We start from the raw sequence: 451,259 nt of genomic DNA, 5'->3' as shown, positions 1-451,259 counted from the left end.
GCTTCTCTTCGTGGCCGTCTACGTGATGCTGGGTGTGCAGCAGGGCCGGGCCAAGGCCATGCAACACCTGGTGGCCGCGCGTGGCGAGGCCGTGTCCGAGCGGCTGGGTGGCGCAATTGCTGGCCGCATCGAAGCCATGCCGCGCACGCACGGCACGCTGCAGCGCGCGGCGGATTGGTTGTCGGTCGACGCGCTGAGCAAGCAGCTTGCGCCGGTGCTGGGTGAGGGCAAGGCGGTGCGCGCGGTGGTCGGCTTTGTGCTCAACCGCTTGCCGCTCGGCGACATGCTCGCCGAATGGCAGCAAGGCCGCGCCGCGCACGGCGAGCCAATGGCAGCAGGAGAGGGCGCGGCACAAGACCCCGCGCTGCGCGCGCTGCTCACGCGCCGCATCAACGAAACGCTGCAGGAGATGGCGGAGCCCTCAAGCAAGCCGCTCTACATTGCGTTAGGCGCGCATGCGGTGCTGCTGGGCGTCGGCCTCTGGCTCGTCAGGTGAGCCGGGAGCGATAAGCAGCGCTCAGAGCGCCAGCATCAGCTTCAGGTTCTGCACGGCGGCGCCACTGGCGCCCTTGCCCAGGTTGTCCAGCCGTGCAATCACCACCGCATGGCGGTGGTCTTCGTTCGGGAACACGCGGATCTCGAGCTCGTTGGTGTCGTTGAGCGCCAGCGCGTCGAGCTTGCCGTTGTCGGTTGGCGGCAGCACTTTCACGAACTGCTCGGGCGTGTTGCTCCTGGCGTAATGCGCGGCAATGGCGTCGTGCAGGTCGCCGGCCTTCGGCTTGCCGGGCAGCAGATCGAGGTGCAGCGGCAGCTGCACGAGCATGCCCTGCTTGAAATTGCCTACCGAAGGAATGAAGACGGGCCGGCGGGTGAGGCCGGTGTAATTCATGATTTCAGGAATGTGCTTGTGCTTGAGGCCGAGCGCGTAGGTTTCGAAAGGCGGCGCCTTGCCGCCCTCGTACTCCTCGATCATGGCCCGTCCGCCGCCCGAATAGCCGCTGACCGAGGGCAGCGAAACCGGAAAGTCGGCCGGCAGCAGGCCCGCATCGACCAGCGGCCGCACGATGGCGATGGCGCCCGTGGCATAGCAGCCCGGGTTGCCGACGCGGTCGGCCGCAGCCACGGCCTGCCAGTGGCCTTCCACCAGTTCAGGGAAGCCGAACACCCAGCCCGGCGCCACGCGGTGCGCGGTGGAGGCGTCGATGATCTTGGGCTTCTTGCCCGGCAGCTGGTCGATCAGCGCGACCGATTCACGGGCCGCGTCGTCGTGCAGGCACAGCACCACCAGGTCGACGCCCGCCATCAGCTCGCGCTTGGCGTTCACGTCTTTTCGCAGCTCGGGCGCTATGCTCACGAGTTCGATTTGCGGCATCGTCTGGAGCCGCTCGCGAATTTGCAAGCCGGTGGTACCGGCTTCGCCGTCGATGAAAACCTTGGCCATATCGGAGTATCCGTGGGGTCGCTAGAAGAAAGTACGTATTGACCGCAAGGTCACGTCGAGTATTGGTGCGCCGCACCATGATACAGTCCGCGGTTGTTCGCCGCCCCCAACCGTCAGGTTGCCGTCGCCCGCGAACAACAGAGCCAAAGACGCCTCAGACCCCAGATCTCCCGTTCTCAACTTCCTCCTTCCGAGAGACAACCCTCATGAAGATTCACGAGTACCAAGGCAAGGAAATTCTTGCCAAGTTCGGCGTGCCGGTGCCGCGCGGCATTCCGGCCTATACGGTCCAGGAGGCGGTCGAGGCCGCCCAGAAACTTGGAGGCCCGGTCTGGGTCGTCAAGGCCCAGATTCACGCGGGTGGCCGCGGCAAGGGCGGCGGCGTCAAGGTCGCCAAGTCCATCGAAGACGTCAAGAAGCTCGCCGGCGAAATCCTCGGCATGCAGCTCAAGACCCACCAGACCGGCCCCGAAGGCCAGAAGGTGCGCCGCCTCTACATCGAAGATGGCGCCGACATCAACAAGGAATACTACGTCTCGGCGGTGACCGACCGCGCGACGCAGAAGATCGCCTTCATCGCCTCGAGCGAAGGCGGCATGGACATCGAGGAAGTGGCCCACTCCACGCCCGAGAAGATCATCACGGTCTACGCCGATCCCAAGGAAGGCCTGACCGACGCGCAAGCCAAGGAAATCGCCGACGGCATCGGCATGCCGGCCGACTCGACCGCGCAAACGGTCGACATCCTGAAGAAGCTCTACACCTGCTACATGGAGACGGACGCCTCGCTGGTCGAGATCAACCCGCTCAACCGTGACAGCAAGGGCAACGTCATGGCGCTGGACGCCAAGTTCAACTTCGACAGCAACGCGCTGTTCCGCCACCCCGAAATCGTGGCCCTGCGCGACCTCGACGAAGAAGACGCAGCCGAAGTCGAAGCCTCCAAGTTCGACCTGGCCTACATCTCGCTGGACGGCAACATCGGCTGCCTGGTGAACGGTGCCGGCCTGGCCATGGCCACCATGGACACCATCAAGCTGTTCGGCGGCGAGCCGGCCAACTTCCTGGACGTGGGCGGCGGCGCCACCCCCGAGAAGGTCACCGAAGCCTTCAAGATCATGCTGAAGAACAAGAATGTCGAGGCCATCCTCGTCAACATCTTCGGCGGCATCATGAAGTGCGACACCATCGCCACCGGCGTGATCGCAGCCTGCAAGGCCGTGAACCTGCAAGTGCCGCTGGTCGTGCGCATGAAGGGCACCAACGAAGTCGAAGGCAAGAAGCTGCTGGCCGATTCGGGCCTGCCGATCATCAGCGCCGACACCATGGCGGAAGCGGCCCAGAAGGTCGTGGCAGCAGTCAAGAAGGCCTAAGGAACAAGTCATGTCGATCTACATCAACAAAGACACCAAAGTCATCACGCAGGGCATTACCGGCAAGACCGGTCAGTTCCACACCGAGAAGTGCCAGGAATACGCGAACGGCAAGAACGCCTTCGTGGCGGGCGTGAACCCGAAGAAGGCCGGCGAGTCGATCTTCAACATCCCGATCTTCGGTTCGGTGAAGGAAGCCGCTTCGCAAACCGGCGCCACCGTGTCGGTGATCTACGTGCCGCCGGCAGGCGCCGCGGCCGCCATCTGGGAAGCCGTCGAGGCCGACCTGGACCTGGCGATCTGCATCACCGAAGGCATTCCGGTTCGCGACATGCTCGAAGTGCGCAACAAGATGAAGGCCAAGGAAGCGGCCGGCGGCAAGAAGACGCTGCTGCTGGGCCCCAACTGCCCCGGCCTGATCACGCCCGACGAAATCAAGATCGGCATCATGCCCGGCCACATCCACCGCAAGGGCCGCATCGGCGTGGTCTCGCGCTCGGGCACGCTCACGTATGAAGCCGTGGCTCAACTGACGGAAATCGGCCTGGGCCAATCGTCGGCAGTCGGCATCGGCGGCGACCCGATCAACGGCCTGAAGCACATCGACGTGATGAAGGCATTCAACGACGATCCGGACACCGACGCGGTCATCATGATCGGCGAAATCGGCGGACCGGACGAAGCCGACGCCGCCCGCTGGTGCAAGGAACACATGAAGAAGCCGGTGGTCGGCTTCATCGCCGGTGTCACCGCCCCTCCCGGCAAGCGCATGGGCCACGCCGGCGCACTGATCTCGGGCGGCGCCGACACGGCCGATGCCAAGCTCGCCATCATGGAAGAGTGCGGCTTCACCGTAACGCGCAACTTCTCGGAGCTGGCAAAGCTGCTCAAGGCACAGCTCTAAACCGCAGCAGCTCCCCTCTCTGCGCACCACGCAAAAAGAAAAAAGCGCCCGCAAACCCTGCGGGCGCTTTTTTCACTACAACACAGTGGAAAAGAGACATGGAACTCCTTCAAAGCACCGATTTCTGGATCGGCCTGGTCAAGATTGTCTGGATCAACATCATTCTTTCGGGTGACAACGCCGTGGTGATTGCGATGGCTGCCCGTTCCCTGCCGCCCGCGCAGCAGCAGAAAGCCGTGCTGTTCGGCTCCGGCGCGGCCGTGGTGCTGCGCATCGTGCTGACCATCGTCGCCGCCAGGCTGCTGGCGCTGCCGTACCTGCAGATCGTCGGCGGCCTGCTGCTGCTGTGGATCGGCCTGCAGCTTTTGGGCGAAGAAGAAGAGGATGACGGCGAGGCCAAGGAATACGGCAGCATGCTCGCCGCCGTGCGCACCATCCTGCTGGCCGACCTGGTCATGAGCCTGGACAACGTCATTGCCGTGGCGGCTGCCGCGCAAGGCAGCATGGTGCTGCTGGTGCTCGGCCTCGCAATCAGCATTCCGCTGGTGATTTTTGGCAGTACGCTCATGATCAAGCTCATGGAACGTTTTCCGATCATCGTCATGCTGGGCGCCGCCCTGATCGGCTGGGTCGGCGGTGAAACCATTGCAAGCGACGTCTCGCTGCATGGCGTGCTCGCGGCCAACCCCTGGCTGCACTATGCGGCCGCGGCCGCCGGTGCATTTTTCGTCGTGGCCGCCGGCCGCTTGCTGCAGCAGCGCGCCCGCGCCTCGGCCGGGCACTGACGCCGCGCGCCTCGCTTGTACAAAATGGTGAGCGTCGGCGCGTCCCTTTTCTCCAATCGGCCCGCGCTGTCCTGGGAGTTTGCCGCGTTGACCGACGTGGGGCGCGCGCGTGCCCACAACGAGGACGACCTCCATGTCGATCCGGCGCTAGGCCTTGCCGTGCTGGCCGACGGCATGGGCGGCTACAAGGGTGGCGAAGTGGCCAGCGCCATGGCGGTGTCGCTGGTGCATGCCAGCTTTGCCCGTTGGTTTGCGCAAGCCGGTCCCCAGGCGCCCGCACGGGTGATACGGCGCGCCCTGCAGGCCGCCACCGACGAGGCGAATTCGGCGATTCTCGAAGCCGGCATCTCCAACGAGGAGCTGCAGGGCATGGGAACGACCCTGGTGCTGGCTGCTTTTCGGCCGCAGCGCGTGCTGGTCGGCCACATAGGCGATTCGCGCTGCTACAGGCTTCGCAACAACAAGCTCGAGCAGCTCACGCGCGACCATTCGCTGCGCCAGCAGCAGCTCGACGCGGGCGCAATCACCGCCGAGGAGGCGCTGCATTCGCCGCACCGAAACCTGGTGACGCGAGCGGTCGGCGTCGAGGCACAAGTCGTGCTTGAAATGCACGAACACACCGCAAGGCCCGACGACCTGTATATGCTGTGCTCCGACGGGCTCAGTGAAATGATCTCGGATGCGCAGCTTTTCACGCTTTTGAACCACGATGTCGAGCTCCAGCAGAAAGCAGCACTTTTGGTTGCAATTGCAAACGACAATGGCGGACGGGATAACATTTCGGTTGTCCTGGCAAGAGCGCGTGTCCAAGATGCGCCTTCTGCCGCCTAGCCCCGGGCCCGAGCGACCGCCGGTCGCCGTGCCTGCCACCAACCAATTTCTGTAAATCGGGGAGTCGGCAATGCCGAAAATGATCATTTCGATCGATGGCGTTGTCATCGAACAAGTGGCGCTCGCCAAGGACCGGACTACGCTGGGACGGCGCGCCTACAACGACATCGTCATCGATAACCTGGCGGTCAGCGGCGAGCATGCCGTGCTGCACATGCGCGGCGGCGAAGTCGAAATCGAGGACCTCAACAGCACCAACGGCACCTACGTCAATGCGCTCGTGGTCCAGAAGCAGGTGCTCAAGGACAGCGACGTCATTGAGCTCGGCGGCTGTCGCATTCACTTTCGCGCCCGCAACAACCTGGAGCCCGGCGCGGGCTCGGTACACAACGTGTCGGACGATTTTTCGTCCTCCATTCCCCTCTCGTCCGCGCCGACCGAGGCCGGTGCGCTGGTCGAAATGGGCGTGCCGGTACTGCGCGAGCTCTCGGACACGGGTGCCGGCCAGGACCTGCCGCTGCAGAAGGTTGTCACCACCATCGGCAAGCCCGGCGTTGCCGTGGCGGTTGTCACGCGCCGGCGCCAAGGCTATGTAGCGGCCAGCGTCATGGGCGAGGTCAGGCTCAACGGCAATCCCCTCGGTACCGACGCCGTCGGGTTGCAGGAACTCGACGTGCTGGAACTCGGCGGCGCCACGCGCATGCAGTTCGTGCGGGTCTGAACTCAGGCCCGCGTAGCGCCGACGCCATGAATGCGCTCCGGCGGCATTGGCCACGCATCGTCATTACTCTGCTGCCGGTTTTGCTTGCCCTGGCGCATGCCACCGGTGCCTGGCGCCTGAGCGTGCTCGACCACCTCGACCACTTGATCTACGACACCCGCCTGCGCGCCACCATGCCGGGCACGCTCGACCCCCGTATCGTGATCGTGGACGTCGACGACGCCAGCCTGGCGCGGCAGGGGCAATGGCCCTGGGCGCGAGACAAACTGGCCCGGCTGACCAGGGAACTCACGGGGCGCCAGCAGGCGGCGGTGCTGGGCTTCGACGTGATGTTCGTCGAGCCGGACCGAAGCTCCGGCCTCGACAAGCTGCGGCAGATTGCGCGCGGGCCGCTGCGCGACATGCCCGGCCTTGCTGCTGAAATCGAACGCGTGGCGCCATCGCTCGACAACGACGCCATCTTTGCCAAGGCCTTGGACGGCCAGCGCGTGGCCCTGGGCTATTACTTCACGCGAACTGAGAAGCCCGGCGCCAAGGGACAGTTGCCGGCGGCGCCGCTGTTGCTACCCGAGGCCTTTCCGGCGGACCATGGCTACGCCACGGCGTGGAACGGCTTCGGCGCCAACCTGCCGGTGCTGGCGGCTGCCGCGCCGGCATCGGGTTTTCTCAATACGCTGGTCAGTTCGAGCGACGAAGGCATCATTCGCACCGTGCCGCTCATCGCGCGCTATGAGGGCGACCGCGGCCGGCCCGGGTATTACGAATCGCTGGGGCTGGCCGTCTACAGGCTTGCCACTGGCACGCCCCCCGTGCTGCCGGCCTTTGCATCGGGCGGCGCCGTGCCCCGGCTGCAATCGCTCATCGTGGGCGGCCTGCGCTTGCCGGTCGACACAACAGCCAGCATGCAGGTGCCGTTCCGCGGTCCGGGCGGGGCGAATGGCGGCTCGTTCCGCTATGTGCCGGCCACCGACGTGCTCGAGGGCCGGCTCGCGCCGGGCGAACTGAAGGGTCGCATCGTGCTCGTGGGCGCGACAGCACCAGGTTTGCAAGACCTGCGCGCCACGCCGGTAGGCGCGGCGTTTCCCGGTGTCGAGGTGCATGCCAACGTGGTGTCGGCCATGCTCGACCGCCGCTTGCTCGCGGTGCCCGACTACGCGCCCGGCTACGAAGTGCTGAACGTGCTGGCCGCGGGGCTTGTGCTGGCGCTGGGCCTGACGCTGCTGCCGGCGCCGCGCGCCGTTGTGCTCGGCATCGTCACCGTTGTCGTGCTGGTCGGCGTGAATGCGTGGCTCTACCGCAGCCACAGTCTTGTGCTTCCGCTGGCGTCCGCCCTGGCCATGGCCGCGTTGGCTTTCATCTCCAACATGGGTTGGGGCTACTTCATCGAGGCCCGCGCGCGCCGCGGGCTGGCGCGGCTTTTCGGCACCTACGTGCCGCCCGAACTGGTAGACGAAATGCTCGTGACCCCCGGCCGCTACAGCATGCGCGCCGAGAGCAAGAACATGACCGTCATGTTCTGCGACATGCGCGAGTTCACCCGCCTTTCGGAGCAGATGACTCCGGCCGAGCTGCAGGCCTTTCTCAACACCCTGTTCAACCGGCTCACCAGCGTGATCAGCGCGCACCGCGGCACCGTCGACAAATACATGGGCGATTGCGTCATGGCCTTCTGGGGTGCGCCCATCGACACCCCCGAGCACGCCACCCTTGCCGTGCGCGCCGCGCTCGAAATGGCCGAAGCCGTGCGCGACATCAACAAGCTTCACGTTGCCGACGGGCGCCCCCAGATCAGCGTGGGCATCGGCATCAACAGCGGCGTGATGAGCGTCGGCGACATGGGCTCGGCGGCGCGGCGCAGCTACACCGTCGTCGGCGATGCGGTCAACCTCGCTGCCCGGCTTGAAGGCCTGAGCGCGCACTACGGCGTGGAGATTGTGGCCAGCGGCGTCACCCGCGAGCTCGCGCCCGGCTTTCTCTGGCAAGAGCTCGACAGCGTGCTCGTCAAAGGCAAGGCCCAGGCCGTGGCCGTATTCACGCCGCTCGGCCCTAGCACCAGCCCGCAGACGGGGGCCGCGCAGCAGCACGCCGAGCAACTGCATCGCTGGGCCGGCGTTCTTGACGCCTACCGTCGCCAAGACTGGGCCGCAGGCCGCAACTTGCTGGATCCGCTGCTCGCGGCGGATGCCAAAAAAGTCCTTTACCAGCTCTACGCCCAGCGATTAGCCTCCATGGCATTGCGGCCATACGACCCTGAATGGGACGGCGCAACCCGGTTCGAAACCAAATGACGACAGGCACAAGCAAAGGGACTTTCACAATGCAGGTTCGCGTGCTGGGTTGCTCGGGCGCCATCGCCAAGGACTGCCGGACCACATCCTTCCTGGTCGACACCGACCTGCTCGTCGATGCCGGCACCGGCGTGGGCGACCTCACGCTCGACGAAATGGCCGGCATCGACGACGTAGTGCTTACTCACTGCCACCTCGACCACATCGCCGCGCTCCCCCTCATGCTCGACGCCGTCGGCGCCCGCCGCACCCGCCCCGTGCGCGTGCACGCCCTGCGCTCCACCATCGAGGCGCTGCGGGCCCATGTGTTCAACAACGTTATTTGGCCGGACTTCGAGACCATTCCGAGTCCGCAGGCGCCCTTCGTGAGCTTTCACGACATAACAGTCGGCCAAGTCCTGCAGCTTGGCAGCGCCACGCCCAAGCGCATCGAGGTTCTCCCCGCCGTGCACACCGTGCCCGCCTGCGGCTTTGCCGTATGCCGCGCCGATGGTGGCGCCAACTGGGTGTTTACCGGCGACACCGAACGCAACGCCCCCTTCTGGGACCGCGTCAATGCGCTGGACGTGGCCATGCTGGTCATCGAAACCGCCTTCAGCAACCGCGAGCAGGCGCTGGCGGAACGCAGCCTGCACCTGTCGCCGCATGTGCTGGCCGACGAGCTGGCGCATATCGATCCGGGCAAGCAGTACCCGATCTACATCACGCACACAAAGCCAGCAGAGACCGAAGAAATCATGAGCCAGATCCAGTTGCTGGCTGGGCACCAAGTGCCGGGGTTGGCTCAGCGGGATATCCGGTGGTTGAAGGCGAATGGGGTGCTGACCTTTTGAGCCGCCGGAGGACTGGCATGACAAATTTGTCACGCATTTGAGCCTTTGTAAGCGATTTATGTCACTCAATGTAACTTGTGTAGGCATGAAGTGACGGGTTTCGTCGGCCAAAGGCTCGAAACGGGGTGGCACAGATGCTGCGATATGTACTGCGCGCCGGGCTTGGTTCCCGGGCTGTACAAACCAACCTGGAGTTTTTGAATGAACCGTCGTTCTATCGCACGCAACGTGCAAAAGGGTTTCACCCTTATCGAATTGATGATCGTTGTGGCGATCATTGGCATCTTGGCTGCGGTGGCTCTGCCGGCGTATCAGGATTACATCGTGAAGTCTAAGTGGGCCGTCAACATCACTGAAGTTGAAGGCGTCAAGTCCGCGGTTAAGGCATGTATGGACGATTCGGCTGGCGACGGTACTCTTTGCGATACGTTGGCAGATCTGCAAAAGTATGGCTACGCGGGTACTGCGTTGACGACTCCCAAGTATGGAAGCATCGTAGCTTTGACCGGCACGGCCGGAACTGCAGGTACACCTCCCACTCCTGGTAAGGTGAACATCGCTTTCACCGGGACCGCGGAAGTGAAATCGTTGGTTTATAACGCCGATTGCGCGATCAACGCTGGCGGCAATATTGCATGTGTTGCAACAGCTGCTGACACTCTTGGTAACTATGTGAAGACCACGGGCCGCTAATTACTGCTCATTGAAAAGATATATGTCAAACCGCCTTCGGGCGGTTTTTTCATTTGTTTTTAACCGTTGATGCGCTACGCCATCCGCGGAAGTTTTCACAACATCCGGGATTAAAAAACTGGATTGCACGGTTCGAGTGCGCACTCCATCACCGAAGGCGTGGCTGTTCGAACCAGCAAATTGCTCCAAATGGACAGCCACGGCAGGTAGCAACGAGGTCATGTTGATCTCACCACTCCTGCATGAGAGCCGTGAGCGCCTACTAGCAGAACGTGACATTTAGCTGCACGGCTGCCTAGTCGACGTCGGCGTCAGCGCTGGGGTTTGCTCCGAAGTCGAGCGCCTAGTTGCAGTGGCGCTAGAGCCGGTTGCCTCGCCACGATCTAGTTCGGAGCACCGCCGACGTCACGATTCTGGCTAGGCCGATGATGTCGGCTCGGCTCCCGCATCGGCCGAGCCCTTCCGAGCACTCGCTCAAATTCCATCTCGACCGGTTTTCTCGTTGCCCCGGCTGGAAGACTAGTCAACTGCTTATCGCAGATCGGTCGATTCCTCGAGCGTCCGGGTCGCCCGCGGCGTGCAAAAGCTCTGCGTTTCTGACAAACGGTAGCTTTAAGGCGGCGAGTGGTTCTTCGCCGTAGTAACAATTCGCGCGACAAACGTTACCATAAGAAACGTTATTCAACCGATTGACACCTAGGTCTGGGACCGGGGCGCGCAATGAAAACATCAACTCTGTTACCGCAAGCGCAAAAGGGCTTCACCTTGATCGAGGCGATGACTGTGGTTGCCGTCGTGGCTATCTTGGCCGCGCTCGCGGCACCATCGTTCACGACGATGATTGCCAATCAAAGAGTGTCATCCGCAGCACAGGAATTGCAGACCCTGTTCGAGTTCGCCCGTGCCGAGAGCGTTTACAAGCGCACTGAAAGCACCGTTACCGCGACGGGCCAGAAGTGGCAGGTCAAAGTAGGGAATCAAGTGCTGCGCGAGGCCACGCTGTCCGATGTGGTCAGCGTCGAGCCCGACTCCGCTGGGGGTGTGGCCTTCGAAGCCTCGGGCCAGGCCCGACCTGCTGCCGGTAGCGCCCCGTACACGCTGTCCTTTTCCACGACCAATGCAACGCGCGTGCAGTGTCTCAGCGTGAGCGGGCCGGGCTTGGTGCGCGTGCAACGTGTGGCAACCGGCGAGGCCTGCCCATGAGGTCCGGCGGTTTTGTCGGAGTTTCTTCCATGAAAGTCTCCCGTTCATCTTCTTCTTCGCCGTCCCGGCAGGCGGGCTTGAGCCTTATCGAGGTTCTCATGGCCGTTCTGCTGGTGAGCATTGGCCTGCTCGGCGCCGCAGGCATGCATGTGCGCGCCATCGGATTCACCACCGACACCGAGCGGCGCCAGATGGCCTCCATGGTTGCCTCCGAACTGATGGAGACGATGCGCGGCGACACGCTCACCGCCCTGGATGCGAATGGCGCGCCAAAGGTGGATTTGGGCGGCTACGCGAAAGCGGCGGGAGCAGAACTGGCGGCCGTTGCTGCGAACGACTGCAAGCCGTTGGCCGCCGAGCCGGCCAAACGGCTGGGTTGCTGGGGCGCACGGGCCAAGCAGCTCATGCCTGAATTGCCGGATGCTCTTCTCACGAGCAACTTCATCGTCGGCCTCGATGTAGGCAGCGGCGTCATCTCGGTCACCGTCGCCTGGCCGGTCAAGAAGGGTCAATGTCTGGATGGAACCGACAATGATTTTTGCTCATACACGTTGCGATCGAGGCTCTGAGTCCATGTTGCGTACATATCAGCAGTTGGCGCACGGCCGCACGATCGATCGCTCTTGCGAGGCCCAGCGAGGAGTTTCGCTGGTGGAACTCATGGTGGCGGTGGCGGTAGGCCTCTTCGTCATTCTGATTGCCACCACAATATATATGGAAGGGTTGCGTAACTTCGGTTTTCGCACAAGTCAGAGCGAGAACCTCGGCAACAGCCGTTACGCGCTGGGAGCCCTGGACAACGAGTTCACGAAGGCCGGCTATCGGCGCGACCCGACGCAGGCCATGGAGCAGGCGTTTCCAGCGGACGAAGCTGCGCATCCCAACGGCTGCCAGTTCGCCGCGGGCCAGGCGATGTACGCGGTCAACGCCAGCACTTTGTGCATTCGCTACCAGGCGCGCGACAACGACGAGAAAGACTGTGCGGGATCGGCGGCGGGCATCGCCGGGCTGAAGGCGTATGAAGCACCGCCCGCGCCGGCCCTGGGCGCGGGTATGTTCGTCGAAAAGTACTTCCTCAGTGGGGAAGCGCTGGCTTGCCAGGCCGGCAGTCAGGCCGACCCCAACAAGCAGGAAGTGGCCGCCGGCGTTCGCGGCGTGCATTTCGAATTCGGCGTCGGCAAAGGCAGCGACTCGCTCGCCGAGCGTCGCGTCGAGCAATTCAAGACGGCCATTCCTACGGGCGACGACGTCATCCGTTCGTTGCGTTATGCCGTGCTGCTGGCGAGTACGACCGAGAGGGTCACGGGGGGCATCGACTCGTCGGTGTGCGACCGATGGACAGGCGCAGGGGGCGACGTCGCCAATTGCGACACCAGCAAGGGCCAGCTCTACCAGCTTGCGAGCGGCTCCCTCACGTTAAGAAACCTGATGCCATGAGCGCGCCACACCACTCTTTGTCTTCTTCCCGGCGCGAGCGCCAGCGCGGAGCCGCGCTGTTCGTCGCGATGATCATGATGCTGCTGGTGTTGGTACTGGCGGTGGTTGGAATGCGCAGCGTCACGCTCGAGGCGCGCATCGCGGGCAACATGCTCGAAAGCCAGAAACTTCAAGAGACGGCGGACGGCGCGCTGCGCGAAGGTGAACGCACTATCCAGAAGTACGGCATATCGCTTGCCAAGTGCGCGGATGGTGCGACCACCCCCCTCGACGGGGTCAAGCCCTGCTACGTTGCCGAGGCCCGCACCGATGTCCTCGGATTGAACACGTCGTTTACCACCCATGCCGCTGCTACGGGGTTCGCGGCGCCTTACGCCTCCTGGTACCCGCGCTACATCTCCACCGTCTGTCCCAAGGGGTCGAGCGCCACATCGGCGCTCGAGGCCGCAAATGCCGGCTGCACTGAGTTCTATGAACTCAATGCCCAGGCCACCGCGGACGACGACGTGCAAATCTGCGGGCCGCAGGCGTTTTGCCTGCGCTCCACGGTCAATCTGTTCATCAAATAATCGAGGAGGGCTGAAATGGCTCGTTCCACCGGTTCAAACCGCTCACCCTTTCGCATCTTTCATACGCTCGGCTTGCTCGCGGCCGCTGCGGCCTTGCTGTTCGGCCAGCACCTGGCTACCGCGCAGGACAGCGGAGACACGGGCCTGGCACAGACGCCGCTGTTCGTGAGCGAGAGCAACCCGCCGCTGAACATGCTGGTGATGGGGCGCGACCACAAGCTCTACTACGAGGCCTACAACGATGCCTCCGATCTGAACGGTGACGGCGTGATCGACGTGGGCTACAAACCCGACCAGATCGATTACTACGGCTACTTCAACAACAACGCCTGCTACGAATACAGCAACGACAAGTTCACGCCGGTCGCGGCTGCCACGGGTGCCAAGAACAAGATATGTGCAGGCGGAACCCGTTGGAGCGGCGACTTCCTGAACTATCTGTCCACATCGCGCATGGACGCCATCCGCCGGGTGCTCTACGGCGGAACGCGCGTGACCGACACCACCGCCAGCACCGTTTTGCAGGCGGCCTATCTGCCTCGTGACGCGCATTCCTGGGGCAAGGCGTACGACCCGGCCCGCGACGGCACCGTCTACAACATCAGCGACTACGCGCCGCTGGCACAGCCGGTGAGCGGCACGCGCCATCTCTTTGCCGTGACCACACTGGGCGAAAGCGGCGACAACGCGATCCCCCGTCTGCGAGTACTCAACGACTCGAAGTTCCAGATCTGGGACTGGGTTTCCAAAGAGGGAACGGCGGGACAAGAGCTTTGCTTGGGCGGAGTGGCATGCGCAACCAACGGCACTTCGGCATTCGAGATCTTGCCGAGCAGCGCATATCGCAATCTGACCATCATGACGTGGAAGAAGACCGACAAATCGGAGACGCCGCCGAACGCGTCGCAAATGAAGAAGTTCTTCGACTCCAACGGTAAAAATACGAACCTGTGCGGCACGGGCCCGATCAGTTCGATCGACACGACAGGCGCAAACAACAACCCCTTCAACGGCACCAATGGCTGCACCCACGACAACTACCTGACAGAGATCCAGGGTGAGATCTACATCCCTGCGGTGGGCACCTACACCTTTGGCGTTGATGGAGACGACGCCGTGGAGGCCACGGTAGATGGCAAGGACTGGGGCTGGTATGGCGGCCATGGCGGAGACCGCAGCCAGGCCGGTTTGCAAAGCCACTCAAAAGACATCACGTTTACCACTGCAGGATGGAAGACGGTGAATTTCCGCCATGTCGAAGGATCGGGCGACGACAACTGGGGGCTGGCGATGAAGATCACGCGGAACGCCAGCGTCATCACGACCCACAAGATCCGGGTGGAAACCTGCTCCAGCAACGACTCGGCCTTGCGTGAAGCCAGCTGCAAGGCCTATCCGAACAGCGGCGGCACGCCCGTCTACAAGCCCACAGGCTTGCTGCACGATTTCGGTGAAAACAACAAGATGTACTTCGGCCTGCTCTCTGGCTCGTACCAGAAGAACATCGCGGGGGGTATCCTGCGGCGCAACATCAGCAGCTTTGCTGACGAGGTCAACCCACAAACGGGCGTATTCCAGACCGGCGTCGCCGGCGTGGTTGCCAACATGGACCGCCTGCGCCTGATCGGCTTCAACGGCAGCCAGTACAACGATTGCGGCTGGATCGCCGACGGTCCCATCAGCGGCAAGACCGATCCGTCGATATGTTCGATGTGGGGCAACCCCGTCGGCGAGATGATGTTCGAGACGCTGCGCTATTTTGGTGGAGCTACCGGTCCGCACAGTCAGTACGACTACGGCAGCGGGGCGAAGGACAGCATAGATCCGCTGAATCTTTCCAAGCCTGACTGGGTGTCGCCCTACGCGGCAAAACCAAACGGCGGCGGCTACCAGCATTGCGCGCGTCCGGTAATGACGGTGGTCAGCGACATCAATCCTTCGTATGACACGAAAATGCCGGGTAGCCGCTTCCAGTCCATCGCAGTCAATGCGGACGCACTGACCGGCTTCAACGTGGCCAACGAGGTTGCGGCCATCGGCACGGCCGAGGGCATCAATGGCAAGAACTTCTTCATCGGCCAGTCGACCTCGACCAATGCGAACGGCGCACCGTCTGTGAAGACGGTCGACGATCTCTCATGGGTGCGCGGCCTCTCGCCCCAAGAGCCCAGCAAGGAAGGCAGCTATTACTCCGCGGGGGTCTCGCGTTTTGGTGCCAACAACGCTGTTTTTGGCAATGCCCGGGGCAAGAACCGGCTGATGACGTATTCGGTAGCCATCGCTTCCCCGTTGCCCGAGATTCGGTTTCCGGTAGGCAATAGCCGATTCGTGACGATCTCCCCTTTTGCCAAGTCTGTTACCGGCTACAACATCGATCCCACGCGCTTCGCGCCGACCAACCAGATCGTGGACTACTACGTCGACCGCATCGCCAACACCGGCGCAGCCGACCAGAATGCCAACATCAACGGTGGGCGGCCCTATGCAGAGTTCCGCATCAACTACGAGGACGTGGAGCAGGGCGCCGACCACGACATGGACGCCATCTCGCGTTACACCGTTGCGCTACAGGCGGACGGCAGCGTGAAGGTCGACATGCTGTCCGAATACGCCGCCGGCGGCATCGGGCAGCACATGGGCTATGTGATCTCCGGTACCAACCAGGACGGCATGTATCTGGAGGTGCGGGACAAGGACACGGGTTCGGTGTACTACGCGCTGAACACGCCTCCCAGCCGCGCGCCTGGCTATTGCGTCGGGAAATCCAACGATTCGGAGTGCGCCAACCTGCCGCTCACGGCCAGTCGGACCTTCACGCCCAGCACCACGGGTTCTTCGGGTAGCTTCCTCAAGGGCCCTCTGTGGTACGCCGCCAAATACGGTATGCCGGGGCGTGATCCCGCCTCGGTCGCGGGCGATCCGGACAACTATTTCCTGGTCACCAACGCCACCACGCTGAAGGCGCAGATGACCAAGGCCTTCAACGATATCTTGCAGAACACCAATTCGGTGACGGCTGTGTCGGTGGACGTGCCCGGCGGCACCATCGCTTCGGGCGCAGATATCTACCGCACCCGCTTCGAGGCCGAAGGCTGGGTCGGTGACGTAATCCGCGACAGGCTGACGGATAACGCCACCACCGGCTTGAACTACGTGCGTCAGTGGAGCGCAGCAGAGCAGCTGGCCGCGCGCACAACGCCCCGGAATATTCTTTATGCGGGTGCAGGCGCCACCACGCCCACCCTACGTCCATTCACCTTTGCGGGCATTGGTGGGCAGACGGCCGATGCGGCCTGGCTCACCGCGCTCAACAGGAACCCTGCCACCAACCAGGCAGATGCCAGGGCCGAACAGCGCATCAGCTTCCTGCGCGGCGAGAGCGAGACGTTCCGTGCCCGCAAGGTCCTGCCCAGCGGCAAGCCCAATCTGCTCGGCGACATCGTCAATTCGTCGCCGCTGCGCGTCAAGGGCGCGCTCTACCGGACAACAGCTGCGGATGCATTGGAGGGCACAGGCAGCAACTACGCCGACTTTGTCACCGGTCAGGCAAGCAAGCCGGAGATGATCTATGTGGGCGCCAACGACGGCATGCTCCACGCCTTCCGTGCCGAGAACGGCGTGGAGGAGTTCGCGTTTATTCCTACGGCGTTGCGCAACAGTCTGAACACGCTCACCGCGCCCGATTACGGCAAGAAAGACGGCACATCGCACCGCTACTACGTCGACGGCTCACCGGTTGCCTCTGACGTGTATTTCGGCGGAGCGTGGCACAAGGTGATGATCGGCAGCCTGGGCGCTGGCGGCAGGCAAGTGTTTGCGCTGGACATCACCGACCCCACGTCGCCCCAACTGCTGTGGGAGTTCGGGTCCGATCAGAACGCCAACATGGGCAACTCCCTGCCGCAGCCGACCATCGCACGGCTCAATGATCCGGCGACTGGCAAAGGCAAGTGGGTTGCCCTGGTGCCCGGCGGTTATCAAGGGGGCAACAGCACCGCGGGCGGTGGCGGTGCCAGCCTGTTCGTCCTGGATGTTTCGAATGGCGCCGTGCTCCGGCAATTCAATCTGGATGGCGGCATGTCAGCTGACGAGTTGACGGCGTCACTGCCCCTGGGCAACGGGCTCTCGCGTGCAACCGCCGTGGATAACACCCGCGATGGCAAGGTGGACCTGGCCTACGCGGGTGACTTGGCGGGCAACGTGTGGCGCTTCGACATAAGCAGCGGCGACGTCTCGGCGTGGACGGTGCAGAAGTTCTTCACTGCCAAGGCCGCAGACGGCAAGCGCCAGGCGATCACGGCGGCTCCCTATGTGGTGCCGCACCCCACGGGCAAGGGCGATCTGGTGATCATTGGCACCGGCCGCCTGTTGACGGCCAGCGACAAGAGCAGCACGCAGAGGCAGACCGTGTATGGCGTTTGGGAGCGCTACAACGAAAGGGGCGTGGCGGCGCCCACACCATTGCCGACCGCAGCCAAGGGACGCGCCGATATGCAGAGCCAGTCGTTCGCGGAACTGGACACCGGCTCAGGCAACTTCTCGCTCACGAACAACACAGTGCAGTGGTACAAGACCGACACGACTGCCAAGCGGGACATCGATGTCGAAAAGTGGGGGTGGATGGTAGACCTGCCACGCAACGGCGAGAAGGTGGTCTATGACATGACGCTGTACGGCCGGGGGCTGTTCCTTTCGTCGGTGCGGACTTCAGACGATCCTTGTGCGGCGGGCATGAGCGGCACGATCTACGGCATCGATCCGAATGGCGGCGGCCGAACCGATTACGTCGTGTTCGACATGAACGGCGATGGATTTTTCAATGGCGCCGATGCAATGGCCGGCGGCCAGGTCAGTGGCACAGGAACGGGTGCGGGCAGGCAGACCATTCGCGGAGAGCGGGTGTTCGACCCCGAAGCAAACGCCGAGCGGCGCGTCAACCACGGTTTGCAGTTCGGCCGTCAAAGCTGGCGCAAGCAGCCGCCGAATCCGAGCTGATCTTTTTGAAGGAGAAACCAGTGCGCAATGCTGAAAAGGGCTTCACCCTGATCGAGCTGATGATCACAGTGGCCATCGTCGGCATTCTTGCGGCGATCGCTTATCCGTCATACACGGAGTACGTGATGCGGTCCCGGCGCGTAGAAGGGCAGAACCTGCTCAATGACGCAGCCGCCCGGCAAGAGCGTTTCAGGGCGCAGAACGGCGTGTACGCCGGCGCCGGCGAGTTGGACAAACTGAAGCTGCCAACAGGCCTCGCATCGCAAAACGGCTACTACACGCTGACCTTGGATGTGGTCGCCGACGACGGTGGCTTCACATTGAAGGCGACCCGCGCAGGGGCGCAGGCTGCGGATCGCAAGTGTGGCGACTTCACTTTGAATGCCAAGGGAGCCAAGGGCATGGCAGCCGATAGTCCGGGAACAGCGGCGACTTGCTGGCGCTAAGCCCCCTCACACCGCACGTGTAGAAGGACGGGGACAAAAGCGGTTGGCACAATCGAGCGGATGACGCTTCGAGCCATGCCCTTCGAGGCGCCCGCACCCGCCTCCGCTGCAAAAATCGGCCACGCCGTGCGTGCGGGGCTGATCGCATTCCCCTTTCTCTGCCCACTCGTCGGCGGGCCATCGGTCAATGTCTGGCAACTGATGGCAACTTGGGCGTGCGTTGCGGGACTGCTTGCGATTGGACCAGCCGCGCGCCCCAAGCAGGAGATATGGGTTTGGCTGGCGACGGGTGCGATTGCCGTGGTGCTGTCAGCGCGTGGGGAGCCTATTTCTTATTGGCTGCCGGTTTGCGCGACCCTGGCCGGTATTGCAGCTGCGGCCTGCGCGGGCGCCGGCATCGCCCAGGGCGGCCCCTCCGCCCCAGCGGTTCTGGCGACGGGCATTCTCGCGGCCGGCCTCGTCAGCGCCGTGCTCGGCCTGCTCCAGTACTACGGCCTGGCCGAACCGCTGGTGCCCTGGACCACCACCCCCGCGCTCGGCCAGGCGTACGGCAACCTGCGCCAGCGCAATCAGTTCGCCACGCTGATCAGCATGGCGCTGGTGGCGGCGCTCTGGATCCACGCCGCGCAGCCGTCGCTGCAGATCAGGCGTTGGCTGGTGGCGGCTGCTTTGCTGCTGTTGGTGGCCGCAGCGGCGTCGACGTCGCGCACCGGGCTGCTTCAGCTGCTGTCGATCGTGGGGGTCGCAACGTTGATCGCGTGGCGTGAACGCCGCAGCGCGCCTGTAACTGACACGAAGCATTTCAGCCTGCCCCCGCCGCTCGTGCTGGTGGCGATGGTCCCGATCTATTTCGCCATCGCCTGGTTGCTGCCGCAGCTCACCGCCAGCGAGGTCGAAGGCATGATGCGCCGCCTGCAGGAAGGCGCCCCAGGCGACCACACGCGGATGATTCTCTGGCGCAATGTGCTCACGCTGATTGCCGAGCATCCATGGACGGGGTGGGGCTGGGGCGAACTGGCCTTTGCGCACTACAGCACGCTGTATTCAGGGCCACGGTTCCCGGAGATCCTGGACAACGCGCACAACCTGCCGCTGCACCTGGCCGTGGAATTGGGCATTCCGGCCTCGGTGCTGATCTGCGGCGGGTTCATCTGGATGGTGCTGGCGGCGCGGCCCTGGCGCGAGCGCGATCCGGCGCGGCTGATGGCGTGGGGCATGCTGGGTGCGATCGTGCTGCACAGCCTGCTGGAATATCCGCTCTGGTACGGGCCGTTCCAACTGGCGTTCGGGCTGTGCCTGGGAGTGCTGTGGCCGGCGCGAGTTGCTTCGTCGCGGCAACGGTTCAATGCCAAGTGGCTCAACGCGCCGGTGTTGCCCGCCGTGGCGGCCACCGTGCTGGCGGCGGTGGTCGGCTACGCCACATGGGACTACATCCGCATCAGCCAGATCTACCTGCCGCGCGACGAGCGTTTGCCGGCTTACGAAGACGACACGCTGGCCAAGGCGAAGAAGTCCTGGCTCTTCGCACGGCAGGTGGGTTTTGCCGAACTGACGCTCACGCGGGTTACCACCGCCAACGCCGCCGAGATTCATTCTCTGGCCGCGCGAATCCTGCATTTCTCGCCCGAGCCCCGCGTGATCGTCAAGCTGATCGAAAGCGCCGAACTGACGGGGCGGGGCCAAGAGGCCTGGGAACAGGCGGAGCGCTTCCGCATCGCTTTTCCGGTCGAATACGAGCAGTGGCTCAAGGGCCAGCCGGTCGACGCGCGGTCGCCCTAGGTTTACCTGGCCGGCGAGCTAACCGGCGACGTAGCTCCCCGACTTTCCGCCGTGCTTTTCGAGCACATGCACGTCGGTGATCCGCATGCCCCGGTCAACCGCCTTGCACATGTCGTAGATCGTGAGCAGTGCCACCTGCACGGCGGTCAGCGCTTCCATTTCGACGCCGGTCGGCCCCACGGTTTCAACGGTGGCGGTGCACACCACTTGCGGCGCGTTGCCTTCTTCGGCCAGCGCAAACGCGAGCGCCACACGCGTGAGTGCCAGCGGATGGCACAGCGGAATGAGGTCGCTGGTTTTCTTGGCGGCCTGGATGCCGGCAATGCGGGCGATGCCGAGCACGTCGCCCTTCTTTGCGGTGCCCGATTCGATCAGCGCCAGCGTCGCGGGCTGCATCTCGATGCGGCCCGTGGCTACGGCCACGCGGTGGGTTGCGGGCTTGGCCGCGACGTCGACCATGTGGGCTTGGCCCTGAGCGTCGAAATGGGTGAGGGAGCTCATGTGTGAACGTTCGGTGTGGAGGTGCATCATACGAGCCCGAGCCATGGACGAGGAATGCCGCGCTTGACTCCTTTTGCCAAGAAAAAAAGTTCTGCCGCACCCGCGTTGCGGTCGTTGTGCGCTACCGTTTTAATAGCATGCCAGGTTGTGCTGCCGGTGCCTGCCCGCGCGCAGCTGCAGGTGCTGCCGGGCCTGGGCGACGGCGGCGAAATGACGGCCAGCGCGGAGCGCCAGTTGGGCGACCAGATCGCACGCGAGCTCTACCGCGACACCGACTACATCGACGACCCGGTGGTCGGCGCCTATGTGCAGGAAATCTGGCAGCGCCTTATGACGGCCGCCCGCGAGCGCGGCGAGCTCACGCCCGAGCTCGACGAGCGCTTTGCCTGGGTCGTTCTGCTGGGCCGCGACCGCAACATCAACGCCTTCGCGCTGCCGGGCGGCTACCTGGGACTGAACATGGGCCTGATTGCCACCGTGGGCAGCCGCGACGAGCTGGCGACGGTGCTCGGGCATGAGCTCTCGCACGTCACGCAACGCCACATCTCGCGCATCATGAGCAGGCAGGGCAAGCAGATGCCGCTCATGGTGGCGGGGCTGATCCTCGGCATGATCGCGGCCAGCAAGAGCCGCAACGCCGATGCGGGCCAGGCCGTGATCATGGGCAGCCAGGCGCTTTTCATGCAGAACCAGCTGAGCTTCTCGCGCGACATGGAGCGCGAGGCCGACCGTGTCGGCTTTGGCGTGATGACCCAGGCGGGGTTTGCACCGCAGGGCGCGGCGACGATGTTCGAGAAGCTGCAGTACGCCTCGCGCCTCAATGACAACGGCTCCTACCCCTATCTGCGCAGCCATCCGCTCACGTCGGAGCGCATCTCGGACATGCAGGGTCGCTTCCAGTTCCGCATGGACGCGGCCCCGGCCATGCCGCTGGTGATGGACCACGCCATGATCGCGGCGCGTGCGCGGGTGCTCACGCGGCCGGGTGTCGATGTGCTGCGGCTTTGGGTCGACGCCGCCTCGAGCGGCGAGTTCGCCAGGAGCAGCCCGGCCCAGCAGGCCGGCACGCTCTACGCGGCAGCGCTGTCGGCCAAGGAGCTGCGCGATTTCAGATCGGCGCGCGCGATGGCCGAGCGATTGACTGCGCGCACCGCCGAAGACGCATCCGCCGCCAAGCTGGCGCGATGGCTCAACGCTGAAATCGAGCTCGCCAGCGGCGGCGCTCCCAAGGCCGCCACCTTGCTCGACGTGAAATCCAGGGAGCGTCCGGAGATGCTGCTTGCGGCTGAGGCTGCCGTGGCCACCCGCCAGCCTGCGCCCATGGTGCCCGTGCTGCGCGACTGGGTGGCCACGCATCCGCGCGACGCCACTGCCTGGCGGGCGCTGGCCAATCTTTACGGCGCACAGAACGACACCTTGCGCGCCGTGCGGGCCGATGCGGAAGCGAACGTGGCCATCCTCGACTACCCGGCCGCACGCGACCGCTTCAAGGCCGCGCAGGAGCTGGTGCGCAAGCCCGGTGCGCCCATCGACCACTACGAGGCGTCGATCATCGACACCCGCGCGCGGGCCGTGGAGGCGCTGGTGAAGCGGCAGGCTGAAGAGCCGCCGCTGAGGTGAGGCTGGAGAGAGGCGGAAGGGAGCGCGGGCGTTTTGCTCAGCGCTTCGAAAGAAGCCCGCCCAAGGCCGCTTCGATGACCAGGCCCAGCAGCGAATACATCAGCGAGCCGATCAGCGCCGCCAGAAAGCCGCTGACCTGGAAACCCGCGAGCAGGCCCGATGCGGCCCAGAACAGCAGCGCATTGATCACGAACAGGAACAGCCCCAGCGTGACGATGGTGACCGGCAGCGTCAGCACCACCAGCACCGGCCGCACGATCATGTTGAGCAGGCCGATGACCGCGGCGGCAATCAGTGCGGAGCCGAAGCTGTTGACATGGACACCGCTGCTGTAGAGGTAGGCGACCGCCAGTAGCGCCACGGCGCTGAGCAGCCATTTGATGATGATGCGCATGCGCCGCAGGATACCCCAGCAGTCACAAAACGACGAGCCCCGGGGCGTTGCCGCACCGGGGCTCGTCAGGGGAGCGCTGAAGCCTTGGCTGCGCGGCTACTCCGCGAGTTCGTTCGCAAGCACCAGCAGCGCGCCCATGCCCATCACGGCACCGGGAAAAGCCCAGCCCGACTGGCGCGGCGGCGTCTGCTCGTGCGTGACCGGCTCCAGGTCGACGCCGATCTTGGGACGGCGCGCATCGACCACGTGCGTGGCCGCATGCTCACGCTTGAGTTGCTGCGTCAGTTCGGTCAGCGGGCCCTTGGCAAGCACCGCCGTCACCTGCCCGCCATTGCGCTCGAGCATGGGCAGCAGCTGCGCCTGCACCTTGCTGAACCACTTGGCGCGCCAGTTTTCGCGCGCGCTGTGGCTCACCCACTTGCTGATGCGGTGCGTCATGCGCGGAGCGCAGGCCACCAGTACCCAATGGCGCGCCACGACGCTGCCGGCATCCGGTGCGAGTTCTGCGAACTGCTCGGCGGCATAGCCAGCGTCGTCGACATAGAGAATGATCTTTTCCATGAGGCGCTCCTTTAAGTAGTTAGAGTGGCAGAGACTGTTCCATAGAGGAAGAGCATTTTCTCCGATGGCGGCTGTGGGCGATCAGCTCGTCGTCGCGGCTTCTTCGGCGTGCTTCGGGCGGCGCATGGCCACCAGCTTGCCGATGACCAGTACCAGCAGCGCACCGGCAATACCGGCGGCGTACCTGACGGTGTCGCTCTGCGGCACCTTCGGTACCCAGGTCCAGGCCGCGGTGTTCGACAACGCGGGATCGGAGACCGCCATGGTGCCGGCAATCCAGCCCAGCAGCATGCCGCCGACCGTGATGATGATCGGGAAGCGGTCCATCAGCTTGATGACCAGCTGGCTGCCCCAGACGATGATCGGAATGCTCACGAGCAGGCCGAAGATCACGAGCGGCATCTGGTGGCCTTGGCCGGCACCCTGAGCGGCGCCGGCAATGGCGATCACGTTGTCCACGCTCATGACCAAGTCGGCCACGATCACGGTCTTGACGGCGGCCCACAGCTTGTCGCTGCCCTGGATGTTGCCGTGCGCGTCGTCATGGTCGGGCGCCAGCAGCTTGACACCGATCCACACCAGCAGCGCGGCGCCGACCAGCTTGAGGAACGGAATCGCCAGCAACGTGAGCGCGAAGAAGATCAATATCACGCGCAGCACGATGGCACCGGCGGTGCCCCAAAGAATGCCCTTGGTGCGTTGCGCAGGCGGCAGCTTGCGGCAAGCCAAGGCAATGACGACGGCATTGTCGCCACCGAGAAGGATGTCGATCATGATGATCTGACCGACCGCGACCCAGAATTCCGGGGCCATGAACTGTTCCATACGTTCCTCTTGTCTTCGCGCGCCATTCGGCCATCCATCCTAAGAGGATTGGCGGCAGTTTGGCGCATTCGTTCGTTTCGATTCATCCCGTGCGGGCTGTTCGAAGCATGACGAAGACCGGTGGTGGAACCGGGAATTCAGGAACGCTTCGATCAAACCTGCGCAGGTTCAAATCGAAGGTCTTGCTCGACAACGCCGCCCGCAGGCACGCATTGCCCGACAGGCCGGAAGTGTTGTGCTTCGTATTGACGACCTGTCGATTTCCGCCGTTGGATGGCGGTCGGGAGCTACTCCCCTTCGTAGGCGGGATTAGAGCATCGAGGCCCCTGTTCTGGCAACCGGAAAGTTTTAGGTCTTCAAGCGGAAGGCTTCTGGAAGATTCGCCAGCGCTTGTACAGGCGCTATTTATTTAGGAGCGTCCATAACCTTCGGACTCGGTAGGGCATTGCCGGACTATGATCGCCGCTCGCTGTTTTTTCTCTTCCATGGCCGCCATTCACATCACAGACATCGAGGCCGCCATCAACCATTGGCGCGAGAAGAGTCCCTCGCCCGACGGCATCACGCTGGCGCCCGAATTGCGTGCGCTCGCAGAGGTTTATGCGCTCATGGTGTTCCACCATGAAGACGAAGTCGACGAGCAGGGCTTCCCTGAAAAAGCCTGGGCCGCCTGGCTCGACTGGTATCACAGCACGCCCGACACGCCGTGCATTGCCATCTGCTCCACCAGCCAGGGCGACGACCAGTGCAAGGGCTGCGGCCGCAGCTTCGACGAGGTGCAGCACTGGCCCGCCATGTCGCCGGCCGAAAAGCGCGTCACGTGGCGCCGCATCACCATGGAAGACACGGCCTGGCGCTTCAACAAGTATGCCGAGCGCGCCCGCGAGGCCGAGCCGCCTCAATGGCCGGACGAAGATCCCGCCGAGCCTCTCGGCCCCGACGACACGCCCTGAGAGAGGCCACCGCATGCGCCGCCTCGCCCAAGCGCCCAACCTTGCGATTGCGACCTTGTGGGTGCATGCCTTGCGCGAGGAGGGCGTCGAGGCGACGGTCCAGCGCGAATTTCTCGGCGCCGTGATGGGCCAGTTGCCGCCGGACCAGTGCCTGCCCGAAATCTGGATCGACGATGAAACCCAGTTCGAGCGCGCCCGGCACGTGCTGCATGCGGCGCAGCATCGGCCGCAGCGCAATTGGCAATGCGTGTGCGGCGAGCGGATCGAAGGCGGCTTCGAGCAATGCTGGCACTGCGGCGCGATGATGCCGGCTGCCTAGCGCCTGTTGAGCGCTAGTTCCAGCGCAGCAGTTCGACGTCGATGCTGTTTGTGCCGTCGCCCAGCGTCAGCGTGTTTTCCTGGATCGTCGCCTGCAGCTGCATGCTGCGCTGCGCCAGCGCGGCCAGCGCCTGCGAGGCCTCCGTCGGCACCCGGTAGACGGACAGGTTCTGCGGCCGCGTGAGCTTGTTCTCGATGCCGCGCCACCAGATCTCGGCGGCATGGTTGAAGCAATAGACGATCACTTCGTCCGACTTGCCGCAGGCCTTGATGATGGGCTTGTCCTCGGGCTGACCGACCTCGATCCACAGCTTGGTCTCGCCCGTGAAATCGCGCAGCCACACATCGGGCTCGTCCACGTTCGACAGACCCGCGCCGAAGGCCAGCGTGCCGTCGCCCTGGCACACGTCCTGCAGCTTGTAGGCGTTGAGCGCGAGCGCGACAAGCCGGATCATCATCCGCTCGTCGGTCTCGCTCGGGTGGCGCGCCAGGGTCAGCGCATGGTCGGCGTAGTAGCCGTGGTCGATGTCGGCCACCGCGAGGGCGGCCTTGAAGATGGTGGATTTGAGGGCCATGGGTGCGCGAGTGTATGCGCCCCCATGGGGTTCTTCAGAACGCCACCGAAGCCTGCATGTACAGCGTGCGCGGCTGGCCCACGTACTTGCCGCCGTTGTTGTCGACCGAGCGGTTGTAGTAGCGGCGGTCGAACAGGTTCTTGATGCCGACGGCCAGCTTCAGGTTGCTCATCGAGGGGCCGAAGTCGTAGCCCGCGCGCAGGTTCATCGTGGCGTAGCCCGGGATGTCGCCGAGCCGGCCGGTCGAATCTTCGAGCGTGATGTAGTTTGCGCCGTCGTCGGGTGAGCCCGGCGAACGCTGCTTCGATTGCGCGTACACGTCGGCGTTGAAGGTCCATGGCCCGCGTTCGTAGCGCGCGCCGAGCGTTGCCACCTGGCGCGAGTAGAACGGCAGGTCGCGGCCCGCAAAGGCGCCCGCCTTCGAGGTGGCCTGCGTGTAAGTGTAGGTCGCGGACAGCGACAGGCCCTTGAGCGAATCGCTCAGGCTGCCCATGTCGTAGCGCAGGGCCGACTCCAGGCCGCGGTGCCGCGTGGCGCCCAGGTCGGTCCACTGGCCGACGTCGCCGGTGATCGAGCGGGCCAGCTGCAGTTCCTTGTCGAAATTGATGTTGAACAGCGTCAGCTCGCCGCTCCAGGCCTCGCCCTTGTAGTGCGTGCCGATTTCATAGGTCTTTGCCTTTTCGGGGTGCAGGCCGGTGGTGGACTGCGCAAGCTGGGCGTATTGCTGCGGGCCGAACGACACGCCGGCGTTTGCGAACACCGACCAGCGCTCGCTCATGCGGTAGAGCACCGACAGCGTCGGCAGCACCTCGTTGGAGTCGATCTTCGGATAGATCGCGCCCGTCACGCGGTTGTTTGCCACCGTGAAGACATCGTTGTGCGAGCGGATCGACTCGTAGCGCACCCCGGGCGTGATCGTCCAGTTGCCGAAGTCGATGCGGTCGTCGATGTAGAAGGCATGCGCGGTCGTGCCGCCCTTGCTGGTCTGGTATGCCGGCTGCGCACGGGTGTAGGCGTTGTAGCCGGGTGTGGGCGTGTAGTAGCTGCTGCGCGTTGCCACCTCGGAGGCTTCTTCCTTGAGGTAGCGCACGCCCACGCTCACTTCCTGCACCACGCTGCCCGAATCGATCAGCCGCGAATAGCGGGGCTCGATGGCAAAGGTCTTGTAGTCGCGCGGAGCCGTGGTGAGCCGGCGCCTGCCGGTGTTGGCGCCCGTGCCTTCCTGCTCGAGGTAGCTGCTGCGGTACGAGTCCGTGTAGTAGGTCAGCATCTCGAACTTGTTCACGCCGTCGTTATGCGTGTACTTGATCGAGCCGTCGGTGCGGCGACCCGAAAATTCGTCGAAAGGGCGGTCCGACTGGAACGGGTTGGCCGCAAACTGCGCCGTCGTCAGGCCGCCCGGCATGCGGCCCTTGCCTTCGAAATGGTGCAGCGAGACGGCGATGTCGTCCGTGTTCGAGATGCGATACGCGCCCTTCAGCATCAGGTCGTTGATGCTGGTGTGGTCGTTGCTCTGGCGAAAGCCGTCGCCGTGCGTGCCTGAATACAGCAGCGCAAGACCCAGGCCGTTCTCGTTGGTGCCGCCCATGAACAGCGTGGGCGTGGTCTTGACGCCGCCGCCATGGCTGGCGCTTTCGACACCCACGCCGATTTCGCCGGCGAACTGCTTCGGAATTGCCCTAGTCACGAAGTTGATGATGCCGCCCACGTTCTGGGGGCCGTAGCGCACCGAGCCCGCGCCGCGCACCACGTCGACCGCCTCCAGGCTGCCAAGGGAAAGGGGCGCCAGCGACAGCTGCGGCTGGCCATAGGGCGCATAGGCCAGCGGCACGCCGTCCAGCAGGATGGTCGAGCGCGGCGACAGCCGCGAGGTGAGCCCGCGCACGCCCACATTGAGCGAGATGTCGCTGCCGCCCGTGCCGTTGCTCTCCTGCACCTGCACGCCGGGAACCTGGCGCAGCACGTCGCGCACGCTGCTCGAGCCGCTTTCCTGGATCTGCTTGCGTTCGATGATGCTGCGCGCGCCCGGATGCTCGAGCACCTTGGTCTCGTTGGGCGAGCCCAGCCAGTCGCCGGTGACGGTCACCGCCTCCAGCGATTTCGCGCCGGACGCGGCATCAGCAGGCTCCGCGTCGGCCGCAAAGCTCTGGAAGCTGATGGGAAACAGCGCGATGACCAGCGCGGCGCACTTTTTCTGTTTGAACAAGGTTTCTCCTCGGATATCAGTAATCGAAAGCTGCTGCGGCGCCCCGCTCAAGACGTGGTGCGCGTGCTGCCGGAAAGTGCCCGGTCGCGAGCCGCCGCCGCAGCCACCGCGCGGCGCCGCCACCAGAGCCAGACGCCACTCACGCCCAGACCGCAAAGGGCAAGGCCGAGCAGCACGGTGACGGCCTGGTGCACCAGCCCGCCCAGCTCGCCCGTGTGCAGTGGGTAGATCACCACCACCGCGCCGTTGCCCACGTCCAGGTCTTGCCAGCGGCGCACCGCCAGCACCTCGCCCGTCAGCGGATGCAGCCATGCCGAGCCGATGCCGTTCGGATGTGGATCGTCGGGCAGCCGGAAGCGCACGCGCAGCGGCCGGTCGGGCTTGGCCGGCACCTGGACGTAGCCGATCGGCTGGCCCGGAAACACCTGCTGGGCGCGGGCGACGAGCTCGTCGAGCGAAAGCCGGGGGGCTGACGTAGGGCCCTTGGGTACCACAGGCGGCTTGACCTGCTGTTGCCCGACCGCGGCTGAAATGAAGTTGCCGAGCGGCCGCCAGGCCATGTAGGCACCCGTGAAGATCGACACCGCGATCAGCAGCCCGAGCACGGCGCCGCCCGTCCGGTGCAGGTCGAACAAGCCGCGCAGCAGGCCGCGGTTCAGCACAATGCGCAGCGAGGGCGGCCAGCGCGTGGGCCACCAGAGCACCACGCCCGTGACCAGCAGGAAGAGGTAGGCCAGCGCCACAAAAGCCAGGATGCCCTTGCCCGTGTCTTCCAGCAGCAGGCTGCTGTGCAGTTCGAACATCAGGTTGTAGGCGCCTTCGTGCGACCCGCGCCGGCCTTGCTCGGCGCCGGTTGCGGGGTCGAGGTAAAGCGTGCCCTCCCACGGCCCGCGCACGTACACCCAGAGCGTTTCGCCGGGTTTGCGGGGCGGCCGCAGCGTGAAGTTGGTGGTGGGGCCGAATTCGGCCAGGATGCGCTGGCGCAACGGCTCGAGCGGAAGCGCGGCCCGGGCCGTTGCTGTTCCCGCATCGGCCGCGCTTCGCGCGACGAAGAAGTCAGGATGCGCGTAGCGGTCGATCGGCAAGGCCACCACCAGCACGGCGCCAAGCAGCGCCGTGAGGGCGAGTACCGGTCCGAGCGACAGGCCGATCCAGCGGTGAATCTTGAGCCAGAGGCGTCTCAGGGGGGCGCGCATGAACAACGGGGACTTCGAGGCGTCCCGTCACGGTTGTTGGCTGGCGCGCCGGTCACGGCGCGTTGGCTGGAAATTTCGGCAGAAAACGAAAAGCGAAGACGCGAAGCGAACAGCCGCCCTCGGGCGGCTGTTGCATCGGTGCGGGAAGCCTCAGATTCTACTGGCGAGCTCTGCAGCCTTGCCCACGTAGCTTGCAGGCGTCATGGCCAGGAGCCGTTCTTTTTCGGATTCCGGAATCTCGAGCGAGCGGATCAGCCCATGCAGCGCCTCGGCCGTGACCGTCTTGCCGCGGGTCACTTCCTTCAGCTGCTCGTAGGCGCCCTGCACGCCGTAGCGGCGCATCACGGTCTGGATGGGCTCGGCCAGCACTTCCCACGAGGCGTCGAGGTCTTCGGCCAATGCTTCTTCGTTGAGCTCCAGCTTGCCCAGGCCGGTGGCCAGGCTTGCATAGGCCAGCGTGGCGTAGCCGAAGGCCACGCCGATGTTGCGCAGCACCGTGCTGTCGGTGAGGTCGCGCTGCCAGCGGCTGATCGGCAGCTTTTCGCTCAGGTGGCGCAACACCGCATTGGCCAGGCCCAGGTTGCCCTCGGCGTTTTCGAAGTCGATCGGGTTGACCTTGTGCGGCATCGTCGAAGAGCCGATTTCGCCCTTCTTGAGACGCTGCTTGAAGTAGCCCAGGCTCACGTAGCCCCAGATGTCGCGCGAGAAGTCGATCAGGATGGTGTTGGCCCGCGCCACCGCGTCGAACAGCTCGGCCATGTAGTCGTGCGGCTCGATCTGGATGCTGTACGGCTGGAAGCTCAGGCCCAGGCCCAGCGGCGCGGGCGTTTCGATGACCTTGCGGCTGAACGCCTCCCAATCGAAGTCTGGCCAGGCCGCAAGGTGGGCGTTGTAGTTGCCCACCGCGCCGTTCATCTTGCCGAGCAGTTGCACCGCGGCAATCTGCGCGCGAGCCTTCGCGAGGCGCACCGCCACGTTCGCGATTTCCTTGCCCACCGTGGTCGGGCTCGCGGTTTGGCCGTGCGTGCGCGACAGCATCGACACGCCGGCGAACTGGTGCGCCATTTCGCGCAGCTTGGCAATCAGCCCGTCGATGGCCGGCAGCACCACTTTCTCGCGGGCGGCCTGGATCTGCAGCGCATGGCTGGTGTTGTTGATGTCTTCGCTGGTGCAGGCAAAGTGCACGAACTCGGCGGCGGCCAGCAGTTCCGGCCGGGCTTCGAACTTGGACTTGATCCAGTACTCGACCGCCTTCACGTCGTGGTTGGTGGTTTTTTCGATTTCCTTGATGGCCAGTGCGTCGGCCTCCGAGAAGTGGGCTACCAGGCCCAGCAGGTACTTGCGGGCGCCGCCCGTGAGTGGCTTGAATTCAGCGAAGCCGCAGTCGGACAGCGCAATGAACCACGCCACCTCGACCTGCACGCGCCGGTGCATGTAGCCCTGTTCGCTCATCAGCGGACGCAATGCCGCGAGTTTGGCCGCATAGCGGCCGTCCAGTGGGGAGAGGGCGGAAACGGTGGAGAAGCTCATGCCCGAATTTTAGGCGGGCCGCGCCGACGCCCGTTCGCGGCAGTTCGAAGCTGCCTTTTTCAGCGTTCCCCTAAAATAGCCACGAACAATCGTTATCAAAGCAAAGGGAGAGAGCCTTCATGAAACTGATCGGATCGGCCGCCAGCCCTTATGTGCGCAAGGTGCGCGTGGTGCTGGCCGAGAAACGGCTCGACTACCAGTTCGTGATCGAAGATGTCTGGTCCGCCGACACCACCATCGCACACTCCAACCCGCTCGGGAAGGTGCCTTGCCTCATCATGGAAGGCGGCGAGGCGATGTTCGACTCGCGCGTGATCGTCGAATACCTCGACACGCTGTCCCCCGTGGGCAAGCTCATTCCGCAGCAGGGCCGCGAGCGCGCGGAGGTCAAGACCTGGGAAGCGCTGGCCGACGGCGTCATGGACGCCGGCGTGCTCTGGCGCCTGGAAGCCACCTGGAGCGGCCGCGGCGACGGCGAGCGCAGCGCCACCTGGATCGAGCGCCAGCGCGCCAAGGTCGAGGGCGGGATTGCCGCCATGGCCAAGGGCCTGAGCGACAAGCCCTTCTGCAGCGGCATTCACCTCAGCCTGTCGGACATCGCGGTTGGCTGTGCGCTGGGCTGGGTGGGGTTTCGCTTTCCAGAAATCGACTGGCGCGGCGAGCACCCGAACCTTGGAAAGTTGTACGACAAGCTGATGCTGCGGCCGAGCTTCATCGACACTCAACCATGAAATGAAAAAGGCGCCCCGGGCGCCTTTTTCATTTCTGGGGCGCCTTTGTGCGGCGCCCCCTCACGTGGAATACAAAAATGCTGCGAGGCGCCCCGACGCGAAGGAGGGAGGGAGGGAGGAGGAGAAGAATCACCTCGGGATTTCGACCAGACGAGAAACGCCTGGAAGACCTCGCAACATGAAAACCGGAGGACATTTGCTGTCCACGTCTTTTATGAGGACAGTGTGCCAGCGCGGTTCCCGGTTCAGTGGTAAACGTTTGTGACGATCAGTTCACGTGTACTACAAGACTCCGGTGCGAGAAGAGCCCCGGTCGGGGCCCCGGTCAATTTGCGGCGAGTTGGCTTTCCACCACCTTCACGAAGGCGGCTTCGTCGGGTGCAGTCATGCTCGACCACGCCTGAACCACCTTGCCGTCCCGCCCGATCAAGTACTTGTAGAAGTTCCACTTCGGCGTGGTGCCGGAGGCCAGCGCCAGCTGCTTGAACAGCGGGTTGGCGTTGGGTCCGCGCACCGAAGACTTGGCAAACATCGGAAACTTCACGCCGAAGGTGCTTTCACAAAAGTCGGCGATTTCCTTGTTGGAGCCCGACTCCTGGGAGAAATCGTTCGACGGAAAGCCCAGCACCACCAAACCGCGCGAACGGTATTTGCTGTCCAGCGCCTCCAGCCCCTTGTATTGCGGGGTAAAGCCGCAGAAGCTCGCGGTGTTGACCACCAGCACCACTTTGCCGGAGTACTGGCACAAAGATTGGGGTTTTTCGTCCTGCAGCCGCGGGAAGGTGTGTTGCAGTGTGGCCGGGCAGGCTGCGTCGGCGGGGGCGGCAGCGGGGCTGGTGGCCGGAGCCGTGGATGGGCCGGCAGAGGGGGCCTGGGCACCCGCCGTACCAGCGGCAAGCAGGCAAACCGCGAGCGCGGCAGCCTGTGCAAGGCGCATCGGCACGGGCGATCGGGTGGGGGTTGGCATAAGGGCTCCTGGTACAAAAATGAGGGTATGCATCCGTGCCTTCAGGGGGTGCATGGCCGCATCATCGCGCGTCTGTCACGAGCGCGCCAAGCGGGCCGACTAAAATCAGCGGCCTTAGAAAGATTTTGATGCTTTATCCGGAACTCTTCAGACAACTCGAATCTGTCCGCTGGGACATGGACAAGGACATTCCCTGGCAGTCGTTCGATGCTTCGCTGCTGTCCGAAGAACAGGCGCAAACCATCAAGATGAACGCCATTACCGAGTGGGCGGCCCTGCCGGCCACCGAAATGTTCCTGCGCGACAACCGCCACGATAGCGACTTTTCGGCGTTCATGTCGATCTGGTTCTTCGAGGAGCAGAAGCACTCGCTGGTGCTCATGGAGTACCTCAAGCGCTTCAGCCCCCAGCACGCGCCCACCGAGCAGGAGCTGCACGAAGTGCGCTTCGACTTCGACCCGGCGCCCCCGCTCGAGACCCTCATGCTGCATTTCTGCGGCGAGATCCGCCTCAACCACTGGTACCGCCGCGCGGCCCAGTGGCACACCGAGCCGGTCATCAAGCACATCTACACCACCCTGAGCCAGGACGAGGCCCGCCACGGCGGCGCCTACCTGCGCTACATGAAGCGCGCCATGGAAAAGTTCGGCGACGAGGCCCGTGCCGCATTCGCCAAGGTGGGCGTGCTCATGGCCAGTGCGCGCCGCACCGCCCAGGCGCTGCACCCGACCAACCTGCACGTCAACAAGGCGCTGTTTCCCAATGACACCATCCAGAGCCGCATGCCCGACCCGGATTGGCTCGAGCACTGGCTGGACAAGCAGATCAAGTTCGATGCCGCCTGGGAAGGCAAGGTCGGCGAGCGCATCCTGCACAACCTGAGCCTGCTCATGAACCGCAGCTTCAAGACCGTGCAGGAGCTCAACCGCTACCGCAAGGAAGTCTCCGCCAACCTCGGGCCGAAGGCCGAGTACCAGGGCGCGTAAAGGGATTAACGGGCGCGTCCCGCGAAATGGCCTGTCACAAACCAGGTCGATCGCCCGTCTTGTGACCATGGACGACGCCACCCTTACTTTCGACAGCCATCGCCGCCGCCTTCAGGGCATTGCCTACCGCATGCTTGGCACCGTTGCCGAGGCCGAAGAAGTGGTGCAAGACGCCTGGCTGCGCTGGCACGAGGCCGACAAGGCCGGTTTCGACAGCGCCGAAGCCTGGCTGGTCACCGTCGTCACGCGTCTTTCCATCGACCGGCTGCGTGCCGCCAAGGTCCAGCGCGAGCACTATATCGGGGCCTGGATGCCCGAGCCGACGCTCACCGATGCCCCCGCCACGCCCGAGCAGCTGCTCGAGCGCGCGGACAACGTGTCGGTGGCTTTCCTTGCCGTGCTGGAGCGCCTCGCGCCCGAGGCCCGCGCCGCCTTTCTGCTGCGCGAGGTGTTCGACGCCGACTACGAAGAAATCGCCCGCACCCTCGGCAAGAGCGAAGCCGCCTGCCGCCAGCTGGTGCACCGCGCCAAGGCACAGGTGCAGGAGGCGCGCCCGCGCTTCCAGGTCTCGCGCGAAACCCACCAGCGCCTGCTGCAGGCCTTTGCCGATGCGGCGGCGCGCGGTAGCCTGCAGGACCTGAAGGCGCTGATGGCGGAAGACGTCGAACTCATCGGCGACGGCGGCGGCAAGGTGCAGTCTTTCAGCAAGGTCCTGCGCGGCAGCCAGCGGCTGGCACAGCTTTACTTTGCGCTCTGGCGCCGCATGGGCCCCGCGGTGCGCATGGAACTGGTGGACATCAACGGCGAGCCGGGGCTGCTGCGCTTCTTCGATGGGCAGCTCGAATCGGCGCAGACGTTCGAGATCGAGGGCGAGCGCATCGTGCGCATCCGCGCCCAGCGCAACCCCGACAAGCTGGCGCGCATCGCCCGGCTTTTTTCTTCGAAATAGTTCGCGCGGCGTGTCACAGGGCCGGGAGCGGGCCCGTCTTCAGTGGGTAGGAAACAGATCTTTCAAACCCAAGCCACTGGAGCATCTTCATGAACACGACCCCTCGCCTGAACTGGTTCAAGACCATTCCCAAGACCTTCGAAGCCATCCTGGCCGTCAGCGCCAGCATCGATTCGAGCACCGTCGGCAAGACGGTGCTCGATCTGGTGTTCGCGCGCGTCTCGCAAATCAACGGCTGCGCCTATTGCCTCGACATGCACGTGCGCGACCTGCGCAAGCAGGGCGAGGGATGGCAACGCATCAACAGCCTGGCGACCTGGCGTGAAGTGAGCTTTTTCAATGAGCGCGAACGCGCGGCGCTGGCGTGGGCCGAATCGCTCACGCGGCTGGCCGACCATCACGACGAACGCGAGGCCGAATTCGCAGCCCTGAAGGCGCAGTTCAGCGATGTCGAGATTGCCGAGCTCACCGTGGCTGTGGCGCAGATCAACACCTGGAACCGCATCAACGTCGGCATGCGCATGCCTGTCGCCACCAAGGCGCTGGACTGAACGTCTTTCCTTCAGCGGCGCTCGACGACCATCGGCGCGATGCGCAGGCTGTCGCGCAGCTGCGTGACGGCTTCGCCGGCTTCATTGCGCGAGGCAAAGGGCCCGGCCTGCAGCCGGTGCGTACCGGCCTCGCTGAAAACGCGCAGTTGCGGCGCCAGTGAAGGCAGGCCGCGTGCCGCCTGGCTGCGCAGGCTCTCCGCACCATCGCGCTCGCGGAAGGCGCCGAGCTGCACCCAGAAGCCCGCCACCGCGGCGGATGATGGTGCGGCTGCCGGCGGGGCCGCTGCCGGCGCCGTTGGCGCGGACAGCGGCGCCATGGGCGCAAGGTCGGTGACCACCATGGGCTGGCGGGGCGGCGGCGCGGCATCGGCCTCGAGCGTTGGCTGTGCGGCTTGCGCCACGGCTTCTGCCTGCGCCATCGGCGTCATTGGCGTTTGCGGCACGACCGGCATCGTCGAAGCCTCCGGCGCATTCATCGCCACCGGCGCCACCCAGGCCGAAGGCACCGCCACCGATCCAGCCGCCGCACGCCGGGGCGGCGGTGATGCCGGCGGCGCCGCGGCATACGCGGTTCCCGAGTCCCGGCGCCAGGCGCCGGTGCGGATGTCCTCGTTCGTGATGCGCTCGATCTCCACGGGCGCCACGCCGCGCAGCAGGTCGAGCTTGAGCGCCGCCGTGTAGCTCAGGTCGATGATCCGGCCGTCGACGAAAGGGCCGCGGTCGTTCACCCGCACGATCACCTCGCGCCCGTTGGCCGGGTTTCGCACCCGCACGTAGCTCGGAAGCGGCAGCGTCTTGTGCGCGGCCGTCATGGCGTACATGTCGTAGGGCTCGCCGCTCGCGGTCGACGCGCTGTGGAACTTGCGGCCGTACCAGGACGCAATGCCCGATTCGCGGAACGGCCGGTCGTCGGTGATCGGCTGGTACGCCCGGCCCAGCACCGTGTACGGCTTGCTGGTGCCGCCGCTGCTGCGGATGGCTTCGATGCGGGGCTCGGCATCGGGTACGCGGTCGAGGTCCGAGGGAATGTTCGTGCCCGGGCCGTCGCGGCCGCTCAGCGCGCCGCCGCCGCTGCGGGTGCCGCTCGCGCAACCCGCAAGAAGAATGGCGACGGCCACCGCGCACGCAGCCAGCGCGGCGGGTGCTTGGGCGCCGGCTCGCTCAGCCAAATACAGCCTTCCACAAGGCCAGCATGGCATCGCGCTCGGCGGCCAATGCAGGCGGGGTGACCTGGGTCGGTTCTTCATTGAGGCGGGCGCGATGCTGCACGCGCCGCAGTTCGCGGTACGCCGCCGCGGCATTGCGGCCGACGCCGGAGGGCAGCAAGCCCGCTTCTTCGGCGCGCATCAGCAGCGCGATGTTGCCCACATTGGGAATGAGCTCCGGGTGCTCGCCCGAGTCCGACAGCACGAGGAACTGCACCGCGAACTCGGCGTCCACCATGCCGCCGGGGCTGTGCTTCACGTCGAAGCGGTCGGCCTTCACAGGCCTTGCACCGCGCACCTTGTTGCGCATGGCAATGATCTCGGCCTTCAGGGCTTCTCGGTCGCGCGGCGACACGATCACGGCCTGGCGCACGCCGTCGAAGCGCGCGCCCAGCTCGGCGCTGCCCAGCACAAAGCGCGCGCGCGTCATGGCCTGGTGCTCCCAGGTCCATGCCGTGTTGCTGCCGCGGCCAAGCTGGTACTTCTCGTAGGCTTCGAAGCTGGTGGTCAGCAGGCCCGAATTGCCGTTCGGCCGCAGGGCGGTGTCGATCTCGAACAAGTCGCCCTCGCGCGTCTTCACCGTGAGCCAGTTGATGAGCTTGCGCACGTAGGCCGCATACACCTCGCCGGCGCGCTCGTCGTCATCGTCGTAGACGAAAACGATGTCCAGGTCGCTGCCGTAGCCCAGTTCTTTGCCGCCCAGCTTGCCGTAGCCGATGATGGCGAACTGCGGCACTTCGCGGTGGCGGTTGCGCACGTGCGGCCAGCACCAGCGGGCCGTCACGCGCAGCGTGGTGTCGGCCAGCGCGCTCAGGTCGTCGGCTACCTGCTCCACGGTAATGCGGCCGTCCACATCGCGCGCCAGCGTGCGGAACACCTCGGCGTGGTGGGCATGGCGCAGCAGGTTCAGCAGACGCTCTTCGTCCGCTTCGCCGGTGCGGCTGAGCGAGGCGTGGCGTGCTTCCAGTTCGCGTTCGAACTCGGCCGCCACGAAGCGGCCCGAAAGCATTTCGTCGCTCGCAAGCTCGTCGATCACCCCCGGGTGCTGCATGAGGTAGCGCGCCGGCCACTTGGCGGCGCCCAGCAGCCGCAGCAGCCGCTCCTGCACCGCGGGGCGCTCGACCAGCAACGCCAGGTAGCTCTCGCGCCGCAGTAGCGGTTCGATCCAGTCGGCCCAGCGCAATGCGGCGTCCGCATGGCGCGGCGTCTGCCCCGGGCCGTCGCCGTCGGGCTCTTTCAGCCACTGCCCGGTGCGCTGGACCAGCTGGCGCAGCCGGGCCCGCGTCTCTTCGCGCAGCGCAAGCACGCGGGGCTGTTCGCACCAGTTGCGAATGCGCTCCGCAAACGCCGGCGGCAAGTCGTCGAGCAGGTCGGCCAGGTCGGCGGGCGCGGCGGCTTTTTTGCCGCTGCACTTGCCGTTGCAGGCCTTCTCGCCGCCGAGCAGCTTGTCGAACTCCTGTGCCACCAGTTCGCGGTGCGTATCGAGCTGCTCAAGAAACGGGCAGCAGTTGGCATAGCCCATGGTCTGGGCAATCCAGCGCAGGTCGTCGTCGCCCACCGGCAGCATGTGGGTCTGCTGGTCGTCCAGGTACTGGATGCGGTGCTCCACGCGGCGCAGGAACTCGTAGGCCGAGGCCAGCGCATCGGCGGTTTCCTGCGGCATCAGCCCGGCGCGCGCCAGGCGCTGCAGCGCATCGAGCGTGGGCCGGGTGCGCAGTTCGGGGAATTGGCCGCCGCGCACCACCTGCAGCAGCTGCACGGTGAACTCGATCTCGCGGATGCCTCCGCGCGACAGCTTGACGTCGTTCGCGCGCTCGGGCCGGCCCGCGCTGCGGCGCGCTGACTGCTCGCGAATCTGCCGGTGCAGCGTGCGCAGCGAGTCGAACACGCTGTAGTCCAGGTAACGGCGGAACACGAAGGGCAGCACCGTGGCGCGCAGGCCTTGCGCATGGCCTTCGGACACGATGTCCCGCGGCGCCACCACCCGGCTCTTCATCCAGGCAAAGCGTTCCCACTCGCGGCCCTGCACCTGGAAATATTCTTCCAGCGCGTCGAGCGAGACCACGCTCGGCCCGGAGTTGCCGTTGGGCCGCAGCGCCAGGTCGACGCGGAACACGAAGCCGTGCTCGGTGGTGTCGCCCACCAGCGCGTAGATGCGCTTCACCGCGCGCGAAAAGTACTCCTGATTCGACAACCGGCCGCGGCCATCGGCGTCGCCGCGGGTTTCGCCGTCCAGGTCGTACAGGTAGATCAGGTCGATGTCGCTCGACACGTTGAGCTCGCGCGCGCCGAGCTTGCCCATGCCCACCACCCAGAGCTGCGCGCGCCGGCCTTCGGGGCCGAGCGGCGCGCCATGCAGTGCGTCGAGCTCGTGGCAGGCGTCTCGGCAGGCGATGTCGAGCGCGAATTCCGCGAGTTCGGTCACGGCCGTGGTCACCACGGCGAGCGGCGCCTGGGCATCGCAATCGAGCGTTACAAGCCGTTCCATCACGAGCTGCCGCACAATGCGCAGCGCATCGCCGACGCTGTCGCCGCGTTCGCGCAATGCCTCATAGGCCTTCGATATCGACTCGCGCAGCGGTGCGCCGGGGGGAAGCAATGCGAGTTCGGCCGCATACCTGCGGCGCAGGCGCTGCACGAAGCGCGAATAGGAAGAAAACGCGACCTCGATCGCGATAGGTGGCGTGGGCGTGGTTGGCAACTGGTTCACACTGATATTGGTTTCCGTGGAACCCCTCTGATGGCTGGCGGTCATAATTCCCGACACAGCGCGATCCTCAATGAACGACACGGCGTCTCCCCCTTCACGTCTGCTCAAGATCACCGCTGCGACGGCGCGCTGGCTGCTGGGTTTACTGATCGCTGCATGGCTTCTGCTTGCACTGTCAGTGGTTGTCCTACACGCGTGGATTGTGCCGCGAATCGGCGATTACCGTGGTGCCCTGGAGGCACAAGCCAGCAAAGCCATCGGGGTACCTGTGCGCATCGGGTCGATCACCGCCCGTTCCGATAGTCTGTTTCCCGCCTTCGAGCTGCGCGACGTCGTGCTGCATGATGCCAGCCAGCGCGAAGCCCTGCGCCTTGTGCGGGTGGTGGCGAGCGTGTCGCCCCGCTCCTTGTGGCGCCTCAATTTCGAGCAGCTCTACATCGAAGGACCGCAGGTCGACGTGCGGCGCGATGCGCTCGGCAAGCTGCACGTGGCCGGCCTGCACATGTCCAACGACACCACCGGAGAGACCCGCGCCGCCGACTGGTTTTTCGCCCAGCGCGAACTGGTGGTCGAAGGCGGCACCGTCCGCTGGACCGACGAGCAGCGCCAGACCGAGCCTCTGTTGCTGACCGATGTGCGTTTTGTGGCCCGCAATGGCGGCCGCCGCCACGGGCTGCGGCTCGATGCCACTCCGCCGGCCGGCTGGGGCGAGCGCTTCACCCTGCGCGGGCAGTTCCGCCAGCCCCTGCTGTCGGTGCGCTCCGGCCGCTGGCAGACCTGGGACGGCCAGCTCTATGCCGACCTTCCCTACATGGATGTGACCCGCCTGGGCCGCTACGTCTCCATCGACGCGCGGATCCGCGAAGGCAGCGGCGCGCTGCGCGTCTGGGCCGACGTGAAAGACGGGCAGATCGTGGGCGGCGCGGCCGACCTCGGGCTCAACCGCGTCGACGCGTCGCTGGGGCGGGGATTGCAGCCGCTGGTGCTGCGCTCGGTCACCGGCCGCCTTGCCGGCCAGCTCAATGAAGAGAACTTCGAGTTCTCGACCGCTGCCCTGCAGTTCGACACCGCCGATGGAATGCGCTGGCCCGGCGGCAACCTGTGGATGCAGCACTCGCCCGCCCGCGGCCGCACGCCGGAACACGGCGCCTTGCGCGCCGACCGGCTCGACCTGGCCGCGCTGGCCCTCATTGCCGATCGCCTGCCCTTGGGCGAGGCCACGCACCGCGTGCTCGATGCCTATGCGCCGCGTGGGCTGGTCGAGCGCATCGACCTGAACTGGCAGGGTTCGCTGGGTGCCCCCGAGCGCTACCAGGCCAAGGGGCGCGTCAGCGGCCTGCGGGTCGCGTCGCAACCCGCCCCGCCCGTGGTTGCCGCTGCTCCCAAAGCCGGCGCCCCAGCCACCACTCCCCGCCCGCACGCCGGCTCGCCCGGTCTGAGCGGCGCCACCATCGAATTCGACGCCACCCACACCGGCGGCACCGCCGCGCTGTCGATGGCGCAGGGCACGCTCGAATTTCCGGGCGTGTTCGAGGAGCCCGTCATTCCCATCGACCGGCTGGCTGCCCAGCTCCAATGGAAGCTCGACAAGGGCCATGCGCAGTTGCAGGTGTCCAAGCTGCGGTTTGCCAACGCCGATGCCGAGGGCGAGGCCGAAGCCAGCTGGCGCACCAGCGATCCCGCCATATCCGCCGGCCAGGCGCTCTACCCCGGCGTGCTCGACCTGCAGGGCCGGCTGACCCGCGCCGACGGCACCCGCGTGTTCCGCTACCTGCCGCTCGAAATTCCCCAGCACACGCGCGACTACGTGCGCCAGTCGGTCACCAAGGGCACCGCCAGCAGCGTCGACTTTCGGGTGCGCGGCGACCTGCACGACATGCCGTTCATGGACCCGAAGAAGGGCGAGTTCCGCATCGTGGCCAAGGTGGCCGACGTCAACTACGCCTACGTGCCGCCCACCTCCGCCACTGCGGCGTCCACCGCCTCCAGGGCTGCCGCCTCGGCCCGGCCCGGCACGCCCGCAGCGGTCTGGCCCGCCCTCACCGGCGTCTCGGGCGAGCTGGTGTTCGAACGCGCGGGCATGCTGGTGCGCAATGCACGCGGCCGGCTGGCGGGCGCCACCGGCATCGAGGTGACCAAGGCCGAGGCGCAGATTGCCGACATGTCGCACCATGCCTCGCTGCTGCGCGTCGATGCCCAGGCCAAGGGCCCGCTCGGCGAGCTGCTGCGCGTGGGTGCGCCGCTGGCCGGCGAAACCGGCGAGGTGCTGGCCCGCGCGCGCGCCACCGGCACGGCCGACTACCGGCTGCATCTGGAACTGCCGCTCGAGGCGATGGACACCGCCAAGGTCCAGGCCAGCATCGCGCTTTCCGACAATGAGCTGCAGCTGGTGCCCGAAGCGCCGTCATTCACCCATGCGAAGGGCGTCGTCGGCTTCACCGAAACAGGCTTTTCGCTGACCGGCGTCAATGCCAAACTGCTCGGCGGCGACGTTCGCGTCGAAGGCCGTGGCCGCTTTGCCGGGCCCAACCGCGAAGTGGCGCTGAAGGCGCAGGGCACCGCAACGGCCGAAGGCCTTCGCGGCGCGCGCGAGGCCGAGTGGCTGACGCGCATCGCGGCCAAGGCGACCGGCAGCACGCCGTATGCGCTCACCTTCTCGATGCGCGACGGCGCGCCGGAGTTCCTGCTGACCAGCACCCTGCAAGGCCTGGCGCTACAGCTGCCCGCCCCGCTCGTGAAGACGGCGGACGAGCAGATGCCGCTGCGCATCGAAAAGAAAGTGCTGCAGCGCGAGACCCGCTCGGGTGCCGCCGTTGCAGTGCAAGACCAGCTTTCGCTGGAGCTCGGCCGCATCGGCAGCGCCCAATATGTGCGTGACATCTCCGGCGCCGAGGCGCGGGTGCTGCGCGGAAGCATCGGCATCGGCCTGGCGCCGGGCGAAACCGCCAGCGTGCCCGACAGGGGCGTGCTGGCCAACGTGAACGTCGCCAAGCTCGACATGCCCGCATGGAAAGCTTTGGCCGGGGACACCGCAACCAATGCGGCTGAAGCGGGCGGCGCCGAGCGGCCCGAAGACGCGGCGATGAGCTACCTCCCCACACGCATTGCCGTGCGCGCGCAGGAGCTCGGCATTGCGGGCCGTACGCTGCACAACGTGGTGCTCGGCGGCACGCGCGACGGCTCGCTCTGGCGCGCCAATATCGACGCCACCGAGCTCAGCGGCTACGCCGAGTACAGCCACTCGCAGGCCGGGCGCCTCCATGCGCGGCTCGCGCGGCTCAAGATCGCGCCGACCGAGGCGACGCAGGTGGAAACGCTGCTCGACGAGCAGCCCGGCACGCTGCCCGCGCTCGACATCGTCATCGACGACTTCGAGCTGCTGGGCAAGCGGCTCGGCCGCGCCGAGATCGATGCCGTCAACCGCGGCGGCGCGGGCCGCGAATGGCTGCTCAACAAACTGAGCTTCACCATGCCCGAGGCGAGCTTCGCGGCCAAGGGCACCTGGGCGGCAGTGCCCGGCGGCAGGGCCGGACGCGCCGAGCAGCGCCGCACCGCCATGACCTTCAGGCTCGACATTGCCGATGCCGGCGAGCTGCTCGCGCGCTTCGGCATGCCCGGCGTGCTGCGGCGCGGCAGCGGGCGGCTCGAAGGCGACGTCAACTGGCGCGGCTCGCCGTTCTCGCTCGACTATCCGAGCCTGGGCGGGCAGCTGCAGGTCAACGTGGGATCGGGCCAGTTCCTCAAGGCCGACCCCGGCCTTGCCAAGCTGCTTGGCGTGCTGAGCCTGCAGGCGCTGCCGCGCCGGCTCACGCTCGACTTCCGCGATGTGTTCAGCCAGGGCTTCGCCTTCGACTTCATCCGAGGCGACGCCAAGATCACGAACGGCATCGCGAGCACCAACAACCTGCAGATGAAGGGCGTCAACGCCGCCGCGCTGATGGACGGCTCGGCGGACATCGTGCGCGAAACCCAGGACCTGCGCGTGGTGGTGGTGCCCGAAATCAATGCCGGTACCGCGGCGCTGGTGGCCACCGCCATCAACCCGGCCATCGGGCTGGGCACCTTCCTGGCGCAATGGGTGCTGAGCAAGCCGCTCGCGGCCGCCGCCACGCAGGAGTTTCACATCGAAGGCACCTGGGCCGACCCCAAGATAGCCAAGGTGCCGCGATCCATCCTGCCGAATCCCCTGAATCTTCCCGCGCCGCAGCCCGCCGCGGAAGGCCGGAAAACGGAGACCACGCAATGAAAGTCGCAGCCATCCAGATGGTGTCGGCCATCGCCCGCGAAGCCAATCTCGCACGCGCCCACGACCTGCTCGCGCAAGCCGCCGCGGCCGGTGCCGAACTGGCCGTGCTGCCCGAGTATTTCTGCATGATGGGAGCGCGCGACACCGACAAGCTGGGCCTGCGCGAAACCGCTGGCGCCGGCACCGTGCAGGGCTTTCTTGCCGATGCGGCGCGCGAGTTCGGGCTGTGGATCGTCGGTGGCACGCTGCCGATCGAGAGCAACGATGCGGAGCATGTGTTCAACAGCTCGCTGTGCTACTCGCCCGACGGCCAATGCGTGGCGCGCTACGACAAGATCCACCTGTTCTACTTCGACAATGGCACCGAACGCTACGACGAGCGCCGCGTCATCGCCCCGGGCTCCACGCCCGTGGTGTTCGAGCTGCCGTCCCGCGACGGCCACCGCTGGCGCGTGGGCATGAGCGTCTGCTACGACCTGCGCTTTCCGGAGCTGTACCGCGCGCTTGCCAAACAGGGCGCCGACCTGCTGCTGGTGCCCAGCGCCTTCACCCGCACCACCGGCGCCGCGCATTGGGAGGTGCTGCTGCGCGCGCGTGCCATCGAAAACCTTGCATGGGTGGTTGCGCCCGCGCAGGGCGGCACGCACGAGAACGGCCGCCAAACGTGGGGCCAGTCGATGGTGATCGACCCGTGGGGCACCGTGGTCGCGCAGCAGGCCCGCGAAGAAGGCGTGGTGCTGTTCGACATCGATGCAGGGCAGACGGGGCGCATGCGCGCGCAGCTGCCGGTTCTCTCGCACTGTGTGCTCTAGATGCAGGATGTGCTGACCGCCGCATCGCCACGCCGGGCGCTGTTGGCGTTTGCGCGCCTGCGTTCGCTGTGGAAGCGCTGGTTTCTGTGGCTCATCCTGGCCGTGCTGGTGTCCGTGTTGCTGATTACGGTGGTGTGGCTTGCGGGCCGGCACGAGGTCGAGCAGGTGCAGGCGGCACTCGACCGCGACACGGCCGATGCGGTTTCCGACCTTCGCATCGGCTTGCAGCGCAATGCGCAGAGCCTGCGCGCCACGCAGGCTTCGGGCCTGGACCGCACGCATTGGCCAGAGGCCGCGGCCTCGTTGCTGAGGGAGCATCGCGAGTGGCTTCGCCTCGAATGGCGCGACGCTGCACTGCGTCCGCTGGAAGCGGCCAACACGCCCTACCGAATGCGTCTTATCGCGGAGGAGAGCCGCGGCACGGAGCAACCCGATGTGGCGCTTGCCTGCACGGCCGCACGCAAGCTCGGCGCGCCGGCCTATTCGCCGAGCCACTTCGTGCCGGTGCTCGGCGGAGGCGGCGTCGAGGTGATGGAGCTCTGCGTGCCCATCGACGCGGGCGGTTTCCTGGTGGCGAGCTACTCGCTGCGCGACACACTGATCGAACTGGTCGGCCCCACGCTCACGCGCGGGCAGGAGGTGGCCTTTACCGAAACCGACGGCACGCGGCTCGTGGCGCTCGGCACGTCGCGCCGCACCGGCACGCGCGTCTTCACCTCGCAGCAGCTCATCGATCTGCCCGGAGCCGCGCTGATGCTGCGTGTCGACGGCTGGCGCGCGGCGCCCGATCTTTTTCCGAACGTGCTCACGGCGCTGGTCACCGGCATCTCGATTGCGCTGGTGTCGGTGCTGGTGCTGCTGGCGCGCGACACGCGCCGCCGGCTGCGTGCCGAGCGCGACCTGGCCGATGCGCTCGCCTTTCGCAAGGCGATGGAAGACTCGGTGATTACCGGCCTGCGCGCGCGGGACCTGCAGGGCCGCATCACCTACGTCAACCCGGCGTTCTGCGAAATGGTCGGCTTCAGCCCTGAAGAACTGATGGCAGGCAGCGGCGAATCGACCGAGGTGCCCTACTGGCCCACCGAGCTGGCGCACGAATACCAGCAGCGGCAAGCGCGGCGCCTGGCCGGCGGTATGCCGCCGCGCGAGGGCTTCGAGTCGGTCTTCATGCGCAAGGACGGCACGCGTTTTCCGGTGCTCATCTTCGAGGCCCCGCTCATCAACGCGCAGCGCGTGCAAACCGGCTGGATGAGCGCCTTCATCGACATCAGCGAGCAGCGCCGCATCGAAGAACTCTCGCGCGCGAGCCAGGAGCGCCTGCAGGCCAGCGCACGGCTCGCCACCGTGGGCGAAATGGCGTCTCTGCTGAGCCATGAACTCACGCAGCCGCTGGCCGCAATTGCCAGCTACGCCACCGGGTCGCTCAACATGCTCGGCCCCCATGCCAAGGGCGAGCAGGCCGAAGTGGCCATGGCCGTGCGGCGCATTGCCGAGCAGGCCGACCGCGCCGGCCAGGTGATTCGCAGCGTGCACGACTTCGTGCGCCGCCGTGACCGCACGCGCGAGGCCGTCGCTCCCCAGGCATTGATCGATGCGGTGCTGCCGCTGGTGCGGCTGCAGGCGCGCAAGCTCGGCGTGATCATCGAGGTGCTGCTGGAAGACCGCCTGCCGCAGGCCATGTGCGACCGCACGCTGGTCGAGCAGGTGCTGCTCAACCTGGCGCGCAACGCAATGCAGGCCATGGACACGCCGGACAATGCCGGAGAACGGGTGCTGCGGCTGCGCGTGGCGCGCGCCGTCGCGGTGGGCGGCACCGGCGTGGAAGACGCGCGGCGCTGGCTCGAGTTTTCGGTGGCCGACCTCGGCAGCGGCATCAGCGAAGAGGTGGCGAGCCGCCTCTTCACGCCTTTCTTCACCACGCGCGCCGACGGCATGGGGCTTGGCCTCAGCCTGTGCCGCACGGTGGTGGAACAGCACGGCGGCGTGTTGATGTTCGAGCCCAACCAGCCCCGGGGCACGGTGTTCCGCTTTACCCTGCCGGCGGCATGACCCTTGCAGGGTTGCCGCGGCCACATTTTTGAAACGACTGATATGCAACCGCTGATCGACGGCCTCATCTTCATCGTGGACGACGACGCCAGCGTGCGCGAGGCGTTGGCCTGGCTGCTGCGCTCGCGGCGCCTGGAGAGCGAGCACTTTGCAAGCGCCGAGGCCTTCGAGCAGCGCCTGGCCGAAGGGCCGCTGCCTCAGCAGCCGTTGTGCCTGCTGCTGGATGTGCGCATGCCCGGCACCAGCGGACTGGTGCTGTTCGACCGGCTCGCGGAGCGCGGCCTGCTCGACGCCATGCCCGTGATCTTTCTGACCGGCCACGCCGATGTGCCCACCGCGGTCGACGCAGTGAAGCGCGGTGCTTTCGATTTTTGCGAGAAGCCGTTCTCGGACAACGCGCTGGTCGACCGTATCGAGCAGGCGCTGGGTGCTTCGCTTCGTGCGCTCGAAGTGCAGCGCGTGCGGCGCAGCCTTGCCGGCCGCATTGCCGAGCTGACCGAGCGCGAGCGCGACGTGATGCGGCTCGTGGTCGAAGGCTTGCCGAACAAGCTGATCGCCGATCAGCTTGCGATAAGCGTGCGCACGGTGGAGGTCCACCGTGCGCGCGTGTTCGAAAAGATGGAAGTGAAATCAGCGGTCGAGCTGGCCAACCGCTTGAGAGATCTCTAGGAGATCAGGACTTTTCCGCCACGAAGATTTCAACGCGGCGATTCTGCGCACGGCCGGCGGCGGTGCCGTTGTCGGCCAGAGGCTCGCGCGAGCCGCGGCCGTCGGTGGTGATGGCGGTGCTCGAAACGCCGCGCGCCACGAGGTGGTTGCGCACGCTGTCGGCGCGGCTCACAGAGAGGCGCTCGTTGCCTTCTTCGCTGCCGGTGTTGTCGGTGTGGCCCACCACGCGCACGCTGGCCGCCGTGGCGCTGCGCAGGCCTTCGGCGACCTTGTCGAGCACCTGCGCAAGATTGCGCTTCACGTTGGAGCGGCCCACGTCGAACGAGAGTTCGTTGGGGACCACGAGGTGCAGTTGGTTGTCCGCGGTTTGCTCGATCACCACGCCCGTGCCCTTGGTGGAATTTTCCAACTCGGTCTTGAGCGACGCCAGGCGCGCAGTCCAGCTATTGGACGGCGCGGCCGACTGGGCATCCGGTGCGGTTGCAGCACCCGGCGCAGGCGATTGCGAGGCGCAGCCCGCAATGAACAATGCGGCCGCAGCCGCACCCGAAACAACAAACTTCCTCATGAGTTTTCCCTCTGGATTGACATTGAAACGATAACGATGGGCACCGGCCGCTCCCGCCCGGCCGGCTTTTTCTTCTTGTCTGGCTTACTTGTTCTTTTGTGTCTGTCGGTGGGGTCAGCCTCGCGGTGCGCGCTCGCCCACAAAGATCTCGACGCGGCGGTTCTGGGCCCGGCCGGCATCGCTGTTGTTGTCGGCAATCGGCTCACGCGAACCGTGGCCTTCGATGCGGAAGGCTGCTGCGCTCACGCCGCGTGCCACCAGGTAGTCGCGCGTGCTGGCGGCACGGTCGACCGACAGCGGGTTGTTGATGGCGTCCGAGCCGGTGCTGTCGGTGTGGCCGATGATGCGCACCTCGGCGTTCGGGTTGTTGCGCAGGCCGCTTGCGAACTGGTCGAGCACGGGCGCGAAGTTCGACTTGATGTTGGCGCGGCCCACGTCGAACGACACGTCGCTCGGGATCTGGAGCTTGAGCTCGTTGTTCGGGGTTTGCGTGACGGCCACGCCGGTGCCTTGCGTGGCGGCTTCCATCTGGCGCTTCTGGTTTTCCATGCGCTGCGACCACAGGTAGCCGCCGAGCGCGCCGGCTGCGGCACCCACCACGGCGCCGGTGCCGATGGCGCCGCGGTTGCCGCCGGTGGCGGAGCCGATGGCGGCGCCGCCCAGGGCGCCAATGCCGGCACCAATGCCGGTGTTGCGCTGGGTGTCGGTCATGCCGCCTGCGCATCCGGACAGGACGAGTGCAGCGGCGGTGGTGGCGAGAACGAATTTTTTCATGGCTTTCCCTTTCAAGGATGAATCAGGCGGGCCACAGCTTAGCTTCGGCAAGCATGCGATGGTACGGCCTTACCGATCCGCGGAAAACAGGAAAACCTTTCGCCATGTCCGATGAATGCTGCGATGATTGCTACTAAAGTAATAGCGAATGGCCTCTTCTCCGACATTTCCCTGCGGTGTGGGGCTACGCGAGAAATTCACGCGTCGGGAGGGCTGTCCTTCTTGGACGATCCGTTGTCATCGGCGGCCTCGTCCTCGTCGTGCAGTTCACCTTTATTTCGACCGGAAAACATGGTCCACCAGACGATCAATATGAGCACGAGCCCGGCCCCGAGGGCTTCAAGCAAAATCAAACCCATGAGAAATGGACTCCAGTGGCTGGTAGGGCTCGCGATCGTAGCAACGATGGCGGGCTGCTCGCTCAGCCCGCGCGCGCCGGAACCCCCGGCACGCCCCACCGTGACACCCCCGCGCGACCTCGGGCCCCTGACCGGCTCGCTGGCGCACCCCAAGAGCCGATGGGTCCCCGTCGGCTGGTCGGAGCTTCCGGGCTTCAGCGACGATCCGCTGCACGAAGCCTGGATTGCGCTGCTTGCCAACTGCGCGCGCCCCAATGCCGCCTTTGCGCCGCTGTGCCGCGACGTGCGCCAGCTGGCCATTGCCACGCCCGAAGAGCAGCGCCAGTGGATGACCGACCGGCTGCAGCCCTACCGGGTCGAGTCGCTCGCGGGCTTGAGCGAAGGCAAGCTCACGAGCTACTACGAGCCGGTGTACGAAGCCTCGCGCGTGCCCACCGCGGCCTTCAACGTTCCGATCTACCAGGCGCCGGACGGCCTGGTGCCGCGCCGCCCCTGGTACACCCGGCAAGAGATCGAAACGCTGCCCGAGGCCCAGGCGGCGCTGCGCGGCCGCGAGATCGCATGGATGGCCGACCCCATCGACGCGCTCATGCTGCACATCCAGGGCTCGGGGCGCCTTCGCCTTACCGAAGCCAACGGCGTGCAGCGCACCGTGCGCGTGGCGTTCTCGGCCACCAACGAGCAGCCCTACAAGAGCGTGCAGCAATGGCTCATTGCGCAGGGCGTGGCCAAGGTCGGCAAATGGCCTGACGACACCAAGGCATGGGCTGCGCAGAACCCGCAGCGGGTGTCGCAATTGCTGTGGAGCAATCCGCGCTATGTGTTTTTCCGCGAAGAGACGATGAGCGAGTTGGACGCTTCGTTCGGCCCGCGCGGCGCGCAGGGCGTGCCGCTCACGGCCGGGCGCTCCATCGCGGTCGACCGCGAAAGCATTCCGTACGGCACGCCGGTGTGGCTCGCCTCGAGCGGCCCTGCCGCGCAGCTGCAGAAGCTCGTGGTTGCGCAGGACACCGGCAGCGCCATCGTCGGCGCCGTGCGTGCCGACTACTTTGCCGGCACCGGTGCCGATGCCGGCCGGCTGGCTGCCAGCATGAACCAGCCGCTGCGCCTGTGGGCGCTGTGGCCGAGGCAAATGCCGGCGCCCTGACTGGCGTCAGCTGCCGGTCGGAGGGCGAGTCAGCGCGGCTGACCGGAGGCTGAGCGTTTCACGCTCGTGTCATGCGAACTGACTACCTTTGCGGGTTGATTTCTTGTTCAACCCACGAAAGACATTGCGCATGACCGCAAACTCCCGCAGCGACGATCCTTCGATCGATCTCGACGACATCGGCACCAACCCCACCTCGAATCCCTCTTTCAGCGACCTGATCGCGTCGCGCCTGAGCCGCCGTCACCTGTTCGGCCTGGGCGTCGGCACGGCCGGCACCGCGTTGCTGCAGGCATGCGGCGGTGGTGGTGGCGGCGGTGGGGGCATCGGCTTCCCCGTGCTGCCTCCTGCACCGGCTCCCGCACCTCCGCCGCCTGCACCCGCGCCGCCGGCACCGGCGCCTGCACCGCTCAAGCTCAACTTCAATGCCGTGGCCAAGAGCCTGGACGACGTCGTGAGCGTGCCCGCGGGCTACACCGCCAGCGTGCTTTACCGCCTGGGTGACCCGATTGCGAACGGCGTGGCTGCCTACAAGAACGATGGCACGGACGATCCGGCCACCTACGACCGACGTGCCGGCGATCACCACGACGGCATGACCTTCTTCGGCATGGACGGCTCGAACAAGTGGGACCCCGCCAACGCGGCGCGCGGCCTGCTCGTGATGAACCACGAAGCCATCACGCCGCTGTTCCTGCACCCCACCGGCCAGACCATTACCGGCACCGGCAATGCAGCGGTTCGCACCGTGGCAGATGAAGTGCTGCGCGAGTTCTACCTGCACGGCGTGAGCGTGGTCGAAGTCAACAAGAGCGGCACCAGCTGGAGCTACAAGCAGGACTCGCTCTTCAACCGCCGTGTTCACACGCTCACCGAAATGACGTTCTCGGGACCGGCCGCCAAGACCGACTACCTGAAGACCAAGTACTCGACTGACGGCAGCAAGACCCGCGGCACGCTCAACAACTGCGCCAATGGCACCACGCCGTGGGGCACGTACCTCACCTGCGAAGAGAACTGGGCCGGCTACTTCCGCCGCATTCCGGCCACCGACAACCCCAGCCGCACCGCCAAGGAAATCACCTCGTTCGGCCGCTACGGTGTGTCGAGCACCGGCCGCGAACTGTGGGCCACCGTCACGCCGGACACGGCCGACGACATCTACGGCCGCTGGAACACCCAGGTGACCGGCGCCACCGCGACCGACGATTTCCGCAACGCCGCCAACACCTACGGCTGGGTGGTCGAGATCGACCCCTTCAACCCCGCCAGCACGCCCAAGAAGCGCACCGCGCTCGGCCGCTTCGGCCACGAAGGCGCATGCCTGGGCCCGGTCGTGGTCGGCAAGCCGCTGGTCTGGTACATGGGCGACGACTCGCAGAACGAATACCTCTACAAGTTCGTCTCCACCAAGGCCTGGGATGCGGCCGACATCGGCGGCGGCATGGCGGCCGGCGACAAGTACATGGACGACGGCAAGCTCTACGTCGCGCGCTTCAACGCCGACGGCACGGGCAACTGGCTGGAGCTTTCGCTCGGCGTGAACGGCATCACCTCCGGCAACGCCGCGTACCCCTTCGCCGATGCGGCCGACGTGGTGATCAACGCGCGCCTTGCGGCCGACGTGGCCGGCGCGACCAAGATGGACCGCCCCGAGTGGACCGCCGTCAATCCGAAGAACGGCGACGTGTACCTCACCCTCACCAACAACGCCGCGCGCACCATCAGCACGACCGATGCCGCCAACCCACGCTACTACAACGACCCCAAAGGCGTGGCCCAGACGGCGCAGAAGGGCAACCCGAACGGCCACATCGTTCGTTTTGCCGACGCCGGCGCTGACCCCGCAGCCGTCAGCTTCACGTGGGACGTTTATCTCTTCGGTGCGCGCTCGACGGCATCGGCCGACGTCAACCTGTCCAACCTGGTTGCAGACAACGACTTCTCCAGCCCCGACGGCATGTGGTTCAGCCATGCGACCGCCGGCCTGCTGTGGCTGCAGACCGACGACGGCAAGTACACCGACGTGACCAACTGCATGATGCTGGCGGCGCTGCCGGGCCAGGTGGGAGACGGCGCGGCGAAGACGATCACCAACGTTGACGGCGCCACCAGCGCGACGCAGGCTACCTTCATCGGCAAGGCGCCCGGTGCCGACGGCCTGCGCCGCTTCCTGGTCGGCCCGAAGGACTGCGAGATCACCGGCATCGCCGAATCGGGCGACGGACGCGCGCTGTTCGTCAACATCCAGCACCCGGGTGAAACCACCGCTGCGGCGAACATCAGCGACCCGACCAAGTTCGGCAGCCACTGGCCAGAAGGCGGCACGGCCCGCCCGCGCTCGGCCACGGTCGTCATCACCAAGGACGACGGCGGCCTGATCGGACTCTGATCGGTTGCGCCGGTCGCTCCCCCGGGTTGCACGCAACCCGGGGGAGCCCAGCGAACTAGCGAGGCAACGGCAACGCCGTTTTGTATCGCACCTGCTTGAGCGCAAAGCTCGAGCGGATTTTCTCGATGCCTGGAATCGGCGTGAGCTGTTCCAGGATGAATTTCTCCAGCGCCGCCATGTCCGCCACCGCGATGCGGATCAGGTAGTCGCTGTCGCCCGTCATCAGGTAGCACTCCATCACTTCGTCGTGCTCGGCAATGCGTTGCTCGAAGTCGGCGAGCGACTGCTTGCTTTGCGTGGTGAGGCTGATCGAGATGAACACGTTGAGCCCGAGGCCCAGCGCCTTTGCGTTCGCGAGCGCCACATAGCGGTCGATCACGCCGCCGGCCTCCAGCGCCTTCACGCGCGCGAGGCACGGCGAAGGCGACAGCTGAACGCGGCGCGCAAGCTCCACGTTCGACAGCCCGCCGTCGCGTTGAAGCTCGTCGAGGATGCGAAGGTCAATGGTGTCGAGTTGCACGATATGCGGCGTTCGGTTGGTTTTCAGGAATTTTATGCTGCGCTGCTGCCATGGGTATGCCCAAGCCGGTAGCTAATTCTTTCCGCTGCGGCCTAAAGTGCCGGCATGAACGCCCCGATTTCATCCGACCAGATGCGCGCGCTGCTGCTCGACACGCCGCTCTCGCACGACCCCGATCCTGCCGAGACCGCCGAATGGCGCGACGCCTTCCTGGCGCTGGCGCACACGCATGGTCCTCAGCGTGCGCGGCAGATGCTGGTGGAGCTCGCCCGGCTTGCGCGGCAGCAACGCATCGGATGGCAGCCCGAACTCGCGACGCCCTACGTCAACACCATTGCGGTGGAAGACCAGCCGCCGTTTCCTGGCGACCTGGCCGTCGAGGAGCGCCTGGCTTCGCTCATGCGTTGGAACGCGCTTGCGATGGTGGCGAAGGCCAACCAGGCGTATGGCGAACTGGGAGGCCATATTGCCAGCTATGCCAGCGCGGCCGATTTGTTCGAGACCGGCTTCAACCACTTCTTTCACGCGCGCGATGAAAATCATCGAGGCGACCTGGTGTTCTTTCAGCCGCACAGCGCACCCGGCGTTTACGCACGCGCTTACCTCGAAGGCCGCCTCAGCGAAGAAGACCTGAAGCACTATCGCCAGGAACTGACCGCGCCCGCCTTCACCCAAGGCAGCGGCGCACGCGGCCTAAGCAGTTATCCGCACCCCTACCTGATGCCGGATTTCTGGCAGTTTCCGACCGGCTCGATGGGCATCGGCCCGATCAGCTCGATTTACCACGCGCGCTTCATGCGCTACCTCACGCACCGCAACCTGCTCGACTGCGAGGGCCGCAAAGTGTGGGGCGTGTTCGGCGACGGCGAAATGGACGAGCCCGAATCGATGAGCGCGCTGACGCTTGCCGCGCGCGAGAAGCTCGACAACCTCGTGTGGGTCGTCAACTGCAACCTGCAGCGCCTGGACGGCCCGGTTCGCGGCAACGGCCGCATCATCGACGAGCTTGAAAAGCTCTTTGCCGGCGCGGGCTGGAACGTCGTCAAGCTCGTGTGGGGCAGCGACTGGGACGGCCTCTTCGCGCAGGACGTGAGCGGCGCGCTGGCGCGCGTGTTCGCCAACACCGTCGACGGCCAGATGCAGACCTTTGCGGCCAAGGACGGTCGCTTCAACCGCGACAACTTCTTCGGCCAGAACCCCGAGCTTGCTCGACTTGCAGAAGGCATGACCGATGAGCAGATCGACCGCTTGAAGCGCGGCGGCCATGACCTCGTAAAGATATACGCCGCCTATGCCGCCGCGGCCGCACACAAGGGTCAACCGACCGTGATCCTCGCCCACACCAAGAAGGGCTACGGCATGGGCAGCGCCGCGCAGGGCAAGATGACCACGCACTCGCACAAGAAGATGGGCGACGTCGATCTCATCGAGTTTCGCGATCGCTTCAACCTGCCGCTCACCGACGCGCAGGCCATAGCGATGGACTTCTACCGCCCGCCCGAAGACAGCGCCGAGATGCAGTACCTGCGCAGCCACCGCGCTGCGCTCGGCGGCGCCATGCCCCGCCGCGAGACCGCGTGCGACGTGGTGCCCAAGCCCGACATCGCAAGCTACGCGCAATTCGCGACAGCGGCGGCCGGCAAGGAAATGAGCACCACCATGGCCTTCGTGCGCATGCTGGGCAACCTCATGAAGGACAAGGCGCTCGGCCCGCGCATCGTGCCCATCGTGGCCGACGAGGCGCGCACCTTCGGCATGGCCAACCTGTTCAAGCAGGTCGGCATCTATTCGAGCGTGGGCCAGCGCTATGCACCGGAAGACATCGGCTCCGTGCTGAGTTATCGCGAAGCCATCGACGGCCAGATTCTGGAAGAAGGCATCAGCGAAGCCGGCGCCATTGCCAGCTGGACGGCAGCCGCCACCAGCTACAGCGTGCACGGCCTGGCCATGCTGCCCTTCTACATCTACTACTCGATGTTCGGCTTCCAGCGCGTGGGCGACGCCATCTGGGCCGCGGCCGACCAGCGCGCACGCGGCTTCTTGCTGGGCGCCACATCGGGCCGCACCACCCTCGGCGGCGAAGGCCTGCAGCACCAGGACGGCAGCAGCCACCTGGTGGCCGCGACCATCCCCAATTGCAAGGCCTACGACCCCGCCTATGCGGGCGAAATGGCCGTCATCGTCGATGCGGGCATCCGCGAAATGATGGTCGAGCAGAAGGACGTGTTCTATTACGTCACGCTCATGAACGAGAACTACGCGCAGCCTGATGTGCCCGAGGGGGCGGAGGCGGACATCCTGCGCGGCTGCTATCGCTTTGGCGTGTACGCGCCGACTTCAGGCAAGGCGAAAACGAAGAAGGTCGTCACGCTCATGGGCTCGGGCGCCATCCTCACCGAGGTCATCAAGGCGGCGCAGCTGCTGGCCGATGAAGGCATCGAGGCCGGGGTGTTCAGCGTGACGAGCTGGAGTGAACTTGCGCGTGACGGCCTGGCTTGCGAGCAGCGCGCGATTGCGGGTGAGAAAGATGCCGGTTTGCCATTCATCGCGCAGCAGCTCAGTGCGAGCAAAGGCCCGATCATCGCCGCCACTGACTACGTGCGTGCCGTGCCCGAGAGCGTGCGCGCCTTCTTGCCCGAAGGCCGCCGCTATCTCACGCTGGGAACGGATGGGTTCGGCCGCAGCGATACGCGTGCAGCGCTGCGGGAGTTCTTTGGGGTGGATGCGGGGAGCATTGCGCGGGCGGCGCGGTATGCGTTGGGGTGAGCGGAGCGACCGCCGCTATTCCTGTTTTGGAAAGTCGTTGTTCATCACCCGCCCGACGGTGGCGAACAGCTCCTGGCGCACGCCTTCGTATGCTGCCTTGTTTTCTTTGAGCAAGGTGTCATAGGCAAAGTAGGTGGGTCCGCCCCGGTTTGACGTGACGGAGTTCCACGTGATGGGCTGGAGCTTGTCGTCGCGCAGTGCGTACTCCACCGAAATGATTGGCCGGAAGTCCGCGGTCAAGCTGGGCGCTCCGTAGCCGGCGGTGATGCGCAGCAGCATCACCTCGTAGCCCGGCGTCGCCGTCAGGCCGGCGAGTTCCATTTTTCGCGCAGCGCCTGTGGCGCGATTACTTGGCGTGAGCTTGACTTCTCGGCCTGTTGCGCGCATGGCTTCAGCCAGGCGTTCAGCGTATTCCCGATGAAGCGTCAGCTCGCCCTGGCTTTCTTCTATCGCCTGCTGAAAACGTTTGCTGCGGCTCGCGACCTGGTCCATGGAGTTGCTGCGATTGGCAACGTCAGCGCCAATCGCCACCAGCACTCCCACAGGCCCGAGCAAACCGCCGAGCCCGACTGTCGGCGTCGCGCCGGTATCCAGAACAGCTAGTTCGGACTTGGCGTTGTAGACGATCTCGACCCGGGGATGTGACAGCGGCTCTGGCTCTTCATTGGCCGCTTGCTTGGGCCGACCGGCGCAAGCAACGAGCATGACTGCAATGGTGCAGACGGTGATGATGCGTTTCATGGCGCTCCCTCTCATTTGAAATTTTGGAATTTTTAAGGCGGACTCAGTTGATCTCAGGCTGCTGCTCGGCGCGCAGCGGTCCAACGTCTGTCAAAAACTTGCGTTGAGATTGAACCCAAACGTGGTCCTGGCCGTGCGATACCCCTCGGGCTTGCGGATCGGCGCCCCCATGAAGAAGTCATAGCTCAGCTTGCTCCACTGCCCCCGCACGCCAATGACCGCGCCCGCGAGGCTGCGCCCCAGCCCATCCACCGTCGAGCGCCCGCCCACATGCCCGTAGTCGGCGCCGACATACAGTTCCGCCCCGCTCTGGCCTGACCCCGTGGGGATCGCCCACCCGATGTCGTTGCGGATCAGCCAGCCCCGCTCCCCCATCAGGCTCGTCTCGCCATCGAAGCCGCGCACCGTGTAGCGCCCGCCGATGGCGAACCGGTCCTGCGGCATCAGCGGCGTGCGGTTCCACTGCGCGCGGATCAGCCCCGAATAGCGCAGCTTCTGCGCCCCGAGTTTGAACGGCGCATTCAGGCTCACCTCGGCCGTGTACAGCTTCATGCGCGAAGTGCCTTCCAGCGGCTCGTCAGGGTGGTTGCGGTGGTAGATCTCCTGCGGCGAGGTCCGGGCGCCAAAGCCGCCCGTGCCGTGCTTGAGCGCCAGCGTTCCTTCCAGCGTGGCCTCGCCGATGAACTCCTTGTGGTTCAGGCCGAGCTCCCAGCCACCCACCACCCGGTGCTGCACATCGACCTCGGTGTCGTCCACGAAGTTGCGCGACTCGCGCCGGAAGCCCTTGAGCGCCAGCGTGGTCTTGCGGCTCTGGTCGCGGTACAGCAGGCGCGAGAGCTTGACTTCGGCGTTGTTGGTCTTGCCCGCGTAGACATAGTCCTGGTTCAGCCCCGCCACGCTCTGGTGGTACTGGCTGTTCGAGGCCGTGAACCCGAGCATCCAGTAACCGTACGGCAGCGAATAGTGCACCGTCTGGCCCTCGGTGCCGTAGCTCGGCTCCGAGAGAAAGTGGCTGTTGATGCTGTGGTTGGCGCTCAGGTAGAACAGGTCGTTCAGCCCGAAGGGGTTGTCCACCGACACCGTGGCGCCGGCCTGGTAGCGGCCCGTGGCCTTGGTGCCGCTGTCGTCCAGGCTCAGGGCCACGCGCCACTTCTTGGCCTGCACGTACTTGACCACCAGGTCGCTGTCGCCCGGCCGGGCGTTGGGTGCCGTCGAGGGCTCGATCTGGATGTCGGCCTCGGCCGTGGGGGCGCGCTTCAGGTTCTCCAGCCCCTGCTCGATGTCGCGCAGGTTCAAGAGAGCGCCCGGCCGGGCGGGAATGGCCGAACCCAGCAAGGCGCCGCTGCCCAGCAGCGTCGAGGAAGAATCCGGCGTCAGGCGGATGGCCGCGATGCGCCCGGGCACCAGCGACAGGGTCAAGGTGCCGGTGGAGAGATCCTGCGGCGCGGCCAGCACCCGGGTGGTGACAAAGCCGCGCGCGATGGCCGCCTGCTGGGCGCGGGCGAGCACCACGTTCACGCCTGCGGTGCCCAAGCACCGGCCAAGGGGAGAATCGTTGCCTTCAGGACCCGAAAGATCAGAAACAGCCCATTGGAACAATTCGGCCTGCTCGCCGACCAGCAGCACGCGGTCGATGCGAAAGCACGGGGCTTCGGATTCGGGAATGCGTGCCACCGGTGCAGGCGGCGCCGCCTGCGGGCGCTGGTCGATGGTGCGCTCGTTCTGCTCGCGCAGCGCGCGTTCGCGTTCCTGCTGGCGTTGCTGTTCAACGAAGGGCTGGGGGGTGCTGGAAATCTGGGCCGTGGCCAATAGTGGACCGCCCAACAGCACGCCGGCCAACATGGCAAGCGAGTTCGTTTTCAATTTCTCTCCCTGATGTTTTTATCTACACCGTCGCGCGCAGTGTCTGAGCAATTTCACCAACGCCCTTTGTACTTTCCGGCCAACCACGTGACGACCGTTGCAACAACAGAAACGCCGAGGACGACAAGGAGCAGACGGTAAAGCTCAGATGGACTGACCGGAAAATAGAGTACCCCATGGATTGCCCAGCGAATCAAGGGCATGGCAAGCAAAGCAGCCAAGGAAAAGCCGACGCCAAACATGAAGAGGAAGGTCAAAAACAGAACTCCAAGCATTCTCAAGCCTAGACTTCGCGATGTGTTCATCTTCCACCTCTAGTTGGGTTGCCTGTACCTTGTGGAACATTTGGGTTATTGACTCCCGCATTGGCCAACTCCTGCAAGAAGCTGCCAACGCCGGCGCCACTCATCCCGGGCACAACACTAGGCTGCAGCCAACTCTGCATGGTGTAACCTAGGTCTTGCCACATTGGCCGGTACCATGGATTGAAATAACCATTCAATCCGTTCTGCGTGACAGCGCCGACTGGATAACCAAGCGTTGTTCCCAGTGCGGCCCCCAAGAGGCTACCTCCGGAAGCGGAAGGCGCTTGATTCATATAGATTGTGTTCATCCCCGACCCGACGAGCGCGCCTCCTGTGTTAACAAACATCGACGACATGAATCCCGCCCCATAAGTTAACGCCCCCGTATAGAACGCCATCCCGACATCCCGCGGATTGAGCTGACTAAAACTCCCGCCATTTCCATATAACTGTCCGCCCACGTTTGCTGCTGCCCCGATTGTTCCGCCTACGGCAAGTCCTTCCCAAGTCAACGAAACGCCAGCGGGTCCTAGCAGCGGAGCCACAATCAACGCGGCAGCGGTGATCGCCTGTTGCGTACATTGCTGAGGATTGGCCTTGCAATTGTTCAGCACGTCGATTGAGTGCCTCACTGTCTCTCGATAAGCGGGATCGTTCGCCAGCCGCTGCCCCGCGTACTGTCCCAGATCATTGCCAGTTCCGGCGCCAATTGGCAGTTTCCCTGCGTCCGCCAGATCGATCATCGCCTGCGTTCCATTAATCACATCGTCCCGCAGGGTGACGCAGTTCCCAGTTTTCGCACAGTTGGCCAACGCCACGTTCTGTTGATTGCTGAGATCCTGATAGCTGTTTCGTATGACCTGTTGCTCCTCCTGCGTACACTTCCGTGCTTGGCATCGCTTGATGTCTTCCGCGAGCGCTTCCCATTGAGTGCGCGTCAGATAGTTGTTCGTGACCTCGTTCAATGCCCCAGCGGCTCCTGATGTACCACCTAGTGCACCACCGATGGCCATGGTCAGCCCCGCCACCACTGAATCATGTGCAGCGCCAGTGAGCCCCAACGCTCTGACGGTCTGGTCAACGTAAGAGGCGACCTGCGTACTCGCAACCGCGCCAATGGCGCCCCCGGCACCACCTGTCAGCCCGCCAATCACCATGTGCCCGGACGCGCGGCATGTGCCGTTGCTCCCCCAGCATGCCCGCTCCTCATCGGTTGTGGCATTCCGCAAGCGTTCGTTCGCATACTGACCCCATGCACTTGACGCCTGTGATCCGAATTGCGCTGTGATCAGGACTTGCCCTTGAACATCTCTCATGGCACGCTCGCGATTGGTCCTTTGCAGCGCGTTGGTGCCGTCGACTCCGGTGCGCACCGCCGCGTTGCCTGCAATGCCCGAGATTCCGCTTTGCGTGAGGCTCGACTGATTGACATCATTGCTGCCGATGCCGGCGCTGCCCGAACTCGATCCCGAGGTGCTGGTGCTGAAGCTGACGCTGTACCCGCTGCCTTGGAACGTGTCGTGGTTGACCAGATCGGTCATCGTCAGACTGCCTGTCGTGAAGCTGTTCCTGCCTGCAATTACGGCGGCATCGGTGCTGCTGATCACACCGCCCACGAGATTGGTGTTGCCCGCCACATTGACGCCGAAGCCGCCGTTCCCCGCCAGGAAGCCACTTTGCTGCGTCGCACTCGCAAAATTGCCGTCCCCTTGCATGTTGTGGGCATAGACGCTCACGCTGCTGTCGCCGGTGCAATACCAAGCGCAGATGGTGGCGTTGAAGCCGCCCCCACTGTTCTGGCTGTGGTACGTGCTGGTGTCCTGCAGAGTCTCGATGTGTAGGTTGCCTCCCACGTCGGCATTAATCCGGCTTCCGGAAACCGTGGCGCCCCGGACGGTGGTGTCGCCGCCGCTGGAGATGTTGACCTGTTGGCCCGCACTGACGGTGGTGTTCGTCCATGCGCCATCGGTGCCGTTGTCGCGTCCGCTCTGGCTCCCAGCGGCCATCTCGATCGTCAGACCGTTGCTTTGCCCGAAGGTGAAGCCCACACCGATGCTGGCATTGCTGCTGTGGCTGGTGGAGCTCTGCTCGCGGGTGTTCGCAGCCGCCTCGAGGGTGATGTTGTTTTCCGCCGAGAGGTTGACGTTCTTGCCCGCATCGATTTCGCTGCCGCGTATGAGGATGTTGGAGTCACGCCCGCCGCCAGTGGCGGTAATGGTCACATTGCCGCCCGCCTGCACCCGCGAACTGGCCGAGCTGTCGCTGCTCTCAGTGCGCGTGGACTCGCTCGAACTGCTACCGAGGGTAAGGGTCGCCCCCATGCTGACCACTCCGGTGCCGCCCTTGCTTTGGGTCACTGCCTGTTGTGCAATGTCCTGGTATGCGGAATAGCCACTGAGTGCCATGCTCGCCGCGCCCAGCGCCTGCATGCGGTCATCCTTGGTGTCACCCATCGCCTGAGTGGTCTCCTCCAGGTTCCGCAGCATATCGATCAACGGTGCCTTGATGCCCAGCGTGATGCCGCCCTGAGAGAAGCTCTGCGTGCTTTCGCTGCGGCTCGTCTCGCGCGCCTCGACGATCTCCACGTCGCGCGCCTGGATGTCGATGTCGCCGCCCGGCGCGATCACATCGCTGCCCACCTGGCTGTAGCGGTTGCCGGCGGTAATCATGACATTTCCCGAGATCGCCCCGACAGTGCTGCCCACGGCCGTGCTCTCGCCGGTCTTGCTGGTACTGCGCATATCCTGGTGGCCCCAGGTCCAGCCCGAGTTCGCATCGAACATGCCGCTGTTCGATTCCTCGCGAACGTACTGGCTGTCACGCGTCTGCGTCGCAGCTTCGATGGTGATGTTGTTGCCCGCCCGGAGCTCGGTGCCCTGGTCGCTCACCACGTTCGAGCCGCGGATGCGGATGTCGTTGCCGGCATCCAGCATCACCGTCTTGCCGCCCAGGCTGCTGCCGATGACGCCGGTCGATCCATATGTGCCCTGTTCCATGCTGCGGTCGCTGCCCCAGAAGCCGCTCTCCTCAGTGCGGCGTCCGGCGTTGAGCACCGAGGTCGACTGGCCGGCATTGATGGTGATATCGCGTGTGGCAGCGACCTCAAGCGCGCCTTCGGCGCTGTTGATGGTAGCCGCGCGCACGTTGACATCCCGCCCAGCACTCAGGGTAATGTCGCCGCTGGTCTCGATGCGGGTGCCGACTTCCCGCGTGCTGCTTTCCGCGCGGTAGTTGCCGGCGTCCCGGACCGTGGTGTCGTGCCTGGCGGTGGTGACGGTGCCCAGGTTGATGTCGCGGCCGGCGCCGATCTCGGTCGTGCCTTCCTTGCCGCTGTTGGCGACAAGGGCGCCGATCAGGTTGACGTCGCGCCCGGCCGAAGCCACCAGCACGCCCTTGGAGCCGGTCACGTAGAGCCCCGCCACCCGGTCGACGATGGTGGCACCGCGCAGGCTCGCGGCCCCGGGCGCGAAGTCCAGCGCCAGCGCACTGGTGCTGGTCGTGGTGCGCACGTTGATGTCGCGGCCGGCCTCGATCTTGAGTTGGCTGGCCGCATCGATCGTGCCGCCGATGTTGTTCAGGTCGGTCCGGGCCTTGAGGTCGAGGCTGCCGCCGGAGATGCGGCCGTTCAGGTTCTGGATGTTTTCCGCCGTGATGCTGACCGTGTTGCGTCCGGCGACCGTGCCGCTGTTGACGAGGTCGCCATCGAGCTTGATGTTGACCTCCTTGCCGGCCAGCAAGGCGCCCGAGCCGTCGATGTCGCCGTTCTTCACGCGCACGTAGACCTGCGGCACCAACACGCGCTGGGTGCTGCCGTCCGGCAGCGTGACGGTCTGCTCCACCAGCCAGACGATGTCGCTGGTCAGCTGTGCCATCTGGGCGTCGCTGAGCGCGATACCGGGCCGCAGGCCGTACTGGCGCGCAAAGGTAAGCCCTGCATCCATCAGCGCGGTGTACTGCGCTTCATCGCTCTCGTAGCCGTCCAGATAGCGGTAGCCCGTCAGTTGCGCCACCTGCTCGCGGATCAGGCGCTGCTCGTAAAAGCCGTCGCCCAGCCGCTTGAGGGTGTTGTCGGGGTCTTGGCCCAGGTTGTTCAGCAGGTAGTCGCTGCTGAGCCAGTTGCGCTGGTTCGCAAAACGCGGATCGGTCTCGATCAGGTAGCGGCTCGAGGCTTCCGCATGCGTGCGGAACAGGCTGGCGGTGGGCACGGTCAGGCCTGGCAAGGTGGTGCGCACGACCTGGGTGGTCCCGGAACTGGACGCCAGGTTCACCTCGATGATCGGGTGGACGATAGGACCTGCCGCACCGCCAGAGCCTGCGCCCGGCGCATTTACCGCAGTACCGCTGCCACCCGTGACACCCGTGGGGCCGCCGGCATTAACGCCGCTGGCGCTGGCCACGCCCTGATTGGTGTGGCCAGGCGCGAGCGTGCCGGTGGATCCGCCGCTGCCCACCACCGTCACGTTGCCCTCCTGTCGCGCCGCAGCCAGGGTCACGGTGATGGGATCGCTGGTGTTGTAGGGGGTGACTTGCGTGGGATCCCCCACACCCGCCTGGAAGTGCTGCCAGCCTGTGCGGGTCTTCGCCCCAGAGACCTCCACATTCTTGTTGGTGATGGTGCCGCCTGTGACGTTGAGCGCCTTGTTGGCCAGGATCTGGCTCATCTCGTTGGTGCCGCTGCCCACGGCAATGTCCATCTTGCCGCCGGCGATGATCCGGGCGGGCGCGGAGGTCTGCAGCACCGGGGTGGTGGTCGATTCGGTGTAGACCCAGGCGTAATAGGAGCGCGCGTAGTTCTCGTAGATGTCGCGAATGAAGGCTTCGGTCGCGGCGTCGAGGCGCTCGTGGGCATCCAGGTAAGCCTGGGCTTGAGTTGAGTCAGTCGGCGTGTCCGTGCCCGGCGGCGTCACACCGAAGGTGGCCCAGATCGGATCGGAGCGGGAGTACCAGGCACCCGGCTCCGTATAGGACTCGGTCTGATCGATGTTCACCTGCCGGGTGCCATGCAGGTCGCTGCTGTTGCGCGGCGCGTTCGTGTAATAAGCCCTGTAGCGGGACAGCGGATAGTTGGCGGACGGCACCAGGATGCCCGCGAACGGACCGGCCACAGGACCTGCGGCGTAGCTGACGAAGCTGGGCCACAGAACCCCGTTCATGTGCGCGAAGTCGAAGTTGGGCCCGCCCACACTCACAAAGACCAGCTGGCTGGCGTCGTAGCGCGTCGCGCTGCCGGGCAGTGCGTATTCCGTGTGCTGCTTGCCGTCGGAGCTGGTCTGCGTCGTCCAGGTCACGCCGCCATTGGTGTTGTTCAGGACATTCGTCTTGATGTCCATGTCCTGCACCGCCTCGATGGTCGCGGCGTGGTTGTTCAGTTCGCTGCCCGCGCCGCTGTCTACACCGTTGGCCTTGCCGTCCACCAGCTTGCCGCCGATGTAGAGGTTGCCGGCGCTGAGGATCAGGGCGCCATTGCTGTTGTTGATGGTGCCGGCGCCGATGTCCAGGCGGGTGCGCGCCGCGATGGTGCCGGCCGAGGCCACGCCGCTAATCGTCTCGGCGCTGTTGTTGAGCGTGCCGGCACCGATCGCGACCCAGTCGCCATAGATGCGGCCGGTGCCCAGGTTGTCCAGCGTGCCGGCGTTGATGCGGGTGGTGCCGCCGTCGATCACGCCGCGATTGGTCAGCGTGCCGCTGGCATTCAGCGTGGTGGTCTTGCCCTGGATGTCGCCGGTGGCTTTGTTGTCGATGTCCCTCGCCGAGAGCGTCAGATCGTTGCCGGCGGCCAGCTTGCCGCTGTTGGTGATGTCACCGGTCGTCGAAATCGTCAGGTTGCGGTTTGCGACGGTCTCGCTGCCTGCGGCAAAGGCGATGTCGCGGGTGACCGTCAGCGTCATGTCCTGGAGCGACAGCAGCTTGCCGTCCCAGCTGACCGAGCCCGCATCGAGGACAACGTTCTCGCCGCCGACCAGGGTGCCGCCGGTGTTGAGCACCGACAAGGTCTTGGCTGTGCTGGGGTCCTTGACGGTGAGCACCTTGCCGGCGGAGACCAGGCCGGCGCTGTTGTCGATGTTCCCGCTGCTGCTCAGTGTGGTGTTCTGGTCGGCGCGGATCGCGCCGGAGTTGTTGAGGATGGACTGTGCGGCGATATCGACGTTCTGGCCTTCGATGCCTTGCTCGGTCCCCCGGGTGTCGCTGTTGACGAGGTTCGCGGCACTGAGCGTCGTGGTGGCCGCCGAGCGGATCAGGCCTGTGGTATTGGTCAGTGTGCCCGCGTAGATGTTGAGATTGCCCACCGCCAGCGTCTCGCCACCGGTGTTGTCGTATTCGGCACCGTGGGTGTCGAGCGTGACCGTAGACTGCCCGAGCACCTGGCCTTCGCCCGTGTTGGAAAAGGCCTGCGTGTTGGCGGCCAGTGCGTTCTTCGCGCCAATGAAGCCGCCCGTGTTGATGACCTTCCCTGCGGTCAGGGTCAGCGTGTCGCCGCTGGCAATGCCGCCTTGGCCCGAGGTATAGCCTGCTGCATTGGTGTTGCTGAGCACGTGGCCATCCGTGTGAATGGTCATCGCGCCACCGGACTGGATCAGGCCCGTATCGTTGTTCAGCGCACCCGAGTTCACACCCACGGTGGTGGTCGCCGCCAGCGTGCCCTTCTTGCTGTTGTCCAGTGCATTGCCTTGCGTGTCGACCGACAGGCTGTCGCCGAAGACCTTGCCGCCGACATTGCTCAGCCCGCTGTTGACCAGCGTGGTCGCGGCGCCGGCCTGCAAGGTGCCGCCGTTGTTCGTCGTTGCGCCTTGGGTCTCAACGCCCAGATTGCCATTCACTGCGGCAACTACTCCGCCGCCGCTGTTGTCCAGCGTCCCGGCTTCCAGCGTGGTGTTGCCGTTGGCCGCCAGCGTGCCGCCGACGTTGGTTGCGGCAGCATCCACCTTGATGTTCAAGCTCCCTACAGCAGTGATGCTGCCGAGCTTGTCGTTGTTCAGGCTGCCAGCCACCACGGTGGTGTTGCCACCCGCACCGATCGCGCCCTTGTTGCTGTTGTCGAGCAGGCCGCCCACGGTCAGGGCGAGGTCGGAAGTCCCGGCCGCACGGAGGGTGCCGGCCTGGTTCGTCAAGCTGCCGGCTGCGATGTTTGTGTTGCCGTTGCTGGCCAGCGTGCCGCCGCTGTTGTCCAACGCGCCCACTACCGTGATGCGCGTCGCGTCGGTGCCGGTCTGCACGATCTGGGCGCTAGTGCGGTTGCCGAATGAGCCGGCGTCGATGGTGATTTGCTTGGCGCTGATCGCGGCCTTGGTGCCGTTCTGGTTGAAGGCGCCTGACATGGCGACGGCCAATGCGCCGTTGCCTGTGATCTGGCCATCGGTGCTGCTGTAGCTGCCGCCCGCAATGCTCAGCGTGCCGGCGCCGGCATGCTCAATCTTGCCGCCGGTGTTGATGATGCTGTCACCACTGAGGCTCAGGTCCTGTCCATTGCTGGCGATGCGTCCGCCGTCGTTGTTCAAGGTGCCCGAGACGGCGATGCCGGTCGCCGCGGTGCCGGTCTGCACGATCTCGCCACCGTTCGTGTTGGCAATGTTCGAAACGTTCAGGTCCAGCTGGCCGGCATTGAGCGTGCCCGCATCGTTGACCAGCGTCTGGCCGGGCTGCGCGTTGGCGGTGATGCGCAACGTGCCGGGCGTCACGATCTTGGCTTGGCTGCTGGTAACCACATTGCCCTGCATGGCCGTGACCGCAATGTTCACCGCGCTGGTCTGGCTGGCCGAGAGATCGACACTCGCGCCCTGCAGCATGGCATTGCCGGCCGCCAGGTTGGTGCCATTGGCGACCAGGGCGCCGCTCGTGGTCACGACCAGGTCACCCGCCGCGCCAAGCTTGCCGTCGCTCTGGATGCCCGCGCCGAGCACGCCGGTGGTGCCGCTTTGCAGGCTGCCGACGGCGACCGACGTGTGCCGTCCGGCCGTGACGCTGCCGTCGTTGGTCATCGCCCCGCCGACCGCGACACTCACATCGTTCGCGCCGCGCAGGCTGGCGCCATTGGAGTTGACGAGTGAACCCGCCTGCACCTTCAGGTCGGTGGCCGCCCCGATCGTGCCGCTGCTGCCATTGGTCAGTTGGTTAGTCACCCCCAGCTGCACTGCAGCCTGCGTCGACTGGATGCTGCCCTGCGTGCTGTCCAGGCTGCCCGCGCCGAGCGCGACGCCTTGGTTCGCCACCAGCGTGCCGCCGGTGTTGTTCACCGCGCCCGCCACATTGGCCGTCAGCGCGCCCGTTGCCGAGATCGTTCCGCGCGTGTTGTCGGCCTGGCCGCCCACCGTGAGCGTGGCGTCGGTGGCGCTGGTCAGCTTGCCGTCGACGTTGACCAGGTCGCCGGTCGTGGTGATGTTCAGGCTGCCCGCCTTCAGCGTGCCGCCAGTGTTGTCGAAGCGATCGACATTCGCGCTGAAGCTGTTGCTGACATTCAGCGTGCCGCCGTGGTTGTCGAAGGTCGGCTGGCTCACGGCCATGCTGGCGACGCTCAGGGTGCCGCCGTTGTTGTTGATGTTCGCGCTTTGCAGGCTGATGGGCCCGCCGGCGTAGATCTTGCCGCCGTCGTTGCGGAGCGTGCCGGTGGCGGTGATCGCACCCGGCGACGGTGGCACGTACGGGGCGGGCGTGATGGTGCCGCCGGAGCCGGTCTCCGCGCCAGTGCCTGCGGTGGGCGGGGTGGGGCTGGTGGTGCCGCCTGTGCCAGTTCCTGTGCCCGTGCCGCCGCCGGTTCCGGTGTCGGGCGTGGACGGCGCAGCCGCCACGGGCTCCGCGCCGATGACGCCGCCGCTGGTGTTGCTCAAAGCGGGCGCGCTCAGCGCCAAGCCCGTGCTGCTGGTCTGGCGGATGGTGCCGCCGCGGTTGTCGATGTCGCCCGCCGTGCTGGCGAGCTCCAGCCGCGCGCCTTCTAAGGTGCCGCCCGTGCCGTTCAGCGCATTCGCCAGCTCGCCCTGCGTCGTGATCTTGAGGTTGCCGCCGCTGACTACGCGGCCGCTGTTGGCCATGCCCGTTGCCGCCAGGTTTGCGTCGGCGGTGGCCTGCATGGTTCCGATGTTCTCCAGGCGCCCGGCGCTGGTGACGACTAATTGGCCCGCACCCATCAGCGCGGTGGCGCCCGGTGCGGCCTGGATCGTGCCGGCGTTGCGCACGCCCAGCCCAGCCTCGGTGCCGATGAGCGTGATCTTGCCTGCGTACATGCCGCCGAGTGCGGCCACGTCCAGCGCAAAGGTGGGTGCTGTGCCGGTGCCGCTGGTCGGCGTGATCTGGTTGTGGTCGGCGCTCACGGTGTTCGCACCCGTCACCACCTTCAGCTCGCTGGCCCAGATGCCGGCATTGGCCTCGACCGCACGCGCGAGGATCGCGGCGTAGTCCGTCTTGCTCGCGTCCAGGCCGGCCCCGTCGATGGTGATGGTGCCGCCGCGCACCAGAAAGCTGTCCAGGCCGCCAATGGCGTTGAACTGCGGCGTGCCCGTGGTCAGCGTGGCGCGCGATGCATTGATGAAGCCGCCGCCGTTGACGCTGATGCCCGCCGGGTTGGCGATGATCACTTCGGCACGCTGCCCCGCGACTTCGATGTACCCGCGCAGTTGGCTCGGGCTGCCGCCGTTCACTTCGTTGAGGATGATGCGTGCGGGGCCGGTCGCGAGATACGGATTGCCTTGAACGAACCCGCCGAGCTGGCTCTGCACGTTGGTGCGGCTGTTGTTCAGGATGGCGCCGTTGGGCGCCACGTTGAACTGCTGGTACACGTTGCGCGAAACACCGGCCGCGCTGGGCGTCTGGATGTTGATGAGCGGCACGCCGTTGGGCGCGACCATCACCGTGGGGCGGAGGTTGGCGGGAACGTTGGGCGCGCCGACGATCTGGGCTTGGGCGGGTGAAGCCGAGAGCATGCCCGCGAGCGCTGCGCCCACGAGCATGGGCGCCAGTGCTGCCGCACCTGCGGCAATGGCGGCGCTCGCACCGGTGGTGGCCTTGGAAGTGCCTTTGCCCGTGCTCTTGGCCGTTTCTTGCACGACCATGCGCAGTCCGCGCTTCGCATTGAACACAATGCGGTGGAGGTTCTTGTTCATCTCGTTTTTCTTCCCTGGTCTCTCTGCGTGACAGCAATGCACGCCGCTTTGGAAGGCGTGCTACCCGCCGGCACCGATGCCGGTATGTGGGATTTTCTCGTTACAAAGAGTTATGAATGTCAAAACCAATGAAACCGCGCAGATAGGCAGAGGAATCGTCAGATTTTTCACACGTGCTACGAGCATCAGAACAACACTCGTCAATCGCGTGTAACCCTTAAGTTCTAGATGCCCAGCGCAGGGCCCTGCGTTAGAGTCGCAGCCCACCGCCCTACGCCTTCATGACCGCACGATTCCAATCCGTCGCTCCCACCGTCCGCCTTGCTGACCAGGTGGCCGATGCGCTGGCGGCCGAGGTGCGCAGCGGGCGCTTGTCGGCAGGCGACCGTCTGCCGACCGAGGCGGCACTGGCCGAGCAGTTCGGCGTGAGCCGCACGGTGGTGCGCGAGGCGGTTTCGCGGCTCAAGTCGCTGGGGCTGCTCGATTCGCGCCAGGGCAGCGGCGTGTATGTGCGCGCGGCCGGCGTGGAACCGCTGCGCTTCGAGGTGCCGCATGTGGCCTCGCGCGAAGCGGTGATCCAGATGGTCGAACTGCGCCGTGCGCTCGAAGCCGAAGTGGCCGCGCTCGCCGCCGAACGGCGCACGCCTGAAGACGTGGAACGCATCCGCGAAGCCATCGAGGCGCTGCATGCCGCGGTGGCGGCGGGGCGCAACGGTGCGGATGAAGACGTGCGTTTTCATCGCGCCATTGCCGAGGCGGCGCGCAACCCCTTTTTGATCGGCACGCTGCAGTACCTGCGGCAGTTCCTGCATGGGGCCACGCGCGTCACGCGCGCCAACGAGGCGCGCCGGGCCGACTTTGCGCGCGAGGTGGCGCAGGAGCATGCGCAGATCGTCGAGGCCATTGAGGCCGGCGACCCGCTGCGCGCCCGCGAAGCCGCCAAGTCCCACATGGACAACGCCATTCGCCGCATCGAGCAGGCCGACCCTGCCTTCTGGCAGCAGGAGGGCGCGCAGCTCGCCCGGCCGCTGGTCGAAGGCTGGCCCGCGGGCCAATAGAAGGAAAGGAAACGAGGTGTAGCTTGCGGGTTTACCCGAAGCAAATCGCCTGCATCAGATTTGTATGATGACCTGACAAATAAGGGTGGCGCACCGCACGCAGCGCCCAAGCGAGACCCGGTTCATCATCCAAACGGACTTCCTCCAATGACTTCAACACTCCACGCGCCGCTGGCTGCCACCGCGGACACGCCGGCCGAGGTCGCGCTCGAGAAGCGTGCCTACACCAAGGTGTTCTGGCGCCTCGTTCCCTTTCTGATGCTCTGCTACGTGGTCGCGTATCTCGACCGCGTGAACGTGGGCTTTGCCAAGCTCCAGATGGGACAAGACCTGGGCTTCAGCGAAACGGTGTTCGGGCTGGGCGCCGGCATCTTCTTTCTCGGCTACTTCCTTTTCGAGGTGCCGAGCAACCTGCTGCTCAACCGCGTAGGGGCGCGCATCTGGATTGCGCGAATCATGATCACCTGGGGCCTGCTCTCGGCCTGCTTCGTGTTCGTGGAAACACCGACCAGCTTCTACATCCTGCGTTTTCTGCTCGGCGTGGCCGAGGCGGGCTTCTACCCCGGCGTGATCCTGTACCTCACCCACTGGTACCCGGCGCATCGGCGCGCGCGCATCATCGCGGTCTTCATGTCGGCCATTCCGGTGGCGGGCATCTTCGGCAATCCGCTCTCGGGCTGGATCATGGATGCCTTCCACGGCGTCTCTTCGATGGAAGGCTGGCAGTGGATGTTCATCATCGAAGCGATTCCGGCCGTGATCGTCGGCGTGATGGTGCTGGTCTACCTGGACAACGGGATCCAGCATGCGCGCTGGCTCGACCCCGAAGAAAAGCGCCTGCTGCAGCGCGAGGTCGAGCGCGACCAGGCGCATGGCGCCAAGGGGCCGCACTCGGTGGGCGCCATGTTCCGCGATGCGCGGGTGTGGTGGATGGCGCTGATCTACTTCGCCTTCGTCATGGGCCAATACGCGCTGACCTTCTGGCTGCCCACGCTGGTCAAGGCAACGGGCGTCAAGGGCAACCTGCACATCGGCCTGTTGAGCGCCATTCCGTTCATCTGCGCCATCGTTGCGATGAACCTTTTCGGCCGCAGCGCCGACCGCCGGCAAGAGCGCCGCTGGCACCTGATCGTGCCCGCGCTGATGGGCGCCGTCGGCTTCACGGTGGCGGCCTCGTACACGCAGAATACGGTCGTGTCGCTCACGTTCCTTTCGCTTGCCGCAGCCGGCGTTCTCACCTGCGCGCCGCTGTTCTGGTCGCTGCCTACGGCCTTTCTTTCGGGCACCGCGGCGGCGGCGGGCATTGCGGTCATCAATTCGGTGGGCAACCTCGCGGGCTTCGTCAGCCCCTATCTCATCGGCTACCTCAAAGACCTCACCGGCAGCACGCAGATCGGCATGTACGTGCTGGCCGGCGCGCTGGTGCTCGGTGCCATCGGCGTGTGGCTCACGCCCAAGCAACTCGTCAATCGCTGACCGAAAGAATCTCTCTGACATGACTTCCAACACCCACAACACACCCGTGGTCGGCCTGGTGGGCCTTGGCGCCATGGGCAGCGGCATGGCGCACTCGCTGCGCCGCGCGGGCTACGAGCCGCACGTGTTCGACGTGCGCCTGGACGTGGCCCACGCCTTTGCGCGCAACGGCGGCGTGGCCTGCGACACGCTGGCCGCGCTCGGCGCGCAGTGCGACATCGTCGTTTCCGTGGTGGTCAATGCGGCGCAGACCGAGTCGGTGCTGTTCGGCGACGGCACCACACCCGGCTGCGCGGCGTCGATGAAGCCCGGCAGCCTGTTCGTGATGTGCTCCACGGTCGATCCAAACTGGTCGGTCGCGCTCGAGGCGCGCCTGGCCGCGCAGGGCATCCTGTACCTGGACGCGCCGATCTCCGGCGGCGCCGCCAAGGCCGCGAGCGGCCAGATGACGATGATGACCGCCGGCACGCCCGCCGCCTATGAAAAAGCCGGTGCCGTGCTCGACGCCATGGCGGCCAAGGTTTATCGTCTTGGAGACCGCGCGGGTGCGGGCAGCAAGGTCAAGGTCATCAACCAGTTGCTGGCCGGCGTGCACATTGCCGCGGCGGCCGAGGCCATGGCGCTGGGCCTGCGCGAAGGCGTGGACCCGGCGGCGCTGTACGAGGTGATCACGCACAGCGCGGGCAACAGCTGGATGTTCGAGAACCGCATGGCGCACGTGCTGGCGGGCGACTACACGCCGCTCTCGGCCGTAGACATCTTCGTGAAGGACCTGGGCCTGGTGCTCGACGTGGCGCGCGCCAGCAAGTTTCCGCTGCCGCTCTCGTCCACCGCGCACCAGATGTTCATGCAGGCGTCTACCGCGGGTTTTGCGCGCGAAGACGACAGCGCGGTCATCAAGATTTTTCCCGGCATCGAACTGCCGGCTGCCGACAAGAAAGCCTGAACAAGGAAGACAAGCATCATGAATATTCTCATCACCGGAGGTTGCGGTTTTGTCGGTGCGCGGCTCGCGCGCACGCTGCTCGCGGGCGGCCCGCTGGCATTGGCCGGCGGTGTGGTCCAGCCCGTCGCGCGCATCACGCTGGCCGACCGCGCGCCGCCTCCCGCAGACCTGCAAGCCGATGGCCGCGTGCACTTTGTGCAAGGCGACCTCTACGAGCAGGCCGTGAGCGGTGTGCTGCCGTTGGCCGACACGCACGCCGTGTTCCACCTTGCCGCCGCCGTGAGCGGCGAATGCGAGGCCGACTTCGACCTGGGCATGCGCAGCAACCTGGACACCACGCGCGCGCTGCTCGAAGCGTGCCGCCGCGCGGGCCACGCGCCGGTGTTCGTGTTCTCCAGCTCGGTGGCGGTCTTCGGCGATTCGCCCGAGCAGCGACTGCCCGAGCTGATCGAAGACACCACGCTGCCGAGGCCGCAGAACAGCTACGGCATCCAGAAGTTCATCGGCGAGCAGCTCGTGGCCGACTTCACGCGCAAGGGCTTCGTGCAGGGCCGCAACGTGCGGCTCATGACGGTGTCGGTGCGGCCCGGCCGGCCCAACGGCGCGGCCTCCAGCTTCTTGAGCGGCATGTTGCGCGAGCCGCTGGCCGGCGAGCGCGCGCGTTGCCCCGTGGCGCCCGACACAGCCGTTGCCCTCGCATCGCCCGGCAACACCGTCGCGGGCATCATCCGCGCGGCCACGGCCAGCGCTGCCGAGTGGGGCGCGCGCACCGCGGTCAACCTGCCCGCCTTGACGACCACCGTGCGCGAAATGGCAGATGCGCTGGAGCGCATCGCCGGCAAAGAGGCCACGTCGCTGATCGACTGGGAGCCCGATGCGAACATCGCGAAGATCGTGACCAGCTGGCCCAGCCGCATTCACGCGGCGCGCGCCGAGGCGCTGGGCCTGAAGGCCGATGCGAGCTTCGACGCCATCTTGCGCGACTACGTGCGCGAGAACCCGCAGGCGGTAAAGCTCGCTGTGGCAGCAAAGGACTGATCGATGCCCAAGCTGCTGCTCGGCTGCATTGCCGACGACTTCACCGGTGCCACCGACCTGGCCAACAACCTCGTGCGCGCCGGCATGCGCGTCGTGCAGGCCATCGGCGTGCCCGCCACGCCGCTCGATGCGGAAGTCGACGCCGTCGTGGTCGCGCTCAAGTCGCGCACCATCGCTCCGGCCGAAGCCATCGAGCAGTCGCTGGCCGCGCTGCGATGGCTGCAGGCCCAGGGCGCGCAGCAGATCTACTTCAAGTACTGCTCCACGTTCGACAGCACGCCGCAGGGCAACATCGGCCCGGTGACCGAAGCGCTCATGGACGCGCTCGGCTGCGACTTCACCATCGCGACGCCAGCCTTCCCCGACAACAAGCGAACCGTTTTCAAGGGCTACCTGTTCGCAGGCGACGTGCTGCTCAACGAGAGCGGCATGCAGAACCATCCGCTCACGCCCATGACCGACCCGAACCTGGTGCGCGTGCTGCAGGCGCAATGCAAGCGCAAGGTAGGGCTCATCGACCATACGGTGGTCGGGCGCGGTGCGCCGGCCATTTCGGAGCGCATCGAACAGCTGAAAGGCGAAGGCGTGTCGATCGCCATCGTCGATGCAGTGTCGAACAACGACCTGCTGCGGCTCGGCCCGGCCATTGCCAAGATGCCGCTGGTCACCGCCGGCTCGGGCGTGGCAATCGGCCTGCCCGCCAACTTCGGCCTTGCGCCGTCGTCGCAAGCCAGCGCACTGCCAGATGCGGCCGGATTGCGCGCCGTGGTGTCAGGCAGCTGCTCGTTGGCCACCAATCGCCAGGTGCTCGACTTCATCCAGCGCGGCGGCGCGGCACTGGCCATCGATCCGCTGCGCATTGCCGCAGGCGTCGACGTGGCGACCGAAACCCTGGCGTGGGCAACACCGCTCGTCGACAAGCAACCAGTGCTGGTCTATTCCACAGCCGAGGCGGGTGCCGTCAAGTCGGTGCAGGGCCGCCTAGGCGTCGAAGAGGCCGGTGCCATGGTCGAGCGCACCATTGCCGCCGTCGCGCGCGGCCTGGTCGAACGCGGTGTTCGCCAGCTCGTGGTGGCGGGCGGCGAAACCTCCGGCGCATGCGTGCAGGCGCTGGGCATTGCGCAGATGCAGATCGGTCCGCAGATCGATCCGGGCGTGCCGTGGTGCCATGCGCGCACCGATGTGGCGGAAGGCACGTCGGTGCACATTGCGCTCAAGTCTGGCAATTTTGGGGGGGACGATTTCTTCACCAAGGCATTTACAGTGTTGGCATGAATTGCATGCCGGGTACTTGTTCTGGGTGCGCACCCGCCGACGGGGTGCCTTTCTCCGCGAATGTCCCCCGGCCTGCGGCCTCCTCCTTTATTTCGCTGCGCAAGGCACCCCGCCAGCGGGTGCGTTATCCAGAGCGGTCGTTGATCGGCGGTGCACCCAGAGCGTGCCCAAGTGCACAGGGCATCGGGTGCTCCGCGCAGCGAAATAAAGGAGGAGGGGCGCAGCCCCGGGGGACATTCGCGGAGGGGAGTACCCGGTGGCCTGGGCACAAGCCCTGAACAGCGCAACACAAAGCGCGGAAAAGCGACATGAACGAAACCCAGGCCAGAGAAGAAATCTGCCGCGTAGGCCAAAGCCTTTTCGAACGCGGCTATGTGCATGCGACAGCAGGCAACATCAGCGTACGGCTCGACGACGGCGGCTTTCTCATTACGCCGACCGATGCCTGCCTCGGCGTTCTCGATCCGGCACGCTTGGCCAGGCTCGACGCGCAAGGCAACCAGACCGCAGGCGATCGAGCCAGCAAGACCATCGCCCTGCACACACGCATCTATGCGGCAGCCCGCAAATTCGATGCAGGCACGGCATGCGTCATCCACACGCACAGCACGCACTGCGTTGCGCTCACGCTCGCCGTAAAAGGCGACGAACTCCTGCCCGCGCTCACACCTTACTTTGTGATGAAGGTCGGCCACGTGCCGCTCATTCCCTATCACCGCCCCGGCGCGCCCGAAGCAGCCGAGCTGGTGGCGCAAGCCATCGAGCGCCACGGCGCGGCCGGCACACCGATTCGCGCCGTGATGCTCGAACGCCTCGGACCCAATGTGTGGCACGAGACGCCCGGCTCGGCAATGGCCGTGCTCGAGGAACTCGAAGAAACCGCAAGGCTCCATCTGCTCACCGGCACGGCCAAACCCCAACCGCTGAGCGATGAACAGATCGACGAACTGCGCCGCACTTTCGGTGCGCGCTGGTAATAGTAAAAAGCACCCCATGCCTCAATTTGCAGCCAACCTCTCGATGCTCTATCCGGAGCTCGACTTTCTTGACCGCTTCGAAGCCGCCGCAAAAGACGGCTTCAGGGCTGTCGAATATCTGTTCCCCTACGCCTACGACCGCAACGAGATTGCTGCCCGCCTGAAGCACAACGGCCTGCAGCAGGTGCTCTTCAACGGCCCCCCGGGCAACTGGGACGGCGGCGAGCGGGGCCTTGCCTGCCTGCCGGGCCGCGACGCGGAGTTTCGCGAAGGCATTGCCAAGGCCGTCGACTACGCTGTGGCGCTCGACTGCCCGCGCATCCACATCATGGCGGGCCTGGTGCCCGAGGGCCTGGAACGCGAAGCCGTGCAGCCCGTGTACGTAGACAACCTGCGCTGGGCCGCGGCCGAAGCCGCCAAGGCCGGCCGCGACGTGCTGATCGAGCCGATCAACACGCGCGACATACCGCGCTTCTTTCTCAACCGGCAAGACCATGCGCACGAAATCATCGACATGGTCGGCGCGCCCAACCTCAAGGTGCAGATGGACCTGTACCACTGCCAGATCGTCGAGGGCGACGTGGCCATGAAAATCCGCAAGTACCTGCCGACCGGCCGCGTGGGCCACATCCAGATTGCCGGCGTGCCGGAGCGCCACGAGCCCGACATCGGCGAGCAGAACTATCCGTACCTGTTCGACCTGATCGACGAAGTCTCGGCGCAGTGCGGCTGGCAGGGCTGGATCGGCTGCGAATACCGGCCCAGCCGCGGCATGGAACCCGGCGGCACTTCGGCCGGCCTGGGCTGGCTGCGGGCACTGCAGCAGCGCGCATGAAGCTCGAGTCCGTGCGCATTCCGACGCGGCTGCGGGGCTTTGCCGCGGGTGATGCGCAGGTTTTCGATGTCACGCTGGCCGGAGGCCGCGTGCAGGCCGTCGTGCCGAGCGCATTGCAGTCGAGCGCGCGTGGCACCTTGCTGAGTGCGCTGGTCGAGGCGCATGCGCACATCGACAAGAACTACACCGTGCAGGAAGTCGGCGCGGCCGAGGGCAACCTGTTCGCGGCCATCGAGCGCATGGACAAGCACCGCGCGGGCTGGACCGGCGAAGCGCTGCGTCCGCGCATGGAGCGCGCATTGCAGGACGCCTGGCAATCGGGCACGCGCGCGCTGCGCACGCACATCGACTGGGTGCAGGCAGAGCCGCCGGCCGCGCTCGCCGTGTTCGAGGCCTTGCGCCATGAGTGGCGCGGCCGCATCGAGCTGCAGTTCGTTTCTCTCACTCCGCTGGATCTGTTTGCGGACCTCGACGCCGGCGAGCGCATCGCGCGCGAGGTAAAACGCGCGGGCGGCACGCTCGGTGCGTTCGTCTATCGCAACGAAGGTCTCGTGCACAAGCTGGGCCGCGTGTTCGACCTGGCGCAAGACCACGGGCTGGGCCTCGACTTTCATGTCGACGAAGGTCTCGATGCCGACGCGAGCGGCTTGCGCAGCATTGCGCAGCTGATGCGTGCGCGCGAGTTCCGGCGCAGCGTGGTCTGCGGCCACTGCTGCTCGCTGGCCGTGCAGGACGATGCGGTGGCCAACGAAACGCTGGCGCTGTGCGCCGGGGCGGGCCTTCACATCGTCGCGCTGCCGACCACCAATCTCTACCTTCAAGGTGCCTGGGACCGCACGCCTGTGCAGCGCGGCATCACGCGCATCCACGAGGCGGCGGCACGGGGCTTGCGTGTGAGCCTGGCAACGGACAACGTGCAGGACTCCTTCTATCCCTATGGCAGCTACGATCTTCTGGAAACCTTTGGCCTTGGCGTGCAAATGGCGCACCTCGCGCCCGCGGGTGAATGGTTCGATGCGATCACGGTCAGCCCCGCGAAGGCGCTCGGCCTTGCGTGGGACGGACGCATTGCACCGGGCTGTCCCGCCGACCTGGTGCTGCTTTCGGCGACCGATGAGTATGAGCTCATCGGCCCGCGCGGGCGCCAACGCACCGTGATCCGTGCCGGTCAGATTCTGGAGAAAACACAATGAGCATGGGCAAGCCAATGGCCAACTACGCCGCCGCCAAGCGCGTGGGGGATTTCGTCTTCATGAGCGGCGTGGTCGCGGTCGATCCGGCCACGCGGCGCGCCGTGGCCGGCTACGACGCCATTCCTGAAGAAGCCCGCACGGCCTTGCAGGGCGTGGGCTATGCCACGGGCCAGATGTCGGTCGACATTTTCGAAGCACCCATCGTGGCGCAGAGCTGGTTCGTGCTCGAACGCATCCGCCAGATCGCTGCCGAGCATGGCGGCACCATGGAGGACGTGGTCAAGCTGGTGCAGTACTTTCGGCATCTGCCGCACTATGCGTTCTACAACCGCGTGCGCGGGCTGTTCTATCCGGGCGAGCCGCCGGTGAGCACGGTGGTCGAGGTGTCGCGCTTCCTGCCGGGCGACGAGGTGCTGGTGGAAGTGGAAGCCACCATGTACCTGCCGCAGCACCGCCCTATTTGACCCCCGCGCCCTTCAGCAGGAATTCGGTCACCTGCTCGATCAGGTAGCGCCGGTCCCTGTCGTCGCCCTCCTGCGCAACGTTGCGAAAGTACGCGGCCTGCGTGGCGTGGTCGGCATAGAACTGCGTCACTGCCCAGATGTGGAACAGCACCAGCATCGGGTCGGCCTTGTCCATCAGGCCCTGGTTCATCCAGTTCTGGATCACGGCGGCGGCCTGGTCGGTGCGCTGCTTGCTCGTGTCCATCATGGTGTTGAGCACCGGCGCGCCGCGCATCATCTCGGCCGTGAAGATGCGTGAGCGCAGCGGGTGCTCGAACGAGAACACCATCTTGCGGTGGATCAGATCGCCCAGCACCTTGCGCGGGCCGAAGGCCTCGTCCGCAAAGCCGAACACCACGATCCAGTCGTTGAGGATGTCCTGCAGGATCTGCCGGTACAGCGCTTCCTTGCTGTCGATGTAGTAGTGCAGCTGCGCCTTCGAAAGCCCGGCCTTGTCGGCAATCGCCTGGGTTGATGCCCCGGCCAGACCTTCGCTGGCAAACACCTCGATCGCGGCCTGGTTGATGACGCCGAGCACCTGCGTGTACTTGCGCGAGCGGCCGCGCGTGGCGGGCGTCTCGCCGATGCTTTCGTCGGTGGTGCCGATGGCGGCGCGCGCATTCACAGCTGCAGTACCAGTTCCTGGCCCCTGGCGCGCGAGCAGCACAAGGCCACCTTCGTGCGGCGCTCGGTGCCGGTAAGGCAGAAATCGCGGTGCTCCGCGCCTTCGCCGTCTCCTTCGACCACGCAGGTACCGCACAGACCCTGCTGGCACGACACCGGAATATCGATGCCGACTTCATGCAACGCATCGACGGCGGTCTGGTCCGCCGCAACCGGCACCGTGATGCCGCGCTGCGCGAGCTTCAGCATGAAGGGCAGGCCGGTGCTGGTGTTCGCATCGGCCGGCGCAGCAAAGTACTCGGCATGCAGCGCGTCTTCGGGCCAGTGCGCAGCCGCTTCGCGCACCGCCTTCATGAATCCCCCGGGCCCGCAGACGTAGAGGTGCGTGCCGGGTGCGCGCGCGGCCAGCAGCGCGCGCAAGTCGATGCGCTGCGAGGCATTGCCCTGGTCCAGGTGCAGCCGCAGGTGCGGTGCCAGCGCCAGTGAATGCAGTGCGCCTGCAAACGCCAGGTGCTCTTCGCTGCGCGCGAACACGCAAAACGTGAAGTCCGCGCCGCGTGCGGCAAGCGCCTGCGCCATGGCCAGCAGCGGCGTCATGCCGATGCCGCCCGCCAGCAGCAAGTGCCGCGTGGCCGCTTCGCGCAGCGGAAAGGTGTTGCGCGGTGCGCTGATGGCCAGCAGGTCGCCCTCGCGCACGCGCTCGTGCATCGAGGCCGAGCCGCCGCGGCTTTGGGCCTCGCGCTTCACGCCGATCACGTACGAGGCGGCGTTCGACGCCGCATCCGAAGACCATCGCGCCAGCGAATATTGGCGCGAAAACCCGCCGGGCATGTGCACGTCGATATGCGCGCCGGCCTCGTAGCCCGGCAGCGCGCGGCCCCACGGATGAGCCAGCTCGAAAGCCAGGATTTCCGGCGTCTCGCGCAAGATGCGTTCGACGCGGACAGTGAGCGTGCGTTCGAGGCTCATGGTGTGTGTCTCCGTGGCTAGATGCTCTGCAGCTTGCGCGAAACGCGTTCGATGAAGTGGATGCGGTCGCGCTCGGTGACTGCGTTCATGTCGTGCAGCTGCAGCCAAGTGACCTTGCAGCGCCACGCGAACAGCGCCCGCAGCGCGCGCGTGAAGAGCCGCCGGCCCGGGTCGCCGATGACCATCACAAACCATCGCGGCGATCCGCCCGTGGTCACCACCGTCAATCGCCGGATGTGCCGCATGCCCGACTTCGCAACCTGCCCCTTGCGCTCCGCGGGGAGGAATGCAACGCCCGGCAGCCATACGCGTTCTAGCCAGCCCTTGAGCATCGACGGTGGTCCATGAAACCAGGTGGGATAGACGAACACCAGGTGCTCGGCCCACAGCAGCGCTTCGACATGGGGCTTCACGCGTTCGCGGATGAGATCGGGGTTGTCCAGATAGGCGATGCGCTCTTCGCGCGTGAGCGTCGGGTCGAAGCCCTCGGCATACAGATCGATGGCCTTCACGGGGTGCCGCGGCTCCAGCGCCGCAAGGGCTGTGCGGTAGAGCGCGTGGTTGAAACTTTCAGGGTTCGGATGGCAGTGGACGACGAGCGTTTTCATGAAAGAGAGGGCCGGTTCGCCTGTCGGCGAGACGGGGTCAGAGCCCAGGGAACAAAGAGCCGCGCAGTGCCTTATGGCAACCCAGGCGCCGGCATCTGACCCCGGCGCAAGCCCCGCGCGGCCCGCGGGAAAAAAGCGCGCGCCCGTTACTTGCCGGCGAGCTTCTTGCGGACGTCGAGTCCGACGCCCTTGTTGACGAACTGCGTGGTCACGACCTTCGAGAGGTCGATCTCGCCGGGTTTGTACAAACCGGCCTTCACCATCTTGTCGTAGAAGTCTTTCACGCGTGCTTCGTCCATTGCGCCGATGCCCTTGGTGAGCGATTCGCCGCTGTCGACGATGCCCATCTTCTTCATGAGTTCGATGGAGCCTTGCGATGCGGCCACGGGCGAGTCGGGGTTGATCTTGGCGATCATCTCGTTGGCTGCCTTGTTGTCGCCATAGAGATAGTTGTTCCAGCCGATGATCGAGGCCTCGACAAACTTGCGCACGGTCTCTGGCTTGGTCTTGACGAGGTCGGCGCGCGTCTCGATGGTGGTCGAGTAGGTCGAAAAGCCGTTGTCGGCCAGCAGCTGCACTACCGGATCGAAGCCGGCCTGCGCCTTGATCGACAGCGGCTCGGAGATGGCGTAGCCCTGCTGAATCGATTTCTTGTCGGCGAGGAACGGGCCCACGTTGAAGGTGTAGGGCTTGAGCTGCGAATCCTTGAAGCCGTGCTCGGACTTCATCCATTGCCAGAAGCTGAACTGGCCGTCCTTGCCGATGAAGGCGACGGTCGCCTTGGTCATGTCCTTGAAGGTGTCGAAACCCTGGCCCGGGTGCGCGAACATGGCCTGCGGATCTTTCTGGAAGAAGGCCGCCACCACCACCGTGGGCACGCCGTTCTTCACGTTATCGAAGGACTGCAGCAGGTTGCCGGTCATCAGAAAATCGACCTTGCCGGCCGGCAGCATCGGCCGGTTGTTGACCATGGGGCCGCCCTGCTGAATGTCGACGTCGAGGCCGTACTTCTTGTAGGTGCCGTCCACCAGCGCCTGGTAGAAGCCGCCGTGGCCGGCTTGTGCTTTCCAGTTGGTGGCGAACACCACTTTTTCCTGCGCCTGTGCGGCGAAAGCGGCAGCCGCGAGGGCGAGGGCTAGAGCAAGCGGACGGATGGTCAGAGCGGGAATGCGCATGGCGGTGGACTCCTGTGTTGAATGCTGCGTTGGATTTTCATGTCAGCGGCGATGTGACGGAACAACTTTTTGGGCGCCGTGTTCAGGGCTTGTGCAAAGGCCACCGGGTACTCCCCTCCGCGAATGTCCCCCGCCTTCGGCTCCTCCTTTATTTCGCTGCGCGGAGCACCCGATGCCCTGTGCACTTGGGCACGCTCTGGGTGCGCGCCCCGAACAGCAGCCGCGAAAACCAACACAACGAACGACAAAGCGGGCCGTCATCTCAACGCTCGACAGCCATATCGGGAGTCCAGCCGCGCGTCTTTCCAGGGTTCATCAAACCCATCGGATCGCTGCGCTTCTTGAATTCGATCTGCTGGGTGTCGATGGTCTTCATTCCGCCGTCCTCGATGGTGAAGACATGGGGGTTGAAGATCTGGCAGCCGCCCTGCGATTCGATCTCGCGAATCACTTCGTACTGGTGCGCCTCGCCCTTCCATCGCACAAGCAGGATGCCGAAGGTGCCGCATTCGCCGCCGGCGCGCGCAAAGTCCTGGTGCTGCAGAACGTCGTCACCGAAGATTTGCAGATGGCGCTCGACAACTGCCGGGTCGAAGGGTTGAGCGTAGGCGACTTGCAGATAGGTCCAGCTGCGGTCGGCCTTCAGCGCCTGCAGGGTCGTGTGGTTGAACGCGCATTCGTAGGCGGGCGGCAGGCCGTCGGCGAGCAGCTCGGCCTCGGTGCCGGCGACGGAGATCGTGCCGCGGTGCGCATTGGCGAGTGCGCGGAAATCCGCCATCGATTCGGGCGAGACCATGGCGAATAACGCATGCCGATCGGGCGGAAAGCGGTCGCGCATGGCCGTGTAGTAGGGCGAAAAGCGCGCTTCGACGGTCGAGAGCAAAAAGATGTCGAGCGTTGGCGCCTGCGCCGCGATGCCGAAGTGGAGTGCGCCGCGGTACGTGTCGAACAGCACCGTGCAGTGCACCCACTCGACCGCCGGGCTCAGCGCCACCTCCACGTCGAGGATCACGCCGTTGGTGCCGTAGGCGTGGTGCACCTGCTGGATCTCGTCGCCGTGCAGTTCGATGATGCGCGGTTCGCGCTCCACCGTCATCACGCGCGCGCGCAGCAGGTTGCCCGGGTCGCGCAGGATGCCGTGGCGGAACGAGCCGATGCCGCCGAAGCCGCCCGCGATGAAGCCGCCGATGCTGGCCACATGCCAGGTCGACGGCCACATGCGCAGCGCCTGACCCGTCTCGCGCGCGGCAAGATCGATGTCGTGCATGCGCGCACCAGCTTCCACGCGCATGCGGCCTGGCTGGATGTCGAGCACGCGGCACATCTGCGTCACGTCGAGCACGATGCCGCCTTCGAGCGGCACGCACTGGCCGTAGTTACCGGTGCCCCCGGCGCGCACGGTGAGCGGCAGCTTCCACTTGGCGGCCACGGCGGCGGCCTGTCGCACGTCGTCCTCGGTGCTGACCTTTACCACGAGGTCGGCCACGCAGCCCGCGAGCTGCGCGGTGAGGATGGGGCTGTACCAGTAGAAGTCTTTCGAGAGCTGCTTGCGCTGGGCTGGAGCGGTGATGACATTGAGGCCGCGCAGGTCTTCGCGCACGGCGTCCCAGTCGACTTGCGCTGCCATGGTGCTAGCGTTCACGGCGCATTTCGCTCTCGTGCCAATGGCCAAGCACAAGGCGCGACAGCGCGGCAAACACGATGAAGATCACGATACCGAGCAGCGACACCAAAAGCAGCGCCGCGAACATCATCGGGATCTCGGTGCGAAAGCTCGATTCGAGAATGCGCGAAGCCAGCCCGGTTTCCTTGCCCGCCGTGCCGGCCGTGAATTCCGCCACCACCGCGCCGATCAGGCTCAGCCCGCCGGCAATCTTCAGGCCGGCCATGAAGTACGGCAATGCACTGGGCGCGAGCAGGTAGCGGAAGGTCTGCCAGGGCGAGGCCTTGTAGAGCTGGAACAGGTCGCGCAGATTGCTGTCGGCGCTTTTCAGGCCGACGACGGTGTTCGACAGGATGGGAAAGAAAGCCACGATCCAGGCGCAGAGCAACAGCGCCGCGGTGGTGCTCGACACATAGATCAATATCAGCGGCGCAATCGCGATGATCGGCGTCACCTGCAGGATCACGGCGATTGGGAAAAGGCCGATCTCCACCCACTTGAAGAGCGCGAACGCAATGGCCAGCAGCACGCCGCCGACGATGGCCGCGGCGAGCGCCAGCAGCGTGAGCTTGACCGTGAACCACAGCGCGCTTGAAAGCGACGCCCAGTTGTCGAACAGCGTGCGCAGGATGAGCGAAGGCGCGGGCAGTATGTAGTGTGGAATGTTGTTGGCGCGCACCATCCATTCCCATGCCAGCAGCAGCGCAATGACGATGGCCGCCGGCACCACGATGCGCAGCACCGAATCGCGCCGGCGCAGTTTGTCTTCATGCGCGCGCAGCATTGCTTCCGACGGCGCCGCGTCGGCCGGGTCCGCCGCCACCTCGGCCGTCGGCACCACGGGCTCAGTGATCGACGTCATGCAGCGCTCCGTGCAGGGATTGCGACACCGCCGTGCAGTGCGCGTTGTAGCGGCTCGAGGTGCGGAACTCTTCGCCGCGCGGATACGGCTCGTCGATGCGGATCTCGTCGATCACCCGGCCGGGCCGAGCCGCCATCACCACGATGCGGTTGGAGAGATACACCGACTCGTACACGCTGTGCGTGACGAACACCACCGAGAAGCGGTGCTCGCGCCATATGGCGAGCAGGTCGTTGTTGAGCTTGATGCGCGTCATTTCGTCGAGCGCGGCAAAGGGCTCGTCCATCAGCAGCAGGCGCGGATGCGTGACCAACGCGCGCGCAATCGACACGCGCATCTTCATGCCGCCCGAGAGTTCGCGCGGGTACACGTCGGCAAAGCGCGAAAGGCCGACCATCTCCAGCACCTGCTGCACCACCGGCGCGGCCGCATCGCGGCTCATGCCGGCCAGCTTGAGCGGCAGCCACACGTTGTCGAACACCTTGGCCCACGGCATGAGCGTGGGCTCCTGGAACACGAAGCCCAGGTCGCGGTCGCTTTGTGTCTTTCCGGTGTTGGCGCCGGACCAGTGCATGTCGCCCGAGCTGAGCCGGGTGAGCCCGGCGATGAGCCTGAGCGCGGTGCTCTTGCCGCAGCCCGAGGGGCCGAGAAAGCTGATGAAGTCGTGCTCGCCGATGTCGAGCGTCATGCCTTGCAATGCGAGCGTGCCGTTGGCAAAACGCTTGCTGACGTGGCGCAGGCTGACCAGCGGCGGGGTGGCGGTGGAGCTCATTTCCAGGCGGGCTCGTTGGCAAGGCGCGAGAGTGGAAAGCGGTCGACTTCGTGCAGCAGTTCGACGAAGCGCCGGCCCACGTGGTCGAGCACCGCGGCGCCCTTCTCGGCCGTGGCGCGCGTGGCATCGCCGGCGGCGCCCGAAGGGTTGATGTCGTGCATCTGCCAGCCGAGCTTGCCGCTCGGAGTGATCGAGAGAAACTTGTTTTCAGCGGCCAACTGCTCGGTCATCGAACTGAAGTTCTGGAACTGATCGCGGCGCACGTAGTCGGGCGTGAGGTGCAGCATCACCGAGCTTTCGAGGTCGCCCGCATGAATGCCGTGCTTGCCCTCGTGCGCACTGAACAGGCCCTCGGGCAGGCCCAGCGTGTACCAGTTGGCGGCCACGACCATCATGTCGTGCTCCTCGCGCAGGTCTCGCGCCACGATGTCCATCACGCTCATCTGGCCGCCGTGGCTGTTGTAGAGCACCAGCTTGCGCACGCCGGCCTTTGCAACGCAGGCGCCGATATCCTTCCACAGCGAGATCAGCGTGTTCGCGGACACGGTGAGCGTGCCGGGATAGCGCGAGTGCTCGTTGCTCTTGCCGTAGGGCACGGTGGGGAGAAAAAGCACCGGCAGGTCGTCCGGCAGGTGCGGGAGGGTGGCGCGCACCATGCCGTCGATGGTGGCGGTGTCGGTCGACATCGGCAGATGGGGGCCGTGCTGTTCGGTGGCGCCCACCGGCAGCACGGCAATGAGCCGTTCACGGTCGAGGCGGGAGAACTCTTCGCTGGTCAGGTCGGACCAGAAGCGGCTGCGCAGGGGGACCGGATTCATCGTGGCGTACCTCGTGGTGACGGGCAATCAGGGCGGGATGATGAGCTAAATTATCCAATCGGTCAAAAAAAGATGGATCGGTAGTTACCCAGACGGGCCGATCACCCGAATAACAGCTGCCGCAAACCAAAGCGCCCGGTCGGATTCAGCGCTTGACCACATAGCGCGTCACCACGGGCGGCGACTCGCCGATGTGAAACGCCAACCGCCGTTCGCGCAAGGCCATGTCGGCGGCCGTGGCGCGGTTGAAGCGGCGCAGGTGGTCGGTCCAGCTTTCGTCGACGATTTCTTCCACGTAGCGGCCGGGCTCCGAGATGTCGTGCAGCAGTTCCCAGCCGATGGCGCCCTGCCCGAGCCGCGCGCGGCGGGTCTGGTGCATCACCAGGTGGAAGGCCGCCGCGCGTGCCGGATCGATCATGTACTCGATGGTGATGACCACGCGGCCGTTTTCTTCGGGCGTTTCCGCTGGCGGGCCCGCCGCCCAGCCGGCGCGCGCCGGGCTCATGTCGGCTTCTTCTCCCGAGACGTCGGTTACCCAGCGCAGCGCCGCGAGCATCATCAGCGTGCCGCTCGCCGCGGCAATTTCGAGGCTGGAGCGCAGGTTGGTGACGGTGGCCACCTGGCCCCACAGCGCCGCGCCGATCGCGCTCGCGCCCATGATGGCCATCTGGTAGGTCGACATGCCGCGTGCGCGCACCCAGTCGGGCAGCGCCAGCTGCGCCGACACCGAGAGCGAATTGGCCACGGTGATCCAGGCCATGCCGCCGAAGAACATGGCGGGCACCGCCACCCACGCGTTGGGCGCAAAGGCCATGACCGCGGTTGCAAGCGATTGCAGCATCGTGCCGCGCAGCACCAGCTGGTCGCGACCCAGCGCCTGGCGCAGCCGCGGCAGGAACAGCACCGCGACGATCGCGCCCGAACCCATGGCCGCCAGCAGCAGCGTGAAGGTACCGGCGCCGCCACCCTCGAGGTTGCGCGCCAGGAGCGGCAGCATCGCGAGCAGCGCTGTGGAGTGAAAAAAGAAGATCGTGATGCGAGAGAGCACGGCCCGCATGCGCTGCGACTGCCACACGAACTGCACGCCCACGCGCATCGCGCTGATGAGCCGCTCGCGCCCCAGCGGATTGGGCTTGTGCTCGCGCCGCCAGCGCAGCACCACGAAGCCCGAGGCCACCGACAGCACCGCATTGAGCGCAAACACCCAGACGCTGCCCGCGCTGGCAATCAGCATGCCGGCCGTGAGCGGGCCGATGATGCGCGAGGCGTTCATCGCAATGCCGTTCAGGCCCAGCGCCGCCGGCAGCTGCGGCCGCGGCACCAGCTCGGGCACGATGGCCGAGAACACCGGCCAGCGCAGCGCCAGGCCGATGCCGTTGGCGAAAGTGAGCGCCAGCAAAAGCGGCGCGGTCATCATGTCCAGCGCAATGGCCGCGCACAGCACGATGGCCGTGCCCGCCAGCCAGAACTGCGTGGCCACCAGCCAGCGCCGACGGTCCAGGATGTCGGCCAGCGCCCCGCTGGGCAGGCCCAGCAGGAACACCGGCAAGGTGGAGGCCGATTGCACCAGCGCCACCCAGATGGGCGAGGTGGTCAGCGAAGTCATCATCCACGCCGCCGCCACGTCGCTCATCCACATGCAGATGTTGGCGATGAGCCAGGTGCTCCACAGCATGCGGAACACGGGCAGCTTGAGCGGCTCCAGCGCCGCGAACTTCGGCGGCTGCGGCCGCGCGGGGGGAACAGGTGTCTCTTCGGGGGAAATCGGTGGCATGTCGCCCGATTGTGCCTATCCCCTGTCGCTGCGCGCCAGGCGGTGTTCGAGCCGCCGCAGCATCGTGGTGAGCACGAGCGTCATCACCCAGTACACCACCGAAATCGCAAGGTACGGCTCCCAGTAGCGCGCATAGGCGCCCGCCACCGTGCGTGCGGCGTAGGCCAACTCGGCCAGGCCGATGGCCGAGACCAGCGAGGTGTCCTTCAGCAGCGCGATCGCGTTGTTGCCCAGCGGCGGCAGCATGCGGCGAAAGGCCTGCGGCAGCACCACATAGCGCATGACCTGCGCGGGCGTGAAGCCGATCGACCGGCCGGCATCGAACTGCCCGCGCGAGATCGACTGGATGCCGGCGCGGAACACTTCGGAGATGTAGGCCGCCGAATTGAGCGTGAGCGCCACCACCCCCGAAATGAGCGCGCCATGTTCCTGCTTGAGCGTGCGCGCCAGGTCGCCATCGATCAGGAGGCCCGTGCTCGGGTGAATGAACACCGGCATCACGGCGAAGTGAATCAGCAGGATCTGCACGAAGAGCGGCGTGCCGCGGAAGAAGCTCACGTACACCGTCGCCGGCCAGCGCAGGAAGAACCGCGCCACCCAGGTCCACGGCGCATGGCGCGGCTGGGCGAGCCGGGCGAGTGCCAGGCACAGGCCCCAGCTTGCGCCCAGCAGCACGCACACCACGGTCATGCGCAGAGTCATCCAGGCGCCTTGCCAGAACAGGTCCTTGTATTCGACCAGGATGTCCCAGCGGAACCATCCGAACAACAGGATCGGCTGTTCCATCTAGTGCTCCCTTGCGCCCGGGCCGGACGTGCTGCTGCTCATCGGGCGTTCGGGTCCTTGTTGAACCACTTCTTGTAGATCGTGTTGTAGCTGCCGTCGGCGCGAATCGCAGCCAGCCCGGCCGTGAGCTTGTCGAGCAGCGCCTTGTCGCCCTTCTTCACCACGATGCCGAAGCCCTCTTCAGGAAAGGACTTGTCGTCGATGGTCTTGAGATCGGGGTTTTGCGCCACGCGGTAGGCGATCACGCCGTTGTCGCCCATGGCGGCATCGACACCGCCGCCGGCCAACTCCGAAATGATGAGCGGCGTGCTCTCGAAGCGGCGGATGTTGGGGCTGGTCTTGCCGAACTCGCGCGAGGCGATGTCGTCGGCGGTGGAGGCGCTCACGACGGCAATCTTCTTGCCGGCGAGGTCCTTCAGCGACGCGACCGTGCTGTTCTTCGGCAGTGCGATGAGCTGGCGCGCCGCAAAGTAGGGCGGCGTGAAGTCGTAGCTCTGCTTGCGCTTGTCGTTGATGGTGACGCCCGAGATCACGAGGTCGACGTCGCCGTTGTTGAGCGCGCCGAAGATGCCGGTGAACGGCGTGTTGACCACCTTGATCTTCAGGCCCTGCTGCTTGGCAATGGCATTGATGATGTCGATGTCGAAGCCTACGATCTGCTTGTCCTTGTTCTCGAAAGCGAAAGGCGCATAGGTGGCGCTGGAGGCCACGGTGAGTTCGCGGTTCTGTGCCTGGGCGCCAAAGGCGAGCGTGGCGGCGGCAAGGCCGAGCGCCAGGGTGCGGCGGATGGAGTTCATGGAGCTTCTTCCTCTTGTCCGCCAAGGGGGCGGCATGTGTCTGTGGTGGGCGGGAATTCTAGGTTGCAGCTAGCGTGCCAAGCGTCCAGGCTGCACTAGCGTGCCAAGTGCCCGAGCGGCCAGGCGCTGCTGGCCTTCACCTCCCCCAGCGAGAAGCTGGTGTGAAGGTCTTTCACGTTGGGCAGGTTCATCAGGTGGCGCCGCGCGAAGGCCGAGAAGCTGTCGAGGTCCTGCGCCACCACCTGCAGCTCGAAGGTGCCGGTGCCGCTGATGTAGTGGCAGGCCACCACCTCGGGCAGCTTGCGGATGGAGTCCTCGAGTTGCTGGGTGGCGTCGTGGGTGACGCGTTCGGTGTCCACCCGTACGAAGGCGAGCACGCCGAGCCCGATCTTGTGGCGGTCGATCTCGGCGTGATAGCCCTTGATGAAGCCGGCTTCTTCCAGCGCGCGCACCCGGCGCCAGCAGGGTGCGGCCGAAAGGCCTACGCGCTGCGCAAGCTCGGCATTCGTCAGGCGGCCGTCGGCCTGCAGTTCTTGCAGGATTGCAAGGTCGAACTTGTCAATGCTTTCCATAACGCTCGATGTTAAGCAAGATTCTTTCTGAAAGGTGGTTTTTTTGGGCGAAGAACGCAAACACCTGTCGCTGGCCCCGGCATACACTTTGCGTGATCATGGGCTCGCGCCCTACCGGGCACAGACCCATAGCCAATCAGCCAGGCCCATCAGGCCCTGCCAACGGAGACAGACACATGAATGCACCGCTGCCCGAGCACATCCGCAAGGCGCTGGAAACCGTCACGCTCGACGACAAATACAGCCTCGATTACGGCCGGGCCTTCATGAGCGGGGTGCAGGCGCTGGTCAAGCTGCCCATGCTGCAGCGGCTGCGCGACCAGCAGGCCGGCAAGAACACCGCGGGCTTCATCAGCGGCTACCGCGGCTCTCCGCTCGGCGGCTACGACCAGGCGCTATGGAAGGCCAGCAAATTCCTGAAGGAACAGAACATCGTCTTCCAGCCCGGCGTGAACGAAGAACTCGCCGCCACGGCGCTCTGGGGCACCCAGCAGCTGGGCTTCTCGCCCGCGGGCACCAACAAGTTCGACGGCGTCTTCGGCATCTGGTACGGCAAGGGCCCGGGCGTGGACCGCTGCTCCGACGTCTTCAAGCACGCCAACATGGCCGGCACCACCGAATGGGGCGGCGTGATTGCGGTGGCGGGCGACGACCATATTTCGAAGAGCAGCACGGCCGCGCACCAGAGCGACCACATCTTCAAGGCCTGCGGCACGCCGGTGTTCTTTCCGGCCAACGTGCAAGAAATATTGGACCTGGGCATTCACGCCTTTGCGATGAGCCGCTTCTCGGGCATCTGGTCGGGCATGAAGACGATCCAGGAAATCGTCGAGTCGAGCGCCACGGCCATGATCGATCCGGACCGCGTCGAGATCGTCATTCCCACCGATTTCCAGATGCCGCCCGGCGGCCTGCACATCCGCTGGCCCGACCACGCGCTCGAGCAGGAAGCGCGGCTCATGCACTACAAGTGGTATGCCGCGCTGGCGTACATCCGCGCCAACCGGCTCAACCACAACGTGATCGAGGGGCCGAACGACCGCTTCGGCATCATGGCCAGCGGCAAGGCATACAACGACACCCGCCAAGCGCTGATCGACCTCGGCCTGGACGACGCGACCTGCCGCCAGCTCGGCATCCGGCTGCACAAGGTGGGCGTGGTGTGGCCCCTGGAGGCGCAGCTGACGCGCGACTTTGCCACCGGCCTGCAGGAAATCCTGGTGGTCGAAGAAAAGCGCCAGGTCATCGAATACCAGCTGAAGGAAGAGCTCTACAACTGGCGCGCCGACGTGCGGCCCAACGTGCTCGGCAAGTTCAACGAGCTCGACGGTGATTTTTCCGGCGGCGAATGGGCCATGCCCAACCCCACCGCCAACACGCTGCTGCGCGCCAATGCCGACCTGAACCCCGCGCTCATTGCCAAGGCCATTGCCCAGCGCCTGCGCAAGCTGGGCATCCTGGAGCAGGCCGGCGCCGACATGCGTGCGCGCATCGACGCGCAAATGGCCATTCTCGAAGCCAAGGAGCGCTCGATGGAAGCGCTCAAGGTGGGCGGCGTGCAAGGCGCCGATCGCCAGCCGTGGTTCTGCTCGGGCTGCCCGCACAACACCAGCACGGTGGTGCCCGAGGGTTCGCGCGCGATGGGTGGCATTGGCTGCCACTTCATGGCCACCTGGATGGACCGCTCCACCATCGGCTTCACGCAGATGGGCGGCGAGGGCGTGCCGTGGGTGGGCCAGCAGCCTTTCACCACCGACCAGCACATCTTCGCGAACCTGGGCGACGGCACCTACTTCCACAGTGGCCTGCTCGCCATTCGCCAGAGCATTGCCGCGGGCGTGAACATCACCTACAAGATCCTCTACAACGACGCGGTGGCCATGACCGGCGGCCAGCAGGTCGGCGAGCGGCCCGAGGGCCACTCGGTGCTGCAGATTGCCGAAAGCCTGCATGCCGAAGGCGCGAAGAAGGTCGTCATCGTGACCGACGAGCCCGAGAAGTACGAGGGCGTGAACATCCCCGGCGACCACGTGGCAGTGAAGCACCGCGACTTGCTGGACGACATCCAGCGCGAGTTCCGCGAGATTGCCGGCACCACCGCCATCATCTACGACCAGACCTGCGCCACAGAGAAGCGCCGCCGCCGCAAGCGGGGCACGGCTGTCGACCCGGCCAAGCGCGTGGTCATCAACGACCTGGTCTGCGAAGGCTGCGGCGATTGCAGCGTGAAGAGCAACTGCCTGTCGGTCGAGCCGCTCGAAACCGAATTCGGCCGCAAGCGCACCATCAACCAGAGCAGCTGCAACAAGGACATGAGCTGCCTGAAGGGCTTCTGCCCGAGCTTCGTCACCGTCGAAGGCGGCCAGCTCAAGAAGAAGGCCAAGAACAAGGCCGATACGCCGCTCGAACTCGGCGCGCTGCCCGACCCGGCCGTGCCGGTGCTGGCCCGCGATCAGGTGTGGGGCATCGTGGTGGCCGGTGTCGGCGGCACGGGCGTCATCACCATCGGCCAGCTGCTGGGCATGGCGGCGCACATCGAGGGCAAGGGCATCGTCACGCAGGATGCGGCCGGCCTTGCACAAAAGGGCGGCGCCACGTGGAGCCATGCGCTCATCGGCGAATCGCAGGACGCGATCCGCACCACCCGCGTCGGCACCGCCGCGGCCGACCTCATTCTTGCGGCCGATCCGTTGGTGGCGGTGAATGCCGAAACCCTGGCGCGCATGCGCGAAGGGCGCACGCACGTGGCGCTCAACACGCACAGCACGCCCACCGCCGCCTTTGTGCGCAACGCCAACTGGGTCAATCCGCAAGACGATTGCGCGAACCAGATCGCACGCGTCGTGGGCACCGATGCGCTCGGCACCTTCGATGCGGACGCGGCCGCCACCACGCTGATGGGCGACAGCCTCTACGCCAACCCGATGCTGCTGGGCTTTGCCTGGCAAAAGGGCTGGATCCCGCTGGCGCTCGAGTCGCTGCTGCGCGCCATCGAACTCAACGCCGTGGCGGTCGAGAACAACAAGACCGCCTTTGCGTGGGGCCGCCAGGCGGCCGTCAACCCGGGCGCGCTTCAAAAGCGCGTTCGCCCCGGCCAGGTCATCGAGTTCAAGAAGCGTGAAACCGTCGAAAGCCTCGTGGCGCGCCGGGCTGAATTTCTGACGGGCTACCAGAACGCGGCGTATGCCGACGAATACCGGCAGTTCGTGGGCAAGGTGCAGCAGGCCGAATCGGCGCTGGGCAAGACCGCGCTGACCGAAACGGTCGCGCGGTACCTGTTCAAGCTCATGGCGTACAAGGACGAATACGAAGTGGCGCGCCTGCACACCGACCGCAGCTTCCTGGACCGGGTCGAGGGCATGTTCGAGGGCGAGATGGGCAAGGACTTCAAGCTCAACTACCACCTTGCGCCGCCCATCATCGCGAAGAAAAACTCCAAGGGCGAGCTGCAGAAGCAGCAATTTGGCGCGTGGATGCTCTCCGGCTTCAGGCTGCTGGCCCGGCTCAAGGGCCTGCGTGGCACGGCCCTGGACATCTTCGGCCGCACCGAAGAGCGCAAGACCGAGCGCGCGCTCATCGGCGAATACCGCGCGAGCATCGAAGAGGTGATTTCCGGCCTGCGCGCCGAGAACCACGCGCTGGCGCTGGAGATTGCCAGCCTGCCCGAGCAGATTCGCGGCTACGGCCACGTGAAGGAGCGCAACCTGGCTGCGGCCCGCACCCGCTGGAGTGAATTGCTCGCCAAGTGGCGCAACCCGCAATCGGCGCAGCGCGCGGCAGCCTGATTTTTTAGGGGGCAGCCGGCCTGTGGCTGCGCTTTGCTCCCGAAAAGATAGCGCCAGAGGCGCGCCACAAGCCCTGGAAAGCCCTGCCCGGCGCGCCGGATAAGCGCGCGGAGCAGGGCATTGCCACGAATACAATGCCCGCTGCTGTGCGCGGCCGATGCCGCTTCACGCTCTGACTCGCGGCCTTTTCCACGGGGCCGCGGAACCGCGGGCCCGTTCCGCGCTTCTGACATTCCTCTTCTCTCTGCTGGAGACTCTCTTGTTCATTTCCTCTGCTTTCGCCCAAACCGCGCCCGCTGCTTCCGGCGGTGGCGACATGTTGTCCTCGCTCGGGAGCATGCTGCCCCTCGTGCTGATGTTCGTGGTGCTGTATTTCGTGATGATCCGTCCGCAAATGAAGCGCCAGAAAGAAGCCCGCGCCATGATCGAGGCGCTCGCCAAGGGTGACGAGGTGGCAACGGCCGGCGGCGTGCTCGGCAAGATCACCTCGCTCGGCGACCAGTACCTCGGCCTCGAGATCGCCAATGGCGTGGAGATCAAGATCCAGCGCAGCGCTGTGGTCCAGGTCTTGCCCAAGGGCGCCGTCAAGTAAGCAATAAATGCGTGGCCCGGCCTTGCGCTTTGTGGAGCAAGGCCTCAAGTCACGCCGTGTTTCGTTTCTGAAAAGCGCTTTCTCATGAACCGTTATCCGGTCTGGAAGTACGCGATCATCGTGATCGTGCTGCTTGTGGGGTTGATCTATTCCCTGCCCAATTTCTTCGGCGAGGCGCCTGCCGTGCAGGTGTCCGCGGCCAAGTCAACCGTCAAGGTCGACGCCGCCACCCAGGGCCGGGTCGAGGAGGCGCTGAAAACAGCCGGGCTCACGCCCGACCTGCTCACGCTCGAAGGCGGCTCGCTGCGCGCGCGCTTCGGCACGCCCGACGAGCAGCTCAAGGCGCGCGACGTTCTGCAGCGCACGCTGGTGCCTGATCCGTCCGACCCGCCATACGTGGTGGCGTTGAACCTGGTTTCGCGGTCGCCGGCATGGCTCACGTCGCTGCACGCGTTCCCGATGTACCTGGGCCTCGACTTGCGCGGCGGCGTCGACTTCCTGCTGCAGGTCGACATGAAGGGCGCCATCGACAAGAAGGCCGAGTCGTTCGCGGGTGACCTGCGCACCACCTTCCGCGACAAGAGCATCCGAGGCACCTCGGTGAACCGCAACGGCCAGACCATCGAGGTTTCGTTCCGCGACGCGGCTGCGCTGCAAACGGCCAAGCAGCTCATCCAGGACCAGTTCCCGGACCTTGCGACCACCGAAGCGCAAGACGGCAACAACTGGCGGCTCACCGCCACCATCAAGCCCGAGGCCGCGCGCCGGCTCCAGGACGCGGCGCTCAAGCAGAACATCACCACCCTGCACAACCGTATCAACGAACTCGGCGTGGCCGAGCCGGTGATCCAGCAGCAGGGACTGGACCGCATCGTGGTGCAGTTGCCCGGCGTGCAGGACACCGCCAAGGCCAAGGACATCCTGGGCCGCACCGCCACGCTCGAAATGCGCCTGGTCGACGAAAGCGCCGAAGGCCGCGCGGCCGAACTGAGCGGAGGACCGGTGCCCTTCGGCTCCGAGAAATTCTTCGAGCGTAACGGCCGCCCGGTGATCGTGAAGAAGCAGGTGCTCGTCACCGGCGAAAGCCTCACCGACGCGCAGCCCGGCTTCGACCAGCAGAGCAACCAGCCTAAGGTCGACCTGACCATGGACGCCAAGGGCGGCCGGATCATGCGCGACGTGAGCCGCGAGAACTACAAGAAGCGCATGGCCATGCTGATCTTCGAAAAGGGCAAGGGCGAAGTGCTCACGGCCCCTTCGATCAACGGCGAGCTCGGCAACCGTTTCCAGATCTCGGGCTCGATGACCGTGTCCGAAGCGGCCGACCTCGCGCTGCTGCTGCGCGCCGGCTCGCTGGCCGCGCCGATGGAAATCATCCAGGAACGGACCATCGGCCCGAGCCTGGGCGCTGACAACATCGAAAAGGGCTTCAAGAGCGTGATGTATGGCTTCCTGGCCATCATGGTGTTCATGTGCGCCTACTACGCGCTGTTCGGCCTGTTCTCGTCGATTGCGCTGGCCGTCAACCTGATGCTGCTGGTGGCCATTCTCTCGATGCTGCAGGCCACGCTCACGCTGCCCGGCATTGCGGCCATGGCGCTGGCCATCGGCGTGGCCATCGACTCCAACGTGCTGATCAACGAGCGCGTGCGCGAGGAGCTGCGCAACGGCGCCTCGGCGCAGGCCGCCATCCATGCCGGCTACGACCGCGCCTGGGGCACGATTCTCGACTCCAACGTGACCACGCTGATCGCCGGCATTGCGTTGCTGGCCTTCGGCTCGGGCCCTGTCCGCGGCTTTGCGGTGGTGCACTGCATCGGCATCGTCACCTCGATGTTCTCCGCCGTGTTCTTCTCGCGCGGCCTCGTGAACTTCTGGTACGGCAACAAGAAAAAGCTCAAGTCGGTGTCGATCGGCACCGTGTGGCGGCCCAAGACCGACGGCACGGCCGTGGCTGACGGCAAGTAAAGGTCAAGGACAAGCGCCATGGAATTCTTCCGCATCCACAAGACCATCCCGTTCATGCGCCATGCACTGGTGCTGAACATCATTTCCTTTGCCACCTTCGCGCTGGCGGTGTTCTTCCTGCTGCACCGCGGGCTGCACCTGTCGGTGGAGTTCACGGGCGGCACCGTGATGGAGGTGGCCTACCAGCAGTCCGCCGACATCGGCAAGGTGCGCGAGGCGATCGGAAAGCTCGGCTATCCGGACGTGCAGGTGCAGAGCTACGGCACGTCGCGCGACGTGCAGATCCGCCTGCCGGCGCAAAAGGGCATGAGCTCCGACCAGCAAAGCGCGCAGGTCATGCAGGCGCTCAAGTCGGTCGACCCCTCGGCCACGCAGCGCGGCTTGGAAGTCGTCGGGCCGCAGGTGGGCGAGGAGCTCACCACCAACGGACTCAAAGCGCTCGGCATGGTGGTGGTCGGCATCATGATCTACCTGGCGGTGCGCTTCGAATGGAAGTTCGCCGTCGCCACCGTGCTGGCCAACCTGCACGACGTGGTCATCATCCTGGGGTTCTTCGCCTTCTTCCAGTGGGAGTTCTCGCTCGCGGTGCTGGCGGCGGTGCTTGCGGTGCTGGGGTATTCGGTGAACGAATCGGTCGTGATCTTCGACCGCGTGCGCGAGAATTTCCGCCGCTACCGCAAGATGAGCACGGTGGGGATCATCGACAACGCGATCACCTCGACCATCAGCCGCACCATCATCACGCACGGTTCGACGCAGCTGGTGGTGCTCTCGATGTTCTTCTTCGGCGGCCCGACGCTGCATTACTTTGCCTTGGCGTTGACCATCGGCATCTGCTTCGGCATCTACTCGTCGTGCTTCGTGGCGGCGGCTATCGCCATGTGGCTCGGCATCAAGCGCGAAGACCTGATCAAAGGCACACCGGTCAAGCGCGACGGCGATTCCGAGGACGACCCGAACGCCGGCGCCGTGGTCTGACGGCACTGAAACCGAAGGAAAGTGCCGCGGGAAGTCAGCAACTGCAAGGAAGCTGATGCACACTTGTGCAGTTGCTTTTCCCGATGCAAGCTCTCGGCTGTTGCCGAATAGAGCCTCACCGGCCTTTCTGATCTTTCAATGAGTATTGCGCGGTCCGCCTCTTCCTTGCAGCTCGCACGCGAGACGCGTGAGCGTTTCGTGCTGGCGACCGGGGGCGTCATCGTTCCCTTGGCGCAGGCCATCCGGGACCGCCTGACCAAGCAGGCCTCTGAAATTGGCAGTGCCCGCGCCATGCAGGAAAGCCGTGACGATTTCGTGGCATTCCAGGGGCAGGCCACGCAATGGGTTTCACTCGCCCAGACCAACTGGCGCAAGTCGGTCAACGCTCCGGGCGCGTCGACCGGCGCACCGTCCACAGGCGGGCTGCGGCTCGAACTGATCGGCGATGACGTGGTGGAAAGCAACATCCTGTCGTCGCGCCTGGCCCAGGCGATCCAGGAAAAGGCGAGTTTCGAACTCAGCGACCTGCGTCTGCGTATCCAGCACCTCGAAGGCACCACCGAGTTCGACGCCCATGACGTGCTCAGGCCCGAAACGCTGTCCAAGCTGCTGGTGGACCAGTGGCTGGCGGCCGGCTTGAGCCGCGCGCTCTGGGCCCGCGTGCAGGAAACCGTGCAGCATCAGCTGGTCGGCGTGGTCGTCAAGGCCTACGAGGACGCCAACGCGTTCCTGGTCTCCAAGGGCGTCATGCAGGAGATCGATCTCAAGAATTTTGTGCGCCGCACAGGCGCTTCCGGCGGCGGCCCGGCAACGGTTCCGGGGTCGCCGTATGCCGGCGGCGTCAGCGCCCAGGCTCCGGGCGCCGCTTCGCGCCATGGCTCGGATGCATCGCCGCAAACGCGGGGCTTGGCTCCGTCGGCGCCTCTCGCAACGACAGGCGGCTCGCCGCTGCTGCTCGCCCGCCAGCGAGCGCAGACGGCGTTGCTGAGCCTGAAGCGCTTCGTCGCCGCCCGTATCGGCGCGGCAGACATGCAGTCCACCATGTCTTCTGCGCCCCAGTCGGTTGCAGGAATGGACGGCCGCGCAGTGGCGGGGAGCGGCGTCAACGGCGGCGGCACCGCACCGGCCGTTTCGAATACCTTTGCGGCCGTGATCGCCGACGCCGAAGCCGCCTACCGGACGGCTGCCACGCAGTACATGCAGGAGCCCGGTAACGAGGCCACGATCATCCAGCAGGCCTCGGTCGACCTGCGGCGGCGCAGCGCCGAGATCAAGAAGCGCGCGCCCACCACTGCGGACAAGGCCACTGTCGAGATCGTTGCGCTCATGTTCCAGGCCATTCTCGCGGAGGAGCGCATTCCTTTCTCGGCGCGCGTGTGGTTTGCGCGGCTGCAGATGCCCGTGCTGCGCGTGGCCATTGCCGAGCCCGAGTTCTTCGGCACGCTGCAGCATCCGGCGCGCATGCTGATCGACCGCATGGGCTCCTGCGTGATGGGCTTCGATGCCGCCGCCATTTCGGGCAGCGCGCTCGAAGGCGAAATCCGCCGCGTGGTGCAGGTGATCGAGCAATACCCCGAAACCGGGCAGCGCGTCTTCAAGCTGGTGTTCGACGAATTCGTCGCGTTCCTGGGCCGCTATCTCACGCAAAGCGACACCACCCAGCGTGTCATGAGCGTGGCGCAGCAGGTCGAGCAGAAGGAAACGATGGCGATCCAGTACACCATCGAATTGCGCAAGATGCTCAACGACATGCCAGTGCGCGACGAGATACGCGAGTTTCTCTTCAAGGTCTGGGCCGAGGTGCTGGCCATCGCCGCACTGCGCTACGGCGCCCAGGGCGAGCAGACGGTCATGCTCAAGCGCGTTGCCTCCGAACTGGTGTGGGCCGCAAGCGCCAAGCCCAACCGCGCCGACCGCGCCCGCGTGATCCAGGACCTGCCGCAGCTGCTGCAGCGCCTGCGCCTGGGCATGAACCTGCTGGGCATCATCGACGAGCCCCAGGAAGCCCACATCAAGACCATCGGCGCGACCTTGTCGGATGCCTTCCTTTCAAAGACCGAGGCCATTCCCGCGGCCAAGATCGAAGCCATGGCCGAGCGCCTGGCGCACCTGGAAGACTTCGTGAGCGACGAAGGCGGCGCTTCCAACCTGCCGCTCGATGCCAACAGCATCGAACTGCTGCTCGGCGTGGACGCGGCCTCGATCGAGGTGGTGCCCGACACCCCCGGCGCCGTTGTGGCCGAAGACATGCTGGAGTGGGCGCACGAACTGCAGGTGGGCAACTGGTTCATGCTCGACCACAACGACCGCGTGAGCCAGGTTCAGTTCGTCTGGCGCAGCGACCGCAAGCAGCTGCACCTGTTCGCCTCGGCCGACGGCCGCAGCTTTCTCATCCAGGTCGGCCGGCTGGCCAACTACCTGCAAGCCGGCCTGCTGGTGCCGGCCGAGGAAGAAACCCTCACCGTGCGCGCCACGCGCGAGGCGCTCGCCAAGCTCGATGCCAACCCGGAGCGCCTGCTGAACTAGCCGGCTAGTGCGCGGTACGTCCTTCGCGGCTTTCGCAGAGTTCGTCGAGCACCAGCGCGTCGGGCTCGATGCCGGTGCTCCAGTGCACCATCAGCACGATGATCTTGAGTTCGTCCAGCGCCACCGGATCGCCCGGTGCGGCCATGGCGCGCTCGATGACGATTTCGCGCAAACCGCAAGACAGCACGTTCGACGACTCGAGAAAACGGATGAAGCCGAGGCAGTCGGCGCCCAGGTGCTCCTGCTCGGCCTGGGAATACACCCGCATTGCATTGCTCGACTGGGGCAGCGCGGCTTCGGGAGCACCCTGCAGCGTGACAGTGGCGACGGCGTCGTCATTGGCGCTTCGCTCGAGTTGCAAGCCTTGTGTTGCAAGGCTCAGGCCGTCGAGCCAGTGCAGCGCATCGCGGATCTCTTCTGCCTCGAAGCCGTGGGCGCTGAGCTTGCGGCCCAGTTGTCCGGGTTCGGGGCAGGCATCGCCGCGCCAATAGTTTTCGTAGACAAAAACGAGCACTTCGAACATGAGCCCAATATAGCCGAAGCTTGTTGCGGGCTCCCGGGCTTCATGTCACTTCTTCGTCCCTTTTTGGGGGGAGGAAAATACTAAGCCGCTGCCGTTCTCTGGAAGAGCCCACCGGGCAGGCGAGCCACGTGGCCGTCGAGCTCGAGTTCGAGCATCTTGGCCTGCAGCGCGGCCGCGCTCCAGCCGGTGCGTGCGCTCAGGGCGTCGAGGTTCACAGGGTCGAAGCCCAAGGCCTCGAGCAACGGGTTTTCCGCGGCTGACGAGGAAGCACCGGCATCGCCGAAGAGACCCGCATTCGCGTTGGCTGCGCGCAGGTCGGGCAGCTCTTCGAGGATGTCGTTCACCGACTCGACCAGCTTCGCGCCCTGGCGAATCAGCGCATGGCAGCCCCGCGATTGCGGCGAGTGGATCGACCCCGGAATGGCGAACACTTCCTTGCCCTGTTCCGAAGTGAGGCGGGCCGTGATCAGCGAGCCCGATTGAAGCGCCGCCTCGACCACCAGCGTGCCGCGCGCCAGGCCGGCAATGAGGCGGTTGCGCTTCGGAAAGTTTTGCGTGAGCGGGGGCGTGCCCAGCGGCAGTTCGCTCACGATCAGTCCCTGCTGCCTGATGCGGTGCGCGAGGTCGCGGTGCCGGGCCGGATAGACGCGGTCGAGGCCCGTTCCAACGATGGCTACGGTGGCGAGCCGGGGCACATCGCCGGCCGCGTCCAGCGCGCCCTGGTGCGCGGCGCCGTCCACACCGAGGGCCAGTCCAGATATCACCGGCAAGCCCGCGTCGCCCAGCGCCCGTGCAAAGGCCCGCGCATTGGCGGCGCCCTGCGGCGTCGGGTTGCGGCTGCCCACCACTGCAATGCTGTTGGTGAGCTGTGTCAGGTCGAAGTCCGCCGCGCCGAGCACGTAGAGCATCAACGGCGGGTCGACCATTTCGAGCAGCGAGGCGGGGTAGCCCGCATCGCCCAGCGTCACGATGCGGCGCGCGGTGCCATCGTCCTGGCTGGGTTGCAGCCACTGCCAGGTCAGATCGATCTGCGCCTGAAGGCCGTTGGGCGGCTGCTGCAATGCGTCGGCCTGCGCCTGGGACACCACCTGCCGGAGCGCCGCGGCAGGTTGCGCAAAAATGCCCTCGGGCAGCCCGAAGGCCGCCAGCAGCTTGCGTGCGGCGCCGTCGCCGATGCCCGGCGTCAGTGAAAGCCGCAGCCAGCCTGCGAGTTCTGCGCGTTCCAAACGAAGCGAAAAATCGTCAGGGATTGACCAGGAAGTCGCCGGCGCGCGGGGTGTCGGTGATTTCGAGCACCAGCGCGTACGACACCTTTTCGAACGGGCGGAACACCATCAGCAGGCCGATGCGTTCGTTCGGGAGCTTGATGGTTTCCTTGCGTTCGCCGGTGCGGTCGAGAATGGTTTCGCCGTTCTTCAGAATGGCCAGCACGTGGCCACTGTCGACGCCGTCGCGCGTGCCCTTGTTGATGGCCACCACCTGGTTCTGCGCCGCGAACTGCACCGCATTGCCGTAGACCGAAATGATGCGGCCTTCTACCTGTGTGGAAGGGGCGCGCGGCACGTAGCTCAGCAGCTGGCGCGGCGGCTCGGGCAGCAGGCGGTCGCCGGCGCGGATTTCCTCGCGCGCCGCGATGATGTCGATGCTGGCCGGCACCACCGTGATGACGTCCTTGTCCTTCTGGGTCTCGACCGTGGTCGATTCGCCGCGCTGGAGCTGGGCCTTGCCCAGGTACTGCGCCTCGTAGCCGAGGATTTCACCCGTTCCCGGGTCCTTCAGCGGCGTGGCGCTGCGGAACACGCGGAAGTTCTTCAGCGGACCGGGCGTTTCGAGCAATGGCGTATCGGCATTGCCGCGCGCATAGGCACGGTCGCCGCGCGACAGCAAAACCCGGCTGTCATTGCCGGCCACGATTCGCGGCGCGCTTTGCAGCGTGTCGGCGTCCACCACGATCGGCTCGCTGAGGAACGGCTCGATGATGCTCGGGTTGAGCGTGGGCAGCGCCATGCCGGCCAGGGAATCGAAGCGCGTGCGCGGCGACAGCTTGATGGTGCCGCCGTCTGCGCTGCCGCCCGCGCCGCGGCGCATGGTCAGGCGTGCGCGGCCGCCCGTCTTGTCCAGGTAGAGAACCTGGCCCGGGTAGATGCGGTGCGGGTTCGCGATTTCATTGATGTTCATGCCCCACAGTTCCGGCCAGCGCCAGGGGCGCAGCAGGTAGAGGCGCGAAATGGCCCACAGGGTGTCGCCGGGCTTGACCGTGTATTCGTCCGGCGCGCTGGCCGCTAGTTCGCTCAGCGGAACGCCGTTCTGGGCGGTTTGCTGTGCCGTGGCGCGTTGCTGCGGAGTGACGGGGTAGTTCTGAGCCCAGGCCGTCGTGCCACCGCTGATCACCGCAAGGGCTGCCAACGTGGCGAAAAGATGCGGGCGCTGGCGGACAGGGGTTCGGAGCTTTTTCATGTCTGGATGGGTGAGCGCATCAAAGTATCGGTGCGCATACGAATCTCACAATTTGCTACGAATTCTGCGCCCGAAGCCCTTTAAAGGGCAACGTTTTCAGGCGATCCGAGCTCATCCCGTCGCGGAATTGGCGAAAATAGCCACAACTTTTCCCGTTTTTCATGGCCAAACGAATCATTCTGAGTTACCCGGACAAGCGCCTGCACACGGTCGCCAAGCCGGTACAGGGCGTCGATGCACGCATCAAGGCCCTGGTTGCCGACATGCTGGAGACCATGTACGACGCCAACGGCATCGGCCTGGCGGCCACCCAGGTCGATGTGCACGAGCGCCTGGTCGTCATCGACGTGTCCGAAGAGCGCAACGAGCCGCTGGTGCTCATCAACCCCGAAATTATCTGGGCAAGCGACGAAAAGGTGCTGAACGAAGAGGGTTGCCTCTCGGTCCCCGGCATCTACGACGGCGTGATGCGCTCCACCTCGGTCAAGGTCCAGGCGCTGGACGAAAACGGCGAGCTTCGCACCATCGAGGCCGAAGGCCTGCTCGCCGTGTGCATCCAGCATGAGCTCGACCACCTGCTCGGCAAGGTGTTCGTCGAATACCTGTCGCCGCTCAAGCGCAACCGCATCAAGAGCAAGCTGCTCAAGCAGCAACGCGAAGACGCCCGAGAGGGCAGGGCCTGACATGCGTTTCGCCTGGCCGAGTGCTTTCGTCGTTGCCGCCGGGCTGCTGCTGGCCGGCTGCGCCAGCGAACCGACCCGCATCGTGCCGGGCACCACGGCGGCCGAAACCCTGCAGCGCCTGGGTCCTCCGACGGGCCGCTACCCGCTCACCGGCGGCGGCGAACGCCTGCAGTATTCGCGCATGCCTGCCGGCTTCGAGGTGACCGACATCGACGTGGATGCCTCGGGCAAGGTCGTTTCCGTGACGCAGGTGCTCAACGAGGCGCGCTTCGGGCACGACATCAAGGTCGATCGCTGGCGCCAGAACGACGTGATCGCCTTTTACGGCCGGCCTTATGAAATCAGCCGCGTCAGCTCATTCGACGGAGCCGTCTGGACGTGGCGCTACAAGGCCGTGAACGAGCGCCGCATGCTCTATATCTACATCGACCCTACCGGCGTGGTTCGCCGCTATCACACGGGGGATGACCTCGAACTCGATCGGATCCGGGATTGAGCCCGCTCAAGGTCGTTTTCGCGGGCACGCCCGAGTTTGCGCGCGTCGCGCTCGAGGCCATTGCCGCTGCCGGGCACGAAGTGGTGCTGGTGCTGAGCCAGCCCGACCGGCCCGCCGGGCGCGGCATGAAGCTGCAGGCCTCTCCCGTCAAGCAATGTGCCGTGGCCAACCACTGGCCCGTGGCCCAGCCGCGCAGCCTGCGGCTCGACGGCAAGTATCCTGAAGACGCTTCGGCCGCGCGCGAGGCCCTGCTGGCGGCAAAACCCGATGTGATGGTGGTTGCAGCCTACGGGCTCATCCTGCCGCAATGGGTGCTCGACCTTCCGAAGTTCGGTTGCCTCAACATCCATGCCAGCCTGCTGCCGCGCTGGCGCGGCGCAGCGCCGATCCACCGCGCCATCGAGGCCGGCGACACGCAAACCGGCATCACCATCATGCAGATGGACGCCGGCCTGGATACGGGCGACATGCTGCTGCGTGAGTCGGTCGATATCGGCAACGACAACACCGCCCGCCTGCACGATCGGCTGGCCGAACTGGGCGGACGCTTGATCGTCCAGGCGCTGGCCGATATCGGCAAGCTGGAGCGCACTCCGCAGCCTGCCGAAGGCGTGACCTACGCCAACAAGGTCGAAAAGCACGAAGCGCAGGTCGACTGGAACCAGCCCGCCGACGCCATCGTGCGGCGCATCCGCGCCTTCGATCCGTTTCCCGGCGCCAACAGCCCGCTCGACGGCGAAACCATCAAGCTCTGGACCGCCTACGCGGCGCCCGCCGAACAATCGGCTGCGCCCGGCACCATCCTGGCCGTGACCGAGGCCGGCGTTGCGGTGGCTGCGGCCGGCACGATCGTCATGGTCACCGAACTCCAGCGTCCCGGCGGCAAGCGCCTGGCCGTGGCCGATTTCCTGCGCGGCTTCGACCTGAAGCCCGGGCAGGTGTTCGGCTGATGTTCCTGTCCGCAGCCATCCGCCGCCGCCCAGAATTCCGCGCCGGCATCCGCGACATGTCCTCGGCCGCTCTGGGCATCGGCGCCTGGGGGCTCATGACCGGCGTTGCCATGGTCAAGTCGAACATGAGCGTGCTGGAATCGGTGGCGATGACGCTGCTGGTCTACGCCGGCAGTTCGCAGCTTGCGGCCATTCCGCTGCTGTTTGCGGGGGCGCCGGCGTGGGTGATATTGGCCACGGGTTTCTGCGTCAACCTGCGCTTCGTGGTCTTCAGCCTGCACCTGCGGCCGTACCTCATGCACATGCCGCGCTGGCGCCGCATGACGCACGGCTATCTCACGGCCGACCTGAGCTATGCGCTTTTCACGCGGCGCTACGCGTCGCCCCCGGTGGGGCCGGACGAGCAGAAGGCGCAGGAGGCCTATCTCACCGGCAACTACTTCGTGACCTGGTGCTCGTGGATGGGCATGAGCCTTCTGGGCATTGCGCTCGCCAATTTCATTCCGCAGAACTGGGGACTCGGCTTTGCCGGCGTGCTGAGCCTGGTGGCCATCGTTTGCTCGATGGCGACCACGCCGCTGCGCATGCTGGCCGCGCTGATCGCCAGCGTTACCGCGGTAGTGGCCTATGCGCTGCCGCTCAAGCTCAACATCGTGGTGGCCATCGGTGCGGCGGTGTTGCTGTGCTTCTGGCTCGAGAAGCAGCTCGGGCTCGACCCGGATGCGGAAGACAACAAATGAGCGGCACCACCGATTTCTGGACGCTCGCGGTCATCGTCGGACTGGCCTGCGTCACCGTGCTCACGCGGTGCTTCTTCTTCATTCTCGACCGGCCCTGGGGCCTGCCCGACTGGGCGCACCGCGCACTGCACTACGCACCGGCAGCGGCACTGGCGGGTGTGATCGCGCCGGAGATCGTGATGAGCCAGGGCCACCTGATCACCACGCTGCACGACGCACGCCTGTACGCGACCGTGGTTGGCGCCGCTTATTACTACTGGCGGCGCGGCGTGCTCGGCACGATGCTGGCGGGCATGGCGGTGTACCTGCCCTTGCACCTGTGGCTGGGTTGGTAAAAAGCTTCAGTCCAGCTTCACGCCTGCGGCCTGGATGATCTTGCCCCAGCGTTCGCTCTCCGCCCGCGACAGTTTGTAGAACTCCTGCGGCGTTCCCGGCAGCGGCTCGAAGCCGAAATCCGCGAACAGCTTCACCACCTTGGGTGCCTTCATCGCCTTCTGGAGCTCGCTGTTGATGCGCGCGACCGCTTCCGGCGGCATGCCGGCCGGGCCGATCAGGCCATGAAAGGCATAGGCGTTCACGTCGCTGAAGCCGGCCTCTACGAAGGTCGGCACTTCTGGCAATGCGCCCGCCCGCTGCGGCAGTGCAATTGCCAGCACCCGCACCTTGCCCGCCTTGATGATCGGCAGGCCTGAAGCCAGGTCGAGCATCATCGTCGGCACCTGGCCGCCCATCACGTCGGTCATTGCGGGCGCGGCGCCCTTGTAGGGCACGTGCGTGATGCTGATGCCGGCCTTCTGCTTGAAGAGCTCCATCGCCATGTGGTGCGGCGAGCCGTTGCCGGGCGAGGCGTAGCTCACCTTCTCGGGATTGGCCTTCACGTAGCGCACGAACTCGGCCACGTTCTTGGCGGGGAAGTCCGGGTGCACCACCAGCGCCACCGGAAAGCGGCCGATGGTGCCGATGTAGGTGAAGTCGCTGGCAGGCTTGTAGGGCAGCTTGGCGAACATGTGCTCGTTGAAGAGCAGCGCCGCGTTCTCGGCCTGCATGATCGTGTAGCCATCGGGCTTGGCCTGCATCAGCACCGACACGCCGATGTTGGTGGACGCGCCGGGCCGGTTGTCGATGATGAGCGGCTGCCCGAGCGAAGGCTGCATGGCTTCGGCCAGCGCGCGCGCCAGGTTGTCGGTGCCGCCGCCGGCTACGTAGGGCACGATCCACTTGACGGGCTGGCTCGGGTAGGCTGCCTGCTGGGCAGAGGCAAGAGGTGCGGCAGCCAGCGCGAGGGTTGCGGCCATCAGGGAAAGAAATCGTTTCATCGTTCGTGTCTCCGTTGCTTGTTTTGAAATCGGTAGCCGGTCAGTCCCCGCGCAGCGTCTGCCAGAGCTCGCGGTCGCGCTCCGCCGTCCACACCACGGGGTGTTCGATGCCGCGCAACTCGTCGTAGGCGCGCGACACATCGAAGGGCAGCACGTGCTGGAACACCGGCCATGCGCCAAATCGCGGTGTCATTGCCGCTTCTGCGCGCGCGAAGCAGCCCTTGAGCGTTTCGCCTGCGGCGATGCCGGCTTTCACGCTGTCGAGCAGGGTTCCAAGAAAGGCCTGGGTGAGTTCGATGGCTTCGGCGCAGGCGGCTTCGTCTTGCAGCACGGCGCCGCGGCCCGGCACCAGCACGCGGGGCTTCAGGGCGCGCACCGCGTCGAGCGTGCCGGCCCAGTCGCCGATGTAGGCATCGCCCGCGTACACGCCGCAGTGGTTCTCCACCACATCGCCGGAAAACAGCACGCCGCAATCGGGTAGCCACGCGACCGTGTCGCCGCTCGAATGGCCGCGGCCCAGCGCCATCAGGCGCAGTTCACGGCCGAGGCCGGGACGTGGACCGAGCCACAGGCTCATCTCGCGCTCGAAGCTCATCGTCGGAAAGGTGAGGCCTGGAATTTCTTCCACGCCCGCGAAGAGGCGCGGAAAGCGTCCGACTTCCGAATCGAAGTCGGCCTGTCCGCGCGTGCGGATCCAGTCGAGCGTGCCGTTGCTCGCGATGATGGCCTGCACCTCGCCGAAGGCACTCGCGCCCATCACTCGCACCGCGTGGTAGTGCGTGAGCACGATGGTCTTGATGGGCTTGTCGGTCACGGTGCGAATAGCGTCGAGAAAGTCGCGGGCCATGCGCGGCGTGGGCCGTGTGTCGATCAGCACCACCTGCTCGTCGCCGACGACGAAGCCGCAGTTCGGATCGAAGTCGCTGATGTAGCCGTACACGCCGGGCGCGAGTTCCCGCAGCTGCGGTTTCTGCTCGCGTGTGTCAGACGCGGAAGCGAAGGAGACGTTGGCGTTCATGGGGCTGGATTGGTCGTGAGGTCTTCGGCCGCCGCGCGAATGCAGTCGAGCAGCACGGTCTGGTCGCCGCACTGGTTGGCCAGCAGCAGCACGAGGCGGGCATTGAGGTCGGCGCTCTGGGTTTCGCTCAGGCCTTCGTGGGCCGCAAGCAAGGCGGCATAGAAGCCGTCGGGATCGGGGATGCGGGGCTCGGTGATCATGAGGTGGTGTTCCGGGCGAGCGCCGTGCGCAGCGCATCGGCGATGGCTTCGGGCGTGGCGTGCGGCAGCGTCGCGGCGCGGTAGGCATCGGGGCGCACGAGCACGAGGCTGCCCGCGTCACGCAGGCCCAGGTGGTTCGTGAGCCGTTCGTCGGGTTGCAGTGTCGGCAAGCCACTGTCGCCGCCGATGGCCAGCAGGCGGAGCGGAAGCGACGCCGTCCCTTCCATCGCCGCCTCCACCTCGGCGCGTGTCGGCGCCAGCCACAGGCCGATGCACTGGGTGCCGTCGGCCAGCAGCTGCATCAGCGTTGTTTCGCTTCCGTCGGCCCAGCGCAGCGGCAGGTTCTGTACGCTGCGCCCGCCTTCGGGCAACTGCGGCGCGGATGGATAGTCGTTCGCAACCGACATGCGGCCCGTGTTCACCAGCGCTCGCGCAAACGGATGGCGCGCGGCCAACGACACCACGGCGCGGCGCAGCGTGTGCTCGGCCGGCGAAAGCGGTGCGAGAAAGCGCGCCGAGCGGCTCGTCACCCGCAGGTTCTCTTGCGCGGCGGGCTGGCGCTCGGCGTCGTAGCTGTCGAGCAGCGCGTCACTCGCCTGCCCGTGCGCAACGAGCGCCAGTTTCCAGCCGAGGTTCGCCGCATCCTGGATGCCGCTGTTGCCGCCGCGAGCACCGAACGGGCTCACCACGTGCGCGGCATCGCCGATGAAGAACACATTGCCGTGGCGAAAGCTGTCGAGCAGGTGATCGCGGTAGCCGTACGGCCCGATCCACACGAATTCGAACTCCACGCCCGGCCCGAGCTGTTCGCGCAGCCGTGCGCCCGCGACTTCGGGCTTGCTGATGTAGCTCGTGTCACAGTCCTCGGGCATCTGGTAGTCGATGCGCCACACGCCGTCGGCCATCAGGTGCTGCCACACGCCGCGGCCTTCGTTGAAGGGCGCGTCGACCCACGTCCAGCGCTCTGTAGGCAGCGGCTTCTTGAAGCGCACGTCGCTGATGCACCAGCGGTCAGTGCTGCGCGACGAGTGCGCATCGATGCCCAGCTGCGTGCGGATCGGGCTGTTGGCGCCGGTGGCGTCGATCAGCCGGTCGGCCTCGATGGTGTAGCGGCCGTCAGGCGTTTCGACCTCGATGCGCACGCCGTCGTGCAACTGCTCGACGCTGGCCACGCGGTTCTTCCAGCGCACTTCGGTCAGCCCGAGTTCGAGGATGCGCTCGACCAGGAACCATTCGACGTAGAACTGCTGCAGGTTGATGAACGGCGGCTGCCTGGAGACGCTGTTCGCCTGCAGGTTGAAGTTGTACACCTCCTGCTCGCCCGAGAAGGTACGCCCGAAAGACCAGGTGATGCCCTTGGCCGCCATGCGCTCGTAGATGCCCAGGCGCTCGAAGATCTCGAGGCTCTTTTGCGCGTAGCAGATGCCGCGCGACGAGGCGCCGCGCACGCCGACGGTGTCGTCCTCGTCGAGCAGCACGGCGCGCACGCCGCGTTGTGCCAGGTCGCAGGCCAGCGTGAGTCCCGAAGGTCCGGCACCGACGATCACGATCGGATGGCGAACGATCTTTGTCTCGCCCAGCTCGGGCGGTGGCGTGAAAGGCCAGCTCGGCAGCTCGTAGGCCGGCGCAAATGCAAAGGTTTCCATGTCCGGTCTACAGCGCGTGGGCAAATTCGACGATCGCGTCCGCCGCCTTCGGCACCAGTTCAGGCTGCCCCGCGAGATAGTGGTTGCCGCCGACGATGTCGACATTGCGGATGCGCGCACCGCCGGCGGCCATCCACGCATCCCGTGTGCTCGGAAAAGTCGACTGGTCGCCCGTGTAGGTGAGCAGCAGCTTGGGCACGGTGGTGCGCGCAAGGTTGGTGGGCCCGTCCGCCTGCGAACGCGAAGACCACTGCGAAAGAAACGCCGTAAGCGAGGTGGTGCGCCCCATCGCGTTGGCCGAGTAGTTCACCTGCCGCGCATCGCCCCACACGCTGCCCGGCAGCCGGTCGTTGGCATCGAGCGAAAGATCCACGCAGCGCGGGTCGGCATGCGTGCGATAGACGACAAAGGCCTGGTCGCGCGGCGCGCCCGGTGTGCCGCGCAGCAGCGCGAGCCGGTCGATGCACCATTGCTCGATGTGGTCGAGCCGGGCCTTCTGGGCTGCGCTGAAGCGGGCGAGAAATTCGGGCTCGTAGGGCACGCGGTGGCGCGGGTCGTACATGTCGAGTTCGGGGTTTACCGAGAGCGGATCGTGCTCGTCGGTGACCGAGGGGTCGATCCAGTCGCGCATCAACCGAGTGCGGCCCAGGTGAGCAGCGCACAGCGCAAGGCCATCGACCGGCGGCAGGTCGCCCGGGTGCAGGTGCGTCGGGTCGCCGTCCGGAAAGTGCGTTGCGGTGAGATTTTCGGCCTGCGCCTGGTAGAAGCTCGCAAGCGCGGCCCCGCCCGAGTTGCCGACAAGGAACACCTTTTCGTAGCCGGCCGCGCGCAGGTACTGCACGCCGGCCCCCAGGTCCTGGATGGCGCGCTCCATCAGCAGCACCGTATCGTTGCCCACGTAGCGCGAGTTCAGCCCCATGCAGCAGATGCCGCGTTCGGCCAGCGGGCCGATGAGGTAGTGGCCCATGAAGTTGCTGGTCGGGTGCATCACGATGGCCGCGATCTTCTTGGTGCCTTGCGGCGCGCGAAAGGCGCCGTAGATGCGTGGGCGCAGCATCTGCAGGCCCGACTGGCTCTCCATCGCAGCGCCGGGCTTTACGTCGATGACGGCGAGCTGCAACTCAGACATCTGCAGTGCCCCTCGCGACGCGAAGCTCTGCCTTGCGCGCGGTCCACGCATCCAGGTCCGCGCGAGCGCGCCGCGCATGCGCTTCCATCTCGGCCTGCGGCACGGTCGGCGTGGTCAGTTCCACGCGAATGCCATTGGGGTCGAAGAAGTAGATCGATTCGATGATGTGGTGGTCGGTCACGCCCAGCACTTCAACGCCGGCGCTCTCCAGCCGCGCCTTGGCGGCGAGCAGGTCGTCCACCGAATCCACCCGCAGCGCGATGTGGTTCACCCATGCGGGCGTGTTGGGCGAAGGCAGCGCGGCAATGTCGTCCCCCAGGTCGAAAAAAGCGATGTAAGAGCCGTCGCGCATCTGGAAAAAGATGTGCACATAGGGGCAGTACTCGCCCGTGCTCGGCACGTGGTCGCTCTTGATCACGTGCGCGAGCGGCAGGCCCAGCAGGTCTTCGTAGAAGCGGCGGGTTTCCTCGCTGTCGCGGCAGCGCCAGGCAAAGTGGTGCAGTCCGCGCACTGGCGGTGCGGGTGGGGGCGCCGTGTGGGCAATCGTCGGCATGGCTTCTTGTCTCCGGTGAGCCGTTATTGGGCGACGCCGCGTCTTATGATGCAATCGAAATTAATTCATCGATTGATGAAATGGACATATGAATCTGACCCTGCGCCAATTGCGCGCCTTTGCCGCAGTGGCCGAAACCGGCGGCTTCACTGCCGCGGCGCAGCAGCTGCATCTCACGCAATCGGCGCTCAGCGTGCTGGTGCGCGAACTCGAGCGCGAAATGGGCGTGAAGCTGCTCGACCGCCATACCCGGCGGGTGCAGCTTTCCGAAGCAGGGCGCGAGTTCCTGCCCTCGGTGCACCGGCTGCTCGGCGACCTGACGAGCGCGGTGGCCGGCGTGACGGATTTGCGTGACAAGAAGAAAGGAGTGTTGCGCCTTGCAGCACCCCAGCTCATGGCCTGCACCCTGATGCCGCGGGTGATCGCGCTCTATCGCGAGGCCTACCCCGACGTCGACGTTCGGCTTGCCGACACGCTGCCCGAGCACCTGCTCGCCGGCGTTGCAGCGGGCGACGTGGAGCTTGCGGTTGGGCAAGACGTGGCCGTCGATGCAGCCGTCGACCGCCGCACGCTGCTGCGCGACAGGCACTGGCTGATCTGCCCGCCGGAGCACCCGTTCGCCAGGCGCCGCAAGGTGCGTTGGCATGAGCTCGGGCCGTACACCTTCATTGCGCCCACGCGCGACTTCCGCCAGCGCGTGCTGCCCGAGCTGGCCCCGGCGGAGCGCGACTACATGCTGCGACCGGGCACGCAGGAGGTGTCGTACATGACCACCGCGCTCGGCATGGTGGCCTCGGGGCTGGGGCTGACCGTGTGCCCGACCTATTCCGCGCCGCTGGTGCGGGCCCACGGCCTGCAGATGGTGCGGTTGGAGTCGCCTGATTTCCATCGCGAGGTGTGCATCTACAGCGCCGCACGGCGCACGCTGTCGCCCGCCGCCGCGAGCTTTGTCGAAGTCCTGGAACGCTTCGCCAGGGCGCAACCAAAGGGTTGACGCAAAGCATCGGAAAGCCGCAAGAAGCGCGTAGAGCCACGGCTGAGCGAAACCTACAATGCAAGGCGACTGTCTTCCACCACACACAGACCCATGAACGTCATTCGATTCACCGACCTCTGCGCGCAGGGCAAGGCCGCCGGCCAGCGCGTCTTCATCCGTGCCGACCTCAACGTGCCGCAGGACGACGCAGGCAACATCACCGAAGACACGCGCATCCGCGCCTCGGTGCCCTGCATCCAGCTGGCGCTCGACGCCGGCGCCGCCGTCATGGTCACCTCCCACCTCGGCCGTCCGACCGAAGGCGAGTTCAAGCCCGAAGATTCGCTTGCCCCCGTGGCCAAGCGCCTGGGCGAACTGCTGGGCCGCGAGGTTCCGGTGGTGGCCAACTGGGTCGACGGTGTCGACGTGAAGCCGGGCCAGGTCGTGCTGCTGGAGAACTGCCGCGTCAACAAGGGCGAGAAGAAGAACGACGAGGCGCTGGCACGCAAGCTGGCCGCGCTCACCGACATCTACGTGAACGATGCCTTCGGCACCGCTCACCGCGCCGAAGCCACCACCTACGGCATTGCGCAGTTTGCGAAGGTGGCCGCGGCCGGCCCGCTGCTGGCGGCCGAGCTCGACGCCATTTCCAAGGCGTTGGCGTTGCCCAAGCGCCCGCTGGTGGCCATCGTGGCGGGTTCCAAGGTGAGCACCAAGCTCACCATCCTCAAGAGCCTGTCGGCCAACGTCGACCAGCTGATCGTCGGCGGCGGCATCGCCAACACCTTCATGCTCGCGGCCGGCCTCAAGATCGGCAAGTCGCTGGCGGAGCCCGACTTGGTAGACCAGGCCAAGGAAGTGATCGAATCCATGCGCGCGCGCGGCGCCGATGTGCCGATACCGGTGGACGTGGTCACCGCCAAGACCTTTGCGGCCGACGCGCCCGCCACGGTGAAAGACGCGAGCGACGTGGCCGACGACGACCTGATCCTGGACATCGGCCCCAAGACGGCGGCGCAGCTCGCCGCGCAGCTGCGCGAAGCCGGCACCATCGTCTGGAACGGCCCGGTGGGCGTGTTCGAGTTCGATGCCTTCGCGGGCGGCACCAAGGCCATTGCGCAGGCCATTGCCGAAAGCAGCGCCTTCTCGATTGCCGGCGGCGGCGACACGCTCGCGGCCATTGCCAAGTACGGCATCGAAAAGCAGGTCGGCTACATCTCGACCGGCGGCGGCGCCTTCCTCGAGGTGCTCGAGGGCAAGACGCTGCCGGCGTTCGAAATCCTTGCCAAGCGTGCTGCCGGCTGATTTTTCGCGCCCGCTCGGCGGTGCCCGCTTCCTGTTGTCACACAAAGTGTATACAGTAGCGGATACAAAATGGAGACAAGCTCAATGATCACGGATCGCCTTCCCCGCCACGCCACCAAGATCGTCGCCACGCTCGGCCCGGCTTCCAATACGCCCGAGCTGCTGGAACAGATGATCCTGAACAAGGTCAGCGTGGTGCGGCTCAATTTCAGCCACGGCACGGCGCAGGACCACATCGATCGTGCCGCCATGGTGCGAGAGGCGGCGCGCAAGATCGGCCGAGAGGTGGCGATCATGGCCGACCTGCAAGGGCCCAAGATCCGCGTCGGCAAGTTCGCGCAGGGAAAGGTCTGGCTCGAGCCGGGCGCCAAGTTCGTGCTCGACGCCTCGCGCACCGAGCCGGGCGACGCTGATGCCGTCGGCCTCGACTACAAGGACCTGCCGCGCGACGTGCGTCCCGGCGACAGGCTGCTGCTGAACGACGGCCTCATCGTGCTCACGGTTGACGCCGTGCGCGGCGAGGCGGTGCACACCACCGTGAAGCTGGGCGGCGAGCTCTCCAACAACAAGGGTATCAACAAGCAGGGCGGCGGCCTCACGGCGCCGGCGCTCACCGCCAAGGACATGGAAGACATCAAGACCGCGATGAGCTTCCAGGCCGACTACGTGGCAGTGAGCTTTCCAAAGAACGCCACCGACATGGAAATGGCGCGCCAACTGTGCAACGTGGCCGCGGCCGAGTACGGGCACAAGCCCGGGCTCATCGCCAAGATCGAGCGCGCCGAGGCCATTCCCAAGCTGGAAGAAATCCTGCGTGCGAGCGACGGCATCATGGTGGCGCGCGGCGACCTGGCCGTTGAGGTCGGCAACGCCGCCGTGCCTGCGCTGCAGAAAAAAATGATCCGCATGGCGCGCGACATGGACAAGGTGGTGATCACCGCGACCCAGATGATGGAGTCGATGATCACCAACCCCGTGCCCACCCGCGCCGAGGTGAGCGATGTGGCCAACGCCGTGCTCGACGGCACCGACGCCGTGATGCTCTCGGCTGAAACTGCCTCGGGCCGCTACCCGCTCGAAACCGTGCAGGAGATGAGCCGCATCTGCGAAGCCGCCGAATCGGCCGAAGACAAGACGCTCGACGCCGACTTCAGCGGCAAGACCTACAGCCGCATCGACCAGTCGATTGCCATGGGCGCGCTGTTCACGGCGCACCACCTGGGCGCCAAGGCGATCGTGGCGCTCACCGAGTCGGGCTCCACGCCGCTGTGGATGAGCCGCCACCGCGCGCACATTCCGATGTACGCGCTGACCTCGCGCCTTGCCACGCAACGCCGAATGGCGCTCTACCGCAACGTGCGCCCGCTGCTGATGGATTCGGAAAGCGACCGCGACACCGCGCTCGAGCAGGCCGAAGCCCATCTGAAGAAGCGGGGCATCGTGCAGACCGGCGATGTCTACGCGATTACCTGCGGCGAGCCGATGGGTGCCCCCGGCGGTACCAACATGCTGAAGATCTGCCGCGCGAGCTGATCGGGCGTGCATCGACGATGTCTCGAACGCCGGAAGGGCGAGGGACATCAAAAGGGCAGCTGATGCATTCATGGCGATGCTGCCGTCCTTGCTGACGGTGCCCGCCGTTCTGCCGGTTTTATCGAACTTCAACTCTTCCAATGCATAGACGTCGATAAGTTCACGATCGACGGGAAAAGGCGTGTTGGTTCTGAGTCGACCCTCAAGAGATCCTGCGTGACACTGCGGATGCGGTCACGACATCGAAGGGGAGATCAATGAAGCAATTGCACGTATTCAAAGCGGTGCTGCTGGCCTTGGCGATGGCGGTGTCCGTTGCAGGGTGCGGCGTTCTGCCGGGGGTGTCGAATTTCAACTCCTCCACGGCAGCGTCATGCGCGGTTCAGAGCGCCGAAGCCCGGCCGCCGAAACACCCCATCATCGAACTCGCGTGGTGCATCGCGCGGACGGATGACCTTTCCGATCCAAACCGCCTGTTTCATGAGACGCTGGAAATCAAGAACGGCCGGAACTACAGCGAGTCTAGAAACGCCCCTAGGCGAATCCCCGCGGGGGTGGAGGCAGAAGAGCTTCAACATTTGCCAGCGGGGGTCGGCAACTTTTACTACACGCGTGCAGATGACGACAGACCAAAGTTTGGGGGGAAAAGGTATTTCAGCTTTGCCGTCGACATCAGGAAATCATGCGTGACACTGGCGGATGTGATCGCCACCTTCGGCGATGGCTTCACCGTCTCGCCACACCGCACCGTAGCGCCTGCTGTGGCGTTGCCAGGGGTGGTGCCAACGCCGCCCTTTCAAACAGGAAAGCTCCAGGGCATCTTCTATGTCACTCCCCGCTTCTTCAAGGGGCCTAGGAACGGGCGAATTGAATTCGATTTCAGTTACTACGAATGCGTGGGAGGCATCACCGTTCAGCGCGACCTTGAATCACTGAAGAATTAGAGGGGAAAGCAAGAAATGAGTAGGTTTACCACAGCCATCACAGCAGAGTGGTTGGCCGATAAAACGAACAAATTCAAGGCTTACAACATTTCGCCCGATGCACTCGCGATGATCAACAGGTCGGAAGGCCTCAAGGCCGACATGCGCGCTTACGCAGCCAGTGACTACACCGTCGCTGCGAAGGTCAATCCCAAGACCGATGCGGGCGAGTACAGCACGCCGATGAGCAAGGACATCCCAGGCTATCTCCACATTGCCTCCAACCGCTTCAGCACCCCCGAAGGCACAGTCAGCATCCTGGCCCACGAACTCGGGCACTTCCGCGTCGAAGAACCCAATGCCGCCGTCGCGACCGCGCGCGCCAACGCCCTGACGGGAAAAGACAAGGCCGCTTACGAGAGCGCCTGCCACCTGACCGAAGGCTACGCCCACTACAACGAAGTCAAAGTGCGCGATGAGATCGTGGAAACCAATCGCTTGGCCGCCGAGCTCGAGCAACGGCCCCTTACGGAACAGGAAGTTCAATTGGAATCCCGCTGGCGCGGTGAAGGGGTGCACGGCAGCCGCGGCGAAGGCCATGACCATCTGATTGCCAGGCGCATTGCCGATGCGGCCCGGGAAGAACCCGGCCACATGAGCGTTACCCAGGTCATGGAGGCGGCCGTCTTTGAACTGGCTCAGAACAACAGGGGCAACGTCACATCGAACACCAGGCAAACCTACGGCCAATTCTGTGAAGTCGAGGCGAGTCGCATGCTGCCTGGCGCCGCGCCTGCAGGAGCAATAGGCGAAGCGCAACGCACGCCGCAGACGCCATCCAAGGAGCCCTCACCCACCGACGACCTGTCCGCATTTCTGGACCGCATGCTGAGCGCCGATCACGCCACCTTCAGAAGAATGCAACAGACGTTGGCGGACCTGCCGCCGGGCCGAGAGGTGATCGCAGAGGGCATCGCGGAGGTGAATCGCCAGGAGCAATGGGCTGCGCAGCAACAGGCGCAATCGCAGCAGCAGCCTGCAATGAATGCGCCAGCGATGGTTATGCGCCATTGAACCCATCCACGCGCGGAACAGGCGAGGCAAATAAGAGTGAACGATCAAACCATGCTGGCGTTGGCCAGCAAGATGAGCGCACTGGTTGAAAAGTTCGAGCGCCGATGCGAGCAATCCGGCGCGGAATTGCTGAAGCTTTCCCAACAGGTGCCGGCCGTGGTGCGCCAAGCCGCCAACGAGCAGCTGGGCCGGCTGCCAGCGGCGGTGCTTGCAGATGTTCGCGGCGGGATCGAGCGGCCGGTTTCAGACTATGAACGGCGCCTGCGCGAAGCAGGCGAACAAATCCAGCAGTCTTCTCTTGCCTTGAGCGCGCAGCTACGACGTGCCGAGACGTTGCACCGCCACCTGATCTGGAAGGTTGCAGGCATCACGCTGGGCAGCCTGGTGTTGATGCTGGCGGGCGGTGCTTGGTTGTCGAGTCACTACTACGACGAAATCTCGAAGAACCAGATTTCTGCCGCATTGCTCAAGGCCTACAACGAGGCCGATGTCACGCTGTGCGACGGACACCTGTGTGTCAGGGCGGACAAGTCTGCCAAGCCTCATGGGGAGTATCTGCGCGTCAAACCGCGATGACCGATCGAGGCAAATCGTCGAGGGGCTGAGTGGGTGCCTACCTGAGCGAGATTTGCCGCGCGAACGGAGGTTGCTCAGCCGTTCCTGAACAGGAAGCTGTAAGCGTTCAGCGCAGGCACGCCGCCCAGGTGCGCGTACAGCACCTTCGAACCCGCCGGGAATTCGCCCAGCCGCACCTTCTCGATCATTCCATGCATCGATTTGCCCTCGTACACAGGGTCGGTCAGCATGCCTTCGAGCCGCGCGCAGAGGCGGATCGCTTCCAGCGTGCCTTCGTTGGGCAACCCGTATTCGGGGCCGCCGAAGCGGCGGTCGAGCACCACGTCCTTGTCGGTGATGTCGCGGCCCAGTTCGACCAATTCGGCCGTGCCCTTGGCAATGCGCACGATCTGCTCGAAGGTCTGCTGCGGCTTGGCCGAGGCGTCGATGCCGATCACGCGGTCGGCGCGACCGTCGGCTGCAAAGCCCACCACCATGCCGGCCTGCGTGCTGCCCGTGACCGAGCAGGTCACGATGTAGTCGAACTTGAAACCCAGCTCGGCTTCCTGCTGTCGCACTTCTTCAGCGAAGCCCACGAATCCCAGGCCGCCGCGCGGATGCTCCGAGCACCCGGCTGGAATGGGAAAAGGCTTGCCGCCGCCCTTGCGGACGTCGTTCATGGCCTCTTCCCAGCTCTTGCGAATGCCGATGTCGAAGCCCGCGGCGTCGAGCCGCACGTCGGCACCCATGATGCGTGACATCTCGATGTTGCCGACCCGGTCGTACACCGCGTCGGAATAGTTGACCCAGTTCTCCTGCACCAGCACGCACTTCAGGCCCAGGTGCGCGGCCACCGCGGCCACTTGCCGTGTCTGGTTCGATTGGATGCCGCCGATCGACACCAGCGTGTCGTAGCCGCCTTCGAGCGCCTCGGGAATCAGGTACTCGAGCTTGCGCGTCTTGTTGCCGCCGAAGGCCAGGCCGCTGTTGCAGTCCTCGCGCTTGGCGTAGAGCTCGACCTCGCCGCCCAGATGGGCGCCGAGGCGCTTGAGCGGGTGGATCGGCGTGGGGCCGAAGGTGAGTGCGTAACGGGGAAATTTCTTGAGGTTCATCGATGCTGCTCCAGAAAGGGGTGACATCGATGGTAGGAAGAAGCCCACGAAAGGTGCTTACAAACTTCGGTGGAATTGCGGCGCAAAAAAAGACAAGATCAGGGAATCAGAGATTTTTGAATCGCCAGGACAAAGATGAGCACAACAAAGTTGCGTGCCACCCCGGCACGTGCGGCCGAGCCTGCAGCAGAGCTCGACCGCACCGATCGCGCCATTCTTCGCGCCCTGCAGCGCGATGCCTCGGTGTCGAACGTGGCGCTGGCCGCCAAGGTCAACCTCAGCGCGCCGGCCTGCCTGCGCCGCGTGGAGCGGCTCAAGGCCGCGGGGCTCATCAAGGGCATCGTGGCGCTGCTCGATGCCGACGCGCTCGAGCTCGGCATGCTCGTCATGATCGGCGTGGTGCTCGACCGCTCCACGCCCGACTCCTTCGCCGACTTCGAAAAGGCCGCGCAAAAGGTGTCGGGCTGCCTCGAATGCCACGTGGTCACGGGCGAGTTCGACTACTTCATGCTCGTGCGCACGCGCGACAACGACAGCTTCAACCGGCTGCATGCCGAGCAGCTGCTGTATCTGCCGGGCGTGCGGCAGATCCGGACTTTCGTGGTGCTCAAGCAGGTGCTGTCGACCACGCAATTGCCGATCTAGGGGCGCCCGCAACGGCCCGACCCGTTCCCCTGAGGTACCTGTCAGTGCCGTCCCACAAGGGGGCTCGATAGAATTGCGGCAGTTTTCTCCTGTCTTTCCGCCTTCTTTTTCCCCTATTTCCGCGAGGTATTTTCCATGGCACTCGTCTCGATGCGCGAACTGCTGGATCACGCAGCCGCCAACGGCTACGGCATTCCGGCCTTCAACGTCAACAACCTTGAACAGGTCCAGGCCGTGATGGAGGCGGCCAAGGAAACCGGCGCGCCCGTCATCCTGCAAGCCAGCGCCGGTGCCCGCAAATATGCCGGCGAAGCCTTCATCAAGCACCTGATCCAGGCCGCTATCGAGCAGTACCCGAACATTCCGCTGGTGATGCACCAGGACCACGGCCAGAGCCCGGCTATCTGCCAGGGCGCCATCGACCTCGGCTTTTCCTCGGTGATGATGGATGGCTCGCTGCACGAAGACGGCAAGACGCCGGCCTCCTTCGAATACAACGTGGACGTGACGCGCAAGGTCGTGCAGCTGGCGCACAAGGTCGGCGTTACGGTCGAAGGCGAACTGGGCTGCCTGGGCTCGCTCGAAACCGGCATGGCCGGTGAAGAAGACGGCATTGGCGCCGAAGGCGTGCTCGACCATTCCGCACTGCTCACCGACCCCGAGGAAGCCGCCCAGTTCGTGAAGGCCACGCAACTCGACGCGCTGGCCATTGCCATCGGCACCAGCCACGGCGCCTACAAGTTCACCCGCAAGCCCACGGGCGACATCCTGTCGATTTCGCGCGTGAAGGAAATCCACGCCCGCCTGCCCAACACCCACCTGGTGATGCACGGCTCGTCATCGGTGCCGCAGGACCTGCTAGAAATCATCCGCAAGTACGGCGGCAACATGAAGGAAACCTACGGCGTGCCGGTCGAGGAAATTCAGGAAGCCATCAAGTACGGCGTGCGCAAGATCAACATCGACACCGACATCCGCCTTGCCATGACCGGCGCGGTGCGCAAGTTCCTGGCCGAGAACCCCGAGAAGTTCGACGCCCGCGAATGGCTCAAGCCCGCGCGCGAAGCCGCCAAGCAGATCTGCAAGCAGCGCTACATCGAGTTCGGCTGCGAAGGCCAGGGTGCCAAGATCAAGGGCGAGACGCTGCAGGTGGTCGCAGCCAAGTACGCCAAGGGCGAGCTCGCGCAAGAAGTGGTCTGAAGAAGAAACTTTTTCCGCGATTCGCAGGCCACCGTTCGCGGTGGCTTTTTTCTGCGCGCACAATCCGTTTTTCCCGTCACCCGTTTCCGCACAGCATCGCCTCATGACCACCGTCCACACCTCCTCCATCCAGAGCCTGCCCCTGCTTGCGCGCGGCAAGGTGCGCGACAACTACGCCGTCGGCGAAGACCGCATCCTGATGGTCGCGAGCGACCGGCTCAGCGCCTTCGACGTGATCATGGGCGAGCCGATTCCCGGCAAGGGCGAAATCCTCACGCAAATGGCGCTGTGGTGGTTCGACCGGCTCGGCCAGCTGTGCCCCAACCACCTGACCGGCGAAGCTCCCGAGAGCGTGGTCACCGCCGAAGAAGTGGCGCAGGTCACCGGCCGTTCGATGCTGGTCAAGCGCCTGACGCCGATTCCGGTCGAGGCCGTTGTGCGCGGCTACCTGGCCGGCAGCGGCTGGAAGGAATACCAGGAAAGCCGCTCCGTGTGCGGCGTGCCGCTGCCCGAAGGGCTCACCAACGCGAGCAAGCTGCCGCGCCCGATCTTCACGCCCGCCGCCAAGGCGGCCGCCGGCGAGCACGACGAGAACATCAGCTATGACCGCGTGGTCGAGATCGTCGGCCCCAAGCTGGCGCAGCAGATTCGCGAGACCAGCCTGGAGATCTACGAGACCGCCGCGCAGATCGCTCTCACCAAGGGAATGATCATTGCCGACACCAAGTTCGAGTTTGGCCTGGACGAGGCCGGCACGCTGGTGCTGATGGACGAAGTGCTCACGCCCGACAGTTCGCGTTACTGGCCGGTGGAGGGCTACCAGGCCGCGCTGGCCGCCGGCGCCAATCCGCCGAGCTACGACAAGCAGTTCGTGCGCGACTGGCTCGAAGCCACCAAGATCAACGGCAAGCCCTGGGACAAGACGCCGCCGGCGCCGCGCCTGCCGGCCGAAGTGATCGAGAAGACCGCGGCCAAGTACCGCGAGGCGCTGGAACGCCTCACCGGCTGAAGTAGTTGGCCCCTCGGCTTTTCACTTCGCTTCGCTGCGTGTAATTCGCCACCCCCCGAGGGGGAGGCGCGGCCCGCCTTGGGGCGGCCCGGCGGCGGCCGCATTGGCCTCTCGAGGGCGGCCTCAGCGGCTCGTCGAGTTCAGCGTCGCCACCGTCCGCCCGCTCGCGTCGAGCAGCGCAAGCCGTCCCGGGCCGGCCAGCCGATAGGTGGCGGTGGTCTGCAGCGCCGAGATGAACTGCGCTTCGTTGGCGCCGCGCACCGGGTCCGCGCAGGCCATGCGGGTAGAGGCCAATTGGCCGATGCGCAGCGCGCTGCCGCTGCGCGTGAACGACCCCGACACACGGTTGCAGCCGCCCGATCCGCTGACGCGGCCACTGCTGCGGTCGAACTGGATTTGCGCGTCGCCGCCGGGCGCCACGGGCTCGTTGCCCAGCTGCGCGAGGCGCCACACCGGCCCCTCGATCGGCTCGTCCAGGCTGATGCCGCTGCCGCAACCGGAGAGCACGGCCCCGAGGATGACGGCCGCAAAAACGGGAAGCGCGAGGCGGGCGCGATGGCGGGCGAGGAAACGCATGGCCGGTTTTTCCTTCTTCTCAATTGCAACAAGTTGAATCGCCCGCAATCGTATTCGACGCCGGCCTAGCTGGCCAATGCCGTACCGCCTGCCAGACGGGCGCGAACGCAGGCACGCACGCTGGCCGGCGTGGCCGGGTCGTCAAGGAGCGCGGGCCATTCGGCCCGGGCTTGGCGCACGGTTTCGCGCGCGATGGCCATGAGCCGCGATGGGCGCAGCAGCCCGGCCGTACGCAGCAGTGCTTCCAGCGCGGGCCAGTCGAAGGCGCGCAGGCGCGCGTCGATGGCGCGATTGACGGCGTAGTCGACCGCCGGCACGTCTTCGAAGAACGCCGCCACGCACACCGGGTCGTAGAGCGGCGCCAGCACCGGCGCCACGCCGTCGGGGTAGCGCAATGCCCAGTTCTTCAGGTGGGCGTCGCTGTTGCCGAGCAGGATGAAAGCGACGATGCGCCGCACGCATTCACGCACGTCGACCACCGGGTTGGGCGACAGCCGGTCCAGCACGCGCAGCATGGCGGGCCAGTCGACGTTGAGGCCGCGGCCGTATTTCTGGCGCGGCTCGTACTGCAGCACCTGCGCGAACTCCTCCATGTGGATGCGGCCGCCGTCGGCCGTGCGGTCGAAGCGGCGCACGGCAAGAATCTGTCCGAACGGCACTTGCTCGGGCAAGTCGGCTTCGGTGCGCTCGATCACGCTGGCCTCGGCGCAATCGAGGCCAAGCGCGCCGCACAGGCGATAGCCGGTGTACTCGTTGGCCACCAGGTCGGGGTGGCGCGTGGTCGGCAGCTTGAGGATGAATGAGCCGGCCGCACCGTGCCGCCGCACCACGTAGCGCCGGCCGTCCTGCACGGCAGAGAACTTGGTCACCACGCCTGGAATGGCGGCTGCGTCTTCCACCGGCAGTTCGACGAAACCGGGTTCGAGCACGTCGAGCCCGAGCGCGGTGTGCCAGTGCCGGACCGTGTCGGGAATGCCTTCTGCCGTGGGCACGGGCTCGACCTCGAGCGCGCCCATCAGGTCGTGGCCGGCGGCGGCCAGGAGCTCGAATTCGTCGTCCGCGCTGCAGCCGCGCTGCAAGGCCAGGCGCTCACGGTTGTGGCCTTCGGGCAGGAGGTTCTGGAAATAGCTCGGCCAATGGCCATCGCTGCGCGACACCCGGGCGTCGCGTGCCGACGCCAGGATGGCCCGGGTCGCGGCCTCGTCGGCACCCCGGTAGGCCAGCGAGAGCGTGGGGCGTGCCGGATCGGCGATGTAGGCCTCGTCGAACGACACGCGAAGAATGTCGCCGTACTGCGAGAGATAGCCGATGGCGCGCCGCCCGCCGGCGACCTGTGCATTGCCGCCGGGCGCATGCAGGTACATCCGCAGGTAGCGGATGCCGGTGTTGAACGCGGCGCGGGTGCTCACCGGCCTTCGTCAGCCAAACTCTGTGCGATGGAAGGCGGCGCGCCTGCGCCCGCCGGCTGGCCAAGGAGCCGGCCGCCCGATCGCACGAAGTCCTCGAGTTGCGGGCGCAGCGCGGCGGGCACGGTCATGAGTTCGAGCCCCAGCACGCGTGCCATCTCAAGCAAGGTGGAAAGCCGCGGATCGATCTGGCCGCTCTCGATGCGCTGCACGGTCATGCGCGAAAGACCGGCTTGGGTGGCCAAGGCCTCCTGACTTAGGCCAGCCGCTTTGCGGGCCTTTTCGAGTTCTTCAGTAAGTTGGATCATTAACGTACGCTTTGGCCTCAATTTGAGTAGTAATGATATCTATGTAAGGCTGATCAAGCCAACAAAAAAAGCGACTCACGAGTCGCTTTTTTTTCAAATTGCTCATTGCAATGAGCAATTAGTCGGTCAACTCAATACCACGCTGCTGAGCCGGCGGCGATACGTCGCCACCACCGGATCGTCCGGCGGAATCTGCCCGTCGGCCACCTTCACCTTGGGCGGCTCGATGAGGTCGAGGATCGCGATGTAGGTCTTGCGCGCGAGTTCTTCGTTCCAGCTCTTGTCGCGCATCAATATTTCGAGCAGCTCGTCCATGGCGTCGGTCCAGCGCTGCTCGGCCATCAGCAGGCGGGCGCGGCCAAAACGGGCGTCGAAGTCGCGCTTGCCGGCTGCGATCTTGCTGTCGAAATCGGTGAGCGAGGGCGCGCCCCCGGAGACCGGCGCCGCAAAATCGATGGCGTCCATCCAGCGCTGCAGCGAATCGAAGCGGCGCACCAGCGTGGTCTTGGCGATGACCGGGGCAAAAGCCACCTTGGCGTCGTCGATGCGGCCCTGCTGCAGCAGCAGCTTGATGTAGTCGAAGCGCGCATCGTCGTTGGCCGGGTCGGTGGCCACCGCATGCTGCAGCCGCTCGAGGGCGCCTTCGGTGTCACCCTCGGCCAGCGCTTCCTGGGCCGCGGCTTCCTCGGAGGCGGCCTCGACCTCTTCGGCGCCGGGCACGTGCTTGTCCAGGAATTCGCGGATTTTGTCGGCCGGAATGGCGCCCACGAAGCCGTCGACCGGCTGGCCGTCCTTGAACATCACGCAGAACGGAATGCTGCGCACGCCGAACATCTCCGACAGCTGCGACGAAATCTGCGGCACCTTGTCGGCGTCGAGCTTGGCCAGCGTGAAGCGGCCGGCGTACTCGGTTTCGAGCTTTTCGAGCACCGGGCCGAGCTGTTTGCACGGGCCGCACCATTCGGCCCAGATGTCCAGCAGCACCGGCGTGGCGACCGAGCCTTCGATCAGTTCGGCCTGAAAATTTTCGAGAGTGATGTCGATCATCGGAACCAGCTGGGGGTGAAACGTAAAATTGAAACCATGAACGAAACCATTCAGGTCGGTGTAGTGATGGGCTCGAGCTCCGATTGGGAGACGATGCGCAACGCGGTCGAGATTCTCCAGCAATTCGGAATCAAGCACGAAGCGAAGGTGGTCTCGGCCCACCGGATGCCCGATGCGCTCTTCGCGTACGCCGAAAGCGCCGCCGGGCGCGGGCTCACCGCCATCATCGCGGGCGCGGGCGGCGCGGCGCATCTGCCGGGCATGCTGGCCTCGAAGACCACCGTGCCGGTGCTCGGCGTGCCGGTGGCCAGCCGCCACCTGCAGGGGGTCGATTCGCTCTACAGCATCGTGCAGATGCCCAAGGGCGTTCCGGTGGCGACCTTTGCCATTGGCAATGCGGGAGCGGCCAACGCGGCGCTGTTCGCCGTGGCGATGCTGGCGGTGAACGACTCGGCGCTGCGTGCCCGGCTCGACGCCTTCCGCACCGCGCAAACCGCCGCGGCCGAGGCCATGACGCTGCCGCCGCCTCCCGCGGCGGAGGCGGGCGCCGTCTCGCCTTTTTCGCCGCAAGGCGGGGGTGCCCTGTGAGCAAGAACGACCTTCCCATTCTTCCCGGCGCCACGCTGGGTGTGCTCGGCGGCGGCCAACTGGGCCGCATGTTCGCCCACGCCGCCCAGCGCATGGGCTACTTCACGGCGGTGCTCGACCCCGACGCCGACAGCCCGGCCGGCCGCGTGAGCCATCACCACATCCATACCGACTACGCCGACGTAGACGGCCTTGCGCGGCTCGCGGGCCTGGCCGATGCGGTGACGACGGAGTTCGAGAACGTGCCCGCGCCGTCGCTCGACAAGCTGTCCGTCGCCCGCCCGGTAGCGCCCGACGCGGCCGCCATTGCCATCGCGCAGGACCGCATTGCCGAAAAGGCCCATTTCACGCGCTGCGGCGTGGCCTGCGCGCCGTATGCCGTCATCGAAACGGCGGCGCAGCTGGCCGCCGGCGACGACGGGCTGCTGCCGGGCATTCTGAAGACCGCCCGCCTCGGCTACGACGGCAAGGGCCAGCAGCGCGTTTCCACCCGGGCCGAGCTGATCGACGCCTGGCAGGCCGCGGGCTGCGTGCCGTGCGTGCTCGAAAAGTTGTTGCCGCTCGAATTCGAATGCTCGGTAATCGTGGCGCGCGGCCGCGACGGGCAGATCGTGCACTTTCCGCCCCAGCGCAACCTGCACCGGGGCGGCATCCTGGCCGTGACCGAGGTGCATGCGCAGAACATGCCCAAGACCGTGGCGCAGGCCGCCATCAACTCGGCAAAGAGCATTGCCACGGGGCTCAACTACGTGGGCGTGCTGTGCGTCGAGTTCTTCGTGCTGACCGACGGCTCGCTGGTGGTGAACGAAATGGCGCCTCGGCCGCACAACAGCGGCCACTACACCATGGAAGCCTGCGACGTGTCGCAGTTCGAACTGCAGGTGCGCACTCTGGCAGGCCTGCCGCTGGCCCCGCCGCGCCAGCACAGCCCGGCGGTCATGCTGAACCTGCTCGGCGATTTGTGGTTCACCGCCGAGGGCGGCGACAAGCCGGTGACGCCGCGCTGGAGCGACGTGCTCGCGCTGCCCGGCGCACACCTGCATCTCTACGGCAAGGTCGAACCGCGCCGCGGCCGCAAGATGGGCCACCTGACCTTCACCGGTGCCACGCTCGAAAGCGTGCGCGCCGCGGCATCGCAAGCCGCCACCCTGCTCGGCCTGCCGGCGCTCACGGCGGCCGACTTCGCATGATTCTCGACGGCCAGTCTCCCCAGGCCATTGCCGAGGCCGCGCGCGTGCTGCGCGCGGGCGGGCTGGTCGCATTCCCGACCGAAACCGTTTACGGCCTGGGCGCCGATGCCACCAGCGACATGGCGGTGGCCGGCATCTTCAAGGCCAAGGGGAGGCCTTCGGACCATCCGCTGATCGTTCATGTGGCGGCGGGCATCAAGGGCACCGAGGCGCTGTCGCGCTTCGCGCAGCCGCTTCCGCCCTTCGCGCAGAAGCTGGTGCAGGCCTTCTGGCCCGGCCCGCTGACGCTGATTGTCACGCGCCAGCCCGGCGTCGCGGCCGCGGCGGCGGGCGGGCAGGACACCATCGGCTTGCGCTGCCCCTCGCATCCGGTGGCGCAGGCGCTGCTCGAAGCCTGTGCCGAACAGGGCGTTCCCGGCCTTGCCGGGCCCAGCGCCAACCGGTTCGGCCGCGTGAGCCCGACCACCGCGCAGCATGTGTTCGACGAATTCGGCGATTCGCTGCCGGTGGTCGATGGCGGCGCCTGCGAGGTGGGCATTGAATCGACCATCATCGACTGCAGCCGCGGCGCGCCCGTGCTGCTGCGGCCGGGCCTGATCACGCGCGCGCAGGTCGAGGCGGCGCTCGGCGAACGCCTGAGCGACCGAGAGGTGCTCGAAACGCCAGACCCGCGCGCTCCGGGCACGCTGGAGGCGCACTACGCCCCAAATGCCAAGCTGCGATTGATGGACGCCAAGGCCATCCAGACCGGCCTCGACGTGCTCGGCGCGGGCGCCGCGAACATCGCGGTGTGGACACGCACCGGAGTGCGCAGCCATTCGCAGCGCGTGCTGCAGCGGCGCATGCCCGACGACGCGGCGGCCAGCGCGCACCAGCTCTTCGCGGTGCTGCGCGAGTTCGACGCGCAGGGCGTCAAGCTGATCTGGGTCGAGACCCCGCCGGACACGCCCGAATGGGAAGGCGTACGCGACCGCCTTCAACGAGCGTCGATGGGCTAACCAAGGGCTAGCCGCCGGCGGCCAGCACGCCCTGGAAGAAGCCGCGCGCTGAAGCCAGGCAGAACGGCGGCGCCAGCGTGCCGTGATAGGCCAGGGTGACCGCTCGCGCCTTGTCGGCGTCACTGCCCGGACTGTTCTGAGCCAGGGTGCTCTTGGCTTGCGCAAAGCCCGCGCGGGCAGCGGAATAGGCATCGGTGGTGGCGTTGTCTTCAAGGTCGACCACGGTCAGCGCGGCGGCGGGCATGCCGCGGGCGCGGAAGTAGCCGGCGGTTGCGCGAGTGCTCAGGAAGTTGACGGTCGGGTCGTTGGCGCCGCCGCACATGAGCACCGGCCGGGTCGGCAGCCAGTTGCGCAGATCGTTGGCGCGCGCCGCCTTTCTAAAGCCCACGGCCGGCCGGCAATCGAGCGGAGAAGTCGTGCTGAGCGAGGCGGCCGTGGGGGGCAGCGCGTTGCCGGGGCAGGGGTTCGCCTGGATGTCGCTGGCCGCCTGCGTCAGGTAGCTCTGGCGGATCAGGTTGTTGGCGCCATAGAAGATCGACAGGTCGGGGCTCACCGGCCCCGGCGTGGCGCCCGCCGGAAAGAGCGCCAGCTGCGGCAGCTTTCCATTGGCAAAAAGCGTGGTGATCGGCGTCAGGCTCGGCAGCAGGGTGTCGATGCCGGCGGCGTATTGCGATTCGTAGATGTCGCTGGTGCTTCCGTACACGTCGCCGAACTGCTGCTGCCAGCTGGCAGAGAGCAGCGGCACGAAGAGCGTGCTGCCCAGCGCCGGCCAGCCCTGGAAGGTGTAGTCCGCCAGCAGGCCGATGGCCGATGGAGCCGAAAGCGGCGCCGAAGCGGTCACCGCCTTGCCCGTGGCCTGCATCTCGCGGTGCGCCGCCATGGCCACGTAGCCGCCCTGCGAATAGCCGGTGATCAGCAGCGATCCCGCATCGGTCACGTTGATGCCCGAGAAGGTCTTGCGCGCCGCGGTGAGCGCATCGACCATGTCCTTGCCTTGCTGGTCGCCGTTCAGGTACGGGTGATAGGGCAGCGTCGACTTGTCGTAGCCCGCGTAGTTGGGTGCCACCACGAGGTAGCCCTGCGCCGCGAACATGGCGGCAACCAAAAGGCCTTCGCCCGCCGCGGGCTGGCCGGCTTCGGTCCACTTGGCCATGTTGAAGTTGCGCGCGGCGGTGGTGCCGTGGGCATACAGGACCACCGGCCGCGCGCCGTTGCAGGCCACGTCCGCGCCCGAGGGCACCATGACCGCGGCCGTGGCGTTGGTGGCTTCGTTCTTGCCGCCGATGGTGCGGTATTCGAGATAGCGCGTTTCGATGCCGCACTTGGGCGTGCCGGTCACCTGAAGCAGCGCCCTGCCCGAAGCATCGGCCTCGAGCAGCGACCTGAACTGGTCGGCGGTCAACTTCGACGCCTGTTCAGGCGGGTTCGTGACGACAGACCCCCGGCCTGTATCCGCCGTGGGCGGGGGAAGGCCGATCCCGATGCCGCCTCCGCCACCACCGCCGCCTCCTCCGCCACAGGCCGCCAGCAGCATCGCGGCGCCCGCGAGCGCCGCCGATGCCGCCCTTCTTTGCATCGAGAGGCGGGAAGATGGTTGCGGTGTCTTCAAGGCGTTTCTCCTGTGTTGCACGGGGGTCGAATCGAACGGGCGTCCGATTCTGTGCAGCGCCCCTGCCACGCGCAAGCGGCTATCACCTACAGAAGTTTTCAGTACACGGTGCGGCAGGCAGGCGACCAGGCGCCTAGTTGTCCTGGTAAGCCCAGTCGACCAGCGCATCGAACGCCGCGCGCGCCGCACCCGCGTTCTCGCCGTTGGCAATGGCCACCAGCACGTAGCGCCGCCCGCTCGCGCCATGCACGTAGCCGGCCACGCCCGAAGAGTCGCGCAGCGTGCCGGTCTTCAGGTGCGCCGCGCCGCCCGAGCGCAGGGCGCGCCGCCTGAGCGTGCCGTCCACGCCCGAGGCGGGCAGCGACGACACCAGCTCCGGCATGACCGGCGAGCGCCACGCCACCTGCAGCATCTTGCCGAGCGCTGCGGCGCTGATGCGCTCTTCGCGCGACAGGCCCGAGCCGTTGTCGAACACCGGCTGCCCCTCGCCCGTGCCGATGCGGTCGCGCCACCACTGGCCCAGCGCGTTGCGCGAAGCCTCGAACGTGCCGCGGTTCTTCTGTGTGAGGCCGAGCGTGAGGAACACCTGCTGCGCCATCACGTTGTTGCTGTACTTGTTGATGTCGCGGATCACCTCCGCCAGCGGCGGCGAGCCGAACTCGAACACCGGCTTCAGGCCCGGCGGTACCCGGCCGTCGCGCATCTGCCCGCCGACGCGGCCGCCCATCTCGGCCCACATGCCGCCAATGGCGCGCAGGCCGTAGGTGCGCGGGTCGGCATAGGCCACGGCCCAGCTTTTCTCGCCGCAGGCCGCCGGAAGGCCGCCGTTGAAGCGGATGCGGTTGGGGTCGCTGAAGTCGGGCCGGATTGCCGTGCGCCAGTCGCCGCATTCGCCGGGCGCCAGCGCAATCGTGGGCTGCATGGAAACACTGGCGAGCGGGGGCTCGTAGTTGATGCGCGCCAGCTGCCCGCCGCGTTCGGGCGTGAAGGTCATGTTGACCGACTTGAAGTTGACCAGCAGCGCGTCGGGCGAAGCGTTGTAGGGCCGCAGCGGCTCGCCGTCGAAGGCGGCCGGGTCGTTCTCGGCCGTGTTCTCGAAGGTGCTGCGGTCGAGCACGATGTCGCCGCTCACGGTGGTAATGCCCAGGCCCTGCACGCGGCGCAGCAGCAGCCACACGCGTTCCAGCACCAGCTTGGGATCGCCCTGGCCCTTGATGTAAAGGTTGCCATTGAGCACGCCGTTGCTCACCGTGCCGTCGACGTAGACCGGCGTGTTCCAGCTGTAGGCCGGGCCGAGCAGGTCGAGCGCCGCGTAGGTGGTCACCACCTTCATGATCGATGCGGGGTTCACCGGCACCTGCGAACGCCAGGCCAGGCGCGGCGGGCGCACGCCGTCGGCGTCGGCCACCAGCATGGTTACCGAATCGCGCGGTACCTTGGCGCGCGCGAGGGCCGTCTCTACTTCGGTTGGAAAAGCTTGCTGCGCGTAGGCGCCGGAGGCGAAAAGCGTAACGAGGGACAGCGCGCCAACGGGCCGGAGGAAGGAGAGACGAGGAAGAACCATCGGCCGATTATCTCGGCGGAAAAACATGCAGCTGTGCGTGGTACAGCAGCATGACCGTCTTGGCATCGGCAATGCGCCCGTCCGCCACCATGGCCAGCGCCTCGCCGATGCCGAGTTCGAGCACCTCGATGTCCTCGCCCTCGTCGGCCAGGCCGCCGCCGTTGCCCACGCGCATCGAAGGCTCGTACTCGGCAATGAAGAAGTGCAGCTTCTCGGTCACCGAGCCCGGGCTCATGAAGGCTTCGAGGATCTTCTGCACCGCGCCGAGCCGGTAGCCCAGTTCTTCTTCCACCTCGGCGCGAATGCGTTCCTCGGGCGCCGCGTTGTCCAGCAGGCCGGCGGCCGCTTCGATCAACAGGTCGTCGTGGCCGTTGACGAACGCGGGGTAGCGGAACTGCCGCGTCAGCAGCACCGTGCGCCGCGCCAGGTTGTAGGGCAGCAGCGTGGCGCCGTTGCCCCGGTCATAGGTTTCGCGGTGCATGCGCTGCCACTTGCCGTCGTTGCGCCGCCAGTCGAAGGCAGTGGTCTTCAGCGTGTACCAGTTGTCTGAAAGCAGGGTGGCTTCGTGCACCCGAACGCGGTCTTGAAGGGTCATGGCCCAAAGCTTATGCGTAAATTCGTGCATAAACAAGAAAATTCGTGCAATTTTCGATCTCGCCGGATACGATCGGACGATGCTCACCCGTCAGCGCAAACAACACATCCTCTCGGTCCTGCAGCGCGACGGCAATGTCGTCGCGAAGTCGCTCAGCGAGGAGCTCGCGCTGTCCGAAGACACCATTCGCCGCGACCTGCGCGAGCTTGCCGCCGAGGGCCTGCTGCAGCGCGTCCACGGCGGTGCGCTGCCGCTCGCCAGGGCCGAGGCCGACTTTGCGGGCCGCCTGCAGCTCGCAACCGCCGAGAAGGTGGCCATCGGCCGCGCCGCCGCACGCATGGTGCGGCCGGGCCAGGTGGTGTTCATCGACGGCGGCACCACGGCCGTGCAAATGGCGCGGCACCTGCCCGAAAGCCTGCGTGCCTCCGTGGTGACGCACAGCCCCTCGGTGGCGGTCGAATTGGCCGGGCACTCCGGCATTGAGGTGGTGCTGATCGGCGGGCGGCTTTTCAGGCATTCGATGGTGGCGGTGGGCGCCGCGGCCATGGACGCCATCTCGCGCATCCATGCCGACACCTTCTTCATGGGCGTGACCGGCGTGCAGGCCGAGGCCGGGCTGACCACCGGCGATGACGAGGAGGCCGCGATCAAGCGCGCGCTGATGGCGGCTGCTGCCGAGACGGTGGTGCTGGCCTCTTCGGAAAAAATCGGTGCCGCCTCGGCCTGGGTGATCAACCCGGTTTCCGCCGCCACCAGCCTCCTGGTGTCGCCGGAGGCGCCGGCCCCGGCGCTGGGGGCGCTGCGCAAGGCGGGGCTGGCCATCTTGCGCAGCGACGGCGGCTGATTCGCCCCTGGCCGGCGGGGCGACGGCGGGCCCTCGATAATCGGGGAATGCCTGCCACGCCCCGTTTTTCGCCCCGCACGCTCGGCATCGGCGCGGCCGTGGTCACCGTGCTGGTCTGGACCGCCTTCATCGTCATCGCCCGGGCCTCGGCCGGCCGTTCGCTCACGCCATTCGACCTGGCCCTGGCGCGCATCTGCGGCGCCAGCATGGTGCTGGTTCCGTGGGGGGCGTGGCTGGTCATGAAGAGCCGCCGCGAGCAACAGGGAGGCACGGCCTCCTCGCTGTTCGGGCTTTCGCCTCTTTCTTTGCGGGTGACCGCCACCGCCGGCGTCTTCGGCGGCCTCGCCTACGCCATGCTCGCGTACAGCGGCTTCTTCTTTGCGCCCGCGGGCCATGCCGCGGTGCTGATGCCGGGCAGCCTGCCGCTGTGGACCACGCTGCTCGCCGCCCTGGTGCTGCGCGACCGCATCACGCCGGCCCGCGCTTTCGGCTTGGCGCTGATCGTTGCCGGCGACCTCATGGTCGGCGGGCGCAGCCTGCTGCACGCCTTCGAGGGCGGCGAGGTCTGGAAGGGCGACCTGCTTTTCATGGGCGCGGCCTTCTGCTGGGCCTGCTACAGCGTGGTGGCACGCCGCCATGGGCTCGACGCGGTGCGCGCGACCATCGCCATCACCGTGTTCGCGCTGCTGACCTATGTGCCGGTGTACAGCCTGCTGGTGGCGGGCGGCGCGGTCGTGAGCCACATCGGCTCCGCGCCGTGGGGCGAGGTGGCGTTCCAGATGCTGTTCCAGGGCATTGGCTCGGTGGTGATCTCGGGCATTACCTTCACGAAGATGATTCAATATTTCGGGCCCGTGCGCAGCACCATGATCACTGCGCTGGTGCCCGGCCTCTCGGCCTTCGGCGCGGTGATCTGGCTCGACGAGCCGTTGTACTGGAACCTGGTTGCCGGCCTGCTGCTGGTGACCGCCGGCATCCTGTTCGGCGTGCAGAAAGCCGCTGCGGGCCGCGCAGCCGCAGTGCCCGCGATTCCGGCCGCCGCAGCCATGGGGCGCCGCGATGCATAAGCTCCTGGCCTTCGACACCAGTACCGAACACCTGTCGGTAGCGGTGCGCCACGGCGAGCGCCTTTTCACGCACAGCGGCGCCGGCGGCGCGCAGGCGTCGAGCACGCTGATTCCGCTCATCCTGCAATTGCTGGCCGAGGCCGGGCTCGAACTGGCCGCGCTCGACGCCATTGCCTTCGGCCGCGGGCCGGGTTCCTTCACGGGCTTGCGCACCGCCTGCTCGGTGGCGCAGGGCCTGGCCTTCGGCTCCGGTGTGCGGTTGCTGCCAGTCGACACGCTGCTGGCCGTGGCCGAGGAAGCGCGCCATGCCTTCGGCGCCCGCCAGGTGGTTGCGGTGCTCGATGCGCGCATGGACCAGCTCTATGCCGCCCGCTACGACTTCGAAGGCGGGGGCGAACTCGGTGCGTTGCAAGGCCGGGACGACGAGCCGCTGCTGCTGGCCCCCGAGGCGCTCGAAGTGCCCGCCGGATGGGCGCTCGCCGGCAACGCCTTTACCGCCTACGGCCCGCGCCTGGCGCCCGCCGCGGCGCGCCACGAGGTGCTGCCGACCGCCACCGCCATGCTCCGGCTCGCACCGGCACTGCTGGCCGCCGGGCGCACGGTGGATGCGGCACATGCCTGGCCGCTCTATGTTCGCGATAAAGTGGCGCAAACCACGGAAGAGCGTGCCGCCATCAAAGCGGCCGCGGTTGCGATTTCACCGGTGACCAACCCATGAGTGCCGTTCTTCAGCCCGTCGAAGCCCGACTCGAACCGCTCACCATCGAGCGGCTCGAGGCTGTGTGCGCGGTGGAGCAGACGGCCTACAGCCATCCCTGGACACGCGGGAACTTCATCGATTCCATGGCCGTTGGCTACCACTGCCAGTGCCTGCTCGCGCCGGTGTCGCTGCCGAACCTGGCCACGCCGGTTACCAGCCTCGGCGAAACGCTGATCGGCTATTACGTCGCCATGAAAGGCGTCGACGAGGTGCATCTGCTCAATATCACCGTGGCGCCGGCTTTCCAGCGCCAGGGCTGGGCGCCGTTGATGCTCGAGGCGCTGACCGGGTGGTCGCGCGGCGAAGGCGCGCAGTGGCTGTGGCTCGAGGTGCGCGAAAGCAACCAGCGCGCGCTCGACATCTATGTGCGCCAGGGTTTCCGCAGCGTCGGCGTGCGCAAGGGCTACTACCCGGCGCACGAAGGCAAGCGCGAAGACGCCGTCGTCATGAGCCTGAGATTGAACGAAACAGGCTCCGCCTGGGGAGCCCTGCGATGAGTGCGGTACAGACATTGAAGCTCGATGCGCGCCAGCGCGCGATGCTCGACGAGATGGGGGTGAAGGTCTGGTGGCCGATGCCCGAGGTCGTCGAGGCGGCCCCCGTCGTTGCAGCGGCGCAAGCAGTGACGGCGGAGCCGCCGCCTGCCGATGCACGCGAGCCGTACGCCGCCGAAACGCCGGTGGTGCCCATGGCCCCGCCTGCGCATGCACCGGCCGCGCGGCCCGCCATGGCACAGCCGCCGGCGGCACGCCCAGTTGCTGCAGCACCGCTCGCCCATGGCGCCGCCGTGCTGGTCGAAATGCCGCGCCGCCTGTACGCCGACGCCGGAACCGGACCGGCCCAAGGCGGCTGGCTGGTCGTGGCCGACATGCCGCCCGAGGCCGACGGTCGCCACGGAGAGCCCTTTGCGGGTGACGCCGGCAAGCTGCTCGACAACATGCTGCGCGCCCTCAAGCTGCATGATGGCAAGACGCCGGTGCACCTGATGCGAACGCACCGCGGCGTGGCCGCCGGCCAGCCCGGCAGCCCGCGTCCCATGGCCGAGGCTTTCGAGGAACATGCCGCCGCGCTGGCGCCCAGCATGGTGCTCGCCATGGGGCCGCTGGCCGCCCAAAGCCTGATGCAAAGCACCGACCCGCTCGGCAAGCTGCGCGGCCGCGTCGTGCCGCTGCACTCGGTCAACGGCGTGCCGGTGGTGGCCACTTACCACCCGGCGTACCTGCTGCGAAACCCCGCCGACAAGGCGCGCGCCTGGGCCGACCTGTGCCTGGCGGCCGACCAGCAAACGCCGTCGAATTAAGCGGCGGCCCGCGGGTCCTTAAAATCGGGCCCCATGACTTTCCTCGACAAGCTGGCCGCCGCACAGCAAAAAAACGGTTCGTTGCTCTGCGTGGGGCTCGATCCGGAGCCAGCCAAGTTCCCGGGGCAACTCAAGGGCGACGCCAGCCGCATCTATGACTTCTGCGCGCGCATCGTCGATGCGACCGCCGACCTGGTCATCGCCTTCAAGCCGCAGATTGCCTATTTCGCGGCCCACCGCGCCGAAGCCCAGCTGGAGCAACTGATGGAACACATGCGCCGCAATGCGCCCCATGTGCCCGTCATCCTGGACGCCAAGCGCGGCGACATCGGCTCCACCGCCGAGCAGTACGCCATCGAGGCCTTCGAGCGCTATGGCGCCGATGCGGTAACGCTGTCGCCCTTCATGGGCTTCGACTCGGTGGCGCCGTACCTCAAGCACGAGGGCAAGGGCGCCTTCCTGCTGTGCCGAACCAGCAACCCCGGTGGCTCCGACCTGCAGGGCCAGCGCCTGGCGGACATCGAGGGCCAGCCCTTCCTCTACGAGCACGTTGCCAAGCTCGCGCAAGGCCCGTGGAACCTCAATGGGCAGCTCGGCCTCGTGGTGGGCGCCACCTACCCGGCCGAGATCGAACGCGTGCGCGAACTCGCGCCCACGGTGCCGCTGCTGATTCCGGGCGTCGGCGCCCAGGGCGGCGATGCGGTGGCCACGGTGCGCGCGGGCTGGCGCGCCGATGCACCGATCATCGTGAACTCGTCGCGCGCCATCATCTACGCCTCGTCGGGCGACGACTTTGCGACCGCGGCGAAGAACGCCGCACGCACCACGCGCGATGCACTCGAAGCCGCAAAGCCCTGAACCTTAAGGTTCAGGCTCTGCGAAGGCGTGTAAAGGCTTCGAACTCCCAGTTCCGCATGCCCAGCAGCAGCGTGTAGCCCTCCCGGTCCTTGGCCGAGAGCTTCTGGTCCGTCTGGTGCTGCTGCGCGAAGTCTTGCGCCACGCGCTGCAGGCGCTCCAAAAACGCGGGCGCCAATGAGCGGCTGATCTGCCCGTGCACCAGCAGCAGCCCCTCGGCCGGGCCGTCGAAGCCGCCCGCGTAATAGTCGAGCACCACGTTCTCGCGAAAGAACTCCATCACCGGGCCGTGCGGCCGCCAACGGAAGGTCTTGGCAAGCTTCAGCCGGTAGCGGTTCAGCGGCCGCAGCTCGATGATGCCGATTCGGTCCAGCTGCGCCAGGCAGCCGATGCACTCGGCCTCGCTGATCCGGTAGGCCGCCACGATCTGCTCCAGCGTCCACTGGCTCAGCACGCTGATGGCCACCAGCAGCAGCTTCTTGTCCTTGACCACCGCCCTTTCCTGCTCCTGCGTGAGCTCCTTCAACAGCGGCTGCGCGTCGGCAACGCGGCGGGCCAGCTCGGCAAAGTCGATCTTGAGCGCGCGGCAGATCGCGTCGACGCGCGACAGCGGCATGTCGCTCTTGGCCAGCATGCGCTTGACGCTGGATTCCGCCATGTCGAGCGACCGCGCCAGGTCCGCATAGGTCATGCGGGCGCTCTTGAGCTCGTTCTTGAGGGCTTGGACAAGGTCGACGGTGGTGCTCATGAAAGGTGGCTTGTGCGAAGAGGGGTATCGAAAAAGGATACCGAAAGGTGTGAATTAATGCCTCGTATCGATTCTCGATGCCTCCAGAGAGACTGGCAACTAAATTCCGCGGCTCGTACCACCCAACCAACGAGGCCCGCCATGTTCCTGCCCACTCTCAGCCGCCGCGAACGCGGGCTGCTCTTCACCTTTGCGCTGCTTGCGCTGGTGGCTCTGTTCGGCCCCGCGCTGCCCGCGGCCGACGTGGCAATTGCCTCGGTGTTTGCCGACAACCGCACCTGGCACGGCCTGCCCAATGCGATGGACGTGCTGAGCAACCTGCCTTTCCTGCTGATCGGCTGCTGGGGCCTGTACCGGCTCAACCGGATCGACCGGGCCCATCAACAGGCGCTGGCGCAATTTCCGCTGGTACCGCCAGCCAGCGATCCGCCGGACAACACGTTGGACTGCGCCTGGCTGTTCTTCGCCGGACTGATCGCCACCGCGGCGGGCTCGGCCTTCTATCACCTGCTGCCGGACGCACCCCGCCTTGCGGCCGACCGCGCCGGCATGGCCGTGGCTTTTGCGGGGCTGATCGGCATTGCGGTCTGCGAGCGCGTGAGCCAGCGTGCCGGCTGGCCTGCGGCCTGGTTCGTGCTGACGACGGGGTTGCTTGCGGCCGAGGTGGTCCAGGAGACCGGCAACGTCCTGCCCTGGGCCCTCGTTCAGTTCGGCGGCATGGCGCTGGTGCTGACGCTCGCGCTGGCTACGCCGATGCGCGGCGCGGTCGGCCTCAAGCTGGGCTGGGTGATCTTCTTCTACGCGGTGGCCAAGGCTTTCGAGCTGGCGGACCACCAGATCTATGAAGCGTCCGGGCAACTGATTTCCGGCCACAGCCTCAAGCACCTGGTGGCGGCGCTGGCGGGCCTGCCGGTACTGGCGGCGCTCAGGAAGCTCGACGTGAGCTGGCGCGGCACCCTGCTGCGGCACAATCCCGACGCAGCCGCCCTGACGGCCTGAGGATGACCTGGACTCGCCCCCAGTCTTCGCGCACTTCGTGTCGCTGCGCCAACCCCCTACCGGGGGCAACACCTGCGGCCCGGCAGAGCCGGTTCCGCGGTGTTCCACGAAGAAGCGGGGACAGTGTGTAGATAACAAGAGGAGATGTTCCGAATGACAACCCCCGCCGCTGCTGCGACTGCCGCCACCGCGCCCCACGAGGCGAACGCGCACGCCAACCAGTTCGCGCTTCTCAAGCAGCGGCGCTTCGCGCCGTTCTTCTGGACGCAGTTCGCGGGCGCGGCGAACGACAACCTCTTCAAGTTCGCCTTCACCGTCATGGTGACCTACCAGCTGCAGCTGAGCTGGATGCCGCCAGCCATGGCGGGCCTGGTGATCGGGGCGCTGTTCATCCTGCCGTTTCTGCTGTTCTCCGCCACGGCGGGGCAGCTCACCGACAAGTTCGACAAGACGAAGATCATCCGCTTCGTGAAGAACTTCGAAATCGCGATCATGCTGATTGCGACCTGGGGCTTCATGCGCGCGGATGCGGTGGTGCTGCTGGGCTGCGTGTTCCTCATGGGCCTGCATTCCACGCTGTTCGGGCCGGTCAAGTTCGCCTACCTGCCGCAGGTGCTCGACTCGCGCGAGCTCACGGGCGGCAACGGCATGGTCGAGATGGGCACCTTCGTCGCCATCCTGCTCGGGCAGGTGGCGGGCGGGTTGCTGGTGGCGTTGCCGCAAATCGGCCACGCCACGGTGGCGGCGGCCTGCGTGCTGCTGGCACTGGTGGGGCGCGGCGTGGCGCAGGCCATTCCGCAGGCACCGGCCACCGACCCGGGGCTGGTGATCAACTGGAATCCGTTCAGCGAGACGTGGCGCAACCTCAAGCTCGCGCACGGCAACATCGTGGTGTTCCGCTCGCTGCTGGGCATTTCGTGGATGTGGTTTTTCGGCGCGGTCTTTCTGAGCCAGTTCCCCAGCTTTGCGAAGGAGGTGCTGCACGGCGACGAGCAGGTGGCCTCGCTGCTGCTGGTGGTGTTCTCGGTGGGCATTGGCGTGGGCTCGCTGCTGTGCGAAACGCTGAGCCGCCGGCAGGTCGAAATCGGCCTGGTGCCGCTGGGCGCCATCGGCATGAGCGTGTTTGCCATCGATCTGTACTTTGCATCGCGCGGTCTGCCGCCCGCACCCGCGGCGGCGGGTGCTCTTGCCGCCTCGGCGGTCATGGGGCTCGGCGCCTTTGTGAGCCAGGCCGCGCACTGGCGCGTGATGGCCGACCTGGCGCTGCTGTCGCTCTTTGCGGGGCTGTACAGCGTGCCGATGTACGCGCTGATCCAGCTGCGTAGCCAGCCCACGCACCGCGCGCGGATCATTGCGGCCAACAACATCCTCAACGCGCTGTTCATGATCGGAAGTTCGGTGCTCGCGGGCGCATTGCTCGGCACCGGCTTCACCATTCCGCAGATCTTCCTGTTCACCGGCATTGCCAACGCGGTGGTGGCGTTCTACATCTTCATGCTGGTGCCCGAGTACCTGCTGCGCTTCATCGCGTGGATGCTGTCGCACTTCGTCTACCGCTTCGAGATCAAGGGCGACGAGCACATTCCGACCGAAGGCGCGGCGGTGCTGGTGTGCAACCACGTGAGCTTCATCGATGCCATCCTGCTGATGGCGGCGAGCCCGCGGCCCATCCGCTTCATCATGGACCACCGGATCTTCAAGGTGCCGGTGCTCGGCTGGCTGTTCAAGCTGGCCAAGGCCATTCCGATTGCGTCGCAGAAGGAAGACCCCGCCGCCTATGAAGCCGCCTTTGCCCGCGCACTGCAGGTGCTGCGCGAGGGCGACCTGCTGGCGATCTTTCCCGAAGGCGCCATCACCCGCGACGGCCAGCTGCAGCCGTTCAAGGGTGGCGTGATGAAGATCATCGAAAGCGCGCGCGCCGAAGGCATCGAGCCGCCGGTGATTCCCATGGCGCTGACCAACCTCTGGGGCTCGTACTTCAGCCGCATCGAATTGCGCGGCGGCCAGAACGTGGCCATGGCCAAACCGTTTCGCCGCGGCTTCTTCAGCCGCGTGGGGCTGAACGTCGGCCCCGCGGTGCCGCCGCTCGAAGTGCAGCCCGAGGCGCTGCAGCAGCGCGTGAGCGGATTGCTGGCAGCCTGACGCCCGGAGGCACGGCTCGCCGGCGCGAAAGGCGCCGAAAAGTATCTTTCCGGGATACCAGTAGCGGCTCAAACCAGAACTGGTCGAAGCATTTGATCCTCGCGGAGCGGGGGCGAACCATCATTCGCCCACCTTCACTACGCCGCGAGGCATTCATGCAAACCATCTCATCCTCCACCGTTTCGATCCAGCGCGATACGCGGGCCTGGCAGCTGCAGGTCTGGGCCTCTTTCGCAGTCGCCGTGTTCCTGTGCGCCACCGGCTTGAGCTGGCTGCCGGGCGAGGCGCTGGACCGTGCGTTCATGGTGATGGGCTATGTGTTCTGCCTGAGCACCGCCTTCATGCTCGCCAAGTTCATCCGCGACAACCAGCACGCGGACGCCGGCGGCAGCGCAAGCCGCGACGTGCCGATGTGGCGCCTGGTGGTCTGGGGCAGCTTCTTCACGGCCATGGGCCTGACCGGCTGGGGCCTGGTGCGCATGGAGATCAACGATGCCTACAAGGCCTTCCTGGGCGTGAGCTGGCTGTTCCTGATCAGCTCGGCCTTTACGCTGGCCAAGACGCTGCGCGACCGCCACGAAGCCGACCTTGTCGAAGCGCGCCTGCAAGGCCGCCGTGCCGCCCGCCAGGAAGCGGCCGCCGTCGGCTCGGCCGAATGAGCGCCGCTCTCTCGCCTTGCTTTGACCTACGCCTCAACCAACGAAAGACCGTCATGAAAAAGTCGATTGCTGCTCTTCTTGTCGCTGCCTGCACCGCGTTCGCCGGCGCCGCGCTTCCCCTTCATGCCCAGGCCCAGAACCACGCTTCCGAGGCCTCGGCCGCGCTCTCGCTGCTGCCGGTGGCGTCGGTGGTGGGAGCCGCATCCGCCGTGGGAGCTTCCGCCACGGCGGTAGTCGCGGTGCCGGCCGCGCTCTCGGTGGGCGGCTCGGTGCTCACCGTGGTGGCGGTCGAGGCTTCGGCCGACGGCACCGTCTATGTGCTGGAGCGCGCTTCGGATGGCGCGCGCGCCAGCGTCAAGGTCATGGGCCGCGCCGCGAACGGCGTGTCCGCCTCGGTCGGCACGGGCGTGCTGGTCAGCGTGATCGGCACCGGCATCGTGTTGTCGGCTGCGGGCGAGGTGCTGGCCTTTGTGCCCAACGCCATCGGCCGCGCGCTGTTGCACAACGAGAGGCTGTCATGAAACGCGCTCTCGTCCAGGCGCTCTTTCCGGCGCTCCTGGCGCTTGCAACGGCCCTGCCGCTGCAAGCGCAGGCCGGCCGTTCCTGCGAGCAGGCCAAGCCGACCGCCGAGTTGATCGTCAAGGGCATGCAGTTGGCCGAGCGCACCTCGGAGCAGCTGGATGCGAGCGGCGCCCGAGTCGTGCTGCTGGCCCGGGCCGGGCAAGATCTGGGCAAGTACGGCCTACGCTATTCGCACCTGGGCATCGCCTACAAGACCGAGCAAGGCCCGTGGCGCGTGGTGCACAAGCTCAACCAGTGCGGCACGGCCGTGGCCGCGGTCTACCGGCAGGGGCTTGGCGAGTTCTTTCTTGACGACCTCTGGCGCTACGAGGCGGCCTGGGTGGTGCCGACTCCGCAGGTGCAGGCGCAGTTGCTGGCCGCGCTGCAAGAGCCGCCGCCCCGCATCGTGCGGCTGAACGTGGCGCCCTACAGCATCGTGAGCTACGTCTGGGGGCAGAAGTACCAGCAGTCGAACCAGTGGGCCGTCGAGACGCTGGCCGCGGCCATGGAGCCGGCCACCATCGGCAGCCGCGGGCAGGCGCAGGCGTGGATGCAGTTCAAAGGCTACGAACCGACGACACTGCGGCTCGGTCCGCTCACTCGCCTGGGCGGCCGCGTCGGGTCGGCCAACGTGGCCTTCGATGATCATCCGAACGACAAGCGGTTTGCGGACCGCATCGAAACGGTCACGGTCGATTCGGTGTTCGCATGGCTGCCGCGCGCGGGGCTGGGTGCGGCGCCGGTGGCTTTCAAGCTGTAGTTGCAACGGGAGCGTGCGCGCTTCAGAAGAAAAAAAGAGGAAAAAGAGAAATGAGCAAGTCATTGCGTCTGTCCGAGAAGTGGTTTCGCCGCGGCCTGTGGCTGGTGGCCCTGGTGTTCGCGAGTTTCCTGATCGGGCTTGGCGGCACTGTCGTGGGCGACCTGCCGCGGGTCGAGCGGGCGCTCGAACTCGACGACTTCATCGACCGCGCCGCGGCAGCGCCGTTGCGCGAGACGATCAAGGCGGCGGAAAAGACCGAACTGGCCGCGTCGCGGGAGCTAGAGCAGATCAGCCTGCAGCTCAGTGCCGCGCAGCAGGCCAGCGCCAACGCACGCGAAACCTTCGGCAACTGGATTGCCACCCGGCGTGCCACCGCGCAGCCCGACCAGGACCCGGAGCTCATCGCGCGCACCAAGGCGCTCGACGCGCTCAAGAACAAGGAAGACGCCGTGCAGCGCAAGGTGGATGCGCAGCACCAGATCGTGATCGACGCGCGGCAGGGCGAGCAGCGTGCCCGCGAATCGCTCGCGGTGCTGGAGCGCGACGCCCAGGACAAGCTGGACGCCGAGTACCGCCGCGTGGAACTGCGCGTGTTCGGCTACAGGCTTGCGCTCACGCTGCCCCTGCTGGCGGTGGCGGGCTGGCTGTTCGTGAAGAAGCGCAAGGGCACTTATTGGCCCTTTGTCTGGGGCTTCATCTTTTTTGCGCTGTTTGCTTTCTTCGTCGAGCTGGTGCCCTACATGCCGAGCTACGGCGGCTACGTGCGCTACGTGGTGGGCATTCTGGTCACGGTGCTCGTGGGGCGCTACGCCATCGTCGCGTTGAACCGCTACCTTGCCCGTCAGAAGCTGGCCGAGCAGCAGCCCGACCAGGTGCGGCGCGAAGAGCTCAGCTACGACACCGCACTCACACGGCTCGGCAAGAACGTGTGCCCCGGCTGCGAACGGCCGGTGGACCTGAAAAACAACGAGATCGATTTTTGCCCGCATTGCGGCATTGGCCTGTTCGACCATTGCGGCCAGTGCGAAACCCGCAAGAGCGCGTTCTCGAAGTTCTGCCATGCCTGCGGTACTTCCGCCGCGGCACGGGTGCCGCTCGCATCGGCCGCGGAGTCTGCGAATTCGTTCACATCCGGCGGGCCGGTTCAGCCTGCGGTGTAGCGGGAGCCCCGCAGGGCCGTGCTACAACGTCCGGCTGCGACACAACTGTTGCCGCAGGTTTTCAGTTCTCAACATTGACGGAGCACACGCATGAGCATTTTCGGCAGCATTCTTTCCAAGATCTTCCCCTCCGCGAACGCCGCCACCGCCCCTGCTGCTCCGGCAGCGCCGGCGCCCGCAGGCGCACCTGCCGCCGCGGCACCGCCGCCGGCAATCACGGTGGTGGACGTCGAGGCCCTGCTCGACGGCATGCCCGGCGCAAGCAGTCTGAACTGGCGCACTTCCATCGTCGACCTGATGAAGCTGCTGGGTCTGGACAGCAGCCTCGACGCGCGCAAGCAGCTCGCGGCCGAGCTCAGCTACGGTGCGGACACCAGCGACAGCGCCAAGATGAACATCTGGCTGCACCGCCAGGTCATGACCAAGCTGGCCGCCAACGGCGGCAAGGTGCCGGCCGAGTTGCGCGACTGATCGGTTCGCCCTCGATCCGCAAAAAAGCCCGGCATGCCGGGCTTTTTTGCTTCAGGTCCAGCCGGCGTCCACCACGAAATCTTGCGCGGTGCACATCCTCGAATCGTCGGCGGCCAGGAACAGCGCCATGGCGGCAATGTCCTCGGCCATTACGCGGCCCGGCAGGCACTGCGCGGCATCGATCTCTGCGCCGGACTCGGGCTTGACCCACAGCTTGATCTGCCGTTCGGTCATGACCCATCCCGGCACGATCGAATTGACGCGGATGTTCTCTTTGCCCAGGTCTCGCGCGAGCGACCGCGTGAGCCCGCGTGCCGCGGCCTTGCAGGCCTGGTAGACGGGGTAGCCCCGGCCCTTGATCATCCAGCTGATCGAGCCGAAGTTGATGATCGAGCCGCCGCCCAGCGCGCGCATGTCGTCGGCCACGGCCTGTGCGGCGAAGAACTGATGCTTGAAGTTGACGGCCACGAGCCGGTCGAAATCTTCGCTGGTCACGTCGGCCATTTCATGCCGGCGGTCGTTGGCCGCGTTGTTCAGCAGCACGCCGACGGGGCCGAATTGCGCGCGCACCGCGGCAATGGCGGCGGCAAGTGCTGCGGTGTCGGTCACGTCGCATTCGCAGAACAGCACCGGGTGGCCGCCCTGGAGCTGGCCCGCGAGCGCACGGCCCGCTGCGGCATCGAGATCGCAGAAACCGACCTTCGCGCCTTGCTTGTGGAAGGCCCGCACCAGCGCTTCGCCGATGCCGGTGGCGCCGCCGGAGATGAATACGGTGCGGCCGGCCAGCGAGGGATAGCGGGCGGTGTATGCGGTAGGTGGTGATGAAGAAGCGGTGGTCATGGCGTTTAGCGTAGCGGATGTACATCTCCAGGCGAACCCGGTCTACTCCTGCGTACCTCCGGTGTACGTGGCGTATGGCTTCCGGCATGTGGGCAGCGGGCGCCTGCGTGGGTAGGCTCGATGCCCATGAACATTTCCTACCGTCGCCGCGCGCTGAGCGGCCTGGCCGCCCTGGCACTTCTTCCCCTGGCAGCCGCCGTGCGGCCCGCCCGCGCCCAAGCGCCGGCGCCGATCCAGCTCTTCAAGCTGGTCTCGCCGAAAGACGAAATCATCGTCGGGGTGGAGGTGGCGCAGCTCGGCGCGGGTTCAGGCCCCGGCGTGCAGCGCCTGGCCGAGCTGCTCGCGGCCAAGGGGCAGCTCACGCTGTGGCAATACGCATCGCAGAAGGACGCGGGCGGCGCGCTCATTCAGGCGCCGCTGCGCCAGGTGGCCGTCTTCAAGAGCGAGCTGCTGCGCATCGAGCCCTACACCACGCCGCTGGCCGTCAAGGCGCCGGCTGCCGCGAAATAGACAGGCGGCGCACGGTTCGGCGGGCGCCAATGCGGCGGCTACACGCCGCGCGCGCGGTCGGCCTTGAAGCGTGCCCTGAAAGCCGTGAAAGTGCCCGCCTCGAGCGATTCACGGATCTCGCGCATCAGGTTCAGGTAGTAGTGCAGGTTGTGGATGGTGGTGAGCATCGGCCCCAGCATCTCGGCGCAGCGGTCCAGGTGGTGCAGGTACGCCCGGCTGAAGCCCTCGCGTCCGCCGTCGTTCCAGCTCACGCCCGAGGTGCCTGCGCAGGCATGGCAGGTGCAGCTCGGGTCGATGGGCTGCGGATCGTTCTTGTGGCGCGCATTGCGCATCTTCAGGTCGCCGAAGCGCGTGAACAGCGTGCCATTGCGCGCGTTGCGGGTCGGCATCACGCAGTCGAACATGTCGACGCCGTCCGCCACGCCCTGCACCAGGTCCTCGGGCGTGCCCACGCCCATCAGGTAGCGCGGCTTGTCGGCCGGCAGCCGGTGCGGCGTGTGGCCCATGATGTGCAGCATCTCTTCCTTGGGCTCGCCTACGCTCACGCCGCCGATGGCGTAGCCCGGAAAGTTCATGTCCACCAGCGCGGCGAGCGACTCTTCGCGCAGGTTCTCGAACATGCCGCCCTGCACGATGCCGAACAGCGCGTTCGGGTTTTCGAGCCGCGCAAATTCATGCTGGCAGCGCTTGGCCCAGCGCAGGCTCAGCTCCATCGAGATGCGCGCCTCGGCTTCGGTGGTGATGTGGCCCTTGGTGTCGTAGGGCGTGCACTCGTCGAACTGCATCACGATGTCGCTGTTCAGGATGGTCTGGATCTGCATCGAGACCTCGGGCGTGAGGAACAGCTTGTCGCCATTGACGGGCGATGCGAACTTGACGCCCTCTTCGCTGATCTTGCGCATTGCGCCCAGCGACCAGACCTGGAAGCCGCCCGAGTCGGTGAGGATGGGCTTGTTCCATTTTTCGAACTGGTGCAGCCCGCCGAAGCTCGCCATCACGTCCAGGCCGGGGCGCATCCACAGGTGGAAGGTGTTGCCCAGGATGATCTGCGCGCCCATCTCTTCAAGGCTGCGCGGCATCACGCCCTTGACGGTGCCGTAGGTGCCCACGGGCATGAAGATCGGCGTTTGCACCACGCCGTGGTTGAGCGTGAGCGTGGCCCGGCGCGCGTGGCTGTCGGGGTCGGTTTTGAGAAGTTCGAAGTTCAGGCGCGGCAGGGACGTGGTGTCGGTCATTTCTGGGTGGCGGCGCCGGCGTCCGGCAGCAGCATCAGGATGGTACGGTTGAAGTCTTCGACGGCGAGCAGGCGGCCCTGCCGGTCGACGGTGATGCCGGTGGGGCGGCCCATGGGGCGCACGCCGGGCTTTGGGTTCCAGCCCGCGAGCCATTCGACCGGCTTGCCGGAGGGCAGGCCCCGCGCATCGAGCTTGTAGCCCACCACGCGGTGGCCGGGCGCCTGGTGGCCGCGCCATGCCACCAGCAGCTGGCCTGCGAAGCGGCTGCCCGCCGGCCCGACGATCATCTGCAGCGGCGCCACGTGCGCGGGCCAGAGCATCAGCGGGGCCTCGGTGGCCTTGCAGTCGTGCCGGTTCTCGTAGCCGCGCGCGGGCCGGCGCTTGCCGACACAGTAGGGCCAGCCATAGTCGCGCCCGGCCTGCAGCCGGTTCAACTCTTCGGGGGGCTGGCCGATGTCTTCGTAGTCGATGGAGTTCTCGCCCTGCAGAACCGTGCCCTTGGCCGGGCCGTCCGGCAGCACGGTCAATGCGACCGAGTTGCGCAGGCCCGTGGCAAAGGGCTTGAAGCTCTGCAGCTTGTAGTCCGGCCCGGAGAGCACGGCTTCGTACACCGCGGCGCGCGGCTTCGGCCCGGCCAGGTCGGGGCAGGGCAGCGGGTATTGCTTCGACGATGCATCGCGGCAGGCATCGGAATCGGAGCCGACGTTCACATAGAGCCGCCCGCCCGGCCCGAAGGCCAGTTCCTTGAGCGGATGCGTGCCGTCGCCCGGCAGCCCGTCGATCACCGTTTCGCGCTGCAGTGCGCCGCCAGGCGCGGGAACCGGCGTGCGCCAGACCGTGCCCGACTCGCCGATGTAGATCTTGCCGTCAGGTCCGGCAACGAGCCCCAGGGGCCGGTCGAGCTGCTCGGCCAGCACGCTGAAGCGCGCGCGCCGCGGCGCAGGGCCGTCGGCGGGCAGCACCATTTCGAGCAGGCGGCCGCGGCGCGGTTCCCACGACCCCATGTCGACGACCCAGTAGCGCCCCGGCGCGACCTCGAGGATGCGCCGGGGCGCGCGCAGGCCCTGAGCTTCGTCGGCCAGCAGCGCGACGCAAGTGCCGGCGGGGCTGCCGATGTCGAGCCGCGCGTAGTCGCCGCAGAGCCCCTGCGGCGTGTAGCCGCGCGCATGGCCGGCCGTCGGCAGCAGCATCGCGCATCCGAATGCGGCCAGCCAGAGGCGGAGGGCGCCGGCCTTCATGTGGCAGAGCGCGCCAGCAGCATGGCGTCGCCGTAGCTGAAGAAGCGGTATCGATGGGCAATGGCGTGGGCATACAGCGCCATCACGCGTTCGTAGCCCGCAAAGGCCGAGACCAGCATCATCAGCGTGCTCTTCGGCAAATGGAAGTTGGTGACCAGCAGGTCGACGTGCTCGAAAACAAAACCCGGCGTGATGAAGATGCGCGTGTCGCCGCTCGTCTCACCGCTCTTGGCCCACGATTCGAGCGTGCGCACGGTGGTGGTGCCGACCGCGACCACGCGGCCGCCGCGCGCCTTGCACGCGGCAATGGCGCGCTGCGTGCCTTCGGGCACTTCATAGCGCTCGGCATGCATCGTGTGCTCGGCGATGTTCTCGGTTTTTACGGGCTGGAAAGTGCCGGCGCCCACGTGCAGCGTGACGTTGGCGCGCTGCACACCGCGTGCTTCGAGTTCGTCCAGCAGCGCTTCGTCGAAATGCAGCGCGGCCGTTGGTGCTGCTACGGCGCCGGGCACGCGCGCAAATACGGTCTGGTAGCGGCTCTCGTCGTCGGCCGAATCGGTGTGGGTGATGTAGGGCGGCAGCGGCACGTGGCCGCAGCGGGCCATCAGCGCATAGGGGTCTTCGGCCGCGTCGCTTTCAAAGCCGAACCGGAACAGCGCGCCCTGCTCGTCGGGCCAGCGGCCCAGCAGCGTGGCGCGGAAGCCGCCCACCATCTGCAGCGTGGTGCCCACGGGCGGCTTCTTGCTCACCTTCATGTGCGCTACGACCTCATTACCCTGCAGCACGCGTTCGACCAGCAGTTCGAGCTTGCCCCCGGTCGGCTTCTCGCCGAAGAGGCGTGCCTTGACGACCCGCGTGTCGTTGAAGACCAGCAGGTCGCCCGCGCGCAGCAGCGAAGGCAGGCTCTTGAAGATGCGGTCGGCCGGCTCGCTGCCGGTGCCGTCGAGCAGGCGGGAAGAAGTGCGTTCGGTGGCCGGGTGCTGCGCCACCAGTTCGGGCGGCAGGTCGAAATCGAAATCGGAAAGCGTGAAGGCGCGCATGGTGCTTGAGGGCCGGACGGGCCCGTGCCAAGGAGGCGTGGAAGATGAGTAAAAGCGTGGCCGGAGCCGGGCAGAATTGTCCCATGCCCGCTTCCGCGAAGTCAGTGCCGCCCGAAAAGACCTCAAGCCAGCCCGCCGCCGTCCCAGCCGCGCCCGGCACTGGCCTGAGCGCCGTCCAGCGCGCGCTGCGCAAGCTCGGCCTGGTGCGCGATATCGACTTTGCGCTTTACCTGCCGATGCGTTACGAGGACGAGACCCGCATCGTGCGGCTGGCCGACACGCGCGACGGCGACATGGCGCAGGTCGAGGGCGTGGTGACCGAGTGCGAGGTGGTGTTTCGGCCGCGCCGGCAATTGATTGCCACCATCGACGACGGCAGCGACACCTGCCAGCTGCGCTTCTTCAATTTCTACCCCTCGCAGCAGAAGCAGCTTGCGGTGGGTTCGCGCGTGCGCGTACGCGGCGAGGTGCGTGGCGGCTTCGTCGGGCGGCAGATCATGCATCCAGCCGTCAAGGCGGCCGGCACTTCGCTGCCCGAGGCACTCACGCCCGTGTACTCGACCGTGGCCGGGCTCCCGCAGCCGGTGCTCCGGCGTGAGGTGCGCTCGGGCTTGGCGCGTGCGGTGCTCGACGAGACGATTCCGGTGCAGATTGGCCTGCGCGGCGCGTGGGACCTGCGCAGTTCGCTGACCTTTCTGCACTACCCCACGCCCGACGTGGCCATGGCCACGCTCGAGGACCACAGCCACCCCGCCTGGCAGCGCATCAAGGCGGAGGAGTTGCTGGCGCAGCAGCTCTCGCAACTGCAGGCGCGGCTGGAGCGGGCGGCGCAGCGCGCACCGGCCTTGCCATCTTCAATCAAGCCGGAGCCGAGCTCGCTGCATGCGCAATTGCTCGCGGTGCTGCCTTTTGGCTTGACCGGCGCGCAGCAGCGAGTGGGCGAAGAAATCACGCGCGACCTGGGCCGCGAGATTCCGATGCACCGCTTGCTGCAGGGCGACGTAGGCTCGGGCAAGACGGTGGTGGCGGCGCTTGCCGCGGCGCGGGCCATCGACGCGGGGTTTCAGTGCGCGTTGATGGCGCCGACCGAAATTCTTGCGGCCCAGCACTTCGGCAAGCTGGTGGGCTGGCTCGATCCACTGCTGGCCGAGCGGGGCTTGCGCGTGGCCTGGCTCACGGGCAGCCAGAAGAAAAAGGAGCGCGACGCCATGTCGGCGGCGGTGGAAAGCGGCGAGGCGGCCCTGGTGATTGGCACGCATGCCGTCATATCGGAAAAGGTGCGCTTCAAGAACCTGGCGCTCGCGATCATCGACGAGCAGCACCGCTTCGGCGTGGCCCAGCGGCTCGCGCTTCGCGGCAAGGCTGTTGGCCATCTCGAGCCCCATTTGCTGATGATGAGTGCCACGCCCATCCCGCGCACCTTGGCGATGAGCTATTACGCCGACCTGGATGTCTCCACGCTCGACGAGCTGCCGCCGGGCCGCACGCCCATCGTCACAAAGCTCGTGGCCGATCACCGGCGAGACGAGGTGATCGATCGCATCCAGGCGCAGGTCGAACAGGGGCGACAGGTGTACTGGGTGTGCCCGCTCATCGAGGAGAGCGAGGCCGTCGACCTGCGCAACGCCACCGAGACGCGCGACGAGCTGGCCGATGCATTGGGCCCTGCGGTCAACGTCGGGCTGCTGCATTCGCGAATGCCCACCGCCGAGAAGCAGGCCGTGATGGCGGCCTTCACGGCGAACGAGATCCAGGTGCTGGTGAGCACCACGGTGATCGAAGTGGGGGTAGACGTGCCGAACGCCTCTTTGATGGTGATCGAGCACGCCGAGCGCTTCGGCCTCTCGCAGCTGCACCAGCTGCGCGGCCGGGTGGGACGCGGCGCTGCGGCGTCGGCCTGCGTGCTGCTCTATGCCCCGGGCGACAGCGGGCGTGTGGGCGAGGCGGCGCGTGCCCGGCTCAAGGCCATGGCCGAAACCAGCGATGGCTTTGAAATAGCGCGACGCGACCTCGAGATTCGCGGCCCGGGCGAGTTCCTGGGCGCGCGCCAGTCGGGCGCGCCGTTGCTGCGCTTTGCCGACCTGACCACCGACGTGATGCTGCTCGACTGGGCGCGCGAGCTGGCGCCAGTCATGCTTGAAAAGCACCCGGACCTGGCGCAGCGGCATATCGACCGCTGGCTCGGCACCAAGGCCGAGTACCTGAAGGCATAGGCCCCGGTTTGCGGCGCGGGCGGGCAGCCGATGCGGCCTCCCTGCCCTGTCGAATACCGGGTGAGCCTTGGGCTTGCGGCATAAAACCAGTCCAAGTTTCTATCCGCACCCCTTAGTGCGTTCAGAGGGTCAGTTTTCGATGGTGATCAACACCTAGGCTCCGCCCCTGCTCACGATCGCCACTACCTCGGCCAGTTCCGTCACCTGGTCTGCATGCAGCGCCGCGAGCCTCTCCAACTTCCTGCGCCCCGCGAGCAGCAGATGGACTTCGACCTGCCGGCGGTCGGTATGGCTCGGCTTGCGCTTGACGAGGCCGGCCTCCTCGCAGCGCGACACGAGAGCGACCACGCCATGGTGCTGGGCCTGCAGGCGCTCGGCGATCTCGCTGATCGTCGCCCACTCGCGGCCCGCGAACCCTTGGGTGTGAAGCATCAGCTGGTACTGGAGAACCGTGATTCCTTCCGCGCGGGCGGCGTCTTCGCTGAAGCGCAAGAAGCTGCGAAGCCTGAATCTGAAATCGGACAGTGCTTCGAGATGCTGCTTCTCGATGGTTCCCCGTTGGCTGGCCATGGACGTTTCCAAAATTATGTACGGACGGGCGGCAATGTAGCAGTCGGCACGAACTCGACAGAGGGTAATTACTCACAGCGTGATGTAATTAACCTCATAACATGACATACCTGTTCTCGACCTGACCTGCGCGATGTCGTCTGCCTTCTCGGCATGTACGTGCGCATTTCCCCGCTGTCCCTCGCCGTTGCGTCTGCAGCCGCTGGACACCCATATTCATTCCATTCCAGAGAGAAAGATTGCGTATGCAGATCAAGAGCCAGAAGACCTTCTTCTCGGGCGTCATGTTCACCTGCGTCGGTGCGGCGTTCGCGCTGGGCGCGGCCAACTACAACGTCGGTAGCGCGGCCCGCATGGGGCCGGGCTACTTTCCGCTGATGGTCGGCGTGCTACTGACCGTGCTGGGACTGGTGGTGATCACCACGGCGTTCACCGGCGAGACCACCGACGGCGAACCCGTGGGAAAGATCGCGTGGAAGCCGCTTGGCTTGATCATTGGCGCCAACCTGCTGTTCGGCATCCTGCTTGCGGGGTTGCGCAGCATCGGCCTGCCGGCCATGGGGCTGATCCTCGCCATCTACGCACTGGTCGTCGTGGCCTGCATGGCCGGAGCGAACTTCTCGATGAGACTGGCGCTGGTGCTTGCGACCATCCTCGCGATCGGGAGCTACCTGACCTTCATCGTGGGACTCAAGCTGCAGTTCCAGGTGTGGCCCACCTTCATCACCGGCTGAGCGCGAGGCAAAAACCATGATGGATCTGATCGACCACCTTTCACTCGGCTTCTCCACGGCGGTGACGCTGCAGAACCTGGTCTACGCCTTCGTCGGATGCCTGTTGGGCACCCTGATCGGTGTCCTGCCCGGCATCGGTCCGACGGCGACGATTGCGATGCTGCTGCCGGCCACCTATGCATTGCCGCCCGTGGCGGCGCTCATCATGCTCGCCGGCATCTACTACGGTTCGCAATACGGCGGCTCGACCACCGCCATTTTGGTCAACCTGCCCGGCGAGTCATCTTCCGTGGTCACCGTGATCGACGGACATCAGATGGCCAAGCGGGGGCGTGGAGGACCGGCACTGGCCGCCGCAGGTCTGGGCTCGTTCTTCGCGGGCTCCGTCGGCACGCTGATCCTCGCCGCCTTCGCACCGCCGCTGACCGAGATCGCCTTCAAGTTCGGTCCTGCCGAGTATTTCTCGCTGATGGTTCTGGGCTTGATCGGCGCGGTCGTGATGGCCTCGGGCTCGCTGCTCAAGGCCATTTGCATGATCATGGTCGGGCTGTTGCTCGGGCTCGTGGGCACCGACGTGAATTCCGGCGTGGCGCGCTACAGCTTCGACATCCCGGAACTCACGGACGGCCTGGGATTCATCGCGATCGCCATGGGTGTCTTCGGCTACGGCGAGATCATTGCCAACCTCGCCAAGCCAGAGGATGAACGCGAGGTGTTCACGGCGAGCGTCAAGGGCCTGATGCCCACCAGGGAAGACTTCAAACGCATGTTTCCGGCCGTCCTGCGCGGCACCGCGCTGGGGTCGTCGCTCGGCATCCTCCCCGGTGGCGGGGCCACGTTGTCGGCCTTTGCGGCGTACACGCTCGAAAAGAAGATCCAGCTCAAGGGCGGCGAAGTACCGTTCGGCCGGGGCAACATCCGGGGCGTTGCCGGACCGGAAGCCGCCAACAACGCCGGCGCGCAGACCTCTTTTATCCCCATGCTGACGCTGGGCATACCGCCCAATCCCGTCATGGCTCTCATGGTCGGCGCGATGACCATCCACAACATCCAGCCCGGTCCCCAAGTGATGACGAGCAACCCGGAGTTGTTCTGGGGTCTGATCGCTTCGATGTGGATCGGCAACCTGATGCTGGTGATCCTCAATCTGCCGCTCATTGGCCTGTGGATCAAGCTGTTGACGATTCCCTACCGGTGGCTGTTTCCCGCCATCGTGCTGTTCTGCGCCATCGGCGTGTATTCGACCAACAACAACGTGTTCGACATCTGGCTGGTGGCGATCTTCGGTGTGGTGGGCTACACCTTCATCAAGCTGGGATGCGAGCCTGCGCCGCTGCTGCTCGGGCTCATTTTGGGGCCGATGATGGAAGAGAACTTGCGGCGCGCGCTGCTGCTCTCGCGCGGCGACTGGAGCGTGTTCGTGTCGCGGCCGATATCGGCAGGTCTGCTGGTCGCGGCTGTGCTGTTGATGATGATCGTTCTCATGCCTTCGATCAGGTCGAAGCGTGAGGAAGCGTTTGTCGAAGAAGGTTAGAGAGCACGGTCTGTCAGGACCGCGCCCGGGCCGGTGTTAGCAGCTGCTGTTGAAGCTGGGCCTCAGTTCTCCTCGGATTGTCTTGACACTCTGATTGGGTCGGTGTTTCTTAGGCTAGAGAGATTTTGACTCTCTCTCTGTTAGGAAATTCGACCCTTTGTAAGGAGCTTCTAACCCCAGACCCTGCCCGGTCACACACCTTGCGCATAATTGACGCAAGCTATGACTCTCACAGAACTCAAATACATCGTTGCAGTAGCCCGCGAGCGGCACTTCGGCAAGGCGGCAGAGGCCTGCTACGTCTCCCAACCGACGCTGTCGGTGGCCATCAAGAAGCTCGAGGACGAACTCGAGGTCAAGCTCTTCGAGCGCAGCGCGGGCGAAGTGACCGTTACGCCGCTGGGCGAACAGATCGTGCAGCAGGCGCAAAGCGTGCTCGACCAGGCAGCCAGCATCAAGGAAATTGCCAAGCGCGGAAAAGACCCGCTGGCCGGGCCCCTGAATCTGGGGGTGATCTACACCATCGGCCCGTACCTGCTGCCTGATCTGGTGCGCCAGGTGATTTCGCGCACGCCGCAGATGCCGCTGGTGCTGCAGGAGAATTTCACCGCCAAGCTGCTCGAAATGCTGCGCGCGGGCGAGATCGACTGCGCGATCATGGCCGAGCCATTTCCCGATACGGGCCTGGCCATGGCGCCGCTCTACGACGAGCCGTTCATGGCGGCGCTGCCCGTGAAGCACAAGTTTGCGGACCGGGAATCGGTGACCTCCGACGAACTGCAGAACGAAACCATGCTGCTGCTGGGCACCGGCCATTGTTTTCGCGACCATGTGCTGGAGGTGTGCCCCGAGTTCGCGCGCTTCTCGAGCAATGCCGAGGGCATTCGAAAAAGCTTCGAGGGCTCGTCGCTTGAAACCATCAAGCACATGGTGGCGTCCGGCATGGGCGTGACGTTGGTGCCGCGCCTCTCGGTACCGGCCGAGGCACTCAAGCCCAAGGTCAAGGGACGCAAGGAGCCCGAGCAGATGGTGCGCTATCTGCCGGTGCGCGACGCACAGGACCGCGACCCGCCCACGCGGCGCGTGGTGCTGGCCTGGCGTCGCACCTTCACCCGCTACGAGGCGATCGCCGCCTTGCGCAACGCCATTTATGCGTGCGAGCTGCCGGGCGTCAAGCGGCTGTCATAAGGCTGTCGCAAGAGAGGCGAACTCGCGAACTTGGCCTACGTGGAGGCCATTCGAATTCATTCATCGCTGGGATAGAGTGACGCTGTTGCGAAGCCGCGGGCCGGCTTTCAGAATAACGGTGTCCCTAAAACTTGAAGAAAGAGTTTCACGCCATGGCAAAAGATTCGAAGAAAGCGTCGTCGTCCTCTTCATCGGGCAAGGTGCCCAAGAAGGGAGACGCCCTGGTGGCCCAGGAGTCGGGCAGCCGCAATGCGCCCATCATCAACATCGGCATCGAGCGCCAGGACCGCGCCGCCATCGCCGAGGGCCTGAGCCGCGTGCTGGCCGACACCTATACGCTCTATCTCACCACGCACAACTTTCACTGGAACGTGACGGGGCCGCACTTCAACTCGCTGCACGCCATGTTCATGACGCAGTACACCGAGCTCTGGGGCGCGACCGACATCATTGCCGAGCGCATTCGCGCGCTGGGCCACTATGCGCCAGGCTCCTATGCCGAGTTCAGCAAGATCGCCACCGTGCCGGACGTGCCGCTGACCCCGCCCAAGGCGATGGAGATGGTGCGCATCCTGGTGAAGGGCCACGAAACCGTGTCGCGCATTGCGCGCGAGTTCATTCCGGTGGCGGAAGAGGCCGGCGACGACCCGACGGCCGACATGCTGACCGCGCGCTGCACGGTGCACGATCAGACCGCGTGGATGCTGCGTTCGCTGCTCGAAGACTGAGCGGGCGCGCGAATCCGAACCCCCGAGAGCGGCACAATGGCCGCTCTTTTTTTGCCTGCCGCATGCTCGCCCGCCGTTTTGCGCTTTATCTCGACCTGATTCGCTGGAACCGCCCCGCCGGTTGGCTGCTGCTGCTCTGGCCCACGCTCGGTGCCCTCTGGTTTGCGGCCGGGGGTTGGCCGGGCTGGCACTTGCTGGCCGTGTTCGTGCTGGGCACCATCCTGATGCGCAGCGCGGGATGCTGCGTCAACGACGTGGCGGATCGCGACTTCGACCGCCATGTGAAACGGACCGCTCAGCGGCCGGTCACCAGCGGAGCGGTCTCGGTCAGGGAGGCGCTGGTGCTGGGCGCGGTGCTGGCGTTGCTGGCCTTCGGGCTGGTGCTCGCGACCAACCGCGTGACGGTGCTGTGGTCCTTCGCGGCGCTGGCCATCACGCTGATCTATCCGTTCGCCAAGCGCTTCGTGTCGGTTCCCCAGGCAGTGCTCGGCATTGCCTTCAGCTTCGGCATTCCGATGGCGTTTGCGGCCGTGCAATCCACTGTGCCGGTATTCGCCGCCTGGCTGCTTGCCGGCAACCTGTTCTGGGTGCTGGCCTACGACACCGAATACGCCATGGTCGACCGCGACGACGACCTCAAGATCGGCATGAAGACCTCGGCCATCACCTTCGGCCGCTTCGACGTGGCCGCGGTCATGGCGAGCTACGGCCTGTTCCTGGCCGTTTGGGCCTGGGCTGGCGCCAGCCGGGGCCTGGGTGTGGTGTTCTTCGCCGCGATTGCCATTGCCGCGGCGCAAGCGGGCTGGCACTGGCGGCTGATTCGCGACCGCACCCGCGACGGCTGCTTCAAGGCCTTCCGGCTGAACCACTGGCTGGGGTTCACGGTATTCGCCGGCATCGCGGCCGGCTACGCGCTCAAATAGAGTGCTCGTTAAGCGGGGCCGCTCAGTCCTTGCCGAATTCCTCGCCCAGTTCGGCGGCGCGCTGCTGGGCGGCGCGAATGGCGGCCTTGAACTTTGCCTTGACGTCGGCGCCCTCGAGCGACGTGAGGGCCGCATAGGTGGTTCCGCCCTTCGAGGTCACGCGCTCGCGCAGCACCGATGGCGGCTCCGTGGCGCTGTGCGCCAGCGCCGAAGCGCCGGTGAAGGTGCCGACCGCCAGCCGTAGCGCCTGGTCGGACGAAAGGCCCATCTCGACGCCGGCCTCGACCATCGCCTCGATGAAATAGAACACATAGGCAGGGCCCGAGCCGGACATGGCGGTGACCGCGTTCAGCGCGGCTTCGTCGTCGACCCAGAGCAGCTCGCCGGTGGGCGCCAACAATTGCGCGACCAGTGCGCGGTCGGCAGCGTCCACGCCGGGCCGCGCGTAGAGACCGGTCATGCCTTGGCCAACCAGCGCCGGCGTATTGGGCATGGCGCGCACCACGCGCTCGCTGCCGAGCCAGCGTGCGATGCTGCCCGATGGAATGCCTGCCGCAACGCTCAAGTGCAAGGCGTCTGCGGCAAAGGCGCGCACCGGACGGGCGGCTTCCGCAAAGGTCTGCGGCTTGACCGCCCACACCACCACCGCGCAGCGCGAGAGGGCCTCGCTCGCCTCGGCCTTCGCGGCGATGCCGAAGGACTGCGCCAGCTTCTGGCGGGCTTCTTCGAAGGGTTCGACTATGTCGAACGCGTCGGCGGGCGTGCCCTGCTTGATGAGGCCGCCGATGATGGCGCTGGCCATGTTGCCGCCGCCGATGAAGGCAACGGGAGGAAGCGGTGCCGGCGCGGTGCGGGGCAGGAAAGTGACTGCGATGGTCATGGTCGGTCGGTGTATTCGAATGCCGCGAACTGGGTTGTCTGCAGCGGGTTGAAATTGTCGTCGCTCACCACGACCAGCATGCGCTTGCCGTCCGGCATTGCCGGGCCCCAGCAAAGGCCTTCGGTGTTGTCCAGGCGCGAAAGGCCAAGCGAGGCGAAGTCGGCAACCAGCGTTTTCGCGGCCGGCCGGTGGTTGCCCGCTGCGAGCACGCCGGTATTCAGCACATCGGTCGCGTCGCGGGTTTCGATCTCGTAAAGGCGCAGCGAGTTTCCGGCGCCGGTGGCGTAGGCGCGCTCGAGCACCAGCATGCGGTCGCTGTCGAGCATCAGGATCTCGCTGATGCCATTGTCGGCATGGCTTCCGGGAAGGAGCGGTTGCAGCGGAATCGGGTCGGGAATGTAGGCGATCTGGCGAACGGCTCGGCCGGTTTCCAGGTCGACCAGGGTCAGGCGGCAGGGGCCCCCGGCCGCGTGGGTGGTGGGAACCGGGCCATCCTGGATCAGCGCGTTCTCCATCGCGAGCCAGGCATGGCGGCCGTCCGGAGTGACTGCGAGGCCCTCGAAACCCAGGTTGTCGCGCGGACCTCGCTGCCGGGCCGGATCGGGGGTGAACATGGCCGGGAGCGCGAATTCGCGCAGCAGGCGGCCATCGCGGGCCGATTCGTAAAAGCTTGGCCCGAATCCGCGCAACACGTCCCCTTCGCTCACCCAGAGGAGGGTGCCGGTCCCTGGCCGCAGGCGCAGCGATTCAGGGTCTGCCACCGGGGTGCCCGGCTTGGTGCGACGCCGGTCGGGCCACGGGCCGCCGCCGGGTCGTTGCAGCTGCACCACATCTCCCGGCGCTGGTGCTTGCGTCCAGGGTGCGGGCCAGGAAGCGGTGTAGAAACGTGCAGGGCTCAAGTCAGATCGGTCGTCGCAAAGGAGCAAGTACTCGCTTCTATTTGCGTCGTAGTCGATGCCGGAAAGGCCGCCCGCGGTCGTGCCCTGTATATTCAGCCGGTGCGGCCAGTGGGCTTCCGCGATGCGGCGCAGCCGCCCCGCCCCTGGCAGCGGCACCACCGGACTCCCGCAGCCACCCAGTCCCGAACCTATAAAGGCGGCGGCTACGCCACCCAGCAGCAGTCGGCGACGTCCGGGCGACGTGGATTCCTGAGGGTCTGGAATAAAGGTGCGCACGCCGCCAAGTCTAGTTCCAGCGCATTTCCGGCCAGAAGGCAGTTGACACCTTTTTGCCCGCGTGCCACAATCGCTGGCTTCGCTTCAAAAAGGCGGAGCTTTCAGCCCAAAGCGGAAGTGCCTCGAGTGGTTCGAGGTGCAGACGACGGGCCCAAGACTGACCGCAGCGTCTCCCTCCTGGAGGCGCATCGGTACAAGTTGGGAACTACTAGCAATGATCCAAACTGAATCCCGGCTCGAAGTGGCCGACAACACAGGCGCGAAGTCCGTCCTGTGTATCAAGGTGCTCGGTGGCTCCAAGCGGCGTTATGCCAGCGTGGGCGACGTCATCAAGGTCAGCATCAAGGAAGCCGCTCCGCGTGGTCGCGTCAAGAAGGGCGAGATCTACAGTGCAGTGGTGGTCCGCACCGCCAAGGGCATCCGTCGCGCCGACGGTTCCCTCGTCAAATTCGATGGCAACGCAGCTGTGTTGCTCAACGCCAAGCTGGAGCCGATCGGCACCCGCATCTTCGGACCGGTGACGCGCGAGCTGCGCACCGAAAAGTTCATGAAGATCGTGTCGCTGGCCCCCGAAGTTCTGTAAGGACAACAACGCCATGAACAAGATTCGCAAAGGCGACCAGGTCATCGTGTTGGCCGGGCGCGACAAAGGCAAGCGCGGCGTCGTCTCGCTGCGCAAGGACGATTCGCACCTCGTCGTCGAGGGTGTGAACATCGTCAAGAAGCACGCCAAGCCGAACCCCCTCAAGGGTACGACCGGCGGCATCGTCGAGAAGACCATGCCCATCCACCAATCCAACGTGGCGATCTTCAATGCCGCGACCGGCAAGGCCGATCGCGTGGGCATCAAGATCACCCAGGGTGCTGACGGCAAGCGCGTGGCTGTTCGCGTCTTCAAGTCCAGCGGCGACGAAATCAAGTTCGCCTAAGAGGTACTCACATGGCACGTCTCCAACAACACTATCGCGAAAAGATCGCGAAAGACCTGACGGAAAAGTTCGGCTACAAGTCGCCGATGCAGGTCCCCCGCCTCACCAAGATCACCCTGAACATGGGTGTGGGTGAAGCTGTCGCCGACAAGAAGGTTCTCGACAACGCTGTCGCCGACCTGACCAAGATCGCCGGCCAGAAGCCCGTGGTCACCAAGTCGAAGAAGGCTATCGCCGGTTTCAAGATCCGCGAAAACCAGCCGATCGGCTGCATGGTCACGCTGCGTGGCGTGCAGATGTATGAGTTCCTGGATCGTTTTGTGACCGTCGCGCTGCCGCGTGTTCGCGACTTCCGCGGCATCTCCGGCCGTGCGTTCGACGGCCGTGGCAACTACAACATCGGCGTCAAGGAACAGATCATTTTCCCTGAGATCGAATACGACAAGGTCGATGCCCTGCGCGGTCTCAACATCAGCATCACGACGACGGCCAAGACCGACGAAGAAGCCAAGGCGCTTCTCGCTGGTTTCCGTTTCCCGTTCAAGAACTGAGGCGAACCGTGGCTAAACAATCTCTGATCCAACGCGAACTCAAGCGCGACAAGCTGGTCGCCAAGTACGCTGCGAAGCACGCGGAACTGAAGGCAATTTCCAACGACCTGAAGAAGAGCGACGAAGAGCGCGCTGCTGCCCGCCTGGGCCTGCAAAAGCTCCCGCGCAACGCGAACCCCACGCGCCAGCGCAACCGTTGCGAAATCACCGGTCGCCCCCGTGGCACCTTCCGTCAATTCGGTCTGGCCCGCGCCAAGATCCGCGAACTGGCTTTCAACGGCGACATCCCCGGTGTCACCAAGGCCAGCTGGTAAGCCAGGCAGGAGCAAACAACATGAGCATGAGTGATCCCATTGCCGACCTGCTGACGCGTATCCGTAACGCGCAGATGGTGGCGAAGCCCACTGTGTCGGTCCCGTCTTCCAAGGTGAAGATCGCGATCTCGCAAGTCCTGAAGGACGAGGGCTATATCGACGGTTTCCAGGTTAAGACCGAAGACGGCAAGACTGAACTCGTCATTACCCTGAAGTACTACGCTGGCCGCCCGGTCATCGAGCGCATCGAGCGCGTGAGCCGTCCCGGCCTGCGCGTCTACAAGGCCAGTACTTCCATTCCGCAAGTCCAGAACGGCCTCGGTGTTGCGATCGTCACGACCCCCAAGGGCGTGATGACCGACCGCAAGGCGCGCGCTACCGGTGTCGGTGGCGAAGTGCTGTGCTACGTCGCCTAACCGAGACATCGAGGAGTAACTGAAATGTCCCGAGTAGGAAAAATGCCGATCACCATCCCCGCAGGCGTGGATGTGTCGATCAAGGAAGACCAGATCAGCGTCAAGGGCACGGGCGGCACGCTCAACCTCGCACGCAACGCACTGGTCAAGATCGTCAGCAATGACGGCAAGCTGAACTTCGAACCCGCCAACGAGTCGCGTGAAGCGAATGCGATGAGTGGCACGATCCGTCAGCTGGTGAACAACATGGTGGTTGGCGTGACCAAGGGCTTTGAGAAGAAGCTCAACCTGGTCGGCGTCGGCTACAAGGCCGCAGCGTCCAACAACAAGTTGAACCTGCAAGTCGGTTATTCGCACCCGGTCAACATCGACATGCCGCAAGGCATCACGGTGGCCACCGCGACCCCGACCGAAATCGTGATCAAGGGTGCTGACCGTCAGCGCGTTGGTCAAATCGCCGCTGAGATCCGCGCTGTTCGTCCGCCTGAGCCTTACAAGGGCAAGGGTATCCGTTATTCGGACGAGAAGATCGTGATCAAAGAGACCAAGAAGAAGTAAGGGGCAGCAAAATGATGTTGACCAAAAAAGCACAGCGTCTTCGCCGCTCGCGCCAGACCCGCATCCGCATCGCGACGCAGGGCGTGGCTCGCCTGACGGTGAACCGCACCAACCTGCACATCTATGCCACCGTCATCTCCGACGACGGCACCAAGGTGATCGCCACCGCATCGACGGCCGAAGCCGAAGTGCGCGCTGCACTCGGCGGCTCGGGCAAGGGCGGCAATGCCGCCGCTGCAACGGCCATCGGCAAGCGCATCGCTGAAAAGGCGAAGGCTGCCGGCGTCGAGAAGGTCGCTTTCGACCGCGCAGGTTTCGCATACCACGGCCGCGTCAAGGCGCTTGCCGAGGCGGCCCGCGAAGCCGGTCTGCAGTTCTAACCGGACACGAGATTCAAAATGGCAAAGATTCAAGCAAGAACGCAGAACGAAGGCCCTGAAGACGGTTTGCGCGAGAAGATGATCGCGATCAACCGCGTCACCAAGGTGGTGAAGGGTGGTCGTATCCTCGGTTTCGCAGCACTCACCGTCGTGGGCGACGGCGAAGGCCGCGTCGGCATGGGCAAGGGCAAGTCGAAGGAAGTGCCTGCTGCCGTGCAAAAGGCGATGGAAGAAGCCCGTCGCAACCTGGCCAAGATCTCGATCAAGAACGGCACGCTGCATCACCGCGTGACGGGTCATCACGGCGCCGCTTCGGTCGTCATGATCCCCGCCCCGAAGGGTACCGGCATCATCGCCGGCGGCCCGATGCGCGCCGTGTTCGAAGTCATGGGCATTACCGACATCGTGGCCAAGAGCCATGGTTCGTCGAACCCCTACAACATGGTTCGCGCCACGCTCGACGGGTTGAAGAACTCGACGACCGCGTCCGAAGTGGCTGCCAAGCGTGGCCTGACCGTCGAAGAAATCTTCGCCTGAGCGCAAGCTCTCGCAAGGCTGAAGGAAGCATTCAAATGACGACGCAACAACAAACCCTCAAGGTGCAATTGGTCAAGAGCCCGATTGGCACCAAGGAATCGCATCGCGCGACCGTGCGTGGCCTCGGCCTGCGCAAGCTCAACAGCGTGAGCGAGCTGCAAGACACCCCGGCGGTGCGCGGCATGATCAACAAGATCAGTTATCTGGTCAAAGTTCTGTAAGAGAGACTGATATGGAACTCAATGGCATCAAGCCGGCAGCCGGCGCCAAGCACGCCAAGCGCCGTGTTGGCCGCGGTATCGGCTCCGGTATCGGCAAGACCGCAGGTCGCGGTCACAAGGGTCAGAAGTCGCGCGCAGGCGGTTTCCACAAGGTCGGCTTCGAAGGCGGTCAAATGCCGCTGCAGCGTCGCCTGCCGAAGCGTGGCTTCAAGTCGCACCTGCTGAAGTTCAACGCCGAAGTCACGCTGACTGCCCTCGAGCAGCTCGGCCTGGCCGAAGTCGACATCCTGGCGCTCAAGCAAGCCGGCCTCGTGGGCCAGCTCGCCAAGGTCGTCAAGGTCGTCAAGACCGGTGAACTCACCAAGGCCGTCAAGCTGACGGGCGTGGGCGCAACCGCTGGTGCCAAGGCTGCGATCGAAGCAGCCGGCGGCAGCATCGCCTGATCACCCTGGACTGAAAGAAGTTCTTCGTGGCAACTAACGCGGCAACGATCGCAAAAACAGGCAAGTTCGGCGACCTCCGTCGTCGGCTCGTCTTTTTGCTGCTCGCGCTCGTGGTCTATCGGATCGGCGCGCACATTCCTGTGCCGGGCATCAACCCGGACCAGCTGGCTGCGTTGTTCCAGGGCCAGCAGGGCGGCATTCTGAGCCTGTTCAACATGTTCTCGGGCGGGGCGCTGTCGCGCTTCACCGTGTTCGCGTTGGGGATCATGCCGTACATCTCGGCGTCGATCATCATGCAGTTGATGACCTACGTGGTTCCTACCTTCGAGCAATTGAAGAAGGAAGGCGAGGCTGGCCGTCGCAAGATCACGCAGTACACGCGCTATGGCGCACTCGGCCTGGCCTTGTTCCAGTCGTTCAGCATTGCAGTGGCCCTCGAGTCGTCGGCCGGCCTGGTGAACTCCCCCGGTTTCGGCTTCCGCCTGACCGCAATGGTGAGCCTGACGGCGGGTTCGATGTTCCTGATGTGGCTCGGCGAGCAGATCACTGAGCGCGGGCTGGGCAACGGTATCTCGATCCTGATCTTTGCAGGTATCGCCGCCGGTCTGCCGAGCGCCATTGGCGGCCTCGCTTCGCTGGTGACGACCGGTGCGATGAACCCGATCATCGCGCTCTTCATCATCGCGATCGTGGTGCTGGTCACCTACTTCGTGGTGTTCGTCGAACGCGGCCAGCGCAAGATCCTCGTGAACTATGCGCGGCGCCAGGTCGGCAACAAGGTCTATGGCGGCCAGTCGTCGCACCTGCCCTTGAAGCTGAACATGGCCGGTGTGATTCCGCCGATCTTCGCCTCGTCGATCATCCTGCTGCCCGCAACGGTGGTCGGCTGGTTCAGCACCGGTGAAGGCGGTTTCCGCTGGATCAAGGACGTTGCCAGTGCATTGCGCCCGGGCGAGCCGATCTACGTGCTGCTGTACGCTGCCGCGATCGTTTTCTTCTGCTTCTTCTACACGGCACTCGTGTTCAACAGCAAGGAAACGGCCGACAACCTGAAGAAGAGTGGTGCTTTCATTCCTGGCATTCGCCCGGGTGACCAGACCGCTCGCTATATCGACAAGATTCTGGTTCGCCTGACGTTGGCCGGCGCGGTGTACATCACCTTCGTCTGCCTGCTGCCCGAGTTCCTGATCCTGAAGTACAACGTACCGTTCTACTTCGGTGGTACCTCCCTGCTGATCATCGTGGTCGTCACGATGGACTTCATGGCCCAGGTGCAAAACTACATGATGTCCCAGCAGTACGAATCGCTGCTGAAGAAGGCCAACTTCAAGACATCGTAGGGCCGTGAGTTTCAGTATTGAATATTGGGTGTGGGCGGTGTACCGCCACGTTAAACAGTTTTAGGAGAATGAAATGAGAGTTTCGGCTTCGGTCAAAACCATCTGCCGTAATTGCAAGGTCATCCGCCGTAAAGGTGTGGTGCGTGTGATTTGCACCGACCCGCGCCACAAGCAGCGCCAGGGTTGATTGAAGAGTATTAGAGGACGCACATGGCACGTATTGCTGGCATCAACATTCCGCCGCACAAGCACGCTGAAATCGGCCTGACCGCCATCTTCGGCATCGGTCGCACGCGCGCCCGTCAAATCTGCGAAGCGAGCGGCATCGAATATTCGAAGAAGATCAAGGACCTGACTGACGCCGATCTTGAAAAGATCCGCGATCAGATCGCCTTGTTCACCATCGAAGGCGATCTGCGTCGCGAGACCACGATGAACATCAAGCGTTTGATGGACATCGGCTGCTATCGCGGCTTCCGTCACCGTCGCGGCCTGCCGATGCGCGGCCAGCGCACGCGCACCAATGCCCGCACCCGCAAGGGTCCGCGCAAGGCTGCGCAGTCCCTGAAGAAATAAGGATAGACCAGCATGGCTAAAGCACCTGCAAACAACGCCGCACAGCGCGTTCGCAAGAAGGTTCGCAAGAACGTTGCGGACGGTATCGCCCACGTGCATGCCTCGTTCAACAACACCATCATCACGATCACCGATCGCCAGGGCAACGCCCTGTCGTGGGCTTCGTCGGGTGGCCAGGGCTTCAAGGGCTCGCGCAAGTCGACGCCGTTCGCTGCGCAGGTGGCTTCCGAAGTGGCCGGCCGTGCTGCTGTCGAACAAGGTATCAAGAACCTCGACGTCGAGATCAAGGGCCCTGGCCCCGGTCGCGAATCGTCGGTGCGCGCACTGGCTGCGCTCGGCATCCGGATCAATTCCATTGCCGACGTGACGCCCGTTCCGCACAACGGCTGCCGTCCCCAGAAGCGTCGCCGCATCTGATCGTCAGTCCGCAAGGCGCAGCCGGCTCTTGAGCGGCTGCGCATTTGTTTTTTAACTAAGCCCACCGCCATCCGCGTTTTCGCCGATGGCTCCCGCAGGCAACTGCGGCAGATGACACAAAGGAAACCACGTGGCACGCTACCTCGGCCCCAAGGCCAAACTTTCCCGCCGCGAAGGCACCGACCTGTTCCTGAAGAGCGCCCGTCGCTCCATCCAGGACAAGGCCAAGTTCGACTCCAAGCCCGGCCAGCATGGCCGCACCTCGGGTCAGCGCACCTCGGACTACGGTCTGCAACTGCGTGAAAAGCAGAAGGTCAAGCGCATGTACGGCGTGCTCGAGAAGCAGTTCCGCCGTTACTTCGAGGAAGCCGACCGTCGCCGTGGCAACACCGGCGCCAACCTGCTGTTCATCCTCGAGTCGCGCCTGGACAATGTGGTTTACCGCATGGGCTTCGGCTCGACGCGCGCCGAAGCACGCCAGCTCGTGTCGCACAAGGCGATCACGGTGAACGGCCAATCGGTCAACATCCCGTCGTACCTGGTCAAGACCGGCGACGTGATCGCCGTGCGCGACAAGTCGAAGAAGCAGACCCGCATTGCCGAAGCGCTCCAGCTCGCCCAGCAAGTCGGTATTCCGGCCTGGGTCGAAGTGAACGCCGACAAGGCCGAAGGTACCTTCAAGAAGGTGCCCGATCGCGACGAATTCGCAGCCGACATCAACGAATCGCTGATCGTCGAACTGTACTCGCGCTAAACAGACGACAACGGGCCGCCCTTCGCGGCCCGAATTTGATTTTTTTGTTCCCATCGGGAGGCACTTCCGATGGGTGCTTCACCAGCCTTACCGGTGTAACGAGCCGGGGGTATTGAGAGGAAGTCTGCATGCAAACCACCCTGCTGAAACCCAAGACCATTCAGGTCGAGCAACTTGCCGCCAACAAGGCCAAGGTCACGCTCGAACCTTTCGAGCGCGGCTACGGCCACACGCTCGGCAACGCGCTGCGTCGCGTTCTGCTGTCGTCGATGGTCGGTTATTCGGCCACTGAAGTCACGATCGCCGGTGTTCTGCATGAGTACTCGTCGATCGACGGCGTGCAGGAAGATGTCGTCAACATCCTGCTGAATCTCAAGGGCGTGGTGTTCAAGCTCCACAACCGCGACGAAGTCACGTTGAGCCTGCGCAAGGACGGCGAAGGCCCGGTCCTGGCATCCGACATCCAGACCCCGCACGACGTCGAGATCATCAACCCCGATCACGTGATCGCGCACCTGTCGCAAGGCGGCAAGCTCGACATGCAGATCAAGGTTGAAAAGGGTCGCGGCTACGTGCCCGGCACGATGCGCCGCTATGCCGACGAGCCGACCAAGTCGATTGGCCGCATCGTTCTGGACGCTTCGTTCTCGCCCGTGAAGCGCGTGAGCTACACCGTCGAAAGCGCTCGTGTCGAGCAGCGTACCGACCTGGACAAGCTGCTGGTCGAGATCGAAACCAACGGTGCGATCACCGCCGAAGACGCGGTGCGCGCCTCGGCTAAAATCCTGGTCGAGCAACTGGCCGTGTTTGCACAACTCGAAGGCGGCGAACTGGCTGCATTCGATGCACCGGCACCGCGCAGCGCACAGCAATTCGATCCGATCCTGCTGCGCCCTGTCGACGAGCTCGAACTCACCGTGCGTTCGGCCAACTGCCTGAAGGCCGAAAACATCTACTACATCGGTGACCTGATCCAGCGTACCGAGAACGAGCTGCTCAAGACCCCGAACCTGGGTCGCAAGTCGCTCAACGAAATCAAGGAAGTGCTTGCCTCGCGCGGCCTGACCTTGGGTATGAAGCTTGAAAGCTGGCCGCCGGCCGGCCTCGACAAGCGTTGATTTTTGAATTGAGCCCATGAGGGCTCGTGCCCGGGCAGTACCTGATACGGCTGCCTGTTTAATAAAGTAAAGGAAAAGCACCATGCGTCACGGACACGGACTCCGCAAACTCAACCGCACCAGCTCGCACCGCCTTGCGATGCTGCAGAACATGATGAATTCGCTCATCGAGCACGAAGTCATCAAGACCACGGTCCCCAAGGCCAAGGAACTGCGCCGCGTCATCGAACCGATGATCACGCTCGCCAAGAAGCCTACGCTTGCCAACAAGCGCCTGGCGTTCGACCGCCTGCGCAGCCGCGACAGCGTCGTCAAGCTGTTCGGCGAACTCGGCCCCCGCTTCGCAGCGCGTCCGGGCGGCTACACCCGCATCCTGAAGATGGGTTTCCGCGTTGGCGACAATGCACCCATGGCTCTGGTCGAACTGGTCGACCGTCCTGAAATTAAAGAAGAAGCCGCCGAGCAAGGCGCTGCTGAATAAGGTATAATTCCATCTTGCCGCGCGATGGAGCAGCCTGGTAGCTCGTTGGGCTCATAACCCAAAGGTCGCAAGTTCAAATCTTGCTCGCGCAACCAATTTAAAAGGCCCTTTGAATTTCAAAGGGCCTTTTTTCTTTGGTCGATGGATCCAAATAAAAAGCCCTCTTCGCGAGGGCTTTTTGTTGCTCCGCGCCACCCAATGAAATTCAGGCGGGAGTCTCAGCCAGAAGCGCGCGAGCGCAGAGCAGAGGGTGCGTGTGCCCGCCTCGAGCCGCGGTCAGTCGGGAATGACCGCCGTCACCTCGATCTCGACCTTGGCACGGTGCTCGACCAGCGCCGCCACCTGAACGCAAGTCATGGCCGGAAAGTTGCGCCCCATCGCTTCGCGGTACACAGGGCCGAGTTCGGCGAGCCGACGGCTGTACTCGTCGCGGTCCGTCACGTACCAGGTCATGCGCACCATGTGCTCGGGGCCGGCGCCGGCTTCCCGCAGCACTTCGGCAATGTTGCGCAGCGCCAGGCCGCATTGGTCGATGAAGTCGTCCGACTCGAACTGCTGCTGCGCATTCCAGCCGATCTGTCCGCCGACGAACACCATGGTGCCGCGTGCGGCGACGCCATTCGCATAGCCTTTAGGAGGCAGCCAGCCCGGTGGCTGCAAGAGTTTGTTCATCATGTTGTGCTGTTGAGTTGTCTCAGTTTGAATCGCTGGAGCTTGCCGGTCTCGGTGCGCGGAAGCACCGTCACAAACTCGATCTCCCGCGGGTATTTGAACGGCGCGATGCTGGCCTTCACGTGGTCCTGCAGCGCCTTGACGAGTGCGTCATCGCCTTCGTGGCCGGGCTTCAGCACGCAGAAGGCTTTGACAATCATGCCGCGGTCGGGATCAGGCTTGCCGATCACGCCGCACTCGGCCACAGCCGGGTGCTTGAGCAGCGCATCTTCCACCTCCGGGCCACCGACGTTATAGCCAGCCGTGATGATCATGTCGTCGGCGCGCGCCTGGTAGAAGAAGTAGCCGTCGTCGTCCTGCACGAACGAATCGCCGGGGTAGTTCCAGCCGTTCTTCACGTAGTCGGCCTGGCGCGGATCGTCCAGGTAGCGGCAGCCCACCGGCCCCTGCAGCGCCAGCTTGCCGACCGTGCCGCGCGGTACTTCGTTGCCTTCGTCGTCCACCACCTTTGCGGTGAAACCAGGCACTATCTTGCCGACCGCACCGCGGCGCACCTGATCGCCCGCGGCGGAAATGTAGATGTGGAACACCTCGGTGCCGCCGATGCCGTCGAGCATCTCGATGCCCGTGGCTTCCTTCCACAGCTGCCGGGTTGCGTCGGGCAGCGCCTCGCCCGCGCTCACGCAGATGCGCAGGCTCGGCGCGCCATGCTGGCGAACGAAGGGCGCCATCTGGCGATAGAAGGTGGGCGCGGTATAGCAGATGGTCGCGCCGACCTCGTTGATGAGCTTCACGAGCCCTTCGGGCGTGAATGGTGCATCGGCAAAGTACACCGATGCACCGGCCCACATCGGAAACACCAGCAGCCCACCAAGTCCGAAGGTAAAGGCCAGCGGCGGCGAGCCGATCACGATGTCGTCGCTTCGCGCCTGCAGCACGTGGCGCGGCCATGTCTCGCACATTGCGAGCACGTCGCGGTGCGTGGTGACCGGTGCCTTGGGCTTGCCGGTGGTGCCCGATGTGAAGGCAAGCAACGCAATGTCGTCAGACGCCGTGGGGCACGCGGCGAACACACCGCTCTTGCCCGCCGCACGTGCAGACAGCGAATCGGGCGCATCGGGCTTGTTGAAGGCAATCACCGATGCGAGCACCGGATGCTCCCGCTGCGCAATCGAGAGTTCGTCGAGCAGCCGGCCGTCGCACAGCGCCGCCACCGGCTGCGCCTTCTCGATGATGTCGCCCAGCTCCTTGGCGCGCAGCAGTGGCATGGTGGCCACTGCAATCAGGCCGGCCTTGACCACCGCGAGCCACGCCAGCGCCATGGCCACCGAATTGCCGCCGCGCAGCAGCACCCGGTTCCCCGGCACGAGCGCTAGATCTTCGGTGAGCACCTGCGCGATACGGTTGACCTCGACGGCCGCCTGCGAATAGGTCAGCGTGCCGGTCGGCGAACGCAGCATCGGCTTGTCGCCGAACCCCTTGGCGGGCGCCTTGTCCAGAAGCTCTTCGACCAGGTTCAGCTGATCGGGCAGCTGCAGCTCCGGGAGGTCGTAGCGGAAGACCGGCAACTGCTCGGCGGGCGGCAGGCGGTCGTGAACGAAGCGGTCGACTTGGGCAGACACGGTATTTATCCCCGCAGAACGGATTTGCCAATGATCAGTTGTTGAACCTCCGTCGCGCCTTCGTAGATGCGCAGCGAGCGGATGTCGCGGTAGAGGCTTTCAATCTTCGTGCCAACCTTCACGCCAAGGCCGCCGTGCATCTGCAGTGCCATGTCGATCACGCGGCTCGCGTTCTCGGTGGCGCACATCTTGGCCATGGCCGCCGCAGCGGACACATCGCCCACCGCGGCTGCACCGCGTTGCTCGGCGTCGTCGCGCATCCATGCGGCGCGATAGGTGAGCAATGCGGCGCTGTCGATCAATGCGGCCATCTCGCCCAGCTTGGCTTGCGTGAGCTGGAAGTCGGCGAGCGTCTGCCCGAACATGCGGCGGCTCTTTGCATGCGCAATGGCTTCGGCGAGTGCGCGGCGTCCCATGCCGAGCGCGGCGGCCGCCACTGAAGCGCGAAAGATGTCGAGCGTGCGCATTGCCAGCTTGAAGCCGCCGTTGAGCTCACCCAGCTGAGCCGTCCGCGGCACAACACAATTGTCGAAGCGCAGGGTAGCCAGCGGATGCGGCGCCATCACGTCGATGTGCTCCGAGGTGTCGAGCCCGGGTGTCTTCGCATCGACGATGAACACCGTGATGCCGCGCGTACCCCCGGTCGGGTCAGTCTTTGCGAACACGCAATAGAAGTCGGCGATGCCGCCATTGCTGATCCAGGTCTTCGCGCCGTTCAGTCGCCAGCCTTCGGCGGTGGCTTCGGCGCGCATCGCCATCGCGGCCACGTCCGACCCCGCATCGGGTTCGCTCAGCGCAAAGGCCGCGATCTTCTCGCCCCTGCCCACAGCCGTGAGGTACTGCGACTGCTGCTCGGGCGTACCTGCGAGCGTGATCGCACCGCTGCCCAGCCCCTGCATCGCGAACGCGAAGTCGGCCAGCGGCGAGTGGTAGCCCAGTGTTTCGCGCAGCAGTACCAGCGCGCGCGAATCGAGGCGCTCGAGCGCACCCCCCGCACTGCCGGGCACCGCATAGCGCAGCCAGCCGCCGTCGCCGAGCCGGCGCACCCATTCGCGGCACGCTGCGCGGTCGTCACGCTCATCGATCTCCTGCGCTGCGCACCAGGGCAGCAGTTCGCGCGCGAGCGAGCGATGGGCTTCGTCGAAGAAAGGCAGCGCGAGGTGCGCCGTCGAAGGTGGGGCGGGGATCTTCGTCATCATGGCGTCAGTCCCCACCGAACACAGGCTTGCGCTTGGCGGCGAAGGCTTCGTAGGCGCGCTTGAAGTCCTCGGTCTGCATGCAGATGGCCTGTGCCTGCGCTTCGGCCTCGATGGCCTGGTCGATGGTCATCGACCATTCCTGCGAAAGCATCGTCTTGGTCATGCCGTGCGCGAAGCTCGGGCCTTCGGCCAGTTCGCGCGCCACCTTGGCGGCAGCCTCGAGCAGTGCATCGCTTTCGTGCAGCGCGTTGAAGAAGCCCCAGGCATGGCCTTCCTGCGCCGTCATTGCGCGGCCGGTGAAGAGCAGCTCCGATGCACGGCCCTGGCCGATCACGCGCGGCAGCAGTGCGCAGGCACCCATGTCCGCACCGGCAAGGCCCACGCGCGTGAAAAGAAAAGCGGTGCGCGTGCCGGGCGAACCGTAGCGCAGGTCGCAGGCCAGCGCGATCATTGCACCGGCGCCGGCGCACACGCCGTCGATCGCACCGATGATGGGTTGCGGGCAGGCGCGGATCGCTTTCACCAGGTCGCCGGTCATGCGCGTGAACTCGAGCAGCTCGGGCATGCGCATGCCGGTGAGCGGGCCGATGATCTCGTGCACGTCGCCGCCCGAGCAGAAGTTGCCACCCGCACCGGTGATGACGATGGCCTTCACATCGGTGGCGTAGTTCAATGCGCGAAACAGGTCGCGCAGCTCGGCGTACGAATCGAATGTGAGCGGGTTCTTGCGCTCGGGGCGATTGAGCGTGACGGTGCCGACGCCGGCCTCATAGCTCCACGCGAAGTGCTTGGCCTCGTAAGGCGCCTTGGCCTCGAATTGCGCGCGCATGGGATTGCCCGCTCCGATGTAGTGCTTCATTCGGCCTCCGCCATCTGGCTGTGTGAGTGTTGCTTGACCTTGCCGAGCAGCTTGTGAAGCTGCGCGATTTCCTTGGCGCTGAGGCCCGCAAAGGCATCGACGATCCAGTCTTCGTGCTGCTGCGCCATCTCGTTGAAGAGCTTGCGACCCCGCGCAGTGAGGCGTACGCGCCAGGCGCGCCTGTCGCCTTCGACGTCGACGCGCTCCACCAGCCCTTCGGTCACCAGCTGATCGGTGATGCCGGTCACGTTGCCGCCCGTCACCATCATGCGGCGTGAGAGCTCGTTCATCTTCAGGCCGTCGGGCGCACGCTCGAGCTGCGACATCAGATCGAAGCGCGGCAGCGTGGTCGAGAACTGCGAACGCAGTTCGTTGCGCACCTGCTTCTCGATGAGCTGCGTGCAGGTGAGGAGCCGCAGCCAGAGCCGCAGCGCTTCGGGGTGTTCACTGTGGGCGCGCGCTTCGAGGTCCATGTCAGTGCGTCTCCTCGTTGTTCTGCGCGGCCATTGCGGCGTTGGCGGCCGCGGCAATCTGCTGCTGCTTGGCGATCTCGCAGTACATCTGGTCGCGCCCGCTCAGGTATTGCTTCGGCCAATCGACATCGCGGCTCTGCAGCTTGGCCGCTTCGTGCAGGGTCCAGGCAGGGTCGGCGAGGTGCGGGCGCGCGATGGCGCAGAGGTCTGCGCGCCCGGCCGCAATGATGCTGTTCGCCTGGTCCGCATCGGTGATGGCACCCACTGCAATGGTCGAAATGCCGACTTCGTTGCGGATGCGGTCCGAGAACGGCGTCTGGTACATGCGACCGTACACCGGCTTCGCGGCCCTCGTGGTCTGGCCCGAAGACACATCGATGAAATCGGCGCCGGCTTCCTTGAAGAGGCGAGCGACGGTGACCGCGTCCGCATCGGTGTTACCGCCGGGCGCCCAGTCGTGCGCGGAGATCCGCACGCTCATCGGCTTGTCTTCGGGCCAGGCGGCGCGCACTGCGCGAAACACTTCGAGCGGATAGCGGCAGCGCCCCTCGATGTCGCCGCCGTACTCATCAGTACGCAGGTTGGTCAGCGGGCTGATGAAGGCCGACAGCAGGTAGCCGTGCGCGCAGTGCAGCTCGAGCCAGTCGAAGCCGCATTCGGCGGCTCGGCGGGTGGATTCGACGAACCGCTCGCGCATGTCGTCCATCTGCTCGCGCGTCATCGCGGCCGGCAACTGGTTCTGTTCGCCATAGGCCACCGCGCTCGCGGACAGCAGCGGCCAGTTGCCGCTCTCCAGTGGCTCGTCGGTGCCCTCCCAGCCCACGCGCGTCGAGCCCTTGGCCCCGCTGTGGCCGAGCTGCATCGCAATCTTCGCGTTCGACTGCGTGTGCACGAAATCGACGATGCGCTTGAACGCAGCCTGCTGCGTGTCGTTGTAGAGGCCGGTGCAGCCGGGGGTGATGCGGCCTTCGGGCGTCGGGCTCGTCATTTCGACGAACACCATGGCGGCGCCGCCGAGCGCGCGCGCACCCAGGTGCACCAGCAGAAAGTCTTGAGGCACGCCGTCGACCGCACTGTAGGTGGCCATCGGCGACACCAGGATGCGGTTCTTCAGCGTGAGGCCGCGCACTGTGAGAGGCATCAGCATGGGCGCCACCGGCTTGCCGCCCGCGAGCCACCGCTCGTAGCCGCCGAGCCATTCGGTGTCGCGCACGCGCAGGTTCTCGTGGCTGATGCGCTGCGAGCGCGTGAGCAGCGAGTAGGCGAACTGCTCGATCTGCATGCCGGTGTAGCGCGGCACGTTTTCGAACCATTCGGTGGAGTTGCGGGCCGCGTTCTGGATCTTGAGCACCTCGACGCTGCGGCGCGCCTCGTAGCCCTCGAGTACGTGGTCGACCGTGCCGCCGCGCTCGAATTCATTCGCCAGGTCGATCGCGTCTTCCAGCGCGAGCTTGGTGCCCGAGCCGATCGAGAAGTGCGCAGTGTGCGCCGCGTCGCCCATCAGCACCACGGGCACCGAGCGGCCCTCGACGTCGATGCGGTGCGTCCAGCGCTCGCACACCACGCGCGGAAAGCGGATCCAGTTGGCCGAGCCGCGCAGGTGCGTGGCGTTGCTGATGAGCGGATGGCCGCCCAGGTACTTGGCGAACAGCTTCTCGCAGAAGGCGATGGCCTCGGGCTGCTCCATCTGGTCGAGGCCGTGGGCCTTCCACACCGCCTCGGGCGTTTCGACGATGAAGGTGGATGTCTTGTCGTCGAACTGGTAGGCATGCGCCTGGAACCAGCCGTGCTCGGTCTGCTCGAAAGCAAAGGTAAAAGCGTCGAAGGTCTGGTGCGTGCCCAGCCACACGAAGCGGCAGTTGCGCAGGTCGATGTCGGGCTTGAACACGTCGGCATAGCGCTGGCGGATGCGGCTGTTGAGGCCGTCGCTGGCAATCACCAGGTCGGCGTTGTACTGGGCGGCAATCGCCTGGTCATCCGTCGCGTCGGTTTCGAACACCAGCTTCACGCCCAGCGCCAGGCAGCGCTCTTGCAGGATGTTCAGCAGCCGCTTGCGGCCGATGCCGCAGAAGCCGTGCCCGCCCGAGCGCACTTGCCGGCCCTTGAAAAACACCTGGATGTCGTCCCAGTGGTGGAATTCGTTGCCGATGAGTGCCGCGGTTTCGCCGTCCGCCGCCGCCAGGTTGGCCAGCGTCTGGTCGCTGAGCACCACGCCCCAGCCGAAAGTGTCGAAGGGGCGGTTGCGCTCGACCACGGTGATGTCGAGCGCCGGTTTGCGCGCCTTCATCAGCAGCGCGAAATACAGCCCGGCGGGGCCGCCGCCGATGCACAGGATGCGTTGAAGGTCCATGGCGGGGGCGGCTGAAGCGCCGGCGGTAAGGCTGTTCATGATTGAATAGTTTAAGCATAAACAATCTGCTGTCAACGGGACCACTACCACGGGGGGTACCGCGCGCGTTGCGATGTCATGCAAAAAATCGAAAAAATCAATACCATGGCCGCACCATGCAAAGCTTGATACCCAAGATCGAGTCGCAGCTTGCGTCGCTGCCTGTGCCCATCGCGCTGGAATTGCCTGATGGCCGAAGAGTTGCCAAGCCGGGGTCCCGCGTCACCCTGGCGTTCAGTGAGTGGTCGGCGCTAGCCAAGCTGGCGGCCAGGCAGGTGGGCGCCATTGGCGAGGCGTACGTAGAAGGCAAGGTCCAGATCGAAGGCGCAATGCGCGACCTGATCGACGCAACAGTCGGCATGCTGCCCGGCAACCCCGCCGAGACCAACACCACCTGGTGGACCCGCCTGGCGCGGCTGGCCAAGTCCCGCGGCTCGCACTCACTGAACAAGGACGCGGAGCAGATCCAGTTCCACTACGACGTTTCAGACGACTTCTACGCGCTGTGGCTCGATCCGCGCCGGGTCTACTCGTGTGCCTACTTCCGCACCCCCGAGCTGACGCTTGCCCAGGCGCAGGAAGCCAAGCTCGACCACATCTGCCGCAAGCTGCTGCTGCAGCCCGGCGAGCGTTTCCTGGACATCGGCTCCGGCTGGGGCGGGCTCTTGATGTGGGCGGCCGAGCACTATGGCGTCGACGCCACCGGCATCACGCTGTCGAAGAACCAGCATGCGCATGTTCAACAGCTCGTCGAGGAAAAGGGCCTTCAGGGCCGGGTGCGTGTGGAACTACGCGACTACCGCGAGCTTTCCGCCGATGCGCCTTTCGACAAGATCGCGTCGGTCGGCATGTTCGAGCACGTGGGTGCGGCCAACATGCCGACCTATTTCCGCAAGATCCATTCGCTGCTGAAGCCTGGCGGCCTGGTGTTGAACCACGGCATTACCTCGGGCCAGCTCGACTATCGTCAGCTTGGCGCGGGCATGGGCGACTTCATCGAGAAGTACATTTTTCCGGGCGGCGAGCTGCTGCACGTGACGCATGTGCTGCGCGAAACGGCCGCCGCGGGGCTGGAAATGGTCGATACCGAAAGCCTGCGGCCGCACTACGCGCGCACGCTCTGGGCCTGGTCGGACGCGCTCGAGGCGCAGCTCGACACTGCACGCGAGGTGCTAGAGCGCACCGGCGGGCCCCAGAGCCGCAACGCCGAGCGCATCTTGCGGGCCTACCGCCTGTACCTGGCGGGCTCCGCCATGAGCTTCGAGCAGGGTTGGATCTCACTGCACCAGATGCTTTCCACCAAGCCGGACGGCAGGGTGGAGCACGGTGCGCTGCGCGGTTCGCAATCGGTGTACCCTTTTGCCCGTGACTACATCTACAAGTGAGTAAAAACAAACCATGCTGTACAAATTCCAGTCGCGGGCCACCTCTTCATTCGAGATGCTGGAGGTGCATGCGCGCCAGCTGCTCGACATCGTGGGCAAGCCGGCCGCGCCCCAGGGCATCATCACCGTCGAGCAGATCCCCGCCGCCATTGCGGCGATCGAGTCCGCGCTGGCACGCGAGGCCAACAACGCCCCCCATAACCACGACGACCACGTCGTGGAAGGTCACGCCAATGACGCCGAAAAGCAGCATGTGAGCCTGCACCAGCGCGCCGCGCCGCTGCTCCGCATGCTGAGGGATTCGCTGGCCGAGGAAAAAGACGTCACCTGGAGCACCTGACCAGCCCGCGTTCTAGCCCCTGCGTCCTTCGAGAAACACCGCGGAACCGGCTTCGCCGGGCCGCTGGTGTTGCCCCCTGAAAGGGGGTTGGCGAAGCGACACGAAGTGCGCGAAGACTGGGGGTTAGTCCACCTTGGCGCCGGAGTCCTTCACCACCTTGGCCCACTTCACATGCTCGCTGGCAATCAGCTTGGTGAAGTCGGCCGGTGAATTGCCGCTCGGAATCGCGCCCTGGGCCAGCATTTTTTCCTTGATGGCGGGCGTGCCGAGCGACTTGGCCACTTCCTGCTGAATGCGGTTCACGATGTCGGGCGAGGTGCCCGCCGGCGCCAGCAATCCGAACCACGAGCTGGCCTCGAAGCCCTTGAGCGCCGGGCCACCCGCTTCCTCGACGGTCGGAATATCGGGCAGCGCCGGCGAGCGCTGCGCGCTCGTGACGGCCAGGGCCGTGAGCTTGCCGCCCTTGATCTGCGCCATCGACGAAGGCAGGTTGTCGAACATCACGTCGGCATTGCCGCCCACCATGTCCAGCAGCGCCGGGCCCGAGCCCTTGTACGGAATGTGCGCCATGTAGGTGCCGGTCATGCTCTTGAAGAGCTCGCCCGCCAGGTGGATGGACGTGCCGCTGCCGCTCGAAGCCATGTTGAGCTTGCCCGGGTTGGCCTTGGCGTACTTGATGAAATCCTGCACGTTGCGGATGTTCAGGGTCTTGGCCTTGTCGGCGTTCATTTCCATCACGTTGGGCACGGCCGCCACCAGCGTGATCGGCGCGAAATCCTTGATCGGGTCGAACGGCAGCTTGGGATAGAGCGCGCGGTTGATGCCGTGCGTGCCCACCGTGCCCATCAGCAGCGTGTAGCCGTCGTTCGGCGCGCGCGCGACGATTTCGGCGCCCACGTTGCCGCCCGCGCCCGCGCGGTTGTCGACGATGAACTGCTGGCCGAAGGCCTTGGAGAGCTCGGGCGCAACGGCGCGCGCCAGGATGTCGGTGGTGCCGCCCGCTGCAAAGGGCACGACGATGCGCACCGGCTTGTTCGGCCAGGTGTTCTGGGCCCAGGAAGGAGCAGCCGCAAGGGCGATCACTGCCGCGGAAGCGGCAAGCGCAACCCGGCGATTCGATTTGAAAGTTGAAGAAGTCATGCGCGCGTTTGTACAGGTGAACGGCATCGTGCGTCGCGGGTAAAAACCCCGGTGGCGCGCCGGGTATGCCGGTTAGGCCACCTGCATCCGCTGTGCGAAGCGCTCACGCCGAAAGCGCTCCAGCACAAAGTCGACGAACACCCGCGTCTTGGCCGGCAGCAGCTTCTTGCTGGGGTAATAAAGCCAGACCGCGCCCGCATCGAAATGCCACTCGGGCAGCAGGCGCACCAGCTCGCCGCTGCGCAAGCCCCGCTCGACGAAAGGCATCGGCAGCATGGCCACGCCCAGGCCCATCAGCGCGGCATGGGCAATCGCTTCCGGATCGTTGAAGATCGCGCGCGGCCGGGGCAGCTCCACCGTGGTCTGGTCGCCCTTGGCGTGCTGCAGCGTCCAGCTGCGCAGCCGGCCCGTGGGCGAAGAACGGCGCAGCAGCGCGTCGAACTGCGCCAGCTCCGCCGGATGGCCGGGCAACGCGCGGCCTGCCAGATACCCCGGCGCGGCGACCGCCACCACGTGGATGCGCGCCAGCTCACGCGCCACCATGCCGGGCGACAGCTCGATGCCGCCGCCAATGGCCGCGTCGAAGCCCTCACCCACCAGGTCCACCTGCTGGTTGTCGAAATGCCAGTCGGGCAGGATCGATGGGTACCGCGCAAGAAAGTCGCCCATGAGCGGCAACACATGCTCCCGGCCGAACGCCTGGCCCATGCTCACCTTCAGCGTTCCGGCAGGTTGGCCGTCGTCCTTCGAAACATCGGCCACGGCGTCTTTCAGCGTTGCGAGCGCCCCGCCGATCTGCCCCAGGAATCGTTCACCGCCTTCCGTCAACGTCAGGCGCCGCGTGCTGCGCTGAAACAGCCGAACGCCCAGGCGGGCTTCGAGCCGGGCGACGTTCTTGCTGACCGCCGCGGGCGTGAGCCCCAGCCGCCGGGCAGCGGCTGAGAAGCTGCCGCTTTCCGCGCTCTGGACAAAAGAATCGAGGTGATTGAGCGGTTCCATCTGCACATTTTCAACCAATGGTTGAATTTGATTGCACCAATTGACGGCTACCGGGAAGGTAATGAAATCCTGACACTGAAGGTCTTCCAGTTCACAACCTCAGGAAACCACATGGCCTCCACCCCTCAATCCACCCCCCAACCCACCACTCCCGTCCTGGCTGGCAAGGTCGCTTTCGTCACCGGCGGTTCGCGCGGAATCGGCGCCGCCATCGTGCGCCGCCTGGTCCGCGACGGCGCCGCCGTGGCCTTCAGCTACGCCAGCTCCAGCGCTCCGGCCGATGAGCTCGCACGCAGCATCGAAGCCGAAGGCGGCCGCGCACTGGCGCTGAAGATCGACAGCGCCGACGCCGCCGCGCTCACGGCCGGTATCGACGAGGCGGCCCGCACGCTCGGCAAGATCGATGTGCTGGTGAACAACGCGGGCGTGTTCCTCGGCGGCAGCCTCGACGACTTCTCGCTCGAGGACTTCGACAAGACGCTCGACATCAACGTGCGCGCCGTGTTCGTCGCGGCCAAGGCGGCCTCGCGCCACATGGGCGAAGGTGGCCGCATCATCAACATCGGCAGCACCAACGCCGAGCGCATGCCCTGGCCCGGGGGCAGCGCCTATGCCATGAGCAAGTCGGCGTTGAAGGGGCTGGTGCAGGGCCTTGCGCGCGACCTCGGCCCGCGGGGCATCACGGTGAACAACGTGCAGCCCGGCCCGGTCAACACCGACATGAATCCGGTCGACGGCCCGAACGCCGCCGCCATGCACGGGCTGATGGCGCTCGCCCGCCATGCGCACCCCGAAGAAATCGCCGGCATGGTGGCTTACCTGTCCAGCCCCGAGGCTGCCTTTGTGACGGGCGCGAGCCTCAACATCGACGGCGGCTTCGCGGCCTGAACGGCCGAGTTGATGGGCCTCCAAAGGCCCGACATCAGCCCAGCAGCTTTTTCGCGGCCGTCGCCACGGCTTCGGCACCGACGCGCGACTGCGCCTCCAGCACCGGCGCGTAGCCGACCGGAATGCGCGGCGCGCCGAGCCGCGCCACGCGGCACCCGGTGGCTTCGGCGGCGGTGGCCGCAATCTCGGCACCGAAGCCGGCCACCTGCACCGCCTCGTGCACCACCAGCAGCCGCTGCGTGCGCGCGCAAGAAGCGAGCACCGTCTCGCGGTCCCATAGCCAGAGCGTGCGCAGGTCGATCAGGTCGGCCGCAATGCCTTCGGCCGCGAGCGCATCGCAGGCGGCGGTGCACGCCTGCACCTGCTTGCTCCAGCTCACGATCGTGATCGCGTTGCCTTCGCGCACGCGCCGCGCCTTGCCAAGCGGCACGGCCATGTCTTCGTCCACTTCGCCGCGCAGGCCCCACAGCGTCTTGTGCTCGATGTAGACCACCGGATCGCCGCACTGCAGCGCGGCGCGCAGCAGGCTGTAGTTGTCCTGCGGCGTCGAGGGGCTCACCACCACCACGCCCGGCAGGTGCGCAAACCAGGCCTCGAGGGACTGCGAATGCTGCGCGGCCGAGGCGTCCCAGATGCCTCCCGGCATGCGCGCCACCAGCGGCACGCGGCCCTGCCCGCCGAACATGAAGCGGTTCTTGGCGGCCTGGTTCACCAGCTCATCCATGCCGCAGAGTGCAAAGTCGACCACGCGCATCTCGACCACCGGGCGCAGGCCCGCGAGCGCCATGCCCACGCCAGCACCCATGATCGCGGCTTCGCTGATCGGCGTGTCGATCACGCGCTCGGCGCCGAAGGTCTGCTGCAGCCCTTTGTACTGGCCGAAAATGCCGCCGCGGCCCACGTCTTCGCCGAGCACCACCACGCGTGCATCGGCTTCCATCTCGCGCTGAACCGCGAGCACCGCGGCTTCGGAATAGCTTAAATCCTTGGTCAGTGCCATTGGCCCGCTCCGATGGTCTGCACGTCGGTGAAAGCGGCGGTGGCGTCAGGCCAGGGTGCCGCATCGGCAATGGCCAGGGCGGTATCGACCTCGTCGCGAGCAGCGTTCTCAATCGCGTCGAGCGCGGCAGCGGTCGCGCCATGCGAGAGCAGATGCCCGCGCGCACGTGCGATCGGATCGGTTTCGACCGCCGCGGCGAGCTCGGCCGGATCGCGGTACGCCGCGAGGTCGACCGAGACGTGCCCCTTCACCCGGTAGGTCAGCGCATGCAGCAGGCGCGGCCCGCCCCCGTCGCGCACTTCGTGCACCAGCCGCGCGGCGGTTTCGTGCACCGCGAACACGTCGTTGCCATCGACCTGCGTGGCTGCGATGTCCATCGATGCGGCGCGTGCCGATGCGCCTTCGCCCGCCGTCATCGGCCCGCTCGCCGTGGTCGCGCTCCAGCGGTTGTCCTCGCAGACGAAGAGCACCGGCAGCTCGTACACGCGCGCCCAGTTCAGCGCCTCGAGAAAGGGACCGCGGTTGATTGCACCGTCGCCGAAAAAGCAGACCGTGATGTCACCGTTTTTCTTGAGCACCTTTTGCGCGTGCGCCGCGCCCACGGCAATCGGCAGGCCGGCCGCCACCACACCGTTCGCGCCCAGCATGCCGACCGAGAAATCCGCAATGTGCATCGAGCCGCCCTTGCCGCCGTTGAAGCCGGTGGCCTTGCCGAACAGCTCGCACATCATGCGGACCAGGTCAGCGCCCTTGGCCAGCGTGTGGCCGTGGCCGCGATGCGTGGAGGTGAGGTAATCGCTCACGCGCAGGTGGGCGCACACGCCCGCCGGCACCGCTTCTTGCCCGGTCGAAAGGTGCAGCGGTCCGCGCACCTTGGCGGAGCCGGCGGCCTGCTGGCCATAGGCGCTCACGCCGCCCTGGCTGGCCGCTTCGGCGGCGTTCTCGAATGCGCGGATGCGCACCATGGTGCGGTACAGCGCCTCGCCGATGATCCTTGGCGTGGCGCTTGAATTGCTCGAATCCATTGTGTCTCCAGCGCCGGTGATGCGGGCGCGTTGGAAAAATGGTATCAAGCGCGACCACCCTTCGGCACGGGGCTTACCCCCGAGGTGCCTCTGTCGCTTCGGCCGCTTCTTGCAAGCACTGTGCGAGCCGCCCCACGATAGGTGGGCTGGCTCGCGGCTTTCGTTGGAGAAGACCCACTTCCCTGTAGAACGTCAGCTCGCCGAGCGAGAGCACGCGAACGCTCGCAGGCAGCGGAAGGTGCGCCTCCACCAGCGGCACCAGGGCAACGCCCAGCCCTTTGGATGTCATGTGGATGAGCCCCGGTATTTCGTCGAGCTCGATGGAATCGTTGACCACGATGCCTTCGCGGCGCAGGAACCGTTCCACCATGCGGCCGCCGAACGATGCGCGGTCGTAGCGAAGGAACGGATGCTCCTGGATGAGGGTGCGCCAGTCCTTTCCCGGCATTTTCTTGGGCGCAATGAGCACGTACGGTTCGTGCACCAGCGATTGCCACGCCAGGTCCGGAAGAAGCCCGAAAGGCGGCCGGATGATGACCGCGGCGTCGATCACGCCAGCGTCCAGGTCGTCCATCAGGCGCATCGACACGCCCGGCGACACATGCACGCGAAGTTGCGGAAGCTCCTTGCGAAGGCTGGCAAGCGCCCGCGCCAGCAGCGTCGATTGGGTTGACGCAATGGCGCCGATCCGCAGCAACCCACCGCGGGCGGCATCCTCCGGCAATTCGCCGAGCTTTGCATAGAGCGCACAGATTTCTTCCGCGCGCCCCAGCGTCGTCTCGCCGGCCGCATTCAAGGTGGCTGACCGGCCCGTCCTGTCGAAGAGCTCGAAGCCCAGCGCTTCCTCGAGCCGCTTGATCTGGCTGCTGACGGCCGATTGCGTCAGGCCGATGCGCTCGCCAGCGGCGGCAAACGTGCCGTGTCGGCACACGGCGATGAAGGTTCTGAGCTCGTTGATCATGGCCCGAGCATCTCAAGAATCGATGCCCGGTTCAACGATTCATCACTTCGATCCATGCATGGCCAAAGCGTTATCGCGCTTCGTACTCTTCCATCGGCTTGTCCGTCGGGGTCGCCCAGGCTGCTTGGGTCAGTGCGCTCGCCGGCAGGCCGACCTTCGAGTTGTGAGGCGGAATGGGCTGCACAAACCACTTGTCGTAGATGCGCGCGGCCTCTCCGCTCCTGGCGAGCGACACCACGCTCTGGTCGACGAGCTTCTTGAATGCCGCGTCGCCCTTCGGAAGCATGATTGCAATCGGCTCCACGCTGAGCACCTGGTCGAGCAGCTTGTATTGCGCCGGCTCCCTGCTCTTGGAAATCAGCGTGGCAAGAATCTGGCCATCGGCTGCAAAGCCGTCCACGCGACCCGACTCGAGCAGCAGGAAACCCTCGCTGTTGTCCTTGGCCAGCACCTCCGCAATCTCGCCCGCACCATCGCGCTTGAGCTTTCGCAGAATTTGTACAGACGTGGTGCCTGTTGTCGCGGCCACTGCCTTGCCTGCAAACTGCGCCGCGGAAGCAATGCCCGAGCTTGCCTTGACGGCGATGCGCACCCCTTCGACATAGAGCGTAGGCGCAAACGCCACGTCTTTCTGGCGCGCCGCATTGTTGGTGGTGGTGCCGCATTCGATGTCGACCGTTCCGTTCTGTACCAGGGCAATGCGGTTCTGCGGCGTGACCAGTTGGTACTTCACGCTGATCTTCTCGAACTGCAGCGCTTTCCGGATGTCCGCGATGACACGCTCGCAGACTTCGACATGAAAGCCCGTGTAGCTCCCCGGCCCGAGCGTGAAGGACATGGCGCCCGAAGCGTCTCGCACGCCCATGGTGATCGCGCCGGACTCCCTGATCTTCTTCAGGGTATCGGTCTGCGCGGAAGCGCTTACTGCCGAAAGCAGGAGGGCCGCGGCAGTGGCGCCCGCGATGAGCAAATGTGTTTTCACGCGGTGCTTTCTCAAACGGCGAACAGCGAATCCAGATTCGCGAACGACTTCATCTCGATGGCGTTGCCCGACGGATCGAGAAAGAACATCGTCGCCTGTTCGCCCGGCTCGCCCTTGAAGCGGATGTAGGGCTCGATCACGAATCGGGTTTGCCGCGCGACGAGCTTGTCGGCCATGGCCTGCCACTTTTCCATCGGAAGAATGGCGCCGAAATGGCGCACCGGCACGTCGTGGCCGTCCACCGCACTGCTGGCCTTGTGGCCGCATTCGTCGGGCGCGAGATGCGCCACGATCTGATGGCCGTAGAAATCGAAGTCGACCCATTCGGGCGCGCTGCGGCCTTCGGGGCATCCGAGCAGGTCGCCATAGAACGCGCGGGCTTCGGCAATGTCGCGCACCGGAAAAGCCAGGTGAAAAGGGATTCTTTCGTGGGGAGCATTCATGGCGGACATCGCGGCTGGGAGTTGAAGGTGGGCAAACTTTAAGCAGCAGTCCTCATAACCGAAAACGATATATTTCCTCGCTGAGCATCGATTTCTTTAATGCTTTGCAGCGCGCCACCGGTGCTCTTGTGCTGCGTTTCTCGCGTGTCGCCCCGCACTAAATCGCCTTGCACTTTGAAACCAGGCTTATCGGGAATTCCCGGATGACCTTGGCCCGGCACCAATGGGATAGTTAGTTCGCCCTTCAAACTAACTAATTTCTTACACGGCGTTTTCGCCGGGCACCACCACAGGAGAGACATCGATGCAACTCAAGCACACCTTGGCCGCCATGGCCTTCGGCCTCACCGCAGTGAGCGCATTGGCCCAGACCGTGGTCGGCGTGAGCTGGTCCAACTTTCAGGAAGAACGCTGGAAGACGGACGAGGCCGCCATCAAGGCCCAGCTCGAGAAGCTCGGCGCCAAGTACATCAGCGCCGATGCGGGTGGTTCGCCTGAAAAGCAGCTGGGCGACATCGAGGGGCTGATGTCCAAGGGCGCCAAGGCGCTCATCGTGCTTGCGATGGACAAGGACGCGATCCTGCCTGCTGTCACCAAGGCCACGCGCCAGAAGGTGCCCGTGGTGGCCTACGACCGGTTGATCGAAGCGCCCGGTGTCTTCTACATCACGTTCGACAACGTCGAGGTCGGCCGCATGGAGGCGCGCGAGGTGTTCAAGGTCAAGCCCAAGGGCAACTACGTGATCATCAAGGGCTCGCCGAGCGACCCGAACGCCGACTTCCTGCGCGCGGGCCAGCAAGAGGTGCTCGACGCTGCCGTGAAGAAGGGCGACATCAAGATCGTCGGCGACGAATACACCGAAGGCTGGAAGCCCGAGGTCGCGCAAAAGAACATGGAGCAGATCCTCACCAAGGTGGGCAACAAGGTCGATGCGGTGGTGGCAGCCAACGACGGCACCGCTGGCGGCGCGGTGGCCGCGCTCACGGCCAAGGGCCTGCGCGGCATTCCGGTGTCGGGCCAGGACGCCGACTTTGCGGCGCTCAACCGCATTGCACTGGGCACGCAGACCGCCACCATCTTCAAGGACTCGCGCGAGCTGGGGCGCGAAGCCGCCAGCGCCGCCATCGCGCTGTCGCAGGGCAAGCCGGTCGAAAAGTCCGCGCCATGGAATTCGGGGCCGAAGAAGATCTCGCTGTCGTCCCGCCTGCTCACGCCGGTGCCGATCACGCGCGACAACCTCGACGTGGTCGTGAAGGCAGGCTGGATCAAGAAGGACGAGCTCTGCAAGGGCGTCCAGGCGGCCAGCGCGCCCGCGGCCTGCAAGTAGCAACACCAGCCACAGCGGCGAGCACAACCGCTCGCTATTGATCCGCGCAGCACTGCGCCGGCCGGCCCGCAGGCTCGGCCGGAGAGCCGCCGCGCACCCGTAGCTTCGAGAGGGCACAAAAAAAATGAGCAACCAAACACCAGGCTGGTGGCGGCGCACCGGCGTCGACCTGCGGCTGCTGTTGATGAGCGTGCTGCTGATCGCGATGGGCGTGGTCTTCAACGTGATGTCCGGCGGCGTGTTTCTTTCGCCCGAGAACCTCTACAACGTGGCGCAGCAGACGGCCGTGGTGGGCATCGTGTCGACGGTGATGGTGCTCGTCATCGTCGCGCGCCACATCGATCTCTCGGTAGGCTCCGTCATGGGCTTCGTCGGCGTGCTGATCGCCTACCTGCAGTACACCTCGGGCTGGTCGTGGCCCACGGCCTGCCTGGCGGGCCTTGCGGTGGCGCTGCTCGTGTCCATCTACCAGGGGTGGCTCACCGCCATGCTGGGCGTACCGTCTTTCGTGGTCACGCTGGGCGGCCTGATGTCGTTTCGCGGCGCGGCCTTCCTGGTGGCGGACGGCAAGACACAGCCCGTGAACGACGAGTTCTTCCAGAGGCTCGGCGGCGGCTACGACGGCGGCATCGGCACCACCGCGACTTGGGCCATCGCGGCCTTCGTGGCACTGGTGCTGTTCGGCCGCATGCTGCAGAAGCGCCGCGCCCGCGCCCATCATGAAATGCCCAACGAGCCACTGTGGATGGAGGTGCTGCTGACGGCGGTGCCCGCGGCCGTGGTGTTCGTCTTCGCGGCGGTCATGAACAACTACCAGATCGCCTCGAAAGACGCGCCGCAAGGCCTGCCGATCCCGGTGCTGATCTGGGCCGTCGTGGCCATCGTGCTCTCGTTCATCGTTCACCGCACGCGCTTCGGCCGCTACGTTTTCGCAATGGGCGGCAACCCCGATGCGGCGGCGCTGGTGGGCATTCCGGTAAAGCGAGTCACGCTGATGCTGTTCGCGTTGCTCGCGGTGCTGGTCACGGTGGCAGCCATCGTGTCGATTGCACGCCTCAATGCCGGCACCAACTCGCTGGGCACCGGCATGGAGCTGTACGTGATTGCGGCGGCCGTCATCGGCGGCACCGCGCTCGCGGGGGGCACCGGCTCGATCTTCGGCTCGGTGCTGGGCGCGCTCATCATGCAGTCGCTCGACAGCGGCATGCTGCTGCTCGATGTACCCATCGGCAAGCGCATGGTGATCATCGGGCAGGTGCTGATCGTGGCTGTTGTGTTCGACGTGCTGTACCGGCGCAAGTTTGGGGAGAACTAGGATGAGATCCTGCTTCTCGATCGACGCGCAAATCGCAACGGAAACCAGATGACCACGCCAGACACCTCAAGACCCCTGGTCGAACTGCGCGAAATCCGCAAAGCCTTCGGCGGCGTAAAAGCCGTGGACGGTGTGAGCATCAACCTCCACCCCGGCGAAGTGGTCGCAGTGCTGGGCCACAACGGCGCAGGCAAGTCCACGCTCATGAAGATGCTCGCCGGTGCCTACCCCATCGATTCGGGCGACACGCTGATCGCGGGCGAGAAGGTCCACATCCGCACCCCCGCCGAGGCGCAGGCGCTAGGCATCGAGACCATTTACCAGACACTCGCGCTGGCCGATAACCTCGACTCCGTGTCCAACCTCTTTCTCGGCCGCGAGAAGATGACGCGCTGGAACACGCTCGACGATCATTTCATGGAGGTTCAGGCGCGCAAGGTGTTCCAGCGCCTGAACAGGAACTTCACCAACATCCGTATTCCCGTGCGACGGCTCTCGGGTGGACAGCGGCAGGTGGTGGCAATCTCGCGCGCGCTGTATTTCAACGCGCGCATTCTCATCATGGACGAGCCCTGCGCCGCCCTCGGCCCCGAAGAAACCGCCATGGTCGGCGGGCTCGTGAAGCAGCTCAAGGCCGACGGCGTCGGCATCTTCCTGATCACGCACGACATGCCCGACGTGTTCTCGCTCAGCGACCGTGTCGCCGTCATGAAGAACGGCAAGCTCGTGGGCACCTACCGAACGGCCGACGTTACCGAAGACGAAGTGCTCGGGATGATCATCGCCGGCAAGCGCCCCGAAGGAAAAGAGCAGGCGCACAGGTGAACGCGGCGTCGGTTCTTGCGCCGGGGGCTGGTTCATGACCATCGGCGACCAGCAACTGCTCAAGCGAATGAACCGCAGCGCACTGCTGCGCCTGCTGCGCGCGCGGCCCGGCCTGTCGCGGGCGCGGCTCGCCGCAGAAAGCGGCCTTACCAAATCGACCGTGAGCCTGCTGGTGCGCGAACTGCTCGACGAGGGCTGGATCAGCGAAGCCGGCGCCACTGTTGCCGATGGCTTGGGAAGGCCCTCTACGCCGCTGCAGATCAACGTCGGCGTGCGCGCGTTGATGGGCGTCGAGATCGCGGTCGAAACCGTGCGTCTCGTCTGCGTCTCGCTGCAGGGCGAGGTGCTTCATGCCGATACGCAAGCGCTGGCCGATGGCACGCCCGCGGGCGTGTGCGCGCAGGTCGCGCGCATGGCCGCGGCGGCGCATGCGCAGCTGAAGGGCCTGGGGCTGCGCCTGTCGAGCATCGGCGTCGGCGTGCCGGGTGCGGTGGACGATTGCACCGGTGTGGTCCGCTTTGCGCCCAACCTTGGCTGGCGCAACGTGAGCCTGCTGCCCGCGCTCGAAAAAGCCTTTGCCGCGGCGGGCCTGCCGGGTGTGACGGTGCAACTGCAGAACGATGCCGATGCGGGTGCGCTCGGCGAGTATGAATTTTTCGGCAGCGAAGGCGGAGACCCGCTGATCTTCGTCAGCTGCGACGTGGGCGTGGGCGCCGGCGTGGTGCTGAACGACCGCCTCTTCACGGGCGCGCAAGGCATGGCCGGCGAGATCGGCCACACCATCCTGCAGATCGACGGGCCGCTGTGTTCGTGCGGCCGCCATGGCTGCGCCGAAGCCTTCTTCGGCTCGCGTGCGCTGGAACGCGAAGGGCCCGGCATGGCGCATGCAGCGGCTGTCCTGGGCGTGCTGCTGCAGAACCTGTGGGTCACCTTCGATCCGCGCGCCATCGTGCTCGGCGGCAAATCGTGCACCAACCATCGCGCCCTGCTGCAAGCGGCCTTCGAGGTGGTCAAGCGCCAAGCCGACGTGGTCGGCATGCCCGCCCCCGACCTGCGCCTGGCGCGCTACGGCGAGCTTGCGGCCGCTGTCGGAGCGGCGGCGCTGGCGTTGCATGAATACCTGCGGCCGCTGCAGCCCGATGCGCGCACGCGCCGTGCCCGCGCCGCGCGCGAAGACCGAGTACCTTCGAACTAAAAGGCTCTCTTCAAAGCGGTATCGCCACCGGCATTGCACGGCCACATGCGCAAACCGCCTACGCGCGTTGCCGTGGCCTTGGCCTAGGTTCTTGACTTCGCAGTCTCCAAGAACCCGGGAACAACAAGGAGCTTCATGCCATGGCCGATGCCGCCGCGCGCCTACGTGCGCCATCTTCCACGCTGCTGACTGTCACTGCCGTCGTCATCGGCCTTGCCGGCCTGGCGCTGGCTGCGGCGGGCGCATGGCTCGTCGTGCTCGGCGGCTCCTGGTACTACCTGGCCGCGGGGCTCGGACTCATCGTTGTCGCGGTGCTGCTGCCGCGCGGAGGCGGCGCGGGCCTGTGGGTCTATGCGCTCGTGGTGGCAGTCACGTTGGCGTGGGCCCTGTGGGAGGTGGGGTTCGACTGGTGGCCGCTGGCAGCGCGCGGCGATGTGTTCTTCGTGATCGGCGTGTTCCTGCTCACGCCGTGGGTCGCGCGCGCACTCGCGCGCCGCAATGCCGTTGGCGTGGCGCCCGCGCGAGGTTTTCTCGGCGTGGTGCTGCTGGCCTTTCTGCTGGCCGCGGTGGTCTCGTGGACGCGAGACCCCACCCGTGTGGAAGGCACCGTACCGGCACCCACGGCACCTGTGGCCGCCGCCTCAACACCCGCCAGCCCACCGCCCCCCAAGCAGGACTGGACAGCCTATGGCGGCAACGGCATGGGCCAGCGCTATTCGGCGCTCGACCAGATCACGCCGGCCAATGTCGGCCAGCTTCAGGAGGCGTGGCACTTTCGCACCGGCGATGTGCGCGGCCAGAGCGGCGACCCCGAGGAGACGACCTTCGAGGTCACGCCACTGAAAATCGGCGAACGGCTTTTTCTTTGCACGCCGCACCAGTCGGTGGTGGCGCTGAACGCGACCACCGGCGAACAGCTGTGGCGCTACACGCCCGAGATCCGCCGCTCGCTGGCATTGCAGCATCTGACCTGCCGCGGCCTCTCGTATGACCCGGGCAGTGCGGTGCGGCCCGCGGCGGCTTCCGCCGCCAACCCGGCACCCGCTGCACCTGCACCCGCCGGCGGCGATTGCGATGCCAAGCTCTTCATGCCCACCGCGGACGGCCGCGTCATCGCGATCAACCCCGAAAGCGGCAAGCCCTGCATGCGCTTCGGCGGCGGCACCGGGCAGATCGATCTCTGGAAGAACATGCCCAACGTGAAGCCCGGCTCGTACTATTCGACTTCTCCGGTGGTCGTGACGCGCTCGCTCATCATCGTCGGCGGCACCGTGCTGGACAACGTCTCGACCCAGGAAACCTCGGGCGTGATCCGCGCCTTCGACATCGACACCGGCGCGCTGGTGTGGAACTGGGACTCGGGCAACCCCGATGAAACCGCGCCCATCGGGCCCGACCGCACGTACACGGCCAACTCGCCCAACAGCTGGTCGATCTCCAGCGTCGACGAGGCGCTGGGCATGGTCTACGTCCCCATGGGCAACCAGCCGCCCGACCAGTGGGGAGGCAAGCGGACCGAAGGGGCCGAGCGCTACTCGTCGTCGGTGGTGGCGCTCGACCTGGCCACCGGCCGCGTGCGCTGGAGCTTCCAGACCGTGCACCACGACCTGTGGGACTACGACGTTCCCTCGCAGCCCAGCCTCATCGACTTGCGCGTCGGTAACGAGACGGTGCCCGCGCTGGTGCAGCCCACCAAGCAGGGTGAGCTGTTCGTGCTCGACCGCCGCGACGGCAAGCCCGTGGTGAACGTGCACGAGAGGCCCGCGCCGCAAGGCCCGGCCGAAGGCGACCACACCTCGCTCACGCAGCCCGTGTCGGACCTGTCTTTCGATCCGCCCGCGCTCACGCCGGCCGACATGTGGGGCGGCACCGTGTTCGACCAGCTCGCGTGCCGCATCGCATTCCACCGCCTGCGCTACGAGGGTCGCTACACACCGCCTTCGACCGAGGGCTCGCTGATCTACCCGGGCAATTTCGGCGTCTTCAACTGGGGCAGCGTCGCGGTCGATCCGCAGCGGGAGATGGCGTTCACCACGCCGGCTTCGCTGGCCTTCGTGTCCAAGCTCATTCCGCGCAAGGACGACACCTCGCTCTACGTGCAAGGCAAGGACCGTCCCAACGACAGCCTGCCCGCGCTCAACGAGAACTTCGGTGCGCCGTTCGCAGTGCAGCTCAGCGCCTTCACCTCGGTGCTGGGCCTGCCGTGCCAGGCACCGCCCTGGGGCTATGTGGCGGGGGCCGACCTGCGCACCGGCAGGGTGGTGTGGAAGCACAAGAACGGCACCGTGCGCGACAGTTCGCCGTTGCCGCTGCCCTTTGCGATGGGCGTGCCCAGCCTCGGCGGGCCGGTCATGACGGCCGGTGGCGTGGCGTTTTTATCGGGCACGCTGGACTACTACTTGCGCGCCTATGACGTCGCCAACGGCAAGGAGCTGTGGCGCAGCCGCCTGCCGGCCGGCGGACAGGCCACGCCCATGACCTACACGGGCAGCGACGGACGCCAATACGTGGTGGTGGCCGCAGGCGGCCATGGTTCGCTCGGCACGCGCACGGGCGACCATGTGATCGCCTACGCATTGCCCAAGCGCTAAGGGCTCAGCCCGCTGCGAGCGGCGCGGCCTTGCCGTCCTCTTCTCGCCAGCCGCGCAAGCGGCGGTACAGCGTGCCGCGCGACACCCCGAGCTGGCGCGCCGCCTGCGACACGTTGCCGCCTTGCGCCGCCAGTGCGTCCTCGATCAGCTTGCGGCTGTGCTCGCGCAGGGTTTCACCGTGCGCCGCTTCCGCTTGCATGGGGTTCGGCATGCCCGGCTCCGCGCAACCTTCTGCCGCAGGCGCCTTCATCGCGGCTGCAGGTTCGATCGGCAACACCGGCGCCGCCTCGCCGGGCATGGCCACCGCGTGCCTGAAGTCTGCGCCGTCCGCTGCCTTCAGCCGCGCCTGCACCCAAACGCCGAGGCCGCTCGCCAGGCGCATCGGCTGCGCGGCTTCGCGCCGGCCCAGCCGCAGCAGGCTCGCCAGGTCGTGGCCCAGCATCGATTCCACGTCGCGCTCGCAGCTGTCTTCGGGCAGGCGGCCGATCAGCCGCGCGCCGGCGCCGTTCAGCCAGGCAATGGTGCCGTCGGGCGCCACGCCGGCCAGCGCTTCCATTGGCGTGCCGAGCAGGTTGGGACTGGCCTGAAAGCGCAGGATCAGGTGGTCGCGCGACTGCGCCTGCAGCAGGCGGTTCTCGATGATGGTCGCGTACAGCGCCACCATCGACGCCGCGTCGAAACCGAAGCGCCGCGCTTCCATCGTGATGTCGAGCACGCCGGCGAGTTGGCCGGTCACGCCGCGAATGGGCGCCGCGGCGCATTGCATCTGCGACAGCACGTCGAAGTAATGCTCCGCCCCGTCGACCGTGCAGGCCTGCCCGGTGGTTGCCACGATGCCCGGCGCGGTGGTGCCCACGATGCGCTCGGAAATGTTCACGCCCACGCGCGCCGTCTTGCGCAGCACCGGCTGGTATGCGGCGGCCGGCTGCTGCGTGACATGCACCACCACGCCTTCGCCGTCGGTCAGGATCACGCGGCAATCGGTGCCCGCGAGCGCGCTTTCCATGCTCGCGAGTTCCTGCCGCGCCACCTCGAGCAGTTCGCGGTTGCGCGCCAGCGTGGCGTGCAGCCGGCTGGGCGTGACCGCGTCGAACGGAACGATGCGCTGCCTGTCGCTGTGGGTGCGGGTGCAGCGCAGCCACGACTGGATCACCGCTTCGCCGACCAGCCCCGAGGGCCGCACGCCTTCTTCGAAGAACTGCTGCCGCGCGAGCGCCACGCGCTGCGCCGGCGTCGTTGAAAAGAGTTGGCGCGGCGCATTGGCCTTGCCCAGCCTTTCGAAAGCCATGCTGTTCGCTGCTCCTCGAAGTGGGGAAATCGAAGGGGACGAAGGGGAATTGCTGACCCCTGCGAATGTGTTCCGCAATGGAACAGCGCCGGACTGGGGAAATCCCGAAGGTGAACGCGAGGACGGCAAAAACGATCCTTGCGGCACAAAGGAGACTCACGATGAAAAAGATCCACTCCGGCCTGCTTGTGCTCGCCGGTGCATTGCTGAGCCTGTGCGCGCCGACGGCCACGGCCCAGGGTTCCGCCAGCGCGCAAGACCGTGCGGGCGCCACCGTGAAGAAGGTGAACGGCGATTTCATTCGCGCCAACGCGGCCCGGAAGAAGACACCCGACTGGCCAAGCTACGGCCTCGACTACGCCGAGACGCGCTTCAGCAAGCTCGACCAGGTGAACGCCGGCAACGTGAAGCAGCTGGGCCTGGTGTGGTCGTACAACCTGGAGTCCACGCGCGGCGTGGAGGCCACGCCGCTGGTGGTGGACGGCATCATGTACGTCACGGCCTCGTGGAGCGTGGTGCATGCCGTCGACACGCGCACCGGGCAGAAACTCTGGACCTTCGATCCTCAGGTCGACAAGTCCAAGGGCTTCAGGGGCTGCTGCGACGTGGTGAACCGCGGCGTGGCGCTGTACGAGGGCAAGGTCTACGTGGGCGCGTACGACGGGCGCCTCATCGCGCTCGATGCGGCCACGGGCCAGAAGGTCTGGGAGAAAAACACCATCGAGGGACAGAAGGGCTCCTACACCATCACCGGCGCGCCGCGCGTCTTCAAGGGCAAGGTCATCATCGGCAACGGCGGCGCCGAGTACGGCGTGCGCGGCTACGTCACGGCCTACGATGCCGCCACCGGCGAGCAGAAGTGGCGCTGGTTCACCGTGCCGGGCGACCCCTCCAAGCCCTTCGAGGACGAATCGATGGCGCGCGCGGCCAAGACCTGGGACCCCAGCGGCAAGTACTGGGAGGCCGGCGGCGGCGGCACCGCGTGGGACACCTTCGCCTTCGATCCCGAGCTCAACCTGATGTACGTGGGCACCGGCAACGGCTCGCCGTGGGCGCGCAGCAAGCGCAGCCCCGGCGGCGGAGACAACCTCTACCTCGGCTCGGTGGTGGCCCTCAACCCGGACACCGGCAAGTACGTGTGGCACTACCAGGAAACGCCCGGCGACAACTGGGACTACACCTCGACCCAGCCCATGATCCTGGCCAACATCCAGATCGGCGGCAAGCCGCGCAAGGTAGTCCTGCATGCGCCGAAGAACGGCTTCTTCTTTGTCATCGACCGTACCAACGGCAAGTTCATTTCGGCCAGGAATTTTGTCGAGGTGAACTGGGCCACGGGCTACGACACCAACGGCCGCCCGATCGAGATTGCCGCCGCGCGCCAGAACGAAAAGCCCGGCGACAGCATTCCGGGGCCCTTCGGCGCGCACAACTGGCACCCGATGTCGTTCAACCCGCAGACCGGCCTGGCCTATGTGCCCGCGCAGCACGTGCCGCTCAACCTGATGGACGACAAGGACTGGAAGTTCGACCAGAACGTGCCTGGCCGCCCGCACGGTGCCATGGGCTGGAACACCGCCATGTTCGCCAATGCCGAGCCGCCCAAGAGCAAGCCCTTCGGCCGGCTCGTGGCGTGGGACCCGGTGGCGCAGAAGGAAGCCTGGGGCGTCGACTACGCCTCGCCTTGGAACGGCGGCACGCTCACCACCGCGGGCAACCTGGTGTTCCAGGGCACGGCGGACGGGCGCCTTCTGGCCTACAACGCCAAGACCGGCGAGAAGCTGTGGGAAACCCCCACCGGCACCGGCGTGGTCGCGGCACCCTCGACCTACATGGTGGACGGCAAGCAGTACGTGTCGGTTGCGGTGGGCTGGGGCGGCGTCTACGGGCTTGCGCAGCGCGCCACCGAAAGGCAGGGTCCCGGCACCGTGTACACCTTTGCCGTCGGCGGCACCGCCAAGATGCCGGACTTCGTGCAGTACCGCATGAGCAAGCTGGTCGAAGGCGTGAAGTACGACCCCGCCAAGGTGCAGGCCGGCACCATGCTCTACGTGAGCAACTGCGTGTTCTGCCACGGCGTGCCGGGCGTCGACCGCGGCGGCAACATCCCCAACCTTGGCTACATGGACGCGGCTTACATCGAGAACCTCGACAAGTTCATTCTCAAGGGCCCGGCCATGGCGCGCGGCATGCCGGACTTCACGGGCAAGCTCTCGGGTGACGACATCGAGAGCATCAAGGCCTTCATCCAGGGCACGGCAGACGCGATCCGGCCCAAGTAAAGCAAGGAGCGGCAGCATGAAAAAAGCCGCCGGACCTGAGGCCCGGCGGCTTTTTTACTGAACCGAAGATCCGAAGCGATCAGTCGGCGTACACGCCGGCGGCCTTGATGATCGGGCCCCACTTGGCGATTTCAGCCGAGACGAACTTCTTGTGCTCGGCCGGCTCCACGCGCTTGTCGGTGGTGATCACCGCGCCGAGGCCTTCCTGGCGCTTGATGAAGCCCGGGTCCTTCATGGCGGCCTTGATGGCTTCGTTGAGCTTCTTCAGCACCGGCGCCGGCGTGCCCTTGGGGGCGTACACGCCGTGCCAGATGGTCACTTCGAAGTCCTTCAGGCCCGATTCGGAGAGCGTGGGCAGGTCTTTCAGCACCGCCGGTGTGGTCAGGCGCTTGGATGTGGTCACGGCGTAGGCCTTGACCTTCTTGGCTTCGATCTGCGACGTGGTGTTGGTGGTCTGGTCGCACAACAGGTCGATCTGGCCGCCCAGCAGGTCGGCAATGGCCGGTGCCGTGCCCTTGTAGGGAACCGGCGTCATTTCGGTCTTGAGCGCGCTCTGGAACAGCAGGCCGCACAGGTGCGAGGCCGCGCCCAAGCCGGCGTTGCCGAGGTTGATCTTGCCCTTGTTGGCCTCGATCCAGCCCGTCAGTTCCTTGTAGTTGTTGGCCGGCAGGCCGGGCTTGCCGATGAGCGTCATCGGCACTTCATTGACCATGCCCAGGTATTCGAAGTCGTTCTCGACGTTGAACGGCAGCTTGCGGTACAGCGCCGGCATCGTCGACATGGCAATGTGGTTCAACAGCAGCGTGTGGCCGTCCGGTGCGGCGCGGGCCACCTTGGCGGTGCCGATGGAGCTGCCGGCGCCGGCGGTGTTGTCCACCACGATGGTCGCGCCGAGGGTCTTCTGCAGGGATTCGGCCAGGTCGCGGGCCACCCGGTCGGTCGGGCCGCCGGCCGTGAACGGCACCACGATGGTGACGGTCTTGCCTGCGGGGAAATCCTGGGCGTGGACGCCGAGGGCGGCAGCGGCAAGCGCCGTGAGTGCAAGCAGTTTCTTCATGGTGTCTCCGGAGACGGTGAAATTGAAAATGGCCGCGATCATAAGGGCTGACCGCGACCTGACATCTAGCGAATAGCCCTTAGGGTGGGCCCGAAATACGCCCTTTCCTGGGGCATGATGCGCGCTCGCTTATCGCGCCTGAGGGGGCGCGAAAAAATAACCACAACACTGCAGGCCACAGGGCCGCATCGAGGAGGAATTTCAATGGACCCATGGGTTTATCCGCGCGAGCGCTGGCTCGGCAACATCACGCTCGGGCTCGGCCTTCTGGTCTGGGCGGCGCTGGTGCTCGGCACGTTCGGCATTGCGCTCATTTATGTGCTGCTCGGTTTCATCGGCTACGTGTTCGCGCAATCTGCCGTCATCGCCTGGATCAAGGGCACGGCCGTCAAGCTTTCGCCCACGCAGCTGCCTGAACTGCATGCACGCTTCCAGGCGTGCTGCGGCTATCTCGGCATCCAGGAGCCGCCCGAGGCCTACCTGCTGCACGGCAACGGCATCTTCAATGCCTTTGCCACGCGCTTCTTCGGCCGCAACTTCGTCGTGCTGCTGTCCGACGTGGTCGACGCCATGGAAGCGCAGCCCGACGGCATCAACTTCTACATCGGCCACGAGCTCGGCCATATCCGCCGCGGCCACCTCACGGGCCACATCTGGCGTGCACCGGTGCTCTGGATTCCGTTGCTCGGCGCCGCCTACTCGCGCGCGCAGGAATACACCTGCGACCTGCACGGCGCCGCTTGCTGCGAGCAGGCCGACTCCGCGCCCCGCGCGCTCGTGGCGCTGGCGGCCGGCGCGCAGCAATGGCGCAATGTCGACCTGCAGCGCTATGCCAACCAATCGGCCGGCAACAGCGGTTTCTGGGCGTCGTTCCATGAACTGATCGCCGGCTATCCGTGGCTCACCAAGCGCGTGGCGCGCACCATCGACCCGGCCGCGAAGTTGCCGAGCCGCAATCCGCTGGCCTATGTGCTCGCGATCTTCGTGCCCTACACCGGCCGCGCCGGCGGCGGCGCGCTGGGCCTGCTGGTGGTGGTTGCCATCATCGGCGTGCTGGCTGCGGTGGCCCTGCCGGCCTACAAGGACTACGAGTCGCGCGCCGCGGTTTCGCAGGCCTGGTCCGAAGCCGCGCCGGTGCGCGAAGCACTTGGCAACTACTACAAGGAGAAGCAGGAGATTCCCGAGTCGCTTGCAACCGCCGGCGCGCCCGAGGCCTTGCCCGGCGGCTCGGTGCTGACGCTCGACACCGACACCATGGTGGTCGACGTGGAGCTCCCCAAGGCAAAGGGCACGCTGCGCATGGAACCCTCGGCCACCGAAGACGGCATTGCCTGGAACTGCGTGGCCGGCGACGACCTGTCGCAAAAAGCCTTGCCGGTTTCTTGCCGCAAGTGACTGCCAACTGACGGCAGCCGAAGCGTAAGCGAAGTTTTCCGCCTGTCGAACTGTCCGACAGGCGGACCCGGCCAGTGCCGATGCCCGCCGCGGGTGCGGGCTTTAGGGTGAACTCTTGTCTAAGGAGTTTTCACCCATGCCCGTTATTTCTTCTTCACTCGACGGAATGAAGGTGGCCATTCTCGTGTCCGACGGCTTCGAGCAAGCCGAGATGACCGAGCCGCGCAAGGCGCTCGACGGCGCCGGCGCGCAGACGCAGATCGTTTCGCCGCTCGACGGCAGCGTGCGCGGCTGGAAACACCTCGACCCGGCCGACACTTTCGAAGTCGACGTGCCGCTGAAGAATGCCAACGCAGATGAATTCGATGCGCTGCTCTTGCCCGGCGGTGTCGTCAACCCCGATGCGCTGCGCATCAACCAGCAGGCCGTCGCTTTCGTGCGCGCATTCGTCGAAGCGGGCAAGCCCATTGCCGCCATCTGCCATGGCCCGTGGACGCTCATCGACGCGGACGGCGTCAAGGGCCGCAAGATGACGTCGTGGCCGTCGCTGCGCGCCGACTTGCAGAACGCCGGCGCGAACTGGCTCGACAAGGAAGTGGTGGTCGACCAGAACCTGGTGACGAGCCGCAAACCCGATGACCTGCCCGCGTTCAACCGCGAGATGACGAAGGTGTTCGAACTCGCCTACGAAGACGCCATTCATTGATGCAAGCTGAAACGGCGCCGATGTTCAGCGCGTGAACTCCGGCCCCGTGTAGCGCGCACGCGGCCTTATCAACTGCCCTGTGGCCTGCTGTTCGAGCACGTGGGCCGTCCAGCCGACAGTGCGCGCGAGCGCGAACAGCGTCAACGGCGCATCGGGCGGCAGTTTGTACACGGCGGCCATCGCGACCAGTGCGAAGTCGATGTTCACCGCTTCGCCCAGCAGCCTTTCGCCGGTGGCACGCAACTCCGCGAACACGGGCGGAAGCTCGATGCCCGCGAGCAGCGCCGCACAGCGCGCATCGCCTTGCGGATACAGCGGATGCCCGAAAGCCGCGAGCGGCCGGTCGTGCGCGAGCCACTCGCGCACCGCGGCCTCGCTGCCCGATGCGGCGGCACTACGCACCAGCGCCTGAACCGCTGCCGCGGCGCCGCCATGCAACGGACCAGTCAGTGTCGAAAGACCGGTGAGCAGGCACGCCGCCATCGAAGCGCCGGTCGATGCGGTCACACGCGCCGCGAAGGTGGATGCGTTGAGTTCGTGATCGGCCATCAGCACCAGCGCGCGGCGCAATGCATCGGCCGCTTTGGGGCGGCGCCAGGCCGCGGCAAGCCGCGCATGCAAGGGCAGCGCGGCGGGAGAGGCCGCGCCCAGCAGTGCGTCGGCGAGCGTGCCGATCGCTTCCGCTGCCTCGGCCTGCAGCACCGCGCGCGAACGGCCGCGCGAGGGCGGATCGACCGCTGCGCGTGCCGCGAGTGCGAGCAGTCCGGCCTGCAGGGGTGTCGCTTGTCTTGTGCCGTCCACCGGCGACGGCTCGGTGCAGGCGAAGCGCGTCGGTGCGCTCTCCCACAGCAGGCCCGCCACGTCTTCGAGCATTGCATGTTCCGCCAGCAGGCAGGCGTCCTGCCCGCGGTACCAGAGCCGTCCTCCAGCCACTGTCGACACGCCGGAGGGCAGCACCGGCTCGCCCCATTGGATGGCTTCGCTTGCCACCGCTTCGCTGCTGCGCCGCCCGCGGGTGCGCGCGGCAATGCGCTGCACGTCGTCGCGGTGATAGAGGCTGCGGCGCGGGTCCGCCGCGTCGGGCTTGGCGCGGATGCGGCCGCGGCTCACGCTCGCGTAGAGCGTTTGCGGCCGCACCTGCATCAGTTCGAGCGCCTCGGCGGCGGGCAGCCAGAGCGGTGGTTTGGTCATGTTGATGGAATAAATCAAGATTGACGTCAATATTAGCGCCGACAGAATGAACACCATCTCATCAAGGAGCACAAGGAATGAAAGACGAAGATGGCGGCCTCGAAGGCGTGGTGGCTGCGCACACGGTGTTGTCCGAAGTGGACGGCGCGGCCGGCCGGCTGGTGATCCGCGGCCATGAACTCGATGAAATCGCGCAGCACTGGCGCTACGAAGACGCGGTGGCGCTGCTGTTCCAGGGCTTCTTCGACAAGCTCCCCGACTCGGCCGGCCTGCGTGCAGGGCTGGGCCGTGCACGCTGCGAGGCCTTCGAGCGGCTGCAGCCGAGCGACGATGCCATGCTGCGCAAGCTGCCGCCCGTCGAAGCGGTTCGCGCCCTGCTCGCGCGCTTGCCCGACGGCGACGACCTGGCGACCGCGCTGCGGCTGGTGGCGGCGCCTGCGGTCTACACCGCGGCGGTGATGCGCTGGCGGCTGGGCGCGCAGGCGCTCGCACCCGACGAAACACTGCCGCAAGCCGCCGACATGCTTCGCATGTTGCACGGCCGCGCACCCGCCGAGGCGCAGGTCGCCGCGCTCGACACCTACCTGGTCACCGTCTGCGATCACGGCCTGAACGCGTCGACCTTTGCGGCGCGCGTGGTGGCTTCGACCGGCGCGGGGCTTGCGTCGGCAGTACTGGCCGGCATCAGCGCGCTCAAGGGGCCGCTGCATGGCGGTGCGCCGGGCCCGGTGCTCGATGCGCTGGACGCCATCGGCACCGCGGCCAATGCCCGTGCCTGGCTCGAAGAGGCTGTGGCCGACGGCCAGCGGCTGATGGGCTTCGGCCACCGCATCTACCGCGTGCGCGATCCGCGTGCCGATGCGCTCAAGGGGGCGCTGCAACGTTTGAGTGTCGATGGCGGCGTCAATGCGGCGCGCTTCGAACTGGCAGAGGCTGCCGAGAAGGCGGCCCTCGCGATCCTACGCGAGAAGAAGCCCGATCGCGCGCTGGAGACCAATGTGGAGTTCTACACCGCGCTGCTGCTCGAAGCCCTCGGCTTCGGCCGCGAGAGCTTCACCTGCGTGTTCGCGGCAGGCCGTGTGAGCGGATGGGTCGCGCATGCGCGCGAGCAGGTGAAGAAGGGGCGGCTGATCCGGCCGCAATCGGTGTACGTGGGGCCCGCACCCGAAGAGGCCGAGGCCGCGCTCGCGCACTGAGCCCAAGTACGCGCACATCGCGCGGTCTCCGGATTGCCTCCGCCTTCCGGTACGCTCGCCGTTTTCGAATCGCCCGGCCGTGCACGCCGGGCGACGGGTTCATCAAGGCGAAAGTATTCCTATCGTATGGCGGCATCCTCATCTTTCGAGCGCGCGCAGCGCCTGCCTTGGGACTTCGCATGGATCGTGGTGGCGATCGATGCGGCCCTCTTCATCGTGAACATGACGGTGCAGTTGCTGCCCTCGTCGCCTCACAGCGAGCAGATGCGCAGCGTGTACGCGCAGCCGGGCGTGTGGGTTCCACTGCTGTCCCGCGTTGCCACGGTGTGGCTGCTGGCCGCCACGCTGGCGTGGTGCCATGCGCGCAAGGCGCTCGACGAGCGCGGCGCGGCCCGTATTGCGCAGCTTCGCAGCCCCGGGAGCCGCTTTGCCGCCGTGTTCCTGCCGACGATGGTCGTCAACGCGCTTGCATTGACGCCGCTGTTCTACCAGGCACAGGTGCTCTTCATGCCGGGCGGCTCGCTGCACGAGACGGTCGACATGTATGGCCTGCGCTCGATCATGGCCGTGTCGATGCTGGTCCAGTCGGTCATCCAGATGATGGTTCTCGTTGCGGGCGTGTGGCTTGCCGCCCGTTTCGCGCTGCGCGAGCGCGGCATGGTCATCGAGGATGAAACGCCCGCTGCCGCGGCATCGACGCGCCGCGCGGTGGCGCTCGTGATCGCCGCGATATTCGTCTCGCTGCAGATGTGGATCGGCAACGTCGCGAGCGGCTGGGTCGACACGTCGAGGGACGCCGACCTGCTGCCGCTTCTTCTCGGCTGGTTCGCGGTGCCGCTGCTGGTCTATGGGCTGGCGTTCTGGGGCGCATGGCTAGGCGCCGCACCGGCGCCCGTGCAAGCTCGTCCCTTCAGGGCTGTGGCAGCGGCGGCCACGGCTTTTGCCGTGCTGCAGGCGGTCTGCATTGCCCTCGCGGTCGGCGGGCTGGTGTGGGTTGCCAGCGTGAGCTTTTTGGGCCGCAGCAGCGACGGCAACCTGTTGATGCTCGCCATTGCAATGGCGGCGGTCTACCTTGTGCTGCTGGTGGTGCTGGTGCGCGTCATCACGCGGCGCTTCTACCGCCGCTACTTGTAGCTGCGCGCGTCCTCGATCACCTTGCCGTCGTTCGGCAGCGTGCCGGGCGCCACCAGCTCGATGGTGCCGCGCAGCTTGGTCACTTCGCGCACCGCATCGGCAATGCGCGCATCGAGCCCGGCCGGCGCGCCGGCGCATTCGAGCCTGAAGGTCATCTGGTCGTCGCCCATTTCGCCCGACACCACGAGGCGCGCGCGCACGATCTCCGGAAAGCGCCGCACGATCTCGGCCACCTGCGAAGGATGCACGAACATGCCGCGCACCTTGGTGGTCTGGTCGGCGCGGCCGAGCCAGCCCTTGATGCGCTTGTTGGTGCGGCCCGTGGAGCAGGTGCCCGCAAGCACTGCGGAGAGGTCTCCGGTGCCGAAGCGCACCAGCGGATAGTCGGGGTTGAAGGTGGTCACCACGATCTCGCCCACTTCACCGTCGGGCACGGGGTCTCCGGTGCCGGGGCGCACGATCTCGACCAGCACGCCTTCGTCGATCACCAGGCCTTCGCGCGCGCTGGTCTCATAAGCAATCAGGCCAAGGTCGGCGGTGGCATAGCACTGGGTGCCCTTGACGCCGTGCGCGGCAATCCAGTCGTGCAGGCTGGGCGGAAAGGCTTCGCCGGAGACAAGGGCCTTGGTGAGCGAAGGCAGCTTCAAGCCTTTCTCTTCGGCTTTTTCGAGCAAGATCTTCAGGAAGCTCGGTGTGCCCGCGTAGCCTTCGGGCTTCAGGTCGACCATGGCCTCGAGCTGCTGCTCGGTCTGGCCGGTGCCGCCCGCAAACACGGTGCAGCCCATAGCGCGCGCGCCGCTCTCCATGATGGAGCCGGCCGGTGTCATGTGATAGCTGAAGCTGTTGTGAATGAGCTCGCCGGTGCGAAAGCCGGCCGCATGCAATGCGCGCGCGGTGCGCCAGTAGTCGCGCGCTTCGCCTTCGGGCTCGTAGATGGTGCCGGGGCTTGCGAACACGCGGGGCATGCGGGTGCCGCGGCCGATGGTCGAGAAGCCGCCGAAGGGGTCATCGGCGCGGCGCTGCTTCTGCAGTTCGAGCAGTTCGGTCTTGCGCGTGACGGGCAGCCTGGCGAGTGCTTCGCGTGTGGTGATGTCGGCGGGCCTTACGCCGTCGAGGATCTTTGCGAAGGCGGGCGCGGCGGTCTGGGCCTGTGCAATCTGCTTCGGCAACGCGGCCAGGAGGTCGCGTTCGCGTTCGGCGGGGTCACGGATTTCTAGCTTGTCGTAGTGGTCGGTCATGTCCGTACCCTTCATCTTTCAGTTCTGTTATTCCGTGAGGCTGGTTTGCGGGCGCTGTGCGGGAGCCTTCAGGGCTTGTGCAAAGGCCACCGGGTACTCCCCTCCGCGAATGTCCCCCGCCCTTCGGGCTCCTCCTTTATTTCGCTGCGCGGAGCACCCGATGCCCTGTGCACTTGGGCACGCTGTTGGTGTGCGGCCGATCAACGACCATCGCTCATAACGCGCACGTCGATGGGGGGCCTTGCGCAGCGAAATAAAGGAGGAGGCCGCAGGCCGGGGGACATTCGCGGAGAAAGGTACCCCGTCGGCGGGTGCGCCCCCTGAACAGGAGCACCCCAAACCACGACAGGGCTTCACGCCAGCCACCTCTTGCGCCGCTTGTAGCTCTTCACGTCGCGGAAACTCTTCCGGTCCGCACCGCCGACGCCAAGGTAGAACTCCTTCACGTCCTCGTTCTCGCGCAGGCTCTTGGCCTCGCCGTCCATCACGATGCGGCCGTTCTCCAGGATGTAGCCGTAGTCGGCATAGCGCAGCGCCATGTTGGTGTTCTGCTCGGCCAGCAGAAAGGTCACGCGCTCCTTGGTGTTCAGGTCTTTCACGATCTCGAACACCTCCTCCACGATCTGCGGCGCCAGGCCCATCGAGGGTTCGTCCAGCAGCACCATCGTCGGGTTGGCCATCAGCGCGCGGCCGATGGCGCACATCTGCTGCTCGCCGCCTGAGGTATACGCCGCCTGCGATGTGCGCCGCGTCTTCAGGCGCGGGAAGTACGCATACACCTTCTCCAGCGTCTGTTGCACCGCCGCCTTGCCGTCGGTGCGCGTGTAGGCCCCCGTCATCAGGTTTTCCTCGATCGTCAGGTGAGCGAAGCAGTGGCGGCCTTCCATCACCTGGATGAGCCCGCGCTTCACCAGTTCGGAGGGCGAGAGCGCCTCGATTCGCTCGCCGCGCAATTCGATGGTGCCCTTGGTCACCGCGCCGCGTTCGCCCGCGAGCAGGTTGCTCACGGCGCGCAGCGTGGTCGTCTTGCCCGCGCCGTTGCCGCCGAGCAGCGCCACGATTCCGCCCTCGGGCACTGTGAGCGAAACGCCCTTCAGCACCAGGATCACGTGGTTGTAGATGACCTCGATGCCGTTGACGTCGAGAAGGATTTTGGATTCGCTCATGGTGTGGTCCGAAGCATTCGAAAGAACAACGACAGGCGGCTGTTCTTTCGAATGGCGGCTCTTGCGAGCCGCCACGGTTCATCAACCAGTGATCAGGAACTGCAGTCGGCCGCGTCGCGGCGGGTGAGCTTCTTCTCGCCCGCGTACTTTTCGGCCGCAACCTTCACCATCGGCTTGATGATCTGCTCGTCGGCCTGGTACCAGTCGGACATGCCGCCCCACTTGGCGCCGTCCCAGGTGTGCACGCGCGCCCAGGTCGATCCCATGTGGTCCTGGCACGATGTGCTCACCGGACGCAGCACGCCGGAGAAGCCCAGCGCGTCGAGCTTCTTCTGGTCGAGCGCCAGGTTCTCCATGCCCCAGCGCACTTGCTCGCCCGTCATGACCTTGCCCTTGCCGAAGCGCTCCTGCGCGCGCTTCACGGCTTCGACACCGAGCATCTGGATGATCACGCCGCGCGTGTAGAGCACCGAGCCCACTTCTTCCTTCGGCCCCGTGCCCTGGCCCTTGTCGTGCACCTGCTTGAGGATTTCCTGGATCACCTTGGGCTCGGTGCCCGAGGTGTTGAGCGCCAGCGCGTTGTAGCCCTTGGCATTGGCGCCCACGTCCTTCACGTCAGGTTCGGCGCCGGCCCACCACACGCCGTACATCTTCTCGCGCGGGTAGCCCGTGGCCACCGCTTCCTTCAGCGCGGTGGAGTTCATCACGCCCCAGCCCCACAGCAGCACGTAGTCGGGCCGCGACTGGCGCACCTGCAGCCAGGCGGACTTCTGTTCCACGCCGGGCGCGGTGACCGGAATGAGCGACAGCTCGAAGCCGTTCTGCTTGGCGCGCTCCTGCAGCAGCGGAATCGGCTCCTTGCCGAAAGGCGAGTCGTGATAGACAAGGGCGATCTTCTTGCCCTTGAGCTTGTCCATGCCGCCTTCCTTCTTGCCGATGTGCTGCACCAGGATGTCGGCCGCGGTCCAGTAGCTGCCCATCAGCGGGAAGTTCCACTTGAACACGCTGCCGTCCTGCGATGCCGAGAGGCCGTAGCCCAGCGTGATGAGCGGGATCTTGTCGGTAGGCACCTTGTCGGTCAGCGCAAAGGTGATGCCGGTGGCCTGTGGGTCGAACAGCGTCACGCCGGGGCGGCCCTTCAGGCGCTCGTAGCACTCCACGCCCTTGTCGGTGGCGTAGCCGGTTTCGCACTCTTCGTATGCGATCTTCACGCCGTTGATGCCGCCGGTGGCATTGACGTACTTGATGTAGTCCTGCTTGCCGTTGGCCCATGGCGTGCCGTTGGGCGCATAGGGCCCGGTGCGGTACACCAGCAGCGGGAAGAACTGTTCCTTGGCCTGGGCTTGCGCGAGCGATGGCGCAAGCAGCGTGCCGACGGTGCCGGCCACCAGGGCGGCGGTCAGAGCGAGCGATTTCAGTTTCATGCCTGTCTCCTTATGTGGGCACCTCTGTGCCGGTTTCTACGAACGAAAATCAAGAATCAGTGAGGGAAGGGCCAGAGCCGCAATTTCTCCTTGCCCGTGGACCACAGCCGCGCAAGGCCGTGCGGTTCGACGATGAGGAAGAACACGATCAGCGCGCCGAAGATCATGGTCTCCAGGTGCGAGGCCAGCGCGGTCGAGATCGAGAAGCCCAGCCACCCGGGCAGCTGGTTCAGAAAGAGCGGCAGCAGCACGATGAACGCGGCGCCGAAGAAGCTGCCCATGATCGAGCCGAGCCCGCCGATGATCACCATGAACAGCAGCTGGAACGAACGGTCGATGCTGAACGCCGCGGGCTCCCAGGCGCCCAGGTGAATGAAGCCCCACAGCGCGCCGGCCACCCCGACGATGAAGCTGCTCACCGCAAAGGCCGTGAGCTTGGCGTACACGGGGCGAATGCCGATCACTGCGGCGGCCACGTCCATGTCGCGCATCGCCATCCATTCGCGGCCGATGGCGCTGCGCACCAGGTTCTTGGCGAGCAATGCGAACACCACCACGAAGACCAGGCAGAACAGGTACTTCTGCACCGGCGATTCGATCGGCACGCCGAACACGTTGAGCCCCGCCACGCTCACCGAACCCGAAGACGAGTTGTTGGTGAACCACTGGATGCGAAGAAACGCCCAGTCGGTAAAGAACTGCGCCGCCAGCGTGGCCACCGCGAGGTACAGCCCCTTGATGCGCAGGCTGGGAATACCGAACAGCACGCCGATGATCGTGGCGCACAGGCCGCCGAGCAGCAGCGATGCAATCAGCGGCATGCCGTCGATGCGCACCTGGAAGTTGTAGGCCGCATACGCGCCCACCGCCATGAAGGCACCGGTGCCCAGCGAAATCTGCCCGCAGTAGCCAACCAGGATGTTGAGGCCCAGCGCCGCAAGCGAAAGAATAAGAAAGGGCGTGAGGATGGCGCGCATCCAGTAGTCGGACACGCCCAGCGGCACCACGATGAAGGCCACGAGCAGCAGCACCAAAATGGCGAGGCGGTCCTGCGCGATCGGAAAGATCTGCTGGTCAGCCCGGTAGCTCGACTTGAACTGGCCGTTTTCTCTGTAGAACATGTCAGACCCGATCGATGATCTTTTCGCCGAACAGCCCTTGAGGCCGCACGAGCAGGAAGACCAGTGCAAGAACATAAGCGAACCAGATCTCGATGCCGCCACCGAGCATGGGGCCGAGATAAATTTCAGAAAGCTTCTCGCCCACGCCGATCAGCAGGCCGCCGATGATGGCGCCCGGAATCGACGTGAGGCCGCCCAGGATCACCACCGGCAGCGCCTTCAGCGCCACCAGCGAAAGCGAGAACTGCACGCCCAGCTTGGAGCCCCAGATGATCCCGGCCACCAGCGCCGAGAAGCCGGCCACCGACCACACGATCACCCAGATGCGCTTGAGCGGAATGCCGATGGATTGCGCAGCCTGGTGGTCGTCGGCCACCGCGCGCAGTGCACGGCCCGTGGCGGTCTTCTGGAAGAAGATGGCCAGCACCACCACGAGGCCCGCGGCCACCAGCGCGGCGATCAGGTCTTCCTGGCTCAGCAGCAGCCCGCCCTGGAAGGTGTCCTGCAGCACCATCAGCGGTTCCTTGGGCATGCCCACGTCGATCTTGTAGATGTCGTTGCCGAAGATCGTCTGGCCCACGCCGTCCAGAAAGTAGGCAATGCCAAGCGTGGCCATCAGGAGCGTGATGCCTTCCTGGTTCACCAGCTTGCTGAGCGCGAGCCGCTCGATCAGCCAGGCCACGATCACCATCACTCCCATGGCCGCCACAAAAGCCAGGATGTTCGCGAGGATCTGGCTTTCGAAGCCGAACCACTGCGGAAACCACTCGGCAAAGCGCGCCATGGCCAGCGCCGCGAACAGCACCATTGCGCCCTGCGCAAAGTTGAACACGCCCGATGCCTTGTAGATCAGAACGAAGCCGATGGCGATCAGCGAATAGAGCATGCCGACCATGAGGCCGCCAAACAATGTCTCTAGAAAAAAGCCCATGTCAGTGCTCCACACCCAGATACGCCCGGATGACGTCTTCGTTGTTGCGCACCTCGTGGGGCGTGCCGTCGCCGATCTTCTTGCCGTAGTCGAGCACCACCACGCGGTCGGAGATGTCCATCACCACGCCCATGTCGTGCTCGATGAGGACGATGGTTGCGCCGAACTCGTCGTTCACGTCGAGGATGAAGCGGCTCATGTCCTGCTTTTCTTCCACGTTCATGCCGGCCATCGGCTCGTCGAGCAACAGCACCTGCGGTTCCATGGCCAGCGCGCGGCCCAAGTCGACGCGCTTTTGCAAGCCGTAGGGCAGGCGGCCCACCGGCGTCTTGCGGTGTGCCTGAATCTCGAGAAAGTCGATGATGTGCTCGACGAATTCGCGCTGCTTCAGCTCTTCGCGCTCTGCCGGGCCCCAGCGCAGCGCCTGTGCGAACAGCCCGCTCTTCATCTTGAGGTTGCGGCCCGTCATGATGTTGTCGAGCACGCTCATGCCCTTGAAGAGCGCAAGGTTCTGGAAGGTGCGCGCCACCCCCATCTCGGCCACCTGGCGCGAGTTCATGTGCTTGAAGGTCTGGCCGCGAAAGGTGATGGAGCCCTGCTGCGGCCAGTACACGCCGTTGATGCAGTTCAGCATCGAGCTCTTGCCCGCGCCGTTGGGGCCGATGATGGCCCGCACCTCGTGCTCGCGCACGTTGAAGCTGATGTCGGTGAGCGCCTTCACGCCGCCGAAGCTGAGCGAGATGTTCTGCACGTTGAGGATGACGTCGCCGATTTTTCTATTGCTGCTCATGCCGCCGCCTTCACGATGGGGAAGGTCTTGGCCTCGACGATCTTCAGCGTGGCGCTGACAACCCCCGTGCGTCCGTCCTCGAACTTGACCTGGGTCTCGATGAACTGCTCGGTCTTGCGGCCATAGAGCGCATCGACAAGCACCGCGTACTTCTCGGCGATGAAGCCGCGGCGCACCTTGCGCGTGCGGGTGAGCTCGTCGTCGTCGGGATCGAGCTCCTTGTGCAGCACCAGGAAGCGCGCAATCTGCGTCTCGCCCATGCCGTCTTCGCTCGCAAGGTCGGCGTTGACCTTGGCGATGCATTCGCCCACCAGCGTCAGAACCTCGGGCTTGCCGGCCAGATCGACATAGCCGCCGTAGGCCAGCCCGCGCCGCTCGGCCCAGTTGCCCACGGCCTCGAAGTCGATGTTGATGGCCGCGCAGACCTCGCTGCGTCCGTTGCCAAAGCACACTGCTTCCTTGATCTGCGGAAAGAACTTGAGCTTGTTCTCGATGTAGTTGGGCGCAAAGATCGCACCGCTCACGAGCCGGCCCACGTCCTTCGCGCGATCGATGATGCGCAGGTGCCCTTCGCTGTCGAGCACGCCCGCATCGCCGGTGTGGAAGTAGCCGTTCGCGTCGAGCACTTCGGCGGTGGCGTCGGGGCGCTTGTAGTATTCCTTCAGCACCGACACGCCGCGCACCAGCACTTCGCCATCGTCGGCAATCTTCAGCTCGATGCCCGGCGCGGCGGTGCCCACCGTTTGCAGCTTGACCTTGCCGTCCTGCTGCAGGCACACATACGCGCAGGTTTCGGTCTGGCCGTAGAACTGCTTCAGGTTGACGCCAATGGAGCGGTAGAAACGAAACAGGTCGGGCCCGATGGCCGCGCCTGCGGTGTACGCCACGCGGATGCGGCTCATGCCCAGCACGTTGCGCAGCGGCCCGTAGACCAGCAGGTTGCCCAGGCTGTACATCAGCCGGTCGCCCGTGCCGACCGGCACGCCGTTGAGGATGTCCGCGCCCACGCGCTGCGCAAGCGCCATGAACTTTGCATAGAGCCAGCGCTTGGGCGCCGCCGCGTCTTCCATGCGGATCGACACGGCCGTGAGCAGCCCTTCGAAGGTGCGCGGCGGGCCGAAGTAGTAGCTCGGCCCGATCTCGCGCATGTCGTTCATCACCGTCTCGCTCGACTCAGGGCAATTGAGCGTGAAACCCCCCACCAGCCACTGCGCCACCGAGAACAGGTGGTCGCCCACCCACGCCATGGGCAGGTAGCTCATGATGTTGTCGCCGGGGCCGAGCTTGTCGGTTTCCACGCCGCCGCGGCCCGCCGCAATGAAGCTCGCATGCGTCTGGCACACGCCCTTGGGCCGGCCGGTGGTGCCGGAGGTGTAGAGGATCACGCCGACGTCGCTTGCCTCGCCGCTGGCCACCGCGCGGTCGTAGTAGCCGGGGTTCGCCGCGTCGAAGGTGCGGCCCAGCTCGCGCAGCTGGTCGTAGCTCATGAGCCCGGGCTGGTCGTAGTGGCGCAGGCCCTTGGGGTCGTCGTAGATGATATGGCGGATGCCGTGCTGCTGGTCCTTTTGCAGCTCGCGGCACTCGAGCAGCTTGTCGACCTGCTCCTGGTCTTCGACGATCACGAAGTCGATGGCTGCGTCCTGCAGCATGAAGACCATCTCGCTCGCCACGGCGTCCTGGTAGAGCGGCACCGGCACGCCGCGCAGGCTCTGCGCCGCGAGCACCGCCATGTACAGGTGCGGGCGGTTGGCGCCCACGATGGACAGGTTGTCGAAGGGCTTGAAGCCCAGGCTCGCGAGGCCGCAGGCCATCTCGCGCACCTCTTGGGCCACGGCGCTCCAGCTCCAGGTTTGCCAGATGCCCAGGTCCTTCTCGCGAACGGCGGGCGCATCGGGCTGGGCCTGGGCGTGGGCGAGCAGCAGGCGGGGAAAGGTGGGTTCGGTGGTTTGCACAGTGGGCGGATCGTAGGCCTCACTTTGACGCTGGGTTGTCGTTCCAACGACAATCCTAGGGACACTACTCCCCGGAGTTTCCCGATGCTTCACGGCCATTCAAATCACAGCCTGCACGGCGCTTCGATCAAGGACCGCGCGCGTTCTCCCAATGCCGAAGAGCTCGACGGCATTCCGTGGCTGCCCGCGCTCACGCCCACCGAGCGGCGCCGTGCCGAGGCCGCGCTGGTGGTGGGCGAGGCAGAGGTCGGCGACCTGGTGTGCCGCGTCGGACGCTCGCCCACCTATTGGTTCGGCGTGGTCGAAGGCCTGCTCAAGATGAGCAACGACAACGCCGATGGCGGCTCCGTCACCTATGCCGGCATACCGCCGGGCGGCTGGTTCGGCGAAGGCACGGCAATGAAGCGCGAGCCCTACCGCTACAACATCCAGGCTCTGCGGCGCAGCGTGGTGGCGGGCCTGCCGATCGACAGCTTTCACTGGCTGCTGGACCACTCCATCGGCTTCAACCGCTTTGTGATGAACCAGCTCAACGAGCGGCTCGGCCAGTTCATCGCGGCGCTGGAGATCGACCGCCTCAACAACCCCGACGCGCGCGTGGCGCGCAACCTGGTGTCGCTGTTCAACCCGGTGCTGTACCCCGGCGTGGGCGAAGTCTTGCGAATCACGCAGCAAGAGCTCGCCTACCTGGTCGGCCTTTCGCGCCAGCGCGTGAACGAGGCGCTCAACGGCCTTTCGGCGCAGGGGTTGATCCGGGTGGAGTACGGTGGGCTGCGCGTGCTCGACCTGCCGGGCCTGCGGGCCACCGCAATATCGAACAAGAAGAACACCTCACCGGAAACGGAAACCTCATGACCCTCGAAGACCAGCTCCAGATCGTTTCCGCGAATGCGGAGGCGGCCGTTGTTCCGCCGCCCGAGACGCGGAAACCAGACAGCGGCGAGGCCGGCCCCACGCTCGAAGAAGCCATGGCGCGTAACGAGGCGCTCACCGAGAAGCTCGATGCCCTCGACGCGGTGCTCGCCAAGCCGCTTGCCGAAATTCTTGCCGAGCGCGAGAAGGCCGACGAAGCGGCCCTGGCCTGGGACCGCTTCGGTGCGATGTGGATGCTCTCGCAGCGCGCCATGCGGCGCGTGGCGCTCGACCTTGCAGCGCAACTCGGAGTGAGCGAGGAAGAGGTGGTGGCGCGCGCCATGACCCACGCCAACGCGGTGCTCAACGGTGCGGACGAGGTCGACCTGGGCGGCACCATCGCACCCGCACAGCTGCAGCACATTGCGCGGCACCGCAACTTCCTGCGCAAGCAGTTCCGCACCGGTTGAGCCGCCGGGCCTTTGCTTGCATACCGCTTAACCTTCCGCCTTCGTTCAAGAAAGTTCTTTTGATGACCACCTCCCAACTCACCCTGATCACCGGCGCATCGCGCGGCCTGGGCCGTGCCATGGCCGCGCAGCTGCTGCAGGCCGGCCACATGGTGCTCGGCATCTCGCGCAGGCAAGACCCGCAGCTCGCCGATCTGGCTGCCAAGGCCGGCGTTGAACTCATTCAGTGGGAGCAAGACCTCTCGGAGCCTGTCGCCGCGGCGGCGCGCGTCTCCGCATGGCTCAAGACGCTCGACGGCCAGCGCTTCGACGGCGTGACCCTGATCAACAACGCGGGCACCGTCGGCAACCCGGCACCGCTCGCGAGTGCAGTGCCGGCCGAATTGGCGCAGGCCCTGCGCATCGGCCTCGAAGCGCCGATGCTGCTGACCGCCGCCTTCCTGGGCGCCACCCGCGAATGGCGCGGCGCGCGCAAGGTACTGAACATCTCGTCGGGCCTGGGCCGCAACGCCATGGGCAGCCAGGCGCCTTACTGCGCCGCCAAGGCGGGCATGGACCACTACTCGCGCGCCGTGGCGCTCGAAGAGGCGCACATGCCGAACGGCGCGCGCATCGTGTCGCTGGCGCCGGGCGTGATCGACACCGACATGCAGGTGCAATTGCGCGGCGCATCGGCCGAGAAGTTTCCGGACCGCGGACGCTTCGAAAAGCTGAAGAACGAAGGCATGCTCGACAGCCCCGAGACCGCCGCGGCCAAGGTGCTCAAGTACCTGGCGCGTGCGGATTTCGGCAGCAACCCCGTGGCCGACGTACGCGACCCGGCCTGAACGCCGCGCACAAGCAACCGAGAACCAACATGGCCACCGCAAAGTCGATCGACACCAACGACTACAAGCTCTTTCCTTCGCCGAGGAACGTGCACCGCATCGTCTTCGAGCACCAGGTCTTCGTGCCGTACCCCTACGCGCTGATCGTGATGGACGAGTTCTACTTCAAGGGCCGCTACAGCCTGTTCTCCGCCTGCCGCCTCAGCGACGGAAAGATGGGGCAGGTGGCGACCTTCGAGCTGGCGTCGGACGTGGAGATCTTCAACAAGAAGTTCACGCCCGACTGACCTTCGCCTACTGCAGCAGGAACCTGTCGCGCTGCGCCCGCGCGCATCCGCCCATTACCGCCAGCGACCGCTCGACCGCCGGTGTGCCGAGCACAAAGGGGTTCGTTGCCGGAGCAGGCTGCTGCCGCAGCGCTGCGAGCTTGGCTTGCGAGCCGTCGATGTTCGAGTGGTTCGACAGCAGCACATCGACGCGCTGGGTCTGCACGATGGCGCCCATGCGCTCCGTGGCGCCGATGTAGCTGTCCAGCCGCGGCACGTCCTTGCCGAAGTTGAAGCCCGTGCCGCCCCAGAGCATGGCGCGGTGCTTCTGGCCGTTCGAGGTGACGTCGAACACCGGAGAGATCGTGCCCATGGTGTGGCCGGGCGTGAGGTAGAGCGTGACGCTGGTATCGCCCAGCGTGATGCGGTCGCCGTCCTTCGCGGAAATGCCGCCTGCGTTGCGCTTGGGCGGCGCGCCCCAGATCGGCGTCGCAAACTCGAGGCGGGTCTCGGTCATGGTCCAGTCGGCCTCGCTCATCACCACGCGTGCGCGGTATTTCTCGGCAAGGTAGGGCGCGCCGCCGTAGTGGTCGCCGTGGCCGTGCGTGAGGATCACGTACTTGATCTGCGCCGGGTCGAGGCCGAGCTTGCGCATGCCGCCCTCGATGAGCGCCGCGGCTTCGGCCTGGGTGTTGAGCGCATCGACGAGGATGATGCCGTCCGAGGTCTTGATGGCCCAGGCGCTCACCCAGTCGGCACCCACGAAATACAGGTTGTCGAATGCCTGGCCTGGCGGAGGTGCAGGCCGGGCGATGAATGCGGCCAGGCCCTTGTCCAGCTCGGCCTGGGGCGGCCGGGTGGCGGGAGCGGGTTTGCAGAGCGTCAGCAGCGCCGTCAGGTCGGAGCCGGCGGCGCGCGTCGCAGTGGCGACATGCGCCGCCACGCTGGCCTGCGACGGGGCCATCTGCTGCTGCGGCGTCTGCGCGCAGCCCTGCAACAGGGCGACCACCGCCGCGGCCAGCGCGGTGGTGTTCAGCAGAAAGGCGTTGTTGGAATTCTTGCGCTGTGCCATCGCTGTCTCCATGCCGCCGATGCGGCCTGTTGTGGAGACAACATTCTGCGATGCCCGGCGCTTATTCGATAGTCGCGCCCGAGGCTTGCACGATGCCCTTCCACTTGTCGTAGTCGGTCTTCAGCAGTGTCTCGAATTGTTCGGGCGTCATGGCCTGCGGCTCGGCGCCCTGGGCAATGATGGCGGCCTTCATTTCGGGCGTGGCCAGCAGCTTGTTCACTTCCGTATTCAGCGTCGCGATCACGTCCTTCGGCGTCTTGGCCGGCACGAACAGGCCGTACCAGGTGGACACGTCGAAGCCCTTGTAGCCGAGCTCGGCCACGGTGGGCGTGTCGGGCAGCGAGGTGCTGCGCTTGGCCGAGGTCACGGCCAGCGGGCGAAGTTTGCCCGCCTTGATCTGCGCCAGCGCCGAAGGCACCGACGACACCATCAGGTCGACGTTGCCCGCCAGCACGTCCATCATGGCCGCGTTGGAGCCCTTGTAGGGCACGTGGCGCATCTTGATCTGCGCGGCGCCGTTGAAGATCTCGCCGGCCAGGTGAATGGTGGTGCCGTTGCCGGGCGAGCCGTAGGTGACGGTGTCGGGCGCGGCGCGCGCAGCGGTCACCACGTCGTTCAGCGTCTTGAACTTGGAGTTGGCCTGCGTGACGATCACCACCGGCGTGTAGGCCACGTGGGCCACGGCGGTGAGGTCTTTCACCGGGTTGTAGCTCAGGTTCTTGTAGAGCCAGGGCGCAACGACCATGTTGTCCTTCTGGCCCATCACGATGTCGTAGCCGCCGGGCGCGGCGCGCGCGGCCTCGGCAATGCCGATGGTGCCGCCGGCGCCGCCGCGGTTGTCGGGCACCACGGTCCAGTGGTTGGCCTCGGTGAGCTTCTGTGCCACCAGGCGCGCCAGGATGTCGGTGCCGCCGCCGGGCGGGAAGGGCACGATCATGCGAATGGGCTTGGCGGGGTAGGCCTGAGCCTGCGCGGCAGGGGCGGCGAGCGTGAGGGAAATGGCGGCCAGGGGAAGGGCCAGCGCAAGGGCCAGCGGACGGGTGAGTTTGCGGATCATGGGTTTGTCTCTGTATCGGGGCGAATCAGGGGCAGATTTTCGGGCCTCATCGGGCACTGCACCAAGGGTGCAGTGTGCCGGAACCCGGGCCGGGCGGTTTCTTCGTTCGCGATGGGCCCCGTATCGGGTAGCGGCGGCTTGACATGCGCGCTGCGGGGCAGAAGATGGGTGCCCATCCACACAGGAGACAGCCATGCTCGGAAATATCAATGCTGTGGCCAACCTCGCGGTGAAAGACCTTGCCGTGGCTCGCCGCTTCTACGAAGACACGCTGGGCTTGGCACCGGCCGACACCGACTGCGAGGACATGATCGCCTATCGCAGCGGTAACAGCCGTATCAATGTCTACTGCTCTTCGTTCGCCGGCACCAATCAGGCCACGGCCGTGACCTGGGCGGTGGGTGGCGACATCGAGGGACTCGTGGCGGCGCTCAAGGCAAAGGGCGTTCGCTTCGAGCACTACGAGATGCCGAACACAACGCTCGCGGGCGACATCCACGTGATGGACAAGATGAAGGTCGCCTGGTTCAAGGACCCGGACGGCAACATCCTCAACCTGGTCAACGAGTGAGGATGCCGCCGGCTGGAACTTGGGCTGGCGTCAGCCGAAGTTCCTGGCTGCGAAGTCCCAGTTCACCAGCTTGGCCAGGAAGGTCTCGACGAACTTCGGGCGCAGGTTGCGGTAGTCGATGTAATAGGCGTGTTCCCACACGTCCACCGTCAGCACCGGCGTGTCGCCCGTGGTCAGAGGCGTGCCGGCGGCGCCCATGTTCACGATGTCCACCGAACCGTCGGCCTTCTTCACCAGCCACGTCCAGCCCGAGCCGAAGTTGCCCACGGCCGACTTCACGAACGCTTCCTTGAACGCGTCGTAGCTGCCCCACTTGGCATCGATGGCCTTGGCCAGCGCGCCGCTGGGAGCACCGCCGCCCTGGGGCTTCATGCAGTTCCAGAAGAAGGTGTGGTTCCAGATCTGGGCGGCGTTGTTGTAGATGCCGCCGCTGGACTTCTTGACGATCTCCTCGAGGGTCATCGATTCGAACTCGGTGCCCTTTTGCAGGTTGTTCAGGTTCACCACGTAGGCGTTGTGGTGCTTGCCGTAGTGGTACTCGAGGGTTTCCTTCGAGTACTCGGGTGCCAGCGCGTCGAGGGCGTAGGGCAGGGGTGGGAGGGTGTGTTCCATGGTGGGTCTTTCCTTTCGGGTTTTGAAAACAGTCTGAATCAAGGCGCGTTCCTGGGGCTCACCTGGTAGGCGCAGCGCCGCGCGCCCGCAAGCACATGCTCGACGCGGCTCACGCTCGCGTCGGTTCCGAGCACTTCTTCGAAGAGCTGCAGTTCGCTGCGGCAAAAGCCCGTGCAGGCCCGCGCCGCGGTGCAGATGGGACAGTGGTTCTCGATGAAGAGAAAGCCCTCGCCCTCGGGCCGGAACTCGGCCATGTAGCCTTCGCGGCTGCGGATTTCGGCGAGCCGTTCGAGCTTCGTCTTCAGGCTGCGCGCGCCCAGCATCGCCTCGCGATAGTTGGCACGCATGGCTTCTTCGCGCGCGCCGATGAGCTGGTCCATGCCCTTCTCGCCGAACACGGTGATCACGGCGCTGATCATCTGCACCGTCATCTCGGCATGCGTGTCCGGAAAGCGTGCGTGCCCGGCGCCGGTAAGCCGCCATATCTGCGTCGGCCTGCCGCGTCCCGCCGGCCGGCTTTCGGCGTCGACCAGCCCGTCGGACTGCAACTTGACCATCTGCTGGCGCACCGCTTCCACCGTCACGTCGAGCACCTTGGCAATGTCGGGAATGCCGAGCGCGCCGCGGGTCTTGAGCGTGGACAGGATGCGGTCCGCCGGCTGGTGCGGTGTCCAGGCGGGCTTCAGGTCGAGTGGGCGGGTGGTCATCCTTTTTATTTCACAGATCTAGCTTTGATTATTGAATGACTGTGCATCCGCTGTCGAGGGCCTTGCGAAAGACGGGACGTCTTTACGGTTTCTTTATACGGCCCCGCCGACTCTGTTCCCCGTTTTTACGGGCGCCTGCCGAGACTCGATGCCTTGGTTTCGCTGCAGGAGCAATGAATGGATTTCGTCTGGATGGGCGCCTTGCTGGCGCTGTGGGCCGCATTGGCGGCCATGGTCTTCGGGCTGGACCGGCTCGAAGGGCCGGGTGCAATGAATGCGTCGAATGAGCTGACCGCGGGCGAAGGAGAGCGGCCATGATCAGCCTCGAAGCGCTCTACGGCTTTGGCGCGTTGATCGCCGTCGTCCTGTTCGCCTACCTGGTGTTTGCGCTGATCTGCGCGGAGGAGTTCTGAAATGACCGCCTCCGCCTGGTCCTTGCTGGCCCTCTTTCTCGTGGCACTTCTGCTGCTGGCATGGCCGGTCGGCAAGTTTCTTGCCGCGCTGTGCGACGGGCGCCTGCCGCGCTGGATGCAGCGCATCGAGGCGCCGCTCTACAAGCTCGCGGGCACCAAGCCCGAGCAATCGATGCACTGGCTGCGCTATGCGCTCGCGTTGCTGGCCTTCAATGCCGTTGGGGCGATCTTTCTCTACGCGCTGCAGCGCCTGCAGGGCTGGCTGCCGCTCAACCCGGCCAGCATGGGCGCCGTGTCACCCGACTCGGCTTTCAACACCGCGGTGAGCTTCGTCTCCAATACCAACTGGCAAGGCTATGGCGGCGAGTCGACCATGAGCTATCTCACGCAGATGCTCGGGCTCACGGTGCAGAACTTCTTCTCCGCCGCCACAGGCATTGCGGTGGCCTTTGCACTGGTGCGCGGCTTCGCGCGTCGCGGCGACGGCAAGAGCCGTGGCCTGGTCGGCAACTTCTGGGCCGACATCACGCGCATCACGCTGTGGCTGCTGGTGCCGCTGTCGTTCGTGCTCGCGGTGTTTTTCGTGGGGCAGGGCGTGATCCAGAACTTCGATGCGTACAAGACCGTGCAAACGGTCGAGGCCATTGCCTTCCAGCAGCCGAAGAACGGCGCCGATGGCCAGCCCTTGAAGGACGAGAGGGGTGCGCCGGTGATGGAAAACGTCACCACCAAAACGCAGACGCTCGCCATGGGCCCTGTCGCGTCGCAGGAGGCCATCAAGATGATCGGCACCAACGGCGGTGGATTCTTCAACGCCAACTCGGCGCACCCCTACGAGAACCCGACCGCGCTCGCCAACCTGCTGCAGATGATCGCGATCTTCCTGATTCCGGCTGGCCTGTGCTTCGCGTTCGGGCGCGTGGTGGGCGACCTGCGCCAGGGCTGGGCGGTGCTTGCGGCGATGACGGTGATGTTCGTGGCGGCGGTGATGGTCGTCATCCCCGCCGAGCAGGCCGGCAATCCGCTCCTTGGCGCGCTGGGCGTCGACCAGCTGCACGGCGCGCTGCAAAGCGGCGGCAACATGGAAGGCAAGGAGGTGCGCTTCGGCATCGATGCCTCGGCGCTTTTCGCCGCCGTCACCACGGCCGCCTCGTGCGGCGCGGTGATCTCGATGCACGACTCCTTCACACCGCTTGGCGGCATGGTGCCCATGGTGCTGATGCAGCTGGGCGAGGTGGTGTTCGGCGGCGTGGGCAGCGGCCTCTACGGCATGCTGATCTTCGCGATGCTCGCGGTGTTCATCGCGGGGCTGATGATCGGCCGCACGCCCGAGTACCTCGGAAAGAAGATCGAGGTGCGCGAGATGAAGCTGATCTCCATCGCCATCCTGGTCACGCCCGTGCTGGTGCTGGCCGGTACGGCAGTGGCGGTGATGACGGGCGCGGGCAAGGCCGGCATCGCGAACCCCGGTGCGCACGGCTTCTCCGAAATCCTTTACGCGCTGAGCTCGGCCGCCAACAACAACGGCAGCGCCTTCGCGGGCTTGTCCGCCAACACGCCGTTCTACAACGGCCTGCTCGGGCTTGCGATGTGGCTCGGCCGCTTCGCGGTGATCGTGCCGGTGCTGGCCATTGCCGGTTCGCTCGCGGCCAAGCAGCGCCTGCCCGTCACCGGTGGCACGCTGCCCACGCACGGGCCGCTGTTCGTATCGTTGCTGATCGGAACCGTGCTGCTGGTCGGCTTGCTCAACTACGTGCCGGCACTGGCCCTTGGGCCGGTGGTCGAACACCTCGTGCTCTGGAAATGAAGGAGCGCACCATGACTGCCAATACAAAAACCTCTCTCTCGCTGCTCGACGCGGCGCTGGTGAAACCTGCGCTGTGGGGCGCCTTCGCCAAGCTGGACCCGCGCACGCAGTGGCGCAACCCGGTGATGTTCATCGTGTACATCGGGAGCATCCTCACGACGCTGCTCTGGGTGCATTCGCTGAGCTTTCCGGGTGACACCGGCATGAGGCCCGCGTTTGTGCTGGCCATTACCGTGTGGCTGTGGTTCACCGTGCTGTTCGCCAACTTTGCGGAAGCCCTGGCCGAGGGGCGCAGCAAGGCGCAGGCGGCGTCGCTTCGGGGTCTTCGCAAGGACACGTGGGCCAAGAAGCTCAAGGAACCCCATCGCGGCGCGGCGTTCCTGCCGGAGCAGGCGCCGAACCTGCGCAAGGGCGACGTCGTGCTGGTCGAAACCGGCGACGTGATCCCGCTCGACGGCGAGGTGATCGAAGGCGTGGCCTCGGTCGACGAAAGCGCCATCACCGGCGAATCGGCGCCCGTGGTGCGCGAATCGGGCGGCGACTTCTCGGCCGTGACCGGCGGCACGCGCGTGCTGTCCGACTGGCTGGTGGTGCGCATCTCGGTCAACCCGGGCGAATCGTTCCTCGACCGCATGATCGGCATGGTCGAGGCGGCCAAGCGCCACAAGACGCCCAATGAGATTGCGCTCACCATCCTGCTGGTGGCGCTCACGCTCGTGTTCCTGATGGTCACCGTCACGCTGCTGCCGTTCTCGGTGTTCAGCGTGGAGGCGGCGGGCGCCGGCACCGTGGTGTCGCTCACCGCGCTGGTCGCGCTGCTGGTGTGCCTGATTCCCACCACCATCGGCGGCCTGCTCTCGGCCGTTGGCGTGGCCGGCATGAGCCGCATGATGCAGGCCAACGTCATTGCCACATCGGGCCGCGCCGTGGAGGCGGCCGGCGACGTCGATGTACTGCTGCTCGACAAGACCGGCACCATCACGCATGGCAACCGCCAGGCGAGTGCCTTCCTGCCTGCGCCAGGCGTGACCAAGGCCCGCCTGGCCCGTGCCGCGATGGTCGCCTCGCTGGCGGACGAAACGCCCGAAGGCCGCAGCATCGTCGAACTGGCGCGCCGCGACGGTCTTGAAGCCACGGCGGCAGAAGGCGCACGCTTCGTGCAGTTCACCGCGCAGACCCGCATGAGCGGTGCCGACCTGCCGGCTGCTCCCAACAGCCTCGATTCCGACGTCGTGCTGCTGCGCAAGGGCGCCGTCGACGCGATCCGCCGGCATGTCGAATCGCTGGGCGGCAGCGTGCCGGCCGAGATGTTGCGCGCCGCCGAGGAAACCGCGCGCCGCGGCAGCACGCCGCTGGCCGTGTCCGAAGGCAACCGCGTGCTCGGCGTGGTCGAGCTCAAGGACATCGTCAAGACCGGCATCAAGGAGCGTTTTGCCGAGCTGCGCCGCATGGGCATCAAGACGGTGATGATCACCGGCGACAACAAGCTCACGGCTGCGGCCATCGCGGCCGAGGCGGGCGTGGACGACTTCCTGGCCGAAGCCACGCCGGAGGACAAGCTGGCGCTGATCCGCAAGTACCAGTCCGAAGGCCGGCTCGTCGCGATGACCGGTGACGGCACCAACGACGCCCCCGCGCTTGCGCAAGCCGACGTTGCGGTGGCCATGGGCAGCGGCACGCAGGCCGCCAAGGAGGCCGGCAACATGGTCGACCTGGATTCGAACCCGACCAAGCTGCTGGAGGTGGTGGAGACCGGCAAGGCGCTGCTCATGACGCGCGGCTCGCTCACCACCTTCTCGATCGCCAACGACGTGGCGAAGTACTTCGCGATCATTCCGGCCATCTTCGTCTCGACCTATCCGCAGCTGGGTGCGCTCAATGTGATGCGCCTCGCGAGCCCGTCATCGGCCATCTTGTCGGCGGTGGTCTTCAACGCGCTGGTCATCGTGTTCCTGATTCCGCTCGCGCTCAAGGGCGTGCGCTACCGGCCGGTGGGTGCGGCCGCGCTGTTGCGCCGCAATCTGGCCATCTACGGGCTTGGCGGCCTGCTCGTTCCCTTCATCGGCATCAAGTTGATCGACTGGCTGCTCGTGGCCGTCCATCTCGTCTGAGGAGTTCTTCATCATGAACAACATCGTTCGTCCCGCGCTCGTGCTCTTCACGCTCCTGAGTGCGCTCACCGGCCTGGTCTACCCATTGGCCGTGACTGGCGCCGCCAAGGCGCTGTTTCCTTCGCAGGCCGCGGGCAGCCTGGTCGTGCAGGGCGGAACCGTCGTGGGCTCCAGTCTCATCGGCCAGAACTTCAGCGACCCGAAGCACTTCTGGGGCCGGCCCTCCGCCACCGCGCCGCGGCCCTACAACGCGAGCGCTTCGGGCGGCTCGAACCTCGGCCCGCTCAATCCGGCGCTGGCCGATGCGGTCAAGGCCCGTGTCGAAGCCCTTCACGCCGCGGACCCGGGCAACACCGCGCCGGTGCCGGTCGACCTTGTCACGGCTTCATCCAGCGGACTCGATCCCGACATCAGCCCCGCCGCAGCGCAGTACCAGGCGGCCCGCGTCGCGCGCGTGCGCGGGGTGCCGGTCGAACAGATCAATGCGCTGATCGAAAAGAACACGCAAGGCGCTCTCTGGGGTGTGCTTGGTGAATCTCGCGTCAACGTTCTCGCACTGAATCTCGCGCTCGATGCTTCGATGCGTTGAGGAGAAAAACCATGGCCTATGCCGCTTACCGTGAACACCCCGGCACGTTGCGAATGCACGCGCCTGTGACCGCCACGGGCTCGTTCTACGTGCTCGACGTCACCGTCTGCTGCGCCGACGCGCTGCGCGTGCGCCGCAGCATCGCGGGCTGCCCCGATGCGGGCGTGGTGCGCTGCGAGCCGTTGCTGCACGCCCTCTGCTCGCAAGAGAGCGATGCGCCCTGCGTGCGCCTGATGGTCCGCCTGCCCATCGCGAGCTACGCCGAGGTGCTGCACCGCCTGATCGAGTGCGTGCCCTCGGGCGAGATCGGCCGGCTCGTGAGCTGGCGCGAGCACCTGGCCCGCTGCGGCCTGCGCGATGGTCACTGACCTTTTCCACATACTGCTGGCGCTCGTGGCGCTCTTCGTGCCGCTGGGCTTTGCCTGGTGGGTGCTCTCGCGCACGGCGCGGCGGCACGAGACCAGGCGCCGCAAGCGCGGCCCGATGCGCTAACCTGCGCAGCCATCCATGCCCGACACCCGCCCCGACCCCGACGCCCTGCTTGCGCAATTGCGCAACGACGAGGCGCGTGCGCTTCGCGGCAAGCTGCGCATCTACTTCGGTGCCAGCGCGGGCGTGGGCAAGACCTGGGCGATGCTTAGCGCCGCCCAGCGCGAGCGCGCCGCGGGGCGCGACGTGCTCATCGGCGTGGTCGAAACCCACGGCCGCAGCGAAACCGCCGCGCTGCTCGCGGGGCTCGACACCCTGCCGATGCGCGAACTGGACTACCGCGGCCGCACGCTGGCCGAGTTCGATCTCGACGCCGCCCTCGCGCGCAAGCCCGCCGTGCTGCTGGTCGACGAACTCGCCCACACCAACGCGCCCGGCTCGCGCCACGCCAAGCGCTGGCAGGACGTGCAGGAGCTGCTGACCGCGGGCATCGAGGTGTGGTCGGCGCTCAACGTGCAGCACCTGGAGAGCCTCAACGGCACCGTCGGCGCGATCACCGGCGTGCGCGTGCATGAGACGGTGCCCGACACCGTGCTCGACGAGGCCGACGAGGTGGTGCTGGTCGACGTCACGCCCGACGAGCTCACGGCACGGCTCGCGGCCGGCAAGGTGTACCTGCCGCAGCAGGCCGAACGCGCCGCGCAGAACTTCTTCCGCAAGGGCAACCTGATTGCGCTGCGCGAAATTGCGCTGCGCCGCACCGCCGAGCATGTGGAAGACGATGTGCGCGGCTGGCGGGTCGAGCAGTCGGGAGCGGCCGGCCGCAATGGAAAAGATGGAAATGGCGGCGCGCTGCAGGCCTGGAACACCTCGGGCGCGATCCTCGCGTGCGTCGGTCCGCACGAGGGTGCGGCGCAGACGGTGCGCACCGCGGCGCGGCTTGCGGGCCAGCTGAACGTGCGCTGGCACGCGGCCTACGTCGAGACGCCGCGGCTGCAGCGCCTGGCCGCCGAAGAGCGCGACCGCATTCTCGCGGTGCTCAAGCTCGCCGAGGAACTGGGCGCGGCCACCGCGGTGCTCACCGGTTCCGACGTGGCCGAGCAACTTTCCGAGCAGGCCCGCAGGCTCAACTGCGCCACGCTCGTGATGGGGCGTTCGGAGCCCGCGAGCGGCTGGCGCCGCTGGTTGCCCGCCGCGGCGGTGCCGCTGCCGCGCGCGCTGGCGCAACGCGCGCCGGCGCTCGACATCATGGAGGTCGGCCGCGTCGACAGCGCGCGCCGCCTGGGGCGCACGCCGTTCAACATACCGCGTGCCGACGACGACGATCACGAGAACGCGCCCATCCACTGGCCCGGCTACGCCTGGGCCATGGCCACCAGCGTGGCGCTCACGCTGGCCTGCACGCCGCTGGCCGGCGTGCTCGAACTCGCGAACATCGTGATGCTGTTCCTGCTAGGCGTGGTCGGGGTCGCGATGCGCTTCGGGCGAGGACCCTCGGCGCTGGCGGCGCTGCTCAACGTCGCGGCCTTCGACTATTTCTTCGTGCCGCCGCAGCTTTCGTTTGCGGTGAGCGACGTGCAGTACGTGCTGACCTTCGCGATCATGCTGGGCGTCGGGCTGCTGGTGGGGCAGCTCACTGCGGGGCTGCGCTTTGCGGCCGGCGTATCGACCAGCCGCGAACGGCGTGCGCGCTCGCTGTTCGAGCTCACGCGCGAACTCTCTGCGGCGCTGGAGAGCACGCAGGTCGTCACGCTCGGTGCCGCCGCCGTGCAGGGCCACTTCGGCGGCCATGCGCTGGTGCTGGTGACGGACCCGGCCGACCAGTTGGTGCTGCCGAAGGAGCCACCCGAGGGTTTCGATGCACAGGTGGCCGATTGGGCCTTTCGCCACGGCCAGCCCGCGGGCCTTGCGACCGCCACGCTGGCAGCGCAGCCGTGGCACTACGTGCCGCTGCAGGCGCCGATGCGCGTGCGCGGCGTGCTCGCGCTGTCGCCCGCGCAGCCGCGCTGGCTGGTGATTCCGGAGCAGGCGCAGCAGCTCGAAACGCTCGCGCGGCAGATCGCGATCGCACTGGAGCGCGTGCACTACGTCGAAGTGGCGCAGCAGGCCGTGGTCGAGATGGAGTCGGAGCGGCTGCGCAATGCGCTGCTCGGCGCGATCTCGCACGACGTGCGCACGCCGCTCACCGCGCTGATCGCGCTGGCCGAATCTCTGCAGACGCTGCCGCCCGAGGAGCACGGCAACGCGGCGCGTGCCATCGTCGCGCAGGCGCACGAGCTGCATGCGCTGGTCAACAACCTGCTGGACATGGCGCGGCTCGAAAGCGGCATCGCCGGGGGTGCGGTGAACCTGCGGCGCGACTGGCAATCGGTCGAGGAGGTCGTGGGCTCGTCGATCCGTGCGGCGCGCACCTCGCTGGGCGGCGCCGTCGTGCAGACCGCGCTCGATGCGGACCTGCCGCTGGTCGAATTCGACGCGGTGCTGATCGAGCGCGTGCTCGTCAACCTGCTGGAGAACGCCACCAAATACGGCGCCCCGCCCATCGTCGTGGGCGCGCGCGCCGAGCCCGGCACGCTGGTGCTCACGGTGCGCGACCACGGCCCCGGCCTGCCCGCCGCGTTGCTGGGCCGTGAGCAGAAGCTGTTCGACAAGTTCACGCGCGGTGAGTCCGAATCGGCCACGCCGGGCGTGGGGCTGGGCCTTGCGATCTGCCGCGCGGTGGTGAGTGCGCACGGCGGCGAGATCACGGCGGCCAATGCGCTGGGCGGCGGTGCAGAATTCACCGTCACCCTGCCACGCCGCGAGCCGCCCGAACCGGCCGAAGCCCAACTCTGAAGCCATGCCATCCCCCACCGCCATCGTGATCGAAGACGAGCCGCAGATCCGCCGCTTTGTGCGCGGCGCGCTCGAGGCCGAGGGCTGGCTGGTGCATGAGGCCGGCACGCTGCGCGACGGCCTGGCTGCGGCCGGCACGCGTCAGCCCGACCTGCTGGTGCTCGACCTCGGCCTGCCCGACGGCGACGGCGTGTCGTTGATTCGGGATGTGCGCGGCTGGTCGGCGGTGCCGATCATCGTGCTGTCGGCCCGCACGGACGAGGCCGACAAGATCGCAGCGCTGGATGCAGGCGCCGATGATTACCTGACGAAGCCCTTCGGCACTGGCGAACTGCTGGCGCGCGTGCGCGCCAACCTGCGTCGCCCGCGTGCGGCGGGCGGAAGCGAAGAACCGGCGGAAGCGGTCTTCCGCTTCGGCGAGGTCGAACTCGACCGCGCCGCGCGCATCGTGCGCCGCGCCGGGGTTGAAGTGCACCTGACGCCTACCGAGTACCGGCTGCTGTCCGTGCTGGTTGCCAACGCAGGCCGCGTGCTCACGCAGCGCCAGCTGCTGCGCGAGGTATGGGGTCCGTCGCACACGGACCAGAGCCATTACCTGCGCATCTACATGGGGCATCTGCGGCAGAAGCTGGAAGCGGACCCGGCGCAGCCGCGGCATCTGCTGACGGAGACTGCGGTGGGGTATCGGTTGGTGGTTTAGCTCGTTGACGCCGCGCTCTGTCGAAGGCACAGAGCCCTCACCCTAACCCTCTCCCAGAGGGAGAGGGGACAAGGCGGAGCGGGGCTGTGTGTTGCTCCCTCTCCCTCCGGGAGAGGGCTGGGGTGAGGGCAGCAGCGCCTACGCAGCCACACCCTTGTTCGGATTCAACAAGAACTTCTCCCCCGTCGCCTGCTTGCCATACACCCCAATGGCATCCAGCTGCAGCGCCTCGAGCAAAGAGACTTCCCGCGTGTACCGGCTCGCGAACGTCGTCTTCAATTCAGCGACGACCCGCGCCTTCAAACGCTGCACACCTTCATCTCCCAGCTTCTGCAAGAACGGGAACAGCAGCCATCCGCCCATGCCCCACGCCATGCCGAAGTTGCGCACGAACTCCGTCGGCGAGCGGTCGAGGCCGCCGTAGATGTACACCTGCTTGTGCGTGGTCGAGCCGTAGCGGCTGTATTCCTTGGCGGTGCGGTTCAGCGCCGCTTCCATGCAGCCGAGGATCTGCCCCGCGAGCTTGCCGCCGCCGGTGGCGTCGAAGGCCAGCGTGGCGCCTGTTTCGACCAGGGCCTGCGTCAGGTCTTCAAGAAAGGTGGGCGAGCTCGCGTTGCACACGTACTTGGCGCCGATGCCGCGCAGCAGCGCCTCCTGCTCGGGCTTGCGCACGATGTTGACCAGGTCGATGCCGTCCTTCTGGCAGATCTTGTTGAGCATCTGGCCCAGGTTGGATGCGGCGGCCGTGTGCACCAGCGCCTTGTGGCCTTCGCGCCGCATGGTCTCGACCATGCCGAGCGACGTGAGCGGGTTCACGAAGCACGATGCGCCTTCGGCCGGCGCGGTGCCCGCGGGCAGCTCGAGGCACTGGGCTGCCGCCACGGCGCGGTACTGCGAATACATGGCGCCGCCGATTGCGGCCACCGTCTTGCCGAGCAGCGCCTGCGCGGCAGGGGACGAGCCGGCCTTCACCACCACGCCGGCGCCTTCGTTGCCGACCGGCATCGACTGGTCCAGCCGCCCGGCCATCATGGGCATGCCGCGCTCGGGCACGGTGGCCGTGACGATGGGCCGCTCCGGCGTGCCGGAGACCTTGGCGGTGCTCATGTCGGCCGCGCCGAACAGCAGGCCCAGGTCCGAGGGATTCATCGGCGACGCCTCGACGCGGATCACCACTTCATGCGCCTGAGGTTCAGGCACCGGTTCGTCGTGCAGCGAGAGTTCGAGTTCGCCGTTCGCGCGGATGAGCGAGCGCAGTTGCAGTGCCATGAAGAGCCCCTTGCGACCCTGGAGAAGGGCCTGTTCGAAGGTGGCCCCAAGGCCACGGGGCGGCCAGTATAGGAGCGGCCCGCGAAGTCTGCAGGCGCCTTCAGGACACCACGGGAATCACCGGCGCGTGGTCCAGCGCATGGCGCATCTTCTCTGGGTCGAGCCGGTCGATGTAGCGCGAGATGTTGCGCCACAGCGTGTGATAGCCGTAGCCGCCGCGCAGCATCTCGAGCCGCGCGCTCTCCTTGTCCCAGCCCTGCACCGCCATGCGATAGACCGCCGCCACCACGCCGGTGCGGTCGGCGCCGTGCATGCAGTGGATCAGCACCGGCCCCTGCTTTTCGGCCTCTCGAATGGCCACCAGCGCGCGCAGCACCTTGGTGTCGTCGATCGACCAGGTGTTGATCGGCACGCGCACCAGCCGGATGCCGCTGCCCGCGAACACCTTCCGGTCGTCGTTGAACGAGCGCAGGCTCACGATGGTGCGGATGCCCAGCGCCTTCAGCGCCGCCCCGTTGGCGATGCGCGGCTGCGCACTGCGGTACAGCGTGGGCGTGATGCGGTGCAGGTTTTCGACGCGGAGCGTATCGAGCGGATCGGCCCAGTGGCCGGGGCGCGGCACGGCGTGGGCGGCGGCGTTGTCGTCGCGGTCTTTGCGTTTATGGCGCCTCATGCTCATTTCGCGCGCCGCCAGTGCCGGGTCACCAGGATCAACAAGGCCACCGCCATGCCGCCCCAGTAGTCGACCGGTGCGCCCCAGACCCAGTGCTTGTGCCAGAACGCATCGACCGGGTTGAAGCGTGCCCAGCCGAAGGCCGGGTTGATGATGAACCAGAGGAAGTCTTCGCAGACCCAGAACACGATCAAGCCCGCCACGGCCAGGCCCACGTCGCGCCATGTCCATCGGCCGTTGAAGGCCAGGGGCGCAAAGAACACCAGCGCCATGAAGGTGAAGACCCAGGCGTGATAGCCGGTCATCGCGCGGCCGCCCCAGAAAATGTCGAGCCAGATGTTGTTCTCGATGCGCCAGGTGGGCAGCGAGGTCGCCCAGCCCGCGCCGCCTTCGATCTGGATTTCGGCGTTCGCAAAAAAGAAGGCCATCACCACCACCCAGGCCAGGTAGCCGATGGTGCGGGACACGCCCGTTTTTTCCGCGGCGCCGGTCATGCTGTTTCACCCAACACGCGTTGAAGCACCGCGGCCGCCGCAAGCGGCTTGCCGAGCGCGCGGCTGCGGCGGGCCATGTCGGCCAGCTTGGCGGGGTCGGCCATCAGCCGCGCCACCTTGTAGTCGAGGCCGATCGCGTCGTAGGCGAGCCAGGCCGCGCCTTCTTCCATGAGAAAGCCGGCGTTGTGCTCTTCCTGCCCCGGGATCGGCGATATCAGCAGCATCGGCTTGCCGAGCGCCAGGCACTCCGACACCGTGAGCCCACCCGGCTTGGTCACCACCAGGTTGGCTGCGGCCATGAGCTTGTGCATTTCGTTGGTGAAGCCGATCGGCACCACGCGGCCGGGGTGGCGCGCAGCCACCGCCTGCAGCCTTGCGTGCGCGTCGGCATTGCGGCCCGCCACGGCAATGACCTGGAAGCCGCTCTCCCCACCGAGCGAAAGCACGCGTTCGACCATGCTCGGCAGGTCTCCGACTCCCGCACCGCCCGAGGCCATCAGCAGCACGGGCCGCGCGGGGTCGAGGCCGAGCGCCGCGGCGCAGGCATCGCGCTCGAGCGTCGGGGCGTCGGGCTCGGAGAAAGCCGGCATCACCGGAATGCCCGTCACGTGGATGCGGTCGGCGGGAATGCCGCGCGCCCGCAGCCTGAAGGCCACTTCTTCCGTCGCGGCCAGGTAGCCCGCCATGCCCGGCACCAGCCACATGTTGTGCAGGTCGTAGTCGGTGATCTGCAGCCACACCGGAAAGTCGATGCGCCCGCGGTTGCGCTCGCGCATCAGCAGCTCGGCCGGCAGAAAATGGGTGCAGATCACGGCATCGGGCTTTTCGCGGCGGATCTCGCGCACCAGGGCGCCGGTGCTCAACCGCTCGATGCCGCGGCGCAGCCGCTGCGAGGGTGCATGGTGCGGCGTGGCGTCGGCGCGCTGGTGCAGGTAGGACCACAGCTCCGGCGCGCGGTTCACGAGCTGGATGTACCAGTCGGTGTACACCTTCCTGAAACCGCCGGCCACGTGTGCCATGGCATCGATGTGGACCGCCGTGTGTGGCGGGGCCGATTGCATGGCGGCTTCGAGGGCTTGCGCTGCGCGCACATGGCCGTTGCCGGCGCTCACACTGAGGATCAGGATTTTTGTCATTCGGGTCCGGGGCCGTCGGCGGGCCATTGGCGCGCATTATCCCCATGCAATGCGACACATCCCGCGGACACTGCCCATCGGCGAAAATGCGGGCATGACTGACGCTTCCGCCGCACCGATCCGACTCAACAAACGCATGGCCGAACTCGGCCTTTGTTCGCGCCGCGAGGCCGACGAGTGGATCGCCAACGGCTGGGTGAAGGTGAACGGCAAGCCGGCCGAAATGGGCGTGAAGGTCACGCCGGCCGACCGCATCGAGGTGGACAAGGCCGCCAAGGGCCAGCAGGCGAACCAGGTCACCATTCTGATCAACAAGCCCATCGGATATGTGAGCGGGCAGGCGGAGGACGGCCATGAGCCCGCGGTGACGCTCTTCACGCCGCAGAACCGCTGGGCCGAAGACAACGCGCGCTTCTTCTTCAGCCCCCAGCAGCTGCGCGGCCTTGCGCCGTGCGGCCGGCTCGACATCGACTCGATCGGACTCCTGGTCATGACGCAGGACGGGCGCATCGCGCGCCAGCTGATCGGCGAAGACTCGGTGATGGAGAAGGAATACCTGGTGCGCGTGGCCTATCACGGCCTGGGCCAGCCCGCGCCCACGGGGCAGCTGGTGCGCATGGACGACGACGATCCCGTCACGACCAACGTGCAGGCGGTTTTTCCGCCCGCCATGCTCGCCCGGCTGCGCCATGGCCTGAGCCTCGACGGGCAGCCGCTCAAGCCGGCGCGCGTCGAATGGCAGAACCCCGAGCAGCTGCGCTTTGTGCTCACCGAGGGCAAGAAGCGCCAGATCCGCCGCATGTGCGAGCTGGTCGGGCTGAAGGTGGTGGGCCTGAAGCGCGTGCGCATCGGCAAGGTGATGCTCGGCAACCTGCCCGTGGGGCAGTGGCGCTACCTCGGCCCGCACGAGAAGTTCTGAGTTCTTGCCAATGGCCGTGGTGCTGAGCCAGCGCGCGCTGAACCGGGCCACCCTGGCGCGGCAGATGCTGCTGGAGCGGCGCAGGGCGACCGTCACGCAGGCCATCGAAAAGCTTGCGGGCCTGCAGGCGCAGGCGCCCAACCCGCCTTACATCGGCCTGTGGAGCCGGCTCGAGGGCTTTCGGCGCGAACAGCTGACCGAGGCCCTGAAGAAGCGGCGCATCGTGCGCATGTCCGCCATGCGCGCGACCTTGCACCTGATGGCCGCATCGGACGCACTGGCTTGGCGGCCACTGCTCGAGTCCGTGCATCAGCGGGGATTGCAAGGCAGCAGCCACGGACGGGTGCTCGAAGGCATCGACCGCGCGGCGGTGGTGCAGGCGGGCCGGGCGCTGCTGCGCGAAGGCCCGCTCACCAGTTCCGAACTCGGCCAGGCCCTCGCCGCGCGCTGGAAAGACCGCGAGCCCGCGTCGCTCGCTGCACTCATCCGCAACAACCTGCCGCTGGTGCACCTGCCGCCCGCAGGCAGTTGGAACTCGCACCAGAGCGCACAGCTGCAACCCATTGCGCAGTGGCTCGGCGAATCCGCCGCCGATGTGGCGCCCGCCACGCAGGACGACCTGCTGTTGCGCTACCTGGCGGCCTTCGGCCCCGCGACGCTCGCCGATGCGGGTGCGTGGTCGGGCCTCACGGGCTGGAAGGCCGTGGCCGAGCGCCTGCGGCCGCAGCTGCGCGTGTTCGCCGGCGACGAGGGCCAGGAGCTGTTCGACCTGCCCCGCGCGCCGCGGCCCGACCCCGACACGCCCGCGCCGCCGCGCCTGGTCGCCGAATGGGACAACCTGCTGCTCTCGCATGCCGATCGCAGCCGTGTGATGAGCGAGGAGCACCGCGCCCGTGTGTTCACCGTCAATGGCATCGTGCGCGGCACGGTGCTGCTCGACGGGTTCGTCTCGGGCATCTGGAAGATCGAGCGCGCGAAGAACACGGCCACGGTGGTGCTGGAGCCCTTCACCCGATGGTCGAAGGCCGAGCGGCTCGGCGCGCAGGAAGAGGCGATGCGCCTGCTGGCCTTTGCAGCGGACACCGAAGGCGAGCGGCACGACGTCCGTGTGCTGTGAGCTTTTTGCCGCGCAGCGTTGACAGGCCCTAAGCCTCGCCTAAGACTCCGGCCCTACGCTGCGCCACGGCGCAAGGCACTGCCGCTCATTCCGACTCGCGTGCTGCCTTGCCGCCCAAGGAGTCGACACGATGCGTGTGCTGCTGGTGGAAGACGACGAAATGATCGGGCGCAGCCTGAAGCAGGCGCTCGAGGGCGCGGGCTGGTCGGCCGACTGGGTGCGCGACGGCGAACTGGCGCAAAGCGCGCTCGGCGACGGCGGCTACACCTGCGTGCTGCTCGACCTTGGCCTGCCACGCCAGGACGGCACTGAGGTGCTGCGGCGCGCCCGCGAACGCGGCGATGCCACGCCGGTGCTGGTGCTCACCGCGCGCGACGGGCTGGACGACCGCATCCACAGCCTCGACCTTGGCGCGGACGACTACCTGCGCAAGCCCTTCGAATTCCGCGAGCTGCTCGCCCGCATGCGGGCGGTGGTGCGCCGACGCGATGGCGCCGCGCATTCGCTGATTGGCGGCAACGCAATGCAACTGGACCTGACCACGCGCGAGGTGGTGATCCACGGCGCGCGCGAGGCGCTCACGGCGCGCGAATTTGCACTGCTGCACGCGTTGCTCGAGCGGCCCGGTGCCATTCTTTCGCGTGAGCAGCTCGAGAACCGCATCTACGGTTGGGGCGAGGAGGTGACGAGCAACGCCATCGACGTGCTGATCCACGGCATGCGCCGCAAGCTCGGCGCGGAGTCGATCCGCAACGTGCGCGGGCTGGGATGGCGCGTCGTCGCATGAGCGCAATGCCGGGCCGCTGGTGGCGTCCCCGCTCGCTGCGCTCGCAGCTGCTGTTCTGGCTCATCACGCTGCACGTGGCGGCGGCGGCTCTCACGGCATGGTTCACCTTCGTGGCATATGGCGACCTGGTGCACAACGCGCTCGACGAGCAGATGCGGCTCGTGGCCGATTCCCATGCGGGCAACGATCCGCCCCGCGCTCCGCGCCCGCTCGACGGCGAAGCCGCTTTTGCACGCGGTGCCTTCGTGGTTCAGATCTGGAGTGCCGACGGTCGCGAGCTGCTTGCGAGTTCCTGGCCGCCGCTGGCTGCGGTGCCCCTGCAGCCGCGACCGGGATTCAGCGACGCGAGCACCGGCGCGCACACACATTCGCGCTGGCGCGTGTTTACCGCCGAACCCGGTCCGCGTGCCGACCAGCCGCGCGTGCAGGTCTTGCAGAACGAAGACTACCGGCGGCGCCGGGCACTGCGCCGCGCGCTGCTCGAAGGCCTGCCCATCGCGCTGCTGCTGCCGCTGGCCTTGCTGATTCTCTGGCTCATCGTGTCGGCGGCCTCGCGGTCGCTGCGGGCGGTGGCGCGCGACGTGGCCTCGCAGGACGAGCGCAGCCTCACCGATCTTTCTCTGGCCCGCGTGCCGGACGAGATCGCGCCGCTGGTGCAGGCCTTCAACCACCTGCTCTCGCGCGTGCGCAGTGCCTTTGCCACGCAGCGCCGCTTCGTGCAGGACGCGGCCCACGAACTGCGCACGCCCATGGCCGCCATCGGCCTGCAAATCGAGAACCTGCGCGCGCACGTGCCCGCCGGCGAAGCCACCGAGCGCTTCAACCAGCTCGAAGCCGGCGTCACGCGCGCGCAGCACCTGATCGAGCAGTTGCTGAGCCTCTCGCGGCAAGACGCGCCGGGCCTCCCTGTGCCGGGCGAGCCGGTCGACATCGAAGCCCTGCTGCGCGAAAGCGTGAGCCAGTTGATGGTGCTGGCCGATGCGCGCCGCGTGGACATCGGCTTCGAAGGATCGATTGCGCCCGTGGTGGACGCGCCGGCCGCCGAGCTGCGCAGTGTGTTCGACAACCTGATCGACAACGCGCTGCGCTATGCGCCCGAAGGCGGCGTGGTCGATGTGCGGCTGCATGCGGTTGGCGGCCACGCGGTGGTCGACGTGCTGGACAACGGGGCGGGCATTCCCGACTCTTCGATCGGCCGTGTGTTCGACCGCTTCTTTCGGGTGCCGGGCGCCCCGGCGGGCGGCAGCGGGCTGGGGCTGGCCATTGCGCGCACGGCAGCCGAGCGGCATGGCTTGCGCATCGAGCTGCGCAATCGCGATGAAGAAGGAGGAGGAGGCGGCGGGCCGGGGCTGATGGCGCGGGTGCACCTGCCTCCGGGCTCGGTGTCTAGAGCGGCTCGCGATAAATGATGCGGTTTATCGCCTGAATTCGCTGGAGGTCAGTTCCCTTGGCTGCAAGGATTCGTTACGCCGCGAAGGCTGTGGTCGCCTGTTTCAAAGCATCGCCCCCTCATGGCCCGCCCATCACCGGCCCCTGCTGCTGGTTCGCTTGCGCTGCGGCCTGTGCCTGAGATTGGGCCCGATCGATCGCGCGCTGCTCGTCGAACTGCTGCACGTCCTGCATGGTCTGCTGCACTGTGCGTAAAGGCTGCGTGGCTTCAAGAGCGGCGTATCGGCCGGGCAACGAGGTCGACCTGAACAGAACCGTTCCGTTGATGCCGTGGACGTCGCCCAGATCGTCGGGCTTCCTGATGTTCGACATGTAGCAGGCAGCCGTCGCCTGTGCCACCCATCTCGGAGACGTACCCTCGGGAAGCACCTCTATGAGGGTGTTGTACAGCGCATTTTGGGGATGACGCGGGTCGCTGAATTCGCGCAGCAACGGGCGGCTCGCATCGGCCACCGCAGTGGCGGAGACCTGCATGCCGTGCGTGCCAGCCTCCGAATCTTGCCGGCTGTCGCGGCCTTGCGAGATCTGCGTGGTCCCAGGCTGATCGCGCTGGTCCCTCTCATCGCGCTCATCACGCCGCTCCAGGCCGTCGTGTCGCTCTGCGGCCATGCGCGCCATCTGCTGTCGCGTCGCGGCCAATTCGGCCTGCGCCGCAAGGGCCTGGGCCTGTGCCGCTGCCGCCTGGGCTTGCGCTGCGGCCACCTGGGCTTGCGCCGCCTCAATGGTCGCGGCATCGCTCTGAGGGTTCGAGTGCACCGGGGCCGCCACTGAGGCGTGGGTTGTCGGCGAGTGCATCGTCTCGGCGCCAGCGGCCGGCCGAGCAGGGCTGACATGCGCTTGTGCCACAGGTGCCTCCTCAAGCAAACGCCTTGGCGAATGGTCCTGTGCGCGCTCCTGCGTGCGCTCCACCGAGGGCTGTGGCAGCTTGGGCTCGTTCTTGAACCGCTCCCTGTCCTGCGCCAGCGCAATCTCCAGGTCGCGCATATGGGCCTGCTCCTGCGCCAGGTGCATCCGGTACAACGGGCTGCCCTTGTTCATCTGGGATGTATCCAGTTTGCCCACGGGCCGCAACGAGCCCGGGGAAATCTGCTCGGGTTCGTCGCGGCGCCGGTGCGCCTCGGCAAAGCTCATGCCCCCTGGCGTGGGCACGATGCGCGATTCATGCGTGGTGATCTGGGGAATGGGTTCCTGCTGCGCAGGAGCCCTTGCAGGCGCAGGCACCACTTCAGCCTGCGACGGCGGCACCAGCCCCTGCTCGTTGACGGGTGTGCCGGCGGCGTCGATGTAGCGCTCGTGTCCGACGCGCCCGCCGCTGCGGTCAAGTTCATAGATCACGGTGCGCGGCTCGCCTGCCACTTCCTGCCCGCTGTTGATGGTCACGGTCCGGTGGCCGGTTTCCGCATCGTGCATCACCCACGCGCGGCTGCCGTCCTCGCCCACGAAGTCGAAGCTCGCGGCGCCATTGGCGTGTGTCTGGATGCTGACGGTGGTGTAGGTGCCGAGGCCGCTGGTGCCTTCCGCCACCACGGGGGCAAGAGCCGGGTCTTCCGGAGTGGCGCCCCCGGTGCCCGCCGAAGCGGCGGGGCGCATCTGATAGTCGGCCACGCTTTGCGCCGCGCTCCCCTTCAGGATCATGCGCCCAGCGGTGTCCATGCCCGAGGCGAAGACGCTCGCCGGGCCGGCCTGGAACTGATCATCTACCCGTTGGCCGGAGAGGCGCGCCTCCATGATGGCGCCGGTCGTCTCGTCGCGCCAGGTGGTGACCTGCACGGCGGGTTGCCGGGTTTGCGCCGTGCTGCCCGCGCCGGCGAAGGTGGCTGTTCCGGAGTGCTCGTAATACGTGCCGTCGACGGCATAGCCTGCGGGGCTCAGGCCATGCATGACGTTCCACTGGCCTTGCCCGATGCCTTGCTGGACGACCTGGGTGGTTTCGGCGGGCGTGAGGTGGGCCTGCCAGCCCAATGCTTTGACGGCCCGCGCGGGGCTGTCGATGTAATTGGCGGCAGCGCTCGCGGCGGCGTCGACTGCCGGTTCCGTCAAGGCCTCGGCGCCCTTGCCGATGAGCTTGTCCGCGATCCATGCAGCGCCTTCGCCAAGGACCTTGCCGCCCAATTTGCCGGCCAGCGATTCGGCCATGGCCATCGCACCCTGGGTGCCGATATCGGTCAGTCCGCCGGCCAACTGGGCGTTGCCGGTGTTCACTGCGGCGACGACACCGCCTGGCTTCCATTTCAATCCCCATGCCGGATCTCCGTTGGCCGGGTGAGATGTGCGCACATCGAGCACGCCGGTGTCGGTGCTGGCGCCGGGTGTCCAGTGGCCGGTCCAGGCGTTCAGGGTGACGGTGCTGCCGACGTTGACCCGCGAGTTGGTTCCGCTGCGTAACTCATAGGACGCTGCGGCAAAGGCGAGGCCGACTGCCCCTTCGCCTGCGAAGCTGACCGTGGCGTTGGGATAGGGACTTTTGTCGGTAGCGGTCAACCGCTGAACCAGTGCCACGGTTTGAGTTACAGGAACAGCAGCCTCGCTGAGCCCGCCCGTTGGAGACCTTGGACTGTCATAAAAAATTCCGAGTTCCTTGCCGTCGTCCGGGGCTTGGCCCGGTCGCACGAGAATCTGCGGCTTCGGCGTGCCACCGATCACCAGTTCGTTGGTGGCGGGGTTGAAAAAGGCTTGGTAGTTAATTCGTGCGTTCTGTACATCCAGTCGATCTGCACGCACTGCGGTAAATCCAATGGGAGGGGTTGCCAACCCGTTGACGCCGGCCAAACGAAGTAACTTTGCCGTAGATAATTCTTGCATATGGACGCCTCCTGCGAATTAATTTAGATCACGCGTGCCGGAATTCTTCTTTCTGATCCAAAGCAAAGCCCCAACAACAACAAGCAGCGGACCACTCAAGACCATTTTTGCGATGGGAACTTCCGTGACCGCCGTAATCTGACCGTACGTCATAGAAGTGATTTTTCCTGCAGAGGCAGAGGCAGAGGCAGAGGCAGAGGCAGAGGCAGAGGCAGAGGGCCCTGAGATTGTTGTGAAATTCAATTCGGTTTGCATGTGCCCTCTGTATGTCGCCAAGACACTAAAGGAAGCAAGGATCGATAACAAAAAAAGCAAGGCCGTCGCCAATACATAATTGACAAAGGTTGCTCGAAAATACCAGCCCAGTAACAGTGGAATAAAAACAAAGATCGCTGTAGTTGCTAAAATTTTAAAAGGAAATAATTCCACAAGAACGGCGCTCTCGACTATCGCTGGCGTAGACTGAAGTAGTTTTAGTGATATTTCTTGCGCAACGATTAAATCAAACTCGAATACGGTGAATCCTGCGGCAATCGAGATTGCGGAAATCAGGCAAAAAAACCAGATTTTTGGGTGAGAAATGCTATTTGAATTAGTTGTTTTCATTGTGGTCAAAGTGCCCATGCTTACTCTCCCTTAATAGCGTGTTGCAAGGCCGCAGCATCGATTCGATAGAAATGAACCCGATTGACCGCAGCCGCCACCAGAATCGCGCTTGGCTTGTGCAAGGCAAGACGCAATACGTCACGGGGCGAGCGAACGGTCGCCACGATGCGCCGTTGTGCCGTGTCCCAAAAATGAAAGTCCGACGCCATGCCAACCATCACGTCCGAGTCGGGAACGGCAGTCAAGTCGCCGGAGTTGCCTCGCGGCGCATCGGCTGGAGGATGAAGGACGTCTACCGGAGTGCGCTGTGCGCGAACCCAGTCCAACTGAGGCGGGTTCTCGATCTCGCCCAGCGCCGCGAAGTCCCTGTTCGCATCCCACACCCGAATGGGTGACGTGCCGAAGGACACGAGCTTGCTGCCGTCGGCGCTGTAGGCCACGCCGTTCAGTGGCGTGGGGCTGAAAAGGACTTTCTTGATGGCTTTGCGATCCAGATCGACCACCACGATCGGCGTCGCGCCGCTGTTAAGCGGGAAGCCGAATTCGGGAGCCCTTTTCATCAGCGGGCCGCCTTGCAGGGCGATCTCACCGTTCTGCGGGTGACAGCCCATCTTTTCATAGCCCCACCCGAAGTCCGGTTTGTCTGCAAACGGATGTCGAAAGTTGACTTCGTACGCGAGCTTTCCCTCAGGCATGCGATAGACAGCGACAGCAGCGCCCCGCAGCAATGCGAGTTGATCCGCACGAGCGCCAAGCGGACACATCCCGTCGTGCGCTGCCCCATACAGGCTCGAACCAGGCCCCTTGAGTTGTGCGATCTCTTTGCGCTGCTCGACGTCCCACACCCTTGCGAGGATGTACCGATCTTTGTCCTGCTGCGCGACCGATTCAGCTGGCTCCGCGAACGTCCGCGGAAACTTCGGCTCACCGTCTTTCGTGTCCAAGAAGTCCTGAACAATCAAGTTTTTGCCGTCGGGGCTGAACAGCACTTCTTGCCCCGACAGGTTGATGGGTCTGCGCTTGCTTGGCACCGAGAACACCGGCTTCTTCGTCTGTACATCCCACACTTCCACCACATCGCGCATGAAGTAGCCCACCGCCAGCAGCCGGCCATCGGGATGCCAGGCCAACGACTGGACTGAGTAAGGGAGTTCCAGCACGCCCGTTTCTTCCATCACCGGCTTGGCGCGCACGTTGCAGCCGTTGAGGAGCAGGAGCGCCAACGCCGCCATGGCGGCCAATAGGTGTTTGAAGCTGACTGGAGACTTGGGGATGTTGCGAGGGTTCATTTCCAAATGCTTTTCTAGTCCGTTTAAGTGCCGCTCATCCCTGGCTAATTCACTCCTCACGGCCAGCTCAGTCCGGCTGCCTAGAGTGCGTTCAGGCCTTGCCACGCGCAGTTCGCGCGATGGCACGTGGCCGGGGACAACCGCCATTCAGGAGCACACACATGCGCACTTCCTTCAAGCTTCTTGCCCTTGGTTCCTTTGCCGCGTTTGCGGCGCTGGGTGCCGTCCATGCGTCGGCCGAGACGACCGACGGCTCGGACTACCATCCGTTGCAGATGAATTCGCCCGAGAACCCGGATGTGCAGGCGGGTGCGATGGCTGCCGCGCGGCCCAGCGGCACCGAGTCCATCGGCCAGTCGACCAGCGCGCCGGCCATGAACTCGACGATCCCGGTGGCCGATGTCGAGGCCGGCGCGTACGCGGCCTCTCATGCGAGCGGAACCGAATCGATTGGCCAGTCGACCTCGCTGCCGCTGGTGCAGTCGGCCAGCGGCAGCTGACCGAGGGTCAGTCGTCGTTGTTGCTGAGCAGCGCGCGGTAGATGACTGCGCCGATGATCGCGCCCACGATGGGTGCGAGCCAGAACAGCCACAGTTCCGACACCGCGTAGGACGGGCCGAACAGCGCCGGGCCCGTGCTGCGCGCCGGGTTGACCGAGGTGTTGGTCACCGGAATGGAGATCAGGTGAATCAGCGTGAGGCACAGGCCGATGGCCAGACCCGCGAAGCCGCCGGCTGCGCGCTTGGCGGTGGAGCCGAGGATCACGATCAGGAACACGGCGGTCAGCACCACTTCGCACACCAGCGCGGCAGTCATGCCGTACTTGCCGGGCGAGTGCTCGCCGAAGCCGTTGGTGGCGAAGCCGCCGATGTCGGCACCTGGCTTGCCGGTGGCAATCAGGTAGAGCACGCCGGCCGCTGCGATGGCGCCCAGCACCTGCGCAACGATATAGCCCGCGAGCTGCGAGGCCTTGAAGCGGCCCGCGGCCGCGAGGCCGATGGAGACGGCCGGGTTGAAGTGGCCACCCGAGATGGGACCGAGTGCATAGGCGCCGGTCACCACCGTGAGGCCGAAGGCCAGCGAGACGCCCAGAAAGCCGATGCCGAGGCCCGGAAAGGCCGCGGCCAGAACAGCGCTACCGCAGCCGCCGAGCGTGAGCCAAAAAGTACCAATGAACTCGGCCGACCACTTTTTGTAGGTGCTATGTTCCATGTTGTTCCATCCTGAAGTTGAGAAAAAGTGCGTGGCCTGGGCCAAGACGCGGGCGGATTCTAGGAATGGAAACAACGAGCGTCACGCATGTTGTTGCATCTAACGGAACCTGTTCACAAATTGGCGATCTTTTGTTTCTGACAAAGTCGATCCGAGAGATTAGTGAAGGGCGTCAGAGCGTGATGACGATCTTTCCGAACGCGCCGCGTGCGAGGTGGTCGAGCGCATCGGGCAATGCATCGAAGGCGTAGCGCGCCGCAATCACGGGCTTGAGCGCATTCACATCGACGGCGCGCACCAGGTCTTCGAGCGCGCGGCGGTGGCCCACGCCAATGCCTTGCACCGTGGCGCGGCCGAGCACCATGGCATAGAACGAAGCGCTCAGCGTCTCGCCGCCGAGCATGCCGATGATCGACACGCGCCCGCCTTGCGCAGCCGCCTGCAGCGAGCGATCGAGGTTCGGCCCGCTCGAGAGTTCGAGCACATGGTCGGCGCCGCGGCCTTGCGTGAGGCGGCGTACTTCGGCCGGCCAGTCGCTGTCGCGCATCAGCACGTGGGTGGCGCCGAGTGCAAGCGTCTGCGCGCGCTTGTCTTCGCTGCCCGAGATCACGATGGCGCGCGCGCCGTGCAGCCGCGCAAGCTGCAGTCCGAACAGCGCCACGCCGCCCGTGCCATGGACCAGCACCGTCTGCCCGGGCCGGAGCGCCCCTGTTTCGGCCAGGGCGAACCATGCGGTGAGGCCGGCGCAGGGGAGCGTGCTGGCTTCGGCAAAGTCCAGCGTGGCCGGCGCGGCCACGGCCCAGGCGGCGTCGAGGAGAACATGCGAAGCCAGCATGCCCGGTCCGGGCCCGCCGGCCAGCACCGCATCGGCCGTCCACTGGCCGTCGATCCATCCGCCCCAGAAGGTGTTGATCACGCGCTCGCCAACGGCAAACCGGCGCACGTCTGCGCCCGCCGCCACCACGGTGCCGGCCATGTCGGAGGCGGGCGTGAAAGGCATGTCGAATTTCATGCCCATGCCATCGCGCACCATCAGTAGGTCGCGGTAGTTGAGCGACACCGCACCCACCCGCACGAGGATCTGGCCCGGCCCCGGCGTGGGGAGCGGCCGCTCGACCTGCTCGAGGTGCTCGTTGCCAAAAGAAGAGAGTTGCCAGCGGCGAAGCGCTTGAGGTTCCTGCATGAAAAGACTCCACATAAATAAGAAGCTGCTCATGCTATTGGCGAGTAGTTCTATCCAGTGGTGGATAATTTTCAACTTCGTGGCGCCTGTAAATCTCCAATGAGTCAACGTCTCCAGGGCATAGAAGAATTTGTCGCGGCCGTGGAGGCCGGCAGTTTTGCGCTTGCCGCGCAGCGGCTGCACGTCACGCGCTCGGCGGTGGCCAAGAGCATTGCGCGGCTTGAGGCGCGGCTGGGCACGCGGCTCTTTTTGCGCACCACGCGCAGCCAGAGCCTCACCGAAGAAGGCCACGGCTATTACGAGCGCTGCCGGCGCGCACTGGCCGAGCTCGACGCCGCCGAGGCAATGGCCGATGCCGCGCGCTGCACCGCGACCGGGCTGGTGCGCCTCAGCATGCCCGCGATGCTCGGGCGCCTGAAGGTCGGCCCGCTGCTGCTCGCGCTCGCGCGCCGGCATCCGGGGCTTTCGCTGGAGCTTTCATTCAACGACCGGCGTGTGGACTTGGTCGAGGAGGGTCTCGACCTTGCCATTCGCAGCGGTGGGCTGCCCGATACCGCCGACCTGGTGGCGCGGCCGGTCGGCGTGCAGTGGATGGTGCTGTGCGCCGCGCCCGCCTATCTGGCGGCGCACGAGCGCCCGGCAAGCGTGGCCGAGCTGGCCGCTTCGTCGTCGCACGAGGCGGTGTTCTATGTCCGCGACGGGCAGATCTCGCCCTGGCGCTTTCACGATGCCGAAGGCCGGCTCGTCGAGGTGGTGCTGCCTTCACGGCTGCGCTGCGACAGTGCCGAGGTGCTGCTCGAAGCCGCCATTGGCGGCATGGGCCTGTCGCGGCTGCCGGCCTGGCTGGCCGCCGAAGCGCTGGCCGCGGGAACGCTGGTGCGCGTGTTCGAGGAGCCGCGGCCTTTCGGCTTCGAGCTCAACGTCATCCGTCACAAAAGCCGCTACGTGCCGCACAAGACGCGGGTGGTGATCGACTGGCTCGCGGAACATCTGCCGCCGCTCCTGGCGGCCCGCTGAGCGGCTTTGCCCGCTATCCTGCGGCCTGGTGGCTGCCATTCCACGGGGCCATCCTCGTTGCCATTCCATCCCTCTGCCGGAGAACGCATGCGCTCCTTTGCCATCGGAAACCTCGCGGCCCCTGCCGCCATTGCGGGCGTGCTGGCCTTGTTTTCGGCCGGCGCGGCGGCGCAGGGCACAGTGAATGCGCTCTGCAGCACCGACGCGGGCTGGTGCGAGGCGGCCGCCGCGGCCTTCACACGCGAGACCGGCATCAAGGTGCAGCAGGCGCACAAGGGCACCGGAGAAATCGGCGCCCAGCTGCGCGCCGAAGCGGCCAACCCCAAGACCGACATCTGGTGGGGCGGCACGGGCGATCCGTTTCTGCAGGCGGCCGAGCAAGGCCTGCTCGAAGCCTACCGGCCGGCCTACATCAACGACCTGCACGACTGGGCGGTGCGCCAGTACGCGATGTCGCAGAACATGGTGGGCGGCTTCTACACCAGCGCCATCGGATTCGGCTTCAACACCGACCTGCTCAAGAAAAAGAAGCTGAGCGAGCCCAAGTGCTGGGCCGACCTGGTCAAGCCTGAATACAGGGGCGAGATCGAGATTTCGCACCCCGCGTCGAGCGGCACGGCCTACACCATCATCGCGGGCCTGGTGCAGCAGATGGGCGAGGACGCGGCCTTCGACTACCTGAAGAAGCTGCACCGCAACGTGACCAGCTACACCCGCAGCGGCCAGGCGCAGGCGCCCAACGTGGCCAAGGGCGAGGTGGCCATCGGCGTGAGCTTCATCTTCGGGTTCGAGCGCTGGCGGTACGACAAATTTCCGGTAAAGACGGCCGCACCCTGCGAAGGCACGGGCTACGAGGTGGGCGGCATTGCGCTGGTCAAGGGCGCGCGCAACAAGGAGAATGCCAAGCGCTATTACGACTGGCTCATGAGCCCGGCCGGACAGGCGATTGGGGGGCAGGCCGGCAGCCTGCAGTCGCCGGCCAACAAGACCTTCAAGCCCGACGCGCGCATTCCGTCGATGAGCGACGTGAAGCTCATCAAGTACGACTTCGAGAAATACGGCAAGGCCGCCGAGCGAAAGCGGCTGATCGACCGCTGGACCCGGGAAGTGGAATCCCAGGCCAGGTAAGGCCTGCGCGGGGGCTTCGCGCCGCCGCAAGGAACGGGACCTATTGTTTTTTGGGGCGCCAGCCCCAACTCGCAGAGTTGGCGGGTCGGGCGTGCGGTCAAGGCCGTCCGGCTTAGAATTTTTTGGTTTCGATATTTCTTCTTTCCCATGGCTGATTCTTCCAATACGAAACTACCGTTCCAGGCTGAAGTCGCGCAACTGCTGCATCTCGTCACGCATGCGCTGTACTCCAACAAGGAAATCTTCCTTCGCGAGCTGATCTCGAACGCATCGGACGCCTGCGACAAGCTGCGCTTCGAGGCCATCGACCACCCCGAGCTGTACGAAGACCAGCCCAACCTGGACGTGCGCCTTTCGTTCGACAAGGCCGCGCGCACCATCACCATCACCGACAAGGGCATCGGCCTGTCGCGGCAGGAAGCCATCGACAACCTCGGCACCATCGCAAAAAGTGGTACCAAGGACTTCATGAGCAAGCTCAGCGGCGACCAAAAGGCCGACGCACAGCTCATCGGCCAGTTCGGCGTGGGCTTTTATTCGGGGTTCATCGTGGCCGACAAGATCACGGTCGAATCGCGCCGCGCCGGCCTGCCGCCGGAGCAGGGCGTGCGCTGGGTGAGCGGCGGCGCGGGCGACTTCGAAGTGGCCGACATCACGCGTGCCGAGCGCGGCACCAGCATCACGCTCCACCTGCGCGACGACGCGGACGAATACCTCAACGCCTGGAAGCTCAAGCAGATCGTCGGCAAGTATTCCGACCACATCTCGCTGCCCATCCTCATGGAAAAGGAAGAGTGGAAAGAAGGCGAGAACGACCAGCCCGGCGACATGGTCAAGACGGGCGAATGGGAAACGGTCAACAAGGCCAACGCCCTGTGGAGCCGCAACAAGAAGGACATCACGCCCGAGCAGTACGAAGAGTTCTACAAGGCCATCAGCCACGACTACGAGGCGCCCCTCGCCTGGAGCCACAACCGCGTGGAGGGCAGCACCGAGTACACGCAGCTGCTCTACATCCCCTCGAAGGCTCCGTTCGACCTGTGGAACCGCGAAAAGAGCGCGGGCGTCAAGCTGTACGTGAAGCGTGTCTTCATCATGGACGACGCCGAGGCGCTGCTGCCGAGCTACCTGCGCTTCGTGAAGGGCGTGATCGACTCGTCCGACCTGCCGCTCAACGTGAGCCGTGAGCTGCTGCAGGAAAGCCGCGACGTGAAGGCCATTCGCGAGGGCAGCACCAAGCGCGTGCTGGGCATGCTCGAAGACCTGGCCAAGAAGCAGAAGACCGGGCCGGAAAGCGGCGAGGGCAAGATCGACGTGGGTTCCGGCGAATCGGTGCCCGCGCCCGAGCCGACCGAGGCGGTGACCGACGTGGTCGACAAGAACGCCCCCACCGCGGCCGAAACCGCGGCTGCCGCGGCGGACGAATCGGGCAAGTACGCCAAGTTCTATGCCGAGTTTGGCGCCGTGCTGAAAGAAGGCCTGGGCGAAGACTTCGGCAACCGCGACCGCATTGCCAAACTGCTGCGCTTTGCCTCGACCACGAGCGACACGGTCAGCGTGAGCTTTGCAGACTACAAGGCGCGCATGAAGGACGGCCAGGACGCGATCTACTACATCACGGCCGACACGCTCGCCGCTGCCAAGAACAGCCCGCAGCTCGAGGTCTTCAAGAAGAAGGGCATCGAGGTGCTGCTCATGACCGACCGCGTGGACGAGTGGGCGCTGAACTACCTCACCGAGTTCGACGGCACGCCGCTGCAGAGCGTGGCCAAGGGCGCGGTCGATCTCGGCAAGCTGCAGGACGAGGCCGAGAAGAAGGCCGCCGAGGAAGCCGCCGAAACCTTCAAGCCAATGCTCGAGAAGCTCAAGGAAGCGCTCAAGGACAAGGCCGGGGACGTGCGCGTGACCACGCGCCTGGTCGATTCACCCGCCTGCCTGGTGGTGCAGGACGGCGGCATGAGCACGCAGCTTGCGCGCATGCTCAAGCAGGCCGGCCAGCCCGCGCCCGACCTGAAGCCGGTGCTCGAAGTCAACGCCGAGCACGCGCTGGTGAAGAAGCTCGACGGCTCCGAGCACTTCGACGATCTGGCAAACATTCTTTTCGACCAGGCCCTCCTGGCCGAAGGCGGCCTGCCGGCCGATCCCGCGGCCTACGTGAGGCGCGTGAACGCGCTGCTGGTGTGAACGCCCGGCCGCGCATCGTTCGGGCAGGGGGCGCCGCTTCGGCGGCGGCACTACTGGTCTTGATGAGCGGCTGTTCGCACTACCGCATCGGTATTCCGCTGGTGCCCGGGCTCTCGCTCGGTTTGGGAGCCACGAAGGACGGCAATTTTTCGGTCGGCTTGAACACCGGCTGGGGCCCGCTTGGCGCGGGCGTGGCAGTCAACAACTCGGGCGTGGTGGCCGGTTCCGCCGGCGTGGGTGTGGGCGTCGGCGTGGGGCCTATCGGCACCGGCGTGGGCGTGAGCAAGAGCGTGGTGCTGCACGACCCCAATGCGGGAAAAACGGCGTTTGTACCCGTGGGCGGGGCTGCACCGGTGACCTCGGCGGCTGTTGCATCGGCCGCGCCCGTCACCGTGACCAAGGACGGCGTGACAAAACCCATGCTCGCTCCGGTGCCGCTTCAGCCTCCTGCCACTGCGCGCGTTTCGTATCGCCCGGCCGCCGTGGCGCAAGCCGGCGAGCTTGGCACACCTGCCAATCCGATCGCGCCCTGATTGCAGCAGTTGAGGTGCGGCGCTGGCCGCCTGCGGCCAATGCTGCGCTGAGAGCGCCATTCGCGAGCACCGCCGCTCAGGCGTAAAGCGGCTCCTCGGCCATCTGCTCGCATTGCTCCTGCAGCACGAGGATCTGCCCCTTCCAGTAGTCGCTGGAGCCGAACCACGGAAAATTGATCGGGAAGATCGGGTCTTCCCAGCGGCGCGCAAGCCAGGCGCTGTAGTGAATGAGCCGCAGCGTGCGCAGCGGCTCGATCAGCGCGAGTTCGCGGCGGTCGAATTCGCGGAACTGCTCGTAGCCGTCGAGCAGGCCCGACAGCTGCGAGGTGCGCTGCGCGCGGTCGCCCGAGAGCAGCATCCACAGGTCTTGCACCGCGAACCCGGTGCGCGCGTCGTCCAGGTCGACGAAGTGCGGGCCGCCGCCGGGCCGATCGGTGGGTGTCCACAAGATGTTGCCGGGATGCACGTCGCCGTGCAGGCGCAGCTTGCGGGGCTGGAACTCCGCGGCCGGCGCATTCACCGCGAGGGCGGTGGCACCGATCATGTCCAGCGCCTCGTTGCAGGCCGCTTCCCATTCGCGCTGCACATCGAGCGGCACCTTGTTGTTGGCCAGCAGCCAATCGCGTGAAGCAATGCCGAAGGTCTGCAGGTCGAGCGCGGGGCGCGCCTCGAAGGGTTTGGCGCTGCCCACGGTGTGGATGCGCGCCAGAAAGCGGCCGACCCATTCGAGCACCTCGAAGTCGTCGAGCTCAGGCGCACGGCCGCCGCGGTACGGGCTCACGCTGAAGGCGAAGCCGCCGTGGTGGTGCAGCGTGGTGCCGTCGAAGGCCAGCGGCGGCACGGCGGGCACCTCGCCCGCGGCCAGTTCGAGCGAGAAGGCGTGCTCTTCGAGAATCTCGGCCTCGCTCCAGCGCTCGGGCCGGTAGAACTTGACGACGACCGCACTGCGGTCCTCCAGGTACACCTGGTAGACGCGGTTTTCATAGGAGTTGAGACCGGTCAGCCGGCCGTCGCCGTGCAGGCCGAGCGTCGCGAGCGCGTCGAGCACCACGTCGGGCGTGAGGCTCTCGTAAGGATGGGTGTTGGCGGGCGCTGCGGGGGAAGGGGTCATGCAGCGATTGTCGCTACCCCCGCGCCGGCGCCCTCAGAGCCCGCCGGGTTGTTTGTAAAGCGAAAGGATATGGCCTATGCGCGGGTCGCCCTTGCCGGCCAGCACCTGCGCATAGGCCGCCTGCACGGCCTCGCCGCCGTGGTGGTGCTCGGCGCGCAGCCACGGGTTCTTTGCGTTGCTCACCGTGGCCAGAAAGCTGCGCCAGGCGGACACCATGCGCCGGCCGAACTCGTCCGCACCCCATTCGGCGGTGCGCTTCTTGATTTGCGCAGGCGCAAAGAACAGGGTGGCGCGCGGGCCCGGCAGGTCCTTGCCGGCGCCCTTGGACGAGAGCTGCTCCACATGCGTGCCGCCGATCGAGCAGCTGTATTTGAGGTTGGCAAAACGCGTGTGAATGGCGCTGCGAAGGCCGCCGTTGCCGGCGAAATCCACGTACACGCACGGCGTGTCGGCCGCAATGCTGTCGAGCGCGTCGTACGTCACCACGCGGTCGTAGCAGCCCAGGCTTTCGCAAAAAGCCACGTTGCCGGGCGAGGTGAGGCCGATCACCTCGATACCGTCGCGCTGGTGCAGCTGAAAGGCCGTGCCGTAGGCCGTCTTGCTCGACGCACTCGACAGCAGCATGGTGCCGGCGCCGAAAAAGTCGTTGTCGGCCATGAAGTCGTCGATCAGCCACGAGGTGATGAACAGCGGACGCAGCAGCGCCTGCGCGTCTTCCGTGTCGGCGGTGTAGAGCGGGTCGGCAGTGCAGCGGAAATACTGGTTGTAGACCGCGGGCAGTGACGCGCGATGCGGCGCGCTGTCGGCAAAGCGCTCCGGCGACAGCCGCTCGGGGCTCAGCACCGCGCTGGACGCCATCGGCCAGTAGCCATAGAGCCGCTCGCCCACCGCCACGCCCGGGTGCAGCGACTGCACCACGCTCGCGAAGCCCCATACCGGAATGCTGCCCCAGCCTTCTTCTCCGGACGGGAAGAACTGCCAGTAGCTCATTGCATCGCCGAAGGCGGCATAGGTGATGTTGTTGGACGTGAGCGCAAAGCTGTCGATGCGAACGCGCACCTGGCCGTCGGCCAGCGGCTGGTCGGTGGCGGTGTGCAGCCGCGCGGCGGCGAGCTCGTTCTTGCGGATCAGGAGGCTGGTGGTGCTCATGGGGTCGATCTCCACGGTGCGTTGAAGGGCGTGCGGCCACATTAGCCAAGCTTGGTGAAAGGCGCTATCGCGTTTGCATTTTCCGGGTCGCCCGTGAGACAACGACGGCCATGAAAAAAGCGCCCCGGCTTGTGGCCGGAGCGCTCTTTCTTTTGTCGCTCGGCGGGGATCAGGCGATCGTCAGTTCGACGTCGATGTTGCCGCGGGTGGCGTTCGAGTATGGGCAGACCTGGTGAGCCGTGTCGACCAGCTTCTGCTTTTGCTCTGCGTCCAGGCCGGGCAGCGTGATCGCGAGCTGCACCGAAATGCCGTAGGCCGCGCCGCCGTTCGTCGGGCCGAGGGAAACCTTGGAATCGATGGCCACGTCTTCAGGCACCTTCACGCCGATCTTCGGACCGACGGCCTTCATCGCGCCGATGAAGCAGGCGGCGTAGCCGACCGCGAACAGCTGCTCGGGGTTGGTGCCGGGCTTGCCCGAACCGGGCGAGCTCAGCTTGACGTCGATGGCGCCGTCGCTGGACTTGCCTGCGCCGTCGCGGCCGCCGACGGTGTGGGCTTCAGCGGTGTAGAGAACCTTGTCGAGTTTGGTGGTCATGGTGATTCCTTTGTGGATGAGGGTGGAGGGAACGGGTGAAAAGAGCTTCTTTGGATCGAAGCGGGAAGAAACTTGAAGCGTGCGGTGCCTTTGGCTGGTCAGGCGGCTTTCTTGATGCGGTCGCGCAGGGCCTGGATCTGTTGGGTGAGCGAAACCAGCTCGGGCACGGAGCACTGGGCGGCGGCCATCAGGCACTCTGGCACGTTGGCCGCACGGGTCTTGAGCTTGCGCCCGGCAGCGGTAAGGGTGATGTGCACGCGCCGCTCGTCGGCCACGTCGCGCACCCTGGCCACGTAGCCGTTGGCTTCGAGCCGCTTGAGCAGGGGCGTGAGGGTGCCGGAATCGAGCGAGAGGCGCTCGCCGAGTGCGGAGACGGTGGGGCCGTCTTGCTCCCAGAGGGCGAGCATGACCAGGTATTGGGGGTAGGTGAGCTGCAGCTTTTCCAGGACCGGCTTGTAGAGGCGGGTCATGGCCAACGAGGCGGAGTAGACGGCGAAGCAGAGCTGGTTGTCCAGCTTCAGCATTTCGTCTTTGGCTTGTGGGGAGGGCATGGCGGGAATTGTAGCTCGCAATTAAATTGTGTGCAATGTAGTTGTTTTGGGTTCAGTTTTGGGGGGTGCGTTCCGGGGCCGGGATTCCGCCCGGCGGCGGACTCACTTTCTTTTGCTTCGCCAAAAGAAAGTAAGCAAAGAAAAGGCGACCCCACTGTCTGCGACCCTCCGCTTCGCTGCGGGCAACCTGCGGTGCTCGTGTTTCGCGGGGTCTCGCAGAACTCGCTTCGCTCAGACAGCTGCGAGCCCTGATCCGCGAAACCCTCCGCTCCTCGGCGCATACAGAGGGGCTTGGAAACCGAACGGGCCTTTGCTTCGCTCGGCCACCAGGCCACTGCGGCGCTGCGCGCCGCAGTGGTTGGGAGGAGTTGGGCTGTTGGTATTGGCTGTTGGCTGTTGGGGCCGAGCGAAGCGAAGGCCGCCCGCTCCCACCCCTTCTGTATGCGCCGAGGAGCGCAGATGGAGGCGGGATCAGGGCCGCAGCTGTTTGAGCGCAGCGAGTTCTGCGGACCCCCGCCGGAGTCGAGCACCGCAGGTTGCCCCGTAGCGAAGCGCAGGGGACGCAGACAGTAGGGGTCGCCTTTCTTTGCTTACTTTCTTTGGCGAAGCAAAGAAAGTGAGTCGCCCGCCGGGGCGAGACCCGGCCCCGGGAAAAAAACTAAGCCCTGAACCTCTTCCGAGTAAGCCCCAACGCCACCCAAAACGCAGCAACCGCATAAACAGTCAACACCAACGCATGCCGCCACCACTCCAAAGGCCACTGATCCATAAAAAGAGGCCTCACCAAAGCCACAGCATTCGTCAACGGCAGCCAAGCCGCCACAGCCCTCACAGCAGAAGGCAACTGCTCCAAAGGAAAGAACACCCCGCTCAAGAACATCATCGGCGTCATGAACAGCGTGAAGTAATAGGTAAAAAAGTCGTACCCCTTCGCCAGCGCATTGAAGATCAGCGCAATGGACGAGAAGGTAATCCCCGCGCCCGCCAGCACCAGCCACGCGACAACCAGCTTCGGGCTGTGGCTGATGCCCAGCCCAAGCATCACGAACAGGATCGCGGTCACCGTGAAAATCGACTTGAACGCCGCCCACAGCATCTCGGCCAGCACGATGTCGTCGAGCCCGACAGGGGCGTTCATGATGCCGTCCCAGGTCTTCTGCACATGCATGCGCGAAAAGGCCGAGTACAGCGCCTCGAAGCTCGCGGCGTTCATTGCGCTCATGCAGATCGATCCGCTCGCCAGGAACAGGATGTACGGCACCTTCACGCCGTCTACCGACACCTGCCCCACCAGCGCGCCCATGCCGTAGCCGAAGGCCACGAGCCAGATCAAGGGCTCGGCAATGTTGCCGATGAGGCTTGGTATCGCGAGCTTGCGCCACACGAGCAGGTTGCGCAAAAAGACCGGCCACCAGCGCAGCGAGAGCTCGGGCGCGCGCCATACGGAGCGCGCCGGCGGCGTGGCGCCGGTTGCTGCCGTCGATGTTGTTGTCGTCGTGTTGTTCATCGGTTAGCCCTCCTCGCGAATCTGCCGGCCGGTGAGCTTGAGAAAAAGGTCTTCGAGGTTAGCCGGCCGATGAAAGGTGCGCAGCCGGCCGTGGTGTGTCAGCGCATCGAGCAGCCGCCGCGCATCCTGCGTGTAGAAGAACACGGTCTCGCCGCTCACTTCCACGCGCGCTGCCATGGCCTTGAGTTCGGGTGACTCGGCAAGCGATAGCGCACCGTTGCCGTACACCTCGACCACGTCGGGCTCCAGGTGCTCGGCAATCAGGTCGCGCGGGCGTCCTTCGGCGATCTTGCGGCCATGGTCGAGCACCAGCAGGCGGGAGCACAGTCGCTCGGCCTCGTCCATGAAGTGCGTGGTCAGCAGAATCGACTTGCCCTGCTGCAGCAGCACTTGCAGCCGCTCCCACATCAGGTGGCGGGCCTGCGGATCGAGCCCGGTGGTGGGCTCGTCTAGCAGCAGCAGCCTTGGGTCGTTCACCAGTGCGCGCGCCAGCGAAAGGCGCCGCCGCATCCCGCCAGAAAGCTCTCCGGGCTTTGCGTCGGCCTTGTGCGAAAGCGCCGCAAACTCCAGCAGCTGCGGCACGCGCTCGCGCACCTGCGCCTTGCTGAAGCCGAAGTAGCGGCCGTACACCACCAGGTTCTCGGCGCAGCTGAAGTCGGGGTCGAGTGTGTCGAACTGCGAGACCACGCCAAGCTGCGCCTTGATGGCCAGGGCATCGTGCGGCATCTGCAGACCCAGCGCCGAGATCTCGCCGCCGTCGGGCGCGGTCAGGCCCAGGCACATGCGGATGGTGGTGGTCTTGCCTGCGCCGTTCGGGCCGATCACGCCAAGGCACTCGCCGGGCGCGATCTCGAACGACAGGTCGTCGACGACCGTGGTGCTGCCATAGCGCTTGAGGAGATGGCTGGCGTGGAAGAGGGGGGTGGGAGAGGAAGATTGCACGCCGGCCATTCTGGCCCAGGCAGGTGAAACCTGCCGCCATCGCTTCATCGGATGGACAGCCCCGCCGAGTTCGGAGCAACCGGCGCCGGGCCCTACATCCGCAAACCGCTGAACTCGGTCTTCATCCAGTCGATGAAAGCCCGCGTGCGGGCCGGCAACAGGCGCGCGCTCGGGTAGATCACGCTCACCGGCCGCGGCGGCGGTTCGTAGTCTTCGAGCACCAGCGCCAGCCGCCCTTGCGCCACATACGGCAGCACCTGGTAAGAAAAGAACGTGCCAAAGCCCATGCCCGCCGCACAAGCTTCCACGGCCGGTGCGAGGTGGTTGAACTCCAGGCGGTTGCTTGGCGTCACGCTCACGGTCTTGCCGCCTTCGTGAAACTGCCATTGGGGCGGCGCGTCGATGCGCCCGCGCACGCACGGAGCGCCGGCAAGATCGCGCGGATGCCGCGGCGTGCCGTGCTGCGCGAGAAAGTCGGGGCTTGCGGCCACCACGCGCCGGATGGTGCCGAGCGTCTGTGCTACCAGCGACGAATCCTCCAACGGGCTGATGCGAATGCCGATATCGATGTTTTCTTCGAGCAGGTTCACCGTGCGGTCGTACAGCAGCACGCTGCAGCGCACCTTGTCGTAGCGCTTCATGAAGCGCGTGATGGCGGGCCCCACGTACATGTGGCCGAAGAGCACGGGGGCGGTGATGGTGAGCTGGCCTGCCGGCTCGTGAGCCTCGGCCTTGAGCGCAAGGTCGGCCGCATCGGCCGCATGCAGCACATCGCGTGCACTGGCCAGGTAGTGGCGGCCCTCCTCGGTAAGCGACAGGCGGCGCGTGGTGCGGTGAAAGAGCCGCACGCCCAGGTGCGCTTCGAGTGCGGCCAGCGAGCGCACCACGGCCGGCAACGAGCTGCCCAGCGAGTCGGCGGCACGGGTGAGGCTGCCCTGCTCGGCAATCGCCACGAAGGTCTGCATGGCTTTGAAGCGGTCCATGGCGCAATTATTAAACCGAAAAACGCAGCAGTGAAATCCTCAAAAGGCTATTCATTCATTTATCGGATTAGAAAAGAATGCGAGCATCCCACAGCCACCCGAGGAAATTCCATGAACGCAAGCACAGCCGCCGCCCGCCTTCCCGCACAGCCAATCAAGCTCTACGGCACGCCGATTTCGGGCCACGTGCATCGTGTGCGGCTCTTTCTCTCGATGCTCGAGCTCCCGGTCGAAGTCATCGATCTCGACCTTCGCAAGAAGGCCACGCGCACGCCGGAGTTCCTCGCGCGCAATCCGTTCGGCCAGGTTCCGGTGATCGAGGACGGCGAAATCACGCTGGCCGATTCGAACGCGATCCTGGTGTATCTGAACGAGCGCTATGCGGCCGATCCGGCCCGCTGGATGCCGCGCGACCCGGTCGGCGCGGCGCGCGTGCAACGCTGGTTCTCCGTGGCCGCGGGTCCGCTGGCCTACGGGCCGGCCGCGGCCCGCGTCATGGCACTGTTCGGCCTGCCCGTGGACCCGGCCGAAACGATATCGCGCTCCCACTTGCTGCTGTCGGTCATGGAAACGCACCTGCAGCGCGAGGCTTTCCTCGCAGGCCCGTCGGTCACGCTCGCGGACCTCTCGAACTATGCCTACGTGGCGCATGCGCCCGAGGGCAGCGTGTCGCTCGAACCGTATCCGCAACTGCGCGGGTGGCTCCAACGCATCGAGGCGCTGCCTGGCTTCGTGCCCATGGTGCGCACGCCCATCGGGCTTGCGGCGGCTGCATGATCGCCGCGCCGTTCCACGCCGGCGAGCGCGCGCTGCAAACCCTGGCGGGTTCGCGCGAAGTCATGGCCGCGGCCGGCTCGCGCGTGATTCGCGATTTCATGCCCGACCAGCATCGCGACTTCTTCGCACAACTGCCGTTTCTCATCGTCGGCAGCATGGATGCACAGCTGCAACCCTGGGCCAGCGTGCTGGCGGCACCGCCCGGCTTCTCCCACTCGCCGGACGCGACGCACTTGCGCATCGATGCATTGCCGGCGGCGGACGATCCTCTGGCCGCCCAACTGGTGCAAGGCGCATCGCTCGGCCTGCTGGGCATCCAGCCGCACACGCGGCGGCGCAATCGAATGAACGGCAAGGTCGAGTCAATCGATGCCACCGGCTTCATGGTGGAGGTGCAGCAGAGCTTTGGCAATTGCCCGAAGTACATCCAGGCGCGCGAGCCGTTGTTTGCAGCGGGGCGGGTGGCCGTGCCGGCAGAGCGGCTCGATGGCCTTGACGATGCGGCGCGCGCACTCATCGGGCGTGCCGACACCTTCTTCATCGCGTCTGCGTTTCCGCAGCATGCGGCAGGCGGCGATGAAGCCGATCCGGCGGCGCAGGGGGTCGACGTGTCGCATCGCGGCGGGCTGCCGGGCTTCGTCCGGGTCGGTGAAGACGGCGTGCTCACCGTTCCCGACTTCACCGGCAACCGCTTCTTCAATACGCTGGGCAACCTGTCGGTCCACCCGCGCGCGGGGCTGCTGTTCATCGATTTCGAAAACGGCGACCTGCTGCACCTGACGGCCACCGCGGAGATCGTGTGGGACGGCCCGGAGGTTGCAGCCTTCGAAGGCGCCGAGCGGCTGCTGCGGCTGCGGGTCGGGCAGGTGCTGCGGCGTCGGGGTGCGCTGCCGCTGCGGTGGGGCGGCGCCGAACTGTCGCCGCACCTGGCCCGCACGGGCCGCTGGGTGGGCTGAGAGCCGTCCGTCACCGGCGGCTCGAAAGGGCCGCTGGCTTCAGTCGAAGACCGGAATGCGCGCGTTGGCCGAAGGCCTATATTGCCAACCGCGCTCGCGCAGTGCATCCAGGTCCGGGCTTCGCGCAAGCAGCGCCTCAAGCCCGGCGGCGGCGAGCGTGCAGGCCAGTGCCTGGCCGGGGCAGGCGTGGACCCCATGTCCGAAGCCGAACATCCGCCGCTGTGCGCGAACGGGCATGAAGCGGTCGGGCTCGGCATTGGCTGCCGGATCGCGGTTGGCCGACGCCAGCACCAGCAGCACTGCATCGCCTGGTGCCAGCGATACGCCCGCGATGGTGACGGGCTGCGCCACGAAGCGCCGTGTGTTCTGCACCGAGGGATCGTGCCGCGCCGTCTCCTCGACGATGGCATGCAGCCCATCGCGTGTGTGCGCAGCAGCGCGCAGCGCGGGCTCCCGCAGCAGGGCGACAAGGCTGTTGCCCAAGAGGCCGGCCGTTGCGTCGCAGGTCTGCGACAGCAGCCCGACCAGGTTGGCGAGCAAGGCGCGCGAGAGCGGAGCTCCCACCGCGCTGTTCGCAAGCACGGCCGCAAGCAGCGTGCCGTGGCGCGGCGCCGTGCCCGCGGCCAAGGCCTCGAAGCGCGTCATCAGCGCGTTGGCTGCGCTGCCGGCGCGCTGCAATTGCGCCTCGGTCGACAGCGGCGAGAGGCACGCGACAAAGTCACGCATCCACAGCTCGACCTGCGGCAACGCCTCGGGCGCAAAGCCGAGCAGGTGGGCGACGGCCTGGATGGGCATGGCAAACAAGCTGTCCGACAGCGATTGCTCCGGCACCTGCCGTGCGACCTGCAGCGCCGCGGCATGCGCGGCGCCAAGATCCAGCCCGCCCAGCGCGCGCTGCAAAGCCGGCTTGTGTGCGGCGTGCGCCGGACCGTCGTTCATCCGCACCAGATGGCCGAACACCTCGCCCGCCGGGCTGCCGGCAATCACGCGCGGCACCGGTTCTGCAACCGGGCGCACCCGCAAGGCGCCTGGTGAAAGCAGCAGTGCTTCGATGACTTCGGCGCGGCTCGCAACCCACAGGCGAAGGCTTTCGTTCCATGCAAGCGGCGGCCCAGCCCGCAGGGTTTCGTAGAAGGGATAGGGGTCGGCGTGCGTGACAGCCGCCACCGGGTCGGCGGGCATGACTGAGGGAGAAAGGCTTGAATTCATGCCGCGCAGTGTGCAGTCGCAGTCACTGGCACACTTCGCCCGCGAACGAAGTGTCGGTTGCACGGGCGCCTTACGATGAAGGGATGAGCACTACTTCATCGCCGCACCGGGCCGTGTCCGAAAACGCGGATGTCCAACTCGCCCGCCTGGCCGGCGCCATTGCCGAACCCGCGCGCGCACGCATGCTGAGCTGCCTGATGGACGGCCACGCACGCACCGCAACCGAACTGGCGGCAGTGGCCGAAGTGGCCGCATCCACGGCCAGCGCGCACTTGGCGCGGCTGAAGGAAGAGCGGCTGGTCGAACTGCTGGTGCAAGGCAAGCACCGCTACTTTCGCCTGGCCGACGACAACGTGGCCGCGGCACTCGAAAGCCTCATGGTCGTGGCAGGCACACCGCGCGCCGCGGCGTTCGAGCCGAGCACGCCGAGCCGGCTGCGCACCGCGCGCACCTGCTACGACCACATGGCTGGCACGGCGGGCGTTGCATTGCACGACCGGTTGCATGCGCAAGGCTGGCTCAGCGGGCTGCAAAGCGGTTCGTACGAACTCACGCCCGAAGGCGCGGTGGCGCTGGAGAGCCTGGGTGTCGAAATCGACGCGGTGCGCCGGTCGCGGCGGCGCTTTGCCTGCGCCTGCCTGGACTGGAGCGAGCGCCGCCCGCACTTGGGCGGTGCGCTCGGCGCGGCGTGGCTTCAGCTGTCGCTGCGCCGCGGCTGGGTGCGCCAGGCACTCGACAGCCGCGAGCTGGCGCTCACGCCCAAGGCGCTGCGCGAACTGCCGGAGCTCTTTGCCTGAACTCTTTGCCTGAAGCGCCGCCTCAGGCCTTCAGCTTGAGCAAATAGATCATCGGCCCGGCCATGGCCAGGTCCAGCTCGAGGAAGCTCTCGAAGTCCTTGCCGGCCATCCAGAACGAATCCCAGTTGTTGCGCTTGATGGTCTTGTTCCACACGTCGGCGGCGGTGGCGCGGTGCACGGCCTCGAGCAGCACGGCCTTGCGCTCGGGTGGCACCTTCTTGCCGGTGAGCACGCCGCGCCAGTTGGCCAGGTCGGCGTCCACACCCTGCTCGCGCACCGACGGAATGCCGAGGAAGGGCCGCTTCGACGACACGCCGATCGCGCGCAGCTTGCCGCTCGAGAGACCTTCGCTGAATTCGCTGAAGCCCGAAATGCCCGCCACCGCCTTGCCGGTGATGAGCGCCTCGACCACCTGCGCGCCGCCCGGGTACGGCTGGTAGACCAGGCCCGCGGTGTTGCCGGCCACGCGCGCCAGCATGCCGGCGTACATGTGGTCCACGCCGCCCGCCGAACCGCCGGCGATGATGGTCTTGGCCGCATCGGCGCGCAGTTGGGCGATCAGGTCCTTGGGTGTCTTGATGGGCGAATCGGCCTTGACCGCCACCACTTCGTAGTCGCTGGTGAGGCGCGCCACGGGCGCGACCTGCGCCATGGTGACGGGCGGCTTTTGCAGCGCCACCGCGCCCACCATGACCATGCCGCTCATCAGCAGGGTGTCGGGGTCGGCATCGTATTTCTCGACGTACTTGGCCAGCCCGATGGTGCCGCCCTTGCCGCCGATGTTTTCGTAGACCACCTCGCCCGCCGCGCCCGAGGCGAGCAGTGCGGCACCGAGCGCGCGGCCGGTCTGGTCCCAGCCGCCGCCTTCGTTGGCCGGAATGACGATGCGCAGCTTGGAAATGAGCTGCGGCTCGGCGGCGCCCGCCGGGCGGGACCACAGCGCGGCATGGCCGGCACCCGCAACGGCGGCTGCGCTGGCCATCCATGCATTGAAGTTGCGGCGAGAAAGACTCGCGGGCGACGAACTAGGCATTTCGTTTCCATTTGTTGGCAGAAGTAACCAATGATGTCTGCGAAATGAGTCTGTCACCTACCTGTCGAAGTAGGTAAAAACCCTAATGAGTGTTAAAAATTACTGAAAAGCGACCTCGGCGAAGCTTCGGAGCTTGCGGCTGTGGAGCCGGGTCGACCCCTGCTCGCGAAGGATGTCGATGGCCCGCATGCCAATGCGAAGATGCTGCTCTACCCGCTGGCGGTAGAAGTGGTTGGCCATGCCCGGCAGCTTGATCTCGCCGTGCAGCGGTTTGTCGCTCACGCACAACAGCGTGCCGTACGGCACTCGAAAACGGAAGCCGTTGGCCGCGATGGTGGCGCTTTCCATGTCCAGCGCCACCGCACGGCTCTGGCTGAAGCGGCGCTGCGGCTGATTGCCCGGCAGCAGCTCCCAGTTGCGGTTGTCGGTGCTCGCCACCGTGCCGGTGCGCATGATCTTCTTCAGGTCGGGCCCGGTGTAGCGGGTGACGTCGGCCACCGCTTTTTCGAGCGCGAGCTGGATTTCGGACAGCGCCGGAATCGGCACCCACAGCGGCAACTCTTCGTCGAGCACGTGGTCCTCGCGCACGTAGGCGTGGGCCAGCACGTAGTCGCCAAGCTGCTGCGCATTGCGCAGGCCGGCGCAGTGGCCCAGCATCATCCAGGCATGGGGGCGCAGCACGGCGATGTGGTCGGTAATGGTCTTGGCATTGGCCGGCCCCACGCCGATGTTCACCATGCTGATGCCGCTGCAGTCTTCGCGCACCAGGTGGTAGGCCGGCATTTGCGGCAGGCGCGGGGGCGCGGTGCCCTGGCTGCCGTCGAGCAAGGCGCCAAAGTTGGTGCTCGCCCCCGCGGGCAGGCCGCGGCGGCGGGTGATCACATTGCCTGGCTCGATGAAAGCGATGTACTCGCTCTTCTCGTCGGCCATGGCCTCGTGGCCCAGCCGCACGAACTCGTCGATGTAGAACTGGTAGTTGGTGAACAGCACGAAATTCTGGAACCACTCGGGCGCCGTGCCGGTGTAGTGCCGCAGGCGGTGCAGCGAGTAGTCCACCCGCGCTGCCGTGAAGAGCGACAGCGGCTGTGCTTCGCCGGCCTGCGCTTCGTAGGTGCCGTTGGCAATGCCGTCGTCCATCACGCCCAGGTCGGGCAGGTCGAACACGTCGCGCATCAGGGCGCGCCGCTCGTCGCTCATGGTGCCTTCGATGTGGTCGTTCTCGGCGAACGAGAAATGGATCGGAATCGGCTGCGTGCTGGTGCCGACTTCGATCTCGACCTGGTGGTTTTCGAGCAGCAGCCGAAACTGGTCGAGGTAGTAGCGTGAAAAAAGATCGGGCCGCGTGAGCGTGGTTTCATAGCGGCCCGGCCCTGCGACAAAGCCGTAGCTCAGGCCGGCATTGGCCGGCGGCGTGTGGCGCGACACCGTGTGCGTGTGCACCCGCACAAAGGGGTAGCAGGCGCGCACCCGGCCGGGCAGCGCCTCGCCGGCGACGAAGCGCAGCATCGATTCCCTCAGGTGCGCGAGGCCGCCCTGGTAGATGGACTTGACCTGGTCCAGCGCCGCGTTGGCGTCGTTGAAGCGGGCGGGAGCAACGAAAGTGGGCATGTGGGGCATGACGGCATTGTGCAATGCCCGTGCCTGCAGAGCGCTGACCGAAAAGGGGCGGGCGAACCGATTAACCTCGGGCGATCTCCCCGAAACATCCCGAAAGGTGAAGCAATGAAGGTCGCAGTGATGGGCGCCGGTGCAGTCGGCTGCTATTACGGTGCCATGCTGGCGCGCGCAGGCCACGAGGTGGTGCTGATCGGCCGGCCCTCGCACGTGGAAGCCGTTCGCGCAAAGGGGCTGCGGCTGGAGACCAGGGCTTTCGATGAATGCGTGCGACTCGGTGCAAGCACCGAAGCCAGCGCAGTACAGGGCGCCGGCCTGGTGCTGTTCTGCGTGAAATCCACCGACACCGAACTGGCCGCGGCGCAGATCGAGCCGCATCTTGCGCCCGACGCGTTGGTGCTCACGCTGCAGAACGGCGTCGACAACGACGAGCGCGTGCGCTCGGTGCTGCCGCGCCACGAGGTGGCCGCCGCCGTGGTCTACGTGGCCACCGAGATGGCGGGGCCGGGCCATGTGAAGCACCATGGCCGGGGCGAACTGGTGATTGCGCCGTCGCGTGCCAGCGAGCAGGTGGCGCAGCATCTTGCAGCCGCCGGCGTGCCCACGCAGATTTCCGATAACGTGCGCGGCGCGCTCTGGGCCAAGCTGGTGTTGAACTGTGCGTACAACGCGCTCTCGGCCATCACCCAGCTGCCGTATGGCGAGCTGGCAAAAGGCCAGGGCGTGGACGATGTGATTCGCGACGTGGTCGACGAGTGCCTTGCCGTTGCCAAGGCCGAAGGCATCGTCATAGCTGGAGACACCGGTGCCGCCGTGCGCGGCATCGTGCAGTCGATGCCCTCGCAATACTCGTCGACCGCCCAAGACCTTGCGCGCGGCAAGCCGAGCGAAATAGATCACCTCAACGGCCTTGTCGTGCGGCGAGGCGAGGCGCTCGGCGTACCCACGCCGGCGAACCGCGTGCTGCTGGTGCTGGTGAAGCTGCTCGAAGGCAAGCAGCAGCACAAGCCAGGCGCCTAGCCGGGCATCGGTTCGCGCATCGTCACGAACTCTTCGGCCGCCGTCGGGTGGATGCCCACGGTGCCGTCGAACAGCGCCTTGGTGGCGCCCGCGCGCATGGCCACCGCAAAACCCTGCACGACCTCGCCCGCATCGGCGCCCACCATGTGCAGGCCCACCACGCGGTCGGTCGACTTCTGCACCACCAGCTTCATGAAGGTGCGCTCGCTGCGGCCGGAGAGCGTGTGGCGCAGCGACTTGAACTCGCTCGAGAACACCGTCACTTCGCCGAACCTGGCGCGCGCGTCGATCTCGGTGTAGCCGCAGGTGCCGATGTTCGGATGCGTGAAAACGGCGGTCGGAATGTATTCGTAGTCGAGCTTGCGCTTGCCCTGGCCGAACAACGCATCGACCACCACCATGGCCTCGGCCAGCGCAACCGGGGTGAGGTGCACGCGGGTGGAAACATCGCCTACCGCGTAGATCGACGGTACCGAACTGCGGTAGTTCGCATCGACCGCGATCGCGCCGCGCTTGTCAACAGCAACGCCCGCCGCCTCCAGGCCGAGGCCCTGGGTGTTCGGCACCCGGCCTGTGGCAAAGAGCACCGTGTCGGCCTCGACCTGCTGCCCGCGCGCCAGGGTGACGACCAGCCCATTGGGGCCGCGCGCAATCGACGCCGCCTCGACGTTGAGCCGAACGTCGATGCCGGCCTTGCCCATTTCGTGTGCAACGAACTGCCGCACGTCGTCATCGAAGCCGGTGAGCAGGTGTGCGCGGCGATGCAACTGCGTCACTTTGGCGCCCAGGCCGTTGAAGATCGAGGCGAACTCGCAGGCGATGTAGCCGCCGCCCACCACGAGCAGGCGCTTGGGAAACGGATCGAGGTCGAACATCGCATCCGAGGTGGCGACGTGCTCGCGCCCGGGAATCTCCGGCACGAAGGGCGTGCCGCCGGTGGCAACGAGCAGATGGCGCGCGGTGTGGCGCTGCCCGTCGATTTCCACCGTGTGGCCGTCGACCAGCTGGGCCCAGCCCGTGATCAGCCTGACGCCCGAGTTCTTCAGCAGCGAGGCATACACGCCGTTGAGCCGCTCGATCTCCTTGGCGCGCTGCGTCTTGAGGTGGCCCCAGTCGAACTGCGGTGCCTCGGGCAGCTTCCATCCGTAGCCCGCGGCTTCCTCGAACGATTCGGCATAGCCGGCGGCATAGCTGTAGAGCTTTTTCGGAATGCAGCCCACGTTGACGCAGGTGCCGCCAAGGTCTGCCGCTTCGGCCAGGCCCACGCGCGCGCCGTGCTGCGCCGCCATGCGCGCAGCCCGTACGCCGCCGCTGCCGCCGCCAATGACGAAAAGGTCGAAGTCGAATGTGCGCATGTGAAGGGTGCTCCTTGCCGGCGACTGTAGCCGCCGGCAGGGAACAACGGTTCCCGCGGGTCTTGCGCGGCGCGAGCGCCCGCCCGGGCGATCGACGTTCAGCGCTGCTGCGAGTCCGGCGAGGTCATCAGCCTGCGCCGTTCGTCACCGCCGCGCTGGACCGCCGGAGGCTGGGGCTGGGCTTGCTGGGGCGGCGGCGCAAAGCCGCGTTGCTGCTGCATCGCACGAACCTGCGCCTCCTGGGCCTGCCGCATGGCGTTCTGCTGAGCCTGCTGCTGGGCGAGCGCCTGCTGCTGCATTTGCGCGGCGCGCTGTTGCATCTCCTGCTGCTGGCGAATCATCTGCTGCTGGGCCAGCGCCTGCTGCGCGGCGCGTTGCTGCTGTTGTTGCACCTGCATCTGCTGGGCTTGCGCCTGGGCGGCGCGCTGCTGCAGTTCCTGCTGTTGCCGCTGCGCCTGTTGCTGCTGCTGGAGTTGAAGCTGTTGTTGATGCTGCTGTTGCTGCCACTGGTTCTGGTTGGCGCGCTGCTGCCACTCCTGCTGCTGGCGCTGGCCCTGCTGCCGCTGCCATTCCATTTGCTGCTGCTGTTGTTGCTGTGCCGCCTGCTGTTGCGCCGCGCGCTGCTGCATCGCCTGGATGTTCTGCGCCTGCTGCATCTGCTGGACTTGCCGCGCCTGCTCATACTGGAACTCTTGCTGCTGGCGGGCTCGCAGCTGCGGCGGCGGCTGCATTGCGGCGGGCCGGCCGAAGCCGCCGCCAAAGCCATGCATCGGAATGCCGGGCGCCGGCGCAACCGGCACGCGCGCAAAGCGGTCGTCGGGCAAGCGCACCAGGTCGCGCCGGCCGAAAGGGCCACGGCCGAAGCGGTCGGCCGGCACCACGGTCACCGCGCCCGGCATCCGCTGGTTGGCATAGAAGTCGTTGCGCATCTCGGCCTGGCGGTTGCGGTAGGCGGCCATGCGGTTGACCCGATCGATGTAGCGAGGGCTCGCGCTATAGGCGGGGCGCCATTGTTCGCCGGGCGCGAGCGGAAACCAGCCCACGCCGCTGCGGCCGTCGCCGATCTGCAAGGTGGCGTTCACGCCGCCACTGCCGCCGCCCACAAAGCCGACCAGCGCGGGCGAATAGACGGGCCGTGCGGTGGTCTGCCCCGGTACCCATGCCCAGCGCGGACCCACACGCGCCCAGCGGCCGTAATGGAAGGGTGCAAAGCCCCAAGGCGCGGCATCGACCCAGGTCAGGCCCCAGGGCGCGACGTTCACCCACTGGCCGTCGCGGTAGGGCGCCCAGTCGGCGTCCACGTTGCGCGGGAACCAGACGGCGCCGTAGGAAGGGTCGTTCTGCCAGTCGCCGTAGTTGTCGAGTTGCTGGTAGCCGACCACCTCGCGCGACACGTAGCGCGCCGAAACCGACTGGTCCTCGATGCGGTTGCGTTCGGCCACCCAGGCGTCGAAGCTGCCGTTCTGCGGCGGGAAGCTGTTCACCGCGGCAAGGTCGCGGCCGGACACGGTGAGTTGCTGCCGCGCGCCCAGGGTTTGCGACTGGCCGTTTTCACCATGGAGCGTGGCGCGGCCGGAGGCCACCGCGACCCAGGTGGTGCCGGCGGAGGGGTCGGCCCCAATGCGGTATTCGCCGGGTGCGTCGATCACCACCGCGAGATTGCCGGTGTCCACCTCGACCCGCTGGCCCGAAAGATCGTCGCGCACGCGCAATTGCAGGTTGCCCTGGTTCGCGGTGATGCGTACGGTGTCGTCGTCGAGCTCGGAAAACTCAACGTGTGTCTGCCCGTCCATCCTCAGCGCCGCCGAGCCGATGTGGACCTCGGCGCGCGCACTGCGGTCGGTCCAGAGCCGGTCGCCGGTGGTGATGGGGCGGTTGGGCTGTGCGTCGTACCAGCTGTCTTCGCCGGCCGGCGCAAAGCTCACTGTGCCTTGCTGCAGGTTCAGGCGTGCCACGCGGCCCGGCGGGTCTTGCTGCGCGCCGGCCGCCGCGCCAAGGCACAGCAGCGCGATGCCAAGCAGCCACCGGCGCAGCGGCCGGTGAAGAAGGGAAAAGGCGGTGCGGTTCATGGTTTGTCTCTGGTTCGCGGGACCGGATGAAAGCGATGCACATGTAACGCGCGAGAATCCGCTGCCGCTGTCAGCGCATGCCCCCAGCTTGGTGAAGCGCACGCACATTCGGCAACCGCTTGTAATGAGGGACTCAGCATGAAAAACGACAACAACCCAGGTGCATCGGTCAAAGTGCGCTACCGGAACCATAGCAAATCGTGCAGGGTGGCGGCGCTCGCCCTCGGTGCGGCGATCTTCATTGCGGCCCCGGGCGCCGAGGCCCAGCTGGCACGCAAGCCGTCTTACTACCAGCAGCAGAACAGCAGCAACTCGGCTCCCGCGGCCGCCCGTCCGGCAGCGCCCGCGTCGCTGCCCATGCTTCGCAGCCAGGGCGATTTCGACGCCCTGGCGCGCGTCTACGACGCGGGCACGCCGATGCAACTGGCCCACGTGCTTTTCGCCGTCGACCGCCGGGCCAGGCCGGTGCGCACCTACTACATCGACACGCCGCGCTTTCAGCTGCATGTTCGCTTCGTGCGCGATACCGGCCTCTCGCCGCGCGCCGGCAAGCGCGAAATCGACCGCAACTACCTTGTGCCGGACCGCCGCTTCCTGTTCGGCACGCTGAGCTGGCAGCAGAACATCGGCGCCTTTACCTACGAATTCTGGGAGGGCGACCAGCTCACCCCCGCGCTGCTGCGCCAAGCCGATGCGCAGGTGAAGGCCAGCTTCTTCGCACCGGTCAAGTTCAAGACCAATTCGACGCTGCACGAGCGGATCGCAAAGGAAACGGGCGTCGACTTCGTCAGCCAGGAAGCGCTGATCCGCGAGCAGCCCTACATGCCGATGAACCTCGGCACGGCCACGGGCCGTGTGCGCATCGTGGACGAGGCCTCGGGCGCGAACGTGTTGAATGCCCTGCTGCCCGACGATATTGCCGTGCTGCGCCAGGTGCCGATCAGCCTGCCGCCCGTGGCCGGCGTGCTGACCGAGCGGCCTTCGACCGCGCTGTCGCACGTCAACCTGCTGGCCAAGGGCTGGGGCATTCCCAACGCCTATGTGCGCGATGCCGCGGCTGTGCTGCGCGAACACGAAGGCCATTGGGTGGCGCTCAAGGTCGCGGCCTCGGGCTTCCAGCTGCGGCGCCTCACGCCCGAAGAGATCGCGGCGCTGCCGCCGCGCAATGTGCGCACCGCGGCCATCGGCGCGGTGCCCGGCGGCGCGAAAGCCGCCAAGCCCGACCTGCGCGAAACCCGCCTGCTGCCGCTTGCGTCTCTTCGCGCGCGCAACAGCGCGCAGTGCGGCTCCAAGGCCGCCAACCTCGGCGCCGTGCTGGCCGCGCGCATTCCTCAGACCACGGTGCCAGACGGCTTCTGCATTCCCTTTGCGCACTACGACCGCTTCATGCGCGCCAATGACCTGGCCGGCCGCATCGCGCGCATGCAGCGGCAACCCGGTTTCGCGAGCGACCCGCAGATCCGGCAGAAGGCGCTGGCACAGCTACGCGATGAGATCGTGCAGTGGCCGGTCGATGCGGCCATCGCGGCGGCGTGGCGCGCCGCTTGGCAGTCGCAGCTGGGGGGCGGCGGCGTTTTCGTGCGCAGCTCGTCCAATTCGGAAGACCTGCCCGGCTTCAGCGGCGCGGGGCTCTACAGCACGGTGCCCAATGTGAAGACGGGCGATGCGCTCGAGCTGGCGGTGAAGAAGGTATGGGCGTCGGTGTTCAACCCCGAGGCGTGGGAGGCGCGCAGCGCCGCCGGCTTCGGCGCCGAGTCGGTGGTGATGGGCGTGTTCGTGCAGACCGCCATCGATTCAACCAACGCCGGCGTGATGATCACGCGCGACCCCTTCGACGCCGGGCATCCGCACGTCACCTACATCTCCGCCAAGCGCGGCATCGGCATCCGCGTGGTCGAAGGCAAGCGCGTGGCGGAACAGGTCATGTATTCGAGCTGGTCCAAGGCCATCCAGGTGCTCAGCCGCTCCGCTGAAGAGACGGCGCTGCAGCTCGACAAGGACGGCGGCGTGAAGGAAGTGCCGGTGGAAGTGGGACGCCATGTGCTCACCGACGAACTGGTGGTGCGGCTCGCGAATGTGGGCGCGGCGGTGAAGCGCACCTTCAACGGCGTTGACCAGGACATCGAATGGGCCACCGTGGGTGACCGCATCGTGCTGCTGCAGGCGCGCCCCTATGTGGAGCGGCGCCGCTGATCCTTGCCGCTTACTTGTACAGCAGCTGCGGCAGCCAGAGCCCGATCTGCGGCCAGATGTACAGCAGCACGATGGCCAGCACCTGGATGCCCATGAAGGGCAGCATGCCCAGGAAAATCTGGTTCAGCGTCACGTGCGGCGGGCTCACGCCCTTCAGGTAGAACGCCGCCATGGCCACCGGTGGGCTCAGGAAGGCCGTCTGCAGGTTCATTGCAACCAGCAGGCCGAAGAACAGCGGATCGACGCCGAAGTTGTCGAGCAGCGGAATGAAGATGGGCATGAAGATCACGATGATCTCGGTCCACTCCAGCGGCCAGCCCAGAAGGAAGATGATCACCTGGCTCAGCACCAGGAACTGCACCTTCGTGAGGTTCATGCCCAGAACCCACTCTTCCACCAGCGCCTGCCCGCCGAGCAGCGCGAACGCCGCCGAGAAGATGGCCGAGCCCACGAAGAGCCAGCACACCATGGCCGAGGTCTTGGCCGTGAGGAACACCGATTCCTTCAGCACCGACAGGTTGAGCCGCCGGTAGGCGGCCGCCAGCAGCATGCCGCCGAGCGCACCCATGGCCGCCGCCTCGGTCGGCGTTGCCAGGCCCAGCACGATCGAGCCGAGCACCGACAGGATCAGCAGCACCAGCGGGAAGAACGAGGCCAGCAGCATCTTGAAGATCTCGAGCCGCGCAAAGCTCAGGAACAGGTAGAACAGCGTGACCATCGCGCCGAAGATGGCGAAGGTGACCCACCACCAGGTGGGCGCTGGGCGCACCGAGGCGCCTTCTGCCGCGGGCGCGTTGTCGGCGGGTGGTCGCGCCGAAGCCGCTTGGGCCGGCGTGGCAGATTCGGCGGATGCGCCCGGCGGTTCCGAAAGCGGACCGGAAGAGGGCGTGTCCCCCGACGGCGGCTCCTGCAGCCCGCCCTCGGCCGGTGGTTCCTGCAGGCCTCCGGTGGAAGGCGGCTCCTGCAACCCGCCTGTGCTTTCGCCTTGGGCCGGATTGCCGCTGCGCGTGGCGCCGATCTCCTCGATCTCGTAGCGCGCCTGCGCCTCGATGGTGGTCACGGCCTTGTAGCTGAAGCCGGCGAGCAGCAGAAAGATCACGGCGGGCATTGCAACGATGCCGAGCTGCCGCAGCACGTGCGAGAAAGGCACGTCCGCATTGCGCCGGCCTTTCAGCAGGCCGACCACCGCGTGCGCGGCGGGGCTGTCCGCCAGCCGCTGCGAGAGCGGGGTGAGAGGCACGGCCCGTTCCGCCTGCGACAGCGGCGGCGCCCATTGCGGCTTGAGCCGCGCGATGACGATCACGTACAGCACGTAGAGAGACGCGAGCATCAATCCCGGAAAGAAGGCCCCCGCATACAGCTGCACCACCGAGACGCCCGCCGTGGCGCCATAGACGATCAGCAGCACCGAAGGCGGAATCAGGATGCCGAGGCATCCGCCCGCCGTGATGGCGCCCGCGGCCAGTGGCACGCTGTAGCCCGCGCGCAGCATGGCCGGCAGCGCCAGCAGGCCCATCAGCGTGACCACCGCGCCCACGATGCCGGTTGCGGTGGCAAAGATGGTGCAGGTGACCAGCGTGGCCACGGCCAGCGCGCCCGGCAACCGCGCGAGCGCCAGGTGCAGGCTCTTGAAGAGCGACTCGATGAGGTTGGCGCGCTCCACCAGGTAGCCCATGAAGACGAACAGCGGCACCGCAATGAGCACGTCGTTGGCCATGGTCTTGTAGGCGGCCTGCACCATCAAATCGAGCGTGCGGTGCCAGTCGCGGTCGTAAGCCAGCCACGTGAAGAGCATGCCCATGCCCATCAGCGTGAACGCGGTGGGAAAGCCCAGCATGATGGCCACCACCACCAGCGAGAGCATCAAGAGGCCCAGGTGGCCGTTGGTGATGGTGTCGGCGCTCACCAGCACCGCGCCCGCGCCGATCACGATCAGCGCCATGAACGAGAGGCCGAACCAGAGTTCGCGGCGGATCATCGTGCGGCCTCCTTGGAAACCACCACACGGTCGAGCGCGGCAATGTCTTCGTCCTTGACGTTGACCATTTCCTTGAGCTTCTCGACGTCGACCTCTTCCACGTCCTGCTCGCGCGAAGGCCACGCGCCGCTCTGGATGCATTGCACGCAGCGGATGATCTCGACCACGCCCTGCAGCAGCAGCGTGAAGCCGGCGAGCGGAATGATGTACTTGAACGGATACAGCGGCAGCGGCTCGGCCGAAAAGGTCTGCTCGCGGATGGCGAGCGATTCGCCCGCATAGACCCAGCCGGCCCAGGTCAGCGCGACGATGCCGGGCAGGAAGAAGATGATGTAGAGCACCAGATCGACCAGCGCCTGCGTACGCGGCCGGAAGAAGCCGTAGAGCACGTCGCCGCGCACGTGGCCGTTCTTGGAGAGCGTGTACGCGCCGGCCGTCATGAACATGGCGCCGTACAACATGATCTGCGCGTCGAGCACCCAGGCATGAGGGTGGTTCAGCACATAGCGCGAAAACACCTCCCAGCTGATCAGCAGCGTGAGCAGCAGCGCGCACCATGCGAAGGTCTTGCCGATCCAGGTCGAGAAACGATCGACGGCCAACAGGAAAGATTGCATCGAAAAGAACTCCTCGCTGCGGCCGGCGCAGCATGGGCGGGCACGAAAAGAGGGCACCGCTCTGGGTGCCCTCGCATCACCGGATCGGCGTCAGGACTTCTTGGCCTTCGAACCGAAATAGTGGTTGTAGGCCATCTTGAAATCGACCGTGTAGTCGTTCTGCCACTGGCCGGCGCGTTCGGCAAAGGCCTTCTGCGAGTCGAGCACCTTCTGGAACATCGGGTTCTCGGCGGCCTTCTTGGCCACGGTCTTGTCCCACGAGGCCAGCTGCGCCCGCAAGATGGCATCGGGCGTCTTGTAGAACTTGATGCCCGCCTTCTTCAGCTCGATGTAGTCCTGCGAATTGCGCTGGATGGCCTTCCAGCTCATGTCGGCGCTGGAGGCCTGCACCGCATAGTCGATGATCGACTTGAGCTCGGCCGGCAGCGCCGCGAGCTTGCCCTTGTTGAAGAGAATCTCGAACTGCTCGCCCGACTGGTGAAAGCTCTGCAGCATGCAGTTCTTCGCCACGTCGGGAAAGCCCAGCACGCGGTCGCTCGACGCGTTGTTGAACTCGGCCGCATCGATCAGCCCGCGGTCCAGCGCCGGCACGATCTCGCCGCCCGGCAGCGGGTTCACGGCCGTGCCCATGTCGGTGAACACGTCGACCGCCAGCCCCACGGTGCGGAACTTCAGGCCCTTCATGTCTTCGACGCGCGCTACCGGCTTCTTGAACCAGCCCAGCGGCTGCGTGGGCATGGGGCCGTAGAGGTAGGACACCACGTCCAGGTTCAGGCTCTTGTAGATTTCCTCGATCAGCGCCTTGCCGCCGCCGTAGTTGTGCCAAGCCAGCACCATGTTGGCGTCCATGCCGTAGCCGGGCCCCGAGCCCCAGAGCGCGAGCGCCGAGTTCTTGCCGTACCAGTAGGCCACCACGCCATGGCCGCCGTCGAGCGTGCCCTTGGCAACGGCGTCGAGCAGCTGGAACGCCGGCACCACGGAGCCGGCCGGCAGCACTTCGATCTTCAGGCGGTTGCCCGCCATGTCATTGACCTTCTTGGCAAAGTCTTGCGCGTATTCATGGAAGATGTCCTTGGCTGGCCACGTGCTCTGGAAGCGCAGCGACGTGGTCTGTGCCATGCTGACCATCGGCGCCGACATGGCGCCCGCAGCCACGGCGGCGCCCTTGAGCAGGCTGCGGCGGCGGGGTGATTTGCTCTCTGTCATGTTGTCTCTCTCCATACAAGTTCTGACTGAAGAAACCCTGCCCGCCTTCTTGGCGCTATGTTCGGCAGGCCCATCCGCATCTTTGGCGCGCTGGAATATGCGACAAACAGGGTTTTCACGAACTGGTGAAAAATTCCATCATCCGGGCGGGGCCGCAGGGGCAACGTAAAGACGCTATTCCCCGCGTAGGTAGCCCCCGTCGATCGAAAAGGACTCAAAGACATGATTGAACCCGTTGAAGAAAAGGGCTACGCCGGCGATGTGACGCCCGAGCAGGCCGCAAAGTGGATGGCAAGCGGCGAGGCCGTATTGGTAGACGTACGCAGCGACGCCGAGCGTGAATGGGTCGGCTACGTACCCGGCGCCGTGCCGCTCGCCTGGAAGCAGTGGCCGGGAATGACGCTCAACCCGGCCTTCGACGGCGGTATTCGGGCCGCGGGCGAGGACGGCAACAGAAAGCTGGTGCTGCTGTGCCGCAGCGGCGTGCGCTCCATCGCTGCCGCCAGGCGAGCCACCGAACTGGGCCTCGAGGCATACAACATCCTCGAGGGCTTCGAAGGCAATCCGGACGACAACGGGCACCGCGGGGTACTTGGGGGCTGGCGCAAGCGCGGCTTGCCTTGGAAGCAGAACTAGGTCCATCGTCAGCGTGCCCCAGTGCACAGGGCATCGGGTGCTCCGCGCAGCGAAATAAAGGAGGAGGGCGCAGCCCCGGGGGACATTCGCGGAGGGGAGTACCCGGTGGCCTTTGCACGCGCCCTGAACAACAGCGCCAAAAAACAAAAGGCCCACCGTTCCCAGTGGGCCTTTCCATCGGCGAGCTGATCGGCTCAAAGCGCCGGAATGCGCAGCTTCTGCCCCGGATAGATCTTGTCCGGATGGCTCAGCATCGGCTTGTTGGCCTCGAAGATCGCGTTGTACTTGTTGGCATCGCCGTAGTACTTCTTCGAAATGGCCGACAGCGTGTCGCCCTTCACCACGTCGTGGTACTGCGCCGGCGGGGCCGCCGGTGCAACCAGGTTGTTGTCGACGCTCGTCACATTGGCGACGTTGCCCGCGGCAAGCCCCGCTTTTTCGCTTGCTTCCTGCGAAGGTGCCTGGCCGGACAGCGTGACGACACCCGTTGCGGCCGTGTAGGTCACTTCCAGGCCCGTGAGGCCAAGATTCTGCGTCTCGATGTACGTTTTGATGGCAGCCGCGGCCTTGGTGTTCGCGTCCGGCTCGGCAGCCTGGGCCGATGAACCGCCGAACAGCTTTTCTCCTGCTTCCTTGATGAAACTCAGCAAACCCATGGGGTACTCCTTCTGCCGTGGTTATTGGGAATCGCGACTGTAACGGCGGCAAGTGACCACGGCGCGTAGTCCCTTGCCGCAAGTGCAAGCGACGGTAAGCGACATAAAGTCGCAATAATCCGCCCATGGCTTCCCCCTTCCTTGCGATCGACATCGGCAACACCCGCCTCAAATGGGCTCTCTACGATGGCGCGCATCCGGGAGCCAAGCTCCAGGCGCACGGTGCCGAGTTTCTTGACCACATCGAGCGCCTCGCCGAAGGCCCGTGGGCCGACCTGCCTGCGCCCGGCGCCATGCTGGGCTGCGTGGTGGCCGGCGATGCGGTGCGCCGCCGCGCCGAGGAACAGATCGAAGAGCGCTTCGAATGCGCGCCGCGCTGGGTGGTGGCGAGTGCGGCCGAGGCCGGCATCGTCAACGGCTACGACCATCCGACGCGATTGGGCGCCGATCGCTGGGTGGCGATGATCGGCGCGCGCCACCGCATGCTCGGCACTGGGCCGGCGCGCCCGATGGTGGTGGTGATGATCGGCACGGCCGTCACGGTGGAAGCCATCGACGCCAGCGGCAAATTTTTGGGCGGATTGATCCTGCCGGGCCACGGCATCATGCTGCGCGCGCTCGAATCGGGCACGGCCGGGCTGCACGTGCCCACGGGCGAGGTGCGCGAATTTCCCACCAACACCAGCGACGCGCTCACCAGCGGCGGCACCTACGCCATTGCCGGTGCGGTGGAGCGCATGGTGCAGCACGTGCGCTCGCACTGCGGCGCCGAGCCGGCCTGCTACATGACCGGCGGCGCAGGCTGGAAGATGGCACCCGTCATGAATGGAGATTTCGAACTCGTCGAAAGCCTGATCATGGACGGCCTGCTGGTGATTGCACGCGAGCGGGCTGCCGAGTAAAGCTTCTCCAGGAAGGCTCAGGGGCGCATGAGCGCTTCGGCCACCGCGTGGAACGCGGGCAGCGTCAGCGGGTCGTTCCCCGCACTGGCCGCTACCGGATGCGCGGCGTAGCGCACGATCACCATCTCGGCCTTCGGATCGATGTAGATGCTCTGCCCGTGGATGCCGCGCGCCATGTAGGCGCCGTGCGGGTTGTTCGACACCCACCACATGTTGCGGTATGACCAGCCCGGCAGCAGCGCGTAGCCGGCCTTGGCAAACCTGGCCGCATCGCCGCCGCGCTGGATGTCTTCGACCACTGCTTTCGGAATGGCCTGCTGCCCGTTGGTCGCACGGCCGCCGTTGCGCATGGTCTCGCCGAAGCGCGCCAGGTCGCGCAGCACGGTATTGAGCCCGCCGCCGCCCGATTCGGTGCCGATGCGGTCGACCATAAAGTAGGCGTCCTGCTCCGCGCCGATACGGCGCCAGATCTTCTCGCTCAACAAGTCGGCGAGCGGCTGGTTGCTTACGCGCCGCAGGATCCAGGCGAGCACTTCGGCGTTGACTGTCTTGTAGGCAAAGGCAGCGTCGTGCGCGCCTTCCTTCTGCAGCGTGGCAAGAAATTCGTAGAAAGACTTCGGGCCTGTGTAGTTCGGGCCCTGCGCGAGCATGCCGCCGGCGCGCGCATAGTCCCAGACCTCGGCCTTCGGGTCGGCGTAGTTCTCCGAGTAGCGCACGCCGATGGTCATGTCCATCACCTGGCGCACCGTGGCGTCGCCGTACGCCGTGTCCTTCAGTTCAGGCAGGTATTTGGTGACGGGTGCCGCCGGGTCGAGCTTGCCTTCGTCCGCCAGAATGGCCGCCAGCGTGCCCACGAAGGACTTGGTGACCGACATCGCGATGTGCGGCCGCTCGGGCGTGAGCGCGCCGAAGTATTTCTCGTAGACCACGCGGCCGCGGTGCATTACCAGGATACCGTCGGTGTAGGTGCGCGGAATCATCTGCGCAAAGGTCACGGTCTCGCCGGTACCCCCCAGGGGCTTGAACGTGACGGCTTCGATGTCGCTGCGCGGCGCTGCCGGCAAGGGGCTGGGCGCACCGCTGCCGCGCCACACATTGGCGGTCGGCACGGTTTCGCGCACGTGCGAAAAGCTCCAGCGCGTGCGCGGAAACACGCCGCCGGCCGGGTTGTCGAAGGTGATCAGCTTGTCGGGCGGAGGCGGAAAGCCCTTCATCCAGCCCATCGCCTCGACCGAAGTGGCCGCGGGATCGGGAGGCGCGGCGGGCGCGGGCGTCTGGGCGTTCGATGAGGTGTTCACGGCAATCAGTGTGAAGGCGGCGACGAGCGCCGTGCGTTGGAAAAAAGACATGGGCGAGGCTCCTCCGCAAGAATCCATCATCAACGGCCGCTGAAGCGCGCCGGCCGGCGCTCGACGAAGGAACGCACGCCTTCAGCCGCGTCTTCGCTGTTCGACAGGTGCTTTTGCGTTTCGATGAATTCCGACACAGCCGCGAGCGGCCCTTGCTCCACGGCCTTGATCACGTTGAGCCGGGTGGCCACCACCGCGAGCGGCGCCTGCGCCGCAATGCGCTGCGCAATGGCCAGCGCCGCGTCGAGCTCCTGCCCCGCGGGCACCACCTTCTGCACGAAGTTGAGGCGATAGGCCTCGGCACTGTCGAACTCGTCGGCCGTGAGCAGGTGCAGCATGGCATTGCCCACGCCCGCGCGCTCGGCCATGCGCAGCGTGGCGCCGCCCGTGGCCATGATCCCGCGCTGCACTTCCATCTGCGAGAAGCGGCAGTTGTCGGCTGCCACCACGATGTCCGCGCCCAGCATCAGCTCGATGCCCACCGTGAAGCAGATGCCCTTCACCGCCGCCACCATCGGCTTGGTGCGGCGGCGGTAGCCGGGCAGGCCGAAGTCGTGCGGTTCCACCAGTCCGGCGGGAATCGCCTTCTCGCCGCGCTTCATGTACTCGGTGACGGCCGGCAGGTCCAGGCCCGCTGTGAAGTGGTCGCCGAAGGCATGCAGCACTCCCACGCGCAGGTCGGGGTTGTCGTCCAGCCGGGTGTAGGCCTCGGCCAGTTGCTTGAACATCGGCGGCGTCCAGCCGTTGCGCTTGGCGGGGCGGTTGATGCCGATCAGCAGCACATGGTCGATGACCTGCGTGTCGATGCAGCCTTCGGCGGGCGGGGTGGTCGGAGTGATGGGCGTGGCGGTCATGGTGCTTGTCTCCTTGTTCTTGTGTTCTTGCTGCGCTCAATACTTGTAGACGCCGCGTCCCGTCTTGCGTCCGAGTTGGCCGGCCGCAACCATTTCTTTGAGCAGCGGGCACGGACGGTACTTGGAGTCGCCGAACTGCTCGAGGTAGACCTCCATCACGGCCAGGCATACATCCAGGCCGATCATGTCGGCCAGCGCCAGCGGGCCGATGGGCTGGTTGCAGCCCAGCTTCATGCCGGCGTCGATGTCTTCGGCCGTGGCGATGCCTTCGGAAAGAACGAAGAACGCCTCGTTGATCATCGGCACCAGGATGCGGTTGACCACGAAGCCCGGCGCGTTCTTGACCGTGATGGGCGACTTGCCCAGCTTCTCGGCCAGCGCCTTCACGGCGTCATGCGTGGCGTCGCTCGTGAGGTAGCCGCGGATCAGCTCCACCAGCGCCATCATCGGCACCGGGTTGAAGAAGTGCATGCCAATGAAGCGGTCGGCGCGCGAGGTGGCGGCCGCGAGCTGGGTGATGGAGATCGACGAGGTGTTCGAAGCGATGATCACCTCGGGCGCCAGCATCTCGTCGACCTGCTTCAGGATCTTGAGCTTGAGCGCATGGTTCTCGGTGGCGGCCTCGATCACGAGCTGAGCGCTTTTCAGGTCGTCGTAATTGGTCGAGCCCTTGATCAGCGCAAGCGCCGCGGTCTTCTGCTCGGTCGTGAGCTTTTCTTTCTTGATCAGCCGGTCGAGGCTGCCCGAGACGGTGGCAAGGCCCTTGTCGACCGCCGCCTGGGCAATGTCGACCATCACCACATTGACGCCGGCCACCGCGCAGGCCTGCGCAATGCCATTGCCCATCGTTCCGGCGCCGATGATGCCGACGGTCTGGATCGTCATGAGAAAACTCCTTGGATAAGAACAAAACTGGACAGGGGCGGGTGGGGCGAAGGCCGCCACCGCTGCAGGAGATCGATTGTGAAGCAGCCCCGCCGGGCCGCTGTTGCCGCGAGTGACACGGCCGTCGCCGGTGGCTTACAGTGCTGCGATCGCTTTTTCCTTTCTCTTTTTCGACCCGACCATGACCACCCTCGGCACCCCCCTTTCCCCCTCGGCCACCCGCGTGATGCTGCTCGGCTCCGGCGAGCTCGGCAAGGAGGTGCTGATCGCCCTGCAGCGCCTCGGCGTCGAAACCATTGCGGTCGACCGCTACGAGAACGCGCCCGGCCAGCAGGTGGCGCACCATGCGCGCACCGTCACCATGAGCGACCCCGAGCAGCTCAAGGCGCTGATAGAGGCCGAGAAGCCCATGCTCGTGGTGCCCGAGATCGAGGCCATTGCCACGCCGATGCTGCAGCAGCTCGAAGACGCCGGCGTGGTGCGGGTGATTCCCACCGCGCGCGCCGCCCGCCTCACGATGGACCGCGAAGGCATCCGCCGCCTGGCCGCCGAAACGCTGGGCGTGCCCACCAGCCCCTACAAGTTCTGCGATTCGCTGGCCGAGCTGCAGGCGGCCATCGACGCCGGCATTGGGTACCCCTGCATCGTGAAGCCAGTGATGAGCAGTTCGGGCAAAGGCCAGAGCAAGATCGACGGCCCGGCCGACGTGCAGAAAGCCTGGGACTACGCCATGGCCGGCGGCCGCGTGAGCCACGGCCGGGTGATCGTCGAAGGCTTTATCGACTTCGACTACGAGATCACGCTGCTCACCGTTCGCGCCAGGGACGCAGCCGGTGCGGTGCAGACGCAGTTCTGCGAGCCCATCGGCCATGTGCAGGTGAGCGGTGACTATGTCGAAAGCTGGCAGCCGCACCCCATGGCGCCCGCCGCATTGCAAAAGGCGCAGCAGATCGCGCAGGCCGTCACGGCCGACCTCGGCGGCCAGGGGCTCTTCGGCGTCGAGCTGTTCGTGAAGGGCGACGAGGTCTGGTTCAGTGAAGTGAGCCCGCGCCCGCACGACACCGGCATGGTGACGATGGCCACGCAATGGCAGAACGAGTTCGAGCTGCATGCGCGCGCGATCCTCGGCCTGCCGGTGGACACGTCGCTCAAGAGCCCGGGTGCCAGCGCGGTGATCTACGGCGGTGTCGATGCGACCGGCATTGCCTTCGACGGAGTGGCCGAGGCGCTGCAGGTGCCCGGCAGCGACATCCGCCTGTTCGGCAAGCCCGAGAGCTTTGCCAAGCGCCGCATGGGCGTGGCGCTCGCGCATGCGGGCGATGTGGACACCGCGCGCGTCAACGCCAAGGAAGCCGCTTCGCGGGTGAAGCCGCGCAAAGCCTGAGCGGCCGTTGCGCAAGTAAGCAAGCACAGCCAGTTTTCGCAAGCCGCGCTCGGGCCGCGCGGGCATCGTGCACAGGAGACCGGGCGAACACCGCCCGGCCCACCGGAGACACCATGCTGCACCCCCAGGCCCGCGCCTTGCTCGACTTCATCGAGGCGCGCGGCATCCCGCCGACCCACACGCTTTCGCCGGCCGAGGCGCGCGCGTTCTATCGCGACCGGCGCGCCGCCACCCAACCCGAAGCCCCGCAAGTCGCCCAGGTTCGCGACCTGAAAGCCGAAGGTCCGCACGGCGCCATCGCGGTGCGCCTCTATCGCCCGCTGGGTGCCGCGGCCGATGCGGCGCTTCCGGTTCTCGTGTACTTCCACGGCGGCGGCTGGGTCATTGGCGACCTCGACACGCATGACGTGCTGTGCCGCTCTCTCGCCAACGGCGCGGGCTGCGCGGTCGCGTCGATCGACTACCGCATGGGCCCGGAGCACCGCTTTCCGGCCGCCGTGGACGACGTGCTGGCCGCCACCCGCTGGGTGCAACGCGAGGCCGCCTCGCTCAGCCTCGATGCAGGCCGGCTCGCGGTGGGCGGCGACAGCGCGGGCGGCAACCTTGCGGCGGTGGCGGCCATTGCCGCGCGCGATGCCGGCGACCTGCCCATCGCCTTCCAGCTGCTGATCTATCCCGCCACCGACATGCGCCGCGGCCATCCCTCGCACCAGGCCAACGGCCAGGGCTACCTGCTGACCAGCGACACGATGACGTACTTCCACGACCACTACATCGACGACGCCCGGCACGACCTCGACTGGCGCGCGTCCCCGTTGCTGCACGCCGATCTCTCGGGCCTGCCGCCCGCGCTGGTGCTTACCGCCGGCTACGACCCGCTGCGCGACGAAGGCATGGCCTACGCGGAGGCGCTGACCGCCGCCGGCAATCGCGCCGCGTACGTCTGCTTCGAGCGCCAGATCCATGGCTTCATCACCATGGGCAAGGTGCTCGACGAGGCCGGCACGGCCATCGCGCTGTGCACCGCCGAACTCCGCCGCGCGCTTGCGTTGGCCTAGGGAAAGTCCCCGCGCAAATGAACGCCGCGCCGCCGGCCCTCGCCGCTACGATCCTGCCAACGCAGTGCCGGCCCTTGGCCAACGGCGGCCCGATGCAGGAGACAGACACCATGCAGCGAACGAAGACGGCGCCGCCGGCAAGCGGCGGCGCGCAGAGCGGGGAGCGCCTGATGTGGCTCACGCACCAGCGCGTGTTCTACGCCGGGCTGCTCGGCGCGGCGGCCGAACGCACCATGGGCGGGTACGGCGTGTACGTGTCGCCCGCGGGCGCGCCGCCCAACCGCCTGCGCATCGGCGGAGGCGCCTGGCAGACCGGCGAACTGCTGGTGGTGCCGCCGCAAGTGCCGCACCGCGTCGAAAGCGCACACCCGCTCATCTTCAATCTGCTGATCGAATCGGAATCCGTCGATCCCGCGCGCCTGCCTGGTTACCTGCAGCACTGCGGTCCGGTGGATGCGCCCGCGTTCGTGCAGCGCATGCGCGCTGCGCACACCCATTTGCTCGCGCTCTCGGGCCGCCAAAGCTTCGAAGGGCTGGAGTTCGACCGCCTGTTCTTCGGCGATGCGCTGGCGCCGCGCGCACTCGATCCGCGCATCCGCAAGGTCATCGACACCATCAACGCAGACCCCGCAGCACCCACTTCGGCCGAAGACTGCGCGGCGTCGGTGCATCTGTCTTTCTCGCGCTTCCTGCACTTGTTCAAGCAGGAAACGGGCACGGCGTTTCGCGCCTTCCGGGCCTGGAAACGCGCGCGAAGCCTGCTGCGCTACGTGCGCCAGACCAGCACGCTGACAGACATTGCGCTGGACACAGGCTACCCCGATTCGACGCACTTCAGCCATTCGATACGCCAGGTCTACGGGCTCAAGCCGAGCGACATCGTGGCCGGCTCGCGCCGCCTTGCGCTGCACGACGCAGCCGGCGGCTACAGGCAGTAGCTAGCGCAAAGAGGCCGCATGCAAATACTCCAGCTCCTGCTGTCGGGCATTGCGCAAGGCTGCATCTACGGGCTGATCGCGCTGGGCTTCGTGCTGATCTACAAGGCCACCGAGACCGTGAGCTTTGCGCAGGGCGACCTGATGATGCTCGGCGCCTTCGGTGCATTCGCCGGCATGTCGCTGTTCGGCATGCCGTTCTGGCTTGCGGCCGTGCTGGCGCTGGTGGCCATGGCGGCGTTCGGCGTGCTGCTCGAACTCGTGGTGATTCGTCCCATCCTCGGGCAGCCGCAGTTCTCCATCGTGATGCTCACCATCGGCATTGCCTACGTGGCACGCGGGCTCATCACCATGGTGCCGGGCATCGGCACCGACACCCATACGCTGGCCGTTCCCTACAAGGACCAGATCTGGAAGGTGGGCGAGCTGGTGGTCAACCTCGAGCAGCTTGCGATCATCATCGCCACGGCCGTCCTCTGCGGGCTGCTGTTCGCGATGTTTCGCTACAGCAAGCTAGGCATTGCGATGCAGGCCTCTTCGCAGAACCAGCTCGCGGCCTACTACATGGGCATTCCGGTGAAGCGGCTCAACGGGCTGGTGTGGGGCCTGGCGGCAGCGGTAGCGGCCATTGCCGGCATGCTGCTCGCGCCGATTACCTTCGTGCACGCGAACATGGGGTTCATCGGGCTCAAGGCTTTTCCGGCCGCGGTGGTGGGCGGGTTCGGCAGCCTGCCGGGTGCCATCGTCGGCGGGCTTGTCATCGGCATCGTCGAATCGTTCGCGGGTTTCTATCTGCCGGACGGGTTCAAGGACACGGCACCGTACATCGCCGTGCTGCTGATGCTCATGATCAAGCCCAACGGCCTGTTCGGCGAAAAGCTGCGCAAGAAGGTGTAGCCGGATATGCGCTTCATCTTCAAGACCAGCTACGACCAGGACATTCGCCTCGCGCGGCACGGCGGCCATATGTTCTGGTACGGCCTCCTCGTCGCTTTCCTCATCGTCGCGCCATGGGCCATCGACGAGTACTGGCTTGCGCAGCTGACCTTCGTGCTGATCTACGGCATCGTCGGATTGGGCTTGATGCTGCTCGCGGGTTTCACGGGGCAGTTCTCGATTGGCCATGCGGCGTTTCTGGGTGCCGGGGCGTACACCCAGGGCGTGTTGACCAACATGGGTATTCCGTTCCCGATTGCGCTGCTCGCGGCCGCGGCGCTGTCGGCGGTGGTGGGCGTGGTGGTCGCATTGCCTGCCTTGCGCGTGAAGGGCATCTACCTGGGCATTGCGACGCTGTCGTTCGGCTTCATCGTCGAAGAAGTGTTCGCGCGCTGGGAGAGCGTGACCGGCGGCAACGCGGGGCTGCACGTGAAGTCGCCGCAGCTCTTCGGCTGGTCGCTGGGCTCGGGTGAAGGCTTCTACTTTTTGTGCCTGGTGGTCGCGGTGCTCAGCACGCTGGGCATTTTGAACCTGCTGCGCTCACCGACGGGGCGCGCCTTCGTTGCCATTCGCGATTCGGAAATCTCGGCGCAGAGCATGGGCATTCACCTCGCGCGCTACAAGACGATGTCGTTCGCCATCTCGGCCGCGCTCGCGGGTCTGGGCGGTGCGCTGTATGCGCACAAGCTCAGCTTCATTTCGCCGGACCAGTTCAACATCCTGCAGTCGATCGACCTGCTGCTGATGGTGGTGATCGGCGGACTCGGCTCGGTGCACGGCGCGTTCCTGGGCGCGATCTTTTTGATTGCAATGCCGCAGCTGATCTCGATGGGCAAGGACTGGCTGCCGGCCGTGATCGGCCAGGCGCCGGGGCTACAAGGGCTGGTGTACGGGCTGGTGCTGATCGCGTTTGTGCTGTTCGAACCTCTCGGGCTTTATGGCCGATGGCTCAAGATCCGCACCTGGCTGCAGCTCTTCCCGTTCTACCGCAAGGGCTTGTTCAAGCGGCAGAAGTCGTTCACCAAGTCGGACCGGCTGAGATGAGCGGCGCAGACGTCCTTCTTTCGGCCAAGGACCTGAGCGTGCGCTTCGGCGGCGTGCTGGCGGTCAACAAGGTGAGCTTCGACGTGCGGCGCGGCGAGGTGTTCACGCTGATCGGCCCCAATGGCGCGGGCAAGACGACGGTGTTCAACCTCATCAGCCGTATCTACACGCCGACCATGGGCGAGATCACATGGCATGGCGAGGCCTCGGGCCCGATGGGGTTGACGCAGCAGGCACCGCACGCGATTGCGGCGCTGGGCATCGCGCGCACTTTCCAGAACATCGAGCTCTTCGAGCATGCGACCGTCTTGCACAACCTGCTGATAGGCCGCCACACGCATCGGCAGACGGGTTTCTGGAGCGAGGTGTTCTTTACGCCGGCCACGCGGCGCGCCGAGATTGCGGCACGCGAAAAGGCGGAGCAGGTGATCGACCTGCTGGACTTGCAGCATCACCGCGACTCGATGGTGGCCGGCTTGCCTTACGGCGTGCGGAAGGTGGTGGAGCTGGCGCGCGCGCTGTGCACCGAGCCGAAGCTGCTGTTGCTCGACGAGCCTTCTTCAGGGCTCAACGTCGAAGAGACAGCAGACATGGCGTTCTGGATTCAGGATATTCAGCATGAGTTGGGTGTTTCGGTGCTGATGGTCGAGCACGACATGTCGCTGGTGTCGAAGGTGTCGGATCGCGTGCTTGCCATGAACATGGGAGAGGTGCTGGCGACCGGCACGCCGCGCGAGGTGCAGGCGGATGCTCGGGTCATCGAGGCCTATCTTGGGACTGTGGATGACGTGAGCAGTTTGAGGAGGGTGGCGGCATGAACGTCTTGTCCGCTGCTTCGTTGGAGACGCCCGGTGTGCGGTGCGGGGCGGGCGCCCCCACTATGCCGGCCCTCCGGGCTCCCTTCCGGTGCTCGCTTTCCGCGGGGTCTCGCCCAAACTCGCTTCGCTCAAACAAGGGCGAGCCCTTATCCGCGGAAAACTGCGCTCCTCAGCGGCGCAGAGGGGGCGCCCACCCCGCACCGCACGCCGGGCTCGGGCGGAGGTGGAACAACCCTGAGCGTGTCCACGGCGTTGGGGCCCCTGCCCCGGGCGGGCCGTTGAGGCGCCGCCGAGCAGCGGAGCGACAGGCGGATCAGGGCTCGCAGCTGTTTGAGCGAAGCGAGTTCTGCGAGACCCCGCCTGTCGTGAGCAGCGCAGGGCAGCCCGAAGGGCCGGTGACGTCGGCCCGACCGGGGCAGGGGCCCCAACGCCGTTCCCCGCCCGTCGCACGAGGGGCGACGCCATGACAGATGTCGTACTCCAACTGCTCAACGTCGAAAGCGCCTACGGCCCCATCAAGGCCATCCGTGGCGTCAGCCTGAAAGTCAGGCAAGGTGAAATCGTGACGGTCCTGGGTTCGAACGGCGCCGGCAAGACAACTATCCTCAAAACCATCTCGGGAATCATCGACCCGAGAAAAGGCAGCATCGAATTCCAGGGCAAGGACATCACCGCCAAGGACCCGGCCTACATCGTGCAGCAGGGCCTGAGCCACGTGCCCGAAGGCCGCGAGGTGTTTCCGCTGCTCTCAGTGAAGGACAACTTGCTGATGGGGGCCTACACCCGCAAGGACCGCGACGGCGTGGCGCGGGACATGGAGAGCGTCTACAGCTACTTTCCCATTTTGCGGGAACGCGCCACGCAGGATGCCGGCTTGCTGTCGGGCGGGCAACAGCAGATGCTCGCCATTTCGCGCGCCATCATGGCGGCGCCGCATCTGATCCTGCTCGACGAGCCGAGTCTCGGCCTCAGCCCCAAGCTGACGAAGGAAATCTTCGAGATCGTCGTGCGCATCAATCGCGAGCGCGGCACCACCATCTTGCTGGTGGAGCAAAACGCCAACATGGCGCTCAATGCTTCCGACCACGGCTACGTGCTCGAGAACGGCCGCATCGTCATGGAAGACACCTGCGAGCGCCTGCGCGAGAAGGAGGACATCAAGGAGTTTTACCTCGGCGTCAAGGACGACGGCGTGCGCGGCGAGCGGCGCTGGAAAAAGAAGAAGACCTGGAGATGAGGGCATGAGCACAACAGTCTTGCGCGCTCCCGCCGGCCTTTGGGACCTGGCGCACCTGCAGCCCAAGCCCGGCGTCGTGGTGCCCGGCGAGACCATTCCCGCCGTATTCTGGAAGGCCGTGGAACTGCGAGCCGACAAGGTGTGGATGCGGCAGAAGGAATTCGGCATCTGGCGCGCCTGGACCTGGCGGCAAACCGCCGATGCCGTGCGCGAAATTGCGGGTGGGCTGCTGGCGCTGGGCTTTGGCCAGGGTGAATGCGCGTCGATTCTTGCCAACACCGTCATCGAATGGGTGCTGTGCGATGTTGCCGTGCTCAGTTGCGGCGGTGTTTCGAACGGCATCTATCCCACGGACGCGGCTTCGCAGGTGCACTACCTTTGCGAAGACTCCCGCACTACCGTGCTCTTCGTGGAAGACGACGAGCAGCTCGACAAGGCGCTCGAAGTGCGTGCGCAATTGCCCATGCTGCGCAAGGTCATCGTGTTCGACATGGAAGGCCTGCGCGACCTCGACGACCCGGGCGTCATCAGCCTCGATGCTTTGCGCATGCTCGGCCGTGAGTACCTGCAGGCCCATCCGCAGGCACTGGAGCAGCGCATTGCCGCCTGCCGGCCCGAGGACCTGGCCATCCTTGTCTACACATCGGGCACCACCGGCAAGCCCAAGGGCGCGATGCACAGCCACCGCGGGCTGGTGTACACCATGCGCGGCTACAACTCCCTGCTGGCGCAGGGCGAGGGCGACGAGCGCATGTGCTTCTTGCCGCTGTGCCACATCGCCGAGCGCATGGGGGGCGAATACTTCGCGATGTACACCGGCTCGATTCTCAACTTCGTCGAAAACCCCGAGACGGTGCCCGAGAACGTGCGCGAGATTTCGCCCACCGTGTTTACCGCCGTGCCGCGCGTGTGGGAGAAGTTCTATTCCGGCGTGATGATCGCGCTGAAGGAAGCGAGCCGGCTGCAGCAGGCGGCGTACGGCTGGAGCATTGGCGTGGGCCGGCAGATTGCCGAGCGCGTGCTGCAGGGCCAACCCGTGGGCGCGGGGCTGCGCTTCAAGTTTCGCCTGGCGCGCTGGCTGGCGCTGGACAACGTGCGCAAGCTCATCGGGATTCACCGCGCGCGGTTCCTCGTGACCGGCGCGGCACCCATTTCGCCCGATCTCGTGCGCTGGTACCTGGCGCTCGGTGTGCCCATGCTGGAGGTATGGGGCATGACGGAATCGTGCGGTGCCTCGACTGGCGTGCCGCCGTCGCGGATCATGCCGGGTTCGATCGGGCCGGCCACCAGCTACAACGAGGTTCGGCTCGACCCGCAGACCGGCGAAATACTCGTGCGCGGCCCCAATGTGTTCATGGGGTACCTCAACCTGCCCGAGAAAACGGCCGAAACCATCGACGCCGACGGTTGGCTGCACACCGGCGACGTGGGAACAGTCGACGCGGGAGGGTATTTCCGCATCACCGACCGCATGAAGGACATCATCATCACGGCGGGGGGAAAGAACATCACGCCGAGCGAGCTGGAGAACGAACTCAAGTTCAGCCCCTACATCACCGACGCAGTGGTGATCGGCGACAAGAGACCCTACCTGACGGTGATCGTCATGATCGACCAGGAGAACGTCGAAAAATTTGCGCAGGACCACGATGTGCCTTTCAGCAACTACGAAAGCCTGACGCGTGCGCAAGAGGTGCTGGACCTGATCCAGGGCGAGATCGACCGCGTCAACGCCAAGTTCGCACGGGTCGAGCAGATCAAGAAGTTCTTCCTGCTCGAGACGCAGCTGAGCGCCGAGGACGAGGAGCTCACGCCCACGATGAAGCTCAAGCGCAAGCTGGTGCAGGCCAAGTACGCCGAGCGCATCGAGGCGATGTATCGCTGATTCCTTTTTCGTCAACCCGAGGAGACAACCCCATGAAGCTCAAGACAGTGACGGCCCTGGCGGTGCTGGGCCTGGCAGCAACGCTCGCATCCGCGCAGCAGCAACAGGGCGTGACTAAGGACGAGATCCGCATCGGCACGATCCAGGACTTGTCGGGGCCGCTCGCGGGCTTTGGCAAGCAGGCGCGCAACGGCATGCAGCTGCGCGTGGACGAGCTCAACGAGCAGGGCAACATCCACGGCCGCAAGCTCAAGCTCTTTGTCGAGGACTCGGGCTACGACCCGAAGAAAGCCGTCCTCGCGGCGCAGAAACTGGTCAACCAGGAAAAGATCTTCATCATGGCCGGCCACATCGGCACGGCGCAGAACATGGCGGCCATGCCGGTGCAGTTCGACAAGAACATTGTCAACTTCATGCCCATTACCGCGGCCCGCGAGATGTACGAGCCGCTGCACCGCCTGAAGTATTCGTTTGCGGCCACCTACTACGACCAGATCCGATTGGCGCTGCCCAAGATGATCAAGGAGAAGGGCGCGAAGAAGGTCTGCACCATCTACCAGGACGACGAGTTCGGGCTCGAGGTGCAGCGCGGCGCCGAGGCGGGCCTGAAGACCGCCGGCATGGAACTGGCCGAGAAAACCTCGTTCAAGCGCGGTGCCACCGACTTCAGTTCGCAGGTCGCAAGGATGAAGGCCGCCAGCTGCGACCTGGTGGTGCTCGGCACCATCATCCGCGAGACCATCGGCACCGTGGGCGAGGCGCGCAAGACAGGCTTCAACCCGACCTTCCTGGGCTCCAGCGCCGCTTACACCGATCTGATCCACAAGCTGGGCGGCAAGGCGATGGACGGCATCTACGCCACCATGACGGTGCAGAACCCCTACACCGACGAGCAGTCGCAGCCGCTGCGCTTCTGGGCCAACAAGTACAAGACCAAGTTCAACGAAGACCCGACGGTGTTTTCGGTATACGGCTACGTGATCATCGACTCGTTCATCAAGGCGGCGCAAAAGGCGGGCTCGGGCCTCTCGACCGACAGCTTCATCAAGGCCATGGACAGCATGACCTTCGAGCCCGACATGTTCGGCAGCCCCAAGAGCAGCTACACCGCCACCAAGCGCCTGGGCAACGACCAGTCGCGTTTGTCCCAGATCAAGGACGGGAAATGGGTCGTCGTCTCTGACTATGTGACACCATAACGGGCACCATGCCCAATTACTGGTTGATGAAATCCGAGCCCGACGAGGTCTCGATCGACGATGCGCTTGCCGCGCCCAATGCCACGGTGGCGTGGACGGGCGTGCGCAACTACCAGGCACGCAACTTCATGCGCGACGGCATGAAGGTCGGCGACGGCGTGCTGTTCTATCACTCGAGCTGCCCGGAGCCCGGCATCGCAGGCATTGCGCGGGTAGCCTCGGGCGTCAAGCCCGACCCGACACAGTTCGACCCGAAGTCTCCCTACTACGACGCGGCCTCGAAGAAGGAAGACCCGCGTTGGCTGCTGGTTGACGTGCAGGCGGTGCGCAAGACGCGGCTCCTCGCGCTGCCCGAGCTGCGCGCCAAGCCCGAACTGGCCGAGCTGGTCGTGCTGCGCAAGGGCAACCGGCTGTCGATCACGCCGGTCGATCCCGCGCATTGGCGCGTCATCGAGAAGATGCTGGCCTGAGCCGGTCAGCCCACGCGCTGAAGAATGGGAAACAGCTTGCCGAGGCCGTCGGCCATGACCTCGACCGCAAGCGCGGCGAGGATCAGGCCCATGAGCCGCGTCATGATGTTGATGCCGGTCTTGCCGAGCACGCGTGCGATCGGCTGCGCAAGCGAAAACGCCAGCGCGGTGGCCAGCGCCACCACCACTCCGTAGCCGACCAACAAGCCGAGTTCCCACAGGTGCTGCGTCTTGTCGGCGTAGATCACCACCGTGGATATGGTGGCCGGGCCGGTGAGCAGCGGGATGGTGAGCGGCACCACTGCGATGGACGCGCCCATGGATGCCTTTACCTCGGTGGCGCGCAGCTCTTCGACGTTGGTCTTGCTCTCCGCCGGCTTGGCATTGAGCATCGACAGCGAGCTCATGAGCAGCAACAGGCCGCCGCCCACCTGGAAGCTGGCAATCGAAATGCCGAAGAACGCCAGCAGTTGCAGCCCGATCAGCGCGCTGACCGCAATGACCACGAAGGCGCTGAAAGCCGACATGCGCACCGTATGCCGCCGCTGCGCATCCGAATACCCCTGCGTGTAGTGGATGAAGAAGGGCACGATGGCCAGCGGGTTGACGATGGCCACCAGCGTGACCAGCGGCTTGATCAGGTCCATCGAGGTGCTCATCGCTATCTTCCCCCCGTGACGTCGAGCAGGGCCATGGTGGTGTAGCTGGCCTCGGCGGACAGCAGCCACAGGATGGCGCCGGCAATTTCTTCGGCGCTGCCGGTGCGCTGCATCGGTACGGTGGGTGCCAGTTCGAAGGCGCGGTCGGGCATGCCGCCCGACGCGTGGATTTCGGTGTCGATGAGCCCCGGGCGCACCGCATTCACGCGAATGCCCTCGGCGGCGACCTCCTTGGCCAGGCCGATGGTGAAGGTGTCGATCGCGCCCTTGCTGGCCGCGTAGTCGACGTACTGGTCGGGTGAGCCCAGCCGCGCGGCGCCGCTGGAGATGTTGACGATCGCGCCGCCCGAACCGCCGTGCCGGGTGCTCATGCGCCTGACTGCTTCGCGCGCGCAGATGAAGCTGCCGATCACGTTGATGCGGAACATGCGCTCCAGGCGCGCCACGCTCATTTGCTCGACGCGCGCCTGCACGTCGACCACGCCGGCATTGTTGACGAGCGCCGTGAGGCGGCCAAGCTTGGCGTCGACCTTCTCGAACATGGCCAGCACCTGGGCCTCGTCGCCCACGTCGGCCTGCACGGCCATGGCGCTGCCGCCGCCCGCGCGGATGACGCGCACCACCTCGTCGGCGGCGAGCGAGTTGTTCGCGTAGTTGACGGCCACCGCGTAGCCGCGCTGCGCCGCCAGCAGGGCCGTGGCGGCGCCGATGCCGCGGCTGCCGCCCGTGATCAAGAGCACCTGGTCCAAAACCCACCTCCTGCAGAGAAACTGCGTGTCAGTTAAAACCGTTGGCCTGGATTACATCATCGAGGGCCAGCGCATGAGCGTGAGCGCCGCGCCGGGCCGCCCCAAGCAAGCTCGCACCGCGGTGCGAAGCACGGAGGTTATTGAATGCACAAGACGATTGACTATTACTTTGCGCCACAGAGCCCGTGGACCTATCTGGGGCATTCCCGGTTTGCCGCGATCGCCGCGGCCGCGGGCGCCACGGTGCGCGTGCGGCCGATCGACCTGGGCAGCGTGTTCCCGGTGTCGGGCGGGCTGCCGCTGGGCAAGCGCGCGCCGCAGCGCCAGGCGTACCGGCTGGTCGACCTCGCACGCTGTTCGCGCCATCTCGGCCTGCCGCTGAACACCAGGCCGAAGTTCTTTCCGGTGGCCAGCGACGACGCGGCCCGGGTCATCATCGCAGTCGACATGCACGACGGCACCGAGGCCGCCATGCGCATGTGTGCCGCGGTGTTCGCGGCCGTGTGGGTGCAGGAGCGCAACATCGGCGACCCTAAGGTGCTCGATTCGCTGGTGGTCGAATGCGGGCTGTCGCCCAAGCGCGCGGAGCAGTCGCAGAGCCAGGCGGTGCAGGAGCGCTACGAGGCCTACACGCAGGAGGCGATCGACATCCAGGTGTTCGGCGCGCCAAGCTACGTGATCGACGGTGAAATCTTCTGGGGGCAGGACCGCCTCGACTTCGTCGAGCGGGCGCTTCGCCCGTAACCTGGCCTTCTTTTTTCAGTTGCCATCAAGGAGCAAGACATCATGGGTCAATTCATCGATCTGAAAGCCAAGGACGGCTTCACCTTCCCCGCCTACGTGGCCGAACCCGCCGGCAAGCCGCGCGGCGCAGTGGTCGTGGTGCCGGAGATCTTCGGCGTCAACTCGCACATCCGCTCGGTGGCGGACGGCTATGCGGCGGACGGCTATCTCGCGGTTTCGCCCTCGACCTTTCATCGCGTGAAGCCCGGTGTGGAGCTCGGCTACAGCGACGAGGACATGAAGGCCGGCTTCGCGCTGAAGACGGCAGTCGAGGCGCTGCCCGCGCCGGGCGTGCTGCAAGACATCGAGGCCGCCGTGGCCTATGCGGCGAAGGCCGGCAAGGTGGGCATCGTCGGTTTTTGCTGGGGCGGCCTCCTGGTGTGGCGCGCCGCAAGCCTGCTCCCCGGGCTTGCCGCAGCGGCGCCCTACTACGGCGGCGGGATGACCACGCCGGAAGAAGCCGCGCGCCAGCCCAAGGTGCCGGTGCTGGCGCATTTCGGTAACCAGGACCACTGGATTCCGCTGGACACCATCGAGGCGTTCAAGAAGGCGCACCCCGAGGTGGAAGTGCATGTCTACGAATCGGGCCACGGCTTCAACTGCGACCAGCGGGGCTCGTACAACGCCGAGGCCGCCAAGCTGGCGCGTGCGCGCACGCTGGAGTTTTTTGCCAAGCACGTCGGCTGAGCGAGCCCGAGTCTGTGCCAAACGAAGCCCGGCACTGCCGGGCTTTTTATTTTTTCTTTTGCGAGCCGGGCCCCTTCCCGACACGGGTCTGGAGAAAGTCCAGCAAGGCGCGCAGGGCGGCGCTGTTGTGGCGCCGCTGCAAATACGCGGCCGAGAGCCACATGTCCTGCCGCGCATAGCCCTGCAGCACCGGCACCAGTTCGCCGTCGTCGATGTGCGACTGCACGAGGATCGACGGCAGGTAGATCACGCCGAAGCCGCGCATCGCAACCCGGATCAGCGGCGCGCCCTCGGTGCAGTCCATGCGGCTTTTCACCGGCACGTCCAACGGTTGGCCGCCGTCCTCGAAGCGCCAGACTGGCTGGGCGCCCAGCCGCGAGTGGGTGAGCGCGTCATGTCCGGCAAGCTCGCTCGGGTGATCGGGCTTGCCATGCTTCTTCCAGTACACGGGCGAGGCGCAGACGACCATTTCCATGAGCATCAGTTTGCGGACGATCAAGTTGTCGTCGGTGACCGGGCCGCTGCGGATGTCGACGTCGATGCCTTCCTCGGCGAGATCGACCGCGCGATTGGTGAGCTGAAGGCTGATGCTCACATCCGGGTAGTAGCGCATGAAGTCGGCCAAAAGGCCCGGAAATTCACCGTTGCCCATGCCGTGCGGCGCCGAAATGCGCAACCGGCCGCCGGGCTGCGTGGCGCGCTCCTGCAGCTCGGCCTGCGTGAGCTCCACCATTTCGAGCACCGGGGTGCTGCGCTCGAGCAGCAGTTGCCCGGCATCGGTCAGGCTCACGGAACGCGTGGACCGGTTGAGAAGACGCACGCCGAAGCGTGTTTCGAGTTCGGCCACATACTTGCTGACGGTGGCTTTCGACATGTCGAGCTTCTTGGCCGCATGCGAAAAGCTGCCGTGCGAAGCAACCTCCCGGAAGGTTCTGATCAGATCGAGACTGTCCATGTCGAAGCGCCTATTGGTTTCCGTTCCGGGAGCGGCATGCGCCGATTTTCCAGGGAACGCGCCGAATCGAGTGCATGCCTTCGGGTTGTCATTGTTTCAATAGAGGAAACACGGTGTCTCTGTTCCACGTGTTTTGAAGCGTCTATTCAGTTGGAAACTCGCCGCACAGGTGAGCAGCCAGCGAGCCTGGTGGACGAACCATCCAACGAACACAAGGAACTGAAAATGAAGACCTCGCACATCCTCGCCGCAGCAGCTATCGCCGTGCTGGCCGCCACTGGCGCCCAAGCCGAATCCTACGAAGGCGTGAACACCGCCGTCTCGAGCAAGAGCCGTGACGAAGTGAACGCGGAATCCGTGCGCACCGCATCGGCTCCGAACCAGAACGTGACCCGCGGCTCGCGCGGCCCGGAAACGGTCGCCGTGTCGAAGGACCGCGCCCTGGTCGAAGCCGAAGCAATTCGCACCGCCTACACCCCCGACCAGAACGTGACCGGCGGCTCGCGCGTCAACAGCAAGGTCATCTCGACGATGCCCCACCCGATGGACGCACGCGTTCAAGCCCAGCAAGGCTCGGGCGCCGTCGCCAAGTAAGCCAGGCGAATTTGCGGCCCGTGCGGCCAGCACTAAAAAAGGCCACGCAACTGCGTGGCCTTTTTGCTTTGGGGATGTGGGAAGAGGGGCCGGCGCTCAACGCGTGCGCGCAAGGTAGCGCTTGCGCCAGAACACCACGACCAGCACCAGCGCGATGACCAGCATTGCGCCCATCGCAATCCAGAACCCGTCCGCCTTGTGCACCAGCGGAATGAATTCAAAGTTCATGCCGAAGATGCCGGCAATGAGATTGAGCGGCAGGAAGATGGCCGTCAGCACGGTGAGCACCCGCATGATGTCGTTGGCGCGGTGCCCCTGAACGCTGAAATGCATCTGCACCGCGGTTTCGGCGTTCTGCTCCAGCCGGTGCACGTGGTGCACCACGCGTTCGATGTGCTCGAGCACGTCGCGGCTGCGCACCATGATCAGTTCCCGCTCGCGCTGCTCGGCTTCGTTTTTGGGCGATGGCAGCGTCTCCAGCGAATCGATCCAGTCCTGAATGGCAGCGCGCTGGTCTTCGCAGATTTCGTCCAGGTGATGCAGCGACTGCCGCGCTTCCATCAGCGCGCCCCAGTTGGTAAAGCGGCTGCGCGGATCGATCAGCTCGGTTTGCCAATGGTCGAGCTGGCGGGTGAGTTCGCGGCGCATGTCGAGGTAGCCGTCGACGATCTGGTTGATGACGCGCAGCATCAGGTCGGCGGTGCCGGTGGGCACGCGCGCCGAAGTGGCCCGCACGTCGAGCGCCGGGGCGCCCTTGTCGTCCGGCGACCCCGCGGCCAGCAGGCGGGCGGCAAACGCGTCGCGCACCGCGCCGTCCTCCGGATGCACCGACAGCAGCACGCGGTCGAACAGCGCAAAACCCACCGGCCGGGTATCGACCCGGCGCAGCACCGGCGGGCCGCGCCGCGACGGCGTGGGCAGGGGCGGCTCGCCGCCCGAGGTGCCCTTGCCGTTGCCCAGCGCCGCCTGGCCCGGCCCGGCCGAAAGGCGCCGGAACACCAGCACGTCATATTGCGATGTGTAGTCGTAATGCGAAGGCAACTGGTCGTTGAGCAAGTCGGCGACGTGCAGATCGACCAACTGCGTGAGGCAGAGGGACTGCAGGATCTGCTGGACTTCAGTGAGCGACGCGCGAAACTCGTCCCGCGTGAGAGAAATCCAGAGATAGCCTTGGGCGGCGCAAGCGCCCGGCGCCGTGAGCGGCGCCAGCGCCGGATGCTCGCTCACTTGGGAGCGGGTGATTTCGAAGATGCGCATGGGCCCGCCCTGTTGCTCTTTTTTGGGAAATCCCGATCGGCCCGCGCTGCGGGCGCAAGGGTGGGGGAGCTATTGTTTTTGTAGCAAGCGCGCGGCGTCAAGCGCAAAGTAGGTGAGTACGCCGTCGGCGCCCGCGCGCTTGAAGGCAAGCAGGCTTTCGAGCATGACCGCGTCGTGGTCGAGCCAGCCGTTCTGTGCGGCGGCCTTGAGCATCGCGTATTCGCCGCTCACCTGGTAGGCGAAGGTGGGCACGTGGAACTCGTCTTTCACGCGGCGCACGATGTCCAGGTACGGCATGCCGGGCTTGACCATCACCATGTCGGCGCCTTCGGCAATGTCGAGCGCCACCTCGCGCAGCGCCTCGTCGCTGTTGCCCGGGTCCATCTGGTAGACCTTCTTGTTGCTCTTGCCGAGCGTGGCGGCCGAGCCCACGGCATCGCGGAACGGGCCGTAGAAGGCGCTGGCGTACTTGGCGCTGTAGGCCATGATCCGGGTGTGAACGTCGCCGCGGGACTCCAGCGCGGTACGAATGGCGCCGATGCGCCCGTCCATCATGTCGCTGGGCGCCACGATGTCGACGCCCGCCAGCGACTGTGTGAGCGCCTGCTTCGTCAGAACTTCAACAGTGGCGTCATTGATGATGTAGCCGGTGTCGTCGAGCAGGCCGTCCTGGCCGTGGCTGGTGTAGGGGTCGAGCGCCACGTCGGTCATCACGCCAAGCTCCGGAAAGCGCGCCTTCAGGGCGGCGACCACGCGCGGAATGAGCCCGTCGGGGTTGAAAGCCTCGTCGCCGCCGGGCGTCTTGAGGCCTGCATCGATCACCGGGAAAAGCGCCATCACCGGAATGCCGGCTTCCACGCACTGCTCCGCCACCGGCAGCAACAGGTCGAGACTCAGGCGCTCCACGCCCGGCATCGACGACACGGCATCGCGCTTTTTTTCACCTTCCTGCACGAACACGGGGTAGATGAGGTCGTGCGCCGTCAACGTGTGCTCCCTGACCAGGTTGCGGGTGAAAGTATCGCGGCGCAAGCGGCGGGGCCGGCCGGCCGGGTACATGGCGAAGGAGGGGGAAGGGCGCGTCATAGGCCGAAAATTGTGCCTGAAGCGCGGAACTGCGGCATGGCTCGGCAGCAGCAGTTGTCTGATAACAGGACAAATTAGTAGCTCAAAGGTTCTCTTTTTTTCTATAAAAATGTTAAAGAAAGTGGCTGAGTCGCTTGAAACCTTGTTTCGTCTTTGTTAAATTCTGAAGCGGGCGGCTTGCCGCTCCCCGCTTTTCCTCCCTGAGCGGGTGCCTTGATGTGTGACAGCAAAAGGGCTTCCCAGCCCGGCGTGAAGACGTCGGGCTTTTTTTTGCCTGCCGCTGGCATCGGCTCGGCAGGCAAAGGCCGGTGGGTGGCGCAGCCGGCCACTAAACTGCCTCCATGCTCTGGGTCAAATCTCTTCACATCGTATTCATTGCCAGCTGGTTCGCGGGGTTGTTCTATCTCCCGCGGATCTTCGTCAACCTGGCGATGGTGCCGCCCGAGTCCGTCGCGGAGCGTGAGCGTCTGCTGCTGATGGCGCGCAAGCTGCTGCGCTTCACGACTTTCCTGGCCGTCCCGGCGCTGGGATTCGGCCTGTGGCTCTGGCTGGGCTACGGCATCGGGCGCGGTCCCGGCAATGGCTGGATGCATGCCAAGCTGGCCCTGGTGCTCGTGGCCATCGGCTATCACCATGGTTGCGCGGTACTGCTGCGGCGTTTCATCGCAGGCGGCAACCGGCGCAACGACCGCTGGTTTCGCTGGTTCAATGAACTGCCTGTCCTGCTGCTGCTCGGCATCGTGGTGCTGGTGGTCGTCAAGCCGTTCTGAGCCCGGTGTCGAAGGTGGAGATGCAGCACAAGTCCGCCGCGCTGCCTCTTGCGCTCGCCTATGCGGCGCTGATCGTCTACGCCAGCCTGTATCCGTTTGCCGACTGGCGCGACCAGGGCATTGCGCCTTGGGCGTACCTGTCGGCGTCCTGGCCCAAATACTGGACGGGCTTCGATTTCGCGGTCAATGTCGCGGGCTACGTTCCCTTCGGGTTCCTGTGTGCGCTGGCCGTGTTGCGCACTCGCCAGGACGCCAGCGGCTGGCGCGCGATGCTGCGCGCCACCCTGGCCGGCGCGGCGCTGGCCTTTGCCATGGAGACGCTGCAAAGCTATCTCCCGGCGCGCATTCCTTCCAATGTGGATCTGGGCCTGAATACTTCCGGCGCTCTTCTGGGGGCGATGCTGGCCGCTGGGCTCGAGCGCCTGGGTGCGGTAGCGCACTGGAGCCGTACGCGCTCGCAGTGGTTCGTCGACGATTCGCGCGGCGCACTGGTGCTGCTGGCGCTGTGGCCGTTCGCCCTGTTGTTTCCGGCGGCGGTGACGTTCGGCCTCGGCCAGGTATTCGAGCGGCTGGAGGTCGCAATCTCCGAGTGGCTGCTCGACACACCTTTCATCGACTGGATGCCGCTGCGCCAGTTCGAACTCGAGCCGCTGGTGCCCGCTGCCGAGCTGCTGTGCGTGATGCTCGGCGCGCTGGTGCCCTGCCTGCTGGCTTTCCTGGTGACGCGCACGGTCGTGCGGCGCGCCGTGCTGCTGCCGCTCACGCTGCTGGCGGGCATTGGCGCGTCGGCGCTGTCGGCGGCGCTGAGCTATGGGCCCGAGCACGCCTGGGCCTGGCTGGGCCTGCCGGTGCAGGTGGGCATCGCAACGGCTCTTTTCGTGGGCGTGTTGTTGCTGGGCGCGCCGCGCCGGCTGTGCGCGGCCTTGCTGCTGGTGGGGCTTGTCATTCAGCTGAGCCTGTTGAACCAGGCGCCCGAGAGCGCGTATTTCGCGCAGACGCTGGCCACCTGGGAGCAGGGGCGCTTCATCCGCTTTCACGGCCTGGCGCAGTGGCTGGGTTGGCTCTGGCCGTTTGCGGTGCTTGCCTATGTGGTGGCCGCGCTGTCGCGGCGAGGCAAGGCAGTCGCCTGAAGCGAACGGCGGGCGTCACTAAAATCTACCGATGCCCAGTTCCACCTCTGCCGCGCCGCGCGGCTACTACGGCCGCCACATCTTCTTTTGCCTGAACGAGCGCAAGAACGGGGAGGACAGTTGCGCGCTGCACAACGCCCAGCAGGGCTTCGACCGCTGCAAGGCAAAGGTCAAGGAAGCGGGGCTGGCCGGGCCGGGCAAGGTGCGGGTCAACAAGGCGGGCTGCCTCGACCGCTGCGCGGGCGGCCCCGTGGCGGTGGTTTACCCCGAAGCGGTCTGGTACACCTTTGTCGATGCCGACGACATCGATGAAATCGTCGAGTCGCATCTGAAGAACGGCGAAGTCGTCGAGCGCCTCTTGCTGCCTCCTGATGTGGGCCGCTGAACTTTTTCCGAAATTCCGCGCTCGTACCGTGCGCTCGGCGCGCCGCGGCCATGCAGTCCTGATCCTTGCACCATGAACTCCCAGACCGAAAACATCCGTCTCCAAGGCGCCGCCGGCGTCATCGAGGTCCAGCGCGATCTGCCGGCCGACGCCTCCCGCGGCATTGCGGTCATCGCCCATCCCCATCCGTTGTTCGGCGGCACCATGGACAACAAGGTGGTGCAGACCCTGGCGCGTGCTTTCGTCGCCTGCGGCTGGACGGCGGTGCGCTTCAACTTCCGCGGCGTGGGCGCGAGCGAAGGCGCGCACGACGAGGGCCGCGGCGAGTGCGAGGACATGCTCGATGTGGTGGGCCAGCTGGCCGCAGAGGGACCGCTGGCCATTGCAGGGTTTTCGTTCGGCGCTTTCGTTGCGAGCTGCGCGGCCGAAAAGCTCTGGGCTTCGCGCGACGTGCGGCAACTCGTGCTGGTGGGAACGGCGGCTTCGCGCTTCTCGGTGGCCACGCTGCCCGCCGAGGCGCACGAGCGCACGTTGGTGGTCCACGGCGAAGCTGACGACACGGTGTCGCTGGCGGCCGTCATGGACTGGGCGCGGCCGCAGTCACTTCCTGTCACGGTTGTCCCCGGGGGCGGCCATTTCTTTCACGGACAATTGCCGCTGCTCAAAAGCTTGGTCGTCCGCCATCTGCGCGCGGGCGCCGCATGAAGCCCCGCGGGCTTGTTTCGTTTTCTCCAATTTTTCCCATGAATCGTTTTTTTGACGCATTTCGCGCGCTGGTGCTCGCCGCCGCCGCATCGGTTTGCATGATTGCTGCCGCCCAGGTGCCGGCGCCGCCCGAAATTGCCGCGCGCAGCTACCTGCTGCTCGACGTCACAGCCAACCAGATCCTGGCGCAGAAAGACATCGACAGCCCCGTCGAGCCCGCCTCGCTCACCAAGCTGATGTCGGCGTACATCGTGTTCGATGCCTTGCGCGCCAAGAAGATCACGCTGAACCAGACCTTCCCGGTCAGCCAGCGCGCCTGGAAGATGCCGGGCTCCCGCATGTTCATCGACCCCAAGATGCAGGTGCCGGTCGAAGACCTGATCAAGGGACTGATCGTGCAGTCGGGCAACGACGCCACCGTGGCGCTGGCCGAAGGCGTCGGCGGCACCGTGGAGCACTTTGTCGAGCTCATGAACGCGCAAGCCAAGGCGCTGGGCATGAAGAACACGACCTACAAGAACCCCGAAGGCCTGACCGCGCCCGGCCACACCACCACGGCCCGCGACCTGAGCATTCTCGCGACACGCCTGGTGCGCGACTTCCCGGAAGAAGCCAAGTACTACGCCATCAAGAAGTACCGCTACCCGGGCACACCTTCCACCAACGACACCAACCGCAACCTGTTGCTGTTCCGCGATCCGACGGTGGACGGCCTCAAGACCGGCCATACCGACGCCGCGGGCTATTGCATGATTGCCACGGCCAAGCGCGACTTTCCCAACCTGACCGGCGGCCGCCGCCTGCTGTCGATCGTGCTGGGCACTTCGGGTGAGACCGTGCGCGCCAACGAGTCGCAAAAACTGCTGAACTGGGGCTACACCGCCTACGACGCCGTTCGCCTGTTCGATGCCGGCCAGCCGGCTGCCACGCCGGCGGTCTGGAAGGGCAAGGCCAATACCCTCAAGCTTGGCCGGCCCGAAGCCATCGTGGTTGCGGTACCAGCCGGTACCGCCAGCAAGATCAAGACCCAGGTGGCGCGCCCCGAGCCACTGGTGGCGCCGTTCACCAAGTTCCAGCCTGTGGGCTCGCTCAAGGTGACCCTGGACGACCAGCCCCTGGCCGACGTTCCGCTGGTGGCGCTGGAAGGCGTCGAGCAAGCGGGTGTCTTCGGCCGCGCCTGGGACGCCGTGCGGCTCTGGATCAAGTAATTTCGCGCGCCGTCGTGCCATTCATTTGCCGGTAACGGGGGCGACTGCTATACTCGTGGGCTTTTCGGAATTTTCCGAAGGGTTTCACGTTTTCGTTATTCCCGGCCTCCTTGAGTCACGACAAGGGCGGTTTACAGCCAAGGCCGGGTTGTTTTGGGACTAATTCATTCATGCCAACCATCAATCAACTGGTGCGTCAGGGTCGAACGGTCGAAAAGATCAATTCGAAGAGCCCTGCCATGCAGAACTCGCCGCAACGCCGCGGTGTCTGCACCCGCGTCTACACCACGACGCCAAAGAAGCCCAACTCGGCGCTTCGTAAAGTTGCCAAGGTCCGTCTGACCAATGGCTTCGAAGTCATTTCCTACATCGGCGGCGAAGGCCACAACCTGCAAGAACACAGCGTCGTGCTGGTTCGCGGCGGTCGCGTCAAGGACTTGCCCGGTGTTCGCTACCACATCGTGCGCGGTTCGCTCGACTTGCAAGGCGTGAAAGACCGCAAGCAGTCGCGCTCCAAGTACGGCGCCAAGCGCCCCAAGAAGGCTTAAGCCTTCCTGTCGTCAAAAAACAAGCGGTGTTCGGTTGCCTTGGCGGGCACATCGAACGAAGTGACCCACTGTCGGGTCGAGTAAGTGAGAGTCCGGAATGGCTCTCGCGGTGCCGGAAGCGGCGCCAACTGAAGCAAAGAGGTTAGTAACATGCCACGTCGTCGCGAAGTCCCCAAACGTGAAATCCTGCCGGATCCCAAGTACGGCAATGTCGAACTGTCGAAATTCATGAACGTGATCATGGAAGGCGGCAAGAAGGCGGTAGCCGAGCGCATCATTTATGGCGCGCTCGACTTCATCGAAAAGAAGAACCCCGACAAGGACCCGCTCGAAGCTTTCACCGTTGCCATCAACAACGTGAAGCCGATGGTCGAAGTCAAGTCGCGCCGCGTTGGCGGTGCCAACTACCAGGTGCCGGTCGAAGTGCGTCCGGTGCGCCGTCTGGCGCTCTCGATGCGCTGGATCAAGGAAGCCGCTCGCAAGCGCGGCGAAAAGTCGATGGCCCTGCGTTTGGCCAACGAACTGATGGAAGCCACCGAAGGCCGTGGCGGCGCCATGAAGAAGCGCGACGAAGTGCACCGCATGGCAGAAGCCAACCGGGCTTTCAGCCACTTCCGCTTCTAAAAATCAAACTTCGCTTGGGCGTTGGGTATTGAGTGTCGGGCGACGTCGCCCGTGCTCAAGGCCCAGCGCTCAACGCATTTAACCCGAAAGTAAATCATGTCCCGCAAGACCCCCATCGAGCGCTACCGCAACATCGGCATCTCCGCGCACATCGACGCCGGCAAGACCACGACGACCGAGCGCATCCTGTTCTACACCGGCGTGAACCACAAGATCGGTGAAGTGCACGATGGCGCCGCCACGATGGACTGGATGGAGCAAGAGCAAGAGCGTGGCATCACGATCACCTCGGCTGCGACCACCTGCTTCTGGAAGGGCATGGCCCAGAATTTCCCCGAGCACCGCATCAACATCATCGACACCCCCGGCCACGTGGACTTCACCATTGAAGTCGAGCGCTCGATGCGCGTGCTGGACGGTGCCGTGATGGTGTACGACGCCGTTGGCGGCGTGCAGCCCCAGTCGGAAACCGTCTGGCGCCAGGCCAACAAGTACAAGGTGCCCCGCCTCGCGTTCGTCAACAAGATGGACCGCACCGGTGCGAACTTCCTGCGCGTTCGCCAGATGATGATCGACCGCCTGAAGGCCAACCCCGTCGTGATCCAGATCCCGATCGGCGCCGAAGACAAGTTCCAGGGCATCGTCGACCTCGTGAAGATGAAGGCCATCATCTGGGACGAAGACAAGGGTGTGACCTTCACCTACGGCGAGATCCCGGCCGACCTGGTCGACGTCTGCAACGAGTACCACGAGAAGCTGGTCGAAGCCGCCGCCGAAGCCAGCGAAGAGCTGATGAACAAGTACCTCGAAGGCGAGAAGCTCTCCGAGGAAGAAATCAAGAAGGCCATTCGCCAACGCACCATCGCCGGTGAAATCCAGCCAATGCTGTGCGGCTCGGCCTTCAAGAACAAGGGCGTGCAAGCCATGCTCGACGCGGTCATCGAATACATGCCCGCACCGACCGACATTCCCCCGGTTGCCGGCACCGACGAAAGCGAAGCACCGGTGGTGCGCAAGGCCGACGACGAAGAGAAGTTCTCGGCGCTCGCGTTCAAGCTGATGACCGATCCGTTCGTGGGCCAGCTGACCTTCGTGCGCGTTTATTCGGGCGTGCTCTCCAAGGGCGACAGCGTCTACAACCCGGTGCGCGGCAAGAAAGAGCGTATCGGCCGTATCGTGCAAATGCACGCGAACAACCGCGAAGAAGTCAGCGAAATCCGCGCCGGCGACATCGCCGCGTGCGTGGGCCTGAAGGAAGTGACCACGGGCGAAACCCTGTGCGATCCGGATGCCGTCGTGACGCTGGAGCGCATGGTGTTCCCGGAATCGGTGATCTCGCAGGCCGTCGAGCCCAAGACCAAGGCCGACCAGGAAAAGATGGGTATCGCCCTGCAGCGCCTCGCGCAGGAAGACCCCTCGTTCCGCGTCAAGACCGACGAAGAATCGGGCCAGACCATCATTTCGGGCATGGGCGAGCTGCACCTCGAAATCATCGTGGACCGCATGAAGCGCGAGTTCGGCGTGGAAGCCAACGTGGGCAAGCCGCAAGTGGCCTACCGCGAAACGATCCGCAAGACCGTCGAAGAAGCCGAAGGCAAGTTCGTGCGCCAGTCGGGCGGCAAGGGCCAGTACGGCCACGTCGTGCTCAAGATCGAGCCGCAGGAAGCCGGCAAGGGCTTCGAATTCGTCGACGCCATCAAGGGCGGTGTGGTTCCTCGCGAATACATTCCCGCGGTGGAAAAGGGCGTTGTGGAAGCACTGACGCAAGGCGTGCTGGCGGGCTACCCCGTCGTGGACGTCAAGGTCACGCTGCACTTCGGTTCGTACCACGACGTGGACTCGAACGAAATGGCGTTCAAGATGGCCGCGATCTTCGGTTTCAAGGAAGGCGCCCGCAAGGCCAACCCGGTCATCCTCGAGCCGATGATGGCCGTGGAAGTCGAAACGCCTGAAGACTACGCCGGCAACGTGATGGGCGACCTGTCCTCACGCCGCGGCATGGTGCAGGGCATGGACGACATGGTCGGTGGCGGCAAGGCCATCAAGGCCGAAGTGCCGCTGTCGGAAATGTTCGGCTACTCGACCACGCTGCGCTCGATGTCGCAAGGCCGCGCCACGTACACGATGGAGTTCAAGCACTACGCTGAAGCTCCGCGCAACGTTGCGGAAGCGATCGTCGCTGCTCGCGCAAAGTAATGTCTTTGCGGGACAGACCAAGATTTGCGCAGCAAATTTGCTCTGTCCCCAACTGACTAAAAGAACGTAGGGTGGCGCACGGCGCCGCCCAACTTGTCTGCGATCCGGTGCCGCCGCGTTCCCGTGCGAGGCGAACCAGCAATCGGGTGCAGACATAAAACCAATGCACGGGAATGCTCTTTCAAGGATTGAAAAATGGCAAAAGGTAAATTCACCCGCACCAAGCCGCACGTGAACGTGGGCACGATCGGTCACGTTGACCACGGCAAGACCACGCTGACGGCTGCGATCGCGACGGTGCTGTCGGCCAAGTTCGGCGGCGAAGCCAAGGCCTACGACCAGATCGACGCGGCGCCCGAAGAAAAGGCCCGCGGCATCACCATCAACACCGCCCACGTCGAGTACGAAACGGCCAACCGCCACTACGCCCACGTGGACTGCCCCGGCCACGCCGACTACGTCAAGAACATGATCACCGGCGCAGCCCAGATGGACGGCGCCATTCTCGTGTGCTCGGCCGCCGACGGCCCCATGCCCCAGACCCGCGAGCACATCCTGCTGGCGCGCCAGGTGGGTGTGGGCTACATCATCGTCTTCCTGAACAAGTGCGACATGGTCGACGACGCCGAACTGCTCGAGCTGGTCGAAATGGAAGTGCGCGAACTCCTCGACAAGTACGAGTTCCCTGGCGACGACACCCCCATCATCCACGGCTCGGCCAAGCTCGCCCTCGAAGGCGACAAGGGCAAGCTCGGTGAAGAAGCCATCATGAAGCTGGCCGAGGCCCTCGACAGCTACATCCCGACGCCCGAGCGCGCCGTGGACGGCACCTTCCTGATGCCTGTGGAAGACGTGTTCTCGATCTCCGGCCGCGGCACCGTGGTGACTGGCGCCGTCGAGCGCGGCGTGATCAAGGTCGGCGAGGAAATCGAGATCGTCGGCATTCGCCCGACCGTCAAGACCACCTGCACCGGCGTGGAAATGTTCCGCAAGCTGCTCGACCAAGGTCAAGCGGGCGACAACGTCGGCGTGCTTCTGCGCGGCACCAAGCGCGAAGAAGTCGAGCGCGGCCAAGTGCTGTGCAAGCCCGGCTCGATCAAGCCGCACACGCACTTCACCGCCGAGGTGTACGTGCTGTCCAAGGACGAAGGCGGCCGTCACACGCCGTTCTTCAACAACTACCGTCCGCAGTTCTACTTCCGCACGACGGACGTGACCGGCGCGATCGAGCTGCCCAAGGACAAGGAAATGGTCATGCCTGGCGACAACGTCAGCATCACCGTGAAGCTGATCAACCCGATCGCGATGGAAGAAGGCCTGCGCTTCGCCATCCGTGAAGGCGGCCGCACCGTGGGTTCGGGCGTCGTGGCAAAGATCCTCGACATCTAAGCCGGACGCAAAGGAATCACCATGGCTACCAAGCAAAAAATCCGCATCCGCCTGAAGGCTTTCGACTACAAGCTGATCGACCAGTCGGCAGCCGAAATCGTCGATACCGCCAAGCGCACCGGCGCGATCGTCAAGGGCCCCGTGCCCCTGCCGACCCGCATGAAGCGTTTCGACATCCTGCGTTCGCCGCACGTCAACAAGACGTCGCGCGACCAGCTCGAGATCCGCACGCACCAGCGCCTGATGGACATCGTCGACCCCACCGACAAGACCGTGGACGCGCTGATGAAGCTCGACCTGCCGGCCGGTGTGGACGTCGAAATCAAGCTGCAATAAACGTTGCGGCCTCGTGCCGCATTTTGTGACAAAGCCCGCCTGCAGAAATGCAGGCGGGCTTTGTCTTTTGTCGCGCGGATGTGGCATCCTCGCCGGCGGCGGCCTCATCAGTTGAGGCGTGGTCGGCTGGAACGAGGCAGCGCAGCATGAGACATGGCAACTCTTTGGCGTCGGGTGTGATGGCATGTATGGCAGCGGCAGCGTTGCTGGCCGGCTGCGGTGGTGGCGGAGGCGGTGGAGGCGGTGGAGGGGGCGGCGGGATTCCGTTCTTGCCTGTCACTCCCCCGTCGGCGGGCTCGGTCACGGTGAGCGGAAAGGCCACCTATGAATCCGTGCCGAATCCGAACGGCACCCTGGTTTATGGCAGCTCCACGCCAAGGCCCGTGCGCGGCGCCGCGGTGGAAGTGCTCAATGGGGACACTTCCGCGCAACTGGCCACGGCAACCACCGACGACAACGGCGCCTACTCCGTGTCCGTTCCCGCGAACACCGCGGTTACGGTACGTATCAAAGCGCAACTGTCACGCAGCGGCCCGGGTCCGAGCTGGGATGTGACGGTGCGAGACAACACCCGGTCCAATGCGCTGTACTCGATGCAGAGCCCGACATTCTCATCGGGCAGCGCGGCGATCGTGCGCGACCTTCATGCGCCTTCGGGCTGGGGTGGTTCGAGCTACACCGAAGACCGGGTTGCGGCGCCTTTCGCCATCCTGGACACGGTCTACACCTCGATGCAGAAAGTAGTATCGGCGGCGCCTGCGGCGGCTTTTCCGGCACTGCGTGTGTTCTGGAGTGCCAACAATGCGCCGTCTCCCGGCAGCGTTGCGGCGGGGCAGATCGGCACCACATTCTTTGTCAGCAGAAACAGCGGGCGCGAAATCTACGTGCTCGGCAAGGAAGACGTGGACACCGACGAATACGACAACTCGGTGATCGCGCATGAATGGGGCCACTACTACCAATCGGCCTTCAGCCGTGACGATTCGATGGGCGGCTCCCATTCGCAGAGCCAGCGCCTCGATCGCAGGCTGGCCTTTTCCGAAGGCTGGGGCAATGCCTGGTCGGGCATCGCGCTCGAGCGCCGGAACTATGTCGACTCGGGCGGTCCCCAGCAGTCGGCAGCGCAGTTCAGCATCAATATCGACCTTGCCGCAGGCGCCGCAACAACGCCGGGCTGGTTCCGCGAACCTTCGATCCAGTCGATCTTCTGGAATCTCAACCAACAGGTCGGTTTCAAACCCATCCATGACACGCTGACCAGCGCTCAGTTCAGGGGCGGCGCCGCGGTCACGTCGATCCATCCGTTCTCCGCTGCTTTCAATGCAGCGGCGCCAGCGAGCGCCCCGTCGCTGGCCACGCTGCTCGCGGGACAAGGCATCAATGCGACGGGGAACGACCCCTACGGAGGTGCGGAGACGAACGACGGCGGAATTCCGCTCACGCTGCCGATGTACAGGCCCCTCGTCGTCGGCAGCCCGACGCAGGCTTGCGTTTCCAACACGGCCGGAAGCGACAACAAGCACGGCAGCTTTTCCTACCTTCGCTTCACCGCGCCCGCCAGCCGCAGCTATCAGATCGTCGTCGACGGAGGGCCGCCTGGCGCAAGCCCCGATTTCGACATCTTCAGGGGCGGATTGATTGCCCGGGAAAGCAGCACCGTCAGCCTTCCGTCCGGCGAGTACGTTCTTGCCGTATCGGACCTCAACAATTCCGGAGCGCAGACATGCTTCAACGTCTCCGTCCAGTAGCAAGAAGGGCTGCCATGAACATCCGCTCGAGTTCGGTGACGGCCGTCGCATGCCTCACGCTGGCCACGATGTCGGCACCGGCCATGGCAGATGGCGAGCCCGGAGCGCGCAGCGCCAAGCCCAAGCATCCGGCCGTGCAGCAGCGGAGCGCTCCCATGACGACGGCGCCGCAAAAACCCGGCAGTTCCGGGGTCAAGCTCCAATACCGCCTGGAATCGACCCCTCAGCTCGGCCGGACCACGGCTGTCGTTCTGCAGTTCGACGACGTAACTGCGGCTGATGGTGCGACGGTCCGCCTGGTTGCGGACAGTGGCCTCACCCTACAGGGAAGCAGCACGCTCGCGCTGCCCGCGGGCAAGCGGTCCACGGCCACGATTGCCGTGGTGAGCGAGGCCGAAGGCCTGGCCTACCTCAATGTGTTCATCACCCAGGATGGCGCCTCGAGCGCGGTTTCGATCCCTATCCAGACCGGTTCGGTGGCGCCAACTCTCAAGTCCACCGGTGAAATGAAGCCCACCCCTGGGGGCGACAGCATCATCACGATGCCTGTCAAATAAGCAAAAAGCGGCCCGAATCGGGGCAAAAAGCTCCTTTGGGCCGCCCCGCAACGCTACTTGCACGGCGCCCGCATAGCGGGCTATAATCGCTGGCTCTGCCCTTGTTGCGTCCCTATGGATGCCATGAGTGCGGAGATTTATCAACCTTCTTCCGCAAGCCGGGAAGCCTTCGGGCGATCGGCTAAACGCTGTTGCCAATTGAAGTGACAGCGGCGAAAGAGGATCCATTTTTGGAGAAAACAAATGAGTCTGAGCAACTCCCTCGGGTTGCTGGGCCGCAAGGTGGGGATGATGCGTCTCTTCACCGATGACGGGGACGCAGTTCCTGTCACGGTGGTGGATGTGTCCAACAACCGTGTGACCCAGATCAAGTCGCAAGAGACCGACGGCTACGTCGCGCTGCAAGTGACGTTCGGTTCGCGCAAGGCATCGCGCGTGACCAAGCCCCAAGCCGGCCACCTCGCCAAGGCGGGTGTCGAAGCTGGTGAAATCATCCGCGAATTCCGCGTGACCGCCGATACCGCAGGTCAGCACAAGGCTGGTGGCGTCATTGCCGCGAGCAGCGTGTTCTCCGTGGGCCAGAAGGTCGACGTGCAAGGCACCTCGATCGGTAAGGGCTACGCCGGTACCATCAAGCGCCACAACATGAGCTCGCAACGCGCGTCGCACGGTAACAGCCGTTCGCACAACGTTCCCGGCTCGATCGGCATGGCACAAGACCCCGGTCGCGTGTTCCCCGGCAAGCGCATGACGGGCCACCTCGGCGACGTCACCAAGACGACGCAGAACCTCGATGTGTTCCGCATCGACGAAGCGCGTCAACTGCTGCTCATCAAGGGCGCGATCCCGGGCGCAAAGGGTGGCTTCGTCACCGTGCGTCCCGCCATCAAGGCCAAGCCGCAAGCGGCTGAAGGAGCGAAGTAATGCAACTCGAACTCCTGAACGAACAAGGCCAGGCCGCGTCGAAGTACGACGCCCCCGAGACCGTGTTCGGCCGTGACTACAACGAAGACCTGGTTCACCAGATCGTCGTTGCGTTCCAGGCCAACGCCCGCCAAGGCACGCGCGCCCAGAAGGACCGCGAGCAGGTCAAGCACTCGACCAAGAAGCCTTTCAAGCAAAAGGGAACGGGCCGCGCCCGTGCCGGTATGACGTCCTCGCCGCTGTGGCGCGGGGGTGGCCGGATTTTCCCGAACATGCCTGACGAAAACTTCTCGCAGAAGATCAACAAGAAGATGTACCGCGCCGGCATGGCCGCCATCTTCTCGCAGCTCGCTCGCGAAGGCCGTCTGGCCGTGGTGGATTCGCTGACTGTGGATTCGCCCAAGACGAAGCCGCTGGCAGCCCGTTTCAAGGCAATGAATCTCGAGTCCGTGCTCGTGATCGCCGAAGAAGTCGACGAAAACCTGTACCTTGCCTCGCGCAATCTGGTGAACGTTCTCGTGGTCGAACCCCGTTACGCCGATCCGGTGTCGCTGGTTCACTACAAGAAGGTGCTGGTCACCAAGGGTGCCGTCGACAAGCTCAAGGAGATGTTCGCATGAGCCGCGTGAACCCTACCGCCGCTGAACGTACGTTCGAAGAAGGCCGCCTGATGGCGGTGCTGGTCGCCCCGATCGTGTCCGAAAAGGCCACGATGGTCGGCGAGAAGTCGAACGCTGTCACTTTCAAGGTGCTGCAAGACGCCACCAAGCCCGAGATCAAGGCCGCTGTCGAACTGATGTTCAAGGTCGAAGTCCAGGGCGTGTCGGTGCTCAACACCAAGGGCAAGACCAAGCGCTTTGGCAAGTCCATCGGCCGCCGCGACAACGTTCGCAAGGCCTATGTGACCCTGAAGCCCGGTCAAGAGCTCAACCTCGTCGGGGAAGGCGCTTAATCATGGCCGTCATCAAGATGAAACCCACTTCGCCGGGCCAACGCGGCGCGGTGAAGATTTCGCGGGACCACCTGTTCAAGGGTGCTCCTCACGCGCCTCTGCTGGAGCCCCAGTTCCAGAAGGCCGGCCGCAACAACAACGGCCACATCACGATCCGTCATCGTGGCGGCGGTGCCAAGCACCACTACCGCGTTGTCGACTTCGTGCGCAACAAGGACGGCATCCCGGCCAAGGTCGAACGTATCGAATACGACCCGAACCGCACCGCCCACATTGCCCTGGTCTGCTACGCCGACGGCGAGCGCCGCTACATCATCGCCCCGCGCGGTCTTGAAGCCGGTGCAACGCTGCTGAGCGGTTCGGAAGCCCCGATCCGCGCCGGCAACACGCTGCCGATCCGCAACATTCCGGTCGGCTCGACGATCCACTGCATCGAACTGCAGCCCGGCAAGGGCGCGCAGATCGCGCGTTCGGCCGGCACGTCGGCCACGCTGCTGGCTCGCGAAGGCGTCTACGCCCAGGTCCGTATGCGTTCGGGTGAGGTGCGCCGCATCCACATCGAATGCCGCGCCACCATTGGTGAAGTCGCAAACGAAGAGCACAGCCTGCGCCAACTCGGCAAGGCCGGTGTGAAGCGTCACATGGGTATTCGCCCGACCGTTCGCGGCGTGGTGATGAACCCGGTCGACCACCCGCACGGTGGTGGCGAAGGCAAGACCGGCGAAGGCCGCCATCCTGTCGACCCATGGGGCAACCTGACCAAGGGCTACCGTACCCGTAACAACAAGCGCACGCAGGTCTTCATCGTGTCGCGCCGCAAGAAGTAAGGGATAGCAAATGACTCGCTCTCTCAAAAAGGGTCCGTTTGTTGACCATCACCTCGTGGCCAAGGCCGACAAGGCCGTGACGACGAAGGACAAGAAGCCGATCAAGACCTGGTCGCGCCGCTCGATGGTTCTGCCCGAGTTCATCGGCCTGACCATTGCCGTGCACAACGGCAAGCAGCACGTGCCCGTGTACATCACCGACCAGATGGTCGGCCACAAGCTCGGCGAATTTGCGCTCACGCGCACGTTCAAGGGGCACCCCGCGGACAAGAAAGTCCAGAAGAAGTAAGGAACGACCATGTCTGAAACACGTGCAGTCCTCCGCGGTGTCCGCCTCTCGGTCGACAAGGGCCGTCTGGTCGCTGACCTGATCCGCGGCAAGAAGGTTGATCAAGCGCTCAACGTTCTGCAATTCACGCAGAAAAAAGCCGCTGTGATCATCAAGAAGGTGCTCGAGTCGGCAATTGCCAACGCCGAGCACAACGATGGCGCCGATATCGACGAACTGAAGGTCAAGACCATCTACGTCGAACAGGGCGCAACGCTCAAGCGCTTCACGGCGCGAGCCAAGGGTCGCGGTAACCGCATCAGCAAGCCCACGTGCCATGTGTACGTGACGGTTGGCAACTAAGAACGCCTGGAAGAAATATGGGACAGAAAATCCATCCGACCGGCTTCCGCCTTGCGGTTACCCGTAACTGGTCCAGCCGCTGGTACGCAAGCGACCGCGATTTCGCGGGCATGCTGGCCGAAGACATCAAGGTTCGCGAATACCTCAAGAAGAAGCTGAAGAACGCTTCGGTGTCGCGCGTCATGATCGAGCGTCCCGCCAAGAACGCACGCATCACGATCTACTCGGCTCGTCCGGGCGTCGTGATCGGCAAGAAGGGCGAAGACATCGAGAACCTCAAGCGCGAACTGGGCAAGCAGCTCGGCGTGCCGGTGGCAGTGAACATCGAAGAAGTGCGCAAGCCCGAAATCGATGCCCAGCTGATCGCCGACAGCATCACGCAGCAGCTCGAAAAGCGGATCATGTTCCGCCGCGCCATGAAGCGCGCCATGCAAAACGCCATGCGTCTGGGTGCCCAAGGCATCAAGATCATGTCGGCTGGCCGCCTGAACGGTATCGAAATCGCTCGTACCGAGTGGTATCGCGAAGGTCGCGTGCCCCTCCACACGCTGCGCGCCGACATCGACTACGGCACCTCGGAAGCCAAGACCACCTACGGCGTCATCGGCGTCAAGGTCTGGGTCTACAAGGGCGACACGCTGGGTCGTAACGACCTGCCGGCCGTCGAAACGCCGCGTCCCGACGAAGAGCGTCGTCCGCGTGGTCCCCGCCGTGATGGCCGTCCTGGTGGCGACCGTCCGGGTGGCGACCGTCGTGGTCCCGGCCCTCGCGCCGGTGCCCGTGGCCCGATCGGTGGCAACACCGCACCGGCCGACGGCAGCGACAAGCCCGCAGAAGCTACTGGCGCAGCTCCCGCTGCTCCGGGTGCAGACTCGAAACCCGCCGTTAAGCGCGTCCGCAAAGCCGCGCCAGCTGCAGCAGCTGACGGTGCCAAGACCGAGTGATCGGTCTTAGAACTACGGAGTATTAAAAATGCTGCAACCTGCACGCAGAAAGTTCCGCAAGGAACAAAAGGGCCGCAACACAGGCATCGCAACCACGGGTAACTCGGTTGCGTTCGGTGACTTCGGTCTCAAATGCACCGACCGCGGCCGCCTCACGGCGCGCCAGATCGAAGCCGCTCGCCGCGCGATTTCGCGTCACGTGAAGCGCGGTGGCCGTATCTGGATCCGCGTGTTCCCGGACAAGCCGATCTCTACCAAGCCCGCCGAAGTGCGGATGGGTAACGGTAAGGGCAACCCCGAGTACTACGTCGCTGAAATCCAGCCTGGCAAGATCGTGTTCGAGATCGTCGGCGTGCCCGAAGAACTCGCCCGCGAAGCGTTCCGCCTGGCCGCCGCCAAGCTTCCGCTGCGTACGACGTTCGTCGCTCGCCAGCTCGGCGCCTGAGAGGAGAACATCCATGGCAACACGTAAGAAAAAAGAAACCGCGGCTCCGGCCAAGGTGACCAAGGCTGCAACCCTGCGTACGAAGGACGTCGCAGGCCTGCAAGCTGAAATCAAGGACCTGCAGAAGGCCCATTTCGGTCTGCGCATGCAGAAAGCCACGCAACAGCTGTCGAACACCTCGACGCTGCGCGTGACGCGCCGCGACATCGCGCGCGCCAAGACCATTCTTGCTCAGAAGCAGCAAGAAACCCAAGCCGCCAAGTAAGGAGTGAACATGACGGAAGCTAAAAAATCCCTCAAGCGCACCTTGATCGGCAAGGTGGTCAGCGACAAGCGTGCCAAGACCGTGACCGTGCTGGTCGAGCGCCGTGTGAAGCACGAGCTCTACGGCAAGATCGTGGCCAAGACGAGCAAGTACCACGCCCATGACGAAAAGGGCGAGTACAAGCTGGGCGACACCATCGAGATCACGGAAAGCCGTCCGATCTCGAAGACCAAGAACTGGGTCGTGACCCGTCTGGTCGAGAAGGCCGTGCTGGTCTGATCGCTGGTTGATCTGCATCGGGAAGCCTTCTTGAAGGCAACCCAAACCGAAACGGCCCACAATGTGGGCCGTTTTTCTTTTTCAGGAGCATCTAGATGATCAAAGTCGGCGACACCCTTCCTTCGGCAACCCTGCAGGAATATTCCGAGGTCGAGGGCGAAGGCTGCAGCATCGGCCCGAACCCGGTGGACGTGAGCAAGGCCACGGCCGGCAAGACCATCGCGCTGTTCGCGCTGCCGGGCGCCTTCACGCCCACCTGCTCGGCCAAGCACGTGCCTGGCTATGTGCAGCACTTCGATGATTTCAAGGCCGCCGGCGTGGACGAGATCTGGTGCGTGAGCGTGAACGACGCGTTCGTGATGGGCGCCTGGGCGCGCGACCAGAAGACCGGCACCAAGGTACGCATGCTGGCCGACGGCAGCGCCGATTTCGCCAAGGCGACGGGCCTGACGCTCGACCTGACCGCCCGCGGCATGGGCCTGCGCAGCAACCGCTATTCGATGCTCGTGAAGGATGGCAAGGTCGCGGCGCTCAACGTCGAAGCTCCGGGCAAGTTCGAGGTCAGCAACGCCGAGACGCTGCTGGCGCAAGCCCGCGGCTGAGCAACTAGAGATCGACCTTGAGGTAGTGCGCGCCCGCAATCGGGTTGTGATAGTAGGGCGGCACTTCCTCGAAGCCCAGGTCTTCATAGAGCGCCCGGGCCGATTCCATATCGTCCAGCGTGTCGAGCAGCACGCAGGCATAGCCCGCGCCGCGCGCCGCATCCAGGATGGCTTCGGCCAGCTGGCGGCCGACACCCAGGCCGCGAAAGCCGGGCCGCACGAACAGGCGCTTCATTTCGGCGGCATTCGCGTAGTCGGTGTTGTCGAGCGGGCGCAGGGCGCAGCAGCCCGCCACATGCGCCAGCGTTCCGTTGGGACGCATCAGGGTGGGCGCCTGTTGTCCTGCCGCTTCCTTGATATGAGCCGCGTCGACCAAGGCGAGCAGCAAGGCGCCTCGAGGCTCGGCATAGTCGCCTGGAAGTGTGGCGACTTCTTCTTCGAAATTCTGAAAGCACAGGTCGATGCCCAGCGAAGCCGCGTAGTCGCGAAAAATCGCGCGTGCCGCATCGATCTCCTGGGCTTCGTCGGGCGTCAGGAGCACAACGGCCGGCGTGTCGGCCAGCGGCAAGGGGCGTGAAACCGAAAAGCTCATATGCGCAGCGATGCAACCCAGTACGCCACGCCCGCGCACACCGCGAACAGGACCAGCGCGAGTCCTCGGGAAGCGGCATCGTCCCGGCTGGGCGCCACCTGGCTGCCGGCCGGCCTGATCAGCTTGTCGCCGGAAACCATCGGCCGCACCAGCCGATGCCGCTTGATCAGGACATAGAACAGCACCGCCAGCACGTGCAGGCTGACCAGCGCGATCACGATCGTTTTTCCCTGTGCCTTGTGCCAGCCGGTCGCAAGGCTCACCAAATCGCCTGACACAAAGCGTGTGAGCGGGCCCGCCGCGGAAATTTCATCGTCCGCCACCAGCCCGGTGGCAACCTGGAGCGCCAGCACCGCCAGAACGGCAAATACAGACAAGGCGCCCAGCGGTGTGTGGCCGATCATGTGATCCGGATGGGCTCTCCCGCGCAGATAGGCAACGACCGAGCCCGGTCCGTAGAAGAAGGAGGCAAAACGCGACCAGCGCCCGCCTACGAAGCCCCACAGCAGCCGAAACAGCAGCAGGGCAAGCACCACATAGCCCAGGCGGAAGTGCCATTCCATGACGCCGCCAAGTCCGGTGCCGATCAGGCCGATGACTGCGACGCTCAATGTCCAGTGGAAAACACGCGTCGGCAGATCCCAGATGCGCGCCCGCACGGGGGTGTCAGGCGCTGCGGCACGCATGGCGGCCACGGAGGAGTCGGTCATCGAGGAAGAAAAGTGCGCAAAAACTGCGGAAGGCGCAGGTTAGCAAAGTCTGGGGCGCCGTATGCATCGGGTTGTTGCTATGCACGCTGCGAGGCCTGCCCCTACACTCGGCGCGGCACCGCTTTCGGCGGTGCCGAACCAACTACAAGGACCCCCGATGATTCGACTTGCTTCGTTTGCGCTGGCTGCTGTCTGCGCCGCGATTTCCCTTCCGGCCGCGGCGCAGTTCGCCAAGCCCGAGGACGCCATCAAGTACCGCCAGAGCGCGCTGTTCGTGATGGGCCAGCATTTCAGCCGCATCGGCGCCATGGCCAATGGGCGTGTTCCGTTCGACGCGGCGGCCGCAGCGGCCAATGCCGACATCGTGGCCGAAATGGCCAAGCTGCCTTGGGCGGCCTTCGGCGCCGGTACCGAGGGCGGCAAGAGCAAGCCCGAGGTCTGGAAGGAGGCCGCCAAGTTCAAGGAGCACCAGGACAAGATGATTGCCGAGACCGGCAAGCTGGCCGTCGCCGCCAAGGCCGGCAATATCGACGCGCTCAAGGCCCAGTTCGGCGCCACCGCCGGCAGCTGCAAGGCCTGCCACGACAGCTTCCGCAACCAGTGAGCTTCAAGCCTCCGCGAGCAGTTTCTCGATCAGCTTGTGGAGTTCGGCGAAATCGGGCTCGCCTACGTAGCGCTTCACGATTTCGCCCTTCTTGTTGACCAGGTAGGTGGTGGGCGTGAGCTTCACGTCGCCCCAGGCCTGCGCCACGCTGCCGGTGTTGTCGATGGCCACCTTGAACGGCAGCTTGCGCGTTTCGGCAAAGTTGACGACGTAGCTCGGCGGGTCGTAGCTCATGGCAACGGCCAGCGTGTCATAGCCTTTTGACTTGTACTTGTCGTAGGTCGCAATGACCTTCGGCATTTCGGCCACGCAGGTCACGCAGCTCGTAGCCCAGAAGTTGACCAGGGTGACCTTGCCCTTCAGGTCGTCGGTGCTCTTCTTGCTGCCGTCGAGCAGCACGAAGGTCGATGCCGGCGCCGCGGTGGCGCCGGAGCCGAAGTACACGCCCACGCCGGCGGCCAATGCAAGGACGACTGCGGCGGCGGCGATGTATTTTTTCATGGCAACTGAAAGAGGAGGGCGGCGCGATTTTAGTTCCGCCAGCCTGATCGCGCTGGAGGCTGCCTCGGGCGGCTCGATAATCGCTCTCCGATGCCGTCGCCCGTTCCCCGCCCCTGGCCTGCGCTGCTCGCAGCCACCGCCGCCGCTGCGCTTGCCGCCTGCAGCCCGACCTTCAACTGGCGCGAGACGCCGATCGCCGACGCGGGCCTGATCGCGATGCTGCCCTGCAAGCCCGACCGTGCCCATCGCGCCTTGCCCCTGGGCGCCGAGTCCGTGCAGGTCGACATGGCGGGCTGCGAAGCGGGCGGTGCGACCTTTGCCATTGCCCACGCGTCAGCTGGAAGCCCCGATCAGGCCGAGGCCTGGCTCACGGCATGGCGCGCGGCCACCCGGAGCCAACTGGGCAATGCGCAGGTGAGGGAAGCGCCGGCAACGCTGAAACGTGCCACCGCGTCGCCCGCGCCGGTAAGGCTCGATGCCCAGCCGCCGCAGCAGGGCGCCGCGCCCGTCCAGGTTCTCTGGTTCGCCCAATCGCAAAAAGACGGCCGTGTTTCGCTCTACCAGGCCACGGTGCTCGGGCGGCCCACCGCGCCCGACGCGGCGGCAACCTTCTTCGACGGCCTGCGTCTTCCGTGAACGCCGCAAGCTCTCTGAACGGCGGCCTGCTCGCCGGACGGCGGCGGATTGCCACCGTTTTCCTGGCCTTTGCCGTCGCCTACTTTTTTTCGACGCTGGTGCGTGCCATCACCGCCACGCTCTCCCCGACGCTCACCGCCGAGTTCGAACTCGAGTCGCGCGATCTCGGATTGCTGGCCGGCGGCTACTTCCTGGGTTTTGCGTTCACGCAGCTTCCCATGGGTACCTGGCTCGATCGCCACGGCCCGAAGCGGGTGATCGTCGGCTTCCTGGCCATCGCGGTCATTGGCTGCCTGCTGTTTTCCGCCGCGACCAATTTCCCGCTGCTGCTCGCCGCGCGCGTGCTGACAGGTGTCGGCGTGAGCGCCTGCCTGATGGCGCCGCTCACCGGCTACCGCCGCTGGCTGACGCCGCCGATGCAACTGCGCAGCAACTCGTGGATGCTGATGGTGGGCTCTTTCGGCCTCGTCGGCGCCACGCTGCCGGTGCAATGGCTGATGCCGCTCCTGGGCTGGCGGCCGCTCTTCTGGCTGCTGGCGGCGGGCATTGTGGTTTCGATGGCTGTCATTGCCTGGGCTGCGCCGGCCTGGCATGGCGAGAGCGCTGCCGACCCCCGCAACGCGGCGGACAAGGGCAGTGAACCTGCGCAAGGCGGCTACGCCGCCGTGTGGCGCGACCCATTTTTCCGCAAGCTCGCGCCAGTGGGCTTCTTCAACTATGGCGGCTTCGTTGCCATGCAGACGCTCTGGGTGGTGCCCTGGCTCACCCGCGTCGCGGGCTACACGCCGCAGGAGGCGGCCGGCGCCCTGTTCTGGATCAGCATCGCGCTGCTTGCCACTTACTGGCTCTGGGGCGTGACCAATCCAAGGCTCGCGCATCGCGGGGTTCCAGCGACCCGGCTCTTGAGTTGGGGAATGCCGCTCGCGATGCTCGCGCTCGCTCTCATTTTGGTAGCGGGTTCCGCCGCGGGGACCGTCGCCTGGATCTGCTTTCTATGCATCTCCACGGTGGTCACGCTGGCCCAGCCCGCCGTGGCCCTTGCCTTGCCTCCCGCCCTCGCGGGGCGTGCGCTGTCGGCCTACAACCTGGTGGTTTTTGCAGGTGTATTCGTCGTGCAGTGGGGCATCGGGTTGCTGATCGACCTGTTTGCCCGCGCCGGGCTCGACACCGTCGGCTCCTTCCGCGCGGCCTTGGCCGTTTTCCTGGCCTGCTGCGTTATGTCGTATATCTACTTCCTTTGGGCGCCCCCGCATAATCGGCGCGTAGTTCCCAGACCCGCATGAACAGCATTCTCATCATTGCCCACTCACCGTTCGCGCAGGCGCTGCGGCGGTGCGCGCTGCATGTGTTCCCCGATTGCGAGCAAGCCGTGGTCGCGCTCGACGTGCTGCCCAATGTGTCGCCCGAAGAAACGCTGGCCGCGGCCCGCATCACGCTCGAGCAGCAGCTCAACGCCCCGCGTTCGCAGGTGCTGGTGCTGGCCGACGTATTCGGTGCCACGCCGTGCAACGTGGCCCAGAAGCTGGTGGACGGCGTCCGCTCGCGGCTGGTGGCGGGCGTCAACCTGCCGATGCTGCTGCGGGCGGTAACCTATCGCCACGAGCCGCTCGAAACGCTGGTGCAGCGCGCCATCGCGGGCGGCACGGCCGGTGTCATGCAGGTGGCCGTGGCCGCACCCCAGAACCAGGCGAAGAGAAAGCACAGTGATCAAGAAATCCGTGACCATCAGCAATAAGCTGGGCTTGCATGCACGCGCATCCGCCAAGCTCACCAAGCTCGCAGGCAGCTTTCCCTGCGAAGTGTGGCTCTCGCGCGGCGACCGCCGTATCAATGCCAAGAGCATCATGGGCGTCATGATGCTTGCCGCCGGGCTGGGCTCTACGGTCGAGCTCGAAACGAACGGCCAGCAAGAAGAAGAGGCGATGGACGCCATCATCCAATTGATGAACGACAAGTTCGGCGAAGGCGAGTGAATGTGGCCCCCACGCTCCGCACTGCGTGTCGTCGCTGCCCCCCGAGGGGGCCCGGCCGCCTTGGGGCGGCCCGGCGGCGGCCGATGACCTCCGGTCGATTCGCATGACCTTCGCAGTCCACGGCCTTCCCGTCGCCCGTGGCATTGCCATCGGCCGCGCGGTGCTGGTGGTGTCGAGCCGCATCGACGTGGCCCACTACTTCATCAAGCCTGAAGAGATCGAGACCGAAATCGATCGCGTCCGCACGGCGCGCAATGCCGTGGCCGACGAGCTCGCCAAGCTGCAGACCAGCGTCGCGCAGATGGGCCCCAACGACGCGCCGCACGAGCTTGCGGCGCTGCTCGAAGTGCACCAGATGCTGCTGCAGGACGAAGCGCTCACCGGCGGTGTGAAGCATTGGATCACCGACCGCCTCTACAACGCCGAGTGGGCGCTGACCACGCAACTCGAAATCATCGCGCGCCAGTTCGACGAGATGGAGGACGAGTACCTGCGCGAGCGCAAGGCCGACCTCGAGCAGGTGGTCGAGCGGCTGCTGCACCGCATGAAGGGCACGGCCGCGGTGCTCGCGCCCAGCCCGCCGCGCCGCAAGCGCCCCGCCGCCGAGGACGACGACGACCCCACCGCGGGCGACGGCATCGACGCGCCGCTGGTGCTCATTGCGCACGATCTTTCCCCGGCCGACATGCTCCAGTTCAAGAAGAGCGTGTTCGCCGGCTTTGTGACCGACGTGGGCGGGCGGACCTCGCACACCGCCATCGTCGCGCGCAGCATGGACATTCCGGCCGTGGTGGGCGCGCGCACCGCGAGCCAGCTGGTGCGCCAGGACGACTGGGTGATCATCGACGGCGATGCCGGCGTGGTGATCGTCGATCCTTCGCCCATCATCCTGGCGGAGTACGGCTTCAAGCAGCGCCAGGGCGACCTCGAACGCGGCCGGCTCGCGCGCCTGCGCCACAAGCCCGCGGTCACCCTCGACGGCCAGCGCGTCGAGCTGCTCGCCAACATCGAGTTGCCCGAGGACACGGCCGGCGCCATGAAGGCCGGCGCGGTCGGCGTCGGGCTGTTTCGCAGCGAGTTCCTTTTCATGGGCCGCGAGTCGCAGCGCCAGACCCGCCTGCCCGACGAAGAAGAGCAATACCAGGCCTACAAGCGCGCGGTCGAGGGCATGCAGGGCATGCCGGTCACCATTCGCACCATCGACGTAGGCGCCGACAAGCCGCTCGACGGCAAGGCAGGCATCAAGCAGGAGCACCTGAACCCTGCGCTCGGCCTGCGTGCCATTCGGTGGAGCCTGGCCGATCCGGCGATGTTCCTCACGCAGCTGCGCGCCATTCTGCGTGCGGCGGCGCACGGCGAAATCCACCTGCTGATCCCGATGCTCGCGCACGCCAGCGAGATCCGGCAGACCCTGTCGCTGATCGAGCTCGCGCGCACCGAGCTCGACAACCGCGGCGCCGTGTACGGCAAGGTAAAGCTCGGCGCGATGATCGAGATTCCGGCCGCCGCGCTCACGCTCAAGACCTTCCTCAAGTATTTCGACTTCCTGTCGATCGGCACCAACGACCTGATCCAGTACACGCTGGCCATCGACCGCGCCGACGAGGCCGTGGCCCATCTTTACGACCCCGCCCACCCGGCGGTGCTGAAACTCGTGGCCGACACGATTGCCGAATGCCGCCGACAGGGCAAGGGCGTGGCCGTGTGCGGCGAAATGGCCGGCGACGTGGCCTTCACCCGGCTTCTGCTCGGCCTTGGATTGCGCAGCTTCTCGATGCATCCCTCGCGCATCCTCGCCGTCAAGCAGGAAGTGCTGCGCGCCGACACCGGCAAGCTCGAAGCATGGGCCAAGAGCGTGCTCGAGTCGGACGACCCGGCGTCGGTTCTCGCCGGAAACTAGTTCTTCCGGCCTCAATTCGCTCAAAGGCAGGGGGCTGAAGAGAAATAAAACGAAACACGCCGAAACGGCGGTGAAAGGACTTGCCGGCTCGCGGCAAGCACCATCAGGTCTCCTCTTCCACAACAGAAAGGCCTGATCATGAAAGCTCTCTCCCTCACCCAGATCGTCACCGTCGGCTCGTTCGCTTTGCTCGCCGCCGCCGGCGCCAAGGCTGAAACCTACGAAGGCGTGCAGCCGCTCGCTTCGGCCAAGAGCCGCGCCGAAGTCAACGCCGAAGCCATGCGCACGGCTTCGGCAGCCGACCAGAACGTCGTGCGCGGCTCGCGCGGCGCCGAGGGCATGGCCACGTCGAGAGACCGCGCCGGCGTCGTGTTCGAAGCCATGCGTACGGCCGCCGCACCCGACCAGAACGTGAGCTCGGGCTCGCGTGTGAACAGCAAGGTCATTTCCACGCTGCAGAACCCGGTCGACGCGCGTGCCTCAGCCGCCGGCAACAGCAACAAGCTTTAAGACCCCGCCCGCAGGGCATCCCTGGGGGCCGCAAAGGAACATCATGAAACACTGGATCAAACGCACTCTCTTCGGTTTCGCCGGCCTTGCGGTGGTGGCTGGCAGCATTGCCGGCTGTGCCGGCCATCGGCACGGCTGGGGCAGCGGCGACGGCGCCGAGTTCCGCACCAAGATGGTCGAGCGTGTCGGCAGCAAGCTGGAGCTCGATGCCTCGCAAAAGCAGAAGCTCACCGTGCTGGCGGAGAAGCTGCAAGCGCAGCGCCAAGCTATGCGGGGCGCAGGCGGCGCGGGCGATCCGCGTTCGCAGTTCAAGGCGCTGTTTGCAGGCAACAAGCTCGACCAGGCCGGCGCCGCACGGCTCGTCGACGAGAAGACCACGGCCGTGCGCAACGGCAGCCCGGAAATCATCGCCGCCGCCGCTGATTTCTTCGACAGCCTAAACGCCGCGCAGCAACAGAAGGTGCGCGACTTCATGGATCGCGGCGGCCGCCGTTGGGGCCATCGTGGCTGAGCTTGATTCACCCTCGCTCTTCGCGCACTTCGTGTCGCCTCGCCAAGCTCCTTCCAAGTGGCTGAATCTGTGGGCCGGCGAAGCTGGTTCCGCGGTGTCTCGCGAACAGGCGGTTTCGGGCGGTGTGCGCACGCTGCTGCGGCTCGAAGGCGTGGTCGTGCTGGGCGCGGCGGTGGCGGCCTATGCGCAGTTCGGGGCGGGCTGGGGCATGTTCGCGCTGTTGCTGCTCGCGCCCGACCTTGCGCTGCTCGGCTATCTTGCGGGCCCGCGCGTTGGCGCGGCGCTCTACAACGCGGCCCATTCGCACGTCGGCGCGGTTGCGTTGCTGGTGCTCGGTGCGCTGGCCGCGATGCCCTGGGCCGTGGCCGGCGGCTTGATCTGGTGCGCGCACATCGGCCTCGATCGGGCGCTCGGCTACGGGCTCAAGTACGGCTCCGACTTTGGCGCCACGCACCTGGGCCGCATCGGGCGGGCCGATCCGTGGTGAGGCACGCACGATGGCGCGCACCACCGCTGGCAGTGAAAACAGAAACGACTCTGGTGGCGGTGCGATGCCCGCAGGCCTGATCGTCAGCCAATTGTTCGCCAGGAGGCACAATCCCGCCATGCCGCGCATCCTGCTGATCGACGACGACGAACACCTCGCCGCGCCGCTGACCACCTACTTCGCACGCTTCGGCTGCACGCTCGAAAGTGCCGCGCGTCCGAGCGAAGGGCTGGCCATGCTGCGCGCGGGCCACTACGACGCGGCGATCCTCGACGTGATGCTCCCCGAGATGGACGGTTTTGCGCTGTGCCGCGAGATCCGCAAGGAAAACGACATTCCCATCGTGATGCTCACCGCGCGCGGCGAGGTGATGGACCGTGTGGTCGGCCTGGAGCTCGGCGCCGACGACTACGTGCCCAAGCCCTTCGAGCCGCGCGAGCTGGTGGCACGCGTGCAGACGATCCTGCGGCGCCAGCGCAGCACGACGCCTGCTGCGCCTAACGGCAACGGCGCGCAGCACCGCGTGTTCGACGGCCTGTCGATCGACCTCGACCGGCGCCAGGTGCTTCGCCACGGCGAGCGCGTGGAGCTGACCGGCACCGAGTTCGAATTGCTTGCGCTGCTCGCGGCCGAGCCCGGCAAGGTGTTCAGCCGCGACGACATCCTGAACCGGCTTCGCGGCCACGAAGCCGAGCTCTACACGCGCGCGGTCGACATCGTAGTGAGCCGTTTGCGCAAGAAGCTCGAGCCGCTGGACTGCATCAAGACCTTGCGCAATGCCGGCTATGCGCTGGCCGTGGCGCGCAGCGAGCCCGCATGACGTCTCGCAGCGGAGGCTTGCGCAACGCCTGGCGCGAAATGACTTGCCGCCGCGCGGAACTGCGCAAGCAATGGCACGAGCAGTGGCACGAGAAGGTGCAGGGCAAGCGCCGCTGGCGCCGCTCGCTGCGCATCCGGCTCGTGATGATGTTCGTGCTGCTGGCGCTGGTCATGGCGGTGGTGTTCATGGGGGGCATGAAGAGGTCCTTCTCCACCGGATGGGCCGAGGCCGCCAAGCCGATGCTGGTGGACTATGCCGACCGGCTCGTCGCCGAGATCGGCACGCCGCCCGACATTGCGCGCGCGCAGGCGCTGGTGGCCCGGCTGCCCATCACCATCCGCATCGTGGGGCCCACGGTCAATTGGGATTCCAACCCCGGCGGCAGCAACGGCCGCGGCGGCTGGATGCATGACCGCGACGAGGAGCCGTGGAACGACAAATGGTTCATCCGCCCCACGGCCGATGGCCATCGCGTGATCTTCGGCTGGGCGCCCAAGCTCTGGAAGCTCGCGCCGCGTGCCGTGGCCTGGGCCACGCTCGGCGCGCTGCTGCTGCTCGTGGTGCTGGGCTATGCCTATGTGAGCCGCCTGCTGCGGCCGCTGATCGATATCCGCGAGGGCGCGCAGCGCTTCGGCCGCGGCGAGTTCACGCAGCCCATTCCCGTGCGCCGCAACGACGACCTTGGCGACCTTGCGGAGCGCATCAACACCATGGCCGACGACATCCAGGCCATGCTCGACGCCAAGCGCGGCCTGTTGCTCGCGCTCAGCCACGAACTGCGTTCGCCGCTCACGCGCGCCCGGCTCAATGCCGAGCTGCTGCCGGCCACGCCTGAGGGGGCGGCCGAGCGCGAGGCGCTTCTGCGCGACCTGAACGAGATGCGCGACCTGATCAGCGACCTGCTCGAAAGCGAGCGCCTCGCAAGCCCGCATGTGGCGCTGCAGCGCGAGCCCGTCGACCTGGCCGTGCTGGTGCGCGAAATCGTGGCCGAAATGGCCGGCGCGCAGAACGTGCATCTCGACCTGGCGGAAGGCCTGCCGCCGCATGGCATCGACCGCATGCGCATTCGCCTGCTGGTGCGCAACCTGCTGGACAACGCCTTGCGCTACAGCACCGGTGCGCCGCGGCCGCCGTGCGTGTCGCTGCGGGCCATGGTGGACGGCAAGGTGCAGGGCGTGGAGCTCGAGGTGCGGGACTACGGGCCCGGCGTCGACGAAGCGCAGGTCGAGCGGCTCACCGAGCCGTTCTACCGCACCGACGGCGCGCGGGCGCGGGCCACGGGCGGTGTCGGGCTGGGCATGTACCTGTGCCGGCTGATTGCCGAGGCGCACGGCGGCACCTTGACCGTGCGCAACGCGCATCCGGGCCTGCAGATCGTCGTCCGGCTCTAGTTCGCCAACGGCACCTCTGGTGTCGCCTGCGCTACCAGGAGGCGCGAAGTGCGGAGCTACGATGCGCCTCCGTGCCAGCGCCCCCGTCAATCCAGGAGACACCATGAGCAGCTCACTTACCAACCACCAGGTTCGCCTTGCCAAGCGCCCGGAAGGCGCGGCCACGCGCGAGAACTGGAAGTTCACCACCGAACCCGTCGGTGAGCCGGCCGAAGGCGGCGTGCTGGTCAAGACGCTGTCGCTGTCGCTCGACCCGGCCATGCGCGGCTGGCTCAACGACGCCAAGAGCTACATCGCACCCGTGGCCATCGACGAAGTGATGCGCGCCGGGGGCGTCGGCCGCGTCGTCGCTTCGAGGAACCCGCAGTTTGCTGTGGGCGATGCGGTCTACGGCACGCTCGGCGTGCAGGAATACATCCTCATTCCGCAAGATCAGATCAAGCGCAACGGCCTTGTGAAGATCGACCTGAATGTCGGCACCATCGGCCAGTGGCTCAACGTGCTCGGCATGCCGGGCATGACCGGCTACTTCGGCCTCATGGACGTGGGCCAGCCCAAGCCGGGCGAAACCGTGGTGGTCTCCGGCGCGGCCGGCGCCGTGGGGCAGACGGTGGGCCAGTTGGCCAAGATCAAGGGTTGCCGCGTGGTCGGCATTGCCGGCGGTGCCGCCAAGTGCGACTGGGTGGTGAACGAGCTGGGCTTCGACGCCTGCATCGACTACAAGGCCGGCGCCGGCGCGGTGCGCGAAGGCCTCAAGACGCATTGCCCGAAGGGCGTCGACATCTATTTCGACAATGTGGGCGGAGAAATCCTCGATACGGTGCTGGCGCGGCTCGCGCGCAAGGCCCGCGTGATCATCTGCGGCGCCATCAGCCAGTACAACAACGCCAACAGCATGCCGGGCGCCGGTCCCAGGAACTACCTGAGCCTCCTGGTGAACCGCGCTCGCATGGAAGGCATTGTGGTGTTCGACTATGCCGACCGGTTCCACATTGCCGTGGCGGAACTCGCCGGCTATCTGAAGGACGGCCGCATGAAGAGCAAGGAAGACATCGTGAAGGGGCTCGACACCTTCCCCGAGTCGCTCAACAAGCTGTTTGCCGGGGAGAACTTCGGCAAGCTGGTGCTGCAGGTGGCTGAGGACTGAGCAGGGCTCAGGGCTCGCTGGGCCGCATCGGAATATCGCCCATGGCCTCGTCCTCGCGCAGGCCACGGGCCGCCTTCAGGGTTTCGATCGACAGGCCGTCGCCATGGCCGGCGAAGCCCTTGGCAATGCCTTCGAGCACCGTCGAGAGGCCGGTCTCCCCGTCTGCGCGGGCGTCCATGCTGATGTTGAGCACCCGGGCCGCCATCTGCCGGTAGGTGATGGCGCCCGCGCCTTGGAGCGCGGCCACCAGGTCGAGGTACAGCGCCAGGTTCAGGTCGAACACCAGCTTGGGGGTGATCTCGAAATCTTCGTTGTTGTTCTTGTTGTCCATGGGTGAGCTCCTTTTTTCCGGAGCTTCCACTCTAGCCATAAAAAGCGCGTCAATCCGTCGGACGCGAACGTATTAACGCGCGCGCGTGCCCATCACGGCGGCCGAGATGATCAGCCCCGCGGCGAGCGCGATGCTCCAGGTGAGCGGGCGTCCCGTCACCGCCAGCAGCAGTGCGGTGGAGCCCAGCGGCGTGATGTAGCTCAGGATGCCGATCTGCCGTGCATCTCCGCGCTTCAGGGCCATGTCCCAGACGAAGAAGGCCGCGCCGAGCGGGCCCAGCCCGCACAGCGCGACCAGCAGCCAATCCTTTGCAGTGAGCACGACCGGGGCTTCGAGCAGCGCATGGCAGGCCAGCGACAGCACGCCCGAGACCAGGCCGAACAAGCCGATGGCCGAGGTGGGAAAGGCTGCCACGCGCTTCGTCCACAGCGAATAGCTCGCCCAGATGAAAGCCGAGCCCAGCGCGGGCAGAAAGCCCCAGTACTGCCCCGCGGCGCCCGACGTGGAAGTGGCGCCTTCGCGGGCTCCCAGAATCGCGATGGCGGCACCCGCGAAGCCCAGCAAGGCGGCCACCACATGCAGCGGCCGCAGCGACATGCCTGGCAGCAGCACCGGCGCCAGCACCACCATGAAGAGCGGCCACAGGTAGTTCACCAGGTTGGCCTCGACCGGTGGGGCATGCCGCAACGCGATGAACAGCAGGAAGTGAAATCCGAACAGGCCATAGATGCCCAGCGCCAGCGTGCGCGGCGGCACGCGCCAGGCGGCGCGGTCGCGCAGCACCAGCGGCCAGCTCGGAATGCTGCCGATGATCAGCGCAAGGCCTGTCAGCAGGAAGGGCGGCAGGTGCGAAAGCGCAGTGCCCAGCGAGGCGAGCGTGGCCCATAGCGCAATGGCGGCCAGGGCGAGGAGCGTGGGAGACATCGCTCCGAGCTTAAGCGGCGCCGTCGTCGCGCAACGCCGGTGCATCGTCGCGTGGCGACGATCTTTGGTGCGGCTCAGCGGCCGCCGAGCCTGCGCAACGCCGCGGTGAGCGCGGAGGGCGAGCGGTAGCCCGTGCGGCGCGCTGTTTCGGCCACGCCCACGCCCGCCACTCGCAGTTCGCGCGCATGCGCGAGCCGCAGCGTGCGCAGCCAGTGCATCGCGCTCACGCCTTGCTCGTCGCGGCAGCGCTGCGCGAAATGGCCGGGGCTCAGGCACGCCACGCGTGCGAGATCGGCCACGCCCAGCGGCTCATGCCAGCGAGCCCGGGCCCAGGTAGCGAGCGCCGTCCAGTCGATGGCGCGGCTGCGCCCATCGGCCGGCGCTGCCGCTCGCCAGGCCTCGAGCAGCAGCGCGGGGCCGTGCTGCAGCGCCAAGGCGGACGCCTGCGGATGCTGCGCGCATTGCGCGAGGTACTTTGCCAAGGCATGCAGCCGCGATGCATCCACCGGTGGACGCCCTGCGCAGTGCGCCCATTGGGGCTGGCGGGTATCGAGAATGAGGCACTGGCTGCCGCTGCGAGATTCGAAGTCGTGCCGGTCGCCGGGCACCACCACGTGCGACTCGCCGGCGCCGACGCGCGCTCCGCGCCCCTCCACTTCGAGTTCGAGCACGCCCGAGAGGCCGACCAGCACCTGGAAATGGTCATGCGCGTGGCTGCCGCGCGAGGCCCCGTAGTCGCGCAGCGAAAGGCTGCTCGGTTCTGCGTGGGGGCGTGTTGCTGGCGTTTGCATGTGCCGTCGAATTGTCGTTCCACGGCTCGCAGCTGTCACCCCAGCCGCAGCAGCAGCGCCGAGGCCGCACACACCAGCAGGAACGGAATGCTGATGCGGTGAAACTCGCGCATGCCGTGCGGCACCCGGGCGAGCCGCAGTGCGATCAGGTTGGCCAGCGAACCCAGCACGCAGCCGAAGCCGCCCACGCTCACCCCGGCGGCGAGTGCCGGCAGATCGCGCACATGGCCGTCGAGCAGGATGGCCGCCGGCACGTTGCTGATGAGCTGCGACGCGGCAATGGCGGCAAGGAAGGCGCGCCATCCCTCGGTAATCGGCCAATGGTTCAGCAGGGCCACCACGGCGGGCAGTTCGGCCAGCTGGCGCAGGTCCACGAACATCAGGGCGATGATTGCAAGCAGGGCCCAGTCGATGCCGCGCAGCACGCGCGGATACGCGAGCAGGAATACGCCGAACACCACGCCCAGGCCCGCCAGCAGCCAGTGCCGGTCGAGCGCCACGACGAAGCCGACGAACAGCACGCCCGCCAACGCCAAGAGGCGCGGCTGCACCGGCGTGGCCTCTGCCTCGGGCTTGAGCGCGATGGGCGTGCGCGGCACCAGCAGCCACACGGCCGCGAAGAGCCAGAACAGCATCACCGCAACCGTCGGCCCCATCATTGCCATGAAGGCGAAGAAGCTCTCGCCCGAGCGGTGCCAGAGGTAGAGGTTCTGCGGGTTGCCGATGGGCGTGAGCGCCGAGCCCGCATTCACCGCCAGCGCCTCGAGCACCACCAGCCGCGCCAGCGGCAGGTGCGCCTGGTTGGCAAGCACCCGCGTGAGCGGCACCAGCAGGAACAGGCTCACGTCGTTGGTTACCAGCGCCGAGAGAAAGGCCGCGCTCGCGGTCAGCAGCAACGCAAGGCTGCGCTGGTTGTGCGTGCGCGCGAGCAGGCGCTGCGCGGTGGCCTGCAGCATGCCGCTTTTTTCCACGCCCTGCGTAATGGCCAGCAGGCCCGCCAGTGCGCCGACGGTCTCCCAATCGACCAGCCGCAGCCAGTCCATCGGTGCGCGCGGGCGCACGAAAGCGAACACCACCGCAACGGCGACCAGCACCCACAGCAGGCCGTTGCCGCCGCCCTGTTCGGCCGGGGGCGCCGCCTTGGCTTCAGCGGCCGACGAGGTCACGCAACTCGCGCTTGAGCACCTTGCCAATGGCGCTTCGCGGGAGCTCGTCGATGAAATGCAGCCGCGCCAGGCGCTGCGTCTTGCCGAGCTGGTCGTTGGTCCATTGCAGCAGCGCGGCCTCGGTGGTGCCGTCGCCTTCGCGGCGCACCACGAAGGCCACCGGCGTTTCGCCCCATTGTTCGGAAGGCACGCCCACCACGGCCACGTCGGCTACCGCCGCATGGGCGCGCACCACGGCTTCGAGATCGCTCGGGTAGATGTTGAAGCCGCCGCTGATAATCATGTCCTTCTTGCGGTCGAACAGCGTCAGGAAGCCGTCGGCATCGAAGCGGCCCACGTCGCCGGTGCGGATGAAGCGCTTGCCGGTGGCGTCGAACCATTCGGCCTCGCGTGTCTTGGCAGGCTGGCGGTGGTAGCCGGTCATCATGCCGGCCGAATGGCCCACCACTTCACCTGCCAGCTCGATGTTGCCGCGCGGGATTTCATGGCCGTCTTCGTCGATCAGCCGGATGTCGCTGCCCTCGGCCGGGCGACCCACGGTGTGAAGCTTGCCGGGGTTCAGATGGGCTTCGAGGATGCAGGTGCCGCCGCCTTCGGTCATGCCGTAGAACTCGATCAGCCCGCCCGGCCATCGCTTGAGCACGTCGGCCTTGAGCGCAGCGTTGAAGGGCGCGCTGGTGCTGAATTTGAGGCGGAACGACGAGAGATCGTGCGCGTCGAAGCGCGGATGCGCCATCAGCCGCTGGTACTGCACCGGCACCAGCATGGTGTGCGTTACGCGGCGCTGCTCGGCCAATTGCAGGTAGCCGAGCGCATCGAACTTCGGCATCAGCACCACGCAGCCGCCGAAGGCGATGGTGGGAAAGAACACCACCAGCGTGGTGTTCGAATAAAGCGGGGTCGACAGCAGCGTGACGGTGTCGGGGCCGTATTCGTACTTGGCGCCGCGCTGCACATGGGCCCAGCGCATGCCGTGGCCTTGCACGATGCCCTTGGGCTCGCCGGTGGTGCCCGAGGAATAGATGATGTTGAAGGGCCAGGATGGCTGCGTCTCGACGGCGGTGGGCCGTGCGCCTGCGGGAGCCAGCCAGCTCTCCAGGCTTTGGCCGGCGGCCGAACCGTCGAGCGCTACGCGGGGAATGCCGCCATCTTTCGCCGGACCAACCACCTCGGCCGCCGCGGCGTCGGTGAAGAGAATGCGCGCGTCTGCGTCCTCGATCATGCGGGCCAGGCTGGCCGGCGTAGACCCGGGCGCGAGCGGCGCAACCGCCACACCCGCGCGCAGCGCACCGAGGAAGACCGCCGCGTAGTTCACCGACGAAGCCGCGCAAACCGCAATGGCGTCGCCGGGCTTCAGGCCGCCCTGCTGCAGGCTGGCCGCGATGCGGTCCATCAGCGCGTCGAGCGCGCCGTAGTTCAGCGTGTGATGGGCATCCGCGAGGGCGGGGTGGTCGGGCGTGTGTTGCGCATGGAGGCGAACCAGGTCGGCAATGGCGCCGAAATCGCGTTCCATCGCGGCTTGGATGGCGGGGTGCGTTTGCAAAATCGATCCTTCGTCTTGGCCAGACGGCAGGATAGCGAAGAAGCGCCGGACCGGGTGAGCTGCACGCGACGGGCTGCTTGCCGCCGCGGCTGCATCAGTTGTTAAACCCCGGCGGCGTGCGCCTGCTGGTCCGCGTGATAGCTGGACCGCACCATCGCTCCCACGGCCGCGTGGCTGAAGCCCATCTTGTAGGCCTCTTCCTCGAACATCTTGAAGGTGTCCGGGTGCACATAACGGCGCACCGGCAGGTGCGAGCCCGACGGCGACAGATACTGGCCAATGGTCAGCATGTCGATGTCGTGGGCGCGCATGTCGCGCATCACCTGCAGGATCTCTTCGTCGGTTTCGCCCAGGCCTACCATGATGCCGCTCTTGGTCGGCACGTCGGGGTGCAGCGCCTTGAACTTCTTCAGCAGGTTCAGGCTGAACTGGTAGTCGCTGCCGGGGCGCGCTTCTTTATAGAGGCGGGGCGCGGTCTCGAGGTTGTGGTTCATCACGTCCGGCGGCGCGGCCTTCAGGATCTCGAGTGCGCGGTCGTCGCGGCCGCGGAAGTCGGGCACGAGGATCTCGATCTGCGTCATCGGCGAGAGCTCGCGGATGTTCTTGATGCAATCGACGAAATGCTGGCTGCCGCCATCGCGCAGGTCGTCGCGGTCGACGCTGGTGATCACCACATACTTCAGGCGCAGCTTGGCGATGGTCTTGGCAAGGTTGAGCGGTTCGTCCTTGTCGAGCGGATCGGGGCGGCCATGGCCCACGTCGCAGAACGGGCAGCGGCGCGTGCACTTGTCGCCCATGATCATGAAGGTGGCCGTGCCATTGCCGAAGCATTCGCCGATGTTCGGGCACGAAGCCTCTTCACAGACCGTGTGCAGGTTGCTTTCGCGCAGGATCTGCTTGATTTCGTAGAAGCGGGTGGTGGGGCTGCCGGCCTTCACGCGAATCCACTCGGGCTTCTTGAGCACCTCGCCCTGCTGCACCACCTTGACCGGAATGCGCGAGAGCTTGGCCGCGGCCTTCTGCTTGGCCAGCGGGTTGTAGTTTTCGGCGCTTTGCGCGTCGCGGACGACTTCGGTGGTGCTCATTGGATTGCTAGGGCGCCAGATAGGTGGTGAGCTTCTGGCTCAGGACCCGGGCAGCGTCTTCCCATGTGGTTTGGACCCCGATTGTAGAAAGATCGACCGTTTGCAGCCCCGCGTAGCCGCAAGGGTTGATCCGCGAGAAGGGTTCGAGGTCCATCCGGGCGTTGAGCGCCACGCCGTGGTAGGTGGCGTGGCGGCTCACCTTGATGCCCAGCGCGGCGATCTTGCCCAGGCCCCGAAACGGGTCGCCGGCGGGCAGCGGGCCGGTCAGCGCGGCATGGGAGAACGGGTCGTCCAGCCGCACGTAGATGCCCGGCGCGCCCGCCACGCGGTGCCCCGTCACCCCGAAATGCGCCAGCGTGCGCAGCACCGATTCCTCGATGCGGTAGACGTATTCCTTCACGTAGTAGCCGGCGCGGCGCAGGTCGATGAGCGGGTATCCCACCACCTGGCCCGGGCCGTGGAAGGTGACCTGCCCGCCGCGATCGGTCTGCACCACAGGAATCTCGCCCGGATTCAGGATGTGGTCCTGCTTGCCCGCAATGCCTTGCGTGAACACGGGCGCGTGCTCGCACATCCAGAGCGCATCGGGCGTTTCAGCCTCGCGCTCGAGCGTGAACCGCTTCATTGCCTCGAAGGTCTCGGCATAGTCGACGCGGCCCAGCCATTGCGTGGCAATGGCAGCGGTGGATGCGTGTTCTGAGACCGCCATCAGGGCCTTGGTGTCAGAGGACGACCTTGACCGACGGATGCGTCGACAGGGCGCGATACAGGTCGTCGAGCTGCTCGCGGCTGGTGGCGGTCACGGTGATCGTCACGCCCAGGTAGTTGCCCGCCTTGCTGTCGCGCAGCTCGACCGTGGTGGCATCGAAGGCCGGATCGAAGCGTTCCGCAATCTGCGTGATGGCATGCACGAAGCCGTCGGCCTTGACGCCCATGACCTTGATCGGGAACTGCGAGGGGTATTCGATCAACGATTCCTTGCGCGGATCGGGAATCGGAGTGCTCGTGTCGGTGGTGCTGTCGGTCATGCGGGGGTCACTCCTTGTTTCTGTGGCTTCTCTGCGTTGCGCTGCTTGGCCTCTTGGTAAGCCGCGTACAAGGCTTGGTAGATGGGGCCGGGTCGGCCGTTCCCAATGGCCTGGCCGTCGAGCGTCACCACGGGCAGCACTTCCTTGCTGGCCGAGGAGAGCAGCAACTCATCGGCGCCGAACACTTCGTGGCGTGAAATGCGGCGCAGGGCAAACGGAATGCCGCGCTCGGCGCACAGGCGCTCCAGCAGGCCGTAGCGGATGCCGGTCAGCACCAGGTTGTCCTTGGGCGGGCCGATGAGTTGGCCGTCTTTGGCGATCCACACGTTGCTCGACGATGCTTCGCTCAGCCATTCGCCCCTGAACATGACGGTTTCGGCCGCGCCGGCCTCCACGCTGATCTGCCGTGCCAGCACCGCGCCCAGGAGGCTGGTGCTCTTGATGTGCGCCTTCTCCCAGCGAAAGTCGGCCGCGGTCACGCAGGCCACGCCCTTGGCGCGCACCGCATCGGCCACCGGGGGCAGCGGATTCACCATCACGAACACCGTCGGGCGCACGCCCTTGGTCATGGCATGATCGCGCGGCGCAACGCCACGGGTAATCTGAAAGTACACGGCCTGGGGTGCATCGCCGCCGGGTTCGGCCAACCGCATGACGATGTCGCGCCATTGGGCGAGCGTGAGCGGGTTGGCAATCTGCAGCTCGGCCAGCGAGCGATCGAGCCGCGCCATGTGTTCTTCGAAGCAAAAGGGCTGGCCGCCGTAGACGGGGACGACTTCATAGATGCCGTCACCGAAAATGAAGCCACGGTCGAGCACGCTGATCTTCGCGTCCCGAAGGGCGGTGTACTCGCCATCGAGGTAGCAGAGCGTGGTGGGGAGAGCGGCAGTAAGAGGGTGCATGCGGGAATTATGGTTGTGCGCGCCCGGTCGGGTTCCGGTCAGCCAGGGAAGCCTCGTTTTGCAAACGTGACAGATCAGGTGGTCGAGCGGGCTGGGTTTCTACTTATAATCAATGGCTTTGTTAAATTCACGGCTGACAACGCGAGCGGCATTCCAATGACAACCAGCGCTCCTGTCTCCGAGATCGATGCCGAAGTCTCCGACTTCAAGCCGCTGACCGCCGAAGAGGCCCAGCGGCTTCGCGAGAAAAATCCCGAAATGTCGCCCTGGTGGGTGATTGGGGCCCAGGTGGCCATGGGATTGCTTGTGGCCGGAGTGGCATGGATGTGGACTCAGCGGCCAAGTGCCGCGGTGTCGGCTTTTTACGGAGCCATGGCGGTAGCGATTCCGGCGGCATTGTTCGTCCGGGGTGTGCGGCGGGCACGCGGTGCCGTGTCGCAATCTGCTGTCATGCTGCGGTTTTTTGTGTGGGAGTTGATCAAGATCGCGTTGACCGTTGCCTTGCTGGCGGCGGCACCGTGGCTGATCGAGAGCATCAGTTGGCTGGCCTTGCTGGCCGGCGTGGTGGTCGCCATGAAAATGTACTGGGTGGCCCTGCTGGTGCGGCCCGGATTGTTGAACCGGATTTGACTGTTTAAAAAGAGACGCTGAAAGATGGCCGCCGAAAGTCACGCCCCGACCGCGAGTGAATACATCGTTCACCACCTCCAGCACTGGCAAGTTGACTGGAGCCTCAATCCCGTGGTCCAGAAGGCCATCGTCGACTTCAACGTCATCAACCTCGACTCGGTGCTCTATGCGCTGATCGTCGGTGCCCTGGGTTGCTTTGTGCTGTGGCTGGCTGCTCGCAAGGCCACGCCGGGCGTGCCGGGCCGGTTCCAGGCCGCGGTCGAAATGCTCGTCGAAATGGTCGACAACCAGGCCAAGTCGAACATTCGCAACGCAAAAAGTCGCAAGTTCATTGCGCCGCTGGCGCTCACCGTGTTCGTCTGGATCTTCCTGCTGAACGCCATGGACATGTTGCCGGTCGACCTGCTGCCCTCGCTCTGGGGCAAGGTTTTCGAGGCTGCCGGACACGATCCGCACCATGCCTACATGCGCGTCGTTCCCACGGCCGACCTCTCCACCACGCTCGGCCTGTCGACCTCGGTACTGCTGCTGTGCCTGTTCTACAGCGTCAAGATCAAGGGCCTGGGCGGCTGGGGCCACGAACTCATCACCGCGCCTTTCGGTGCCCACCCCGTGCTCTGGCCGATCAACCTGCTGATGCAAGTCATCGAATACCTGGCGAAGACCGTCTCGCACGGCATGCGGTTGTTCGGCAACATGTATGCGGGTGAACTCGTTTTCATGCTGATCGCGCTCATGGGTGGTGCGATGGCAGCCTCGTTCTCGGGAGTGATGCTGCCCATCGGGCACGTCATTGCCGGTACCGTCTGGGCGATCTTCCACATCCTGGTGATCACGCTTCAGGCATTCATTTTCATGATGCTGACCCTGATCTATCTCGGCCAGGCTCATGAAGCGCATTGAGTTTTCTTTTTTCTTTTCGTTTGCTTTCAATCTGTATTAAGGAGTCATCATGGAAAACGTTCTCGGTCTCGTCGCTTTGGCTTGTGGTTTGATCGTCGGTCTCGGCGCGATCGGTGCTTCCATCGGTATCGCACTGATGGGCGGCAAGTTCCTCGAGTCGTCGGCTCGTCAACCTGAACTCATGAACGACCTGCAGACCAAGATGTTCATCTTGGCTGGCCTGATCGACGCTGCGTTCCTGATCGGCGTGGCAATTGCCCTGCTGTTCGCTTTCGCCAACCCGTTCATCGCCGCTCTGCCGAAGTAATTTCCGTTCAACGCCACTCCAGAAAGGTGTTGCCGTGAGTATCAACGCGACCCTGTTCGTTCAGGCCATCGTCTTCCTGCTGCTTGTGCTGTTCACGATGAAATTCGTGTGGCCGCCGATCGCGAAGGCCTTGGACGAACGAGCACAAAAGATCGCTGCGGGCCTGGCGGCCGCCGAGAAGGCCAAGGCCGAACTGGCCTCCGCCAACCAGCGTGTCGAGCAGGAACTGGTGGCGTCTCGTAACGAGACCACCAATCGCCTGGCCGATGCCGAGCGCCGTGCCCAGCAGATCATCGAAGAGGCCAAGAGCCGCGCAACCGAGGAGGCCAACAAGATCGTGGCCGCCGCGCGCGAAGAGGCCAACCAGCAGTCCGTGCGTGCGCGTGAGGCGCTGCGCGAGCAGGTGGCCGCACTGGCCGTCAAGGGTGCCGAGCAGATTCTCCGCAAGGAAGTCAACGCCGGCGTTCATGCCGACTTGCTCAGCCGCCTGAAGACCGAGCTCTGAGGACAACATGGCCGAACTCGCGACCATTGCCCGTCCTTACGCCGAGGCGCTGTTCAAGGCTTGCCAGGGCGACCTCGAAGGCACGGCCGGCTGGCTCGACCAGCTGGCGTCCGTCGCCGGCAGCCCGCAGCTCCTGGAGTTCGCGGCCAACCCGAAGGTGCCGCCCGAGCAGGTGTTCGAGCTGATCGCCGGGCTTTCGAAGCAGTCCTTGCCCGATGCGGGCAAGAACTTTCTGCGCGCCGTCATCGACAACGGCCGGTTGGCTGCATTGCCCGAAGTGGCAATCCAGTTCCGTGCCTTGTGCAATGCGCGCAGCGGGGCTGCCGATGCCGTGATCTACAGCGCTTTTCCGATCGACGACGCGGCGCTGCAAGAGGTTGGCGCGGCGCTGGAGCGGCGCTTTGCTCGCAAGCTCACGACGCGGGTCGAACTCGACCCCTCGCTCATCGGCGGCATCCGTGCCGTGGTCGGCGACGAAGTGCTCGACACCTCGGTCAGGGCGCGCCTCGAACAAATGAAAGCGGCGCTGACCGCCTGACGGCGGCCGGCAGCCAGTTGGCCCCATTTACAGAAAGAAGGAAAGAGTCATGCAACTCAATCCCGCAGAAATTTCCGAACTGATCAAGAGCCGCATCGAGGGTCTCGGCGTCAGTGCCAACATCCGCAACGAAGGCACCGTGGTTTCGGTGACCGACGGCATCGTGCGCGTGCACGGCCTGTCCGACGCGATGCAAGGCGAAATGCTCGAATTCCCGCCGAGCGCTGACGGTACGCCGTCGTTCGGCTTGGCGCTCAACCTCGAGCGCGACTCGGTCGGCGCCGTGATCCTGGGCGAATACGAGCACATCTCCGAAGGCGACACGGTCAAGTGCACCGGCCGCATCCTGGAAGTGCCGGTCGGCCCCGAGCTCGTCGGCCGCGTGGTCAATGCGCTGGGCCAGCCGATCGACGGCAAGGGTCCGATCAACGCCAAGATGACCGACGTGATCGAAAAGGTCGCCCCGGGCGTGATCGCCCGCAAGTCGGTCGACCAGCCCCTGCAAACCGGCCTGAAGTCCATCGACTCCATGGTGCCGATCGGCCGCGGCCAGCGCGAGCTGATCATCGGCGACCGCCAGACCGGCAAGACCGCCGTGGCCATCGACGCGATCATTGCCCAGAAGGGCCAGGGCGTGACCTGCATCTACGTTGCGATCGGCCAGAAGGCTTCGTCGATCAAGAACGTGGTGCGCGCGCTCGAGCAAGTGGGCGCCATGGACTACACGATCGTGGTGGCCGCATCGGCCTCCGAATCGGCAGCCATGCAGTACGTGTCGGCCTACTCGGGCTGCACGATGGGCGAGTACTTCCGCGACCGCGGCCAGGACGCCCTGATCGTCTATGACGACCTCTCCAAGCAAGCCGTTGCATACCGCCAGGTGTCGCTGCTGCTGCGCCGCCCGCCAGGCCGCGAAGCCTACCCTGGCGACGTGTTCTATCTCCACAGCCGTCTGCTCGAGCGCGCCGCGCGCGTCAACGCCGACTACGTGGAAGCCTTCACCAAGGGTGAAGTCAAGGGCAAGACCGGCTCGCTTACCGCGCTGCCGATCATCGAAACGCAAGCCGGCGACGTGTCCGCTTTCGTTCCGACCAACGTGATCTCGATCACCGACGGCCAGATCTTCCTGGAAACCAACCTGTTCAACGCAGGTATCCGCCCCGCCATCAACGCCGGTATCTCGGTGTCGCGCGTGGGTTCGGCGGCCCAGACCAAGATCATCAAGGGCCTGTCGGGCGGTATCCGTACCGACCTTGCACAGTACCGCGAGCTGGCTGCGTTCGCGCAGTTCGCTTCCGACCTGGACGAAGCCACCCGCAAGCAGCTCGACCGCGGTGCCCGCGTGACCGAACTGCTGAAGCAGGCCCAGTACAGCCCGCTGCCGATCTCGCTGATGGGTGCCACGCTGTTTGCCGTGAACAAGGGTTTCATGGACGACCTGGACATCAAGAAGGTTCTGTCCTTCGAGCACGGCCTGCACCAGTTCCTGAAGACCAGCCACGGCCCCCTGCTCGACAAGATCGAGCAAGCCAAGGCGCTCGACAAGGACGCCGAGGCCGAACTGACGAGCGCAATCACCGCGTTCAAGAAGTCGTTCGCCTGATCGACCTGACAAGGAGCCCCCATGGCAGCTGGTAAGGAAATCCGCGGCAAGATCAAATCGGTGGAAAACACCAAGAAGATCACCAAGGCCATGGAAATGGTCTCGGTCTCCAAGATGCGCAAGGCGCAGGAGCGCATGCGCGCCGCGCGCCCCTACAGCGAGAAGATTCGCAACATCGCGGCCAACCTGGGCCGTGCAAACCCCGAATACGTTCACGCGTTCATGAAGACGAATGAGGCCAAGGCCATCGGGTTCATCATCGTGACGAGCGACAAGGGTTTGTGCGGCGGCTTGAACACCAACCTGTTGCGTGCCGTGACCACCAAGCTGCGCGAAGCGCAGGCGGCCGGCACGGCCATCGAGTCGGTGGCCATCGGCAGCAAGGGCCTGGGCTTTCTGAACCGCATCGGCGCCCGCGTGGTCGCGCATGTCACCCATCTGGGCGACACGCCGCACCTGGACAAGCTCATCGGCCCGGTCAAGACGCTGCTCGACGCCTATGCCGAAGGCAAGCTGTCCGCGGTGTACCTGTGCTACACGAAGTTCATCAACACCATCAAGCAAGAGCCGATCGTCGAGCCCCTGCTTCCGCTCGCGGCCGAATCGCTGCAGGTCGAGCAGGGCCAGCACTCGTGGGACTACATCTACGAGCCCGATCCTGAAAGCGTGATCGATGAGCTGCTGGTGCGCTATGTGGAGTCGCTGGTCTACCAGGCCGTGGCCGAGAACATGGCGTCCGAGCACTCGGCCCGCATGGTTGCGATGAAGGCTGCAACCGACAACGCCGGCAATGTGATCAGCGAGCTCAAGCTGGTCTACAACAAGACCCGTCAGGCCGGCATCACCAAGGAACTCTCCGAGATCGTCTCGGGCGCGGCGGCAGCCGCGGGCGTGTAAGCCAGTTTCACGGTCGTCCCCTACAAACAATTTTTATCGGAGCACACATGGCTCAAGCAAACGCAGTGCAAGGCAAGATCGTTCAATGTATCGGCGCTGTGGTCGACGTGGAGTTCCCGCGCGACCAGATGCCGAAGGTCTATGACGCTTTGAAGTTCGAAGGCAGCGCGCTGACTCTCGAAGTCCAGCAGCAGCTCGGCGACGGCGTGGTGCGCACCATTGCGCTCGGCTCGTCCGACGGCCTGCGCCGCGGCCTGATCGTGACCAACACGGGCGCGCCCATCACCGTGCCGGTCGGCAAGGCCACGCTGGGCCGCATCATGGACGTGCTCGGCTCGCCCATCGACGAGCGCGGTCCGGTCGGCCAGGAGCTCACCGCTTCGATCCACCGCAAGGCACCCGCATACGACGAACTGTCGCCCTCGCAAGACCTGCTGGAAACCGGCATCAAGGTGATCGACCTGGTGTGCCCGTTCGCCAAGGGCGGCAAGGTGGGCCTGTTCGGCGGCGCCGGCGTGGGCAAGACCGTGAACATGATGGAACTCATCAACAACATCGCCAAGGCTCACTCGGGTCTGTCGGTGTTTGCCGGCGTGGGTGAACGTACCCGCGAAGGCAACGACTTCTATCACGAGATGGCCGACTCCGGCGTCGTGAACCTCGAGAAGCTCGAGGACTCGAAGGTGGCCATGGTCTACGGCCAGATGAACGAACCCCCGGGCAACCGCCTGCGCGTGGCCCTGACCGGCCTGACCATCGCCGAGTCGTTCCGCGACGAAGGCCGCGACGTGCTGTTCTTCGTGGACAACATCTACCGCTACACGCTGGCCGGTACCGAAGTGTCGGCCCTCTTGGGTCGCATGCCTTCCGCCGTGGGCTACCAGCCGACGCTGGCCGAAGAAATGGGCCGCCTGCAAGAGCGGATCACGTCGACGAAGGTCGGTTCGATCACCTCGATCCAGGCCGTGTACGTGCCTGCCGACGACTTGACCGACCCGTCGCCCGCCACCACCTTCGCCCACCTGGACTCCACCGTGGTGCTGTCGCGCGACATCGCTTCGCTCGGTATCTACCCCGCCGTGGACCCGCTCGACTCGACCTCGCGCCAGCTCGACCCGAACGTGGTCGGCGAAGAACACTACAACGTGGCTCGCGCCGTGCAAGGCACGCTGCAGCGCTACAAGGAACTGCGCGACATCATCGCGATTCTGGGCATGGACGAACTGGCACCGGAAGACAAGCTGGCCGTGGCCCGCGCCCGCAAGATCCAGCGTTTCCTGTCGCAGCCGTTCCACGTGGCCGAAGTGTTCACGGGCTCGCCCGGCAAGTACGTGCCGCTGGCTGAAACCATCCGCGGCTTCAAGATGATCGTGAACGGCGAAGCCGACCACCTGCCGGAACAAGCGTTCTACATGGTCGGTACGATCGACGAGGCTTTCGAGAAGGCCAAGAAGGTCGCGTAAAGCGGCGCAGGAACGCACATGGCAAACACCATTCACGTCGACGTGGTCTCCGCAGAAGAGTCGATCTTCTCGGGCGAGGCCAAGTTCGTCGCGCTGCCCGGTGAAGCCGGCGAGCTCGGCATCTATCCGCGCCACACGCCGCTGATCACGCGCATCCGCCCGGGTGCCGTGCGCATCGAAACGGCCGACGGCGGCGAAGAGTTCGTCTTCGTGGCTGGCGGCATTCTCGAAGTGCAGCCCGACACCGTCACCGTGCTGTCCGACACCGCCATTCGCGGCAAGGACCTCGACGACGAAAAGGCCAACCAGGCCAAGGCCGCCGCCGAGGAAGCGCTCAAGAACGCCAAGAGCGACATCGACATTGCCATGGCGCAATCCGAACTCGCCGTCATGGCCGCCCAGATCGCGGCGCTTCGCAAGTACCGCCAGAAGAAGTAAATACCGCGGCAGCCCCCCGGGCCCGCCAGAAGAAGCCGCCTCCGGGCGGCTTTTTTTCGTCTGGAAAATCTGATCAGTACCCATCTTCGATCTGAATTTGGTCGAAGTTCAGCCTTGTCCGGCTGAAGGGCTGCCTCTAGTATTCGCCTTCATTCACCTGCGAGGGCCCTGGGCGGCAGGCAACAAAGACGGAGACAACAACGCGTGACACGCTGGAGCGGCATCACTGCGGACGAAATGCGGTTGCTGGAGACCACCTTCTGGTCGGCCGGCGGCTCGCGCCATGCCATGGCCGAACAGCTCGGCTTCTCGAAGAGCAAGGCGAATGCGTTGATTGCGGGCCTTGTCGAACAAGGCCTCCTGGCCGAAGCCGGACTCCAGCGTTCCTCGGGCGGCCGCCGCGCCGAAAACCTGCAACTGCATGCTGGCCTGGGTGTGCTGGTCGGCATCGACATTGGCGCCACCAGCCTCGACGTTGCGGTGCTGCGGCCTGACCTCACCGTGCTTGCTCAGCATGACGAACCCGCCGATGTGCGCGAAGGCCCCGCTGTTGTACTGGCCCGGGTGCGCGTGCTGATGCGCGAACTGCTCGCACGCTGCAACAGCAGCGCCAAGAACGTGCTCGGCATCGGCATCGGGGTGCCGGGCCCCGTCAACTTCGAAATCGGGCAGCTCGTGAACCCGCCGCTGATGCCCGCATGGGACAGCTTCTCGATCCGCGACTACCTGCGCGAGGACTATGCGGCGCCCGTCTTCGTCGACAACGACGTGAACCTGATGGCGCTTGGCGAGCTCTGGCGGCTGAAGCGCTCGCTCAACAACTTTCTCGTGATCAAGATCGGAACCGGCATCGGCTGCGGCATCGTCTGCCATGGCGAGGTCTATCGCGGCGCCGCCGGCTCGGCCGGCGACGTGGGGCACATCTGCGTCGACCAGGAAGGCCCGCGCTGCCACTGCGGCAATGTGGGCTGCGTGGAAGCCATGGCGGCGGGACCGGCCATCACGCGCATGGCCGTGCAGGCGGCCGAAGCCGGCGAAAGCGCCATGCTCGCCGAATGCCTGCGGGTGCACGGGCGCATCGAAGCCGTCGACGTCGGCCAGGCGAGCCGCGCGGGTGACACGGCGGCCAACGGCATCATCCAGAACGCCGGCAACCTCATCGGCCAGATGCTTGCGTCGGTGGTGAATTTCTTCAACCCGTCGCACGTGTTCATCGGCGGCGGCATCACGCGCATCGGGCCGCTGTTTCTGGCGGCCGTGCGGCAGAGCGTCTACCAGCGTTCGCTCGCGCTCTCGACCCGGCACCTGGAGATCCAGTACACGCCGCTTGGCGTGCAGGGCGGGCTGATCGGCGCCGGCGTGCTCGCAATGCACGAAACGTTAAAAGTCCGCGGAGTGGCGCCATGACCGCAGAAGAAACCAAGGGAAGCGTCGCCGTCGAATTTGCCGATGTGGTGAAGGCCTTCGGCCCCGTGCAGGTGCTGCACGGCGTGAGCTTTTCGCTGGCGCCGGGCCGCGTCTACGGATTGCTCGGCGAGAACGGCGCGGGCAAGTCGACGCTGATGAAGATTCTTGCGGGGTACGAGTCGCTCACTGGCGGCGTGCTGCGCATCAACGGCGAGCCGCAGCAGTTCACGAGTTCGCGCGATGCGGAGGCACTGGGCATCGTGCTGATCCACCAGGAATTCAATCTTGCCGAAGACCTGAGCGTGGCGCAGAACATCTTCCTCGGCCACGAGAAGAAAAAAGGCTGGCTGTTGGACGACGCTTCGATGGAACGCGATGCCGCCGCCGCATTGGCCGCGGTGGGCCTGCAGGTCGACCCGCGGACCAAGGTGCGCCGCCTCATCGTCGCGGAAAAGCAGCTCGTCGAAATTGCCAAGGCCATTGCCCGCCGTGCGCGCCTGCTCATCATGGACGAGCCCACCGCCACGCTCACCCCCGGCGAGACCGAGCGGCTCTTCAAGCTCATCGCACAGCTGCGCGCCGATGGCGTGACCATCGTCTACATCTCGCACAAGCTCGACGAAGTGGAGCAGGTGACCGACGAGGTGATCGTGATGCGCGATGGCCGCTTTGTGGCGCGTGCACCCACGCCCGAGGTCTCGCGCCACCAGATGGCCAACCTCATGGTGGGCCGCGAATTGGCCGACCTGTACCCGCCGCGCGACGTGGTGGTGGCCGACGACGCGCCCGCCATGCGCGTGCGCAACTTCAGCGTGCCCGGCTGGGCGAACGACGTCGGCTTTGAAGTGCGCCCCGGAGAGATCCTCGGCTTCGCGGGCCTGGTGGGCGCGGGCCGCACGGAGCTGTTCGAAGGCCTGCTGGGGCTCAGGCCGGCCAGCGGCCAGGTCGAGATGCTCGGCAAGACGGTGCCCGACCAGAAGGGCTGGCGCAATCCGCGCGACGCCGCCAAGCACGGCCTCACCTACCTGAGCGAAGACCGCAAGGGCAAGGGCCTGCACGTGAACTTCGGGCTGCGCCAGAACCTCACGCTGATGGCGCTCGAGCGCTACACCCGCCCATGGCTCCAGCCCGATGCCGAACGTGGCGCGCTGGCCGAGGCCGTGAAGGACTACGGCATTCGCACCGGCTCGCTCGACGTGCGCGCATCGTCGCTCTCGGGCGGCAACCAGCAGAAGCTCGCGCTCGCCAAGGTGCTGCAGCCCAAGCCCAAGGTGGTGGTGCTCGACGAGCCCACGCGCGGCGTCGACATCGGCGCCAAGCGCGACATCTATTTCCTGATCCAGCGACTTGCCCGCGAAGGGCTCGCAGTGATCGTCGTTTCGTCGGAACTGATGGAACTCATCGGCCTGTGCCACCGCGTGGCGGTGATGCGCGCGGGGCGCCTCGTCGCCACGCTCAACGCCGACAACTTGACTGAAGAGGAGCTCATCGCTCATGCCACCGGAACAGCAGACACCCATGCCGCAGCCTGAAGCCGCGCAGCACCGCAGCGAAAGCAAGCCGCGCTGGACCGAGCACCTGCACGGCCTCGGCCCCGTCATCGGCCTTGTGCTGCTGTGCATCGGCGGCACGCTGCTCAACAGCGACTTTGCCACGGTCGACAACGCCATGAACGTGCTCACGCGCACGGCCTTCATCGGCATCATCGCGGTGGGCATGTGCTTCGTGATCATCTCGGGCGGCATCGACCTGTCGGTGGGTTCGATGGCGGCGCTCATCGCGGGCAGCGTGATCATGTTCATCAACTGGGCCGGACCGGCCTCGGGCTCCCCGCTGATGGCGGTGGTGATGGGTGCGGTGCTTGCCGTCGTGCTGGGCGCGCTGTTCGGCCTGGCGCACGGCCTGCTCATCACCAAAGGGCGCATCGAACCCTTCATCGTCACGCTGGGCACGCTCGGCATCTTTCGCGCGTACCTCACCTACTTTGCCGACGGCGGCGCGCTCACGCTCGACAACGACCTGTCGGACCTCTATGCGCCGGTGTACTACGCAAGCCTTGCGGGCATCCCGGTTCCGGTGTGGGTGTTCGTGATCGTCGCGATCATCGGCGGCGTCATATTGAACCGCACGGCCTACGGGCGTTATGTACAGGCCATCGGATCGAACGAGCAGGTCGCGCGCTACGCGGCGGTGGATGTCGACCGCGTGAAGATCCTGACCTACGTGCTGCTGGGCGTGTGCGTGGGCATTGCCACGCTGCTTTACGTGCCGCGCCTGGGCTCGGCGTCGCCGACCACGGGCCTCTTGTGGGAGCTCGAGGCCATTGCCGCGGTGATCGTCGGCGGCACCGCACTGAAGGGCGGCGCGGGCAGCATCACGGGCACCGTGGTGGGCGCCATCCTGCTCTCGGTCATCAGCAACATCCTGAATCTCACCAGCATCATCAGCGTGTACCTAAACGCCGCGGTGCAGGGCTTCGTGATCATCATCGTCGCGTTCCTCCAAAGAGGACGCCGCTAGTTCGTTCCCGTTCCGCTTCACCATCAACCACAAGGAGACATCCAGCATGACAAGCTTCACCCGTCGCATCGCACTCACGGCCGTGGCCGCAACAGCGCTCGCGAGCCTGCCCGCGCTCGCCGCCGAGAAAGTGAACCTCGGCGTTTCGATTCCCGCGGCCACGCACAGCTTCATGGGCGGCATCAACTACTGGGCCAACCAGGCCAAGAAGGACCTGGAGAAGCAGCACAAGGACCTGAAGATCACGATCAAGACCGCGGCCAACGCGCCCGAGCAGGCCAACCAGCTGCAAGACCTTTCGACCGTCACCAAGATCAACGCGCTCGTGGTGTTTCCGTTCGAGTCGGCCGCGCTGACCAAGCCGGTGGCGCAGGTCAAGGCCAAGGGCGCCTACGTGACCGTGGTCGACCGCGGCCTGACCGACACCAGCGCGCAGGACGCCTACGTGGCCGGCGACAACACCGCCTTCGGCCGCATTCCCGCCGAATACATTGCCAAGCAGCTCGGCGGCAAGGGCAACGTGGTCGCCCTGCGCGGCATTGCCACCACGCTCGACAACGAGCGCATGGACGCCTTCAATGCGGTGCTCAAGAACCATCCGGACATCAAGCTGCTCGACGCCAAGTACGCCAACTGGAACCGCGACGACGCCTTCAAGGTCACGCAGGACTACCTCACGCGCTTCAAGCAGATCGACGCCATCTGGGCAGCCGACGACGACATGGCCGTGGGGGTGCTCAAGGCCATCGAGCAAGCCAAGCGCGACGACATCAAGATCGTCTTCGGCGGCGCGGGCGCCAAGGGCATGGTCAAGACCATCATGGACGGCAAGGACAAGCGCATTGGCGCGGACGTGAGCTACTCGCCCAAGTTCATCTACGACGCGATCAAGCTCACGGCCGAAGCGCGGCTGAAGGGCGAGAAGCTGCCCGCGACCACCATCATTCCTTCGGTGCTGATCACCAAGGAAAACGCGAAAGACTTCTACCACCCGAACTCGCCGTTCTGAGTTGCCTTACTACTCCCTCTCCCCTCGGGGAGAGGGTTGGGGTGAGGGGCCGCGGCAATGGCGGAAGCCATGAGTTTGCAAAGGCCGATGCCCTCACCCTGGCCCTCTCCCAGAGGGAGAGGGAACAGTTACCAAGGAACATCGAGGAGATTGATGACCAATACACCTCTTCGCAAGCTCCGCTGCGCCATGGTCGGCGGCGGGCGCGACGCCTTCATCGGCGCCGTGCACCGCAAGGCCATGGCGCTGGACGGGCAGATCGAGCTCGTGGCCGGCGCGCTGTCGTCCAGCCCCGAGAAGGCACGCGCCTCGGGCCGCGACCTCGGGCTGGCCGACGACCGCAACCACGGCGACTGGCAGTCTCTGCTGGCTGATGAGCTCAAGCGACCGCCCGAGGAGCGCATCGACTTCGTCTCGATCGTCACGCCCAACCATGTGCACTTTCCGGTGGCGCAAGCCTTTGCCGAAGCGGGCTTTCACGTGGTGTGCGACAAGCCGCTGGTGCACACGCGCGAGCAGGCCGATGCGCTCGTGGCCACCGTGGCAAGGCAGGGCACGGTCTTCGGCGTGACCTACAACTACACCGGCTACCCGATGGTGCGGCAAGCGCGCGAAATGGTCCGCTCGGGCCAGCTCGGCGAGCTGCGCAAGGTGGTCGTCGAATACAACCAGGGCTGGCTCGCAAGCCAGCTCGAAGACGCCGGCAACAAGCAGGCCGGCTGGCGCACCGACCCGGCACGCAGCGGCGCCGCCGGTGCCATCGGCGACATCGGCTCGCATGCCGAGAACCTCGTCGCGAGCGTGACCGGGCTGGAAATCGAGAGCCTCTGCGCCGACCTCAGCGCGCTGGTGCCGGGCCGCATGCTCGACGACGACGGCAGCCTGCTCCTGCGCTTCAAGGGCGGCGCGCGCGGCGTGCTGATCGCCTCGCAGATCAACACCGGGCTGGAGAACGACCTGCGCCTGCGCATCTCCGGCGCGCTGGGCACGCTCGAATGGCGACAGGAGCGGCCGAGCGAATTGCTGCACCTGCCGCACGACGGACCCAAGCGCACTCTCACGCGCGGCTCGCCGTGGCTGTGCGAATCGGCGCAGCTTGCGAGCCGCCTGCCGGCGGGGCATCCCGAAGGCTTCATCGAGGCCTTTGCCAACATCTATGGCGGTGTCTCCGCCGACATCCGCGCACGCATCGCGGGCCAGCAGGCCGATGCCATTGCAGCGGACTATCCGCGCGTGGAAGACGGCGCCCGCGGCGTCCGCTTCATCGAGCGCACGGTGGCTTCGTCGAAAAGCGAATTAAAGTGGACGCCCTGGTAGCCGTGCCGCATGCCCGCACCCGCGGGCACGCAACGCACGGTGCCTGGCGCCCATGACACCTTCTTCCCTTCGAGACCCGCCGCTTTCCGGCCCGCAGCCCTGGCTTCGCGCCCTGGGCCGGCGCTGCCTCGCGCTCTGGCCGCTGAAGCTGGTCGGCAACACGGTGGCCACCATCGGCTTCTTTCCGCTGTACTTCTGGATCATGAAGAACGCCGGCCAGCCCTGGACGCTGCCGCTCACCGCGTTCGACCGGCTGATCGCCTTCTGGCCGGCGCTGCTGCCGGTCTATCTTTCGCTCTGGCTCTACATCGCGCTGCCGGTGTTCCTTGCGAAGGACAAGCGGGAGCTCTCGAGCTTTGCGCTGGGCTGTGCGGCCATGACCTTCATCTCGCTCGCGGTGTTCTGGTTTGTGCCGACAGCCATACCCAACTTCACCATCGACGCGACTCCGGGCACCTCGCTTCATTTTCTGAAAATGGTCGATGCGGCCGGCAACGCGTTTCCGTCGCTGCATGTGTCGTTCTCGGTGCTTGCCTGCGTGGTGCTTGCCCGGCAATTGCGCGACGTGGCCGCGCCCATGTGGCTTCGCGCGTTCAACATCGCATGGGCCGCAGCCATCGTCTATTCGACGATGGCGGTGCGCCAGCACGTGCTCGTCGACGTGCTTGGCGGCTTGGCGCTGGGCATCGGGTTCGGGCTTGCTTCGCGGCCGCGCAGATCAACTCGCGCGGTGGCTGTGCGGCCGGAGCCGGCGTAGGCCGATTGCGCTATTCCTCACGGCCGGCGCGTGCGGTAAAAACCGGACATCGTTCCCCTGATCCGACACGGAGCCCGCCATGAAGATCACTGCCGCTGCTTTCTTCACGCTGGCCTGCGCGGCCGCCATGCCCGCCATGGCCATCGACTACCCTGCGCGCAAGCCCGGCCTCTGGGAAATCCAGACCGGCGACGGCACCGCCGCCAAGGGCGCGAGCCAGACCATCCAGCAGTGCATCGACGCGGCCAGCGACAAGGCCCTCCGCGACATGGGCCAGGGCATGGGCAAGGACACGTGCTCCAAGCAGGAGCTGCGCAACGAAGGCGGCAAGCTGGTCGTCGATTCGGTCTGCAAGATCGGCTCCACCACCGCCACGTCGCACGCGGTGGTGAGCGGCGACTTCAGCTCGGCCTACCGCATGGAGAGCAAGTCGACCTACAGCCCGCCGCTGATGGGCCGCGCCGAGGGCTCGGCCGTCATCGAAGCCAAATGGATCGGCCCCTGCAAGGCCGGCCAGAAGCCCGGCGACATGATCATGTCCAACGGCATGAAGATGAACGTGCTCGAAATGGCGGGCGGGCGCAAGAAGTAGGCGCCGGCCCACAGCGCTTCGCGGCCGGCATTCGGCAACGCGAGAGGCCGCCACCGCCTACGATGCGGCCATGGCCGCGAAGGAAGAAGATCTCGTCGTCGCTCGTCCCGAGGGGCTGTATTGCCCACCGGGCGATTTCTACATCGACCCCTGGCGGCCGGTGGCTCGCGCCGTCATCACGCACGCTCACTCCGACCACGCGCGCATGGGCCATGCGCACTACCTGGCGCATACCGACAGCGCCGGCACGCTGCGCACCCGCTTGGGCAGCGACATCGCGCTGCAGACGCTCGGCTATGGCGAAGCCATCGAGCATCATGGCGTGCGCGTTTCGCTGCATCCGGCCGGCCACGTGCTGGGCTCGGCGCAGGTTCGCCTCGAACACGGTGGGCGCGTGTGGGTGGCCTCGGGCGACTACAAGACCGAGCCCGACGGCACCTGCATGCCCTTCGAGCCTGTGCCGTGCGACACCTTCATCACCGAATCGACCTTCGGGCTGCCGATCTATCGCTGGCCCACGCAGGCGGCGCTGTTCGCCGAGATCGATGCATGGTGGCGCGCCAACGCGGAGGCCGGCCGCGCATCGGTGCTGTTCTGCTATGCCTTCGGCAAGGCGCAGCGCATCCTGCACGGCGTCGATGCCTCCATCGGGCCGATCGTGGTGCACGGCGCGGTCGAGCCGCTCAACGCCGTGTATCGCGCCGCAGGCGTGGCCTTGCCAGAGACGCTGCGCGTGACCGACCCCGGCGTGGACGCCGCGCTGCTGAAGCGCGCTCTGGTGCTGGCGCCGCCTTCGGCCCAGGGCACGCCGTGGATGCGCCGCTTCGGCAACTACGCCGACGCGTTTGCGAGCGGCTGGATGCAGCTGCGCGGCACGCGGCGCCGGCGCGGCGTGGACCGCGGCTTTGTCATGTCCGACCACGCCGACTGGCCCGGCCTGCAACAGGCCATTGCAGGCACGGGGGCGAGCCGGGTGTTTGTCACCCATGGCAGCGTGGCGGTCATGGTGCGCTGGCTCACCGAGAACGGCCTGGACGCACAGGGCTTCAAGACCGAGTACGGCGACGAGGACGATCAAGGGCAAGGGGCAGCAACGCCATGAAGGACTTCGCCGCGCTCTACCGCGAGCTCGACGCCAGCACCTCGAGCCTTGCCAAGCAGGCCGCACTGCAGCGTTACCTGCGCGAGGCCGACCCCGCCGATGCGGCCTGGGCCGTTTACTTCCTGGCCGGCGGCAAGCCGCGCCAGCTGGTGCCCACCAAGCTGCTGCGCCTGCTTGCGCAAGAAGCGGCGGGCCTCCCCGAATGGCTGTTCGACGAGAGCTACGAGGCGGTCGGCGACCTCGCTGAAACCATCGCGTTGCTGTTACCCCCACCGACCGAGGCGCACGACCTCGGCCTGGCGCGCTGGGTCGAGGAGCACCTGCTGCCGCTGCGCGAAGCAGGCAAGTCCGCGCCCGACGAACTGCCCGCCCGGCTGCGCGCGCAGTGGCGCCAGCTTGCGGCCGAAGAGCGGCTGGTGTACTTCAAGCTCATCACCGGCGCGTTTCGCGTAGGCGTGTCGAAGCTGCAGGTCACGCAGGCGCTCGCGGCAGTGGGCGGCATCGACGCCAAGCGTGTCGCGCAGCGGCTCATGGGCTACACCCACATCGGGGGACGCCCGCGGGCCGATGACTACCGCGCGCTCATCGCGCCGGAGTCGGGCACGGAGCAGGTGCAAAAGACCAGCGGGCAGCCGTACCCCTTTTTTCTGGCGCATGCGTTCAACCTGCCGCTCGAACAGTTCGACGCGGCAATCGGCCCACCGGCCGACTGGATCGTCGAATGGAAGTGGGACGGCATCCGCGCGCAACTGGTGAAGCGCGCGGGTGCGGTCTGGCTGTGGTCGCGCGGCGAAGAGCTGGTGACCGAGCGCTTTCCCGAACTCGCGGTGCTTGGCGAGGCGCTGCCCGACGGCACGGTGCTCGACGGCGAGATCGCCGTCTGGCGCGAAGACAAGGTGCAGCCCTTTGCGGAACTGCAAAAGCGCATCGGCCGCAAGACCCTGGGCGCGAAGCTGCTGCGCGACATACCGGTGGTGCTGCTGGCCTACGACATTCTCGAATGGGAAGGCCGCGACCTGCGCGCGCTGCCGCAATGGGAGCGCCGCACGCTGCTCGATGAGCTCGTCACGCGCATGCAGCACCCGTCGCTGCTGCCAAGCCCGATGCTCACCGGCACCGAGTGGAGCGACCTTGCGCGCCAGCGCGAAGCCGCGCGCAGCATGGGTGTGGAAGGCATGATGCTCAAGCGCCGCGATGCGCAGTACGGCGTGGGCCGCACCAAGGACGTGGGCGTATGGTGGAAGTGGAAGATCGACCCGCTCAGCATCGACGCCGTGCTCATCTACGCGCAGCGCGGCCACGGCCGGCGCGCCAGCCTCTACAGCGACTACACCTTTGCCGTGTGGGACGGTCCGCCCGAGCAGCAAGACCGAAAGCTCGTGCCCTTTGCAAAAGCCTATTCGGGCCTGACCGATGCCGAGATGGCGCGGGTGGACGCAATCATCCGCAAGACCACGGTGGAGAGCTTCGGCCCGGTGCGCAGCGTGGAGCCCACCCTTGTGTTCGAGCTTGGCTTCGAGGGCATCGCGCGCAGCACACGCCACAAGAGCGGCATTGCGGTGCGCTTTCCACGCATGCTGCGCTGGCGCGAGGACAAGCCTGTGGCGGAGGCCGATACCTTGCAGACACTCGCCGCATTGCTGCCGTCATGACTCCGCCGGTGGATCCCGCATCTCTCCCTCCCCTTCCGGGGGAGGGCAGGGGTGGGGGCAGGCGGCGTATCAAGGATCAGCCGTCTCTCGAAGGCCGCGAGCCCCCATCCCTGCCTTCCCCCAGCGGGGGAAGGAGCAAGACAGCAGTCAAGTCGGCCCTCGATGCGTGGTTTGCCGCACGCGGCTGGAAGCCCTTCAAGTTCCAGCGCGATGTGTGGAAAGCCATCGCCCAAGGAAAGTCCGGCATGTTGCATGCGACCACCGGCGCGGGCAAGACTTACGCCGTGTGGCTCGGTGCGCTGCAGGTCTTCTCGCAAGCCAGAAAAGAAACCGCGCGCCCGGCCGCGCCGCCGCTCACGGTGCTGTGGCTCACACCCATGCGCGCGCTCGCGGCCGACACGCTGCGCGCGCTGAAGCAGCCGCTCGAAGCGCTCGGCGCCGAGGTGCATCCATGGAGCGCCGGCGCGCGCAGCGGCGACACCTCGTCGACGGAGCGCGCCGCGCAGAACGAGCGCCTGCCCACCGTGCTCGTCACCACGCCCGAGAGCCTGTCGCTGCTGCTCGCGCGCGCCGATGCGAGCGAAGTGCTCGGCCGCGTGAAGATGGTGGTGGTCGACGAATGGCACGAGCTGCTCGGTAACAAGCGCGGCGTGCAGGTGCAACTGGCACTCGCGCGGCTCAGGCGCTGGAATGCGGGGCTCGCGGTGTGGGGCATGTCGGCCACGCTGGGCAACCTGCAGGAGGCCATGCACGCATTGCTTGGCGATGAAGAAGGCGTGCTGGTGCAGGGCGCGGTGCCCAAGAAGCTGGTGGTCGATTCGCTGCTGCCCGGCCGCGCCGAGCGCTTTCCGTGGGGTGGCCACCTGGGCCTCACGATGCTGCCGCAGGTGCTCGATGAGATTGCCGCCAGCAGCACCACGCTGGTGTTCACCAACACGCGCTCGCAATCGGAGATCTGGTATCAGGCCATGCTCGAGGCGCGGCCCGAATGGGCGGGCACCATTGCGCTGCACCACGGCTCGCTCGACCGCGCGGTGCGCGAGTGGGTGGAGCTCGGCCTGAAGAGCGGTGAGCTCAAGGCGGTGGTCTGCACATCGAGCCTCGATCTTGGTGTCGACTTCCTGCCGGTCGAGCGCGTGCTGCAGATCGGCTCGCCCAAGGGCGTGGCGCGGCTGCTGCAGCGCGCCGGGCGTTCGGGCCATGCACCGGGGCGGCCGTCGCGCATCACGCTCGTGCCCACGCACAGCATCGAAATGGTCGAAGGCGCCGCGGCGCGCGCGGCCATTGCGGCCGGCCACATCGAAGCGCGCCACACGCCTGTGCAGCCGCTCGACGTGCTGGTGCAGCACCTCGTCACGGTGGCGCTCGGCGGCGGCTTCGTGCCCGACGACCTGTATGCGGAAGTGCGCGGCACCGCCGCCTATGCAGGGCTGTCGCGGGAGAGCTGGGAGTGGTGCCTGTCCTTCGTCTCGCAGGGCGGCCCTTCGCTGGCCGCCTACCCGGACTATCGCCGGGCAGTGCCCGATGCCGAAGGCGTCTGGCGCGTGCCGGACGCGCGGCTCGCGCGGCGGCACCGCATGAACATCGGCACCATCGTGAGCGATGCCAGCATGGCCGTGCAGTACATGGGCGGCGGCAAGATCGGCAGCGTCGAAGAAGGCTTTGTTGCGCGCATGAAGCCCGGCGACTGCTTCCTGTTCGGCGGCCGGCTGCTTGAGCTCGTGCGCATCCACGACATGACCGCTTGGGTGCGGCGCGCCACCGGCAAGCGCGCCGCGGTGCCGCGCTGGAACGGCGGGCGCATGCCGCTTTCGACCACGCTGGCAGACGCCGTGGTGCAGCAGCTCGCGCTGGCCGGCGAGGGGCGCTACGACTCACCCGAGCTGCAGTGCGTGCGGCCGCTGTTAGAGATCCAGCAGCAATGGTCGGCCCTGCCTACGCCGCAGACCCTGCTGGCCGAAACACTCGCCACGCGCGAAGGCTCTCACCTGTTTCTTTATCCCTTTGCGGGGCGGCACGTGCACATGGGGCTCGCGAGCCTGTTGGCCTGGCGCGTGGCGCAGCACGATGCGCGCACCTTCTCCATCGCGGTGAACGACTACGGCTTCGAACTGCTGAGCGCAGTGCCGGTCGATTGGCCCGCGCTGCTGCCGCAGGTTCTGCGCCTGCCGCAAGGAGACGATGCGCATGCCGAACTGCTGCACGAGGTGCTGGCTTCGCTCAACGCGGGTGAGTTGGCGCAGCGCCGCTTCAGAGAAATTGCGCGCGTCTCGGGCCTCATCTTCCAGGGCTACCCCGGCGAGAAGCGCAGCAACCGGCAGCTGCAGGCCTCGTCGTCGCTGTTCTGGGAGGTGTTCCGCAAGTACGACCCGGCCAACAAGCTGCTGCAGCAGGCCGAGCAGGAGCTGCTCGCGCAGGAACTCGAGATAGGCCGGCTGCGCGCCAGTCTCGCGCGCATGGCGACTCAGCAGCTGGTGCTGAAGCCGCTCGAGCGGCCGACGCCGTTTTCGTTTCCGCTCATGGTCGAGCTGTTCCGCGAGAAGCTGTCGAACGAGAACGTGGCCGACCGCATCGCGCGCATGGTCGAGCAACTGGAAAAAGCCGCGGGCGGCATCGTCACCGCTGGCGGGATCGAACGCGTGAAGAGCACGCTCGCGTTCGGCCAGGAAGGGCCGGGCAAGCCACCCGCGCCGCAGCGTCAGCGCAGGCCGCCCTCGCGCCGCTCGCGGCCTTTGCCGCCGCTGTGAAGCGAGGAGTGAGCCGTCCGGCTCAGCCGGCGCCGTTCGCCTTGACCCAGCGCACGATGTCCGCTGCGCCCATGGCACCGGCCTGCCGCGCCACCTCGCGGCCGCCGCGAAACAGCGCCAGCGTCGGAATGCTGCGGATGTTGAAGCGCGCGCCCAGCGTGGGCACGGCCTCCGTATCGACCTTGGCCAGCCGCACCCGCGGTTCCAACTGGGCCGCGGCCTGTTCGTAGGCCGGGGCCATCTGGCGGCACGGGCCGCACCACGGCGCCCAGAAGTCCACCAGCACCGGAATTTCATTGCGTGCAATGTGGCGGTCGAAGGTCTTTTCGTCCGGCAGCGCAGTCGAATGGCCGGCGAACAGCGGGCGGTGGCAACTGCCGCAATCGGGCGCGCTGCCCAGCTGTGCCGCGCGCACGCGGTTGGTCGTGTGGCAGTGCGGACAGACGATGTGCAGCGATGGCGTTTCGGTCATAGCGGAGAACTGGGGTCCGTGGGGGTGAATTGCAAGTGAGGAACGCCAGTGCCGACCGTCTTTTGCGACACTTGGTGCCAGTGACTTCCCCGCAACTTTCCGCATCGGCCCTGCCGGTCCGATGGGCCGGCGAGTGGGTTCATCTGCTGCCCGAACGCGCCATCTGGTGGCCCGAAGGCCGTGTGCTGTTCATCGCCGACCTGCATATCGGCAAGGCTGCGACCTACCGCGCGTTGGGGCAGCCGGTGCCGGGCGGCACCACGCAGCAGAACCTGGCGCGGCTCGATGTGCTGATTGCGGCCCATGCGCCGCAACGCATCGTGTTTCTCGGTGACTTCCTGCATGCGGCCCAGGCTCGCACGCCGCAGGTGCTGGCCGCGCTCGCCGACTGGCGCGCCACGCACGGGGCCGTCCGCATGACGCTGGTGCGGGGCAACCACGACAGCCGCGCGGGCGACCCGCCTGCGGCCCTGGACATCGAGGTGGTCGACGAGCCCTGTCTGCTCGGCCCCTTCGCCTGCTGCCACCACCCGCAACTGCATGCGACGCACTTTGTGCTCGCCGGGCACCTGCATCCGGTGTGCAGGCTTTATGGCCCGGGGCGCGACAGCGTGCGGCTGCCGTGTTTCATGAGCGATGCAGGGCAAGCCGTGCTGCCGGCCTTCGGCGAGTTCACTGGGGGGTGGCTGGTGGAGCGCGCGCCCGGGCGGCGCTTCTACGCGGTGGGCGGTGAAGCCGTGTGGGTGCTGCCCGCCCCGGATTGATGGTTCGGCTCCTTCCCCCTCCGGGGGAAGGCTGGGATGGGGGCAGGCAGAGCGTACCCATCGCCAACGCCGCTTGCCCCCACCCCAACCCTCCCCCGGAAGGGGAGGGAGTAAAACAAAGTCAAAGCACGACGGGCGCGTCGGGCAGCTCGTTGGTGTCGGGCTGGTCGTCCCCCAGCGGAAAGTGCTCGACCAGCAAGGCCGACATTTCTTCCAGCGCCTGCGTGAGCCCGTCTTCGAAACGCCCTTCGCGGAATGCCGCGCCCATGCGCTGCGTCATCGCGGCCCATTCGGCGGCACTGACCCGCGCGTTGATGCCGCGGTCGGCCACGATCTCTATCGCATGCTCGGCCAGCAAAAGGTAGATGAGCACGCCATTGTTGTGCTCGGTGTCCCACACGCGCAGCTTGCCGAACATGGTGACGGCACGCTCGCGCGCCGAGGCATCCCGCCGCAGGTAAGACCACGGCAGGCCCGCCTCGACGCAGATGCGGATCTCGCCGCTGTGGCGCCGCTCGCTTGCAGCCACGCGCGCGGCAAGGCGTTCCATGGCGGCATCGGGCAGCACGCGGCGCACGTCGGCCTCGTCCATCCATTGGTGGCGCCAGATGCGGCCGAGCCTGGAGAAAAGCGTTGCCATGCCTACCAATCCCCCGAGGCGCCGCCGCCCCCGAAATCACCACCGCCGCCGGAGCTGAAACCGCCGCCTCCGCCGCCGCCACTGCTCCAGCCGCCACCTCCACCGCCGCCGGTCCAGCCGCCAAAGCCGCCGCCACCACCGCCGCCGCGGCGCCCCGGCGCAGTTGCCGCCACCGCTGAGAACAGCGACACCATCAGCGCCACGAAGCCCGCGAGCACCGCGATGACGATGCTGGTCGTGATGAAGAACGCGATCACGCCGATGCCGCCGCCCATGACCACCGAGCCGAGCTTCTTGCCGACGACGGAACGCACGATGGGCGCCGCAACGAAGACGCCGACGAACAGGAAGATCGCAAGGTTCTCCCAGTCGATGCCGTCGCCGGAGCTCTCGTCGCTGCCGCTGGAAGGCGCGGGCAGCGCCTCGCCGTCGACCAGCCCGATGAGCCGGGCCACCGCCGCGTTCAGCCCGCCCGCAAAGTCGTTGTTGCGAAAGCGCGGCTTCATCTCCTCGTCGATGATGCGGATGGCCGCCAGGTCTGGCACCGCGCCTTCGAGCGTCTTGGCCACTTCGATGCGCATCTTGCGGTCGTTCTTGGCCACGATCACCAGGATGCCGTCGCCCACGTCCTTGCGCCCGATCTTCCAGGCGTTGCCCACGCGGTTGGCATAGCTCGCAATGTCTTCAGGCTGCGTGGTGGGCACCATCAGCACCACCATCTGCGAGCCCTTGCGCTGCTCGAACGCGGCCAGCTTGGCCTCGAGATCGGCGCGCTCCGGTTCGGTCAGCGTCTGCGTCTGGTCGATCACCCGCGCCGTGAGCGTGGGCACCGGCAGCAGGTCTTGCGCCCATGCGCCGGCCGCAAGACCGGCCCACGCCGTGGCCGCCAGCAGAACGGCGGCCAGCACGCGGCGAATCAGGGCAACGGCCATCGATCGAGCGTCTTACTTCTTGGGGGTGCTGAAGTCGACGGTGGGCGGTGTGGAAATCTGCGCTTCGTTCTGCACCGAGAAGTTCGGCTTCGGCTCGTAGCTGAAGATCTTGGCCGTGATGTTCGTCGGGAAGCTGCGGGCCAGCACGTTGTACTCCTGCACCGTCTGGATGTAGCGGTTGCGCGCCACGGTGATGCGGTTCTCGGTGCCTTCCAGCGTCACGCGCAGGTCGCGGAACGCCTGGTTGGCCTTCAGCTCCGGGTAGCGCTCGGACACCACCATCAGCCTCGACAGCGCCGACGAAAGCTCGCCCTGCGCCTGCTGGAACTTGTTGAATGCCTCGGGGTTGTTCAGCGTCTCGGGCGTCACCTGGATCGACGTGGCCTTGGCGCGCGCCTCGATCACCTTGGTGAGCGTGTCCTGCTCGAAGCTGGCCTCACCCTTCACGGTGGCCACGATGTTCGGCACGAGGTCGGCACGCCGCTGGTACTGGTTGAGCACCTCGCTCCAGGCCGATTTGCTTGTCTCGTCGAGCGACTGGAACTGGTTGTAGCCGCATCCGCTCAGGGACAGGACCGCAGCAAGAATCAAGAGCCAGCGTTTCATCATCATTTGCATTACCTCCGCAGAAGAGCCGGAAGTTAGCATAGATGTCTCCATGGCCCTCGACCCCCTCCAAGCCCTTCAGGCCGCCAACCGGGCGGTGCCGCCCGCAACCGCCGTTGCCACCACAACGGCCGGAACGCTGCTGATTGCCGGCGCCACCGGCGCCCTGGGCCAGGAGCTGCTGCGCCGGCTCGCGGGCGGCCACCGCTTTGCCCACGTGCGGGTGCTGTCGCGCGAACCCATGCGCGACGGCATGCGCGGCGTCGAGACCTGCCTCTGCCCCGGCCTGCCGATCGCGCAATGGGGGCTCACGTCCGCGGATACCGCGGTCATTGCTTTCGATCCGCCCCGGCTTTATCACGGCCGCGAGCGCGCCCTGTGGGTGCCGCAGCCTTCCGACCTGCCCGAGCTCTCGCGCTGGCTGCGCGCCTGCGGCGTGCAGACGCTCGCCATCGTGCAGCCGCACGACCAGGGCCGCCTGCCCGAGGCGCTCAAACGCGGCCTCGCGAGCCTTGATGAGCAGGCCGTGGTCGCCAGCGGCTTCGAGCGCGTGATCCTCTTGCGTTCGGCGCGCAAGCCGCCCAACGCCAGGTTCGCCAACCCCGCCGAAAGGCTGGCCGCGTGGATGCTGTCGATCATGCGTTTCATGGTGCCGACGAGCGAGCAGCCGGTGCGCCCCTCGAAGGTGGCCGAGCTGGTCGACATGGCCCTGCGCATTGCACCCGCCGGCGTGCACGTGGCCGCGCCCGAACTGGTGTGGGAGGCGGCGCAGGGCGAGATGCAGCCCGTGCTGCGGCGCTGGCTGGGGCAGGAGCGTAACGAGGCCGTGGCCGGGCTCTGATTCCCCGGCCGCGACCGCGTCATCGATCGCGCGGCAAAATCACGCCATGCCCAAGACACCACTCCGCGCCGCTGCCGCCGTCGGCGGTACTGCAGACGACATCGAGGCCGCGTTCTATGAAGCGCTGCAGCGCGGCGACATCGAAGCGCTGATGGCGTGCTGGGCCGACGAGGACGAGGTGTTCTGCGTGCATCCCGGCGGCCCTCGCCTGGTGGGTGCCACGGCAATCCGCGCGGCTTTCGAGCAGATGTTCGGCAACGGCGCCATCCACGCCATGCCCGCGCGCGTGCGCAAGATCGAGTCGCTCGCAAGCGCGGTGCACAACGTGCTCGAACGCATCGAGGTGCTCACCGCCGAAGGCCCGAAGCACGCCTTCGTGCTGGCCACCAACGTCTATCACAAGACCGCCGAAGGTTGGCGCATGGTGGCGCACCATGCGAGCCCCGGCAGCGCGCGCGAACCCGTCGACGCGAACGACCCGCCCCAGATCCTGCACTGACCGATGCCTGGCGACGTTCCTTCACAGAATCCATCGATGGGCTACGCGGCGCCGCGCTGGCTGCCCGGCGGCAACCTGCAGACCATCTGGGCGGCGCTGTACGCTCGCCGCTTCGGCGGAACGGCCCCGGTGTACCGCCGCGAGCGGTGGAACGCGCCCGACGGCGATTTCATCGATGTCGATTTCGCCGACCCCGCCCTGGTGGGCACAAGCCCCGGACCGCGCCCGCTGCTGGTGCTGTTCCATGGCCTGGAGGGGTCATCCCGCAGCCACTATGCCGAAGCCTTTGCCGTGTTTGCGGCCGAGCGGGGCATGGACTTCGCGGTGCCGCATTTCAGGGGCTGCAGCGGCGAGCTCAACCTGGCCCCCCGCGCCTACCACTCGGGCGACTACGAAGAGATCGACTGGATCTTGCGGCGCATGCGCGACCGGCAGGCGCTCCACGGCGGCGGCCCGGTGCTGGCCGCGGGCGTTTCGCTGGGCGGCAATGCGCTGCTGCGCTGGGCTTGCGAGGCCGGCGACTCGGCCCACGCCTCGGTGGCCGCGGTGGCCTCGGTGTGTGCGCCGCTCGATCTGGCGGCCGGCGGCGAGGCCATCGGCCGCGGCTTCAACCGGCTGGTCTATACGCGCATGTTCCTGGCCACCATGAAGCCCAAGGCGCTGGCCAAGCTGGCCCAGTTCCCGGGGCTGTTCGACCGCGAGCGGCTGCTGGCGGCGCGAGACCTCTACACCTTCGACGACGTGTTCACGGCGCCGCTGCACGGCTTTCGCAACACCGACGACTACTGGGCGCGGGGCTCGTCCAAGCCGCACCTGAGCGCGATTCGCGTGCCCACGCTGGTGGTGAATGCGCTGAACGATCCGTTCATTCCGGCCAGCAGCCTGCCCGGCCCGGGCGAAGTGGGCCGGCACGTCACGCTGTGGCAGCCCGCGCATGGCGGCCATGTGGGTTTTCCGCTCGGCGCGCCGCCAGGGCATGTGCGCGGCATGCCGGAGAGCGTCGGTAGCTGGCTCGGGCAGTTCGCCTAGGCCCGGCTGCCGCGCGGGCGCGCAAAATAGCTCGCATGGACGACATCGTTAAACAAGCGCTCGCCAAGTGGCCCAACGTGCCGCACTGCTACGGCTGGCTGGGCCTGGACGCGCGCGGCAACTGGTACATGCGCGACGACCGCACCCAGGCCGAGGGGTCGTTTCCGGCCGCGAAGGGCTCGATGCTGCGGCACGAAAAGCTCATCGACTTCATCCACCGCAACTACGACCGCGACGGCGAAGGGCAGTGGTTCTTCCAGAACGGACCCCAGCGCGTCTATGTCGAACTGGAGGCGGCGCCTTTTGTCTGGCGCATTGCCGACGACACGGGCTTTGCCGTCACCGCCCACACTGGGCAGGCGGTCGAGGTCTCGGGCTGCCTGCTCGACGAGGAGGGCCGTCTCTACCTGGCCGCCCCCATCGGGCTGGGGCTGGTTCATACGCAGGACGTGGGCCTGGCGGCCAATGCCATCGAGCAGGGCGTGTGGACGCCGGAACCGGTGCGCTCCGCCGACCTGCCGCAGCGCTTTGGCCATGTGCTGAGTCCGGCGGCGCGCCAGCCGGTGCCGGCTACCAAGCCCTGATTGACCGCCCTGCAGACGCAAAAAAGCCGGCGCGAGGCCGGCTTTTCTTTTTTTGGGGCGCTGCGCCCCAAGGGTTCTGCTTACTTGGCCGCGCTGGCCGGTGCGGCCGCCGAGGCGGCACCTTCGGCAGGCGCCGCACCTGCGGCGGGGCGATCGGGCACCGGGAACTTGGCGCCGCCTGCGTTGGCCAGGTAAACCACGGCACGGCCGATTTCGAGGTCTTCGAAGTCGCCGCCGCCCTGCGGAGGCATGGCTCCCTTGCCATGCAGTGCATGGTCGAGCAGCGTTGCGTAGCCCTGGCCGATGCGCGGGCCCCAGGCTGCGGCGTCGCTCAGGTGGGGCGCACCGGGAATGCCGGGCGAGCCGTGGCAGGCAATGCACTGCGTCTTGAAGACCGTTTCGCCTGTGGCGAGCGGGCGGTTCGCGTCGCGGATTTCAATGGCGCCGACCTTCTTGAGGCGCTCGGCCACTTCGCGGTTGCGCGCGTCTTGCGACACGCCGTAGAGCGCCATGTTGTCGCCCTCTGCCGTGCCCGCGGGCTTGTTGCCCGAAACCACGTAGGCCACAAGGCCCACGATGATCAGGATGGGAGCAAGAAAAGAGAAAAATACCGCCAGCAGCAGTTGCTTCGGGTTTTTGATCGGGCCGGTGTGGGCGTCTTCTGTGGCCTGGTAATGCGGGTCTGCGCTCATGGCGTCCTCAATAACGGGGGCTCGTCGGGGGGCTTTTTCGAATCAACCGGCGATTATAGAGAGGCCCTCCGCCCAAAGGACGGAAGGCCGGTCCGGAGCCGTCGCGCGAAAGCCTCAGCCTTTGTTTTCGCGGCCCGCCCAGCCGCCGCCCAGCGTCTTGTACAGGTTGACCTGGTTCTGCAGCTGCAAGAGCCGCGTGGTCACCGCCGATTGCTGCGCCGTGTACAGCGAGCGCTGTGCGTCCAGCAGGTCGAGCGCGCTGGCAATGCCGTTGCGGTAGCGCATGTCCGAGAGTTTGAAGCGCACCGCTTCGGCGTCGGCCTGCGCGCGTTGCGCCCGTACCTGCTCGCCCAGGGTGGCGCGGCCGGCCAGGGCGTCCGCCACTTCGCGGAAGGCGGTCTGGATCGACTTTTCGTACTGCGCCACGGCAATCTCGCGCCCGGCCTTGGCCGAGTCGAGCCCCGCAATGTTGCGCCCGGCGTCGAAGATGGGCAGCGTGACCTGCGGCGCAAAGGCCCAGGCCTTTGATCCGCTGTCGAACAGGCCCGAGAACTCGGTGCTGACAGTGCCGATCGAGGAGGTGAGCGACACCCGCGGAAAGAACGCCGCGCGCGCCGCGCCGATGTTGGCATTGGCCGCAATCAGCTGCTGCTCGGCCGAGCGGATGTCCGGCCGTTCGGCCAGCAGGTCCGAAGGCAGGCCCGCGGGCACGTCGGGCATGGGCTTGATGCCGTCCAGGCCCTTGGCGCCGCCGGCCGTGGCTTCCGCCGGCACCGGTGCACCCAGCAGCAGGGCGAGCGCGTTCTCGTCCTGCTGGCGTGTGCGCAGCTGCTGCGCGTAAGAAGCACGCGCGGTTTCGGCCAGCGAGTTCGCGGCCTGGAAGTCGAGCTCCGACGACACGCCGTTGTCGAAGCGCAGCTTGGTCAGGCGCACCGATTCTTCGCGCGTGACCATCGTCTGGCGCGTGAGCTCGAGCAGTTCGTCGTCGGCAATCAGCGTGAGCCAGCCCGTGGCCACGGCCGCGATCAGGCTGATTTGCGCGGCTTTGCGCGATTCTTCGGTAGCGAGGTATTGCGCCAGCGCCTGGTCCTTCAGGCTGCGGATGCGGCCGAAGAAGTCGATCTCCCAGGCGGTAATGCCCAGGTTCACGCTGTATTGCGACGACACGCTGCCCGCGCTGCTGTCGAAAGCCTGCAGCTGGTTGGGGCTTGAACGCGAGCCGCTGCCCGTGAGGCCCAGCGTCGGAAAGAGCGCCGAGCGCTCGATCCGGAATTGCGCGCGCGCCTGCTCGATGTTGAGCACCGACACGCGCAGGTCGCGGTTGTTGGCCAGCGCGGTCTGAATGAGCCCGGTCAGGCGCGGATCGGTGAAGAAGTCCTGCCAGGGCAGGGCGGCCGCGGCCTGGCCCGCCGGCTGCGCCGGGTCGCCCGGAAACGTGGTGGGCACCGGCGCGGCGGGCCGCTCGTAGGTCGGAATGAGCGAGCAGCCGGCCAGCAGCATGGCTGCGGCCAGGGCGGTAGGAATGAATTTCTTAGTCATGTGTCTTTTCCTCCGTGATGCCGGCGGCCTCTGCATGCCGCTTGTCGGCTTCATGCTGGCGCGCGCTGCCCTTGAACAGGCCGCGCACCACCACGAAGAACACCGGCACGAAGATCACGGCCAGCACCGTGCCCGTGACCATGCCGCCGAGCACGCCGGTGCCAATGGCGCGCTGGCTGGCCGAACCGGCGCCGGAGGCAATGGCCAGCGGCACCACGCCCAGGCCGAAAGCCAGCGAGGTCATGATGATCGGGCGGAACCGCAAGTGCGCCGCGGCCAGGGCCGATTCGATGATGCCCTTGCCCTGCGCCTGCAGGTCTTTTGCAAACTCGATGATCAGAATCGCGTTCTTCGCCGAGAGGCCGATGATGGTGATCAGGCCCACCTGGAAGTACACGTCGTTTGAATAGGCGCGCAGCATGGTCGCCAGCAGCACGCCCAGCACGCCCAGCGGCACCACCAGAATCACCGCCAGCGGAATCGACCAGCTCTCGTACAGCGCCGCCAGGCACAGGAACACCGCAAGAATGGCGAAGCCGTACAGGATGATGGCCTGCGAACCGGCGAGCTTTTCTTCGCGCGACTGGCCCGTCCACTCGAAGCCGAAGCCTTGCGGCAGTTGGCTTGCGAGCTTTTCCATCTCGGCCATTGCGGCGCCCGTGCTGAAGCCCGGAGCCGCGTCGCCGCTGATGCGGATGGCGGGGTAGCCGTTGTAGCGCACCGTTTGCGTGGCGCCCGTGACCCACTTGGTGGTGGCAAAGGCCGACAGCGGCACCGGCTGCCCCTGCGTGTTGCTGGCGTTCAGCTTCAGCAGGTCGTCCGGCTGCATGCGCGCCGGCGCATCGGCCTGCACCACCACGCGCTGCAGGCGGCCGCGGTTCGGAAAGTCGTTGATGTAGCTCGAACCCAGCCCGGTCGACAGCGTGGCGTTGATCGCATCGAAGGTCACGCCCAGCGCGCTCGCCTTGTCGCGGTCGATGTCGATCTGCAGCTGCGGCGCGTCTTCCAGGCCGTCGGGGCGAACCTGCGCCAAGACCTTGCTCTGGCTGGCCATGCCCAGCAGCTGGTTGCGCGCATTGATGAGCGCGTCGTGGCCCGCGCCCGAACGGTCTTGCAGCCGGAAGCTGAAGCCGCTCGCGTTGCCCAGTTCAGGAATGGGCGGCGGGCTCAGCGGGTAGATGAACGCATCGCGAATGCCAGAGAGCGCACCGAAGGCGCGGCCCGCAAGGGCGCTGGCCGAGTGGGCCGGGTCTTTGCGTTCGTCCCAATCTTTCAGCGTGACGAAGGCAAGGCCGGCGTTCTGGCCTTGGCCCGAGAAGCTGAAGCCCATCACGCCCACCATGCTCTGCACTTCGGGCTGCTTCAGGATGAAGCCTTCGACCTGCTGCATGACCGACAGCGCACGCTCTTGCGTGGCGCCTGGCGGCAGCTGCACGTTCACGATGATGTTGCCCTGGTCTTCTGCCGGCAGAAACGAGCTTGGCAGCCGCATGTAGGTAAACACCACCGCGCCGATGATCACCAGGTAGATGATCAGGTAGCGCGCGGCGCGCCGCAGAATGCGCGCGACGATGCCTTCGTAGCCCTTGGCCGTGCGCGAGAAGCCCCGGTTGAACCAGCCGAAGAAGCCGCTCTTTTCATGGTGGTGGCCGGCTTCGACCGGCTTCAGCAGCGTGGCGCACAGCGCCGGCGTGAGCGACAGCGCCATGAAGGCCGAGAAGGCGATCGACGTCACCATCACCGCCGAGAACTGGCGGTAGATGTTGCCCGTGGAACCCGCAAAGAATGCGAGCGGCACAAACACCGAGATCAGCACCACGGTCACGCCGATGATGGCGCCCGAGATCTGCCGCATGGCCTTGCGCGTGGCTTCGAGCGGCGACAGCCCCTCTTCGCTCATGATGCGCTCGACGTTTTCGACCACCACAATGGCGTCGTCCACCACGATACCGATCACCAGCACCATGCCGAACATGGTCAGCACGTTGATAGAGAAGCCCAGCGCAAGCAGCGAGGCGAACGTGCCCAAGAGCGCAATTGGCACCACGATGGTCGGAATGATCGTGTAGCGCCAGTTCTGCAAGAACAGGAACATCACCACGAACACCAGCGCAATGGCTTCGAGCAGCGTCTTCACCACTTCGGTGATGGAGATCTGCACGAAGCGCGAGCTGTCGTACGGAATGTCCCACTTCACGCCTGGCGGAAAGAAGCGCTGGAGCTCCGCCATCTTGGCGCGGATGGCCTTGGCCGACTGCAGCGCGTTGCCATTGGGCGTGGGCTGCACGCCCACACCCACCGCCGGCACGCCGTTCAGGCGCGCCGAGGTGGCATAAGACTGGCCGCCGAGTTCGACCCGTGCCACGTCCTGCAACCGCACGGTGGAGCCGTCGGGGTTGGCGCGCAACACGATTTTCTTGAACTGGTCGACGTTGGCCAACTGGCCGTTGACCACCACCGTGGCCGCAATGGCCTGGCCCGGAATGTTCGGCAGGTCGCCCAGCGTGCCCGAAGACACCTGCGCGTTTTGTGCGCGAATCGCGTTGTTGACGTCGGTCGCCGACAGGTTGAAGCCCTGCAGCTTGGCCGGGTCGATCCAGATGCGCATTGCGTTTTCGGAGCCGAACAGCTGGGCCTGGCCCACGCCGACAACGCGCTGCAGCTCAGGCACCACGTTGCGCGCGGCATAGTCGCCAAGCGCCACCGGGTCGAACTGCGGGTTGTCCGAAGACAGCATCACGAACATCAGGAAGTTGTTGCGCGACTTGTCCACGCGCACACCCTGCTGAGTTACCGCCGCCGGCAGGCGCGGGGTTGCCCGCGAAAGCCGGTTTTGCACGTCCACCTGCGCAAGGTCGGGGTTGGTGCCCGCCTCGAAGCTGATGGTGATGGTGCCGGTGCCGTCCGCCTGGGCCACCGATTCCATGTAGATCAGGCCCGGCGAGCCGTTCATTTCGCGTTCGATCACGGACAGCACGCTGTCCTCGAGCGTCTGCGCCGAGGCGCCGGGGTACGCCACATTGATCACGATGGCCGGCGGTGCCACCGGCGGGTATTGCGAGATCGGCAGCTGGGTAATTGCCACGCCGCCCATCACCAGGACGAACAGGGCGATCACCCAGGCGAAGATCGGGCGGTCAATAAAGAATTTGGCCATGCGGGCGCGCTCCTGCTATTACTTCTTTTCGGCCGGCGCAGCCGCCGCACCGCTGGCTGGCGCCGCCGCGGCAGACGCCGCCGGCGCTGCCGGTTGTGCCGCGCCGTTGGGCGTCGGCTTCGTCCATGGCACCGCCTTTACCGGCGTGCCGGGCGGCATCATCTGCAGCTTCTGGAAGCCGTCGACCATCACCTGTTCGCCCGCCTTCAGGCCGTCGAGCACCACCCACTGGTTGTCCTTGGCGGCGCTGATCTTCACCGTGCGCTGGCTGATCTTGCCGTCGGCACTCACCACAGACACCGTGTCGCCCTGCTGCGTGCGCGTAACCGCCTGCTGCGGAACCGTGATCGCGTTGGTGGCCTGGGCCTGCTCCAGCTTTACGCGCACATACAGGCCGGGCAGCAGCTCGCCCTTCGGGTTGGGCACTTCGGCGCGCAGCGTGACCTGGCCCGTGGCCTGGTCCACCGTCAGGTCGGAGAACAGCAGCTTGCCCGGCAGCGCGTAGTCGGTGCCGTCTTCGAGCACCACCGTCACGCTGGCGGCCTCTTCGCCGCTCGCGCGCTTGTACTGGCCGGCAGCCAGTGCGCGGCGCAGCTTCAGCACGTCAGAAGCCGATTGCGTGAAGTTCACGTACATCGGGTTGATCTGCTGCACCACGGCCAACTCGGTGGCGTCGCCCTGGCCCACCAGCGCGCCTTCGGTTACCAGTGCGCGGCCAATGCGGCCGGCAATGGGCGAGGTCACGTCGGCATAGCCGAGGTTGATCTTGGCGGTTTGCACCGCTGCGCGCCCCGCGGCCACGTCGGCCTCGGCCGTTTTTTGCGCGGCCACGGCATTCGCGTATTCCTGCTTGCTGACTGCATTGGCCTCGACCAGCGGCTTGTAGCGGTCAGCCAGTGCCTTGGCCTGCACGGCGTTGGCTTCTGCGCGGGCCAGCGTGGCCTGCGCGTTTTGCGATGCGGCCACCAGCGGGGCCGGATCGATGCGGAACAGCAACTGGCCGGCTTTCACGTCGCTGCCTTCGCGGAATTCGCGCTTCAGCAGGATGCCCGATGCGCGGGCGCGAACCTGCGCCACCCGCGAGGCCTCGAGCCGGCCCGGCAGCTCGGTCACCAGGCCCACGTCGGTTGGCGTGGCAACCACCACGCCCACTTCGGGCGCCGGGCGGGCGCCGCCACCGGCTGCGCCGCCCTTGCCGGCGGGCGCATCGCCCTTGGAGCAGGCCGCAAGCGCCAGCACCACAACGGCGGCCACGATCGCGAGGCGCGGCGAGAACGAAGATTGACGCGAAACATGCAGGAGAGGCATGCGAATCCTTTGAAGCAAAGACGGGAGATGGCGCGTTCGCGATGCGAACAGAAAGCCAGCATAAACAGCCGGGCCATCGGGGAAGCCCGATAGTTTACATACATTCATGGATGTATAGTGACAGCATGCAATGGCCCCACGATGCGGAAAGGGCTTGGCTTTACAAATCAGGAGACTTGGTGGCACGTCGTACGAAGGAAGAAGCACTGGCTACACGGAATCGGTTGCTCGATGCCGCGGAGCTGCTGTTTCAGGCGCAAGGCGTTTCGCAGACCTCGCTGCAGCAGATTGCGCAGCAGGCCGGCGCGACGCGCGGCGCCATTTATTGGCACTTCAAGGACAAGGCCGACCTGTTCAACGCCATGATGGAACGCGTCATCCTGCCGCTGGAGGCCGGCCCCCGGGCCGCCGCGGCGGCCGGCAACGACGACCCCCTGGCCGAGATTGAAGAGGGCATGGTGCACGCGCTCACACTCATGGTGACCGACCCTCAGGTGCGCCGCGTGTTCGACGTGGCCACCCACAAGGTCGAATACACGCACGACATGGCCTCGGTGCAGCAGCGGCACCTGGACGCCCGCAACGCCTGCGTCACCGATTTTGAAAAAGCCCTGCGCCTGGCCGCCCGCCGCGCCAGCATCAAGCTGCCCGTGCCCGGCCATGTGGCCGCACAGGGCTTGCATGCGCTCATCAGCGGGCTCATTCAGAACTGGCTGCTAGACCCAGCCGCCTTCGACCTGGTGCAAAGCGGCCGGCGCACCTTCCGCGTTTACCTGGCCGGACTGGGCTTTGGCCGGAACTCCACCCCAAGCGTTGAGAACGAAGCTGAAGAAGTCGCCGCCTGATAGGCGATAATGCGTGGCTCCGGTTTTGCCGGAACGCAGATTCCTCGCTGTATTTCAACGGATAGAATTCGGCCCTCCGAAGGCTGAGATCCAGGTTCGATTCCTGGCGGCGGGACCAAATAAATAAAGACCGGAAGCTCCAAAGGCTTCCGGTCTTTTTGCTTTTTGGGCTGGGGAATGCTTTTCTATCGCCAGGTGAGTCCGAGGATTCCACGGTAGCTGAGGTGCCGGTCGATGTACAGCATCGCAGCAGCTTGGCTAAGCGCATTCAAGGCGCGGCAACGTCTGCTTCAGACCGGCTGCCGTCCCTCACGATGTGCAACCTAAGTGTCCGCCTCCGGTCCTGAAGCCGACCTTCGTGAACGGCAGCTATGCTTCGTGTTTTGATCCATACCTCGCTCTGGGCTTCCACGCAGTCGCGGTATGTCTCGACAGTTCTGAGCAGGCGGGTGCCAGTCCAAGTCACATATGGAGGAGGAGTTGATGGCAGCCAAGAAGTCAACCATGAAGATGCCCGAACTCTTGGTCTTCGCCAAAATGTTCGTTGTTGGTTTCGTCGGAGCGGAGATCTTTCGGCTGGCTTTCTACCTCGGCGGCAACTTCGCCCCACAACTGATCGAAGTTGCACTCTGGATAAAAGTCGCGGGGATCTTGGCTGGGATTGCACTTTGCCTGACTTACGCAGTCGAACGAAATGCACACTTGACTGTTGCGCGTATCGGGCAGAGCTATCGGATTGACTTACTCGGGGCGGTGGTCATCGGAGCTTGGTCGAGTGAGTTAGCTTCGCCCTTGCTTACAAAGTTACATGCGGCGTTCATGTCTGCAGACCCGGATTGGGCGCCGGCCATCTTCATCCTTCTCTGCTTTGTACTTCTGTCACCTCTCCTTCAGCAACACTGGCCAAGGCCGAAAAAGCGGACTTCGCAGCTGCACTTTATCGCGGACGAGGAGATTGGGGACAAGAAGGACGATCTACTTGCAAGTGAAGCACAGGCCAAGTCGTTCGCAGAAACTGTTCTTTCAAGCGGCGCGCATCCAGGACTAGTCTTTGGTGTTGACGGCCCATGGGGTGTGGGGAAAACCAGTTTCATCAATCTGGCTGAGCACTATTGGAAAAGTGCCACGGACAAGGTTATTGTTTGTCGATTCGAGCCGCTTCGCTACGCCTCGGAGCCCGACCTTGCAGACCGCCTGATCCGCGATCTGTCGGCCGCGATTCAGAGCAAAGTCTTCGTTCCAGAATTCAGGCCAGCAGCATCTCGATATTCACGACTTATCAAGGGAAAGGCCGATTTTTCGTTCCTGGGTTTCAAGCTTTCGATGGAGCCTTCGCAGGAAACGGTCGATGAACTTCTCGATGACATTGACGAGGTCCTCCGCCGCATCGACCGCCGCGTGATCATCGTCATTGACGACTTGGATCGTCTGGATGCGAAGACCATGAACAATGTTCTGTTCGCAACGAGGCGGACGTTCAATTTGTCTCAGGCCACATATGTCCTCTGCTATGACACTGAAGTGCTTGCAGGAAGCAAGGAGGAGGGTCCTAGGGCGCGCGAGTTTCTCGAGAAGTTTGTGACGGTCAAGTTGAGCCTGTTCGTCGATAGCTCCAGCCTTCGCGACTTCTTGCGGCGTAATTGGGAACGGGATGAAAGCCAGCTTGGCTCGGTGCCGTCCGACACGATGGTCAAGCTCGGTGCCGTACTTAACGAATTGGCGGACATACTGGATGGTGATCTGGCCGCGAATTACCTGCCTCTTGTTGGCGACCTGCGCAAAGTAAAGCGTTTCGTCAACGCGATACTCCTGATGCAGATCGAGAAGTCCAACTTGGGCAGAACCGACTTCAATAAGCGGGACCTCATCAACCTCATGTTGCTGCATCTGAACTACCCCGGGCTGTTCCGGCGAATTTATGCGGAGGAGACTGAGGGTCGAAGCGGTACCTTCTCGCTGCGGCGCGAATACGGAAATCGAGAATTCAAGAACGCTGAGGCGTTTGCACAGCTGAAGGGCGAGCTGCAGGGTACCGCGAGGTTTTTGTTGGCGCAGTTATTCGATGCTGAAACGTTGGAGATTGGCAGTGGAGGCAACGTCGAGGAGTCGGTTCTTCGGTCCCGTGCTTGCTTCAACAGCAGCGGCTTAAGGAACTTGGAGGCGTACCTCAAGCTCATTGTTCGGTTTGCGACTCCAGAGCCGCAGGATACGTTTGTTCTGTACCAAGACGCAATAAAGCGAGTTCGAAAGGGCGAACCTATCGTTTCAGTACTCACATCGCCGGACTTTGAGTTAGTGCGGGGAGAGCATGCTCACGATCAGTTCTGGCGGGTGCTAGTCAATGAGTCTCATGACTTCACTAGCGTTTTGGCCGAAGACGCTATAGACACGCTCATCGAATATTTGCCGCGTTACTCCGCGTTCGAGAACGACGACCGGGGACTGCGTCAGCGGTCGATCTATTCCCTGCTGCGACTGTTGGACCGTGCCGGTTGGGGAAGGACGTCCGGGCGACGCCTTCCGAACAGCGCTGAGAACGTTATAGAGATTGCGTGGCGGTTGTTCGGAGAGCGGACCTATCTAGGGAAGGGGATGCTTGAACGACTTGCAAGTCCCGATCGTGGCGTTCTTGGTTGGAACGATCTCATGTTGTTCAGACTTCAGTGTTCCGCTGATCGCAAGGGGCAACTGCACAATGTGCACACGGCACTCATCGTCCATCACGATAAGACGGCCGCCACGTCTGGGATGGTCAGCACGCTCGCCTTGATGGGGATGAGGAAGCTGTCGCAAGAGGTGTTTACTCTGTTCAAGCGGACCTACATCGATTCACAGCGAAACTTCTTTGCGGAAGCAGATGACGAGCCAGCTGAAGCGTTCCTCGGCATAGCCTTTGCGAAGCTTATTGAAGAAGCATCGCGTGACCCTCAGTCCGAGCACGGTGCCAATGCGTTGGCCCAGCGGGTCGCCTCGGCGCGTTCAACTGTTAAATTGTTCGTGATCTACCAACTCAGCAATTCGCGTCCCCCAAATGGCTCAGGTGTCGGCTGTGGGTACTATGACGAGGATGGGGTTGAGGACGGCTGTGGCATAGCGAAAGCAATGAATGACTACGTGTTCGGCACCTGCTTCAACCCTGAAATCCATGAGAACAACGTACTTCTATTCCTCGACCACTGTCTATCGAATCTAAGCAACTCATTCTTTTCGGGCGATGATGAGGATGGCTACGTCGCGACCAAGGCTGGACTTCCCGGAGGGCTGGATGCGAATGAGATGGGGCGCTACTGGCGACAACATCGCGAGCACATCAGAGGATGCGATCTGCTCGCCAGCGGGCGATGCGTCCTCACATCGAACTACATCGCGGTTTATCGCGACGATCTTGATGGCGTGTTCGCCGTGCTCGATGAACTGGCCGACGAGCCCTCCACGCCTGAGGCGGAAATCGCAGCTTGACGCCAACCGGGTCCAGTGCTGCGAGCTGCAGTTTCGGCGCTCCGCACCCCTTAGTGCTTCGACTTTGGTGGGCGAGGCTCCGGAGCAACGCGCGTCGGTTCTCGGTTCGGCGGAGCGAGGCGCTGGTGAGTGGATGATGCTGTGGATGACCCGCTGCCTACTCACTAGGTGAGCGGGCGAGTTCGCGCTCCAATCCTGCAATGCGTTGGGCTCACGCACCTACGCTCGCTGCGTGTCCTGATCCCTGAGCGTTGAGCGTGGGCTTTCAAGCGATCTACGCAGGCCTCACCAACTTCCGTTTTTGGACCCACAACCCGAAGCCGGGCTGACCGCCTTAATATCCGCTATCGCTGCAGAACAGCCGGACGATCTGACGGGATCTGCCGATGAAGCATTTCACGAGCCGCCTCATTCCGGATCGCCAGCCTTCCGCAAAGCTCAGCGGGTCCTGTTCGCCGATGCGGTCCGCGGAACGCGGAGACGTCCTTGCAAGAAACGCTGGCAAGATGAGGCTAGTTCGGTGTTAGCACATGCCGTGGCCGGGGGGGGGACGTTTTCATCTGATCCTGGTGCGGCTTCGCCTCGGGGCTGGCTCACAAGGATTCGGGAGGCGAAGAGGATGGTCAATCAGAAAAATCGCGAATTGCTCGACGGCGGCACATTGGCGGCGGCGATGGCTGCATTCACGGGATCCCTCGGGCTTCGCCAGATTGCTGCGCAATGCAAGCCGCTGGTGCGCGACCTGCGCGGCTTTCAGCCGGTGAGGTTGGCCGCAACTTATGCAGGACTGCTGCTGCAGCCGTCGCTGCAAACCAATTGCCTCCGCCTTGAGGCGCTCGTGCATCTGAGCGTCGCCTTCGGCGACGGCCTTCAGGCCGCTACATCCCCGATCCTGTTGAAGGGCTTCTCGGCCATTGGCCTGGCCTATGGCCATCTTGAGGACCCGGCCGAGGATGTGTTTGTCGGCAACATCTTCTCCCGCCGTGGCAATTTCCTGGTTCTTGAGGGCACCTGGGAGAGCGCAACCTTCTATCTGCAGCGTGTTGTGGAAATGATTGATGAGCTCCCGGAGCAACCACGGTTCCAGGCCGTCGTGGATGCGGTATACGCACTTCTCACGCTTTCGGATCTTGTCTGCCGTCGCGCAGGGTTGCAGCGTAACCAGCTTGGTTCGGAGATTGGGCTGAAGGTGCTGCCCAAGCAGTTGGTGCAACAACGCAATGAGCTCCAGAAGCTGGTGCAGTTCAGCATGGCCGACCTCGCTCAAGCAGGGCTCAAGATCGATCACCTACTTCCTTTCGTCTTCGGGCCAGATGGTCCTGGGCTATTGCGGGATCAGTCGATCGATAACTCGGAACTCGAGCGCCGACCGATTGCCGTCGCGGACGGGAGTCTATTTCTCCTTCTGCCGACGGCAGTGACTGCTGCCATCCGCAGGTTCTTCATCGAGACGCTGGGCACGGATGGGAATCGCGAGATATTTCTGCATCGCCTCACGTACCAGTACGCAAATCTGCTTTCTCGCTCACCGCTCTTGGGACGCGCAGGCCCGATGCTGCCTTTTCAGAGAGGCTCTTGGGGAAGCATCTGTGGCGTTGCCAGTGAAGTGGATGTCGGACAGCATCTTGCTGTCGTGTTCGTGGTCGACACGCTTCATGACTTTCACCCGGAAGGTCTGCGTGGGATCTTCAAGCCCACCGATGAATTGCGCCACCAAGTGGAAAAAGCCATCGCACATGTTCAGAAGGCATGCTCTGACACCAAGGGTTTTGAGCGCGGCGTGCTGTTGATCGTCTTCTGCGGTGTCGGAAGAGGGGCTGCTTTTACCCTGGACGCGCACGACCGTTCCCGCTGGAAAGTTCAAAACATAAGTGCCGCTAACTTCCACACCCTTGGATGGATGCGCGAGATGGAGCCTCTTCAACTCTGGCGCCTCTTCAGGGCTCAGGATCAGCTCACCCAGATGGGCGTTAGCCTTCAGAACATGAATGGTCTGCTCAACCTGGTGGCTTGGGCTGACTCCCAGCACGGGCATCTGGTGCCCCATGCGGACATCCCTGTGGAGGCAGCCGGCAAGAAGTTTAGCGTTGCCATCCAACAGAACGCACTGCTCGAAGCCCGTCGCGCGTTCAACGCCGATTGGGACATGCACGCCGAACAGTTCATCGACGGCAGCTGGAGGTTTGTGCAAACTGATGGCCAAAGCCACTTCTCAGAAGAGAACCAGCGGCCGCTCTATGGAGAGGTCGAGCCGACGGGCGGCACCGGCCTCATGGGCATGTTCAGCACGGGCGCACGGGCGTGGTGGTTCGAGCTGGCTTCACCAGAAGGCGGCGTTTTCACCGGGAGCTATGAGCGATGGCAAATGCTGGGGACGTGGTGCAGGCGTTCGGCAGACCACTTCGAGGAAGCCTTCGCGGAAGGGCTCGGGCCCGGTCCGGTGCTGTGGAAGTGCATTTTCATCGCGCCCCAGGTGGGACTTGATCCGGAGCAACCGGGGGGAACGGCCGATGACGCTGCACGTGCCATCGAGATCGACGTGCAAACAGCGCGTCGGACTGTCCAGCTGACAATTGGCGCCGACTTCGACCGAGCTCTCTACAACCCGCTGAACGTTGCAGAAGCCGCGCTGGTAAGAGCACTCATCGCGGGCGTAGCTCGCCTCTCTGGCGAACTTTCGGTCGATACGGAAGAACTGCTGCGAAAAATCGTCCCGAATACGCAGGCGAGGCAGTCTCATGTCTTTGCGGCACGCGAGTTCAGAGACTACTTTCCCGAGCTTGGCGAGAAGAGCTTGATCAACATCAGCGCGTACGAGGACGGGGCTACGAGACTGGGTCTGGGGTGGAAGGTCCACGACATGCGTAACGGCGGCATCGTGACAGGGAGACGGGCCTGCAGCGTATTTTTGAACAGTCTCGTACGGCGGCTGGAGGATGAACTGAGCGAGTATCTGCGCGGCCTGGATCGCCTCGATGTGCTCTCGAAGGTCTTGCTCAACCATGAGGTGGCGGCAGTCTCACGAAGCAGATGGCATCGAACCTCCGCGGCGATCTTGGCATTGCGCACAGATGCCGCGGCAGCCTTGGGACCCATGCGCGACCAGGAGTTCAAGCTCAATGCCGTGTTTCATGGCTCGCGCGTCCTGTCGGAGATGGCTGTGTGCGACTGTTCCCTCGAAGGCGGTCGACAGCTTGGCCGGTTGGACCACAGCTTGCTGCTGACCCTGGCGTCGCAGATTAATCAGTTGGGCGGCTGGTCCGACCTGATTCATTGGGGCCTCATGGAGTCCAAGATTGTCATCCGTCCGCTCGGTGATGTGCATGTAGAGCATGACTTCGTAGACAGCGTCATCGAGCAATTCGGCAGCAAGACCAGCGAGGTTCGTTACAAGGATTCAGCGCGCGGCTATGAGAAGAACCTCCGGGTGCCGAGCATCGCGCCGGACGCGAGGAGCGGAGGCTTGGATCAGGAGTTCCTAGATGCCTGGGTCGCAGAGTTTGGCGTTGAGCTGGATGCATTCCGGCGATTCGTTGACGCTGTCGAAAATCACGGCATCGAAATGAAGGAGCCTGTTTTTGTTCTTCGCCGAAGCGCGCTGGAGGAGCTGGCTGGTGATCTCGGGATCGGTCGAAAGATCGTCACTGCGTTGAGCCTCCTGCCCCGTTTGTCTTGGCGGCAGGTGCCTGAAGGGCATGACGACCGAGATATCTCCTCATGGCGGTTTCGTCGCCGACTCGGTCTTTTGCGGCGTCCGCTGCTGCAATTCACGGACGACGCGGATCCTCAGATGTTGTGCGCTCCGGGCCCTGTGAGAGAGGGGTTCAGCTCCATGGTCGGCAACTACTACTATGGCACCTATGCCGACAGACATCTTGGACCAGCCATGCGCAAGTATGCGGGCCACGCTCGTCGACGCGATGGTCACGAGTTCAATGCCAGCGTGAGCGCGAAGATAGAGACACTCGGCTGGAAGACGCATTCCGAAATTGCCCTGACTAAAGTGCTCGCCAGGAAGCTCGATCGCAACTATGGTGATGTCGACGTTTTGGCCTGGGACGTGGGCAGCCGGCGGGTTTTGGTCATAGAGTGCAAGGATCTACAGTTTCGGAAGACATACGGCGAGATCGCGGAGCAGTTGATGGATTTTGCTGGCGAGGTCGATGAAGATGGAAAGCGGGATCTCTTGCGAAAGCATCTTGATCGCGTCGAACTTCTGAGATCTCACGCGGCCGTTGTAGCCCGGTTCCTCGGCCTCGGAGACGAGTGCGTCGTTGAAAGCCATCTGGTCTTCAAGAATCCCGTGCCGATGCAGTTCGCAAAAGGCCCGCTCACACAGTGCATCCAACACACCTTCGATGATCTGGATGATGACCTGAGATTGGTGGAGACGGCAGCGTCGGCGATACGCTGAGGACCGGTATCGGGTCGACAATCGTGCGGTCACCTCGATGACCGCTATAGGCTGGAACGGTGAGTTCACCGCGATGTGATCAGCGACCGCAACCGCTGCATAGCCGCCATCAGCAGACCAACGTGGAACGCCCGCAACGGGTCGACTGTGTAATTCACAGACTAACGCAGCAGACATTTGGTCAGATTTGACCGGGCGCTAAGCAAATTAGGGTGGATAGAGCCTCCATCCACGGTTAGCTCAAATCGCGCAGCGACGGAGGCTCTAGTTGCTATTGACCGGCAGTGGCCAGAGTGGCTGAACTCCTGTCTGTCTTGGGTTAGTAGACACCCATGTAGTCGCGCTTACCGATCTCAATACCGTTGTGACGCAAGATGGCATAAGTGGTGGTCACGTGGAAGAAAAACTGCGGCAGTCCATAGTGCAGAAGATATGCGCCTGCGGTCAGCTTCTTTTCCTTGGGGGTGCCGGGACGCAATACGATCTCGCGGCTTTCGCTTGCATCAAATTGCTCAGACTTGAAGGAGCCGATATGGGCCAAAGCTTTGGCGATCAACGCTTGCAGGTCGGCGAAGCTGACCTCAGTGTCGGGCCAGGACGGCACCTCGGCACCAGCCAGGCGGGATGCAATGCCCTTGGAGAAGTCTGCGGCGATCTGTACCTGACGTACCAGCGGAAACATGTCAGCGAACAGCCGCGCCTGCAGCAGCGCATTTGGATCGATATTTTTTTGCGTCGCGTGGTCTTCGGCCTTCTTGAGCACGTCGGACAGGGCGCGCAGCATCTGCTGCATGACGGGAACAGAAGCGTTGTACAGCGGGCTGGTCATAGTGAGTTCACTTCTAAAATTGGGCACGATGGCCGGAGTTGGCGTGGCAGAGGCTCTGCCGACCATGTAAGGCTAACAGCACAGGGCGAACTGAATCGCCCCGGCTTTTGTGGCCAGCTTTTCTTCCCGCTGGTAGTCGGAGCAGCCGCGTTGAAGGGCAGTTCACTAGCAAGAAGCGGACGTCAATTGCAGGCGCACGACAGACCGCGATCGCTGCATACGAGTCACTGCCCCACTGGCCTCAACAGAAGAAAAGAAGTACCGAAACTTCTTCCAGACAACGCCGGACGCTCTCAGGACCGGCTCACTGGTCGCTAGCTCTGCGTCCCTACTAGCTTGTCCAAGGTTTTGCCCGGCTTGACCCCGCAGGCCAAACACCATCGCGCAAATAGCAGCACGTCGACAAAGTTCTCGCCACGTTCAAGTTTGGATACGTAGGACTGGCCCACGCCCAAGGCGTCGGCCATCTGCACCTGCGTTAGGCCGGCCTTCGCTCGAACGTCGCGCATCAGGTTGCGCAGCGCCTCATATTCGGCGTGATAAAGAGAAACGGACATGCGTTCATCGTCTAGTCCGATACGGAATAGTCGTAAAACGACTATTAAGGCTACGATCCAGCACGCAACGGCGAAGACCGAGCGATGTAAAAAAATCATTCAGGGATCGGATCGAAATGACAAACGGGATGTTTCTCGTGGGCGCAGCCTTTGTGCTGTCAGCTCGCTATGGGTGCTTCGAAGTCGATAGGACAGGGGAGGGAACGGAAGGCCGTCGCCATGAAGCGGCCTGAGGGCTGGCTCAAGCGGCTCCCTTGCTTCTCTCCAGATGCCCCGTTCGACAGGGCTTATGTGGAATGCGAAACCTTGGCCAAGTTGGCGGACTGGTATGACCGCTGCATGGCGTCTGGTCGCAGGGTGTCGGGCGATGAACTAGCTGCTCTCGTCGAGCATGTCTCCGGACTCCGGGCCAGGGAGAAGATGGCACGGAGCAAACGCGCCGTGGAGAAGAAAGCCGATGAATTCGCTGAATTCTTCTACGGCCGGGACCATTACGACTTCGGTGCAATCCGCGCAAGGCAGATCGCAATCGAAGAGGCGCGGCGCGAGGAGGTTCCGCGCCACACGGTGTGGACGCTCGGCTCCAGGCTTTGGTGTCTGCGCTTGCCGAAGGAAAGCACCGCAACCGCATCTACCCACACACTCAAGCTCATGGAGCTTGGCGGACAACTAATCCGCGGCAGCTTGAGGGGCACCGAGCACGCAGAGCCGCTGATCTTGGCATTCGCGCAAGGGGTGGTCCTGGGGTTCTCTCTGCTCGCGAAGATCGACATTACCAATGCGTTGGAAGGCCTGGATTTCTGGCGACCATGCGAGTTGGCCAGCATTTACCACGTAGGCATCGATCGCGGCCAGCGGCTTCGCGCGCAGGGTGATCGAAATCCAAGGCGGTAGCTTGGGCCAATGCCCAGAACAGGGAAAAGATCGGCATCGACTACGCCGTGGCCAGCCCCGGCAGCTCTACCGGAAAGCGCAGCGCCACGGTGGTGCCATCGGGCGTCGGCTGGATGTCGAGCGTGCCGTTCAGCCGGCGTGCGCGTGCTTCCATGTTGCGAAGGCCCATGCCGGCGTGCGCGTCGCGGCCGGCGGCGAATCCGCGGCCGTCGTCCGCCACCGCGAGCGAGAGCTGCCCGTCGGCCGCCTCGATGCTGATGCGCACGTTCGAGGCGCGGCTGTGCTTGAGCACGTTGGCCAGCGCTTCCTGCAGCAGCCGAAGAAAGTCGAGCGCGCGCCGGTCGTCGAGGCGGCACTGGTCCAGGCCTTTCAGCGTCCATGCGCATTCGATGCCGGCCGCCTCCAGCACGCGGGTCGTGCGGTGGCGCAATGGAGCGATCCGCTCGAACAACTGGTCGGTGTCGTCGAGTGCCGAGCTTTCGATGATCAGGCGCAGGTCGTCGCGCACTTCCTTGAGCGCCCACAGTGCGGTGTCGTGGCCGGCCGCGCTGCGATTCTCGAGCGAGGCGATGTGGCCGCTGAGCGTCATGCCCAGGCCGTCGTGCAGGTCGCGCACGAGGTTCATGCGTTCGGCCAGGCGGGTGTTCTGCAGTTCGGTGGCGTGCTCGCGGTGCAGCATCGAGGAAAGGCGCCGGGTGGCGTCTTCCACGTGGCGCCGCAGCTCGTCATTGAAATGCTCGACCAGGCGCATGCCAACCACGAAGCGCCAGGTCAGCACGAAGGAGATGCCCACCAGCATCGCGCTGGAAGACCAGGGCGTGTAGTAGAGGTTGGTGGCCAGCACGCCGTGGAACACGAGCACGTCGTGCGTGCCGGCGGCCAGCGGCAGAAGGGTGCACAGCGCCAGCGCCTGCACCTCGCGCTTGCGCGGCAAGGCCAGCGCGTGGCGGCAGATGATCCAGGCGCTCAGTGTGTAGGCGGCGAGCGCCACCAACACGGCGGCACCGCGAACCGGCGACAGCAGCGCGTGCGGCGCCAGCCACAGGGCGGCAGTGGTGAGGCCGACAGCGCCGCCGATGAGCTGCACCGCGCGGCGCCGCCGCAGGCCGCAGAAGCGCAGGGCGAACATGAGGAAGGCGGCGGTGCCCAGCACCAGGGCGGACATGTTGACGGCCTGGTAGGTGTCGGTGCTGTCGAAGGGCCAGGTGCTCCGCGCGACGTAGTTGTAGCCCACGGGTACCCACAGCAGCGAGAACAGGCTGAACCAGCCATAGAAGGTCTCGTTGCGCCGCAGCAGCCAGAACAGGCCGTAGAGCACCCCCATGGCGAGGGTGATGCCCAGGCTCAGCATATGCAGCGACTCCCGGATCAGATACTCGTGCCGGTAGTGCTCGGCGGCCGCGGCCGGGCTGTCCACCATCACCGGGCCCAGGCCGGGCGCATAGGCTGCAAGGCCAGAGACGCGAACCAGCAGCTCGTTGGGCCCTGGGCGCAGCAGCGGTGCGCTCAGCAGCCAGTGGCGCGGATGGTTCCAGGTGCGCGACAGGGGCTCCTCGAGCTGCGGGTCGCGTGCCAGCAGGGCGCCGTTGAGAAAGATGGCGCCGGCCATCGAGAGATAGTCCATCGCAAGGCCCCGCGGCGCGGGCGCACCGGCCACAGCGGGCTCGTTCCACCGCAGGCGATACCACACCACGCCATCGTGCGCCGGCCACCGCTCGGCCCAGGCGTCGGGCAGCGTCACCGCGGTCCAGCCCTCGGCCGGCGGGGTGTCGGGGCTCGCCGGGTCGGCGCGCACGGCCTCGATGCGTTCGAAGCCGGGCGCAGCGAGCGCGGCGGCCGGCGCCAAGCCCGCGAGCAGGAGCAGCAAGGCCGCCAGCAGCTGCTGCAGTACGCGGCCGCATCGGATCAGGGCAGCAGGCCGTGCCCCCGGGCGCTGTAGACGGCCGCGGCGCGCGAGCGCACCGCAAGCTTGCGATAGATGTTCTTGGTGTGGCATTCGACGGTGTTGACCGAGATGTACAGGCTTTGCGCGATCTCGCGGTTGCTCTGTCCCTGCGCCACCAGTTCGAGTACGTCGATCTCGCGTTCGCTGAGCAGGCCCGCGTCCGCCGGGGCGGCCGCCATCCTAACCACTTGCGCGGCGGGCGGCGCGGCGACCAGACGCAGGATGCGCCGCGCGATCACGGGGTCGATGGGGGCGCCGCCACGCTGCATGCTGCGCAGCGAGAGTTCCAGTTCCACGTCCTCGCCGTTCTTGAGAAGGTAGCCGGTCGCACCGCCGCGAATGGCGCGCAGCACGGTGGCATCGTCGCCGAGGCTGGAGACGATCACCGTCTCGGTCTGCGGCGCATGCACCTGCATGCATTCCACAAGCTCGATGCCGCTGCCATCGGGCAGGCCGACGTCGACCAGCGCGAGATCGAAGCGCCGCAGGGCCAGCTGCGCCCGCGCTTGCGCCAACGAATCGGCCTGCACGCACAGCGCGTGGCCGTGCACCTGCAAGACGATGCGCTGCAGGCGCCTGCGCACGGGTTCGTCGTCATCGACGATCAAAACGTTCAACAACAAGTGTTCTTCTTTCATCAGCCCGTGCGGGCGGCAGGGTAGGGCTGGATTCTCTCAACATCTTTCATTTCATTGGCCGGAGAAGCGCATCGGCACCGTCGTTGTCGTGCCGTCGGCCTGCGGCACGCTGACGTCGACCTTGAGCTCGCCCTTGAAGCCGGCCGGCGGCTTGCCCTGGAAGGTGCCGGTCTTGGGGTCGAACTTCAGCCACGCCGGCAGCGGCTTGCCGTCGCTGGTCAGGGCCTTGGGCACCTTGCCCGTCGGCATGGCGAGGGGCAGCGGCACGCTGGCGCTGATCTGTGGCGCGCCGGATGTGGACTTGCCCTGGTTGACGACGATGCCACCCGCGCCACCGCTGATCGTGGTGTTCTGCACGGTAGTGTTCTTCTGTTTGTCCACATAGACGTTTGCCATGCCGCCGCCCTTTTGCTGCTCGAAGGGAGAAGCGGGAGCCTTCGGCGCAGGCGTGGGCGTGGCCGGCGGCGGTACGGCCGGTGGCTTGCTGATGCTCCCGGGCGTGGGCGGAGGGGAAACCGCCGGTGCCTTGCCGGCCCCTGGCGTCGCGGGAGGCGGCGTCGCCGGAGGCTTGCCGGTGCCGGGCGCGGGCGCGGGCGCGGGCGCAGGCGGGGTCGTGGTTGCAGGTGCGGGCGCCGGAGCAGGCGCTGGCGCTGGCGCTGGCGCTCCGGCCGGAGGATTCGTCTTGCTGGAAGGCGTCATGGTCGAGCCGGAGGCCGAGGCGGAGAAGCCCACCACCTGCGAGCTGCTGGTGCTGACGGCCGCCCTGGTCTCGAAGCTGCCGCCGGTGTCGACGGCCACGCCGTTGGCCGCCGCCACCTGGGTGCCTTCGAGCGAGGTGTTGCCGCCCGAGGACAGGCTGATCTTCCCGCCGCTCGAGATGCTGCCGCCGGTGGCGATGTTGCTGTTGGACTTGGAGGAACCGACGCCGAGCGATGCCTCGCCGCTGCGGTGGTTGACGGCCGTGCCCTTGTCGGCCGGTGTGCTGCCGACGAAGGTGTTGCCCGCAGCAATGACCTTCTCCTTGTTGCCGCCGCCGCCCGCGGCCGAGACGTCGACGTTGAGCGACTCGCTGGTGGCGGTGGTGCGTGCCGCGTTCATCGCCAGGTTGCCGCCTGCGGCCACCGTCACGTCGCCGGCTGTGCTGGCGATGGCCGTGCCGGTGAAGCTCGCGTCGCCGCCGCTGCGCAGTGTCAGCGGCCCGCTGCCGCTCGAAATGCTGCCGGCAACGTCCTGGTCGAGGCTGCTGCGCGACTTGCCGACGCTTACGTCCACGTTGCCGCTGCCGCCCTTCTTGGTCGCGGTGACGCCGGCTGCCACGCCGACCTGCTCGCTGCTCGCGGAGGCCGTGTTCTTGGCTGCCGCAAAGTCGAGCTTGCCGCCCGCATCCACGGTGGCTGCGCCGCCCGCGGCGATGTTGGTGCCTTCCAGACGGGTGTCGCCCTGCGTCCTGATGGTGAGATTGCCCCCGCTCGCAATGCCGCCGGTCACGGCGGTGCTGGTGCTCTCCTTGCTCTTCTCGCCCTGGTAGCTGACTTCGGCGCTGCCGCCTTTGTTGACGATGTCGACCTTGACCGAGCCGCCGGCGCTCGTGGTGCTGGAGCTGCTGCTGCTCGTGTTCTGCGCGGCCCTGTAGTCGAGCGATCCGGCATCCAGCGTGACGTTCTTCTTCGCTTCGATCTGTGTGCCTTCGAGCGTGGTCTGGCCGCTGGAGCTGCTGCTGACGCTGCCGCCCATCCTGATGGTGGACACGACGGCTGTGCTGCTGTTGGATTGCGCGGTCTCCTTGCCGTACTCGTAGCTCGCCTTCACGCCGCCGGCGACACCGACGTTCATCGACTGCTTGCTGGCGCCTGGCCCGACCTGGCCCTCCGCCGAGACGCTGGCCGATGCCTCGCCGTAGGCGCCCACCTTGGCGGTGTGGCTCGTGCTCTCCGAGGAGGCGTAGGTGGTGTTGGCCGCTGCCAGGCTGGTGATGGTCTTGGCCGACTGGTCGAGATTGCCGCCGCCCTCGATGCGCGTGCCCACATCGGTGATGCTGTTGGCCGCCTTGCGGGTGATGTCGTTGCCGGCCGAGAGGCCGGAGGTTACGGCCGTGGTCGAACCCTCCACGGAGCTCGCCTTGGTGTTCGATCCGTACAGGCCCACTTCGCCCGTGGCCGAGGCATTGGCCTGGGCGCCGGCCTTGGCGCCGATGCCCACGCCGGCTTCGGCGCTCGCGCCGGCCTGCGCCTTGCCCGATGCATAGAGGCCCGCGGTGGTGCTGCTGCTGGTGGTCGACACCTGGTGCTCGTCGTGCACCGCCTTGAAGCTCATGTCGGTCGCCGCAAGGCTCATGTCTTTGCCCGCACTCATGGTCGAACCTTCGAGCGTCAGGTTGTCGCGCGCCGTGACGTCGAGGTTTCCCTTCGCGTTGATGGCCGAGCCCTGATGCGTGGTGTCGAGCGTGCGCGTGGTGCTCTTCGTCTGCTGGAAGACGTCGAGATGGTTCTCGCTCGTAGCCGAGGCACCGGCATTGGCGCCGGCGCCTGCGTTCGGGTTGCCCTTGCCACCTGCGGCCGAGGCGCTGACGCCCGCGCCTGATTGGGCCTTGTTGTCGGTGCTGGCCATCAGCCCGATCTTGGTGGTGGTCGTGCTGGTGGTGGAGGTCTTCCTGTCTTCCGCGGCGAGCAGGTTCACGTTCTGTGCGTTCACCGTAGCGTTGCCGCCGGCATTGACGCTCGAGCCATGCAGCGTGAGGTCCTTCGATGCGTCCACCGCGAGGTTGCCGCCGAAGCTCAGGTTCGAGCCGACATGGCGCAGGTCGGTGGTGTCGGTGGTCGTGGTGGTGGTCGAGCTGAAGGCCAGGCCGGCGGCACCTTTGCCGGCCGCGCCGGCCGACGCCTCGGCCGAGGCATTGGCGAGCCCGCGCCCCGAGCCGGCCTTCGATGCCGCCGCGGCACTGGCCGAGCCCTTGCCGGAAGCGCCGACCTGCATCACCCCCGTGTTTTTGGTCGTGGTGTGGGTTTCGTCGTAGTTGCGGCCGGCGAGCACGTTGACGTTGGTGGCGCTGATCTTGCCGTCGCCCTTGACGTCGACGTTCGAGCCCTGCACGGTGATGTCGTTCTTCGCGGCGAGGCTGGCGTTGCCGCCCACTTCGACGCTGCTGCCCACATTGCGCACCGACAGCGAATCGCTGGTCGTCTCCGTGGTGCCGTACAGCGAGTTGTTCATGCCCAGGCCGCTGGCCTTGGTCTCGGTGTGCGTCGTCGTCGTGTTCTCGCGCGCGATGATGTTGAGGTTGTTGCCGGCCTGCAGGTCGGCGTTGCCGCCGACCTTGGCATCGGTGCCGGCCAGCGTGATGTCGTTGCCGGCCTGCACCGCCAGGTTGCCGCCGACCGTGAGACCGGACTTCACCTGGGTGACGCTCGTTCGGGTGGTGTCGCTGGTGCCGCTGCCGTTCTTCACCTGGATGTTCGAGAAGGTGCTGCTTGTTTCCTTCTTCTCGATGGTGTCGAAGGTCACGTTGCCGCCGGCCTTCAGGGTCGCGTCGGTGCCGGCGTTCAGGGCGGCGCCGAGATTCGTGATGTCCTTCTTCGCGTCCAGCGACAGCGTGCCCGTGGATTCGATGCCCGCGGTCTTGCCGAGCACCGTGTTGTAGAAATGTTCGCCGCCGCCGCCCTCGCTGGCCGTCTTGTTGACAATGCTGCCCTGCGTCGAGCTAAGGCTCACGTTGCCGCCCTTGATCAGGCCCGACAGGTTGGTGATGTCGCCGGCCGATGCGATCACCAGCGAGCGGCCGCCCACGATGGTGCCTCCGGTGTTGGTCAGCGAAGTGAGGCTGAGGTCGGCGTCCTGGGCCGAGATCACGGCACCGCTGGCGATCTTGTTCTTCGTGCTCTGCGCGAGGTAGACCACCGGCGCGAGCACGACCTTGCCGCCGATCTCGGTCTGCACCATCCACACGATGTCCTGCTTGAGCGATGCCTGCTGCTCGGGCGTGAGTGCCTTGCCGTAGACCAGGCCCAGCGAGTCGCTTTGCTTGGCGGCACTCTCCATCAGGCCCTTCATCTGTGTGTCCGCGCCCTGGTAGCTCGCGAGTACCGCACTGCCCGTCTGCTTGATGAGCTGCTGCTTGACCAGCCAGGCTTCGTAGCTGGCATCGCCAAGGCGCATGGTCAGCTTGTCGGCGTCGTACCCGAGCAGCCGAGTCAGGTAGTCCGATCCGACCGAGGCGGTGCCCGCGAGGTAGAGCGGATTGCTTTCCACCAGATATCTCGCGCCCGGCGACTGCGCCGTCACGAAGTAGCCGTTCGGATTGGTCGGCAGCGCGATGTTGATGCCGCCGAAGGAGGTGCCTCGCACCCCATTGGCCGCGTTGGCGTCCAGGAAGGACATGGCCGGCAGCGGGCGCGTGCCGGTGCTGCCGCCAAAAGATGCGGCGTCGACGGCGGCGCCGGCGATGCTCGGCGCTTGGCTGAGGGTGCGGTCCGGCGACGCGCCCCGGTCGACCGAGCGCGGCGTGTTCGTCGAGGCGGGCGCTGCACCTTCGCGTACGCCGTCGAGATTCTGGTTGCTGCCCACGTCCTGCGCCGTGGAGCCATTGTTGAAGAGGCTGAAGCCGGAGCCGCGCAGACTCGCGGTGTAGAGGCCGGCCCTCAGCACGTTGTTGGCGCTCGGCGTTTGCGGGCTGTCTTCGTACCCGCTGGTGTAGCAGACGGCGTCCCACGTGCCGTTGCGGTCGCAAAGGCGATTTTCGTAATCGGTCGCAGGACCGAGCGCCTCGTACTTCGTCGTCAGCGAGTAGCGCACGATGTGAGTGGTGGTGGTGAGCGCCAGGTTGTCGTTGGTGAACTTCGCGCCGGTGAGCTGGAAGCCGTGGCCCGCATCGTCCGCGATGCCAAGGGCGGCATGCAGGCTGCCGTCCGCCTGCGCGGAGTCGAGCGAGAAGCCCTGCAGGTTCATGGACGAACCCGCGTAGATGGTGCCGCCGATGTTGCTGCCTTCATGGAAGGCCAGCAGCATGTTGCGGCCGGCCGTGATCTGCGGCATGACCTGCGGCAGGGGCTGCGAATAGGACTGCGTGGTGGTGTAGCTGTATTCGTACAGCGTGGCCTCGTCCTTGTTGCCGCCCGTAGCGGCGCCGTTCTGGTAGTCGTCGCGCGAGGCGATCTCGGCGTGCGTGCTGTCGGGGCCGCGTGTGGTGATGCGCTCGAGTCCGGGGACTTCGTTCTTCAGCGTGGCCGCCACGATCGAGATGTCGTTGACGGCGTTGATGATGCGGCCGTTGAGCAGCGTGTTCGCGCGCAGCGCGAGGCTGTCGTCGCTGTGGATGTCGCCGGTATTGGCGAGCGTGCCGTTGGCCTGGGCAGTGAGCATACGGCCCGCGTACAGCAGGCCCGCGTTGTTCAGGTTGCCTGCTTGTGCATCGGGGGTAGCGGCCGCGAGGTCGAGCGCACCGCCGTTGGCATGCACCTTCAGGTCGTTCAATGCCGAAATCGCGCCCGTAGCGCCGACCGCGATCGACGGAGCCTGCACCTCGAGGTCGTGGGCCGAGAACAGCAGGCCGTCGTTGGTGAACGCATTCGAAACATGGATCGTGCCCTTGCCCTGGCGGCTTGCATCCACCGCGGCGAGAATGCGGCCGGTCTTGGCGGTAGCGCCGGTTCCCTGGACCGCCAGCGACAGCGCCGAGGCGTCGAGGGCGAGCGTGTATTGGGACGCCATCGCGGCGAGTGCACCGACGCTCACCGTGCCGATGTTCACGGCGATCGAATCACCGAGCGCGTTGCCGTTGAGCGCCAGGATGGAGTTGGCGTCGCCTTGCACCCGCAGCAGGTCGCCGCTTTGCAGCGTGCCGTTGACGACGGCCGTGAAGCTGTTGGCGCCGAGGGCTTGCAGCGTCAGCGCGCCGTTGGCCACGATGTCTCCGTGGCCTGCCGTGCCGTCCGTCTGGGTCGTGAGCCCGCCGCTGCCGATGCCGAGCGTGAGCGCGCCCAGGGACTGAAGCATGCCGGCATTGGCGATGCTGTGGCCGGACAGCGTGCCGCCGCCTGTGACCCCGCTGGCGAGGGTGATGGTCGCGCCGGCCTGGTTGTCCACGCTGCCCGTGGCCGCGACGCTGGAATCCGCACTCCCGCCGCCCTGGATCGTGCCGGCGTTCGTGATCTCGGCGACCGAGATGGCCAGCCTGTCGCCCAGCATCAGGCCTGCATTGGCAAGCCTGCTGCCGGCGCCCGAGATGCCGAGCGTGCTGCCGGCCTGCATCGTGCCAGCGTTACCCAGGCCATCGGCCGCGCTGACGTTGGCCTGCAAGCGGCCGCCGGCGCGCAGCAATGCCGCCGCCTGGTTGTCGATGCGGCTCGCGCTGAAGGTTGCATCCTCTTGCGCCTGCAGCGTGCCGCGGTTGGTCAGCAGGCCCGCCACGTTCATCTGGCTCGGCGCCGCCCCACCTTGCGTGGACAGAAGCCAGGTGCCCGCGTTGTCGAGCGAGCCAAGGCCGATTTGGCTGCCGCCCGCGGCCTGGATCCATCCGGCGGCCTGGTTCCGGGTGGTGCCTGCGGCGAGCGCGAGGCTGCCGTCCGAGAGCAGCTTGCCGCTGTTGTCGAGCACCTCGGTGGCGCCGCCGCTGCGGTCGGCGATGTCCAGCGAGGCGCCGGCATGGATCGTTCCGCTGTTGGCGATGGTGCCATCCGCGCGCACGATGGCGCTTCCGCTGGTGGCATCCACCACGCCGGCGTTGTCCAGCCCTTGCGCCGAGCTCAGCGCGACGTTCGCACCGGCCAGGGTGCCGCCCGCGGCATTGCCGAACGCGCCGCCGCTCGCGAGCGAGAGCGTCTGCCCTGCCTGCATCACGGCGCCGCCGGCATTCTGAATGCCACCGGAGGCGTTGACGCCAAGGTTCCCCGCGGCGGCGATGACATGGCGGTTGTCCAGCACGCCGGCCGTGATCGCTGCATTGCCGGCGGACTGCACGACGCCGCTGTTGAGCAGGGTGTCGCCGACCTCCATGCGATCCGCCGCACCGGCCTGCTGCGACAGCAGCCAGGTCCCGCTGTTGTCGAGCCCGCCGACACGAATGATGGAGCCGGTGGCTGCCTGGATCCAGCCACCTGCCTGGTTGCTCAAGGCGGCGGCGTTCAGGTCCATGGCGCGGGCGGCGAGCAGGTCGCCGCTGTTGGCCAGGACCTGCACGGCCGTGCCGTTGCGGCCAGCGACGGCAATGTCTTGGGCAGCGCGCACGCTGCCGGTGTTGGAGAGCGTTCCTGCCACGTGCAGGGTGGCGGTGCCGGTCACCGCGATCACCTTGCCGCTGTTGTGCAGGTTCGCGGCGTCGATCGTGTTGGCTCCGCCGGCCTGCATCCAGCCGCTGTTGTCGATCGCAGCGGCTCGGGTCGTCATCGACCGGCCCGCCAGCAGGTTGCCGCGGTTGTTGATCGCCTGGGTCGCGCCGCCCACAGCGTCGGCGATGTCGAGGTCCTGGCCGGCGTTGATCTGGCCGCTGTTGGCAATGACGCCGTTCGCGCGCAGCGTGACACCGCCCTGGTCGGCCGTGATGGTGCCTGCATTGGCGATGCCCTGCGCCGCATCGATGGTCAGCTGCCCGCCGGTGCTCTGCACGCCCTGTCCGTCGCCGTCCGCGGTCGACAGCGTTCCGGCCGCAGCTAGGCGCATGTCGCCTCCCGCCCGCACGGCCGCGGCGCCGAGGGCCAGGTCGATCGCGGTGGCGCGGGCCTCCAGGACGCGTGCCGATTGCAGTCGCGAGCCTTGCCCCGCGTCGATGCGCATCGCGCTCGCCTCAAGGTCGTTGCCGGCAATGAGCGAGGCGCGGTCAAGAGCCAGTCCGCCCTGCGTTGCGGCCACCCGGGCGTCGCGGGCAGCGGTCAGCGTGGCATCTGCCAGCGCGATGGCCGTGGCATCGGTGCTGCTGCTCGCCACCAGTACGTCGCGCTGCGCCGAGAGGCGGTTGCGCAGCTCGATGCGGCCGGCTGCCGAGAGCGCGAAGTCCTCGGTGCTGGCCGCCGCATCGCCCAGCATGCGCACGCCAACGCCCGCTTCGGTGGCCACCAGGCGGATGCGGTTGGCGTACATGCCGCCCAGCGCCGAGCTGTCGATGGCGTAGTTCGGCACGCTGCCCAGCGCGTCGGCGCTGCCGGTGATGGCGCGCGTGCCGTAGTCCCATCGGTTCGGGCCGGCGAAGATGCCCAGGTCTTGCGCGTTGAGGTTCGCGTCCAGCCGCACCGAGCGCGTCACGAGGTCCAGCACCTGCTGCGCCGTGGCGTTGAGGCCGCTGCCCGCGATCAGGATGTCGCCCTGGTTGACGTTGAAGCCGCCGAGCGCGCCGTTCGCGGTGAAGAAGGGCACGCCGGTCGAGAGCGTCACCCGGTCGGTGTTGATGAAGCCGCAGCCCGAGCAGGTGATGCCGTAGGGATTGGCCAGCACCACGTCGGCCTTGTTGCCCAGGACCTCGGTGAAGCCGGCCAGCGTGCTGCGGTTGTTGCTCACCACCTCGTTGAGGATCACGCGGGCCGGGCTGAGCATGTTGAAGTTCGCCAGCACCTGGCCGGCGAGCTGGGACTGGTAGTTGATCTGCTGCGCGCTGGTCGTATTGTTGAGCACCAGGCCGTTCGCGTTCACGTTGAACTGCTGGTAGCGGTTGTGCGACAGCCCCGCCGGGTTGGCGGCGTTGATGTTGACCACCGTCGTACCGTTGGGCGAAACGTAGGCGTTGGCCTGGCCGCCGGGGGCGAGCACGGCGGAAGGCATCTGCGCCTGCGCGGCCGACAGCGCGGCCCCGAGCACGGCCGTGGCGGCCAGGCGCGAACGCCTGCCGCCCTTGCCGCGTCCGCGCGCGGTTTCGGCCACGGCGACCCAACTGCCGAAGGCGGCATTCCAGACAACACGGTAGATGTGGTTCATGAGCGATCTTCCAGCGCAGGTTCAGAGCGAATAGGACAGGCGCACCCCGACGCGCGTTGATTCGCGCGTCATGGAGGCGGGCAGGTGAAGGGCACGCGAGGCGAAGACGTCCACACTGAGCCGGCGCCATAGCAGCGAGGCGCCGAGCGTGGCGCCCGACATCGAGCCCGAGGGCACGCCGTCCGCACGGTTGCTCACGCGGCCGAAGTCATAGCCGAGGTAGACGCGGCCTGACAGCGCTTCGCTGCCTGCCACGGTCTGCCAGGGCAGGGCGATCTCATTGCGCCAGTAGTAGCCGCTGTCGCCGCTCAGCGTGTTGAGCAGCGAGCCGCGCACCGAAGCGATCCCGCCCACCAGGATCTGCTGCGAGCCGTAGAGCGTGTCGCGGCTGTGCTGTCCGCTGAACTGGCTCGTCCACAGGAGCGGCTGGCTGCCGAGGTCGAAGCGGCGGCTGTAGCCCAGGTCGAGCGTGAACTTGCCGAACTGCGCATGCGGCAGCTTGTCGGAGAGACCCGGCTGGTCTTCGAGCGCACCCATGATCGACAGGCCCCGCACGAAGCCGAGGCGGGCGTTCAGCACACCGCCGCCCAGTTGGGTGAAGGCCGTGGCGCCGAGGTCGAGCGTGCTCAGCCTGCGGCTGCTCACCGAGAGGAACTCGCCGCCCAGGAAGTTACGGCTGTCCTGCGCCGTGAGCCGGGCCGAGATCGATATGCGGCTCGCTTGGTCACGGTAGGCCACATGGTCGACGCCGAGGCTCTGCGTGGCGGTGCGCCCCTCGGAAGCAAGCTTCCTGCCGCTCGGGAGCACAAGCGTGTTGGTGTAGTCGCTTTCGCTCGCGTCGAAGCTGAAGCTGGTGTAGCCGAAGGGCATCGCGGCGCGTAGCGCCGTCGTGCTGGCGTTGTGCTCGCCGTCGTGCGGCACCGACTGGCGCCGCGTGATCGCGATCAATTCGTTCAGGCCCAGCAGGCCGTCGAGGCTCAGGGTGGCCGAGGCGCTGTTCTCGCCCGTGGCGGGCGAGCCCGTGTTGTCGAAGGTCGTGAACAGGTGCACCGGCAGCCGCGCCTTGTTGCGCACCACCACCACGCTCCGGCCGGGCTGGCTGCCGGGCTGGACATCCAGCGTGGCCTCGTTCGAGGACAGGCTGTTGATCTGGTCGATGCCCTGCTCCAGATCGCGCAGGTTCAGCAGGTCGCCGGGACGTGCCGGAAAGGCGCCGGGTATCGACACCGCGCTGCCGCCGCGGCCCGTCTGCTGCAGTTCGAAGCGCTCGATGCTGCCTTCCACCACCGCGATCTCGAGCACGCCGCCGCGCAGGTCCTGCGCGGGCAGGTAGGCGCGCGTCGTGATGAAGCCGCGGTCGATGTAGCTCTTGGTGAGCGCCGCCAGGACGGCCTCGAGTTGCGCCGTGCCGAGGCATCGGCCGGCGTGGTCCCGCGTGATCGCGGCGCGAACATCCTCTGGCAGACGGCTCGCTCCGCCGATGCGGATCTCGCGGATGTCGCGGCAGGGCGCGCCGACGTCCGGCACCGACACCTTCGGCTCGATCATCCTCAAATCGGTGCCGCCCGGCGGCGGGCGCTGCGGCAGAGCGCGCTCCTGCTCTTGGCGCAGCAGCTCCCGCTGCTGGCGCTCTATGAGCTGGTTCTGGCGGTCCAGGGCGCCCGGGGTCATCTGCGCCTGCGCCGGCAGAACCACCGCCAGCAAGACTGATGTTAGAAAATGTATTTTTTGTGTCCGCGACAAGGAGCGGCGCCGACGCTGGGCAAGGGGCATGGTACGGGTCCGATTCGAAGCTGGCACCGGGTGCAGGGCTGGCCCTGCATGGAACCCGGGAGGCGTTGCTAGGACGCGGACTGTTACATGTAGCTGCAATTCTGGGAATCACGGAAACCGGTGGTTGGTGGCCTAGGCGATCGGTGAGCGGCCTGCAGAGCGGGGCGGTTGCAGGGCCGCAAGGACCCTGACACCATGGCCGCATGACCTACCAACTTCACTACTGGCCGACCATCCAGGGCCGAGGCGAATTCGTGCGGCTCGCGCTCGAGGCGGCCGGTGCAGACTATGTGGACGTGGCGCGGTTGCCGGAGTCGAAGGGCGGCGGCGGGTCCGCGCTGGGCGAGCGGCTCGACGACCCCGAGATCGTTCGTCCGGCCTTCGCACCGCCGTTCCTTATCGACGGCGACATCGTCGTCGGGCAGACCGCGGCCATCCTGCTGTACCTCGGGCCGAGGCTGGGGCTCGCGGGCGTCGGCGAATCGGACGGGCTGTGGACGCACCAGCTGCAGCTCACCATTGCCGACGTGGTGGCCGAGGCGCACGACACGCACCACCCCATCTCCACCGGCGCCTACTACGAAGACCAGCGCGACGCGGCTGTGCAGCGGGCGCGCGCTTTCCGTGAAGAGCGCATTCCAAAGTTCTTGAACTGGTTCGAACGGGTGCTGCAGCGCAACCCCGCGGGGTCTTCGCATTTGGTGGGCGACGTGCTCACCTACGCCGACCTGTCGCTGTTCCAGCTGGTGGACGGCCTGCGCTATGCGTTCCCGAAGGCCGCCGCAAGGGCACTGGCCGACACGCACCGGGTCGAAAAGCTGCACGACAACGTCAAGCGCCGCCAGCGCGTGCACGACTACCTGCAAAGCCCGCGCCGCATCGCGTTCAATGAAGACGGGATCTTCAGGCGCTATGCGGAGCTGGATGGCTGAAGTTATTCGGCCTCGTCCGCCGAGCCGCCGTCGTTGCGAATGCGCAGTGCCGTTTCATACAGCGCATTGCGCGGCGCGCCGCTGATCTCGGCCGCCAGGCGCACGGCGGTTTTTACCGGCAGCTCGGCCAGCAGTAGCCGCAGCACGCGTTCTCCCTCGGCGCCGTCGTCGCCGGCCACTGCCATTGGGTGCAGCACCAGCGCGAACTCGCCGCGCGTGCGGTCGCGGCCGGCCGCAAACCAGTCGGGCAGGGCGCTGGCGGGCACGGTCGCTATTTCTTCGAATTGCTTGGTGAGCTCGCGGCCCACGGTAACGTGGCGCTCGCCCAGCACCGCGAGCGCGCGGGCCAGGGTTTCGATGCGGTGCGGGGCCTCCAGCAGCACCACGGCGCGGGGCTCTTGCGCAAGCGCCTGCACGGCGGTGTCGCGCTCGCCCGCCTTGCTCGGCAGGAAGCCCGCGAACACGAAGGCGCTGCTCGCGTTGCCATCGCCGCCGTCGGCCACCAGGCCGGCCGCACCGATGAGCGTGGTCACGCTGCTGGCACCCGGCAGCGGCAGCACGCGCTGGCCGGCCGCGCGCACGGCCGCCACCAGCCGCGCGCCGGGGTCGCTCACGCCGGGCGTGCCGGCGTCGCTCACGTAGGCAATGCGCTCACCCTGGGCAAGCCGCGCGGCCACGGCCTGGGCCGCCTCGGCCTCGTTGTGCTGGTGCACGGCCAGCAGCTGGGCATTGGGCCGGTCGATGCCGTAGGCGCGCAGCAGGCTTTGGGTGTGGCGCGTGTCCTCGCAGGCAACGGCGTCGACAAGCTGCAGCACATGCAGCGCGCGCAGCGTGATGTCGGCCAGGTTGCCGATGGGCGTGGCCACCACGTAAAGCGTGCCCTGCGGATAATGCTGCGCACCCGAGGCATCGCGCGCGGCCGCCAGGGCGGCGCCGAAGGTGGCGGGTGCGAGTGAAGCCAATGGGTTTCTCCGAAGAAACAAAAAGAAGCCGGCAGGGAGCCAAGCATGAAAACCATCACGACGAAGCATCGGGGCGATGCGGCGGAAGACGCCGCGCTCGACCATCTTCAGAACGCCGGCCTCGCGCTGGTTGCCCGCAATTATCGAACGCCCGGGCGCGGCGGCGGCGAGATCGACCTGATCATGCGCGATCCGCGCGATGGAACGCTGGTGTTCGTCGAGGTTCGCCAGCGCAGCACGGCCTCGCATGGCGGTGCCGGCGGCAGCATCACGGGCATAAAGCAGCGGCGCATCGTTTTTGCGGCGCGGCACTACCTGAACGGGCTGCGCACGCTGCCGCCGTGCCGCTTCGACGTGGTGCTGGTCGAAGAGCGCATCACCTGGCTGAAGGGGGCGTTCGACGCCGGCTAGCGTCTTGGCGGCGGCGCGGGAACTCGGCGCGCGCCACAGGCTCCACACCGCAAACGTCTTGTTTCATTGCCCCCCGGTATCATCCCGCCCCATGCTCGAGCAACGGATTCAGCAACATTTCATCGATAGCGCCGACCTTAAATACCAGGCCGGCCCAGTCCTCAGCAAACCCATATCGCAAGCCATGCAGGCCATCCTGGCGTGCGTGACCAGCGGCGGCAAGGTGCTGGCCTGCGGTGCGGGCGTGTCGGGCCTGCTTGCGGCCCAGTTCGCGGCGCAGTTTGTCGGCCGCTTCGAGCGCGAGCGGCCCGAGCTGGGCGCCATTGCGCTGCCCGGCGACAGCACCGACCCCGCGGCCGACAGCGCCAACGCCATCGACGCCGACCGCTTTGCCCGCCAGGTGCGGGCGCTCGGCCAGGCCGGCGACGTGCTGCTTGCCCTAAGCGCCAGCGGGCAATCGGCGGCGGTGCTTGCCGCCGTGCTGGCCGCGCATGAGCGCGACATGACGGTTGTGGCCCTGCTCGGCAATGCCAGCATCGGCCAGCCGGCGCCGCCCGCCGCGGGCAGCACCGGCACCGGCGGCGCCATTGGGCGCGCGCTGCGCGAAACTGACGTTCAGATCGGTGTGTCGCACGAACGTGCGGCACGCATCCACGAAGTCCACCTGCTCGCACTGCATTGTCTGTGCGACGGCGTGGATGCCCAGCTACTCGGAGAACAGGAAGCTTCCACATGACGACGACACCATTCCAACGCCTCGCCATTGCATTCGCCTCGGGAGCCGTGCTGGTTGCCGGGCTTTCCGGCTGCGTGCCGCTCGTGGTGGGCGGCGCGGCCGCAATGGGTGTGGGCATGGTGGCGACCGACCGCCGCAGCTCCGGCGCGCAGCTCGACGACCAGGGCATCGAGCTGCGCGCGGCCGCCCGCGTGCGCGAAATTGCCAACGACAACATGTACGTGAGCGTGACCAGCTACAACCGCCAGGTGCTGCTGACGGGCGCCGTGGGCAACGAGGCCGACCGCCGCCGCGTCGAAGAGGTAGTGCAGCGCGTGGACAACGTGCGCTCGGTGGTCAACGAGCTCACCATCGGCCAGCCCAGCACCTTCCAGGACCGCTCGAACGACGTGTTCATCAGCGGCAAGGTCAAGGCCTCGCTGCTCGATGCAAAGGACATCTTCGCCAATTCGTTCAAGGTGGTGACCGAGCGCGGCGTGGTCTACCTGATGGGCATTGCCACGCGCCGCGAGACCGACCGCGCGACCGAAATCGCGCGCGGCATCGCGGGCGTGCAAAAGGTGGTGCGCGTGGTCGAGATCGTGAGCGAGGCCGAGTTGGCCAACCAGGCCCAGCGCGGCGGCACGGGCGCTGCTCCCGCGCCGGCACCGACCTCGGTGGCTCCGGCACCTTCTTCATCGTCGCGCGTGCCGCTGCCGCCGATGGAGCCGCTGCCGCCGGCCGGCCAGCCGGGCGGCGTGACCACCTCGCCCGTGCGCTGATCTTTCGCCAGGCACGCTGAAGACAAAAAAGCCCGCTTTGCGCGGGCTTTTTTCATTTGAGCCGGATGATCAGGCTCGACGTGTCCCACCGGCTGCCGCCGGCCTGCTGCACGTCGGCATAGAACTGGTCGACCAGTGCGGTCACCGGCACGCGAGAGCCGTTGCGCTTGGCTTCGTCCAGCACCAGGCCCAGGTCCTTGCGCATCCAGTCGACAGCAAAGCCGTAGTCGAACTTGCCTTCGATCATGGTCTTGCCGCGGTTGTCCATCTGCCAGCTTTGCGCGGCGCCCTTGCCGATCACTTCGAGCACCGCCTTCATGTCGAGCCCGGCGCGCTGGCCGAAGGCTATGGCTTCGGAGAGGCCCTGCACCAGGCCGGCAATGGCGATCTGGTTGACCATTTTTGCAAGCTGGCCGGCACCGCTGGCGCCCAGCAGGGTAACGGCGCGCGCAAAGGCGTTGATTACCGGCTTGACGCGCTCGAAGCTTGCCTTGTCGCCGCCGCACATCACGGTGAGCGCGCCGTTCTGCGCGCCGGCCTGGCCGCCGGAAACCGGTGCGTCGATGAAATGCAGGCCCAGCGCCTGTGCCGCGCTCGACAGTTCGCGCGCCACGTCGGCCGAAGCGGTGGTGTGGTCGACGAACACGGCGCCTTTCTTCATGCTCGCGAAGGCGCCGTTGGGGCCCAGCACCACGGAGCGCAGGTCGTCGTCGTTGCCCACGCAGCTGAACACGATGTCGGCGCCGGCGGCGGCGTCGCGCGGCGTGGCGGCGTAGCGGCCCGGCGGGCCGAATTCGGCAACCCAGGCCTCGGCCTTGGCCGGCGTGCGGTTGTAGACCGTGACGTTGTGTCCGGCCTTGGCCAGGTGGCCGGCCATCGGCCCGCCCATGACGCCAAGGCCCAGAAAGGCCACCGTCTGCGCGGGGGTGGATTCGTAGGTTCGGGTGTTGATGCTGCTCATGGGCAAGAGCTTAAAGCCAATGAGCGGCCTTCGTCTCGCAGCGGGGGGCGTCTAAACGATCGCGAAATGCTCCGTACCGGCCGAAAGGTCGGTGCTGCGCGCGCGCTGGCTGTTGAGCTTGATCTGCAGCCGCAGGTCGTTGGCCGAGTCGGCGTTGCGGATCGCGTCTTCGAAGGTGATCGAGTGGCTCTCGAACAGGTCGAACAGCGCCTGGTCGAAGGTCTGCATGCCGAGGTTCCGGCTCTTCTTCATGATCTCTTTGATCTCACCCACTTCGCCCTTGAAGATCAGGTCGGAGATGAGCGGCGTGTTCAGCAGCACTTCCACTGCGGCAACGCGGCCCTGGCCGTCTTCGGTGGGAATCAGGCGCTGCGAAATCAGCGAACGCAGGTTCAGCGACAAGTCCATCAGCAGCTGTGCGCGGCGTTCTTCGGGAAAGAAGTTGATGATCCGGTCCAGCGCCTGGTTGGCGCTGTTGGCGTGCAGCGTGGCCATGCAAAGGTGGCCGGTTTCGGCAAAAGCCACCGCGTGTTCCATGGTTTCGCGGTCGCGAATTTCGCCCATCAAGATGACGTCTGGCGCTTGGCGCAGCGTGTTCTTGAGCGCCGCTTCCCAGCTGTCGGTGTCGATGCCCACTTCGCGCTGTGTCACCACGCAGTTCTTGTGCGGGTGCACAAATTCCACCGGGTCTTCCACCGTGACGATGTGGCCGTAGGAGTTTTCGTTGCGCCAGTCGATCATTGCCGCCAGCGTGGTCGACTTGCCCGAGCCCGTGGCGCCCACCATGATGGTGAGGCCGCGCTTGGTCATCGACACGTCCTTCAGCACCTGCGGCATGCCCAGGCCGTCGATGGTCGGCAGCTTGGCCGGAATGGTCCGCAGCACCATGCCGACCTTGCCTTGCTGCACGAAGGCATTCACGCGAAAGCGGCCGATGCCGGTCGGCGAGATCGCAAAGTTGCACTCCTTGGTGCGCTCGAACTCCGCCGTCTGCCGGTCGTTCATGACCGAGCGCGTGAGCGCCAGCGTGTGCTGCGCCCCCAGCGCCTGCTGCGACACCTTGGTCACCTTGCCATCGACCTTGATGGCGGGCGGAAAGTCCGCCGTAATGAACAAGTCGCTGCCGTTGCGGCTCACCATGAGCTTGAGCAGGTCGTTGATGAACTGGCTGGCTTGATCGCGTTCCATGATGTCGATGCTCCGAAGGGCTGTGGATCAGCCAGGGAAATTTTCTGGGATCTTGGCCTTGCCGCGCGCCTCGGCGGCCGAAATGGCATTGCGGCGCACGAGGTCGGTCAGGTTCTGGTCCAGCGTCTGCATGCCCGAGCCCTGGCCGGTCTGGATGGCCGAATACATCTGCGCCACCTTGGCCTCGCGAATCAGGTTGCGGATGGCCGGCGTGCCCAGCATGATCTCGTGTGCCGCCACGCGGCCTTGGCCGTCCTTGGTCTTGCACAGCGTCTGCGAAATCACGGCCTGCAGCGACTCCGACAGCATGGCGCGGATCATTTCCTTTTCCTCGCCCGGGAACACGTCGATGATCCGGTCGATGGTCTTGGCGGCCGACGAAGTGTGCAGCGTGCCGAACACCAGGTGGCCCGTTTCGGCCGCGGTCATCGCCAGGCGAATGGTTTCGAGGTCGCGCAGCTCGCCCACCAGAATCGCGTCCGGGTCTTCGCGCAGGGCGGAGCGCAGGGCGTTCGAGAACGACAGCGTCATCGGGCCCACTTCGCGCTGGTTGATCAGGCACTTCTTCGATTCGTGCACGAATTCGATCGGGTCTTCCACCGTGAGGATGTGGCCGTACTCGTTTTCGTTCAGGTAGTTGACCATGGCGGCCAACGTGGTCGACTTGCCCGAGCCCGTGGGCCCGGTCACCAGCACCAGGCCGCGCGGCTTGAGCGCCAGTTCCGCGAAAATCTTGGGCGCGTTGAGCTGCTCCAGCGTCAGGATCTTCGAAGGAATGGTCCGGAACACGGCGGCCGCGCCGCGTGCCTGGTTGAAGGCATTCACGCGGAAGCGCGCCAGGCCGTCGATCTCGAACGAGAAGTCGACCTCCAGGAACTCTTCGTAGTGCTTGCGGTGCGTGTCGCTCATGATGTCGTACACCATGGCGTGCACCGACTTGTGGTCGAGCGCATCGACGTTGATGCGCCGCACGTCGCCATGGACGCGAATCATCGGCGGCAGGCCGGCCGACAAATGCAGGTCGGAGGCTTTGTTCTTGACGCTGAATGCCAGCAGTTGGGTAATGTCCACGGGGCTCCTCGGCTCGACTTCGGTGACGTTTTGATACGATTTTGGACGATTATGACGATGATTGGCGACGACCTCCAGCAAGTAAAGAACCGGATCGCAAAGGCCTGCGCCGCCGAGGGGCGCAACCCGGCCGAAGTCCGGCTGCTGGCGGTGTCCAAGACCTTCGGTCCGGAGGCCGTGCGCGAGGCCCATGCGGCGGGCCAGCTGGCCTTCGGCGAGAACTACGTGCAAGAGGGCCTGGACAAGATCGAGGCGCTTTCGGATCTGCGCGCGAAGCTTGAGTGGCACTGCATCGGCCCTCTGCAAAGCAACAAGACGCGCCCCGTGGCCGAGCATTTCGACTGGGTGCACAGCATCGACCGGCTCAAGATTGCCGAGCGTCTTTCGGCGCAGCGGCCGGCGCATTTGCCGCCGCTTAAGGTGTGCCTGCAGGTCAACGTGGATGGCGGCGCCAACAAGTCCGGCGTGGCCCCGGAAGAAGCTTTGCCGCTTGCGCGCGCTGTGGCGGCTTTGCCACATTTGCAGCTGCGCGGGCTCATGGCCATTCCCGAACCGGCGCCGGATTTCGCCGCGCAGCGCGAACTGTGCCTGCGCGCCCGCGCCGTTTACGACGCCATTCGCGCCGCGGGCATCGAGCTCGACACGCTTTCGCTGGGCATGAGCGCCGACCTGGAAGCCGCCATCAGCGCGGGTAGCACGATGGTTCGCATAGGTACGGCCGTCTTCGGTGGGCGGCCGCAAAAACCTGCCTGACGACCCGGCTGGCGCTAGCGCCTGCGCGCCGAAATCATGTTCCTCGAGTAGCGGCTATAGGAATGCGCTGTGCGCGATCCCAGTCCAACTGAGGCTGGTTCTCGATCTCGCCAAGCGCCGCAAAGTCCCTGTTCGCATCCCACATGGGATTGTTCAAGTCGAGCACGACCATGGTTGCGCTGGAATCCGCAGAGCAGAGGCAGTCAGCCCATCACCGGCCCCTGCTGCTGGTTGGCTTGCGCTGCGGCCTGCGCCTGAGATTGGGCCCGATCGATCGCGCGCTGCTCGTCGAACTGCTGCACGTCCTGCATGGTCTGCTGCACTGTGCGTAAAGGCTGCGTGGCTTCAAGAGCGGCGTATCGGCCGGGCAACGAGGTCGACCTGAACAGAACCGTTCCGTTGATGCCGTGGACGTCGCCCAGATCGTCGGGCTTCCTGATGTTCGACATGTAGCAGGCAGCCGTCGCCTGTGCCACCCATCTCGGAGACGTACCCTCGGGAAGCACCTCTATGAGGGTGTTGTACAGCGCATTTTGGGGATGACGCGGGTCGCTGAATTCGCGCAGCAACGGGCGGCTCGCATCGGCCACCGCAGTGGCGGAGACCTGCATGCCGTGCGTGCCAGCCTCCGAATCTTGCCGGCTGTCGCGGCCTTGCGAGATCTGCGTGGTCCCAGGCTGATCGCGCTGGTCCCTCTCATCGCGCTCATCACGCCGCTCCAGGCCGTCGTGTCGCTCTGCGGCCATGCGCGCCATCTGCTGTCGCGTCGCGGCCAATTCGGCTTGCGCTGCAATTGCCTGGGCCTGCGCCGCAGCCGCCTGGGCTTGCGCCGCCGCAATGGCTGCGGCATCGCCTTGAGGGTTCGAGTGCACCGGGGCAGCTATTGAAGCGTGGGTTGAGACTTGGGTTGTCGGCGAGTGCATCGCCTCGGCGCCAGCCGGCGGCCGAGCAGGGCCGACATGCGCCTGTGCCTCAGGCGCCACCGCGTGCTCTCCTTTGCTTGGGGCCGGCGCCTGTTCCTGCACGCGCTCCTGCATGCGCTCCACCGAAGGCTGCAGCGTCCTTTGAGGGCTCGGCTCGTTCTTGAACCGCTCCCTGTCCTGCGTCAGCGCAATCTCCAGGTCGCGCATATGAGCCTGCTCCTGCGCCAGGTGCATCCGGTACAACCGGCTGCCCTTGTCCATCTGGGATGTATCCAGCTTGCCCACGGGCCGCAACGAGCCCGGGGAAATCTGCTCGGGTTCGTCGCGGCGCCGGTGCGCCTCGGCAAAGCTCATGCCGCCCGGCGTGGGCACGATGCGCGATTCATGCGTGGTGATGCGTTCGATCTGCTGAGGTGTCAGGTGGCCGCTCGCGGGCTGCGGCTGCGCAGGCGTGTGCCGTGGCGTGGCATGGGGCTCCTCGCGCACATGACCTGAGGTGGCGCTGGTGACGGCTGCCGGCACCGGGCCGTGCTGCTTCCATCCATGCTGACCATAGGCCTCCAGATAGCGCTGCGCGATGGCTTGCGGGCTATGGGCGACGTTGGCGGCAATAACGCGCTGCGCCGCTGCGTCCAGTTGCCGGCTCTGCTCCGGGCTGGCCGTGACGGTGCGCTGAACCGGCATGCCGTGCGTCAGGGGCGTGGCCGGCGCGATGGCCTGACGCGTCCAGGCATGGCTTTGCGGATCGCGGGTCCACGGCTCGTTGGCGCCGATCCCGGGGCGCACCGCTTCGCCGATGCGCTCGGGCGCTTGCCTGAACGGGTCTTGCGGTGGGCGCGGGTGGGCCAGCGCCAGTTCGACGGCGGTGCTGCTGGCCTTGTAGTTCAGTTCGTCGGCCAAGAGGGCATTTGCGCGCACCGCCCGCACGGGCATGCCGGCCCGCCCGGGGCCTTCGTCAGCGCTTATGCGCATCCAGCCCTGTCCGGGGCGTTCGTCGTAGTACCAGCTGTTGCCGTCGCTACCGCGCTGGGTGTGGATGTGCTGCTGGTCTGCCGCGTCCAGAAGCTTATCGCCGCCGAGGATGCCGGCGGCGCCGCCCAGGATGCCGCCGCCCACCGCGCCCCAAGGGCCGGCAACCGCGCCACCCAGGGAACTGCCCGCCACTGCACCCGCCGCGCCGCCACCGGCGCGCCCGGCGAAGTGCAGGATTTCGGATTGGGCGCCGGTGGTGTTGCCCTGGTTGAGAAGGTGGGCGACTTTTTGACCGGTGATGTAGCTGTCGACGACGCCGACACCGATGGCGGTGGCTTTGAGGCCGAGAGCGGCCGCTTCGGCGGCACCAAGTTGCCGCAACAGCGCTGGCGAAGCTTCGCGCGCCGCCTGCACGACATGCAGGTTATCCACTGATTTCACATAGGTGTGTGACTCGAATAACTGTCGATTGGGGGTGACATATTGCGTTGCGCCGCCAGCCTTGCGGACTTGACCGTCCAATTCCGTTGTGGGCGCCACGGTGCTGATGAACACTTCGGTCGGAGCTTTGGGCGCGATTCGATAGACGTCGTAGCGAGGTGCCTCGCTGCCGATGGGGAGCGCGAAATGATCGGAAAGATTTTTGCCCGTCTTGACTGCTGCATCGAGATCTGCTTCCTTGGCCCAGAAGGGAGAAAACGGCGAGGGCTTGCTGCCAGCGGGAACGATCTTGACCAAGGGCTCGTTGATGACTTCCATTCGGGGGAGTTCGCGCCCAGAGGTGAGCTGCTCAACAGCACGATCACGAATTTTGTCAATAGGCGCGTCAGGAGCGGCCTCGTTGAGCCTTGTTAAAAATAATATTCCTTCTTTTGTTTTTAAATAACTTTTTGCGGCCGACTCACTTACCCCATGAGTTTGAAAAGTATTATATTTTGCAATGGCTTCCGCATGCTGCCGCTTCAGATTTGTCGGCGTTAGATCAGAATCACTCACGATTTATGATCTCTTTTTGTGGTTTTTCTTATGCCTTCAATAATTGAATTAATTTCTCTGTCTTCTTCCGTTAATCCCCCCTCCATTTCTATGGAAAAGCAAACATAAGCGTCTTCAACGTCCGGGTTTTCATAGGGCTGATAAACGCCTTCGCTCTTGAGATATCTGCATGGCATTTCCTGTCTGTCTATCGGGCGCGAAACCCTGCCGTTTTTTGCATCCTCAATCAAAGGGCGCAAAGCGTCATATAAATGACTTACGTCATTGACGCCAGGGTATTGCTGAAGCACCCATTCCAGATGCTCGGCGGCGGCTTTGAGTTTCACGGGATCTATGGCTTGAGTCATGTTTTTACCTTAATTAAAAATTCTCTGCGGCAATATTCGAAGTGCAACTCAAGGCGGGGAGGCAAATTTACTACTTCGAACTTCAAGCATCAGTTCATCGGAAAGTTGGATCGCATTTTTGCTTGAGCTTGCTGGGGGTTAAATCGAAACCGCTCATGATGGATCTTTCTTTTTATTGACTCCCTCTTTGACTGAAAACTTCGCTAAGAATTTCTTGTCTTGATCGGTTAAGCCGCCGCCCATTTCTGTGCGAAATTTATAGTAGGCGCCTTCTATGTCGGGATTTTCGTAAGGTCGATAAATACCTTCCGCCATCAAATACCAACCCGGTGCCTCTTGTCTATCGACAGGCATCAAGACTCTGCTTGCTTTGGCATCCTCAATCAAAGGTAGCAAGCCCCGATAAAGGGCTTGCACATCTTGCACATTAGGGTATTGTTGGCACGCCCACTCCAAATGCTCGGCTGCCGCTTTGAGTTTTATGGAATCTATGGCTTGAGTCATATCGTCGCCTCAATTAAATTCTCTTCGATCGGATAAATTGGATGCATGGCGCTATGGATGAGAAATTAGAAGTCCGCAAATTCATTCTTGAGGCATGTTGCTGCCTAATGGAGGCTGAGGTCAATCCTTTATTTCCCATGATTATCCTTTCCTGAAATTTCTTTTTGAAAGAACTCGGTATCGGAAAGAAGTTCCTTTTCTTCCTCTGAAAGTCCTCCTTTCATTTCTATGGAAAAAGTAACATATGCCTCATCAACATTTGGTGATTTATATGACTCATATAGGCCATCACCAAAAAAATAGCCGCATGGAATCTTTTCGGCGGGAGTCTGCACTCTCTCTGTTTTGGCATCTTCAATCAACGGAAGGAGGGCCTCATACAAATCCTGCACAACAACAATGCCGGGGTACTGCTTGCAGGCCCACTCTAAATGCTTGGCAGCAGCTTTGAGTTTCACGGGGTCTATGGTTGGGGTCATGTCGTCACCTCAATTAAAAATTTTCTTCGGTGAAAATAAATTGCGCCCACATAGCGCAAAGTGCGAAATTAGAAGTCCGCAAATTCATTCTTGATGTTCCACTCCTGACGAAGCTCACCCATGTTGCTCTCTGGAGTGATTGGAATATTGTTTTCGCTTGTCGCCAAGCGGACGAAGCGTCTCAGAAGATACGCCACGGGAAGGTGAGACGAACGATGGAGACGAAGCGCCTTGCGAAGCTCTGCGGCCCAAAACTTCAGGCCATTCATGTCCGCGCATTCTGATAATGGAATCGAAATGGCGTGATCGAATTCAGATCGAATAACGCCATTCGCAGCAAAGAGTTTCTCGTCAAGCGTGTCGAGCCAAGCCTCGTAGTCGTGCAAGGCAGTCACATGAGGCTCCAAGTGAAACCAGGAAGAGTGAACTCGTTGATAAAAGTCATGCAAGTTCTCATAAATCATGCGCGTTTGTGCAACAGAGCGGGTCAGCTAAAACCTTTCGGCAGGCGTTGCCGAGTGTCTTCGTCAAACCCGCCAAACCTTCCCAATGCCAGCCCGCCGGCCGCCCCCTTGATCTGCGCCGGAGCAATGCTCGCCCGCTCCTTGAAAACCTTGTCCTTGAAGAACCAGTTCTTGTGGGCCCGGATCGGCTTGCAGCCTTCATAGAAGATCAGCTCCTCGTCGGCGGGCAGCTCCTTGATTTCCTGCGGCAGAAACAGGGCTCGGCGCTCTTCGGTGTAGTTGGTCGAGACCTGGCTGGAGCCGCCGCCTCGGCTGGTGCTGCGGTGCTCCTTGCGGATCGTCTTGTAGCCCAGCATCTCGCTGTATTCGGCCGCATCGCTTTGCTCGCGTGGCGCAAACACGATCTGGGCGCCATGGTTGGTGATGAAGTTCTGCGCGTCGTTGTCGCCATAGGCCGAGCGCAGCTGCGCGCGGCTTTGCACGATGCACAGGTCGCGCACGCCGTAGCTCGCCGAGATCGAGATGCGCTTGGCCCACACATCCACCCGCCCCATGGCGGTGAATTCGTCCATCAGCATGAGCATCTGGTATTTCAGGTCCGGCTCGTCACCCAGTTGCTTGGTGAGGTTGTTGCCGATCACGCTGCTGAAGAAGATGTTCAGCAGCTTGCCGCTTTCATCGAGCTTGTTGGTCGGGATGTCGACGTACAGCGTGGTCGGGCGTTTGCGGATGGCCGTGATGTCGAAGTCGGTCGCGTTGGTGGCGGCGGCCAGCACGGGGCTGAGGAACTGCTGCAGTGGCGCCTGCATGGTGGCGATCACCGAGGAGAAGGTTTGCTCGGCCAGGCCCGCGAGGTTGCCAAAGACAGTGCGCGTTTGCGTGCTGATGAAGCCCGACTGCTCCGGGTCGTTCAAGATCGCCTTGAGCATTGCCAAGGTGCCCTGGCCGTCGGCGCCGCTGGACAGGCGCAGGATGCGTTCGAGGCTGGGAAAGTTCTCGTCGGTGTTGGGGTCCTGGGCGCGCCCGAGAGTCCGGCTCCAGTTGTCCCACGCTTCGAACATGTAGGAGGCGAAGGCGGTGAAGGCGGCGCGGCTCTGGCTCGTCCAGAAGGGGTCTTTGCCGGGCTCGTCCGGGTAAAGAATGGCGGCGATGGTCTGGATTTCGCCGATGCGCTTGCCCGCATCCATGCCCACCAGCAGGGTGAACGCGTTGAAGCGATGGGTCTTTCCCTGGTCGTCATAGGGGGCCCACACATAGATGGTGTGACCCTGCGACTCGCGCCAGCCGCTGGTGGCTTTGCGCAGTTCGCCCTTGAGGTCGAGCACGACCATCGAGTGCAGATACGACAACAGCACCGGGATGGCGATGCTGGTGGTCTTGCCTGAGCGGGTCGGACTGACCGTGATGACGTGCTGCGCGCCGCCCAGCCACAGGTACTGGCCTTTGTACTTGCCGATGAGAATGCTTTGCGGGGTCTGCTTGAGCAGGCCGGCTTGCTTGAGATCGGCAAGTTCGGCGAAGCTGGCATCGCCGTGCAAGGATTCGGCCTTGGCTCGAAAGAGCGGGATAAGCAATGCGGCCCAGCCCAGCAGTGGTACACCGAAGCCTATGGCGCCGCCGAGCTTGATCTTGGCAGCGTAAGGTGCGTACTGCGGCAGCTCTGCCGCCTGAACATATTGCCACCACGTGTTCCAGGCGAGCGGCGCATTGGGCAGATCGAGGATGAGCAGAACAAGGTAATTGGAGAGAACCCAGCCGCCTGCCAAGACCCCCAAAAGTGTCACCAACGCGATAAGTATTTTGCTTGTGCTCATATGCTGAGTCACCTCCCTTTTAATAAGGAAAGACTTATACAAGCCGGGGCAATCTCAGCAGGTTGTGCAATGGGCCATCGAACATAAGACTGCGGCCCTGTTGCCAACTTCTTCACGCATTCGAGTTGCCCGCGATCTGGTGGGCAGCCATAACGGCCGGAGCAATGAGGTTGAGGCGGACATGGCTGCAGCCGGGCACGCTCACCAGGCGATAAAAAACACGACGGACTGAGTGGCCGCCGCTACCCTTTGCTCGCGTTGTCGCGCTATATGCCCAGCGGCAGCCGCGCGCTGCTCTTCACTTCTTCCATCACGGCGTAGGTGCGCGTTTCGCGCACGCCAGGCAGTTGCCACAGCACCGTGCCGGCGAACTCGCGGTACGCCGCCATGTCGGCCATGCGGGTCTTGAGCAGGTAGTCGAAGCCGCCCGCAACCATGTGGCACTCCATGATTTCGTCGCGCACCTGCACGGCCGCCTTGAACTGGTCGAACACGTTGGCGGTGGTGCGGTCGAGCAGAATTTCGACGAACACCGTGAGGCCACGCCCGAGCCGGTGGGGATCGAGCCGCGCCTCGTAGCCCTGGATGAACCCGTCGCGCGTGAGCCGCTGCACCCGCGCCAGCACCGCCGTGGGCGAGAGCGCCACCGCCTCGGCCAACTTGAGGTTGGTGATGCGTCCGTCTTCCTGAAGAATCTTCAGCAGCCGGAGATCGATGCGGTCCAGGTCCAGATCGGGCATTGGTGAATTATCCGGTTCGCAACTTGTTTTTTGGCAAAAGATTCGGCCTATATCCAAAGACCATAGGAGATAGAACCAAGGAACTGCCATGCACCTGCCTAGCCCTTACCGCCCTGAGGCGGATGTCGTCTCTCACCGGCTCGCCTCACTGGCGGGCGCACTCGACTGGGCTGCGGCGGCGACTGCCGCCAAGCCTTGGGTGGAGGCGGTGCGCCGCCATCCGCCGCCGTTCTGGGCCATGGAAAGCCTGCTGCGCGAGTACCCGATTTCGAGCGCCGAGGGCCTGGCGCTCATGCGCCTGGCCGAGGCGTTGCTCCGTGTGCCCGACGCCGCCACCGCCATCGCGCTCACGGCCGACCAGCTGGGACGCGCCGATTTCGAAGGCACGGCCGATTCGACGCTGTCGCGCCTGTCTTCCGCCGCCATCGCAATGTCGAAGAAGTTCCTGCCCGAAGGCGACCATCCGCCCGGCCTCATGGCCAAGCTCGGCGCGCGCACGGTGGTGGCCGCCACGCTGCGCGCGGTGCAACTGCTTGGCCGCCAGTTCGTGCTGGGCCAGACCATTGCCGAAGCCATGGACGAGGCCCGCTCGGCGCACCGCAAGCAGGACGCGCTGCGCTTCAGCTACGACATGCTGGGCGAGGGCGCGCGCACCGATGCCGACGCGCTGCGCTACCTGGACAGCTACACGCATGCCATCGGCGCCATTGCGGCCGGTGCCGATGCGGCCCGCGCGCCCGAGCACAACGACGGAATCTCCATCAAGCTGAGTGCGCTGCACCCGCGCTACGAATACGCGCAGCACGAGCGAGTGATGCGTGAACTGGTGCCGCGCGTATGGCAGCTGTGCGAGCTTGCGGCGGCTGCCAACCTCAACCTCACCATCGACGCCGAAGAGGTTGACAGGCTCGAGCTTTCGCTCGATGTGTTCGAGGCGCTGGCCGCGCGCGTGGCCGCCGAACAGCCGCAGTGGCGCGGCTTTGGCCTTGCGCTGCAGGCCTACCAGACCCGTTCGCTCGAACTGATCGAGCATGTCACGTCGGTGGCGCGCAAACACGGCCTGCGCCTGATGTGCCGGCTGGTGAAGGGCGCCTACTGGGACGCCGAGATCAAGCGCGCCCAGGAGCTCGGTCTGCCGGACTACCCGGTCTTCACGCACAAGCATCACAGCGACATCAGCTACCTGGCCTGCGCGCGCGCGCTGCTTTCGGCGCCCGATGCGATCTATCCGCAATTTGCCACGCACAACGCGGGCACCATCGCGGCCATCCTGCAGATGGCCGAGGCGGCCCAGGCGCCTTTCGAGCTGCAGCGCCTGCATGGCATGGGCGAAGGCGTCTACCGCGAAGTGATGAAGAGCACCGCCGCGCCGGTGCGCGTATATGCGCCCGTGGGCCAGCACAAGGACCTGCTCGCTTACCTTGTGCGGCGCCTGCTCGAGAACGGCGCCAATTCATCGTTCGTGAACCAGCTGGGCGACGAAGACGTGGACATCGGCGAGCTGCTCATGTCACCGCTCTGGCTCGAGCCAACGAACCCCGCCTTGCCGCTGCCGCCGGCGCTCTTTGGCCCACCGCCCGGGCGGCGCAACAGCGAGGGCGTCGACCTTGCCGTCGAGTCGATGCGCGCGCCGCTGCTTGCGGCGCTGCATGCCACCGCCGTACCCCGGGTCGAAGAGTTCGACCCCGCCAGCGTGGCAAAAGCTGTTGCCGCCAGCGCAGCCAGCTTCCGTCAATGGCGCAAGACGCCGGTCGAGGCCCGCGCCGCCATGCTGCGCCAGGCCGCCGATGCGCTCCAGCGCGACCTGCCGCGCTTCTGCGCGCTGCTGGTGAAAGAGGCGTTCAAGACCTGGAGCGATGCGGTGGCCGAAGTGCGAGAGGCCATCGACTTCTTGCGCTACTACGCGGACGAAGCCGAGCGCATCATGCAGCCCGTGGCGCTGCCCGGCCCCACGGGCGAGAGCAACGAACTGCGGCTCACGTCGCGCGGGCCCTGGGTGTGCATCAGCCCGTGGAATTTTCCGCTGGCAATCTTCATGGGCCAGGTGGCGGCCGCGCTTGCCACCGGCAACACGGTGCTGGCCAAGCCGGCCGAGCAGACGCCCGCCGTCGCGTTCGAAGCCGTGAAGCTGCTGCACGCCGCCGGCGTGCCGGCCGATGCGCTGCAACTGCTGCACGGCTCCGGTGAAACGGTGGGCGCCGCGCTGGTCGCCGCGCCGGGCGTAGCCGGCGTGGTGTTCACCGGCTCGACGCAGGTGGCGCGCATCATTCACCGCGCGCTTGCCGCAAAGGACGGCCCCATCGTGCCGCTGATTGCGGAGACCGGCGGCATCAACGCGATGCTGGTCGATTCGAGTGCGCTGCCCGAGCAGGTGGTCGATGCGGTGGTGCAGAGTGCGTTCCGTTCCGCCGGCCAGCGCTGCTCGGCGTTGCGCCTGCTGGTGCTGCACGACAGCATTGCCGACGCGGTGATCGAGATGATCCGCGGCGCGGCGGGGGAGCTGGTGGCCGGCAACCCGGCGCTGCTGTCGACCGATGTGGGCCCTGTGATCGACAGCGAAGCGGCCGACAACATCCGGCGCCATTTGAAGCGGCTGGATTCAGAGGCCAAGCGTCTTCTCGCGCCGGCTACTTCTTCAACAGATGCAGAAGGCAACCTGATCGCGCCGCAGGCCTACGAGGTGTCTTCCATCGAAAGCGTGACCAGCGAGATCTTCGGCCCGGTGCTGCAGATTGCGCGCTGGGGCCACGGCGCGCTGAGCGACCCCGCGGAGGTGATCGATCGCATCAACGCGCTGGGCTACGGCCTCACGCTGGGCATCCAGACCCGCATCGATTCGCGCGCCCAGGCGCTCGCCTCGCGCGCGCACGTCGGCAACATCTACGTGAACCGCAACATCATCGGCGCGGTAGTCGGCGTGCAGCCCTTCGGCGGCGAGGGCTTGAGCGGCACCGGGCCCAAGGCCGGCGGGCCGCACTACCTCTACCGGTTCTGCGCCGAGCAGACGGTCACCGTCAACACCACGGCGGCCGGCGGCAATGCCGCGCTGCTGAGCGCTGTTGCATAGCGCGGAGGAACGAGCGCCTTGGTCAAACCTCTCTTGCATAACCGCCTTCGCGGCGCGCATAAGCCATGGCGCGCCGGTCGCGAGAGGTCTATCGTTGCGGCCATCCGTTCAAACCAAGGGTTCCCTCATGAGTGAAAAGCTCTCCTTCGTCAATCCGACCGCCAACAGCCCCTGGGGCACGTACCTCTCGCAGGTCGACCGCGTGGTGCCGTATCTCGGCCCGCTGGCCCGCTGGGTCGAAACGCTCAAGCGCCCGAAGCGCGCGCTGATCGTCGACGTGCCGATCGAGATGGACGACGGCACCATCGCCCACTTCGAGGGCTACCGCGTGCAGCACAACATGAGCCGCGGCCCGGGCAAGGGCGGCGTGCGCTTTCACCCCGACGTCACGCTCGAAGAAGTGATGGCCCTGTCGGCCTGGATGACCATCAAGACCGCCGCGGTCAACCTGCCGTACGGCGGCGCCAAGGGCGGCATCCGCGTGGACCCGAAGAAGCTTTCGCTGCAAGAGCTCGAAAAAATCACCCGCCGCTACACCAGCGAGATCGGCATCATCATCGGCCCGCACACCGACATTCCCGCGCCGGACGTCAACACCAACGGCCAGATCATGGCCTGGATGATGGACACCTATTCGATGAACGTCGGCGGCACCGCCACGGGCGTGGTCACCGGCAAGCCGCTGCACCTGGGCGGCTCGCTGGGCCGCGTCAAGGCTACGGGCCGCGGCGTGTTCGTTACCGGCCGCGAGGCGGCCCGCCGCCTGGGCATGGACCTGCGCGGCGCGCGCATTGCGGTGCAGGGCTTCGGCAACGTGGGCTCGGTTGCGGCCGAACTCTTTGCCGAAGCGGGCGCCAAGATCGTCGCGGTTCAGGACCACACCGGCACCATCGTCAACTCCAACGGCCTCGACCTGGCAAAGCTCATTCCCGTTGCCAACAAGGAAGGCGTGATCGCCTTCAAGGGCGGCGACGTGGTGCCCAACGAAGCCTTCTGGGACACGGCGTGCGACATCCTGATTCCGGCCGCGCTCGAAGGCCAGATTACCGCCGAGCGCGCGCAGAAGACATCGGCCAAGCTGGTGCTCGAAGGCGCCAACGGCCCCACGGTGCCGCAGGCCGACGACATCCTTGCCGAACGCGGCGTGCTGGTGGTGCCCGACGTGATCTGCAACGCCGGCGGCGTGACGGTGAGCTACTTCGAATGGGTGCAGGACTTCTCGTCCTTCTTCTGGGACGAGGACGAGATCAACGTGCGGCTCGACCGCATCATGATGAACGCGCTCAACCAGATCTGGGACACGGCCGACAAGCACAAGATCACGCTGCGCACGGCCACCTATGCGGTGGCTTGCGAACGCATCCTGATGGCTCGTCAAGAGCGCGGTTTGTATCCCTGATTCGCTGAGGCAAGGTTGTACGCTCGGGGGATGAGCACCACCCCCGAGCAACAACTCCCCTCGATTCCTGCAGACGGCCTGGCCCGCCTGCAGGCCCTGATGGCCGGCGGCCAGCGCAAGCTGCTCGGCCTCGTCGGCGCGCCCGGCGCGGGCAAGTCCACGCTCGCATCGGCACTGCTCCGCGCCGCCGGTACCGACCGCGCGCAGGTCGTGCCGATGGACGGTTTTCACCTGGCCAATGTCGAGCTGCAACGGCTCGGCCGCGCCGGCCGCAAGGGCGCCCCCGACACCTTCGACAGCGCCGGCTACGTCGCGCTGCTGCAGCGGCTGCGCGAGCAGGGGCCGGGCGACCCCATCGTCTACGCGCCCGAGTTCCGCCGCGAGATCGAGGAGCCGATTGCCGGCGCCATCGCTGTACTGCCTGAGACCCGACTGGTCATCACCGAAGGCAACTACCTGCTGCACGATGCCGGGCCTTGGGCGGGCGCCGCGGCCATGCTCGATGAGGTCTGGTATGTGGACATCGACGATGCGGTGCGTGAAGAGCGCCTGCTGAAGCGCCACCAGCAGTTCGGCCGCAGCCCCGAGGCCGCGCGCGACTGGGTGGCCGCCACCGATGCGCCCAATGCACGGCTCATTGCCGCAACGCGCGGGCGCGCGCACTTCGTGCTGCACTGGTCCTGAAAATTCTCTTGCGTTGCCGGGAACACCGGCGCGGCGCAATGCTCGAAGCTACGCCGGCGGCGCTGCAAGGCCGGCCGGTTAGCATTCGCCGCCGCTTCATGACGACCATGCACCCCAATTTCTCTTCTTCTGCCTTTTCTGCTTTTCGTTTCAAGGTTCTCGCGCTCGGGCTCTTGTCCGCCCTGGTGCTCGCCGGTTGCGGCAGCAGCAGCTCGCGCCGCGTTTCCTACGAAACCGAGGAGTTCGACTCCACCACCACCCACACGCGCACCTACGCCGCCACCGAAGGCCAGACCTGCGAAGCCGCGCGCCGTGCGCTGCTGAGCCAGGGCTACATGATCAATGCCGCCAACACCGACCTGGTGACGGGCCGCAAGAGCTTCCAGCCCGCGGCCGAGGTGCATGTGGAAGTGGAGTTTCGCGTGGTGTGCGCCCGCGAAGGCGGCAAGTCCGGCAAGCGGAGCACCGTGGCCTTTGCAACGGCGCTGCAAGACCGCTACGGCATCAAGAAGGTCAACAACTCGGCCAGCCTGGGCGTGGGCGCCATCGGCTCGCTCTCGCTGCCCTTTGCCGGCAGCGACGACGCCATGGTCAAGGTGGCCAGCGAAACCCTCACGGACGAGCTGTTCTACGACCGCTTCTTTGCGCTGCTCGACCGCTTTCTCGAAGGCCAGGGCGGCGAAGAGCCCGAGGCGCCCAGCGTGGCGCCTGAGTCGCCGCGGCCGGCCGCGCCGCTGAACCCCGGAGCGCCCGCCACCACCTTTCCGGTGAAGCCGGTGCCCACCCCGGGCTGACCGCGCGCCGGGGCGGTCAGCGCACCAGCGTCGACTTTCCGAACAGGCTCTCGATCAGCTCCACGGCCACTTCGCCGGTCTGGTTGCGCACATCGAGCGCCGGGTTGAGCTCCACCACGTCGAGCGAGCCGAGCCGGCCGGTGTCGGCGATCATCTCCATGCACAGCTGCATCTCGCGGTAGGTGGGGCCGCCGCGCACGCCGGTGCCTACGCCGGGCGCAATGTTCGGGTCGAGGCAGTCGAGGTCGAAGCTCACGTGCAGGTGGGTGTCTTCGTCCACGTCCTGCAGCGCCTCGGTCATGGTGGTGCGCATGCCGTGCTCATCGATGTGGCGCATGTCGAACACGTTGAGCCCCAGCGTGCGAATGGCCTCCTTCTCGTCCGCATCGACGCTGCGGATGCCGATGAAGCGGATGGCATCGTGCTCCAGCGCCGCGCGCTCGCCGCTCCAGCCGGTGAGCACTGCCGGCCCGTGGCCGAGCAGGCACGACACCGGCATGCCGTGCAGGTTGCCGCTCGGGCTGGTGGTTTCGGTGTTCACGTCGGAGTGCGCGTCCAGCCACAGCACGCGCAGCTTCTTGCCGCGCTTGCGCGCATGCCAGGCCACCGCGCTGATGGAGCCGATGGCCAGGCAATGGTCGCCGCCCATCATGAGCGGCACATGGCCAAGGCCCAGTGCCGTGTCGACCGCGGCATACACCGAGCGGTTCCACGCAATCACTTCGTCCAGGTGGCGCAGGCCGTTGGCCGGTGCGGTCCACGGTGTGGCCGGGCCCGCGAGGTTGCCGCGGTCGAGCACCGCGAAGCCCTGCCGCGCCAGCGCCTCCGGCAGGCCGGCCACGCGCAGCGCGTCGGGCCCCATGCCGGCGCCGCGCACGCTGGCGCCGATGTCGGTGGGCGCGCCGATCAGTTCGAGGGTGATGCCGTTGTCATTGCTCATGTCGATGGCCCGATGTGCTTCCACAGGTAGGCGTAGCCCAAGGCGTCCATGAAGGCTGACTCCTTGTTGTCCGTTGCCGCGCTGTGGCCGCCTTCCATGTTCTCGTAAAAGCTGGCGTCGTAGCCCATGGCGGCCAGCTTCGCGTACATCTTGCGCGCATGCACCGGCCCCACGCGGTCGTCGCGGGTCGATGTGGTGAAGAGCGCGGGCGGGTAGGGCTGGCCCTTCCTGGCGTTCTCGTAGGGCGAGAAGGCCTTGATCCATTCCCATTCTTCCGGCTGGTCGGGGTCGCCGTATTCGGCAATCCAGGAGGCCCCGGCCGACAGGTGCGTGTAGCGCTTCATGTCCAGCAGCGCCACCTCGCTCACGATGGCGCCGTAGAGCTGCGGGTACAGCGTGAGCATGTTGCCCATCAGCAGGCCGCCGTTGCTGCCGCCCATGGCGCCCAGGTGCTGTGGGGAGGTGATGTTGCGCGCAATCAGGTGCTCTGAAACGGCCGCGAAGTCTTCGCAGGTGCGCAGGCGGTTTTCTTGCAGCGCGGCCTGGTGCCAGCGCGGGCCGTACTCGCCGCCGCCGCGGATGTTGGCGACCACGTACACGCCGCCCTGCTCGAGCCATGCGCGGCCAATGGCGCCGCTGTAGCTGGGCTGCAGCGAGATCTCGAAGCCGCCATAGGCGTATTGCAGCGTCGGGTTCTTGCCGTTCGCCTGCAGGTTCTTCGGCGCAATTTCGAAGTACGGCACGCGGGTGCCGTCCTTCGATGTGGCGAAGTGCTGGCTCACGCGGTAGCGCGACGCATCGAAGAAGCCGGGGCTGTCTTTCAGCGGCTCGGGCTCGCCCTTGCCGATGGTGCCCATGTAGAGCGTGGTCGGCTGCAGGAAGCCGCTCACGGTCAGAAAATAATCGTCGTTCTCGTCTTCGTCGATGCCGCCGGCCGCAATGGTCGAAAGCTCGGGCGCGCCGCCCAGGCTCTCGCGCTTCCATTCACCGGTTTGCGGGGTGAGCACTTCGAGCTTGTTCACCACGTCGTGCATCACGTTGAGGATCAGGTGGTTGCGTGTCCACGAATGGTCGTCGAGCGCGGTGGTGTCATTGGGCTCGAACAGCACGGCGAGCTCGCGCTTGCCGGCCATGTAGTTGTCGAACTTCGCGGCCAGCAGCGAGCCGGGCTTGTATGTAACGCCGCCCACGGTCCAGGGGCTGCGCGGCTCGACCAGCATCCACTCGCGCGTGACCTCGGTGTTCGAATCGTCGGGCACGTCGATCTTCACGAGCCGGCCGTCGGCATGGCGCAGCCAGGTCTCGCTGTCGTAGAAGTCCATCTGGCGCGAGACGAAGTCGCGCTCGAAGCCCGGCGTGTTGTCGCGCCAGGCGCTCACGGTCATGTCGTCTATGCCACCTTCGTACACGGTCAATGCGCTTTCCAGCGGCGTGCCGCGCTTCCACTCTTTCACGATGCGCGGATAGCTCGAACTGGTCATCGAGCCGGGGCCGAAATCGGTGGCCACATAGAGGTGGTCGATGTCCTTCCACGCCACGTTGCTCTTGGCCTCGGGCAGCGTGAAGCCGCCGTCGACGAACTGCTTGAGCTCCAGATCGAACTCGCGCACCACGTTGGCGTCGGCACCGCCGCGCGAGAGCGAAACCAGGCAGCGCTTGTATTCGGGCTGCAGGCATTGCGCGCCGTGCCACACCCAGTTCTCCTTGTCGGCTTCGGCCAGCGCGTCGAGGTCGATCACGGTTTCCCAGGCGGGTTGCGGCTTGCGGTATTCGGCCAGCGTGGTGCGCCGCCACAGGCCCTTGGGGTTCTTCTTGTCGCGCCAGAAGTTGTAGAACAGCGGGCCGATCTTGCGCACCATCGGAATGCGGTCGTCCGAGTCGAGCACTTCGAGAATGCCTTTCTCCAGACGCTCGAAGGCGGGCGACTGCGCGTAGCGCTGCACCGTCTTCGCGTTGTGCTGCCGGGCCCAGTCGAGCTGTTCGCTGCCGTCGATGTCTTCGAGCCACAGGAACTCGTCGGTCTGCATGGAAGAGGTTGAAGTCATGGCCGCAGTGTACGAATCCGGCGTGAAAGAAGAGATGTCCCTGGCAGCCCGTCGGGAGCTATTGAATTCATAGCGCGGTACGTGATGGGCTCGGGACAAACCCGCGTTCGGCGGATTCGCCCCTGTTCGCGGGGCTGCCCACGGGTATCCTGCCGAACGGCGCCTGCGCACACAAGGAGACATGTCACATGAAACACCTGAGCGGTCTTGATGCCACCTTCCTGCATCTGGAAACCCCCGAGATGCCGATGCACGTGGGCTCGCTCAACGTGCTCGACCTGCCCCAGGGCTACCAGGGCGACTTCTACGAAGACGCCAAGCAGTTCATGGCCAGCCGAATCCACCTGGCCGACGTGTTCACGCGCAAGCTCGCGCTCATGCCCTTCGACATGACCAACCCGGTGTGGGTGGAAGACGACGACATCGACCTCGACTACCACGTGCGCCACATCACGCTGCCCAAGCCCGGCACCAACCGGCAGTTGCAGCAATACGTGGCACGGCTGCACTCCACGCTCATCGACCGGAGCCGCCCGATGTGGGAGTTCTTCATCATCGACGGGCTCAAGAGCGGCCAGGTGGCGCTGTACACCAAGGTGCACCATGCGGGCATCGATGGGCAGGCCGGCGTGGCGCTCGGCAAGGCCATCTTCGACCTGGAGGCCACGGGGCGCGTGGTGAAGCCGCCGCGCGCACGCCCGCGCAGCAGCGGCTACCAGCTTGGCATGGCCGAGCTCGCGACGGCGGCGCTGCGCAACACGGCGCAGCAGTACGTCAAGCTCTTCAAGATGGCACCGGCCATTGCAAGGGCGCTCGGCGGCCTGGCCAAGCCCGACGAAAAGGCAGCCGAGAAAGACGCTGCCACCGCGCCGAAGAAGTTCAACCTCTTTGCGCCGCGCACATCGCTGAACGTGTCGATCACCAATCAGCGCACGTTTGCAGGCCGCACCATCTCACTGGCCGAGACCAAGTACATCGCCAAGCACTTTGGCGTGTCGCTCAACGACGTGGTCATGGCCACTGTGGCCGGCGCGCTGCGCCACTACCTGGCCGACAACAACGAACTGCCCGCCAAGCCGCTGGTGGCCGGCGTGCCCGTGAGCCTGCGCGAGGCAGGCGACGACACGGCCAACAACCAGGCCAGCATGATCCTGGTGAGCCTGGCCACCGACATCACGGACCCTGTGCAGCGGCTGAAGGCCATCAACGCGTCGTCGAACGCGTCGAAGTCGACGATGAACCGCTTCAAGGCCATGATCCTGGACGACTTTCCGACCTTCGCGGCGCCCTGGCTGGTGTCGGGCATCGCCTCGATGGTCGGCCGCTCGGGGCTTGTGAACCTGCTGCCGCCGGCGGCCAACGTGGCCATTTCGAACGTGGCGGGCGCGCCGTTCCCGATGTACTTTGCGGGCGCACTGGTCACCAGCTACTACCCGGTGTCCATCGCGAGCCACGGCACGGCTTTGAACGTGACGGTGCAGAGCTACAACGGCCGCATGGACTACGGCCTCATCGCCTGCCGACGGGCGGTGCCCGACATCACCGAGATCGGCGACTACATGCTGGCCGAGCACAAGCTGCTGATGGACCTGACGCAGACGCATCCGGCGGCTGCGGGTGCGGTGCCTGCGAAGGCTGCGGCTGCCCCTGAGCCGACGCCCGTCGTGAAGGCTGCGGCCAAGCCCGCTGCAAAGGCTGCCCCGAAGGCCGTGCCGAAGCCGGCGGCAAAAAAGGTGGCAGTGAAGAAGCCGGCGGCGGTAAAGACCACGGCTGCCAAGGCCCCTGCCAAGAAGGCGCCAGCCAAGGCCGCGCCCCGCAAGCCCGCCGCACCGGCCAAGCGCGCCAGGGTGGCTGCTGCGGCATGATGATCGGCAGGCCCTTGGCCGTAAATTGGGGCAGTTGGACTAGTTTTCCCACGGTTCTAGCTTTTCAGGCCTAGGCACTCCGGAAGAAGATCACCCCATCGCGAATCCCGCGAACGTTCAACTTCCAGGAAATCGACACATGACCACGCAAGCTTCTTTCTCTTCCGCCGCCATCCACGTCATCGGCCAGTACAACGACGCCGGCAAGACTCTGGTGGGTGCCTATCGCGCCGGCGTGCATCGCCTGCTCGGCGGCGCTGCTTCGCGCTACAGCGAATTCCTGGGCAGCCGCCAGATTCCGCTGGTGAGCGAGCAGGTCAAGGCCAACCTGATCGGCGCACAGGAAAAGATCAACGGCTTCCTGGCCAACCGCCTGGACATCGACACCGGCCGCATCGTCTCGGCGATGGACCGCGTGGCCGCGGGCACCACGAGCGGCATCGAAGCCGTCGCCGGCCGCGTGGCGGGCGTCGAATCGCCTGTGGTCACCTCGGTAGTCAAGACGTTCAACGCGCTGAACCAGCCCGTTGCCAACGTGTCGGTGCAAATCGCCGACAGGATCGCCGCCGGTGCCAGGCAGATCGAAGTGCGCGTGAGCGGCACCGAAGAAGCCAAGCCCGTGCGCACCGTGAAGGCCAAGGCGGCCGCCGCCAAGAAGCCGGTTCGCCGCACCGCCGCCCGCAAGGCGGTCTGACCTGACCCTGGAGCAAACAACGCATGGCGACCCGACCCCGTTCGACCGATCCGACTGACGATCTGAAGAAGAAGAGGGCGGCGCCTGCGAAGAAAGCCTCCGCGGCCAAGAAGGTGCCCGCAGCCAGGAAAACGGCTGCGGCAGCCAAGAAAAAACCCGCTGCTGTCACACCCAAGGCGCGGCCGGCCGAAAAGACCGGCGGCGCCGAGGGCCTGCTTCGCGCGGGCCTCAAGGCGCTCGGCAACGTGCGCGACGACGTTGCCAAGCGCCAGGCCAATGTGATCGAAGGCTTGCTCGGCATTGGCCAAGGCAAGTTCGACGCAACCGCTGGCGCCGCCAAGGCCCCGCTCACGCGCGGCTTTCCGAGCCTCGACAGTTTCGGCCTGCGCAAATTCGAAGACGTCTTCGACCAGCGCGTGGCCACCGCCCTGGAGCGGCTGGGCATGCCCAGCGCGCAAGAGGTGCAGGCACTGCGCGCAGAAGTGGCCCGGCTGCGCGAACGCCTGGCCGAGCTCGAACCAAAGAACGCCAGCCCGCGCGGCAGCGGCAAGCGCTGAGCCCCAAGCCCAGCGAACACCGACGCACGCACCAGCCGGTTGTGGCCAGTTCCAACACCACGCGCGATCGCATCCTGCAGGCCAGCCTTGCGCTGTTCAATGCGGAAGGCCTCGCGGCGGTGTCCACCCACAAGATTGCGGCCGAGCTCGGCATGAGCCCGGGCAACCTGCACTACCACTTCAAGGCCAAGCAGCTAATCGTCGAGTGGCTGTTCCGGCGCTTCGAGCAGCGGCTCGCGGTGCTCGATGGATCTTCGGGTTCGATTGCCGCCATCGACGACCTCTGGCTCGCGCTGCACCTGCGCTTCGAGGCCATCGACGAATACCGCTTCATTTATCGCGACATGGCTTTCCTGGCCGGCGAATACCCTGCACTCGGCCAGCGCGCGCAGGCGCTCACCGCGCAGAACCTGCTCGCGGCCCAGGCGCTATGCGAAGGGCTGGTGGCCTCGGGCGTCATCCAGACCAGCGCGGAGCAGGCGCGCATCCTGGCGTTGCAGATGGTTTTCACCACCACCTGCTGGCTCTCGTTCGAGCGGCTGGTGCCGGGGCGCGATGCACTCGCACAGGCCGACCCGGGATTGGCGGCTTTCTATACGCTCACCTTGATTTCCCCGTATGTTTCCAGCGAATCGAGGGCTTACCTTGATTACTTGCGGGGCAAATACCTCGGATAAACATCGCTGTTGTCCGACGAGGCGGTGAAACTTTCGTTCGCCATGCTCGTCCCACACAGCAGCGAAACAGAAATAGACAGGAACGCCCCCCTCATGACCACCGCCACCCGAAACCACATTGCGCCACCGTCAGGCCTGCTGATGCTGGCCGAAGCACGCGCACTCTGGGAAACAGGTGCCGGCGTCGCAATGTGGCCGCTGCTGCAGCTCACGCCGCGTGGCGACGGGCATCCAGTGATCGTATTGCCAGGTCTGGTGGCGGGCGACGGCTCCACGCTGCTGCTGCGCCGCTACCTGCGCAGCCGCGGTTACGACGCACACGGCTGGGGCCTGGGCCGCAACTTCGGCCCGCGCGACGGCGTGGAAGACGGGATGCTGGCGCTCCTCAAGTCGCTGCACGAGAAGAGCGGCCAGAAGGTCAGCGTGATCGGCTGGAGCCTTGGTGGCATCTATGCGCGGCTTCTCGCGTCCGCGCAGCCCGACCTGGTGCGCAACGTCATCACCCTGGGCAGCCCGTTTTCCGGCAGCCCGCGCGCCACCAACGCATGGCGCGTGTACGAAGGCGTGAGCGGCCAGAGCTCGCATGACCCGCGCCGCATGAAGTTCGTGCAGCCCACGCCGCCCGTGCCCACCACGTCGATCTTCAGCCGCACCGACGGTGTCGTCGCATGGCGCTGCAGCCTCGAAAAGCCCGGGCCCAAGGCCGAGAACATCGAAGTGGTGGCAAGCCACCTGGGGCTGGGCGGCCATCCCGCCGTGCTCTACGCGGTGGCCGACCGCCTTGCGCAGCCAGAGGGCAAGTGGAAGCCCTTCAACCGCGGCCTACTCGGGCCGCTGGTCTATCCCGATCCAGACCGCGAAGCCTGAGTTGAGCCGCAGGGGCTAGGCCCCCGCCCACACGTCCAGTACGTAGCGCTGGTCGGCAATCATCTTGTCCATCCAGGCATTGCTGTCGTGCCCGTGCTCGCGGGCCAGGTCGGCAAGCGTGCGCCGCACGTCGGGCTCCATGCGCGAGCCGTCGCCGCACACATAGATCACTGCCCCTGCTTCCAGCAGCTTCCAGACGGCCGCGCCCTGCTCGCGGATGAGGTCCTGCACATACACCTTGCGTTCGCCCGAGCGCGAGAAGGCCGTGTGCAGCTTCATCAAACCGCGGTGCGACCAGGCCTTGAGTTCTTCTGCATAGATGAAATCCTGCTCCGGGTGCCGGCAGCCGAAGAACAGCATTGCATCGCCCAGTGCCTCGCCCCGCTCGACCTGTGCCGCACGTTCCTGCAGAAATCCGCGAAACGGCGCAAGGCCGGTGCCGGGGCCGATCATGATGAGCGGGCGCTGCGCATCCTCGGGCAGGCGAAAGCCTTCGGCGGTTGTTTCGCGAATCACGCCGTGCACCGCGTCGCCCGCTTCGGCGCGCGCCAGGTAGTTGGAGCAAACGCCCTCGAAGGCGCCGTTGCCCGAAAGCGCCGGTGCGCTCACCACGCCCACAGTGACGCTGCACCGCCCCGGGGTCATCGAGGGCGACGACGAGATCGAGTAGTAGCGCGGCGAGAGCGGCGACAGCATTTCAAGAAACACCGCGAACGGCACCTGGCAGGCGCGGTGCTCCTCGAGCAGGTCGAGCAGCGACTTTCGCTTGTGCAGCACCTCGGCCCTGTAGGCGGCCTGCGACGCCTCGTCGCTGCCAGAGAGAGCCATGAGCCGGGGCTTGGTGAAAGGGCACTCGGTGTAGGCGGCGAGCGTGGCAATCTGCTTTCGCGTGGCAACGTCCTGCAGTTCGACGTAGTCGCCCAGCAGACGGTCGACCGCGACCACCTGGTCGACCGGCAGGGCCGCCTTGCGGCCGGCAGCGGCATGCAGCCGCACATGCGCGGAGCGGTCGAATCCGAAGCGCGCCATCGCGCGCTCCACCTGCGCGGGGCTGTTGCGCGGCACCACGCTCAGGTGATCGCCGGGCACGTAGTTGACGCCTTCGGGCAGCATCAGTTCGACGTGGCGGGTGGAGCGGCTGCTCCCCGCATCGCTGCCGGGGCTTTGCAGCTCACGGTTTTCCACAACACGCAGCGCCACGGCGCCGAGCGCATCGACCAGCGCGTTCTTCTGCGGCGGCGGCAGTTCTTCGAGCGTGTAGAGCGGCTCGGCCTCCGCCGGCGTGTCGGCGCCCGCCTGGATGCCGAAGGTTTTCACCAGCTCGGGCCAGAGCGCGTCGCTCCAGTCCTGGAACGCGCCGTCCATGTCCTCGCGCGCATCGCCTTCGCCGCGCGGGTGCACGCGCGTGGCGCCGAGCGCCTCGAGCCGCTCGTCGATGCGCCGCGGCACCGCCTGGTAGGTGGCGGCCCAATCGGTGTTGCCGCAGCCGAACACGCTGAAGCGCACGCCGTTGAGCGAGTCGTCGGCCTTGTCGAGCCAGCGATGGAATTCGGCCGCGTTGTCCGGCGCCACGCCGTTGTAAGAGGCGCAGACGATCGCCACCGCGCCGTTCGCCGGCAGCCGCTCGGCATAGTCGTCGAGCGAAGCAACTTGCGTGGAGAAGCCGCGCAGCTCGCCGGCCTCGGCCAGCTGGCGTGCCAGGTCTTCTGCCGTGCCCAGGTTGGAGCCCTGCAGCACCAGCAGCGAGGTGCCGTGGCGCGCGGCCTGTGGCTTGCGCGCCACGGGCTTGGCGGGCGCATTCGGCGCGGCGGCGGTTTCGCCGTTGCCGCGCGGGCGCGAAGCCGGGTCGCGCAGCAGCGCCTTGATCTTGAAGTCTTCGGGCTTGATCGTCAGCGCTTCCTTGATCTTGAGCTTGTAGCCCGTGTGATCGACCAGGTTGAAGCGCTGCAGGATCATGCCCAGCGTGAGCACCGCCTCCTGCAGCGCGAACTGGCGCCCGATGCAGGCGCGCTGCCCGTTGCCGAAGGGCTTGAAGGCGTTGACCGGCCGCTCGCGCTCGGCTTCGCGGCTGAAGTTGTCGGGGTTGAACTGGTCGGCGTTTTCGCCCCAGATGCTTTTGTCGCGATGCAGCGCGAGCGCATGCATGATGACCATGTTGTTCTTCTTGATCGTGTACTGGCCGCCGATCTTGGTGTCTTCCTTCGCGCGCATCGAGATCGCGGGCGCGGTCGGGTACAGGCGCAGCGACTCCTTCAGCACCTGCAGCACGTAGGTCAGCCGGTTCACCTGCGCATAGGTGGGCTTCTGCGAGGTGTCGCCGCCCAGCACACTGTCCACCTCGGCTTGCGCCTTGGCCATGGCCTCGGGGTTGTTGAGCAGGAAGTAGATGGCAAAGGAGAGCAGGCCGCTGGTGGTCTCGTGACCCGCAATGAGGAATTCGATGCACTCGTCGCGGATCATCTTGTCGGTGAGCTGCTCGCCGCTTTTCTTGTCCACGCCCGCGATCATGTAGCTCAAAAGGTCGGACTTGGTGGCAATGTCGGCGCCGCTCGCTCGCCGCTCCTCGATGATGTCTTCCACCATCTTGTGCATGTAGCGGATGTCCTTGCGCTGCTGCGCAAGCTCCTTCTTGAGCATGAGTTCCTCGAGCGGCAGGCCGCGGCGGTTCTGCACCGTTTCGAGCGTGCGCACCATCGCATCGACGAAGGGATGAAAGCCTTCGCGGTAGAACGAATTGAAGCGATAGCCGAAGCCGCACAAGCCGATGGTGTCGAGCGTGAGCGCGGTCATGTCGCGCACCACGTCCACCTCTTCGTCGAAGTTCAGGCGCTCCCACTTGGTGACCAGCTGGCTCGCAATGTCCAGCATCATCGGGTGGTAGGCCTGCATTGCGCGCTGGCTGAAGTTGGCCAACAGGATGTTGTGCGGCTTGGACCAGGTTTCCTCGTGCGTATCGGAAGTGAACAGCCCATGCGACGCTGCACGCAACCGGCGCAGCGCACCGCGCGTGCTCTTGTCGAAGCGCGGCTCTTCGCACAACTCGTCGACCAGCGCGGGCGACGACACCACGATCACCGGCATGCCCGGCATGTCGAGCCAGTAGATCCCGCCAAGCTCCTGCGCGATCCGCCACATGTCGAGCACCGGAGAGTCCGAGCCAATCGACAGCAGGTTGCCGACGAATGGCTTCTTCGCCGGATGAGGGATCGGATGGAGCGAGTTCTTGCCTGCCATGGGTTTGCGCCTTTGGAGTGGACCCGCTTCGGGGTGTCCGGGTGTGACTTCCGGAGTATCTCGGCGGCGTGAGGGCGAGGCAGACGGGGTTTCCCTTAGGCTTGTTCGGTGTTGGGGCGTTGCTCGTTCAGGGCGGCGCACCCGCCGACGGGGTACCTTTCTCCGCGAATGTCCCCCGGCCTGCGGCCTCCTCCTTTATTTCGCTGCGCAAGGCACCCCGCCAGCGGGTGCGTTGTACAGAGCGGCCGTTGATCAGCGGTACACCACGAGCATGCCCCAGTGCACAGGGCATCGGGTGCTCCCCGCAGCGAAATAAAGGAGGAGGCCGAAGGCCGGGGGACATTCGCGGAGGGGAGTACCCGGTGGCCTTTGCACACGCCCTGAAAAACTCAACCCGGGCCTAGGGACGAACCATCTTGCAGTCAGTCCCCTGAGCCAATTCGTTCCCCGTATACACAGCATCCGTCCGGAACCCGTAATTGGTACCTTCCCAGCCCACCTTCACGCTCTTGCCATCCACCGGCGCAATGGTGTTGACCACTTGCGGCAACAGCAGTTGGTGGTCCTCGCCGCGCATGCGCACAGGCCCCACCACCGAATCGAAACTCAGGTCCTCGAGCGCACGTGCCACCTTCACCGTGTCCGTGCTGCCGGCTTTGCTGATGGCCGCAGCCAGGAGACGCGGCGTGAAGTCGATGCGCGGCGCGAGAAAGTCCTTGCCCGTTTTCGCCTTGTAGGCCTTTGCGAGTGCATCGGCGCGCGGCGTATCGGCCTGGCCCGGATGCCATTCGGCAACCCAGGTCAGCTGCCCCAGCTTGGCTTGCGACACCGCCAGAACAGTTCCCGGCACCGAGCCCGCGCTGTGGTTGAAATAGCGCAGGTTGTAGCCCGCGTCTCCCGCGGCCTTGAGCAGCAACGTCATGTCCTGCCCCCAGTTGCCGGTAATCACCGAGTCCGCACCGCTCTGCTTGATGTTTGCGACGTAAGGCGAAAAGTCTTTCACGCGGCCGATCGGATGCAACGTTTCGCCGACGAACTGCACATCAGGCCGCGCAAGGCCCACCAGCTGCCGCCCGTAGCTTGCCCATTGCTTGCCGTGCGCGTACTCCTGGTTCAGCAGGTACACCTTCTTCACCTCGGGCGTCTTCTTGATGTAGTTGGCCAGCGCCTTCATCTTCATCGCCGTGTTGGCCTCCGTCTGAAAGTGCCAGAAGCTGCAGGTCTTGCCCGTCATCTCGGGGTCGATCGACGAATGGTTCAGCACGATCAGCTCCTTGCCCGGATTGCGCTGGTTCCACCGCGTCACCGATTGCACGAGCGCCGCCACCACCGACGAGCCCGATCCGCCCGTGACGATGGCTTTGGCGCCTTGGTCAATGGCCGCCTGCAGTGCGCTCTGGCTCTCCTGTGCCGAAAGCTTGCTGTCGAACTGAAGCAGCTGCAGCTTGGTGCCGCCGAGCACGCCGCCCTTGGCGTTGATCTCTTCGATGGCGTATTGCGTGTGCGTGAGCATCAGCTCGCCCACATTCGCGAACGGGCCCGAGAGAGGGTCGATGTACGCGATCTTGTAGGTCTGCTGCTGGGCCTGTGCCGTAGCCGCAAGGGCCAGCAGCACCGCGAGGGCGATGGGGGCGCGTCTGGATTTCATGTCAGTGTGTCTCCGATATCGTTTGAAAAAAACTTCCGCGGAGGGCGCCATGCGCGCCTTTCGCTTCAATGCGGTTCTTTGGCGCGAAGCCCGATCACGCGGCTTGCGAGCTTGGTGAGTTCGGCGACCACTTCATCGGCCGAAAGGCGGCCGTCGGGCCGGTACCAGCTGAAGAGGAAACCCGGCAGGCTGCAGGCGGCCAGCGCGGTGATCCTGGTTTCGGTGAAGTCCAGGTCGCCGTCGCGGCGCGCTTGTTCGAGCAGCGGGCACAGCAGGTCGTAGAAGTGGTGCGCGAGCTTTTTTTGCGCGGCAATGTATTCGGGCCGGTACACCTGCGGCTCGCGGTACGGAAAAAACGCGCAGGGGTGATGTGCAATGGTCGCGCGAATCAGCCGCTCGATGCCTTCGATTACCTTTTCGCTCGCGCGGCGCGGATCGCTGGCCGCAAAGTCGAGCGCGGTGAAGCAGTCGACCGCGGGCCGCCAGGAAAGCGTTTCGAAGATCTCCTGCTTGTCGCGAAAGTAGTAGTACACGAATGGCTTGGTCACGCCTAGCGCGCGAACGATCTGCGCCATGGTGGTGTTGGCATAGCCCTGCGCCGCAAAGAGCTGCGCTGCCGCCTGAAGAATGCGCTCGCGCTGAAGATCGGTGCCTTGCGTGGCGGCGCGCTGGCGCCCGGTGCCCTGGGGCAGGTGCGGCTGTGCCGTGGCGGATGCCGACGCATCGGCGTTGCCAGAGGGTTTGTGCCGTGTCGCCGAAGTTATACCCATGGGTAGGATTGTTGGTGCACCATGCACTCATTGGCAAGCGCCGGCCCCGCGCAGGCGGCTATCGATAACCCTGAGAAAGTGACGCCATGGAGACAACCGCAATGGCTCGCGAGTTGAGCGAGCTTCCGCCCCGTCCACAGCAACCGCTGCACGAATACCTGCGTGCCCATGCGCGCGAGCGCGGCGACAGCGCGGCATGCATCTGGTACGGCCATGCCATGACGTGGGCGCAACTCGACCTTGCGAGCGATGCCTTTGCGGCCCGGCTGCAAGCCATCGGCGTGAAAAAGGGAGAGCCGGTGGTGCTCTTTCTCAACAACTGCCCGCAGTACCTGGTCGCGCACTTCGGCATCCAGAAGATCGGCGCCATCGTCTGCCCCAGCGGTCCGCTCAACAAGGAGCACGAACTGGCCTACCAGGTCAATGACCTCAAGGCTCGCGTGATCGTCGCCGCCGCGCCGCTCTTGCCGGTCGTGCGCAAGGTGCAGCCTGGGAGCGCGCTCGAACATGTGTTCGCGGTGCATTACGCCGACCTGCTGCCTGCCGAGCCCACGCTCGACCTGCCCGCCGAGTTGCTTGCCGAACGCGGTTCCGCTCGCAGCGTGCCTGAAGGGTGCGAAGACTTTCTTTCCGTGATGCAAAGCGGCGCTGTGCCGCAACCCGTGAGCATCGGCCTGGACGATGTGGCGCTGATGACCTACACCTCGGGCACCACCGGCCTGCCGAAGGGCGCGATGCTCACCTACGGCAACGCGCTTTTCAAGACCCGCGCCGCGGCCGATTGCAACGGCGTGACCAATGGCGACGTGCTGCTTTCCATCGCGCCGCTCTATCACATCGCCGGCATGCTGATGGGCGTGAACGTGCCGGTGCTCAGCGGCGCCGCATCGGTGCTGCTGCATCGCTTCGATCCGCGCGCCGCGCTGCAAGCCATTGCGCAGCACAAGGTGAGCTGGTGGTACAGCATTGCGCCGATGAACGTGGCCTGCATGCAGGTGCCCGACATCGCGAGCTTCGATCTCTCGAGCCTGAAGCGCAATCCGGTGACCAGCTTCGGCATTACCTTTACCGAACCGCTGGCGGCGCAGTGGCGCTCGCATGCGCCCAATTGCACATCGTTCGAGGCCGCCTACGGGCTCAGCGAAACCCACACCTGCGACACCTACACGCCGCACCATTCGCCCCGGTGGGGCACACAAGGCATTGCAGTGCCCGGCGTGACCATTCGCATCGTCGACCCCGACACGCAAGCCGACGTTCCCACCGGCGAGGTTGGCGAGATCGTGCTGACCAGCCCCGGCTGCTTCAAGGGCTACTGGAACAAGCCCGAAGCCACTGCGGCCACGCTGCGCGGCAAATGGGTGCACACCGGCGACATGGGCAAGCTCGACGCGGATGGGTACCTCACCTTCATCGGCCGGTTCAAGGAAATGATCAAGGTCTCGGGCTACAGCGTGTTTCCTGAAGAGGTCGAGACCATTCTCATCAAGCATCCCGCGGTGGCACAGGCCGCGGTCATCGCCCAGCCGGATGCGGAGAAGGGCGAGGTGGTCAAGGCCTTCATCGTGCGCAAGCCCGGTGCCACGCTCGATGCCGACGCGCTCATTGCATGGTCGCGAGACAACATGGCGAGCTACAAGGCGCCGCGTGCCGTGAGCTTCATCGACGCGTTGCCGACCACTGGTGCGGGCAAGGTGCTTCGGCGCCTGCTGAAAGACAAAGCCTGAAAGGTTCTCTCTTGTTCTCCAAGATCCTGATTGCCAACCGCGGCGAGATTGCCGTGCGCCTGGTGCGTGCGCTGCGCGACCTGGGCATTGCCAGCGTGGCGGTGCATGCGCGCGACGATGCATCGGCGCTGCACGCGCAACTGGCCGATGCCGCGGTTGCGTTCGATGCGACGGGCCCCGCGGCGTACCTGGACATCGGCGCGCTGGTCGCCGTTGCGCGTGCGCAGGGCTGCGATGCGGTGCACCCCGGCTACGGCTTTCTGAGCGAGCGTGCCGACTTCGCCCAGGCCTGCGCGGAAGCAGGGCTGGTCTTCATCGGACCGACGCCCGAGCAGCTGGCGCTGTTCGGCGACAAGGCGCGTGCGCGCGCGCTCGCCGCGCAATGCGACGTGCCCGTGATGCCGGGCAGCGCCGGTGCGGTCACGCTCGCGCAGGCGCAGGCTTTCTTTACCGAACAGCAGGCGCAAGGCGCGGGCGTGATGATCAAGGCCATTGGCGGCGGCGGCGGTCGCGGCATGCGCGCCGTGCTCCATGCCGAAGAATTGCCCGAGGCGCATGCGCGCTGCATGTCCGAGGCCAAGGCTGCGTTCGGTGTCGAGGGCGTGTATGTGGAGCGCCTGATGCGCAATGCCCGCCACATCGAAGTGCAGGTGCTGGGCGACGGCCAAGCGGTGGCAAGCCTCGGCGAGCGCGAGTGCACGTTGCAGCGGCGCTTCCAGAAGCTGGTGGAGATTGCGCCCAGCCCTTCGCTGCCCGATTCGCTGCGCGCTCAGATCACGCATGCGGCGCTGCGCATGGCCAAGGCCGTGAACTACCGCAGCCTGGGCACCTTCGAATTTCTGGTCGATACCGAATCGGCCACGCTGCCCTTCGTCTTCATCGAAGCCAACCCCCGGCTGCAGGTGGAGCACACGGTGACCGAAGCCGTGACGGGGCTCGACCTTGTGCAACTGCAGATTGCGGTGGCCGCCGGCCAGCCGCTGAATGCGCTGGGCGTGGATGCGGACCGCACCGCGCCGCAGCGCGGCTTTGCGGTGCAATGGCGCATCAACGCGGAAACGCTCGATGCACACGGCAATGCACGGCCATCCAGCGGCACGCTCGCGCGCTTCGACCTGCCAGCCGGGCCGGGCGTGCGCATCGACACGCATGGCTATGCAGGCCTTGCGCCTTCGCCGCATTACGACACGCTGCTTGCCAAGCTGATCGTGCATTCGCCGTCGCCGCACTTCGCCGATGCCTTGCGCCGCTCTCTTCGCGCGCTGGACGAATGCCACTTCGACGGCATTGCCACCAACCTTGCATTGCTGCGTGCCATTGCAGCGCGGCCCGAGTTCGCCAGCCAGGCGGTGCACACCCGCTTCGTGGAAGCGCACCTGGGCGACCTGCTCGCCTCGGCGGTTGCGTTCGAAAAGAAGAGCCCGAGAAAGAGTGCATCTGCTTCCGAAGCCCGGAACACGGCACCGGCGGATCGCCCGGATGACGAAGACGGCCTCACGGTCAAGGCCCCCATGCCCGCGAAGCTGGTGCAGTTCGAGGTTGCGCTGGGCGATGTGCTGCCCGCCGGTGCGCAGCTTGGCGTGCTCGAAGCGATGAAGATGGAGCACCTGCTGCACGCGCCCGCCGCAGGCAGGGTGATCGCGCTGCTGGCCGAACCCGGCGACTACCTGGTCGAGGGCCAGTCGTTGGTGCGGCTGGAGCCCGTCGATGCGCAGGCTGCCGAAGCCGAGGCACACGCCGGGCACGATCCCGATGCCATCCGCCCCGATCTGCAGAAGGTAATCGACCGCCACGCCTACACGCTCGACGCAAACCGCGAGGCAGCGGTGGCCAAGCGGCATGCGCAGGGTGGGCGCACCGCGCGCGAGAACATTGCCGAACTGTGCGACACCGCATCGGACCCGGGCAACTTCATCGAATACGGTGCACTTGCCATTGCCGCGCAAACCAGGCGGCGCACGCTCGAAGACCTGATTGCCAACACACCGGCGGACGGCATGGTGACGGGCCTTGGCAGCATCAACGCCAAGCTGTTCGGGCCGGAAGCTTCGCGCTGCGCCGTGCTGGCCTATGACTACACGGTGCTCGCCGGCACGCAAGGCATGCGCAATCACCACAAGACCGATCGGCTGCTGGCGGTGGCGCACCAGCTGAAGCTGCCGGTGGTGCTGTTCGCCGAGGGCGGCGGTGGGCGGCCCGGCGATACCGACATGCCGATCGTCGCGGGCCTCAACAACCACACCTTCAGCCAGTTCGCGGCGCTATCGGGCAAGGTGCCGGTGGTGGGCATCGTGCATGGCCGCTGCTTTGCGGGCAATGCGGCGCTGCTGGGTTGCGCCGACGTGATCATTGCCACCAAGGCAAGCAACATCGGCATGAGCGGCCCCGCAATGATCGAGGGCGGCGGGCTCGGCACATTCGCGCCGGAGCAGATCGGGCCGAGCAGCGTGCAGTCGCGCAACGGCGTGATCGACATCCTGGTCGAGGACGAAGCTGCTGCGGTGGCCGCGGCCAAGCAATACCTCTCGTACTTCCAGGGGCCGGTGGCCGACTGGCATTGCGCCGACCCGCGCGCGCTGCGCCATGTGGTGCCCGAGAACCGGCTGCGCGTGTACGACGTGCGCGCGGCAATGCGCGGCGTGGCCGACACGGGCTCGCTGCTCGAACTGCGCGCCGGCTTCGGCGCCGGCATTGTCACCGCCCTGGCGCGCATCGAGGGCAAGCCCGTGGGCTTGATGGCCAACAACCCGCATCACCTGGGCGGCGCCATCGACGTGGAGGCGGCTGACAAGTCTGCGCGCTTCATGCAGCTGTGCAATGCGCACGGGCTGCCGATCGTCTCGCTGTGCGACACGCCCGGCTTCATGGTCGGGCCGGAGATCGAAGCGCAGGCTCAGGTGCGCCACGTGTGCCGCATGTTCATGGTGGCCTCGCACCTGCGCGTGCCTTTCTTTGCGGTGGTGCTTCGCAAGGGCTATGGCCTGGGTGCGCAGGCCATGACGGCCGGCGGCTTCGACGCACCGGTATTCACGGTGGCGTGGCCCACAGGCGAGTTCGGCGCCATGGGGCTCGAAGGCGCGGTGCGGCTGGGCTACCGCAAGGAGCTTGCCGCGGAGCCTGAAGGTGCCGCGCGCGACGCGCTGTTCAAGAAGCTCGTGGCGCAGCAGTACGCCAACGGCGAAGCGATTCACATGGCGCAAACGCTGGAGATCGATGCGGTGATCGATCCTGCCGAAACGCGCACCTGGCTGGTGCGTGGACTTGCATCGGCCGGCCGGTCGGTTGAAGTTGCCCGGCCGTATGTAGACACTTGGTAACGATGCACTAGACCTCGTCACACGAGAGGGCAAGGAGGCTCCGTAAACTGAGTCGCTTTGCGCGCATGAAACTGGGTTCGCATTGGCTTTCTGTTCTTTGCCAAGGTGTTTTGCGGCATGGTGTGGCTGCGGTCGGGCTGTTGCTGCTGGCCGCCGCGGTGGCCGTGCAGGCTGTTCAACCGGATGAACGGCCTAAGCAGCCGGTCGAGGCGCATTGGGTGACCAGCTGGGCCGTTGCACCGGTGGATTTTCGTGAGTTGACCGCGAATCCTCTCGCCAAGGCCGCAGCCCCCAAGCCCGGCGGCGACCTGTTCCGCGGGCAGACATTGCGTCAGCAGTTCGAGACCGCGCTGGGAGGCGATCGCATCCGCATCCGTTTCTCTAACAGATTTGGCAAGGCTCCGCTGCGCATTGCGGCCGCGAGCGTGGGGCTCAGCACCGGCGCGGACGCGGTGTCGCCGGCGACGCTGCGCACACTGCGCTTTGGTGGCCGCGACAGCCTTGTCATTGCGCCGGGCGCCGATGCATGGAGCGACGGTGCCGACCTGAAAGTCGAAGCCGGACAGGCCGTTGCGGTGAGCGCTTTCTTCGATCAAACCGTGCCTTACGCGACCGTTCACACGCAGGTGTCCGACACGAGCTGGGTGGTGGGTGGCAATGCCGTTGGCACGCCCAAGTTGCAAGGGGCCGCGCCGCTGCCGCTCAACCACATCGTCACCGGCCTCGATGTCATGACCACGCACCCGGTGCGCGTGGTGGTTGCCTTCGGCGACTCCATCACCGCCGGCGGCGGCGAGGCGGGCCAGGGCGCGTATCCCGATCTGCTTGCCACGCGTTTGCGCAACAGCCCTTCGGCGGCGCAGCCGGTGTCGGTCATCAACACCGGCATTGGCGGCAACCGCCTGCTGACCGACGGCATCGGCCCGAGCGGCCTTTCGCGCTTTGCGCGCGATGCGCTCGGGCAGACGGGCGTGACCCATGTCGTCGTGCTGCTGGGCACCAACGACATCGGCCGCAGCGTGCTGGTCGGCATGGCGCGGCTGCCGACGCCGGAGCACGAGGTGCCGACGGCGGAACGCATCACCGAGGGTTTGCAGCAGCTGATCAAGCAAGCGCGCGCCAAGGGGGTGAAGGTGCTGATCGGCACCGTGCCGCCGTTCAAGAACACCGTGTACTGGAACGAAGCTTCCGAGGCCATGCGCGCCGAGGTCAACCGCTGGATCCGCAGCCGGCACGACGTCGACGCGGTGATCGACTTCGACGCGGTGCTCCGCAACCCGGCCGATCCGCTGGCGCTGAACCCGCTGTACGACAACGGCGACCACCTGCACCCCAACAAAGCGGGCCATGCCGCCATGGCAGCAGCCGTCGATCTTCGCGAATTGCAAGAGTAAGCGCTAACAAAAGCACTACTTTTTGCGATACACGTTTACACAAACTCCGGTGTAGGGCTTACAGGCGGTTCACATGGGCCCGGCAGCATGAAGGCTCCAACAACTCATGAGGGCCAACCCATGAAAAAACTAGCAATCACACTTTCGATCGGTGCCGCTTCGCTGCTCTCCGCTGGAGGCGCGCTCATGGTGCCGACAGCCGCCCATGCGCAGCCCGGCGTCTACGTCGAGGTGCCGCCTCCGCCGCCGCGCTACGAGCGCGTGCCGCCGCCGCGCCGTGGCTACGTGTGGGCCCCGGGGCACTACGAATGGCGAGGTGGACGCCATGTGTGGGTCCGCGGCATGTATGTGCGTGCCCGCCCTGGCTATGCCTACCGTGCGCCGGAATGGCGCGAACGCGACGGCCGCTGGGAATACCGCCGCGGCCAATGGGATCGTGACGGCGACGGCGTACCGAACCGCCATGACCGTCGTCCGAACAACCCCAACCGGAACTGATTGAGGTAGGCGCGGTGGCGGGCCGCGGGGGCCCGGCGCTCCTAGCGCAGGCTTACGAGTTCGAGGGCTTCGTTGACCTGGAACGCCCCGCCGCTCGCGCCACCCCGCGTCTTCGCCTCGAAGCGAATGACGCGTCCGAGCTCCCGCGAAAACCACACCTCGGCCTGGTAGCGGCCATACTGGTTGCCTCCGACGGCTCCCGCATTCGCGAACCGCTGCGTGTAGCCGCGGTACTCGATTCGCACCACTTTGTATTCCTGCCCGCCCACCGTCAGCGTGGTGTCTTCCATTACCGTAGCCGACAGATCCATGTTGATGCGCGTCCCGCTTCGCGTGGAGTCGTAGCGTGTTCTCCACGCGGCTTCTTCGGTGAGGTTTTCCCTGGCCCAGCCGCCCGGCGGCATGGCCGTGTCGAACTCGCCGGCAATGGCAGTGGTCAGGCCGACCACTTCACCGCCCGGCTTTTCGATCCATCCGCCATTGTTGAAACTGATGCGGTCGTCCGTTGAGGGATCGGCCCGGTAAACCACCTTTCGGTAGACGTTGGTGAGGCGGTCGTGCAGCTGGTATTCGACAACGCTCGGGCGAGCCTGGTTCGAGGTCCGGCTCTCTGGACTGGTCGCAGAGTTCGTTGCCGGCTGCATTGCCAGACGCTCGATGGCCAACTGCCCGCGCGTGGGCAGTTCCGCAATCCAGGATGCCGGCATCGCGAGATTCGCCGAGGCCGAGCCGGCAGGCGCCCCACCTGCCAAGCCCACCAAGCGGCCTTGCGCATCGAAGATCCCGGCCCCGCCAAGGCCTGCCTCGGGCTGCGCGGCGAGCTGCAGGGCTTCGAGCTGGCCCGCGTCGTTGCGTCGCAAGCCAGCGAGCATGCCCACACCCAGCGTCAGTTCCTTGCCTCGCGGCGATCCGACGATGTAGAGCGGCATGCCGACCTGCAGTGCATTTGCAGGTGCAATGCCGAGGGGCGGGGCTGCGAAATTCGCAATACGCAGCTGGCACATGTCGCGCGCGACGTCCGGAAACACCAGCGCTGCGCCATAGCTCACGTTATCGCGCTTCAGTGCCACGGTGCTGGCTTTTGCGAGCAACTGGCAACTCGTGACGGCGGTGCCCGGACCGGTGGCGACAGCGCTGCCGGACGCGAGGACTTTCCCTTGCGCATCGGTGGCCTGCACCACCCATACGTTGGGCGAAACCCGGGTAAAGAGCGCGTCCGGTGCGAGTGCCGAGCTGCTTCGCGCGTCTTGCGCGGATGAGGCGGTGGCAGTGAGCGCGGTTGCGAGGGCCAGCGCGAAAGGCAGGAGCAGGTGTTTCATCGGTTGGCCTGCAAGAGCAGCCGCAGGTCGTTGATCGAAGTCTTGGCAAAAGGTGTTGCGTCGGACCCAGCGGGCACTGGAGAAGCAGGCGTGACAGCCTGCGGCTGCGCAGCCGTGGCAGCCGGGCCTTGCGTGCCGGGTGCGACTGCAATGGGCACGAGCGACGGTCTTGCAACAGGCGTTGCCGTGGCCACCGAGGGGCTTGCGGAAGCCGTCGGAGTGAGTGGTGCGTTCGTCGCTGGGGCTTGGGCCGCCTTGACCGTAAGCGGCAACTTTCCGCCGTAAGCAAGCGATGGCAAGGCCTTGCGGCCTTCCGGTTCCGCCACCCGCTCGAACGCCGGGCGGCCGACCAGCAAGCCCATGCTGATGCTCATCTCGATATAGGCGGTCTGCCGGGGACGCAGCGCGATGTCGATGCTGCCTTCGGCCTCGGTGCGGGCGGTGGCCCGGTAAGAGCCGGCGGGACGGTCGACGAAGAAAAAGCTGCTGGGCTGCGACTTGCCGACGACCTGCCCGTTGAGCAAGACCTCGGGCTGGATCGCCGCGCCGAGGATCGAATTTCTATAGAAATAGATTCGCCCCTCGTTCTCGCCCAGCGAGGGCAGGCTTTGCTCCATTTCCGAATGCCGCGGCCCGGAGGCGGAACACCCGAACAGGCCCGCCGCCAAAAAGGCCAGCAGAAATCCACCGATCCAACTTCGCATTGCGCCTTCTCCTCGTTTGGCGCTGGATGCTACACCCGCTTACACGAGTGTGGTTGGTGGCCGGAGGCCCCTGCAGGTGCTCGTCAGCGGAATACGACCGTGCGGTGCCCGTTCAGCAGCACGCGGTGCTCGCTGTGCCACTTCACCGCGCGGGCCAGCACCTGGCTTTCGGTGTCGCGTCCGCGGGCCGTGAGGTCTTCGACGGTGTCGGTGTGGTCGGCGCGTGCCACGTCCTGCTCGATGATCGGACCTTCGTCGAGGTCGGCCGTCACGTAGTGGGCGGTGGCGCCGATCAGCTTCACGCCGCGGTCGTGCGCCTGGTAATAGGGCTTGGCACCCTTGAAGCTCGGCAGGAACGAATGGTGGATGTTGATCGCGCGACCGGCCAGGCTGTTGCACAGGTCGTTGCTCAAGATTTGCATGTAGCGCGCGAGCACCACCAGTTCGGCGCCTTCCGCCTCGATGATTTCAAGCTGCTTTGCCTCGCCCTGCGCCTTGGTGGCGGCCGTCACGGGAATGTGATGGAACGGCACGTTGTAGCTGGCGGCCAGCTGGTAGAAGTCGCGGTGGTTCGAAATGATGGCGCGCACGTCGATGGCGAGCAGCCCGCTCTTCCAGCGGAACAGCAGGTCGTTCAGGCAGTGGCCTTCCTTGCTGACCAGGATCACCGTCTTCATCGGCTGGGCCGCGGCGTGCAGCTGCAGGTTCATGCCAAAGCCCGCGCCGAAGGTGGCGAGCTGTTCGCGCAGCGCCGCCTCGGTGTGGTCGCTGCAGGCAAAGCGCACGCGCATGAAGAACAGGCCGGTGCCGTGGTCGTTGTACTGGGCGGCTTCCTCGATGTTGCCGCCGCGCTCGAGCAGAAAGCCCGAAACGGCATGCACGATGCCCACGCGGTCAGGGCAGGAAAGGGTCAGGATGTATGCACTCATGAGGCCCCGATTGTCGCAGCGCCCGCAAGGGCAGGTGCCGGCAGGGGCGCCCCGCGGGCAAAAGTGCAAGAATGCCGGAACCCCGCCCGGCGGCGCTCGGCGGCGGCATTCACCGAGACCAAGAAGGACGCACGCATGGCCTACCAGGACTTCAACATGGGCAACCAGTGGTTGCCTTTCACGCCCAACCGCCACTTCCAGAAAGACCCGCGCGTCTTCGTGGCGGCCGACGGCATGACGTTCACCACGCACGACGGCAAGAAGGTGATCGACGGCATCTCGTCGCTGTGGTGCGTGGGCGCGGGCCACAACCGCAAGCCGATCAACGAGGCGATCAAGAAGCAGCTGGACACGCTGGACTACGCCACCGCCTTCCAGGTCAGCAACGACAAGGCCTTCAAGGCGGCGGAGATGATCGCCTCGCTGGCGCCCGGCGACCTGAACAAGGTGCTGTTCTGCAATTCGGGATCCGAGGCGGCCGACACCTCCATGAAGGTGGCGCTGGCCTATCACCGCGCGCGCGGCGAGGGCCACCGCAACGTGTTCATAGGCCGCGAGAAGGGCTACCACGGCGTGGGCTTCGGCGGCATGTCGGTGGGCGGCATTCCGGGCAACCGCAAGGTGTTCGGCTCGGCTTTCTTGCCGCGCGTGGACCACATGCGGTTCATCCACGATCCGGTGAACCACGCCTACATCCACAACGAGGAGCCGGTGTGGGCCGAAGACCCGCTGGTCGAGCTTGAAACCCGCATTCTTCCGCTGCACGACCCGAGCAACATCGCAGCCATCATCGTGGAGCCGGTGGCCGGTTCGGCGGGCTGGTACCTGCCGCCCAAGGGCTACCTCAAGCGCCTGCGCGAGATTTGCGACAAGCACGGCATCCTGCTGATCTTCGACGAGGTCATTACCGGTTTCGGCCGCATGGGCACCAACTTCGCGTCGGACTATTTCGGCGTGGTGCCCGACATGCTTAACTTTGCCAAGTGCGTGACCAACGGCGTCATTCCGCTGGGCGGCGTGATCTGCCGCGACAAGCTCTACGACGCGATGATGAAGACCGACGCGCCCGAGCACGTGGTCGAGTTCTTCCACGGCTACACCTACTCCGGCCACCCGGTGGCCTGCGCCGCGGCCATTGCCACGCTCGACCTGTTCAAGGAAGAGAAGCTGTTTGCCCGCGCGGGCGAAATGGGCAAGGTGCTGGGCGATGCGTTCCACAGCGCATTCAAGGGCCTGCCGAACGTGATCGGCATCCGCAGCCTCGGCCTTGCCGCGGCGGTGGAGCTTGCGCCGATTGCGGGCACGCCGGGCAAGCGGGCCTACGACATCTTCCTGGACTGCTTCCACAAGGGCGCACTGGTGCGGCCCGCGGGCGACGTGCTGGTGATTGCGCCGCCGTACATCGTCGAAAAGCAGCACATCGACACGCTGGTCAACGCGCTGGCGGATTCGATCAAGAAATTCGCCTGAGCCGGCAGGCGCCCGGGCCAGGCGCCCAGATTTACGCGGGTGCCCGCATGCCCGCGCAGTAGTCTTTGGGCGGCAGGGCGGGCGTTCGCCACACGGCGTCGTAGGCGCCCTTGTTGTCTTCGTCCGACTCGGGTGAATCGCCGCCGGCCTGCAGCCGCACCGTCTTGAACGAAACATCGGTCGGCAGGTGCTGCGGCACGCCCAGCACCTTGGTGGCGTGGCCCGCGCCGCTGATCAGCAGCACCGTCTTGCCCGGCTGCCGGGCCTTGACGATGGCTTGCGCCATCGCGCGGTCGCGACCGACCTGGATGCGCGTCATCGGCACGATCTGGGCTTCGGGCAGCAGCTTGCAGTGGCCCTCGCGCACGGCGTCCTGCTGCGCGGTGTAGGCCTCGCCGTTGAGCTGTACGTCGAGCGAAACGTCGGCCATGGCGTTCTTCATTCGAGCGCGCGGCATGTTGGCCCCGATGACCGGCACACCGGCGCGCACGGCGGCCATCACCGCCGGGCCGTAGCTCCGCCAGGGCCAGGCCTTGTCATTCCAGCCGAGGGCGGCTTGCACCTGCGCTTCGGTGGCTGTGCGGTCGAGGCGGGCGGTGCTGTTGCCTTCCTCGGCCATTTCGAGCAGCACCGCGGCCAGCTTGCCCTGGCTCGCCAGCGCCTCGACGGTTTCCCGTTCGATGGCGTGGTGCTCGGCCGCGTCGTGCTGCTCGCCGAGGATGAGCGCGTCTGCCGGCAGCAGCGCCGCGGCACGCTGCGCCACGGGCGCATCAGGGCCGGGCGAAAAGGCGGAGCACCCTGCCAGCACGACGGCGGCGAGCAAGGGGACCAGAAATCGGGGAGCCCGCGCGGGCAGGGGTTGGCATCGCATCGAGCCATACTATGCGTTGGCGCCCGCACGCCGTGCCGTCCAATTTCGCTTTCTTCCTGTGGTGTCCCTTCGCTTTCCGGTTCGCGTGCTGGCCACGCTGTTGCTTGCACTCGCCGCGGCGGAAATCTGCCTGGCTCTGCACACGCCCCTGCCCTGGATGATCGGCCCGCTGCTCGCGGTGTCGCTGGCATCGATTGCCGGCGCACCCACTGCCAGTTACACGCCGCTGCGCAATGCCGGGCAATGGACCATCGGCACCGTGCTGGGCCTCTACTTCACCCCGGCGGTGGTCGCGCTGGTGGCCGGCGTCTGGTGGGCCATTGCGCTCGCCATTGCCTGGGCCTTGCTGCTCGGCTGGGGCTTCGGTCGCTGGTTGCACGCGCTGCATGCCAAGCGAATGCCGCATGTGCCGGCAAAGTCCATGAGAGCGACAACTTACTTCGCGGGCGCCATTGGCGGCGCGTCGGAGATGACGCTGCTGTCCGAATCGGCCGGCGCGCGCACCGATCTGGTCGCCGCGGCGCACAGCCTGCGCCTGGTGGTGGTGACCGTCACCATCCCGTTCGCCATGCAGTGGAGCGGCTTGCATGGGCTCGAAATCAATCCACCGATGGTGCGCGAGGTGAATGCCAGCGGGCTCCTGCTGCTTGCATTGGCCACCGGCATCGGCGGCCTTGCAATGCGTGCGCTCGGCCGCACCAACCCGTGGTTCATGGGTCCGCTGGTGGTTGCCATGGGGTTCACCATCGCAGGCCAGGCGCTGTCGGCCGTGCCCACATGGATGTCGAACACCGCGCAGCTGGTAATTGCCGTAAGCCTGGGCGTGCGCTTCAGCCGCGAGTTTTTGTACACGGCGCCGCGCTGGCTGGGTTCGGTGGCGCTGGGCACCGTCGTCATGCTGGTGGTGTGCGCAGGCGCCGCGTGGCTGCTGGCCCGGGCGACGGGGCTGCACCCCGCCACCATGATCCTGGGCACCTCGCCCGGCGGCATTGCCGAAATGTCGATCACCGCCAAGGTCTTGCAGCTGGGGGTGCCGGTGGTCACGGCGTTTCAGGTGTGCCGGCTGGTGGCGGTGCTGCTGCTGGTCGGGCCTATGTACCGCTGGATCTATGGTCGGAAATGAGCTGCGAGGGGTGAGCGGGCGCAAAAAAAGCGCCTGAAAAGGCGCTTTCTCATCCGGGGCGGCAGGGGCTCAGTGCACCAGCACCGGCGTGTGAGCCAGCTCGGCATAGCCTTCAAGCGTGTCCTCGACCTCTTCCTGGGTGGGCGTATTGAGCTGCCAGGCGGCAATTTGCTGCTGGAACAGTTCGGCCCACGAGCCGTCGAGGTAAACCTCTTTGCCCGAGCGCTTGTCTACGATCTCGAAGCCGTGGCGTTCCAGAACCGGCACATTGGGCTGGGCGGGTGTGTCGCTTTCGTTCGGCTGCACGTGCACGACGACGAAGGACTCTGAGTCATAGAGCATGTTCATTGCTGGGCCTGTGAGGATGTCGATGGCATTCATGGAGGTTAGATAGCAATCAACGCGCCAGTTTCAAGCTCGGTTGTCTTTTTGTAGAGAAAACGCATTAATTCCTATGCTTGTTTCCTGCACTTTCGGGCTAGTTCGAGGGCCCCGCCGGAAGGGATTCGCGCAACTGCATGTCGGCAAAGTCGCCGTTGGCCTGTGTCTGTTTCATCCGCACCGGCAGGTAGCCAAGGGCCGGCGCCAGCCAGATCTCGATCTTGTCGTCGAACTCGCGCCGGGGGCTGCGCGTGAGCTTTCGCACCGCAAAGTCACCGGCGGGCACGGTCATCTGCTCTTCGCCTTCGATGTTGAAGACCCAGACGCCGGCATCCCGCGGGCCGATCGTCTGGATTGAAATGCGGCTGCCGGCCGGATAGCGCCCCGGGTCGCCCGCCAGCATGCCGCCGAGCTGCATCACCACGCTGAGCCGGTCTTGCGCGCCGGGCAGCAGGGGCACGCTGGGGGCGTTGTTGCTGAACATCACCTGGCCCTGGTCGCGCAGGAAGTGCGAAGCCACTTCGCCCTTGCGGGCCTCGGAAAAGCGGTCCGGCTCGATGCCGGTGGGGCCGATCTTGCCGGTGCTGTGCTGGCTGCGGATCGTCCTGAACAGGAATTTGAGAGAAAGCCGCGCGTCGTAGCTGCTGCCGTCCTGCAGCCAGGCCAGGTCGCCGAAAACGCCCTGCATCGGCGAGGCGCCCTGCTGGCCGGTGACAGCGAAGGCGAGCTTGACCGAGCCGGGAATGCGCAACGCCTCCGGGCCGACGACATTGCCGGCCGTTGCGCTCGCGGCGCCCGCGGCTCCTCCGTCCCCGATGCCGGCGTTGCTTGTGCTGCCCGCGCCACCCAGTGCAGCGCCTGCCGGGGCGCTTGCCGGCGGTTCGGGCGTGATTGCTCCTGAATCTATAGCGTTCTGCGCCGTGAGAGCACGCGTTTCTGGTGGAGGCTCTTCGAAAACCTGGGGCGCCGGGACCGGCATAGGCTCGGGCGCCGCCGCTGCTGGTCGGGGCCTGGAAGGCTCGCGCGGCCGCCGAGGTTTGGCGGGCGGCGGCGGCTTGGCCTCAGCCGGGGCGGCTGCTGCGGCAGCGGGCGCGGCGGGTTTTTCCGGAGCGGGCGGCGCGATCACGATGGTCCGGGTGGTGAACTTGTTCGCAAGCGGCGAGGGATCGGGCCCGATGGCCGTGGGCGCCAGCCCCAGCAGCAGAACATGAACCAGCCCCACCGCCAGCGTCAGCCCGGCCAGCGCCCGCCACGACGGACGTGCCGGTGGCGCAAGGGACGGGAACGGGGAGGCGGCGAGCGTCGGCATGAGGTGTGGAGTGAGCGCCGGCGCCGAGGTTCACCAGGAGCACCTCGGTACACTGCCGCCCGTTCACCCAGTTTAGTGGGCGCGGCGCCGGCCCTCGTGTTCGCGCCGTGTCCTTCATCACGCATTTGCCACCATGAAACTCGCCACCCTGAAGGACGGCTCGCGCGACGGCCAGCTCGTCGTCGTCTCGCGCGACCTCACGCTCGCCCACTACGCCACCGGCATTGCCAGCCGGCTGCAGCAGGTGCTGGACGACTGGGGCTTCATGAGCCCGCAGCTGCAGGACCTGTACGACGCGGTCAACAACGGCCGGGCGCGCCATTCCTTTCCGTTCGATCCCTCGATGTGCATGGCGCCTCTGCCGCGCGCCTACCAGTGGGCCGACGGCTCGGCGTACCTGAACCACGTCGAGCTGGTGCGCAAGGCGCGCAACGCCGAAGTGCCTGAAAGTTTTTACCAAGACCCGCTGATGTACCAAGGCGGCAGCGACGACTTCCTGGGCCCGACCGACGACATCGTGGTGCCGAGCGAAGCCATGGGCATCGACTTCGAGGCCGAGATCGCGGTGGTTACCGGCGACGTGAAGATGGGCGCCACGCCCGACCAGGCGCTCGACGGCATCCGCCTGGTGATGCTGGCCAACGACGTGAGCCTGCGCAACCTGATCCCGGCCGAACTTGCCAAGGGCTTCGGCTTTTTCCAGAGCAAGCCCGCCACCGCCTTCAGCCCCGTGGCCGTGACGCTCGATGAAATCGGCGAGGCCTGGCAGAACGGCCGCGTGCAACTCACGCTGCAAAGCAGCTGGAACGGCCGCAAGGTCGGCATGTGCGACGCCGGGCCGGAGATGACTTTTCACTTCGGCCAGCTCATTGCCCACATCGCCAAGACGCGCAACGTGCGCGCCGGCAGCATCGTCGGCAGCGGCACGGTGAGCAACAAGGGCGTGGAAAAGAACGGCCGCATGGATTGGCCCAAGGGCTATTCGTGCATCGCCGAGAAGCGCTGCATCGAAACCATCCAGGGCGGCGAGCCGGTGACCGAGTTCATGAAGTTCGGCGACACGATCCGCATCGAGATGAAGGGGCTCGACGGCCGCTCGCTGTTCGGCGCGATCGACCAGGAGGTGGTGTCGGTGGCGGGGCGGCCGAAGGTGGCGCCGGTGTCGCTGGTCAATTCGCAGGCGGACCAGTCCGCCGGCACGACCGAAGAGCAGGCCGAAGACTAGGCACCAGGCCGTACGGCGGTTTCGAGTCTCATGGGGCCGCCGCGCGCAGCAGCTCCTTCTGCGTGCGTATGCCCAGCCGCCGGAATGCCCGGTACTGATGGGTGCGCACCGTTGTCAGTTCGATGCCGATTTCGCGCGCCGTCTGCTTGGCGGTGCTGCCCGCCATCAGGTGCCCGATGACTTCCCGCTCCCGCAGGCTCAAGGTCAGCAGGCGCGAGGCCAGGGAGGGCACCACCGTTGCCCCCGCAGCCGCCGTGCTGCGGCCATGGGCCATCGTTGCCTCGGCCAGCAGGGTGGCGTGGTTCTCGATCGCCGCGAAGTCGCGGGCATCGAACTCGTCCTGGGCGAGGCTCCGGTAGAAGCTCACCGCCACCCGCTGGCCGGTAGGCGTCAGCAGCAGAACGGACGCGCGCTCGCGAATGCCCACGTCGCCGTAGCAGACGGCGCGGTATGCGGGGTCGGCCACCTCCTCGGCGCGCTGGTGCCCCAGCCACAGCTGCGCGCGCTTCGGAAGCTTGCGCTTCGCGAGCCATGTCATGTTGGGATCGAGCAGGTCGAAGCGCTGTGCCACGTAGCGCTCTGTGGTGCGTTCGGCCGTGGTGCCGTAGCTGCTGGCAGCCGACACGGCCTCGATGCGGCCGGTGGCATCGACCGCGAACACGGTGCAGAAGGTCACGGGCATCACGCGGTGCATGGCCGCAAGGCAACTGGCTGCCAGATGCGGCGTGCCGATGCCCGCCAGCACGTCGCGGACGATGGCCGCGGACAGTGCGGCGTCGGCAACGGGTTGAATGCGCCAGCGTCTCATGGGAGCAGACCAGACTCAGGGTAAATACGTCGTCCAAAGTTATGACAACAGACGTGGCCCCGCATCGGGACAATCCCGCTGCATGACCAACCCCACCATTGCGGCCGACGCGCCGGCACCCGGCGCGATTGCCGCCGATGCCGCAAGCGGCCCCGTGCCGCCGACGCCCAGCGCGACCGGGCTGCCGCCTTCGGTCGGTGCCTTTCACTACACGCGCTACAAGTCGTGGACGCCGCCACTGGAGCAGGGCGGCATGGAGCCGGGCCGCCATCCGGTGGTGATTGCGGGCGGCGGGCCGGTCGGCATGGCGCTGGCGCTGGGGCTCGCGAATCACGGCGTGCGCTGCGTGGTGCTGGAGGCCGACGACACGGTGTGCGTGGGCAGCCGAGCGGCTTGCATCTCGCGCCGCAGCCTGGAAATCATGGAGCGGCTCGGCGTGCTTCCGGCGTTCATGGCCAAGGGCCTGCCGTGGACCGGCGGGCGCAGCTTCTACAAGACGGCGGAGGTGTTCCGCTTCGAGATGCCGCACGACGAGCGGCAGAAGCTGCCGCCGATGATCAACCTCGAGCAGTACTACGCCGAGCACTACCTGCTGGAAGAAATCTTCCGCCGCAACGAGGCGACCCCGGGGCTCATCGACATCCGCTGGGGCACCGAACTCGCCGGCATTGCGCAAGATGAGGATGGCGTGACGCTGGAGGTGCGCAACGCGGAGGGCGCCTACCGCATGCAAGGCCAGTGGCTCGCGGCCTGCGACGGCGGCCAGAGCTTCGTGCGCAAATCGCTGGGGCTTTCGCTCGAGGGAACGGGCTACGAAGGCCGCTACGTCATCATCGATATCGAGTTGCACAGCGAACATCCGACCGAGCGCCGCGCGTGGTTCGATCCGCCGTGGAACCCCGGCTCGACCGTGCTGATGCATCGGCAGCCCGACGACATCTGGCGCATCGATTACCAACTGCGCGCCGGCCAGAGCACCGAAGAGGCGCTGAAGCCCGCCGCGGTGGCCGAGTTCGTGCAGCGGCATCTGGACGCCATCGGCGAAGGCCACCTGCCGTGGAAGACGGTGTGGACCTCGGTCTACCGTGCGGGCGCGATGACGCTCGAGAGCTACCGACAGGGCCGCGTTCTTTTCGCCGGCAATGCAGCGCATGCCATGCCCATCTTCGGCGTGCGCGGCCTCAATTCGGGCTTCGACGATGCCGACAACCTGGCCTGGAAGCTGGCGCTCGTGGCACGCGGTCTTTCGGACGCGGCGCTACTCGACTCGTATTCGCAAGAGCGCATCGAGGCCTTTCACGTCAATGCCGAGAACGCGATGCGCAGCACCGAATTCATGTCGCCGCCTTCGCGCGGCTTCGACCTGATGCGCGAAGCGGCGCTCTCGCTGTCGGAGGCACATCGCGGCATTGCGCAACTGATCAATCCGCGGCAGACGCAAGCCGTGCGCTACGCGGCTTCGGCGCTTTCCAGCGAAGGCGATGTGCTGGCGGCAGGCCCGTTGCCCGGGGAGGTGATGGCTGAGCAGCAGCTTGAGCAGGGGCACCTGACCGATTGGATCGCCCCGGTCTTCACATTGCTCGTGCTGCGGCCTGAAGCCGCCACCGCCTTGCTGCCCGAAGACGAGGTGGCTCACGCGCTGCGCGGCAATCTGCCGTTCGCGGTGCGCACCATCGGAGGACTGGGCATCGACAGCGCCGATGCGCATGCGGATGCAGCGGTGTTCGAGGCGCTGGGCGCACGCGACGGCGCCTTTTATCTGCTGCGGCCCGACGGCCACGTGGCCGCGCGCTGGCAACACCTGCCGAGCGGCGCGTTGGCCGAGGCGCTGCACCGCGCCGCCGCCGCTTTCAAGGAGATTGCCGCATGACGACATTGCTCGCCCCCGACGCGCGGGACCGCATCTACGCGGAATGCGCGCGCGCCATCACCGAAGCCGGCACCGAGCGGGAATCGCTGTTTCTCGCACGGCTCGCGCTGCTGCTGTTCGAGCAGGTCGGCGACGAGGCGCGCTGCCGCCGCGCATTGGCCGACGCGCTGGACGCGCTGCCCGTACCATCGCTGTCCGCAACCCAATCACAACAAACCGGAGACTGATCCACATGGACCGCCGCACTCTTCTGGCCACGCTCGCTTCGGGCGCTGCCATGGCCGCAACCCCGTTCGCCCGCGCGCAGGACTATCCCTCGCAACTCATCAAGTGGGTGGTGCCCTATCCCGCGGGCGGCGGCACCGACGTGATTGCGCGCACGCTCGCCGAGGCCATGCGCCAGACCCTGGGCCAGCAGATCGTTGTCGACAACCGCCCCGGCGCTTCGACCAACATCGGCGCAGACCTGGTCGCCAAGAGCAAGCCCGACGGCTACACCGTGATGTCGGCGGACAACGCCGTGCTGGCCTTCAACGAGCACCTGTTCGGCAAGCTGCCGTTCAATCCTGAAAAAGACTTCACCTATGTCGGCGCGATCGGCAAGTTTCCGCTGGCGCTGGTGGTGCATCCGGACTTTCCGGCCAAGAACTTCAAGGAGTTCCTGGCGTATGTGAAGGCGAATCCGGGCAAAGTCAACTACGCCTCGCCGGGCAATGGGTCGCCGCATCACCTGGCCATGGAGATGTTCAAGGTTCGCACCGGCACCTTCATCACGCACATTCCCTACCGTGGCGCCGCCCCGGCCATGGCCGACGTGATGGGCGGGCAGGTGCCGTGCATGTTCCTGGACCTGGCCTCGGGCCTGCCGATCATGCAGGGCAACAAGGTGCGCGTGCTGGCCATCGGCTCCGGCGCCCGCAACAAGCTGCTGCCCAACGTGCCGACGCTGGCCGAAGTGGGCGTGCCCAATACCGAGGTGTTCGCGTTCCAGGGCGTGCTGGGCCCGGCCGGTCTTCCGCCCGCCGTGGTGGCCAAGCTCAACGGCGAGTTGAACCGCGCGTTCGGCACGCCGGCGGTACAAAAGCGGTTCGATGATTTCGGCATGGAAGCCATGCCGGGCACGCCGGCGCAGTTCGAAGCGCTGGCGCGGGCCGAGTCGAAGCGCTGGGGCCCGATCATCAAGCAGGCCGGCATCAAGCTGGACTGAGTTCGCCACGCGCTTCGCAAGGGCGGGCTATTTTCTGGAGCCGTCTTCCAGGACATGCTCGTCGCGTTGCAGCCGGCCGTTTTCGTCCCAGCTGCGCTCGCGCGTCACGCGGCCCCGGGCATCGAAGCTCGATTCGGCGAGCAGCGTTCCTTTTTCGCTGAAGCGCTGGTGCTTGCCGACCGGCACTTGCCGGCCGCGGCCCGCCACTCGGTAGCGTCCATGCGCGGCACGCTGGCCGCTCTCGTAGAACTCGGTGATCTCGACCGCGCGCGCATCGCCGGAGCCGCTGTAGGCGGACTTGCTGCGGGGCTGGCCATGCAGGTAGTAGCTGTCGTCTCGCACCGGCTCGCCCGCGGGGTTCCAGCGCTGGTCGCGGATCAGCGAGCCCTTTTCCGAAAACTCCTGCTCGCGTTGCCGCACCGCGCTGCGTTCGACCAGCAGCCACATGGTTTCGCGGCGCTTCACCCCTTCGGATGAGAAGTGGCGTTCGGTGCGCTGGTTGCCTGCGATCTCGTCTTGCACCGAGGGCTTGCCGTTGTCGTAGAAGTCCTGCGACCGCACGCGCTTGCCGAGCATGTACGACAGCCGCGAACGCAAGGAGCCGCGCTCGTCGAACAGCTGGACCTGCGAGGGCCCGCCGGTGAAGCCGCACAGCCGGGCGTCGTCGGCCACGGGCGCGAGCATGGGCGCTTCGCCGCAGCGCAGCGCGGACAACTGGCCGCGCTCGGTGAACTCTACGAAGGCGCGGTCGGTTCCGGTGCTGGGGTAAAAAGTGACGCGGCGCAGCCGGCCGCCGGGATAAAAGCTGCGAGCCAGCCCGCGCTCCTGGCCGTCGTCGTAAGTGGCCTCGCGCAAGACTTGTCCCCCGGGCCCGTACTCGCGGGCGAGGCCGTGGATGTTTCCGCCGGCGTTGAGGATGTGCTCCCTGGCGAGCTTGCCTTTTTCATAGAAGCGCGCCAGGCCGGTGAAGGCGCCGTTCTGCACCTGCTGTTCGCGCTGCGGCTCGCCGGTCGCCCGGTCCTTGCAACGCATGAGTCCTGTCGCACCGAGGAGTGTGCTGCCGTCGGAGGGGTTCACGCGGCGGCCGTTCAGTTCGCAGTCGATCGCGGCGTGCGCGCTGCCGGCGGTAAAGAGCGTGAAGAGCCACAAGGCCGCTGTTGCGGCGCGCAGCGCAGGCGCGCGGGGCCCAGCGAAAAAGGCTGCGAGCCGGTTCGGAGCGGCCCTACGCCGGTGGATCATTTGTCGTACAGCGCGGCGAGCGAACGGAATCCCTTGACCTCGATCGGGTTTCCGAAGGGATCGCAGAAAAACATGGTCCATTGCTCGCCCGGCTGCCCCTCGAAACGCACCTGGGGTTCCAGCACGAAGTCGGTTTTTGCGGCTTTCAGCCGCTCTGCGAGCGCCTGCCAGTCGGGCAATGCGAGCACGATGCCGAAATGCGGCATCGGCACCATGGCATTGCCGACCTGGCCGGTGCGCGTGGTGGCGAAGGGTTCGCCAAGATGCAGGGAGATCTGGTGGCCGAAAAAGTCGAAGTCGACCCAGGTGTCGGTGCTGCGGCCTTCGGCGCAGCCCAGGACATTTCCGTAGAAGCGGCGGGCCGCGTCGAGGTCGCGAACGTGAAAGGCAAGATGGAAGATGCTCTGCATGGTTCCGGATTATGGGCAGCGGTGCTGTGAGAATGCCGGACTTTCTTTCATCGTGGAGCAAGCCTTGCGGATACTCCGGACCCTCTTTGCGCCTGGGCGCAGTTTCGATTTGAAGGCGCCCGCGCGTTCATGGTTTCTTTCTTGCCTGCCGCGCCTTGCGCTGGCGGGCGCCTGCTCGGTTCTTGCAGCCGCGGCGCACGCCGCCTGCCCGCCTTCGGCCATTGCCAGCCTGGGCAAGCCGGGCTCCGCGGTCGGCCAGTGGAATGCGGTCGACCGGGGCCTGCTGTGGCGTGCCGACCGGGACGGGCGGACTTCGTGGCTCTACGGGACCATTCATCTCGGCCGGGCCGAGTGGGTGCGGCCGGGTCCCACCGTGCAAAGGGCGCTGGAGCAAAGCGACGCGCTCGCGCTGGAGCTTGACGCGCGCGATCCGGCGACCATGCGCGCCATGACTCAGCCGGCAGACCCGGCCCTGGTGGCGCGGCTGCTGAGCGGCGAGCGCGCGCAGCGGCTGGCGCGCCAGAACGAGGCGGCCTGCGTGCCGTCCGGAACCATGGCGGGGCTGCAGCCCATTCTTCAGGTCACGGCGCTGGCGGGCCTGGTGGCGCGCGCTGACGGCCTGTACCCGGAATTTGGCGTTGACGAAACGCTGGCCGTTTCGGCGCGGAACAGCAGCAAGCCCGTGTTCGCGCTGGAAAGCGCGGCCTCCCAATTGAAGATGCTCACGGGCGATTCCGAAGCCGAAGAGGCGGAACAGATCGATGCCGCCCTTGACGAACTGGAATCGGGCCAGCTGCGCACGCAGATGAAAGAACTGGCCGAAGTCTGGGCCCGCGGCGATCTGGACAAGCTGGGCCGCTATCCCGAATGGTGCAACTGCGTCAACACGCCGGCCGAACGGCGGCTGATGAAGCGCCTTCTCGACGACCGCAACCCGGGGCTCGCGGACGGCATCGAGCGCATGCACGTGGGCGGACGGCGCGTGTTCGCGGCCGTTGGGGCGCTGCACATGGTGGGCCCGCAGGGGCTCCCTGCGCTGCTGGCGGCGCGGGGGTTCAAGGTGGCCGCCGTACCGCTGTCTGCGCAGCCGCCGCTCGCGGTACCGGCAGCGCCGGCCGCGACGCCATCCAAGGCGGAAGGCCGGAACGCGCGGGGCGCCCGAAATGCCCGCAACACCCGTGACGCCCGCGGCGCACGCGGCAACCAGGCCGCCAAGAGCAGCAGTGCCAAGGGTTCCAAAGGCAACACCAAGCCCGCGCAACGCGCACCGGCCACGAAGGCCAAACAGCGCCGATAATCGCAAATACCATGCGCCTGCTGCGAAACCACCCCCGCTTCCTCGGCCTCGTCGGCCGATGGGTGCTGCTGTGGTTCGTGCTCTCGCTCGGCGCGGCGGTGGCGTCGCCCATCGTGCATCCGCAGGCGGTGGAGCTGGTGTGCTCGAGCGTCGGCTCGGTCAAGGTGGTGGTCCACACCGAAGACGGCGTGCAGGAAATGGGCGCCTCGCACATGGACTGCCCGCTGTGCGTGCTGACCGGCGCACCGCCGCCTTCGGCGGACCCCGCCGGTTTCGATCTTCCCTTGCCGCTGGGCCGCGTGGTCCAGTCCATTCCCGCCGCGCGCCTTGCCGCGGCCACCGCCGCGCCATTGCCGGCGCGCGGGCCGCCCACCTTCTCCTGAAGCTTTCAAAACCGTAGCCGCATGCGCCGATCGACAGGTGCGTGCGGCCTGTCTGGCTTGAAGTTCGTGGAGCAGGTTCCCAGTGAAAAAGCACTCCCGCGCCTTGGCGATTGCCATGGCATTTCCCTTCGGGGCGCCCTTGTGGGCGCAAGACGCACCCGAGCCGCCCGAGAGTGGCGGCGTTCGCACCCTTGGCACCGTCACGGTCAGCGATGGCCGCCCGACCTCGCTGCCGACGCAGATTCCCGCCACCATCGAGGGCGTGACGAGCGAGCAGATCTCCGAAACGGTCAACGCGACCGACAGCGAAGACGCGCTCAAATACTTGCCCAGCCTTGTGGTGCGCAAGCGCTACATCGGCGATTTCAACCATGCGGTGCTCGCCACGCGCGCCTCGGGCACGGGCAACAGTGCTCGCTCGCTGGTGTTCGCCGACGGCATCATGCTGTCGAACCCGCTGGGCAACGGCGCCACCTACGCGCCGCGCTGGGGCATGGTGTCGCCCGAAGAAATCGAGCGGGTCGACGTGTTGTACGGCCCGTTCTCCGCCGCCTACCCGGGCAACTCGGTCGGGGCCGTGGTCGACTACGTGACGCGCATGCCCACCAGGCTCGAAGCGCACGTGAAGCTCAGCGGCTTTGCCTCGAACTTCGACCTGTACAACAGCCGCTCGTCGCCCGCCGGGCAGCAGCTCGACCTGTCGCTGGGGAGCCGCAGCGGCAACTGGTCCTGGTGGCTCAGCGCCTCGCGCACCCACAGCAAAGGGCAGGCGCTGGTGTTCGGCAACCGGCTGGTGAGCGCGGGTACGGTGGGCAATGCGGGCACACCGGTGACCGGCGCGGTGCTGGGGCTGAACCCATCGAACCAGCCATGGTGGCTGGTGGGCGGCTCGACCATCTACGACACCACGCAGGAGCAGGCCAAGCTGAAGGTGGCCTACGACTTTTCGCCCACGGTGCGCGCGACCTACACCCTTGGCGCGTGGAACAACACGACGCACGGCAGCGTCGACACCTACCTGCGCGATACGCTCGGCCGGCCCGTGTATTCAGGGCGCGTGAACATCGCCGGGCGCAGCTACAACCTCGATGCGCCGAGCGCCGCGCTGGCGCCGACGGAGACCGCGCTCACGCACTACATGCATGGCCTCTCGGTCAAGAGCCATACCGGCGGCGTGTTCGACTGGGAGGTGGCTGCGAGCCTGTTCGACTATGCGAGCGACACCTCGCGCACGCCGACCACACCTCTGCCGGGCGCCTTCAACGGCGGCCCCGGGCGCACCACAGACATGGGCGGTTCCGGCTGGCATACCTTCAAGGCCGCGGGCACGTGGCGGCCCACGGGTTCCGCTGACGGCGTGGGCGCCCATGTGGTCGACTTCGGCTTTCAGCAGGACACGGCGCGGCTGCGCACCAGCGTCGGCAACACGCTCGACTGGATCGATGGGCCGGTGGCGGCGCCGTTTTCCGCCTTCAACGGCAACACGCGATTGCAGTCGCTCTATGTGCAGGACACCTGGCGCTTCGCCGAGAAATGGAAGACCACGCTCGGCCTGCGCCACGAGCGATGGGAAGCCTACGGCGGCCAGCTCGGCAATGCGACGAGGCTGCTCGACTTTGCGCCGCGCAAGAACAGCTACGACTCGCCCAAGGCGGCCATTGCCTGGCAAGCCACGCCCGACTGGTTGTTGAAGGCTTCGACCGGCCGCGCGGTGCGCATGCCGACTGTGAGCGAGCTCTACCAGGGGTCGATCGAAGGCAACCGCATCGTCAATACCAACCCGAACCTGCGGCCGGAGCGCTCCTGGACCACTGAGCTCAGCGCCGAGCGCGACCTGAAGGGCTGGGGCGTGGACGGCGTGCTGCGCACCTCGCTGTTCTTCGAGAACACGAAAGACGCGCTTTATAGCCAAGCGCTCACCAACCTGGTGAGCACGGTGCAGAACGTCGATGCGATTCGCACGCGCGGCTTGGAGGTGGCGCTGAATGCGGTGGATGTCGGCATCAAGGGGTTGGACCTGGGCGGCAGCCTCACGCTGACCCGGTCGAAGATTGCCGCCAACAGCGGCTTTGCCGCGAGCGTGGGGCGCGACCAGCCGCGCGTGCCGAAGGTGCGTGCCACGCTGCTTGCCACCTACCGGCCCGACGCGAAGTGGAGCTACACGGTGGGCGCGCGCTACAGCGGCAAGCAGTACGGCACGCTCGACAACAGCGACACGAACGGCGCGGCATACATGGGTTTTTCGAAGTTCTTCGTGGTCGACGCGCGCATCCGATACCGCTTCGACCGGCAATGGAGCGCCGCCGTGGGCATCGACAACCTGAACAACAACAAGTACTGGGCCTTTCACCCCTATACGCAACGCACCTTCGTGGCCGAGCTCAAGTTCGACCTCTGATTTTCTTTTTTTTCGATTTCTTCAAGGAGTTCCATCAATGAACCACCCGCGCATCACCCTCAAGACCGTTGCCGCATGTGCCATGCTGGCAAGCGCGACCACCGGCTTTGCCCACGTCACCCTGCCACGGGGCGCAGCGACTGTCGGCAGCGACTACAACGCCGCCTTCCGCGTGGGCCACGCCTGCGAGGGCGCCAAGGCCACCACGGGCCTGGCCGTTCGCCTGCCCAAGGGATTTGTTCTGAGCGACGCGCAGGCGCGCAAGGGCTGGAAGCTCGACGTGCAGAAAAACGCCGGCGACGGCGAGGTGCGCTGGACTGCCGAAAGTGCGCAAACGGCGCTGCCCGCCAGCGAACGCGCCGAATTCGTGCTGCGCGGCAAGGTGCCCGGCACGCCCGGACCGCTGTGGTTCAAGGTGCTGCAGACCTGCGACGTGGGCAGCATCGACTGGGCCGACGTGCCCGCAACGGGCAGCTCGACCGCGGGGCTCAAGACGCCCGCCGCCAAGCTCGACGTGGTGGCGCAGGGTGTGGCCACGGTCGACGTGCGCGACGGCTGGGTGCGCCAGTCGGTGCCGGGCCAGAGCGGCACGGGTGCTTTCATGAAGCTCACTGCGCCCACGGGCACCAAACTGGTCGGCATTGCGACGCCGGCGGCCGGCGTGGCCGAGGTGCACGAGATGAAGATGGAAGGCGACACCATGAAGATGCGTGAGCTGCCGGGCGGCCTTGACCTTCCCGCGGGCCAGACAGTCGAGCTCAAGCCGGGCGGCTACCACGTGATGATGATGGACCTGAAGCAGCCGCTGACCAAGGGATCGACCGTCCCGGTGACGCTCCGCTTCGAGGATGCGAAGGGCCAGAAGACTTCGCTCGACCTGAAGCTGCCGGTGGGCGCGCCGGAAGGTGCCGATGCGGCTGCACCGGCTCATCAGCACAAGCACTGAGCGCCGGCCCCCGGCGGAGGGCACTTACAACAACTGGTCGGGCGCCAGCGGACCGAACATCCTGAGCAGCAGGCGCAGGGTCAGACTGGCGTCGGGCTCGGTCGAGGTGTCCTTCAGCCCGCTGCCTTGGGGCGCCCGCCAGAGCAGTGACCCGTCGTTCAGCTCGACGCGCCACGAGCCTTCGCGCATGCCGCGCTCGATCTGCTCGGAGGCGGCGCGGGAGAGCTCGGCGCTTCGTACGAGCAGAGCAATTTCGGTGTTCTGCAATTGCGAGCGCAAGTCGAGATTCATCGATCCGACCACCAGCAGCCGGCCGTCCATCACCAGCACCTTCGAGTGCAGCATGGCGCGAGATTCGCCGAGATTGCCGCTCCCTGAAGAGCCGAATGCGTTGCTCACGCCGGCCTGCTCGCTGCGCAGTTCGTAGAGCTCGACACCGAGCTTGAGCAGGTCTTCCCGGTGGCGCGCATAGCCCACGTGCGCCACCGGTGCATCGTTGGAAGCCAGTGAATTGGTCAGCACCCTGATGCGAACTCCGCGCCCACGCGCCGCCGCAAAGGCTTGCTTCATGTCGGGGCCGGGCACGAAATACGGCGAAATGATGAGCAGGTCGCTGCGCGCTTGCCCGATCAGCTGCAGCAAGCCTTCCACCACTGTCTCGCTGCCAGCGGCAAGGTCGGAACTGGCCTGGAGCGATGCCGCTCTCCGCGACGAACCGGCCGCATCTCCGGGGTGGCTCACCACCAGGCCGGGCGCTTTTGCCTGGTCAGGCCCTTTGTCGGCCGGGATCTTCCCGGGCTGATCGGCGAGCATGACCGCAGGCGCCCATACGAAACGGGCGGTCTTCAGATCAAGCGGCTTTTCGTCCCAGGCGCGGGCGACTTGCGCGGAAGTGGGGGCGGTGCCAGGCTTCGGCTCACCGTTGGCAGGTGCCGGCGGTGCGTTCTGCGCACGGGTCGATTCGTCGGCCAGCTCGCGGTCCGCCTGCTCTGCGCGCTCGCGAATGGCTTTCAGCTCTTCACGCTTGACCAGCGATTGCACGGGATAGGCGCGTTCGTTGTTCCAGTAGCTGTCGAAGCTGCGCGACAGGTCTTGCACGATGGGGCCGGCCGCCAGGATGTCGACGTCGATGAAGTTGCCCTTCAGCGCGTTGCCGAAATAGGCGTCGCCCAGGTTGCGGCCCCCGGTCACGCCGAGCACGTTGTCGGCAAGAAAGAGCTTGTTGTGCATCCGCTGCTGAATGCGCGAAGCGTCGCCGACCGAATTGAGGAGACGTGCGAATGACGAGCCGCGCGAGCCCGCGAGCGGGTTGAACAGCCGCATTTCGATGTTCGGCACGAAGGCCAGGCCCAGCACCAGCGCATCCCGGCCGGTGCTGTGAAGGTCGTCGAGCAGGATGCGCACACGCACGCCGCGCTGCGCCGCCGACCGGATGCCGCGCAGCAATCGGCCGGTGCTGGCGTCGGCATGGATGGCGTAGTACTGCAGGTCGAGCGTTTTCTGCGCGCCTTCGATCAGCGCAAGCCGGCTGCCATAAGCGGCCGGAGGGCCTCCGAGCAGCAGGAAGCCCGACTCGAAACGTCCTGCATCGGCTTTTCGCCGCTGCTGGACCAAGGCTTCCAGCGGGCTGCCGTTCGGCGAGGGAAGTGCGGTGGACACCGGCCTGTCGACGTGCTGCGGCAGTTGCGCGCAGGCGCCTTGCAGCACGATGGCCAGGAGCACGACGGACCGGCCGAAGAACGCGAAGATGGAAGACATGCGGCTTTCCAGGAACGTGGAGCCGCATATATAGCTCAGTCGGCGCCGTCCCGGCGTGGGACGGCGGGACGGTTCTGTGTAGAACTAACGAACTAGCGGCCGGCGGACAATTCTTCCTGGCGTTCCAGTGCGGCCAGCAACTCGTCGTCGATCTGCGCGTGGCGCTGGCTCAGTTCGGCGGCGCGCGAGGCGTCCGTGGCATAAATCGCGCCGCCGTCGAGCTCGAGCATTTCGCTGATGCGTTTCTGCTCGGCTTCCAGGGCTTCGATCTGCGCGGGGAGGGCTTCGAGCTCGCGCTGCTCCTTGTAGCTGAGCTTCTTGCGGGGAGCTGTGGAGCGCGCGGTGGCCGGCTCGGCTGAAGCCGGTGCCGGGGCGGGAGCAGGGGCCGGCGGTGGAGGGCTGGCGGCCTGCCGCTGTTCGGCAATCTCGCGGGCACGCTTCGACTGGATCAGCCAGTCTTGCACGCTGCCTTCGTACTCGCGCCAGCGGCCGTCACCTTCGAAGGCGATCGTGCTGGTTACCACGTTGTCCAGGAAGGTGCGGTCATGGCTGACCAGGAACACGGTGCCGTCGTAGTCCTGCAGCAGGCCTTCGAGCAGCTCGAGGGTGTCGATGTCCAGGTCGTTGGTCGGTTCGTCAAGAACCAGCACGTTGGCCGGGCGCGCGAACAGGCGGGCCAGCAGCAGCCGGTTGCGCTCGCCGCCGCTGAGCGAGCGCACGGGGGAGTTGGCGCGCGCGGGAGAAAAGAGAAAGTCGGAAAGGTAGCTTTTGACGTGCTTGCGCTGGCTGCCGATCTCGATCCACTCGCTGCCCGGGCTGATGAAGTCTTCCAGCGTGGCGTCGAGGTCGAGCTTGTCGCGCATCTGATCGAAGTACGCCACCTGGAGGTTGGTGCCGCGGCGGATCTTGCCGCTGTCGGGCTCCAGCTCGCCCAGGATGAGCTTGAGCAGCGTGGTCTTGCCGGCGCCGTTGGGGCCGAGCAGGCCGACCTTGTCGCCGCGCAGGATGGTGCCGGTGAAGTTGCGGATCACTGTTTTCTCGCCGAAGGATTTGGTCGCATCGGTGAGCTCGGCCACGATCTTGCCGCTCGATTGCCCTGAGGCCACGTCCATGTTGACGCTGCCTTGGACTTCCCGTCGCGCGGCGCGGCTTGCCCGCAGCGCTTCGAGCCGGCTGATGCGGCTCTGGCTGCGGGTGCGGCGGGCTTCCACGCCCTTGCGGATCCAGATTTCTTCCTGCGCCAGCAGCTTGTCGGCCTTGGCGCTGATGATGGCTTCCTGGGCGAGCTGCTCTTCCTTCTGCAAGAGGTACTGCTCGAAGTTGCCGGGGTAGGAGCCCAGCTTGCCCCGATCCAGCTCCACGATGCGGGTCGCAACGCGGTTCAGAAAGCTGCGGTCATGGGTCACCGTGACCACGCTTCCCTTGAAATCGATCAGCAACTGCTCGAGCCATTCGATGGAGTCCAGGTCCAGGTGGTTGGTGGGTTCATCTAATAGAAGAACATCCGGTGCGGCTACCAGGGCCTGCGCCAAGGCGACACGCTTGCGGGTTCCTCCGGAGAGAGAGCCGACACGGGCATTGCGGTCCAGGTGCAGGCGATGCAGTGTTTCTTCTACGCGCTGCTCCCAGTTCCAGGCGTCGAACGCTTCTATCTGGGACTGGAGAGCGTCCAGGTCCAATCCGTCCGCACCGGAGAGATAGAGATCCCGTATGGCGATGACAGGTCCCAGGCCCTGGCTGGCGGCGGTAAATACATCCGCATCCATATCCAGTTGGGGTTCCTGGGCGACGTAGGCGACCCGGAGGTTCTGCTGCATCTGCAGCGTGCCGTCATCGGTCTTCTCCAGTCCGCCCAATATCTTGAGCAGGGAAGACTTGCCCGCACCATTGCGGCCGATCAGGCCGATGCGCTCGGATTCAAGAAGAGAAAAGTCCGCATGATCCAGCAGCGGGACGTGACCGAACGCGAGTTGGGCGTCGAGGAGTGTGATGAGTGCCATGTGGTGTGGATTATCGGAGGTGCTCCTTTCCTTGCTTGGGCGGCGCGAAGCGCCGCCCAAGCAAGGAAAGGCTCCGACGGCGATATTGTTCACTGCAGTCTTGCAGCGCCCAGAATTTGGCATATACTCGTGGGCTCGGCTGACAACGCTGCAAAGCGCTTCAAGCAACTGCCCTGAAGGGGCGGGTCGCAAGAAGAAGGAAGTCGAAAAAATCTTCTTCGAAGTTGACGCGGTTTGAAAAAGCAGTGCATAATCGAAGGCTCCGCTGAAGCAGCTTCAGCGTCTCGCAGCGAAGGTTGCGGGGTGCGACAAGAAGGTGTGGAAAGCGAAAAAAGTTTGACGGTACTTAAAAAACCGTGATAGACTA

The 451,259-nt window shown here is 65.8% G+C and carries 415 protein-coding genes and 2 tRNA genes (1 of these 417 running past the window's edge); 247 read left to right on the top strand and 170 right to left on the bottom strand.

The genetic code is table 11. The features are described 5' to 3' along the window. A protein-coding gene (locus tag GOQ09_RS25555; protein WP_157616432.1) for a hypothetical protein crosses the window boundary here: on the top strand, window positions 1–496 show its 3' portion. Its footprint begins 236 nt before the window's first position; the window shows 496 of its 732 coding nt (coding positions 237–732); its start codon lies off the left edge, out of view; its stop codon occupies window positions 494–496. A gap of 21 nt (window positions 497–517) precedes the next feature. Here the strand turns inward: GOQ09_RS25555 and argC are convergent, their stop codons facing one another. Then, window positions 518–1,441 (bottom strand): N-acetyl-gamma-glutamyl-phosphate reductase, encoded by a 924-nt coding sequence (gene argC / locus GOQ09_RS25550; RefSeq protein WP_157616431.1) that lies wholly within the window; start codon window positions 1,439–1,441, stop codon window positions 518–520. Window positions 1,442–1,647: 206 nt separating this feature from the next. On the opposite strand from argC, the gene sucC reads away from it, so the two are divergent. From sucC to GOQ09_RS25465, 15 genes are all read left to right on the top strand, one after another. Further along, window positions 1,648–2,814 carry an ADP-forming succinate--CoA ligase subunit beta gene (sucC, locus tag GOQ09_RS25545; protein ID WP_157616430.1) on the top strand — a complete coding sequence of 389 codons (1,167 nt, stop codon included), beginning with the start codon at window positions 1,648–1,650 and terminating at the stop codon, window positions 2,812–2,814. A 10-nt stretch (window positions 2,815–2,824) separates the two neighbouring features. Further along, a complete protein-coding gene (gene sucD / locus GOQ09_RS25540) occupies window positions 2,825–3,718 on the top strand; it encodes a succinate--CoA ligase subunit alpha (RefSeq protein ID WP_007828710.1) in 894 nt (297 codons plus the stop codon). 98 nt (window positions 3,719–3,816) lie between these two features. Then, a complete protein-coding gene (locus GOQ09_RS25535) occupies window positions 3,817–4,503 on the top strand; it encodes a TerC family protein (RefSeq protein ID WP_157616429.1) in 687 nt (228 codons plus the stop codon). A 24-nt stretch (window positions 4,504–4,527) separates the two neighbouring features. Next, window positions 4,528–5,334, top strand: a complete 807-nt coding sequence (locus GOQ09_RS25530; protein WP_157616851.1) for a Stp1/IreP family PP2C-type Ser/Thr phosphatase — start codon at window positions 4,528–4,530, stop codon at window positions 5,332–5,334. Between the two features lie 70 nt (window positions 5,335–5,404). After that, window positions 5,405–6,055, top strand: a complete 651-nt coding sequence (locus tag GOQ09_RS25525) for an FHA domain-containing protein (protein ID WP_157616428.1) — start codon at window positions 5,405–5,407, stop codon at window positions 6,053–6,055. 26 nt (window positions 6,056–6,081) lie between these two features. Then, entirely contained in the window at window positions 6,082–8,343 is a 2,262-nt protein-coding gene (locus GOQ09_RS25520; RefSeq protein ID WP_157616427.1) for a CHASE2 domain-containing protein, read from the top strand. 29 nt (window positions 8,344–8,372) lie between these two features. Next, the gene (locus GOQ09_RS25515; protein WP_157616426.1) at window positions 8,373–9,176 is read left to right on the top strand and encodes a 3',5'-cyclic-nucleotide phosphodiesterase; all 804 of its coding nucleotides are present in this window, start codon (window positions 8,373–8,375) and stop codon (window positions 9,174–9,176) included. Between the two features lie 201 nt (window positions 9,177–9,377). After that, on the top strand, window positions 9,378–9,869 hold the full coding sequence (locus GOQ09_RS26575; RefSeq protein ID WP_157616425.1) for a pilin: 492 nt from the start codon (window positions 9,378–9,380) through the stop codon (window positions 9,867–9,869). Between the two features lie 720 nt (window positions 9,870–10,589). Beyond that, window positions 10,590–11,072, top strand: coding sequence for a GspH/FimT family pseudopilin (locus GOQ09_RS25505; RefSeq protein ID WP_157616424.1), 483 nt, complete (start codon window positions 10,590–10,592; stop codon window positions 11,070–11,072). A 29-nt stretch (window positions 11,073–11,101) separates the two neighbouring features. Then, entirely contained in the window at window positions 11,102–11,641 is a 540-nt protein-coding gene (gene pilV / locus GOQ09_RS25500) for a type IV pilus modification protein PilV (RefSeq protein WP_157616423.1), read from the top strand. 91 nt (window positions 11,642–11,732) lie between these two features. Then, window positions 11,733–12,509, top strand: coding sequence for a PilW family protein (locus GOQ09_RS25495; RefSeq protein WP_242631157.1), 777 nt, complete (start codon window positions 11,733–11,735; stop codon window positions 12,507–12,509). After that, window positions 12,506–13,078: a pilus assembly PilX family protein gene (locus GOQ09_RS25490; RefSeq protein ID WP_157616422.1), complete on the top strand. Its 573-nt coding sequence runs from the start codon at window positions 12,506–12,508 to the stop codon at window positions 13,076–13,078. Before GOQ09_RS25495 ends, GOQ09_RS25490 begins: the two co-directional genes overlap by 4 nt. Before the next feature lie 15 nt (window positions 13,079–13,093). Further along, complete coding sequence (locus tag GOQ09_RS25475; protein ID WP_242630937.1) at window positions 13,094–18,073, top strand: PilC/PilY family type IV pilus protein; 4,980 nt, start codon at window positions 13,094–13,096, stop codon at window positions 18,071–18,073. 20 nt (window positions 18,074–18,093) lie between these two features. Next, window positions 18,094–18,519 carry a type IV pilin protein gene (locus GOQ09_RS25470; RefSeq protein WP_157616421.1) on the top strand — a complete coding sequence of 142 codons (426 nt, stop codon included), beginning with the start codon at window positions 18,094–18,096 and terminating at the stop codon, window positions 18,517–18,519. A gap of 60 nt (window positions 18,520–18,579) precedes the next feature. Then, on the top strand, window positions 18,580–20,298 hold the full coding sequence (locus GOQ09_RS25465) for a PglL family O-oligosaccharyltransferase (protein WP_157616420.1): 1,719 nt from the start codon (window positions 18,580–18,582) through the stop codon (window positions 20,296–20,298). Between the two features lie 18 nt (window positions 20,299–20,316). On the opposite strand, the gene moaC is transcribed toward GOQ09_RS25465, so the two are convergent. Continuing rightward, entirely contained in the window at window positions 20,317–20,799 is a 483-nt protein-coding gene (moaC, locus tag GOQ09_RS25460; protein ID WP_028258305.1) for a cyclic pyranopterin monophosphate synthase MoaC, read from the bottom strand. Window positions 20,800–20,853: 54 nt separating this feature from the next. Here moaC and GOQ09_RS25455 point away from each other — a divergent pair, with 54 nt between their 5' ends. After that, window positions 20,854–22,419 (top strand): M48 family metalloprotease, encoded by a 1,566-nt coding sequence (locus GOQ09_RS25455; protein WP_157616419.1) that lies wholly within the window; start codon window positions 20,854–20,856, stop codon window positions 22,417–22,419. A gap of 37 nt (window positions 22,420–22,456) precedes the next feature. Here GOQ09_RS25455 and GOQ09_RS25450 read toward each other — a convergent pair whose 3' ends face one another. The 3 genes from GOQ09_RS25450 to GOQ09_RS25440 all read right to left on the bottom strand — a co-directional run bounded on the left by GOQ09_RS25450 (window position 22,457) and on the right by GOQ09_RS25440 (window position 24,199). Continuing rightward, window positions 22,457–22,813 carry a phage holin family protein gene (locus tag GOQ09_RS25450; RefSeq protein ID WP_157616418.1) on the bottom strand — a complete coding sequence of 119 codons (357 nt, stop codon included), beginning with the start codon at window positions 22,811–22,813 and terminating at the stop codon, window positions 22,457–22,459. A gap of 96 nt (window positions 22,814–22,909) precedes the next feature. Then, on the bottom strand, window positions 22,910–23,374 hold the full coding sequence (locus tag GOQ09_RS25445) for a hypothetical protein (protein WP_126749590.1): 465 nt from the start codon (window positions 23,372–23,374) through the stop codon (window positions 22,910–22,912). Window positions 23,375–23,455: 81 nt separating this feature from the next. Beyond that, window positions 23,456–24,199, bottom strand: coding sequence for a TerC family protein (locus GOQ09_RS25440; protein ID WP_157616417.1), 744 nt, complete (start codon window positions 24,197–24,199; stop codon window positions 23,456–23,458). A gap of 485 nt (window positions 24,200–24,684) precedes the next feature. Here GOQ09_RS25440 and GOQ09_RS25435 point away from each other — a divergent pair, with 485 nt between their 5' ends. Then, the gene (locus GOQ09_RS25435; protein WP_157616416.1) at window positions 24,685–25,152 is read left to right on the top strand and encodes a DUF3717 domain-containing protein; all 468 of its coding nucleotides are present in this window, start codon (window positions 24,685–24,687) and stop codon (window positions 25,150–25,152) included. 13 nt (window positions 25,153–25,165) lie between these two features. Further along, on the top strand, window positions 25,166–25,471 hold the full coding sequence (locus tag GOQ09_RS25430; RefSeq protein WP_157616415.1) for a putative signal transducing protein: 306 nt from the start codon (window positions 25,166–25,168) through the stop codon (window positions 25,469–25,471). 13 nt (window positions 25,472–25,484) lie between these two features. Here the strand turns inward: GOQ09_RS25430 and GOQ09_RS25425 are convergent, their stop codons facing one another. The 4 genes from GOQ09_RS25425 to purB form a co-directional block, all read right to left on the bottom strand. Then, entirely contained in the window at window positions 25,485–26,045 is a 561-nt protein-coding gene (locus GOQ09_RS25425; RefSeq protein WP_157616414.1) for a YaeQ family protein, read from the bottom strand. A 34-nt stretch (window positions 26,046–26,079) separates the two neighbouring features. Further along, on the bottom strand, window positions 26,080–28,251 hold the full coding sequence (locus GOQ09_RS25420) for a TonB-dependent receptor family protein (protein WP_157616413.1): 2,172 nt from the start codon (window positions 28,249–28,251) through the stop codon (window positions 26,080–26,082). Between the two features lie 47 nt (window positions 28,252–28,298). After that, on the bottom strand, window positions 28,299–29,447 hold the full coding sequence (locus GOQ09_RS25415) for a PepSY-associated TM helix domain-containing protein (protein WP_157616412.1): 1,149 nt from the start codon (window positions 29,445–29,447) through the stop codon (window positions 28,299–28,301). A 150-nt stretch (window positions 29,448–29,597) separates the two neighbouring features. Further along, entirely contained in the window at window positions 29,598–30,977 is a 1,380-nt protein-coding gene (gene purB / locus GOQ09_RS25410; protein WP_157616411.1) for an adenylosuccinate lyase, read from the bottom strand. 119 nt (window positions 30,978–31,096) lie between these two features. On the opposite strand from purB, the gene GOQ09_RS25405 reads away from it, so the two are divergent. Then, window positions 31,097–31,708, top strand: a complete 612-nt coding sequence (locus tag GOQ09_RS25405; RefSeq protein ID WP_157616410.1) for a glutathione S-transferase N-terminal domain-containing protein — start codon at window positions 31,097–31,099, stop codon at window positions 31,706–31,708. A gap of 325 nt (window positions 31,709–32,033) precedes the next feature. Here GOQ09_RS25405 and GOQ09_RS25400 read toward each other — a convergent pair whose 3' ends face one another. Beyond that, window positions 32,034–32,645: a glutathione peroxidase gene (locus tag GOQ09_RS25400; protein ID WP_157616848.1), complete on the bottom strand. Its 612-nt coding sequence runs from the start codon at window positions 32,643–32,645 to the stop codon at window positions 32,034–32,036. A 158-nt stretch (window positions 32,646–32,803) separates the two neighbouring features. Between GOQ09_RS25400 and GOQ09_RS25395 the strand changes: the two genes are divergently transcribed. From GOQ09_RS25395 to GOQ09_RS25385, 3 genes are all read left to right on the top strand, one after another. Beyond that, window positions 32,804–33,661, top strand: coding sequence for a ferritin-like domain-containing protein (locus GOQ09_RS25395; protein WP_157616409.1), 858 nt, complete (start codon window positions 32,804–32,806; stop codon window positions 33,659–33,661). A gap of 67 nt (window positions 33,662–33,728) precedes the next feature. After that, window positions 33,729–34,610: an RNA polymerase sigma-70 factor gene (locus GOQ09_RS25390; RefSeq protein ID WP_157616408.1), complete on the top strand. Its 882-nt coding sequence runs from the start codon at window positions 33,729–33,731 to the stop codon at window positions 34,608–34,610. Window positions 34,611–34,699: 89 nt separating this feature from the next. Beyond that, window positions 34,700–35,161 (top strand): carboxymuconolactone decarboxylase family protein, encoded by a 462-nt coding sequence (locus GOQ09_RS25385; RefSeq protein ID WP_157616407.1) that lies wholly within the window; start codon window positions 34,700–34,702, stop codon window positions 35,159–35,161. A gap of 11 nt (window positions 35,162–35,172) precedes the next feature. Here GOQ09_RS25385 and GOQ09_RS25380 read toward each other — a convergent pair whose 3' ends face one another. Continuing rightward, window positions 35,173–36,330, bottom strand: a complete 1,158-nt coding sequence (locus GOQ09_RS25380) for a septal ring lytic transglycosylase RlpA family protein (RefSeq protein WP_157616406.1) — start codon at window positions 36,328–36,330, stop codon at window positions 35,173–35,175. Further along, window positions 36,323–39,121: a bifunctional [glutamate--ammonia ligase]-adenylyl-L-tyrosine phosphorylase/[glutamate--ammonia-ligase] adenylyltransferase gene (gene glnE / locus GOQ09_RS25375; protein ID WP_157616405.1), complete on the bottom strand. Its 2,799-nt coding sequence runs from the start codon at window positions 39,119–39,121 to the stop codon at window positions 36,323–36,325. The genes GOQ09_RS25380 and glnE overlap by 8 nt, the downstream gene beginning before the upstream one ends. Before the next feature lie 25 nt (window positions 39,122–39,146). Here glnE and GOQ09_RS25370 point away from each other — a divergent pair, with 25 nt between their 5' ends. From GOQ09_RS25370 to GOQ09_RS25355, 4 genes are read left to right on the top strand one after another with little or no spacing between them, the layout of a single operon-like run. Next, window positions 39,147–43,322 (top strand): YhdP family protein, encoded by a 4,176-nt coding sequence (locus tag GOQ09_RS25370; RefSeq protein WP_157616404.1) that lies wholly within the window; start codon window positions 39,147–39,149, stop codon window positions 43,320–43,322. Beyond that, window positions 43,319–44,134: a carbon-nitrogen hydrolase family protein gene (locus tag GOQ09_RS25365; protein ID WP_157616403.1), complete on the top strand. Its 816-nt coding sequence runs from the start codon at window positions 43,319–43,321 to the stop codon at window positions 44,132–44,134. The genes GOQ09_RS25370 and GOQ09_RS25365 overlap by 4 nt, the downstream gene beginning before the upstream one ends. Further along, complete coding sequence (locus GOQ09_RS25360) at window positions 44,135–46,183, top strand: two-component system sensor histidine kinase NtrB (RefSeq protein ID WP_157616402.1); 2,049 nt, start codon at window positions 44,135–44,137, stop codon at window positions 46,181–46,183. A gap of 42 nt (window positions 46,184–46,225) precedes the next feature. Further along, window positions 46,226–46,852 (top strand): response regulator transcription factor, encoded by a 627-nt coding sequence (locus tag GOQ09_RS25355; protein ID WP_157616401.1) that lies wholly within the window; start codon window positions 46,226–46,228, stop codon window positions 46,850–46,852. Between the two features lie 4 nt (window positions 46,853–46,856). Here GOQ09_RS25355 and GOQ09_RS25350 read toward each other — a convergent pair whose 3' ends face one another. The 3 genes from GOQ09_RS25350 to GOQ09_RS26160 form a co-directional block, all read right to left on the bottom strand. Further along, the gene (locus GOQ09_RS25350) at window positions 46,857–47,420 is read right to left on the bottom strand and encodes an OmpA family protein (RefSeq protein WP_157616400.1); all 564 of its coding nucleotides are present in this window, start codon (window positions 47,418–47,420) and stop codon (window positions 46,857–46,859) included. 114 nt (window positions 47,421–47,534) lie between these two features. Continuing rightward, complete coding sequence (locus GOQ09_RS25345) at window positions 47,535–48,194, bottom strand: OmpA family protein (RefSeq protein ID WP_157616399.1); 660 nt, start codon at window positions 48,192–48,194, stop codon at window positions 47,535–47,537. Between the two features lie 197 nt (window positions 48,195–48,391). Further along, window positions 48,392–48,553, bottom strand: coding sequence for a hypothetical protein (locus GOQ09_RS26160; protein WP_165442120.1), 162 nt, complete (start codon window positions 48,551–48,553; stop codon window positions 48,392–48,394). Between GOQ09_RS26160 and mltA the strand changes: the two genes are divergently transcribed. Together mltA and GOQ09_RS25335 are read left to right on the top strand one after the other, a co-directional pair. Continuing rightward, window positions 48,552–49,700: a murein transglycosylase A gene (gene mltA, locus GOQ09_RS25340; protein ID WP_157616398.1), complete on the top strand. Its 1,149-nt coding sequence runs from the start codon at window positions 48,552–48,554 to the stop codon at window positions 49,698–49,700. The two genes, GOQ09_RS26160 and mltA, sit on opposite strands and share 2 nt — an antisense overlap. A 130-nt stretch (window positions 49,701–49,830) precedes the next feature. Further along, window positions 49,831–52,092 (top strand): PhoX family protein, encoded by a 2,262-nt coding sequence (locus GOQ09_RS25335; RefSeq protein ID WP_157616397.1) that lies wholly within the window; start codon window positions 49,831–49,833, stop codon window positions 52,090–52,092. A gap of 55 nt (window positions 52,093–52,147) precedes the next feature. Here GOQ09_RS25335 and GOQ09_RS25330 read toward each other — a convergent pair whose 3' ends face one another. After that, the gene (locus GOQ09_RS25330; protein WP_126749627.1) at window positions 52,148–52,612 is read right to left on the bottom strand and encodes an Lrp/AsnC family transcriptional regulator; all 465 of its coding nucleotides are present in this window, start codon (window positions 52,610–52,612) and stop codon (window positions 52,148–52,150) included. A 105-nt stretch (window positions 52,613–52,717) separates the two neighbouring features. Between GOQ09_RS25330 and mdeB the strand changes: the two genes are divergently transcribed. Beyond that, entirely contained in the window at window positions 52,718–55,378 is a 2,661-nt protein-coding gene (gene mdeB, locus GOQ09_RS25325; RefSeq protein ID WP_157616396.1) for an alpha-ketoglutarate dehydrogenase, read from the top strand. A 15-nt stretch (window positions 55,379–55,393) separates the two neighbouring features. Here the strand turns inward: mdeB and GOQ09_RS25320 are convergent, their stop codons facing one another. From GOQ09_RS25320 to GOQ09_RS25305, 4 genes are all read right to left on the bottom strand, one after another. Beyond that, a complete protein-coding gene (locus GOQ09_RS25320; RefSeq protein WP_157616395.1) occupies window positions 55,394–56,119 on the bottom strand; it encodes a hypothetical protein in 726 nt (241 codons plus the stop codon). A gap of 90 nt (window positions 56,120–56,209) precedes the next feature. Next, window positions 56,210–57,961, bottom strand: coding sequence for a ShlB/FhaC/HecB family hemolysin secretion/activation protein (locus GOQ09_RS25315; protein ID WP_157616847.1), 1,752 nt, complete (start codon window positions 57,959–57,961; stop codon window positions 56,210–56,212). A gap of 74 nt (window positions 57,962–58,035) precedes the next feature. Next, window positions 58,036–58,287 carry a hypothetical protein gene (locus GOQ09_RS25310; RefSeq protein ID WP_126748597.1) on the bottom strand — a complete coding sequence of 84 codons (252 nt, stop codon included), beginning with the start codon at window positions 58,285–58,287 and terminating at the stop codon, window positions 58,036–58,038. Then, window positions 58,284–68,378 (bottom strand): hemagglutinin repeat-containing protein, encoded by a 10,095-nt coding sequence (locus tag GOQ09_RS25305; protein ID WP_157616394.1) that lies wholly within the window; start codon window positions 68,376–68,378, stop codon window positions 58,284–58,286. Before GOQ09_RS25305 ends, GOQ09_RS25310 begins: the two co-directional genes overlap by 4 nt. A 281-nt stretch (window positions 68,379–68,659) precedes the next feature. Between GOQ09_RS25305 and GOQ09_RS25300 the strand changes: the two genes are divergently transcribed. The 9 genes from GOQ09_RS25300 (at window position 68,660) to GOQ09_RS25260 (ending at window position 77,640) form a co-directional block, all read left to right on the top strand. After that, window positions 68,660–69,436: a FadR/GntR family transcriptional regulator gene (locus GOQ09_RS25300; protein ID WP_157616393.1), complete on the top strand. Its 777-nt coding sequence runs from the start codon at window positions 68,660–68,662 to the stop codon at window positions 69,434–69,436. Window positions 69,437–69,583: 147 nt separating this feature from the next. After that, window positions 69,584–70,912: an MFS transporter gene (locus GOQ09_RS25295; RefSeq protein WP_157616392.1), complete on the top strand. Its 1,329-nt coding sequence runs from the start codon at window positions 69,584–69,586 to the stop codon at window positions 70,910–70,912. Window positions 70,913–70,931: 19 nt separating this feature from the next. After that, window positions 70,932–71,858, top strand: coding sequence for an L-threonate dehydrogenase (gene ltnD, locus GOQ09_RS25290; RefSeq protein WP_157616391.1), 927 nt, complete (start codon window positions 70,932–70,934; stop codon window positions 71,856–71,858). A gap of 18 nt (window positions 71,859–71,876) precedes the next feature. Further along, entirely contained in the window at window positions 71,877–72,896 is a 1,020-nt protein-coding gene (gene denD / locus GOQ09_RS25285) for a D-erythronate dehydrogenase (protein ID WP_157616390.1), read from the top strand. A gap of 3 nt (window positions 72,897–72,899) precedes the next feature. Then, window positions 72,900–74,171, top strand: a complete 1,272-nt coding sequence (otnK, locus tag GOQ09_RS25280; protein WP_157616389.1) for a 3-oxo-tetronate kinase — start codon at window positions 72,900–72,902, stop codon at window positions 74,169–74,171. 308 nt (window positions 74,172–74,479) lie between these two features. After that, entirely contained in the window at window positions 74,480–75,148 is a 669-nt protein-coding gene (locus GOQ09_RS25275; RefSeq protein WP_157616388.1) for an aldolase, read from the top strand. A 16-nt stretch (window positions 75,149–75,164) separates the two neighbouring features. After that, window positions 75,165–75,983: a 2-oxo-tetronate isomerase gene (gene otnI, locus GOQ09_RS25270; RefSeq protein WP_157616387.1), complete on the top strand. Its 819-nt coding sequence runs from the start codon at window positions 75,165–75,167 to the stop codon at window positions 75,981–75,983. Beyond that, window positions 75,980–77,176, top strand: coding sequence for an amidohydrolase family protein (locus tag GOQ09_RS25265; protein WP_157616386.1), 1,197 nt, complete (start codon window positions 75,980–75,982; stop codon window positions 77,174–77,176). Before otnI ends, GOQ09_RS25265 begins: the two co-directional genes overlap by 4 nt. Continuing rightward, window positions 77,173–77,640 (top strand): RidA family protein, encoded by a 468-nt coding sequence (locus tag GOQ09_RS25260; protein WP_055807648.1) that lies wholly within the window; start codon window positions 77,173–77,175, stop codon window positions 77,638–77,640. The genes GOQ09_RS25265 and GOQ09_RS25260 overlap by 4 nt, the downstream gene beginning before the upstream one ends. On the opposite strand, the gene GOQ09_RS25255 is transcribed toward GOQ09_RS25260, so the two are convergent. The 12 genes from GOQ09_RS25255 to GOQ09_RS25200 form a co-directional block, all read right to left on the bottom strand. Further along, window positions 77,633–78,304 carry a TetR family transcriptional regulator C-terminal domain-containing protein gene (locus tag GOQ09_RS25255; RefSeq protein ID WP_242630936.1) on the bottom strand — a complete coding sequence of 224 codons (672 nt, stop codon included), beginning with the start codon at window positions 78,302–78,304 and terminating at the stop codon, window positions 77,633–77,635. The two genes, GOQ09_RS25260 and GOQ09_RS25255, sit on opposite strands and share 8 nt — an antisense overlap. Beyond that, window positions 78,301–79,272: a PDR/VanB family oxidoreductase gene (locus GOQ09_RS25250; protein ID WP_157616385.1), complete on the bottom strand. Its 972-nt coding sequence runs from the start codon at window positions 79,270–79,272 to the stop codon at window positions 78,301–78,303. The genes GOQ09_RS25255 and GOQ09_RS25250 overlap by 4 nt, the downstream gene beginning before the upstream one ends. 17 nt (window positions 79,273–79,289) lie before the next feature. Beyond that, on the bottom strand, window positions 79,290–79,880 hold the full coding sequence (locus tag GOQ09_RS25245) for an NAD(P)H-dependent oxidoreductase (protein WP_157616384.1): 591 nt from the start codon (window positions 79,878–79,880) through the stop codon (window positions 79,290–79,292). 146 nt (window positions 79,881–80,026) lie between these two features. Continuing rightward, on the bottom strand, window positions 80,027–81,055 hold the full coding sequence (locus GOQ09_RS25240) for an ABC transporter substrate-binding protein (RefSeq protein WP_157616383.1): 1,029 nt from the start codon (window positions 81,053–81,055) through the stop codon (window positions 80,027–80,029). 262 nt (window positions 81,056–81,317) lie between these two features. Continuing rightward, entirely contained in the window at window positions 81,318–82,682 is a 1,365-nt protein-coding gene (locus tag GOQ09_RS25235) for an FAD-binding oxidoreductase (protein ID WP_157616382.1), read from the bottom strand. A 4-nt stretch (window positions 82,683–82,686) separates the two neighbouring features. Next, on the bottom strand, window positions 82,687–83,580 hold the full coding sequence (locus GOQ09_RS25230) for an ABC transporter permease (protein WP_207309901.1): 894 nt from the start codon (window positions 83,578–83,580) through the stop codon (window positions 82,687–82,689). Further along, window positions 83,564–84,352: an ABC transporter ATP-binding protein gene (locus tag GOQ09_RS25225; protein WP_431769290.1), complete on the bottom strand. Its 789-nt coding sequence runs from the start codon at window positions 84,350–84,352 to the stop codon at window positions 83,564–83,566. Before GOQ09_RS25225 ends, GOQ09_RS25230 begins: the two co-directional genes overlap by 17 nt. Further along, window positions 84,349–85,170, bottom strand: a complete 822-nt coding sequence (locus tag GOQ09_RS25220; RefSeq protein ID WP_157616381.1) for a creatininase family protein — start codon at window positions 85,168–85,170, stop codon at window positions 84,349–84,351. The genes GOQ09_RS25225 and GOQ09_RS25220 overlap by 4 nt, the downstream gene beginning before the upstream one ends. A gap of 145 nt (window positions 85,171–85,315) precedes the next feature. Next, on the bottom strand, window positions 85,316–86,944 hold the full coding sequence (locus tag GOQ09_RS25215) for an MFS transporter (protein ID WP_157616380.1): 1,629 nt from the start codon (window positions 86,942–86,944) through the stop codon (window positions 85,316–85,318). A gap of 15 nt (window positions 86,945–86,959) precedes the next feature. Further along, window positions 86,960–87,730 carry an amino acid ABC transporter permease gene (locus tag GOQ09_RS25210; protein WP_157616379.1) on the bottom strand — a complete coding sequence of 257 codons (771 nt, stop codon included), beginning with the start codon at window positions 87,728–87,730 and terminating at the stop codon, window positions 86,960–86,962. A 38-nt stretch (window positions 87,731–87,768) separates the two neighbouring features. After that, window positions 87,769–88,527 (bottom strand): basic amino acid ABC transporter substrate-binding protein, encoded by a 759-nt coding sequence (locus tag GOQ09_RS25205; RefSeq protein ID WP_157616378.1) that lies wholly within the window; start codon window positions 88,525–88,527, stop codon window positions 87,769–87,771. 95 nt (window positions 88,528–88,622) lie between these two features. Then, entirely contained in the window at window positions 88,623–89,099 is a 477-nt protein-coding gene (locus GOQ09_RS25200) for an Lrp/AsnC family transcriptional regulator (protein ID WP_157616377.1), read from the bottom strand. Window positions 89,100–89,275: 176 nt separating this feature from the next. Here GOQ09_RS25200 and GOQ09_RS25195 point away from each other — a divergent pair, with 176 nt between their 5' ends. The 5 genes from GOQ09_RS25195 to GOQ09_RS25175 all read left to right on the top strand — a co-directional run bounded on the left by GOQ09_RS25195 (window position 89,276) and on the right by GOQ09_RS25175 (window position 98,948). After that, the gene (locus GOQ09_RS25195) at window positions 89,276–92,884 is read left to right on the top strand and encodes an indolepyruvate ferredoxin oxidoreductase family protein (protein ID WP_157616376.1); all 3,609 of its coding nucleotides are present in this window, start codon (window positions 89,276–89,278) and stop codon (window positions 92,882–92,884) included. Between the two features lie 259 nt (window positions 92,885–93,143). Then, window positions 93,144–93,476 (top strand): preprotein translocase subunit YajC, encoded by a 333-nt coding sequence (yajC, locus tag GOQ09_RS25190; protein ID WP_126748582.1) that lies wholly within the window; start codon window positions 93,144–93,146, stop codon window positions 93,474–93,476. Window positions 93,477–93,560: 84 nt separating this feature from the next. Continuing rightward, window positions 93,561–95,444, top strand: coding sequence for a protein translocase subunit SecD (secD, locus tag GOQ09_RS25185; protein ID WP_157616375.1), 1,884 nt, complete (start codon window positions 93,561–93,563; stop codon window positions 95,442–95,444). Window positions 95,445–95,462: 18 nt separating this feature from the next. Continuing rightward, a complete protein-coding gene (gene secF, locus GOQ09_RS25180) occupies window positions 95,463–96,422 on the top strand; it encodes a protein translocase subunit SecF (protein ID WP_157616374.1) in 960 nt (319 codons plus the stop codon). A 138-nt stretch (window positions 96,423–96,560) separates the two neighbouring features. Beyond that, window positions 96,561–98,948 (top strand): DUF1631 family protein, encoded by a 2,388-nt coding sequence (locus GOQ09_RS25175; protein WP_157616373.1) that lies wholly within the window; start codon window positions 96,561–96,563, stop codon window positions 98,946–98,948. A 4-nt stretch (window positions 98,949–98,952) separates the two neighbouring features. Here GOQ09_RS25175 and GOQ09_RS25170 read toward each other — a convergent pair whose 3' ends face one another. The 3 genes from GOQ09_RS25170 to GOQ09_RS25160 all read right to left on the bottom strand — a co-directional run bounded on the left by GOQ09_RS25170 (window position 98,953) and on the right by GOQ09_RS25160 (window position 101,928). After that, entirely contained in the window at window positions 98,953–99,471 is a 519-nt protein-coding gene (locus GOQ09_RS25170) for a DUF494 family protein (RefSeq protein WP_157616372.1), read from the bottom strand. Window positions 99,472–99,551: 80 nt separating this feature from the next. Next, window positions 99,552–100,697 (bottom strand): DNA-processing protein DprA, encoded by a 1,146-nt coding sequence (gene dprA, locus GOQ09_RS25165; protein ID WP_157616371.1) that lies wholly within the window; start codon window positions 100,695–100,697, stop codon window positions 99,552–99,554. 16 nt (window positions 100,698–100,713) lie between these two features. Then, window positions 100,714–101,928, bottom strand: coding sequence for a LysM peptidoglycan-binding domain-containing protein (locus tag GOQ09_RS25160; protein ID WP_157616370.1), 1,215 nt, complete (start codon window positions 101,926–101,928; stop codon window positions 100,714–100,716). Window positions 101,929–102,089: 161 nt separating this feature from the next. On the opposite strand from GOQ09_RS25160, the gene def reads away from it, so the two are divergent. Genes def through GOQ09_RS25135 form a run of 5 tightly spaced genes read left to right on the top strand, consistent with a single transcriptional unit; the run spans window position 102,090 to window position 105,132 of the window. Beyond that, window positions 102,090–102,611 (top strand): peptide deformylase, encoded by a 522-nt coding sequence (def, locus tag GOQ09_RS25155; RefSeq protein WP_126748575.1) that lies wholly within the window; start codon window positions 102,090–102,092, stop codon window positions 102,609–102,611. A 1-nt stretch (window position 102,612) separates the two neighbouring features. Continuing rightward, complete coding sequence (locus GOQ09_RS25150) at window positions 102,613–103,107, top strand: hypothetical protein (protein WP_126748574.1); 495 nt, start codon at window positions 102,613–102,615, stop codon at window positions 103,105–103,107. Continuing rightward, complete coding sequence (fmt, locus tag GOQ09_RS25145) at window positions 103,104–104,057, top strand: methionyl-tRNA formyltransferase (protein WP_157616369.1); 954 nt, start codon at window positions 103,104–103,106, stop codon at window positions 104,055–104,057. Before GOQ09_RS25150 ends, fmt begins: the two co-directional genes overlap by 4 nt. Continuing rightward, window positions 104,057–104,797 carry an AzlC family ABC transporter permease gene (locus GOQ09_RS25140; RefSeq protein ID WP_157616368.1) on the top strand — a complete coding sequence of 247 codons (741 nt, stop codon included), beginning with the start codon at window positions 104,057–104,059 and terminating at the stop codon, window positions 104,795–104,797. Before fmt ends, GOQ09_RS25140 begins: the two co-directional genes overlap by 1 nt. Beyond that, a complete protein-coding gene (locus GOQ09_RS25135) occupies window positions 104,794–105,132 on the top strand; it encodes an AzlD domain-containing protein (RefSeq protein ID WP_157616367.1) in 339 nt (112 codons plus the stop codon). Before GOQ09_RS25140 ends, GOQ09_RS25135 begins: the two co-directional genes overlap by 4 nt. A 6-nt stretch (window positions 105,133–105,138) precedes the next feature. Here the strand turns inward: GOQ09_RS25135 and GOQ09_RS25130 are convergent, their stop codons facing one another. The 6 genes from GOQ09_RS25130 to GOQ09_RS25105 are packed head-to-tail and all read right to left on the bottom strand — an operon-like array spanning window position 105,139 to window position 110,659. Beyond that, window positions 105,139–106,113, bottom strand: coding sequence for a Bug family tripartite tricarboxylate transporter substrate binding protein (locus GOQ09_RS25130; protein ID WP_157616366.1), 975 nt, complete (start codon window positions 106,111–106,113; stop codon window positions 105,139–105,141). A 40-nt stretch (window positions 106,114–106,153) separates the two neighbouring features. Next, entirely contained in the window at window positions 106,154–107,131 is a 978-nt protein-coding gene (locus GOQ09_RS25125) for an MBL fold metallo-hydrolase (protein ID WP_157616365.1), read from the bottom strand. Then, window positions 107,128–107,331, bottom strand: coding sequence for a DUF2783 domain-containing protein (locus GOQ09_RS25120; protein WP_157616364.1), 204 nt, complete (start codon window positions 107,329–107,331; stop codon window positions 107,128–107,130). The genes GOQ09_RS25125 and GOQ09_RS25120 overlap by 4 nt, the downstream gene beginning before the upstream one ends. Beyond that, window positions 107,328–108,977 carry an FAD-dependent oxidoreductase gene (locus GOQ09_RS25115; RefSeq protein ID WP_157616363.1) on the bottom strand — a complete coding sequence of 550 codons (1,650 nt, stop codon included), beginning with the start codon at window positions 108,975–108,977 and terminating at the stop codon, window positions 107,328–107,330. Before GOQ09_RS25115 ends, GOQ09_RS25120 begins: the two co-directional genes overlap by 4 nt. A 7-nt stretch (window positions 108,978–108,984) precedes the next feature. Beyond that, window positions 108,985–110,106 carry an alpha/beta hydrolase family protein gene (locus GOQ09_RS25110; RefSeq protein WP_157616362.1) on the bottom strand — a complete coding sequence of 374 codons (1,122 nt, stop codon included), beginning with the start codon at window positions 110,104–110,106 and terminating at the stop codon, window positions 108,985–108,987. Next, on the bottom strand, window positions 110,099–110,659 hold the full coding sequence (locus tag GOQ09_RS25105) for a VOC family protein (protein ID WP_157616361.1): 561 nt from the start codon (window positions 110,657–110,659) through the stop codon (window positions 110,099–110,101). Before GOQ09_RS25105 ends, GOQ09_RS25110 begins: the two co-directional genes overlap by 8 nt. Window positions 110,660–110,747: 88 nt before the next feature. Here GOQ09_RS25105 and GOQ09_RS25100 point away from each other — a divergent pair, with 88 nt between their 5' ends. The 6 genes from GOQ09_RS25100 (at window position 110,748) to GOQ09_RS25075 (ending at window position 117,046) form a co-directional block, all read left to right on the top strand. Next, window positions 110,748–111,653, top strand: a complete 906-nt coding sequence (locus GOQ09_RS25100) for a LysR family transcriptional regulator (RefSeq protein ID WP_157616360.1) — start codon at window positions 110,748–110,750, stop codon at window positions 111,651–111,653. Between the two features lie 93 nt (window positions 111,654–111,746). Beyond that, window positions 111,747–112,940 carry a phosphoglycerate kinase gene (locus tag GOQ09_RS25095; protein WP_157616359.1) on the top strand — a complete coding sequence of 398 codons (1,194 nt, stop codon included), beginning with the start codon at window positions 111,747–111,749 and terminating at the stop codon, window positions 112,938–112,940. An 84-nt stretch (window positions 112,941–113,024) separates the two neighbouring features. After that, window positions 113,025–114,473, top strand: coding sequence for a pyruvate kinase (gene pyk, locus GOQ09_RS25090; protein ID WP_157616358.1), 1,449 nt, complete (start codon window positions 113,025–113,027; stop codon window positions 114,471–114,473). Between the two features lie 257 nt (window positions 114,474–114,730). After that, the gene (locus GOQ09_RS25085) at window positions 114,731–115,417 is read left to right on the top strand and encodes a hypothetical protein (RefSeq protein ID WP_157616357.1); all 687 of its coding nucleotides are present in this window, start codon (window positions 114,731–114,733) and stop codon (window positions 115,415–115,417) included. Between the two features lie 15 nt (window positions 115,418–115,432). Next, on the top strand, window positions 115,433–116,470 hold the full coding sequence (locus GOQ09_RS26230; RefSeq protein WP_207309900.1) for a hypothetical protein: 1,038 nt from the start codon (window positions 115,433–115,435) through the stop codon (window positions 116,468–116,470). Between the two features lie 36 nt (window positions 116,471–116,506). Next, window positions 116,507–117,046, top strand: a complete 540-nt coding sequence (locus tag GOQ09_RS25075) for a relaxation protein (protein ID WP_157616356.1) — start codon at window positions 116,507–116,509, stop codon at window positions 117,044–117,046. A gap of 74 nt (window positions 117,047–117,120) precedes the next feature. On the opposite strand, the gene GOQ09_RS25070 is transcribed toward GOQ09_RS25075, so the two are convergent. Then, a complete protein-coding gene (locus tag GOQ09_RS25070; RefSeq protein ID WP_157616355.1) occupies window positions 117,121–118,137 on the bottom strand; it encodes a 1-aminocyclopropane-1-carboxylate deaminase in 1,017 nt (338 codons plus the stop codon). Window positions 118,138–118,272: 135 nt separating this feature from the next. On the opposite strand from GOQ09_RS25070, the gene GOQ09_RS25065 reads away from it, so the two are divergent. From GOQ09_RS25065 to GOQ09_RS25055, 3 genes are all read left to right on the top strand, one after another. Continuing rightward, on the top strand, window positions 118,273–118,782 hold the full coding sequence (locus GOQ09_RS25065) for an Lrp/AsnC family transcriptional regulator (protein ID WP_157616354.1): 510 nt from the start codon (window positions 118,273–118,275) through the stop codon (window positions 118,780–118,782). Window positions 118,783–118,917: 135 nt separating this feature from the next. Continuing rightward, on the top strand, window positions 118,918–119,982 hold the full coding sequence (fba, locus tag GOQ09_RS25060; RefSeq protein ID WP_157616353.1) for a class II fructose-bisphosphate aldolase: 1,065 nt from the start codon (window positions 118,918–118,920) through the stop codon (window positions 119,980–119,982). 103 nt (window positions 119,983–120,085) lie between these two features. Next, window positions 120,086–120,991 carry a phosphoribosylaminoimidazolesuccinocarboxamide synthase gene (locus GOQ09_RS25055; RefSeq protein ID WP_157616352.1) on the top strand — a complete coding sequence of 302 codons (906 nt, stop codon included), beginning with the start codon at window positions 120,086–120,088 and terminating at the stop codon, window positions 120,989–120,991. A gap of 123 nt (window positions 120,992–121,114) precedes the next feature. Here GOQ09_RS25055 and GOQ09_RS25050 read toward each other — a convergent pair whose 3' ends face one another. The 4 genes from GOQ09_RS25050 to GOQ09_RS25035 form a co-directional block, all read right to left on the bottom strand. After that, window positions 121,115–121,567, bottom strand: a complete 453-nt coding sequence (locus tag GOQ09_RS25050) for an META domain-containing protein (RefSeq protein ID WP_157616351.1) — start codon at window positions 121,565–121,567, stop codon at window positions 121,115–121,117. Window positions 121,568–121,632: 65 nt separating this feature from the next. Then, a complete protein-coding gene (locus tag GOQ09_RS25045; RefSeq protein WP_157616842.1) occupies window positions 121,633–122,931 on the bottom strand; it encodes a type II toxin-antitoxin system HipA family toxin in 1,299 nt (432 codons plus the stop codon). Between the two features lie 41 nt (window positions 122,932–122,972). Then, the gene (locus tag GOQ09_RS25040; RefSeq protein WP_157616350.1) at window positions 122,973–123,281 is read right to left on the bottom strand and encodes a helix-turn-helix domain-containing protein; all 309 of its coding nucleotides are present in this window, start codon (window positions 123,279–123,281) and stop codon (window positions 122,973–122,975) included. A gap of 126 nt (window positions 123,282–123,407) precedes the next feature. Further along, window positions 123,408–124,328 (bottom strand): tetratricopeptide repeat protein, encoded by a 921-nt coding sequence (locus GOQ09_RS25035; protein WP_157616349.1) that lies wholly within the window; start codon window positions 124,326–124,328, stop codon window positions 123,408–123,410. Between the two features lie 36 nt (window positions 124,329–124,364). On the opposite strand from GOQ09_RS25035, the gene purE reads away from it, so the two are divergent. The 3 genes from purE to GOQ09_RS25020 are packed head-to-tail and all read left to right on the top strand — an operon-like array spanning window position 124,365 to window position 127,104. Then, window positions 124,365–124,916: a 5-(carboxyamino)imidazole ribonucleotide mutase gene (purE, locus tag GOQ09_RS25030; RefSeq protein ID WP_157616348.1), complete on the top strand. Its 552-nt coding sequence runs from the start codon at window positions 124,365–124,367 to the stop codon at window positions 124,914–124,916. Next, entirely contained in the window at window positions 124,913–126,106 is a 1,194-nt protein-coding gene (locus tag GOQ09_RS25025) for a 5-(carboxyamino)imidazole ribonucleotide synthase (RefSeq protein ID WP_157616347.1), read from the top strand. The genes purE and GOQ09_RS25025 overlap by 4 nt, the downstream gene beginning before the upstream one ends. After that, window positions 126,103–127,104 carry an L-threonylcarbamoyladenylate synthase gene (locus GOQ09_RS25020; RefSeq protein WP_157616346.1) on the top strand — a complete coding sequence of 334 codons (1,002 nt, stop codon included), beginning with the start codon at window positions 126,103–126,105 and terminating at the stop codon, window positions 127,102–127,104. The genes GOQ09_RS25025 and GOQ09_RS25020 overlap by 4 nt, the downstream gene beginning before the upstream one ends. A gap of 7 nt (window positions 127,105–127,111) precedes the next feature. On the opposite strand, the gene GOQ09_RS25015 is transcribed toward GOQ09_RS25020, so the two are convergent. The 3 genes from GOQ09_RS25015 to GOQ09_RS25005 all read right to left on the bottom strand — a co-directional run bounded on the left by GOQ09_RS25015 (window position 127,112) and on the right by GOQ09_RS25005 (window position 130,872). After that, window positions 127,112–128,680 (bottom strand): alpha/beta hydrolase family protein, encoded by a 1,569-nt coding sequence (locus tag GOQ09_RS25015; RefSeq protein ID WP_157616841.1) that lies wholly within the window; start codon window positions 128,678–128,680, stop codon window positions 127,112–127,114. A gap of 166 nt (window positions 128,681–128,846) precedes the next feature. Next, window positions 128,847–130,277 carry a D-alanyl-D-alanine carboxypeptidase/D-alanyl-D-alanine endopeptidase gene (gene dacB, locus GOQ09_RS25010; protein WP_157616345.1) on the bottom strand — a complete coding sequence of 477 codons (1,431 nt, stop codon included), beginning with the start codon at window positions 130,275–130,277 and terminating at the stop codon, window positions 128,847–128,849. Window positions 130,278–130,284: 7 nt separating this feature from the next. Then, the gene (locus tag GOQ09_RS25005; RefSeq protein ID WP_157616344.1) at window positions 130,285–130,872 is read right to left on the bottom strand and encodes a GDP-mannose pyrophosphatase; all 588 of its coding nucleotides are present in this window, start codon (window positions 130,870–130,872) and stop codon (window positions 130,285–130,287) included. 79 nt (window positions 130,873–130,951) lie between these two features. Here GOQ09_RS25005 and GOQ09_RS25000 point away from each other — a divergent pair, with 79 nt between their 5' ends. From GOQ09_RS25000 to pyrF, 6 genes are read left to right on the top strand one after another with little or no spacing between them, the layout of a single operon-like run. Further along, entirely contained in the window at window positions 130,952–131,716 is a 765-nt protein-coding gene (locus tag GOQ09_RS25000) for a DeoR/GlpR family DNA-binding transcription regulator (protein ID WP_157616343.1), read from the top strand. A 47-nt stretch (window positions 131,717–131,763) separates the two neighbouring features. Beyond that, window positions 131,764–132,783, top strand: coding sequence for a DMT family transporter (locus tag GOQ09_RS24995; RefSeq protein ID WP_157616342.1), 1,020 nt, complete (start codon window positions 131,764–131,766; stop codon window positions 132,781–132,783). Continuing rightward, complete coding sequence (tsaB, locus tag GOQ09_RS24990) at window positions 132,776–133,501, top strand: tRNA (adenosine(37)-N6)-threonylcarbamoyltransferase complex dimerization subunit type 1 TsaB (protein WP_157616341.1); 726 nt, start codon at window positions 132,776–132,778, stop codon at window positions 133,499–133,501. The genes GOQ09_RS24995 and tsaB overlap by 8 nt, the downstream gene beginning before the upstream one ends. Next, window positions 133,498–134,040, top strand: coding sequence for a ribosomal protein S18-alanine N-acetyltransferase (gene rimI / locus GOQ09_RS24985; protein WP_157616340.1), 543 nt, complete (start codon window positions 133,498–133,500; stop codon window positions 134,038–134,040). Before tsaB ends, rimI begins: the two co-directional genes overlap by 4 nt. Continuing rightward, window positions 134,037–134,843 carry a uracil-DNA glycosylase family protein gene (locus tag GOQ09_RS24980; protein WP_157616339.1) on the top strand — a complete coding sequence of 269 codons (807 nt, stop codon included), beginning with the start codon at window positions 134,037–134,039 and terminating at the stop codon, window positions 134,841–134,843. Before rimI ends, GOQ09_RS24980 begins: the two co-directional genes overlap by 4 nt. A gap of 33 nt (window positions 134,844–134,876) precedes the next feature. Further along, complete coding sequence (pyrF, locus tag GOQ09_RS24975) at window positions 134,877–135,701, top strand: orotidine-5'-phosphate decarboxylase (RefSeq protein ID WP_157616338.1); 825 nt, start codon at window positions 134,877–134,879, stop codon at window positions 135,699–135,701. Between the two features lie 10 nt (window positions 135,702–135,711). Here pyrF and GOQ09_RS24970 read toward each other — a convergent pair whose 3' ends face one another. Continuing rightward, complete coding sequence (locus tag GOQ09_RS24970) at window positions 135,712–136,446, bottom strand: helix-turn-helix domain-containing protein (RefSeq protein ID WP_157616337.1); 735 nt, start codon at window positions 136,444–136,446, stop codon at window positions 135,712–135,714. A 141-nt stretch (window positions 136,447–136,587) separates the two neighbouring features. On the opposite strand from GOQ09_RS24970, the gene GOQ09_RS24965 reads away from it, so the two are divergent. From GOQ09_RS24965 to GOQ09_RS24935, 7 genes are all read left to right on the top strand, one after another. Next, window positions 136,588–137,445, top strand: coding sequence for a hypothetical protein (locus tag GOQ09_RS24965; RefSeq protein ID WP_157616336.1), 858 nt, complete (start codon window positions 136,588–136,590; stop codon window positions 137,443–137,445). Between the two features lie 153 nt (window positions 137,446–137,598). Then, window positions 137,599–139,587: an MFS transporter gene (locus tag GOQ09_RS24960; protein WP_157616335.1), complete on the top strand. Its 1,989-nt coding sequence runs from the start codon at window positions 137,599–137,601 to the stop codon at window positions 139,585–139,587. A 155-nt stretch (window positions 139,588–139,742) separates the two neighbouring features. Then, entirely contained in the window at window positions 139,743–140,246 is a 504-nt protein-coding gene (locus tag GOQ09_RS24955) for a YiaA/YiaB family inner membrane protein (RefSeq protein WP_157616334.1), read from the top strand. 53 nt (window positions 140,247–140,299) lie between these two features. Further along, a complete protein-coding gene (locus GOQ09_RS24950; RefSeq protein WP_157616333.1) occupies window positions 140,300–140,767 on the top strand; it encodes a hypothetical protein in 468 nt (155 codons plus the stop codon). After that, window positions 140,764–141,567, top strand: coding sequence for a DUF2145 domain-containing protein (locus GOQ09_RS24945; RefSeq protein ID WP_157616332.1), 804 nt, complete (start codon window positions 140,764–140,766; stop codon window positions 141,565–141,567). The genes GOQ09_RS24950 and GOQ09_RS24945 overlap by 4 nt, the downstream gene beginning before the upstream one ends. 50 nt (window positions 141,568–141,617) lie before the next feature. Then, window positions 141,618–142,727 (top strand): zinc ribbon domain-containing protein, encoded by a 1,110-nt coding sequence (locus GOQ09_RS24940; protein WP_157616331.1) that lies wholly within the window; start codon window positions 141,618–141,620, stop codon window positions 142,725–142,727. 90 nt (window positions 142,728–142,817) lie between these two features. Continuing rightward, a complete protein-coding gene (locus GOQ09_RS24935) occupies window positions 142,818–143,198 on the top strand; it encodes a DUF3597 domain-containing protein (protein ID WP_157616330.1) in 381 nt (126 codons plus the stop codon). Window positions 143,199–143,249: 51 nt separating this feature from the next. Here the strand turns inward: GOQ09_RS24935 and GOQ09_RS24930 are convergent, their stop codons facing one another. Continuing rightward, a complete protein-coding gene (locus GOQ09_RS24930; protein WP_157616329.1) occupies window positions 143,250–144,038 on the bottom strand; it encodes an SDR family NAD(P)-dependent oxidoreductase in 789 nt (262 codons plus the stop codon). A gap of 126 nt (window positions 144,039–144,164) precedes the next feature. On the opposite strand from GOQ09_RS24930, the gene GOQ09_RS24925 reads away from it, so the two are divergent. Continuing rightward, window positions 144,165–144,548, top strand: coding sequence for a hypothetical protein (locus tag GOQ09_RS24925; protein ID WP_157616328.1), 384 nt, complete (start codon window positions 144,165–144,167; stop codon window positions 144,546–144,548). Window positions 144,549–144,586: 38 nt separating this feature from the next. On the opposite strand, the gene tgt is transcribed toward GOQ09_RS24925, so the two are convergent. From tgt to queA, 3 genes are read right to left on the bottom strand one after another with little or no spacing between them, the layout of a single operon-like run. After that, window positions 144,587–145,783: a tRNA guanosine(34) transglycosylase Tgt gene (gene tgt, locus GOQ09_RS24920; RefSeq protein ID WP_157616327.1), complete on the bottom strand. Its 1,197-nt coding sequence runs from the start codon at window positions 145,781–145,783 to the stop codon at window positions 144,587–144,589. Then, the gene (locus GOQ09_RS24915; RefSeq protein WP_157616326.1) at window positions 145,780–147,021 is read right to left on the bottom strand and encodes a PQQ-dependent sugar dehydrogenase; all 1,242 of its coding nucleotides are present in this window, start codon (window positions 147,019–147,021) and stop codon (window positions 145,780–145,782) included. The genes tgt and GOQ09_RS24915 overlap by 4 nt, the downstream gene beginning before the upstream one ends. Then, window positions 147,018–148,061 carry a tRNA preQ1(34) S-adenosylmethionine ribosyltransferase-isomerase QueA gene (gene queA, locus GOQ09_RS24910; RefSeq protein WP_157616325.1) on the bottom strand — a complete coding sequence of 348 codons (1,044 nt, stop codon included), beginning with the start codon at window positions 148,059–148,061 and terminating at the stop codon, window positions 147,018–147,020. The genes GOQ09_RS24915 and queA overlap by 4 nt, the downstream gene beginning before the upstream one ends. A gap of 83 nt (window positions 148,062–148,144) precedes the next feature. On the opposite strand from queA, the gene recG reads away from it, so the two are divergent. After that, entirely contained in the window at window positions 148,145–150,274 is a 2,130-nt protein-coding gene (recG, locus tag GOQ09_RS24905) for an ATP-dependent DNA helicase RecG (RefSeq protein WP_157616324.1), read from the top strand. 153 nt (window positions 150,275–150,427) lie between these two features. Here recG and GOQ09_RS24900 read toward each other — a convergent pair whose 3' ends face one another. Continuing rightward, on the bottom strand, window positions 150,428–150,844 hold the full coding sequence (locus GOQ09_RS24900) for a MarR family winged helix-turn-helix transcriptional regulator (protein WP_157616323.1): 417 nt from the start codon (window positions 150,842–150,844) through the stop codon (window positions 150,428–150,430). A 245-nt stretch (window positions 150,845–151,089) separates the two neighbouring features. Between GOQ09_RS24900 and GOQ09_RS24895 the strand changes: the two genes are divergently transcribed. The 5 genes from GOQ09_RS24895 (at window position 151,090) to ubiA (ending at window position 155,951) form a co-directional block, all read left to right on the top strand. Then, a complete protein-coding gene (locus tag GOQ09_RS24895) occupies window positions 151,090–151,578 on the top strand; it encodes a tripartite tricarboxylate transporter TctB family protein (RefSeq protein WP_157616322.1) in 489 nt (162 codons plus the stop codon). Window positions 151,579–151,597: 19 nt separating this feature from the next. Continuing rightward, entirely contained in the window at window positions 151,598–153,112 is a 1,515-nt protein-coding gene (locus GOQ09_RS24890) for a tripartite tricarboxylate transporter permease (protein WP_157616840.1), read from the top strand. A gap of 222 nt (window positions 153,113–153,334) precedes the next feature. Then, window positions 153,335–154,300, top strand: coding sequence for a LysR substrate-binding domain-containing protein (locus GOQ09_RS24885; RefSeq protein WP_157616321.1), 966 nt, complete (start codon window positions 153,335–153,337; stop codon window positions 154,298–154,300). A 152-nt stretch (window positions 154,301–154,452) separates the two neighbouring features. Then, on the top strand, window positions 154,453–155,028 hold the full coding sequence (locus tag GOQ09_RS24880; protein WP_126748527.1) for a Dps family protein: 576 nt from the start codon (window positions 154,453–154,455) through the stop codon (window positions 155,026–155,028). A gap of 62 nt (window positions 155,029–155,090) precedes the next feature. Further along, window positions 155,091–155,951 (top strand): 4-hydroxybenzoate octaprenyltransferase, encoded by an 861-nt coding sequence (gene ubiA, locus GOQ09_RS24875; RefSeq protein ID WP_157616320.1) that lies wholly within the window; start codon window positions 155,091–155,093, stop codon window positions 155,949–155,951. Window positions 155,952–155,973: 22 nt separating this feature from the next. Here ubiA and proC read toward each other — a convergent pair whose 3' ends face one another. Both proC and GOQ09_RS24865 read right to left on the bottom strand, forming a co-directional pair. After that, window positions 155,974–156,831, bottom strand: coding sequence for a pyrroline-5-carboxylate reductase (proC, locus tag GOQ09_RS24870; RefSeq protein ID WP_157616319.1), 858 nt, complete (start codon window positions 156,829–156,831; stop codon window positions 155,974–155,976). Next, window positions 156,828–158,006, bottom strand: coding sequence for an esterase-like activity of phytase family protein (locus GOQ09_RS24865; RefSeq protein WP_157616318.1), 1,179 nt, complete (start codon window positions 158,004–158,006; stop codon window positions 156,828–156,830). Before GOQ09_RS24865 ends, proC begins: the two co-directional genes overlap by 4 nt. A 214-nt stretch (window positions 158,007–158,220) precedes the next feature. On the opposite strand from GOQ09_RS24865, the gene rplN reads away from it, so the two are divergent. From rplN to GOQ09_RS24775, 18 genes are all read left to right on the top strand, one after another. Then, window positions 158,221–158,589, top strand: a complete 369-nt coding sequence (gene rplN, locus GOQ09_RS24860) for a 50S ribosomal protein L14 (protein ID WP_009124801.1) — start codon at window positions 158,221–158,223, stop codon at window positions 158,587–158,589. Window positions 158,590–158,602: 13 nt separating this feature from the next. Continuing rightward, window positions 158,603–158,935 carry a 50S ribosomal protein L24 gene (gene rplX, locus GOQ09_RS24855; protein ID WP_126748524.1) on the top strand — a complete coding sequence of 111 codons (333 nt, stop codon included), beginning with the start codon at window positions 158,603–158,605 and terminating at the stop codon, window positions 158,933–158,935. An 11-nt stretch (window positions 158,936–158,946) separates the two neighbouring features. Continuing rightward, on the top strand, window positions 158,947–159,486 hold the full coding sequence (gene rplE / locus GOQ09_RS24850; protein ID WP_068674580.1) for a 50S ribosomal protein L5: 540 nt from the start codon (window positions 158,947–158,949) through the stop codon (window positions 159,484–159,486). 8 nt (window positions 159,487–159,494) lie between these two features. After that, the gene (gene rpsN / locus GOQ09_RS24845) at window positions 159,495–159,800 is read left to right on the top strand and encodes a 30S ribosomal protein S14 (RefSeq protein ID WP_015867798.1); all 306 of its coding nucleotides are present in this window, start codon (window positions 159,495–159,497) and stop codon (window positions 159,798–159,800) included. 20 nt (window positions 159,801–159,820) lie between these two features. Further along, the gene (rpsH, locus tag GOQ09_RS24840) at window positions 159,821–160,216 is read left to right on the top strand and encodes a 30S ribosomal protein S8 (protein ID WP_157616317.1); all 396 of its coding nucleotides are present in this window, start codon (window positions 159,821–159,823) and stop codon (window positions 160,214–160,216) included. Between the two features lie 24 nt (window positions 160,217–160,240). Beyond that, window positions 160,241–160,774 carry a 50S ribosomal protein L6 gene (rplF, locus tag GOQ09_RS24835; RefSeq protein ID WP_009124809.1) on the top strand — a complete coding sequence of 178 codons (534 nt, stop codon included), beginning with the start codon at window positions 160,241–160,243 and terminating at the stop codon, window positions 160,772–160,774. 14 nt (window positions 160,775–160,788) lie between these two features. Beyond that, window positions 160,789–161,154, top strand: coding sequence for a 50S ribosomal protein L18 (rplR, locus tag GOQ09_RS24830; RefSeq protein ID WP_157616839.1), 366 nt, complete (start codon window positions 160,789–160,791; stop codon window positions 161,152–161,154). A gap of 18 nt (window positions 161,155–161,172) precedes the next feature. Continuing rightward, window positions 161,173–161,691 carry a 30S ribosomal protein S5 gene (rpsE, locus tag GOQ09_RS24825; RefSeq protein WP_042577478.1) on the top strand — a complete coding sequence of 173 codons (519 nt, stop codon included), beginning with the start codon at window positions 161,173–161,175 and terminating at the stop codon, window positions 161,689–161,691. A 35-nt stretch (window positions 161,692–161,726) separates the two neighbouring features. Further along, on the top strand, window positions 161,727–161,912 hold the full coding sequence (rpmD, locus tag GOQ09_RS24820) for a 50S ribosomal protein L30 (protein WP_009124818.1): 186 nt from the start codon (window positions 161,727–161,729) through the stop codon (window positions 161,910–161,912). Window positions 161,913–161,923: 11 nt separating this feature from the next. Then, complete coding sequence (rplO, locus tag GOQ09_RS24815; protein WP_126748522.1) at window positions 161,924–162,355, top strand: 50S ribosomal protein L15; 432 nt, start codon at window positions 161,924–161,926, stop codon at window positions 162,353–162,355. 26 nt (window positions 162,356–162,381) lie between these two features. Continuing rightward, window positions 162,382–163,695, top strand: a complete 1,314-nt coding sequence (secY, locus tag GOQ09_RS24810) for a preprotein translocase subunit SecY (protein WP_157616316.1) — start codon at window positions 162,382–162,384, stop codon at window positions 163,693–163,695. A 73-nt stretch (window positions 163,696–163,768) separates the two neighbouring features. Further along, on the top strand, window positions 163,769–163,882 hold the full coding sequence (gene rpmJ / locus GOQ09_RS24805) for a 50S ribosomal protein L36 (protein ID WP_013544106.1): 114 nt from the start codon (window positions 163,769–163,771) through the stop codon (window positions 163,880–163,882). 23 nt (window positions 163,883–163,905) lie between these two features. Then, window positions 163,906–164,271, top strand: coding sequence for a 30S ribosomal protein S13 (gene rpsM / locus GOQ09_RS24800; RefSeq protein ID WP_013544105.1), 366 nt, complete (start codon window positions 163,906–163,908; stop codon window positions 164,269–164,271). 12 nt (window positions 164,272–164,283) lie between these two features. Beyond that, window positions 164,284–164,688, top strand: a complete 405-nt coding sequence (gene rpsK, locus GOQ09_RS24795; RefSeq protein ID WP_009124825.1) for a 30S ribosomal protein S11 — start codon at window positions 164,284–164,286, stop codon at window positions 164,686–164,688. A 130-nt stretch (window positions 164,689–164,818) separates the two neighbouring features. Next, window positions 164,819–165,442, top strand: a complete 624-nt coding sequence (gene rpsD / locus GOQ09_RS24790; protein WP_013544104.1) for a 30S ribosomal protein S4 — start codon at window positions 164,819–164,821, stop codon at window positions 165,440–165,442. 128 nt (window positions 165,443–165,570) lie between these two features. After that, window positions 165,571–166,560 carry a DNA-directed RNA polymerase subunit alpha gene (locus GOQ09_RS24785; protein ID WP_009124827.1) on the top strand — a complete coding sequence of 330 codons (990 nt, stop codon included), beginning with the start codon at window positions 165,571–165,573 and terminating at the stop codon, window positions 166,558–166,560. Between the two features lie 82 nt (window positions 166,561–166,642). Beyond that, window positions 166,643–167,041, top strand: a complete 399-nt coding sequence (gene rplQ, locus GOQ09_RS24780; RefSeq protein ID WP_028258418.1) for a 50S ribosomal protein L17 — start codon at window positions 166,643–166,645, stop codon at window positions 167,039–167,041. Between the two features lie 18 nt (window positions 167,042–167,059). Continuing rightward, a tRNA-Met gene (locus GOQ09_RS24775) sits at window positions 167,060–167,136 on the top strand. A gap of 181 nt (window positions 167,137–167,317) precedes the next feature. On the opposite strand, the gene GOQ09_RS24770 is transcribed toward GOQ09_RS24775, so the two are convergent. The 6 genes from GOQ09_RS24770 to GOQ09_RS24745 are packed head-to-tail and all read right to left on the bottom strand — an operon-like array spanning window position 167,318 to window position 174,216. Beyond that, the gene (locus GOQ09_RS24770; protein ID WP_126748520.1) at window positions 167,318–167,716 is read right to left on the bottom strand and encodes a RidA family protein; all 399 of its coding nucleotides are present in this window, start codon (window positions 167,714–167,716) and stop codon (window positions 167,318–167,320) included. Further along, entirely contained in the window at window positions 167,713–169,335 is a 1,623-nt protein-coding gene (locus GOQ09_RS24765; RefSeq protein ID WP_157616315.1) for an AMP-binding protein, read from the bottom strand. The genes GOQ09_RS24770 and GOQ09_RS24765 overlap by 4 nt, the downstream gene beginning before the upstream one ends. Window positions 169,336–169,340: 5 nt before the next feature. Next, entirely contained in the window at window positions 169,341–170,534 is a 1,194-nt protein-coding gene (locus GOQ09_RS24760; RefSeq protein WP_157616314.1) for an acyl-CoA dehydrogenase family protein, read from the bottom strand. Between the two features lie 4 nt (window positions 170,535–170,538). Next, window positions 170,539–171,393 carry an enoyl-CoA hydratase family protein gene (locus GOQ09_RS24755; protein ID WP_157616313.1) on the bottom strand — a complete coding sequence of 285 codons (855 nt, stop codon included), beginning with the start codon at window positions 171,391–171,393 and terminating at the stop codon, window positions 170,539–170,541. Then, a complete protein-coding gene (locus tag GOQ09_RS24750) occupies window positions 171,390–171,866 on the bottom strand; it encodes a MarR family winged helix-turn-helix transcriptional regulator (protein ID WP_126748516.1) in 477 nt (158 codons plus the stop codon). Before GOQ09_RS24750 ends, GOQ09_RS24755 begins: the two co-directional genes overlap by 4 nt. A 1-nt stretch (window position 171,867) precedes the next feature. Further along, complete coding sequence (locus tag GOQ09_RS24745; protein ID WP_431769318.1) at window positions 171,868–174,216, bottom strand: bifunctional salicylyl-CoA 5-hydroxylase/oxidoreductase; 2,349 nt, start codon at window positions 174,214–174,216, stop codon at window positions 171,868–171,870. Window positions 174,217–174,371: 155 nt separating this feature from the next. Between GOQ09_RS24745 and GOQ09_RS24740 the strand changes: the two genes are divergently transcribed. Both GOQ09_RS24740 and GOQ09_RS24735 read left to right on the top strand, forming a co-directional pair. After that, a complete protein-coding gene (locus GOQ09_RS24740; RefSeq protein ID WP_157616311.1) occupies window positions 174,372–175,640 on the top strand; it encodes a class I SAM-dependent methyltransferase in 1,269 nt (422 codons plus the stop codon). Window positions 175,641–175,653: 13 nt separating this feature from the next. Further along, on the top strand, window positions 175,654–175,980 hold the full coding sequence (locus GOQ09_RS24735; RefSeq protein WP_157616310.1) for a DUF1840 domain-containing protein: 327 nt from the start codon (window positions 175,654–175,656) through the stop codon (window positions 175,978–175,980). A 123-nt stretch (window positions 175,981–176,103) separates the two neighbouring features. On the opposite strand, the gene GOQ09_RS24730 is transcribed toward GOQ09_RS24735, so the two are convergent. Then, window positions 176,104–177,120 (bottom strand): Bug family tripartite tricarboxylate transporter substrate binding protein, encoded by a 1,017-nt coding sequence (locus GOQ09_RS24730; protein ID WP_157616309.1) that lies wholly within the window; start codon window positions 177,118–177,120, stop codon window positions 176,104–176,106. A gap of 72 nt (window positions 177,121–177,192) precedes the next feature. Further along, a complete protein-coding gene (locus GOQ09_RS24725; RefSeq protein ID WP_157616308.1) occupies window positions 177,193–178,119 on the bottom strand; it encodes a LysR family transcriptional regulator in 927 nt (308 codons plus the stop codon). Window positions 178,120–178,230: 111 nt separating this feature from the next. Here GOQ09_RS24725 and GOQ09_RS24720 point away from each other — a divergent pair, with 111 nt between their 5' ends. Beyond that, window positions 178,231–179,007, top strand: a complete 777-nt coding sequence (locus GOQ09_RS24720; protein ID WP_157616307.1) for an SDR family oxidoreductase — start codon at window positions 178,231–178,233, stop codon at window positions 179,005–179,007. Between the two features lie 34 nt (window positions 179,008–179,041). Here GOQ09_RS24720 and GOQ09_RS24715 read toward each other — a convergent pair whose 3' ends face one another. The 5 genes from GOQ09_RS24715 to GOQ09_RS24695 form a co-directional block, all read right to left on the bottom strand. Further along, a complete protein-coding gene (locus GOQ09_RS24715; protein WP_157616306.1) occupies window positions 179,042–180,007 on the bottom strand; it encodes an alpha-ketoacid dehydrogenase subunit beta in 966 nt (321 codons plus the stop codon). Continuing rightward, window positions 179,998–181,032, bottom strand: coding sequence for a thiamine pyrophosphate-dependent dehydrogenase E1 component subunit alpha (locus tag GOQ09_RS24710; RefSeq protein ID WP_157616305.1), 1,035 nt, complete (start codon window positions 181,030–181,032; stop codon window positions 179,998–180,000). Before GOQ09_RS24710 ends, GOQ09_RS24715 begins: the two co-directional genes overlap by 10 nt. A gap of 73 nt (window positions 181,033–181,105) precedes the next feature. After that, window positions 181,106–181,993, bottom strand: coding sequence for a LysR family transcriptional regulator (locus GOQ09_RS24705; RefSeq protein WP_157616304.1), 888 nt, complete (start codon window positions 181,991–181,993; stop codon window positions 181,106–181,108). Window positions 181,994–182,063: 70 nt separating this feature from the next. Next, a complete protein-coding gene (locus tag GOQ09_RS24700) occupies window positions 182,064–182,975 on the bottom strand; it encodes an amino acid ABC transporter substrate-binding protein (protein WP_157616303.1) in 912 nt (303 codons plus the stop codon). An 11-nt stretch (window positions 182,976–182,986) separates the two neighbouring features. After that, window positions 182,987–183,427 carry a VOC family protein gene (locus GOQ09_RS24695; RefSeq protein WP_157616302.1) on the bottom strand — a complete coding sequence of 147 codons (441 nt, stop codon included), beginning with the start codon at window positions 183,425–183,427 and terminating at the stop codon, window positions 182,987–182,989. Window positions 183,428–183,722: 295 nt separating this feature from the next. Between GOQ09_RS24695 and xylF the strand changes: the two genes are divergently transcribed. The 5 genes from xylF to GOQ09_RS24670 all read left to right on the top strand — a co-directional run bounded on the left by xylF (window position 183,723) and on the right by GOQ09_RS24670 (window position 190,671). Then, on the top strand, window positions 183,723–184,745 hold the full coding sequence (gene xylF, locus GOQ09_RS24690; RefSeq protein ID WP_157616301.1) for a D-xylose ABC transporter substrate-binding protein: 1,023 nt from the start codon (window positions 183,723–183,725) through the stop codon (window positions 184,743–184,745). 124 nt (window positions 184,746–184,869) lie between these two features. Continuing rightward, the gene (locus GOQ09_RS24685; RefSeq protein WP_157616300.1) at window positions 184,870–186,060 is read left to right on the top strand and encodes a sugar ABC transporter permease; all 1,191 of its coding nucleotides are present in this window, start codon (window positions 184,870–184,872) and stop codon (window positions 186,058–186,060) included. 48 nt (window positions 186,061–186,108) lie between these two features. Then, on the top strand, window positions 186,109–186,885 hold the full coding sequence (locus GOQ09_RS24680; RefSeq protein WP_157616299.1) for an ATP-binding cassette domain-containing protein: 777 nt from the start codon (window positions 186,109–186,111) through the stop codon (window positions 186,883–186,885). A gap of 34 nt (window positions 186,886–186,919) precedes the next feature. Further along, window positions 186,920–188,080, top strand: a complete 1,161-nt coding sequence (locus GOQ09_RS24675; protein WP_157616298.1) for an ROK family transcriptional regulator — start codon at window positions 186,920–186,922, stop codon at window positions 188,078–188,080. Between the two features lie 140 nt (window positions 188,081–188,220). Next, on the top strand, window positions 188,221–190,671 hold the full coding sequence (locus GOQ09_RS24670) for a glucose/quinate/shikimate family membrane-bound PQQ-dependent dehydrogenase (protein ID WP_157616297.1): 2,451 nt from the start codon (window positions 188,221–188,223) through the stop codon (window positions 190,669–190,671). A 4-nt stretch (window positions 190,672–190,675) separates the two neighbouring features. Here GOQ09_RS24670 and GOQ09_RS24665 read toward each other — a convergent pair whose 3' ends face one another. Then, window positions 190,676–191,959 carry a helix-turn-helix domain-containing protein gene (locus GOQ09_RS24665; RefSeq protein ID WP_157616296.1) on the bottom strand — a complete coding sequence of 428 codons (1,284 nt, stop codon included), beginning with the start codon at window positions 191,957–191,959 and terminating at the stop codon, window positions 190,676–190,678. A 161-nt stretch (window positions 191,960–192,120) separates the two neighbouring features. On the opposite strand from GOQ09_RS24665, the gene GOQ09_RS24660 reads away from it, so the two are divergent. Then, window positions 192,121–194,241: a PQQ-dependent dehydrogenase, methanol/ethanol family gene (locus tag GOQ09_RS24660; protein ID WP_157616295.1), complete on the top strand. Its 2,121-nt coding sequence runs from the start codon at window positions 192,121–192,123 to the stop codon at window positions 194,239–194,241. A 79-nt stretch (window positions 194,242–194,320) separates the two neighbouring features. On the opposite strand, the gene GOQ09_RS24655 is transcribed toward GOQ09_RS24660, so the two are convergent. Next, window positions 194,321–195,298, bottom strand: coding sequence for a tripartite tricarboxylate transporter substrate-binding protein (locus GOQ09_RS24655; RefSeq protein WP_126748497.1), 978 nt, complete (start codon window positions 195,296–195,298; stop codon window positions 194,321–194,323). A 204-nt stretch (window positions 195,299–195,502) separates the two neighbouring features. On the opposite strand from GOQ09_RS24655, the gene GOQ09_RS26535 reads away from it, so the two are divergent. Together GOQ09_RS26535 and GOQ09_RS24645 are read left to right on the top strand one after the other, a co-directional pair. Next, on the top strand, window positions 195,503–196,693 hold the full coding sequence (locus GOQ09_RS26535) for a M48 family metalloprotease (RefSeq protein ID WP_157616294.1): 1,191 nt from the start codon (window positions 195,503–195,505) through the stop codon (window positions 196,691–196,693). 136 nt (window positions 196,694–196,829) lie between these two features. Then, complete coding sequence (locus GOQ09_RS24645) at window positions 196,830–197,399, top strand: type 1 glutamine amidotransferase domain-containing protein (RefSeq protein ID WP_157616293.1); 570 nt, start codon at window positions 196,830–196,832, stop codon at window positions 197,397–197,399. A 24-nt stretch (window positions 197,400–197,423) separates the two neighbouring features. On the opposite strand, the gene GOQ09_RS24640 is transcribed toward GOQ09_RS24645, so the two are convergent. Then, window positions 197,424–198,590: a citrate synthase gene (locus tag GOQ09_RS24640; protein ID WP_157616292.1), complete on the bottom strand. Its 1,167-nt coding sequence runs from the start codon at window positions 198,588–198,590 to the stop codon at window positions 197,424–197,426. Window positions 198,591–198,667: 77 nt separating this feature from the next. Here GOQ09_RS24640 and GOQ09_RS24635 point away from each other — a divergent pair, with 77 nt between their 5' ends. Together GOQ09_RS24635 and GOQ09_RS24630 are read left to right on the top strand one after the other, a co-directional pair. Further along, on the top strand, window positions 198,668–199,786 hold the full coding sequence (locus GOQ09_RS24635; protein ID WP_157616291.1) for a citrate synthase/methylcitrate synthase: 1,119 nt from the start codon (window positions 198,668–198,670) through the stop codon (window positions 199,784–199,786). Between the two features lie 126 nt (window positions 199,787–199,912). Further along, a complete protein-coding gene (locus tag GOQ09_RS24630) occupies window positions 199,913–200,920 on the top strand; it encodes a hypothetical protein (protein WP_157616290.1) in 1,008 nt (335 codons plus the stop codon). Here GOQ09_RS24630 and GOQ09_RS24625 read toward each other — a convergent pair. From GOQ09_RS24625 to GOQ09_RS24595, 7 genes are all read right to left on the bottom strand, one after another. Continuing rightward, complete coding sequence (locus GOQ09_RS24625; RefSeq protein ID WP_157616289.1) at window positions 200,911–202,158, bottom strand: phenylacetate--CoA ligase family protein; 1,248 nt, start codon at window positions 202,156–202,158, stop codon at window positions 200,911–200,913. The two genes, GOQ09_RS24630 and GOQ09_RS24625, sit on opposite strands and share 10 nt — an antisense overlap. Window positions 202,159–202,511: 353 nt before the next feature. Further along, window positions 202,512–203,324 carry an ABC transporter ATP-binding protein gene (locus GOQ09_RS24620; protein WP_126748491.1) on the bottom strand — a complete coding sequence of 271 codons (813 nt, stop codon included), beginning with the start codon at window positions 203,322–203,324 and terminating at the stop codon, window positions 202,512–202,514. Window positions 203,325–203,416: 92 nt separating this feature from the next. Beyond that, window positions 203,417–204,748 (bottom strand): ABC transporter substrate-binding protein, encoded by a 1,332-nt coding sequence (locus GOQ09_RS24615; protein WP_157616288.1) that lies wholly within the window; start codon window positions 204,746–204,748, stop codon window positions 203,417–203,419. Between the two features lie 56 nt (window positions 204,749–204,804). Next, complete coding sequence (locus GOQ09_RS24610) at window positions 204,805–205,869, bottom strand: branched-chain amino acid ABC transporter permease (RefSeq protein WP_157616287.1); 1,065 nt, start codon at window positions 205,867–205,869, stop codon at window positions 204,805–204,807. A 1-nt stretch (window position 205,870) separates the two neighbouring features. Next, window positions 205,871–206,800 carry a branched-chain amino acid ABC transporter permease gene (locus tag GOQ09_RS24605; RefSeq protein WP_157616286.1) on the bottom strand — a complete coding sequence of 310 codons (930 nt, stop codon included), beginning with the start codon at window positions 206,798–206,800 and terminating at the stop codon, window positions 205,871–205,873. Between the two features lies 1 nt (window position 206,801). Next, window positions 206,802–207,590: an ABC transporter ATP-binding protein gene (locus tag GOQ09_RS24600; protein ID WP_157616285.1), complete on the bottom strand. Its 789-nt coding sequence runs from the start codon at window positions 207,588–207,590 to the stop codon at window positions 206,802–206,804. Then, window positions 207,587–209,542 (bottom strand): AMP-dependent synthetase/ligase, encoded by a 1,956-nt coding sequence (locus GOQ09_RS24595; RefSeq protein WP_157616284.1) that lies wholly within the window; start codon window positions 209,540–209,542, stop codon window positions 207,587–207,589. Before GOQ09_RS24595 ends, GOQ09_RS24600 begins: the two co-directional genes overlap by 4 nt. Before the next feature lie 84 nt (window positions 209,543–209,626). On the opposite strand from GOQ09_RS24595, the gene GOQ09_RS24590 reads away from it, so the two are divergent. The 4 genes from GOQ09_RS24590 to GOQ09_RS24575 all read left to right on the top strand — a co-directional run bounded on the left by GOQ09_RS24590 (window position 209,627) and on the right by GOQ09_RS24575 (window position 211,978). Continuing rightward, window positions 209,627–210,397: a Crp/Fnr family transcriptional regulator gene (locus tag GOQ09_RS24590; RefSeq protein ID WP_157616283.1), complete on the top strand. Its 771-nt coding sequence runs from the start codon at window positions 209,627–209,629 to the stop codon at window positions 210,395–210,397. Further along, on the top strand, window positions 210,394–210,864 hold the full coding sequence (locus GOQ09_RS24585) for a hypothetical protein (RefSeq protein ID WP_157616282.1): 471 nt from the start codon (window positions 210,394–210,396) through the stop codon (window positions 210,862–210,864). Before GOQ09_RS24590 ends, GOQ09_RS24585 begins: the two co-directional genes overlap by 4 nt. 62 nt (window positions 210,865–210,926) lie before the next feature. Then, window positions 210,927–211,691: an SDR family NAD(P)-dependent oxidoreductase gene (locus GOQ09_RS24580; protein ID WP_157616281.1), complete on the top strand. Its 765-nt coding sequence runs from the start codon at window positions 210,927–210,929 to the stop codon at window positions 211,689–211,691. 29 nt (window positions 211,692–211,720) lie between these two features. After that, window positions 211,721–211,978, top strand: coding sequence for a hypothetical protein (locus tag GOQ09_RS24575; protein ID WP_126748482.1), 258 nt, complete (start codon window positions 211,721–211,723; stop codon window positions 211,976–211,978). A gap of 7 nt (window positions 211,979–211,985) precedes the next feature. Here the strand turns inward: GOQ09_RS24575 and GOQ09_RS24570 are convergent, their stop codons facing one another. Continuing rightward, window positions 211,986–213,029 carry an MBL fold metallo-hydrolase gene (locus GOQ09_RS24570; RefSeq protein ID WP_157616280.1) on the bottom strand — a complete coding sequence of 348 codons (1,044 nt, stop codon included), beginning with the start codon at window positions 213,027–213,029 and terminating at the stop codon, window positions 211,986–211,988. Window positions 213,030–213,090: 61 nt separating this feature from the next. Further along, window positions 213,091–214,086 carry a tripartite tricarboxylate transporter substrate binding protein gene (locus tag GOQ09_RS24565; protein WP_157616279.1) on the bottom strand — a complete coding sequence of 332 codons (996 nt, stop codon included), beginning with the start codon at window positions 214,084–214,086 and terminating at the stop codon, window positions 213,091–213,093. Window positions 214,087–214,279: 193 nt separating this feature from the next. Here GOQ09_RS24565 and GOQ09_RS24560 point away from each other — a divergent pair, with 193 nt between their 5' ends. Continuing rightward, window positions 214,280–214,657: a VOC family protein gene (locus GOQ09_RS24560; protein ID WP_157616278.1), complete on the top strand. Its 378-nt coding sequence runs from the start codon at window positions 214,280–214,282 to the stop codon at window positions 214,655–214,657. Between the two features lie 30 nt (window positions 214,658–214,687). Here GOQ09_RS24560 and GOQ09_RS24555 read toward each other — a convergent pair whose 3' ends face one another. Further along, entirely contained in the window at window positions 214,688–215,269 is a 582-nt protein-coding gene (locus GOQ09_RS24555; RefSeq protein ID WP_157616277.1) for a superoxide dismutase, read from the bottom strand. Between the two features lie 38 nt (window positions 215,270–215,307). Next, a complete protein-coding gene (locus GOQ09_RS24550; protein WP_126750021.1) occupies window positions 215,308–215,976 on the bottom strand; it encodes a helix-turn-helix transcriptional regulator in 669 nt (222 codons plus the stop codon). Window positions 215,977–216,153: 177 nt separating this feature from the next. Between GOQ09_RS24550 and GOQ09_RS26155 the strand changes: the two genes are divergently transcribed. From GOQ09_RS26155 to kdpE, 9 genes are read left to right on the top strand one after another with little or no spacing between them, the layout of a single operon-like run. After that, window positions 216,154–216,294, top strand: coding sequence for a hypothetical protein (locus GOQ09_RS26155; protein ID WP_165442119.1), 141 nt, complete (start codon window positions 216,154–216,156; stop codon window positions 216,292–216,294). Further along, a complete protein-coding gene (kdpF, locus tag GOQ09_RS24545) occupies window positions 216,291–216,389 on the top strand; it encodes a K(+)-transporting ATPase subunit F (RefSeq protein WP_041943086.1) in 99 nt (32 codons plus the stop codon). Before GOQ09_RS26155 ends, kdpF begins: the two co-directional genes overlap by 4 nt. A gap of 1 nt (window position 216,390) precedes the next feature. After that, the gene (kdpA, locus tag GOQ09_RS24540) at window positions 216,391–218,196 is read left to right on the top strand and encodes a potassium-transporting ATPase subunit KdpA (RefSeq protein ID WP_157616276.1); all 1,806 of its coding nucleotides are present in this window, start codon (window positions 216,391–216,393) and stop codon (window positions 218,194–218,196) included. An 11-nt stretch (window positions 218,197–218,207) separates the two neighbouring features. Further along, on the top strand, window positions 218,208–220,307 hold the full coding sequence (gene kdpB, locus GOQ09_RS24535) for a potassium-transporting ATPase subunit KdpB (RefSeq protein WP_157616275.1): 2,100 nt from the start codon (window positions 218,208–218,210) through the stop codon (window positions 220,305–220,307). A 13-nt stretch (window positions 220,308–220,320) separates the two neighbouring features. Beyond that, the gene (gene kdpC, locus GOQ09_RS24530) at window positions 220,321–220,896 is read left to right on the top strand and encodes a potassium-transporting ATPase subunit KdpC (protein WP_157616274.1); all 576 of its coding nucleotides are present in this window, start codon (window positions 220,321–220,323) and stop codon (window positions 220,894–220,896) included. Window positions 220,897–220,907: 11 nt separating this feature from the next. Next, window positions 220,908–221,264 carry a hypothetical protein gene (locus GOQ09_RS24525; protein WP_157616273.1) on the top strand — a complete coding sequence of 119 codons (357 nt, stop codon included), beginning with the start codon at window positions 220,908–220,910 and terminating at the stop codon, window positions 221,262–221,264. Next, window positions 221,254–221,388, top strand: a complete 135-nt coding sequence (locus GOQ09_RS26530) for a hypothetical protein (RefSeq protein ID WP_278189363.1) — start codon at window positions 221,254–221,256, stop codon at window positions 221,386–221,388. The genes GOQ09_RS24525 and GOQ09_RS26530 overlap by 11 nt, the downstream gene beginning before the upstream one ends. Before the next feature lie 15 nt (window positions 221,389–221,403). Beyond that, the gene (locus GOQ09_RS24520) at window positions 221,404–224,160 is read left to right on the top strand and encodes a DUF4118 domain-containing protein (RefSeq protein ID WP_157616272.1); all 2,757 of its coding nucleotides are present in this window, start codon (window positions 221,404–221,406) and stop codon (window positions 224,158–224,160) included. Between the two features lie 4 nt (window positions 224,161–224,164). Beyond that, the gene (gene kdpE, locus GOQ09_RS24515) at window positions 224,165–224,860 is read left to right on the top strand and encodes a two-component system response regulator KdpE (protein WP_157616271.1); all 696 of its coding nucleotides are present in this window, start codon (window positions 224,165–224,167) and stop codon (window positions 224,858–224,860) included. A gap of 138 nt (window positions 224,861–224,998) precedes the next feature. On the opposite strand, the gene GOQ09_RS24510 is transcribed toward kdpE, so the two are convergent. The 4 genes from GOQ09_RS24510 to GOQ09_RS24495 all read right to left on the bottom strand — a co-directional run bounded on the left by GOQ09_RS24510 (window position 224,999) and on the right by GOQ09_RS24495 (window position 228,432). Beyond that, window positions 224,999–226,129: a zinc-binding dehydrogenase gene (locus GOQ09_RS24510; protein ID WP_157616270.1), complete on the bottom strand. Its 1,131-nt coding sequence runs from the start codon at window positions 226,127–226,129 to the stop codon at window positions 224,999–225,001. Window positions 226,130–226,229: 100 nt separating this feature from the next. Further along, on the bottom strand, window positions 226,230–226,802 hold the full coding sequence (locus GOQ09_RS24505; protein WP_347563277.1) for a tyrosine-protein phosphatase: 573 nt from the start codon (window positions 226,800–226,802) through the stop codon (window positions 226,230–226,232). A 2-nt stretch (window positions 226,803–226,804) separates the two neighbouring features. Next, complete coding sequence (locus GOQ09_RS24500; RefSeq protein ID WP_157616268.1) at window positions 226,805–227,296, bottom strand: hypothetical protein; 492 nt, start codon at window positions 227,294–227,296, stop codon at window positions 226,805–226,807. Next, the gene (locus GOQ09_RS24495; protein WP_157616267.1) at window positions 227,293–228,432 is read right to left on the bottom strand and encodes an MGDG synthase family glycosyltransferase; all 1,140 of its coding nucleotides are present in this window, start codon (window positions 228,430–228,432) and stop codon (window positions 227,293–227,295) included. Before GOQ09_RS24495 ends, GOQ09_RS24500 begins: the two co-directional genes overlap by 4 nt. Before the next feature lie 94 nt (window positions 228,433–228,526). Between GOQ09_RS24495 and GOQ09_RS24490 the strand changes: the two genes are divergently transcribed. The 4 genes from GOQ09_RS24490 (at window position 228,527) to GOQ09_RS24475 (ending at window position 232,664) form a co-directional block, all read left to right on the top strand. Continuing rightward, window positions 228,527–229,351 (top strand): pseudouridine synthase, encoded by an 825-nt coding sequence (locus GOQ09_RS24490; RefSeq protein ID WP_157616266.1) that lies wholly within the window; start codon window positions 228,527–228,529, stop codon window positions 229,349–229,351. Window positions 229,352–229,361: 10 nt separating this feature from the next. After that, window positions 229,362–230,468: a winged helix DNA-binding domain-containing protein gene (locus GOQ09_RS24485; RefSeq protein WP_157616265.1), complete on the top strand. Its 1,107-nt coding sequence runs from the start codon at window positions 229,362–229,364 to the stop codon at window positions 230,466–230,468. Window positions 230,469–230,598: 130 nt separating this feature from the next. Further along, window positions 230,599–231,255, top strand: a complete 657-nt coding sequence (locus GOQ09_RS24480; protein WP_157616264.1) for a response regulator — start codon at window positions 230,599–230,601, stop codon at window positions 231,253–231,255. Continuing rightward, window positions 231,252–232,664 (top strand): sensor histidine kinase, encoded by a 1,413-nt coding sequence (locus GOQ09_RS24475; protein ID WP_157616263.1) that lies wholly within the window; start codon window positions 231,252–231,254, stop codon window positions 232,662–232,664. Before GOQ09_RS24480 ends, GOQ09_RS24475 begins: the two co-directional genes overlap by 4 nt. A gap of 100 nt (window positions 232,665–232,764) precedes the next feature. On the opposite strand, the gene GOQ09_RS24470 is transcribed toward GOQ09_RS24475, so the two are convergent. The 3 genes from GOQ09_RS24470 to GOQ09_RS24460 are packed head-to-tail and all read right to left on the bottom strand — an operon-like array spanning window position 232,765 to window position 237,401. Then, entirely contained in the window at window positions 232,765–235,473 is a 2,709-nt protein-coding gene (locus GOQ09_RS24470) for a hypothetical protein (RefSeq protein ID WP_157616262.1), read from the bottom strand. A gap of 51 nt (window positions 235,474–235,524) precedes the next feature. After that, window positions 235,525–236,130, bottom strand: coding sequence for a hypothetical protein (locus tag GOQ09_RS24465; protein ID WP_157616261.1), 606 nt, complete (start codon window positions 236,128–236,130; stop codon window positions 235,525–235,527). Window positions 236,131–236,132: 2 nt separating this feature from the next. Next, window positions 236,133–237,401: a WD40 repeat domain-containing protein gene (locus GOQ09_RS24460; RefSeq protein WP_157616260.1), complete on the bottom strand. Its 1,269-nt coding sequence runs from the start codon at window positions 237,399–237,401 to the stop codon at window positions 236,133–236,135. Between the two features lie 161 nt (window positions 237,402–237,562). On the opposite strand from GOQ09_RS24460, the gene GOQ09_RS24455 reads away from it, so the two are divergent. After that, window positions 237,563–237,901, top strand: a complete 339-nt coding sequence (locus GOQ09_RS24455; protein WP_157616259.1) for a hypothetical protein — start codon at window positions 237,563–237,565, stop codon at window positions 237,899–237,901. Between the two features lie 7 nt (window positions 237,902–237,908). On the opposite strand, the gene aqpZ is transcribed toward GOQ09_RS24455, so the two are convergent. After that, the gene (aqpZ, locus tag GOQ09_RS24450; RefSeq protein ID WP_157616258.1) at window positions 237,909–238,613 is read right to left on the bottom strand and encodes an aquaporin Z; all 705 of its coding nucleotides are present in this window, start codon (window positions 238,611–238,613) and stop codon (window positions 237,909–237,911) included. Window positions 238,614–238,785: 172 nt separating this feature from the next. After that, window positions 238,786–239,796 carry a zinc-dependent alcohol dehydrogenase family protein gene (locus GOQ09_RS24445; protein WP_157616257.1) on the bottom strand — a complete coding sequence of 337 codons (1,011 nt, stop codon included), beginning with the start codon at window positions 239,794–239,796 and terminating at the stop codon, window positions 238,786–238,788. Between the two features lie 99 nt (window positions 239,797–239,895). Between GOQ09_RS24445 and GOQ09_RS24440 the strand changes: the two genes are divergently transcribed. The 4 genes from GOQ09_RS24440 to GOQ09_RS24425 all read left to right on the top strand — a co-directional run bounded on the left by GOQ09_RS24440 (window position 239,896) and on the right by GOQ09_RS24425 (window position 244,658). After that, on the top strand, window positions 239,896–240,813 hold the full coding sequence (locus GOQ09_RS24440; RefSeq protein ID WP_157616256.1) for a LysR family transcriptional regulator: 918 nt from the start codon (window positions 239,896–239,898) through the stop codon (window positions 240,811–240,813). Window positions 240,814–240,900: 87 nt separating this feature from the next. Further along, window positions 240,901–241,941, top strand: a complete 1,041-nt coding sequence (locus GOQ09_RS24435) for an ABC transporter substrate-binding protein (protein WP_157616255.1) — start codon at window positions 240,901–240,903, stop codon at window positions 241,939–241,941. A 147-nt stretch (window positions 241,942–242,088) separates the two neighbouring features. After that, complete coding sequence (htpG, locus tag GOQ09_RS24430) at window positions 242,089–244,125, top strand: molecular chaperone HtpG (protein ID WP_157616254.1); 2,037 nt, start codon at window positions 242,089–242,091, stop codon at window positions 244,123–244,125. 62 nt (window positions 244,126–244,187) lie between these two features. Beyond that, window positions 244,188–244,658 carry a hypothetical protein gene (locus GOQ09_RS24425; RefSeq protein ID WP_242630934.1) on the top strand — a complete coding sequence of 157 codons (471 nt, stop codon included), beginning with the start codon at window positions 244,188–244,190 and terminating at the stop codon, window positions 244,656–244,658. Between the two features lie 76 nt (window positions 244,659–244,734). On the opposite strand, the gene GOQ09_RS24420 is transcribed toward GOQ09_RS24425, so the two are convergent. From GOQ09_RS24420 to GOQ09_RS24390, 7 genes are all read right to left on the bottom strand, one after another. Then, a complete protein-coding gene (locus GOQ09_RS24420; protein ID WP_157616252.1) occupies window positions 244,735–245,769 on the bottom strand; it encodes a serine/threonine protein kinase in 1,035 nt (344 codons plus the stop codon). A 33-nt stretch (window positions 245,770–245,802) separates the two neighbouring features. Beyond that, complete coding sequence (locus tag GOQ09_RS24415) at window positions 245,803–246,918, bottom strand: DUF2855 family protein (RefSeq protein WP_207309899.1); 1,116 nt, start codon at window positions 246,916–246,918, stop codon at window positions 245,803–245,805. A gap of 169 nt (window positions 246,919–247,087) precedes the next feature. Continuing rightward, window positions 247,088–247,513: an organic hydroperoxide resistance protein gene (locus GOQ09_RS24410; RefSeq protein WP_126750043.1), complete on the bottom strand. Its 426-nt coding sequence runs from the start codon at window positions 247,511–247,513 to the stop codon at window positions 247,088–247,090. Window positions 247,514–247,611: 98 nt separating this feature from the next. Then, on the bottom strand, window positions 247,612–248,064 hold the full coding sequence (locus GOQ09_RS24405) for a MarR family winged helix-turn-helix transcriptional regulator (RefSeq protein WP_157616250.1): 453 nt from the start codon (window positions 248,062–248,064) through the stop codon (window positions 247,612–247,614). A 658-nt stretch (window positions 248,065–248,722) separates the two neighbouring features. After that, window positions 248,723–249,571, bottom strand: coding sequence for an ABC transporter permease (locus tag GOQ09_RS24400; RefSeq protein ID WP_157616249.1), 849 nt, complete (start codon window positions 249,569–249,571; stop codon window positions 248,723–248,725). 3 nt (window positions 249,572–249,574) lie between these two features. Beyond that, the gene (locus GOQ09_RS24395; protein WP_157616248.1) at window positions 249,575–250,522 is read right to left on the bottom strand and encodes an ATP-binding cassette domain-containing protein; all 948 of its coding nucleotides are present in this window, start codon (window positions 250,520–250,522) and stop codon (window positions 249,575–249,577) included. An 83-nt stretch (window positions 250,523–250,605) separates the two neighbouring features. After that, a complete protein-coding gene (locus GOQ09_RS24390; protein ID WP_157616247.1) occupies window positions 250,606–251,496 on the bottom strand; it encodes a LysR family transcriptional regulator in 891 nt (296 codons plus the stop codon). A gap of 111 nt (window positions 251,497–251,607) precedes the next feature. On the opposite strand from GOQ09_RS24390, the gene GOQ09_RS24385 reads away from it, so the two are divergent. Both GOQ09_RS24385 and GOQ09_RS24380 read left to right on the top strand, forming a co-directional pair. Beyond that, the gene (locus GOQ09_RS24385; RefSeq protein ID WP_157616246.1) at window positions 251,608–252,273 is read left to right on the top strand and encodes a glutathione S-transferase family protein; all 666 of its coding nucleotides are present in this window, start codon (window positions 251,608–251,610) and stop codon (window positions 252,271–252,273) included. Next, on the top strand, window positions 252,270–253,229 hold the full coding sequence (locus tag GOQ09_RS24380) for a pyridoxamine 5'-phosphate oxidase family protein (RefSeq protein WP_157616245.1): 960 nt from the start codon (window positions 252,270–252,272) through the stop codon (window positions 253,227–253,229). Before GOQ09_RS24385 ends, GOQ09_RS24380 begins: the two co-directional genes overlap by 4 nt. Window positions 253,230–253,268: 39 nt before the next feature. Here the strand turns inward: GOQ09_RS24380 and GOQ09_RS24375 are convergent, their stop codons facing one another. Next, window positions 253,269–254,411 carry a cytochrome P450 gene (locus tag GOQ09_RS24375; RefSeq protein WP_157616244.1) on the bottom strand — a complete coding sequence of 381 codons (1,143 nt, stop codon included), beginning with the start codon at window positions 254,409–254,411 and terminating at the stop codon, window positions 253,269–253,271. Between the two features lie 110 nt (window positions 254,412–254,521). Here GOQ09_RS24375 and GOQ09_RS24370 point away from each other — a divergent pair, with 110 nt between their 5' ends. Continuing rightward, the gene (locus GOQ09_RS24370; RefSeq protein WP_157616243.1) at window positions 254,522–255,235 is read left to right on the top strand and encodes an ArsR/SmtB family transcription factor; all 714 of its coding nucleotides are present in this window, start codon (window positions 254,522–254,524) and stop codon (window positions 255,233–255,235) included. Window positions 255,236–255,257: 22 nt separating this feature from the next. Here the strand turns inward: GOQ09_RS24370 and GOQ09_RS24365 are convergent, their stop codons facing one another. Further along, the gene (locus GOQ09_RS24365; RefSeq protein WP_207309898.1) at window positions 255,258–256,268 is read right to left on the bottom strand and encodes a Bug family tripartite tricarboxylate transporter substrate binding protein; all 1,011 of its coding nucleotides are present in this window, start codon (window positions 256,266–256,268) and stop codon (window positions 255,258–255,260) included. Window positions 256,269–256,367: 99 nt separating this feature from the next. Continuing rightward, complete coding sequence (locus GOQ09_RS24360; protein WP_157616242.1) at window positions 256,368–257,885, bottom strand: AMP nucleosidase; 1,518 nt, start codon at window positions 257,883–257,885, stop codon at window positions 256,368–256,370. 105 nt (window positions 257,886–257,990) lie between these two features. Between GOQ09_RS24360 and GOQ09_RS24355 the strand changes: the two genes are divergently transcribed. After that, window positions 257,991–258,902: a ketopantoate reductase family protein gene (locus GOQ09_RS24355; RefSeq protein WP_157616241.1), complete on the top strand. Its 912-nt coding sequence runs from the start codon at window positions 257,991–257,993 to the stop codon at window positions 258,900–258,902. On the opposite strand, the gene gorA is transcribed toward GOQ09_RS24355, so the two are convergent. Beyond that, window positions 258,899–260,257 (bottom strand): glutathione-disulfide reductase, encoded by a 1,359-nt coding sequence (gene gorA, locus GOQ09_RS24350; RefSeq protein WP_157616240.1) that lies wholly within the window; start codon window positions 260,255–260,257, stop codon window positions 258,899–258,901. The genes GOQ09_RS24355 and gorA overlap by 4 nt on opposite strands. A 98-nt stretch (window positions 260,258–260,355) precedes the next feature. After that, window positions 260,356–262,326 (bottom strand): DUF6600 domain-containing protein, encoded by a 1,971-nt coding sequence (locus GOQ09_RS24345; protein ID WP_157616239.1) that lies wholly within the window; start codon window positions 262,324–262,326, stop codon window positions 260,356–260,358. 138 nt (window positions 262,327–262,464) lie between these two features. Here GOQ09_RS24345 and GOQ09_RS24340 point away from each other — a divergent pair, with 138 nt between their 5' ends. Beyond that, entirely contained in the window at window positions 262,465–264,519 is a 2,055-nt protein-coding gene (locus tag GOQ09_RS24340) for a PEP/pyruvate-binding domain-containing protein (RefSeq protein WP_157616238.1), read from the top strand. A 10-nt stretch (window positions 264,520–264,529) separates the two neighbouring features. On the opposite strand, the gene GOQ09_RS24335 is transcribed toward GOQ09_RS24340, so the two are convergent. From GOQ09_RS24335 to GOQ09_RS24325, 3 genes are all read right to left on the bottom strand, one after another. Continuing rightward, the gene (locus GOQ09_RS24335; protein WP_157616237.1) at window positions 264,530–266,497 is read right to left on the bottom strand and encodes a TRAP transporter large permease; all 1,968 of its coding nucleotides are present in this window, start codon (window positions 266,495–266,497) and stop codon (window positions 264,530–264,532) included. Next, on the bottom strand, window positions 266,494–267,114 hold the full coding sequence (locus GOQ09_RS24330; protein ID WP_157616236.1) for a TRAP transporter small permease subunit: 621 nt from the start codon (window positions 267,112–267,114) through the stop codon (window positions 266,494–266,496). The genes GOQ09_RS24335 and GOQ09_RS24330 overlap by 4 nt, the downstream gene beginning before the upstream one ends. A gap of 90 nt (window positions 267,115–267,204) precedes the next feature. Beyond that, the gene (locus GOQ09_RS24325) at window positions 267,205–268,320 is read right to left on the bottom strand and encodes a TRAP transporter substrate-binding protein (RefSeq protein WP_157616235.1); all 1,116 of its coding nucleotides are present in this window, start codon (window positions 268,318–268,320) and stop codon (window positions 267,205–267,207) included. Between the two features lie 222 nt (window positions 268,321–268,542). On the opposite strand from GOQ09_RS24325, the gene GOQ09_RS24320 reads away from it, so the two are divergent. After that, on the top strand, window positions 268,543–268,956 hold the full coding sequence (locus GOQ09_RS24320) for a rhodanese-like domain-containing protein (protein ID WP_157616234.1): 414 nt from the start codon (window positions 268,543–268,545) through the stop codon (window positions 268,954–268,956). A 194-nt stretch (window positions 268,957–269,150) separates the two neighbouring features. On the opposite strand, the gene lysM is transcribed toward GOQ09_RS24320, so the two are convergent. Further along, the gene (gene lysM, locus GOQ09_RS24315; protein WP_157616233.1) at window positions 269,151–269,612 is read right to left on the bottom strand and encodes a peptidoglycan-binding protein LysM; all 462 of its coding nucleotides are present in this window, start codon (window positions 269,610–269,612) and stop codon (window positions 269,151–269,153) included. Window positions 269,613–269,737: 125 nt separating this feature from the next. Between lysM and GOQ09_RS24310 the strand changes: the two genes are divergently transcribed. Beyond that, window positions 269,738–270,514, top strand: coding sequence for a type III pantothenate kinase (locus GOQ09_RS24310; RefSeq protein ID WP_157616232.1), 777 nt, complete (start codon window positions 269,738–269,740; stop codon window positions 270,512–270,514). A 17-nt stretch (window positions 270,515–270,531) separates the two neighbouring features. On the opposite strand, the gene GOQ09_RS24305 is transcribed toward GOQ09_RS24310, so the two are convergent. The 3 genes from GOQ09_RS24305 to GOQ09_RS24295 are packed head-to-tail and all read right to left on the bottom strand — an operon-like array spanning window position 270,532 to window position 273,602. After that, window positions 270,532–271,863 (bottom strand): serine hydrolase domain-containing protein, encoded by a 1,332-nt coding sequence (locus GOQ09_RS24305; RefSeq protein ID WP_157616231.1) that lies wholly within the window; start codon window positions 271,861–271,863, stop codon window positions 270,532–270,534. Window positions 271,864–271,892: 29 nt separating this feature from the next. Further along, entirely contained in the window at window positions 271,893–272,717 is an 825-nt protein-coding gene (locus GOQ09_RS24300; protein ID WP_157616230.1) for a crotonase/enoyl-CoA hydratase family protein, read from the bottom strand. Between the two features lie 36 nt (window positions 272,718–272,753). Beyond that, the gene (locus tag GOQ09_RS24295; RefSeq protein ID WP_157616229.1) at window positions 272,754–273,602 is read right to left on the bottom strand and encodes a 3-hydroxybutyryl-CoA dehydrogenase; all 849 of its coding nucleotides are present in this window, start codon (window positions 273,600–273,602) and stop codon (window positions 272,754–272,756) included. A gap of 181 nt (window positions 273,603–273,783) precedes the next feature. On the opposite strand from GOQ09_RS24295, the gene purT reads away from it, so the two are divergent. The 10 genes from purT (at window position 273,784) to GOQ09_RS24245 (ending at window position 284,568) form a co-directional block, all read left to right on the top strand. Further along, window positions 273,784–274,986 carry a formate-dependent phosphoribosylglycinamide formyltransferase gene (purT, locus tag GOQ09_RS24290; RefSeq protein WP_157616228.1) on the top strand — a complete coding sequence of 401 codons (1,203 nt, stop codon included), beginning with the start codon at window positions 273,784–273,786 and terminating at the stop codon, window positions 274,984–274,986. A gap of 113 nt (window positions 274,987–275,099) precedes the next feature. After that, window positions 275,100–276,044 (top strand): alpha/beta hydrolase, encoded by a 945-nt coding sequence (locus GOQ09_RS24285; protein WP_157616227.1) that lies wholly within the window; start codon window positions 275,100–275,102, stop codon window positions 276,042–276,044. A 110-nt stretch (window positions 276,045–276,154) separates the two neighbouring features. Further along, window positions 276,155–276,982, top strand: a complete 828-nt coding sequence (locus GOQ09_RS24280; RefSeq protein ID WP_157616226.1) for a helix-turn-helix transcriptional regulator — start codon at window positions 276,155–276,157, stop codon at window positions 276,980–276,982. Window positions 276,983–277,000: 18 nt separating this feature from the next. Then, window positions 277,001–277,876 carry a branched-chain amino acid ABC transporter permease gene (locus GOQ09_RS24275; RefSeq protein WP_157616225.1) on the top strand — a complete coding sequence of 292 codons (876 nt, stop codon included), beginning with the start codon at window positions 277,001–277,003 and terminating at the stop codon, window positions 277,874–277,876. Window positions 277,877–277,882: 6 nt separating this feature from the next. Next, entirely contained in the window at window positions 277,883–278,959 is a 1,077-nt protein-coding gene (locus GOQ09_RS24270; protein ID WP_157616224.1) for a branched-chain amino acid ABC transporter permease, read from the top strand. Next, window positions 278,956–279,777 carry an ABC transporter ATP-binding protein gene (locus GOQ09_RS24265; protein WP_157616223.1) on the top strand — a complete coding sequence of 274 codons (822 nt, stop codon included), beginning with the start codon at window positions 278,956–278,958 and terminating at the stop codon, window positions 279,775–279,777. Before GOQ09_RS24270 ends, GOQ09_RS24265 begins: the two co-directional genes overlap by 4 nt. A 463-nt stretch (window positions 279,778–280,240) precedes the next feature. After that, a complete protein-coding gene (locus GOQ09_RS24260; RefSeq protein ID WP_157616222.1) occupies window positions 280,241–281,014 on the top strand; it encodes an ABC transporter ATP-binding protein in 774 nt (257 codons plus the stop codon). A gap of 4 nt (window positions 281,015–281,018) precedes the next feature. Next, window positions 281,019–282,899: an AMP-dependent synthetase/ligase gene (locus tag GOQ09_RS24255; RefSeq protein WP_157616221.1), complete on the top strand. Its 1,881-nt coding sequence runs from the start codon at window positions 281,019–281,021 to the stop codon at window positions 282,897–282,899. Between the two features lie 32 nt (window positions 282,900–282,931). Continuing rightward, entirely contained in the window at window positions 282,932–284,098 is a 1,167-nt protein-coding gene (locus GOQ09_RS24250; protein ID WP_157616220.1) for an ABC transporter substrate-binding protein, read from the top strand. An 8-nt stretch (window positions 284,099–284,106) separates the two neighbouring features. Next, the gene (locus GOQ09_RS24245) at window positions 284,107–284,568 is read left to right on the top strand and encodes an EVE domain-containing protein (RefSeq protein WP_157616219.1); all 462 of its coding nucleotides are present in this window, start codon (window positions 284,107–284,109) and stop codon (window positions 284,566–284,568) included. A 5-nt stretch (window positions 284,569–284,573) separates the two neighbouring features. On the opposite strand, the gene GOQ09_RS24240 is transcribed toward GOQ09_RS24245, so the two are convergent. After that, window positions 284,574–285,227 carry a MarC family protein gene (locus tag GOQ09_RS24240; protein WP_015867683.1) on the bottom strand — a complete coding sequence of 218 codons (654 nt, stop codon included), beginning with the start codon at window positions 285,225–285,227 and terminating at the stop codon, window positions 284,574–284,576. Window positions 285,228–285,229: 2 nt separating this feature from the next. Then, window positions 285,230–285,976: an SDR family oxidoreductase gene (locus GOQ09_RS24235; protein WP_126749863.1), complete on the bottom strand. Its 747-nt coding sequence runs from the start codon at window positions 285,974–285,976 to the stop codon at window positions 285,230–285,232. A 144-nt stretch (window positions 285,977–286,120) separates the two neighbouring features. Between GOQ09_RS24235 and GOQ09_RS24230 the strand changes: the two genes are divergently transcribed. After that, a complete protein-coding gene (locus tag GOQ09_RS24230) occupies window positions 286,121–286,720 on the top strand; it encodes a 2-hydroxychromene-2-carboxylate isomerase (protein ID WP_157616218.1) in 600 nt (199 codons plus the stop codon). 42 nt (window positions 286,721–286,762) lie between these two features. Then, entirely contained in the window at window positions 286,763–287,446 is a 684-nt protein-coding gene (locus tag GOQ09_RS24225) for a dienelactone hydrolase family protein (protein WP_157616217.1), read from the top strand. 46 nt (window positions 287,447–287,492) lie between these two features. Here the strand turns inward: GOQ09_RS24225 and GOQ09_RS24220 are convergent, their stop codons facing one another. Next, window positions 287,493–288,401: a LysR family transcriptional regulator gene (locus GOQ09_RS24220; protein WP_157616216.1), complete on the bottom strand. Its 909-nt coding sequence runs from the start codon at window positions 288,399–288,401 to the stop codon at window positions 287,493–287,495. 225 nt (window positions 288,402–288,626) lie between these two features. On the opposite strand from GOQ09_RS24220, the gene GOQ09_RS24215 reads away from it, so the two are divergent. Next, window positions 288,627–288,995 (top strand): DUF4148 domain-containing protein, encoded by a 369-nt coding sequence (locus GOQ09_RS24215; RefSeq protein ID WP_157616215.1) that lies wholly within the window; start codon window positions 288,627–288,629, stop codon window positions 288,993–288,995. Between the two features lie 96 nt (window positions 288,996–289,091). Here the strand turns inward: GOQ09_RS24215 and GOQ09_RS24210 are convergent, their stop codons facing one another. Together GOQ09_RS24210 and hemB are read right to left on the bottom strand one after the other, a co-directional pair. Next, entirely contained in the window at window positions 289,092–290,252 is a 1,161-nt protein-coding gene (locus GOQ09_RS24210; protein WP_157616214.1) for a magnesium transporter CorA family protein, read from the bottom strand. 69 nt (window positions 290,253–290,321) lie between these two features. Beyond that, the gene (gene hemB / locus GOQ09_RS24205) at window positions 290,322–291,311 is read right to left on the bottom strand and encodes a porphobilinogen synthase (RefSeq protein WP_157616837.1); all 990 of its coding nucleotides are present in this window, start codon (window positions 291,309–291,311) and stop codon (window positions 290,322–290,324) included. A gap of 368 nt (window positions 291,312–291,679) precedes the next feature. On the opposite strand from hemB, the gene GOQ09_RS24200 reads away from it, so the two are divergent. The 23 genes from GOQ09_RS24200 (at window position 291,680) to GOQ09_RS24090 (ending at window position 308,803) form a co-directional block, all read left to right on the top strand. Then, a complete protein-coding gene (locus GOQ09_RS24200) occupies window positions 291,680–292,108 on the top strand; it encodes a CopD family protein (protein WP_157616213.1) in 429 nt (142 codons plus the stop codon). A gap of 20 nt (window positions 292,109–292,128) precedes the next feature. Beyond that, window positions 292,129–293,238, top strand: coding sequence for a VanZ family protein (locus GOQ09_RS24195; RefSeq protein WP_207309897.1), 1,110 nt, complete (start codon window positions 292,129–292,131; stop codon window positions 293,236–293,238). Between the two features lie 31 nt (window positions 293,239–293,269). Further along, window positions 293,270–293,623, top strand: coding sequence for a (2Fe-2S) ferredoxin domain-containing protein (locus GOQ09_RS24190; protein WP_157616212.1), 354 nt, complete (start codon window positions 293,270–293,272; stop codon window positions 293,621–293,623). Window positions 293,624–293,695: 72 nt separating this feature from the next. After that, window positions 293,696–294,328, top strand: coding sequence for an alpha/beta hydrolase (locus GOQ09_RS24185; RefSeq protein ID WP_157616211.1), 633 nt, complete (start codon window positions 293,696–293,698; stop codon window positions 294,326–294,328). Window positions 294,329–294,366: 38 nt separating this feature from the next. Beyond that, window positions 294,367–295,536 carry a D-alanyl-D-alanine carboxypeptidase family protein gene (locus GOQ09_RS24180; protein ID WP_157616210.1) on the top strand — a complete coding sequence of 390 codons (1,170 nt, stop codon included), beginning with the start codon at window positions 294,367–294,369 and terminating at the stop codon, window positions 295,534–295,536. 170 nt (window positions 295,537–295,706) lie between these two features. After that, the gene (gene rpsL / locus GOQ09_RS24175; RefSeq protein WP_013543948.1) at window positions 295,707–296,084 is read left to right on the top strand and encodes a 30S ribosomal protein S12; all 378 of its coding nucleotides are present in this window, start codon (window positions 295,707–295,709) and stop codon (window positions 296,082–296,084) included. A gap of 150 nt (window positions 296,085–296,234) precedes the next feature. Continuing rightward, window positions 296,235–296,708 (top strand): 30S ribosomal protein S7, encoded by a 474-nt coding sequence (rpsG, locus tag GOQ09_RS24170; protein WP_007829591.1) that lies wholly within the window; start codon window positions 296,235–296,237, stop codon window positions 296,706–296,708. Between the two features lie 96 nt (window positions 296,709–296,804). Continuing rightward, window positions 296,805–298,904, top strand: coding sequence for an elongation factor G (gene fusA, locus GOQ09_RS24165; protein ID WP_157616209.1), 2,100 nt, complete (start codon window positions 296,805–296,807; stop codon window positions 298,902–298,904). Between the two features lie 195 nt (window positions 298,905–299,099). Then, entirely contained in the window at window positions 299,100–300,293 is a 1,194-nt protein-coding gene (tuf, locus tag GOQ09_RS24160; RefSeq protein WP_124962315.1) for an elongation factor Tu, read from the top strand. 21 nt (window positions 300,294–300,314) lie between these two features. Beyond that, the gene (gene rpsJ, locus GOQ09_RS24155; RefSeq protein WP_007838118.1) at window positions 300,315–300,629 is read left to right on the top strand and encodes a 30S ribosomal protein S10; all 315 of its coding nucleotides are present in this window, start codon (window positions 300,315–300,317) and stop codon (window positions 300,627–300,629) included. A 269-nt stretch (window positions 300,630–300,898) separates the two neighbouring features. Beyond that, window positions 300,899–302,377 (top strand): hypothetical protein, encoded by a 1,479-nt coding sequence (locus tag GOQ09_RS24150; RefSeq protein ID WP_242630932.1) that lies wholly within the window; start codon window positions 300,899–300,901, stop codon window positions 302,375–302,377. Window positions 302,378–302,391: 14 nt separating this feature from the next. Beyond that, complete coding sequence (locus GOQ09_RS24145) at window positions 302,392–302,934, top strand: hypothetical protein (protein WP_157616208.1); 543 nt, start codon at window positions 302,392–302,394, stop codon at window positions 302,932–302,934. Between the two features lie 243 nt (window positions 302,935–303,177). Beyond that, entirely contained in the window at window positions 303,178–303,858 is a 681-nt protein-coding gene (gene rplC / locus GOQ09_RS24140) for a 50S ribosomal protein L3 (RefSeq protein ID WP_157616207.1), read from the top strand. After that, window positions 303,858–304,478: a 50S ribosomal protein L4 gene (gene rplD, locus GOQ09_RS24135; protein WP_028259871.1), complete on the top strand. Its 621-nt coding sequence runs from the start codon at window positions 303,858–303,860 to the stop codon at window positions 304,476–304,478. The genes rplC and rplD overlap by 1 nt, the downstream gene beginning before the upstream one ends. Then, window positions 304,475–304,810 (top strand): 50S ribosomal protein L23, encoded by a 336-nt coding sequence (gene rplW / locus GOQ09_RS24130; RefSeq protein WP_007838129.1) that lies wholly within the window; start codon window positions 304,475–304,477, stop codon window positions 304,808–304,810. The genes rplD and rplW overlap by 4 nt, the downstream gene beginning before the upstream one ends. A gap of 2 nt (window positions 304,811–304,812) precedes the next feature. Next, window positions 304,813–305,637, top strand: coding sequence for a 50S ribosomal protein L2 (rplB, locus tag GOQ09_RS24125; protein WP_015867666.1), 825 nt, complete (start codon window positions 304,813–304,815; stop codon window positions 305,635–305,637). 10 nt (window positions 305,638–305,647) lie between these two features. Next, entirely contained in the window at window positions 305,648–305,926 is a 279-nt protein-coding gene (gene rpsS, locus GOQ09_RS24120; protein WP_007838132.1) for a 30S ribosomal protein S19, read from the top strand. A 9-nt stretch (window positions 305,927–305,935) separates the two neighbouring features. Next, window positions 305,936–306,268, top strand: a complete 333-nt coding sequence (gene rplV, locus GOQ09_RS24115; protein WP_007838134.1) for a 50S ribosomal protein L22 — start codon at window positions 305,936–305,938, stop codon at window positions 306,266–306,268. 17 nt (window positions 306,269–306,285) lie between these two features. Further along, window positions 306,286–307,212, top strand: a complete 927-nt coding sequence (rpsC, locus tag GOQ09_RS24110) for a 30S ribosomal protein S3 (protein ID WP_093017295.1) — start codon at window positions 306,286–306,288, stop codon at window positions 307,210–307,212. Between the two features lie 28 nt (window positions 307,213–307,240). Then, a complete protein-coding gene (gene rplP / locus GOQ09_RS24105; protein WP_007838137.1) occupies window positions 307,241–307,657 on the top strand; it encodes a 50S ribosomal protein L16 in 417 nt (138 codons plus the stop codon). Between the two features lie 55 nt (window positions 307,658–307,712). Then, complete coding sequence (rpmC, locus tag GOQ09_RS24100) at window positions 307,713–307,922, top strand: 50S ribosomal protein L29 (protein ID WP_026284221.1); 210 nt, start codon at window positions 307,713–307,715, stop codon at window positions 307,920–307,922. 9 nt (window positions 307,923–307,931) lie between these two features. After that, entirely contained in the window at window positions 307,932–308,201 is a 270-nt protein-coding gene (gene rpsQ / locus GOQ09_RS24095) for a 30S ribosomal protein S17 (RefSeq protein ID WP_015867662.1), read from the top strand. A 95-nt stretch (window positions 308,202–308,296) separates the two neighbouring features. Continuing rightward, complete coding sequence (locus tag GOQ09_RS24090) at window positions 308,297–308,803, top strand: peroxiredoxin (protein ID WP_126749144.1); 507 nt, start codon at window positions 308,297–308,299, stop codon at window positions 308,801–308,803. A 4-nt stretch (window positions 308,804–308,807) separates the two neighbouring features. Here the strand turns inward: GOQ09_RS24090 and GOQ09_RS24085 are convergent, their stop codons facing one another. Both GOQ09_RS24085 and GOQ09_RS24080 read right to left on the bottom strand, forming a co-directional pair. Continuing rightward, a complete protein-coding gene (locus GOQ09_RS24085; protein ID WP_157616206.1) occupies window positions 308,808–309,395 on the bottom strand; it encodes a GNAT family N-acetyltransferase in 588 nt (195 codons plus the stop codon). Beyond that, the gene (locus tag GOQ09_RS24080; protein WP_157616205.1) at window positions 309,392–310,105 is read right to left on the bottom strand and encodes a cytochrome b/b6 domain-containing protein; all 714 of its coding nucleotides are present in this window, start codon (window positions 310,103–310,105) and stop codon (window positions 309,392–309,394) included. Before GOQ09_RS24080 ends, GOQ09_RS24085 begins: the two co-directional genes overlap by 4 nt. Window positions 310,106–310,262: 157 nt before the next feature. On the opposite strand from GOQ09_RS24080, the gene GOQ09_RS24075 reads away from it, so the two are divergent. Beyond that, complete coding sequence (locus GOQ09_RS24075; protein WP_157616204.1) at window positions 310,263–310,709, top strand: c-type cytochrome; 447 nt, start codon at window positions 310,263–310,265, stop codon at window positions 310,707–310,709. A 3-nt stretch (window positions 310,710–310,712) separates the two neighbouring features. Here the strand turns inward: GOQ09_RS24075 and GOQ09_RS24070 are convergent, their stop codons facing one another. Further along, window positions 310,713–311,210 carry a TlpA disulfide reductase family protein gene (locus tag GOQ09_RS24070; protein WP_157616203.1) on the bottom strand — a complete coding sequence of 166 codons (498 nt, stop codon included), beginning with the start codon at window positions 311,208–311,210 and terminating at the stop codon, window positions 310,713–310,715. 90 nt (window positions 311,211–311,300) lie between these two features. On the opposite strand from GOQ09_RS24070, the gene GOQ09_RS24065 reads away from it, so the two are divergent. The 11 genes from GOQ09_RS24065 (at window position 311,301) to GOQ09_RS24015 (ending at window position 320,585) form a co-directional block, all read left to right on the top strand. Then, entirely contained in the window at window positions 311,301–311,846 is a 546-nt protein-coding gene (locus GOQ09_RS24065) for a hypothetical protein (protein ID WP_157616202.1), read from the top strand. Window positions 311,847–311,860: 14 nt separating this feature from the next. Then, entirely contained in the window at window positions 311,861–313,129 is a 1,269-nt protein-coding gene (locus tag GOQ09_RS24060; protein WP_157616834.1) for an MFS transporter, read from the top strand. Next, window positions 313,126–313,581 carry a PTS sugar transporter subunit IIA gene (locus tag GOQ09_RS24055; protein ID WP_055807946.1) on the top strand — a complete coding sequence of 152 codons (456 nt, stop codon included), beginning with the start codon at window positions 313,126–313,128 and terminating at the stop codon, window positions 313,579–313,581. Before GOQ09_RS24060 ends, GOQ09_RS24055 begins: the two co-directional genes overlap by 4 nt. Beyond that, on the top strand, window positions 313,550–313,819 hold the full coding sequence (locus tag GOQ09_RS24050) for an HPr family phosphocarrier protein (RefSeq protein ID WP_157616201.1): 270 nt from the start codon (window positions 313,550–313,552) through the stop codon (window positions 313,817–313,819). The genes GOQ09_RS24055 and GOQ09_RS24050 overlap by 32 nt, the downstream gene beginning before the upstream one ends. 103 nt (window positions 313,820–313,922) lie before the next feature. After that, the gene (gene ptsP, locus GOQ09_RS24045; protein WP_157616200.1) at window positions 313,923–315,719 is read left to right on the top strand and encodes a phosphoenolpyruvate--protein phosphotransferase; all 1,797 of its coding nucleotides are present in this window, start codon (window positions 313,923–313,925) and stop codon (window positions 315,717–315,719) included. A gap of 138 nt (window positions 315,720–315,857) precedes the next feature. Then, window positions 315,858–316,229, top strand: coding sequence for a DUF4148 domain-containing protein (locus GOQ09_RS24040; RefSeq protein ID WP_157616199.1), 372 nt, complete (start codon window positions 315,858–315,860; stop codon window positions 316,227–316,229). 43 nt (window positions 316,230–316,272) lie between these two features. Further along, entirely contained in the window at window positions 316,273–316,740 is a 468-nt protein-coding gene (locus GOQ09_RS24035; protein WP_157616198.1) for a Spy/CpxP family protein refolding chaperone, read from the top strand. Between the two features lie 94 nt (window positions 316,741–316,834). Next, on the top strand, window positions 316,835–317,227 hold the full coding sequence (locus GOQ09_RS24030; protein ID WP_242630931.1) for a DUF4260 family protein: 393 nt from the start codon (window positions 316,835–316,837) through the stop codon (window positions 317,225–317,227). Between the two features lie 118 nt (window positions 317,228–317,345). Next, window positions 317,346–318,047, top strand: coding sequence for a response regulator transcription factor (locus GOQ09_RS24025; protein ID WP_165442118.1), 702 nt, complete (start codon window positions 317,346–317,348; stop codon window positions 318,045–318,047). A gap of 38 nt (window positions 318,048–318,085) precedes the next feature. Next, window positions 318,086–319,438, top strand: a complete 1,353-nt coding sequence (locus tag GOQ09_RS24020; RefSeq protein ID WP_207309982.1) for a sensor histidine kinase — start codon at window positions 318,086–318,088, stop codon at window positions 319,436–319,438. A 103-nt stretch (window positions 319,439–319,541) separates the two neighbouring features. Then, window positions 319,542–320,585 (top strand): NADP-dependent oxidoreductase, encoded by a 1,044-nt coding sequence (locus tag GOQ09_RS24015; RefSeq protein WP_157616195.1) that lies wholly within the window; start codon window positions 319,542–319,544, stop codon window positions 320,583–320,585. Window positions 320,586–320,592: 7 nt separating this feature from the next. Here the strand turns inward: GOQ09_RS24015 and GOQ09_RS24010 are convergent, their stop codons facing one another. The 9 genes from GOQ09_RS24010 to GOQ09_RS23970 form a co-directional block, all read right to left on the bottom strand. Next, window positions 320,593–320,916: a hypothetical protein gene (locus GOQ09_RS24010; RefSeq protein ID WP_157616194.1), complete on the bottom strand. Its 324-nt coding sequence runs from the start codon at window positions 320,914–320,916 to the stop codon at window positions 320,593–320,595. Between the two features lie 72 nt (window positions 320,917–320,988). After that, window positions 320,989–321,840, bottom strand: coding sequence for a DMT family transporter (locus GOQ09_RS24005; protein ID WP_157616193.1), 852 nt, complete (start codon window positions 321,838–321,840; stop codon window positions 320,989–320,991). 74 nt (window positions 321,841–321,914) lie between these two features. Further along, window positions 321,915–322,631 carry a helix-turn-helix domain-containing protein gene (locus GOQ09_RS24000; protein ID WP_157616192.1) on the bottom strand — a complete coding sequence of 239 codons (717 nt, stop codon included), beginning with the start codon at window positions 322,629–322,631 and terminating at the stop codon, window positions 321,915–321,917. 35 nt (window positions 322,632–322,666) lie between these two features. Continuing rightward, window positions 322,667–323,797, bottom strand: coding sequence for an SLC13 family permease (locus GOQ09_RS23995; protein WP_157616191.1), 1,131 nt, complete (start codon window positions 323,795–323,797; stop codon window positions 322,667–322,669). After that, complete coding sequence (locus GOQ09_RS23990) at window positions 323,778–325,310, bottom strand: class I adenylate-forming enzyme family protein (protein WP_157616190.1); 1,533 nt, start codon at window positions 325,308–325,310, stop codon at window positions 323,778–323,780. The genes GOQ09_RS23995 and GOQ09_RS23990 overlap by 20 nt, the downstream gene beginning before the upstream one ends. A 131-nt stretch (window positions 325,311–325,441) precedes the next feature. After that, a complete protein-coding gene (lipA, locus tag GOQ09_RS23985) occupies window positions 325,442–326,425 on the bottom strand; it encodes a lipoyl synthase (RefSeq protein WP_157616189.1) in 984 nt (327 codons plus the stop codon). 7 nt (window positions 326,426–326,432) lie between these two features. Next, the gene (gene lipB, locus GOQ09_RS23980; RefSeq protein ID WP_157616188.1) at window positions 326,433–327,134 is read right to left on the bottom strand and encodes a lipoyl(octanoyl) transferase LipB; all 702 of its coding nucleotides are present in this window, start codon (window positions 327,132–327,134) and stop codon (window positions 326,433–326,435) included. 13 nt (window positions 327,135–327,147) lie between these two features. After that, on the bottom strand, window positions 327,148–327,453 hold the full coding sequence (locus GOQ09_RS23975; protein ID WP_126749123.1) for a YbeD family protein: 306 nt from the start codon (window positions 327,451–327,453) through the stop codon (window positions 327,148–327,150). Then, window positions 327,450–328,355, bottom strand: coding sequence for a D-amino acid aminotransferase (locus GOQ09_RS23970; protein WP_157616187.1), 906 nt, complete (start codon window positions 328,353–328,355; stop codon window positions 327,450–327,452). Before GOQ09_RS23970 ends, GOQ09_RS23975 begins: the two co-directional genes overlap by 4 nt. A gap of 156 nt (window positions 328,356–328,511) precedes the next feature. Between GOQ09_RS23970 and GOQ09_RS23965 the strand changes: the two genes are divergently transcribed. From GOQ09_RS23965 to GOQ09_RS23875, 19 genes are all read left to right on the top strand, one after another. Beyond that, window positions 328,512–328,985: an ATP synthase subunit I gene (locus GOQ09_RS23965; RefSeq protein ID WP_157616833.1), complete on the top strand. Its 474-nt coding sequence runs from the start codon at window positions 328,512–328,514 to the stop codon at window positions 328,983–328,985. A gap of 24 nt (window positions 328,986–329,009) precedes the next feature. Beyond that, a complete protein-coding gene (gene atpB, locus GOQ09_RS23960) occupies window positions 329,010–329,888 on the top strand; it encodes a F0F1 ATP synthase subunit A (RefSeq protein WP_157616186.1) in 879 nt (292 codons plus the stop codon). Window positions 329,889–329,937: 49 nt separating this feature from the next. Continuing rightward, a complete protein-coding gene (gene atpE / locus GOQ09_RS23955; protein ID WP_157616185.1) occupies window positions 329,938–330,195 on the top strand; it encodes a F0F1 ATP synthase subunit C in 258 nt (85 codons plus the stop codon). Between the two features lie 34 nt (window positions 330,196–330,229). Further along, window positions 330,230–330,700, top strand: a complete 471-nt coding sequence (locus GOQ09_RS23950) for a F0F1 ATP synthase subunit B (protein ID WP_157616184.1) — start codon at window positions 330,230–330,232, stop codon at window positions 330,698–330,700. A 7-nt stretch (window positions 330,701–330,707) separates the two neighbouring features. Then, window positions 330,708–331,238 (top strand): F0F1 ATP synthase subunit delta, encoded by a 531-nt coding sequence (locus GOQ09_RS23945; RefSeq protein ID WP_157616183.1) that lies wholly within the window; start codon window positions 330,708–330,710, stop codon window positions 331,236–331,238. 49 nt (window positions 331,239–331,287) lie between these two features. Beyond that, window positions 331,288–332,841, top strand: a complete 1,554-nt coding sequence (gene atpA / locus GOQ09_RS23940) for a F0F1 ATP synthase subunit alpha (RefSeq protein WP_157616182.1) — start codon at window positions 331,288–331,290, stop codon at window positions 332,839–332,841. Between the two features lie 21 nt (window positions 332,842–332,862). After that, window positions 332,863–333,738, top strand: coding sequence for a F0F1 ATP synthase subunit gamma (gene atpG / locus GOQ09_RS23935; protein WP_157616181.1), 876 nt, complete (start codon window positions 332,863–332,865; stop codon window positions 333,736–333,738). 47 nt (window positions 333,739–333,785) lie between these two features. After that, window positions 333,786–335,201: a F0F1 ATP synthase subunit beta gene (gene atpD / locus GOQ09_RS23930; protein ID WP_157616180.1), complete on the top strand. Its 1,416-nt coding sequence runs from the start codon at window positions 333,786–333,788 to the stop codon at window positions 335,199–335,201. Window positions 335,202–335,219: 18 nt separating this feature from the next. Continuing rightward, window positions 335,220–335,639: a F0F1 ATP synthase subunit epsilon gene (locus tag GOQ09_RS23925; RefSeq protein ID WP_126749114.1), complete on the top strand. Its 420-nt coding sequence runs from the start codon at window positions 335,220–335,222 to the stop codon at window positions 335,637–335,639. Between the two features lie 237 nt (window positions 335,640–335,876). Then, window positions 335,877–337,046 (top strand): ROK family protein, encoded by a 1,170-nt coding sequence (locus tag GOQ09_RS23920; RefSeq protein ID WP_157616832.1) that lies wholly within the window; start codon window positions 335,877–335,879, stop codon window positions 337,044–337,046. Beyond that, window positions 337,043–338,578 (top strand): sugar ABC transporter ATP-binding protein, encoded by a 1,536-nt coding sequence (locus GOQ09_RS23915; protein WP_157616179.1) that lies wholly within the window; start codon window positions 337,043–337,045, stop codon window positions 338,576–338,578. Before GOQ09_RS23920 ends, GOQ09_RS23915 begins: the two co-directional genes overlap by 4 nt. Then, on the top strand, window positions 338,541–339,566 hold the full coding sequence (locus GOQ09_RS23910; RefSeq protein WP_207309896.1) for an ABC transporter permease: 1,026 nt from the start codon (window positions 338,541–338,543) through the stop codon (window positions 339,564–339,566). The genes GOQ09_RS23915 and GOQ09_RS23910 overlap by 38 nt, the downstream gene beginning before the upstream one ends. A gap of 46 nt (window positions 339,567–339,612) precedes the next feature. Continuing rightward, window positions 339,613–340,575, top strand: coding sequence for a substrate-binding domain-containing protein (locus GOQ09_RS23905; protein ID WP_157616178.1), 963 nt, complete (start codon window positions 339,613–339,615; stop codon window positions 340,573–340,575). 153 nt (window positions 340,576–340,728) lie between these two features. Beyond that, window positions 340,729–341,892 carry a Gfo/Idh/MocA family protein gene (locus GOQ09_RS23900; RefSeq protein WP_157616177.1) on the top strand — a complete coding sequence of 388 codons (1,164 nt, stop codon included), beginning with the start codon at window positions 340,729–340,731 and terminating at the stop codon, window positions 341,890–341,892. Between the two features lie 52 nt (window positions 341,893–341,944). Then, complete coding sequence (locus GOQ09_RS23895; RefSeq protein ID WP_157616176.1) at window positions 341,945–342,649, top strand: phosphatase PAP2 family protein; 705 nt, start codon at window positions 341,945–341,947, stop codon at window positions 342,647–342,649. 79 nt (window positions 342,650–342,728) lie between these two features. Then, on the top strand, window positions 342,729–343,241 hold the full coding sequence (locus tag GOQ09_RS23890; protein ID WP_157616175.1) for a DUF3617 domain-containing protein: 513 nt from the start codon (window positions 342,729–342,731) through the stop codon (window positions 343,239–343,241). A gap of 70 nt (window positions 343,242–343,311) precedes the next feature. Further along, a complete protein-coding gene (locus GOQ09_RS23885; protein WP_157616174.1) occupies window positions 343,312–344,343 on the top strand; it encodes a ligase-associated DNA damage response exonuclease in 1,032 nt (343 codons plus the stop codon). Next, window positions 344,340–345,995, top strand: coding sequence for an ATP-dependent DNA ligase (locus tag GOQ09_RS23880; protein ID WP_157616173.1), 1,656 nt, complete (start codon window positions 344,340–344,342; stop codon window positions 345,993–345,995). Before GOQ09_RS23885 ends, GOQ09_RS23880 begins: the two co-directional genes overlap by 4 nt. Next, window positions 345,992–348,742 (top strand): ligase-associated DNA damage response DEXH box helicase, encoded by a 2,751-nt coding sequence (locus GOQ09_RS23875; RefSeq protein WP_207309895.1) that lies wholly within the window; start codon window positions 345,992–345,994, stop codon window positions 348,740–348,742. Before GOQ09_RS23880 ends, GOQ09_RS23875 begins: the two co-directional genes overlap by 4 nt. A gap of 22 nt (window positions 348,743–348,764) precedes the next feature. On the opposite strand, the gene trxC is transcribed toward GOQ09_RS23875, so the two are convergent. Continuing rightward, window positions 348,765–349,214: a thioredoxin TrxC gene (gene trxC, locus GOQ09_RS23870; RefSeq protein ID WP_157616172.1), complete on the bottom strand. Its 450-nt coding sequence runs from the start codon at window positions 349,212–349,214 to the stop codon at window positions 348,765–348,767. Between the two features lie 80 nt (window positions 349,215–349,294). On the opposite strand from trxC, the gene pdeM reads away from it, so the two are divergent. Beyond that, window positions 349,295–349,978, top strand: coding sequence for a ligase-associated DNA damage response endonuclease PdeM (gene pdeM / locus GOQ09_RS23865; RefSeq protein ID WP_157616171.1), 684 nt, complete (start codon window positions 349,295–349,297; stop codon window positions 349,976–349,978). Between the two features lie 121 nt (window positions 349,979–350,099). Here pdeM and GOQ09_RS23860 read toward each other — a convergent pair whose 3' ends face one another. Genes GOQ09_RS23860 through GOQ09_RS23850 form a run of 3 tightly spaced genes read right to left on the bottom strand, consistent with a single transcriptional unit; the run spans window position 350,100 to window position 352,162 of the window. After that, window positions 350,100–350,618: a TPM domain-containing protein gene (locus GOQ09_RS23860; protein WP_157616170.1), complete on the bottom strand. Its 519-nt coding sequence runs from the start codon at window positions 350,616–350,618 to the stop codon at window positions 350,100–350,102. 2 nt (window positions 350,619–350,620) lie between these two features. Then, entirely contained in the window at window positions 350,621–351,550 is a 930-nt protein-coding gene (locus GOQ09_RS23855) for a TPM domain-containing protein (protein ID WP_157616169.1), read from the bottom strand. 12 nt (window positions 351,551–351,562) lie between these two features. Further along, window positions 351,563–352,162: a LemA family protein gene (locus GOQ09_RS23850; protein ID WP_431769289.1), complete on the bottom strand. Its 600-nt coding sequence runs from the start codon at window positions 352,160–352,162 to the stop codon at window positions 351,563–351,565. Window positions 352,163–352,208: 46 nt separating this feature from the next. Between GOQ09_RS23850 and GOQ09_RS23845 the strand changes: the two genes are divergently transcribed. From GOQ09_RS23845 to GOQ09_RS23830, 4 genes are read left to right on the top strand one after another with little or no spacing between them, the layout of a single operon-like run. Then, a complete protein-coding gene (locus GOQ09_RS23845; RefSeq protein WP_157616168.1) occupies window positions 352,209–352,997 on the top strand; it encodes a hypothetical protein in 789 nt (262 codons plus the stop codon). Window positions 352,998–353,043: 46 nt separating this feature from the next. Next, a complete protein-coding gene (locus GOQ09_RS23840; protein WP_157616167.1) occupies window positions 353,044–353,496 on the top strand; it encodes a YybH family protein in 453 nt (150 codons plus the stop codon). Window positions 353,497–353,532: 36 nt separating this feature from the next. Next, window positions 353,533–354,525, top strand: a complete 993-nt coding sequence (locus tag GOQ09_RS23835) for a YheT family hydrolase (protein WP_157616166.1) — start codon at window positions 353,533–353,535, stop codon at window positions 354,523–354,525. Window positions 354,526–354,560: 35 nt separating this feature from the next. After that, complete coding sequence (locus GOQ09_RS23830) at window positions 354,561–355,109, top strand: DUF2946 family protein (RefSeq protein WP_157616165.1); 549 nt, start codon at window positions 354,561–354,563, stop codon at window positions 355,107–355,109. An 80-nt stretch (window positions 355,110–355,189) separates the two neighbouring features. Here the strand turns inward: GOQ09_RS23830 and GOQ09_RS23825 are convergent, their stop codons facing one another. The 4 genes from GOQ09_RS23825 to GOQ09_RS23810 form a co-directional block, all read right to left on the bottom strand. Continuing rightward, on the bottom strand, window positions 355,190–355,801 hold the full coding sequence (locus tag GOQ09_RS23825) for a c-type cytochrome (protein WP_157616164.1): 612 nt from the start codon (window positions 355,799–355,801) through the stop codon (window positions 355,190–355,192). 114 nt (window positions 355,802–355,915) lie between these two features. Beyond that, the gene (locus GOQ09_RS23820) at window positions 355,916–357,340 is read right to left on the bottom strand and encodes an efflux transporter outer membrane subunit (RefSeq protein WP_157616163.1); all 1,425 of its coding nucleotides are present in this window, start codon (window positions 357,338–357,340) and stop codon (window positions 355,916–355,918) included. Further along, window positions 357,333–360,497 carry an efflux RND transporter permease subunit gene (locus GOQ09_RS23815; protein WP_157616162.1) on the bottom strand — a complete coding sequence of 1,055 codons (3,165 nt, stop codon included), beginning with the start codon at window positions 360,495–360,497 and terminating at the stop codon, window positions 357,333–357,335. The genes GOQ09_RS23820 and GOQ09_RS23815 overlap by 8 nt, the downstream gene beginning before the upstream one ends. Before the next feature lie 18 nt (window positions 360,498–360,515). Beyond that, window positions 360,516–361,805, bottom strand: a complete 1,290-nt coding sequence (locus GOQ09_RS23810) for an efflux RND transporter periplasmic adaptor subunit (protein WP_157616161.1) — start codon at window positions 361,803–361,805, stop codon at window positions 360,516–360,518. Between the two features lie 176 nt (window positions 361,806–361,981). Here GOQ09_RS23810 and GOQ09_RS23805 point away from each other — a divergent pair, with 176 nt between their 5' ends. The 4 genes from GOQ09_RS23805 (at window position 361,982) to GOQ09_RS23790 (ending at window position 370,523) form a co-directional block, all read left to right on the top strand. Continuing rightward, window positions 361,982–362,650 carry a TetR family transcriptional regulator gene (locus GOQ09_RS23805; protein WP_157616160.1) on the top strand — a complete coding sequence of 223 codons (669 nt, stop codon included), beginning with the start codon at window positions 361,982–361,984 and terminating at the stop codon, window positions 362,648–362,650. Window positions 362,651–362,693: 43 nt separating this feature from the next. After that, window positions 362,694–362,768 (top strand) — tRNA-Arg (locus GOQ09_RS23800). Window positions 362,769–363,154: 386 nt separating this feature from the next. Further along, on the top strand, window positions 363,155–366,109 hold the full coding sequence (locus GOQ09_RS23795; RefSeq protein WP_157616159.1) for a KAP family NTPase: 2,955 nt from the start codon (window positions 363,155–363,157) through the stop codon (window positions 366,107–366,109). A 619-nt stretch (window positions 366,110–366,728) separates the two neighbouring features. Further along, on the top strand, window positions 366,729–370,523 hold the full coding sequence (locus GOQ09_RS23790) for a zinc chelation protein SecC (RefSeq protein WP_157616158.1): 3,795 nt from the start codon (window positions 366,729–366,731) through the stop codon (window positions 370,521–370,523). 319 nt (window positions 370,524–370,842) lie between these two features. Here GOQ09_RS23790 and GOQ09_RS23785 read toward each other — a convergent pair whose 3' ends face one another. Both GOQ09_RS23785 and GOQ09_RS23780 read right to left on the bottom strand, forming a co-directional pair. After that, window positions 370,843–371,352, bottom strand: coding sequence for a DUF1993 domain-containing protein (locus GOQ09_RS23785; RefSeq protein ID WP_157616157.1), 510 nt, complete (start codon window positions 371,350–371,352; stop codon window positions 370,843–370,845). Window positions 371,353–371,666: 314 nt separating this feature from the next. Further along, window positions 371,667–371,909 (bottom strand): helix-turn-helix transcriptional regulator, encoded by a 243-nt coding sequence (locus GOQ09_RS23780; RefSeq protein WP_157616156.1) that lies wholly within the window; start codon window positions 371,907–371,909, stop codon window positions 371,667–371,669. 219 nt (window positions 371,910–372,128) lie between these two features. On the opposite strand from GOQ09_RS23780, the gene GOQ09_RS23775 reads away from it, so the two are divergent. After that, complete coding sequence (locus tag GOQ09_RS23775) at window positions 372,129–372,803, top strand: hypothetical protein (protein ID WP_157616155.1); 675 nt, start codon at window positions 372,129–372,131, stop codon at window positions 372,801–372,803. 40 nt (window positions 372,804–372,843) lie between these two features. Here the strand turns inward: GOQ09_RS23775 and GOQ09_RS23770 are convergent, their stop codons facing one another. From GOQ09_RS23770 to GOQ09_RS23755, 4 genes are all read right to left on the bottom strand, one after another. Continuing rightward, window positions 372,844–374,670, bottom strand: coding sequence for a sensor histidine kinase (locus tag GOQ09_RS23770; protein ID WP_165442117.1), 1,827 nt, complete (start codon window positions 374,668–374,670; stop codon window positions 372,844–372,846). Window positions 374,671–374,708: 38 nt separating this feature from the next. Then, a complete protein-coding gene (locus GOQ09_RS23765) occupies window positions 374,709–375,371 on the bottom strand; it encodes a response regulator transcription factor (RefSeq protein ID WP_242630929.1) in 663 nt (220 codons plus the stop codon). A 66-nt stretch (window positions 375,372–375,437) separates the two neighbouring features. Next, window positions 375,438–384,281 carry a hemagglutinin repeat-containing protein gene (locus GOQ09_RS23760; protein WP_157616152.1) on the bottom strand — a complete coding sequence of 2,948 codons (8,844 nt, stop codon included), beginning with the start codon at window positions 384,279–384,281 and terminating at the stop codon, window positions 375,438–375,440. Between the two features lie 21 nt (window positions 384,282–384,302). After that, window positions 384,303–385,952 carry a ShlB/FhaC/HecB family hemolysin secretion/activation protein gene (locus GOQ09_RS23755; RefSeq protein WP_242630928.1) on the bottom strand — a complete coding sequence of 550 codons (1,650 nt, stop codon included), beginning with the start codon at window positions 385,950–385,952 and terminating at the stop codon, window positions 384,303–384,305. 305 nt (window positions 385,953–386,257) lie between these two features. Here GOQ09_RS23755 and GOQ09_RS23750 point away from each other — a divergent pair, with 305 nt between their 5' ends. Beyond that, complete coding sequence (locus GOQ09_RS23750; RefSeq protein WP_157616150.1) at window positions 386,258–386,986, top strand: glutathione S-transferase; 729 nt, start codon at window positions 386,258–386,260, stop codon at window positions 386,984–386,986. 2 nt (window positions 386,987–386,988) lie between these two features. Here GOQ09_RS23750 and rsmI read toward each other — a convergent pair whose 3' ends face one another. Beyond that, window positions 386,989–387,948: a 16S rRNA (cytidine(1402)-2'-O)-methyltransferase gene (gene rsmI / locus GOQ09_RS23745; RefSeq protein WP_157616149.1), complete on the bottom strand. Its 960-nt coding sequence runs from the start codon at window positions 387,946–387,948 to the stop codon at window positions 386,989–386,991. Between the two features lie 45 nt (window positions 387,949–387,993). Between rsmI and GOQ09_RS23740 the strand changes: the two genes are divergently transcribed. The 3 genes from GOQ09_RS23740 to GOQ09_RS23730 all read left to right on the top strand — a co-directional run bounded on the left by GOQ09_RS23740 (window position 387,994) and on the right by GOQ09_RS23730 (window position 389,856). After that, complete coding sequence (locus GOQ09_RS23740) at window positions 387,994–388,359, top strand: YraN family protein (protein ID WP_157616148.1); 366 nt, start codon at window positions 387,994–387,996, stop codon at window positions 388,357–388,359. A gap of 91 nt (window positions 388,360–388,450) precedes the next feature. Further along, entirely contained in the window at window positions 388,451–389,095 is a 645-nt protein-coding gene (locus tag GOQ09_RS23735) for an SIS domain-containing protein (protein ID WP_157616147.1), read from the top strand. Continuing rightward, window positions 389,092–389,856: a BON domain-containing protein gene (locus tag GOQ09_RS23730; protein ID WP_157616146.1), complete on the top strand. Its 765-nt coding sequence runs from the start codon at window positions 389,092–389,094 to the stop codon at window positions 389,854–389,856. The genes GOQ09_RS23735 and GOQ09_RS23730 overlap by 4 nt, the downstream gene beginning before the upstream one ends. Before the next feature lie 52 nt (window positions 389,857–389,908). Here the strand turns inward: GOQ09_RS23730 and GOQ09_RS23725 are convergent, their stop codons facing one another. The 3 genes from GOQ09_RS23725 to GOQ09_RS23715 are packed head-to-tail and all read right to left on the bottom strand — an operon-like array spanning window position 389,909 to window position 393,076. Further along, window positions 389,909–390,817: an NAD(P)-dependent oxidoreductase gene (locus GOQ09_RS23725; protein WP_157616145.1), complete on the bottom strand. Its 909-nt coding sequence runs from the start codon at window positions 390,815–390,817 to the stop codon at window positions 389,909–389,911. Window positions 390,818–390,868: 51 nt separating this feature from the next. Beyond that, complete coding sequence (locus tag GOQ09_RS23720; protein ID WP_157616144.1) at window positions 390,869–392,005, bottom strand: PilT/PilU family type 4a pilus ATPase; 1,137 nt, start codon at window positions 392,003–392,005, stop codon at window positions 390,869–390,871. Window positions 392,006–392,032: 27 nt separating this feature from the next. Further along, entirely contained in the window at window positions 392,033–393,076 is a 1,044-nt protein-coding gene (locus tag GOQ09_RS23715; protein ID WP_021012685.1) for a type IV pilus twitching motility protein PilT, read from the bottom strand. 51 nt (window positions 393,077–393,127) lie between these two features. Between GOQ09_RS23715 and GOQ09_RS23710 the strand changes: the two genes are divergently transcribed. Continuing rightward, the gene (locus GOQ09_RS23710; RefSeq protein ID WP_157616143.1) at window positions 393,128–393,829 is read left to right on the top strand and encodes a YggS family pyridoxal phosphate-dependent enzyme; all 702 of its coding nucleotides are present in this window, start codon (window positions 393,128–393,130) and stop codon (window positions 393,827–393,829) included. Between the two features lie 203 nt (window positions 393,830–394,032). Here the strand turns inward: GOQ09_RS23710 and GOQ09_RS23705 are convergent, their stop codons facing one another. The 7 genes from GOQ09_RS23705 to GOQ09_RS23675 form a co-directional block, all read right to left on the bottom strand. Further along, window positions 394,033–396,720, bottom strand: a complete 2,688-nt coding sequence (locus tag GOQ09_RS23705) for a hypothetical protein (protein ID WP_157616142.1) — start codon at window positions 396,718–396,720, stop codon at window positions 394,033–394,035. Then, complete coding sequence (locus GOQ09_RS23700; RefSeq protein ID WP_207309894.1) at window positions 396,717–397,067, bottom strand: hypothetical protein; 351 nt, start codon at window positions 397,065–397,067, stop codon at window positions 396,717–396,719. Before GOQ09_RS23700 ends, GOQ09_RS23705 begins: the two co-directional genes overlap by 4 nt. Before the next feature lie 153 nt (window positions 397,068–397,220). Next, window positions 397,221–397,571: a hypothetical protein gene (locus GOQ09_RS23695; protein ID WP_157616140.1), complete on the bottom strand. Its 351-nt coding sequence runs from the start codon at window positions 397,569–397,571 to the stop codon at window positions 397,221–397,223. A gap of 128 nt (window positions 397,572–397,699) precedes the next feature. After that, window positions 397,700–398,050, bottom strand: a complete 351-nt coding sequence (locus GOQ09_RS23690; RefSeq protein WP_157616139.1) for a hypothetical protein — start codon at window positions 398,048–398,050, stop codon at window positions 397,700–397,702. Window positions 398,051–398,118: 68 nt separating this feature from the next. Beyond that, a complete protein-coding gene (locus GOQ09_RS23685) occupies window positions 398,119–398,445 on the bottom strand; it encodes a hypothetical protein (protein WP_157616138.1) in 327 nt (108 codons plus the stop codon). A gap of 92 nt (window positions 398,446–398,537) precedes the next feature. Beyond that, on the bottom strand, window positions 398,538–400,328 hold the full coding sequence (locus tag GOQ09_RS23680; protein ID WP_157616137.1) for a type IV secretory system conjugative DNA transfer family protein: 1,791 nt from the start codon (window positions 400,326–400,328) through the stop codon (window positions 398,538–398,540). A 266-nt stretch (window positions 400,329–400,594) separates the two neighbouring features. Continuing rightward, entirely contained in the window at window positions 400,595–401,068 is a 474-nt protein-coding gene (locus GOQ09_RS23675) for an Lrp/AsnC ligand binding domain-containing protein (RefSeq protein WP_157616136.1), read from the bottom strand. A gap of 88 nt (window positions 401,069–401,156) precedes the next feature. Here GOQ09_RS23675 and GOQ09_RS23670 point away from each other — a divergent pair, with 88 nt between their 5' ends. The 4 genes from GOQ09_RS23670 (at window position 401,157) to GOQ09_RS23655 (ending at window position 407,012) form a co-directional block, all read left to right on the top strand. Further along, entirely contained in the window at window positions 401,157–404,135 is a 2,979-nt protein-coding gene (locus tag GOQ09_RS23670) for an L-glutamate gamma-semialdehyde dehydrogenase (RefSeq protein WP_157616135.1), read from the top strand. A 127-nt stretch (window positions 404,136–404,262) separates the two neighbouring features. Next, a complete protein-coding gene (locus GOQ09_RS23665) occupies window positions 404,263–405,534 on the top strand; it encodes a Glu/Leu/Phe/Val family dehydrogenase (protein ID WP_157616134.1) in 1,272 nt (423 codons plus the stop codon). Between the two features lie 30 nt (window positions 405,535–405,564). Next, window positions 405,565–406,218: a nucleoside/nucleotide kinase family protein gene (locus GOQ09_RS23660; RefSeq protein ID WP_157616133.1), complete on the top strand. Its 654-nt coding sequence runs from the start codon at window positions 405,565–405,567 to the stop codon at window positions 406,216–406,218. A 98-nt stretch (window positions 406,219–406,316) separates the two neighbouring features. Next, window positions 406,317–407,012 carry a DUF2242 domain-containing protein gene (locus GOQ09_RS23655; RefSeq protein ID WP_157616828.1) on the top strand — a complete coding sequence of 232 codons (696 nt, stop codon included), beginning with the start codon at window positions 406,317–406,319 and terminating at the stop codon, window positions 407,010–407,012. A 16-nt stretch (window positions 407,013–407,028) separates the two neighbouring features. Here the strand turns inward: GOQ09_RS23655 and rocF are convergent, their stop codons facing one another. Both rocF and GOQ09_RS23645 read right to left on the bottom strand, forming a co-directional pair. Continuing rightward, entirely contained in the window at window positions 407,029–407,952 is a 924-nt protein-coding gene (gene rocF, locus GOQ09_RS23650) for an arginase (protein WP_157616132.1), read from the bottom strand. Next, window positions 407,949–409,997 carry a prolyl oligopeptidase family serine peptidase gene (locus GOQ09_RS23645; RefSeq protein ID WP_207309893.1) on the bottom strand — a complete coding sequence of 683 codons (2,049 nt, stop codon included), beginning with the start codon at window positions 409,995–409,997 and terminating at the stop codon, window positions 407,949–407,951. The genes rocF and GOQ09_RS23645 overlap by 4 nt, the downstream gene beginning before the upstream one ends. 188 nt (window positions 409,998–410,185) lie before the next feature. On the opposite strand from GOQ09_RS23645, the gene GOQ09_RS23640 reads away from it, so the two are divergent. The 5 genes from GOQ09_RS23640 to GOQ09_RS23620 all read left to right on the top strand — a co-directional run bounded on the left by GOQ09_RS23640 (window position 410,186) and on the right by GOQ09_RS23620 (window position 414,657). Continuing rightward, a complete protein-coding gene (locus GOQ09_RS23640; RefSeq protein ID WP_157616131.1) occupies window positions 410,186–411,862 on the top strand; it encodes a WS/DGAT/MGAT family O-acyltransferase in 1,677 nt (558 codons plus the stop codon). 139 nt (window positions 411,863–412,001) lie between these two features. Next, window positions 412,002–412,556, top strand: a complete 555-nt coding sequence (locus tag GOQ09_RS23635; RefSeq protein WP_157616130.1) for a hypothetical protein — start codon at window positions 412,002–412,004, stop codon at window positions 412,554–412,556. Window positions 412,557–412,579: 23 nt separating this feature from the next. After that, a complete protein-coding gene (locus GOQ09_RS23630) occupies window positions 412,580–413,113 on the top strand; it encodes a phasin family protein (protein WP_157616129.1) in 534 nt (177 codons plus the stop codon). Between the two features lie 41 nt (window positions 413,114–413,154). Continuing rightward, entirely contained in the window at window positions 413,155–413,790 is a 636-nt protein-coding gene (locus GOQ09_RS23625) for a TetR/AcrR family transcriptional regulator (protein ID WP_157616128.1), read from the top strand. Window positions 413,791–413,883: 93 nt separating this feature from the next. Continuing rightward, entirely contained in the window at window positions 413,884–414,657 is a 774-nt protein-coding gene (locus GOQ09_RS23620; protein ID WP_157616127.1) for an esterase/lipase family protein, read from the top strand. A 15-nt stretch (window positions 414,658–414,672) separates the two neighbouring features. Here GOQ09_RS23620 and GOQ09_RS23615 read toward each other — a convergent pair whose 3' ends face one another. From GOQ09_RS23615 to GOQ09_RS23605, 3 genes are all read right to left on the bottom strand, one after another. Then, window positions 414,673–417,891 (bottom strand): bifunctional cytochrome P450/NADPH--P450 reductase, encoded by a 3,219-nt coding sequence (locus tag GOQ09_RS23615; RefSeq protein WP_157616126.1) that lies wholly within the window; start codon window positions 417,889–417,891, stop codon window positions 414,673–414,675. Window positions 417,892–418,291: 400 nt separating this feature from the next. Continuing rightward, window positions 418,292–419,539 carry a branched-chain amino acid ABC transporter substrate-binding protein gene (locus GOQ09_RS23610; RefSeq protein WP_157616125.1) on the bottom strand — a complete coding sequence of 416 codons (1,248 nt, stop codon included), beginning with the start codon at window positions 419,537–419,539 and terminating at the stop codon, window positions 418,292–418,294. A gap of 65 nt (window positions 419,540–419,604) precedes the next feature. Continuing rightward, complete coding sequence (locus GOQ09_RS23605; protein ID WP_157616124.1) at window positions 419,605–420,309, bottom strand: TetR/AcrR family transcriptional regulator; 705 nt, start codon at window positions 420,307–420,309, stop codon at window positions 419,605–419,607. Window positions 420,310–420,395: 86 nt separating this feature from the next. Here GOQ09_RS23605 and GOQ09_RS23600 point away from each other — a divergent pair, with 86 nt between their 5' ends. From GOQ09_RS23600 to GOQ09_RS23585, 4 genes are all read left to right on the top strand, one after another. Continuing rightward, on the top strand, window positions 420,396–422,036 hold the full coding sequence (locus GOQ09_RS23600; RefSeq protein WP_242630927.1) for an AMP-binding protein: 1,641 nt from the start codon (window positions 420,396–420,398) through the stop codon (window positions 422,034–422,036). Between the two features lie 11 nt (window positions 422,037–422,047). Beyond that, window positions 422,048–425,353: a carboxyl transferase domain-containing protein gene (locus tag GOQ09_RS23595; RefSeq protein ID WP_157616123.1), complete on the top strand. Its 3,306-nt coding sequence runs from the start codon at window positions 422,048–422,050 to the stop codon at window positions 425,351–425,353. Window positions 425,354–425,610: 257 nt separating this feature from the next. Further along, window positions 425,611–426,747, top strand: a complete 1,137-nt coding sequence (locus tag GOQ09_RS23590; protein ID WP_242630926.1) for a GDSL-type esterase/lipase family protein — start codon at window positions 425,611–425,613, stop codon at window positions 426,745–426,747. Between the two features lie 120 nt (window positions 426,748–426,867). Continuing rightward, window positions 426,868–427,245, top strand: a complete 378-nt coding sequence (locus GOQ09_RS23585) for a YXWGXW repeat-containing protein (protein ID WP_126748313.1) — start codon at window positions 426,868–426,870, stop codon at window positions 427,243–427,245. 41 nt (window positions 427,246–427,286) lie between these two features. Here the strand turns inward: GOQ09_RS23585 and GOQ09_RS23580 are convergent, their stop codons facing one another. From GOQ09_RS23580 to purU, 3 genes are all read right to left on the bottom strand, one after another. Continuing rightward, window positions 427,287–428,564 carry a S1 family peptidase gene (locus tag GOQ09_RS23580; protein ID WP_157616121.1) on the bottom strand — a complete coding sequence of 426 codons (1,278 nt, stop codon included), beginning with the start codon at window positions 428,562–428,564 and terminating at the stop codon, window positions 427,287–427,289. After that, a complete protein-coding gene (locus tag GOQ09_RS23575) occupies window positions 428,561–429,268 on the bottom strand; it encodes a DUF2846 domain-containing protein (protein WP_157616120.1) in 708 nt (235 codons plus the stop codon). The genes GOQ09_RS23580 and GOQ09_RS23575 overlap by 4 nt, the downstream gene beginning before the upstream one ends. 83 nt (window positions 429,269–429,351) lie before the next feature. Next, the gene (gene purU, locus GOQ09_RS23570; RefSeq protein WP_157616119.1) at window positions 429,352–430,197 is read right to left on the bottom strand and encodes a formyltetrahydrofolate deformylase; all 846 of its coding nucleotides are present in this window, start codon (window positions 430,195–430,197) and stop codon (window positions 429,352–429,354) included. A gap of 135 nt (window positions 430,198–430,332) precedes the next feature. Here purU and GOQ09_RS23565 point away from each other — a divergent pair, with 135 nt between their 5' ends. After that, the gene (locus tag GOQ09_RS23565) at window positions 430,333–431,667 is read left to right on the top strand and encodes an aminotransferase class III-fold pyridoxal phosphate-dependent enzyme (RefSeq protein ID WP_157616118.1); all 1,335 of its coding nucleotides are present in this window, start codon (window positions 430,333–430,335) and stop codon (window positions 431,665–431,667) included. A 31-nt stretch (window positions 431,668–431,698) separates the two neighbouring features. Here GOQ09_RS23565 and GOQ09_RS23560 read toward each other — a convergent pair whose 3' ends face one another. After that, window positions 431,699–432,538, bottom strand: a complete 840-nt coding sequence (locus GOQ09_RS23560; protein ID WP_157616117.1) for a ChaN family lipoprotein — start codon at window positions 432,536–432,538, stop codon at window positions 431,699–431,701. Between the two features lie 61 nt (window positions 432,539–432,599). On the opposite strand from GOQ09_RS23560, the gene GOQ09_RS23555 reads away from it, so the two are divergent. Next, complete coding sequence (locus tag GOQ09_RS23555; RefSeq protein WP_157616116.1) at window positions 432,600–433,661, top strand: AbrB family transcriptional regulator; 1,062 nt, start codon at window positions 432,600–432,602, stop codon at window positions 433,659–433,661. Between the two features lie 69 nt (window positions 433,662–433,730). Here GOQ09_RS23555 and GOQ09_RS23550 read toward each other — a convergent pair whose 3' ends face one another. Further along, window positions 433,731–434,042, bottom strand: coding sequence for a BTH_I0359 family protein (locus GOQ09_RS23550; protein ID WP_093017097.1), 312 nt, complete (start codon window positions 434,040–434,042; stop codon window positions 433,731–433,733). A 97-nt stretch (window positions 434,043–434,139) separates the two neighbouring features. Beyond that, on the bottom strand, window positions 434,140–435,351 hold the full coding sequence (locus tag GOQ09_RS23545) for a DUF3108 domain-containing protein (RefSeq protein WP_157616115.1): 1,212 nt from the start codon (window positions 435,349–435,351) through the stop codon (window positions 434,140–434,142). A 133-nt stretch (window positions 435,352–435,484) separates the two neighbouring features. On the opposite strand from GOQ09_RS23545, the gene GOQ09_RS23540 reads away from it, so the two are divergent. Further along, a complete protein-coding gene (locus GOQ09_RS23540; RefSeq protein WP_157616114.1) occupies window positions 435,485–436,576 on the top strand; it encodes a fumarylacetoacetate hydrolase family protein in 1,092 nt (363 codons plus the stop codon). A 28-nt stretch (window positions 436,577–436,604) separates the two neighbouring features. Here the strand turns inward: GOQ09_RS23540 and GOQ09_RS23535 are convergent, their stop codons facing one another. Further along, window positions 436,605–437,384 (bottom strand): helix-turn-helix transcriptional regulator, encoded by a 780-nt coding sequence (locus tag GOQ09_RS23535; RefSeq protein WP_157616113.1) that lies wholly within the window; start codon window positions 437,382–437,384, stop codon window positions 436,605–436,607. 82 nt (window positions 437,385–437,466) lie between these two features. On the opposite strand from GOQ09_RS23535, the gene GOQ09_RS23530 reads away from it, so the two are divergent. Genes GOQ09_RS23530 through GOQ09_RS23520 form a run of 3 tightly spaced genes read left to right on the top strand, consistent with a single transcriptional unit; the run spans window position 437,467 to window position 440,461 of the window. Then, a complete protein-coding gene (locus GOQ09_RS23530; RefSeq protein WP_157616112.1) occupies window positions 437,467–439,254 on the top strand; it encodes an FAD-dependent monooxygenase in 1,788 nt (595 codons plus the stop codon). Next, complete coding sequence (locus GOQ09_RS23525; protein WP_157616111.1) at window positions 439,251–439,481, top strand: hypothetical protein; 231 nt, start codon at window positions 439,251–439,253, stop codon at window positions 439,479–439,481. Before GOQ09_RS23530 ends, GOQ09_RS23525 begins: the two co-directional genes overlap by 4 nt. 5 nt (window positions 439,482–439,486) lie before the next feature. Further along, window positions 439,487–440,461 (top strand): Bug family tripartite tricarboxylate transporter substrate binding protein, encoded by a 975-nt coding sequence (locus GOQ09_RS23520; RefSeq protein ID WP_157616110.1) that lies wholly within the window; start codon window positions 439,487–439,489, stop codon window positions 440,459–440,461. Between the two features lie 27 nt (window positions 440,462–440,488). Here GOQ09_RS23520 and GOQ09_RS23515 read toward each other — a convergent pair whose 3' ends face one another. Together GOQ09_RS23515 and GOQ09_RS23510 are read right to left on the bottom strand one after the other, a co-directional pair. Next, complete coding sequence (locus GOQ09_RS23515) at window positions 440,489–441,700, bottom strand: toxin-antitoxin system YwqK family antitoxin (RefSeq protein ID WP_157616109.1); 1,212 nt, start codon at window positions 441,698–441,700, stop codon at window positions 440,489–440,491. Further along, the gene (locus GOQ09_RS23510; protein WP_157616108.1) at window positions 441,697–442,110 is read right to left on the bottom strand and encodes a VOC family protein; all 414 of its coding nucleotides are present in this window, start codon (window positions 442,108–442,110) and stop codon (window positions 441,697–441,699) included. The genes GOQ09_RS23515 and GOQ09_RS23510 overlap by 4 nt, the downstream gene beginning before the upstream one ends. Window positions 442,111–442,174: 64 nt before the next feature. Between GOQ09_RS23510 and GOQ09_RS23505 the strand changes: the two genes are divergently transcribed. From GOQ09_RS23505 to GOQ09_RS26570, 4 genes are all read left to right on the top strand, one after another. Beyond that, window positions 442,175–443,407 carry a TraB/GumN family protein gene (locus GOQ09_RS23505; RefSeq protein WP_157616107.1) on the top strand — a complete coding sequence of 411 codons (1,233 nt, stop codon included), beginning with the start codon at window positions 442,175–442,177 and terminating at the stop codon, window positions 443,405–443,407. Between the two features lie 11 nt (window positions 443,408–443,418). After that, entirely contained in the window at window positions 443,419–443,790 is a 372-nt protein-coding gene (locus GOQ09_RS23500) for a DUF2946 family protein (protein ID WP_157616106.1), read from the top strand. Window positions 443,791–443,905: 115 nt separating this feature from the next. Beyond that, the gene (locus GOQ09_RS23495) at window positions 443,906–446,188 is read left to right on the top strand and encodes a TonB-dependent receptor (RefSeq protein ID WP_157616105.1); all 2,283 of its coding nucleotides are present in this window, start codon (window positions 443,906–443,908) and stop codon (window positions 446,186–446,188) included. 37 nt (window positions 446,189–446,225) lie between these two features. Then, window positions 446,226–447,134, top strand: coding sequence for a copper chaperone PCu(A)C (locus tag GOQ09_RS26570; protein WP_157616104.1), 909 nt, complete (start codon window positions 446,226–446,228; stop codon window positions 447,132–447,134). Between the two features lie 24 nt (window positions 447,135–447,158). Here GOQ09_RS26570 and GOQ09_RS23485 read toward each other — a convergent pair whose 3' ends face one another. Together GOQ09_RS23485 and GOQ09_RS23480 are read right to left on the bottom strand one after the other, a co-directional pair. Further along, entirely contained in the window at window positions 447,159–448,892 is a 1,734-nt protein-coding gene (locus GOQ09_RS23485; RefSeq protein ID WP_157616103.1) for a phospholipase D family protein, read from the bottom strand. Window positions 448,893–448,984: 92 nt separating this feature from the next. Next, complete coding sequence (locus tag GOQ09_RS23480) at window positions 448,985–450,892, bottom strand: ATP-binding cassette domain-containing protein (RefSeq protein ID WP_157616102.1); 1,908 nt, start codon at window positions 450,890–450,892, stop codon at window positions 448,985–448,987. Between the last annotated feature and the right edge of the window lie 367 nt (window positions 450,893–451,259).

Origin of the sequence: Variovorax paradoxus (assembly GCF_009755665.1) — a bacterium.
Lineage (GTDB): Bacteria > Pseudomonadota > Gammaproteobacteria > Burkholderiales > Burkholderiaceae_C > Variovorax > Variovorax paradoxus_G.
The sequence above is the reverse complement of the archived record's forward strand: the minus strand, read 5'-3'. Positions and strand labels throughout refer to the sequence as shown.

Coding starts and splice junctions, on each gene's coding strand:
- GOQ09_RS24275 (WP_157616225.1), top strand. CDS start 277,001: ATGCAAATACTCCAGCTCCTGCTGTCGGGCATTGCGCAAGGCTGCATC.
- GOQ09_RS25440 (WP_157616417.1), bottom strand. CDS start 24,199: ATGGAACAGTTCATGGCCCCGGAATTCTGGGTCGCGGTCGGTCAGATC.
- GOQ09_RS24520 (WP_157616272.1), top strand. CDS start 221,404: ATGCCCGACACCCGCCCCGACCCCGACGCCCTGCTTGCGCAATTGCGC.
- purU (WP_157616119.1), bottom strand. CDS start 430,197: ATGAGTGCATACATCCTGACCCTTTCCTGCCCTGACCGCGTGGGCATC.
- otnI (WP_157616387.1), top strand. CDS start 75,165: ATGCCTCAATTTGCAGCCAACCTCTCGATGCTCTATCCGGAGCTCGAC.
- GOQ09_RS24770 (WP_126748520.1), bottom strand. CDS start 167,716: ATGATGAACAAACTCTTGCAGCCACCGGGCTGGCTGCCTCCTAAAGGC.
- GOQ09_RS25300 (WP_157616393.1), top strand. CDS start 68,660: ATGACCGCACGATTCCAATCCGTCGCTCCCACCGTCCGCCTTGCTGAC.
- GOQ09_RS24415 (WP_207309899.1), bottom strand. CDS start 246,918: ATGAGCACCACCAGCCTCCTGATCCGCAAGAACGAGCTCGCCGCCGCG.
- GOQ09_RS24400 (WP_157616249.1), bottom strand. CDS start 249,571: ATGAACAACACGACGACAACAACATCGACGGCAGCAACCGGCGCCACG.
- GOQ09_RS23525 (WP_157616111.1), top strand. CDS start 439,251: ATGACGACATTGCTCGCCCCCGACGCGCGGGACCGCATCTACGCGGAA.
- GOQ09_RS23820 (WP_157616163.1), bottom strand. CDS start 357,340: ATGACTAAGAAATTCATTCCTACCGCCCTGGCCGCAGCCATGCTGCTG.
- GOQ09_RS25400 (WP_157616848.1), bottom strand. CDS start 32,645: ATGCGCCTTGCACAGGCTGCCGCGCTCGCGGTTTGCCTGCTTGCCGCT.
- GOQ09_RS23835 (WP_157616166.1), top strand. CDS start 353,533: ATGGGCTACGCGGCGCCGCGCTGGCTGCCCGGCGGCAACCTGCAGACC.
- GOQ09_RS23720 (WP_157616144.1), bottom strand. CDS start 392,005: ATGGAACGCGATCAAGCCAGCCAGTTCATCAACGACCTGCTCAAGCTC.
- GOQ09_RS25050 (WP_157616351.1), bottom strand. CDS start 121,567: ATGCGTTTCCTCGCCCGCCATCGCGCCCGCCTCGCGCTTCCCGTTTTT.
- GOQ09_RS24020 (WP_207309982.1), top strand. CDS start 318,086: ATGACTTGCCGCCGCGCGGAACTGCGCAAGCAATGGCACGAGCAGTGG.
- GOQ09_RS25225 (WP_431769290.1), bottom strand. CDS start 84,352: ATGAGCTCCACCGCCACCCCGCCGCTGGTCAGCCTGCGCCACGTCAGC.
- GOQ09_RS23670 (WP_157616135.1), top strand. CDS start 401,157: ATGCACCTGCCTAGCCCTTACCGCCCTGAGGCGGATGTCGTCTCTCAC.
- GOQ09_RS24305 (WP_157616231.1), bottom strand. CDS start 271,863: ATGTCTTTTTTCCAACGCACGGCGCTCGTCGCCGCCTTCACACTGATT.
- GOQ09_RS25365 (WP_157616403.1), top strand. CDS start 43,319: ATGAAAGTCGCAGCCATCCAGATGGTGTCGGCCATCGCCCGCGAAGCC.
- GOQ09_RS24365 (WP_207309898.1), bottom strand. CDS start 256,268: ATGCCTAGTTCGTCGCCCGCGAGTCTTTCTCGCCGCAACTTCAATGCA.
- GOQ09_RS23840 (WP_157616167.1), top strand. CDS start 353,044: ATGCCCAAGACACCACTCCGCGCCGCTGCCGCCGTCGGCGGTACTGCA.
- GOQ09_RS25450 (WP_157616418.1), bottom strand. CDS start 22,813: ATGCGCATCATCATCAAATGGCTGCTCAGCGCCGTGGCGCTACTGGCG.
- GOQ09_RS25250 (WP_157616385.1), bottom strand. CDS start 79,272: ATGAGCCTCGAACGCACGCTCACTGTCCGCGTCGAACGCATCTTGCGC.
- GOQ09_RS25370 (WP_157616404.1), top strand. CDS start 39,147: ATGAACGACACGGCGTCTCCCCCTTCACGTCTGCTCAAGATCACCGCT.
- GOQ09_RS26535 (WP_157616294.1), top strand. CDS start 195,503: ATGGACCCATGGGTTTATCCGCGCGAGCGCTGGCTCGGCAACATCACG.
- ltnD (WP_157616391.1), top strand. CDS start 70,932: ATGACTTCCAACACCCACAACACACCCGTGGTCGGCCTGGTGGGCCTT.
- GOQ09_RS24385 (WP_157616246.1), top strand. CDS start 251,608: ATGAACGCAAGCACAGCCGCCGCCCGCCTTCCCGCACAGCCAATCAAG.
- GOQ09_RS24395 (WP_157616248.1), bottom strand. CDS start 250,522: ATGGCCGGCGTGCAATCTTCCTCTCCCACCCCCCTCTTCCACGCCAGC.
- aqpZ (WP_157616258.1), bottom strand. CDS start 238,613: ATGGAACATAGCACCTACAAAAAGTGGTCGGCCGAGTTCATTGGTACT.
- GOQ09_RS24285 (WP_157616227.1), top strand. CDS start 275,100: ATGCTGCACCCCCAGGCCCGCGCCTTGCTCGACTTCATCGAGGCGCGC.
- kdpF (WP_041943086.1), top strand. CDS start 216,291: ATGATCAGCCTCGAAGCGCTCTACGGCTTTGGCGCGTTGATCGCCGTC.
- GOQ09_RS24510 (WP_157616270.1), bottom strand. CDS start 226,129: ATGGCACTGCAACTGCGCTCGCTCATCCGCGCGAACGGCGAACTCGAA.
- GOQ09_RS24005 (WP_157616193.1), bottom strand. CDS start 321,840: ATGTCTCCCACGCTCCTCGCCCTGGCCGCCATTGCGCTATGGGCCACG.
- GOQ09_RS24560 (WP_157616278.1), top strand. CDS start 214,280: ATGCTCGGAAATATCAATGCTGTGGCCAACCTCGCGGTGAAAGACCTT.
- rplE (WP_068674580.1), top strand. CDS start 158,947: ATGGCACGTCTCCAACAACACTATCGCGAAAAGATCGCGAAAGACCTG.
- GOQ09_RS25020 (WP_157616346.1), top strand. CDS start 126,103: ATGATTCTCGACGGCCAGTCTCCCCAGGCCATTGCCGAGGCCGCGCGC.
- GOQ09_RS24615 (WP_157616288.1), bottom strand. CDS start 204,748: ATGAAACTGAAATCGCTCGCTCTGACCGCCGCCCTGGTGGCCGGCACC.
- GOQ09_RS24210 (WP_157616214.1), bottom strand. CDS start 290,252: ATGCGCATCTTCGAAATCACCCGCTCCCAAGTGAGCGAGCATCCGGCG.
- GOQ09_RS25220 (WP_157616381.1), bottom strand. CDS start 85,170: ATGAATCCGGTCCCCCTGCGCAGCCGCTTCTGGTCCGACCTGACCAGC.
- rpsH (WP_157616317.1), top strand. CDS start 159,821: ATGAGCATGAGTGATCCCATTGCCGACCTGCTGACGCGTATCCGTAAC.
- GOQ09_RS24220 (WP_157616216.1), bottom strand. CDS start 288,401: ATGGACAGTCTCGATCTGATCAGAACCTTCCGGGAGGTTGCTTCGCAC.
- GOQ09_RS24680 (WP_157616299.1), top strand. CDS start 186,109: ATGACCACGCCAGACACCTCAAGACCCCTGGTCGAACTGCGCGAAATC.
- argC (WP_157616431.1), bottom strand. CDS start 1,441: ATGGCCAAGGTTTTCATCGACGGCGAAGCCGGTACCACCGGCTTGCAA.
- GOQ09_RS25215 (WP_157616380.1), bottom strand. CDS start 86,944: ATGCCACCGATTTCCCCCGAAGAGACACCTGTTCCCCCCGCGCGGCCG.
- rplB (WP_015867666.1), top strand. CDS start 304,813: ATGGCCGTCATCAAGATGAAACCCACTTCGCCGGGCCAACGCGGCGCG.
- GOQ09_RS24065 (WP_157616202.1), top strand. CDS start 311,301: ATGCCGTCGCCCGTTCCCCGCCCCTGGCCTGCGCTGCTCGCAGCCACC.
- GOQ09_RS23665 (WP_157616134.1), top strand. CDS start 404,263: ATGAGTGAAAAGCTCTCCTTCGTCAATCCGACCGCCAACAGCCCCTGG.
- GOQ09_RS24270 (WP_157616224.1), top strand. CDS start 277,883: ATGCGCTTCATCTTCAAGACCAGCTACGACCAGGACATTCGCCTCGCG.
- atpB (WP_157616186.1), top strand. CDS start 329,010: ATGGCCGCCGAAAGTCACGCCCCGACCGCGAGTGAATACATCGTTCAC.
- GOQ09_RS24945 (WP_157616332.1), top strand. CDS start 140,764: ATGAAACGCGCTCTCGTCCAGGCGCTCTTTCCGGCGCTCCTGGCGCTT.
- GOQ09_RS23635 (WP_157616130.1), top strand. CDS start 412,002: ATGACCACGCAAGCTTCTTTCTCTTCCGCCGCCATCCACGTCATCGGC.
- atpD (WP_157616180.1), top strand. CDS start 333,786: ATGGCTCAAGCAAACGCAGTGCAAGGCAAGATCGTTCAATGTATCGGC.
- GOQ09_RS25000 (WP_157616343.1), top strand. CDS start 130,952: ATGCTCACCCGTCAGCGCAAACAACACATCCTCTCGGTCCTGCAGCGC.
- GOQ09_RS23480 (WP_157616102.1), bottom strand. CDS start 450,892: ATGGCACTCATCACACTCCTCGACGCCCAACTCGCGTTCGGTCACGTC.
- GOQ09_RS24410 (WP_126750043.1), bottom strand. CDS start 247,513: ATGACCACCAAACTCGACAAGGTTCTCTACACCGCTGAAGCCCACACC.
- GOQ09_RS24620 (WP_126748491.1), bottom strand. CDS start 203,324: ATGAGCGAATCCAAAATCCTTCTCGACGTCAACGGCATCGAGGTCATC.
- GOQ09_RS24960 (WP_157616335.1), top strand. CDS start 137,599: ATGACAACCCCCGCCGCTGCTGCGACTGCCGCCACCGCGCCCCACGAG.
- GOQ09_RS24730 (WP_157616309.1), bottom strand. CDS start 177,120: ATGACTTCTTCAACTTTCAAATCGAATCGCCGGGTTGCGCTTGCCGCT.
- GOQ09_RS23500 (WP_157616106.1), top strand. CDS start 443,419: ATGCGCCTGCTGCGAAACCACCCCCGCTTCCTCGGCCTCGTCGGCCGA.
- GOQ09_RS25515 (WP_157616426.1), top strand. CDS start 8,373: ATGCAGGTTCGCGTGCTGGGTTGCTCGGGCGCCATCGCCAAGGACTGC.
- rpsJ (WP_007838118.1), top strand. CDS start 300,315: ATGGCTACCAAGCAAAAAATCCGCATCCGCCTGAAGGCTTTCGACTAC.
- GOQ09_RS25200 (WP_157616377.1), bottom strand. CDS start 89,099: ATGGAAAGCATTGACAAGTTCGACCTTGCAATCCTGCAAGAACTGCAG.
- GOQ09_RS25520 (WP_157616427.1), top strand. CDS start 6,082: ATGAATGCGCTCCGGCGGCATTGGCCACGCATCGTCATTACTCTGCTG.
- GOQ09_RS24320 (WP_157616234.1), top strand. CDS start 268,543: ATGATTGAACCCGTTGAAGAAAAGGGCTACGCCGGCGATGTGACGCCC.
- pyk (WP_157616358.1), top strand. CDS start 113,025: ATGATCACGGATCGCCTTCCCCGCCACGCCACCAAGATCGTCGCCACG.
- moaC (WP_028258305.1), bottom strand. CDS start 20,799: ATGAGCTCCCTCACCCATTTCGACGCTCAGGGCCAAGCCCACATGGTC.
- GOQ09_RS23565 (WP_157616118.1), top strand. CDS start 430,333: ATGGCCTACCAGGACTTCAACATGGGCAACCAGTGGTTGCCTTTCACG.
- GOQ09_RS23860 (WP_157616170.1), bottom strand. CDS start 350,618: ATGGCAACGCTTTTCTCCAGGCTCGGCCGCATCTGGCGCCACCAATGG.
- GOQ09_RS23695 (WP_157616140.1), bottom strand. CDS start 397,571: ATGACTCAAGCCATAGATTCCATAAAACTCAAAGCGGCAGCCGAGCAT.
- GOQ09_RS24010 (WP_157616194.1), bottom strand. CDS start 320,916: ATGGACAACAAGAACAACAACGAAGATTTCGAGATCACCCCCAAGCTG.
- GOQ09_RS25140 (WP_157616368.1), top strand. CDS start 104,057: ATGTTCCTGTCCGCAGCCATCCGCCGCCGCCCAGAATTCCGCGCCGGC.
- GOQ09_RS24745 (WP_431769318.1), bottom strand. CDS start 174,216: ATGGACCTTCAACGCATCCTGTGCATCGGCGGCGGCCCCGCCGGGCTG.
- GOQ09_RS23880 (WP_157616173.1), top strand. CDS start 344,340: ATGAAGGACTTCGCCGCGCTCTACCGCGAGCTCGACGCCAGCACCTCG.
- GOQ09_RS24930 (WP_157616329.1), bottom strand. CDS start 144,038: ATGACCACCGCTTCTTCATCACCACCTACCGCATACACCGCCCGCTAT.
- GOQ09_RS25205 (WP_157616378.1), bottom strand. CDS start 88,527: ATGAACTCCATCCGCCGCACCCTGGCGCTCGGCCTTGCCGCCGCCACG.
- GOQ09_RS24090 (WP_126749144.1), top strand. CDS start 308,297: ATGATCAAAGTCGGCGACACCCTTCCTTCGGCAACCCTGCAGGAATAT.
- GOQ09_RS24280 (WP_157616226.1), top strand. CDS start 276,155: ATGCAGCGAACGAAGACGGCGCCGCCGGCAAGCGGCGGCGCGCAGAGC.
- GOQ09_RS25235 (WP_157616382.1), bottom strand. CDS start 82,682: ATGGCAGCGCAAGTCGACTGGGACGCCGTGCGCGAAGACCTGCGCGGC.
- GOQ09_RS24370 (WP_157616243.1), top strand. CDS start 254,522: ATGAGCACTACTTCATCGCCGCACCGGGCCGTGTCCGAAAACGCGGAT.
- otnK (WP_157616389.1), top strand. CDS start 72,900: ATGCCCAAGCTGCTGCTCGGCTGCATTGCCGACGACTTCACCGGTGCC.
- GOQ09_RS24260 (WP_157616222.1), top strand. CDS start 280,241: ATGACAGATGTCGTACTCCAACTGCTCAACGTCGAAAGCGCCTACGGC.
- rplO (WP_126748522.1), top strand. CDS start 161,924: ATGGAACTCAATGGCATCAAGCCGGCAGCCGGCGCCAAGCACGCCAAG.
- GOQ09_RS23560 (WP_157616117.1), bottom strand. CDS start 432,538: ATGCGATGCCAACCCCTGCCCGCGCGGGCTCCCCGATTTCTGGTCCCC.
- GOQ09_RS24715 (WP_157616306.1), bottom strand. CDS start 180,007: ATGGCACTGACCAAGGATTTAAGCTATTCCGAAGCCGCGGTGCTCGCG.
- GOQ09_RS24255 (WP_157616221.1), top strand. CDS start 281,019: ATGAGCACAACAGTCTTGCGCGCTCCCGCCGGCCTTTGGGACCTGGCG.
- GOQ09_RS24610 (WP_157616287.1), bottom strand. CDS start 205,869: ATGTTCTACAGAGAAAACGGCCAGTTCAAGTCGAGCTACCGGGCTGAC.
- GOQ09_RS24355 (WP_157616241.1), top strand. CDS start 257,991: ATGAAGGTCGCAGTGATGGGCGCCGGTGCAGTCGGCTGCTATTACGGT.
- GOQ09_RS25315 (WP_157616847.1), bottom strand. CDS start 57,961: ATGTTGGCCGGCGTGCTGTTGGGCGGTCCACTATTGGCCACGGCCCAG.
- GOQ09_RS23585 (WP_126748313.1), top strand. CDS start 426,868: ATGAAAAAACTAGCAATCACACTTTCGATCGGTGCCGCTTCGCTGCTC.
- GOQ09_RS24645 (WP_157616293.1), top strand. CDS start 196,830: ATGCCCGTTATTTCTTCTTCACTCGACGGAATGAAGGTGGCCATTCTC.
- rplR (WP_157616839.1), top strand. CDS start 160,789: ATGTTGACCAAAAAAGCACAGCGTCTTCGCCGCTCGCGCCAGACCCGC.
- GOQ09_RS24630 (WP_157616290.1), top strand. CDS start 199,913: ATGGCGGCATCCTCATCTTTCGAGCGCGCGCAGCGCCTGCCTTGGGAC.
- GOQ09_RS23755 (WP_242630928.1), bottom strand. CDS start 385,952: ATGACCCCGGGCGCCCTGGACCGCCAGAACCAGCTCATAGAGCGCCAG.
- GOQ09_RS24660 (WP_157616295.1), top strand. CDS start 192,121: ATGAAAAAGATCCACTCCGGCCTGCTTGTGCTCGCCGGTGCATTGCTG.
- GOQ09_RS24885 (WP_157616321.1), top strand. CDS start 153,335: ATGACTCTCACAGAACTCAAATACATCGTTGCAGTAGCCCGCGAGCGG.
- GOQ09_RS24300 (WP_157616230.1), bottom strand. CDS start 272,717: ATGACCGCCACGCCCATCACTCCGACCACCCCGCCCGCCGAAGGCTGC.
- GOQ09_RS25415 (WP_157616412.1), bottom strand. CDS start 29,447: ATGCGCGCCCCCCTGAGACGCCTCTGGCTCAAGATTCACCGCTGGATC.
- GOQ09_RS24585 (WP_157616282.1), top strand. CDS start 210,394: ATGACCCTCGAAGACCAGCTCCAGATCGTTTCCGCGAATGCGGAGGCG.
- GOQ09_RS25135 (WP_157616367.1), top strand. CDS start 104,794: ATGAGCGGCACCACCGATTTCTGGACGCTCGCGGTCATCGTCGGACTG.
- GOQ09_RS25195 (WP_157616376.1), top strand. CDS start 89,276: ATGAATGCACCGCTGCCCGAGCACATCCGCAAGGCGCTGGAAACCGTC.
- GOQ09_RS24475 (WP_157616263.1), top strand. CDS start 231,252: ATGAGCGCAATGCCGGGCCGCTGGTGGCGTCCCCGCTCGCTGCGCTCG.
- GOQ09_RS24310 (WP_157616232.1), top strand. CDS start 269,738: ATGGCTTCCCCCTTCCTTGCGATCGACATCGGCAACACCCGCCTCAAA.
- atpA (WP_157616182.1), top strand. CDS start 331,288: ATGCAACTCAATCCCGCAGAAATTTCCGAACTGATCAAGAGCCGCATC.
- GOQ09_RS25350 (WP_157616400.1), bottom strand. CDS start 47,420: ATGAGGAAGTTTGTTGTTTCGGGTGCGGCTGCGGCCGCATTGTTCATT.
- GOQ09_RS23660 (WP_157616133.1), top strand. CDS start 405,565: ATGAGCACCACCCCCGAGCAACAACTCCCCTCGATTCCTGCAGACGGC.
- rpsM (WP_013544105.1), top strand. CDS start 163,906: ATGGCACGTATTGCTGGCATCAACATTCCGCCGCACAAGCACGCTGAA.
- pyrF (WP_157616338.1), top strand. CDS start 134,877: ATGACTTTCCTCGACAAGCTGGCCGCCGCACAGCAAAAAAACGGTTCG.
- GOQ09_RS23915 (WP_157616179.1), top strand. CDS start 337,043: ATGACCGCAGAAGAAACCAAGGGAAGCGTCGCCGTCGAATTTGCCGAT.
- GOQ09_RS23850 (WP_431769289.1), bottom strand. CDS start 352,162: ATGATGATGAAACGCTGGCTCTTGATTCTTGCTGCGGTCCTGTCCCTG.
- GOQ09_RS23910 (WP_207309896.1), top strand. CDS start 338,541: ATGCCACCGGAACAGCAGACACCCATGCCGCAGCCTGAAGCCGCGCAG.
- rocF (WP_157616132.1), bottom strand. CDS start 407,952: ATGAGCAATGACAACGGCATCACCCTCGAACTGATCGGCGCGCCCACC.
- GOQ09_RS24070 (WP_157616203.1), bottom strand. CDS start 311,210: ATGAAAAAATACATCGCCGCCGCCGCAGTCGTCCTTGCATTGGCCGCC.
- GOQ09_RS24740 (WP_157616311.1), top strand. CDS start 174,372: ATGCAAAGCTTGATACCCAAGATCGAGTCGCAGCTTGCGTCGCTGCCT.
- GOQ09_RS23735 (WP_157616147.1), top strand. CDS start 388,451: ATGCTCGAGCAACGGATTCAGCAACATTTCATCGATAGCGCCGACCTT.
- rplC (WP_157616207.1), top strand. CDS start 303,178: ATGAGTCTGAGCAACTCCCTCGGGTTGCTGGGCCGCAAGGTGGGGATG.
- GOQ09_RS23900 (WP_157616177.1), top strand. CDS start 340,729: ATGACCAATACACCTCTTCGCAAGCTCCGCTGCGCCATGGTCGGCGGC.
- GOQ09_RS25385 (WP_157616407.1), top strand. CDS start 34,700: ATGAACACGACCCCTCGCCTGAACTGGTTCAAGACCATTCCCAAGACC.
- GOQ09_RS23700 (WP_207309894.1), bottom strand. CDS start 397,067: ATGACTCAAGCCATAGATCCCGTGAAACTCAAAGCCGCCGCCGAGCAT.
- atpG (WP_157616181.1), top strand. CDS start 332,863: ATGGCAGCTGGTAAGGAAATCCGCGGCAAGATCAAATCGGTGGAAAAC.
- GOQ09_RS23970 (WP_157616187.1), bottom strand. CDS start 328,355: ATGCACCCTCTTACTGCCGCTCTCCCCACCACGCTCTGCTACCTCGAT.
- rplV (WP_007838134.1), top strand. CDS start 305,936: ATGTCTGAAACACGTGCAGTCCTCCGCGGTGTCCGCCTCTCGGTCGAC.
- GOQ09_RS24750 (WP_126748516.1), bottom strand. CDS start 171,866: ATGGACCTCGAAGCGCGCGCCCACAGTGAACACCCCGAAGCGCTGCGG.
- GOQ09_RS23710 (WP_157616143.1), top strand. CDS start 393,128: ATGACGATGATTGGCGACGACCTCCAGCAAGTAAAGAACCGGATCGCA.
- GOQ09_RS24075 (WP_157616204.1), top strand. CDS start 310,263: ATGATTCGACTTGCTTCGTTTGCGCTGGCTGCTGTCTGCGCCGCGATT.
- GOQ09_RS23610 (WP_157616125.1), bottom strand. CDS start 419,539: ATGAAATCCAGACGCGCCCCCATCGCCCTCGCGGTGCTGCTGGCCCTT.
- GOQ09_RS23905 (WP_157616178.1), top strand. CDS start 339,613: ATGACAAGCTTCACCCGTCGCATCGCACTCACGGCCGTGGCCGCAACA.
- GOQ09_RS26570 (WP_157616104.1), top strand. CDS start 446,226: ATGAACCACCCGCGCATCACCCTCAAGACCGTTGCCGCATGTGCCATG.
- rplW (WP_007838129.1), top strand. CDS start 304,475: ATGAGCCGCGTGAACCCTACCGCCGCTGAACGTACGTTCGAAGAAGGC.
- GOQ09_RS23740 (WP_157616148.1), top strand. CDS start 387,994: ATGAAAACCATCACGACGAAGCATCGGGGCGATGCGGCGGAAGACGCC.
- GOQ09_RS24225 (WP_157616217.1), top strand. CDS start 286,763: ATGGGTCAATTCATCGATCTGAAAGCCAAGGACGGCTTCACCTTCCCC.
- tgt (WP_157616327.1), bottom strand. CDS start 145,783: ATGACCGACACCACGTCCCTGCCGCGCCTGAACTTCGAACTTCTCAAA.
- GOQ09_RS24425 (WP_242630934.1), top strand. CDS start 244,188: ATGAGCGGCTGTTCGCACTACCGCATCGGTATTCCGCTGGTGCCCGGG.
- GOQ09_RS24720 (WP_157616307.1), top strand. CDS start 178,231: ATGGCCTCCACCCCTCAATCCACCCCCCAACCCACCACTCCCGTCCTG.
- ubiA (WP_157616320.1), top strand. CDS start 155,091: ATGCTCGCCCGCCGTTTTGCGCTTTATCTCGACCTGATTCGCTGGAAC.
- GOQ09_RS23675 (WP_157616136.1), bottom strand. CDS start 401,068: ATGCCCGATCTGGACCTGGACCGCATCGATCTCCGGCTGCTGAAGATT.
- GOQ09_RS24525 (WP_157616273.1), top strand. CDS start 220,908: ATGGCCTATGCCGCTTACCGTGAACACCCCGGCACGTTGCGAATGCAC.
- GOQ09_RS24390 (WP_157616247.1), bottom strand. CDS start 251,496: ATGGACCGCTTCAAAGCCATGCAGACCTTCGTGGCGATTGCCGAGCAG.
- GOQ09_RS24940 (WP_157616331.1), top strand. CDS start 141,618: ATGAGCAAGTCATTGCGTCTGTCCGAGAAGTGGTTTCGCCGCGGCCTG.
- GOQ09_RS24325 (WP_157616235.1), bottom strand. CDS start 268,320: ATGACAGAGAGCAAATCACCCCGCCGCCGCAGCCTGCTCAAGGGCGCC.
- GOQ09_RS24495 (WP_157616267.1), bottom strand. CDS start 228,432: ATGACAAAAATCCTGATCCTCAGTGTGAGCGCCGGCAACGGCCATGTG.
- fusA (WP_157616209.1), top strand. CDS start 296,805: ATGTCCCGCAAGACCCCCATCGAGCGCTACCGCAACATCGGCATCTCC.
- rpsL (WP_013543948.1), top strand. CDS start 295,707: ATGCCAACCATCAATCAACTGGTGCGTCAGGGTCGAACGGTCGAAAAG.
- GOQ09_RS25295 (WP_157616392.1), top strand. CDS start 69,584: ATGACTTCAACACTCCACGCGCCGCTGGCTGCCACCGCGGACACGCCG.
- GOQ09_RS25345 (WP_157616399.1), bottom strand. CDS start 48,194: ATGAAAAAATTCGTTCTCGCCACCACCGCCGCTGCACTCGTCCTGTCC.
- GOQ09_RS24085 (WP_157616206.1), bottom strand. CDS start 309,395: ATGAGCTTTTCGGTTTCACGCCCCTTGCCGCTGGCCGACACGCCGGCC.
- GOQ09_RS24785 (WP_009124827.1), top strand. CDS start 165,571: ATGCAAACCACCCTGCTGAAACCCAAGACCATTCAGGTCGAGCAACTT.
- hemB (WP_157616837.1), bottom strand. CDS start 291,311: ATGTACCCGGCCGGCCGGCCCCGCCGCTTGCGCCGCGATACTTTCACC.
- GOQ09_RS25130 (WP_157616366.1), bottom strand. CDS start 106,113: ATGAAACGATTTCTTTCCCTGATGGCCGCAACCCTCGCGCTGGCTGCC.
- GOQ09_RS24895 (WP_157616322.1), top strand. CDS start 151,090: ATGCAGATCAAGAGCCAGAAGACCTTCTTCTCGGGCGTCATGTTCACC.
- GOQ09_RS25105 (WP_157616361.1), bottom strand. CDS start 110,659: ATGCCGACGATTGCCCACACGGCGCCCCCACCCGCACCGCCAGTGCGC.
- GOQ09_RS24215 (WP_157616215.1), top strand. CDS start 288,627: ATGAAGACCTCGCACATCCTCGCCGCAGCAGCTATCGCCGTGCTGGCC.
- GOQ09_RS24445 (WP_157616257.1), bottom strand. CDS start 239,796: ATGCAGGAACCTCAAGCGCTTCGCCGCTGGCAACTCTCTTCTTTTGGC.
- GOQ09_RS23545 (WP_157616115.1), bottom strand. CDS start 435,351: ATGCCGACGCTCGCCGCCTCCCCGTTCCCGTCCCTTGCGCCACCGGCA.
- GOQ09_RS25530 (WP_157616851.1), top strand. CDS start 4,528: ATGGTGAGCGTCGGCGCGTCCCTTTTCTCCAATCGGCCCGCGCTGTCC.
- GOQ09_RS25355 (WP_157616401.1), top strand. CDS start 46,226: ATGCAACCGCTGATCGACGGCCTCATCTTCATCGTGGACGACGACGCC.
- GOQ09_RS24890 (WP_157616840.1), top strand. CDS start 151,598: ATGGATCTGATCGACCACCTTTCACTCGGCTTCTCCACGGCGGTGACG.
- GOQ09_RS25150 (WP_126748574.1), top strand. CDS start 102,613: ATGCGTTTCGCCTGGCCGAGTGCTTTCGTCGTTGCCGCCGGGCTGCTG.
- GOQ09_RS23885 (WP_157616174.1), top strand. CDS start 343,312: ATGGCCGCGAAGGAAGAAGATCTCGTCGTCGCTCGTCCCGAGGGGCTG.
- GOQ09_RS23550 (WP_093017097.1), bottom strand. CDS start 434,042: ATGAATGCCATCGACATCCTCACAGGCCCAGCAATGAACATGCTCTAT.
- GOQ09_RS23620 (WP_157616127.1), top strand. CDS start 413,884: ATGACCACCGCCACCCGAAACCACATTGCGCCACCGTCAGGCCTGCTG.
- GOQ09_RS24705 (WP_157616304.1), bottom strand. CDS start 181,993: ATGATCAACGAGCTCAGAACCTTCATCGCCGTGTGCCGACACGGCACG.
- GOQ09_RS24755 (WP_157616313.1), bottom strand. CDS start 171,393: ATGAAGCACTACATCGGAGCGGGCAATCCCATGCGCGCGCAATTCGAG.
- GOQ09_RS23690 (WP_157616139.1), bottom strand. CDS start 398,050: ATGACCCCAACCATAGACCCCGTGAAACTCAAAGCTGCTGCCAAGCAT.
- GOQ09_RS23605 (WP_157616124.1), bottom strand. CDS start 420,309: ATGGGTATAACTTCGGCGACACGGCACAAACCCTCTGGCAACGCCGAT.
- GOQ09_RS24670 (WP_157616297.1), top strand. CDS start 188,221: ATGGCCGATGCCGCCGCGCGCCTACGTGCGCCATCTTCCACGCTGCTG.
- GOQ09_RS25110 (WP_157616362.1), bottom strand. CDS start 110,106: ATGTCTGAGTTGCAGCTCGCCGTCATCGACGTAAAGCCCGGCGCTGCG.
- GOQ09_RS24145 (WP_157616208.1), top strand. CDS start 302,392: ATGAACATCCGCTCGAGTTCGGTGACGGCCGTCGCATGCCTCACGCTG.
- GOQ09_RS25005 (WP_157616344.1), bottom strand. CDS start 130,872: ATGACCCTTCAAGACCGCGTTCGGGTGCACGAAGCCACCCTGCTTTCA.
- GOQ09_RS24640 (WP_157616292.1), bottom strand. CDS start 198,590: ATGACCAAACCACCGCTCTGGCTGCCCGCCGCCGAGGCGCTCGAACTG.
- recG (WP_157616324.1), top strand. CDS start 148,145: ATGCCCGCTTCCGCGAAGTCAGTGCCGCCCGAAAAGACCTCAAGCCAG.
- queA (WP_157616325.1), bottom strand. CDS start 148,061: ATGCGCGCCTTCACGCTTTCCGATTTCGATTTCGACCTGCCGCCCGAA.
- glnE (WP_157616405.1), bottom strand. CDS start 39,121: ATGACCGCCAGCCATCAGAGGGGTTCCACGGAAACCAATATCAGTGTG.
- GOQ09_RS24995 (WP_157616342.1), top strand. CDS start 131,764: ATGCCTGCCACGCCCCGTTTTTCGCCCCGCACGCTCGGCATCGGCGCG.
- GOQ09_RS24590 (WP_157616283.1), top strand. CDS start 209,627: ATGCTTCACGGCCATTCAAATCACAGCCTGCACGGCGCTTCGATCAAG.
- GOQ09_RS25475 (WP_242630937.1), top strand. CDS start 13,094: ATGGCTCGTTCCACCGGTTCAAACCGCTCACCCTTTCGCATCTTTCAT.
- GOQ09_RS24490 (WP_157616266.1), top strand. CDS start 228,527: ATGACTGACGCTTCCGCCGCACCGATCCGACTCAACAAACGCATGGCC.
- GOQ09_RS24440 (WP_157616256.1), top strand. CDS start 239,896: ATGAGTCAACGTCTCCAGGGCATAGAAGAATTTGTCGCGGCCGTGGAG.
- kdpC (WP_157616274.1), top strand. CDS start 220,321: ATGAACAACATCGTTCGTCCCGCGCTCGTGCTCTTCACGCTCCTGAGT.
- GOQ09_RS24900 (WP_157616323.1), bottom strand. CDS start 150,844: ATGGCCAGCCAACGGGGAACCATCGAGAAGCAGCATCTCGAAGCACTG.
- GOQ09_RS23540 (WP_157616114.1), top strand. CDS start 435,485: ATGAAACTCGCCACCCTGAAGGACGGCTCGCGCGACGGCCAGCTCGTC.
- rpmJ (WP_013544106.1), top strand. CDS start 163,769: ATGAGAGTTTCGGCTTCGGTCAAAACCATCTGCCGTAATTGCAAGGTC.
- GOQ09_RS25405 (WP_157616410.1), top strand. CDS start 31,097: ATGAAACTGATCGGATCGGCCGCCAGCCCTTATGTGCGCAAGGTGCGC.
- trxC (WP_157616172.1), bottom strand. CDS start 349,214: ATGACCGAAACGCCATCGCTGCACATCGTCTGTCCGCACTGCCACACG.
- xylF (WP_157616301.1), top strand. CDS start 183,723: ATGCAACTCAAGCACACCTTGGCCGCCATGGCCTTCGGCCTCACCGCA.
- GOQ09_RS25085 (WP_157616357.1), top strand. CDS start 114,731: ATGAAGCAATTGCACGTATTCAAAGCGGTGCTGCTGGCCTTGGCGATG.
- GOQ09_RS24345 (WP_157616239.1), bottom strand. CDS start 262,326: ATGAACCGCACCGCCTTTTCCCTTCTTCACCGGCCGCTGCGCCGGTGG.
- rplN (WP_009124801.1), top strand. CDS start 158,221: ATGATCCAAACTGAATCCCGGCTCGAAGTGGCCGACAACACAGGCGCG.
- rpsS (WP_007838132.1), top strand. CDS start 305,648: ATGACTCGCTCTCTCAAAAAGGGTCCGTTTGTTGACCATCACCTCGTG.
- GOQ09_RS23510 (WP_157616108.1), bottom strand. CDS start 442,110: ATGCAGAGCATCTTCCATCTTGCCTTTCACGTTCGCGACCTCGACGCG.
- gorA (WP_157616240.1), bottom strand. CDS start 260,257: ATGCGCACATTCGACTTCGACCTTTTCGTCATTGGCGGCGGCAGCGGC.
- GOQ09_RS23975 (WP_126749123.1), bottom strand. CDS start 327,453: ATGACCGACAGCACCACCGACACGAGCACTCCGATTCCCGATCCGCGC.
- rpsC (WP_093017295.1), top strand. CDS start 306,286: ATGGGACAGAAAATCCATCCGACCGGCTTCCGCCTTGCGGTTACCCGT.
- kdpA (WP_157616276.1), top strand. CDS start 216,391: ATGACCGCCTCCGCCTGGTCCTTGCTGGCCCTCTTTCTCGTGGCACTT.
- GOQ09_RS24250 (WP_157616220.1), top strand. CDS start 282,932: ATGAAGCTCAAGACAGTGACGGCCCTGGCGGTGCTGGGCCTGGCAGCA.
- GOQ09_RS24435 (WP_157616255.1), top strand. CDS start 240,901: ATGCGCTCCTTTGCCATCGGAAACCTCGCGGCCCCTGCCGCCATTGCG.
- kdpE (WP_157616271.1), top strand. CDS start 224,165: ATGCCATCCCCCACCGCCATCGTGATCGAAGACGAGCCGCAGATCCGC.
- GOQ09_RS24035 (WP_157616198.1), top strand. CDS start 316,273: ATGAAACACTGGATCAAACGCACTCTCTTCGGTTTCGCCGGCCTTGCG.
- GOQ09_RS24180 (WP_157616210.1), top strand. CDS start 294,367: ATGAATCGTTTTTTTGACGCATTTCGCGCGCTGGTGCTCGCCGCCGCC.
- GOQ09_RS23655 (WP_157616828.1), top strand. CDS start 406,317: ATGACGACCATGCACCCCAATTTCTCTTCTTCTGCCTTTTCTGCTTTT.
- GOQ09_RS25095 (WP_157616359.1), top strand. CDS start 111,747: ATGAACGTCATTCGATTCACCGACCTCTGCGCGCAGGGCAAGGCCGCC.
- rplF (WP_009124809.1), top strand. CDS start 160,241: ATGTCCCGAGTAGGAAAAATGCCGATCACCATCCCCGCAGGCGTGGAT.
- lysM (WP_157616233.1), bottom strand. CDS start 269,612: ATGGGTTTGCTGAGTTTCATCAAGGAAGCAGGAGAAAAGCTGTTCGGC.
- GOQ09_RS23730 (WP_157616146.1), top strand. CDS start 389,092: ATGACGACGACACCATTCCAACGCCTCGCCATTGCATTCGCCTCGGGA.
- purE (WP_157616348.1), top strand. CDS start 124,365: ATGAACGAAACCATTCAGGTCGGTGTAGTGATGGGCTCGAGCTCCGAT.
- GOQ09_RS24195 (WP_207309897.1), top strand. CDS start 292,129: ATGCAGCACAAGTCCGCCGCGCTGCCTCTTGCGCTCGCCTATGCGGCG.
- GOQ09_RS24190 (WP_157616212.1), top strand. CDS start 293,270: ATGCCCAGTTCCACCTCTGCCGCGCCGCGCGGCTACTACGGCCGCCAC.
- GOQ09_RS26160 (WP_165442120.1), bottom strand. CDS start 48,553: ATGGGTTTGATTTTGCTTGAAGCCCTCGGGGCCGGGCTCGTGCTCATA.
- GOQ09_RS25495 (WP_242631157.1), top strand. CDS start 11,733: ATGGTGGCGGTGGCGGTAGGCCTCTTCGTCATTCTGATTGCCACCACA.
- GOQ09_RS23725 (WP_157616145.1), bottom strand. CDS start 390,817: ATGAGCAGCATCAACACCCGAACCTACGAATCCACCCCCGCGCAGACG.
- GOQ09_RS23830 (WP_157616165.1), top strand. CDS start 354,561: ATGGACGACATCGTTAAACAAGCGCTCGCCAAGTGGCCCAACGTGCCG.
- GOQ09_RS23535 (WP_157616113.1), bottom strand. CDS start 437,384: ATGAGACGCTGGCGCATTCAACCCGTTGCCGACGCCGCACTGTCCGCG.
- GOQ09_RS24605 (WP_157616286.1), bottom strand. CDS start 206,800: ATGGGCTTTTTTCTAGAGACATTGTTTGGCGGCCTCATGGTCGGCATG.
- GOQ09_RS24015 (WP_157616195.1), top strand. CDS start 319,542: ATGAGCAGCTCACTTACCAACCACCAGGTTCGCCTTGCCAAGCGCCCG.
- GOQ09_RS25465 (WP_157616420.1), top strand. CDS start 18,580: ATGACGCTTCGAGCCATGCCCTTCGAGGCGCCCGCACCCGCCTCCGCT.
- GOQ09_RS24685 (WP_157616300.1), top strand. CDS start 184,870: ATGAGCAACCAAACACCAGGCTGGTGGCGGCGCACCGGCGTCGACCTG.
- GOQ09_RS24025 (WP_165442118.1), top strand. CDS start 317,346: ATGCCGCGCATCCTGCTGATCGACGACGACGAACACCTCGCCGCGCCG.
- rplX (WP_126748524.1), top strand. CDS start 158,603: ATGAACAAGATTCGCAAAGGCGACCAGGTCATCGTGTTGGCCGGGCGC.
- GOQ09_RS24265 (WP_157616223.1), top strand. CDS start 278,956: ATGAGCGGCGCAGACGTCCTTCTTTCGGCCAAGGACCTGAGCGTGCGC.
- GOQ09_RS25335 (WP_157616397.1), top strand. CDS start 49,831: ATGACCGCAAACTCCCGCAGCGACGATCCTTCGATCGATCTCGACGAC.
- rpmD (WP_009124818.1), top strand. CDS start 161,727: ATGACGACGCAACAACAAACCCTCAAGGTGCAATTGGTCAAGAGCCCG.
- GOQ09_RS24335 (WP_157616237.1), bottom strand. CDS start 266,497: ATGATCCGCCGCGAACTCTGGTTCGGCCTCTCGTTCATGGCGCTGATC.
- GOQ09_RS25275 (WP_157616388.1), top strand. CDS start 74,480: ATGAACGAAACCCAGGCCAGAGAAGAAATCTGCCGCGTAGGCCAAAGC.
- GOQ09_RS24360 (WP_157616242.1), bottom strand. CDS start 257,885: ATGCCCCACATGCCCACTTTCGTTGCTCCCGCCCGCTTCAACGACGCC.
- GOQ09_RS24555 (WP_157616277.1), bottom strand. CDS start 215,269: ATGGAACACACCCTCCCACCCCTGCCCTACGCCCTCGACGCGCTGGCA.
- GOQ09_RS24565 (WP_157616279.1), bottom strand. CDS start 214,086: ATGATCCGCAAACTCACCCGTCCGCTGGCCCTTGCGCTGGCCCTTCCC.
- GOQ09_RS24000 (WP_157616192.1), bottom strand. CDS start 322,631: ATGCAAACGCCAGCAACACGCCCCCACGCAGAACCGAGCAGCCTTTCG.
- GOQ09_RS24240 (WP_015867683.1), bottom strand. CDS start 285,227: ATGAGCACCTCGATGGACCTGATCAAGCCGCTGGTCACGCTGGTGGCC.
- GOQ09_RS25230 (WP_207309901.1), bottom strand. CDS start 83,580: ATGACGTCGATCACTGAGCCCGTGGTGCCGACGGCCGAGGTGGCGGCG.
- GOQ09_RS23845 (WP_157616168.1), top strand. CDS start 352,209: ATGGCCCTCGACCCCCTCCAAGCCCTTCAGGCCGCCAACCGGGCGGTG.
- GOQ09_RS24080 (WP_157616205.1), bottom strand. CDS start 310,105: ATGACCGACTCCTCCGTGGCCGCCATGCGTGCCGCAGCGCCTGACACC.
- GOQ09_RS23580 (WP_157616121.1), bottom strand. CDS start 428,564: ATGAAACACCTGCTCCTGCCTTTCGCGCTGGCCCTCGCAACCGCGCTC.
- GOQ09_RS24915 (WP_157616326.1), bottom strand. CDS start 147,021: ATGAAGGCCGGCGCCCTCCGCCTCTGGCTGGCCGCATTCGGATGCGCG.
- GOQ09_RS23520 (WP_157616110.1), top strand. CDS start 439,487: ATGGACCGCCGCACTCTTCTGGCCACGCTCGCTTCGGGCGCTGCCATG.
- GOQ09_RS24230 (WP_157616218.1), top strand. CDS start 286,121: ATGCACAAGACGATTGACTATTACTTTGCGCCACAGAGCCCGTGGACC.
- GOQ09_RS24965 (WP_157616336.1), top strand. CDS start 136,588: ATGTTCCTGCCCACTCTCAGCCGCCGCGAACGCGGGCTGCTCTTCACC.
- GOQ09_RS23515 (WP_157616109.1), bottom strand. CDS start 441,700: ATGATCCACCGGCGTAGGGCCGCTCCGAACCGGCTCGCAGCCTTTTTC.
- GOQ09_RS24040 (WP_157616199.1), top strand. CDS start 315,858: ATGAAAGCTCTCTCCCTCACCCAGATCGTCACCGTCGGCTCGTTCGCT.
- GOQ09_RS24925 (WP_157616328.1), top strand. CDS start 144,165: ATGAACATTTCCTACCGTCGCCGCGCGCTGAGCGGCCTGGCCGCCCTG.
- GOQ09_RS23855 (WP_157616169.1), bottom strand. CDS start 351,550: ATGGCCGTTGCCCTGATTCGCCGCGTGCTGGCCGCCGTTCTGCTGGCG.
- GOQ09_RS23825 (WP_157616164.1), bottom strand. CDS start 355,801: ATGAGCGCAGACCCGCATTACCAGGCCACAGAAGACGCCCACACCGGC.
- GOQ09_RS23615 (WP_157616126.1), bottom strand. CDS start 417,891: ATGGCAGGCAAGAACTCGCTCCATCCGATCCCTCATCCGGCGAAGAAG.
- GOQ09_RS24295 (WP_157616229.1), bottom strand. CDS start 273,602: ATGACGATCCAGACCGTCGGCATCATCGGCGCCGGAACGATGGGCAAT.
- GOQ09_RS24600 (WP_157616285.1), bottom strand. CDS start 207,590: ATGAGCAGCAATAGAAAAATCGGCGACGTCATCCTCAACGTGCAGAAC.
- GOQ09_RS23925 (WP_126749114.1), top strand. CDS start 335,220: ATGGCAAACACCATTCACGTCGACGTGGTCTCCGCAGAAGAGTCGATC.
- atpE (WP_157616185.1), top strand. CDS start 329,938: ATGGAAAACGTTCTCGGTCTCGTCGCTTTGGCTTGTGGTTTGATCGTC.
- GOQ09_RS23640 (WP_157616131.1), top strand. CDS start 410,186: ATGAAACACCTGAGCGGTCTTGATGCCACCTTCCTGCATCTGGAAACC.
- GOQ09_RS24485 (WP_157616265.1), top strand. CDS start 229,362: ATGGCCGTGGTGCTGAGCCAGCGCGCGCTGAACCGGGCCACCCTGGCG.
- GOQ09_RS23530 (WP_157616112.1), top strand. CDS start 437,467: ATGACCAACCCCACCATTGCGGCCGACGCGCCGGCACCCGGCGCGATT.
- GOQ09_RS23945 (WP_157616183.1), top strand. CDS start 330,708: ATGGCCGAACTCGCGACCATTGCCCGTCCTTACGCCGAGGCGCTGTTC.
- GOQ09_RS25525 (WP_157616428.1), top strand. CDS start 5,405: ATGCCGAAAATGATCATTTCGATCGATGGCGTTGTCATCGAACAAGTG.
- GOQ09_RS24505 (WP_347563277.1), bottom strand. CDS start 226,802: ATGAGGCGCCATAAACGCAAAGACCGCGACGACAACGCCGCCGCCCAC.
- GOQ09_RS24970 (WP_157616337.1), bottom strand. CDS start 136,446: ATGAGCACCACCGTCGACCTTGTCCAAGCCCTCAAGAACGAGCTCAAG.
- GOQ09_RS26230 (WP_207309900.1), top strand. CDS start 115,433: ATGAGTAGGTTTACCACAGCCATCACAGCAGAGTGGTTGGCCGATAAA.
- GOQ09_RS24580 (WP_157616281.1), top strand. CDS start 210,927: ATGACCACCTCCCAACTCACCCTGATCACCGGCGCATCGCGCGGCCTG.
- GOQ09_RS24480 (WP_157616264.1), top strand. CDS start 230,599: ATGCGTGTGCTGCTGGTGGAAGACGACGAAATGATCGGGCGCAGCCTG.
- GOQ09_RS24330 (WP_157616236.1), bottom strand. CDS start 267,114: ATGCAATCTTTCCTGTTGGCCGTCGATCGTTTCTCGACCTGGATCGGC.
- GOQ09_RS25160 (WP_157616370.1), bottom strand. CDS start 101,928: ATGAAAAAGCTCCGAACCCCTGTCCGCCAGCGCCCGCATCTTTTCGCC.
- GOQ09_RS25505 (WP_157616424.1), top strand. CDS start 10,590: ATGAAAACATCAACTCTGTTACCGCAAGCGCAAAAGGGCTTCACCTTG.
- GOQ09_RS25210 (WP_157616379.1), bottom strand. CDS start 87,730: ATGGAACAGCCGATCCTGTTGTTCGGATGGTTCCGCTGGGACATCCTG.
- dacB (WP_157616345.1), bottom strand. CDS start 130,277: ATGGTTCTTCCTCGTCTCTCCTTCCTCCGGCCCGTTGGCGCGCTGTCC.
- sucD (WP_007828710.1), top strand. CDS start 2,825: ATGTCGATCTACATCAACAAAGACACCAAAGTCATCACGCAGGGCATT.
- GOQ09_RS25305 (WP_157616394.1), bottom strand. CDS start 68,378: ATGAACAAGAACCTCCACCGCATTGTGTTCAATGCGAAGCGCGGACTG.
- GOQ09_RS25310 (WP_126748597.1), bottom strand. CDS start 58,287: ATGAACACATCGCGAAGTCTAGGCTTGAGAATGCTTGGAGTTCTGTTT.
- GOQ09_RS25055 (WP_157616352.1), top strand. CDS start 120,086: ATGACCACCGTCCACACCTCCTCCATCCAGAGCCTGCCCCTGCTTGCG.
- GOQ09_RS23495 (WP_157616105.1), top strand. CDS start 443,906: ATGGCATTTCCCTTCGGGGCGCCCTTGTGGGCGCAAGACGCACCCGAG.
- GOQ09_RS23485 (WP_157616103.1), bottom strand. CDS start 448,892: ATGTCTTCCATCTTCGCGTTCTTCGGCCGGTCCGTCGTGCTCCTGGCC.
- GOQ09_RS23920 (WP_157616832.1), top strand. CDS start 335,877: ATGCGGTTGCTGGAGACCACCTTCTGGTCGGCCGGCGGCTCGCGCCAT.
- GOQ09_RS24455 (WP_157616259.1), top strand. CDS start 237,563: ATGCGCACTTCCTTCAAGCTTCTTGCCCTTGGTTCCTTTGCCGCGTTT.
- tuf (WP_124962315.1), top strand. CDS start 299,100: ATGGCAAAAGGTAAATTCACCCGCACCAAGCCGCACGTGAACGTGGGC.
- GOQ09_RS23680 (WP_157616137.1), bottom strand. CDS start 400,328: ATGAGCACAAGCAAAATACTTATCGCGTTGGTGACACTTTTGGGGGTC.
- sucC (WP_157616430.1), top strand. CDS start 1,648: ATGAAGATTCACGAGTACCAAGGCAAGGAAATTCTTGCCAAGTTCGGC.
- GOQ09_RS24575 (WP_126748482.1), top strand. CDS start 211,721: ATGGCCACCGCAAAGTCGATCGACACCAACGACTACAAGCTCTTTCCT.
- GOQ09_RS24950 (WP_157616333.1), top strand. CDS start 140,300: ATGAAAAAGTCGATTGCTGCTCTTCTTGTCGCTGCCTGCACCGCGTTC.
- GOQ09_RS25070 (WP_157616355.1), bottom strand. CDS start 118,137: ATGAACCTCAAGAAATTTCCCCGTTACGCACTCACCTTCGGCCCCACG.
- GOQ09_RS23785 (WP_157616157.1), bottom strand. CDS start 371,352: ATGACCAGCCCGCTGTACAACGCTTCTGTTCCCGTCATGCAGCAGATG.
- GOQ09_RS26530 (WP_278189363.1), top strand. CDS start 221,254: ATGGTCACTGACCTTTTCCACATACTGCTGGCGCTCGTGGCGCTCTTC.
- GOQ09_RS24055 (WP_055807946.1), top strand. CDS start 313,126: ATGAACAGCATTCTCATCATTGCCCACTCACCGTTCGCGCAGGCGCTG.
- GOQ09_RS25395 (WP_157616409.1), top strand. CDS start 32,804: ATGCTTTATCCGGAACTCTTCAGACAACTCGAATCTGTCCGCTGGGAC.
- GOQ09_RS23760 (WP_157616152.1), bottom strand. CDS start 384,281: ATGAACCACATCTACCGTGTTGTCTGGAATGCCGCCTTCGGCAGTTGG.
- GOQ09_RS23875 (WP_207309895.1), top strand. CDS start 345,992: ATGACTCCGCCGGTGGATCCCGCATCTCTCCCTCCCCTTCCGGGGGAG.
- GOQ09_RS24550 (WP_126750021.1), bottom strand. CDS start 215,976: ATGACCACCCGCCCACTCGACCTGAAGCCCGCCTGGACACCGCACCAG.
- GOQ09_RS25040 (WP_157616350.1), bottom strand. CDS start 123,281: ATGATCCAACTTACTGAAGAACTCGAAAAGGCCCGCAAAGCGGCTGGC.
- GOQ09_RS26575 (WP_157616425.1), top strand. CDS start 9,378: ATGAACCGTCGTTCTATCGCACGCAACGTGCAAAAGGGTTTCACCCTT.
- GOQ09_RS24725 (WP_157616308.1), bottom strand. CDS start 178,119: ATGGAACCGCTCAATCACCTCGATTCTTTTGTCCAGAGCGCGGAAAGC.
- kdpB (WP_157616275.1), top strand. CDS start 218,208: ATGACTGCCAATACAAAAACCTCTCTCTCGCTGCTCGACGCGGCGCTG.
- GOQ09_RS24695 (WP_157616302.1), bottom strand. CDS start 183,427: ATGTCCGCCATGAATGCTCCCCACGAAAGAATCCCTTTTCACCTGGCT.
- GOQ09_RS23775 (WP_157616155.1), top strand. CDS start 372,129: ATGAAGCGGCCTGAGGGCTGGCTCAAGCGGCTCCCTTGCTTCTCTCCA.
- proC (WP_157616319.1), bottom strand. CDS start 156,831: ATGACCATCGCAGTCACTTTCCTGCCCCGCACCGCGCCGGCACCGCTT.
- GOQ09_RS25065 (WP_157616354.1), top strand. CDS start 118,273: ATGAGCACAACAAAGTTGCGTGCCACCCCGGCACGTGCGGCCGAGCCT.
- rplP (WP_007838137.1), top strand. CDS start 307,241: ATGCTGCAACCTGCACGCAGAAAGTTCCGCAAGGAACAAAAGGGCCGC.
- GOQ09_RS24665 (WP_157616296.1), bottom strand. CDS start 191,959: ATGGCTTTCGAAAGGCTGGGCAAGGCCAATGCGCCGCGCCAACTCTTT.
- ptsP (WP_157616200.1), top strand. CDS start 313,923: ATGACCTTCGCAGTCCACGGCCTTCCCGTCGCCCGTGGCATTGCCATC.
- purT (WP_157616228.1), top strand. CDS start 273,784: ATGACCACCCTCGGCACCCCCCTTTCCCCCTCGGCCACCCGCGTGATG.
- tsaB (WP_157616341.1), top strand. CDS start 132,776: ATGCATAAGCTCCTGGCCTTCGACACCAGTACCGAACACCTGTCGGTA.
- mdeB (WP_157616396.1), top strand. CDS start 52,718: ATGAACGCCCCGATTTCATCCGACCAGATGCGCGCGCTGCTGCTCGAC.
- GOQ09_RS25240 (WP_157616383.1), bottom strand. CDS start 81,055: ATGCGCATTCCCGCTCTGACCATCCGTCCGCTTGCTCTAGCCCTCGCC.
- GOQ09_RS24955 (WP_157616334.1), top strand. CDS start 139,743: ATGCAAACCATCTCATCCTCCACCGTTTCGATCCAGCGCGATACGCGG.
- GOQ09_RS24375 (WP_157616244.1), bottom strand. CDS start 254,411: ATGCCCGCCGACCCGGTGGCGGCTGTCACGCACGCCGACCCCTATCCC.
- GOQ09_RS24340 (WP_157616238.1), top strand. CDS start 262,465: ATGAAAAACGACAACAACCCAGGTGCATCGGTCAAAGTGCGCTACCGG.
- GOQ09_RS24420 (WP_157616252.1), bottom strand. CDS start 245,769: ATGACCCCTTCCCCCGCAGCGCCCGCCAACACCCATCCTTACGAGAGC.
- secF (WP_157616374.1), top strand. CDS start 95,463: ATGGAATTCTTCCGCATCCACAAGACCATCCCGTTCATGCGCCATGCA.
- GOQ09_RS24380 (WP_157616245.1), top strand. CDS start 252,270: ATGATCGCCGCGCCGTTCCACGCCGGCGAGCGCGCGCTGCAAACCCTG.
- GOQ09_RS24760 (WP_157616314.1), bottom strand. CDS start 170,534: ATGATGACGAAGATCCCCGCCCCACCTTCGACGGCGCACCTCGCGCTG.
- GOQ09_RS23750 (WP_157616150.1), top strand. CDS start 386,258: ATGACCTACCAACTTCACTACTGGCCGACCATCCAGGGCCGAGGCGAA.
- rpsQ (WP_015867662.1), top strand. CDS start 307,932: ATGACGGAAGCTAAAAAATCCCTCAAGCGCACCTTGATCGGCAAGGTG.
- htpG (WP_157616254.1), top strand. CDS start 242,089: ATGGCTGATTCTTCCAATACGAAACTACCGTTCCAGGCTGAAGTCGCG.
- rimI (WP_157616340.1), top strand. CDS start 133,498: ATGAGTGCCGTTCTTCAGCCCGTCGAAGCCCGACTCGAACCGCTCACC.
- GOQ09_RS24655 (WP_126748497.1), bottom strand. CDS start 195,298: ATGAAGAAACTGCTTGCACTCACGGCGCTTGCCGCTGCCGCCCTCGGC.
- GOQ09_RS24980 (WP_157616339.1), top strand. CDS start 134,037: ATGAGTGCGGTACAGACATTGAAGCTCGATGCGCGCCAGCGCGCGATG.
- rplQ (WP_028258418.1), top strand. CDS start 166,643: ATGCGTCACGGACACGGACTCCGCAAACTCAACCGCACCAGCTCGCAC.
- purB (WP_157616411.1), bottom strand. CDS start 30,977: ATGAGCTTCTCCACCGTTTCCGCCCTCTCCCCACTGGACGGCCGCTAT.
- GOQ09_RS24880 (WP_126748527.1), top strand. CDS start 154,453: ATGGCAAAAGATTCGAAGAAAGCGTCGTCGTCCTCTTCATCGGGCAAG.
- GOQ09_RS25265 (WP_157616386.1), top strand. CDS start 75,980: ATGAAGCTCGAGTCCGTGCGCATTCCGACGCGGCTGCGGGGCTTTGCC.
- GOQ09_RS25320 (WP_157616395.1), bottom strand. CDS start 56,119: ATGAAACGCATCATCACCGTCTGCACCATTGCAGTCATGCTCGTTGCT.
- GOQ09_RS23630 (WP_157616129.1), top strand. CDS start 412,580: ATGGCGACCCGACCCCGTTCGACCGATCCGACTGACGATCTGAAGAAG.
- GOQ09_RS24500 (WP_157616268.1), bottom strand. CDS start 227,296: ATGACCGGCGCCGCGGAAAAAACGGGCGTGTCCCGCACCATCGGCTAC.
- GOQ09_RS24200 (WP_157616213.1), top strand. CDS start 291,680: ATGCTCTGGGTCAAATCTCTTCACATCGTATTCATTGCCAGCTGGTTC.
- GOQ09_RS25360 (WP_157616402.1), top strand. CDS start 44,135: ATGCAGGATGTGCTGACCGCCGCATCGCCACGCCGGGCGCTGTTGGCG.
- GOQ09_RS25245 (WP_157616384.1), bottom strand. CDS start 79,880: ATGAAAACGCTCGTCGTCCACTGCCATCCGAACCCTGAAAGTTTCAAC.
- GOQ09_RS23780 (WP_157616156.1), bottom strand. CDS start 371,909: ATGTCCGTTTCTCTTTATCACGCCGAATATGAGGCGCTGCGCAACCTG.
- GOQ09_RS25035 (WP_157616349.1), bottom strand. CDS start 124,328: ATGATCGACATCACTCTCGAAAATTTTCAGGCCGAACTGATCGAAGGC.
- GOQ09_RS24465 (WP_157616261.1), bottom strand. CDS start 236,130: ATGGGCACTTTGACCACAATGAAAACAACTAATTCAAATAGCATTTCT.
- GOQ09_RS24460 (WP_157616260.1), bottom strand. CDS start 237,401: ATGAACCCTCGCAACATCCCCAAGTCTCCAGTCAGCTTCAAACACCTA.
- GOQ09_RS25120 (WP_157616364.1), bottom strand. CDS start 107,331: ATGATCACCGAGCCCCGCATCCCCGATCCCGACGGCTTCTATGCCGCC.
- GOQ09_RS25455 (WP_157616419.1), top strand. CDS start 20,854: ATGCCGCGCTTGACTCCTTTTGCCAAGAAAAAAAGTTCTGCCGCACCC.
- GOQ09_RS23810 (WP_157616161.1), bottom strand. CDS start 361,805: ATGCCTCTCCTGCATGTTTCGCGTCAATCTTCGTTCTCGCCGCGCCTC.
- GOQ09_RS24570 (WP_157616280.1), bottom strand. CDS start 213,029: ATGGCACAGCGCAAGAATTCCAACAACGCCTTTCTGCTGAACACCACC.
- fba (WP_157616353.1), top strand. CDS start 118,918: ATGGCACTCGTCTCGATGCGCGAACTGCTGGATCACGCAGCCGCCAAC.
- GOQ09_RS25045 (WP_157616842.1), bottom strand. CDS start 122,931: ATGTACCTGCATGCGCCCGGCGGCAATGCACAGGTCGCCGGCGGGCGG.
- rpsG (WP_007829591.1), top strand. CDS start 296,235: ATGCCACGTCGTCGCGAAGTCCCCAAACGTGAAATCCTGCCGGATCCC.
- GOQ09_RS23600 (WP_242630927.1), top strand. CDS start 420,396: ATGGAGACAACCGCAATGGCTCGCGAGTTGAGCGAGCTTCCGCCCCGT.
- GOQ09_RS25115 (WP_157616363.1), bottom strand. CDS start 108,977: ATGGAAACCTTTGCATTTGCGCCGGCCTACGAGCTGCCGAGCTGGCCT.
- rpsK (WP_009124825.1), top strand. CDS start 164,284: ATGGCTAAAGCACCTGCAAACAACGCCGCACAGCGCGTTCGCAAGAAG.
- GOQ09_RS24185 (WP_157616211.1), top strand. CDS start 293,696: ATGAACTCCCAGACCGAAAACATCCGTCTCCAAGGCGCCGCCGGCGTC.
- GOQ09_RS25170 (WP_157616372.1), bottom strand. CDS start 99,471: ATGTTCGAAGTGCTCGTTTTTGTCTACGAAAACTATTGGCGCGGCGAT.
- pilV (WP_157616423.1), top strand. CDS start 11,102: ATGAAAGTCTCCCGTTCATCTTCTTCTTCGCCGTCCCGGCAGGCGGGC.
- GOQ09_RS25175 (WP_157616373.1), top strand. CDS start 96,561: ATGAGTATTGCGCGGTCCGCCTCTTCCTTGCAGCTCGCACGCGAGACG.
- lipB (WP_157616188.1), bottom strand. CDS start 327,134: ATGGCGGTCTCAGAACACGCATCCACCGCTGCCATTGCCACGCAATGG.
- def (WP_126748575.1), top strand. CDS start 102,090: ATGGCCAAACGAATCATTCTGAGTTACCCGGACAAGCGCCTGCACACG.
- lipA (WP_157616189.1), bottom strand. CDS start 326,425: ATGAGCACCACCGAAGTCGTCCGCGACGCGCAAAGCGCCGAAAACTAC.
- GOQ09_RS24935 (WP_157616330.1), top strand. CDS start 142,818: ATGAGCATTTTCGGCAGCATTCTTTCCAAGATCTTCCCCTCCGCGAAC.
- GOQ09_RS23815 (WP_157616162.1), bottom strand. CDS start 360,497: ATGGCCAAATTCTTTATTGACCGCCCGATCTTCGCCTGGGTGATCGCC.
- GOQ09_RS23575 (WP_157616120.1), bottom strand. CDS start 429,268: ATGCGAAGTTGGATCGGTGGATTTCTGCTGGCCTTTTTGGCGGCGGGC.
- GOQ09_RS24675 (WP_157616298.1), top strand. CDS start 186,920: ATGACCATCGGCGACCAGCAACTGCTCAAGCGAATGAACCGCAGCGCA.
- GOQ09_RS25015 (WP_157616841.1), bottom strand. CDS start 128,680: ATGCAAAGAAGGGCGGCATCGGCGGCGCTCGCGGGCGCCGCGATGCTG.
- GOQ09_RS24635 (WP_157616291.1), top strand. CDS start 198,668: ATGAAAGACGAAGATGGCGGCCTCGAAGGCGTGGTGGCTGCGCACACG.
- GOQ09_RS24625 (WP_157616289.1), bottom strand. CDS start 202,158: ATGACCGACCACTACGACAAGCTAGAAATCCGTGACCCCGCCGAACGC.
- rplD (WP_028259871.1), top strand. CDS start 303,858: ATGCAACTCGAACTCCTGAACGAACAAGGCCAGGCCGCGTCGAAGTAC.
- secD (WP_157616375.1), top strand. CDS start 93,561: ATGAACCGTTATCCGGTCTGGAAGTACGCGATCATCGTGATCGTGCTG.
- GOQ09_RS25535 (WP_157616429.1), top strand. CDS start 3,817: ATGGAACTCCTTCAAAGCACCGATTTCTGGATCGGCCTGGTCAAGATT.
- GOQ09_RS23890 (WP_157616175.1), top strand. CDS start 342,729: ATGAAGATCACTGCCGCTGCTTTCTTCACGCTGGCCTGCGCGGCCGCC.
- GOQ09_RS23790 (WP_157616158.1), top strand. CDS start 366,729: ATGGTCAATCAGAAAAATCGCGAATTGCTCGACGGCGGCACATTGGCG.
- GOQ09_RS25430 (WP_157616415.1), top strand. CDS start 25,166: ATGCGCCGCCTCGCCCAAGCGCCCAACCTTGCGATTGCGACCTTGTGG.
- GOQ09_RS25435 (WP_157616416.1), top strand. CDS start 24,685: ATGGCCGCCATTCACATCACAGACATCGAGGCCGCCATCAACCATTGG.
- GOQ09_RS25425 (WP_157616414.1), bottom strand. CDS start 26,045: ATGGCCCTCAAATCCACCATCTTCAAGGCCGCCCTCGCGGTGGCCGAC.
- GOQ09_RS25125 (WP_157616365.1), bottom strand. CDS start 107,131: ATGAACGCCAACGTCTCCTTCGCTTCCGCGTCTGACACACGCGAGCAG.
- GOQ09_RS25445 (WP_126749590.1), bottom strand. CDS start 23,374: ATGGAAAAGATCATTCTCTATGTCGACGACGCTGGCTATGCCGCCGAG.
- GOQ09_RS24245 (WP_157616219.1), top strand. CDS start 284,107: ATGCCCAATTACTGGTTGATGAAATCCGAGCCCGACGAGGTCTCGATC.
- GOQ09_RS24710 (WP_157616305.1), bottom strand. CDS start 181,032: ATGGATTCGAGCAATTCAAGCGCCACGCCAAGGATCATCGGCGAGGCG.
- GOQ09_RS23645 (WP_207309893.1), bottom strand. CDS start 409,997: ATGACTTCAACCTCTTCCATGCAGACCGACGAGTTCCTGTGGCTCGAA.
- GOQ09_RS23795 (WP_157616159.1), top strand. CDS start 363,155: ATGAAGATGCCCGAACTCTTGGTCTTCGCCAAAATGTTCGTTGTTGGT.
- GOQ09_RS25100 (WP_157616360.1), top strand. CDS start 110,748: ATGAATCTGACCCTGCGCCAATTGCGCGCCTTTGCCGCAGTGGCCGAA.
- GOQ09_RS23990 (WP_157616190.1), bottom strand. CDS start 325,310: ATGGAACGCGATTTCGGCGCCATTGCCGACCTGGTTCGCCTCCATGCG.
- rpsE (WP_042577478.1), top strand. CDS start 161,173: ATGGCAAAGATTCAAGCAAGAACGCAGAACGAAGGCCCTGAAGACGGT.
- denD (WP_157616390.1), top strand. CDS start 71,877: ATGAATATTCTCATCACCGGAGGTTGCGGTTTTGTCGGTGCGCGGCTC.
- GOQ09_RS25490 (WP_157616422.1), top strand. CDS start 12,506: ATGAGCGCGCCACACCACTCTTTGTCTTCTTCCCGGCGCGAGCGCCAG.
- GOQ09_RS25260 (WP_055807648.1), top strand. CDS start 77,173: ATGAGCATGGGCAAGCCAATGGCCAACTACGCCGCCGCCAAGCGCGTG.
- GOQ09_RS24735 (WP_157616310.1), top strand. CDS start 175,654: ATGCTGTACAAATTCCAGTCGCGGGCCACCTCTTCATTCGAGATGCTG.
- GOQ09_RS23895 (WP_157616176.1), top strand. CDS start 341,945: ATGACACCTTCTTCCCTTCGAGACCCGCCGCTTTCCGGCCCGCAGCCC.
- GOQ09_RS25390 (WP_157616408.1), top strand. CDS start 33,729: ATGGACGACGCCACCCTTACTTTCGACAGCCATCGCCGCCGCCTTCAG.
- mltA (WP_157616398.1), top strand. CDS start 48,552: ATGAGAAATGGACTCCAGTGGCTGGTAGGGCTCGCGATCGTAGCAACG.
- GOQ09_RS24405 (WP_157616250.1), bottom strand. CDS start 248,064: ATGCCCTCCCCACAAGCCAAAGACGAAATGCTGAAGCTGGACAACCAG.
- GOQ09_RS26155 (WP_165442119.1), top strand. CDS start 216,154: ATGGATTTCGTCTGGATGGGCGCCTTGCTGGCGCTGTGGGCCGCATTG.
- GOQ09_RS23965 (WP_157616833.1), top strand. CDS start 328,512: ATGACAACCAGCGCTCCTGTCTCCGAGATCGATGCCGAAGTCTCCGAC.